The organism is Xanthobacter sp. DMC47, from assembly GCF_056313845.1.
In genome coordinates this window covers 816,830-1,273,728 of the sequence record NZ_JBQUZM010000001.1, presented here as the reverse complement: position 1 = coordinate 1,273,728, position 456,899 = coordinate 816,830, and the positions used below count along the sequence as shown (strand labels likewise).

Below are 456,899 nucleotides of genomic sequence, written 5' to 3'. Positions count from 1 at the left end.
GCATGCGGGCGATGACATCCCAGGAGGCGAGGAAGTCCTCCAGAAACGTTTCCGGGTAGGTGCGGTCCGCCGCCTCCTTGATGTCCGCCCCGGCCGCGAATGCGCGTTCCGACCCGGTGAGCACAATGCAGCCAATCTCGGGATCGGCGCCGAACTGGCCGAGGGCGCCGGCGATCTCCGCCACCATCGCGGCGTTGAGGGCATTGAGGGCGTCCGGCCGATCGAGGGTGATCCATCCCACCCGGCCGCGCGCCATCGTGCGGATGAGATCGAAACGGCGCGGGGCGCCGGGCTCGGCGGCAGGGGTCATCACGGGCTCCAGACGACAGGGTTTCGGCCGGCGCCCATGGGGCGCCGGTGCTGTTGCGCGGGTGCTTGCGGGCCGTCAGTTGCCGCGGGGGCGGATCGCGGCCTGGACATCCCGCCAGGTGTCCGGGAAACCCGCGGCGAAGGTGGCGGCGACCGGTGCCACCGCGTCCCGCCACGGCTTCAGGTCGCTCACCGTGACGATGGCGGCCCCCTTGGCGGCCATGTCCTTCAGGATGGCCGCGTCGTCGGCTTCCATCCGGCCCCAGGCTTCCGTCACCTCGGCACGGGCGGCGGCGAGGAGCGCGGCGCGATCCTCCGCCTTGAGGCGGTCGAGGGCGTCCGCGCGGGCGACGAGCACGTAGGTGATCATCATCAGCCCCGGCGCATGGGTGGCCTTCGGCGCCTCCATGCCGAGCTGCGAGGTCCAGGCCCCGGGCGAGGTGAACACACCGTCGAGGGCGCCGCGGAGGAAGGCTGGCTTCATCTCCGGAATGGGCAGCACCACCGGCTCCGCCGAGAGGCGGCGCATGATGTCCTCATAGATGCCGGCGCCGGCCACGCGGATCTTCAGGCCCTTCAGGTCCGACGGGGTGGCGACGCGCTTGTCGCGGAACACGAACAATTGGTCGGCCCCGCGCATCAGGCCGATGACGCGCAGGTCCTGCCCGCGGGCGAGGCTGTCCAGAATCCCCACGACGCCGGTCCGCGCGGCGGGCTGCGCCATGGCCGCATCGTCCAGCGCGAACGGCAGGTTGATGAAGCCGAAACGCGGGTCCAGCCGCTCCAGGTTCGCGGCGTTGACGAAGGTCAGGTCGGCCTTCCCGGCCTTGAGCGCCTCGAGGGAGGCGAAGCCCGGATAGATGGTTCCGCCGGGATTGGCGGCGATGGTCAGCCGCCCGGAGGTGGACTTCGCCACCTGGTCGGCCATGGCGGTGAAATAGGGCACCCGCGGGTGGTTGAGCGGAATGTCGAAGATGAGGCGCAACTCCTCCGCCAGCGCCGGCGGCGGCGCGGCGAACGGCGCAAGCATCATCAGCGCCGCCCCTGCGAGGCGGCCGAGGGTGGTCTTCATGGCGTTTCCTCCCTGTGTCGGCAGTGCATCTGCCTTTTGTCGGACCCCGGCCTTGGCGCCGGGTCTCAATAGGCCAGCGGCCAGCGCCGCAGCCGTTCCTTCGCCTTCACCGCGAGGCGGGCGAGGCCGTTGGGCTCGATGATGAGAAAGGTGACGATGAGCCCGCCGAAGATCATCAGTTCGAGGTTCGCCAGCACGTCCGGCTTCAGCGCCTCGCCGAACAGGGTGGCGGCGTTGGCGATGGCCACGGGCAGGAGCACGATGAACGCCGCCCCGAGGAACGCGCCGAGGATGGAGCCGAGGCCGCCGATGATGACCATGAACAGGATCTGGAACGAGCGGTGCAGGGAGAAGGCCTCGATCTCCACATTGCCGAGATAGAGGAAGCTCCACAGCGCGCCCGCGACCCCGCAATAGAAGCCGGACACGGCGAAGGCGGTGAGCTTGGCGCGCGCCGTGTCCACCCCGGTGAGGGCGGCGGCGGTCTCCTGGTCGCGCACGGCCATCAGCGCGCGGCCGGTGGAGGAGCGCACCAGGTTCTTGGCGAGGACCGCCAGCAGCACCACCGTCGCGAAGGCCACGAGATAGCGCGCGGGCACCGAGGAAAAGGCATGGCCGAAGAGAAAGAGCGTCGGGGTGGAGACGACGCCGGAGGGAGTGTTCAGCACCAGCCACGGAATGTGGGTGCAGATCCATTCGATGAAGAACTGGGCGGCGAGCGTCGCCACCGCCACGTAGAAGCCGCGAATGCGCAGGGAGAGCAGGCCGAAGGCGAGGCACACCGCCCCCGCCACCGCTCCCGCCAGCACGAAGGAGACCGGGAAGGGCAGCCACGGCAGGCGGATGACGAGGTTCACCGCCGCATAGGCCCCGACCGCCATGAAGGCCCCCGAGCCGAGCGAGAGCAGGCCGGCATAGCCGGTGAGGATGTTGAGCCCGATGGCCGCGAGGGACAGGATGAGAAAGGGCAGCAGGATGGAGCCGAGCCAGTAGGGCCCGGCCACCAGCGGCACCACCAGCGCCCCCACGGCCACCAGGGCCACCACCGCCCAGCGGTCGAGGGCCACGGGGAAGATGGCCTGTTCCTGGGCGTAGGACGTCTTCAGGGCGCCGGCGTCACGGTAGAACATGGGTCAGACCCTCGCGATGCGCGCCGCGCCGAACAGGCCGGCGGGGCGGATGAGGAGGACGGCGATGGCCAGCGCGTAGGGGAACCAGTTCTCGATGCCGCCGCCCACGAACGGGCCGAGATAGATCTCCGCGAGCTTCTCCGAGACGCCGATGACGAGCCCCGCCACGATGGCGCCGGCGATGGAGTTGAAGCCGCCGAGGATCATCACCGGCAGCGCCTTCAGCGCCACCAGCGTCAGCGCGAACTGCACGCCGAGCCGCGCGCCCCACACGAGGCCGGCGACGAGGGCGATGAAGCCCGCGGCGCCCCACACGACTGCCCAGATGAAGCCGAGCGGCACGCCCGCCACCTGCGCTGCCTGGGTGTCGTCGGCGACGGCGCGCAGCGCGCGCCCGACCTTGGTGTAGGAAAAGAAGACGGACAGCACCGCCACCAGCACCGCCGCCATCACCGCGGCGGAGAGGTCGAACTGCGAGATGAGGATGCCGCCGATCTCGATGGGCTCGTCGGAGATGCCGAGGTCGAGCCCGCGCACCCTCGTGCCCCAGATGAGCTGGGCGAAGCCCTCCAGGAAGATGGAGAGGCCGATGGTGGCCATCAACAGGATCATGTGATCCTGCCCGATCAGCGGGCGCAGCACCGTGCGCTCGATGGCCACCGCCAGCACCAGCATGGCGGCGAGGGCGGCGAGGAAGGCCGCCCACATGGGCAGGCCGAACTCCAGGAAGCCGACGAAGGTGAGCGCGGCGAACAGCACCATCGCGCCCTGGGCGAAGTTGAACACGCCCGAGGCCTTGAAGATGAGCACGAAGCCGAGCGCCACCAGCGTGTACATGACGCCGGACAGGAGGCCGCCCACCACCACTTCGAGAAAAAAGGAAAAGTCGCCCATGATGTGCTCCTTCACGCGGCTTCGCCGAGGGCGGCGGACCCGAGATAGGCGGCGATGACCTCGGGGTCGGCACGCACCTGGGCCGGCGTGCCGTCGGCGATCTTGCGGCCGTAGTTGAGGACCGCGACGCGATCGGACAGGCCCATCACCACGCCGATGTCGTGCTCGATGATGAGCACTGTGGTGCCGAAGCTCTCGTTGACCCGGCGGATGAAGCCGCACATGTCGCGCTTCTCCTCGTGGGTCATGCCGGCCATGGGCTCATCGAGCAGGAGCAGCTTCGGCTCGGTGGCGAGCGCGCGGGCGAGCTCCACCCGCTTCTGGATGCCGTAGGGCAGGCTCGCCACGGGGCTCTTGCGCAGGTGCTCCAGCTCCAGGAAGGCGAGGATGCGCTCCGCCGCTTCCCGCTCGCGCTGCTCCTCCGCCGACGCGGAGGGCAGGCGCAGGAGCTTGCCGAGCAGCCCGCCGTGGAAGCGCGCGGCGCGGCCCACCAGCACGTTGTCGATGACGTTCATGCCCTTGAACAGCGCCACATGCTGGAACGTGCGGCCGATGCCCGAGCGCGCGGCAAAGGCCGGCCGCATGCGCGCCCGCGCCTTGCCGGCGAAGCTGATGGTTCCGGAGCGCGGGTGGTAGACGCCATTGATGACGTTGAGCAGCGAGGTCTTGCCCGCCCCGTTGGGCCCGATGATGGAGAGGATCTCCCCCTGATGGACGGCGAGGGACACGTCGGTGAGCGCCTTCACCCCGCCGAAGGCCACGTTGACGTTGCGCACATCCATGAGGAGCGGGCCGGGGGCGCGTGCGGCGTGCGCGCCGCGGCTCGCCGCGGCGGTGGCCCACGGGACGGCGGGGGCGCTGTGGCGGGTGTCTCCCTCCAGCGTCAGTTCGTTCGGCCCAAAGCCCTCGGCCGTGATCTCCATGGCCGTGATGGTCTTGCCGCCCAGGCCGGCATCGGCCGCGAGGCGCGCCTTCACCCGCTCGACCGCCGCCTGGGCGCGGGCTGCGGCCTCGGCGCCATCGTCGGCGTCGTCGGCCGCCGCAACGACAGCGAGGCGGGCGAGAAGCCCGTCGCCCGCCGGGGTCACGCGCGCCCGGTCGATGCCCTCCTCGGCGCGCAGCAGGGCCTCGATGCTGCGCAGCCGGCCGGCATGGGTGTCGGACAAGGCAGAGCGGGAGCACGGCGCACCGTCTTCGTCCAGGGCGAGATCGCGGTCCAGCGGCAGGCCCCATGCTGTCAGGCGCCCGGCGCAGCCCGGCTCCAGCGCGCCGGAGGTGACGAAGGCGAGGCGGCAGCGGCTGAGGCCGATGGCGTTGCGCAGCGGGGCCGTGAACAGCAGCCCCGCACCCGGGCCGCCCACCGCCCCCCAGCGGGAGAGCGCGCGCGTCAGCGGCCCGCCGGCGGCGAGGCGGCGGCTCGCGTCCCGCGCCATCAGCTCCAGCGCCCGCGCCGGCGCGCCGAGCACCGTGGGCGCCACCTCCCGAATATCCGACGGAAAGCTTGCCGGCCCCTCGACGCAATGCACGCTGGCGCCGGACACCAGCGGGGCGACAAGGCTCAGGGCGGCATCGGCACTGCCCGACATGGGCAGGAATGCCAGCAGGCGGTCGGACGGCCCAAGGGCGAGCCGGGCCGCAAGGGCGTGGCCGGCGGAGAGCAATTGGTCGTGGGAGAGCGCCACCGGGCGGGGCGCGCCGTCGGCGCCGTCCGTATGGAGGACGAGGGCGGTGCGCCCGCCATCCACCGTCGCGGCGCGCCAGGCGAACCACGCGCCGGCATCCGCCCCCGCGTCCTCCGGCGGCACATCCAGCGCATCGAGGCGCAGCGCCACGCCGCCGCCGCCGACCGCGCGCCACACGCGGGCGGCGTCCTCGCTCTCGCAGATCACCAGCGCCGGCTCGGCCTCCGGCGCACCGAAGCGGCGCAGGAATTCGGGCGCGAGCGGCATGGCTGCGGCGCCGAGCCCCTGCGCGGCGAGGAGGGCGGCGTAGAGGTCCGGCCGGTTCTCGCCCACGGTCACGAGGAGGGAGCCTTCGGCGAGGCCGGCATCCTCGAACAGGCGCGCCAGCGCCGCGACGCGGGCGAGCGTGTCTTGGAAGGTCCAGGTGCGCCAGATGCCGCCACGCTTGTGGCGCATCGCCGGATGGCCGGCATGGCGGCGGGCGGCGGCGATGAGCGCACCCGGCAGCGTCTCCTTCCGGGCAGCGGCGGCAATCGCGGCATGGTCGGGGGCGAGGTTCATGACGGGGTCTGTCCCTTGGGCCATGGCGGGGATCGCGGGGGCGCGGGTCACGAGAGCCAGCGCGGGCGGCGTCGCGCCGCGAGGGCCGTGCCGTCGGCCTCGGCGGCCGCGTCGAGGCCGAGGTAGGAGGCGCGGATCTCCGGATCGGCGGCGAGCACGCCAGCCGGCCCTTCCCGCACCACGCGGCCGCCCTCCACCAGATAGGCATAGGTGGCGTAGCGCAGGGCGACGGCGGCGTTCTGCTCGGCGAGGAGGAAGGTCATGCCCTCCTCCCGGTTGAGGCGCTGCATGATGGCGAAGATCTCCTCCACCAGCAGCGGCGCGAGGCCCATGGACGGCTCGTCCAGAAGGATCATGCGCGGCCGGGCCATGAGCGCCCGGCCGATGACGCACATCTGCTGCTCGCCGCCGGAGAGCAGGCCGGCCGGCTGCCGGCGCCGTTCCTTCAGGCGGGGAAACGTGTGGTAGACGCGTTCCAGGCTCTCGCCCACCGCCCGGTCGCTGCGGGAGTAGGCGCCGACCTTCAGATTGTCTTCCACCGAGAGGGTGGGGAAGGCATGGCGGCCCTCCATCACCAGGGACAGGCCGCGCCGGGCGAGGTCGGAGGCATCCAGCCCGTCGATCCGCGCGCCATCGTAATGAATGGCGCCACGGGTCACTTCTCCGCGCTCGGCGCGCAGCAGGTTGGCAATGGCCTTCATGGTGGTGGTCTTGCCGGCGCCGTTGGCGCCGAGCAGGGCGACGATGCCGCCCTTCGGCACGCTGAGCGTGAGGCCGCGCAGCACCAGCGCGAGGCGCCCATACATCACCTCGATCCCGGCCACGGACAAAAGGGGATCCTGCCCGCTCATGGCGTGCCTCTCCGCGCGTTGGTGGTGAAACGGGGCGCCGCCGCCCCGCGCGTGGTGAAAAGGGGGGCGCCGCGGCCCCCCGGGCTCAGTTGGTCTCGCCGGCGCAGTCGCGGGGCGTGATGCCCTTTTCCTTGGCGTACTGGGCGGCGGACGCCTCGATGAGCGGGCGCACCATGGACTGGTCGGACTTGATCCAGTCCGAGATCATCACCCACTTGCTGCCGTCCCACTGCTGGAAGCGGATGGCGCCGTCGCCCTCGTGGTCGGCGCAGGTCACCTTGATCTCCGGCATCAGGCCTTCGAGGCCGAGCTGCTTGATGCGGTCCTTCGTCATCACCAGGTGCTCGAGGCCCCAGCGCACCTCGTCGCCGGTGAGCGGGCGGTTGCCGAACTTGGCCATGGCGGTGCGCATGGCCTCCGTCACCGTCACGCCGTGCAGCACGCCGCGCACGTAATAAACGGAGCCGATGCGGTTCTCCTCCACATTGCCCTGGCCCTTGGCGTAGACGTATTTCTTGATGTCCGTGAACACCGGATAGTCGGGGCCGGTGGCGTGGAACTGGGCGGTGATGAAGCCCTTGGCGGCGTCGCCCGCCGGCGTCACGTCTTCTTCCGAACCGGACCACCACCAGCCGAGGATGCGATCGCGGGCGATGCCGGCACGGGCGGCTTCCTTGATGCCGGTGGGGGTGGCCGCGCCCCAGCCGCGGAACAGCACCCAGTCCGGCCGATACTGGCGCACCTGCAGCCACACCGCGCGCTGGTCGAGACCGGGCGGGGCGATGGGGAAGGTGGTCACCTCGAAGCCGAAGCGCTTGGCCTGGGCATCGAGGATGGCTTGGGTCTCGCGGCCGGCGGCGAAGTCCATCACCACGTTGGCGATCTTCTTGCCCTTCAGCTTTTCAAGTCCGCCCTCGCGCTCTGCAATATAGCGGATGGTGGCGGTGTTCTCGCTCCAGTAGTTGGAGATGAGCGGGAAGAAATAGGGGAAGATCCGGCCGTCGGAGGAATCGGTGCGGCCGTAGCCGATGGTGACGGAGGGGATCTTGTCCGCCGTCATGCGGTCGATGAGGGCATAGACGCCGCCCGTGCCGGAGGGCGTGAAGGCGGCGGCGCCCGTGGGCCCCTTCGCCTTCTGCCGCTCGTAGCATTCGATCATGCGGTCGGGCTGGTAGCCGGTCTCGCATTCCTCATAGACGAGCTTGACGCCGTTCACGCCGCCGTCGCGGGCGTTCACCAGCGCCAGATAGTCCGCATAGGCGCCGTAGATGCCGGAGCCGCCCGGCGCATAGGGGCCGGTGCGGTAGATGGCGATGGGCACGAACTGCTCCATCGGTGCGCCCGTCGCTGCGGGTGTCGCCGTCTGCGCGGCCGCCGGGGCGGCGAGACCAAGCGTCGAGACGAGGGCAAGCAGACAGGCCGGCGCGACGGATTTCCAGCGCCGCGGGGTGAGGCATTGAGGCATGGCGTCATCCTCCAGGCCGGAATTCTGGTCCGGCATCTTTATCGGATGATCGGACCATAAATCCAAAATCGCCGCGCCGTCAATCTCGGAGCGAGAGAGGTGAAACCCATAATCAACATGCTGATTTTGATATAAAATGCCGAAATTCCGGCCGCCTGAGGCATCTCGTTGACGCAAAATTTTCGCTTGACCATGCGATTTCAGTCGGACAATTTTAGTCCGACAAAAACGAGGCGTCACGCTCCATGGTCGAGGTTGTTCACGTGCTCGAAGGCGGGGGCACCGCAGAGGGGGACGTCGGTGCGTCCGGGCTGGAGCCGGCTGTGCCGGCCGGTGTCGCCCTGCGCGGCGCGGCCGAGAGCCGGGGGCTCGACTGGCCGGCGATCGGTCGTCATCTGGCGGTCCATGGCATCGGCCTCGATCCCGCCTTCGTGCCCCGCCAGTTCATGGGTGGCCTCGCCAACCTGAACTTTCTCGTGCGCGTGTCGGACGGATGGGCGGTGCTGCGGCGCCCGCCGGATGGGCCCCTGCCGCCCGGCGCGCACGACATGGCGCGCGAGCACCGCATCCTGTCGAACCTCTGGCGGGAGCTGCCGCTCGCCCCGCGCAGCCTGCATCTGTGCGCGGACCCGAGCGTTGCGGGCGCGCCGTTCCAGCTCATGGAATTCCGCCCCGGCGTCGCCCTGCGCGGCGACAGCCTCACGCCTTTTCCGGCCACGGTGGAGACCGGCGCCGGGCTCTCGCGCATGCTGGTCGAAACCCTTGCCGCCATCCATCGGGTGGACCCCGCCCGCGTGGGGCTCGGCGACCTGGGCCGGCCCGGGGGCTTCTTCGCCCGCACCGCCGCGGGATGGATCGGCCGGGCCGAGCGGGTGGCGCAGGGCGCCCTCTCGCCCGCCGCACGGGCCGTGGCCGGCTGGCTCGCCGCCGCGGACGTGGAGGATGCGCAGGCGCCGACCCTGCTCCACAACGACTTCAAGCTGGACAACGTGCTGCTCGATCCCGCCACCCGTGCGCCCGTGGCGGTGGTGGACTGGGACATGGGCACCCGGGGCGACCCGCTGTTCGACCTCGCCACCTTGCTCAGCTACTGGACCGAGCCGTCCGATCCCGACTGCATGCACGAGCTGGCGCAGATGCCCACGGCCCGCCCCGGCTTCATGACCCGCGCCGAAGCGGCGGACGCTTATGCCCGCGCCACCGGGCGCGATCTCTCCCGGCTCAAGCCCTACCGCGTGCTCACCATGCTGAAGCTCGGCGTGGTGTTCCACCAGCTCCACGCCCGGCACCGCGCCGGCGAGACATCGGACCCGCGCTATGCCGGGTTCGGAGCGCTCGCGGAGGCGCTTTTCGACTTCACCCTCGACATCGTCAACGACAAGACATTCTGAAGGCGAGGCCCATGGATTTCGCTCTGCCCCCGGATCTCGCGGCGCTGGAGGCCCGCACGGCGGCCTTCGTGCGCGAGGAGGTGCTGCCCTTCGAGGCCGACCCGCGCCGCACCGCCCACGGCCCCACCGACGATTTGCGCCGCGATCTCGTGGCCAAGGCGCGCGCCGCCGGGCTGCTGAGCCCGCACGTGCCGAAGGCATGGGGCGGCCTCGGCCTCTCCCACCTCGGCAAGGCCGTGGTGTTCGAGGCGGCGGGCTATTCCATGCTCGGCCCCATCGCGCTCGCTATTGCCGCGCCGGACGAGGGCAACATGCACCTCCTCGCCGAGGTGGCGAGCGAAGCCCAGAAGGCCCGCTACCTCGCGCCCATGGCGGCGGGCGAGACGCGCTCCTGCTTCCTGATGACCGAGCCCCACCCCGGCGCCGGGGCCGATCCGTCGCTGCTCAAGACCACCGCGGTGAAGGACGGCGACCACTTTGTCATCAACGGCCTCAAATGGCTGATCACCGGGGCTGAGGGCGCAGCCTTCGCCATCATCATGGCCCGCACCATCGTGGAGGGGCGGGACGTGGGGGCCACCATGTTCCTCGCCGATCTGCCGACGCAGGGCGTGCGCATCGTGCGGGCGCTCGACACCCTCGACAGCTCCTTCACGGGCGGCCACGCGGAAGTGGCGCTGGAGAATTTGCGCGTTCCCGCATCCGACGTGCTTGGCGCCGTGGGCGAGGGCTTCCGCCATGCCCAGGCCCGGCTCGTGCCGGCGCGGCTCACCCACTGCATGCGCTGGCTCGGCGCTGCGCGGCGCGCGCACGACATCGCCACCGAATATGCGGGCCGGCGCGAGGCGTTCGGCGGCACGCTCCTGTCCCATGAGGGGGTCGGCTTCATGCTGGCCGACAACGAGATCGATCTCCACACCACCCGCCTCGCCATCCGCCACGCCGCCTGGCTGCTGGACAAGGGCGAGAAGGCCAACGTGGAAAGCTCCATGGTGAAGGTGTTCGCCTCCGAAGCCATCTTCCGCGTCGTGGACCGCTCGCTCCAGGTGCTCGGCGGCCTCGGTATGACGCGTGACACGGAGGTGGAGCGCATCTTCCGCGACGTGCGCGGGTTCCGCATTTATGACGGCCCGTCGGAGGTCCATCGCTGGAACATCGCCCGCCGCCTCGCCCGTGGCGCGGCGGTGAAGGCCCTGCCGGAAGGGAGGGCCGCGTGATGGGCCTCGCCCTTTCCCTGCCCGATCCCACGCCCACGCCCACGACCATGCCCGGCCTTGCGGGCAAGGTCGTCATCGTCACCGGCGGCGGGCGCGGGCTCGGCCGGGCCGTGGCGGACGGATTCGCGGCGGCGGGCGCCCATGTGGTGCTCACCGGCCGCACGGCCGCAACCGTGGACGAGGCCGCCGCCGCCATCGCCGCCCGGGGTGGATCGGCGGAGGGCGTCGCCGCCGACGTCTCCAGCGAGGCGGATGTGGAGGCGCTGGCCCGCACCGTGGTGGAGCGCCACGGCCGCATCGACGTGCTGGTGAACAATGCCGGCATCAATCCCTGGTACAAGACCGCCGAGGACACCAGCCTCGCCGAATGGCGCGAGGTGGTGGACACCAACCTCACCGGCGTGTTCCTCGCCGCCCGCGCCGCCGGCCGGGTGATGCTGGCCCAGGGTGAAGGCGCCATCGTCAACATCACCTCGGTGGCCGGAAAGGTGGGGCTGGCGCGCACCACGGCCTATTGCGCCGCCAAGGGCGGGGTGGAGCTGATGACGCGCCAGCTCGCTCTCGAATGGGCGAAGAAGGGCGTGCGGGTGAACGCCGTCGGCCCCGGCTATTTTGAAACCGAGCTGACCGAGGGCATGCGCCAGAACCCCAAGCTCGCCGAGCGCGTCACAGGCCGCACGCCCATGGGCCGCTTCGGCCATCCGCAGGAGCTGGTCGGCGCCTGCCTGTTCCTCGCCTCGCCCGCGGCCTCCTACATCACCGGCGCCTCGCTGGCGGTGGATGGCGGCTGGACCGCCGCCTGATCCGAAAGACCACAGATGAACGCCCTCACCCCCACGACGACGCCGCTCGCCCTCGCCGGCCTCAAGGTGCTCGACCTCACCCGCCTGCTGCCGGGCGCCTTCTGCTCGCTGATGCTGGCCGACCTCGGCGCCGAGGTGCTGAAGATCGAGCAGCCGGAGGGCGGCGACTACAACCGCACCTTCCCGCCGCTGAACCGGGCGGAGTCCGGCTCCTTCCTGCTGCTCAACCGCAACAAGAAGAGCCTGACGCTGAACCTCAAGTCGGAAGACGGCCGCGCCATCCTGCTCAAGCTGGTGAAGGATGCGGATGTGCTGCTGGAGGGCTTCCGCCCCGGCGTCATGGACCGCCTCGGCCTCGGCTACGACACCCTCGCCGAGATCAATCCGCGGCTCGTCTATTGCGCCATCTCCGGCTACGGGCAAGACGGGCCGAGCCGGCTCAAGCCGGGGCACGACCTCAATTACCTCGCCGAGGCGGGGGCGCTGCAACTGTTCGGCAAGGCGGGCGAAGGCCCCATCGTGCCGGGCCTCTCCATCGCCGACGTGGGCGGCGGCTCGCTCATGGCCTCGACGGGCATCCTCGCCGCGCTGCTGGCGCGGGCGACCACCGGGCGCGGGCAGTTCGTGGACGTGTCCATGCACGACGGCGCCATGTCATGGCTGTCCCTGCACGGCGCCGATCATCTCTTCGCCGGCATCGAGCCGAAGGGCGGCGAACGGCCCTTCATCGGCCAGGCGCCCTGCTACAACGTCTATGCCTGCGCCGACGGGAAGCACGTGGCCCTCGGTCTCATCGAGCCGCATTTCTGGCACCGCTTCTGCGACGCCGTGGGCCTGCCCGCGCTGAAGGACGAGCAGTGGCCGGAGGGCGAGCGGGAAGCGGCGCAGAAGGCCACCCTCGCCGCCCTTTTCGCTCGCAAGACGCGCGACGCATGGGTGGCGGAGCTTGAAGCCGCCGACATTCCCTTCGGCCCCGTCTTCTCCATGGAGGAGGCGTTCGCCGATCCCCACGCCCGCCACCGGCAGATGTTGCTGTCCATGGAGCATCCGGTGGAGGGCACCATTCCCCAGCTCGGCTTTCCGGTGAAGTATTCCGGCACGCCCTGCGTGCTGCGCGCGCCGCCGCCGCTGCTCGGCGAGCACAATGGCGAGGTGCTGGCAGGCCTCGGCTATTCGGAGGACGAGATCGCCGCGCTCAAGGCCGGCCGAGCCATCTGAGGCCATACGCGCAAGAGAGCACCAAGAGAGCACAATGCTCCGGGAGGAAACCATGGCCCCCAGCCACATGGCGCCGACCAGAATGGCGCCCAACATGACCGACTATGCCGAAACCGTCCGCACCTTCCGATGGCAGGTGCCGGAGACGTTCAATTTCGGCGCCGACGTGGTGGATCATTTCGCCCGCACGGCCGACGGGCCGGCCCTCATCTGGGCCAATGCGGCGGGGGAGGAGCGGCGCTTCTCCTTCTCGGACATGGCGCGCCTCACCAGCCGTTTCGCCTCGGCGCTGGCGGCGCGCGGCATCCGCAAGGGCGACCGGGTGCTGGTGATGCTGCCGCGCATTCCCGAATGGCAGATCGTCATGGTGGGCTGCCTGAAGCTCGGAGCGGTGCCGATCCCGTCCATCGAGATGCTCACCGCCAAGGACATCGAGTATCGGGTGCGCCATGCCGGCGTGCGGGCCGTGGTGGCCCGGGCCGAGCATGCCGGAAAGTTCGCGAACGTGATGGGCGAGGTTCCGGTGCGCCTCGCCCTTGCCGGCCCCCTTGGCGGCGCGCCCGGCTTCGAGCCGCTGGAGGAGGCGCTGGCCTCCGGCGACGAGGCCTTCACGCCGGTGGCCGTCAAGGCCGACGACCCGGCCGTCCTCTATTACACCTCCGGCTCCACCGGCCAGCCGAAGGGCGTGCTGCACGCCGCGCGCGGGCTCTATGCCTGGCGCGGCTCGGCCGTCTGCTGGCTCGATCTGCGGCCGGGCGACACCATCTGGTGCACCGCGGACACCGGCTGGAGCAAGGCCGGCACCTCCATCCTGTTCGGGCCGTGGAGCTGCGGCGCGGCGAGCTTCTTCTACGACGGCCCGTTCGATCCCAAGGAGCGCCTGCGGCTGCTGGAGCGCCATGGCGTCACCGTCTATTGCGCGCCGGGCACCGAGCTGTTCCGGGTGGTGGATGCCGGCGTCGCCCAGCACGACCTCTCCCGCCTGCGCCACACCGTCTCCTCGGGCGAGACGCTGAACCCGGCGGTGGCGGCGCGCTGGCAGGCGGCGACGGGCATCCCCATCCTGGAAGCCTACGGGCAGACCGAGACGCTGATGACGCTGCTCAACTATCCCTGCCTCGCCCCGCGCGAGGGCTCCATGGGCAAGCCGCTGCCGGGCCTCGACCTCGCCATCATCGACGGGGCGGGCAACCGCCTGCCGCCGGGCGCCGAGGGCGACATCGCCCTCCTCACCCCCAACCCGCAGATGATGCTCGGCTATCTGGACGAGCCCGAGCGCACCGCCGCCGCGTATGTGGAGGGGCCGGAGGGGCGCTGGTTCGTCACCGGCGACCTCGGCATGGTGGACGCGGACGGCTATTTCTATCACCGCGGCCGCAATGATGACGTCATCAATTCCGCCGGCTACCGCATCGGCCCCTCGGAGGTGGAGAACGCTTTGCTCGATCATCCGGCGGTGCAGGAATGCGCGGCGGTGGCGGCGCCCCATCCCGAGCGTGGCGAGATCGTGAAGGCCTTCGTGGTGCTGCGCCCCGGCTTCACCGGCGACGAGGCACTGGCCGCCGCCTTGCAGGATCACGTGAAGCGTGTCACCGCTCCCTACAAATATCCCCGCGCCATCGCGTTTCTCGGCGAGCTGCCGAAGACCATGACCGGGAAGGTGCAACGCAAGGTGCTGCGGGACCTGGAGAAGGCCCGCGCCGCCGAGAGGATGGTTTCCGATGACGCTCGCGCTTGATCCGGTGCAGGTGGAGCCCGCCTTCCGTCTCGTCGCCCGCACCATCGAGGACAAGATCCTGGCGGGCGAAATCGCGCCGGGGGATCTTTTGCCCTCCGAGGCCGGGCTCGCCGAGAAGCTGGGCGTGAACCGTTCCACCATCCGCGAGGCCATCCGCGTGCTGGAGCAGAACGGCTTCGTCCGGCGCGAGGCGGGCAAGAAGAAGCTTTATGCGTCCATTCCCCAGTCCGGTGACATCTCGCGGCGGCTCACCGCGGCCATGGTGCTCCACCAGGTGACGTTCGAGGAATTGTGGGAGGCCATGTTCGCCATCGAGCCGGCCGCGGCCGCCTCCGCCGCCCAGCGCAGCGATGAGGCCGACCTCGCCGCGCTGGAGCGCAATCTCGAGGAGACGCGCAAGGCGCTGAAGGATTCCACCAGCCTCACCGCGCTCGACATCGAGTTCCATGAGCTGGTCGCCCGGGCCACCCGCAACCGCGCCATCCAGATGGCCCGTACGCCGCTCTCCGAGCTATTCTACCCGCCGTTCCTGAAGGTGATGTCGCGCCTCAATGCCGGCGAGCGCCTGCTGGTGGCCCATGAGGCCATCTTCGCCGCCGTGCGCGACCATGACGAGAAGCGCGCGCGGGACTGGATGGAAAAGCACATCCTCGATTTCAAGCGAGGCTACGAGCTGGCCAATCTCGACATGGCGACCCCCGTGGACATGCCCGGAAAATGAGTGCGCCCGCATCCTCCCCCGCCGCTGTCCCGTCCGGCGCCCTCTCGGCCGAAGAGGCCATCCGCTCGCGCCGCTCCATCCGCGCCTTCCTGCCGACGCCGGTCCGCGACGAGACTGTCGCGGCCATTCTGGAGTTGGCGGCCCGCGCGCCCTCCGGCACCAACATCCAGCCATGGCAGGTGCTGGTGCTGCGGGGCGAACCGCTCGCGGCGCTGGCGCAGGAGCTTCATGCCCTCTCCCTCGCCGGCGATCCGGGGACGGAGGAATTTGCCTATTATCCCCGCCAGTGGCGCGAGCCCTACCTCTCCCGCCGCCGCAAGGTGGGGTGGGATCTCTATGGCGCGCTCGGCATCGCCAAGGGGGACAGCGAGCGGATGCGCCGGCAACTCGCGCGCAACTTCCTCTTCTTCGACGCGCCGGTGGGGCTGATCTTCACCATCGACCGCGACCTGGAGCGGGGCTCCTGGCTCGACTACGGCATGTTCCTCGAGAACATCATGATCGCCGCGCGGGCGTTCGGCCTCCATACCTGCCCGCAGGCCGCCTTCAACGCTTATGGCGCCGTCATCGCGCAGCGCCTCGCCATTCCCCCGACGCAGATGATCGTCTGCGGCATGGCGCTCGGCCATGCCGATCCCGCAGCGCCGGAGAACACCTTCACCACGGTGCGTGAGCCACTGGAGCGCTTCGTGCGCTTCGTCGACGCGATCGCCTGAGCCGCACGCGAATTTCATCCCCGATCGTTTCGCCCGTCCCGCCGCCGCGGGGCGATCGCCGCCCCATGCCCGATGAATGAGGTCATCATGGATCTGAAGGACAAGGTTGCCATCGTCACCGGCGCCGCCTCCGGCCTTGGCAACGCGACCGCGCGCCGCCTCGCCGGCCTCGGTGCCCGCCTCGCGTTGGTGGACTTGCAGGAGGCGGGCATGTCGGCCCTCGCGCAAGAGACGGGGGCGCTCGCACTCGCCTGCGATGTCGCCGACGGCGCGGCGTCCGAAGCCGCCTTCGGGCGCATCCTCGCCGAACGCGGCCGCCCGCACCTGCTGGTGAATTGCGCGGGCATCGCACCCGGCGCGCGGATCGTGGAGAAGGAGGGTCCGGGCTCGCTGGCGGAGTTCGAGCGCATCGTCCGGGTCAACCTCACGGGCACCTACAATTGGCTCCGCCTCGCCGCCGCCGCCATGGCGGGAAACGAGCCGGACGCGGAGGGCCAGCGCGGCGTCATCATCAACACCGCATCGGTGGCGGCCTATGAAGGTCAGATCGGCCAGACGGCCTATGCGGCGGCGAAGGGCGGCGTGGCGTCCCTGACCCTGCCGGCGGCCCGCGAGCTGGCGCGCCACGGCATCCGCGTCGCCGCCATCGCGCCCGGCCTGTTCGGCACGCCCATGGTGGAGGCGATGACGCAGGAGGTGCAGGATCGCGTCTTCGACGTCATCCCGTTCCCGAAGCGCGCCGGCCGGCCCGACGAGTTCGCCCGGATGGTCCTCGGCATCGTCGCCAACCCGATGGTGAACGGCGCGGTGTTCCGGCTCGACGCCGGATTGAGGATGCAGGCCCGATGACGCCATCGATGCGGCCGCCCCATGCCGGACGGATTAGCTGAACTCATTCATCCGCGTGAATAAATAGCTTGTGAAGACATGCGGCCCGATGGGAACTGGAAGGCAATCAAACTGGGAAAAATTCCAGGCGATCACTTCCAGAACGAGGGTCCAAGATGGATCACCTAAGGTCGTTTGCTTCGGTGCTGGCCGCTTTGGCCTTGCTGATGCCCGCAACGCACGCATCTGCACAGAATTCGGGCGCCAGCGCCTACTCCGACGGAATTATCAAGCTCGGTGTTCTCACCGACATGTCGGGCCCCTATGCCGATTACGCGGGGCCCGGCTCCTACGCCGCGGTCAAGATGGCGGTCGAGGACTTCGGCGGCAAGGTCAGGGAGACGCCCGTCGAGGTGGTGGTCGCCGACCACCAGAACAAGAGCGACATCGGCGTCTCCGTCGCCCGGTCCTGGTACGACGTGGACAAGGTGGACGCCATATTCGACATCTCCAATTCCGCCGTGGCGCTCGCGGTCATGGGCGTGACGCGGGAGAAGGACAAGGTGGTGGTCCTCGGCGGCGTCAGCTCCCCGAAGGTGACGACGGATTCCTGCACCGCCAACAGCGTCCAGTACATCTACGACGCGACCATGCTGTCGAACGTGGTGGGCAAGGCCATCGTGCGCGACGGCGGCAACACCTGGTTCTTCCTGACGGTCGATTTCGCCTTCGGGCATGGGCTGGAGAAAACCACCGCCGACGTGGTGAAGGCCAGCGGCGGCAAGGTTCTGGGCAGCGTGCGCTTCCCCCTGAACACCGCGGATTTCTCCTCGTTCCTGCTCCAGGCCCAGGCGTCGAAGGCCAAGGTCATCGCCCTCGCCAGCGCCGGCGCGGACACCACCAACGCCATCAAGGGGGCGACCGAGTTCGGCATCTCCGCCGATGGCAGCCAGCGGGTGGCGACGCTGCTGACCTTCATCACGGACGTCCATTCCATGGGCCTTCAGCAGGCGCAGAACCTGCTGCTAGCCACCGCCTTCTACTGGGATCGGGACGAGGCGACCCGGCAGTTCGCCAAGCGCTTCTTCCAGCGCACCGGGAAGATGCCCACCATGGTGCAGGCGGGCATGTATTCGGCGGCGACGCACTATCTCAAGAGCGTTGCCAAGGCCGGTACCGACAGCGGCGCCAAGGTCGTCGCCCAGATGAAGGCCGGTCCCATCGATGACTTCTTCTCGCGGGGCGGCCGGATCCGGCCCGATGGCCTGCATGAGCACGAGATGCAGCTCATGCGGGTGAAGACTCCGAAGGAATCCAAGGCGCCGTGGGACTATTACACGCTGCTGGCAACGGTTGCCGCGGCCGATGCGGTCTCGCCCATGACGCCCGGCGCCTGCGCCATCGCCCAGTAGGCCGGTGCGCGGCGGTCACGCAGCGATCGCCGCGCCCGCATTCCCCGTGAGGTGAACATGCGTGTCGTCTCCCTGTTCCGGTATCCGTTCAAGGGCCTGTCCGCCGAGCCCATGGCGGAGGTTGCGCTCGAGGCGGGGTTCGGCTTTCCCGGCGATCGCGCCTATGCCGTCACCGACGGGTCGCTCGCGTTCGATCCCGCCGCGCCGCGGCCTGCCCCGAAGACCCAGTTCCTCATGCTCGCCCGGTATGAGAGCCTGGCCCGCCTGAAGTCCCGATACCTGGAGCAGCCGGACCGGCTGGAAATCCGCGACGGGGACGAGACGCACACCTTCCCGCTCGATGACGCTGAGGGCCGCGCCGCCCTCGCGCGCTTCCTCGCCGCCGTCGTCCAGGCGCCGCTGCCGGGGAGCCCGGAGGTCGTCCATGCCGCGGGGCATCAGTTCACCGACGTCAGCGTCCATTCGGTCGCGCTCATGCGCTCGATTTCGCTCATCAATCTCGACACGGTGGACGACCTCTCCACGCACCTGTCCATGGCGCTCGATCCCATCCGCTTCCGCGCCAACCTCTATTTCTCCGGCGCGCTCCCCTGGTCGGAGCTGGAATGGGTGGGGCGGCGGATGGCCGTCGGCGAGGTGGTGCTGAAGGTGGTCCGGCGTACCCGGCGCTGCGCCGCCACCAGCGTTGACCCCGGGCGGGCCATCCGCGACGTGAACCTGCCGATCGCCATCCGCGACTACCAGGGCCACGGCGACCTTGGCTTCTATGCGGAGGTCGAGGCCGGTGGGCGGATCATGCCCGGCGCGCAGCTCCGCTTCATCGACTAGAGCGTCGGCCCCAGGTCCTGGAACCCGCCGTCAGCACTGGCCGACGAGCCAGCTGGAGAACAGCTTCACCTCGCTGGCGAGGGCCTTTTCCTTCGGGCACAGGAGATAGTAGCCGCCGGCGCTCTGCGCCCGCAGGGGGAAGGGCTGCACCAGCTGGTCGCGCCATTCGAGATTGTCGATCTCGATCGTCGGCACGCAGGCGATGCCCTCGCCGTCCCGCGCCGCCATGACCGCCATGAAGGAGTGGCCCACATCGACCCGCCCCGCCCCCTCGGTGGGCGGTGCGCCGGCGGCATGCAGCCAGGCGGGCCAGCAGTCCGGCCGCTTGAGGTTGTGGATCAGGCGGAAGCGCGCCAGATCCTCCACCGAGGCGACCGGGCCGTGCCGCTCGAACAGCCGGCGGCTCATCACCGGGGTGATGCGGTCTTCCCACAGGGGCGTGACCGCGACGTCGTCCCAGCTCTCCGTCATCCGGAAGGAGATCTGCGGCGCGGCGGGGTCGTGGATCGCGCCCGGCAGCTTGCCGACCCGCAGCGCGACGTCCACCCCTTCTCGCTTGAAGCTGACGGGCTCCAGCGAGGAGGAGACCTGCAGCCGGATCTCGGGATAGGTCATCATGAAGGTCGTCAGCCGCTGCATCAGCCACAGCACGCCGATGGTCGGCAGCACGCTCACCGACAGCGCGCGCGCCTCCTGCAGGCTCTGGACGGTGGCGCGCTCGATCTCGTCGAGGGCGGAGGTGGCGGCCTCGAGATAGCTCTGGCCAAAGGGGGTCAGCTCCACCTGCCGGGTCAGCCGCCGGAACAGGGGGGCGTGGAGGAACTCTTCCAGCAGCTTGATCTGCCGGCTGACGGCCCCCTGGGTCACGTTCAGTTCGTCGGCGGCGTTGGAAAAGCTCAGATGGCGCCCGGCGGCCTCGAATGCGCGCAGGGCGAGGAGCGGCGGCAGGCGGCGCTTCATCGTCTCCCTCCGGACAGGGTGCGCGGGCTCGATGCCGGTGCCGGGCGCAGGTTGGGGCGGGCGGATGCCTGCATCGGGGGAGCTTAGCCTTTCGCGGGGTTCGGGCTCAACGCAGGTCGCGCGCCGCATGCTCGTCCTGCGCCGGAGTGCTGGCGAGGGATGCAGGCCCCACGCAGGCGGTGAACGATCGCGCGATCAGATGTTGCGGCAGCCCATCCACGATGAACACCAGGAACGAGGATGTCCCGGCCGCCTCCGCCACGGGCCGGTGCTCCGGGAAATAGGCGATGTGCCGCACGCAGTTGAGGAGCACCGGCGCGTCTGCGCCCTCGAGGTGGAGGAAGCCCTTGATGCGCGGGATCCTCTCCCCGTGCCGGTGCAGCAGCAGCGACAGCCACAGGGCGAGCCGCGTCCAGTCCAGGCGCCCGGACATGCTCAGGCAGAAGGTGTCGGGGTCCGGAGGCCGGCAGGCGAAGCGCCCGGTGGCCGCCAGGAACGCGCTGCGGGCCCGCCGGTCGGCGCGCAGGTGCCGGGCCTCCGCCACGAGGCGGTCGAATGCGGTGTCCGCCGCGCTCAGGCACGGCGCCAGGGGCTGCAGCGCGGCCGCCCGCGCCGCGGCCGCGGCGGTCTCCTGCGGCGTCGTCAGGTCCATCTTGGTGAGCAGCACGATGTCCGCCGCCGCGATCTGGCGCCGGTGCTCAGCGGTGCCGACGCTCTGCGCGTCGTGCAGGCAATCCACCAGGGTCACCACCAGGGCGATCCGCAACTGGCCATCGAGGAAGGGGTCGGAGACGATGGTGGCGATCACCGCCAGCGGATCGGCGAGGCCGCTCAGTTCCAGCACCACCCGGTCGAAGTCGCCGCGCGCGCGGTGGAGCGCGAGCACCCGGTGCAGCTCCTCCTTCACCCCGCGGTCCATGCGGCAGCACAGGCACCCGTTCGCGAGCAGGGCGACGGCGGTGGAATCGCTGCGCAGGAGCCGGTCGTCCACGCCGAAGGCGGCCGCCTCGTTCACCAGCAGAAGGGCGCCGGCGAGGGCGCCGCTCTCCTGGGCGCGGCGCAGATAGGTGGTTTTGCCACTGCCGAGGCTGCCGGTGACGATGTGGAGCGGGATGCGCCGATCGCCGGCGGCCGGGGTCATCGCCGTGCGGCTCCGAGCGCTTCCACGCCGGCGATGAACGCCTCGTCGAGCGGGTCCATCTCCCGTCCCGACAGGCGCCTGACCCCCTCCCACACCTGCGGGAGGGTCTCGACGATCAGGGTGCCGCCGGACCGGTCTTCCAGGATCCACGCCGACAGCATCCAGTCCCGCACCCCGATGCCCGCGAGCGCGCAGAAGGCGGCAAGGGCGCGTGCCTGGGCCATGCGCGCGGCCGCCGGGGCCGCGGCCGGCACACCGGCCGGCAGCCGTCCTGCGTCGGACCAGTGCGCCATTCCGGCCCACAGGCCGCACATCCCGCACATGGTCTCAGCCCGCGAACGGATGGGCGCGGTCGAACGCGACGGCGATCTCCTCCAGCGTCCTGAACGTGACCCCCGGCCGGCGGGCCATGTGCTCGATCAGCCGGGAGAGCATGCGCAGCACCTGCGGCCGGCCGGCGACGTCGGGATGCAGGCAGAAGCTGACCACCGCCTCGTCCAGTTCCTCATAGATCCAGTCGAACTGCTCGCGCCACAGCTCCTCGATGTCCCTGGGATTCATGAAGCCGTGGCTGTTCGGCGACTTCTTGATGAACATCATGGGCGGCAGGTCGTCGAGGTACCAGCTCACGGGGATTTCGATCAGCCGGGTCTCCCGTCCCCGGACGAGCGGCTTCATCCAGCTGGCGGCCGGCTGGCCGTAGTCGATCGCCGTCCAGCTGTCGCCCGTCCGCAGGCGGTAGCACGAGACGTCCCGGTGCATCATGGAATGGTCGTAGAGCACGCCCCGGTCCATCAGCAGCTTGGGCGTGTTGGGGCTCAGCTCCCACCACGGCGCCGCGTAGCCCACCGGGCGGCGGCCGGCGAGGGCGGTCAGCAGCTCGATGCAGCGGTCGAGCACGTCGGCCTCCTGCGCGAGCGACATGGCGAGCGGATTTTCATGGGTGTAGCCATGCAGCCCGACCTCGTGGCCGCGCGCCACCACCTGCGCCATCTCGTCCGGAAACGTCTCGACGGAGTGGCCGGGAATGAACCAGGTGGTCTTGAGCCCGTAGCGGTCGAACAGATCCAGCAGCCTCAGGCTGCCCACCTCCCCGGCGAACAGGCCGCGGGAGATGTCGTGGGGCGAATCCGCGCCTCCGAATGTGCCGATCCAGCCGGCGACCGCATCGACGTCGACGCCGAATGCGCAGGTGATGTTCTTGGCCATGCCAGTCCGTCCAGGGTTTCAGAGATCGAGAACGAGGGGGGCGCCCGGCGCGGCCCGGGCGGTGCATATGGCGACGTATCGGTCGCGCTCGGGTTCGCCGAGGCAGGTGTCGCGGTGGACCGGCGTCCCGGCCAGCCAGCGGGTGGCGCAGGTGCCGCAATAGCCTTCGCGGCAGGAATGATCGACATCGAGCCCGGCGGCGATGAGGCGGTCGAGAATGCTATCGCCGGGCCCGATCTCCAGCGTGAGGCCGCTCGCCCTGCAGTCCACGGTGAACGCCCCGTCATCGGCGCCGTCGGTCGCCCGCGGGTCGGCGCCGAAGGCCTCGAAATGGAGAGACAGCTCCTCGCATGACCGCCCGGCCTCGCGCACCGCCGCCATCAGGCCGGAAGGGCCGCAGCAATAGACATGGGTGCCCGGGGGCTGGGCGTGCAGCAGGGCCGGGATGTCGAGCCGGCGCGCGGGATCGCCGCCGTCGAGCGCGAACTGGACCCGGCCGTGCCGGCGGGGGCCGAGCAGATCCTCGTAATAGACGAGGCTTTCCTCGCTCCGGCTGCAGACCACGAGGTGATAGGGGCGGCCGTCGCGCTCGCAGGTCTGCGCCATGCAGAACAGGGGGGTGATGCCGATGCCGCCGGCCACGAGAAGCGTCCGTGGCGCGGGCCGGAGCGGAAAATGGTTGCGGGGCGCGCTCACCTCCAGCGTTTCGCCCACCCGCAGATGCTGGTGGATCCAGCGCGAGCCGCCGCGCCCCGCGTCCTCCCGCTGGACGGCCACGACATAGGGCTCTCCTGCCTGAAACGGGCGCACGAGAGAGTATTGGCGGGCGCCGATGCCCGGCAGGTGAATGTCGATATGGGCTCCCGCCTCATAGGCTGGAAGCTGAGAGCCGTCGGATGCTTCGAGAACCAACTCGCGCGCCGTTGAATTCAAGTTCCGGCTGGTGGTAACGTGAACTATTATTCTGCGGCTGTCCGCATCTTTCATCTGGACGCACCCTTTCAGTCTTGACTGTCAGGGTTGCAGTGATGCCGGAGCGCGGCAAACGATTTGTCCTGCCGCATGGATCAGTTTTGCTCATGGCTGGCTGGCCGCTCAGGCCCGGGTTATCGTCAGCGGGCCACCCTTATCGGGCCACGAGCCCCATCGGGACATCGCGCGAGGTCATGGCGCCGAGGACGAAGGCGAGGTTCGCCGCCGCGGCCAGCGAGGCGGCGTGGGCATCCGAACGGGCCTGGCGGGCCACCAGCAGCCCGCTGTCCGCGGCCGTGGCCACCGATATGTTGCCCACGCCGGCCTTGTAGGCGGAGAGCGCCGCGTCGTAGGTGACGGCCGCCGCGTCCGCGAGGGCGGTCGCCGCCCGGTAGGAAGCGAGCGCCGAGCGCAGCGTGTTGGCGCTGGCGACGATCTCGCGGGCGGCGGTGTCCCGCACCTTGTCGAACGTCGCCTCGGTCGCCGCGGCGAGGGACTGCGCATTCTGCACCTGTGCCGCCCTGAGCCCGCCGTCGAAGATGGGCACGGTGGCGCCCATCATCACGCCGGAGGCGGAGGAGATCTGCCCGATGTTCGGCAGTCCGGACGCCGACAGGCTGGTATTGCCGGTGGCGGCCACGGCGCTCAGATAGACCTTCGGCATGAATTCCGCCTGCGCCGCGGCGATGCCCGACTGGCTCGCCTTCATCGCCGAGAAGGAGGCGAGCACGTCCGGCCGGCGGGCGAGAGCGGCCTCGATCATCTTTTCGGTGGGCGTTCCGATGCTCTCCGGCAGGCTCCGCCCGGCCGCCGGCCGCACCCGGATCTGCGTGACCGGGCTCACCCCGACGGCCCCGAGGAGTATCTGGTAGGCGTCCCGCTCGCTCCCCTCGGCCTGCACCAAAGCGAAGCGCGACTGCGCCAGTTGCTGGCGCGCCTGCGCCACCTCCACGGTGTTGCCGATGCCGTTCTTGAGCCGTGCCTCCGCCGCATCGAGGATGTCGCGGCTGTTGGCGAGGGTTTGGCTGGCCGCGTCCACCCGGCTGCGCGCGGCGCCGTAGAGGAAATAGCTGCGCGTGACGTCGTAAATGATCTTCTGATGGACCCCGTTGAACAGAACGTTGGCGGCGTTGGACGTCTCCTTCGCCGTCTGGTGCAGGGCGCTGCGCTGGCCGAAGTCGAACACCAGCCACTGCAGCGCCACCTGCGGCGACAGGCCGGTCACCGTGCTCTGCACCTGGTTGACGCCGCCGATGGTGAGGGGCAGCGGGTTGGCGAACGTCTGGTAGCCGCCGATCACATTGGCGGTGATGAGCGGCACGTAGGTCGCCTCCACCATGCCGGCCGCCAGCGCCGCCTGCCGGGCCTGCTGCCAGGCGAGGCGGGTGGCCGGGTTCTGGCTCTGGGCGAGGTCGATCAGCTCGGCGAGGCCGTAGGTCCGGCCCGGGGAGATGTCGGGCGTCGGCTTCATCAGCGCGGCGGCGGGTTCGGGGGGCACGGCGAAATTCGGTGCCGGCGGAGAGGCCGGAGCGCCTGCCGATGCGGTCCCGGCGGCGGACCCTGCATCCGCCGCCGGCGCCGGCGGCTGCGCATCGGCCTGCTTGGGCGTCCAGGGTTGCGAGGGATCGGCCGGCGCGCTGTCGAGCGCGTTGAGGGCGCAGGCCGGCAGCAGCATGCAGGCCAGCAGGAGGAGGGTGCGGCGGGCGAAGCTCGCAAAGGGGGTCGGCCGCGGGCGCGGAGGGGGGCGCATCATGTCCTCACCCCGCCGCCAGCCGCTCGATGCGACGGACCTGCGCCGCGAACCCGCTGCGGTCGCCCTCGCCGTCGCCCGTGTCGGGGAGGCTGCCGCCGCCCCGCGCCACGTCTTCCGCGGCGCGGGCGAAGAGCGCCGGGATTTCCGCCGAGGGCGCGCCGGCGAAGAGGAGAACCGGCAGGGCCGCGCGCACTTCCGCGATCAAGGCGTCGAGGCGCGCGATGCGGGACGGGGCCGGGCGCTGCGAGGCCGGCTCGAACGGCAGCAGCAGTAGGTGCTGCCGGGCCTTCTCCACCTCGGTTTCTACCAGCGATGCGTCGTCGACCGCCTCTGCGCGCGCGGCAGGCTCCCGTTCCGCTAGCCGTGCCAGCGCCGACAGCGCCCGCGACAGGCGGGCCTGAACGTCGAGGACGGCGCTCTTCGGCCAGATGCCGGTGAAGATGAGGTAGACCACGAGGTTGCCGAGCAGGATGCCAACGATGCGATCCCGCCCCGCCGCCATGTCGAGGCTCGGTGCGAACCCGTTGAGGATGGTGAGGAGGAAGGCGAGCCCCACCTGCACCCCGGCGTAGGAGATGCGCTCGCTGCCGGCCGAGATCCAGGCCGCGGGGAGAATGCCGAGGAAGACCAGCGCCATCAGCCCGCCCACCGATTCCAGATGGGGTATGACGAACAGGATGGACAGGAAGCCCAGCCCGGCTCCAAGCAGGCATCCGGCGATGCGGAGCGCCAGCTTGTGGACGGTCTCCGCCGTCGTCCCCAGCGCCGCGACGTAGCAGGTAATCATGGCGGTGTGGATGCCCGTCCAGCCGATCAGCGAATAGGTCACGTAGCACAGGACCGCCGCGGCCGTGGTCTTCAGGGCATAGCGCTGGTAGTCCGGATTCGTGAAGGCGTCGGCGGCGAGGAAGGGGGGCTTCGGGGCCACCGTGTCGGTGCCGCCGTCGTCCCGGGCGAGGCCGGCGAGGGCTGCCGTGACGGCGGCTTCTTGGGTAGTGAGCGCCGCCGTGACGGCGGCTTGGGCAGCGGAAGCCTGCGGGCGTCCTGCCCCGGCCTCAGGCCCGGTTTGAGGCAGCGGTGCCGGCGGCCGCTGGCCGGCCGCCACGCGCCCGGCGGCCATGCGGCAGTGCTCCGCGAGCGCGGCGCGGGTCTCCGTCGTCATCCCGGAGGGGAGGGCGGCGACGGCGAGCAGCAATCGGTAGCTGGTGCGCGCGGCGCCGGACAGCCACGTCACCTCGGCGGATGGAGCGGTGTGGAACAGGCGGGCGAGCGTCACCTTCTGTCCGTCGGCGTCGATGCCTTCGGCGAGGGGCGCGGCGAGCCGTTCCGGCGCGGTGTCCGGCGGCAGCGACAGGGCCTCCGCGGCCGCCGTGAGGCGTTCCGCCACCGTCCTGCGCAGGAGGCGATGGGGAGAGGTGCCGAACACGAGGTTGAAGACGATCATCAGCACCATCGGCATGGCAGCCATCTGCCACGCATAGAGCAGTCCCCGCGTGGCGATCTCCCCCGCCGGGAGCTGGTCCACCAGGGTCAGCACGAAGACGATCACGAGGGCGATGATGGAGCCGGTCTCGCCGAGCTGCGAGGCCGCGCCGAGGAACACGAAGACGAAGGAGAGGAGCGCCAGAATGGCGATGCGCAGCAGCGGTTCGTCGGCCGTCGCCGCGATCAGCGGCGCCATGGAGAGCACGACGATGCCGGCGAGAATGATGAGGCCGATGCCCTGGCCGACGCACTCCGCCCCGTCCGGCCGGGCGAGAAAGATGACGAGATAGCAGCCGATGGCTGCTTCCGGCACCCGGTAGACCATCGCCACGGCAGCCACGAGCGCGCACAAGAGCGCCACGCGCCATGTCAGCCCGGCCCGGTCCGGGAAGGGCAAGAGGTCGCGCCACGCCTGGCGCGCCATGGCCGGCCACGGCCGGTCAGCAGCGGCTGCCATGATGCACCGTCGCTGTGGCGGAGGCGCCGATGCGCATGAGGCTCTCGGGCGGATCGAGGAGGCGGATGCGCACCGGAAAGCGCTGGGCGACGCGCACCCAGTCCAGTGACTTGGGCACGATGGGCATCGTCCGCGGCAGCTTGATGAGTTCTTCCGACGCCACACCCCAGCCGATCCCCTCGACCCGGCCGCGGATGGGCCGGGCGCGGTCCGCCAGGGCATAGACGGTGGCGCAATCGCCGGGGGCGATTCGGGGTAGCTCCGTCTCGAGGAACGCGGCGGAGACGTACCAAGCGCCGGTGTTGATGAGGGTGAAGACAGACTGGCCGGAGATGACGAACTCGCCGGGCGATACGGCGAGGCCCACCACCTTGCCATCGAACGGCGCGCGGACCTCGGTATCGGCGAGCGCCCGCTGCGCCAGCCCCAGCGCCGCCCGTCGCGCGTCCACCAAAGCGGCGGCGGCGGCGGCGTCGCTGACCAGGGCGTCGGCGGCGGCCTGCTGGTGCAGGGCCTGCTTGAGCGAGATTTCGGCATCGCGCCTGGCGGTGGCGGCGTCGTCCACCTGCTGGGCGCTCACATAGCCCTTGGGCCGCAGCGCTTCGAGGCGGCCCAGGGTCTGGCTGGCCAGTTCGAGGTTGGAGCGGGCGCGCGCCACCTGCTCTTGCGCGATCACCGCGTTGGAGCGTGCGGCCGAGACGGCGCGCTCCCGGTCCGCCAGCGCCGCCTCGGCGATCCTCAGGTCGGCGGCGGCCTGCTCGGCCTGCAGCCTGTAAGAGGTGGCATCGAGCGCGAACAGCAGCGCGTCCTTGCGCACGCTGCCGTTGTCCTTCGCCTCGATCACCGAGATGCGCCCGGGGACGGCGGCCGAGACGTTCACCGTGTCGGCGGTGACGATCGCATCCTGGGACAGGGGATTGGTCTCGGCAGTATGGATATAGCGCCAGCCAAAGACCACCGCAGCCGCCACCGCCACGAGGCTGACGACGACACCGGCCGTGCGCCGGGGGAGGGCCTTTTCCGCGTTTTCCACGACCTATCGCCCGAAGCTGACGATGGAGACCAGGAAGCCGATGCCCGCCGCCACGCAGACATAGACGGGCAGGCGCGCCGGGATGACGTCGTCGATGCCGAGGCGGATCAGCACCACCCGCACCAGCACGGCACCGATGATGCCGATGCCGGCGCACAGCAGCCAGGAGGGAAAGAAGGCGCCGAAAAAGGGAATGGACGGCGCGCCGGCCGGCACGCACCCGCCGAGGGCCGAGGCGGTGATTACGGCGGTCACGAACACCGGGACCTGAAGGCTTTTCAGCCGGACGATGCCCCTGCGGAGGTCGCGGATCAATCGATGGGACACCTGGGACGATCCTCCGCCAATGAACCTGCACGGGGGACGGATGCCGCTCTTGAGCGGTATTCCCGTGCATCGTCCCATCTTCAAGTCCTAACAAGAGCTTAACGCTAAATCAAACCCGGAAGGCGTTGAAGCGTGGTTGTACGCGGCCTTTGCGCACGGCACGAAGTGTGCCACCAAGCGGGGGGCCGCGCACGGTGCGGGGCGTCCGTTTCCGGGGAGACGCCGGCATGTGTACAGCGCTCGTCTACAGGGATGCCGCGGGGCGCTCCTATCTCGGCCGCACGCTCGAACTGACGGTCGAGCTGCCCTACGAGGTGGCCTACTTCCCGGCGGGGATCTCGGTCAGCTCGGCGGTTCCCGGCCATCCGGCGCTCGCCTATGCAGTCGAGCACGCCTTTCTCGCCATCACCATGCCCGGGCGGGTGCCGACGCCGCAGGCGCCGCTGGGCATCGCGGACCTGAAGGTCGTCGAGGGACTGAACGACACGGGCGTCACCTTCAGCGTGCTGTCCTATCCGTCCGCCGCCGGCCGGGGGCAGGCGGTGGAGATGACGCGCGCGGTGCTCGCCGCCTCCGACCTCGGGAGCTGGGTGCTGGGCCGGTTCGCGAGCGTGGCGGAGGTGAAGGCGGCGCTCGGCGACCAGCCGGTCGTGCTGGAGGCGCTGGCCATTCTCCAGGGGGCGGTGTCGCCGTTCCACTATGTGGTGAACGACGCTTCGGGCGCCTCGCTGGTGATCGAGTTCCACAAGGGCACGATGGAGCTTTACGACAACCCCGTGCGGGTGATGACCAACGGCCCCCGCTTCGACTGGCACCTGACCAATCTCGACAACTACACCTTCCTCAGCAACGTGGACCGCCCGGCCGCGACCTTCGGCGGCTATGCGGCCCGCCAGCCGGACTCCGGCATCGCCACGGCCGGCCTGCCCGCGTCCAGCACCTCGGTCGGGCGCTTCGTGCGGGCGGTGTACTACGCGCAGTTCGCCGAGCCGGCGGACACGCCCGATGGGGCGGTGAGCGCGCTCGCCCATGTGATGAACAATTTCGACCGCCCGCGGGGCGTCTCCATCGATTATCCGGGGGCAGGCGGCGGCCACATGGAGGTGGCGGGGCTGAAGGAGGACGGCGCGCGGCCCTACGCCACCGAGTTCACCTCCTGGACCAGCCTGTCGGATCTCGATCGGCGCCTGTTCTTCGTGCGCGACTATGCCGGCATGAACTTCACCCGCTTCGACCTCGCCGCGCTCGCGGGCACGGCGACGCCGCGGGTGCTGCCGCTGGCGCGGCTGTCGGCGCTGCCCGTGGACGCGACCGACGCCCTGAAGGCCGCGCCGCCGTCCGCCGCCTGAGCCGGACGGCTGCGGCCGCCGTTCAGGCCGGGCTATCGGCGGGGGCGGCGGGGGCAGGCCCCGCCGCAGCTGCATCGTCCCCCGCCTTCGGGGCGGGGATGCGGAACCACGCCACATAGAGCGCCGGCAGGAACAGCAGCGTCAGCACCGTTCCCACGATGATGCCGCCCATCATGGCGTAGGCCATGGGCCCCCAGAACACCTCGCGGGCGATGGGGATGAGGCCGAGGCTCGCCGCCGCGGCGGTGAGCAGGATGGGCCGCATGCGGTGCTCCGTGGCTTCCCGCACCGCGTCCCACGGCGGGCGGCCCTCGGCGCGCAGATGCTCGATCTGCACGATCAGGATCACCGAGTTGCGGATGAGGATGCCGATGAGGGCCAGCACGCCGAGGATGGCGACGAAGCCCAGCGGCGCACCGCTCGGCACCAGCGCGGCGACGACGCCGATGAGCGCCAGCGGCGCGACGGCGAACACCAGCACCAGCCGCTGGAAGCTCTGCAGCTGGATCATCAGGATGGTGGCCATGATGAACAGCATCAGCGGCATCACCGCCAGGATGGGCGCCTGGCTCTTCTGGCTCTCCTCCACCGCGCCGCCGATGACGACGCGATAGCCGGGCGGCAGCTTCGCGTTGAAGGCCGCGACGGCGGGGGTGAGCTGCTCCACCACCGTGTTCGGCTGCGCGGCATCGATGATGCCGGCCTTGGCCGTGATGGTCGGCAGCCGCGAGCGGCGCCAGATGGTGGGCTGCTCGATCTCGTAGCGCAGGGTCGCCACCGCCGCCAGCGGCACGGAGCGTCCGCCCGAGCCGGGCAGCTGCAGGTCGCGCAGGGTCTCGATGGACTGGCGCTCCTGCGCAGTGGCGCGGCCGAGCACGGTCACGAGATAGATGTCGTCCCGCACCTGGGTCATGGACGTGCCGTCCAGCACGCCGTTGAGCGCGCCGGCGATGTCCTCGGATGTGACGCCGAGCTGGCGCGCCTTGTCCTGGAGCACGTCCACCTTGATGACGCGGGCGGGCTCCATCCAGTCGAACACCACGTTGCCGAGGTGCGGGTTGCCGCGCATGACGCCGGCGAAGGCGAGGGCATAGCTGCGCACCTGCTGGATGTCCGGCCCGCTCACCCGGTACTGCACCGGGCGGCCGACCGGCGGGCCGATGTCGAGGAAATGCACGAAGGCGTCGGTGCCGGGCATGGCCTTGTCGAGATAGGCCTGGAACTGCCCCTTGAGCCGGTTGCGCTCCTCCAGCCCCTTGGTGACGATGATGGTCTGGCCGAACGCCACGTCCGCCGGCTGCACGTCCACCGGCAGCACGAAGCGCGGGGCGCCCGTGCCCACATAGGTGGACCAGTGGTCGATGTCGGGGTTGCCCTTCAGCACCTCCTTTTCGAAGCGCGCCATCTGGGCGTTGGTCTCGGCGATGGAGGCGTTCTGCGGCAGGTTCCAGTCGACGATCAGCTCCCGGCGGTCGGAGGACGGGAAGAACTGCTGCTGCACGAGGCCCATGCCGGCGAGGGACAGGATGAAGACGAGCATCGTGATGCCGATGGTCGCCCAGCGCCACAGCATGGCCTGTTTCAGGATCGCGGCGAAGGCACGGGCGAAGCGGCCGCCGCCTTCCTGATGATGCGGCAGGCTCTTGGGCAGGATGGCGACGCCAAGAAGAGGCGTGAACAGCACCGCCACCAGCCACGACACCAGCAGCGACACGGCGATGACGACGAACAGGGTGAAGGTGAATTCGCCCGCATTGGAATTGTTGAGGCCGATGGGGATGAAGCCCGCCACCGTCACCAGCGTGCCCGAGAGCATGGGGAACGCCGTCGAGGTGTAGACGTAGGTGGCGGCCTTCCTGAGCGTATCGCCGGCCTCCAGCCGCGCCACCATCATCTCCACCGCGATCATGGCGTCGTCCACCAGGAGGCCGAGGGCGATGATGAGCGCGCCGAGCGAGATGCGCTGGAGCGAGATGCCGGAATAGGCCATCACCAGGAAGGTGATCGCGAGCACCAGCGGGATCGAGATCGCCACCACCAGCCCGGCACGCAGGCCGAGGCTGACGAAGCTGATGGCGAGCACGATGATGACCGCCTCCATGAGGGCGCGGGTGAAGCCGCCCACGGCCTCCTCCACGATCTGTGGCTGGTCGGAGACGAGATGCACGCCGACCCCCACCGGCAGGTCGGCCTCGATGCGCGCCATCTCCGCCTTCAGCGCCTCGCCGAACTGCAGCAGGTTGGCGCCGGCCTTCATGCCGATGGCGAGGCCGATGGCCGGCTCGCCATTGAAGCGGAACAGCGACTGGGGCGGGTCCACGTAGCCCCGCCGGATGGTGGCGATGTCGGTGAGGGGGAAGAAGCGGCCATTGATCCTGAGGTTGATGGCCTTGAGGCTCTCCTCGGAGGTGAATTGCCCGTTGACGCGCACGGCGATGCGTTCCGGCCCGGCCTGCAGCACGCCCGAGGGCACCAGCGCGTTCTGCGCCTGGAGCGCGGTGAGGACGGCGCGCTGGTCGATGCCGAGCGCAGCCATCTTGCGGGTGGAGAATTCGAGGAAGATCACCTCATCCTGCGCGCCGATGATGTCCACGCGGCCGACGTTCGGCACGGTCAGAACCTCCGCGCGCACCTCCTCCACCCGGTCGCGCAGCTGGCGCTGGGTGAGGCCATCGCTGGTGAAGGCGTAGATGTTGCCGTAGACGTCGCCGAACCGGTCGTTGAACTGCGGTCCCGTCACGCCTTGCGGGAACGTGCTGCGGATGTCGTTGACCATGTTGCGCACCTGCAGCCAGGTGGGCACCACGTCGCGCGCCTTGGTGGTGTCGCGCAGGTTCACGAAGATGGTGGTCTGGCCCGGCACGGTGAGGCTGCGGGTGTAGTCCAGCGCCTCAAGCTCCTCGAGCTTCTTCTCGATGCGCTCGGTGACCTGCCGGGTCATCTCCTCCGCCGAGGCGCCGGGCCATTGCGCCTGGATCACCATGGTCTTGATGGTGAAGGCGGGGTCCTCCTCGCGGCCGAGCTGCAGGTAGGACAGGAAGCCCGCGAGCACGAAGGCGAGCATGAAGTACCAGACGAGCGAGCGGTGCTCGAGCGCCCAGTCGGACAGGTTGAACGACTTCACGGCTGGGCATCCTGCTCTAGACGCACTTTCTGGCCCTCGGACAGGCTGTGCACGCCGGCCGTCACGAGGCGCGTTCCCACGGCCAGTCCCCCGGTCACGCGGGTTCGGTCACCGGTGGTGGCGGAAACGGCGACCTCCTGCGCATGCACCGTCCGGTCGTCGCTTGCGACACGCCAGACGAAGGCCTTGCCGTCGCGGGTGAAGACCGCCGATCCGGGAACGAACAGATCGGCGGCAAGATCGCTGGCCGGTCGTGCCGCCACCGTGCTGCCGAGCCGGAACGCCTCGGGCGGATGGTCGAGGGTGATGCGCACGCGGCGGGTGCGGGTCACGCTGTCGGCCTGGGGGGCGATCTCGCGCACCCGGCCGGTGGCGGTCGGCGCCCCGTCAAGCTGAAGGCTGACCTGGAACGGCGACCCGATCCGCACGTCGCCGATGAAGTCCTCGCCGATATCCACCACCGCCTCGCGCACGTCGGGCCGCGCGATGGTGACGACGCTGCGCCCGGGGGAGACCACCTGCCCGGCCTCCGCGCCCACCGCCGTGACGACGCCGGCGAATTCGGCCTTCAGTTGGGCATAGGCCAATTGCTCGCGCGCCTTGACGAGGTTCGCCTGGGCCCGGGCCACAGACGCCTCGGAGGCGGCGCGGCTCTGCTCGGCGGTCTCGAATGTCGCGCGGCTGGTGGCGGCGGTCTCCAGCAGGGTCCGCTGGCGCTGCTCCGTGCCGGACGCATTGGTGAGCTGGGCTTGGGCGTTGGCGACCTCCGCGAGGGCGGAGCGCACCGCGAGCTTCAGGGCGGTGTCGTCGATGGCCGCGACGACCTGATCCTTCGCGACCACATCGCCCACGTTCACCGACCGCACGAGCAGCCGCCCCAGCACGCGGAAGCTCAGCTCGGTCTGCACCTGCGGCTCGATGGTGCCCACCACTTCGAGCCCATCGCGCGACAGGGGCTGGACCACCGCCGTGAGCACGGGACGGGGCGGAACGGCGGGGGCGGCGGCCTGCTCGCCACAGCCGGCGAGGGCGGCCATGGCGGCGAGCGCCAGGATGGGACGGGCGTGCCTCATGAGCCGCTCTCCAGGGTGTAGTCGACGGTCTGGCCGGTGCTGAGGCGCTTGGCGCCCTCCACGACCACGATGTCGCCCGGCGCGAGGCCGGAGGAAATGACGATGGAGCCGGTCTCGAAGGCATCCACGGCGACCCTGGCGAGGGAGACCGCGCGGGTCTTCGGATCGATCCGCCAGACGGCCGGGTCCGCGCCCTCGGACGCCAGCGCGCTCCAGGGCAGGACGATGCGCGGCCGCGCCTTCGACGTCACGGTGGCGGTCACCGGGCTGCCGAGGGCCATGGCATCGGGCGGCGCGTCGATGGCCACCTTCACCCGCACCGTGCCGTTGCTCGCGTCGATGACCGGCGAGACCTCCCGAACGTGCCCTTGCGCGGCGACCTTGGGATCGGAGACCAGCGCCACCTTGATGCGGTCGGCGTCGCGGTTGCGGAAGAAGGTTTCATAGACGTCGAACACCGCGTCGCGCGTGCCGTCCTCGGCCAAAGTGAACGCCGCCTGGGCGGGCTGCACCACCTGCCCGACCTCCACGGTGCGCGCGGTGATGACGCCCGCCGCGCCGGCCCGCAGCTCGGCATAGCCCAACGCATCGCGCGCGGTGCCGAGCTGGGCCCGCGCGGTCTCCAGCGCGCTTTCCGCCGCGCCGGCCGTCTCGGTGGCCTGATCGTAGGTGGAGCGGGTGGTGTAGCCCTTGGCGAGCAAGGTCGCCTGCCGATCGAAATTGGCATTGGCCACGCGCAGCCGGGACTCGGCGGCGGCGACGGCGGCCGTCGCAGCGTCGAGGTCGGCCTGCTGCTCGGTCGGGTCGATGCGCGCCAGGAGATCGCCGGCCGCGACGTGCGCGCCCACGTCCACCAGCCGTTCCGTGACCCGACCGCCGACGCGGAAGGAGAGCTGGGTGAGCACCTTGGCCTCCACGTCCCCGGTCAGCGAGGCGGAGGTCGCGCGGTCCGTCATCGCCACGGTCGTGGCCCGGACGAAGATCGCGGGCCGCCCGGCCTCCGGCGTCTTGCGGGGCGTTGCTTCCCCGTCGCAGGCGGCGAGCAGGCCTGCCAGGGCGAAGACCGAGATCAGTGCGGCCGTCGGCCGCCGCGCAGGCGAACGGGCGCCCGTTCCGGCGTCTGCCGCCGGGTGACGATAGAAGGCGTGCATGGGGGATCAGGCCGTCCTGTTCGGGAACCGGGGCACGGCGCAGCCGGTTGGCGAATGTCGAGCGGGCATCTGCCTGAAGGGCGCGCGCCGGTGCATAGGCATGGAAATCTCCACTGCGGAACCTCGCGCCCCTCGGTTCTGCTATCCATCTAGATCAGCCGGCGGGCGGAAGTCAACAGCTGTTGACCTCTTGTCCGTGGCCTTCTACGCGTCAAGACCGGACGAGGACGGATGTGATGACCAAACCGCGTGACAGCTCGGCGCCTGCGCCCGGGCGGGAGAGAATCCTCGCGGCTGCCGTCGCGCGGTTCTCGCGGCAGTCCTACGACGAGACCGGACTGCGCGAGATCGCGGCCGACGCCGGCGTGGATGTCGCCTATGTTCATCGCGCCTTTGGCTCCAAGGAGCAGCTGTTCCATGCGGCTTTGAAGCGGGCGATGCAGACGGAGACGTTCCTCGATGATCTCGGCACCGATCCAGCCCGCATGCTGGCGGCCCATGTGGTGTCCAAATCCAAGGCGGACGCGGGCTGCGAGGCCGGGCCGATGGGCATCCTTATCCACTCCCTAACCAGCCCGAAGGCCGCGGCGGTGCTGCGCGCGGTGGTGATCGAGGACTTCGTGGCGCCCCTGGGCACGCAGCTTGACGCCAACGCCACGCAGCGCGCGGCGCTGGCGGCAGCGCTGCTGATGGGGTTCGGCATCCTGCGCGACGTGCTGGAACTTCCGGACCTGACGGAAGGACCGGGTGGCGCCCTGGAGCGCGGCCTCGCCGATGCGCTGGCGGTGGTCCTCGGACAAGCGAATCCGAAAATTTAATCCGGGTAATATTGACGTAAATTTATCCGGGTCTTAATTGGGGCGTGTCTCACGGACTGCGCCATGACCCTCGCGACGGCCAACGGCCTCGATCTCGCCTACGACACCTTCGGCTCCGCGGACGACGCGATCCTGCTGATCGCCGGCCTCGGCGTGCAGAGGCTCCGCTGGCCGGACCCGTTCTGTGCCGCCCTTGCGGGGCAGGGCTTTCGCGTCATCCGCTTCGATAATCGCGATGCCGGCGGCTCCACCCATCTTGGCCAACACCCGCCGCCGGACCTCGGCGCGCTCATTGCCGCGCTGAGGGCGGGGCAGCGGCCGGAGGTGCCCTATACTCTCTTCGACATGGCGGCCGACGCAGTGGGCCTGCTGGATGCCCTCGCCATTCCCCAAGCGCATGTGGTCGGCCTGTCCATGGGCGGCATGATCGCGCAGATCATGGCGAGCGAGCATCCCGGACGGGTGCTGTCCCTCACTTCAATCATGTCCGGCACCGGCAATCCGGCGCTGCCGCAGGCCGAGCCGGACGTGGTGGCGCTGATGATGCGCCCGGCGCCCGATCCGGCCCGCGACGAAGCCGGCTTTCTGGCCCACAGTCTCGCCTTCGCCCGGCGCATCGCCGGCCCCGGTCATCCCGTGGACGAAGCGGTCCATCGTCGCCTTGTCCTGGAGGAGGCGAAGCGCAGCCATGATCCCGCCGGAGCGGGACGGCAGCTCGCCGCCATGGTCGTGGCCGGGGACCGCCGCGTTCGGCTCGCAACCATCGGCGTGCCCGCGCTGGTCATCCACGGCGCTTGCGATCCCTTGATCCCGCCGGCCTGCGGCGCCGACACCGCCGCCGCGATCCCGGGCGCCGAATTCCTGCTGATCGAGGGCATGGGCCACCATCTGCCGGCAAGCCTCCACGCGAGGGTGGCGGATGCCATCGTCCGTCTGGCGCGGTCCACGCGGTAGCGCGCGCCCTCAGGGCTTGTTGTGGAAGCCGAAGCGGCCGGCCACGCTCTGGCGCACGAAGCCGGTGAGGGAGCCTTCCATCAGCAGCGCGATGCCGAGCCGCGCGCCCACCGCCATGCCCGCCACCGCGAGCGGCCAGGACAAGGCGAAGAGGGACCCGGCCGTCAGCCCCTGCCCGATGGTGCAGCCGCCGCAGAGGATGCCGCCTGACCCCATGAGCACCGCGCCGAGCAGATGGCGCTTCATCTCGCGCGGGTCGTCGAACGCCTCCCAGCGGAATTCGTCCGCGAGGCGGGCGGCGGCGAAGGCGCCGAGGGCGACGCCGAACACGCTGCCGGCGCCGAACTCGGCGAGGCTCGTGGGCTCGAACAGCACGCCGAACAGGGCGCGCGCCACCGGCGAGACGAAGGTGAGGCTCTGCGGCGCGGTGGGGTGGGCGAACTCGTCCACCAGCCAGGTGGTGGCGAGCCAGCCGGCCACCACGCCGAGGCCCAGCATCACCCCCGCCGTCATCAGCCGTCCGGCGCGGCGCAGCCTGCGGTCGGCGAAGGCCGGCGCCACCAGCGCGACGCCCGCGACGGCGGTGAGGATGCCCCGGAAATCATGCCCCGTGAGCCGCCCCATGATGGAGGGCAGGTCGCTCGCGGTGCCGGCCGGCAGCAGCACGGCGATGCGCTCCAGCCCGTCCACCCGGAGGCCGGCGAAGATGCCGCGCAGCGTCGCGTAGGCGACCGCCCCGAACACCAGCAGCACGACAAGGCTGCGCAGGTCGCCCGAGCCCAGGCGCACCAGCGAGCCGAAGGCGCAGGTGCCCACCAGCGCCATGCCGAGGCCGAACAGCACGCCGCCGGTGAGGATGCCGAGCCAGGGCAGCGCGGTGGTGACGTAATTGGTGCGGTCCGGGCTGAGAATGCCGGCCATGGCGAGTGCCTGCGTGCCCAGCACGGCGAGGCCGAGGGCGAGCGCGAACACCTTCATGCGGCGCCAGTCGTGGCCCACCATGGCGTCTTCCAGCGCGCCGAAGGTGCAGAGGCGGGCGCGGAACACGGCGAAGCCGACCACCCCGCCCACGGCGAGACCGGCGAGCGCGGTCCACCAGGGGCTCGAAACATCCATTGCGCGCCTTCCTCCCTGAGATGGCCGGAGCGGGACTTGTGAGACGTCCCGTCGCCGGCCCGGCGCATTTTTACTGAGGCTTACTTTGCGTCCGATGCGGGGGTGCCGCAATACATGTCGTAGATGACCGAGATGACCCGCCGCACATCATCGTTGGCGAGGCTGTAATAGATGGTCTTGCCGTCGCGCCGCGTGGTGACGAGATCATCGAGGCGCAGGCGCGCCAATTGCTGGGAGACGGTGGGCTGGCGCAGCGAGAGGATGTTCTCCAGCTCCGTCACCGAGCGCTCGCCCTCCGCCAGCAGGCACAGCAGCAGCAGGCGGTTCTCGTGGGAGAGCGCCTTGAGGAAGTCGCTCGCCTTGCGGGCGTTGCGCATGAGGCGGTCAAGCTCGGGCGAGATCTCCGGGCCTTCCCGCAGCTCGTCCTCAAGGCGCCTGGAAACGATCGACATGTGCCTGCCTTCTCAATCCCGGCGGGGCGGCCTCACGGCCGCGCGCCCGCGCTCTTGTCCTCGATGGAGCCGAGCAGGCCCCAGAACGCTTCATCTGAAGCATAGCCGGTAATGCGCCCGACTTCGCGCCCCTCGTCCACCAGCACGAAGGTGGGCGTGAAGCGGACCGGGGCGGCCAGCACCACGTCGCGCGGCGTGCCGTCGGAGAGGTCCACGCGGCGGAGCGGGGCGCGCTGGCCCTCTTCGGTCTTCTCGTAGATGGGCGCCACGTCGTGGTCGAACTTCAGGCAATAGGCGCAGCCCTTGCGCTCGAACATCAGCAGTTCGCGCGCCGAGGCAGCAGGCGCGAGAAACACCGAAAGGCCGGCCGCGATGAGGCCGGCTGCGAGCGTGAGGCACGCTGAAGGACGCATGAATTCACAATCCCGACTTGGATTTCACGAGACATATTATCGCATTCGCATATATCTTGGGCAAGGACCAATCCGCGCACCTTCAAAGACGCGGTTTCCAACCATCGGGGAGGAGCATGTCTCTGGATGTCAGCCTCGCAGGGGCGTTCCTTGCCGGCCTGCTCTCGTTCGCCTCGCCCTGCGTGCTGCCCCTGGTGCCGGCCTATCTCGGCTTCCTCGCCGGGACAGTTGCGGAGGACGGGAAGAGTCCAACGCCCGTAAGGCGCAGTATCCTCGGCGCGGCCCTGCTGTTCGTCCTCGGCTTCGCCTCCGTCTTCATCCTGCTCGGGGCCACCGCCTCTTCGCTGGGGCGGGTGCTGATGGATCACATCGAGACCCTGACGCTGCTCTCCGGTGCATTGCTGGTGGTGTTCGGGCTGCACATGACGGGGCTGGTGCGCATCCCGCTCCTCTACCGGCAGGCGCGGCTGGAGCCCATGGCGCGGCCGGCGGGGCTGATCGGGCCCTATGTGGTCGGGCTCGCCTTCGGCTTCGGCTGGTCGCCCTGCGTCGGGCCGGTGCTGGCGGCGATCCTGCTCGTTGCCGGCGCTGAGGCGTCGGTGGGGCGGGGGATGCTGCTGCTGGGCATCTACGCCGCCGGCATCGGCATCCCCTTCCTCATCGCCGCGGCCTTCACCGAGCGGTTCCTCGTCTGGACGCGGGCGGCGCGCAGCCGGCTCGGCCTCGTGGAGAAGATCGCCGGCGGGCTGCTCATCCTCACCGGCATCGCCTTCATGACCGGCTTCATGCCGCAGATCGCCCAATGGCTGCTCGACGCCGCACCCGGCCTCGGCCGCATCGGATAGGAGGACCCCATGGCACATCCCACGCTCAGCCGCCGGCGCCTCTTGCAGGCGTCGGCGGGGCTCGCGGCGCTCGTTCCCGCCGCCGCACAGGCCAAGGCGAACCTCGGCGACGACGGGCTCTATACGGAAGATTGGTACGTGGACAGCTTCCTCGACCTGCCGGAAGACTTCGCCGCCGCGCGCGGGAAGGGGCGGGGCTTCGCGCTGCAGTGGAGCCAGCGCGGCTGCATCTATTGTAAGGAACTGCACACCGCCTATTTCGCCGATCCGGCCATCGAGACGCCCATCCGGGAGGCATTCGACATCGTGCATCTGGACCTGTTCGGCGCGCGGGAGGTGACCTTTCTCGATGGCGCGAAGCTCAGCGAGAAGGCCCTCGGCCAGCGCGAGCGCATCCGCGCCACGCCCACCTTCCAGTTCTTCGCGGAGGTGGACGGGAAGCCGAAGGAGGTGGCGCGCATGCCGGGCCTGCTGCCGCGCCCGGAATTCTCGGCCCTGTTCCGCTATGTGGCGGAAGGCGCCTATGCCCGCGAGCCGTTCGATGCGTGGCTCGGCAAGCAGGGCAAGGGCTGAAGGGCGGGGGCACCGGAGCGCCCCCGCCGGTCTCGTCATTTCGCCGGCTTGTTCACCGGCGAGTTGGGATCGAACAGATAGGCCACCACGTCCTTCATCTGCTCCTCGCTGAGCACGCCGTTGTGCCCGAAGCGCGGCATGGGCGAGCAGGCGAACACGGCCTGCGCGTTGTAGACCTTCGCGTAGGCGGCCTTGGCATCCTCGGCGGAGAATTTCCGGTCCGCGCCGTAATTGACGAGGCTCGGGCCGAGGGTGCCGTAGCTGACTTCCTTCGGGTCCATCTGGTGGCAGGCGTAGCAATTGCCGCCGCTCACCGTGCCGGGCGGATCGGAAAACTGGCCGCCGCGCCCGTTCTGGGCGACCTCCGCACCCTTCTTCCAGTCGCCGAGCACGCTGCCCTGCGGATACTTCACCGTCTTGGCCTCGCGGGCCATGATGGCCTCCGCCTGCTTGGCGGACGGCTGGTTGCGGGTGACCGAGCAGATTTCCATGGTCTCGTCGGGCACGAGCCGAGCGGCCCAGCCGTCGGGCAGCTTGGTGAAGCTCTCCTTCACCACCCTGTCCACCACGGCGGGCGGGGCAGGGGGGATCTGCTGGGCGAGGGCGACTCCCGGGGCGACCTGCGGAAGAAGAAGCGCCGCGGCGATGATGATTGTCTTCATGGCTCTTCCTCCCCTCAGCGCTTGATGGATGGCACGTTCAGCTCGCCCCCGGCCGCCTGCGCCTGCAGGAAGACGGTGAGCGCGGTGACGGCTTCGGACGCATAATCGGGCGGAGGCATCCGCATCTGGCGATAGCAGTCCCACAGCCGGTGCTGCATGGTCCTGAGCGAACTCTGGGAGACGCGGTAGGTGGGCCAGGAGGCCATGGTGAGCTGGGCGTCCTTGCCCGGCTTATCGAGCTGCGGCAGGCCCTGGAGCCGGATGCGCTTGCCGGGATCGCCGTGGCAGGTGGAGCAGGAGAAGTCGTTGATGGACGAGCGCCGGTAGAACAGCGCCTCGCCGATGGCATAGGCCTCCTTCTCCTGCGGGTTGGCGAGCGGGATGTCGATCTTCATGCCGTTGGACTTGTTGGCGATGAAGGCGACGAGATCCTCCATGTCCGAGCCGCGGCCGGGGCCGGAGAAGGGCTTGGCCATGATGGGCTTGATGTCCACGCCCTGGATCTTGTCCATGCACCACAAGAGGCGCTGTTCGAGGTCCATCACCTTGCCGGCGTCCGCGAAATAGCGCGGCAGAGCGGCATAGGCGCCTTCGAGCTTACCCGGCCCCTGGCCGAGGTCGCAGGCCTCCAGCGAGACGTTCTTGGTGCCGCGTGGATCGGCCCATATGGCCTCGCCGCGATCCACTGCGAGGTAGCCGGGATTGGCCATGGGGTCGTTGATCATCGCGCGGTAGCGCTCGATCTCCTTCTCGCTCGCATCGTCCTGCGCGCGGGCCGTGACGAGGGGTGAGAGCGCCAGAGCGAGGGCGCACAGGCATGTGAGAAGCGTGGCTTTGGGTCGCATGTATCCTCCCCAGCGAGACGTCCGCGGCGTGGGGCCTTCTGCGTGAAGCCCTTGAGCCGCGGCGATCCACTTGCGACGCTCCATCCCTCATAGATGGATGCGATCGGCGGATAGGAGCTACTTTACATTCAAAAAATTCGATATCACAATATGTGAAATTGATCCCCGGCGACCACCGCCGTCGCGGGGACGAAATTCAACAAGAACAACGCCAAAAGCCGGCGCTCGATCGCCGGTCGTGCCAGGAGGAAACGCATGCCGCTCCACCCCGACGCCACCCTTGCGCCCGCGCACGGCCTCCCGACACGCCGCCGCGCGCTGAAGCTCGCGGGCCTCGCCGCGTTCGCGGCCGTGCTGGCCCCGCGCATGGCGCTCGCCACCGAGGCGCAGGTGGCGGACGAAATGAAGAAGCTGTTCGCCGGCAAGGCCATGGGCGAGGGCAAGATCAAGCTCGACATGCCCGAGATCGCCGAGAACGGCCTCGTCGTGCCCATCAACATCGACGTGGAGAGCCCGATGACCGAGGCGGACTTCGTGAAGTCCGTCCACGTCTTCGCCGACGGCAATCCGCTGCCGCAGGTGGTGACCTATCACTTCACCCCCGAAAGCGGAAAAGCCTCTGCCTCCACCCGCATGCGGCTCGCGCAGACCCAGAACGTTATCGCCGTGGCGGAGATGTCCAGCGGACAGCTTTATTCGGCCAAGGTGCAGGTGAAGGTCACCATCGGCGGCTGCGGCGGCTGATACGACAGTCGAATCACGGCCAGAACACACAAAAGAACAGAACAGGCGCGCCTGAGCGCTGCCGAGCAGAAACCGGAGGAAACCCATGGCCCTCAAGTCCCAGCCGCGCGTGCGCGTGCCTGCCCAGGCCAAGGCGGGCGAGATCATCGAGATCAAGACCCTGATTTCGCACGAGATGGAAAGCGGCCAGCGCAAGGACGCCGCCGGCAAGACCGTGCCGCGCGACATCATCAACAACTTCCAGGCCGCCTTCAACGGCAAGCCCTTCTTCACCGCGGAGTGGTTCACCTCCATTTCGGCGAATCCCTACCAGTCCTTCTTCTTCAAGGCGAAGGAGAGCGGCGAGTTCACCTTCACCTGGAAGGATGACGGCGGCGCCGAGCAGAAGGCCACCGCGAAGCTCACCGTCGCCTGAGGCGACGCCCCTCGCATTGTTCCGTTGACGGTGGATATGCCGCCGGATCAGGCGATCCGGTGGGCGGTCCCGCCATGACCTGAGAAAGCGTGGCCCCATGATCTCAAGGCGCGATTTTCTGTCCGCCGGAACGGCCCTCGCCGGCCTGCTCGCCGCCTCCGGCACGGGGCTGGCGCAGGCGGTCGGCGCGCAGGCGCTGAGCCAGGCGGATTTGCTGAAGTTCGGCAATGCCGGCACCTTCACCATCCTGCACATCACCGACATCCACGCCCAGCTCGTGCCGCTCTATTTCCGCGAGCCGTCCACCAATCTCGGCGTGGGCGACGCGCGGGGTGTGCCGCCACACCTCACCGATGCAGCCTTCCTGAAGTATTTCGGCCTGAAGGGCGGCACCCGCGACGCCTATTCCCTCACGTCGGAAGATTTCACCCAGCTTGCCCACACCTATGGGCGCATGGGCGGCGTGGATCGCATCGCCACCTTGGTGAAGGCCATCCGCGCCGAGCGCGGGGCGGACAAGGTGCTGCTGCTCGATGGCGGCGACGGGCTCCAGGGCTCCTGGTCCGCGCTGAAGACGCAGGGCGAGGACATGGTGAAGGTGTTCTCGGCCCTCGGCACGGACGCCATGGTCGGCCACTGGGAATTTACCTACGGCGCCGACCGCGTCACCGAGATCAAGGAGAAGGCGCCCTTCGCCTTCCTCGCCCAGAACGTGCGCTCCGCCGAATGGCAGGAGCCGGTGTTCGAGGCCGCGAAGACCTTCGAGAAGGGCGGCGCCAAGGTGGCGGTGATTGGCCAGGCCTTTCCGCGCACCCCCATCGCCAACCCGCGCTGGATGATCCCGGACTGGGAGTTCGGCATCCGCGAGGAGGAGATGCAGAAGCAGGTGGACGCCGCCCGCGCCGGCGGCGCCGATGCGGTGGTGGTGCTCTCCCACAACGGCTTCGACGTGGACCGCAAGATGGCGTCCCGTGTGTCGGGCATCGACGTGATCCTCACCGCCCACACCCATGATGCCATGCCGCGCGTGGTGGAGGTGGGCAAGACGCTGCTGGTGGCCACCGGCTCCCACGGCAAGTTCGTGTCCCGCCTCGACCTCGACGTGAAGGACAAAAAGGTCACCGGCTATCGCTTCCAGCTCATCCCGGTGTTCTCGGACGTCATCACGCCGGACCCGGAAATGGCGAAGCTCGTCACCGACATCCGCGCGCCCTACGCCAAGGATCTCGCCCGCGAACTCGGCCGCGCCGACAGCCTTCTCTACCGCCGCGGCAATTTCAACGGCACGTTCGACGACATGATCTGCGATGCGATCATGAAGGAGCGTGACGCGGAAATCGCCCTCTCTCCCGGATTCCGCTGGGGCGGCACGCTGCTGCCGGGCGATCCCATCACCTTCGACGCCGTGGCCAATGCCACCGCCATCACCTATCCCGCGTGCTACCGCAACACCATGACCGGCCGGCAGCTGAAGGACGTGCTGGAGGACGTGGCCGACAACATCTTCCATCCCGATCCCTACTTCCAGGGCGGCGGCGACATGGTGCGCGTCGGCGGGGTGGGCTACGCCATCGACGTGTCCAAGGGGACGGGCCAGCGTATCTCCGACCTCACCTTCCTCAAGACCGGCAAGCCGCTGGAGGCCGACAAGGCCTATACGGTCGCCGGCTGGGCCTCCATCGCCCAGAATGTGGAAGGCCCTCCGGTGTGGGAGCTGGTGGAGCGCTACGTGACCGACGCCAAGTCCGTGAAGATGGCCCCGAATGCCTCGGTGAAGGTGACCGGCGCATGAGGCGCGCGGCCATCCCAGGACCGCATTCCGATCAAAATATTCAAAACTACGAATAAGAGAATATCAGGGAGGACGCCATGTCCGACACCAGTCTGCCCCCGACGGAGCGCGCGACCGGCGCGAAACCGTCGCTTTCCCGGAGGCGCTTCCTCAACCTTGCGGGCATAGGCGCGGGCGCCGCCGTCGCCGGAGGCGGGGCGGCCTTTGCCGCGCCGGCCCCCGGAACGCCCGATCCCAACATCGTGCCGGTGCCCGACTGGACCAAGACCCTGGGCGCGCCGGTCAACGAGAACCCCTATGGCAAGCCCTCGGTGTTCGAGAAGGACGTGGTGCGCCGGGAGGTGACGTGGCTCACCGCCAGCTCGCAGAGCTCGGTCAGCTTCACCCCGCTCTATGCCCTTGACAGCGTCATCACGCCCAACGGCCTGTGCTTCGTACGGCACCATGGCGGGCAAGCGGAGATCGACCCGGACAAGTACCGGCTGATGATCCACGGCCTCGTGGACAAGCCCCTCGTCTTCACGCTGGAAGACCTGAAGCGCATGCCCGGCCGGGTGAACCGTGCCTACTTCCTCGAATGCGCGGCGAATTCCGGCATGGAGTGGCGTGGCGCGCAGCTCAACGGCTGCCAGTTCACCCACGGCATGATCCACAATCTCTTCTACACCGGCGTGCCGCTGAAGACGCTGCTGGACATGGCCGGCGTCAATCCCAAGGGCAAATGGGTGCTGGCCGAGGGCGCTGACGCGGCGGTGATGACGCGCTCCATCCCGCTCGAAAAGGCCATGAACGACTGCCTCGTCGCCTTCGGCATGAATGGCGAGGCGCTCCGGCCCGAGCAGGGCTATCCGGTGCGGCTCGTGGTGCCGGGCTGGGAAGGCAACATGTGGGTCAAGTGGCTGCGCCGCCTCAAGATCGGCGACCAGCCCTGGCAGCAGCGGGAGGAGACGTCGAAATACACCGACCTCCTCGCCGATGGCCGCTCCCGCCGCTTCACCTTCGTGATGGACGCGAAATCCGTGGTGACGAGCCCGAGCCCGCAGGCGCCCCTGAAGCACAAGGGGCCGAACGTGCTCTCCGGCATCGCCTGGTCCGGGCGCGGCACCATCTCGCGGGTGGACGTCTCGCTGGACGGCGGTCGCAACTGGACGACCGCCCGCCTCGACGGGCCGGCGCTGCCCATGTCCATGACACGCTTCTATCTCGATTTCGACTGGGCCGGGCAGGAGCTGATGGTGCAGTCCCGCGCCATGGACGACACCGGCTATGTGCAGCCCACCAAGCAGGAGCTGCGGGCCATCCGCGGCACCAATTCCATCTACCACAACAACGGCATCCAGACTTGGCTGGTGCGCTCCAACGGGGAGACGGAAAATGTGGAAGTCGGCTGAGAGGCTGCTTGCCGCCACCCTTCTCGCCGGTGGGCTCGTCGTCGCGGGCGTCGCCGTGGCGGAGCAGCCGGGCGGAAAGCCCACGGCGAAAGCGGAGAAGGCCGGCACCGACAAGGCCCGGCAGGCGGTGAACGTGCCTGCCGCAGCCCCCGCGCCGCCGGTCGCCGCCAAGGTCATCGCCCTCGGCCGCCCCGCTCTGCCGGAGGAAATCACAGCCTGGAACATCGACGTGCGCGCCGATGGCGAGGGCCTGCCGCCGGGCAAGGGCTCGGTGAAGGAGGGCGAGGAGCTGTTCCTGCAGAACTGCGCCCAGTGTCACGGCGAGTTCGGCGAGGGCGCGGGCCGCTGGCCGGTGCTGGCCGGCGGGCGCGGCACCCTGAAGTCCGAGCGGCCGGAAAAGACCATCGGCTCCTTCTGGCCTTATGCCTCCACGGTCTATGACTACGTGCACCGGGCCATGCCCTTCGGCAGCAACCTGTCGCTCTCGCCGGACCAGACCTACGCCATCGTTGCGTATCTCCTGAACCTCAACGATCTCGTGCCCGAAGATTATGTGCTCTCGAAAGAGAATTTCCCGAAGGTGGACCTGCCCAACGAAGCGAATTTCTACGACGACGACCGGGAGACCTCGGAAAAGGCCTTCTGGAAGAAGAACCCCTGCATGAAGGACTGCAGCGGCGAGGTCCATGTGACCGCCCGCGCGCAGATCCTGAACGTGACGCCGGACGGCGATCCGCCCAAGGGAAATCTGGAGTGAGGAATCTGGAGTGAGGCGCGCCACCCGCCCCGCCGTTGCGGAACGGGGGCGGCGGGTGGCACAGTTGAAGGCACACGGCGCGCCAGACGCCGATGACGGGAGAAAACCATGCCCCAGTTCGACCGCCGGGCCTTCCTCGGCACCATGGCGCTTGCAGGCGCCGCGCCGATCGCGGCCACCTCAGCCCATGCCGCCGTGCAGTCGCTCCAGCTCGCCGACATCAAGAAGGAAGCGGACACGGCGTGCGTCTATCACGTGGACTATGGCGACCACGCCCGCTTCGCCCAGACGCTGAACAACATCAACAACCACTACGCCTCCTACGGCGCCGATCCCTTCGCGTTGCAGATCGTGATGGTGGCCCACGCGGGCGGCATCAAATTCTTCCTCGACAATCTCAACGGCACCATGTGGGAGAAGGAAACCCTCGATCCCACGCTCAACGAGAAGATCGCCGCCCTCGCCAAGAACGGGCTGAAGGTCTACCTGTGCGCCTACACCTTCGAGCGCAACCATGTGCCCAAGGAGAAGGCGCGCGATGAGGCCTTCATCGCCTTCGTGCCCTCCGGCATCGCCACCGCCGGCGCATTGCAGGGCAAGGGGTTCGGCTACCTCAAGGTCGGCTGACGGCATGAGCTGCGCGGGCGTCTCGCGGCGGGCGCTGCTGGGCGGTTCGGCGCTGGCGGCGGCAGTGCTTTGCGCGCCGTACGTCGCGGCGCAGGCGAAGCCGCGCGTGGTGATCGTCGGCGGCGGTGCCGGCGGGGCGAATGCCTCCCGGGCGCTGCTGCGTGATGGCCGGGTGGAGGTGACGCTGGTGGAGCCGGAGCCGCGCTACGTGGCGGTGTTCCATTCCAACCTCTGGCTCGGCGGCGTCATCGATTTCACCGCGCTGGAATTCGGCTATGAGGGGCTCGCGCGGGCCGGCGTGCGCGTCGTGCCGCAACGGGCCGAGGCCATCGACCGGGAACGGCGGGAGGTGCGGCTCGCCGATGGCGGGCGCATTGCCTACGACCGCCTCATCCTCTCCCCCGGCATCGATCTCGATTATGAGAGCGTGCCCGGCTGGAGCCGCGCCGCCGAAGCGGCCATGCCCCACGCCTGGAAAGGCGGCGCGCAGCTCCGCATCCTCAAGGAGCGGCTGGATCGAGTGCCGGACGGCGGCCAGATCGTCATCATCGCGCCGCCCAATCCCTTCCGCTGCCCCCCGGCGCCCTATGAGCGCGCCTCCATGATGGCGCATCGGCTGAAAAGCACGGGGCGTGGCGGGGCGCGCATCGTCATCGTCGACCCGAAGCCGAAATTCTCCATGCAGGGCCTCTTTCAGGAGGGCTGGGAGGGCTACTATCCCGGCATGGTGGAATGGATGGCGCCGGATATTTCCGACGGCCTCGTCTCGGTGGACCCGGCCACCGGCACCGTCGTCACCGGCTTCGAGACCTATCGCGATGCGGCGCTGGTGAACGTGATCCCGGCGCAGAACGCCGGCGCCATTGCCCGGCAGGCGGGGCTCGCCGACGCCTCGGGCTGGTGCCCGGTGGACGCCGGCTCCATGGCCTCCGCGATGGACCCGGCCGTCTTCGTCATCGGCGATGCGGCCATCGGCGGCGATATTCCGAAATCCGCCTTCGCCGCAGGAAGCCAGGCGCAGGTCGCGGCGCGCGCGCTGCTCGCCGGCCTGTTCGGCGAGGTGGCTCCTGAGGCCAGCTATGCCAGCACCTGCTGGAGCCTCATCACGGCCGACGACGCGGTGAAGGTGAGCGGGCTCTACCGGCCGCAGGACGGCCGCATCCGCGAGGTGGAGGGCACCGTCTCGGGCGCCGGCGAGCCGGCGGCCCTGCGCCGCCGTCAGCGTGAGGAGAATGCCGACTGGTATCGCGCCATGGTCGCCGGCATGTTCGGCTGAGCCGGCCTATTCGTAGAGATAGCCCACCGGGCTGCCGGCGAGGCGGTCCGAGCGCAAATCGGCGCGGGTGATGATCTGGCCGGCGAGGGCGTCGATCTCGTCCCGCTGGCCGGGCGTCCACATCTTCAGCGCATCGAAGCCGTTGAGGAGGCCGAGGCGCAGGATCTGGGTATCCTCGCCGATCTCCGCAAGCCGGATGGCGCCCGCGCCGGCGGTCACCGTGTCGCCCGTGGCCAGTTCGATCATCTTTCCCGCACCATCCGCGAAACCGGCGGTGCCTCGGATGATGCGGTAGACGACGACTTCGCCCTTCGCCAGCCCCTCCGCATCGGCCGCTGCCGCCGACTTGGGCAGCACCGCGCCGCCGCGCGGATCGGTGGCGATGATGTGGCCGGTGACGAGATGGCCGCTTGGCACCTCGATGCCGAGGTCGCGCACATGCACCGGCAGGGGCGAGGCCACCGGCCCCAGCGCGTCGGCCGGGTAGGGGCGGAACAGGGCGTCGAGCGCGAGCGGGTCCTGGACCCAGAAGCCGGCGCCCTTCGGCCGGTTGTGGAGCGGGTGCTTCCAGGCGGTGCGGGGCGTCTCGTCTTCGCGGATCTTGTCCGGGCCGACCACGGTGGGATTCGGGAAGGTGGAGGGATCGGTGATGAAGGCTTCCAGGAACTTGCCGGAATAGCCCATGCAGAGCGGGTCCGGCACCACGGTCTGCGGCGTCTTCAAATTCTCTTCCGTCGAGAGGCCCGACCATGTGTAGAAGAGCTGGCGGTGCACGATGGCGCTTTGCAGCATCGCCGCACCCGGCCCCACGTAATGGACCTTGCCGTCATAGTCGAAGGTGAACATGCCGGAGGTGACGAGCACCAGCTGGAAGCCGCCGGGCGGCAAATGCAGGTGGAAGTCGGTGGGCCCCGTGTCTTCCCGATAGATGGGCAGGTTGGTCGCCACCTCTTGCAGCAGGAAGGCGCCGTTGTTGGCATGGAGGCCTTCCAGCGCGCGATGATAGAGCGCCTGCGGCCGGTACACCGGATCGTAGCTGATGTCCTTGTAGCGATCGATGGCGATGAAGGCGTCGCGATTGAGCGTGATGCGCGCGCCGTCCGGTCGCATGAGGCCAGGCCATTTGAAGTCACCGATGGACTGCAGACCCATGGCAATCTCCCGTGATGTCCAAGGCTATATTCTGTCGATGGTGCGCGACGTCAATCGAATAGTTGAGGATCGACGGGAGTGGCGGGATATTGGCCGAAAAGTCTCCCGGCACTGCGTATTATTTGCACTTTTGCTGATGTTTTGACTTGTTGTTGCCCAAGCCGAATGCAGGCATTCCCGCCCCCCTCGCCGCGCCGGCCCCGCGCCGATGGGTGCTGTGAGCCGCGCCGGACGCTGCTATGAGAGCGGCGGAGCGAGATCAGGCGAGGCGCACCCGTGACCGACGACACTTTGCCCAACGTAACCGAGGCCCTGTTTCATGTCCCGAGCCTCGACCGGCTGATCCCCGCCGCGCCCGCGCGCCATCCGCCGCGCATCCTGCTTCTCTACGGCTCCCTGCGTGAGCGCTCCTATTCCCGCCTGCTGACGCTGGAGGCGGAGCGGCTGCTGAAGCGGCTCGGCGCGGAAACGCGGGTCTATCACGCGGATGGCCTGCCTCTGCCCGATGGCGCCCCGGTGGAGCACCCGAAGGTCGCGGAGTTGCGCGAACTCACTTTGTGGTCCGAGGGGCAGGTGTGGTGCAGCCCGGAGCGGCACGGCGCCATGAGCGCGGTGATGAAGGCGCAGATCGACTGGATCCCCCTCGCCCTCGGCGCCATCCGCCCCACGCAGGGCCGCACTCTGGCGGTGATGCAGGTGTGCGGCGGCTCGCAATCCTTCAACGCGGTGAACCAGATGCGCATCCTCGGCCGCTGGATGCGCATGCTCACCATCCCCAACCAGTCCTCCGTCGCCAAGGCCTATCAGGAGTTCGACGAGGCGGGCCGCATGAAGCCCTCCGCCTATTACGACCGGGTGGTGGATGTGATGGAAGAGCTGCTGAAGTTCACGCTGCTGACGCGCGACATCTCCCCCTATCTCACCGATCGCTACAGCGAGCGCAAGGAAGCGGCCGAGGCGCTGGAGGCGCGGCTCGCCCTCGGCGCGGCCGTGCGGTGACCGCCGCCGCTTCACCCGCCGGGACGGAAGGCGCGGGCCGTTCGGTCGTCACCGCGCTGGGCGTGGTGCAGATCCTCACCTGGGGCTCGTCCTTCTATCTGCTGACGGTGCTGGCCGGGCCGATCGCCGCGGACACGGGATGGCCGCTGCAAGGCATCGTCGGCAGCCTCTCGCTGGGGCTGCTGGTGGCGGGGTTCATCTCGCCGAAGGTGGGCGTGCTCATCGGAGCCCGCGGCGGACGGCCGGTGCTCGCCACCGGGTGTGCGCTGCTGGCCTGCGGCCTCGCCGTGCTGGCGCTGGCGCCCGGCCCGCTGGTGTTCGCGCTCGGCTGGTGCATCGCCGGCGCGGGCATGGCGGCGAGCCTCTATGACGCCGCCTTCGCCGCGCTCGGCCGGCTCTACGGCGCGGGGGCGCGGCGGGCCATCACCACCCTCACCCTGTGGGGCGGATTCGCCAGCACGGTGTGCTGGCCCATCACGGCCTATCTCGACGCGCACCTGGGGTGGCGTGGCACCTGCCTCGTCTATGCGGGCGTGCATGCGGTGGTCTCCATCCCGCTGGTGCTGGCGTTCGTGCCCGCGGTTGCGCGGCGGGCGGAGACCGGCCCGGCGCGGGGCGGGCCGGTGGTGCTTGGCGGACGCGAGCGCATCGCCTTCCTGCTCATGGCGGGCATCGTCACCCTCATCGGCACCATCGCCTCCGCCATGTCGGTTCAGGTGCTGGCGCTGCTCCAGTCGCGCGGCCTGAGCCTCGCCGAGGCGGTGGCCGCCGGGGCGTTCATCGGCCCGGCGCAGGTGTTCGCGCGGATCATCGAGCAGATGTCCGGCGGGCGGCATCATCCGCTGTGGACGATGATCTGGGCGGTGGCGTTGATGGGCCTTGGGCTGGTGCTGCTGGCGGCGGGCTTTCCCGTCGTCGCGGTGGCGCTGGTGGCCTATGGCGGCGGCAATGGCCTCTTCTCCATCTCCAAGGGCACCGTGCCGCTGGCCGTGCTGGGGGCGGAGCACTACCCCGTCCTCGCCGGCCGCCTCGCCCGTCCCGCATTGCTGGCGCAGGCGCTGGCGCCGCTGGGCGCCGCGCAATTGCTGGCGGCGTGGGGCGCCGGCGCAGCGCTCTCGGCGCTGATCCTTCTGTGGCTCGCGGCGGCGGTGCTGCTCGCGCTGCTGTGGCGGCGGGTGTAGCCCTCAGGCTCTCTCGCCCAGGAGAAGGGCAAAGGGCCAGTGCGCGTTGGCGGCGAGATCGGCCGTGGACGGCACCGGCTCGGAAAGGCCGGGCAACGCGAACCGCCAGCGGAACTCGTCCGGCAGCGCCATCCCCTGCCACGCGGTCGGTTGGAGACCGCCGGCCGGCGTCACCTGCTCGAACGTCCGCACCGGGCTGGCGACCAGCAGTGCTTTTCCCGCGCTGGTGCGCAGGAAGCCGACCATCGGCAGCGCGCTGCCCACCTCCAGCGGCACATAATCTCCGCGAAACAGATCCGGCGCCTCCGCGCGCAGGCCGAGCAGCGTGCGGATGAGGTGCTGCTTGCGGGCGTCGGCGCCACCGGGCGGGGCGTCGAGCGCGGCACGGCGACGGGTGAAATCCACGGGGCGTCGGTTGTCCGGGTCCACCAGCGACAAATCGAGGAATTCGGTGCCCTGATAGAGGTCCGGAATGCCGGGGGCGGTGAGCTTGAGCAGCGTCGCCACCAGCCCCTTCGCCTCCGCCGCCGGGCGGACGAGATCGACGAAGCGGGACATTTCCCGCCGCATGTCCGCCCCGTCCGGCGCGGTAAGGATGAAGCGGGCGAGGCCGTGCGCCTGAGCCTCGAAGTCCTCGTCCGGCCGGTCCCAGGAGGTGGCGCGCTTGGCCTCGCGCAGCGCCTTCATCTGCCAGCCTTCGACGCGGGCGAGGAAACCTTCCATGCCGGAAGCATCGTCCGGCCACGCACCCACCAGCGTCTTGATGAGCATGATGCGGTCGGCCGCATCCACGGACGGCGCCTGCGCCTTCAGCGCGTCCAGCCAGCGGTCGAGGAGGGCGATCCACAGGTCCGCACATTCGGAGAGGATGGAGAGGCGGGCGCGCACGTCCTCGCCGCGCTTGTGGTCGTGGGTGGCGCTCGCCAGCATGGCGGCGGGCCAGCCGGTCGCGCGCCCCTCGGCGGTCCGGTGCCAGTCGGCAACGCTGCCGCCGCCGATGGAGGGGTTGGAGCCCACCTCGTTGCGGGAGAGCAGTGGGCCGTAGCGGTAGAAGGCCGTATCCTCCACCGACTTCGCCGCCACCGGGGAGGACAATTGCTCGAACCGGGTGATGGCGGCCCGTCGCAGGTTGGCGTGGGGCGCGTCCGCCGTGAGGGGGCCAAGCCAGTCGGCGATCCGGTCGAGGTGCCAGGCATCACCGGGAAACACGCTGCCGCGCGCCGCCGCGATGGCCTGATGGAGCGCTTCCGCCCCCGTCTCGCCCGTGCCGGTGGCATAGGAGCGATAGCGGGGGAAATGGACGAGGATTTCGATGAGGCAGCGCCGGAGCGCCGGTCGCGGCCGGTCGCGGTCGGCAACGTCGGCGGCGGCGAGGGCGGCGAGGGCGTCCACCGCGCTCTCCAGCGGCGCCGTGAAGGAGCGGGCGATGATCTCGCGCCGCGCCGGCTCTTCCTCCGCGGAGAAGGCCGCGGGCCGGCCGGTGCGGGCGGCCCAGTGGGTGGCGAGCCGTGCGAAGCCGTCGGCGTCGTGGAGGAGACGGCTCACCTCCTCCATGAAGTCGTAGCCGGTGGTGCCGTCCACCTCCCAGCCGGGGTCGAGGCTTTCCCTTGCCGCCAGGATCTTCTCCACCACCAGCCAAGCCCGCCCGCGCAGCGGCTCGGGCCTGTCGGCCTCGCGCGCCGAAAGCTCGGCGCGCAGGCGCCGGCAATAGGCGCCGGGGTCGGCGAGGCCGTCCACATGGTCCACGCGCAGGCCGTCGATGAGGTCTTGGGCGTAAAGGTCCAGAACCTTCGCATGGGTGCGCTCGAACACGCCGGGGGCGTCGGCGCGCAATGCCGCGAGTTCCGTCACGTCGAAGAAGCGCCGCCAGTTGATGGCGTCAGGCGCCGTCCGCCAGTAGGCGAGGCGGTAGTTCTGGCGCTCCAGCAGCGCATGGAGATGCCGGGCGGTGTCCTCCCCGGCAGGCGTCGCGGCGGCGGGGTCAGCCTCAAGCGCCGCGGCATCCTCGGGGCGCAGCGGAAAGAGGTGGTGGAAATAGCGCACCGCCCAGCCGGCCTCGGCGTCGCGCACGAGCTTGAGATCGCCGCTGGCCAGCACCTCGTGATAGGGCGCGCCGAGGAAGGGCGCCAGCAGCCGCCCGTCACCGGCCTCGAAGTCGATGTCGAACATGGCCGCGAAGGGGCTCTCCCGCCCGTTGCGCAGCACGTCCAGCCAATAGGGGTTCTCGTCGCCGCCGACGCCCATGTGGTTGGGAACGATGTCCACCACCAGCCCCATGTCCTTCGCCCGCAGCGCGGCCACGAGGCGGCGGAGCCCGTCCTCGCCTCCGAGCTCGGGATTGACGTGGGCGGGGTCCACCACGTCGTAGCAATGGGTGGAGCCCGCCCGCGCCTTCAGGATGGGCGAGGCATAGACGTGGCTGATGCCGAGGTCGGCGAGATAGGGCACCACGGCGGCGCCGTCATCGAAGGTGAAGCCCTTGTGGAACTGCAGGCGATAGGTGGCGCGGGGGATGGCGGAGGTCATTGCTCGGCGGCCCCTTCGCCGCGGGTGCTCTGGAGGAGGGAAAGGCGGGCCTTCACCTTCGGCGTGGCGAGGAGGTCGCCGGCCGGCGCGGCCATGCGGCGGCGCCAGTTGGGGTGCTCGTCCACGGTGCCGGGCAAATTGGGGCTTTCGTCGAGGCCGAGGAGGTCTTCCAGCGGGATGATCGCGAGGTCACACGCACTTCGCGCCACATAGGCGATGGCGGCGTCCACGGCGTCCTCCGCATCGGCGAGGGTCGGCGCGATGCCGGCCTCGGACGCCGCCGCCGCGAAGGCGGTGCGTTCGCCGTCCCGTGCGGTCAGGGCTTCGGCGGCCACGTCGCAGGCGGCGATGCGGGCGCGCCAGTGGAGGTCGCGGCCCGCCCACCAGCCGGCGATGGTGGGCAGATCGTGGGTCGATGTCATTCCCGCCGCCTCCCGCTGCCACGCCTCTGGCGGCAGGAAGCCGCCGTCCGCGTCCCGCTCGAACGGCAGCACGCGCATGCCGAGGATGCCGCGCGCCGTCATCTCCTCGCGTAGACCCGCCGGCACCGTGCCGAGATCTTCGCCGATGGCGATGGCACCGTGGGCATGGGCCTCGATGGCGACGAGGCGCAGGAGGTCTTCCAGCGGATAGGTGAGATAGGCGCCTTCACCGGCCCCGGCGCCGTCCGGCACCAGCCAGAGGCGGCGCAGGCCGAGGATGTGGTCGATGCGCACCCCGCCGGCATGGCGCAGCGCCGCGCGGATGGCGGCGAGGAACGGCTCGAAATTCAACGCCGCCAGCGCCGTGGGCGAGATGGCGGTGAGGCCCCAGTTCTGCCCGGCCACATTGATGAGGTCCGGCGGCGCGCCGATTGCGAGGCCCGCGAGGAGATCGCCCGGCCGGCTCCACGCCTGGCTGCCGGTGGGATCGAGCCCCACGGCGAGGTCGGCGATGAGGCCGATGCCCATGCCGGCCGCCCGCGCGCGGGCCTGCGCATCGGCAAGGCTGCGGGCAGCGAGCCATTGCAGGAAGAGATGGAAGCGCACCTCCCCCACCCGCGCCGCCGCGAAGTCCGCGACGGCGGGGCTTTCGGGATCGCGCAGCGGGCCCGGCCATCTCCGCCAGTCGGGGCCGTGGCCCTCCGCCATCATGGCGGCGTGCAGTGCCTCGAACAATGCATGGCGGGCGAGGTCATCGCCGGGATGGGCGGCGAAGGCGGCAAAGCCGGCGGAGGCCTCGGGGGCGCTGTCCAGCGTCTCGAACAGATGGCGCAGGTGGGCGAGCTTGCGGCGCGCCGCGCAGGGCCAGTCGATGAAGGGGGCGGCGTCCTCGTCCTCCCCTGCGATCGCCTCCGCCGGGAATAGCGTGGCGGGATCGGCGAGGAGGGGGTTGAGCGCGAGGCGGCTGGAGGGCGCATAGGGGCTGAAGCGCTCGGGTGTAGCGGAGAACAGCGCATGGAGCGGGCTCAGCGCCACGGCGTGCGCGCCAAAGCCGGCGAGCCGCTCGGCCAGCGCCGCCACGGCACCGAGATGGCCGATGCCGCCATCGCCCGCCTGCCGCAGGCCATAGACCTGCGCCGCCACGCCGAAGGCCCGCGCGGGGCCGGTGCGCTCCGCCACCGAGGGCGCATGGCGGGGCGCCACGGCGAGGCGCAGGCTCTCCCCGCCGATGCGCAACACGTGGTAGCCGGGCTCTTCCGGCGCGGTGAAGACAGAGCCTTCCCGGTGCGGTCGCAGGGCGAGGCGGCGGGGCGTCTCCCCCTCCAGTTCGACCGGCACGGAGGGCACGATGCCCGGCAGCACCACCTCCCGGCCGGCATCAGCCGTCATCAGTCCCGGAAGCCCCTGCGGCGCTTGAAGGGCGGCGAGGGAGCGGTTGATGTCGGCCGCCGTGCCGCAGGGATGGCCGAGGGCGGTGAGCACGCGCTCAAGCGTCTCCACCGGCACGCGGTGGGGCCGGTCGAAGGCGTCCGCCCATTCGATGGAGACGCCGGCGGCGCGGGCCAGCGCTTCGATGGGCGAGGGATCGGGGCGGCGGCGCGCCGTCATGCCTCTGCGCCTTCAAGGAAAGCGAGGGTGGCGCGGGGCGGGATGGCGAAATCGTCCACCGCGCCGCTCGACACGATGAGGTGCAGAGCCGCGGGCAGGTCGGCCGGGCAGGGCTCCGCGCCGAAGTTCGCGGCGAGGGTCAGCACCGCGCCGTCACCCATGCGCCAGCGCGCAATGACGGCGTGGTCCGAGAGGACCTGCGCGCCGAGGCTCATCGCGCCCTTCAGGCGCGGCACCACATGCGCGTGGCGGGCGGCGATCATGTCCTCCACGAACGCCTCCCAGTCCTCGGCATCGGGCGGTGGCACGGGGATGGAGGCGGCGAAGGTCGCCTCGGCGTTGGGGTCGGGGATGGTGGCGCGGCGCGCGGGGTCGGCGAAGGCGGAAAAGCGGGCGAACTCCGCGCGCCGGCCCTCGCGCACGAGGTCGGCCAGCCCTTCGGCATGGTCGGTGAAGAACAGGAAGGGCGTGCGCGCGCCGATCTCCTCGCCCATGAACAGCATGGGGATCTGGGGGCTGAGCAGCACCAGCGCCAGCGCCGCGCGCACGCCATCCGGATCGGCCAGCGCGAGAAGCCGCTCGCCGAAGGCGCGGTTGCCGATCTGGTCGTGGTTCTGGGCGAACGACACAAAGGCGGTCGGCGGCAGATGGCCGCTCGGCGTGCCGCGCGGGCGGCCGAGGTTTGCCGCCTCTTCGCCCTGATAGGCGAAGCCTTCGGAGAGGCAGCGGGCGAGGCGGCGGGCGGGGGCGTCGGCGAAGTCGCCGTAATAGGCCTCCCGCTCGCCGGTCAGCAGCACGTGGAGGCAATGGTGGATGTCGTCGTTCCACTGGGCATCGAACGGGCGCGGCAGGAGGGCGGCGTCGTTGTGCTCGTTCTCTAGCACCAGATGTACATGGCGATCCGCCGGCAGGCGGGCGCGGATGGCGCGGCCGAGGGCGGCGAGGGCTTCCGGCGGCAGGATGGCGTGGACCGCATCGAGCCGCAGTCCGTCGAAGCGGAACTCCTCGATCCACATCAGCGCGTTTTCGAGGAAGAAGCGGCTCACCTCCGGCCGGTCGAAGGCCACGGCCGGCCCCCACGGGGTTGTCTTCTCCGGGTGGAAGAAGTCCGGCGCGTAGAGGCCGAGGTAATTCCCGTCCGGGCCGAAGTGGTTGTAGACCACATCGAGCAGCATCATCACGCCATGGGCATGGGCGGTGTCGATGAGCGCTTTCAGCTCGTCGGGCGTGCCGTAGGCGGCGGCGGGGGCAAAGGGCAGCACGCCGTCATAGCCCCAGTTGCGCGCGCCGGGAAAGGCCGCGATGGGCATCAGCTCCACGGCCGTGATGCCGAGGGCCGCCCAGGCGGGAATCTTCTCCGCCAGGCCCGCAAAGCCGCTGCAAAGGCCGGCATGGACTTCGAGGATCACCGCCTCGTGCCACGGCCGCCCGGCCCAGTCCGTGCGCCAGCGATAGGCGGCGGGATCGGTGACCACGCTGAAGCCGTGGACGTGCTCCGCCTGGGCGCGCGAGGCGGGGTCGGGAAAGGCGGTGCCGTCCGGGAGGCGGAAGCGGTAGCGCGTGCCCGGCCCCACCGGCGCCTCGGCCTCGAACCAGCCGTCCCCGCGCGGCTCCAGCGCAAGCCGCACGCCGGTGGAAAGCTCCAGCTCGATGGCGTCCGCGCCCGGCGCCCAGAGGCGGAAGAGCGTGCCGTTGGCGGTGATGAGAGGGCCGAAGGCGGTCGTCGTGTCGTGCCGCGTTCCGCTCATGCACCGCCTCCGGCGATGCGCCCGCGCAGCAGCACGAGGGACTGGGGCGCCACCTCCACCTCCTCGCCTTCCACCAGCATCTCCGGCGCGCCGGGATTGGCGCTGTCGATCATCAGGATGACCGGCGACGGCGGGGGAATGCGGAAGCTGCGCGGCTCCTGCGTGGCGTTCAGCATCAGCGTCATCACGCAGATGGTGCCGTCGTCGCCGTGCGCTGCCCGGCGCAGGGTGAGGAGGCGGGCCTCCGCCGCGTTCCAGTCGTCGGGGGAGGGGGTTTGCGCCTTCTCGTCGAACCAGGCGATGTCGGTGATCCCGGGGGCCAGTTCCCGGTCGCCATAGAGGAAGGAGCGGCAGCGCAGAAGAGGGTAATCGTGCCGCGCCTTGGCGAGGGCGGCGACGAAGTCCGCAAGGATCTGCCCGTCCGGCCCCTCCAGCAGCGACCAGTCGACCCAGGAGGTTTCGTTGTCCTGGCAATAGGCGTTGTTGTTGCCGTTCTGCGTGCGGCCGAATTCGTCGCCGGCGAGCAACATGGGCGTGCCCAGCGCGAGGTAGACGGTAGCGAGCATCGCCCGCTCCAGCCGCGCCCGGCGCTCGCGGATCTCGGGATCGTCGGTCGGCCCCTCGGCGCCCCAGTTGGCGGAATAGTTCTCCGAGTGGCCGTCGCGATTGTCCTCGCCGTTCGCCTCGTTATGGCGCTCGGCGTAGGAGACGATGTCCTTCAGCGTGAAGCCGTCGTGGGAGGCGATGAAGTTCACCGACGCCCACGGGCGCCGGGCGCGGCGGTCGAAGATGTCGCCGGAGCCGGAGAGCCGCGCGGCAAGCTCCGCCCGCTGGCCCGCATCGCCGCGCCAGAAGCGGCGCACCGTGTCCCGGAAGCGGTCGTTCCACTCGGCGAAGCCGGGCGGGTGGTGGCCGAGCTGGTAGCCGCCGGGGCCGATGTCCCACGGCTCGGAGATCAGCTTCACGCGGGAGAGCACCGGGTCCTGCCGCAGCACGTCGAAGAAGCCGGAGCCGGGGTCGAACCCGTACTCCTCGCGGCCGAGGGTGACGCCGAGATCGAAGCGGAAGCCGTCGATGCGATAGTGGGTTACCCAGTAGCGCAGGGAGTCCATCACCATCTGCAGCACGCGCGGATGGGAGAGATTCAGCGTATTGCCGGTGCCGGTGTCGTTGATGCAGTAGCGCGGCTCGTCCTTCACCAGCCGGTAGTAGGAGCGGTTGTCGAGGCCGCGGAAGCTCAGGGTGGGGCCGAGCTCGCTGCCCTCGGCGGTGTGGTTGTAGACCACGTCGAGGATCACCTCGAGGCCGGCCGCGTGCAGCCGGCGGATCGCCACCTTGAACTCGTTGCGGTCGCCGGCGGAGAGATAGCGCGGCTCCGGGGCGAAGAAGGAGAGGGTGTTGTAGCCCCAATAGTTTCGCAGGCCCTGCGAGACGAGGTAGCGGTCCTGCACGAAGCCGTGGACCGGCAGCAATTCCACCGCGGTCACCCCCATGCGCTTCACGTGCTCGATGAAGGCGGGGTGGGCGAGGGCGGCGAAGGTGCCGCGCTGGTGGGGCAGCACGTCGTCGCGCAGCATGGAGAGGCCGCGCACGTGGGCCTCATAGATCACCGTGTCGGACCACGGCGTCTGCGGCGGGCGGTCGTCGCCCCAGGAGAAGCTGTCGTCCACCAGCACGGCCTTGGGCATGGCCACCGCGCTGTCGCGCCGGTCATAGGAGAGGTCGCCGCGCCCGGAGGCGACGCGATAGCCGAACAGCGCATCCGACCACTGCACCTGCCCCGCGATCTGGCGGGCATAGGGGTCCAGCAGCAATTTATGGGGGTTGAAGCGGTGGCCTTCCTCCGGTTCGTAGCGGCCGTGGGCGCGGAAGCCGTAGAGGAGGCCGAGATGGGCGTTGGGCAGATAGCCGTGCCACACCTCGTCGGTGCATTCCGGCAGCGGCATCCGTGCGATCTCCCGCCGGCCGGACGGATCGAACAGGCAGAGGTCGATGCCATCCGCATTGGCGGAGAAGACGGCGAAATTCGCGCCCAGCCCGTCCCACGTCGCGCCGAGCGGATAGGGTTGTCCGCTTTCGAGCCGCTCCGGCTTCGCCATTACTTGTCTCCCGTATGTACGAAGAGGAGGGTGGACAGGGGGGGAAGGGTGAGTTCGAGGCTCTGGCCTTCGCCGTGGGCGGGTTCGTCCCGCGTTGCGACGCCGCCGTAATTGCCCATGCCGGAGCCGCCATAGAGGGGCGCATCCGAGTTCAGCATCTCGCGCCAGCGGCCGGCATGGGGCACGCCGATGCGGTAGCCCTGCCGCGGCACCGGCGTGAGGTTGATGACGGCCAGAACGGGCGCGGCATCGGGCGCGAGGCGCAGGAAGGCGACGACGCTGTTCTCCGCATCGTCGCCGACGATCCAGCGGAAGCCTTCCGGCCGGTCGTCGCGTGCGTGGAGCGCGGGGAATTCGCGATAGACCCGGTTGAGGTCGCGCACGAGGCTCTGGATGCCGCGATGGGCCGGATCGTCCAGAAGGAACCAGTCGATCTCCCGGTCGTGGCTCCATTCCCGCTCCTGGCCGATCTCCCCGCCCATGAACAAGAGCTTCTTGCCGGGGTGGGTCCACATGAGGCCGAGCAGCGCGCGCAGGTTCGCCCGCTTCTGCCAGGTGTCGCCCGGCATCTTGCCGATGAGCGAGCCCTTTCCGTGCACCACCTCGTCATGGGAGAGCGGTAGCACGAAGCGCTCGGAGAAAGCGTAGACGAGGGAGAAGGTGAGCTCCCCGTGATGGTGCCGGCGGTAGATGGGCTCGCGCGCCATGTAGTGGAGCGTGTCGTGCATCCAACCCATGTTCCACTTGTAGGAAAAGCCGAGGCCGCCCTCTTCGGTGGGGCGGCTCACGCCCGGCCATGCGGTGGATTCCTCGGCGAGGGTAATGGCGCCGGGGCAGCGCTCGGCGACCACGGCGTTCAGGTGCCGCAGGAAGTCCACGGATTCCAGATTTTCCCGCCCGCCGAAGCGGTTGGGTATCCATTCACCGGCCTTCCGGCTGTAGTCGCGGTAGAGCATGGAGGCCACTGCATCCACGCGGAGCCCGTCCACGTGGAAATGCTCCAGCCAGTGGAGTGCCGAGGCGATGAGGAAGCCCGCCACCTCGCGCCGGCCGAGATTGTAGATCAGCGTGTTCCAGTCCTGATGGAAGCCCTCGCGCGGGTCGGCATGCTCGTAGAGCGCGGTGCCGTCGAAATGGGCGAGGCCATGGGCGTCGGACGGGAAATGCGCCGGCACGAAATCGATGATGACGCCGATGTCCTCCCGGTGACAGGCATCCACGAAGGCCGCGAAATCCTCCGGCTCGCCGAAGCGGCGGGAGGGGGCAAACAGGCCGAGCGGCTGATAGCCCCACGAGCCGGAGAAGGGATGCTCCGTCACCGGCAAGAGCTCCACATGGGTGAAGCCGAGGTCCTTCACATAAGGCACCAGCCGCTCGGCGAGGCCGAGCCACGACAAGGGTTCGCCGGTGGCGGGATCGCGCAGCCACGAGCCGGCGTGCACCTCGTAGATGCTGATGGGCGCGGAGGGCGCGTTGCGCGCGGCGCGCGCCGCCATGAAGGCCTCGTCCCGCCAGCGGTGGGTGCGGGGGGAAGGCACGACGGAGGCGGTCGCAGGCGGCAATTGCGTCGCCCGCGCCACCGGGTCCGCCTTCAACGGCAGCAGGGCGCCGTCCGGCCCGACGATCTCGTATTTGTAGAGCGCGCCGGGCCCGACGCGGGGAATGAAGATCTCGAACACCCCGCTGGCGCCGCGCCGCCGCATGGCATGGCGGCGACCGTCCCAGCTGTTGAAGTCGCCCACCACGCTCACGCGCCGCGCATTCGGCGCCCAGACAGCAAAGCGCGTGCCCGCAACCCCCTCCACCGTCACCGGCGCGGCACCGAGCGCATCCGTGAGGCGGAAGTGGCGGCCCTCGGAGAAGAGATGCAGATCGAGGTCGCCCAACAAGAGGCCGAAGGCGTAGGGGTCTTCGGTCTCTTCCGTCGCCTCGGCCCAGCGGATGGAGAGCGTATAGGCGCCTTCCGGCACCGGGCCGCAGAACAGCCCCTCAATGGGACCCTGCTCCAGAAACAGCGCCTGCGCGCTCCCCTGCGGCCCCGCTGTCGGGCGAACGGCCACCGCCTGCGCCCCCGGCACGAACACGCGCACGAAGCGGCCCTGCGGCCCCTCGTGCGGGCCGAGCACAGCAAAGGGGTCTTCCAGCCGCCCGCTCGCGAGCTGATCGAGAACGGCGGGGTCGAGCGGCGGCACGCGGCTCATCTGCGTGGTGTTTCTCTCCATGCGGTTCATGCGCCGGCGTCCGCATTGAGGTCGGCCACGAGGCGGGCGAGGCTGCCGAGGGCGATGGGGAGCCAGTCGGGCCGGTTGTCCATTTCGTAGGTCACCTCATAGGCCGCCTTTTCGAGAAGGAAGAGGCGCAGCAGGGCGTCGTCGCGGGTCGCCTCCGGGCAGCTTTCGTCGAGCCCCGCGCCCTTTCGGTAGGCGGCAAGCAGGGTCTGCGGCACGCGCGCCTGGAAAAGATCGGCGATGCGGCCGAAATTGACGTCTCCCGCCGCCTGTGACGGCCGGCGCCGCGCGCGCACCGCATAGTCCAGCGATCTCAGGATGCCGGCCACGTCGCGCCACCCGCTGTCCTTGGCGCGGCGGGCGTCCACGGGCAGAGCGGGCTCGCCCTCGAAGTCGATGATGACCGCATCCCCCTGCGCCACCAGCACCTGCCCGAGATGGAAATCGCCGTGGATGCGATGGAGAAGGGCGCCTTCGCCCGCCGCGATGAGGCGATCGATCTCGGCGGCGATGGCCGCGCGCCGGTCGAGGATGCAGGCGGCCTTTTCGCGGTCGCGCTCTGCCAGCGTGTCGAGCCGGTCGGCAAGGCCCTTCAGCGCGGCATCCATGCGCCCGCCGATGCGGCTGCGCCACGCCTCCAGCGCCTTGCGGCCGGCGGGCTCCGGCGCGAAGGCCGGGTTGTCCGTCTCGGCGGCGAGCAGCCGATGCATCTCGCCGAGATGCAGGCCGAGGCGCTCGGCAAAGCCCAGATAGGGGGCGAGGAGGTCGTCCTGCTGGATGCCCTCGTGCCCCACTTCGTCGGCAGCGCGCTGGAGGAAGGAGAGGGTGAAGGTCCAGGCGTCGCCCTCGCCGGCCACATAGGCCTGCAGCACGGCGAGCACCTGCGGCGCGCCTCCCTCCGGCTCGTGGACGATCTCGCCGAGGAGCGTCGCAGTATTGGCGAAACCGCGCTCGGTCAGCGCGCGGCTCATCTCCGCTTCGGGGTGAACACCGGGCGTGATGCGCCGGAACAACTTGAGAATGGCCGCGCCGCCATAGATCAGCGAGGAATTCGACTGTTCCGCCGAAAGAAACCGCACCGGGGCGCCCTCTGGGATTGCGGCACGCGCGAAGGCTTCCGTCTTGCGGAAAACGATGCGGCCGTGGGAACTGGGCACCTCGCCGTCGCGGCCGATCAGGTCCATCACATCGGCGGCGAATTCGGGTAGCGCGAACGCATCGGTGAGGTAGCCGGTGCGCCGCCCGCGCCGCACGCGGGCCAGGGCGAGCTGCTGGGGCAGGGACTGGCCCGCCTCGTCGTCCCACGAGATGCCGACGGGGATCTGGTAGAGGTCCGTTCCGCCGGCGCGTTTGGTCTCCACCATCACGAAGGCGCGCTCGCGCTTCTTGCCGAGGCGCGCGGTCATGGCGATGCGTGCGGACTGGAGGGGTTCCCCCTTGCCGGCGTACCAGCGCCTTTTGGGCAGATAGGCCGGCAGCACGTCGGCCTCGAAGCTCTTGCGGTGGGCGGCGGTGATCATCTCTTCCGGCGCCCCCTTCAGGACGAAGGTCAGATATTCGGGCATGGCCTCGGGCGCCGGGGTGTGCCAGTCCGGCGATTGCGCGTCGGTGGCGAGGAGGAACCAGTAGAAGCCGTAGGGCGGCAGGGTGAGCAGATAGGTGAGCTGGCCAATGGGCGGGAAGGGTGAAGAGCCCAGCAGTTCCAGCGGAATGCGGCCGGAAAATTCCGAGAGGTCCAGCTCCACCGCCTGCGGCGAGCGCGAGAGGTTCGCGACGCACAGCAGCGTCTCGCCCTGGTGTTCGCGCAGATAGGCGAAGACTTTCCTGTTCTTCGGATAGAGAAAGCGCAGCGTGCCGCGCCCGAAAGCGGGATGGGCCCGGCGCACGGAGAGGAGCTTGCGCGTCCAGTTCAGCAGCGAATGGGTGTCGCGGCTCTGCGCCTCCACATTGATGGCCTGGAAGCCGTAGAGCGGGTCCTGGATGGGCGGCAGGACCAGGCTCGCAGGATCGGCCTTGGAGAAGCCGCCGTTCCTGTCCGGCGACCATTGCATAGGCGTGCGCACGCCGTCGCGATCGCCGAGGAAGATATTGTCGCCCATGCCGATCTCGTCGCCGTAATACATCACGGGCGTGCCGGGCATGGAGAGCAGCAGCGACTTCATCAGCTCCACGCGCCGTCGGTCGCGCTGAAGGAGGGGGGCGAGGCGGCGGCGGATGCCGAGATTGATGCGGGCGCGCCGGTCGGCGGCGTAGAAGTTCCAGAGGTAATCGCGCTCGCTGTCGGTGACCATCTCCAGCGTCAGCTCGTCATGATTGCGCAGGAAGATGGCCCACTGGCAATTGGCTGGAATATCCGGTGTCTGGCGCATGATGTCGGTGATGGGGAAGCGGTCTTCCTGCGCAATCGCCATGTACATGCGCGGCATGAGCGGGAAATGGAACGCCATGTGGCATTCGTCGCCCTCACCGAAATACTGCTGGGTGTCCTCCGGCCACATGTTCGCCTCGGCCAGCAGCAGCCGGCCGGGATAGGCGGCGTCCAGCTCCGCGCGGATGGTCTTCAGGATGGCGTGGGTCTCGGGCAGATTCTCGTTGGAGGTGCCCTCGCGTTCCACGAGATAGGGCACGGCGTCGAGCCGGAGGCCATCCACGCCGAGGTCCAGCCAGAAGCGCATCACGCCCAGCACCGCCTTCAGCACAGCGGGATTGTCGAAGTTGAGGTCCGGCTGGTGGGAATAGAAACGGTGCCAGAAATAGGCGCCGGCCACCGGGTCCCACGTCCAGTTCGACTTCTCGGTGTCGAGGAAGATGATGCGCGTGCCGGCATAGGCCTGGTCATTGTCCGACCAGACATAGAAATTGCGATGCGCCGAACCGGGCTTCGCCTGCCGCGCGCGCTGGAACCAGGGGTGCTGGTCGCTGGTGTGGTTGATGACCAGCTCGGTGATGACCCGCATCCCGCGCGCATGGGCCTCGCGGATGAAGCGGCGGGCATCGGCCATGGTGCCGTAATCGGGATGAACGTTCTTGTATTCGGAGATGTCGTAGCCGTCGTCGCGGCGCGGAGAGGGGTAGAAGGGCAGAAGCCAGATGCAGGTGACGCCAAGACTCGCGATGTAATCGAGCTTGGAGATCAGCCCCGCGAAGTCGCCGATGCCGTCGTCATTGGCATCGAAGAAGGACTTCACATGCAGCTGGTAGATCACCGCGTCCTTGTACCAGAGCGCGTCGTCGTCGGTGGTGGAGGCCGGCGCGGACGAGGCGGGGGCGGAATGGACGTTCATGCGGCGCCTCCCACGGGACGGATGCGCCAGATGGCGTAGGGCAAATCGGCCGGATCGAGGTGGAGGGTCTGCATCTTGCCGGTCCAGGTGAAACGGGTGTCACGCACCAGATCCTCGACCTCCACGGACGCATGGTCGGGCAGGCCGAATTCCCACAGCGGCACCTCGAAGGCGGCGCTGCGCGAGGCGTGGGGATCAAGGCTCACCGCCACGAGCACCATCTCGTCCTCGCCGGGCAGGCGCTTGCCGAAGTAGAGAATCTGGTCGTCGAAGGCGTTGTAGAAGGTGACGTTGAGGTGGCTCTGCAGCGCTGGATGGGCGCGGCGGATGGCGTTGAGGCGCGTGATCTCGGCGACGATGTTGCCGGGGCGTGAGTAATCGCGCGGGCGGATCTCGTATTTCTCGCTGTCGAGATACTCTTCCTTGCCCGGCACGGGCTCGGCCTCGCACAGCTCGAAGCCGGAATAGAGACCCCAGAGCCCCGACAGCATGGACGCGAGCGCGGCGCGGATGAGGAAGCCGGGGCGGCCGGAGCGCTGGAGGAAATAGGGGTTGATGTCCGGCGTATTGACGAAGAAGTGGGGCCGGTAGATGTCGCGCGCGGGTGCGCGGTTCAATTCTTCCAGATACTCTCGCAGCTCGGCCTTGGTGTTGCGCCAGGTGAAGTAGGTATAGGATTGAGAAAACCCAATCTTGCCCAGGCGATACATCAGCTTCGGCCGGGTGAAGGCCTCGGCGAGGAAGATGACGCCGGGGTCGCGGCTGCGGATGTCGGCGATCAGCCACTCCCAGAAGGGGAAGGGCTTTGTGTGCGGATTGTCGACCCGGAAGATGCGAACGCCGAGGCGCACCCAGCCCTCCACCACGTCGCGCAGGGCCAGCCACAGGTCCGGCACGGCGTCCTTCGCGTAGAAATCGACGTTGACGATGTCTTCGTATTTCTTGGGCGGGTTCTCGGCGTAGCGGATGGTGCCGTCCGGCCGCCACTGGAACCAGTCGGGATGCGCCTTCAGCCAGGGATGGTCGGGCGAGCACTGGATGGCGAAATCGAGCGCGATCTCCAGCCCCTCGTCCCGCGCCGCCGCGACGAGCGCGCGGAAATCCTCGAAGGTGCCAAGCTTGGGGTGGATCGCCTCATGACCGCCCGCCTCGGCACCGATGGCATAGGGGCTGCCGGGATCGTCCGGACCCGCGTTCAGGGAATTATTGCGGCCTTTGCGATGGGTGCGGCCGATGGGATGGATGGGCGGGAAATAGAGTACGTCGAAGCCCATGTCCCGGATCGCCGGCAGCCGGCCGATCACGTCGCGCAGCGTGCCGTGGCGCGCGGCGTCGTCGGTGACGGAGCGGGGAAACAGCTCGTACCAGCTCGCGAACTGGGCGACCTCCCGGTCGCTCTCGATGAGGTAGCGCTGCGCCGCGCCGGTGGCGAAGGCGCGCGGGTCGGCCTCGGCCATGGCCGTGGCCAGGGCGGGGGAAAGCAGCGCTTCCACGGCGGCCGCCTCGCTCCCTTTCAGGCGCTTGAGGTGGTCGCGGATCACGGCGCGCGCGCCCTTCGGCGCGGTCTGCTGCGCGGCTTCGAGCAAGGCGCGCCCTTCGGCGACCTCGACGGCCAGCGGCTGCCCGGCCTCGCGCTTCTTGCCGAGGTCGCGGCGGAAGGTGCCGAAATGGTCCCACCACGCCTCGATGAGGAATTCGTGGCGGCCCACGCGCAGCAGGGGAAAGCGCGCCTGCCAGCGGTCGTTCACGGTGGGCACCAGCGGCGCGCGCTGCCACGTCGTCTCGTCCACGGCGCGCCAGCGCAGCTCGGCGGCGATCTTCTCGTGGCCGTCGGTGAAGATGTCCGCTTCCACCGTCACCACATCGCCCACGCTCCGCTTCACCGCGAAGCGGCCTCCGTCCACGCTGGGGGTCACCCGTTCGATGGCGATGCGCGGCGCGGCGGTGAAGGGCGCTACGGCCGGGCCGGGCGCGCGGATGGGCGCTGTCGGGGAAAGGTCCATGGCGGCGGTGCCGCCGGGCGGCAGGTCGTCGGCGATGGGGCCGGCCAAAGCAAAGCCAAGGCGCGCCGCCGCTTCGCGCGCGCTCAAGGGCGCGGGGTGCGTGAGGTCGGCATTGAAGGCGAGGAGCCGCGTGCCGCGCGTGCCATCGGCCGCCACCAGCGTCACCTGCGCGCCGGGCGCCGTGAGCTGGCGCAGGCGGCGAACGTCGACGGGCTCGGCATTGAGGGCGGCGATCGCGGCGGAGAGGTCGAAGCCGGGGGCGGTCTCCGCCTCGTCCCCGTCCATGAAGGGCGTGCGCGCGCCATGCTCGAAGCCCATGGGCGTCAGCCAGCCATCGGCCAGCTGCGCAGCGGCAAGCGCCAGGCGATGGCGCGCCTCGGCGGTTGCATCCGGCCCGCGCGTGGCAAGGCGGGGGCCGAACGGGTCGTCACAGAAGGCGATCAGCCGGGCGTGGGGGCGCAGGGCGTTGAATTCCTCCACCAGCCATGGCGCCCGACCGTCCCACCAGGCGGCGGAGGCGGTGACGAAATCGAAGGCGGTGGCAAGGTCCCGCACCTCGTCGCGCGGCAGCCCCGGCGTCCAGCCGAGGGCGAGAAGCCCGGCGGCCCGCGCCGGGCCGAGCAGGCGCCGCCACACCTCGGCCGGGAGCAGGCCGGCCTCGTGGCAGCGCACCCCTCGCACGCCGGCGCGCCGCCAGCGGTCGAGATGCCCGGCCCAGAAATCCGCGAAGCGGGCGACGGCGTCGTCGTCTGCCAGCGCCACGGTGTGGCCGGCGGCGCCGGGTGACACGCGCGGGTCTGCCGCGTGCGCCCCACCGCTCCAGCAGCCCGGCAGCGCGGCCGGAAGGTCGCCGTCGCCGGCGCGGGTGCAGGCGAGGTCGATGAACAAGGAAAGGCCATGCGCCGCCGCCGCCTCGGCGAGATCGCGGAACGCCGCCTCAGGCGTCTTTCCGTCGAGCGGAGCGGCGAGTGTGTCGAGGGTACGGGTGGCGAACCAGCTGTGCGGTTCCACCGGAAAGGGCCAGCCGAGGAGCAGCGTGTCGAACCCGAGCGCCGCGATCCTGGTCAGGAGAGCATCCCGAGCCGTGCCGGTCGGCAGCGCGCGGGGTGGCACGTGATAGAGCCGGGGCCTCCGCACATCCGACACCGGCGGCATCCGCCCGACTTCGCCCTCCATCGCCTGACGATGCACGTCTTGCCCTCACCGCTACCGTTGCCTGCGGGGAGACAATGTTTCGGGCGGTGGGGGGTTCCCCCGGCCGTGAAGAATGCTGGCGAAGCGTTGGCGGGACCTTGGGCAGATTTATTGCTGTACGTAACTCTAGGTTAACCATGATGGGAAATTCTGGGATCACCCGAAACGGCTGCTTCGCTGTCGCCGACCGGCCCCGCTGCCGCGGGCCGGGCGCGCATGCGGACGCGTGTCGCAATTCTGGTGCGGCGCCGGGGGGCGTCGGAGATCGGGAGGGAGGACACGCGCATGTTGGGCGCCACGCACAAGCTCAAGTCCGGCCGGGCTGACACGGGCGCCCATCGGCGCGCGCCCCAGATGCGGGCGCTTCTCTCCGGATCGGCGCTTGCCACGGTTCTCGCCGGGCTGATGCCGGCAACGGCCGCCTACGGCGCCTGCGTCACCTCGGGGCCGGTCGGCAACCCCACGGCGCTGGACTGCTCCGGCGCGAGCACGGCCGCGGCGGTGCTGACCGACAACACCATCACCGTCACCACCGCAGACGACACGAGCATCACGGCGGCGTTGCCCATCTCGGTCATCGTGGGCTCCGGCCTCGGCGGCGGCGACATCGTGCTGAACAACATCGGCGGCAGCTTCACGGCGACCACCGACGGCATCTCGCTGATTTCGAGCGGCGCCATCTCCCAGGCGGCCGGCACCGGCATCGGCGCCACGGTGACGGCGGACGGCTATGCCCTCACGCTGCTCCCCGCAACCGATGCCAGCGTGCGGGTGCTGGCGGGCGCGAGCCTCAGCGGCGGGGCGAGCGGCGTGCTCGCCTCCACCACCACCGGCAATATCGACATCGCGGCCGAAGGCGGCACCTTCAAGGGCACGACCTCGGACGGCCTCACCCTCATCGCCGGCGGCAACATCACGGTGAACGATTTCGCCGGGAGCGCCACCGGCGGCCAGAACGGCCTGTTCGCCCAGTCGGTCAACGGCACCATCACCATCGACCGCTTCACCGGCAGCGCCGATGGCACCGGCGCCAGCGGCGTGTTCGCACAGGTGACCAGGACGGGCGACATCAACATCCGCAACTTCAGCGGCAGCGCGACGGCGGGCCAGAACGCCATCTTCGCCCAGGCCAATGCCGGCACCGTCGATCTCTCCGGTTTCAGCGGCACGGCGGGCAGCACCAGTGCCAACGGCATCTTCGCCCAGGTGGTCACCACCGGGGACATCTCGCTGAAGACCTTCAGCGGCAGCGCCACGGGCAGCCAGAACGGCATTGTCGCCTTCGCCACCTCCGGCGCCATCGACGCCTCCGGCTTCAGCGGCACGGTAAAGGGCACGGCCGGCAGCGGCCTTCTGCTCTCGACCACCACCGGCGCCATTACCGCCGACAATTTCGCGGCCGGCGCGGGCAGCGCGCCCTTCATCACCGGCGGCGCAGCCGGCCTTCAGGCGCTGTCCACGTCGGGCGCCATCAGCGTCCAGAATTTCGGCTCCAGCGCCCAGGGCGGCCAATACGGCATCTTCGCCCAGACCGGGGCCGGCAGCGTCAATTTCTCCGGCTTCTCCGGAACCGCGACAGGCACCAGCGACTACGGCGTCTATGGCCGCACCACCAGCGGCGCCATCACCGCCGACAATTTCACCGGCGGCAGCGCGGGGTCGCCCAACCTCGTCGGCGGTGCCAACGGCCTGATGCTGCTCACCGACACCGGCGGCATCAGCGTCAAGAATTTCGCCGCCAGCGCCTCGGGCGGGCAGTACGGCATCTTCGCGCAGGCGACCACCAGCGGCGATATCACCGTGTCCGGCTTCTCCGGCACGGCGACGGGCGGCACCGGTGCGGGCGTGTTCGCCCGCACGCTGGGCGGCAGCGTGACGGCGGACAATTTCAGCGGCAAGGCCTCGGGCGGGCAGTACGGCGCCTTCTTCAACGCCACCGGGGGCGATCTCTCCATCCAGAACTTCTCCGGCACGGCGAAATCCACCGCGGCGGGCGGGTTCGGCCTCTATGGCGAGGCCACCGGCACCATCACCCTCGCCACGTCAGGCAGCGCTTCCATCGAGGGCACGGCGGACGGCGTGTTCCTGAAGCAGATGGGCGGCAAGGTCTCCGTGAACCTCGGCGGCACCACCGAGGTGAAGGGCTCCAGCGTCGGCCTGCGCGTGTCGTCGGATGCGGCGAGCACCGGCGATATCGTGGTTGAAACCAAAACCGGCACCTCCGTGTCGGGCGCGGTGGGCGGCATCCGCATCGACAAGACCGGCACATCAGGCAATGTGGAGGTGACCACCGCCGGCACCGTCACCAGCAGCGGCGGCGCGGCCATCGCCGCCGTCTCCTCGGTGGAGGGGACGACGCAGACCAAGATCGGCGTCACCGGCGCCGTGACGGGCAATGTCGGCGGCATCGTCGCCGACGCCACCAGCACAAAGGGCAACGCCACCACGATCATCACCACCGACGCCACCGTGAAGGGCGGCACCGGCACGGCGGTGAAGGGGCTCGCCACCTCGACCACGGGCGACGCCCTGAGCAGCTTCACCCTGCGCGGGGCCATCACCGACAGCGCCAGCGGCGCCGATGCTTCGGCCACCGCGGCCGGCACGGCGACCACCGAGGTGAAGGTGGAGAATGCCATCACCGTCTCGGGCTTCGGCGTGCGCGCCGTCTCCACCGGCGCCGGCGGCTCCGCCACGGTCACGACGAGCGCGAACGGCGCCATCACCTCCGGCGCGCAGGGCATCGACGCCAGCGCCACCGGCACCGGCATGAGCGTCACCGTCACCACGGACGGCATCGTGAAGGCGGGCGGCGCCGGCATCCTCGCCGCGCTCACCGGCGACAATGGAACGGTCAACGTCACCACCAACGCCAAGGTCACGGCGGGCGGCACCGGCATCGATGCCGGCCTTTCCGGCGCCGGGGGCACGGTGACGGTCAAGAACACCGCGGACATCGAGGCGACGGGCTCCGGCATCCTCGCCCTCAACACCGGCGGCGCCACCACGGTCACGGTGGCCGGCAAGATCACGGCGGGCGGCAGCTACGGCGTCGGCGCGACCTCCGGCGGCACGGGCGCGGCCCGGGTCGACGTGGGCGCGGACATCACCAGCGCCGGCACCGGCGTCGTCGCGCAGACCGCCGGCACCGGCGCCGTGACGGTGACCCTGGCGGACGGAATCCGCGTCCTCTCCGGCGGCACGGGCGTCCAGACGCTGGCGGGCGGCGGCGGTGCCGCCACCGTCACCCTCGGCACCGGCGCGCGCATCTATGGCGACTCGGGGCAGGTCGGCACCGGCAACGGCATCCGTGCCGACGGGACGGGCACGGTCGCGGTGGGCATCGGTGCCTTCAGCGTCGTCTCCGGCTCGGGGGCCTCCGAGGACGAGGCGGTAATCCGGGTGTCGAGCGGCACCGGCACCACCATCGATATCGGCAACGGGTCGCTGGTCAGCTCCTGGGCCTACGCGGCCAACAGCGACCTCGCCACCGCCGCCGGCCGCGTGGCGATCCGCGCGGATGCGGGTTCCACCACCGTCACCAACAACGGCACCGTGGTGGGCCGGGTGAGCTTCTCCGACGGCAACGACACCTTCAACAACCTCAGCTCCAACACCTGGGTCACGGTGGGCGTGAACAGCTTCGGCGGCGGCACGGACCAGGTGAACAACACCGGCCTCACCGTCACCGCCCTCAACGGCGCGCAGGGCGAGACCACCACGTTCACGGGCCTCGAAACCTTCGTCAACGGCAGCACCGTCTCCACCGACGCCGGCCTCCTCACCATGATCGACGAGAAGCCGGGCCAGACCGCCTACAACGGCACCCGCGACGTGACCTATGTGAGCGGCGTGTTCGTGGGGCAGGGCAACAGCCGCCTCGGCATCGATGCCTATCTCGGCGGCCCCGGCTCCACATCGGACAAGCTGGTGGTGGGCGGCCTCGATGCCAACGGCAACCTTTTGCCCGCCGGCACGGTGGCGACGCAGGGCCAGACCGCCATCGTGATCAACGACGTGAGCGGCAGCGCCGGCGGCTACAATCCCAAGGGCATGATGGTGGTGGAGGTGGTGAACCCCAATGCCGTCTCCTACGGCAAGTACGGCACCCAGGAGGCGAGCTTCGTCATCTCCTCCGAGTCGGCCGGCTACGATCCCCGCTTCGGCGGCGTCATCGACAAGGGCGTGTTCTTCTACGACCTCGTGACGCGCGGCAACGACACCTATCTCGTCGGCGTGCCCGACCGAGAGGCCTACGAGCTGCCGCGCCTCGTCACCGGCGCGCAGAGCATCTGGTACGAGACCAGCGGCGGCTGGCTGGACCGGCAGGCGGACCTGCGCACCTATCTCGACGGCGGCAACGGCGCCACCGTCGGCCGGACCCCCAACGCCGGCCAGCAGAGCGTCACGCCCGGTGTCTGGGCGAAGGCGGTCGGCAGCTGGGGCCTGCGCAATTCCACCACCACCGCCACGGTGCCGGGTGCCGCCTACACCTACGACATGGGGTATTCGCAGGACACCTACGGCTTCATCGCCGGCGCCGACTTCGGCAAGACGAACCTGTCCGGGTCCGGCAGGGATGCGGTGATGTTCGGCGTGATGGGCGGCTACGTCACCTCCCAGCTCGGCTTCGATGCCTCGCCGACCTCCGCCAGCTATTCCGGCGGCACGGTGGGCGCCTATGCCACCTACCTCAACCGCAACTGGTTCGTGGACGGCCTGTTCAAGGCCGACATCCTCTCCATGGACTACACCGCGCCGACCCTCGGCGGGGCCGCGGCCTACGGCCAGAGCGCGCGGGCGACCAGCCTCGGCTTTACGCTGGACACCGGATACCGGGCGAAGCTCGGCGCCACCGGCTTCTTCGAGCCCATCGCCACGCTGAGCTACGTCTCCACCCGCATCAACAACGTGTTCCTGGTGCAGGGCACGTCGGCCGACTTCGGCAGCAATGATAGCCTCCGGGTGGGCATCGGCGCCCGCGTGGGCGGGCCGGTCTACGACAATTCCTCCCTGCGGATCGAGGCCAACCTGAATGCCCGGCTCTGGTACGAGTTCCTCGGGGACAATGCGGTGACCATCTACAATCCCGGCCTGCCGCTCACCGTCGCCGACGACTTCAACGGTGCCTTCGGCGAGATCGGCGGTGGCTTCAACGTGTTCGCCAAGAGCAGCGGCTGGAACGGTTTCACCACCGCCAGCCTCAAGTTCGGCGACGGCTATGCGGCGGCCAACGCCCGCGGCGGCGTGCGGTACCAATGGTAGGGTGCTGCCCCGCCCGAATGAATCGATGGCGCAGCCTGGGCTTCCGCGCCTGATCTGAAGGGATACGTCATGCGCGCTGCCGGAGCCGTCCTGGTGCTGGGGTGTCTGCTCGCGCCGCTCTCGCTGGCACGAGCCGATGACTGCCAGAGCGTGGCGGACGCCTATGATCGCCTCAGCAAGGCCCCGGCCTACCGGCAGGCGACTTCGCTGGGCGGGACGCTCCTCATGGAATCCGTGATCGTCGGCGACGACATGTACGTCAAGAATGACGCCAAGTGGACGAAGTTGCCGCTGGGACCCGGCGTGCGCGTGCAGATGCAGAAGAGCGTTATCCCCGGCGCATCCAGCCTGAAGGACTGCCGGCGCGTGGGCGCCGAGACGTTCCAGGGCAGGAATGCGGTGGTCTACGACTACACGCCCCCGCCCATGCCCGGGGCCGGCGCGCTGGACCCTCAGCGGGTCTGGATCGCGGTGGACAGCGGCCTGCCGATCCGCATGACCTCCCAGCAGCAGAAGACGGAAGTCGTCATCAGCTTCGACAACGTGGTCGCGCCCACCCCCTGAGCCCATCCGCCCGGTCGCTTCCGTGCGCCCCCGCCGGCGGAGCGGAGGGGTGGCGTACCTCCTTGAGTTCACAGATTTTTCAGGGTCGAGCGAAAACCGGCGCTTCGCCCCGCGGGCTGCCGGCTGTAGAGTGGGGCCAGACGCAGGTTGGCACCGAAAGACGATCGACGATGACACGCAGGACGTACATCGCGACCGTCACTATTGCCTATGCAATCGGCGCCACCCTGTGGATCTACCTGTCCGACCGCTTCATCGAGGGGGTGGGGGGCTCCATCGGCTTCGGTGTCTTCTCCACCCTCAAGGGCCTGGTGTTCGTCGCGGTGACGACCGCCCTGCTTTATCTGGCGCTGCATACGGCAGCCGCGGGCACCGAGCCCGTGCGGCCGGTGCTGTCGCTGCGGGGATGGGTGCTGTTCGGAATCCTGGCCCTCCTGACCTTGCCGGCCGGGCTCATCAGCTATGCGGTCTTCCGGTCGTCATCCGACACGCTCCTCGGCGAGCGCAGGGGGCAGCTCGAATTCATGACCGATGCCGTGGCGCGCTCCATCGATGCGGCCGTGGCACGGCAGATCGTGGATGCGACGCAGCAAGGGCCGCAGGCGACGATCCGGGACATCGTAACCGACGGCAGCGCGGGATTCAGCCGCCTGCGCGCGTTCGCCGGCCTGATGGGCGACAGTGCACGGGTGCTCATCGCCAGCAAGGACGGCAGCGCCGACGGGCGATGGATGGTCGTCGGGCGGCAGCAGGCCCTGCCGGAGTCCCTGACGCCCCTCGCTGCTGCCGGCGCCTCGGGCCTTGCCGCCGACGTCATCTCGCCGCCGGGTGCCGAGCCGCTGCTCGCGGTGGCGGCCGTGATCCCCGCAGCCAATGCGGTGCTCATCGCCAGCGTCGCCACGGCCGACGTGGTGGACGACGTGCGGGGCGTCGCCTTCCTCTCCGCCATCACGGCCGCGGCCTGTCTGCTGGTGGCGGGCATTCTGGCCATCCTGATGGTGCAGCGCCAGCAATTGCGCGCCGCCATCGCGGAGGCGGACCAGAAGGCCGCGCTGCATGCGGCGGAGGAACGCTTCCGGGCGACCTTCGAGCAGGCCGCCGAGGGCATCGCCCATCTCGACCTCGATGGGCGCTTCCTGAGGGTCAACGAAACCCTCTGCATACTCCTGGGCTATGGCCGGGAGGACCTGCTCGGGCGCAGCTATGCCGACGTGCGGCCGAACCTCCGCGCCGGAGCGAGCGGCAACGCCGGCCGCGCGGACGTCGCATCGCTGCCCTCGGGAACGGTGGTCGAGGCGCGCGGCGACCAGCCCCACCTCACCCAAGCGGGCGAGGAGATCTGGCTGTCCTGCGTCCAGTCCATCGCCCGCGACAGTCCGGAGGGCGCCGGCTACATCATCCTCATGGCCTCCGACGCAACGGCCCGCCGCGCGACCGAGCATCGCCTGACGCTGGCCCAGGCGGTGTTCACCAACACCCAGGAAGGGCTGGTGGTGACGGACCTTTCCGGACGGATCACCGCGGTCAATCCGGCCTTCGTCGCCATCACCGGCCACGAGGAGGCCGAGGTGCTCGGCCAGAACATGCGGTTCCTGAATTCCGGGCGGCACGATCGCCTGTTCTACCAGCTCCTGTGGACCGCCCTGAAGGACGCTGGCGTCTGGCGCGGCGAGATCTGGAACCGCCGCAAGGACGGCACGCTCTATCTGCAGCAGACGGTCATCAGCACGGTCTACGGCCGCACCGGCGCGCCGGAAAGCTATGTGGGCGCCTTCAACGACATCACCCAGGCGCGCCGTTCCGAGATCGAGGTGGATCGCCTGACGCGCTACGATCCGCTCACGGGCCTGCCCAACCGCACCCTGACCTATTCCCTCATCGAGCACGCGCTGACCCGGGAGGGCACCCGGTGCGCCGTGCTCTACGTCGATATCGAACATCTCAAGACCATCAACGACAGCCTCGGCTTTGCCGCCGGGGACAGGGTGCTGCGCACGGCCGCCCAGCGCATCCGCAGGACGGTGCCGGAAGATGCCACCATCGGCCGCTACGGCGCCGACGAATTCGTCGTGGTGATCGACGGGAGCGAGGGGCCGAAGGAGGCGGTGAGCCTCGCCGTGCGCCTCATCGAGGCACTGGCCGAGCCGTTCGCAGCGGAGGGCGTCGCCGATCTCTTCGTCAATGCCAGCATCGGCATCAGCCTCTTCCCGGAGGACGCGGGCGACGCCACCACCCTGCTCCAGCATGCCCATGCCGCCCTCTACCAGGCCAAGAGCCGGGGCGGGCGGACCTACGCCTTCTATACCGACGCCCTGACCCGCGACGCGCGGGCGCGCGTGCAACTGGTGGCCAATCTCCGCCGGGCGCTGGCGGAGCACGAATTCACCGTCCACTACCAGCCCATCGTCCGGCTCGAGGACCAGGTCATTGTCGGCGCCGAGGCGCTGGTGCGGTGGGTCACCCCCGAGGGGGAGCTGATCGGCCCCGACCGCTTCATCCCCGTCGCCGAGGAGACCGGCCTCATCGTCCCCCTGGGCGACTTCGTGCTGGCGACCGCCTGCACCCAGATGGCGGCCTGGCGGAAGGCCGGGCTGCCGTGCGGATTCATCGCGGTGAATATCTCCGCCGGGCAGCTCAACGCGAGCGACATCTGCGCCCGGACCGAGGCGGCGCTGGCCGCCGCCGGGGTGCCGGCTGACAGCATCGAATTTGAAATCACCGAAAGCATGCTTTTCGGTGCCGATACCGGTGCTGAATCGAAGCTGAACCGCATCGCGGAACTGGGTGTCAGGATCGCCATCGACGATTTCGGCACCGGCTATTCCTCCCTCGCCTACCTCAAGCGCTTCCCCATCTCCCGCCTGAAGATCGACCAGAGCTTCGTGCGCGATCTCCCCGCGTCCGTGGTGGATGGCGAGCTGGTGCGCGCCATGATCGCCATGGCCCGGGCGCTGGATATCGAGATCCTCGCGGAGGGGGTGGAGGAGGCCGGGCAGATGGCCTTCCTCGCCTCCCACGGCTGCACCTTCGGGCAGGGCTATTTCTGGAGCCGCCCGCTGCCGCCGGAGCGGTTCGAGGCCTTGTTTTCCAACACCTTCGGGGCCGCGGGCGCCAAGTTGGCATCGCGCTGACCGAGCGCCTTCGGGGCGCTCCTCGCCTTCGCGCGCGAGGGTCCCGGTGGTCAGTTTGTCAGTCTCGAATATTGTCGTACAATCAGTTTACATTCTGCGCGACGGGTGCCACACTCTCCCGGTACGAAGAAGCAAGGCGGCCCGCCAGACGGCCGCGCAGGGAGCCCCGGGAATGGCCGTTCGCGTCGAGGAACAAGGCAATGGCGTCGTCGTCCTGACACTGGTGGGACAGGGCGAGCCGAACCATCTGGACACAGAGGCCCTTCTGGACCTCGCCGAAACGGCCAAAAGCCTTGTGAATCAATCGAGTATGCGGGCCCTGGTGGTGCGGGGGCAGGGCGCCAACTTCTGCGGCGGCCGGGTCGGCAAGAAGGGCCTGACCCGGGCATCCGAGGTTGCGGAAGACCTCAACGCCATCCTCAAGGTGAATACCGCCTTGGCCGCCCTGCCGGTGCCGACAATCCTTGCTGTGGAAGGACTTGCGCTCGGCTGGGGCTTTGGCATGTCGGCCCAGGCGGATTATGTGGTCGCGGCCGAAAATGCCCGCTTTGCCTTGCCGGAAATGTCCCACGGCATGCCGCCGCTGATCGTGCTGTCCTACCTGTTCCGCTTCGTCTCCTACAAGAGGGGCTTCGAGCTGTCCCTCTCCAGCCGGGAAATTTCCGCTGCCGACGCAGAGGCTTACGGCATCGTCACGTCCGTGGTGCCACCCGGCTCCGCGTTCGCCGAAGCGCTGCGGGTCGCCGATTTCATCGCCGCGCAGGACCCCAAGTCCATCACCCTGCTGCGCAAATTCGGCCGTGAGGCCGCCGGGCTCTCCGATCCGCAACGCAGCGAATACGCAGTCTCGCTCATGAGCGTCCTGCTCGCCGAGCGGGCGCAGAAAGCCCATGGCTGAGGCGGGAGCGGGAGGCGTCCCATGCGCGTGCTGGTGACGGGAGGGGCGGGCTTCCTCGGAAGCCACGTGGCGGCGGCGCTCTCTGCCGCCGGCCATGGCGTCGTAAGCTACGACATGGCGGCGCCGGGGCCGGAAGCCCTTGCGACGTTTGCCGCGGCGGAGGTGGGCGACGTCATCCATGCGCTCGGCCAGACCACCGACCTTGCGCGTCTCATGGACGTGTGTCGGGCAGAGCGTGTCGAGGCCATCGTCCACAGCGCCGGCATCGTGGGGCTGGAGACCTCCCTCGCCCAGCCGGCGGCGACCTACCACACCAACATCACCGGCATGGTGAACGCCTGCGAAGCGGCACGGCAGCTCGGCATGGCGCGGCTCATCTACCTCTCGAGCAATGCCGCCTACCATGGCGGGGACGGCACGCCGCTAAAGGAGACTGATCCGGTCTTCTCGGTGGTGCGGGGCAATCCCGCCGGTCATTACGGCACCACCAAGATGGCCTGCGAGGCCATCGGCCTTTCCTATGCTTCGTTCCATGCACTCGACGTGCTGGCGCTGCGTGTGACTGCCATCTATGGCCTTGGCATGCGCACGCCCATGTTCATCAAGCCTATGGTGGAGGGTGCGGTGCTGGGCCGGTCCGTGCGGTTTGTGACCGGCGGCCCGATGAAGCGCGATTACACCTACGTGCCGGACTGCGCCAACGCAGTCGTGCGCGCCCTCGCGGTAGCGGCGCAGCCGGAAGGCGCGCAGCGAGTCTTCAACGTGGCGGCCGGGCAGGCGACAGCGGCGGCGGACGTGGCGCGGATCGTCCGGCAGGTGGTGCCGAGCGCCGATATCGAGATCGGCGACGCGCTGTCGCCACTGGAGCAGGTGAATGCGCGCATGCGCGCCTCCCTGGACATTTCCGCGGCGCGCGCGGTGCTCGGCTGGGTGCCGGACTTCACGCTGGAACAGGGCATCCGCGACTATGCGGAGCGCTTCCGCGCCTTCATCGGCGCGGGCGGGGCTCACCCGAGGGGGCAGGCGGCATGAGCGCACAGACGGTCCCCACCTACGAGGTCTTCGCCATCCGCTACGCCACGCGGGATGCGAAGCGGGCGGACAATTTCATCGGCGGAGATCCCCACGACGCCCCCATGCCGCTCGACTATTACGTCTGGGCCATCGTCGGCGAGGCGCGCAGCTTCGTGGTGGATACGGGCTTCAATGCCGAGGTCGCGGCGCGCCGCAAACGCGATTTCCTGCGCTGCCCGGTAGAGGCGCTGAAGCTGGTGGGACTTGATCCCGTGACCGTGCAGGACGTGATCCTCACCCACCTGCACTATGACCATGTGGGCAATTTCGACCTCTTCCCCGCCGCGACCTTCCACCTCCAGGAGGCGGAAATGCACTACGCGGTGGGGCGCTACATGCGCTACCGGCGCCTGCGCCATTCCTTCGAGGTGGAGGATGTGGTGGGCATGGTCCGCGCCAATTATGCCGGCCGCGTGAGCTTCTATGACGGCGGCGCGGAACTCGCGCCGGGGGTGACGCTGCATCCCGCGCCCGGCCATTCCGCCGGGCTCCAGTTCGTGCGGGTCAACACCCGTCGCGGCCCGGTGGTGCTGGCGTCGGACGTGACCCATTTCTACGAGAACATGGATACCGAACGCCCCTTCGTCACCGCCTTCCACGTGGGGTGCATGCTGGAGGGCTTCGACCGCCTGAAGGCGGCCGCGCCCTCGCCGGACCATATCGTCCCCGGGCACGATCCGCTGGTGATGAAGCGCTACCGGCCGCCGAAGCCGGAACTCGAAGGCATCGTCGTGCGGCTCGACGAACCGCCCCTCATCTGATTTCGTCGCCGGAGACGGCGCAGTGAATCCACCGGGACCGCCAGCCAAGGACGCCAGCCAAGGAAACCCGCAATGACCACGCCAGCCAGCCTTGCAGCCATGCACCAGGCGGCATCGCTCAAGAAGCAGGTGATCGAGGCCCTGCGCACCGCCATCCTCGAAGGGCGCTTCCAGCCGGGCGACCGCTTGGTGGAGCGCGAGATCTGCGAGATGTTCCAGGTGAGCCGAACCCTGCTGCGGGAGGCCCTGAGCCAGCTCGCGGCAGAGGGCATCCTGCAGATCATCCCCCATCGCGGCCCCATCGTCGCCATCTATACTGCCGAGGACGCGCGCTCGATCTATGAGCTGCGTGCGACGCTGGAGGACATGGCGGGCCGCTGCTTCGCCGAGCGGGCCACGGAGGCCGAGCACAAGGCGCTGGAAAGCGCCTTCGCCGCCTTCAGGAAAGCCAGCCGGGGCAAGCCGGGCAGTGATCTCCTGCTGGTGAAGACCGCCTTCTACGCGGCGCTCACCGCCGGCGCCCACAATCCGATGCTGGAGGACATGCTGCGCATGATCCACTGGCGGGTCACCATGCTGCGCGCCCATACGCTCTCCCAGCCGGGCCGGCTGGCGAAGAGCCTCGCCGAGATCGGCGACATCATGGAGGCCATCGCCCGGCGCGATCCCGAGGCGGCCGGACAGGCCTGCCGCCGCCATGTGATGAACGCCGCCGCCATCGCCGATGCGGTGCTCACCGCCAAGGAGGCCGAGCGCGATCGGCCGGTTCGCAAGCGGGGCGCGAAGGAAACGTCCAGGGACAAGGGGACCGCCGCTCCGCCCACAGGCGAGCCGCGCCTCGCCCGAATGTAGTCCGCCTTCAGGCGCGGGGGCCGCGCCTCTTCTTCGAGAATACCCGCGCTCCCGCTTTGGCGGGGGATTGATGGCGCACGCCCAGCGTGGACCGCCGAGGAGCTTGCGTGATGTCCGATGCCACTGCCTTCAGCCCGCTCCCAGCAGAGACGGCCCCCGTCCTCCATCAGGTGCGCGCCGGTCGCCGTGGGGCTCCGCTGGTGGTGCTCATCCACGCCGTCGCGCTCGACCTGACCTATTGGGACCGGCAGTTCGGTGTGATCGCCGAACGCTTCGATGTGATCGCCTACGACCTCGCCGGCCACGGCTCGTCGCGGGCGCCCGGCCAGTCATTCGGGTTCACCGATGCGGCCGAGGATCTCGCCCGGGTCATCGAAGGGGCAGGGGCAGGGCCAGCCTGCGTTGTGGGGCTGTCCGTCGGCGGCATGATCGCCCAGACGCTGGCGCTCGCGCGCCCCGATCTCGTGTGCGCGCTGTGCCTCATGGATACGGTGAGCACCTTCGCCGAGGCGGGGCGCCAGGCCGTACGCGGGCGTGCCGCGCAGGTGCGAGCGGGCGGCATGGAGGCGATCGTCGCGCCGACGCTGGAACGCTGGTTCACGGCCGGCTTCGCCGAGCGGCGGCCCGATGTGCTCGACCGGGTCGCGAAGACCTTGCGCGCGGCCGATCCCGACGTTCACGCCGCCATGTGGGACATGATCTCGACTCTAGATGTGGCGCCGCGTCTCGGCGAGATCGCTAAGCCAACGCTGGTGATGGTGGGGGAGAAGGACCCGACGACACCCGTCGCGGCATCCGAAGTCATCGCGCGCGGCATCCCCTCCGCGCGGCTGGAGATCATCCCCGACGCCTCCCATATGGCGCCGCTGGAAGCTCCGGATGAGGTGAACCGGCGCCTTCTCGACTTCCTCAACGCTCTCTGACATCCCCGGCAGGAGGAGACGCTCGTGCCCATTGGTTTCATCGGCCTCGGCGCCATGGGCGCTCCGCTGGCGACGCGCCTCCTCGAAGCGGGCCGGGAACTGGTCATCCATACGCGCCGGCGGGAGGCTGCGGCGCCGTTCGAGGCGCTGGGCGCGCTCTGGGTGCCGACGCCCCGCGATGTCGCAGCGAGAACCCGCGAGATATTCACCATGCTGCCCGGTCCGGCCGAGGTGGAGGCGGTAGTGTTCGGCGCCGATGGCCTCGCGGAAGGGCTCTCGGTCGGCGCGACGCTCATCGACATGACCACCAGCGCGCCGTCGGCGGTGCGTGCCTTGGGCGAGCGCCTCACCGCCATGGGTGCCGACCTGCTGGATGCGCCTGTGAGCGGCGGGCCCAAGGGCGCACGCACCCGCCGGCTGGCCATCTGGGTGAGCGGCAGCGCGGGCGCGTTCGAGGCCAGCCGGCCGCTTCTCGACCTGCTCGGCGACCGGGTGATGTTCCTCGGCCCCCTCGGGGCTGCGACCACGGCGAAGCTGGTCCACAACAGCGCAAACTACGGCATCCAGATGGTTCTGGCGGAGGTCTTTACCATTGGCGTCAAGGCCGGTGTGGACCCCGCCACCCTGTTCGCTGCGATCCGGGAGGGATCGCTCGGGCGACAGAATGCGGTGGACCGTCTTGCCGACCAGTTCCTGCCGGCGGCGTTTGATGACGTGTCCTTCGCCCTAGACCTTGCGTTCAAGGACGTGTCGCTGGCCGCGGCGCTGGCGCAGGAGGTCGGCGTTCCCGCACGGTTCACCGAGATGACGCTGGCCGAGATGACGGAGGCCCGTAACCGCGGCTGGGGGCAAAGGGATTCCCGCGTCGCCATGCTGGTGCAGGAAGAGCGCTCCGGCGTCGCGATCAAGGTCGATCGCGCCACGCTGGACGGGATTCTGAACAGGGGAAAATAGAGGCGATTTCCAGCCGGATGGCCGGTGACGGAAAGTCAGCCGGAGGTGGTTGACATCCCTCACGTTGGCCATATTGTCATACAATAAGTCAGAGCAAGAAGGGGCGCCGAGCGTCCCTCAAGCGACGCCGCCAAGCAGATGTCGCATCGCCGGGAGGAAACAATGTCCATCGTCAGAAGCATGATCGCCGCCGGATGGATGGGCCTCGCCCTTCTGCCGGGCGCTGCCGGGGCCGCGGGCCTCGAGAAGCCGAAGATCTCGATCGCGGTCGGTGGCTCCATCAGCCAGATGAACAAGATCGCGTATTTCGTCGCACTGAATAAGAAATACTTCGAGGACGAAGGCCTTACGGTGGATTCCACCGCCTTCAGCTCTGGCACCGCGGCCCTCCAGGCCGTGGTCGCCGGCGGGGCCGATATCGGCGAAGGGGCTTACGAGCATATGCTGCGGCTGCAGGCGAAGGGACAGGACCTCACCTGCATCACCGTCTTCGGCCGCTATCCGGGCAATGTGCTCGCCGTCCGCGCGTCGAACGCGGGCAGCATCAAGGGCGTCAAGGATCTCAAGGGCAAGAAGATCGGCATCTCGGCGCCGGGCGCCTCCACCCAGAATTTCGTCGCCCAGTTGCTGGAGCGGGCCGGCGTCAACTGGAAGGATGCGAGCTTCATCTCCATCGGCACTGGTCCGAGCGCGGTTGCTGCCATCCGCACCGGCACCGAGCTTGACGCCATCGTGAATCTGGACCCCGCCATCACCTCGCTCACGGATGCGAAGGAAGTGGTGGTGCTGGTGGACAGCCGGAATGCGGAAGGCTCGCAGATCGCCTTCGGCGGTCCCTACCTCGCCGACTGTCTCTATGCGCGCACGGACTTCATCAAGGCCAATCCGAATACGTCGCAGGCCGTGTCCAATGCCCTGGTGCGCGCCATGCAGTGGCTGAAGACCGCAAGTATCGACGACATCATCGCCTCTGTGCCCGCCGAGTATTACAAGGCCGACGAGGCGCTCTACCGCAAATCGCTGGAGCAGAACCTGTCCGCTTTCCAGTGGGACGGCATCGTGACGCCCGAGGCGGCCAAGAACGTGCTTGCCACCATCTCGGTGATGGAGCCGGCGCTGAAGTCCGCCAGCCTCGACATCCCGCGCACCTACGACAACAGCCTCGTCGAACGTGCGCTGAAGAAATACGGCCCGGCTGCGAAGCACTGACGTGTCGCCAGGGGGCCGGTGCCGGCCCCTTGGTTCCAGCGCCCCCAGTTCCCGCGTCCTTAGGGAGACGTTTCATGACCCTCGGCCTTCAACCGGAAGCCGGCCCCGCCCGCATGCCTGCGCCCGTCGGTGATCTCTCCGCTCACGCCGGGCCGCCGCCGGCCCTTCTGTTCGACCACGTTTCGGTCCGCTTCGGCGCCTACACGGCGGTGAACGACGCGAGCCTTCAGGTGGGGGACGGCGAGTTCGTTTCCATCGTCGGGCCCACCGGCTGCGGCAAGTCCACCTTGCTGAATGTGGCAGCCGGCCTGCTCGAGCCCTCCGACGGCGACATCTGCGTCTATGGCCGGTCGCTGGAGGGCATCAATGCGGATGCCGGCTATCTCTTCCAGGCGGACGCACTGATGCCGTGGCGCACCGCGCTCTCCAACGTCATCACCGGCCTCGAATATGCGGGGACGGAGCGCAAGGCGGCTGAGAAGCTGGGCAATGAATGGCTTGCCCGCGTCGGGCTTTCCGGACATGGCGAGCGCTTTCCGCACGAAATGTCCGGCGGCATGCGCAAGCGCGTCGCGCTGGCGCAGACGCTCATTCGCGATCCCAAGATCGTGCTCATGGACGAGCCGTTCAGCGCCCTGGACGTGCAGACACGCGTGCTGATGGAGAACGAGCTGCTCCAGCTCTGGACCACCTATCGCAAGTCGGTGCTGTTCATCACCCATGACCTGGAAGAGGCCATCTCCCTGTCGGACCGGGTCATCATCCTGTCCGCCGGCCCCTCCACGCACCCCATCGCCGAGTTCCGCATCGACCTGCCGCGGCCGCGCGACGTCGCCGAGATCCGCATGACGCCGCGCTTCGTCGAACTCTACCACCAGATCTGGGACGCCATGAAGGAAGAGGTCCTGAAAGCCTATGAGCGAAATCAGCGCAAACTTGCGGACTGACGCCGTGATCGCCGATCCCAGCGCCCCCGGCCGCCCCGCCGCCCGCCCGCAACGGCGGCCCCGCCGGCGCCCGATGCCGGGCCCCATCGTGCTCACGGCGCTCCAGGCGGCCCTGTTCGCCGCCCTCATCATTGCCTGGTATGTGCTGGTGCGGGCCAAGGCCCTGCCGGTCTTCTTCTTCGGCGATCCGGTTCTGGTGTTCCAGCAGATCGTCAGCTGGTTCGTGACGGGCGAGATCTTCGTCCATCTCGCCACCACGCTGATCGAAACGCTCCTCGCCTTCCTGCTCGGCGTGGCGTCCGGCATCGGCATCGGCTTGTGGCTCGGCCTCTCGCCGCTCACGGCAGCCCTGTTCGATCCCTACATCAAGGCGCTCAACGCCATGCCGCGGGTCATCCTCGGCCCCATCTTCATCGTCTGGTTTGGCCTTGGCATCGGCTCCAAGGTGGCGCTAGGCGTGACGCTGGTGTTCTTCGTGGTCTTCTTCAACGTCTTCCAGGGCGTGCGGGAGGTGAACCCGGTCATTCTCGCCAATTCACGGATGCTGGGCGCGAACCGGCGCCAGCTCCTCACCACGGTCTATATCCCCTCGGCGCTGAGCTGGGTGTTCTCCAGCCTGCACATGTCCGTGGGCATGGCCTTCGTCGGCGCGGTGGTGGGCGAATATCTCGGCTCGGCCCGGGGTGTCGGCTACCTGATCCTCCAGGCGGAGGCGACCTTCGACGTGAATGCCGTGTTCGCCGGCATCATCGTGCTCACCGTCTTCGCGCTGGTGCTCGACCTTGCGGTGACCCTTGTCGAGAAGCGCCTCATCGTCGGCAAGCCGAAATCCTGACCCCGAGCCTGCCCCTTCACGCCACGCATCTTCATCCAGGAACAGTCAGATGACCGAAACGACCGAAGCCGCCAGCCTGCTGCACAAGGGCATGGAGATCCGCAAGGCGGTGCTGGGCGCCGCCCATGTGGAGCGCTCCATGGCCAATGTGGACGAGTTCGCCCGCCCGCTGCAGGAACTGGTCACCGAATATTGCTGGGGCGCGATCTGGGGCCGGCCGGGCCTGGAACGCAGGACGCGGAGCATGCTCAACATCGTCATGCTGTCGGCGCTGAACCGTCCACACGAACTGAAGCTTCACGTCAAGGGGGCGCTGACCAACGGCGTCACCCGCGACGAAATCCGCGAGGTGGTGCTGCAGATCGCCATCTATTGCGGCGTGCCGGTGGCGCTGGAGACCTCGCGTATCGCGCAGGAGGTGTTCCGCGAAGTGGATGCCGCCCCGGCCGGCTAAGGGGCGTCGCCGCAAGCGCTATTCCGGTGGGGAGGAGCCGACAGGCGCCGCCTTCCCGCCGGGGCGGTGCAGCAGGGTCAGCGACAGATAGGCGCCCACCCACGAGCCCGTGGCGGCAAAGACCACATAGACCCAGTTCTCCGTGTAGCTGATGACGGCGAACGAGGAGAGCATGTACCAGACGCTGGACCAGTTGGCCGCCGAGAGGCGCCGCCGCGCGACCACGGCCGAGGTGAAGGCCACATAGCAGGCGTCGGTGGCCGCCGTGGCGATGAAGACCCCGAGCGCAATGAGGGGATCGAGGGCGGAGAAGGCGCCGAGGATATGCTGCATGGGCGGCCCGTGATGGCAGGGGTGTCCGGGCCACCATCATGGCGTAGCTTGAAGGCCAGTGACAGCGGCGCAAGCCTGGCTCACGCCGACCAGATGCCGCTGCTTGAAACCTGCCGCACATAGTTGACGAGGTAGTCCGTGAATACGCGGATCTTCGCCGGCAGCCGCTCCCTGTTCTGGTAGGCGATGTTCATGGTCAGCATAGGCAATTGCCAGTCCTGCATCACCGCCACGAGCCGCCCGGAGGCGAGGTCCTCCTGCACGATGTAGAGCGGCTGGATGAGGATGCCGAGACCCGAGATCGCCGCCTGCCGGATCACCTGCCCGTCGTTGCAGTCGAGCGCGCCGGTGATGCGCACGGTACGCTCCGCGTCGCCCTTGGTGAGGCGCAGGGAGAAGGGATCCTGCGCGAGGTTGTAGACCAGCATGTCGTGGCGCGTGAGGTCGGCCGGTTCGCGCGGGCGGCCGTGCTCCTCCAGATAGGCGGGTGAAGCGGCCAGCACCCGCCGCATGCGCCCGAGGCGGCGCACGATGATGTTGGTGTCCGGCTCGTGCAGGCGGGTGCGAATGGCCACGTCGATGCCGGCCTCGATGAAGTCAAGATAGCGGTTCGCCACCGCGATATGCACGTTGAGCTTGGGATAGAGCTTGCGAAACTCCGGCAGCATGGGCGCAAGATAGATGGTGGCGAAGGAGAGCGAGCTCGTCACCCTGAGCAGGCCCTGCGGGGCGAGGGTGTGCTCGTTCACCGCCTCTTCCGCCTCCGCCAGCTCCGTGAGGAGCGTGCCGCTGCGCTGGTAGAATTCCTGTCCCGCCTCGGTCAGCCACAGGCGGCGGGTGTTGCGCTCCACGAGGCGCGCGGCGAGGCGCTCCTCCAGCGCGGCGAGATGCCGGCTCGCCGCCGCGTTGGACATGCCCAGCGCCTCCGCCGCGCGCGAGAGGCTGCGCAGCTCTGCGGTCTTCACGAACACCTCGATCTGGGTCAGGCGATCCATATTTCCATTTCGCGCAAAAGACCGTTCCGGAAAATCCCGTTTATTTCCGCTGCGCGCAAGTCAAAACTCACATCCAACGAAAGACCAATAGGTCGAGGAAACGCCAATGATGGGACCCATCCGCCACATCGTGATGTGGCGCGTGAGCGGAGAGACGCGCGAGGAGCGCGCCGCCGCCCGCCAGAAGGTCAAGGCTGCGTTCGAGGGCCTGCGCGGCCGCGTCGCCGGCATGACCCGCGTCGAGATCGGCCTCGACATCTCCGATGTTGATTATGCCTGCGACGTGGTGCTGGTGTCCGAATTCGCCACCGCCGCCGATCTCGCCGCCTACGCCTCCCATCCCGAGCATCTGCGGGTTCGGCAGGAACTGGCGGATCTGCGCATCGCCCGCTTCCAGGTGGATTATGTGGCCGAGGATGCCGCCTTCGGCGCCATCGAGGCCCGTGCGCCCGCCGCCGCTTCCGTGGCGCGGCCGCGCGGCGCGCTTCTCGCCGGCGAGTGAGCCCCAAGGCGCGCCTGTGCGCGTCCCAGACGGATCTGAACCATGATCAAGACCTTCACCTACGAGGCCCTGCCCATCCGCGTCCGCTTCGGCCGCGGCACCGTCGCCGAGGTCGGCACCGAGGTGGCGCGGCTCGGCGCGCGGCGGGCGCTGGTGCTCACCACACCGCAGCAGGCGGGCGAGGGCGAGCGCATCGGCAAGCTCATCGGTGAAGCCTGCGCGGGTGTCTTTCCCGGCGCCACAATGCACACGCCGGTGGAGGTGACGGACAAGGCCCTCGCCGCTCTGAAAGACGCCGGCGCCGATTGCGTCGTGGCGCTGGGTGGTGGCTCCACTACGGGCCTCGGCAAGGCGCTGGCCCTGCGCACCGGGCTGCCGCAGCTCGTCATCCCCACCACCTATGCCGGCTCGGAGATGACGCCCATCCTCGGCGAGACGCAGGAGGGCCGCAAGACCACCATCCGCTCGCTGGACGTGCTGCCGGAAGCTGTCATCTACGACGTAGACCTCACGCTCACCCTGCCGCCCGGCCTCTCCGCCACCTCCGGCGTCAACGCCATCGCCCATGCGGTGGAGGCGCTCTATGCGCGGGATCGCAATCCGGTGATCTCGCTGATGGCGGAGGACGGCATTCGCACGCTCTCCTCCGCGCTGCCCATCCTCATCCACGAGCCGGCGAATATCGAGGCCCGCACCATGGCGCTCTACGGCGCTTGGCTGTGCGGTTGCTGCCTCGGCGCGGTGGGCATGGCGCTGCATCACAAGCTCTGCCACACGCTCGGCGGCACCTTCAACCTGCCGCACGCGGAGACGCATACCATCGTTCTCCCCCACGCGGTGGCCTACAACGCCCCGGCCGCGCCGGAGGCCATGGCCGCCATCACCCGCGCGCTGGGTGCGCCGGATGCGGCGCAGGGGCTGTTCGATCTGGTGCGGGCGCTGGGCGTGCCGCGCGCGCTGTCCGAGATCGGCATGCCGGCGGACGGCATCGAGACCGCCGCCGATCTTGCCGTGGAAAACCCCTACTGGAACCCGCGTCCGGTGACCCGCGACGGCATCCGCGACCTCATCGCCCGCGCCTATTCCGGCGAGCGGCCGGTGGCGGCGGTGCCGGCGGAGGAGGCGGCCTAATGGGCGCGCGCACCCTCATCTCCGGCGCCACCATCCTCTCGATGGAGCCCGCTGTCGGCGACCTGCCGAAGGGCGACATCCTGATCGAGGACGGCCGCATCGCCGCCATCGCTCCCGCCATCGAGGGGGCAGATGCGGAGCGGGTGGACGGGGCAGGGCGCATCTGCGTGCCCGGCTTCGTCAACGCCCATATGCACACCTGGCAGACGGGGCTCCGAAGCCTCGCCGCCGACTGGACGCTGCTGGAATATTTCCGCTGGGTGCATGCGGGGCTTGCCACCCGGTTCCGGCCCGAGGACATCGGCATCGCGACGCTGGTGGGCGCGCTCGGGCAGATCGATGCCGGCACCACCACGCTGGTGGACTGGTGCCACAACAACCCGACGCCGGACCACACCGACGCGGCGGTGGAGGCGCTCCAAGAAAGCGGCATCCGCGCCGCCTTCTTCCACGGCTCCCCCAAGCCGGACCCGAAGCCCGGCGAGCCGCATTTCTCCGAGGTGCCGCACCCGCGCGCCGAGATCGAGCGCCTCATGCGCGGCCCGTTCGCCCGCACGGACGGCCTGCTGACGCTGGGCCTCGCCATCCTCGGCCCGCATTATTCCACGCTGGAGGTCGCCCGCGCCGACTTCCGCCTCGCCCGCGAATTCGGCCTCGTCGCCTCCATGCATCAGGGTGGCGGCGCGGCGAAGACGCCGGGCGGCTGGGAGACGCTGATCGCCGAGGGGCTGGTGGGGCCGGGCATCAACGTCGTCCACGGCAACGATCTCTCCGACGAACTGTTCTCCCGCCTCGTGGAGCTCGGCGCCTCCTTCTCGGTGACGCCGGAAAACGAGATGACGCAGGGCCACGGCTTCCCCGTCACCGGCCGCCTGCTGACGCGCGGCGCGGCGCCCTCCCTTGGGGTGGACCTCGAAAGCGTGCTGGCCGGCGACATGATGGGCGTCGCGCGCATCGCGCTTGGCATGCAGCGGGTGCTGGACAATACCGACAGCCGCCGCGAGACCGGCGCGATTCCCTCCACCTCCACGGTGCGGGTGCGGCAGGCGCTGGAATGGATCACCATCGAGGGCGCGCGGATGCTGGGGCTTGATGCCCGCATCGGCTCCCTCGCGCCCGGCAAGCAGGCCGATCTCGTGCTCATCGACGCCCGCGCGCTGCACCTCCAGCCGGTGCATGATCCCGTCGCCACGGTGGTGATGCAGGCCGGGCGTGGCGACGTGGAGGCGGTGATGATCGCCGGCCGTTTCATGAAGAAGAACAGGACGCTGCTCGCCACCGGCCTCAACGAGAAGCTCGCCCGGCTCACCGCCTCGGGCGCGCGCATCGTCGATGAGCTGGGCCTCGGCAAGAAGGCGGCGTGAGGAGAGGATGATGGCTGATACTTTGACCCTCGGCTGGATCGGGCTCGGCAAGATGGGCCTGCCCATCTCCACCCGCCTCGCCGGCGCGGGCCGCGACATCGCTGGCTTCGACCGCGATCAGGAGCGCATCGCCGAGGCCGCCGCCGGCGGCGTCACCCCTGCCGCGACACTTCAGGATGCGGCCGGCCGCGACATCGTCTTCACCTCACTGCCGGACGACAAGGCACTCAGGGCTGTCGCGCTGGAGGGGCCGCTGCTCTCCGCCATGCGCAAGGGCGCGATCCTGGTCGAGACCTCCACCGTCAGCCCCGGCATCTCCGCCGAGCTGGGCGCCGCCGCCGAGCGTGCGGGCATCCACTATCTGCGCGCGCCGGTCTCCGGCAACGCCGCCATCGCCCACACCGGCAATCTCACCTGCTTCGTCTCCGGCCCGCGCGCGGCGTTCGACACGTTCGAGCCGGTGGCCAAGGATTTCACCCGCGCCCAGAAGTATCTCGGCACTCAGGAAGAGGCGCGCTACGCCAAGCTCTCCGTGAACCTCATGATCGCGGTCTCGGCGGCCATGATGGGCGAGAGCATCGTGCTCGCCCGCAAGGGGAACCTTGCCTGGCAGGACATCCTCGACGTGCTCACCAACAGCGCGGTGGGCTCGCCCATGGTGCACTACAAGGCCAAGAGCCTTGAGACGCGCGACTTCAATTCCACTTTCTCCTGCCGGCAGATGGCCAAGGACCTCGACCTCATCGTCGGGGCCGGTCACGCCGCCGAGATGGCCATGCCCCTAGCCACGCTCACGCGGGAGATTTACGGCGCCCTCATTGGGCGTGGAGAGGGCGAGGCCGACTTCATTGCCCCGGTCCGCCTCGCCGAATGGCTCGCTGGCCTTGGCGAGCCGGATCTCGACAAGAACGACGGGAGGCTCGCATGAGGAACTTCGACCAGTTTTCCATCACCGAGGCGGTGCTGGAGCGCGTCGCCAACGCGCCTGATGCCCGTGTCCGCGAGATCAGCGAGGCGCTCGTGCGCCACCTGCACAATTTCATCCGCGAGGTGCGCCCCACCCAGGCGGAATGGGAGAAGGGCATCGCCTTCCTCACCGACACCGGCCACATGTGCACCGGCACGCGGCAGGAATTCATCCTGCTGTCCGACACGCTTGGCGTCTCCATGCTGGTGGATGCCATCAACCACGACCACCAGACGGCGGTCACCGAGAGCACCGTGCTCGGCCCCTTCTATGTGGAGGGCCCGCCGGAAGTGGCGAACGGCACCGACATTTCCGGGCATCTCGAAGGAGAGCCCATGTTCGTCTCCGGCTCGGTCGCGACCCTCGATGGTGCGCCGCTGGTGAACGCCATCGTCGATGTCTGGCATTCGGACGTGGACGGCTATTACGACGTGCAGCACGAGGAGAACGGCCTCGTGGCCCGCGCCCGCCTGCGCACGGACGATCAGGGCCGCTTCTCCTTCTGGTCCATCAAGCCCGCCGCGTATCCCATTCCGCACGACGGGCCGGTGGGCAAGATGCTGGAGGCGCAGGGGCGCCATCCCTGGCGGCCGGCCCATGTGCATTTCATGATCGAGGCGCCCGGCCACGAGAAGCTCGTGACCCACGTGTTCGTGGCCGGAGACCAATATCTCGACAGCGACTCGGTGTTCGGCGTGAAGGATTCGCTCATCCGCGAGTTCACCGCCCATGCACCTGGCACCGCGCCGGACGGCCGGGTGATGGACGCGCCGTGGTGCCAGCTGACCTACGATTTCAAGCTCAACCCTGTCTCCGCCGCGGCTTCGCAGGCGGCGTAACGGGACGGACGCGCAGCAAGCCCGGCCAACGGGACGCGCGAAGGGAGGAACGCATGTCTGCCCATATGCCCATCGCGGCGCATCCCATGGATGGCCTGCTGGCGCGCCTCGCCGGGATCGTCGGTGATCGGGCCACCCGCGCGCCCGGCGTGCTCGCCGACCATGGCCGCAGCGAGGCCTACCACGCGGCGACCCCGCCGGACCTGGTGGTTTATCCGGAGAGCACGGCCGAGGTGCAGGCCATCGTGCGCCTGTGCCGAGAGGCGAAGGTGCCGGTGGTCGCCTTCGGCGCGGGCACCTCGCTGGAGGGCAATGCGGCGGCGCTCCATGGCGGCGTCTGCCTCGACATGGGGCGGATGAACCAGGTGCTGAAGGTGAATGCGGAGGACATGGACGTCACCGTCCAGCCCGGCATCACCCGCAAGCAGCTCAACGCGCAACTGCGCGACACCGGCCTGTTCTTCCCCATCGATCCTGGCGCCGATGCTTCCATCGGCGGCATGACCTCCACCCGCGCGTCGGGCACCATGGCGGTGCGCTACGGCACCATGAAGGACAATGTGCTGGCGCTGGAAGTGGTGCTGGCCGACGGCCGCGTGATCCGCACCGCGCAGCGGGCGCGCAAGTCCGCCGCTGGCTATGATCTCACGCGCCTGTTCGTGGGCGCCGAAGGCACTCTTGGCGTCATCACGCAGGTCACGCTGAAGCTGCATCCCCAGCCAGAGGCCATCTCCTCCGCCGTCTGCGCCTTCCCGGATCTCAAGTCCGCCGTGGACACGGCCATCGCCGTCATCCAGTCCGGCGTGCCGGTGGCGCGGGTGGAACTGCTCGACGCGGTGATGATGCGCGGCATGAATTTGCACGCCAAGCTCGGCCTGCCCGAGGTGCCGCACCTGTTCTTCGAGTTCCACGGCTCAAAAGCCTATGTGGCCGAGCAGGCCGAGACGACCGAGGCGCTGGCCGCCGAGTTCGGTGGCCAGGGGTTCCAGTGGGCGACCACTCCGGAGGAGCGGAGCCGCCTCTGGCACGCCCGCGACAACACGCTTTACGCCGGCCTCGCGCTGCGCCCCGGCGCGAAGGCGATGATCACCGACGTGTGCGTGCCGATCTCCCGCCTCGCCGAATGCCTCGTGGAGACGGCGGCGGATATCGCGCAGACCGGCCTCACCGCCCCGGTGGTGGGCCATGTGGGCGACGGTAATTTCCACCTTCTGGTGCTGATCGATCCTTCCAGCGCCGAGGAGCTGGCCCGCGCCAAAGCCTTCTGCGACCGCCTGGCCCGCCGCGCCATCGCGCTGGAAGGCACCTGCACCGGCGAGCACGGCATCGGCGTCGGCAAGATGCACTTCCTGCCCCTCGAACTGGGCGACGCGGTGGATGTGATGCGCCTCGTTAAGGGCGCCCTCGATCCGGATGGCATCCTCAATCCCGGCAAAATCTTCCGGCCCCGCGACACACAGCAAGGAGACGCACCATGAGGGCGGTCATGGCAACGACGCCTCGCCTGGAACTGGCCGCGCCCCCGGCCGTCCCTGCGATCCCCATTCTGGAACTGAAGGGCATCTCCAAGACCTTTCCGGGCGTGAAGGCGCTGGACGACGTGTCGTTCGCCGTGTGGCCCGGCGAGGTGCACATGCTCCTCGGGGAGAACGGCGCCGGAAAATCCTCGCTCATGAAGGTGCTGTGCGGCGCCTATCAGGCGGATGCGGGCGAATACTTTCACAATGGCGAGAAGGTCGAGATCCGCTCCCCCGCCGATGCGCGGCGCTTCGGCATCGCGGTCATCTTCCAGGAATTCTCCCTCGTCCCCTATCTGGATGTGGCGCAGAACATCTTCCTCGGCCGCGAATTTCCCTCGCGCATTCCCGGCCTCATGGACCGGCGCCGCCTCTATCGCGAGGCGCAGAAGGTGCTGGACCTGATTGGCCTCGATGTGGACCCGCGCACCAAGGTGCACCAGCTCGGCGTCGCCCAGCAGCAGATGGTGGAGATCGGCAAGGCGCTGTCGCAGGATGCCCGCATCCTCGTCATGGACGAGCCGACCGCCGCGCTCTCGGACCGCGAGACCGAGCGCCTGTTCGAGGTGATGCGCCAGCTGCAGGCGAAGGGCGTCGCCCTCGTCTACATCTCCCACCGCATGGCCGAGGTGTTCGCCCTCGGCGACCGCATCACCGTGCTGCGCGACGGCAAGCTGGTGGGCCGCGCGCTGCCCGGCGAGACCTCGCCGGACGAGCTGGTGCGGATGATGGTCGGCCGCAACGTGGACATGTCCTATCCCCGCCGCTTCGCCACCGAATCGGGCGAGGTGGTGCTGGAGACGAAGGGCCTGTCCTCCACCAATGGCATCCGCGACATCGACCTGAAGGTGCGGGCGGGCGAGATCGTGGGCCTGTGCGGCCTCGTCGGCTCCGGCCGCACGGAGGTGGCCCGCGCCATCTTCGGCGCCGATCCGGTGACGGCGGGCGAGGTGCGCATCTTCGGCAAGCCGCGCACCGGCGGTCCGGATGCCGCTGCCTTCGCCGGCGTCGGCCTCATTCCGGAGAGCCGCAAGGCGGAGGGGCTCGCCCTCATCCGCACGGTCAGCGACAACCTCGCCGTGGCGGGCCTGCCGAAGCTGTTTCCGAGCAACATGTTCTCCCCGCGCAAGGCGCGCCGCTCGGCGCAGGAACTGATCCAGCGCCTGCGCATCGCCACCCCTTCGCCGAACCAGAGCGTCGCCGTTCTCTCCGGCGGCAACCAGCAGAAGGTGGTGATCGGCAAGTGGCTCGCCGCCGGCACGCGCCTGTTCATCTTCGACGAGCCCACGCGCGGCATCGATGTGGGTGCCAAATCCGAGATCTTCGCCCTCATCGACCAACTGGTCGCCGAAGGGGCGGCGGTGCTCATGATTTCCTCCGAGCAGGCGGAGATCGTCCATGTCTGCGACCGCGCCTACGTCATGCGCGGCAAGCGCATCGTCGGCGAGCTTGGCCGCGCCGACCTCTCCGAAGAGAACATCGTCCGAATGGGGATGCACGATGAGTGATCACGCCCTTTCCTCTTCCACCCCCGCGCGGGCGCGCATTCCGGCCGTACCCGGCGTCGCCGTGGCACTCGTCGGCCTCGGCGTGCTGTTCGCGGTGGCGAGCCCCGGCTTCCTCACCGCCGGCAACATCTCCAACATCCTGGTGCAGTCGGTGATCCTGCTGCTCCTGGCGCTGCCCATGACGCTCATCATCATGACGGAGGGGCTGGACCTCTCCATGGGCGCGGTGCTCACCCTCGCCTCGCTGGTGCTGGCGCTGATCGTGGTGGCGACCCAGTCGCTGCTGCTCGGGCTCGCCGGAGCGCTGGGTGTGGGCCTCGCCTTCGGCCTCGCCAACGGCTGGCTGGTGTCGGTGCTGGGCATCCCGCCCTTCGTGGCGACGCTGGGCACGCTCGGCGCGGCGCAGGGGCTCGCGCTCATCGTGTCCGACGGGCAGAGCGTGGTGGGCATCCCGCGCTTTGTGCGTCAGGTCTATTCCGGCGAGGTGGCGGGCATTCCGAACCCCATCCTCATCGGCGCGGGCTTCTACGCTCTCTTCCACGTGCTGCTCTATCACACCCGCTTCGGCACCTACATCTGCGCGCTGGGCGGCAATCGCGAGGCGCTGACGCTGGCGGGGGTGAAGTGGCGGCGGCTGCTCATCTCCGTCTACATGCTCGGCGGGGCGATGGCCGGCGTCGCGGCCCTGCTGATGACGGCGCGCATGAATGCCGGCCATCCCACCGCCGCCATCGGCATGGAGTTCGACGCCATCGCCGCCGTGGCGCTCGGCGGCACCTCCTTCGAGCGGGGCAACGGCTGGATCTTTGGCACCCTCATGGGCGTGCTCACCGTCGGCGTGCTGCGCAACGGGCTGAACCTCATGGCCGTGCCCTCCTCGGTGCAGGTGGCCTGCATCGGCGTCCTCGTCATCTTCGCCCTCTTCCTCGATGGCATGCGGAGCAAGAAGTCATGAGCCTCGCTGGCGACATCTCCGCGGGCACGCCCCGCATCCATCTGTCGAAGGACATGCAGCAGCTTCTCTACCGGCTGCTGGCGGCGGGCCTCCTGTGCGTGGCGCTGAGCGTCGCGACGGATGCCTTCTTCACCACAAACAACATCCTCAACGTGCTGCGACAGGCGAGCCTGCTGTTCTTCCTGGCCTCGGGGCTGACGCTGGTGATCCTCACCGGCGGCCTCGACCTCTCGGTGGGCGCGAACATCGGGCTCTCCGCCTGCCTCGCCGCCACCGTCATCAAGGCCACCGGCTCGCCGGTGCTGGGGACGCTCACGGGCCTCGCCAGCGGCTGCGTCATCGGCATCTGCAACGGGCTGATGGTGGCGAAGCTGCGCATCCCCTCCTTCATCGCCACCTATGGCATGCTGTGGGTGCTGCACGGCCTGACCTATTACTACATGGCCGGCGAGACCATCCACGGCTTCCCGCCCGGCTTCCGGCAGATCGGCTCGGGCTATTTCCTCGGGATTCCGATCCCGGTCTATCTGATGATCGGCTTCCTCGTCGCCGGCGCCGTCTTCGCCCAGCGCACCGTGTGGGGGCAACAGATTTACGCCATCGGCGCGAACCCGGTGGCGGCGCGGCTCTCGGGCATCCCCGTCGATCGCCGCCTGATCCTCGTCTATGCCTTCTCCGGCGCTATGGCGGGCGTCGCCTCCATCGTCTTCCTCGCCCGGCTGAACTCGGCCGAGGGCGACATCGGCGAGGCGATGACGCTGCCGGCCATCGCGGCGGTGCTCATCGGCGGTGCCTCGCTCTTCGGCGGGGTGGGCAGCGTGTTCGGCACCTTCGTCGGTGCGCTCATCCTGACGCTGGTGCTGAACGGCATGAACCTGCTCGCGGTCAACGCAAGCTGGCAGCCTCTGGTGACGGGCGTGATCGTCGTCTTCGCGGTGTGGCTCGATATGATCGGCCGCAAGCGGTCCTGAAGCGTAATTGAAGTAACAAGCCCAAATATCAAGAATCGGAGGAAGACCCCATGAAGAAGCTCAAGCTCATCGCCGCTGCGCTGCCGGTGGCGCTCCTGTCCACCGGCGCGCTCGCCGCGGACGAGACCATCGCCGTTTTCACCAAGAACCAGACCAACCCCTACTTCCAGACCGTGCGTGTCGGCGCCGAGGCGGCGGCGAAGTCCATGGGCGCCAAGGTGGTGCACTACATTCCCACCAAGCCGGACTCGATCCCCGAGCAGCTCAGCCAGATTGAGGACGTGATCGTCAAGAAGCCGTCCGCCATCGTCTTCGTGCCGGTGGACTACAAGGCCATGGTGCCGGGCGTGGAGCAGATCAACGACGCGAAGATTCCGGTGGTGAACGTCACCGACCGCTCGGCCGGCGGCAAGTTCCTCGCCTTCGTCGGCGCCGACGACTACAGCCTCGGCCTGGAAACCGGCCGCTATCTGCTCAAGGAGATGGGCGGCAAGGGCAATGTGGTGATCCTGGAGGGCGTGAAGGGCTCGCTCACCAACATCGACCGGGTGCGCGGCTTCAATGACGCCATCAAGGAAAACAAGGACGTGAAGCTGCTCGCCAGCCAACCGGCCAACTACCAGCGCCTGCAGGGCCTGCAGGTGATGGAGAACCTCATGCAGTCGCATCCGCAGATCGACGGCGTGCTGGCCGCCAACGACGCCATGGCCATCGGCGCCATCGAGGCGCTGGACGGTGCCAACCGCAAGGCCAAGGTCATCGGCATCAACGGCACCAAGGAAGCGATCGACGCCATCAAGGCCGGCAAGCTGCTCGCCTCGGGCGATTACAACGGCTTCGTGCAGGGCTGCATCGGTACCATGGTGGCCATCCGCGCGCTGCGCAACGAGGCCATCGTGAACGAGGTGGTGCTGAAGCCCACCGTGGTCAACGCCTCCAACTACCAGCCCTACGACGTGCCGCTGGAAGCCCGCGCCTGCCCGAGCTGGGCGGACGCCGCCGCCATGGCCACCAAGGCACCCACCAAGACGAACTGATTTCGATTCACTGACGCCGGTCTGCATAGCCGGCGTGCTATCAACCCGACGGGGCGACACCGGCTTATGCCGCGTGCCGCCCCGATCGCGAAGGAGCCCCTCTGATGCTGTTCGCCATCCACGGCGTCGACCGCCCCGGCGCGCTCGACACCCGCCTCGCCCATTATGAGGCGCACAAGGCCTTCCTGTCCGACACCTCCGCGTTCGGGGTGCAGATCGTCATGTCCGGCCCGCTGGTGGCGGATGATGGAACCACGATGATCGGCAGCCTCTTCCTCATCGAGGCGCCGGACCGCGCCGCCGCCGAGGCTTTCAACGCCGCCGACCCCTTCAAGAAGGCGGACATCTGGGAGCGCGTGACCATCACCGGCTTCCTCCGTCGGCAGGGCTGAATACCGATCCCATTTCAAGGAGACGACACATGTCCAGCGATGCCCGCCCGATCCGGGTGGTGGGAATTTCCGGCAGCCTGCGCAAGGGCTCGTACAACACGATGGCGCTGAAGGCGGCCATGGAGCTTGCCCCCGAGGGCATGACCATTGAGGCCGCCGAGATCGGCGATCTGCCGCACTACAATGACGACGTGCGCCTCGCCGGCTATCCCGCCGAGGTGGAGCGTTTCCGCGCCCAGCTTGCGGCGGCGGACGCCATCCTGTTCGTGACGCCGGAGTACAATTACTCCATCCCCGGCGTGCTGAAGAACGCCATCGACTGGGCCTCGCGCCCGCCGAGCCAGCCGTTCGATAACAAGCCCGTCGCCATCATGGGCGCCAGCATGGGCGTGCTCGGCACCGCGCGGGCGCAGTACCAACTGCGCCAGATGCTGGTGTTCCTGAACGCCTTCCCGCTGAACAAGCCGGAAGTGATGATCGGCGCCGCCCAGACCAAGTTCGACGCCTCGGGCGCCCTCACCGACGAGGCGACCGCGGACTTCATCCGCCAGCTCCTCACCGCGCTCGCCGCTTGGACCGAGCGACTGCGCTGACCGGCCCTTGATCGGCCACCCCTGAAACAGCAGCGGCGAGAGGCATGGCCCCTCGCCGCTGCATTTTTGTGTCTACCTGAAAGGGGCGATCACACCCGCTCCAGCGCCACCGCGATGCCCTGGCCGACGCCGATGCACATGGTGCTCAAAGAGCGCCGGCCACCGGTGAGCGACAGTTCCAGCGCCGCCGTGCCGGTGATGCGCGCGCCGGACATGCCCAGCGGATGGCCGAGGGCGATCGCGCCGCCATTGGGGTTCACCCGGGTATCGTCGTCCGCGATGCCGAGATCGCGCAGGGTGGCGAGGCCCTGGGAGGCGAAGGCCTCGTTCAGCTCGATCACGTCGAAATCGGCCGGGGTGAGGCCGAGGCGCGCCATGAGCTTCTTGGAGGCCGGCGCCGGGCCGATGCCCATGATGCGCGGCGGCACGCCGGCCGCTGCTCCGCCCAGCACGCGGGCGATGGGGGTAAGGCCGTATTTCGCGGCCGTCTCCGCATCGGCGAGGATCAGTGCCGCGGCGCCGTCATTGACGCCGGAGGCGTTGCCCGCCGTCACCGTGCCGCCCTTGCGGAATGGGGTGGGGAGCTTCGCCAGCGCCTCGATGGTGGTGGCGCGCGGATGCTCGTCGCGCTCCACGAGAAGGGGCTCGCCCTTGCGCTGGGGAATGGCGACGGGGACGATCTCCCGCGCCAGCCGCCCGTTCGCCAGCGCCGCCGCCGCCTTGGCCTGCGAGCGCAGGGCGAAGGCATCTTGATCGGCGCGGTTGACGGCGAAGTCCTCGGCCACGTTCTCGCCGGTCTCGGGCATGGAATCCACGCCGTACTGCGCCTTCATCAGCGGGTTCACGAAGCGCCAGCCGATGGTGGTGTCGTGGATCTCCGCATGACGGGAGAAGGCGGTGTCCGCCTTGGGCATCACGAAGGGGGCGCGGGACATGGATTCCACGCCGCCGGCGATCATCAGGGAGGCCTCCCCGGCCTTGATGGCGCGGGCGGCGGCGATGATGGCATCCATGCCCGAGCCGCACAGCCGGTTGATGGTGGTGCCCGGCACGCCGACCGGCAGGCCGGCCAGCAGCAGCGACATGCGCGCGACGTTGCGATTGTCCTCGCCCGCCTGGTTGGCGCAGCCGAAGATCACGTCGTCCACGGCGGCGAAATCGACGCCCGGATTGCGCGCCATCAGCGCCTTTAGGGGAACGGCACCGAGATCGTCCGCCCGCACCGAGGCGAGCGCGCCGCCGAAGCGGCCGATGGGCGTGCGGACATAATCGCAGATGAAGACGTCCTTCATTGCGGGCTCCTACAGCTCTGGAACGACGAGATCGGCCACCGGGCCGGCGATGACCAGCTCCGCGCCGGTAAGCGACTGAAGCTTTTCGAGCGTGATGGTGGGCAGCTTCTCGCGCAGCACGAAGCGGCCACCCTCGATGTCCACCACCGCGAGGCTGGTATAGACCCGCGTGACGCAGCCGACACCCGTGAGGGGCAGGGTGCAGCGGTCCAGCAGCTTCGGCTCGCCGGACTTGGTGACGTGCTCGGTGATGACGGCGACGCGCTTCGCGCCATGAACGAGGTCCATGGCCCCGCCCACCGCCGGCACGCCCTTGGCGCCGACACTCCAGTTGGCGAGGTCGCCGTTCTGCGCGACCTGGTAGGCGCCAAGGATGGCCACGTCGAGATGGCCGCCGCGGACCATGGCGAAGCTGTCCGCATGGTGGAAGAAGGCCGAGCCGGGCTTCAGCGTCACCGCCTTCTTGCCGGCGTTGATGAGGTCCCAGTCCTCCTCGCCCGCGGGCGGCTCCTGGCCGAAGTCCAGGATGCCGTTCTCGGTGTGGTAGATCACCTCGCGGCCGGCGGGCTGATAGCGTGCGACCATCTCGGGAAAGCCGATGCCGAGGTTCACATAGGCCCCGTCGGCGATGTCCTGCGCCGCGCGCCAGGCGATCTGGGCGTTGGAGAGCTTGGTATCGTCGCTGGCGGTCATGGATAGGTTGCTCCGGCGCGGTTCAGCAGCTCTTCCTGGGCGGGGTTGGAGACTTCCACCACGCGCGAGACGAAGATGCCGGGGGTGACGACATGCTCGGGATCGATGGTGCCGGGCGGCACCAGCTGCGACACCTGCACGATGGCGTGCCGCGCGGCCGAACACATCAGCGGGCCGAAATTGCGGGCTGCCTTGTTGTAGGTGAGGTTGCCGAGGCGGTCGCCGAGATGCGCTTTCACCAGCGCGAAATCGGCCTTCAGCCAGCGCTCCTGCACATAGGAGCGGCCATCGAACTCGGCGGTGGGTTTTCCGTTGGCGAGTTCGGTGCCGTAGGAGGTGGGCGTGTAGAAGGCCGGGATACCGGCGCCGCCCGCGCGGATGCGCTCCGCGAGGGTGCCCTGCGGCACCAGCTCCAGCGCGATCTCCCCGGCGAGATACTTCTGCGTGAAGACGCGCGGATCCGCCGAGCGGGGGAAGGAGCAGATGAGCTTGCCCACCATCCCCACCTCGATCATCGCGGCGAGGCCGACATGGCCGTTGCCGGCATTGTTGTTGACCACGGTGAGGTTGCGCGGCGAGCCGGTCTTCACGAAGCGGTCGATGAGCGCGTGGATCAGCTCGATGGGCGCGCCGGAGCCGCCGAAGCCTCCGATCATCACCGTGGCGTTGTCGCCGATATCGGCCACCGCCTCCGCGGGTGTGGCGATCGTCTTGTCCATGGACATCCCTGTTGCGCCCGGGGCGGCGCCCCTTTCGATACCCGACGAATAAAAAACGCCAGCCTCGACTTCAATCCGGTTTGTGCGATATAGGATATTTGTTGACATATCGCACAAACCGAGAGGCTCCGTGACCGGCATTTCCCAGCGCGACACCATGGGCGGCCTCGCCAAGGGTCTTGCGGTGATTGAGACCTTCACCGCCGAACGGCCGCGCCAGTCCATTGCCGAAGTGTCCGCCGCCAGCGGGCTCGACCGGGCAACGGCGCGGCGCTGCCTGCTCACGCTCGCCCACCTCGGTTACGCGGACTATGACGGGAAGTTCTTCACCCTGACGCCCCGCGTGCTCAGGCTCGGCACCGCGTGCCTTGCGGCCATGCCGCTCCCCCAGATGGTGCAGCCCTGGCTCGACCGGCTTTCGGAAGAACTGGGGGAAAGCTCGTCCGTCTCCGTCCTTGACGAGGACGAGATCGTCTATGTGGCGCGCGCGGCGCAACGCAAGGTGATGTCCATCGCTCTCAACCCCGGCTCGCGCCTGCCGGCCTATTGCACCTCCATGGGCCGCGTGCTGCTCGCTGCCTTGCCGGAGGCCGAGGCTATGCGCCGCCTCCGCGCGCGGCCCCTCGCAGCGCGCACGCCCCTGACGCTGACCGATCCCGTGGCGGTGATGGGGGCCGTGCGCGACGCACGGGAGCGCGGATATGCGGTGATCGACCAGGAGGTGGAACTCGGTCTGTGCTCCATCGCGGTGCCGCTCCTCACGGCGCGGGGCACCACCGTGGCGGCACTCAACCTCGGCCTGTCCGCGCTTGCCGGCGATGCCGACACGCTGGCGGCGCGCTATCTGGCGGCGCTCGTTCGCGTGCAAGGCGAAATCCGCAAGATCCTGCGTTAGGAAGAGCGGACACCCTGGGATGGATCAAGGCGCAGCACAGCCGCCCGCACGATGCTAGGATGCTGCGAGCACGCGGGACGCCATGAAAAGAGACACCTTTCACGCGCAGGATGGCGCAAGCCTCGCCTTCTCGGACGTTGGTACGGGCCGACCGCTGCTGGCGCTCGCCGGCTTCACCCGCAACAGCCGCGATTTCGATTATCTCGGCCGGCACCTGCACGATGTGCGGCTGATCCGGCTCGACAGCCGGGGGCGGGGCGACTCGGCCTGGACCGGGGCCGACACCTACACGGCCCTCCAGGAAAGCGACGACGCCCTGGCGCTGCTGGATCATCTTCATATCGATCGCGCCGCCATCATCGGCTCCTCGCGGGGCGGAATCCTCGCCATGCTGATGGCCATGAAGGCGCCGGCGCGCGTGGCCGGCGTGTGCCTCAACGACGTCGGTCCGGTGATGGAGCGGGCGGGCCTCGAACGCATCGGCGCCTATATCGGCGTCGAGCCCGCCGTGACCACGCTGGAGGAAATCGCCGACCGCATGCCGCAGGCCATGCCCGGCTTCCACCACGTGCCCGAATTGCGCTGGGAGGAGGAGACGATCCGGCGCTACGTCCAGACGGCGGACGGCGTGGGCCTGCCCTATGATCCCGATCTGCGCCTGTCGTTCCAGAAAGCCCTGGCGGCACCGGCGACGGATGCCTGGCCGCTCTTCGACGCCTGTGCGCGTGTGCCGCTGGCCCTGATCCGTGGCGCCAATTCGGATGTGCTGAGCGCGGGTGCCGCGGCGGCGATGGCGGCCCGGCGGCCGGACATGATCTATGCGGAAGTGGCCGATCGCGGCCACACGCCGTTCCTCGATGAGCCGGAGGCGCTGGCGGCGATCCATGAATGGCTCGACCGCTGCGCCTTCACCGTTGAAGAGGCGCCGCCGCAGCAGGGGGACGTGGGCGAGGCGAAGCGGAAGCAGGCCGGATGACGGTGACGCCCCCGGCAAGAGCCGTCCCTTGTCGCATCTTCAAATATGTTCCATCGGCCCTGGCCGCTTGATCCAGTCTACGCCAACCTACGCGCACGGTCTCCAGTGCGACTTCATAAGCGAGCCGGCTCAATTATTTTGATCGGGGACAGACACCGTATTGAAGCAATGCTCAGCTAAGAAGTGGGCTGCAGTCATTAGTGTTCGGAGCGCGTGATGCGGCCGGAATAGACTGTCGTTCCACGGGAGAGCGCGGTGAATATTGCGGACAGCAAGGCGGGTGATCGCAATCCGTTCTTCACGGCTGTAACCGACGGCAACGCATGGACAGCCCGGCAGCGCGCCCTCGCACTCACCGCCCAGCTCTCGGAGTGGTCGACCCTGGGCGAATTAACGTCGAAGGCGGCCGGCCGCCATTTCAACAGCATTTCGGCCACCCACGGCGAGCGCCTGCGCAGCACCTTCAATGCCCTGACCGGGCTCGTCGCCGAGGTGACGAAGCCTCGCACTTCGCCCCTGGCGCTGTTCGGCGAATTCCGCGAATACGCCACCGACCGTGCCCAGCGCACGATCCTGATGGCGGATTGCCTGCGCGAGCGTGGCGATACCTTTTTCGCGCATGAGGCGGCAGGTTGCCCGCCGGTGCTGATCTACGACTACGAGATCGCCGTGGACGGCCGCCAGCTTCCGCGCCCCTGCAACTACATGCTGCTGAAGATCACTCCGCCGCCGGGGGTCGAAGTTTTCGACGCCAAGCGCCCGTACGTCATCATTGATCCGCGCGCCGGCCATGGCGCCGGTATCGGCGGCTTCAAGGCGGACAGCCAGGTGGGCGTGGCGCTGAAGGCGGGCCACCCCGTCTACTTCACGGCCTTCTGGCGTAATCCCGAGCCGGGCCAGACGCTGGCTGACGTGGCGCGTGCCGAGGCGTCGTTCGTCCGCTATGTCCAGGAGAAGCACCCGGACGCGCCCAAGCCGGTCGTGATCGGCAATTGCCAGGGCGGCTGGGCGACGCTGGTGCTCGGCGCCTCCAATCCCGACATCACAGGCCCGCTGGTGCTCAATGGCGCCCCGGTGGAAACCTGGTCCGGCGACGTCGGTTCCAACCCCATGCGCTACAATGCCGGCCTGCTCGGCGGGCAGGTCCAGCCCATGTTCTGGTCCGACTATGGCGACGGTGTTTTCGACGGCGCCTGGCTGGTACTGAATTTCGAAATGCTGAACCCGGGCCGTACCTGGTTTCGCAAATACTACGACGTGTTCGAGAAGGTCGACACCGAGCGCGGCCGCTTCCTGGAATTCGAGAAGTGGTGGAGCGGCTTCTTCCTGCTCAACGAGCCGGAGATCCTGTGGATCGTGCGCGAGCTGTTCGTCGGCAACAAGCTCGCCCGAAACGAGGCGCGCCTCGAGCATGGTCGCGTTCTGGACGTCAAGCAGATCCGCTCGCCCATTATCGTGTTCGCGAGTCATGGCGACAACATCACGCCGGTCAAGCAGGCCGTGAACTGGATCATGGACGCTTACGCCGATGAGACCGAGATCAAGATCCGCGGCCAGCGCATCGTCTACATGATCCATGATTCCATCGGGCATCTCGGAATCTTCGTCTCCTCCTCCATCGCCAAGCGCGAGCATCAGGAGGTGGCCTCCACCCTGAAGACCATCGAGGCGCTGGCTCCCGGCCTCTATGAGATGCACATCGAGGACGAGACCCAGGACGGCACCGGAAAGCACTTCACCGTGTCCTTCTCGGAGCGTCGGCTCTCCGACCTGCCCGGCTATGGCGATGGCCGCCAGGACGAAGTGCCCTTCGGCGCCGTTGAGCGCCTGTCCGAGCTTCAGGGCGAGCTTTACGACATCCTCGTGCGGCCGTGGGTGCAGGCCAGCGTGACGAAGGCGAGCGCGGAACTGGGGCGGCAGCTCCATCCGCTTCGGGTGCAGCGGGCCCTGCTCTCGTCCCGCAATCCCTTCCTCGCCGGGCTGCCGGGCGCGGCCCTGGCGACGGCGCAGAGCCGCCAGCCGGCGGCGGAGGACAACCCGTTCGTCCTTGCGGAGAGGCTCGTCGCCGATGCCATCGAGCAGAGCTTCGACATCATCCGCGACGTGCGCGACGCCTGGTATGAAACGCTTTTCTTCAGCATCTATGCCACGCCGCAGATGCGCTGGTTCGGCCGCAACTTCAATTTCGAGCGGACCCACAAGTCCAAGGAAGAGCTGATCGGCCTTCCGGAAGTGCAGTCGGCGCTGTTGCACGTCTCTTCGGGCGGCTTCGTGGAGGCGGTCATCCGCATGCTGATCCTCCTGGCGGATGCGCGCGGCGCCGTGCGGCGCGACCGGCTGGAGCGATCGGCCCGCGTGCTCACCAAGGACGAACCGTTCCGCTCGCTGAAGACGGCGCAGCGCGCGCAGATCATCCACGAGCAGAGCCTGATCGTGGAGTATGCCGGCTCCGCGGCCATTGAGACCCTGCCGGACCTGCTGCGCACGCCGGAGGAGCGGCGCCGGGCCGCCGAGGTGGTGCAGTTCGTGCCCGGGGTCCTCGCGGACATGGAGCCGCGCACCCTCGCCATGCTCCAGCGCTTCCGCGAGGTGCTCGGCCTGCCGCCGGCGACGATGGATGTGCTCAGCGACCCGCTCCGCACCCTGACGGAGGCGGCGCAGTAGCGCCGCCAAGGAGCGGGGGACAGGCGGGGACGCGGCGCGGGCGGGACGTCAGCCGATCCGCATCTCGGGCACGTCGTCCTCGACGATGAGGCGCGCCGATGTCTGGGCGAGAATGTCCTCGACGCGCACGTCGGGGCCGCGCTCGCGCAGCAACAAGCCCTCGTGCGTCGGTTCGATCACCGCCAGCTCGGTGACGATGAGGCTGACGCGACGCATGGCGGTGAGGGGCAGGGTGCATTCCGGCACAATCTTGGCCTCGCCCTTGGCCGAGTGGACCATGGCCACGACCACGCGCTTGGCGCCCGCAACGAGATCCATGGCGCCGCCCATGCCGGGCACCATCTTGCCAGGCACCATCCAGTTGGCGAGGTAGCCGCGCTCGTCCACCTGGAGGCCGCCGAGCACGGTCATGTCGAGATGGCCGCCGCGGATGAGGCCGAAACTCATGGCGCTGTCGATGGACGCCGCTCCCGGCACGGCAGTCACGAATCCGCCGCCGGCATCGGTGAGGTGCGGGTCCTCCATGCCTTCGGGCGGGCGGGCACCGAGGCCGATCACCCCGTTTTCCGCCTGGAAGTAGACGCCGTAGTCGTGGGGGATGTAATTGGCCACCATGCTCGGCAGCCCGATGCCGAGATTGACCAGCATCCCCGGCTTGATCTCCTGCGCGACGCGGCGGGCGATCACTTCCTTGGCGCTCATGCCCGCGCGGGCGCGATCCGCCAGCTTGGTATCGATGACCTTGGCATCCATCACGCGGCCCTCGCGAGCATGTGGTCCACGAGCACGCCCGGCGTCTTCACCGCGTCCGGTGGGATCACGCCGATCGGGACGATCATTTCCGGCTCGACAATGACGGTGCGGCCGGCCAGCGCCATGATCGGATTGAAATTGTGGGCGGTCAGCGAATAGAGCAGGTTGCCGGCATAGTCGGCCTGCTGCGCGGCGATCAGCGCGAAGTCGCCATGGATGGGCTTTTCCACCAGATAACGCTTGCCGTCGATTTCGAGCACCTGCTTGCCCTCTTCCACGGGCGTGCCGATGCCGGTGGCCGTGATGACGGCGCCGAGGCCGACGCCGGCGGCGCGGATGCGCTCCACCAGCGTGCCCTGCGGCACCAGTTCCACCTCCACCTCGCCCGCGATCATCTTCTTCTGGATCTCGGGGTTGAGCCCGATGTGCGACATGATCGCCCGGGAGACGGCGCCGGCGCTGACCAGCTTGCCGATGCCCTTGCCCGGCATGGCGGCATCGTTCGCCACCACGGTGAGGTTCTTCACCCCGCGCGCCACCAGTGCATCGATCATGCGCTCGGGCGTCCCCACGCCCATGAAGCCGCCGATGAGCACCACGGCACCATCGGGCACGATGTCCGCTGCTTCCTCCGGTCTGATCGCCTTCCTCATCTATCCCCCCCCTTGCCTCACTCCGCCGCCGCCGCTTCCGGGGCCGCGGACAGTCGCTTGGCGGCGCGTGCGATGACGATTTCCTCGTTGGTCGGAACCACCATGATCCGCGCCCGGCTGAAATCGGTCGAGATCACGCGCGCATTGCTGTCGTTGCGGTCATGGTCCAGCTCCAGCCCGATCCAGTCCAGCCCGTCGCAGATGCGCCGGCGGATCTTGCGGGAATTTTCGCCGATGCCCCCGCAGAAGACGAGGGCATCGATGCCGCCGAGCGCCGCGGCGAGGCCGCCCAGCTCGCGGCGGATTCGGAACACGAAATAGTCGATGGCCTCGTTGGCCTCTGGCACGCCTGCGCTCTCCAGGATGCGCATGTCGTTGGAAATGCCCGACAGGCCGAGCAGGCCGGACTTGGTGTAGAAGATGTCCCGCACCTCGTCGATGCTACGGCCTTCCTGCTGCACCATGTAGAAGATGACGCCCGGGTCCACCTGGCCGCAGCGCGTGCCCATGGGCAGGCCGTCGAGGGCTGTGAAGCCCATGGTGGACGCCACCGAGCGTCCGCCGAGAATGCCGCACATGGAGGCGCCGTTGCCGAGGTGCGCCACAACCACCCGGCCGGCATGGATCTGCGGCGCGATGCGCTTCAGCTCACCGGAGACATATTCGTAGCTGAGGCCGTGGAAGCCGTAGCGGCGGATGCCCTTGTCATAATATTCGCGGGGCAGGGCGAAGACGTCGTTCGCCTTGGGGTGGTGGCGGTGAAAGGCGGTGTCGAAGCACGCCACCTGCAGCGCCTCCGGAAAGGCCGCCCGCGCCGCCTCGATGCCGGCGATGTTATGCGGCTGGTGGATGGGCGCGAAGGGCGAAAGGCGCTTCAGCTCCGCCATAACCTGATCCGTCACCACCACAGGCTCGGCATAATGGGGGCCGCCATGGACCACGCGGTGGCCCACCACGGACGCCTTGGCGCCGGGAAAGCTCGCGCGCAGCAAGGCGAGCACCGTGGCGAGCGCAGCGGTGTGGTCGGCGGCTTCCTCGGGCTTCAGCTCGCGTGTCACGGCGGGCAGGGCCTCGCCCAGATCGGCGTTCAGCCGCGGCTGCTTGCCGATGTTCTCCACGAGGCCGATGGCCATCTGCCTCGGCTCGCCCGAGATGTCGAACAGGCTGAACTTCAGCGACGAAGAGCCCGCATTCAGGGTCAGGGCAACCGGCAGCGTGCTCATCGGGCACCGTCCCGGGCGGCGGACACGAGGGCGCTCATGCGCACGTGGTGGATGGCGGCGACGGCGCAGGAGGCGAGGCGCGCCTTGGCGCTGTCGGCGCGCGAGGTGAGGATGATCGGCACCTTCGCTCCCATCACCAGCCCCGCTCCCTCGGCATGGGAAACGTAGGTGAGCTGCTTGGCAACCATGTTACCGGCATCGAGGTTGGGCACCACCAGGATTTCGGCATGGCCGGCGACGGGAGAAACGATGCCCTTGGTGCGGGCGGCGGCGACGTCAATCGCATTGTCCATGGCGAGCGGCCCGTCCACGAGGCCGCCGGTGATCTGGCCACGCTCCGCCATTTTGGACAGGAGCGCCGCGTCCACGGAGGAGGGGATCTGCGGATTCACGGTCTCCACCGCCGACAGGACGCCGACCTTGGGCTGCGGGATGCCGAGGGAGATGGCGAGATCGATGGCGTTCTGCACGATGTCGATCTTGGTGGCGAGGTCGGGCTGGATGTTGATGGCGGCATCCGTCACCAGCAGCGGGTGCGCGAGCCCCGGTACGTCCATGACGAAGATGTGGGTGAAGCGACGCCCCGTGCGCAGGCCGTTCTCCTTGCGCAGGGCGGCGTGCAACAGTTCGTCCGTGTGCAGGTGGCCCTTCATGAGTGCGCCGGCCCGGTGCTGGGCCACGAGGTCCACCGCAAGGTTCGACGCGGCGGCATGGTCGGCCACGTCCATGATCTCGACGCCCTCGAGGGTCTCGCCCGTCTCCTTCGCGGCCGCCTCGATCCTCACGCGCGAACCGATAAGAATGGGCGTGATGAGGTGGTGCCGCGCCGCCAGCAGCGCGCCGCCGAGGGAGTTCGGCTCCTCGGGCGCGACCACCGCCACCGTGAGCGGCTCCAGCGTCTCGGCCCGCGCGACGAGTGCGTCGAAGTGGCGATGGCGCTCGACGAGGAGGCCGGGAATGTGCTGCTCCTCGTATTCGATCTTGGTCTGCGGCGCCGTCACCACCGCCTCGCCCCTGAGCAGCAACTCTTCCGGCTCCTCCCGATGGACCGTGGTGGAAAGCATGACGTCGCCGTCGTCCCGTTTCTCGGTGAGACGCACGCGGACGACGAGATCGTCGCCGGCCTTGGCGCGGCCAAGGAATTCGAAATTCTGGGAACGGTAGCGCGTGCCGGCGCCGGGCAGGATGTTTCCCAGCACCGCAGAGATGAGCGAGCCCACCCACATAGCCGGCGCCGTCACGTCGTCCTGCCGGCCATCCTGGTCGAGATCGTAGCCGGGCAGGTGCAGCGGATTGTGGTTGCCCGACGCGGTGGCGAACACGAACAGATCGTCCGCCGTGCAGACGCGGCGCAGTTCCGCGCTGTCGCCGACCTGAAGCTCGCTGAATGTCCTGTTCTCACGTTTCATGCGCGGGGCGCCTTCAGTGTGGGCCGCCCCCCGGGGCGGCGCCGGAAGGAAATGCTGAGACGAGGGGAGGCCGCGGCTCAGCCGATGATGCTGTAGCCGCCGTCGATCTGGTGAACACCGCCGGTGACGTTGGCGGCCTCGCGGCTGGCGAGGAAGGCGGCGAAAGCCCCTACGTCCTCGATGGAGGCAAGGAGGTGGGTCGGCGCCCGCTCGGCGGCGGCGGTGAGAAGGTCGTCGAAATGGCCGATTCCGGAGGCGGCGCGGGTCTTCAGCGGGCCGGGCGAGAGGGCATGGACGGAGATGCGCTTCTCGCCCATTTCCGCCGCCGCATAGCGCACCACGGATTCGAGGGCGGATTTCACCGGGCCCATGATGTTGTAGTGCTCGACCACCTTCTCGGCCCCGTAGAAGGAGACGGTCATGCAGGTGCCGCCTTCGCGCATCAGCGGTTCGGCGAGGCGGATCATGCGCAGGAAGGAATGGACGGAAACGTCCATGGCCTTGGCGAAGCCCTCCGCCGAGCAATCGATGACCCGGCCGTGCAGATCCTCCTTCGGGCAGAAGGCGATGGAGTGCAAAAGGGTGTCGAGCCGGCCCCAGCGGGCCGTGATCTCGGCAAAGACCGCTTCAAGCTGGCCGGGGACGCTCACGTCGAGGGGCAGGATGATTTCGGCGCCGATGCTTTCGGCGAGCGGACGGACGTGCGCCTCGGCCCGCTCGTTGAGATAGGTGATGGCGACATCCGCCCCCTGCTCGTGCAGGGCCTTGGCGCAGCCCCAGGCGATGGACTGGTCGTTGGCCACGCCCACCACAAGAGCCCGCTGATTCTGAAGCTTGAACATGCGCCGCTCCCCGGCGCGCGGCTTCCCGCGCGACGACTGGAAAGTTCGTTTCCGTCGCACACTAGAAGCCATTTGCATAAGTTTCGCGAAGCAATCGTGTCTGAATTATAATTGATGTATGTCAATAAGAATCCGCGCGGCCGAAGTGTCTATAATATGTGCCGTATTATAGATGCTGTATTTAGACGCCTTTTGTTCAAAGGGCGCAGCCACGCATCCGGGATTTCCGCCGCGAACCCCTCGGTGGGGGCGAAGTGAGGTCCTAAAAATGCCTTTACCGGGGGCTGCTCAAGCTACCTTCGCCGAGAAGGCCAAATCCGTGGTGGAAATAACGTGAAAGCGCGCCATGTGGAATTTCTGCCCGATCGTCCCCGCCTGAAGCGAGCACGAGGCTGACCGGTGCATTGACCACAAGCCTTGCGCTGCGGGCCACACAACGAACGAGCTTACGTCTCGTGCGGCGCCGGATGCGGCTCTGCTGCGATAGTTGTCCCATATCGGACAATGCCGCGGCGGGTCTCCCGCAAACAGGAGCCCGCTGGATCCATTTCCCCATAAACGTACCCCGCGTGTGTATCACGGTGGGTAAGTTATTGGAGCTGAGTGGATAATGGCGCTCCCAAGGGGACTCGAACCCCTGTTTTCGCCGTGAGAGGGCGACGTCCTAGACCGCTAGACGATGGGAGCATCTCGCGAGGAGGAGGGCTCTATAGCGGCGAATGCGGGGGACTTCAAGCCTTCTCCGGCGTGGGACGGTGGCCGAAGATGGCGCTGCCGATCCGCACGTGGGTGGCGCCCTGGCGGATGGCGGCGGAAAAGTCGGCGCTCATGCCCATGGAAAGGCCCGAAATACCGTTGCGGGCAGCGATTTCGGCGAGGAGGGCGAAGTGCGGGTCGGGCACGTCCTCGGCCGGCGGAATGCACATCAGTCCGGCGATCTCAAGCCTGTGGATATCCCGGCATTGGGAGATGAAGGCATCGGCATCTTCCGGCAGCACGCCCGCCTTCTGCGGCTCGGCACCGGTGTTGATCTGCACGAACAGCCGCGGCCGGCGGTCCTGGCGCGACATCTCCTCGGCCAGTGCGGCGGCGATCTTCGGGCGGTCGACGGTGTGGATCACGTCGAACAGGGCGACGGCTTCCCGCGCCTTGTTGGACTGGAGCGGGCCGATGAGGTGGAGTTCCGCATCAGGATAGTCCTGCTTGAGGTTGGGCCATTTGTCCCGCGCCTCCTGCACCCGGTTTTCGCCGAACACCCTCTGACCGGCGTCGAGCACCGGCCGGATGTCTTCCGCCGGAAAGGTCTTGGACACGGCGACCAGCGTCACCTGATCGGTCGGACGGCCGCATTCCGCGCAGCTCTCGGCGATCTCGCGGCGCACCGCCGCAAGCCGGACTGCGCTTTCCGGCGCCCTTCCGCCGTCGTTCATGTTCCTGCTCCCGCCGTTGCGCCGGCCCTGTGCCCGCAGACGAGGACATGAACCGATCTCCCCTTCCAATCAAGAAGCGGGTAGAAGGAGACGGCGGCTCGGCTCAAGTTCCCGAGCGGCAGGGGGGCGGGCCGGAATGGTCGAGCGTATCGGGGGAGACGGCGGCGCCGCGCCCGGACGGCGTTCGAGCCTGCGTCTGCGCGTGCTGTTCCTGGTCTGCCTCGTTGCCGTGCCCCTGTCGGTCGAGCGGATGCTTGCCCTGATGGCCGAGCGCCAGGATCAGGTCGCCGCCCTCGAGGAGGACGTGAGAGGCTTCGCCCGCAGCGCCAAGCTGGCGCAGCTTGAAGGCATCTCCCGGGCGCTGACCACGCTGGAAGTCGTATCCCGCACGGCCGAGCGGCTGATGGAGGACCCGACCGCCTGCAACCGCTACCTCTCGCGGCTCGCGGACGAGGTTGCCGGCATCCAGGGCGTCTTCGTCGCTGATGCGGCGGGCATCGTCCGTTGCGCCCACGCCCCCCTCGCGCTCGGCGTGAACATCGCAGAGCGGGACTATTTCCAGGAGGCCATCGCCTCGGAGGGGTCAATGATGACCGGGATGTTCGTCTCGCGGGTGAGCGGGCGCAATTCGGTCTTCCTGATGCGGGCGGAGCGCGGGCCCGGCGGCGCGGTGCGTGCCGTGACCGGCGTGGTGCTCGACCTCCAATGGCTGTCGCGGATCGCGGCCGGAAGCGCCGTGGAACTGGGCGTGGTGGTCGATCTCATCGGCATCAACGGTACCGTGCTGGTGCGATACCCAACCATGCCGGACATCGTCGAGCACAGCTTTCCCGATCACCCCCTGACGCGCGCGGTGAGAGGGGAAGCGGCCGGCATCGTCAGGGTGCCCGGCTACGACGGCAAGGAGCGCATCTTCGCGTTCGAAAGCTTCGGTCCCCTGCCCATCAGCATCGCCGTGGGTATCGAGACGGCGAAGGCGGTTGGGCCGATCGACAGCAAGGTCCGCTCGACGGCGCTGGCGTATTTCGTCGCGCTGGCCTGTTTCCTGCTGCTAGCCTGGGTTGCGGAGGAGCGGATCGTGATCGCGCCCATCGCCCGGCTCACGCGGGCTGTCGCGGCGGTGGGGCGCGGCGAGGCGGACCATGTGAAGGACATGGGCGTCGCGGAATTTGCCCCCCTGGTCAATGCCTTCAACGAGATGGCCCGGCGCCTGTCCCAGCGCAACAACGAGCTGCGGACCATGAACGGGCGCCTCGCCTCGCTGGCGCGGACCGATGGACTCACCGGCCTCGCCAACCGCCGCACCTTCGACGTGCAGTTCTCGCAGGATTGGGTGCGGGCGCGCGGCGAGGGGATGCCGCTCACGCTGGTGATGCTGGACGTGGACCACTTCAAGGCCTTCAACGATACCCGCGGCCACCTCCAGGGGGACGAGGCGCTGCGGGCGGTATCGCGCATGCTGTCGGCGGCGGCGGCCGGCACCTCGCATCTCGTGGCGCGCTATGGCGGCGAGGAGTTCGTCGTGCTCATGTCGGGCGCCGACGTTGTGGCCGGCGTCTCCTTCGCAGAGGACGTGCGGCGTCTGCTCGCCGAAATCGCCATCGAGCATCCCGCCGCCCCGCGGCGGCGGGTGACGGCCAGCTTCGGCGTTGCCTCGGTGGTGCCGACGGCGGAGGGGAGCCCGGACGCCCTGATCGCCGCCGCAGATGCAGCACTCTACGAGGCGAAGCGCGCCGGCCGCGACCGGGTGATCGCCCACGGTTGATGCGCGGATGGCCGATGCGGGAGCCTTCAGCCCGGCCGGCGGATGGTCCTGAGGTCGAGGCCCGCGGCCTTGATGCGCTCCCGCGCGCCGGTCAGCGGCTCGCGCGCCACCGCCATGTGGAAGGCGTTGGCATGCAGGAGTGTTTCCGCGTCCTCGGCTATGCCCACATGTCCCGGCCAGAACAGGAGATCGCCGCGTTTGACGGGCGCATCGAGCGGAATCGCCGTGCCGATGGCCTTTTCCTGCATGTCGCTGTCGCGTGGAGCCCGCACACCGGTGGCGGCGAGCGCGGTCTGCACAAGGCCCGAGCAGTCGATGCCGAGGCTGGAGCGCCCGCCCCACAGATAGGGCACGCCGATGAAGCGGGCGGCCACCGTGACGAAATCGCCTTCGCGCTCGTCCGCGGGCACGACATGGACCGCCGGCAGGCAGCCGTCCGTCGTCAGGGCGAAGCCGCCCGAGATGGAGCGCACCACCACGCGGCTACCGAACACCAGCGCGTCGCGGGGCGGGAGCTTGATGTCCGGCCCGGGAAACAGGAAGGTCCTGAGCGCCGACACCTTGTGCGCGGGCGCCGAACCCTCCGGCGCGAGGGCTTCGGCGGGCATGTAGCCCACGTAATTGTCCGCCTCCAGCTGCACCCAGGCCCAGCCTTCGGCATCTTCCTCGAACAGGCGCACCCGCTCGCCGAACAGCGCCTCGGTCTCCAGCGGGGCGTCGCTCGCCGGGCGGCGGCGCAGGGGCGCGACCGGCACGGCCACCCGCCGCATCTCGCCCTCCACGAAGCGGGGCACATCCACCAGTCCTTTGAGGCTTGAGGCGGCGAGGTCTGCGCGGGCGGGGGTCAGCCGGGCGTCGAGGCCCAGGGGCAAGGAGAAGGCCATGGCTCAGCCCCTCTCCTCAGCCGAACCGCTCGGCGATGAGCGCGTCCAGCGCCCGGATGGTCTGCGCCTCGCCGCCCTCGGGCCGGCCCGGCCGGCTGCTGGGGTTCCAGGCGAACAGGTCGAGGTGGAGATGGGACCGGGCCTGCTCGACGAACTTGGCGAGGAACAAGGCGGCGGTGATGGCGCCGGCGAAACCGCCGGACGAGACGTTGTTGATGTCCGCCACCTTCGAATCGAGCATCCCCGCATAGGGCGCCCACAGGGGCAGGCGCCAAAGAGGGTCAGCCTCCACCATGGCGTGCCGGGAAAGGTCGGCGGCGAAGTCCTCGTCGTCGGTGAAGGCAGCCGGAAGCTGCGGGCCGAGGGCGACGCGGGCGGCACCGGTGAGGGTGGCGAAATCGATCACGAGGTCGGGCGCCTCCTCGTCGGCGAGGGCGAGGGCGTCGGCCAGAACGAGACGGCCCTCGGCGTCGGTGTTGCCGATCTCCACCGAAATGCCCTTGCGGCTGCGCAGCACGTCGCCGGGACGGAAGGCGGCGCCAGACACGGAGTTCTCCACCGCCGGGATCAGCACGCGCAAATTCACCTTCGCGCCGCGCGACAGCAGCATGTGGGCGAGGCCCAGGGCATTGGCGGCACCGCCCATGTCCTTCTTCATCAGCAGCATGGCCGAGGAGGGCTTCAGATCGAGGCCGCCGGTGTCGAAGCACACGCCCTTGCCCACCAGCGTCACCTTCGGGTGGCTGGGATCGCCGGCGCGGATCTCGATGAGACGCGGGGCGCGGGCGGCGGCAAGGCCCACCGCGTGGATCAAGGGGAAGTTCTGCGCCAGCAATGCGTCGCCGACGATGGAGCGGAAGCGCGCGCCGTGGCGGGCGGCAAGGCTGCGGGCCGCATCCTCCAGCTCGGCCGGGCCGAGGTCATTGGCCGGGGTGTTGACGAGATCGCGGGTGAGGGTCACCGCCTCCACCGTGCGGCGGAGCTGGGCGGCGTCCACACCTTCCGGCACCACGAGCTGAACCTTCGGCGCCTTGGCGCTGCGATAGGCCGAGAATCGGTAGGTGCCCAGCGCGAAGGCGACGGCGGCGAGGCGGGGGCTTGGAACCTCTCCTTCCAGCCGCCACGTGCCTTCGGGGAGCAGGCCGGGCAGGGCGCCGGTGGCGAAGGCGTCGGCCTTGGGCGCGGGGGCGATGCCGAACAGGGCGCCAGCCAGCCCGCCATCGACGTTCGGGAGCAGCAGCAGCTTGCCGGCGGCGCCGGAGAATCCGGCCGCCTCCGCGAAGCGGCGCGCGGCCTCGGGGATGGGAGCTGAGGCGAAGGTGTCCTTGGTGACGCACCAGACGGGCAGGCTGACGGCGGACGACGGGGCAAAGCAGTCGATCATCAACGGAACTCCTCGCGCCGCGCCGGGGGGACAGGCAATGGTTCCGCCATCCGGCGCCGCGCAGACGGCGCATGGTGGTCCGCCCCGCGGTCGCCTGCAAGAGACCCGGCCCTGCGCAAGCGGGTGTCAGGGATGCAGCAGGCTGGACAGGGGATGGATGATGAGGCCCGCGCCCGCGAGCGCCACGCCATAGGGCAGGCTGGTGCGGTGCCGCTCGGGCAGTTCGGCGCCGGCCGCACCCGCAAGGCGGTGGCGCGCCGCTGCGGCGATGCCGAGCAGGGCGCCAATGGTCCCGGTGGCGAGCACGAACAGCGGCAGGTGCAGCGGATCCACCCACAGCACGATGGCGCCGGCAAGCTTGGCGTCGCCCGCGCCGATGATGTCCTCGGCGAACAGGGAGAAGCCCAGCGCCGTCACGGTGCCGGCGGCGGCCAGCCGGAAGAGCAGGTCGGGAACGGGGATGAGCACAGTGACGGCGGCGAAGGCCGCGATCAGGCAGATCACCACGGCATTGGGGATGATCCGGCGGGCGAGGTCCGCGCCGATCGAGGTACACAGCAGTGCCGGATAAAGGCCGAGCAGGAGAAGCTCGGCCATCCTGAAGTGCCCCATCCCCATGGCGCCGTCAGTTCCCGGCGGCGGCCGAGGAGGCTTGCAGCCGGGCGAAGGTGGAGGCGATCTGCACCAGCACCGTGACGATGGCGATGGAGAGGCCGGCGGCGATGAGGCCGTATTCGAGGGCGGTGGAGCCGTCCTCTTCCTTGATGAAGCGCGAGAACAGAAGCTTCATGGCTCAGATCCGGTCAGCTGCGGCGCGTGAGCGCCGCAAAGTGCGCCGCGACGAGGATGCCGCGGCTTGGATGCCGCGACGGGGGTGTCGGGGCTGAGCCGACGCTAGGGCCGGCCCCTTGCGGGGAAGTAAAAAACGGCGGCCGGGAAGGCCCGCGGTGCGTGCTGGCTGCGCGAAAGGTTAACGGTTCCGCTCGCGCGCCTTTGACGCCGGGTGGCGGATCGCCCTTTGACGGCGGCGCCCCAGGCCGGCACTCTCGCCCCATGAGCTTCTCCCCCTCCCCCGATCCCGTCCCCGGCGATGCCGCAAGCTGCGCGGCCGTCGAGACCGTCATCGTCCCGCGCGCCCACGACATCGGCGGCATGGAGGTGGCTCGTGTGCTGCCCTCCGTGCAGGGCCAGATGATTGGCCCCTTCATCTTCTTCGACCGGATGGGGCCGGTGCGGTTCTCGGCCGCGCAGGCGCAGGATGTGCGGCCGCATCCGCATATCGGGCTCGCCACCGTGACCTATCTGTTCGAAGGCAGCATGATTCACCGCGACAGCCTCGGCTCCGAGCGGGTGATCGAGCCGGGCGCGGTGAATTTGATGACCGCCGGCCGCGGCATCGTCCATTCCGAGCGGCACGACGCCGCGGTAAAGACACGCGGCGGGCCGCTGTTCGGCATCCAGAGCTGGATCGCGCTGCCCAAGGCGCTGGAGGAAACCACCCCGGACTTCCTCCATGCGGACAGCGAGGCGCTGCCGGTGGTGGCGGACGGCGGGGTCAAGGCGCGGGTTATTTTGGGCAGCGCGTTCGGCGCGACCTCGCCGGTCGCGCTTGCTTCGCCCGCGACCTATGTGGAGGTGCAACTCGCCGCCGGGGCCCATGTACCGGTGGATCCCACCCACGAGGACCGCGCGCTGTTCACGCTGGAGGGCGAGGTGGAGGTGGACGGCACCGCCTTCCCGCCCGGCCAGATGCTGGTGATCCGGCGCGGCGTTGCCACCTCCGTGCGGGCGCGGACCCCCGCGCGGCTGATGCTGGTGGGCGGCGAGCCTCTGGAGGGGCCGCGCTACATCTGGTGGAATTTCGTGTCATCGAGCCTTGACCGGCTGGATGCGGCCAAGGCGGCGTGGCGGGAGGGGCGGTTCGACCTGATCCCCATGGATCACGACGAATTCATCCCGGCCCCGGACGACGGTGCCGGCCGGCCGCGCCCCCAGAGCCCACGGGGCTGAAGGGGCACGGACGCAAGCTGCGCGTCGGATCGCTCACCCGTTGCCGGGCTGCACCAGTGCCGGGGGATCGCTGGCCGGGAAGGTTTCTTCCAGCGCTTCGTCGAGCTTCCTTGAAGCCCGCTTCTTTTCGCTAGCGCTTTCTTCCCGCGCGCCCGCCGCCGGATCGCCCTCGGGCTTCGGCGCACGGGTGAGGGAGGGCGGGTCGCTGGCGGGGAAGGAGTCTTCCAGCGCCTCGTCCAGTTCGTCGGAGAGTTGCTCCTTTTGCTGTCGAGCCTCGTCTCTGGGCTCGCCGTCGGCTTTCGGCGCGCGGGTCACGGCCGGCGGATCGCTGGCGGGGAAGGAATCCTCCAGCGCCTCGTCAAGCCGTTCGTCGAGCGGTGCGGTGCGGGGGGCGTTGGTGGAGGCAGTGGGCTTCATGGCATCGGTCTCCTCTGCGCAATCAACGAGCGGCCGGGCCGGCCCGTTCCCCTACCGTCAGTCCCCCTTAAGCCCGTGGCTCCTTCTCACGCATCGAGCGGCGCTTCCTGCCGCACCAGTCGGGCGGTGACACGCGCGAGCCCGGCGGCGATCTCCCGCCGCACGCCCGGCCGCGTGTCCAGGCCCGCTTCGAGCCGCCGCGCGAGGGCCTCCATGAGGAAGACGTCGAGCAGCGGCCGCCCCCTGCCGCCATCGGGCGCGCCTTCCATGTAGGCGGCGAGCACGGCGCGCTCGGCGCGGGCGCGGAACGCCGAAAGCAGATCGGCCCTCAGTTCCGGAGCATCGCGGGCGACGCCGGCCTCTCCTGCGGAAACGCGCGCGAGGGTCTGTTCCAGCGACGCGAGCAGTTCGGCCACGTCGCGCCATGCGCTCTCCCGCCCGCCCTGCGCGCCGGTGATGACCGCATCGCTGCCCGACACCAGCAGGTGGTCGAGATCGAAGCGGCCGTGGATACGGATCACCGGGAGCGAGGTGCCGCCTTGGGCTTCGGCGATGCGTGCCTGCATCATCGCACGGAGCCCTTCGCCATCGATGCCGGCGAGCGCATCCGCCCTCCCGCGCAGGGCGTCCATGGCCTGGTGGAGCCAGCCTTCGATCTCATCCGGGCCGGCAACCCCCGGCGCGAAGGCCGGATCGCCGGACGGGGCCGACAGGGCGACATGGAGTTCGGCAAGATGCCGGGCGCTGCTCCGCAGCAGTCGGAGTACGCCGGCGACCTCTTCCTCGAAATGCGGGTGGCCGCCGTCCGGCAGCGCGGCGGCATCGAGGGCACGCTGCACCTGCGCCATGGTCCAGCCGGCGGCATTGCCCTGGTTGCGCACGAACCCATAGGCGAGTGCCACCTGAGCCGATCCGCCTTCCGGCCGGGTGCGGGTAACGGCGCCGATCAGCGGCGGCACGTGCGGGAAGTCGAGGGCGGTGAGGTGGCGCGCCATCTCCATCTCGCCGGTGCGATCGAACTCCATGTGGCGGAAGAGCTTGACCGCCACCCTGTCGGTGACGACGAGGCTCGCGGCCGGCTCATCCGCGTCGGCGAGTTCGCACAACGCCCCGCGTTCCACGTCGAGCCCGGCGAGCCTGTCGGTGGGTGAGAAGACGAGCGCCCCGCCATCGGGCAGGGGCACCGGCTGGGCCTGCCGCAGCGCGCGCAGCACGCCGGCGGGCAGCCCGTCGAGCACCATGGCGTCGGTGAGGAAACCCACGCGCCGGCCCTGCCGCACGCGGGTGAGGGCCAGTTGCTCGGCAATGGCGGGGGGATGCTGGTCCTCCCACGCCACGCAGAAGGACATGAGGAAGCGCTCGGTGCGCCCGGCGAGATCGGCCTCGATCTCCGCCATGGCCACCTCCCGCTCGGTGCCCGGCAGGCGCATGACCCAGCCGATGCGCACCGCGCCGATGTCTTTGGCCGTGCCGGGAAACCAGCGCCGCCGCGCCAGATATTGCGGCAGCGCCTCGGTCTCGATCGCCGTACGGTGGGCGTCGGAGAGGGCGCCCATCAGCCCGTCCCGCACCACGAGGGTCGCGAACTCCGGCAGCATCTCCGGCGCCGGATCGCGCCATGAGGGTTCCGCCGCCGTGGTGGAGAGGCGGAAGGCGTAGAAGCCGTAGGGGGGCAGGGTGAGCACGAGTGGCGCACGGTCCAGCGCCGGCAGGCTGGTGCCGCTGACGAGGTCCACTGGCACGCGCCGCTCGAACTCGGCGAGGTCCAGCTCCACGCCCTGCAAGGTGTGGGCGAGGTTGGCGACGCACAGCACCGCCTCGTCCTCATATTCGCGCAGATAGGCGAGGATGCGCCGGTTGCGCGGGAATACCATGCGGAAGGTGCCGCGCCCGAAGGCCAGATGCTCCTTGCGCACGGCGAGGAACCGCCGCGTCCAGTTCAGCATGGAATGGGCATCGCGCGACTGCGCTTCTACATTCACCGCCGGGAAGCCGTAGAGCGGGTCCTGGATCACCGGCAGCACCAGCTTCTCAGGATCGGCCTTGGAGAAGCCGCCGTTGCGGTCCGGCGACCATTGCATGGGCGTGCGCACGCCGTCGCGGTCGCCGAGATGGATGTTGTCGCCCATGCCGATCTCGTCACCGTAATAGATGACGGGCGTTCCCGGCAGGGTCAGCAGCAGCGAGTTCATCAGCTCGACGCGCCGGCGGTCACGCTCCAGCAGGGGGGCGAGGCGGCGGCGGATGCCTAGGTTGATGCGGGCGCGGCGGTCGGAGGCGTAGATGCTCCACAGATAGTCCCGCTCGGCGTCGGTGACGGTCTCCAGCGTCAGCTCGTCGTGGTTGCGCAGGAAGATGGCCCACTGGCAGGTCGGCGGGATGGCTGGCGTCTGGCGCAGGATGTCGGTGACCGGGAAGCGGTCCTCCTTGGCGATGGCCATGTACATGCGCGGCATCAGCGGGAAGTGGAACGCCATGTGGCATTCGTCGGCGTTCGGGCCGAAATATTGCTGGGTGTCCTCCGGCCAGAGATTGGCCTCGGCGAGCAGCATTCGGCCGGTGTAGTGCGCATCGAGATGGGTGCGGATTTTCTTTAGGATGGCGTGGGTTTCGGGCAGGTTGGCGCAGTCGGTGCCCTCGCGCTCCACCAGATAGGGGACGGCATCGAGCCTGAGCCCATCCACGCCCATGTCCAGCCAGAAGCGCATGACGGAGAGGACGCGCTCCAGGACTTCCGGATTGTCGAAATTGAGGTCCGGCTGGTGGGCGTAGAAGCGGTGCCAATAGAACTGCCCGGCCACCTCGTCCCAGCTCCAGTTGGACTTCTCCACGTCGCAGAACACGATGGGCACGCCCGGATAGCCCTTGTCGTCATCGGCCCAGACGTAGAGGTTGCGCTCGGGGCTGTCCTTTGGCGCGCGCCGCGCGGCCTGGAACCACGGATGCTGGTCGGACGTGTGGTTGATCACCAGCTCGGTGATGACGCGTAGCCCGCGGGCATGGGCCTCGGCAATGAAGCGCCGCGCCTCGTCCATGGTGCCGTAATCCGGCGACACGCCCTCGTAGAGCGCGATATCGTAGCCGTCGTCTCGGCGCGGCGAAGGATAGAAGGGCAGGAGCCAGACGGCGGTGGCGCCGAGTTCGGCGATATAGTCGAGCTTGGAGATCAGCCCGCGGAAGTCGCCGATGCCGTCGTCATTGGCGTCGAAGAACGACTTCACATGCAGCTGGTAGATGATGGCGTCCTTGTACCACAGAGGGTTGTCGCCGGCGGTGACGGGCTCAGGCATGGCCGAGGCTCCCGGTTCCGGAGGACTTTGCGCCGCGCGCGGCGGCGGGGGCGGACGAGATCGGGGCGGGGCGGAAAGGCACGGTGCTCCCTTGGACCGTCGTGGAGGGGCGGGCGGCCCGGCCGATACGTCGCCGCTTCGGCGGACGCGCCGGGCGAGCGGCCACGCTTGCCTAACGCGGCTGGAGCGTGGCGGTTCCGGTCTGTCAGGGAGAGTTCAGGGGAGAATTGGGGCAGCCGGACGGCATGCGGGGGAATGCCGTCCGGCCGGCGCGTCAGTTTGCCGTGGCAATATCGGCGCAGGTTCATTTGCTGCGAAGGGGGCGCGCCCGGCATCCCGAAAATGAAGGATGGCATCTGAAATTATTTTATCGGCGCGCTGGAACCATACGCGCCGATTCACGTTTCACCGGTCGTGGGGGCTCAGAGGAGCCTGCCGCCGTTCCGGTCATGCGTCGCGCGTTTGCCGCTCTCCCCAATATGCGGGAGGCGCGGAACGCCGTTGGCCGGCAGAACCTGACGCGAAGCCCCAGCTGCCCCACAGCCGACACGGAGGACCGCCCATGTTCGATGCCGCCCGCCACCCGCTCAAGATTTGCGTCGATGGCTCCTGCATCGTCCTGCGCTCGCTGGACGACGCCATCGGCTTCGTGCGCTCCCATCCCGTGGGAGAACATGCCGAGATGCTGCTGGACCAGATGGAGGCCGCCCGCCTGCCCGAGCTTCAGCGCCGGGCCTGGGTGGCGTTCGAGACCTTCGCCGACGCCATGCGTCTTTCGCCCGACGCCCAGCGCCGGATGATGTGATCGCGGAGGTCTCTCTCGCGGCTGCACGTCCTGCGGCCGCGAGTGCCCGTGTCTCCGCAGCTCAGAACCGCTCCGGCACGCGGTGGCGGGCATAGTCCGCCTCCACGTAGTCTGGATCCTTCTGGCGCTTGGGCAGCTTGACCTTCTCGCGCGGCACGTCCTCGTAGGGGATGCGCGAGAGGAGGTGGGAGATGATGTTGAGGCGCGCGCGCTTCTTGTCGTCGGAGAAGGCCACGAACCACGGCGCCCACATGGTGTCGGACGCCTCGAACATGTCATCGCGGGCGCGGGAATAATCGTACCAGCGCGCGTAGGATTCCAGATCCATCGGCGAGAGCTTCCAGATCTTGCGCGGGTCGTCGATCCGGCTCTCCATCCGCCGAGTCTGCTCCTCCGGCGACACCTCGAGCCAGTATTTCAGCAGGATCACGCCGGACTCGACGATGGTCTGTTCCACGTAGGGCACGCTTTCCAGGAACTTCTTGGCCTGCTCCTCCGTGCAGAAGCCCATCACCCGGTCGACGCCCGCCCGATTGTACCAGGAGCGGTCGAAGATGATGATCTCGCCGCCCGCCGGCAGGTGCGTGACGTAGCGCTGGATGAACAACTGCGATTTCTCGCGATCCGTGGGCGGCGGCAGCGCCACCACGCGGAAGATGCGCGGGCTTACCCGCTCCAGGATGGCCTTGATGACCCCGCCCTTTCCGGCGCCGTCGCGGCCCTCGAAGACGATGCAGATCTTGGCGCCGGTATGCTTCACCCAGAGCTGAAGCTTCACCAGCTCGGCATGCAAGTGCTTCAGCTCCGCCTCGTATTCCTTGCGCGAGAGCGGGGCGGGAGGGCCGCCGCCGTCCGCAGCTGAGGGGACGGCGGGGATTGTCTTTATCTTGTGCTTTTTCTTGTGCGCCATGGTGGCGTCCTCCCGTGAAACCGCGCCGTCGGGACCGGCGGGTCAGGCCCAGCTCAGGAAGAAGCCCACGTCGCCCGGCATGCCGTTCGGCCAGTCGACGATCATCGCCTTGAGCTTGTAGTGGCCCTGCCGGAGGTAGTCGCGCCACAGCTCGTAGGCCTGACGCGGGCGGCCGGTGAGCGTGTCGGGCCAGCCCTCCTCCGCATTGTTGATGGCGCGACCCTTGTCGGTGCACAGCACGTTGGGGAAGCGCATGACCATGATCTCGGTCTGGCCGCTCTGGGCTGCAACGCGCATCTGCGTCTGCAGGCTCTCGGCGATCTCGTGCAGCGTCTCGGGCGTGAGATCGAGCGGCTGGGACAGTGTCTTGATGAGCTCCTCGCGAGCCTTGTCGGCCCGGTCCATGGCGGAGAACTCCTTGGACAGCTTGGCCTTCTCGATCTCCTGCATGTACGAGCGCAGGTCATCCGCGCTCATGAAGCTCTCATCTCCCAGCGTGGTATTATGCTGCGCTGCCTGGGGCATGGTCGTCTCCGTTTGGAAATGCGGTCCGGCCGCAGTTTGGCCATGAGCTAAGCGGCGTCGTTGTCCGATATCAACTCTTTCGGGACACGCTCGCGTTCACACCCCGGCGAACGGGCGGCATGGCGCGCCGGGCAAACAAAAAGGCCGGCGCCGGAGAGCTGGCGCCGGCCTCTCGTCTCGACCCGGAGGTCGATACCGGAGGATGCGAGAAAAGGCTGCGACTCAGAGGGTCGAGAAGACGGAAGCCGGGATGCGGAAGAAGCCGCGGCCGTTGGCAAAGGTCCGATAGTAGGACGAGGCATTCGCATAAAGGTGGTCGAACCACGCCTTGCCGGTGCGGCCCTCGGGCAGGCGGTCGATGGTGAAGATATCGGCGTTGGGCGCGAAGCGGACGTGGATCAGCACGTCGTCGGTGGCGGAAGCTTCGACGGCCGCCGCGATGGGCTGGGCAAGGGCGTTCATCACATGGTCTCCTCTGGAAGGGATCAAGAAAATCTGTGCAGGTACCTTCCCGAAGGTCTGTCCTGAAACGCCGGACATGCCCCGCTGCCGCTGCCGGAGGACCCGCCGGGCTGCCTGTCGCAGCCCGGCCGGACCCCGGAAAGCCCCCGCAATTCCGAAACGCTAAGCGGGGGTCGGCGCCCATTCCTTGATCGCGATCAAATTTTGGGCGCTGGTACTGAAAGACCGAATGCCGCAGCCGTTTTCAGGCCGTCCGGGCGCGGCTGACGACGGTGCGAATTGCAAAGGAAGACTGGATCCGCGCCACCCCGGGCAGCCGCGAGAGCACTTCCTTGTGCAGGCGCTCGTAATCGCCCGCGTTCTTCACCTCGATCTTCAGCAGATAGTCGGCGAGGCCCGTCATCAGGTGGCAGTCTGTGATCTCCGGGCAGCGGCAAACCGCCGTTTCGAAGCGGTTCAGGAATTCCTCGGTTTGGCGGTCGAGGGTGATCTGGGTGAAAACCACCAACCGATCCTCCGGCGCGCCTTCGTGGATGATGGCCACATAGCCGCGGATCACGCCGCTGCGTTCCAGCAGGCGCACCCGCCGGAGGCAGGCCGAGGGCGACAGGCCCACTTTTGCGGCCAGGTCTGCATTGGAGACGCGGCCGTCGCTGCGGAGAATGCGGACGATGTGGGAGTCGAACTCGTCAAGCGGGGTCATTGGCAGATCCTGCGGCGCTTTCGCAGAAGCTATCAATTATTCGGCCATGAAGGGCACGAAATTTGCTCCTTCGGCGGCAACTGCGCCGTCATTCGGCGTAGGATCATCACCAATGAAGCCGGGCCGTGCCAGCGAAGCCTCGGGCCCGGGGTGGGGTGCAGGCCATGCGCATTCTGATTCTCGGCAGCGGCGTCGTCGGAACGACCTCCGCTTACTATCTCTCCAAGGCCGGCCACGAGGTGGTCGTGCTCGACCGCCAGCCGGCGGCCGGCATGGAGACCTCCTTCGCCAATGCGGGGCAGGTCTCGCCGGGCTATTCGTCGCCCTGGGCCGGGCCTGGCATTCCCGTGAAGGCCATCAAGTGGCTGCTCATGCACCATCGCCCGCTGGTGGTGTGGCCGAGCCTTGATCCCAAGCTGCATTTCTGGCTGGCCCGCATGCTGGCCAACTGCACCGAGGCCGCCTACCGCCGCAACAAGGCGCGCATGGTGCGTCTCGCCGAATTCAGCCGGGATGCGCTGGACGACCTGCGCAAGGAAACCGGCATCACCTATGACGAGCGGACCCTCGGCACGCTCCAGCTGTTTCGCACCCAGAAGCAGCTCGACCACGTGCACACGGACACCGAGGTGCTCGATGCCCACGGTGTCGCCTACGATCTGCTCGACCCCTCCGGCTGCATCCGGGCGGAGCCGGCGCTGGCGCGCGTGCGCGGCAAGTTCGTGGGCGGGCTTCGGCTGCCGGGGGACGAGACGGGCGACGCCCACCTCTTCACCCAGCGCCTCGCCGAAATCTGCGCGCGTCAGGGCGTCGTGTTCCGCCATGGCGTCACCGTCGACGCGCTGCGGCAGGAGGGCGGGCGCATCACGGGTGTCGCGCTCGCCGGGGGAGAGGTGCTGACAGCAGATGCCTATGTGGCCGCCATGGGCAGCTACACGCCGGCCTTGCTCGCGCCGCTGGGCATTCGCCTGCCGGTCTATCCCGTGAAGGGCTATTCCCTGACCCTCCCCATCGTGGACGCGGACGCGGCGCCGCGCTCGACCGTGATGGACGAGACCTACAAGGTGGCCATCACCCGCCTCGGCGATCGCATCCGCGTTGGCGGGACGGCGGAACTCGCCGGCTTCAACCTCATGCTGCGCGAGCCGCGCCGGGCGACGCTCGCCTATTCGGTGGGCGATCTCTTCCCGGCCGGCGGCGACATCGAGAAGGCGACCTTCTGGACCGGCCTGCGGCCCATGACGCCGGACGGCACGCCCATCGTCGGCGCCACGCGCTTCGCCAATCTCTACACCAACACCGGCCACGGCACGCTGGGCTGGACCATGGCCTGCGGCTCGGGCCGCGTGCTCGCCGACATCATCGGCGGCCGCGCGCCGGAGATCGACACGTCCGACCTCTCAGTCGCCCGCTACGCCGAGGCCGCCTGAGGCCGGCAGAGACCTTGCGCCGCCGCCGCGCCTGCGCCAAACCAGCGCGCGGAGGCGGGCATGCGTTTCATTCACACGTCTGACTGGCAATTGGGCAAGCCCTTCGGCCGCGTGCCGGAAGAGGCGCGCACGGTTCTGAAGGAGGCGCGGCTCGACGCCATCGACGGCCTAGCAGTGGCGGCGCGGACCCATGGGGCGCCGCTGGTGCTGGTGGCGGGCGACGTGTTCGACAGCCCGGAGCCGGGGGATCGGGTCTATCGGCAGGCGCTCAACCGCATGAAGGCGCAGGCCGACGTGCGTTTCCTGCTGCTGCCGGGGAACCATGATCCGCTGCGCGACGATGGCCTGTGGGGCCGGCTTGCCGCCGACACGCCGGCCAATGTGACGGCGCTCACCGAGGCGCGGCCCCTCCACCTCGGCGACGGCTCGGGCGAGGCGGCCGTGCTGCTGCCAGCCCCGCTCTCCCACAAGCGCAGCGTCGCCGATCCGACCCACTGGTTCGATCAGGCGGAGACGCCCCCGGGTGCCTTGCGCATCGGCCTCGCCCACGGCTCGGTGCAGACCTTCGGCGGCGATGCCGATCCCAACCTCGTCGCCGTCGACCGCGTCCGCCGCGCCGGCCTTGCCTATCTGGCGCTGGGCGACTGGCACGGCCGCATCCGGATCGACGAGCGCACCTATTACAGCGGAACGCCCGAGCCGGACGATTTCGGCCGCGAGGTGACGGGCGTCGCGCTGCTGGTGGATGTCTCCGGAAGCGCCCCGCCGCAGGTGACGGACCTGCCCATCGGTCGCCACCGCTGGCTGGAGGAGGGCTGGTCCCTCTCCGGCGCGGATGATCTCGACGCCCGCATCTCTGGCCTCGCACCCGGCGTCGCGCGGCAGGATCTGGTCTGCCGGCTCAAGCTCTCCGGTCTCGTCACGCTGGCCGAGCGCGTGGCGGTGCGGCGCCGGCTGGAGGACGAACTGGCCCACGAAATGCGCTGGCTGGACGTCATCGCCGACGATCTCGTGACCCGGCCCACCGACACCGACCTTTCCGAGATCGACACCCAGGGCGAGCTGCACACCGCCGCCGTGCGCCTTCGGGCGATGATGGGCGAGGGCGGCGCCGAGGGGCGCCTCGCCGCCCAGGCGCTGGAGCGCCTCTACGTCGAGCAGATGCGCGCGCAGCGGGCGGGGGAAGGGTGATGCGGGTCCGGCGCCTCAGGATCGAGAATTTCCGCAAGTTCCGCGCCCCCGTGGTGGTGGACGGATTCACCGACGGGCTGAACCTCGTCTGCGAGCCCAACGAAACCGGCAAGTCCACGGTGCTGGACGCCCTGCGCGCCGCCCTGTTCGAGCGGCACAGCGCCAAAAGTGACCGCATCCGCTCCTTCCGCCCGCAGGGCGACGAGGTGGCGCCGAGCGTGGAACTCGCTTTCGACGTGAACGGTGAGGAATGGCGCCTCACGAAGCGCTTCCTGCTTTCCCCGTCCGTGACGCTGGAGGGGCCGGAGGGGCGGTTTGCCTCCGATGCGGCGGAGGAGAAGCTGCAGGGCCTCCTCGGCTTCGCCCGCGCTGGAAACCGAGGCGCTGATGACGACAGCCGTGGTGCGCTTGGCCTGCTCTGGGTGGAGCAGGGCCAGTCCTTCCTCCTCGGCAGCCCCGGCGAGACTGCCCGCCGTACGCTGGAGGAGGCTCTGGCCGGCGAGATCGGCGCCGTCACCGGCGGCCGCCGGGCCAAGGCGGTGGTGGCGCAGGTGGAGAAGGCGCTTGCTGATTTCTACACCGCCACCGGCCGCGCGACCGGCAAGCTCAAGCAGGCGGAGGCCGCCGAGGCCCTGGCCCGCGCCGCCGCCACCGAGCGCGCGCGGGAGCTGGAGCAGTTCGAGGGGGTGCTGGCGCAGCTGGAATCCAAGCGCAACGAGCGCCGCCGCCTCGTGCGCGACATCGAGGATCCGCAGACCGACGCCGATCTGAAGACGCTCGAGGAAGACATCGTCCGCGCCCGCGCCGCCGGGCAGGCGCTGGAGATCGCCACCCTCGCCGTGCGCGAGCAATCCGCCCGCCGCAGCGCGCTGGAGACGCGACGGGCGGGGCGTGAGAAGCTCTCGGTGGAGCTTCAGGCCGCCGAAACGAAAGTGGCGACGGCCGCCGAAGCCGTGAGCGCCCATGCGGAGGTGATCGGCCGCGCCCGCTCGGCGGAGAAGGCCGCTGCCCTCGCGCTGGATGCCGCCCGAACCGCCCTGCGTGAAGCCGAGACGCGGCGCGACCACTCCGTCGCAGAGCGGGCCGCCGCAGAGCGCCGCCATGCGCTGGCATCCGCCTTCGCCCGGCTCGACCGCGCCGAGGCGCATGCAGCGGACATCCGCGCGCGGGAGACCCGCATCGCCGAGGAGCGCATGGATTCCGCGGCCGTGGACCGGCTGCGTCAGCTGGAAGATGCCGAGAGCGCAGCCCGTGCTCAGGCGGAGGCCGGCGCCGCGACCCTGACCGTGACCCTGGAGCCCGGCGCGCCGCAAATTCTCCTGGATGGTGCGCCGCTCGCAGAGGGTGCCATTCGCCTCAGCCGGCCGCGCACCCTTTCCATTCCCGGCGTCGGCACCCTCGCTTTCGCCCCGCCGCCCTCGGGCGAGCCCGCGCTGGCGCGGCTGCGGGCAGCTCGGCGTGATCTCGCCGATTTCCTCGCAGGCGTGGGCCACGATACGCCACAGGCCGCCCGTGCGGCGGGCCGGGCGCGGGCCATCGACGAGGCCGAGCTTCTGGGCCTCAAGACGCGCCTCAAGGCCGAATGCCCGGCCGATACCGCCCTCGGCATTCCCGCCGGCCTCGATCCCCTGCGCGGCGCGCTCGCGGGCGTGGAGCGTCCGGCACCGGAAGCCAAGGATGCGGGGGTCGCCGTCGCCGACGTGGAGGCGCCCTATCGCGCCGCCCGTGGCGCCGAGGCCGAGGCCGCCGCCCGCCGTGAAGCCGCATTGGAGAGCCTGAAGGCGAGCGAACTGAAGGACGTGGCCTTCGCCGCGGCGCTGGAGCGGGCCGAGGCGGAGCGGGCCCGGCTCGCTGCCGACCTTGCGGCCGAACGCGCGGCGCTGGCCGACGCCGATCTTGAAGCAGCTCTCGCGGACGCCCGCGCCGCCGAGGCCCGGGCTCTGGTGGATTGCGACACTGCCCGGCGCGCCGCCGAGGGACTGGACGCGGACAGCTTCATCCGCCGCCGGGATACCCTCCGCAAGAAGCGCGACACGCTGCAATCCCAGCTGCCGGAGCTGGCCGGGGCGGTGGCGCGGCTGGAGGAGCAGGCGCGCACGCTGGGCGGGGAAGGACCGGCGAGCCGCAAGGCCGCCGCCGACGAGGAGGCCGAGGCCGCCGCCGCTGCGCTCGCCCGCCTCAGGAGCGAGGCGGACACGCTGGCGCTGCTGCTCAAGGTGCTGAAGGAAGCGCAGCAGGATGCGGCGCGACGCTATCTCGCCCCCGTCACCCGGCGCATCGAGCCTTATGTGCGACGGCTCCTGCCCGCCGCCAGCCTCTCCTTCGGCGAAGATCTCAAACCCCAGCTTCTGACCCGCGCCGGCCGCGAAGAGGCGGCGGAGATGCTGAGCAAGGGCACACAGGAGCAGATCGCCATCCTCACCCGCCTCGCCTTCGCCGACCTGCTCATCGACAAGGGCCAACCCGCCTCGCTGGTGCTGGACGACGCATTGGTGTTCGCCGACGACGACCGTTTCGACACCATGATGGAAATCCTCTCCGAGGCCTCCGGCCGCATGCAGGTGCTGGTGCTGAGCTGCCGCGCCTCGGCGTACCGGGCCATGGCGGCGACGCGGCTCTCCATCCGCCCGGCGTGACGCTCCCCCGTCCGTCGCGGCCGATGTAGGATGCGCATCGGGAAGGGCTGGGCGATGGGCGAGAACCTCAGGGCAGGCGAGGGGCGCGGCGCGGTGTTGCCGGGTACCGTGCGAGAGCATCGGTGAGCCGGGCCGGCACGCACGTGCGTCCTTGGCTGGCGCAGGAGCTTCATCTCGGCGCCATCGCGCGGGCGCTGGTGGTGATCGGGCCGCTGGTGGTGGCCTATCTGCTCACCCGCGAGCCCGCGCTGGTCAATCTGTGCCTGCTCACCGTCTCGCTGCTGATCCCGGCGCTGAAGCTGCGGCTCAGCCCGGCGGCGGTGATCGTGCAGTATCTCGTCATCGTCGCCACCTTCACGGTGCTGTTCCTGGCGGCGCCGATCCCCCCGCTATTCGTGGCTTTGGCGGCGGTGACCGGCTTCATGGCGGCAGCTGTGACGCGCTTCGGCACGCTGCTGCGGACGCTGGGCAATTGGGTGTTCATTCCCGCCGTCTATCTGGCGCTCGACATCCGTGAGGGGGCACTGGGCGAAGCGGCGCTGTGGCAGGCGGGCGTGCTGCTGGGGCTCTCGCCGGTGGGGCTCGCCCTCGTCTGCGCGGTGCAGGCGCTGGACGGTCGGCGGCGGACGCTCGATCGCTCGGAGATCTTCGGCCCGCCCTCCGGCGACTGGCTGGTGCCGGCAGTGGCGACGGCGGCCGCCGTGTTCGCGGCGGCGGTGCTGGTGGAGATGTTCGACATCCGCGAGGGCCAGTGGCTGATCTGGTCGGCGGCGAGCGTGGTGGTGGGCGATCTTTCCGCCTCCACCGGCAAGCTGAAGCTGCGCGCCATGGGGGCGCTGGTGGGTGCGCCGCTGGGGCTGCTCATCGGATGGACCTTGCCGGTGAGCGAGGTGGGCTATTCCTTCTGCGTGCTCGGCGCCATGCTCACGCTGATCGCCTTCTCGCGCTACGTGATCGGCTTCGGGGCGCGCTGCTTCTTCATCGCCCTCGCCGCGGCGTTCGCGGGGACGGGCAGCGGCATCGCCGCCGAGCGGGTTGAGAATGTGCTCATCGGCGGCGCCTTCGGCCTTGTAGCCGTGGCCCTCGCCGAAATCGCGCGGCCGCCGCGCCGCTCGCGTCCGGAGCGGCCGGCGGCGCCTTGAGAGCGCTCAGGCGACCACGTCGACGGGATCGAGCACGAAGGGGGTGCGCTCGGCGAGGTCGTTGATGTGCGCGAAATAGGTCTCGAAGTGCGACGTCTCGCGGTGGGCGGTGACGGCAGCCGCGTCCACATAGAGCTCATCGATGACGAAGCGCGTGGGCTCGGACTGGTCGCGCCAGAAATCCCAGCGCAGGTTGCCCGGCTCGGCGCGGGTGGCACGCGCCATGCCCGTGAGCAGGTCCTGTAGCGCCTCGGCCTTGCCGGGGCGGGCGGCGAGGAGGACCACGATCTTGACCGGTGCGCTCATCCTGGGGGTTCCTTCAGGGGGAAGAGGCCGGCAATGGGCCTTCTTCCCGCCTGAAGGTCAAGGGGCGGGGCTGTCCTACTCGGCCGCTTCGTCGAGGTGCGGCACCGGGGCGAGGCGCACCGGGGCGGCGGGCTTTTCGCGCTTGCGCGTGAGCCAGCGCTGCAGCCGGACCATGTAGAGGTAGACCACCGGCGTGGTGTAGAGCGTGAGCACCTGGCTCACCATGAGCCCGCCCACGATGGCGAAGCCCAGCGGGCGGCGCAGCTCCGAGCCGGTGCCGGACCCCAGCATCAGCGGCAGGGCGCCGAGAAGGGCCGCCATGGTGGTCATCATGATGGGCCGGAAGCGGATGAGGCACGCCTCGTAGATGGATTCCTCCGGCGTCTTGCCCTCGCGCTCCCGCACCAATGCGAAGTCGATCATCATGATCGCGTTCTTCTTCACGATGCCGATGAGCAGAAGGATGCCGATGAGGGCGATGACGGAGAGATCGTAGCCCGCCACATAGAGCACCAGCAGCGCCCCGACGCCCGCCGATGGCAGGCTGGAGAGGATGGTGAGCGGGTGGATGAAGCTCTCATAGAGCACGCCGAGGATGATGTAGACGGCGACGATGGCCGCGAGGATCAGGTAGGGCTGCGTCCTGAGCGAGTTCTGGAACGCCTGCGCGGTGCCCTGGAAGGTGCCGACCAGCGTCTGTGGCATGCCTGCGTCCTGCTCCGCCTGCTTGATGGCGTCCACCGCCTGCCCGAGCGCGACCCCCGGGGCCAGGTTGAATGAGAGTGTCACCGCCGGGAACTGGCCCTGATGGGAGATGGAGAGATAGGCGGTCTTGGAATTGTCGACCTTCACGAAGGCGGAGAGGGGGATCTCCTCGCCGGTGCGCGGGGAGCGCACATAGACCTTGTCCAGCGCGCCGGGGTCGGTCTGGAGCTTGGGATCGACCTCCAGAATGACGTGGTATTGCGAGAGCTGGGTGAAGTATTGCGCCACCTGCCGCTGGCCGAAAGCATCGTACAGCGTGTCGTCGATCACTTGCGGCAGGATGCCGAAGCGCGCCGCGGTGTCGCGGTCGATGGTGAGGGAGACGGTCGGCGCGTTGGTCTGCTGGTCGGTGGCGACGTCGGTCAACTCCGGCAGGGCCTTGAGCTTGGCCAGCATGCGCGGGCCCCAGGCGTTCAGCTCGTCGAGGTTGGCGTCCTGCAGGGTGTATTGATACTGGGTGCGGGAGGGCCGGCCGCCCACGTTGATGTCCTGCGAGGCCTGCAGGAACAAAGCGATGCCCTCCACCTTGGCGAGCTGGGGCCGCAGACGGTGGATCACCTCGTCGGCGGTCGCGTTGCGCTCGCTTCTTGGCTTCAGGGTGATCCAGACACGGCCGGTGTTGATGGTCTGCGAGCCGCCGGTGGCGCCCACCGAGCCGGAAACGTGCTCGATGGCGGGATCGCGCGCGACGATGTCGAGCAGCGCCATCTGCTTCTGTGTCATCGCCGAGAAGGAGATGTCCTGCGCCGCCTCTGAGAAGCCCTGGATGAAGCCGGTGTCCTGCTGGGGGAAGAAGCCCTTGGGGATGGCCACGTAGAGCCAGCCAGTGGCGGCGACGGTGGCAAGAAGGCTCATGAGGGTGAGGAACTGGTGGTTGAGCACCCATTTGAGGCCGGTGTCGTAGACCTTGAGCATGCCGTCGAAGAAGGCTTCCGCCGCCATGTAGGCGCGCCCGTGCTTCACCCCGTGCTCGTTCTTGAGGAAGAGGGAGCACATCATGGGCGTCAGCGTCAGCGACACCACCACGGATACGAGAATGGTGATGGTGACGGTGACGGCGAACTCGCGCAGCAGCCGCCCGACGATGCCGCCCATGAGCAGCACCGGAATGAACACCGCCACCAGCGACAGGCTGATGGAGATGATGGTGAAGCCGATCTCCCCCGCGCCCTTCAGCGCCGCCTCGAACGGGGGCATGCCCTCCTCGATGTAGCGATAGATGTTCTCCAGCATCACGATGGCGTCGTCGACCACGAAGCCGACCGCGATGGTGAGGGCCATGAGGGAGAGATTGTCGAGGCTGTAGCCCACCACATACATCACCGCGAAGGTGCCGATGAGCGCCATGGGCACGGTGACGCTCGGGATGATGGTGGCCCAGAGGCTCCGCAGGAAGGCGAAGATCACTGCCACCACCAGCGCGATGGTGATGAGCATGGTCAGCTGCACATCATCCACCGAGGCGCGGATGGTCTCTGTGCGGTCGCCGATGATCTTCACGGTGATGCCGGGCGGCAGTGAGGCTTCCAGCCGGGGGATGGCCGCCTTCACCCGGTCCACGGCGTCGATCACGTTGGCGCCGGGCTGCTTGAAGACGATGAGCTGGATGCCGCGCTTGCCATCCTGCCAGGAGGCGAGGCGGGCATTCTCCGGCCCGTCCACCGCGCGGCCGATGTCCCGGATGCGCACCGGCGCGCCGTTCTTGTAGGCGACCACCACCTCGTTCCAGGGCAAAGCAGAGAGCAACTGGTCGTCGGCATAGATGGTGAAGCCCTGCGCGGGCCCGTCGAAGCTGCCCTTGGGCTGGTCCACGGTCGCGGCGGCGAGCACCGCGCGCACGTCTTCGAGACTCATGCCCAGCGCCGCGATCTTGGCGGGGTCCACCTGCACCCGCACCGCCGGCTTCTGCTCGCCGGTGATGGCCACCTGCGCGATGCCGGGAATCTGGCTCATCTGCTGGGCGAGGATGGTGTCGGCCGCGTCGTCGAGCTTGGTGAGGGGGTGGAGGTCCGACTGGACGGACAGGATGAGGATCGGCGCATCCGCCGGATTGACCTTTCGGAAGGTCGGCGGGCTCGGCAGGTTCTTCGGCAACTGGCCGGACGCGGCGTTGATGGCGGACTGCACGTCCTGCGCGGCCGCATCGATGCTGCGGCCGAGATCGAACTGGATGGTGATGGAGGCGACGCCCAGCGCGCTGGTGGAGGTCATCTGCGTTACGCCGGCAATCTGGCTGAACTGCCGTTCCAGCGGCGTCGCGACGGACGAGGCCATGGTCTCGGGGCTGGCGCCCGGCAGGCTGGCGGAGACCTGGATGGTGGGGAAGTCCACCTGCGGCAGCGGCGCCACCGGCAGCAGCGGATAGGCGACGAGGCCGACCAGCAGCAGCGCCGCCATCAGCAGCGTGGTGGCGATGGGCCGCCGGATGAAGGGTGCGGAGACGCTCATGCGGGGGCTCCCACCGACACGCTCTTCGCGGGCGGGGCGCCCGGAGCCGGCCGCACAGTCACGCGGGCGCCGGGGATGAGCTTGTACTGGCCGTCGATCACCACCTGGTCGCCCGCCGCCAGCCCCGCGGCGATGGAGGCGGTGCCGGCGCTGATCCCGCTGGTGGTGACGGCGCGCTTCTCCACCGTGTCGTCCGGCTTCACCACATAGACATAGAAGCCGTCCGGTCCGCGCTGGATGGCCTGGGCGGGGATGGTGACGACGTCGTGGTGGGTGTCGAGCAGCACCTTCACGTTCACGAAGGCTCCGGGCCAGAGCTTGAGGTCGTCGTTCGGGAAGGTGGCCTTGATGCGCAGCGTGCCGGTGTCGGAGCTGATCTGGTTGTCGATCAGCACCACGGTGCCTTCGCCCACCTTCGTCACGCCGTCGCGGCGGAAGGCGAGGGCGGTGACGGGCCCGCGCGCCAGCGCTGCCTGCATGTCGTCCAGCCGGTCCTGCGGCAGGGTGAAAACCACGGCTACCGGCTTCAGCTGGGTTATGACCACCAGCCCGCCCGCGTCGTTGGCGTGGACGATGTTGCCCTCGTCCACCAGCCGCACGCCGGTGCGGCCGGAGATGGGGGCGCGAACGGTGGTGTAGTCGAGCTGGATCTGGGCGTTGTCGATGGCGGCCTGATCGCCCTCGATCTGCGCCTGATACTGGGCAACCAGCGCGCTCTGGGTATCGAGCTGCTGCTGGGAGGCGGCCTGCTTGGGCACCAGCACCTTGTAACGCTCCTGATCCGCCTTGGCGTTGGCCAGCAGTGCCTCGTCCTTGGCCCGCGCTGCCTTGGCCTGGGCGAGGGCGGCGGCGAAGGGGCGCTGGTCGATCTGGGCGAGGATGTCGCCCGCCTTCACGTCCTGGCCTTCCTTGAATGCCACCTTGGTCAGCTCGCCGTCGACCCGCACCTTCACCGTGATGGTGTTGGAGGCCTGAACGGTGCCAATGCCTTCGCCGTAGACGGGCACGTCCTCCATCTTCACCGCTGTCGCGACGACCGGAATGGGTGGGGGCGGCGCCTTGGGCTTGGGGGGCTGCGCGGCGGCGCCGATCAGGCCCTGCTGCCAGGCGACCGCGCCGGCGACGACAACGAGCGAGGAGATGACCCAGGGGAAGACACGCATCAGGCCGTCCTGCGGCAATAGACGATGCCCCTTCAACACGGGCATCGCCGAAACCCTGCGCGCGCTGCAGCAAAGCTCACGTCTCTGTGATGAGCAGGCCCGCAGCGCAGGGTTTGCCGGTGCGGGGTGTTGAATACGCAACGTCAGGGCAACAGCGCGCCGGCCGCAGGGCGGCGGTTACGGATCAACCGGCGTCGCAGGACTTGAAGGGAGTTCGCATCATGGTGCCATGTTGCGGGCGGAACGGGCCGGGACACAGGCGGGCAGTTGGACGCGCATGCGCGAGCCGAGCGACGAGGATCTCATGTCGGCCATCGCCGCCGGTGATGAAGCCGCGTTCCGCGCGCTCTGCCAGCGCTATGCGGTGCGGGCCGTCGCCTTTGCCCGGCGCTTCGTGGGCAACGGCAGCGATGCGGAGGACATTGCCCAGGAGGCTTTGCTCAGGGTCTGGCGCGCGGCGCCCCGCTGGCGGCCGGACGCCGCCTTCGGTACCTGGTTCTACCGCATCGTCATCAACCTGTGCCTCAATGCCCGCCGCCGCCTGCCGTTCCTCGGCCTCGATTCCGCCGGCGAGCGGGCCGATCCCGCGCCGGATGCGCTTGCCGGCCTCGAGCGGCAGGAGGAGGATCGGGCCGTGCTGGCTGCAGTGGCCGCGTTGCCCGAGCGCCAGCGCGTCGCCGTTCTGCTTACTTATTGGGAGGGGTTCTCCAATGCGCACGCAGCGGAGATTCTCGGCACTTCGGTTTCCGGCGTGGAGACGCTGCTCGTCCGCGCCCGGCGCAGCCTTCGGGTGAGCCTCGGTGCCTTGCAAAATGAAGGACAGGGCGATGACACGTGAGGATTTCGAGCGTTTCCTGATCCGCCACGGCACGGATGTCGCGCTGTGGCCGCAGGCCCCCCGCATCGCCGCCGAGGCGCTGCTTGAAAAGGATGCGGCGGCGAGGACGCTGCTCGCGGAGGAGATCGCGCTGGAGCGGCGCCTTAGTGGTGCGGCGCGCCTCACGACCGAGGCGGATACGAGGCCGGCGCACCGTGTGACGCGCGCGCTTTCCAATGCGCCGCTGCCGCGCCAGTCGCGTCGCCACCCGGTGCTGTGGCTGCCGGACTGGCTCATCGCCCTTGATCTGAGGCCGGCGTGGCCGAGCATCGCGGCGCTCGCCGGCATGGCCCTGCTTGGCTTCATGGTGGGATCGAGCGACACGCTGGTCGGCATCGGCTCCGGCGCGCGGGCGGGCGCGACGACCGACGTCAGCGCGGTGGTGTTCGAGCCGGGACCGATCGGCGAGGGCGTGCTGTGAGCGCCGGGTCGAGCCCCAACCTGAGCTCCATGTCCGGCTTCTCGGGCCTCGCCTCCGCGCCGCGGCGCCTGCTGATCGCCTCCCTCGCGCTCAACCTCTTCTTCGTGGGCGTTGCTCTGGCGTTGGCGATGCGCGGGCCGCACAAGGCCGCCGTCTTCGTGCCGCCGGCCAGTGTGGAGGACCGCAGCCCGCGCGTACGCATCGACCGGCTCGCGGCGACCCTGCCCATGACCGACGCCCGCCTGCTGCTTACCCGCTTCGGTGCTGTAAACAGCAGGCTGGTTGATGCCGAAGCGGCTTCGCGCGCGGCGCAGGAGCGCGCCCGCGCCGCTTTCGTCGCCATGCCTTTCGATCCGGAGGCGGCGCGTGCGGCGCTCTCCGGCCTGCGGGATGCCCGCCGCGAGGTCTGGTCCATCGTCCACGGGGTCATCATCGATGCGGCCGTCCAGATGTCGCCCGAAGGGCGCGCCCGCATCGCCGCCTGGGTGCCTCCGGTGCAGCCGGACGAGGCGGCGCGGTAGGTTCGGGCAAGAGCCATGGCAAGCGCCGGAGGCTAACCCAAAATATTGAGTTGGCTATGTTTTCGGTCGGCTCGGGCGTTTGGAGGCGTCGCGACCAATCGCCTCTTGGCGCTTGCCCTGCTACAGATTAGACCAACTCTAATCTGTAGCTCTTTAAGCGCCGCCGCAGCTTGCTGCGCACCGGTCCGTCGCTCCTCCCGGCAGGTCTCGCCATGAAGCCTCTGCACCGCGAAAACCATCTGATCGAGCGCATCGGCTGGCTGCGCGCCGCCGTCCTCGGCGCCAATGACGGCATCATATCGACCGCAAGCCTCATGGTGGGCGTTGCTGCGGCCTCGACGAATTCGTCGGAAATCCTCGTCGCGGGCGTCGCAAGCCTCGTCGCTGGTGCCATGTCCATGGCGGCGGGCGAGTACGTCTCGGTGAGTTCGCAGGCCGATACCGAGAATGCCGACCTCCAGAAGGAGCGGCGGGAACTCGCGGAAGACCCCGAGAGCGAGCTGAACGAGCTGACCCAGATCTATGTGCGGCGGGGCGTCGAGCTGGCGCTGGCGCGTCAGGTGGCCGAGCAGATGACGGCGAAGGATGCCTTCACCGCCCATGCGCGCGATGAGCTGGGGCTGGCCGAGCACGTGGTCGCCCGCCCCATCCAGGCCGCCTCCACGTCGGCCGTAACGTTCGCGCTGGGGGCGGCGATCCCGCTCATCATCTCGCTTCTGGCACCCACGGCCCTGATTGCGCCGATCGTCTCCGGCGGCTCGCTGGTCTGCCTCGCGGTGCTCGGCGCCCTGGGCGCGCGGGCGGGCGGCGCGGATATCTGGAAGCCGACCATCCGCGTGACCTTCTGGGGCGCCATTGCCATGGCGGCGACGGCGGCCATCGGCACGCTGGTCGGCCACGCGGTCTGACGGCAAGCACATCACGCAGAAACCGCTGCCGGGCCTTTGCGCCCGCCAGCGGTCTGAACCTGTGTCGCCTCAGGGTGCAGGCTACGGGGAGAGTTCCTCCAGCACCCGGCCCTTCGTCTCGATGGCGAAGAACATGGTGACCAGCGCCCCGACGACGAGGATGCCGGCGAAGGCCGCAAACACGTACTGGATGCCTGCGGCGCCCATGATGGTGCCCACCACGATGGGACCTGCCGAGGAGCCGAGCCGCAGCCAGGCGCTGCCGAGGCCGGTGCCGATGGCCCGAAGGCGCGTCGGGTACAGCTCCGCCGAATAGAGGTAGAGCGAGAAGGTGATGGTCTGCACGATCGCATAGGCGAGGCCGGCGAGGACCAGAACCTCGGTTGGCGACGTCGCCCCCATCCACGCCAGCGCCAGCAGCGGGATCGGCGCCGCGAGGAAGGCGAAGGTGTACCAGCGCTTGCGGCCCACCTTGTCGATCAGCAGCGCGCAGGCCACCGAAGCCACCACGCCGGCCACCGAGGTCAGCAGGCCGTAGAGCAGCGCCGTCTCCAGCGGCAGGTTGAAGGTCTGCCGGTAGAGGGTAGGCAGCCAGGCGATCATGCCGTTGGCCACGAGGTAGGAGCAGAACCACATGGACCAGATGGTCAGCGTGCGCCGGCGATAGATGCCGGAGAACAATTCGCGCACGCCCGAGCGCTCCACCGGCTTGATGGCCACGGGCTGCGGCTGGGCCAGCACATGGCCCTGGGCGATGGCGCTGCGCTCCAGCCCCGACACGATCCTGTCGGCCTCGGCATAGCGGCCCTTGGCGGCCAGCCAGCGCGGCGATTCCTTCATGAAGAAGCGCAGCGGGATCAGGATGGCGGCGGGCACGAGCCCGACGATGAACATGGCCTGCCAGCCATAGACCGGCACCAGCGCACGGGCGATGAGGCCGGCGCCCACGAGGCCGAACAGGAACATCACCTCATAGAGCAGGAAGAAGCGGCCGCGCCCCTTCGAGCCGATGTATTCGTTGATATAGGCGCTCGCCACGGGCACCTCGCCGCCGGTGCCGATGCCCTGGATGAAGCGGAACGCCATCATGGAGGCCGCGCCCCAGGCGAACAGGCAGGCGATGTCCATGCTGACGAACAAGAGGATGGTGAACAGCAGCACGGAGAGGCGGCCGATGCGCTCGGCGAGCCAGCCGAAGAACACCGCGCCGATGAGCTGCCCGAGGTAGCCCATGGAGAGGATCAGGCCCGTCTGCTCGGGCTTGAGACCCCACTCGCGCACCAGCACCGGCATGGCATAGGCAATGGCGATGACGGTGTAGCCATCGAAGAAGGTGGCGGCACCAATGATGTTACGGGTCCAGAACACGCGTCGGGTGATCGGGAGCCGTTCAAGGCGGGCGCTGATGTCGGCTTGCCGCTCGGCATCGCTCCGCAAATCGGATGTTCCGCCGGCAGCCAGGTGCGGCGGCGTCTGCATGAGCATTGGGGTTTCCTCCAAGGATGATCTTGATTTTTCTTTTTGCCGGAGGCCAGAGGCGCACCCGGAGATAAGGCGCGCCGGCCCGGAGCCGGCACGCGCTTCTCACCCGAAAGGGGCGCGGAGGCGGCCGAGGCCGCCTCCGGAAGTGTCAGAGATCAGGCCGCGAGGGCGTCGGCGACCACGGTGAGGCCAGAGGCCTTCACGGCGGCGCGGATCTCGGCATCGGCGGCCTCGCCGAGGGGCTTCAGGGGCTCGCGGATGTTCACGTTGTCGATCAAGCCACGGGCGCGCAGCGCATGCTTGAGGGCGACGGTGCCCTCCATGTGCGAGCCGCGGTGGTAGACGGCGCGGGTCACGGGCAGGAGCTGCTCATGATACTTGCGGGCGAGCGTGTAGTCCTGCGCCTTGCCGGCCTTGAGGTATTCGATGAGCAGCTCGGGCGCCATGTTGCCATAGCCGACCAGCAGGCCGTCCACGTCGAACATGGTGGGCAGCAGCCACTCGTCGTGGCAGGACATGATGGCGAGGTTCGGGAACGCCTTCTTGAGCGCCGGGATCTCGTTGTACCAGCGCTTCATGTCGCGCACGCCGTTCTTGGTGGCGGTCACGCCCGGGATGGCGGCGATCTCGAGCTGGGTGTCGAGGTCGTAATTGGCCTTGGTCACGGCCGGGTACTGGAACAGGATGCACTCTAGGCCGGACTGGGCGATGGCCTTGTAGCGGTCCTGCGGGGCGCCCTTCTGGTAGCCGAAGCGCAGCCAGCCATGGTTCGGGTACACGAGCGCGCCGCTGGCACCGGCGTCGAACTTCTTCTTCGCCTCGATCTCGGCGACCTTGGTGCCTTCACCGGTGATGCCGGCGATGACGGGGAGGGGGGTCGCGTCCTTGTAGACGCGGATCAGCTCGATCTGCTCCTCGAAGGTCAGGAAGGTGCCTTCGCCGGCATGGCCGAGGATGACGAGGCTCTTCACACCCGGGATGGCGGCCAGCCACTTGGCGAGGCGGGCGTTGCCGTCGAAGTCGACGTCGCCGTTGTCCTTGAAGAGGGTGACGGGGGCGGGGTTCAGGCCCTTCCAGTCGATAGCCATGGTTCCAGTTCCTTCCTTGGGATCGTCAGATCAGAAAATCCGGTCCCGCTTCCTCCGACCCGCAGCTTTTGTTGGATCGTTAGCGGGAACGTTCCCATAATTGCGCTTGTGCCCGTCTCCTGTCAATCGCTAACGTGACGCCGACGCGAACGTGATAACTGGCCGCAGATCGAAGGACACAAGCCGTTGACCGATGACGAACCGCACGAGCGGCACGGGCGCGTGACCATCCTCGATGTCGCGGCCGCGGCGGGTGTCTCGAAATCCACCGTGTCGCGCATCCTCGACGAGCGCCTGCCGCGCTCGGAGAACGCGACCGCCCGGCGCGTCCGGCAGGTGGCGGAAAGCCTCGGCTACGTGCGCGATGTTTCCGCCGCGAGCCTGCGGCGTGGCCAGACCAACACCATCGGCGTCATTGTCCCGCGGCTCACTGATACCGTGATGGCCATGCTCTACGAGGCGCTGGCTCGGGCCTGCGCCCGCACCGGGCAGTTCGCCATCGTGGCCACCACCGACGACGAGCCGCGCGCCGACCGCAGGGCGGCGCAGACCCTGCTCCAGCGGGGCGTCGATGGCCTTGTCCTCTCCACGGCGCGGGAAGGCGACGACTTCGCCCAGGAGCTCGCCGACCGGGGCGTGCCCTATGTGCTCGCGCTGCGCAGCGACGGGCGCAGCCTCGCCTCGGTGGGCGATGACCGCCTCGGGGGATACCTCGCCACGCGGCACCTGATCGATCTCGGCCACCGCCGCATCGGCCTCATCGCGGGCCCCGCTTACGCCTCCAGCAGCCGGGGGCGTGTGGAGGGATACCGGCAGGCGATGGACGAGGCGCGCATTGCCGAGGACCCGGCGCTCGTCGTCGAATCCACCTTCGGCATCGATTCGGGAGCGGACGCGGCCGAGCGGCTGATGAGCGCGGCCGAGCCGCCCACCGCGCTCTTCGCGGTGAACGACAATACCGCCATCGGCGCCCTCTCGACGCTCGCCCGGCTCGGCCTCTTGGTGCCCGGCGATGTTTCGATCGTGGGCTATAACGACATTCCCATCGTCAGCCGCCTGCCGACCCCGCTCACCTCTGTGCGCGTGCCCTTCGACCAGATCGCCGCCGATGCGCTTGACCTGCTGACACGGGGGGCATCGACGCGCGCCGATCGCCTGCGCATCGCCACGCCCACGCTCATTCCCCGGCAGTCGACGGCGGCCCCCGCCCAGACCCGCGCCACCGGCTCCCGCCGCCGCGGCCCCGATGGCCGGCCGTCCGGGCGATAGGGAGCCAATCGCGGCCGACAGGAAAGGCCTGTCCTCAGCTTGGTTGCGGCCTCGGTCCAGTTCTCCTATTTTTCCCGTCAAGCCTTGCTCACCAGCTCGGAAAAATATGTCCTGGGAAGGAGATCCGATGAACGATCCGGCGCCTTTTCTGTCCCGGTCCAAAGAGTGGAGCGGTCGGGTGAGGGGCGCGCGGTGAACGCGGGGGTGCAAGCCAACATCGACGCATCGAACGCACATGCGGCGTTGGCGTTCGAGCCACCCTGTCTGGTGACCAAGCACATTCGGAGCGAGTTTCCGTCCCGCTTCGGTGCCTTTTCCATGCTGCATGCCGCGGGACATGCGTGCTGGGTGGAAGTGGGCCGATACTGCTCGATAGCGCCGGGCGTCACGCTGGGCGCCAATGAGCACGATATTGCCCGGCTTTCGACCAGTTCGAGTTTTGAAAATCCGACGCTCTATGGTTGGGATCGTTTTGTATCCGCCACAGATGCTCCTGAGCGGCACTGGTTTGCCAACAGCGTCAAGCCCGTGAAGATCGGCCATGACGTCTGGATCGGTCAGGATGCCTTCGTCCGCTCGGGGGTTACCATCGGCAACGGCGCGGTGATCGGGGCGCTGTCATGCATCACGCGCGACGTTCCGGCCTATGCCATCGTCGCAGGCAATCCGGCGCAGATTGTGCGCTATCGGTTCGATCCGGAAACGATCGTCCGCCTCGAGCGTCTGCGGTGGTGGCGTTTCTCGCTGACGGATCTCGTGCGGTTCGATATTGCCAATTTGCCGGGTTGCCTCGATGCCTTGGAGAGGGCCGTAGAACTCGGAACGATCGAGCCCTACGAACCCGAGTGGATTTCGGCCGCCGAGCTGGCCTGAACCGCTCCGGATCTGCCAGCGCCATTCCGCAGCGGCACATATCGCCGGCGCGATTTACCCGGCATCATCGGGGCATGGTCGAACCCCCTATCTCGCCCCGTCCGTCCCGCCGTCGCAATCCGCTAGTTGCCGTTCTGCGCCTCGCGTTCCGGCTGGTGGTGGGCATCGTCATCCTGCTCGATGAGCTGGTCCGTCCGCTCTACCGCCCGCTGCTCGACTGGCTCTCTGCGCTAAAGCTCGTGCAGAAGTTCGAGGCGTGGGTGGGCGGGTTGCCGGCCTATGCGGTGCTCGTGCTCATCGCGGTGCCCTACGGCGTTGTGGAGCCGGTGAAGTTCCTTGCGCTCATCCACATCGCGAACGGACACGTGCGCACCGGCACGTTCCTGTTCCTGCTGGCGCATCTGGTGAGTTTCGTTCTCATCGAGCGCATTTTCACCGCCGGCAAGACGCAGCTGATGACGGTGCGCTGGATGGCCTATGTCATCGAAACGGCGGCCTCGGTGCACCGCTCGGTGTCCGAATGGTTGAGGCTCGCCGAGCTGAAGCGCCGGGCGCGGGCGCTGTGGCGCTGGGCCCGGCTACGCCTGCGCTAGACAGCCGCGTATCCGCGGCCATGATGGCCGCCGGATATTTCCCAGGAGCCCCGATGACGAGCGACGCGATTCCCGCCGCCCTGCTGCAGCAGGCCTACGCCGCCATCGACGCGGCCAATAGCGCCGATCCTGCCCGCGTGGAGCTGGACGGCCGGAGCGTGCCGGCGGCGGTGCTTTACGGGCAGCGCATGACGCAGGCGCTCACCCGCTTCAGGCCCGATGCCTCCGATGCGCTGAAAATCGCCGCCCGGGGCCAGCATATCGAGCGCTTCACCGTCCCGAGGGAGACCTATCCGGCGGGCAAGGCCGGTTATTTCCGCTGGCGCACGGAGCTGAAGAACATCCATGAGCGGCGCATCGTTGAAATCCTGCGCGGCCTCGGTTTCGAGGCCGCATTCGCAGAGCGCGTTGGCAAGATCGTCCGCAAGGACCGGCTGAAGCAGGACCCGGACATGCAGGTGCTGGAAGACGTGGCGGTGCTCGTCTTCCTCACCCACGAGCTCGATGCCTTCCTCCTGAAGCACCGCCCGGAGCCGGAGAAGGTGGCCGGCATCCTCGCCAAGACATGGGGCAAGATGTCCGAGGAGGGCCACGCCGCGGCCGTCGCCCTGAACCTGCCGCAGGAGGTGGTGGACCTGCTCCATCAGGGCCTCGCCGCGCGGGCGAACGCGGAAGACTGAGCGCCGGCGCGCGCGTATTGCTTGCCGAAGGGCTGCCGGCACGTCGGCTGGGCGCCTTCATCGCAGTGTGGCCGCCTTATGCGTGTGGTATCTCCCTCTGCCGCAAGGCAGGGTCTGCAGCCGGCCGCGCGAAAGAGGGGAGGGACGCATCGCAACGGATCGCAAGCGCCTCTCCGCTTTCCTGTCGGGCTTTCGCGGTACGGCGCGGGCGGACCTCAGCCGATCCCTCGCGGCATCGGCGGCGACCGGCCTCCTCATCATCGCGCAGGCCTATCTCGTCGCTCGCATCATCGATGCGGTGTTGTTCCGCCACGAGGCACTCTCGTCTTACTCGCTTGATCTCGCCCTCCTCGTCGGTGCCATCCTGATGCGCTTCGGCGCGGTGTGGGCGAGCGAGCATTTCGGCTTCGCCGCTGCCGCGAAGGTGATGCGTGCCTTGCGCGCCCGGCTCCTCGACCGGGTGGAGGCCATCGGCCCGGTGGGGCTCGCCGAGGCCCGCACCGGCGAAGTGGTGGCGGCGCTGGCGGAGGGCGTGCGGGCCGTCGAGCCCTATTATTCGCGCTACATCCCGGCCTCGGTGCTGGCGGTGATGCTGCCGGTGGCGGTGCTGGTCGCGGTTTTCCCGTTCGACTGGGTGTCGGGTCTCATCCTGCTCGCGACCGCGCCGTTCATCCCCGTCTTCATGATCCTCATCGGCAAGGGCACGGAGGCGCTGAACCAGAAGCAGTGGCGCCGGCTTGCCCGCATGTCGGGGCACCTGCTCGATGCGGTGCAGGGGCTTGCGACGCTGAAGGCGTTCAACGCCGCCGGCCGCATGGTGGAGGAGGTGGCCGCCGTCGCCGACGACTACCGGCGCGACACCATGGCGGTGCTGCGCGTCGCCTTCCTGTCCTCTGCGGTGCTGGAATTCTTCGCCACCGTGTCCATCGCCCTCATCGCCATCTTCATCGGCTTCCGGCTGCTGTGGGGCGAGATGGCGTTTTTTCCCGGTCTGTTCGTGCTGCTGCTGGCGCCGGAATTCTATGCGCCGCTGCGGGCCATGGGCACGGCCTACCATGCCCGCATGGAGGCCATCGGCGCTGCCGAGCGCCTCGTGGCGCTGGAGGAGACGCCGGCCCTGGCCGAAGGCGGCGGCTCGGTGCCGCTGCCGACCCCAGAGGCCATCTCCATCCGCTTCGAGAATGTGTCCCTCGCCTTCCCGGATGGGCGCGTCGCCCTCGATGACGTGAGCTTCGAGGTTCGCGCCGGCGAGACGGTGGCGCTGGTTGGGCCTTCGGGGGCCGGCAAGTCCTCCATCCTCAATCTCGTGCTCGGCTTCGTGCGCCCCACCTCCGGCCGGGTGCTGGTGAACGGCATGCCGCTGGCGGAGCTGGACCTTTCCGATGTGCGGCGCCGCATCGCCTACGTGCCCCAGCGCCCGCGCCTGTTCGCCGGCACGCTCGCCGCCAACATCGCCCCTGGCGATGTGACGCCGGAGCCTGCCCGGCTGGCCCGTGCAGTGGCCGACGCCGGCCTTGCCGATGTGGTGGCGGGCCTGCCCGATGGTCTCGCGGCCCAGGTAGGCGAGGGCGGCGCCGGCCTGTCGGGTGGACAGGCGCACCGCCTCGCGGTCGCCCGCGCCTTCTACCGCGCCGCCCCGCTGGTCGTGTTGGACGAGCCCACCGCCCATCTCGACCGGGAGAGCGAAGCCGGCGTGCAGGCCGCCCTGTCCCGCCTCCTCGCCGGGCGTACCGGCCTCGTGGCCGCCCACCGCATGGCGAGCATCGCGGATGCCGACCGCATCATCGTGCTCGCGCGCGGGCGGATCGTCGCCGAGGGCACGCCCGAGCAACTGCTGCGCGCTGGTGGGCGCGCTGGCGACCTCGTTCCCGATCTGGCGCCCGGTGACGCGGAGGCGGCGCGATGAAGGACGCGCTGCGTCTCCTGCGCCTGATGACGCCCCATGCCGGCTGGATGGGGCTGGCCGTGCTGGTCTCGGCACTGGCGACCCTCGCCCATATCGCGTTGATGGCCACCTCGGGCTGGTTTATCGCGGCCATGGCGCTGGCCGGCGCGACAGGGGCGAGCGTGAACTATTTCACGCCCTCAGCCATGATCCGGGCCTATGCGGTCGTGCGCACCGTCGGGCGCTATGGCGAGCGGATCGTCGGGCACGAGGCGACGCTGAAGTTCGTCGCGGCGCTGCGCCCCTGGTTCTTCGCGCGACTGGTCCCGCTCGCCCCGGCGGCGCTGGAGGACCAGAGGTCCGGCGATCTCCTCGCCCGGCTCAAGGGCGACATCGACCGGCTGGAATTCGCCTTCCTGCGCGTCCTCTCGCCCGTCCTCGCCGGCGTGCTGGTGCTGGCGGGGGGGCTCGCCTTCCTCGCGCTCCATGACGGGCGGATAGCGGCGGGGATCGGCCTTGCCGCCCTCCTTGCCGGGCTCGCCCTGCCGCTTCTCGTTCATCGGCTCGGGGCGAAGGCGGCGCGGGAGGTGACGGCCGGCACGGCGCAGCTCAACGCGCTGCTGGTGGACCATCTGGAAGGGCGGGCGGAACTCGACATCTACGATCCGGACCGCCGGCATCGCGCCGCGTTGGATGAGACCAGCGACACCCTCATCGCTCGGGAACACCGGCTCGCGGGGATCCTCGGCTTTGCAGGCGCGGGCATCGGGCTGTTCGCGCAGCTGTCTCTCGCGCTGGTGCTGCTCATCGGCGCACCACGCGTGCTGGCCGGCACGCTGCCGGGGGCCGACCTGCCCATGCTGGCGCTGCTCGCCCTCTCCCTGTTCGAGGCGGTGGCGCCGCTGCCGCTCGCCTTCCAGACCCTGCCGGCGACGCTCGCCTCGGCCCGCCGCATCTTCGACCTCATCGACCGTCCGCCGCCGGTGGAGGAGCCGCCCGCGCCGAAGCTGGTACCTGAGGCCGGCACGCTGGCGTTCGCCCATGCGGGGCTGACTTATCCTGGCGCGTCTGGTCCGGCCCTCGCCGACATCGATCTTTCGCTCGCGCCCGGTCGGCGGATCGGCGTCGTAGGGTCCAGCGGCTCGGGCAAGTCGAGCCTCGTCGCGCTGGCGCTCAGGTTCCGTGCTCCGGCGCCGGGAGAGGTGGCCTTCGCCGGTTCGAGCCTCGCCGCATTCAACTCCGACGAACTGAGGCGCCGCATGGCCGTGCTGGCGCAGCACGATCACCTGTTCACGGCAACCATCCGGGAAAACCTGCTCGTCGCCGACCCCGGCGCGCCGCAGGAGAAGCTGGAAGCCGCGTTGGCGCGGGCCGGCGTCCTGGCGTTCGTCGCGGCGCAGCCGGACGCGCTGGATACCTTCCTTGGCGCCAACGGCGCGAAGGTGTCCGGCGGCGAGGCCCGTCGCCTCGGGCTGGCGCGCGCCTTGCTCAAGGACGCGCCCATTCTGATCCTCGACGAGCCGACCGAAGGGCTCGACGGCGAGACCGAGCGCCGCGTGCTGGATGGACTTCTCGGCGCCCCGCGCGATCAGGCGCTCCTGTTCATCACCCACCGGCGCGCGGGGCTGGAGGCGATGGACGAGATCATCGTGATGGATGGTGGCCGCATCGTCGCGCACGGAACGCCGGACGAGATGCTGGCCATCATCGGTCCCGGAACGATTTCGGGCGGCGTCCCGGAGGACACCGCCCGATCAGCTGGCTCCGGTCAGGGCTTGGAGCAAGCACAACTATGATCATCTTGAGTTGCACAACCGCATAGAGCCAGTTCGTTTCGGCTCCTTCGATCCAGCGGCGTTACGCACATACCGGGCCTAGAGGCCCAGATAGGCGGCGCGCACTTTCGGGTCATCGAGCAAGGCGGCGCCGGTGCCTTCCATGGCGATATGGCCGGTCTCCAGAACATAGCCGCGGTCGGCGATGGCGAGGGCCGCCGAGGCGTTCTGCTCCACCAGCAGGGTGGTGATGCCCTCGTCGCGCAGGGACGTGACGGCGGCGAGGATCTGGTCCACCAGCAGCGGCGCGAGGCCGAGGGAGGGTTCGTCGAGCAGAAGCAGCTTCGGCCCCGCCATCAGCGCGCGGCCGATGGCGAGCATCTGCTGCTGGCCTCCGGACAGGCTCATGGCCGGCGTCTTCCGCCGCTCCGCCAGCACCGGAAACAGGCCATAGACGTGATCGAGCCGCGCCTGCCGCTTGGCATCCTGCCGGCGGTAGGCGCCGAGCTTCAGATTGTCCTCGATGCTCAGGGGGCCGAAGACCTGCCGGCCCTCCGGCGATTGCGAGATGCCGCGCACCACACGCAGGTGCGGCTCCATCCGCTCGATGGCTTCGCCCTCGAAGACGATGCGCCCGCCGCGCACCGGCTGCACGCCCGAGATGGCGCGCAGGAGCGTGGTCTTGCCGGCGCCATTGGAGCCGACAAGGGCGACGATCTCGCCGGCCTTCACCTCCAGCGACACCTCGCGCAGGGCCATGATGCGGCCGTAGGAGGAGGAAAGCGCTTCAACTGTGAGCACGATCCGCCTCCCGCGATCCGATATCCCCAAGGTAGGCGGCGATGACTTCCGGATTTTCGCGCACGGCACGCGGTGGTCCCTCCGCCAACGGGCGACCCTGGGCGAGCACCAGCACGCGATCGGAAATCTTCATCACCAGCTTCATGTCGTGCTCGATCAGCACCACCGCGACGCCGGCCTTCGCGATCTCGGCGATGAGGTGGTCGATGGCTTCCGTCTCCACCGCGTTGCAGCCGGCGGCCGGCTCGTCCAGCAGCAGGATCTTCGGATCGGCGGCAAGGGCGCGGGCGATCTCGAGGCGCTTGAGCGCGCCATAGGGCAGGGCGCCGGCGGGCGCGTCGGCAAGCGCGGCGAGGCCCACCCGGTCGAGCAGCGCCAGGGCCTTGTCGCGCGTCACGCGGTTCTGCCGGAACACCGAGGGCAGGCCCAGCATGTCGGCGAGGAAGGAGGTGCGCTCGGAGAGGGCGCAGCCCACCATCACGTTCTCCACCGCGGTCATGCGGAAGAAGATCTGCAGGTTCTGGAATGTCCGGGCCATGCCGCGGCTGACGCGCCGGTGGGGCGGGACGGCGGTGATGTCCGCGCCGTCGAGCCGCACGCTGCCGCGCGAGGGGCGGTAGATGCCGGTGACGAGGTTGAACAGGGTGGTCTTGCCCGCCCCGTTCGGCCCGATGATGGAGAAGACCTCGCCGGTACCGACCTTGAAGCTCACCTCGTCCACGGCCCTGAGGCCGCCGAAGGAGATGCCGATGCCGCTGACGTCGAGAAGGGGAGTCTTGCTGGTCACGGCAGGCGCTCCTCGATCAGCGCGCGCAGCGAGGGCACGATGCCCTGGGGCAGGAAGATCATGAACACCATGATGAGGAGACCCAGCACCGCCTGCTCGTATTCCTGGAAGGCGGTGAGCGTCTGCGGCAGCACCACCAGGAAGGCGGTGCCGAGCACGGTGCCGAACACCGAGCCGAGCCCGCCGATGATGACCATGGCCACCAGCTCCACCGAGTGGGAGAAGCTCGCGGCCTCCGGCGTGATGAGGCCGTTCATGGCCGCCAGCAGCCCACCCGCCACCGCGGCATAGACCGCCGCCACCACGAAGGCGGCGAGCTTCTTGGCGGAAACGTCGATGCCCGCGCCGGCCGCCGCCACCTCGCTGTCGTGGAGCGCGCGCAGCGCCCGGCCGGTGGGGCTCTTGGCGATGTTGAGGGCGATGAGGGCGCCGATGAGCAGGGCGCAGGCCGAGACCCAGTACCAGTTCAGAGCGCCCGTCACCCGCCATCCGAACAAAGTGATGCGGGACACGGACATGCCGTCCGGCCCGCCGGTCAGCTCGGTCTCGCTGTGGAGGATGAGGGCGATGATGACGCCGAAGCCGAGGGTGGCGATGGCGAGGTAATAGCCCTTCAGCTTCAGGATCGGCCGCCCCACCAGCCAGGCGATAAGGCCGGAGAGCACCGCCCCGAGCAGCAGGCACAGCAGCGGATCGAGCCCGAGCCGCGCCGGCCCGATGGCCACCGCATAGGCGCCGATGCCGAGGAAGCCGGCATGGCCGAGGCTCACCTGTCCCGCATAGCCCATGAGGATGGTGAGCCCCAGGGCAGCGAGGGAGAAGATCCACACCAGTGCGGCGACGCGCAGGTGGAAGGAGGTGGGGGCGATCATCGGCACCGCCGCCATGATGAGCGCGAGGGCGATGAGCGGGGTGAGGCGGGACCGCAGGATGGCCTTCATCACACGCGCTCCACGGTGCGGCTGCCGAACAGGCCGCGCGGCATGAACAGCAGGACGACGAGGATCATCAGGAACGCCACCGCGTCCTTGTAGGTGGAGGAGAGGTAGCCGGCCGCGAATGTCTCGATGAGGCCGATGAGGAGGCCACCCACCACGGCGCCCACGGGATTGCCCATGCCGCCCAGCATGGCCGCCGCGAAGCCCTTCAGGGTGAAGAGGGTGCCGATGTCGTAGCGGGTCAGGGTGATGGGCGTCGCCACCACGCCGGCGAGCGCGCCCATGGCGGCCGAGAGGCCGAAGGCGAGGGCGAGTACGAGGGCGACATTGATGCCCACCAGCTTCGCCGCCAGCCGGTTGGCGGCGGTGGCAAGCACCGCCTTGCCCACCAAAGTGTGCTCCAGGAACAGATAGAGCGCCACCACGAGGGCGAGCGCGGTGCCCATCACCCACAGGCTCTGAGGCAGGATGGTCGCCCCGGCAACGGGGATGGGTGTATCGCCCGAGAAGGCGGGCAGCGAGTGGAACTGCTTGTCGAAGATGATCTGCGACACGCCCTTGATGAAGATGGACGCGCCGATGGTGATCATGATGAGCGTCACCGGCGATGCGCCGCGCGCGGGCTCGATGGCGAGGCGATGCAGCAGCAGGCCGACCAGCACGGCCGCGACCACCGCGATCAGCGCCGCGACAGGCAGCGCGAGGCCCGCCGCCATGAGGAAGACGGTGCCCATGCCGCCGATCATGACGAAATCGCCCTGGGCGAAATTGATCACGTCGGAGGCGTTGTAGATCAGCGTGAAGCCGAGGGCGATGAGCGCGTAAATGGCGCCGACCGTCAGCCCCGAAAAGGCGAGCTGGAGAAATTCGGACATGTCCTCACGCCGTCTGTGTGGCGGCGCCGCAGGGGCGCCGCCGCGGTGGAGATCGGGTGTGCGAAGCGATCAGCGGGCCGGGGCTTCGAGCGCCCAGTCGCCGTTGCGGATCACCAGCATGCGGAACGAGTCCGTGCCGAGGCCGAGATGGTCGGCGGGGGCGAAGGTGTAGATGCCGGTGACGCCCACATAGCCCTTGGTGGCTTCCAGCGCGTCGCGGATCTTCTTCGGGTCCGAAGACTTCGCGCTCTCGATGGCCCGGGCGACGAGCTGGATGCCGTCGTAGCCGTAGCCGCCGAAGGTGGAGACCGGCTGGCCCGTGGCCTTCTCGTATGAGGTCTTGTACTCCGCCACCACCGGCTTCTGCGGGTCGTTGTCCGCCAGCTTGTCGCCGATCAGGATGGCCGGAGCCGGCAGGCGAACGCCCTCGGCGGCCGGGCCGGCCAGCTCGATGAAGCTCTTAGAGGCAACGCCGTGGCTCTGGTAGAGCGGCAGCTTTATGCCGAGCTGGGCGTAGTTGCGCGTCACGATGGCCGGGCCCTGGCCAAAGCCGGGGTTGAGCACGGCTTCCACGCCCGCGGTGTTCTTGATCTTGTTGAGCTGGGGCGTCATGTCGGAATCGGTGGCGCCGTAGCTCTCATCGGCGACGATGGTGATGCCGTACTGGCCGATCACCTTGAGGCACTGGTTGCGCATGGACTTGCCGAAGCCGTCCGTGCCCGAGATCATGCCGATCTTGGTGATGCCGCGCGCCTTCATGTCCTCGAAGATCTTCTGGCAGGCGGTCTTGTCGGTGTGCGGCGTCTTGAAGACGAAGGGGCGCACCGGCTCGATGATCTCGATGCCGCCGGCCAGCGAGACGAAGGGGATGCCGGCTTCCTCGAACACCGGAATCATGGCCATGGTGGCGCCGGTGGAGGTGCCGCCGACCATGGCGACGACCTTGTCGTCCTCCACGAGGCGGGTGGCGAAGGTGCGCGCCTTGTTGGCGTCGCCGCCGTCGTCATAGAGCACCAGCTCGACGGGCCGGCCGAGGAGGCCGCCCTTCTTGTTCAGCTCGTCCACATAGAGCTTGAGCGTCTTGGCTTCGGGATCGCCGAGGAAGGCGGCGGGGCCGGTGGCAGAGACCACCGAACCGATCTTGATGGGATCGGCGGCAAAGGCGGGGCTGGTGAGCGCCGGGCCGGCGACCGCGGTCGCGAACATGATGGCAGCCGCGCGCAGCATCGGCCGCAGGCGTGCGGGCGTATCCATGAAGCGTTCCTCCTAAAGGTCCATTTCGGGCCGAGGAGCGGGTTGTCCCGCCTCCATTCGCCGGCCATTCAACCGGCGAGATCCGAACCATATAATTAACCGGCCGGATGGTCAATTGATCGCGTGCGGCTTCGTTGCACCCTTGCCGTGGGCGCTCTCGCGCGGGATGATTGATCGACCGGGCGGACAATATTTGATATCTCAACCTCCCTCCCGATGATGGCGGATGATCGCAGCAGGCCCTGTCGGGCGGCGATCGAGATGGACAGGCAAGATGGCTCGCACGCGTGCTCAGGATTACGAGGCCAAACGGGAGGCCATCCTCCACAAGTCGGCGGAGCTGTTTGCGCAATACGGCTATTCCGGCACCTCGATCACCATGATCGCCGACGCGTGCGGGGCCTCGAAGGCGCTGCTCTACCATTACTATCCGGACAAGGAGGCGGTGCTCTTCGATATCCTGTCGACGCATCTGGAGCAGCTCATCGCGGGCGCCGAGAAGGCGATCGCCGAAGCGCCGGAGGGCGGCCGCATCTATGCCATGTCCGCCTCGCTGCTGGATGCCTACAAGGATGCCGACGCCGAGCATCAGGTGCAGATCGCGAACCTGAAGCTGCTCAACAGCGACCGCCAGGACGCTTTGCGCGCGCTGGAGCGCAAGCTCGTGACGCTGCTCGCCGATGCCATCGCTGAGGAGGTGCCCGCCGTTGGGCGCGGGCCGATGTTGAAGCCTGTCACCATGTCGGCCTTCGGCATGCTCAACTGGCAATACCTCTGGTTTCGCGACGGACGGGGGCTGACGCGGGCCGACTATGCGCGCCTCGTCACCGGCCTCATCAAGGCAGGAGCGGAGGAGGCGCTGCGCGGCATGGCCGCTCCGGAGGCCAAGGCCGCCGATGCCCGGCCGCCCGAAGGCAAGCCCGCGCAGCTCCGTTCGGCCCCGCGCCGCCGCACGGCGCCCGCCGCCGCCGAGGCGCCGCGCGCGGCCAAGGCGCGGCGACCGGCGGAATAGGATCGCGGCCGAAAACCCTTTAAGGAACGGCCATGTCGCGCCGCGCCCTCGACCTCATCCTCGATCATGTCCGTGCCGAACCCTCGCGCACCTGGTCCATCATCGTCACCATCTATGGCGATGCCATCGTGCCGCGCGGCGGCTCGGTGTGGCTCGGCACGCTGCTCGCCTTCTTCCGCGGGCTGGACGTAGCGGATGGGGTGGTGCGCACGGCCATGTCGCGCCTCGCCGCCGACGGCTGGCTGACGCGCACGCGGGTGGGCCGCAACAGTTTCTATCGCCTCGCCGACAAGGGTCGCGAGACCTTCGCCCGCGCCACCGAGCACATCTACCGCCATCGACCGCCCGCGTGGCACGGCCACTTCGACATGCTGTTCATCGAAACCGGTGCCCGTGAAGGCGCTCGCGCGGCGCTGGAGGCGGCGGGATTCGGCATGCCGCTGCCCGGCGTGTTCGTTGCCCCCGCGGGCACCGGTGTGCCGGAGGAGGCGGCTTTGGCACTCCGGCTCGATGTCTCCGGTAGCGCAGAGGAGCAGCGCGCGCTCGCCGCCCGTGCGTGGCCGCTGGCACAGACCGCGGAGGCCTATCGGCGCTTCATCGCCACCTTCGAGCCGCTGGCGGCGGAGCTACAGGACGGCGCCGCGCTGGCCGACCTTGAGGCAATGGTCGCGCGCGTGCTGCTCATCCATGATTACCGCCGCATCGTGCTGCGCGATCCCATCCTACCTTCCGCCATCCTGCCGGAGGACTGGCCGGGCCTCGCCGCCCGCGCGGTCTGCGCTGATATCTACGGCCGCCTCGTGGAGGCCTCCGAGCGCTGGCTGGACGAAAATGCCGTGGGCGAGGACGGGACGAAGCTGCCGGCAGACCCTAAAATTATCAATCGATTCAAGCTCTAAGGCGACCGCGTGAGCGCGGCGGGATGTCGGTTTCCCAAAAGTGTTACGAAAATGGCTTGCAATACGAAATTCTGTAATATATAAACAATTCCAAGGTGCCGGATCGTGGGCAGCATGCTGCCTGCCGAGACCGGCGGCAGTGGTCGGCGCGCCTTATCACCGGCCGCACAGCGCCGCGCAGACACCACATCTCAGGTCGTACGGGGAGGACACAGCATGTACGCACAGCTCGTGAAGTCCGAGGGCATGAAGTCCGCCGCCGAGCTTTCGCCGGAGGAACGCGCCTTCCAGGAGCGCATCGACCGCGGCGAGAAGATCGAGCCGAAAGAGTGGATGCCGGAGGGCTACCGCAAGACGCTGATCCGTCAGGTCGGCCAGCACGCCCATTCCGAGATCGTCGGCCAGCTGCCCGAGGGCAACTGGATCACTCGCGCGCCCACGCTGGAGCGCAAGGCCATCCTGCTCGCCAAGGTGCAGGATGAGGCCGGCCACGGCCTCTACCTCTATTGCGCCGCCGAGACGCTGGGCGTCAGCCGCGACCAGTTGCTGGCCAAGCTGCACGACGGCAGCATGAAGTATTCGTCCATCTTCAACTATCCCACCCTCAACTGGGCCGACATCGGCGCAGTGGGCTGGCTGGTGGATGGCGCGGCCATCATGAACCAGGTGCAGCTGCAGAAGACCTCCTACGGCCCCTACAGCCGCGCGATGATCCGCATCTGCAAGGAGGAGAGCTTCCACCAGCGGCAGGGCTACGACATCATGATGAAGATGGCGCAGGGCACTGCCGAGCAGAAGGCCATGGCGCAGGATGCCCTCGACCGCTTCTGGTATCCCGCGCTCATGATGTTCGGCCCATCCGACAAGGATTCGGTGCATTCCGCCCAGTCCATGGCGTGGAAGATCAAGATCAACACCAATGACGAGCTGCGCCAGAAGTTCGTCGACCAGACGGTTCCGCAGGCGGAATATCTCGGCCTCAAGATCCCAGATCCGAACCTCAAGTGGAACGAGGAGAAGAAGGGCTACGACTTCTCCGAGCCGGACTGGTCGGAATTCTTCGAGGTGATCGCCGGCAACGGCCCCTGCAACAAGGAACGGCTCGGCGCCCGCGTGAAGGCCTGGGAAGACGGCGCATGGTTCCGCGACGGCCTCCTCGCCCATGCCGAGAAGGCCGAGGCGCGCCGCGCCGCCGCCCGGGTCGCCGCCGAATAGCGGCCCTCAGCAATCGCCGGTCAGGGCGTACCACAACAACAGCACATCATCCGGACGGCATCGCCGTCCGGCCCGGAACGGGAGGAACAACCATGTCCAGCGAATGGCCCTTGTGGGAAGTCTTCATCCGCGGCCAGCACGGCCTCAACCATCGCCACGTGGGCAGCCTGCACGCGCCCGACGCCGAGCTTGCCATCAAGAATGCGCGCGACGTCTATACCCGCCGCAACGAGGGCGTCTCCATCTGGGTGGTGAAGTCGGTGGACATCACCGCTTCCAGCCCCTCGGACAAGGGGCCGCTGTTCGAGCCGTCCAACTCCAAGGTCTACCGCCACCCGACCTTCTTCCAGATTCCCGAAGAAGTGGGGCACATGTGATGGCCAGCGCCGAGATCGCGGTCGATCGCGCCGCTCTGTTCGAATTCCTCACCCGGATGGGGGACAACACTCTCATCCTCGGCCATCGCGTGTCCGAGTGGTGTGGTCACGCCCCGGTGCTGGAAGAGGATATCGCCCTCGCCAACACGGCGCTGGACCTCATCGGCCAGACCCAGCTCTGGCTCGGCCTCGCCGGCGAGGTGGAAGGCAAGGGTCGCAATGCGGACGCGCTCGCCTTCCTGCGAGACGCCGCCGCCTTCCGCAACTGCCTGCTGGTCGAGCGCCCCAATGGCGATTTCGGCCAGACGCTCATGCGGCAGTTCCTGTTCGATGCGTGGCACCATGTGATGCTGACGGCGCTGACCAAATCCGCCGATCCGCGCGTCGCCGAGATCGCCGCCAAGGCGGTGAAGGAGGCGGCCTATCACCTGGAGCGCTCCAGCGACCTCGTGATCCGCCTCGGCGACGGCACGGACGAGAGCCACAAGCGCATGCAGCGCGCCCTCGACGACCTGTGGTCCTATGCGGGCGAACTCTTCATCGCCGACGACACCGACCGCGTCATCGCGGAAGCCGGCATCGCGCCCGATCCGGCGAGCCTTAAGCCGGAGTGGGAGGCCATCGTCTCCGAGGTGCTGCGTGAGGCAACTTTGAAGGCGCCCACCTCGGCCTATGTCCACAAGGGCGGTCGGCGCGGCGTCCACACCGAGCATCTCGGCTACATCCTCGCCGACATGCAGTTCCTGCAGCGCGCCTATCCCGGCGCGACCTGGTAGGGGGCGATCATGGCGACCGCCACCCTGCCGTCCGTTGAGGAGGTCTGGCACTGGCTGTCGCAGGTGCCGGACCCGGAAATCCCGGTGCTCTCGCTGATCGATCTCGGCATTGTCCGCGACGTGACGTGGGACGGTGACACCCTGGTCGTCACCGTCACGCCCACCTATTCCGGCTGTCCGGCGACGGGCATCATCAATCTCGACATCGAGCGCGAACTGAACGCGCGCGGCGTCGCCAAGGTGCGGCTGGAGCGTCGGCTCTCGCCGCCGTGGACCACCGACTGGATGAGCGCCGAGGGGCGGGAGAAGCTCCGCGCCTACGGCATCGCGCCGCCGGTGGACGACACCGCAGCGGATGGCCGCTCTCTGGCGCTCGCGCGCCGGCTGACCTCCGGCTCGAACCTCACGGTCGCCTGCCCGCGCTGCGGCTCGGCGCAGACGGAGAAGGTGAGCCAGTTCGGCTCCACCGCCTGCAAGGCCAGCTATCGCTGCCTCTCGTGCCTGGAGCCGTTCGACTACTTCAAGTGCATCTGACAATTAAAGAAATCCCGAGGAGCGCCGCATGGCACGGTTTCATTCCCTGGAGGTCGTCGACGTGCGGCGCGAGACGCGCGATGCCGTCGTCGTCACCCTCAAGCCCCGCCCCGAGGACGCCGCGGCGTTCGACTTCACGCAGGGCCAGTACCTCACCTTCCGCCGCGATTTCGATGGGGAAGAGCTGCGCCGCAGCTATTCCATCTGCGCCGGCAAGGATGAGGGCTGCCTGAAGGTGGGCATCAAGAAGGTGGAGGGCGGCGCCTTCTCCACCTGGGCCAACGAGAACCTGTCCCCCGGCGACACGCTCGAAGCCATGCCGCCCATGGGCAAGTTCTTCGTGCCGTTGGCCCCGGAGCTGGACCGCCACTATCTCGGCTTCGCCGGCGGCTCGGGCATCACGCCGCTGCTCTCCATCATCAAGACGGTGCTGGCGCGCGAGCCGAAGAGCCGCTTCACCCTCGTCTATGCCAACCGGCAGATCAGCTCCATCATGTTCCGCGAGGAGCTGGAGGACCTGAAGAACCTCTATCTCGGCCGCCTCTCGGTGCTGCACGTGCTGGAGAGCGAGGCGCAGGAGATCGACCTGTTCACCGGCCGCGTCGACGCGGAGAAGATGGAAGGTCTCTTCAAGCATTGGATCGACGCGAAGTCGGTGGATACCGCCTTCATCTGCGGTCCCGAGCCCATGATGCTGGCGATTGCGGCCGCGCTGCGCGAGCATGGGCTTTCCGACGCGCAGATCAAGTTCGAGCTATTCGCCTCCGGCCAGCCCGGCCGGGCGAAGGCCAAGGCGGTGTCGGCCAATGTCGCCGCTAATGGTGCGGGTACGACGGCCACAGTGACGCTGGATGGCGCCACCCGCACATTCCACATGCCGCGCGAGGGCCAGAGCCTGCTAGACGCAGCCCTCGCCGCAAATCTCGATGCGCCCTACGCCTGCAAGGCCGGCGTGTGCTCCACCTGCCGCGCCAAGGTAGTAGAGGGCGAGGTGGAAATGGCGGTCAACCATGCGCTGGAGGATTACGAGGTGCGCGCCGGCTACGTGCTCACCTGCCAGTGCTTCCCGCTCACCGAAAAACTCGTCGTCACCTACGACGAGTGAGGGGGAAACCATGTCCGACGTGATCGCCATCGACGATTATCTGGCCCAGGGCGGGGTGCTCTCCTCGCCCGACAACGTGCCGCCGCGCTATCGCGGCGAGCTGTTGCGGCTGATGTCCTCCTTCGTGGACAGCCAGCTCGCGGGCTCGGCGGGCTTTGCCGCCTCCATCAATTTCGCACCCGGCATCAAGGCGCGGATCGCGGCGAGCCGCATCACGCTGGAGAAGGCGGATCATGCCGAGCGCGTGCTCGGCCTCATGGGCGCCTTCGGCACCGACGCCGATCGCTACGAGGCGCAGCACGACTGGGCGGCGCGGATCGACCGCGAGGCCGACCTCGGCACCGCGCGGCACGGCGCCGACATGCGCCTTTCCGTCTTCCACTATCCCATCGCGGGATGGACCGACGCGGTGGCGATGAACGTGCTCATGGGCCTCGCCACCGGCGTGCAGCTCGCCGAGCTGTCGCGGGTGTCCTACGCGCCGCTCGCCGAAGTGTTCCGCGAGATCGCCCCGCGCGAGGCGCGCCATGCGGAGCTGGGGCTCGAAGGGCTGGAGCGCATTGCCGCGACCGAGGTGGGGCGGATCGGGGCGCGGGCGAGCCTTGCCTACTGGCGTCCCCGGGTGGCCGCCACATTCGGCGTCGCCGGTTCCGCCCGCTACGACACGCTGCGCCGCCTCGGCCTGCGCCACACGCCCAACGAGGTGCTGCTTGCGCAATGGGAGCGGATCGCCGCCGACCGCCTCGCGCCGCTCGGCCTCGACTGAGATCAGCCGCAGAAAAGAAAAAGGCCCGGCATCGTGCCGGGCCTTTTTTGTTGGGCAGGGGAGGGCGGTTCGCCCTCCGCGTCATTCCTTGGGCCGGCGATCCACGATGCGCTTGGCCTTGCCGGTGGCGGTGCGCTCGATGCCGCCCGGCTCGTGCAGGGAGATGCGCGTGGTGATGCCGATGGTGTCCTTGATGCGCTTCAGGATGCGCTTGCCGGTGGCGTCCACGTCCACCTCGCCATAGACCTCCTCGCGAATCTCGGCATGCACGGTCATCTCGTCCATGCGCCCGTCGCGGGTCAGCTCGATCTGGTAGTGGCCGGAGCAGGCCTCCACCGCCAGCAGGATTTCCTCGATCTGGGTCGGGAAGACGTTGACGCCGCGCAGGATGATCATGTCGTCCGAGCGGCCCGTCACCTTCTCCATGCGCCGCATGCCCGGCCGCGCCGTGCCCGGCAGCAGGCGGGTGAGGTCGCGGGTGCGGTAGCGGATGATGGGGAAGGCTTCCTTGGTCAGCGAGGTGAAAACGAGTTCACCCTTCGAGCCGTCGGGCAGCACTTCGCCGGTGATCGGGTCGATCACCTCTGGGTAGAAATGATCCTCCCAGATGTGCAGGCCGTCCTTGGTCTCCACGCATTCCTGCGCCACGCCGGGGCCGATGACTTCGGAGAGGCCGTAGATGTCGGTGGCGTCGAGGTTGAAATCGCGCTCGATCTCCTGGCGCATGGCATTGGTCCACGGCTCGGCGCCGAAGATGCCGTATTTGAGCGAGGTCTCGCGCGGGTCGAGCCCGGCCTTGGCGAAGCCGTCCATGAGGGCGAGCATGTAGCTCGGCGTCACCATGATGGCGTCGGGCTTGAAATCGTGGATGAGCTGGACCTGGCGCTCGGTCATGCCGCCGGACATGGGGACCACGGTGCAGCCGAGCCGCTCGACGCCGTAATGGGCACCGAGGCCGCCGGTGAACAGGCCGTAGCCATAGGCCACATGCACCATCATGCCCGGCCGCACGCCAGCGGCGCGGATGGAACGGGCCATCACGTCGGCCCACATGTCGATATCGGCCTTGGTATAGCCCACCACGATGGGCTTGCCGGTGGTGCCGGACGAGCCGTGGACGCGGATCAGCTTCTCCTTCGGCACCGCGAACAGGCCGAAGGGGTAATTGTCGCGCAAATCCGTCTTCACCGTGAAGGGGAACTTGGCGAGGTCCGAGAGGTCGCGCAGGTCGGAGGGATGCACGCCGGCCTTGTCGAAGGCCTGCCGGTAGAACGGCACGTTCTCGTAAGCGTGGCGCAGCGACCAAGCGAGGCGCTCGCGCTGCAGCGACATGATCTCGTCGCGCGAGGCGCGTTCGGCGGCATCGAGGCCACCCTCGATGGAACGGCCCGGGGACAGTGCCGACAGAGCCATGGTGGTCGTCTCCTCCAAATGGATCTTCTGCGAGATCAGGATTTGCTGCTTGCGGGGGCGTCCACGCCCCCGGCGTCCGTCTGCGTGATGCGCCCGCCGATGGTGCGGGAGTGGCCGCGGAACTGGGCGATCACCACATCGTCCTGCGAAACCTCGACATCGTAAATGCCGGAGCGGCCGCCGCGGCTCACCTCGCGCGCCCGCGCCACGAGGCGCTTGCCGCGGGTGCCGGGCCGCAGATACGTCACCGAGCAGTGCTGGGCGACGGTGCGCTCGTCATAGGTGTTGCAGGCGAAAGCGAAGGCGCTGTCGGCCAAGGCGAAGATGAAGCCCCCGTGGCCCATGCCGAAGCCATTGCACATGCGTTCGGTGAGCGTCATGGCGAGGGTGGCGGTGCCCGGGCCCACGCTGACGATCTCCATGCCCAGCCCCTGGCTCGCATTGTCGGTCGCCCACATGGCGTCGGCGGAGCGGCGAGCGATCTCTTCCGGAGAGAGCGGCGCCAAGGTTTCGGCGGCGGCGGTCACGAGCGGCGTCCCGTGAAGTTCGGGGTGCGCTTCTCCATGAAGGCCTTCACGCCCTCGCGGTAATCCGGCGTGCGGCCGGCCTCGCGCTGCAGGTCGCGCTCAAGATCGAGCTGGTCGTTGAGGCTGTTGCCGCCGGAGGCGTTGAGCGCCGCCTTGGTGAGGGCGAGGCCCTGCGTCGGCTGGGTGGCGAGCCGGGCGGTGAGCGCGCGAGCCTCGTCCATGAGCGCGGCGTCGTCGATCACCTTCCAGATGAGGCCCCATTCGGCCGCGGTCTCGGCGGAGAGCGGCTCGGCGAGCAGCATCAGCGCCCGCGCCCGCGCATCGCCGATGAGGCGCGGCAGGAAATAGGTGCCGCCCGAATCGGGTACGAGGCCGATCTTCGAAAACGCCTGGATGAATTTGGCGGAGCGCGCCGCCAGAACGATATCGCATGCGAAGGCGATGTTGGCACCTGCCCCGGCGGCCACGCCATTCACCGCGCAGACCACCGGCTTGCGCAGCCCGCGGATGCGGCGGATGAGCGGATTGTAGAAGGCCTCGATGGTGGCGCCGAGGTCCAGGGGACCTTCCGCGTTGGCACGGTCGGAGAGATCCTGCCCGGCGCAGAAGCCCCGGCCGGCGCCGGTGAGCAGCACCGCGCGGCAATCGTCCTCGGCGGCGGCATCGAGCGCATCCGCGAGCGCGCCATGCAGCGCTTCGTTGAAGGAATTGAGGCGGTCGGGTCGGTTGAGCGTCAGCTCCGTCCAGCCGCCATGGTCCGTGACGGTGAGCACGGCTTCGTTCACATGCGCCTCCACTTGGTCCTCCCACTTGCGGGCTCTTGCGGAGCCTCTTGAATTAACCGGACGATCGGTTAATCATTAGCGCAAGGGATGGGCTTGTCAACATCATCGCATAGCGTCCCGGCATAGGGAGAGGACCATGGCTGACCTGTTCGCGGCCCACGCCGCGCTGCTCGAATCCGCCGTTGCCGCAGCGCGCGGGCGGGGCTTCTGGGCGGCCTTCCCGGAAAATCCCAAGGCCTATCCCGAAGGCGGTGCGGCCGAGGCCAAGGCGGCGTTCGCGGCCCTGAAGAACCAGCCGTTCGAGCCCGCCGCGGGCGACGACGCGCCGCTGATCGGCGCCGAGGTCTCGCCCTTCGGGCCCGCCCTCGGCATCACCTATCGCGCCCGCGCCGTGGATGACCTGATCGCCCGCGCGGAGAAGGCCGGCGCCACCTGGGCCGCGGCCTCCATCGCGCAGCGCACGGGCATCGCTCTGGAAATTCTCGTGCGCCTGAACAAGGCCAGCTTCCTCATCGCGGAAGCGGTGGAGCACACCACCGGGCAGGCCGGCCCCATGGCTTTCCAGGCCGGCGGCCCGCACGCGCAGGATCGCGGACTGGAGGCGGTCGCCTATGCCTATGAGGAGATGTCCCGCGTGCCCGGCGCGGTGCTGTGGGAGAAGCCCATGGGCCGCTCCGCCATCCGCCTCGACAAGGATTTCCACGTGGTGCCGCGCGGCATCGGCCTCGTCATCGGCTGCGCCACCTTCCCCACCTGGAACAGCTATCCCGCGCTCTTCGCCGATCTCGTCACCGGCAATGCGGTGATCGTGAAGCCGCACCCCGCGGCCATCCTGCCGCTCGCCCTCACCGTGCGCATCGCCCGCGAGGTGCTGGCAGAGGAGGGCTTCGACCCGGACGTGATCCAGCTCGCCCCCGACACGGCAGAGGCACCTATCGCCAAGGAACTGGCGACCCATCCCGCCGTGGGCATCGTGGATTTCACCGGCTCCTCCCAGTTCGGCGGCTGGCTGCGGGAGAACGTGAAGGACAAGCTGGTGTTCACCGAGGAAGCGGGCGTGAACACCATCGTCGTCGCGTCCACTTCCGCGTTCGGCCCCATGTGCCAGAACATTGCCTTCTCGCTCTCGCTCTACAGCGGCCAGATGTGCACGGCACCGCAGGTCATCTTCGTGCCCAAGGCCGGCATCGAGACCGAGGCGGGGCACAGGAGCTTCAACGAGGTGGCGGGCGGCATCGCCTCCGCCATCGATGCGCTTCTGTCCGAGCCCGCCCGCGCCGCTGCGGTTCTGGGCGCCATCCAGAATCCGGCGACGCTGGCCCGCATCGAGGAGGCCCGCGCCCTCGGCCGCATCGTGCGCGACAGCGCGGCCTTGCAGGTGGAGGGCGCACGCACGGCGACGCCGCTGCTGCTGGCGGTGGATGCCGCCGATGAGGCGGCGTATCTCGAAGAGCGGTTCGGCCCCATCGCCTTTGTCGTGGCGGTGGCCGATGCGGCCGATGGGGTGGCCCGCGCCGCACGCGCGGCGCGCGAAAAGGGCGCCATCACCGCCGCCCTCTATTCCACCGATGACGCAGAGATCGCCCGCGCCGTGCCGGCCTATGCCCGCGCCGGCGTGCCGCTCTCGGTGAATCTCACGGGCGGCATCTATGTGAACCAGAGCGCGGCCTTCAGCGACTACCACGTCTCTGGCGCGAACCCCGCCGGCAATGCCTGCCTCACCGATGCGGCCTTTGTAGCCGGGCGCTTCCGCGTCGTGTGCGTACGCCGTCCGGCCGCCGCCTGAGCCTATTTTTCGGAGATCATCATGGCTGACGCCTTCATCTGCGATTTCGCGCGCACCCCCATCGGCCGTTATGCCGGCGCCCTCAAGGACGTGCGGGCGGACGACCTCGCCGCCCATCCCATTCGCGTGCTGAAGGAGCGCAATCCCGGCGTGGACTGGGAGGCGGTGGACGATGTGATCCTCGGCTGTGCCAACCAGGCCGGCGAGGACAATCGCGACGTCGCCCGCATGGCCGCGCTGCTGGCCGGCCTGCCGGTGAGCGCGCCGGGCACCACCGTGAACCGCCTGTGCGGCTCGGGCCTCGACGCGGTGGGCATCGGCGCTCGCGCGATCATGACCGGGGACGCGGACCTCATCATCGCCGGTGGCGTGGAGAGCATGACCCGCGCCCCCTTCGTGCAGGGCAAGGCCACGGAGGCCTTCTCGCGGCAGGCGGAAATCTACGATACCACCATCGGCTGGCGCTTCATCAATCCGCTGATGAAGGCCCAATACGGCGTCGATTCCATGCCGGAGACCGGCGAGAACGTCGCCGCCGACTTCGGCATCTCGCGGGCCGATCAGGACCTGTTCGCGTACCGCTCCCAGCAGCGGGCGAAGGCGGCGCAGGAGGCGGGCTTCTTCGCCCGTGAGATCGCCCCCATCGAGGTGAAGGGCAAGAAGACCTCGGTGCTGGTGGATCGTGACGAGCACCCGCGCGGCGACACCACGCTGGAGCAGTTGGCGGCGCTGAAGACGCCCTTCCGCAAGGAGGGCGGCTCGGTGACGGCGGGCAATGCCTCGGGCGTCAATGACGGCGCCGGTGCCCTCATCCTCGCCTCGGAAGCGGCGGCGAAAAAGTATGGCCTCACGCCCCGCGCCCGCGTGGTCAGCGTGGTGCAGGCCGGCGTGCCGCCGCGCATCATGGGCATCGGGCCGGCGCCGGCGACGCAGAAGCTGCTGGCGAAGAATGGCCTGTCCCTTTCCGACATCGACCTCATCGAACTCAATGAAGCCTTCGCCTCGCAGGCGCTGGCGGTGCTGCGACAGCTCGGCCTCAAGGACGATGCGGAGCACGTGAACCCGCATGGCGGCGCCATCGCGCTTGGCCATCCCCTCGGCATGTCCGGCGCGCGCCTCGCCATGACGGCGGCGAGCGCGCTGGAACTGCGTGGCGGCAAGCGCGCGATTGCCACCATGTGCATCGGCGTCGGCCAGGGCATCGCCGCCCTCATCGAGCGGGTCTGAGCGGTGGGTGCGCAGGCTTCTCCCATGACGATCACCCGCCACGGCGCTGTTGCGGTGGTTCACATCGACCATGCGCCGGTGAACGCGCTGTCCCGCGGCGTGCGTCAGGGGCTGCTGGATGCGGTGCGGGGGCTGGAGGCGGATGCGTCGGTGTCGGCGCTCGTGCTGAGCGGCGGGGCGGGACGGTTCATCGCCGGGGCGGACCTCAAGGAGATGGCGCTGCCGCCGGACGAGCCCTTCCTGCCCGAGGTGGTGGGCGCGATCGATGCCTGCAGCAAGCCCGTGGTTGCGGCGCTGGATGGCGCGGCGCTGGGTGGCGGCTGCGAGATCGCGCTGGCGTGCGATCTGAGGCTCGGGTCGGCGAAGGCGCTGGTGGGCCTCACCGAGACCCGGCTCGGCATCATCCCCGGCGCGGGCGGCACCCAGAGGCTGGTGCGGCTGGTCGGGGTCGCGCAGGCCATTGGCCTCGTCTGCGAGGGCCGGGTGCTGAAGGCCGGCGAGGCGCTGGCCCTGGGCCTCATCGATCAGGTGGTGGAGGGCGACCTCCTCACTGAGGCCATCGCCCGCGCGCCGACGGTGGCGAAGCGCCGGCTCTCGGGGATGCCGGTCCCGGCTGGCGATCCGGCGGAGGAGGAAGCCGCGGCTTCCAAGGCCCTGAAGGGCGCGAAGGGCGTGCCGGCCATCGCCGAGGCGATCCGCGTCATCAAGGCATCACGGGAGGCCGATTTCACGTCTGGACTTGCTTTGGAGCGCGCGGCCTTCCTCGCCCTGCGCGAGAGCGCGGAAGCGAAAGCCCTGCGCCACCTCTTCCTCGCCGAGCGCGAGGCGGTGAAGGTGCCGGGGCTGGAGGGGGCGAGAGCGCGGTCGGTCGCCTCCACCGCCGTCATCGGCGCCGGCACCATGGGCGCGGGCATCGCTGTCGCACTGCTGGATGCGGGATATCCGGTGATCCTGGTGGAGCGCGATGATGCCGCCGCTGCGGCTGGCGTGGCGCGCATCGACGTGCTCTATGCCCGCCAGGTGAAGAGCAGCCGGATCACCGAGGCACAGAAGGCCGAGCGCCTCGCCCGCCTTACCCCCGCCTCCGACTACGCCGCGCTGGCACCGGCCGACCTGATCGTCGAAGCCGCGTTCGAGGACATGGCCGTGAAGACCGACATCTTCCGCCGCCTCGACCAAGTCGCGAAGCCAGGCGCGGTGCTGGCCACCAACACCTCCTATCTCGACCTCGACGCCATCGCCGCCGCGACCTCCCGGCCGCAGGACGTGGTGGGCCTGCATTTCTTCGCCCCGGCCAACATCATGAAGCTGCTGGAGGTGGTCAAAGCCACCCACACGGCGCCGGATGTGCTGGCGACCGCCCTCGCCTTGGCGAAGCGGATGGGCAAGCAGCCCGTCGTGGCGGGCAATTGCGATGGCTTCATCGGCAACCGCATCTATGCGGTCTACCGCCGCCATGCGGAATATCTGGTGGAGGATGGCGCCACGCCCGAACAGGTGGATGCGGCGCTGGAGGCGTTCGGCTTCGCCATGGGCATCTTCGCGGTGTCGGACATGTCGGGCCTCGACATCGCCTATGCCATGCGCAAGCGCCGGGCGGCGACGCGGGACCCGAACGAGCGCTACGTGTCCATCGCCGATGCTCTGGTGGAGGCGGGGCGGCTCGGTCGCAAGACCAGTGGCGGCTGGTACGCCTACGACGCGGCGGGCAACCGCACCACCGATCCGGCCGTCACGCAGATCATCGAGCAGGCCCGCGCCGCCAAGGGCATCCAGCCGAAATCCTTCACCCAAGAGCAGATTCAACTCCGGCTTCTGGCGGTGATGGCCAACGAAGGCGCGAAGGAACTCGCCGAGGGCATCGCGCTGCGGCCCTCCGACATCGACCTCGCCTTCGTCAACGGCTACGGCTTCCCGCGCCTCAAAGGCGGCCCCATGCACGCCGCCGACGCCCTTGGCCTTCCCACCATCCGCGCCGAAGTCGGAGCCGCCCACGCCACCGGCGGCGCCGGCTCCGACCCCGCTCCGCTCCTCATCCGGCTCGCGGCCGAGGGCAAGACATTCGCAGACTGGCAGAAGGCCGGCGCTCCCAAGGGAGGGACCCAATGACCAACATTCTCGCTAGCTACACCCTCGACCGCTGGTTCACGCCTGAGGCGGGACTGGTGGACATTCCGAGCGCCATCGACGGGCGCGTGGTGGCGCGGGCTTCCACCCGCGGGCTCGATTTCGCGGCCATGGTGCGCCATGCCCGCGAGGTGGGCGGGCCCGCGCTTCGGCGCCTCACCTTCCATCAGCGCGCCGACATGCTGAAGGCGCTCGGCGCCCATCTCACCGCCCACAAGGAGGCCCTCTACGCGCTCGCGGCCGACACTGGCGCCACCAAGAGGGACAATTTCTTCGACATCGACGGCGGCATCGGCACCCTCTACGCCTACGCCTCGCGCGGGCGGCGGGAACTGCCGGGCGAGCGCTTCGTGGTGGAAGGCGCGCCGGAGGCCCTGTCGAAGAACGGCACCTTCATCGGCCTTCATGTGCTGACCCCGCTCCACGGCGTCGCGGTGCATGTGAACGCCTTCAACTTCCCCTGCTGGGGCATGCTGGAGAAACTGGCTCCGGCGATCCTCGCGGGCATGCCGGTCATCACCAAGCCGGCCACCGCCACGGCCTATGTGGCCGAGGCGGTGGTGAAGCTGATCGTCGAGGCGAACATCCTGCCGGCGGGGGCGCTGCAGTTCGTCGCCGGATCGGCGGGCGACCTGCTCGATCATCTCACCGGACAGGACGTGCTCTCCTTCACCGGCTCGGCCGCGACGTCGCAGGCCCTGCGCGACCATCCGGCGGTCTCGCGCAACGCGGTGCGCTTCATCGCCGAGCGGGATTCGCTCAATGCCGCCGTGCTCGGGCCGGACGCGGTGGAGGGCATGCCCGAGTTCGACCTCTTCATCGCTGAGGTGGTGCGCGAGATGACGGTGAAGGCGGGCCAGAAGTGCACCGCCATCCGCCGCATCATCGTGCCGAAGGCGCAGGAAAACGCGGTGATCGCGGCACTCTCCGCCCGTCTCGCCGCCATCGCCGTGGGCGACCCGCGCCGCGACGACGTGCGCATGGGCCCGCTCGCCAGCCGCGCCCAGCGCACCGCCACGCAGCAGGCGGTGAAGGAGATCGCGGCCGAGGCGGAGATCGTGTTCGGCGATCCCGAGACTGTCGCGCCGGTGGGCGCGGATGCCGCCACCGGCGCCTTCATGGCACCGGTGCTGCTGCGCTGCCCCGAACCGCTCAAGGCCACGGCGCCCCATGCGGTGGAAGCGTTTGGCCCCGTCGCAACCGTGATGGGCTATAACACGCTCTCCGATGCGCTCGCGCTGGTGGCCAAGGGCGAGGGCAGCCTTGTCGCGTCGGTCTACACTTATGATCCGGCGGTGGCGGAGGAACTGGTGTTCGGCATCGCTGCCCATCATGGCCGCCTCGTGCTGATCGACCGGGACTGCGCCAAGGAATCCACCGGCCACGGTTCGCCGCTCCCCGGTCTCGTCCATGGTGGTCCGGGCCGGGCCGGCGGCGGCGAGGAGATGGGCGGCCTGCGCGGCGTGTTCCATTACATGCAGCGCACCGCCATCGAGGGTTCGCCCGCCCGCCTCTCTGCCCTGACGCGCACCTGGCTTTCCGGCGCGCCCGCGCCGGTCAGGCCGGAGCATCCCTTCAAGCGCAAGTTCGATGCGCTCAGCGTGGGCGACACGGTGGAGACGGCCTCCCGCACCATCACGCTGGAGGACATCGAGCACTTCGCCCATTTCACCGGCGATACGTTCTATGCCCACATGGATGAGGAGGCGGCGAAGGCGAACCCCTTCTTCCCCGGCCGTGTGGCGCACGGCTACCTCATCCTGTCGTTCGCGGCCGGCCTGTTCGTCGATCCGGCGCCGGGGCCGCTGCTCGCCAATTACGGGCTCGATTCGCTGCGCTTCCTGAAGCCCGTCTCGCCGGGGGATGCCATCCGCGTGCGGCTGACGGTCAAGAACAAGCAGCCCGCCCGCAAGCCGGAATACGGCGAGGTGCGCTGGGATGCGGAAGTGTTCAACCAGGATGGCGACACCGTGGCCCGCTACGAGCTGCTGACCATGAGCAGCCGTATCTGATTTAGGGCGGCGCTACCCTTTGGCGCCGCCCGACCAAGCGAAATCTGCGGCAAGTTTGCAACAGTGTTGGCGGACCGTGCGTCCCCGCTGCCTTCCGCTAGGTCGGCAGCCCATTCCGCCGTTACACATTCCCGTGAGGAATGGTACTCCTGTGGCGGGAGCGGCATATGGCTGGACGCAGGGGCATCAACGCATTCGCACGACACGTGGCCGAAAGGGCCGCGGGCCGGGTCGCGGCGCGTGTTGCCGGCTGGGCTGTCGCCTATGTGCTCGTCCTGCAGGCACTGCTCACCGGCTTCGCCCTCGGGTCGATGCCCATCGGCATGGACCCGGAGCTGTGCATCAGCGCGGCCGCCTCCGGCGCGAATTCAGATGGCGGACATGACGGCGCCCCGGCGCAGCATCGCCATTGCCAGGCCTGCCTTGCACGGGCGGATCTTCCCGCCCTTCCACCGCCGCCTCCGGTGCCACACGCCGCGCCGCTCACCGGCGCGCTCCGGCTTGATTTCGGCGCGCCGTCCAAGCCGCTTCCCGCCCATGTCCTGAGCGCCTTCCGGGCGCGCGCGCCGCCCGCGGCGGGCTGAAGTCGTCCGGTCTCGCCGCTGACGCGGTGTGGGCCGGGCGCGCTGTCCCACGGCCCGTCGCGTACTCCGCCTAATATCGGGGACGTCTCATTCGGTCAGCCCCCACGGCGGGCCGAATGACGTGCGCCGGCGCGGCCAATGCCTGCCGAACCAAGACCCGTCCGCTCTGCCGCGCCTCATCCCGCCGGCCTGCGAGCGCGAGGACACGCAAATGCCATCCCCCATTCTTTCCGCCGGGACCCTGTCCCGGCTGCGCGGCACTTTCGCGCGCAGCACCGCCCTGTTCGCGCCGTCCGCGCTCGCGCTGGTCCTGATGCCTGCGTTCATTGCGCCCGCCATGGCGCAGACCGGCCCGCAGCCGTCCACCGAACTCCCGCCCGTGACCGTGCGGGCCACCGCACCGGCGGCGACGGCCTCGGGTGCCGGCGCCGATTCCAGCAACTTCTCCCCGGCGGACATCGCGCTCATCTCCGGCAGCGAGGCGCAGGCCGCGACGCTGTGGACCAGCGATTCGGGCTCGCTGCTCAGCCGCATCCCCGGGGGCGCGGCCTGGGGCGCGGGCGGGGTCTCCAGCCTGCCGGCGGTGAACGGCATGGGGGCGGACCGGGTCCAGGTCGCGGTCAATGGCATGCTGTTCGGCATCGCCTGCCCGAACCAGATGAATCCGCCTTTTTCCTTCGTCAATCCGGCGATGATCGCCAACGTGAAGGTCTATACCGCCACCGCACCGGTGAGCGTCGGCGGCGACTACACGGGCGCGCGGGTGAACGTGACGGTGGCGCCCCCGAAGTTCACCGAGGGCGAGCAACTCACCGTCTCGGGCAGCGTCTCCGGCTACTATCGGAGCAACAACAACAGCTACGGCGTCGACGCCACGGCCACCGTGTCCAATTCCGACACCAGCGTGACCTATACCGGCGGCTGGGCCAAGGCGAGCGACTATGTGGCGGGCGACGGCACCACCATCAAGTCCACCATGTATGAGACGCAGAACCACGCGCTGACCATCTCGAAGAAGGTCGCCGACCAGCTGTTCACGGTGGGCATCGGCGGCCAGTTCATTCCCTACGAGGGCTATCCCAACCAGTATATGGACCTCGTGGAGAACAAGAGCCTCAATGCCTTCGGCCGCTATCTCGGCGAGTTCGACTGGGGCCAGCTGGAAGGCAATGTCTTCGCCAACCAGATCCGCCACACCATGGGCTTCATCGCGCCGGACAAGACCGGCGACATGCCTATGGACACCAAGGCGACCGACATCGGCTATTCGCTGAAGGGCACGCTGGCGCTCTCCGCCCGCGATACGCTGCGGATCGGCAACGAGCTTTACTACAACAATCTCGATGACTGGTGGCCGCCTGTGGCGGGCTCCATGATGATGGGACCGGACACCTTCCAGAGCATCAACAACGGCCAGAAGCTGCGCGCCGGCATCTATGGCGAGTGGGAGCGGCGCATCGACGACCGCTGGACCGCCGTGCTGGGCGTGCGCAACGACGTGGTGTGGATGAACACCGGCGACGTCCATGGCTACAACGACATGATGTACGGCCTCGATGCCGCGCTCTTCAACGCCCAGAGCCACGCCCGCACCGACTTCAACGTCGATGCCTCGGCCATCCTGCGCTACGACGCAAACGCCGCCAGCACCTACGAGTTCGGCCTCGCCCGGAAGACCCGCTCGCCGAATTTCTACGAGCGCTATGCCTGGTCCACCAACGCCATGGCCATGGACATGATCGGCTGGTTCGGCGACGGCAACGGCTACGTGGGCAATCTGGACCTCAAGCCGGAGGCGGCCCACACCGCGAGCTTCACTGCCACCTGGCACGATCCGGTGCGCAACGCCTGGGAGCTGCGCGTCTCGCCGTACTACAGCTATGTGGTGAACTACATCGACGCCGACCGCTGCCTGCTGGCGGGCTGCCTCGCCAGCCAGCCCAACAATGCCTACGTCACCAACAATTTCGTCTTCCTGCAGTTCGCCAACCACGACGCGTGGCTCTATGGCGTGAACATCGACGGCAAGATGGAGCTGTGGAACGACCTCGCCTGGGGGCAGGGCGTGTTCCGCGGCAACCTGAACTTCGTGCAGGGCCAGCGCACCGACGGCGTGAACCTTTACCACATGATGCCGCTGAACGGTGTCATCGCGGTGGACCACAAGCTCGGCAGCTGGACCAACAGCCTCGAGCTGCAGATGGTGGCGGCCAAGGTGCTGGTGAGCCAGGTGCGGAACGAGCTGGAGACCTCGGCCTACGCGCTGCTCAACTTCCGCACCAGCTACGAGTGGCAGCAGTTCCGCTTCGACTTCGGGGTCGAGAACATCCTGGACACCAACTACAACCTGCCCCTCGGCGGCGCGAACCTCGTGAACTACCAGGTCTCGTCGATGATGGGGACGTCTGCGGCATGGGGCTTCCCGGTCGCCGGCATGGGCCGCTCGTTCAACACGCGCGTGACCTACACGTTCTGAGAAAACGGGGGCGCCGCGTGGTGGCGTCCCCGACCCCTCCCACCCCCGGGCCTTGCTTCCGCCAGCCGGTTCGGCTAAGAGCGGCATCCCGTACTCGTGAGCGAAGAGCAGAGCGCCCCCGTGTCGTCCCGCACGACCAAGACCGCCGCCTCTCAGCCCCGGACCATCAAGGTTCCGGGCAACGCTCTTATTCTGCGCGCGCTTCTTCTCCTTAGCCGCCCCTGAGGGCCGGCCGGGCTCGCGCCTGGGCACTCAGGGGACACGCCGCCGCCGGGCTTGAAGACCCGGCGCTCGTTTCGGCTTATGATCCGGACAACATATCCCCGCCAGACGGGCCGCGCCGGACGCGAGAAGGACCATGCTCATGACTGCCAATGCCACCGTCGGCGCCAACGACCGCGTCGTGATCTTCGACACCACCCTGCGCGACGGCGAGCAGTGCCCCGGCGCCTCCATGACCTTCGAGGAGAAGCTGGAGGTCGCTGCTCTGCTCGACGAGATGGGCGTGGACGTCATCGAGGCAGGCTTCCCCATCGCCTCCATCGGCGATTTCGAGAGCGTGGCGGAGATCGCCCGCCGCGCCAAGAATGCGACCATCGCCGGTCTCGCCCGCGCCATCCCCGGCGACATCGCCCGCTGCGGCGAGGCGGTGCGCCATGCCCGCCGCGGCCGCATCCACACCTTCGTCTCCACCTCGCCGATCCATCTGGAGCACCAGATGCGCAAGTCGCAGGAGGAGGTGCTGGAGATCATCGCCGCCACCGTCACCCAGGCCCGCAACCTGGTGGAGGACGTGGAGTGGTCGGCCATGGACGCAACCCGCACCCCGCTCGACTATCTCGCCCGCTGCGTGGAGATGGCCATCAAGTGCGGCGCCACCACCATCAATCTGCCCGACACGGTGGGCTACGCCACGCCCGACGAATACCGCACCATGTTCCGCACCATGCGCGAGAAGGTGCCGAACGCGGACAAGGCGATCTTCTCCGTCCACTGCCACAACGACCTCGGCCTCGCGGTGGCCAACTCGCTGGCGGGCCTCGAAGGCGGCGCGCGTCAGATCGAATGTACCATCAACGGCATCGGCGAACGCGCGGGCAATGCGGCGCTGGAAGAGGTGGTGATGGCGCTGTCGGTGCGGCGCGACGTGCTGCCCTACCAGACGAGCGTGAACACCCATGCGCTCACCCGCGCGTCCAAGCTCGTATCGGCGGTGACCTCCTTCCCGGTGCAGTACAACAAGGCCATCGTGGGCCGTAATGCCTTCGCCCACGAGAGCGGCATCCATCAGGACGGGATGCTGAAGAACAACCAGACCTACGAGATCATGACCCCCGAGAGCGTGGGCGTCACCAAGACCTCGCTGGTCATGGGCAAGCATTCCGGCCGCGCCGCCTTCCGCGACAAGCTGAAGACGCTCGGCTACGAGTTGGGCGAGAACGCCCTCAACGATGCATTCGCCCGCTTCAAGGATCTCGCCGACCGCAAGAAGGTGGTCTACGACGAGGATATCGAGGCGCTGGTGGACCAGGAGATCGCCCTCTCCCACGACCGTATCAAGCTGCTCTCCCTGTCGGTCATCGCCGGCACCCACGGTCCGCAGCGCGCCACCATGCGCCTCTCCGTGGACGGCGAGGTGAAGACCGAGGAGGCCGAGGGTAACGGCCCGGTGGATGCCACCTTCAACGCCATCAAGGCGTTGGTGCCGCATCAGGCCAAGCTCGACCTCTATCAGGTCCACGCCGTCACCGAGGGCACGGACGCGCAGGCCGAGGTCTCGGTGCGTCTCGAGGAGAACGGCAAGGTGGTGACCGCCCGCGCAGCCAATCCGGACACGCTGGTCGCCTCCGCGCAGGCCTACATCACGGCGCTCAACAAACTCCAGATGAAGCGCCAGAGCGTGAACGCCCAGAGCGCGGTGGGCTGAAGCCCGCCTCAGCCTGTCTCATGAAGAAGGCCGCCCAGGAGGGCGGCCTTTTTCGTTGCAGCGTCAGTTGCGGCCGGGTCCGTCGCCGCCCGGTCCGCCAGCGGCACCTCCCGGGCCAGCCGTGCCACCGGGCCGTGCAGCCGGGGCGGCCGGGCCGGGACGGGCGGCGGCGGCGCCTCCCGGCGTCGGGCCGGGCTGGGCGCGCTCACGGGCGGCGGCAGCGGCCGGCTCGCGTGCCGGACCATCGCTCTGCGCCCGATTGGCCGGTCGCTCGGCCGGCGCGGCCCGCTGCGGCGCGGGACGCTCGGGGGCCGCGCGCTCCGGCGTCGCCGCCCGTTCGGCGGGGCGGGGGCGATCCGGGCTGGGCCGCTCCGGCGGCGTCGCGCGCTCGGGCCGCTCGCGCTCGGCGCGGGGGGAGGGGGCGTTCTTCGGCTGGTCCATCTGGCCGGGGGACGGACGTTCCTCCCGCCCGCGGTCCGGACCGGTGGGCACCGGCGGACGGTTCGGCGAGCCGTTCTGCTCCGGCCGGGCGTTGCCGTCGGGCCGGGACTGGGAGGGATTGGCCGGCCGGTTGGGCGGCGTCTCCGGCTGGCGGCCCTGATCGGGCTGGGCCTGACGGTCCTTGCGCTCGGCGGGATTGGCGGCGGGCGGCGTGTCCGGCTGTCGGGCGCGGTCCGGCTCCGCCTGACGCTCGCTGCGCTCCGGCTGGCCGCTGCGGGGGGTGTCGGGGCGCGCTGCATTGGGCGGCGTGCGGTCCGGCGGGGTCGTCGGTGCATCGGGATTGCGCTGCGGCGTACCGGGCGCGCCCGGGCGCGCGGCCTCGCCCGGGCCGGGCGGCGGCATGGGCGCGCCGGGTCGGGCATTGGGGCCACCGGGACGATTGTCGCCGGTGGCGCGGGCCGGCACGGCGTTCGGCCGCTCCTGACGGATCTTGTCGATCACCTGCTGCGCCCGCTCCTGCCGCTGCTCCACCCGCTGCTGCAGCTTCTCGTTGCGCGCCTTGATGGCTTCCAGGCGCTTCTCCTGCAGTTCCTTGGCATCGCGGTTGGCATCCTGCACCGTCTGCTGGAGGCGATCACGCTGGCGTTCGCGCAACTGCTCGATCTCGCGCTCATAGGCGCGGTTGTTGCCGGACCAGCGCTGCTCGCGGAGCTGGCGGCGCTGGTTGTCGTCGATGACCGAGAGCAGTGCCGCCGAGGGCGCGGCGAGGCCGGGCACCCGCTCGCCCACATAGTTGCGCACCAGAATGCGCCGGTCCTGGGGAATCTCCCGCTCGAAGCGCGGCGGCGGCGGCACGCGGTTGGCGCGGGCGACCCGCGGGCCGTAGATGCCCACGTAACCGCCGCGGTCGTCGAACTCGTCGCGGTAATTGTCCACGAACACCACGCGGCGCGAGGGGATGCCCCCCTGCACCACCGAATCGAATTCGCGACGGTCGACGAACCGGGTCATCACCACGCCGTCACGGTACACCGGCTGGTAGACGCGCGGATTGTCCCGCGACAGCCATACGGCGATCTGCGCGATGGGCGCCACGTGGAGTGCCAGCTCCGGCGCCGCGAGGTAGCGGTCCTCCACGAACACCCAGCTTTCCGCCACAGGCGGGTCCATGACCCGCGGCGCGCCATAGGCGTACCCACGGGAATCGGGGGCGATCGGCGCCCAGCCGGTGTTGCCGCCGCCGCGACGCCAGGTCACCCAGGCCGGAGCCCAAGTGTCGCCCGGGACCCAATACCAGCCATAGGCCGGCTCATAGCCCCAGCGGCCATAGTGGTAGGTCGCCCATGCGAAGGGCTCCGCCGAATCCCAGTACCAGCCGTAATCGTCGGTCCACAGCCAGCGACCCTCCTGATAGGGCCGCCACGAGGCATCGAGGCCGGAGGGCACGAAAACGTAGTCATAATCGGGGTGGCGCACCCAGCTGCCGTGCTCGGCCAGCGGCTCGTAGAAGATGTTGATGTCCACTCGCTCCCGGCCGGACTGCTGGGGCTGGCCCTGGGTCCGTTTCTGCGCCTGCTGCGCGGCTGCCGGCGTCGCAACGGCCAGCGAAGCGACGGCGGGAACCGCGAGCGCCAGCGCCACGGTGGAGAGCAAGGCCCGGCTGAGGGGCGAGGGCGAGATTCTCATGGCGTCTCCTTTCGAGATCGTCCTTTGAGAACCTGCGGCGGGACGGCTGGTTCCTCTTCCGACACGTCTCGAAAAGCCAAGGCCGGACATGGGGTTGAGGAAGGAGGCTTGGCATTGGTGCGACCAGAAGGTGGCACCTCGGCAGCGGACGCGGTGCCATGGTGCCAGTAACGTTGAGGCAATTGGGACTTGACGCAAGGGCGCGTGCGACCTTCAAAAGGATAGGAAAGGGACGCTGAAGGATCCCTGGAGGAGGACATGCCCATGCGAATGCTCTCGGCCGCCCTCGCGCTTGCCGCGGCGATCGGATTCACGGCGACGGCGAAAGCGCAGGACTATCCCACGCGGCCGATCACCATGGTGGTCCCCTTCGCGGCCGGCGGCCCGACCGACACGGTGGCGCGCCTCGTCGCGGAGTCCATGTCGAAGACGCTGGGCCAGCAGGTCATCGTGGAGAATGTGGGTGGCGCTGGCGGCACCCGTGGCGCGGGCCAGGTGGCGAAGGCCGCGCCCGATGGCTACACCATCCTGCTCCACCACATCGGCCAGGCCACCGCGGCAACGCTCTATCGCAAGCTGCCGTACAACCCGGCGACGGATTTCGAGGCCGTGGGCCTCGTGACCGCCGTGCCCATGACCATGATCGCCAAGCCCGGCTTCGCCCCGACGACCATGGCCGATGCCGTGGAGTTCGTGAAGGCGAACAAGGACAAGGTGACCTACGGCAATGCCGGCGTCGGCTCCGCCTCGCATCTGTGCGGCATGCTGTTTATGTCCGCGATCGGCACGCAGATGACCACCGTTCCCTATCAGGGCACGGGTCCGGCCATGAACGACCTCGTCGGCGGCCAGATCGATCTGATGTGCGATCAGACCACCAACACCACCGGCCAGATCAAGGGCGGCAAGGTGAAGGCCTATGCCGTCACCACCAAGGACCACGTGAAGTCGCTCCCGGACCTGCCCACCATGCAGGAGAGCGGCCTCAAGGACTTCGAAGTGGCGGTGTGGCACGGCATCTACGCCCCCAAGGGCACGCCCAAGGCCATCGTCGACAAGCTCAACGCCGCCCTCGACGTCGCGCTCAACGACCCGAAGGTCGTCGCGCGCTTCGCCGACCTCGGCACCGAGCCGGAGCCCAAGGACCGCCGCAGCCCGGCCTTCCACAAGGATTTCGTCATCGCCGAGATCGCCAAGTGGAAGCCGGTGATCCAGGGCGCCGGCGTCTACGCCGACTGACGGCCCACACGTCTGCAACAAGCGTCGCGGTCGCCGGACGCCGCCGCGACGCTGGCTGACATTGGCCGGCGACACCGACGCCGGCGCGTCCTCTCCAAAGACACCCGCGCGGCCGGAGCCAGCCGCGCGTGCTTTCACACAGCAGGCCAACTGCCAGAGCGCACCCAGAACGCGCCGGCATCGAGGGGGGACATGAACATCATCCGCAATCCGAAGGACGTCCTGTCGGGCCTCCTCTTCATCGCCCTCGGGCTCCTGTTCGGCTGGCAGACGCAGGACCTGCCCATGGGCACCGCCGTGCGCATGGGGCCGGGCTACTTCCCGCTCGTGCTCTCGGCGCTCCTCGGCCTGCTGGGGCTCATCATCCTCATCAACGGCCTGCGTTTTCCCGGCGAGATGCCAAGCGGCATCGCCTGGCGCGCGGTGCTCGTCATCACCGGCGCGGTGGTGTTCTTCGGCTTCGGCGTGCGGCCCCTCGGCTTCCTGCCCGCCCTCGGCATCTCGGTGTTCGTCTCGGCGCTGGCCTCGCGCCTGTTCACCTTCCGGACGGCTCTGCTGAATACCGCGGTGATGGTGATCTTCGCCTGGGCCGTCTTCATCAAGGGGCTTGGCCTGCCCATACCCATCATCGGCCCGTGGCTCGGCGGATATTGAGGAGGCGCCCATGGACCTTCTCGACAACCTCGCCCTTGGCTTCTCGGTCGCCCTGTCGCTGCAGAATGTCTTCTATTGCTTCGTTGGCGCGCTGCTCGGCACGCTGATCGGCGTGCTGCCGGGCCTCGGCCCGGTGGCGACCATCGCCATGCTGCTGCCGCTCACCTTCGGCCTGCCGCCGGTGTCCGCGCTCATCATGCTCGCCGGCATCTATTACGGCGCGCAGTACGGCGGCTCCACCACGGCCATCCTCATCAACCTGCCGGGCGAATCCTCGTCGGTGGTCACCGCCATCGACGGCCACCAGATGGCCCGCAAGGGCCGGGCCGGTGCGGCGCTCGCCACGGCGGCGCTGGGCTCCTTCTTCGCCGGCTCGGTGGCGACCTTCCTGCTTGCGCTGTTCGCGCCGCCGCTCGCCAACCTCGCGCTGCAGTTCGGGCCGCCCGAATATTTCTCCCTGATGGTGCTCGGCCTCATCGCCTCGGTCACGCTGGCGTCGGGCTCGGTGGTGAAGGCCATCGCCATGATCGTGCTGGGGCTGATCCTCGGCCTCTCCGGGCAGGACATCTACACCGGCACGCCGCGCTTCACCTTCGATCTGCAGGAACTCTCCGACGGCTTCGACTTCGTCGCGCTGGCCATGGGCATGTTCGGCATCAGCGAGATCATCCGCAACCTCGAGGACGAGCACCAGCGCTCGCTTGTCGCGGCCAAGGTGAAGAGCCTGATGCTCACCAAGGAGGAGTTCAAGCGGATCATCGCGCCCGTCCTGCGTGGCACGGTGATCGGCTCCTTTCTCGGCATCCTGCCGGGTGGCGGGGCGATGCTCTCCTCCTTCGCCTCGTATTCCATCGAGAAGAAGATCTCGAAGAACCCGCGCGAGTTCGGCCGCGGCGCCATCGAGGGCGTGGCGGGGCCGGAGAGCGCCAACAACGCCGGCGCGCAGACCTCCTTCATCCCCATGCTCACGCTGGGCATTCCCTCCAACCCGGTGATGGCGCTGATGATCGGCGCCCTCATCATCCAGGGCATCACGCCGGGCCCCAACGTGGTGACCGAGAAGCCGGACCTGTTCTGGGGCGTCATCGCCTCCATGTGGGTGGGCAACTTCATGCTGGTGCTGCTGAACCTGCCGCTCATCGGCATGTGGGTGCGCCTGCTCACCGTGCCCTATCACGTGATGTTCCCGGCCATCATCGCGTTCTGCTGCATCGGCGTGTACAGTGTGAACAACAACACGTTCGACGTGTACACCATGGCGTTGTTCGGCCTGCTCGGCTACGCGCTGGTGAAGCTCGATTGCGAGCCCGCGCCGCTGCTGCTGGGCTTTGTCATCGGCCCCATGCTGGAGGAATACCTGCGCCGGGCCATGCTGATCTCGCGCGGCGATCCCACCGTGTTCGTCACCCGCCCCATCTCCGCCGTGCTGCTGCTGCTCGCTCTGGCCGCGCTGGTGGTGGTGCTGCTGCCCTCCGTGCAGAAGGGCCGCGAGGAGGCCTTCAAGGAGTAAATCCCCAAGCGGCGACGCGGCGGCGGGAAGACCTGTGGAAATCTTCGCCGCCGCGCCGCCCGAGGCCCTTGCCAGCCCGAAACTCATTTGCTACACGAACGCCTCCTTCGGGGGCCACCCCGGACGGGCGCATAGCTCAGTTGGTAGAGCAGCTGACTCTTAATCAGCGGGTCCTAGGTTCGAGCCCTAGTGCGCCCACCATCAAATCCCGGATTTGGGTGGACTTCATCGTTTCACGTTCGGACGTGAGACGTCTTCCGCACCATGTGCGGTCATTCTCATTAATCTTGCTTGCTGCACCGAAAGCGGTCTCTCCGCTCTTCCAGCCGCGCCGAAGAGCATGGCGGGCTCCGGCGAGGGCTCCCGTCAATGTGGGCGCCCAGCAGGATCCGCGCCGCTGCTGCCGGCGCACAAGCGCGGCACGAAGCCGCCGCCATACCCCCGCTCGCGGGCGGATCGCCTGTGAAGCTCCAGGACGCGGCGCGAGGCTTTTGGGGCGATCTGGGATAGCCCGATTGGACCGCGAAGAGAGGCGGCTCGGCGGAACAAGCGGTCAAGGCAAAGGGGAACGCGACGGGCTGAGCCTTGTTCGACTGCAAGCCGACAAGCTCTTGTCACAGCTCGCGAAACTGGAGCGGGCGATGGGAATCGAACCCACGACATACAGCTTGGGAAGCTGTCGTTCTACCACTGAACTACGCCCGCGCAGGCGCAGACCATAATCGGAGGCGGGGGGCGCCTTCAAGGGCGTTTGGCGAAATACCCACTGCGTTGCCGTCGTCCGGCGGGGCTCCTATGGTCGGCGGGATTTCAACGATTGCCCGGCGCCCCGCCCATGACGTCCCCGTCTTCTGCCCATTCCGCTGTTCATCCCGCATCCCATGGCCATGCTCCCTTCAAGGCGCATTTCCAGACCTTCGACGATCTCGCCGATGGCGCCGAGGGGCCGGCGCGGCTGGCGGCGCTCAGGGCGGAGCTGGCGCGCCTCGGTTTCGACGGCTACGTAATCCCGCGCGCGGATGCGCACCAGAACGAATATGTGCCGGCGTGCGAAGAGCGCCTTGCCTACCTGACCGGCTTCACCGGCTCGGCTGGCACCTGCGTGGTGCTGCCGACTGAGGCCGCATTGTTCGTCGACGGGCGCTACACGCTACAGGCCCCGGCGCAGGTGGATGATGCGGCCTTCACCGTGGTTCCGCTGTCGCAGACGCGGCCGGACAAGTGGATCGAGGGCCATCTGCCGCGCGGCGCCCGGCTCGGTTTCGACCCCTGGCGGACCACCATCGACGGCCGCGAGCGGCTGGTGAAGGCGGTGGCGGCGGCGGGCGGCATCCTCGCCCCGCTGGAGGCCGATCCCTTCGATCCCATCTGGCACGACCGGCCCGCTCCGCCGCGTGAGCCGGTGCGCCTGCTCGACCTTTCCGTTGCGGGCGAGGACACCGCCACCAAGCTCCGGCGGGTCCAGGAAAAGCTCGCCGAGGAGAAGCTCGACGGCGTGCTTGTCTCCGATCCGCATGGGGCGGCCTGGCTGTTCAACATGCGTGGCGGAGACGTCGCGCACACGCCGCTGCCGCTCGCCTGGTGCATCGTGCCCCGCGAGGGGCTCCCGGACCTGTTCCTCGATGCGTTGAAGCTCTCCCATGAGGTGCGCGCCGCCCTCGCGGGGCATGCGCGCCTGCGTGGCGTCGGCGACCTCGACCGCGTGCTCGCAGCCTTCGCCAAGGGGGAGGGCAAGGACGCCGGGAAGGGTGGGCGCATCCGCGTCGATCAGGCCACCGCGCCGGTGCGCCTCGCCACCCTCATCGAGACGGCGGGTGGCATCGCCGACAAGGGTGCCGACCCCATCTCCCTCATCAAGGCCTCGAAGAACCCGGCCGAGATCGCGGGTATGCGCGCGGCCCATGTGCGCGACGGCGCGGCGCTGGTGCGCTTCCTCGCGTGGTTCGACCGCGAGGCCCCCACCGGCAAGCTCACCGAGATCGACGCGGTGGAGGCGCTGGAGACGTTCCGCCGCGCCACGGGCTGCCTCACCGACATCTCCTTCCCGACCATTGCGGGCGCTGGGGAGAACGGCGCCATCGTGCATTATCGCGTCACCCGCAAGACCAACCGGGCGATCCATCCGGGCGAGCTGTTCCTCCTCGACTCCGGTGCGCAATATCCGGACGGCACCACGGACATCACCCGCACCCTCGCCGTGGGCACGCCGACAGCGGACATGCGCCGCCATTATACGCTGGTGCTGAAGGGCCATCTGGCCCTCACCCGCGCAGTGTTTCCCAAGGGGATCACCGGAGCCCAGCTCGATCCTTTGGCGCGGCAGTTCCTGTGGGAGAACGGGCTCGATTTCGATCACGGCACCGGGCATGGGGTCGGCGCGGGGCTCTCGGTACATGAAGGGCCGGCGCGCATTTCGCAGCTTGGCCACCTGCCGCTGGCCGCGGGGATGATCCTCTCCAACGAACCGGGCTTCTACCGCACGGGTGCCTACGGCATCCGCATCGAGAACCTGATCCTGGTGGAGGACCGCCCGGTGGAAGCGGGGGAGCGGCCGTGCTTCGGTTTTTCGACCCTCACCCTCGTGCCCTACGACCGGCGGCTCATCGACCTCGGCCTCCTCACCGACACCGAGCGAGCGCAGGTGAATGCCTACCATGCCGAAGTGCGCGCGACCCTCGCGCCGTTGGTGGACGAGGGCAGCGTGGACTGGCTCGCCGGAGCCACGGCGCCGCTCTAGGCGTTGGCAGGGTCGCCCGCCGCGCTTGGGGCGATCCTCCACAAGACAAGGAACTGCAAGGCCTCGTGCGCGTTACCAGATGCGCAAGGCGGAGCGTGGCTCCGTCTAACCGAATGGGAGGCCGCTGATGTCCACGATCCTCATCATCATCCTCGTGCTGCTGCTCGTCGGCGCGCTGCCGACGTGGGGCTACAGCTCCGGGTGGGGGTATGGACCCGGCGGCATCGTGGGCGTGCTGCTGATCATTGTGATCGTGCTGGCGCTCACGGGGCGGCTCTAGTCCTACGCCGGCTCCCGCTTCGGCCGGAGCCGGCCGCGCCTGCGGAACGAGGCCTGAGCCTCAACTTCAAAACGCAATGCTTCTGACACGGGGACCGCGAACGTGCGGCTCGCGAGCCTGACGCCCCTGCTTCGCGGCCCGTACGCAACTGGCCGTCGGCTGCACACGCTGCAGACCGGCGGCCAGGCTGCGTCTAGGGGTGGCCGGCGTCCGGCTCCAACAGGAGACGGACGCCGGGATAATGCCGTCAGGCTGTCTTCTCGATCACCCGTCCCAGCTTCTCCACCAGTTCGCCGACCTGCTCCTTGGTGATGATCAGGGGCGGGGTGATGACGAGCGTGTCGCCGGCGATGCGCATCATGAAGCCTTCCTCGTGGAAGGCCTTCTCCAGCGCCTCGTAGCCGCGCAGGCCGGGCGAGCCGGCGCGCGGGGCGAGATCCACCGCGCCGGTGATGCCCACGGTGCGGATGTCGAGCACGCCGGGCTTGTCCTTCAGCGACATCACCGCATCGGCGAAGAACGGCTCCAGCGCCAGCGCGTGGGTGAAGGTGCTTTCCTTCGCGTAGAGGTCGAGCGTTGCAAGGCCGGCGGCGCAGGCCAGCGGATGTGCGGAGTAGGTGTAACCGTGGAACAGCTCCACCACGTGCTCCGGCCCCTTCATGAAGGCGTCGTGGATCGGCTTGCGGGCAATGACGCCGCCCATGGGCACGGCGCCCGCCGTGATGCCCTTGGCGAAGCAGATCATGTCCGGGATCACGCCGTAGCGCTCGGCGGCGAAGGCATAGCCGACGCGGCCGTAGCCGGTGATGACCTCGTCGAAGATGAGCAGGATGCCGTACTTGTCGCAGATCTCGCGCAGGCGCTTGAGATAGCCCTTCGGCGGCGGCAGGACACCGGTGGAGCCGCCCATGGGCTCGACGATGACGGCGGCGATGGTGGAGGCATCATGCAACCCAACGATGCGCTCCAGCTCGTCGGCGAAATGTGCGCCATACTCCGGCTCGCCCTTGGAGAAGGCCTGATTCTCCCGGTCATACGTCGTGCGCAGGTGGTCGACACCGGCAAGCATGGTGCCGAAGGTGCGGCGGTTCGCCACCATGCCGCCCACCGAAATCCCGCCGAACCCGACGCCGTGATAGCCCCGCTCGCGGCCGATGAGGCGGGTGCGGGTGCCCTGGCCGATGGTCTGCTGATAGGCGAGGGCGATCTTCAGCGCCGTGTCTACCGCCTCGGAGCCCGAGTTGCAGAAGAACACATGGTCGAGGTCGCCGGGCGCGAGGTCGGCGATCTTGGTGGCGAGGCGGAACGCGCTCGGGTGGCCGTACTGGAAGGTGGGGCCGAAATCCATCTCGGCGGCGCCGGCGCGGATCGCCTCGACGATGGGCTCGCGGTTGTGGCCGGGGTTTACGCACCACAGGCCGGCGCAGCCATCGAGGATCGGGCGGCCCTCGGGCGTGTAATAGTGCATGTCCTTGGCGCGGGACACGAGACGCGGCCGCTTCTTGAACGACCGGTTGGAGGTAAACGGCATCCAGAAGGCTTCGAGGTCGTTCGGAACGCTGTCCGCGCGCACGCCGTCCGTCACCAGATCGTCCAGAGCCATGATGGTCCTCTCCCGCGCGCCTTGTCTTTCGGCGCCAAATTGCAACGCGCCAGCGCGCACGGTGCGGGTCGCACGCCTCCGGCACCTGCCGGCCGGCGGCCTTGGGTGCGGTCGCGTCGCGGCAAGGCTATCAGCCCGAACTGCCGGTGGGAACCGGCGGATGGACGCTTGCCGCTGGGAGCGGCGCCACCATGATCCCGCCCTCTTGCTTGTGCATGGGTTCTGATCGACAAAGGTCGTGACCGTAGGTTAGGACGGTATCGTGGTGAGCAGCGCGGCAGATGCGGGCGAAGAGAGCGCGGTGGAAGCCGTTGCCGAAGGCGTGACCGATGCGGTCGACGCCGCGGCCGGCGTGCGCTCCGCCCTCGACCGCATCCTCGCCTCGGCCGATTTCGCCTCCTCGCCCCGCTTGGCCGCATTCCTGAGATTCGTGGTCGAATCGACGCTGGACGGGCGCGCGGACGCGCTGAAAGGCTACACCATCGCGGTGGAGGCCCTCGGGCGGCCGCCGTCCTTCGATCCCCAGACCGATCCCATCGTGCGGGTGGAAGCCACCCGGCTGCGGCGCGCGCTGGAACGATATTACGCGACCATCGGCGCCGACGATCCGGTCATCATCGACGTCCCGAAGGGGGGGTACGTTCCCCAGTTCCGGAGCCGGGGGCCGGAGGACGCGGCACCGGCTGACGTGGATGCGGCCGGCACGCTTCCGGAAGCCGCCGAGCTGTCGGCCGAGATCGTCCGCCCCCGCCGGCTGCTCCCCGCCATGGCGGCCGGGCTCGCGGTGGTCGTGAGCGTGGGCATCGGCCTTGCCTTGTGGAATTCCGAGATCAAGGCGCCGCATGATGCGGCATCGGCTTCTGCGACAGCGGACCGGATCCGGCTGCCACTGGTAGAGGTCCGCACCTTCGAGGCGTCGGGTGACGGCGCGCCGCCCGTCACCGAGCTGCGCGCCATCGAGGAGCGGATGCGTGATGCCTTCGCCCGCTTCGATTTCACCCAGGTGCGCGCGGCCGGGGCCGACATTCACGAGGGGGCCGTCGCCGAAGCCTGCTCGGCCAAGGTGCCGCGTTCCGTCTTCTCCCTCGCCGGCCTCGCCGAAGGGCGGCCGGATGGCACCTTCTCGCTCGCCGTGCGTCTCACGGATCGCTGCGACGGTTCCATCGTCTGGTCCACCATGATGGACGGGCTGGCGGGCGCCGGCAGGCTCGCGGAGAGCGAGCAGCGAGTGATCCACGACGTCGCCGTCGCGGTGATGGAAGGCTACGGCGTCGTGCAGGTGCGCGCCCGCTCCCAGGCCCTCGCCCGCGCACCGGCCTCCGGCTATGGCTGCGTGGCGGCCGCCGCCGCGCAGCGCCGCAGCGACAGCCAGGAGACGCGGCCGGAAATGAAGGCCGAGACCCGGCAGGAGACGCGCGGCATCAATGTGGACGAGTGCCTCGCCGAACTGACCCGCCGCGATCCCGCCTTCGCGCTTGGCCATGCGGTGCGGGCCGAGACCCAGCTCCAGCGCACTCTGCACGACGATACCCCGGCCCCCTCCGAGGCCGAGCTTGAGGTGATGCTCGACGAGGCCGAGCGCGCCGTCGAGCTGGCCCCGGCCAGCGCGTATGCGGCCCGCGCGCTTGCCCTGGTGCAGCTTTTTGCCGGTGAGCCGGACGAGGCGGTGGCGACCGCCGAGCGCGCCCTGCGCCTCAATCCGCTGGATTTCGATGTGGCGGCCACGGTGGGCGTGGTGTTCATCGGCGCCGGACGGATCGCCGAGGGCGAGACGCTGCTGGCCAACGCCCGCCGCGAGGGCGCCGTGGCCACGCCGTTCCGCGATTCCTATCTGGCGCTCGCCGCCTTCCTGCGTGGTGACCTGATCGCGGCGCAGGCGCTGCTGCCCCAGCTGACGCTCCATCCGACGGTGGAGAACCGCATCGCGCTCGCGCTCAGCCTCCACGCCCTCGGCCGCCACAGCGAGGAGCGGGATGTGGTCAACCTGATGGTTCATCAGGCCTCCGACGGTGCGGATGGCGTGCGCCGGCTGGTGACGCGCCTGCTGCCGTCGAAGGATCACGCCGCGCGTGCGCTCGCGGCGCTGGAAAGCGCAGGCCTGTCCGCCGAGGCCGGCGGGGGCAAGCCCCCGCGGGGGTGAAACGGCAGGCCGGCCTGATAGGATCGGCAGAAGCGACGCCACGCAAATGGGTTGTGCGGTCGGCAAAGCTTCCTTTACCCTGTCCGGCGTTTACTGCCAGGGATGTTCGTATTACGCGATCCGCATTCCATGTCTCAATTTTCCCTCGCCCGCCGCTCCGGCGGGCCGGCCCGCCTGCTGATATGCGATCCCGATCCAGCGGTGCGCGCCACGGTTCGGGCCGCGCTCGCGCGCCGTGATTCCCTCGATATGGTCGAGGCAGCCGATATCACCACGGCTCTGGCGCTGCTGCCGCGCTGCACGTCTGCGCTGGTCGGCACGCTCGATCCGGACGAGGCGGTCCGGCGCGTAAGGGCCAGCGGCTTTGCTGGCACCCTCGTCGTGGCGCTGGCCGAAGGCTCGGTGGCCGATGCGGTCGCCGCGATGCGGGCCGGGGCCGACGACGTGGTGCAGAAGCCGTTCGTGGTCGAGGAGGTGATGGACCGCTTGCTGGCCGCGACCCCGGCGCGCCGCCCAGAACGTCGGCGCCGGGCGGCCCGTCCCCTGCCGCGGGGCGGCGATTTCTGCGGTCTCTACGGGCGCTCAGCGCCCATGCTCGCCGTCTATGCCCAGATCGAGCGCCTTGCCGCCTCCCGCGCGGCGGTGTTCGTGACCGGCGAGAGCGGCACCGGCAAGGATCTGGTGGCGGCGGCTGTCCACGCCGCGTCGTCGCGGCGCGATGCGCCCTTCGTTGCCCTTAACTGCGCCGTCATTCCCCCCGAACTCATGGAAATCGCCCTGTTCGGCCGCGAGGATGCGGGCGCCATGGACCGGGCCCAGAGCGGCACGCTGCATCTCGACGAAATCACCCAGATGGAGCCGGCCTGTCAGGCCCGGCTGATGCACTTCATGGAGACCGGCCGCTTCAGCCCCGTGGGCGAGGTGGCAGAACGGGAGGCGGACGTCCGCCTCGTCTGCGCCACAAGCCGCGACCCACTGGAGGAGGTGCGCGCCGGCCGTCTCCGGGAAGACCTCTACTATCGGCTGGCCGTGCTGCCGCTGGCGCTGCCGCCGCTCCGCGCGAGGGGCGACGACGTGCTGCTACTGGCGGAAACCTTCCTCGCCCGCTTCGCCGGTGAGGAAGGACGGCCGATGCCGCGCTTCACGGCCGAGGTGGTGGAGGCGCTCCGCGCACACCGCTACCCCGGCAATGTGCGCGAGCTGCAGAACCTGATGCGCCGGGTTGTGATCCTCAGCGAGGGCGGCACCATTCCGCCCGGTCTGCTGGCCCAGCCCGACGCGCCCGAGGCACCGGCCGCCGGCCGCTCCCCCGAGGTGCTGATCCAGGGCTGGTCGGACAACTTCTCCTGGCAGGGACGGGTGGAGCCGCTGTCGGTGGTGGAGCGGCGGGCCATCGAGGCCGCCATCGCCGCCTTCGACGGCAACATCTCGCTCGCCGCCGCCGCCCTCGACCTCAGCCCCTCGACCCTCTATCGCAAGAAGCTCGCCTGGGGCGATCGCACGCGCCTGTCGTGAGCCGTCTCAGAGGATGAAGCGGCTGAGGTCCGCGTTCTTCGCGAGATCCGAGACGCGCGAGCGCACATACTCCGCATCCACCACCACCGTCTCGCCGGAACGGTCCGGGGCGGAGAAGGAGAGGTCGTCGAGCACCCGCTCGATGACCGTCTGGAGACGTCGGGCGCCGATGTTCTCCACATTGGAGTTCACCTCCACGGCGGCATCGGCGATGGCCTCCACGGCGTCCGCGGTCACGTCCAGCGTCACGCCTTCCGTGCCCATGAGGGCCACCGACTGCTTGACGAGGCTCGCCTCGGTCTCGGTGAGGATGCGCACGAAATCGGCCCGGGTCAGCGCCTCCAGCTCCACCCGGATGGGCAGGCGGCCCTGAAGCTCCGGCAGCAGGTCTGACGGCTTCGAGACGTGGAACGCGCCGGAGGCGATGAACAGGATGTGGTCGGTCTTCACCGACCCGTGCTTGGTGGACACGGTCGTGCCCTCGATGAGCGGCAGCAGGTCGCGCTGCACGCCCTCGCGGGAGACGTCCGCGCCCGAGCGGCCCTCGCGCCCGGCGATCTTGTCGATCTCGTCGAGGAAGACGATGCCGTTGTTCTCGACGGCATGGATCGCCTCCTGGGTGATGGCGTCCTGGTCGATCAGCTTGTCCGCCTCTTCGGTGAGAAGCAGGGGATGGGCCTCCTTCACCGTCACGCGGCGCGGCTTGGAGCGGCCACCGAAAGCCTTGCCCAGCATGTCGCCCAGCGAGATGGCGCCCATCTGCGCGCCGGGTATGCCGGGGATCTCGAACATGGGCATGCCCTGCTGGCCCTGCTGCACCTCGATCTCGACTTCCTTGTCGTCGAGTTCGCCGGCCCGGAGCTTCTTGCGGAAGGCGTCGCGAGTGGCCTGAGAGGCGTTGGCGCCCACAAGGGCGTCGAGCACGCGGCTCTCCGCATTGAGGTGGGCCTTCGCCTGTACGTCCTTGCGCTTGGCTTCGCGGGTCAGGCCGATGCCGACCTCCACGAGATCGCGCACGATCTGCTCCACGTCGCGGCCCACATAGCCCACCTCGGTGAACTTGGTCGCCTCGACCTTGAGGAACGGCGCACCGGCGAGGCGGGCGAGGCGGCGAGAAATCTCGGTCTTGCCGACCCCGGTGGGTCCGATCATCAGGATGTTCTTGGGCAGAACCTCCTCGCGCAGCTTTTCGTCCAGCTGCTGGCGGCGCCAGCGGTTGCGCAGGGCGATGGCGACCGCGCGCTTGGCCTTGGCCTGGCCGACGATGTGGCGGTCCAGTTCGGAGACGATCTCGCGGGGGGAAAAGTCGCTCATGGAATCATGTGTCCTTCTGGCGATGGCGGGGCCGGGGGCGCTCAGGACCCGATGGTTTCCACGACGATGTTCCGATTGGTGTAGACGCAGATGTCCGCCGCGATCTCCAGCGATCGCCGCACGATGGCCTCCGGGTCCTCCTCGCGGTCGAGGAGGGCGCGGGCGGCGGCCAGGGCATACATGCCGCCCGAGCCGATGCCCGCTACGCCCGCATCCGGCTCCAGTACGTCGCCGGTGCCGGTGAGGACGAGGGACACCGAGGCATCGGCCACGATCATCATGGCCTCCAGCCGGCGCAGATAGCGGTCGGTCCGCCAGTCCTTGGCGAGTTCCACGGCGGCGCGCTGCAACTGGCCGGGATACTGCTCCAGCTTCGCTTCCAGCCGCTCGAACAGCGTGAAGGCGTCCGCGGTGGCGCCGGCGAAGCCGCCGATCACGTCGCCCCGGCCCAGCCGGCGCACCTTGCGCGCATTGGCCTTCAGCACGGTCTGGCCGAGCGTGACCTGCCCGTCGCCGGCGATGGCGACCCGGTTGCCCTTGCGCACGGTGACGATGGTGGTGCCGTAAATGGTATCAGGGGAATGCTGCATAAAAAGCTCCGCTTAGGGCTTACTTATGCGCTTCCGCGGCCGGCGCAACTCGCCTCCCGCTCAGCTTCCGTTCAGGAAGGCGCGCACGGTGGTGCAGAAGTTCTCCGGCGCCTCCACCATGGGGCAGTGGCCGCTGTCGATGATCTCATCGAGCTTGGCGCCGGGGATGCCGTTCGCCAGCTCGCGGGCCATGGCGGGGGCGAACACGCGGTCGTCGTCGCAATAGATGGCGAGGGTCGGGGCCGTGATGCGGCCGAGGCGGGTGAGGCTGTCGAAGGCGACGCAGACCTCCACCTGGCGGATGAAGGCGTCCTTCTCCTGATAAAGACCCGCGTCCAGCGACTGCTGGACCGCTGCAAACAGCGGGATCTTGTTGAGCGTGCGCATGCCGAGCACGAACGAGGTCAGCGCTGCGCCGAACGTCAGCTCGTTGTCGAGCTGGAGCCGCAGCTCCTTGAAAAGCCGCATGATCTCGGTGGTGTAGAGATCGTTGCGGGCGATGGTGTTGGACAGCACCAGCCGGTTCACCCGCTGCGGCGCGGCGATGGCGAGTTCCTGGGCGATCATGCCGCCCATGGAATGGCCGATGACGTGCGCCTTTTGAAATCCCGAGGCATCCAGCACGGCGAGGGCGTCGCGGGCCATGTCGGCGGCGGTGTAGGGCGCTTTGGCGCGCTGACTCTTGCCGATGTCGCGGTTGTCGAACTCGATGAGGGTGAAGCCCGTCAGCAGCGGGCGCGACAGGGCCCAGAAGGAGCGTTCGGCCGAAAGGCCCGAAATAATGAGGAGCGGCGGGCCCTCGCCGCTGACCTGATAGGCAAGCTCCAGCCCGTCGTTGTGCGTCGTCGGCATCGGCGATCCCCGTCGAGTTGACGGTGCCGCTATGCCATAGAAGCCGATCCGAGGCGAGGCGGCCTGCGCGCACGCGGCGTCATCTCATCGCCATATGGCGTTGCAGCGATGTTGCTGATAGAAGCCGCAGCCTTGGAGGAGTTCCATGCGCAAGGCCGAAATCGTCCGCGAGACCAAGGAGACCAGCGTCACGCTCGCCGTCGACCTCGACGGAACGGGCCGGACGTCTGTGGCCACCGGTGTCGGCTTCCTCGACCACATGCTGGACCTGCTCGGCCGTCACGCCCGTTTCGACCTCGATATCAAGGCGGTGGGCGACCTCCACATCGATTTCCACCACACCACCGAGGATGTGGGCATCGTCCTCGGCCAGGCGGTCAGGAAGGCGCTCGGCGACATGCGCGGCATCACGCGCTATGCCGACGTGCTCCTGCCCATGGACGAGACGCTCACTCGCGTCGCCATCGACGTTTCCGGCCGGCCGTTCCTCGTCTTCCGCACCGAGTTCGCGGTGCCGAAGATCGGGGAGTTCGACACCGAGCTGGTGCGGGAATTCTTCCAGGCCTTCGCCTCCAATGCCGGCGTCACCCTGCATGTGGAGACGCTGTATGGGGTGAATGCCCACCACATCGCGGAAAGCTGCTTCAAGGGCCTCGCCCGGGTGCTGCGCGCTGCGGTGGCGGTGGACCCGGCGGCGGCGGGGGAAATCCCCTCCACCAAGGGCGCCCTGGGCACGTGACGCGGAAGACGTGAGGCAGCCATGGCCAGCTGGACCGTTCTGACCCGCACCGTCGCCGGCGACACCGCCGAGCAGGCGGCAGGGCGCACCGTGTTCGTGCGCGAGAAATTCTCCTGGCTGACGCTGTTCTTCGCCCCCATCGTGCTGCTGCGTTTCCGCCTGTGGCTGGTGTTCGCGGCCTATGTGGCGGTGGCTGTCCTCGTCAGCCTCGCGGAAATCTGGGGCGGCCTCGCCGACGGGGTCGGCGATGCGGTCATGATTGGCTTCCATGTGCTGCTGGCGCTGGAATTGCCGCGCCTGCGGCAGCGCAAGCTGGAGCGGCTCGGTTATGAAGAGGCCGCCGTTGTGGTCGCCGCCGACCGGGATGAGGCGGAACATCGCTTCTTCGCGGAATGGGACGGGCTGTTCCCGGCGGCGCGTGCCGCCTCCGCCCTTCCTGCCATCCGCCCGTCCTTCCCGGCTCCGGGCGGTTCATCCGGCGTCATCGGCGCCTTTCCGGGAGCCTGAGGCGTGACCGTCGCCATCATCGACTACAATTCCGGCAACCTGCATTCCGCCGCCAAGGCCATGGAGCGCGCGGCGCAGAGCCTTGCGCATGAGGCCGGCCAGAGCGTCATCGTCACCAGCGATCCGGATGTAGTGCGCACCGCCGACCGCGTGGTGCTGCCGGGCGTCGGTGCCTTCGCCGACTGCCGCGCCGGACTCGATGCCGTTCCCGGGATGGTGGAGGCGATGACCGAGGCGGTGAAGGGCAGGGGGCGCCCCTTCCTCGGCATCTGCGTCGGCCTGCAACTCCTCGCCGAGCGCGGGCTGGAGCACGGCGTGACCGAGGGCCTCGGCTGGATCCGTGGCGAGGTGGATCGCATCACCCCCAACGATCCGACCCTCAAGATTCCGCACATGGGCTGGAACACGCTGGAAGTAGCGCGCGAGCACCCGCTGCTCGCCGGAATTCCCACCGGCGCATCCGGCCTTCATGCCTATTTCGTCCACTCCTACCACCTCAAGCCGGCGGACGGCATCGACCTTCTCGCCACCACCGACTACGGCGGCACCATCACCGCCGCGGTGGCGCGGGATAATGTGGCCGGCACTCAGTTCCATCCCGAGAAGAGCCAGACCCTCGGCCTCGCGCTCCTCGCCAATTTCCTGAAGTGGCATCCGTGATCCTCTTTCCGGCCATCGACCTCAAGGACGGCCTCGCCGTGCGCCTCGAACAGGGCGACATGGCGCGAGCCACCGTGTTCAATCGCGACCCCGCCGCCCAGGCGGAGGAATTCGAGACCCTCGGCTTCCGCTATCTCCACCTCGTTGACCTCGATGGCGCCTTCGCCGGCAAGCCGGTGAACGCGGCCGCCGTGGACCGCATCCTGGAGACGGTCTCCATCCCTGTGCAGCTCGGCGGCGGCATTCGCGACATGCGGACCGTGGAAGGCTGGCTGGAGAAGGGCGTCACCCGCGTCATCCTTGGGACCGCCGCAGTGCGCGACCCCGACTTCGTGAAGGCCGCGGCGAAAGCCCATCCCGGCCGCATCGTGGTGGGCCTCGACGCCCGCGACGGGTACGTCGCCGTGGAAGGCTGGGCGGAGACGTCCGAGCTTGCCGCCGTGGACATCGCCCGGCGCTTCGAGGATGCGGGCGTCGCCGCCATCATCTACACGGACATTGCCCGCGACGGCCTGCTGAAGGGCCTCAACCTCGAAGCCACCATCGCGCTGGCCGAGGCCATCTCGCTGCCGGTGATCGCCTCCGGCGGCCTCGCCTCCCTGGCCGACATCGAGGGATTGCTCGCCCCGGCCGCGAAGAAGCTCGAAGGCGCCATCACCGGCCGGGCCCTCTATGACGGCCGGCTGGACCCGCGCGAGGCCCTCGCGCTGGTGGCCGGACGATAGGTGCGCCATGCTGAAGGTCCGCGTCATCCCCTGTCTCGACGTGAAGGACGGCCGCGTAGTGAAGGGCGTCCAGTTCGTGGACCTGCGCGACGCCGGGGACCCGGTGGAAGCCGCGCGCGCCTATGACGCCGCCGGGGCCGACGAACTCACCTTCCTCGACATCACCGCCAGCCACGAGAATCGCGGCACCATCCTCGACGTAGTGCGCCGCACCGCCGAGCAGTGCTTCATGCCCCTCACCGTGGGCGGCGGCGTGCGTACGGTGGACGACGTGCGCACCCTGCTGCACGCTGGGGCCGACAAGGTCTCCATCAACACCGCCGCCGTGAACCGCCGCGCCTTCGTGGGCGAGGCGGCGGAGAAGTTCGGCGAGCAGTGCATCGTCGTCGCCATCGACGCCAAGAAGGTGTCGCAGCCGGGCGAGGTGAACCGCTGGGAGATCTTCACCCACGGCGGGCGCAACCCCACTGGCCTCGACGCCATCCAGTATGCCCGCGAGGTGGTGGACCTCGGCGCCGGGGAAATCCTGCTCACCTCCATGGATCGCGACGGCACCGGGCAGGGCTTTGACTGCGCGCTGACCCGTGCGGTGGCGGATGCGGTACACGTGCCGGTCATCGCCTCCGGTGGCGTCGGGATCCTCGACCACCTGGTGGAGGGCATCCGCGACGGCGGCGCCTCGGCGGTGCTCGCGGCCTCCATCTTCCACTTCGGCACCTTCACGGTGCGCGAGGCCAAGGACCGGCTGGCCGAGGCCGGTCTTCCGGTACGGCTCGACTGAGCTTCGCCGGGGGCACTGCTAAAGCAGCGCTTCCGGTTAACCCGTTTTTCGCATTTTCTTGATGCGAACCGCACCCCATGTCGCTGAAAATGCTTCAGTGCCTCCGTTCCTGACCCTTCCTGTGGGGCCGACCCGATGAGCGACAGCTTCACCCTCGCCGACCTCGAAGCCATCGTCGCGGCGCGGGCCTCTGCGGACGCGGGCTCGTCCTACACCCGCACCCTGCTCGACAAGGGCGTCGGCAAATGCGCCCAGAAGCTGGGCGAGGAGGCGGTGGAGACGGTGATCGCCGCCGTTTCGGGCAGCGACAAGGATCTGGTGGGGGAGGCGAGCGATCTCCTCTATCACCTCATGGTGGTGCTCAAGGCGCGCGGGATCGCCCTCGCCGACATCCACGCCGAGCTTGCGCGGAGGACCGCCCAGTCCGGTCTCGCCGAAAAAGCCGCCCGTCCTCAGGCCTGACAGAGACATCGCGACCATGGACCGGCCCCTCGATCCAGGCCTCTCCCCGTATCGCTCCTTCTCCCGCGAGGAGTGGGCGAAGCTGCGCCGCGACACCCCCATGACGCTGCGGCCGGACGAGATCGCGCGGCTGGAAGGCCTCGGCGTCCGCCTCTCCATGAAGGAGGTGGAGGAAATCTACCTCCCCCTCTCGCGCTTGCTATCGCTCTATGTGGCGGCGACGCAGAAGCTCTACCGCGCCATGACCCACTTCCTCGACCATCGCGAGGGAGAGACGGCCGGCGAGGAGAAGATGCCCTACATCATCGGCGTCGCCGGCTCGGTGGCGGTGGGCAAGTCCACCACCGCGCGCGTGCTGCAGGCGCTGCTCGCCCGCTGGCCCAACACGCCCAAGGTGGACCTCGTGACCACCGACGGGTTTCTTCTGCCCAATGCCATCCTCGAGCGCGAGGGGCTCATGGAAAAGAAGGGCTTTCCCGAGAGCTACGACGTTGCGCTGTTGCTGCGTTTCCTCACCGACATCAAGGCTGGCCGCCGTCCGGTGCGCGCGCCGCTCTATTCGCACTTCTTCTATGACGTGATGCCGGACCAGTATGTGGAGATCGACCGGCCGGACATCCTCATCGTGGAGGGGCTGAATGTGCTCCAGACCACGCGCCCGCCCAAGGACGGCAAGGCGATCCCCTTCGTCTCCGACTTCTTCGACTTCTCGGTCTATATCGACGGGGACGAGGATGTGATCGAGCGCTGGTACGTGGAGCGCTTCATGCGCCTGCGCGAAACCGCCTTCACCGATCCCCTGTCCTACTTCCACCGCTATTCGCAGCTCTCCGACGACGAAGCGCAGGCCACCGCGCTGTCGATCTGGCGCCGGATCAACCTCGTGAACCTGCAGGACAACATCCTGCCCACCCGCCAGCGCGCCGACCTCATCCTGCGCAAGGCCGGCCGCCACGAGGTGGCCGAGGTGAGCCTCAGGCGGCTGTAGGCCGCCGATGTGGCTAACCCTTGTGTAAGCTGCCGATTGATGGGGAAATGGTGTCCCGGAAGGGATTCGAACCCCTGACCTGCGGTTTAGGAAACCGCTGCTCTATCCTGCTGAGCTACCGGGACACGCCCCCCTTCTAAATCGCGGCACGCCGGGAGGGAAGGGGCGGGACGGTGGCTTTCCCCGCCCGAGGCGGGACGCGACGGCCCGGGCAGGGCGAAAGGCGCGGTAAGGACAGTTGATCGGCGCGGCCTTCAATCGGTGGCCCGGTTGCAGCTATCGTCGTCGGATGACGCAGGGCCATCCACCATTGCGCGCCGGAGCATGGCGCAGCACGCGTTCGTTTCGGACGCGGTGGCGCGTCATGGCCTTGAGTGGCGCCATCGTCCTTGGCGCTGGTCTGTCCTGCACAAGCGTCGCCCCTGCCGTCGCCCGATCGGCCCCGAGGGGTGTCGCACCGGCGGCTCCCGCGGAGGCTGTCTGCTCAGTCAGCGCGCAGGATGTGGCGGGACGGGGCGCCCGCTGGAGCGATACGGGAACGCTGACCCTCGCGGATGGCAAAAGCCTCGTCCCGGAAGGCATCGCGCTGCCGACGCGGCTGTGGCCCGACACGGCGATGCTGGCGCGCGCCGCGGATGCGGCCGCTTCGGTACTGGAGGGATGCACGGTGGCGCCGGCCTCCGCCGCGCTCGACCGCCATGGCCGGCTTGTCGGAGCCGCGGGGCTCGCCTGCCCGATGGCCGAACCAACCCGGCGGGAGGATCTTGCCACCGCCCTGGCAAGGGCAGGCGCAGGTTACGCCACGGCCGATGGCGATGCCGCCTGTGCGGCGCAACGCCTTGCGGCCGAAGCAGAGGCGCGCCTCGCCCGCCGTGGCATCTGGAGCCTTGGCGCGGCCATTGCGCCGGCCGGCGATCAGCGCGCCATGGAGGAACGGCTCGGCCTGTACACCGTTGCGGAAGGACGGGTCCTCGCGGTTGGCGGGCGGGATCGGGTGTTCCTGAATTTCGGGTCAAGCTGGAAGCAAGATTTCACTGTCATGCTGGCGAGGGAGGATTTCGCCACAATCTTGGGCGATAGGCTCGATCCTGCCATCTTGCGCGGGTCCCTTATCCAGGTAAGGGGCGTCGTTCGCGAGGAGGGCGGGCCGGCGATGGCGCCGCGGCGACGGGGCGAGGTGCTGCGCATCGAGGGCGAGGCTCAGGCCAGGCCCGATGGGCAGGCGCTGCCGTCGAGGCGCCGGGAGCGGTGAACGGATGCGTGAGGTGCTGGGTGCGTGAGGCGCTGACAGGGCAGGGTGCGGCGGGGCGGGTTCGGGCCGAACGGCCTGTGCGCACGCGTGTCCTGCGCTTCGGGCCCGGCGCACGCCTGGGCGCTTGGCGCGCGCTTCTGGCCTGCGCCGCCGTCGCCTTCCCCCTCTGGCTGACCGGATGCACGGGCATCGATCTCGATCAGGTGAGCGTGCCGCTCACCTCTGCCAGCCCGCCGTCTGAATATGCCGATATGTCGCCCAGTCAGCGGCGCGAGCATGAAAAGCTCGTGGCGAGCTATGGTGGCGCCTACGATGATCCCGAATTGAAGGCGCTCATCCAGAAGGTGGTGGAGCGCCTCGTTGCGGCCTCCGAGCGGCCGGACCTCAAATATCGCGTGACCGTGCTGAACTCGCCGGCCATCAACGCCTTCGCGCTTCCGGACGGCTCGCTCTACGTGACCCGAGGGCTGCTGGCGCTGGCCAACGACACATCCGAGCTGTCTTCCGTGCTCGCCCACGAGATGGCGCATGTCATCGCCCGCCACGCCACCATCCGCGAGGACCAGGTGAAGCAGGCGGTGCTGGTGAGCCGCGTCATCTCGGACGTGGTGAACGACCCCGACCTCGGCGCCCTCGCCATGCAGAAGAGCCGGCGCACGCTGGCCTCGTTCAACCGCGGGCAGGAACTCGAGGCCGATGCCATCGGCGTCGGCATTGCCGCGCGTGCAGGCTTCGATCCCTATGGCGCCTCGCGCTTCCTCGCCGACATGGGCCGCTATTCGGAGATGAAGAGCACGGCCTTCTCCGGGTCGTCCTCCAGCACGCCGGACATGGATTTCCTGTCGTCGCACCCGGCGACGCCAGAGCGCATCTCCATTGCCATCGCCAATGCCCGCCAGTATGCGCCGGCGGCGGGGCCGTCCGACGGCGAGCGTGACCGCAGCGCTTATTTCAGCGTCATCAATGGCATGGTGTATGGCGATGACCCCAAGGAGGGCTTCGTCCGCGGGCGCAAGTTCCTGCATCCCAAGCTCGGCTTCACCTTCACCGCGCCGGAGGGATTCTCGCTGGAGAACACCTCCCAGGCGGTGCTGGGCGCCACCCAGACCGGCCGCGAGGCGTTGAGGCTCGATGCCGTGCGCATTCCCGCCGACCAGTCCCTGGGGCAGTATCTCTCTTCCGGCTGGATCGACGGGGTGGAGATCAACACGGTCGAATCGCTCACCGTGAACGGCTTCAGCGCGGCTACTGCCGTGGCGCGGGGCGACCAGTGGTCGTTCCGCATGTTCGCCATACGCTTCGGCTCGGACGTCTACCGCCTCATCTTCGCCGCCCGCGAGCTGACGCCGGAGCTGGACAAGCAGTTCCGCGCTGCCGCCGATACCTTCCGCCGCGTCTCCTCCGGCGAGGCGGACACGGTGAAGCCGCTGCGCGTGCGCATCGTCCAGGTGGGCCTCGGCGACAATGTGGAGAAGATCGCCGGCAAGATGCAGGTGCCTGACCGGCCGGTGGAGCGCTTCCTCATCCTCAACGGGCTCGAGGCCAATGCCCGGCTGAAGTATGGCGACAAGGTCAAGATCATCGCCGATTGAGGCGCGGGGCGCTCCCGGTGAATTGATGGGACGCAAGAAGCTTCACCGCTGGCCGCTGCTATGATCGCGTCTCCCGCTGCGGGAGGACGCCATGTACAAGAAAATTCTCGTCGCCACCGACGGTTCAGCCCTGTCGGACCTCGCGGTCGCCCACGCGGTCGCGCTGGCCGCAGGGCTCCATGCCGGCCTCGTGATCGTCACCGCCAGCGAGCGGTTTCATATCTTTTCCACCGAGGCCGATCAGATCGCCGACACCGAGGCGGAATACCGCCGCCAGACCGGACGGCGGGCGGATGCTGTTCTGTCCCGCGCGGCCGACACGGCGGCCGCCGCCGGAATCGAGGCGACGCGGGTGCATGTGGAAGACGATCAGCCGTTTCGCGGCATCATCGCCACCGCCGAGGCCCAGGGCTGCGATCTCATCGTGATGGCCTCGCACGGCCGCAGCGGCCTCTCCGCGGTGGTGCTCGGCAGCGAGACCACCAAGGTGCTCACCCATTCCGGCATCCCGGTTCTCGTGGTGCGGGAGGAGGTTGCGCCGACGGTCCAGACCGGTGCGTCCGGCAGCGTGGAATGGCCCCAGCCGAGCCCCGCCTTCCTCGCGCCGGGTCGCTGAGCGCCTCGCCGGGACGCCCGCCGACAGCTCCGCATTGGCGCCAGGCCTTGCGCCATCGGGCTTTTTGGACTATGTGAGCCGCGTTCGTGGCCGCGCTCCCCAAGCGGGGAGCCGCCCGGGTGGGCAGGGACTGGCGGTATACGCGGGTCCTGATCGTCGGAGGCAGCCCGCCCTGGCTTTCTGTGAGCGCGCATCGACACCCAATTCATCGCCTGTGCCGCCCGGCCTTCGCGCCGGCACGCCGCTTTGCGGCGGCCGTTCGTCATTCCCATGGAATGGCGGACATCCGAGCGGTTCGGGCCTCGCAACACGAGATGCCGGCGCAGCAAGTCTGGAGCGTGAATGTCCGCCGTAGAAACCACCCGTGAGGATTTTGCCGCCCTGCTCGATGAGAGCTTCGGCCGTGCCGATACCAGTGAAGGTTCGGTGGTCAAGGGCATCGTGGTCGCCATCGAGAAGGATCTGGCGATCATCGATATCGGCCTGAAGACGGAAGGGCGCGTGGCCCTGCGCGAGTTCGCCGGCCCCGGCCGCGAAAGCCCGATCAAGGTCGGCGACGAGGTCGAGGTCTATCTCGAGCGCGTCGAGAACGCGATGGGTGAAGCCGTCCTCTCGCGCGACAAGGCGCGCCGCGAGGAAAGCTGGGTCAAGCTCGAGAAGGCCTTCACGGCCAACGAGAAGGTCTTCGGCGTGATCTTCAACCAGGTGAAGGGCGGCTTTACCGTCGATCTCGACGGCGCCGTGGCCTTCCTGCCGCGCTCCCAGGTGGACATCCGCCCGATCCGCGACGTCGGCCCGCTGATGCACAACCAGCAGCCCTTCCAGATCCTCAAGATGGATCGCCGCCGCGGCAACATCGTCGTCTCCCGCCGCACCGTGCTGGAAGAGACCCGCGCCGAGCAGCGCCACGAGCTGGTGCAGAATCTCGAAGAGGGTCAGGCCATCGACGGCGTGGTCAAGAACATCACCGATTACGGTGCGTTCGTTGATCTCGGCGGCATCGACGGCCTGCTGCACGTCACCGACATCGCCTGGCGCCGTGTGAACCACCCGACCGAGGTGCTCAACATCGGCCAGACGGTGAAGGTCAAGATCATCAAGATCAACCACGAGACCCACCGCATCTCGCTCGGCATGAAGCAGCTTCTGGGCGATCCCTGGGAGGGCATCGAGGCCAAGTATCCGGTGGAGGCCCGCTTCAAGGGTCGCGTCACCAACATCACCGACTACGGCGCGTTCGTGGAGCTGGAGCCCGGCATCGAGGGCCTCATCCACGTCTCCGAGATGTCGTGGACCAAGAAGAACGTCCACCCCGGCAAGATCGTCTCCACCTCCCAGGAGGTCGAGGTTCAGGTGCTGGAAGTGGATTCGGCCAAGCGCCGCATCTCCCTCGGCCTCAAGCAGACCCTCCAGAATCCCTGGGAGGCCTTCGCCGAGAAGTATGCGCCCGGCGCCGTGGTGGAAGGCGAGGTCAAGAACAAGACCGAGTTCGGCCTGTTCCTCGGCCTCGACGGCGATGTGGACGGCATGGTGCACCTCTCCGACCTCGACTGGAACCGTCCGGGCGAGCAGGTGATCGACGAATACCGCAAGGGCGACATGGTGAAGGCCGTGGTGCTCGACGTGGACGTCGAGAAGGAGCGCATCTCCCTCGGCATCAAGCAGCTGGCCGGCGATCCCTTCGCCGACGCGGGCGAGGTGAAGAAGGGCGCTGTCGTGACCTGCGAGGTCACGGACGTGAAGGACGGCGGCATCGAGGTGAAGCTCACCGGCACCGACCTCTCCGCCTTCATCAAGCGCTCCGAGCTGGCTCGTGACCGCAACGACCAGCGCCCCGAGCGCTTCTCGGTCGGCGACAAGCTCGACGCCCGCGTCACCCTGTTCGACCGCAAGGCGCGCAAGGTGCAGGTCTCCATCAAGGCGATGGAGATTGCGGAAGAGCGTGAGGCCGTGGCCCAGTTCGGCTCGCAGGATTCGGGCGCTTCGCTCGGCGACATCCTGGGTGCCGCGCTGAAGCAGCGCGCCGCCGACGCCACCGCCGACGAGGCCGAGAAGGAGGACTGATCGCCACGCGCGATCGGATCACCTGAAAGAACGAAGGGCCGGTGCGTTGCACCGGCCCTTTTTTTCAACCCGTGCGCCATTCGGACGCCGCCGCGCGTTCTTGTGCCGTTACCCGCGCGGAAGTATCCAAGTCTGGTTGTCAACGGGAGGTTTGCCATGAAGCGCAGGATGATTTCCCTCGGCGTCATCGCCGCGGTCTCGCTCGCCGCCACGGGTTCGGCCTTCGCCCTCACCGGCAAGGAGTTCCTGGCCAAGTACAATAAGGACAAGGACAGCACCGTCGAGATCGTCGAGGCCATCGACCTCGGGACCAAGGTGTTCAAGGTCATCAATCCCGACAAGGACAAGACCCTCGAGGCCGCCGAGACCAAGGGTCGCCTGACCGACGAGGACTGGGCCACGGTCAACAAGGACGGCGACAAGACTCTGGAACTGGACGAGTGGCTCATCATCGTGCGCAAGCGCTTCAACGATGCCGACGCCAACAAGGACGGCAAGCTGACCGAGGCCGAGCTGGATTCTCCCGCCGGGCAGCAGCTGCTCCTGCTCATCGCCAAGTGAGACGCGTCTGACGCTGCAGGGAGGGCGGTTGCGTCCTTCCCGCTCGTTCTCAGGAGGAGAAGCAAGGCGCGGCGTTGCGGTGAGATCTACTTCCGGATTGCCGCGACAATGGCCGCGACTGCGGCTCGCGGGGCCTCTGCCCGCATGACGCCGCCCATGAGCGCGATCCCTTTCGCCCCTGCGCCAAGGCAGGCGGGTGCCGTTTCTGCATCGATGCCGGCCAGCGCGATCACCGGCACCGCACACGTGCGGGTAAACGCCGAAAGCCCTTCAAGCCCCAGCGCCGGCCCATGGCCAGGCTTCGACTGGGTGAGGAAGACCGGGCTCGCGGTGATGTAGTCGAGCGCCGCCGGATCGGCCGCGGCCGCCTCCGCAAGGGTGTGGGTGGAAAGGCCGATCAACGCCAGCGGCCCCAGCAGCGCCCGCGCTGCTGATGGGTCTCCTCCGCCCGAGAGATGTACGCCATCCGCTCCGGCGGCCAGCGCCAGCTCAGGCGGGCCATGCAGCGTGAGGCGCCCGCCGAAGGGCGCTGTCACGGCGCGCAGGCGGGCGAAGAGCGCGATCTGTTCGGCGGCCGGCAGGTCCTTCTCCCGCAGGCTCACCCATCTGCACCCGCCCGCGCAGGCTGCCGCCACCACGTCCACCAGATCGCCCCGCGCCAGAGTGCGGTCGGTGATGAGGAGCAGCGGCGGGGTCGGCAGAGGGGGCAGGGTCAGCTCCCGACGAGGCCGAACTCGGGGCTGGAGGCTTCCGCGTGCAGCTTGCGCGGGATGCGGCCGGCGAGGCGTGCGAGGCGGCCAGCCTCAACCGCGTGGCGGAAGGCGGTTGCCATGCGCACGGGATCGAGCGCCTTGGAGACGGCCGTGTTGAGCAGCACCGCCGAGCAGCCCAGTTCCATTGCGAGCGCCGCGTCGGACGCCGTGCCGATGCCGGCATCCAGCACCACCGGCACCGGCGAGCGCGAGCAGATCAGCTCGATCATGTGCGGATTGGCGATGCCGAGGCCGGTGCCGATCATGGAGCCCAGCGGCATCACCGTGGCCGCGCCGAGATCCGCCAGCTTCTGGCAGGTGACGGGATCATCATTGCAATAGGGCAGCACGACGAAACCGCGCGAAACGAGATCCTCGGTTGCCTTCAGCAGCTCTTCCACATTGGGATAGAGCAATTCGCGGTCGCCGATGACCTCCAGCTTCACCCAGTCCGTCTCCAGGGCCTCGCGGGCGAGTTCCGCGGTGAGCACGGCATCCTTGGCGGTCTGACAGCCAGCGGTGTTGGGCAGGATGTGGACGCGGCCGGTGAGGAGGTCGGTCAGGCTTTCTTCATAGCCGGCGAGGCTGATGCGGCGGATGGAGGCGGTCGCCATCTCGCTGCCCGAGGCGGCCAGCGCGTCGAGGAAGACCTTCTGGTTGGGATAGCCCGCCGTGCCCAGGAACAGCCGCGAGGAGAAGGTGCGGCCGGCGATGACGAGGGGATCGGCGTTGGGATTCTGGAACGCGCTCATGGTGTTTCTTCCCGGCACCTGCTTCAGGAGTGCCTGATTGTGCGGGCCAGGGGCTCAGCCGCCCTGCTTGGCCTCGATGATTTCCACGGCATCGCCTGCGGAGAGGCGCGCCTCGGTCCAGGTGCGGCGGGGCACCACCGCGCCGTTCACCGCCACGGCGATGCCCTTGCGCTCCGGCTCGAGGCCCTTGGCAAGGAGCAGGTCCGCCACGGTGGCGACGGGATGCGCCTCCGCGGCGCCGTTCACCTTCAAATCGAGCATGGCGCTCACTCCGCCGCCGCGCGCGGCGGCCCGAAACGCTCCGCGCCGAAGGGCACGGCCACATCCGCGATGGTGCCCCTGAGGATGTGCTCGGCGATCACCTGCGTCGTCACGGGCAGGAGGAGGATGCCGTTGCGGTGATGGCCGGTGGCGTAGACGAGGCCGTCCACCTCCGGGCTTGGGCCGAGGATGGGGGCGTCGTCCCGGCTGCCGGGGCGGAAGCCGACCCACTGCTCAACGATGCTCAGTTCCTCCAGCGTCGGCAGCGCTCGCCACGCGTGAGTGAGCAAGGCGAGCTGGCCGCCGGCCGTGAGATCCGTGTCGAACCCCTTCTCCTCGGTGGTGGCGCCGAGGATCAGCCGCCCGTCGCGCCGCGGCACGAGATAGGAGCCCGGCGCCCACAGGACGTGGGAGAGAATGGGCGCGGCCGGATCCATGCGCAGCGACAGCATCTGCCCCTTGATGGGGCGCACCGGCAGGGGCGTCGCCGGGGTGATGTCCACGCCCCGGCTCCAGGCGCCCACGGCGAGCACCACCACGTCGGCGGCATGGTGCGTCTCGCCCGTGACCACGCCCGTGGCGCGACCGCCGGCCGTCTCCACCCGGCTGACCGGGGTGCGTTCATGGAGCCTCGCGCCGGCCTTGAGGGCGGCGATCTTCAGAGCGGAGGCAACCTTGCGGTTGTCCACCTGATGATCCTCGGGACTGAGCACGCCGCCGGCGAGGCGCGGCGCGAGATAGGGCTCGCGCCGGCGCACCTCGGCGGCGGTGAGCCACTGGACCGGGAGGCCCAGCCCCTGCTGAAAGGCGTAAAGGTGGCGCAGCTTGGCGAGGTCGTCCGCCGTGAGGGCGATGGTGATGGTGCCCTCGGTGCGCAGGTCCACCGTCTCGCCGGAGGCGCGCTCCAGCTCCGCGGCGAAGGCAGGCCACAGGGTCTGGCTGGCGCGGTTGAGGGCGAGCAGGCCCTCCTCGCCGGGCTCTGCCTCGGCGCAGGCGGCGAGCATGCCGGCGGCGGCGCGGCTCGCACCTTGCCCGGTCTCGCCGGCGTCGAACAGGTCCACCGGACAACCGGCCTCGGCAAGGCGCCAGGCGAGGGCGAGGCCGATGACGCCGCCGCCGACGATGGCGACATGAGGGTGGGCCACACGCGGTTTCGCCTTGCCCGCCGGTCCCGAGCCGGCTTGCGATGTGGATGCGGATGTAAACTGCGACAAGCTCTCGCTCATCGGCATCTCCCTACGCTGGCATGATCCAGACAGGTTCGATGGGTGTGATCTCAGCCGCGCATGATGCGCGGCACCCCAGGCCGTATCTGTTATTTACTCATGCCGGCCGCAGAACTGCAAGAGGCGGGCGCGTGGGACGCAGCGGACCTCAGCGGTTGAGTTCGCTCTCGTCCAACTGGCGCGCCTCGTCGGCGAGCATGATCGGGATGCCGTCGCGGATCGGATAGGCGAGGCGGGCGGCGCGGGAGATCAGCTCCTGGCGCTCGCGATCATATTCCAGCGGCCCCTTGGTGAGGGGGCAGACCAGGATTTCGAGCAGCTTGGGGTCGACGTCGTGGCCGGGACGCTGAGACTGGATCATGTTCTCGCTCTTCGGTGCCGCGCGTTTCGAGGGCAAGGGTTCCGCGGCGCGTCACCATAGCGGCGGCGGGATAGCCTTTCACCTGTGATTTTCGCGCCATCACGGTCGCTGATGGGCATATCACGCGGTTTCGCTGTCTTTTCGCCGGTGCAGCCCCTAATGAAGCGGCCTTGGAACCGCGCCTCCCGGGAGCCAAATGGATCGACGTCTGGCCCTCGGGCTTCTTCTCGGATTCGTCGCGGTCGTGATGTTCGGCGCGACGCTGCCGCTCACCCGCTTCGCGCTGCACGATTTCAGCCCCTGGTTCATCAGCTTTGGCCGGGCCGCCCTCGCGGGCTTCGCGGCGCTTGGGCTGGTGTTGGCGATGCGCCGGCCGTGGCCATTTGGCCAGCCCAGGGTGCTGTGGCGCCTCGCCGTCTCCTCCGCCTGCCTGATCTTCGTGTTCCCGCTGGCCATCGGCGTCGCCACCCAGACGGTGCCGGCGGCCCATGGCGGCATCGTCCTCGGCCTTCTGCCCTTGTGTACGGCGATCGCGGCCATGCTGCTGGCCGGGGAGCGGCCGGGGCTCGGCCTGTTCGCGGCGAGCGCGGTGGGTGCCGGGCTGGTGGTGGCCTTCGCCTTGCGCAACGGTGCGGGGGGCGCGCTGGGGATGGGCGACAGCCTGCTGTTCCTCGGCGTCATTGCCTGCGCCATCGGCTACGCCGTGTCCGGCGGCCTCGCCCGCACGATGTCCGGGTGGGAGGTGATCGCCTTCATGCTGATCCTCTGCCTGCCGGTGACGCTCCCGCTCGCACTCCTCACCTTTCCGTGGAGTGGGGCGGGCGCCGTGGCAGGCGCCTCCTGGGCGGCGCTGCTCTATCTCGGCCTCTTCAGCCAACTCATCGGCTTCTTCTTCTGGAATGCCGGGCTTGCCATGGGCGGCATCGCCCGTGTGGGACAAATGCAGCTCCTGCAGACCTTCGTGACGGTGGGGCTCGCCTGGCCCATCAACGGCGAGGTGCCGGACGCGGAGACCGTTGCCTTCGCCGCGGGCGTGGCGCTGGTGGTCGCGGTGGCGCAGCGGACCCGCTCGCGGCCGCGCTGACCCCCAAAATCAAACGGCCCGCCGAGGCGGGCCGTTCATCAGTTTCCAGAATGCCGGAAGGCTCAGGCCGCTTTGGAACGGGCGGTGATAAGCTTGCGGTTCACCAGAACCTCGGCGATCTGCACCGCGTTCAGCGCGGCGCCCTTGCGCAGATTGTCCGACACGCACCAGAAGGCGATGCCGTTGTCCACGGTCGGGTCGTCGCGCAGGCGCGAGATGTAGGTCGCGTCCTCGCCGGCGGCCTCGTGGGGGGTGGCGTAGCCGCCCGGCTCACGGGTGTCGATGACGAGGATGCCCGGCGCCTCGCGCAGGATCTTGCGCGCGTCGTCGGCCGAAAGCTCCTTCTCGAACTCCACGTTCACCGCCTCGGAGTGGGAGATGAAGACCGGCACGCGGACGCAGGTGGCCGTGAGCTTGATCTTGGGGTCGAGAATCTTCTTGGTCTCGGCCACCATCTTCCACTCTTCCTTGGTGAAACCGTCGTCCATGAAGACGTCGATCTGCGGGATGAGATTGAAGGCGATGCGCTTCGGGAACTTCTTCGGCTCCACCGGATCGGAGACGAAGACGGCCCGCGTCTGGGAGAACAGCTCGTCCATGGCGTCCTTGCCGGCGCCGGAGACGGACTGGTAGGTGGAGACCACCACGCGCTTGATGGTCGCGGCGTCATGCAGCGGCTTCAGCGCGACGACGAGCTGCGCCGTGGAGCAGTTCGGATTGGCGATGATGTTCTTCTTGGAGAAGCCGACGATAGCGTCCGCATTCACCTCGGGAACGATCAGCGGCACGTCCGGGTCCATGCGCCACTGCGAGGAATTGTCGATGACGACGCAGCCCTGCGCGCCGATCTTCGGCGACCACTCCTTGGATACGGACCCGCCGGCCGACATCAGGCAGATGTCGGTGTCGGAGAAGTCGTAGGTCTCGAGGGCCTTCACCTTCAGGGTTTTGTCACCGTAAGAGACTTCCACGCCCTGCGACTTTCGCGAGGCGAGCGCGACAACCTCGTCCGCGGGGAAGCCCCGCTCGTCGAGGATCGAGAGAATCTCCCGGCCCACGTTGCCCGTGGCGCCGACGACGGCGACCTTGTAACCCATGATGTTCCTCGGATGTACGGCCCATGCGGCCGAAGACCGTGCTTTTAGGCCGAACCCATTGGCCTTGCAAATCGAAGATGCGCGATCGGTGCGGCACCGCTGCATGGGAGTGTTGCGTGAACGCAACGCGCCGGCGGCGAGAGGGCGGGAACATGGCGCCACAGGGGCGGGTTTCCTTGCGCAGGGGACAAACGTCTATTAATCCAGTCAAGGTCGGCCCTGCGCCGATCTGGGAGGATGCCATGGGTTTCGCGTCGTTCACCACCTTCGCTGCTTTCGCCCGCTCGGGCTTGAAGACGGCGCTCTCGGTGTCGCTGGCGGCGGCAGCCATTGCGGCGACCACCGGTGCCTTCTCCATCGTTTCCGCCGACAGCGCCGAGGCGCAGACGGTGAAGAAGCGCAACCGCATCGTGGTCGAGCGCCGCTCCTATCTCGATGCCGGCACGGTGGTGAAGCCCGGCTCCAAGTCGTACCTCGATTACGCTCTGCCGCCCGGCTACTTCTACCCGACCTATGGGCCCACCGCCGCCGGCCCCGGCCCCATCACCGGCCTGCGCTGGCCGCTGCCGGGCGCCTTCGACCTGCCGGGCTTCTGAGCCGAGGCTGCAGAGGAAAACGGAAGGGCCGCGATGCGGCCCTTTTTTGTTGCGCTAAACAACAGAAGTTTCGCGGCATTTTATTTTTCTCCCGGCCACGCATGACATTTGCGGGCTCGCGCGCCATAACGGCCGGATGCCGCCATGTCGGCCCGTCCTTCCCGGCGCACCATGCCCCAGCAGAGCCCATGCCCCGCACCCGCTTCGCGCTGCCGATTCTAAGCCACCGTCCGCGCCGGAGCGTCATCCCCGGATTCCGGCTCTCGCTCGGCCTCGCTCTGCTCTATCTCGGCCTCATCGTGCTCCTGCCCATCGGTGCGCTGCTGCTGAAGGCGGCGGACGTGGGCTTCGAGCGCTACATCGCCATCATCACCTCGCCGCGCACGCTCGCCTCCTTCCAGGTGACGCTGAGCACGGCGGCGCTGGCGGCGCTGTTCAATGCCGTCTACGGCCTCGCCCTCGCCTGGGTGCTGGTGCGCTACGAGTTTCCTGGCAAGCGCCTGCTGGACGCCATGGTGGACGTGCCTTTCGCCCTGCCGACGGCGGTGGCAGGCCTCGCGCTGACGGCGCTGTTCGCCAAGAACGGCTGGTTCGGCGCGCCGTTGGCGCAATGGGGCATACAGGTGGCCTACGCCCCGGCCGGCATCGTCTGCGCCATGGCCTTCACCTCCATTCCCTTCGTGGTGCGCACGGTGCAGCCGGTGCTGGAGGATATGGAGCCGGAACTGGAGGAGGCGGGCGCGACGCTGGGCGCGAGCGACCTCACCATCTTCCGCCGCATCATCTTCCCGACCATCTTCCCGGCCTTCCTTGCCGGCACCTCGCTGGCCTTCGCCCGTTCGCTCGGGGAGTTCGGCGCGGTGGTGTTCATCGCCGGCAACCAGCCGTTCCGCACGGAGATCGTGGCGCTGCTCACCTTCATCCGGCTGGAGGAATATGACTATGCGGCGGCCGCAGCCATCGCCGTCACCATGCTGGCGCTCGCCTTCATCATGCTTCTGGTCGTGAACGCCGTGCAGGCGTGGCACCAGAAGTTCGCCATGGGAGATGCGTGATGGCGCATCCCGTGAACCGCCACCGCCTGCGCGTCGGCGACGGCACTGTGACGCGCTCGGTGATTCTCACCCTGGTGCTGGCTACAACTGCACTGGCACTCATCGCGCCGCTGGCCGTCATCTTCGCCGAGGCGTTCGCGCGCGGCCTGCCCACCTATCTCGAAGCGCTTGCCCGGCCGGATACGCTGCATGCGGTGGGGCTGACGCTGCTCACCGCCCTCATCTGCGTGCCGCTCAACACCGCCTTCGGCATCGCCGCCGCCTGGGCGGTGACGAAATTTTCCTTCCGCGGCCGCAATCTGCTGCTGGCGGTGGCGGAGCTGCCCTTCTCCATCTCGCCCATCGTCGCGGGCGTCGCCTATCTCTTCGTCTATGGGGCGCAGGGGCTGTTCGGGCCTTTCCTGCAGGCGCACGACATCAAGATCATGTTCGCCGTGCCGGCGATCATCCTTGCCAGCCTGTTCGTCACCGCGCCGTTTGTGCTGCGCGAGCTGGTGCCGCTGATGATGGCGCAGGGGCGGGATGAGGAGGAGGCGGCGGTGAGCCTCGGCGCCTCGGGCTTTGACGTGTTGCGGCTTGTCACCCTGCCCAATGTGAAGTTTGCGCTACTCTATGGCGCGGCCCTGTGCAATGCGCGGGTGATGGGCGAGTTCGGCGCCGTCTCCATCGTCTCCGGCAACATCAGGGGCCAGACCTCGACCCTGCCTTTGCAGATCGAGCTGCTCTACCAGGACAGCCACGCGCTCGCCGCCTTCGCCGCGGCGACGGTGCTGGCCGGCGTCGCCCTGTTCACGCTGGTTGCGAAGTATCTGATCGAGCGGGCGGAGCGGGCGCGGGGCGAGATCGTCGCGCCGCGCCGGCCGGGGCACTGATCGGTTCGGCTCGTTGACCGGGCCGGGAACCTTCGCTCAGGCCGCAGCGGCGGTGCCGGTGGCGGCGGCGATCTCGCGCTTCATAACGGCGATGGTCGCGGCATAGTCCTTCGCGCCATAGATGGCGCTGCCAGCGACAAAGGTGTCCGCCCCCGCCGCCGCGATGGCGCCGATATTGTCCACCTTCACCCCGCCGTCGATCTCGAGGCGGATGTCGCGGCCCGAGGCGTCGATGCGCTCGCGGATGGCTTTCAGCTTGTCCAGCGCCGAGGGAATGAAGGCCTGCCCGCCGAAGCCGGGGTTCACCGACATGACCAGCACGAGGTCGAGGGCGCCGAGCGTGTAGTCCAGCACCGAGAGGGGGGTGGCCGGGTTCAGCACCAGGCCCGCCTTCACGCCCTTGGAGCGGATGAGCTGGAGCGAGCGGTCCACATGCTCGGAGGCTTCGGGGTGGAAGGAGATAAGGTCGGCGCCCGCGCTCGCGAAGGCCTCGATCATGCCGTCCACGGGCTTGACCATCAGATGCACGTCCACGAACGCCTTCGTCGCCTTGCGCAGGGACTGGAGGATGAGCGGGCCGATGGTGAGATTGGGGACGTAATGGTTGTCCATCACGTCGAAATGGATCCACTCGGCGCCGCCCTCAAGCACCGCATCCACCTCGGCGCCAAGGCGGGTGAAGTCCGCCGAGAGAATGGACGGGGCGATGATGGGATAGGCGCGGGCCATGGGGATCTCCTCAGCGTCTGGATAGGCAGGGCACGGTTTCGTGCCCCGGCCGACTGGAGCGTCAGCGGAAGGAGAGCCGGGGCCCAGCGCAACAATGCGCCGAAGGCGACTCCCTTCATGACCGTCCGGGAAAGAGCCTGCTGCGCAGGACCTTTCCCTGGACCCCGGATCAGCGCTCCAGCTGCCGCTGTCGCTTGTCCGGGGAACGAGGCAGCCGTGGCTGCCTCAGGCACTCCTATAGGCACGGCGCCCGGTGGGCGCCAGCCGCCCCCTCAGTGCACCACCTGAGCCAGTTCGCCGGAGGCGTAGCGCTTGGCCATCTCGTCCAGCTCGATGGGGCGCACCTTCTCCGCCTTGCCGGCGGAGCCGAAGGCCTCGAAGCGGGCGATGCAGACCTTCTTCGCCTCGTCCATGGCGGCGGCCATGAACTTGCGCGGGTCGAACTCTGACTTGTTCTTGGCGCCGACGCGGCGGATGGCGGCGGTCATGGCGAGGCGGATGTCGGTGTCGATGTTCACCTTGCGCACGCCGTAGCGGATGCCTTCCTGGATCTCCTCCACCGGCACGCCATAGGTCTCCTTGATGTCGCCGCCATAGGTGCGGATTTCCTCAAGCAGCTCCTGCGGCACCGAGGACGAGCCGTGCATCACCAGATGGGTGGTGGGGATGCGCTGGTGGATCGCCTTGATGCGGTCGATGGCGAGGATGTCGCCGGTGGGCTTGCGGGTGAACTTGTAGGCGCCGTGGGAGGTGCCGATGGCGATGGCCAGCGCATCGCACTGGGTCGCCTTCACGAACTGCGCGGCCTCGTCCGGGTCGGTCAAAAGACGGGAATGGTCGAGGGCCTCCTCGGCGCCGTGGCCATCCTCGGCCTCGCCCTTGCCGGTCTCCAGCGAACCGAGGCAGCCCAGCTCGCCTTCCACGGAGACGCCCACCGCGTGGGCCAGCTCCACCACCTTGGCGGTGACGGAGACGTTGTAGTCGTAATCGGCGGGGGTCTTGCCGTCTTCCTTCAGGGAGCCGTCCATCATCACCGAGGAGAAGCCGGACTTGATGGCGCCCATGCAGACGGCGGGGGAGGCGCCGTGATCCTGATGCATCACCACCGGGATTTCCGGATAGGCCTCCACGGCGGCGGCGATGAGGTGGCGCAGGAAGGGCTCGCCGGCATATTTGCGGGCGCCGGCCGAGCCCTGGAGGATGACCGGCGAGGACGTGGCGCGGGCCGCATCCATGATCGCCTTCACCTGTTCCATGTTGTTCACGTTGAAGGCCGGGAGTCCGTAGGAATGCTCCGCCGCATGATCGAGCAGCTGGCGCATGGAAACGAGGGCCATAGTCCTCTCCTCTTCAAGGTTCACGTCGGCGTCGCGGTGCGCGCGCCAGGGTTCCGTCCGCCCCGTCGTCCCGGGCTGGCCGGGACGCACGGTGCCGCTTGGCTGCAATCCGATGACCTTCACCGCTTCGGCGGACCCGGCGGGCCGGGTTGATCGCGTCCTGCGGTGGCGCCCCTCCCGGCCGTCTCCCGCAGGGGAGAGGCCTCATTGGCGCTCATCCTACCGCGCGGCGCACCGCATCGGCCACCGCTTCCGGCGTGAAGCCGAACAGCGGCCACAGATCCTTTTCCGGCGCCGATTCGCCGAAGCGGTCGATGCCGATGGCGATGATGCCGTCGGCGCGGGTGCCGGAGAGGCCGCGCCAGCCGCGGGTCACGCCCGCTTCCACCGCCACCACCGGCACGCCCTTGGGGAAGAGGGCGGCGCGCTCGGTCTCCGTCAGCGCCTCGAAACGCTCACGGCAGGGCATGGAGACGATGCGGGTGGGAATGCCCGCGGTGTCGAGCAGGTCGGCCGCCGCCACCGCCAGCTTCACTTCCGAGCCGGTGGCGACCAGCACGGCGCGGGCGAGGCCCTCGCTCTCGCGCAGCACGTAGGCTCCAGCCTCGATGGCGTCGAGCTGGGCCGCATCGCGCGACCAGCATGGGAGGTTCTGCCGCGACAGGATGAAGGCGCTCGGCCCGTTCTTGCGGGTGAGGGCGGCGTGCCAGGCGGCCAGCGTCTCCACGGTGTCGGCAGGGCGCCAGACGTCGAGGTTCGGGATAAGCCGCAGGCTCTCCACGTGTTCCACCGGCTGGTGGGTGGGCCCGTCCTCGCCGAGGCCGATGGAATCATGGGTGAGGATGTAGATCACCCGCTGGCCCATGAGCGCGCTCATGCGCATGGCGTTGCGGGCATAGTCCGAGAACACGAGGAAGGTGGCGACGAAGGGAATGAACCCGCCGTGCAGCGCGATGCCGTTGGCGATGGCCGACATCCCGAATTCGCGCACGCCATAGAAGATCTGGTTGCCGGCCGGATCGCGGGTGATCGGCACCGCGCCGGGGAAAGTGGTGAGGTTGGAATGGGCGAGGTCCGCCGAGCCGCCCAGAATCTCCGGGACCGCCGGGGCGAGGGCGGCCAGCGCCAGCTGGCTCGCCTTACGGGTGGCCACGGTTTCGGCCTTCTCCACGGTGGCCTTCAGGGCCGCCGCATAGGTCGCGGCGAAGGCGGGGGAGAGGTCGCCGGCAAGCCGGCGGCGGAATTCGGCGGCCTCGGCCGGATAGGCGCGCTCATAGGCTTCCATGCGCGCGTCCCAGGCCGACTGGCGCGCGGCGCCGGAGCGGCGGGCGTCCCACAAGGCGTAGATGTCCTCGGGCACCTCGAAGGGCGCATGGTCCCAGCCCATGGCGGCGCGGGTGCGGGCGATCTCCTCGGCACCGAGAGGGGCGCCGTGGGTGTCCTGGTGGCCTTCCTTCGTCGGAGCGCCACGGCCGATGGTGGTCTTGCAGCAGATCAGCGTCGGCTTGCCGGTCTCGGACAGCGCCGCCTCCACCGCATCGCGCAGCATGGCGGGGTCGTGGCCGTCCACGTTGCGGATCACCTGCCAGCCATAGGCGGCGAAGCGGGCCGGGGTGTCATCGGGGAACCACTCCTCCACCTTGCCGTCGATGGAGATGCCGTTGTCGTCATAGAAGGCGACGAGCTTGCCGAGGCCGAGGCGGCCGGCGAGGGAGCAGGCCTCGTGGCTCACGCCTTCCATCAGGCAGCCGTCGCCGAGGAAGACGAAGGTGCGGTGGTCGACGATGGAGAGGCCCGGCCGGTTGAACTGGGCGGCCAGCGTCTTCTCGGCGATGGCCATGCCCACCGCATTGGCGAGGCCCTGGCCGAGCGGGCCGGTGGTGGTCTCCACGCCGGGCGTCATGCCCAGCTCGGGATGGCCGGGGGTGCGCGAATGCAGCTGGCGGAAGCGCTTCAGCTCGGCGATGGGCAGATCGTAGCCGGTGAGGTGAAGCAGCGCATAGATCAGCATGGAGCCGTGCCCGTTGGAGAGCACGAAGCGGTCGCGGTCGGGCCAGGCGGGATCTGCCGGATTATGGCGCAGATGCTCGCGCCAGAGCACGGCCGCGATCTCCGCCATGCCCATGGGCGCACCGGGGTGGCCCGACTTCGCCTGCTCCACGCCGTCCATGGCGAGGGCGCGCAGGGCCGCCGTCACGGGCCAGCCGAGCGCGCCGGGAGAACGGTCGACGGGCGCCGGCGCGTCGGCAGCGGCAATGGCAGCAGCGTGGGCAGTCATGGCATTCTCCGTTCGGCTCGCGACCCCTGCGCGCCATCTTCCGGCGCTGCCGGACGGCGGGAAGGGCTGCCAGGTGTCGTTTACGCAAAACACGCGCCATCTCGTGCCGGAAGGAGCCCCGGGGCTCCCGTCGGGAAGAGGTGGGGGGAGGGCAGCAGCCACGCGTCCAAGGGTCGCCCGGGCTTCGGGGCTCAAGAACGTGCCACCCTCCCCCCTCACCCTCCCCCCGGCGCGGGGGAGGGGAGTGATGCGCCCGCCTCAGCCGGCGCGGCGCTTCCTGTCCATCAGCTTCATGATGAGCGGGGTCAGAAGGAGCTGCATGGCGAGATCCTGCTTGTTGCCCGGGATGACGATGGAGTTCGCCCGCGACATGAAGCTGTTGTGGATCATCGACAGCAGGTAGGGGAAATCGATGCCGTGCGGGTCGCGGAAGCGGATCACGACCATGGATTCGTCCGGCGTCGGGATCCAGCGGGCGATGAACGGGTTGGAGGTGTCCACCGTCGGCACGCGCTGGAAGTTGATGTCGGTCTCGGTGAACTGGGGACAGATGTAGCGCACGTAATCGGGCATACGCCGCATGATGGTGTCGGTCACGTCCTCGGTGGAATAGCCGCGGGTGGCCTTGTCGCGGTGGATCTTCTGGATCCACTCCAGATTGATGACGGGCACCACGCCGATCTTCAGGTCGGCATGCTGGGCAAGGTTCAGCTCGTCGGTGACGACCGCCCCGTGCAGACCCTCGTAGAAGAGGATGTCGGTGCCCTGCTCCAGGTCTTCCCAATCGGTGAAGCGGCCCGGCTCGGCATTGTAGAGCTTCGCCTCGGCGGCGTCGTGGACATAGTGGCGGAAGCGGCCGGAGCCAGTCGCGCCATAGTCCTTGAACAGCTGCTCCAGGTCCTCGAGCCGGTTGGTGTCGGGCGAGAAGTGGCTGAAGTGCTTGTTGCCCTTGGCCGCCTCGGCGGCCATCAGCTCGCGCATCTCATAGCGGTCGTAGCGGTGGAAGCTGTCGCCTTCCACGAAGGCCGCCTTGACCTTCTCGCGATAGAAAATCTGCTCGAAGGTCCGCTTGACGGAGGTCGTTCCGGCGCCCGACGAACCGGTGACGACGATGATGGGGTGCTTGCTGGACATGGCGTGCTCGAATTCCGGAGATCAGGGGGCGCGGGTCAGATGAACAGGCCGCGCCGCGCGAACAGGGGCGAGCGTTCGCCGTGGCCGTTCGGCTCCAGGTGATAGCGGGAGACCCGGGCCACCTCGTCGCGGGAGCCGAAGATGAACGGCACGCGCTGGTGCAGGGCGGTGGCGTCGAGGTCGAGGATCGCGCCCCGGCCGTCGGTGGCCGAACCGCTCGCCTGCTCCATCAGGAAGGCGACGGGGAAGGCCTCGTAGAGCAGCCGCAGGCGGCCTTGGCTGTAGCCCTTCCGGCTGTCGCCCGGATAGAGATAGATGCCGCCGCGCTGGAAGATGCGATGCGCGTCCGCCACCATGGACGCCACCCAGCGCATGTTGAAGTCGCGCTCCCGCGGGCCCTTCTTGCCGGCGAGGCAGTCGTCCACGTAGTCGCGCACCGGCACGTCCCAGTGATGGTAGTTGGACATGTTGATGGCGAACTCGGCCGCGCCCTCCTTCACCTTCACCTCGGCATTCACCAGACGGAAGAGGCCGGCGCGGTCGAGGGCGAAGTGCCAGGTGCCGGCGCCGAGCGTCAGCATCATCGCGGTGTGGGGGCCGTAGACCACGTAGCCCGCCGCCAGCATGTCCCGCCCGTTCTGCAGGAAGGCCGAGGGCTCGGATGCGTCGGCGCCTTCGGGACGGGGGAAGACGGCGAAGATGGTGCCGACCGAGATGTCGGTGTCGATGTTGGACGAGCCGTCCAGCGGGTCGATGGCGACGAGCAAGGGCGCCGCTGCATCGAGCAGGACCGGCGCGTCGTTCTCCTCGGACGCCACCGCGGCGACCGGCGCCGCCTTGAGCGCGCCGATGACGATGTCGTTGGAGATGACGTCGAGCGCCTTCTGGCCCTCGCCGGCTTCGCCGGAAGAGAGCGTTCGGGCGAGGTCGCCGGCGAGCGGCCCCTCGGCGATGGCGGCGGCCAGCGCCGCGCATCCTGTGGCGAGGGCGCAGACGGTATCCGCGACGGCGCGGCGGCGGGCATCCGCACCCGCCCACTCGTCGAGCATGACGGTGAGCGTGATACGCGAGGCTGCGACACCTGCAGCCTGGGCAACTGCGGCCCGATGGTCTGCGTTCGGCTCCAACATGGCAGGTCTCCCTGAGGGCTCCTCCGCGCGGCCCGTTCAGCGGGCCGTCACAGGTTTTATTCTTGGTCGTCTCTTCCGGTCCCGCGGCGGATTATTCCGCCTGGGGCTTGTAGTTCGGGGCGTCGATGCCGCCGGCAAACACCCGGCTGGCGCGGACATCCCCTTCAGTAATGGTGGCGAGCGCCGCGCGGTCGGTGAGGCCGCCGGTCTCGAACAGCCGCAGCGACTGGCGCAGCCGCATACGGTCGAGGGCATTGCGGATGGAGCGCGCGTTGGCGAAGTTCGGCTGGAGCCGGCGCTTGGCCACATATTCCTCGATCGCGATCTCGGCTTCCGGGCTGAAGGCATAGTCCGCATCGGCTGCCATGGTCTTGGCGATCTCCACCAGCTCGGCGTCCTCATAGTCGGGGAAGTCGATGTGGTGGGCGATGCGGGAGCGGAAACCGGGGTTGCTCTCGAAGAAGCGATCCATGCGGTCCTTGTAGCCCGCGAGGATCACCACGAGATCGTCCCGCTGGTTTTCCATCACCTGGAGCAGAATCTCGATGGCTTCCTGACCGTAATCCCGCTCGTTCTCGGGCCGGTACAGATAATAAGCCTCGTCTATGAACAGGACCCCGCCCATGGCCTTCTTAAGAATCTCTTTGGTCTTCGGTGCAGTGTGGCCGATATATTGACCCACAAGATCATCCCGCGTCACCGAGACAAGATGACCCCGCCGCACATATCCGAGGCGGTGGAGGATCTGCGCCATCTTGAGGGCGACGGTGGTCTTGCCGGTGCCGGGATTGCCGGTGAACGCCATGTGCAGCGTCGGCGCACCGGAGGTGAGGCCCAGCTTTTCGCGGGCCCGGCCGATGACGAGGTGGGCGGCGATCTCGCGGATGCGCCGCTTGACGGGCTTGAGCCCGATCAGGCCCTCGTCGAGCTCGGCGAGAAATTCGGGGACTTCGCTCTCGGTGAAGAGAGCGCCGAGGTCGAGCCTGCCCTCGGCAGCCTCAGCCGGCAACGCGGCGGACGGTGCGGATGTGGCAACATCGAGCATGATCGAACCTCGGCGTTAAGTGGCGCGGTGGGAACGGCCGCGCTGGTGAAGCTCGAGACGGTTGGTCAGATCACCCGGCCGCGTAGGCCCGGTTCTGAAGCGAATAGCGCTGGGTGCGGCCCGGGCCCTCGGTGCGGTCGAGGCGGAAGCCGTCTTCCTTCGCCGGGCGCTGCACGATGAAGGACAGGCGGATCGTCTCCCACCCGCGGGTGGAGTCGAAGGCGTTGACCCGCACATACTTGCCGGGATGGGCGGCGCGGCAGGCCTCGACCTCGCCATAGACGCCGGCGGCATCGCGCAGGTCGAACATGGGCAGGCCCCACATCTCCCAATAGGTGTTCCGGGGATGGGGATCGTCCGTGTACTCGACCGAGACCGCCCAGTTCTGCTCCAGCGCATACTGGATCTGGGCCTTGACCTGGGCCGCCGTGAGGTCGGGCAGGAAGGAGAAGGTGCCTTGGGTGATGCGCATGTCTCTTCTCCTCAGGCGACGGATGCGGTGGGCACGAAGTCGGACGTGTCGGTGGAGGCGTAGTTGAAGGTCACCTCGCCCCAGGTATCGAGGGCGGCGCGCAGCGGCTGGCACCACTTGGCGGCCTCGATCAGGATTTCCGGGCCCTCGTTCTTGATGTCCCGGCCCTCGTTGCGGGCGAGGATCATGGTCTCCAGCGCGACGCGGTTGGCGATGGCGCCCGCCTGGATGCCGTCCGGATGGCCGATGGTGCCGCCGCCGAACTGAAGCACCACGTCCTCGCCGAACAGGTCGATGAGCTGATGCATCTGGCCGGCGTGGATGCCGCCCGAGGCCACCGGCATGACCTTGCGCAGGCCCGCCCAGTCCTGATCGAAGAAGATGCCGCGCGGGTAGTCGGTCTTCGTCACCATCTCGCGGCAGACGTTGTAGTAGCCCTGCACGGTCATGGGGTCGCCTTCCAGCTTGCCCACCGCGGTGCCGGTGTGGAGATGGTCGACGCCGGCCAGGCGCAGCCACTTGGCGATGACGCGGAACGAGATGCCGTGGCCCTTCTGGCGCGTGTAGGTGCCATGGCCCGCACGGTGCATGTGCAGGATCATGTCGTTCTCGCGGCACCAGTGGGAGATGGACTGGATGGCCGTCCAGCCCACGATGAGGTCCACCATCACCACCACGGAGCCCAGCTCCTTGGCGAACTCGGCGCGGCGGTACATCTCCTCCATGGTGCCGGCGGTGATGTTGAGGTAGTGCCCCTTCACCTCGCCCGTCTCGGCCTGCGCCTTGTTGACGGCTTCCATGCAGTAGAGGAAGCGGTCACGCCAGTGCATGAAGGGCTGCGAGTTGATGTTCTCGTCGTCCTTCACGAAATCGAGGCCGCCCTTGAGGGCTTCATAGACCACGCGGCCGTAATTCTTGCCGGAAAGTCCCAGCTTCGGCTTGGTGGTGGCGCCGAGCAGCGGGCGGCCGAACTTGTCGAGGCGCTCGCGCTCCACGACGATGCCGGTGGGCGGGCCGCGGAAGGTCTTCACATAGGCGACGGGGAGGCGCATGTCCTCCAGGCGGCAGGCCTTCAGCGGCTTGAAGGAGAAGACGTTGCCGATGATCGAGGCGGTGAGGTTGGCGATCGAGCCTTCCTCGAACAGGTCGAGGTCGTAGGCGACCCAGCAGAAATACTGCCCCGGCTGGCCCGGCACCGGCTCCACCTTGTAGGCCTTGGCGCGGTACATGTCGGCGGCGGTGAGGCGGTCGGTCCACACCACGGTCCAGGTGGCGGTGGAGCTTTCGCCAGCGACGGCCGCGGCGGCCTCGATGGGGTCCACGCCGTCCTGGGGGGTGACGCGGAACAGGGCGAGGACGTCGGTGTCCTTGGGCTGGTAGTCGCCATCCCAATAGCCCATCTGCGCATACTTCAGCACGCCTGCGGCGTACCTCTTCTTGGCGTCCTTGATCTGCCCGATGGCGGCGTCGGCACCCATGATGGCGGCCCTCCTGTTTGTTGAGGTGACCTTGCCCCCGTGCCGATTTCAGGTAAATTTAAATGATATGAAGTAGGCATTCAGGAAATCTGAAGTGGCGCCCCATTGGACCCTCCGCCAGCTCCGCCTCGTGGCCCTCGCCGCGGCCTCCGGGTCCTATGCCAAAGCCGCGCAGGACATGGGTTTGAGCCCCCCCGCGGTCACGGCCCAGATGAAGGCGCTGGAGGAGGACATCGGTGTCCCGGTGTTCGAGCGCGTAGACGGGCGGCTGCGACCGACCGCCGCTGGACAGGAGCTTTTATCGGCTCAGGAGCGCATCGCCCGGGCCCTGTCGGAGGCGGAGCGGGCCATCGCGGCGTTGAAGAGCCCGGAGCGCGGATCGGTGGTGGTGGGGGTGGTCTCCACCGCCAAATATTTCGCCCCCATGGCCCTCGCCGCCTTCCGCCGCCGCCGCCCGGAAATCGAGCTCCGACTTATCATCGGCAACCGCGAGGACATCATCCGGGGCATTGTGAGCCTTGATTTCGACGTGGCCATCATGGGTCGTCCGCCGCCGGCGCTGGAGGCTGAGACGCGGCTGATTGGCGATCATCCGCACATCATCGTGGCGCCCGTGGACCATCCCCTGTTCAAGCGGCGCAAGCGAATCACCCCGGCCGATCTCGCCCGCGAATCGCTGCTGGTGCGCGAGCCGGGCTCGGGCACGCGCATCCTCATGGAACGGGTGTTCGAGGAGGCGGGGGCGCCCAACCCGCCCATCGCCATGGAGATTGGCTCCAACGAGACCATCAAGCAGTCGGTGATGGCCGGGCTCGGCCTCGCATTCATCTCCGCCCACACCGTCGCCGCCGAGGTGGCGGACGGCCGGCTGCGGGTGCTGGAGGTGGAGGGGCTGCCGGTGGTGCGCCAGTGGCTGGCGGTGCGCGCGCGCGACAAGCGCCTGCTGCCGGCCGGACAGGCGCTGATGGACTTTCTCGAGCGCGAAGGTGCGGCCTTCCTGCCGCAGATGCCGGGCGGCGAGGGCGGTCGCTGCTACCTGCCGGACCATGCGGCCGGCAGCCCCCCGGCAAGAACCGCCGCGCGCGATCCTCTCTGAGCGCCCCTGAAACGAAGAACGCCGCGCTCCTTGCGGGGCGCGGCGTCCTAATTTTCGGGCGGTCCCGGGAGGCTAGCCCTTCGCCGCCTGTTTCTTGCCGAGGCCGAGGGCACCCTTGATGTTGTCCCACAGCTCGATCTTCACCCCGTTGCGCCGCATGATGACGGCCTGCTGGGTGACGGAGAGCGTGTTGTTCCAGGCCCAGTAGATCACCAGGCCGGCGGCGAAGTGCGCCAGCATGAAGGTGAAGATGATGGGCATCCAGTTGAAGATCATCTGCTGGGTCGGGTCCGGCGGGGCCGGGTTCAGCTTCATCTGCACCCACATGGTCACGCCCATGATGAGCGGCCAGGCGCCGAGCAGGAGGTAGCTGCCGATGACCGGCACGGAGCCCGGATCCCACGGGATCAGCCCGAACAGGTTGAACACGGTGGTCGGGTCAGGTGCCGAGAGGTCGCGGATCCAGCCGAAGAACGGCGCATGCCGCATCTCGATGGTCACGAACAGCACCTTGTAGAGGGCGAAGAACACCGGGATCTGGATCAGGATGGGCAAGCACCCCGCCACCGGATTGATCTTCTCCTTCTTGTACAGCTCCATCATCGCCTGCTGCTGCTTCACCTTGTCGTCGGCGTAGCGCTCGCGGATGGAGGTGAGTTCCGGCTGCACCGCCTTCATCTTCGCCATGGAGGCGTAGGACTTGTTGGCCAGCGGGAAGAAGATGCCCTTCAGCAGCACCGTCACCACCAGGATGGCGACGCCGAAATTGCCGACGACGCGATAGATCCAGTCGATGACCAGGAACAGCGGCTTGGTGATGAAGTAGAACCAGCCCCAGTCGATCAGCCGGTCGAAGCGGTCGATCTTGTAGGTCTCGGCATAGCCGTCCACCACCTGCACCACCTTGGCGCCGGCGAAGAGCTGGCCGGAGGAGGCGATCTTGGCGCCCGGCTCCACCGTGAGGGGCTGGGCGAGATAGTCGGTCTGGAAGGTCTGCTGGCCGTTGATCATGGCCGAGGAGAACTTGGCGTCCACCTTCACGCTCTGGTCGGGAATGACGGTCGCCGCCCAGTACTTGTCGGTGATGCCGAGCCAGCCGCCGGTGGAGGCGAACGTCAGCGGCTTCTCCTTGTCCATCTTGGCGTAGGTGACTTCCTGCAGGCCGTTGTCGCCGAGGACGCCGATCAGGCCCTCATGCAGGATGTAGAAGCCGGCTACGTGCGGCACGCCATGCCGCGAGACCAGGGCGTAGGGATAGAGGGTGGCGGCGGCTGCGCCCTTGTTCTCCACCTCATCCTTCACCGCGAACATGTAATGGTCGTCGATGCTGAAGGTGCGGCGGAAGGTCAGGCCCTGCCCGTTGTCCCAGGTGAGGACGAGGGGGGTCTTCTCGGTCAGGGTTGCGCCGGGCTGGGCGGTCCACAGGGTATCGGGGCCGGGCACGGCGACGCCGGCGCCGGCGGCCGAGGTCCAGCCGAATTCCGCATAGAAGGGGTTGGGACCACCGGATGGAGACAGGAGCACGATGTTCGGGCTCTTGGGGTCCACCGTCTCGTGATACTCGGTCAGGAGCAGGTCGTCCGCGCGGGCGCCGCGCAGAGAGATGGAGCCGCTGAGGCGCTGGGTGGCGATGGGCGCGCGGGGGGAGGCGGCGATCGCCTCGGCGCGGGTCAGCGCCCGACCGGCGCCCGGAGTGCCCGCCTGGGGCAGACCGGCGGGCGTGGTGCCCGGAGCGGCGCCCGGCGCCGGGCTTGTGCCCGACTGCGACTGCGCCTGCTGCTGTGCAGCCTGCTCGATTCGCTGCTGCTCGGCGGCCTGCCGCTGCTTTTCCGCCTGCGGGATGCCGAAGAAGAACTGCCAGCCGATGAGGATCGCCATCGACAGACCGATGGCGATGAACATGTTGCGGTTATCACTCATGCCGGAGGGTCTCCGTCGGCGGCATCGTCAAATCGGGAGTGTTCGAGCCGGCAGCGCCGGCGGAGCGTGCGGCGTCCTTAGACGCCGGCAGCGACTCTTTTAAGACTCGCGGCGCACCCTGCCGGGGCCGCGCCTTGTCTTTAGGGGAGGCTTCCTTGGGAGCTTTCGGCGCGTGCAGCTTGCGCACGGCGCGCTCCATCTCGGACACGAGATTGTCGAAGGGGGTGCGCAGCGCGGCCTCGCGGGCCACCAGCACATAATCGAAGCCGGGTCGTCCGGCCTTCGGCAGCACCCGCTGCACCGCCTCTCGGAGGCGGCGGCGGATGCGGTTCCGCATGACGGAATTGCCGGTCTTCTTGGTCACCGTGAAGCCGACCCGCACATCTTCCCCATCACCGCGATCGCGGCCCTGCATGAGGAAGGAGGCGACGCCGGCACGCTCGGCCTTGGCCGCAGCGAGAAAATCACGGCGTTTCTTGAGACGGTCCAGCCGACGGAGACGATCCGGATTGGTATCCGACGGGCGTTCCACGTTGGACGGCTCCCGAAGTCGGGCAGCTCCGCGAGGGTCCACCCTCAGGCGGACAGGCGCTTGCGGCCGTGGGCGCGGCGGGCGGCAATGATCTTGCGGCCGTTGCGGGTCTCCATGCGCGCACGGAAGCCGTGGCGGCGCTTGCGCACGAGCTTGCTGGGTTGATAGGTGCGCTTCACGGTCAAATCTCCAGATGTCTTGAGGCCGCCTTGCGGTTCGGACCCCAGCAGCGGCGCTGCGACGGCGATGGTTCGCTGCTGCCCGGCTCGCGACCCGATCCATGAGGATCAAGCGGAAATGAGGGCTGGGCTCCGGCCGCCGCAGCCGCCTGAGTTCGGGCTCGGCTTATAGGGGCAGCGGCGGCGCGCGTCAATCCAGAGCATGGGGACAACACGCGCCGCCGGCGCTTCTCGTCAGGCGCGCAGCGTTGCGCCCGTCTTCTTCGCCACTTCCGCGACGATGCGGCCGGCGACCTCCTCGATCTCCTTGTCGGTGAGCGTGCGCTCGCGCGGCTGGAGCGTGACTTCCACCGCCACCGACTTCTTGTCGGGATCGATTCCCTTGCCCTCGTAGAGGTCGAACACGCCGACGCCGGTGACGAGCTTCTTGTCGGCGCCCTGCGCTGCCTTGAGGATGTCGGCCGCCGCCACCTCCCGGCCCACGAGGAAGGCGAAGTCGCGCTTCACGGCCTGGAAGGGCGAGAGATCGAGATTCGGCTTCACCCGGGTCGCCTTGGCCTTGGGCTCGGGAATCTTGTCGAGCACGATCTCGAAAGCCACCAGCGGCCCCGTCACGTCCAGCGCTTCCAGCACGGCGGGATGGATCTCGCCGAAATGGGCCATGGCGTTGGAGCCGAGGCGCAGCGTGCCGGAGCGGCCGGGGTGGTACCAGCCGGGGGCATCGGGGGTGACCTGCAGATTCGCCACCGGCGCCCCGCAAGCGGCCAGCGCCGCGAGGGCGTCAGCCTTGGCGTCGAAGGCATCCACTGCCGTCGCACTGCCCGCCCAGTGGCGGCCGCCGCCCGAGGGCTTGGCCGTGCCACGGCGGACGCCGGAGGCGGCCTGGCGCTGGTCGCCGGGGCCGTCGCCGAGGAAGATCTGGCCCACCTCGAACAGGGCCACGTCGCCCGCCCCACGCGCCGCATTGGCGCCCGCCGCCTTGATGAGGCCGGGCAGGAGGCTCGGGCGCATGTCAGAGAGGTCGGAGGCGATGGGGTTGGACAGAGCGAGGGCGTCCGCGCCGCCGCCGAACAGCTTTGCCGCTTCTTTCGACACGAAGGACCAGGTGACCGCCTCCACCATGCCGCGCGCCGCCAGCGAGCGCCGCGCCTTGCGGCTGCGCAGCTGGAGCGTGGTGAGCACGGCCTTGCGCGCATCGGCGCCGCGCGGCAGCTCGGTGGACGGTACGCGCTCCAGGCCGAGGATGCGCACCACCTCTTCCACGAGGTCCGCCTTGCCCTCGATGTCGCCGCGCCACGAGGGCGGGACCACCTCAAGCACCGGCGCAGTGCCGGAGATGGCGAAGCCGAGCTTTTCCAGCACGCCGCGAATCTCGTCTTCGGACGCTTCCAGCCCGGTCAGCCGCTTCACTTCCGTGAGGGGGAAGGCGATGGTGCGGGTCGTGTCGGGGATGGCACCGGCCAGCACCATCTCCGAGGGCTCGCCGCCGCACAGCTCAAGGATGAGATGGGTGGCGAGGTCGAGGCCCGGCACCGTGAAGGCCGGATCGACGCCGCGCTCGAAGCGGAAGCGGGCATCGGAATTGATGCCGAGCTTGCGGCCGGTCTGGGCGATGGTGATGGCATCCCACAGCGCCGATTCGATCACCACGTCCGTGGTGCCATCGTCGCAGCCGGATTCTTCGCCGCCCATGATGCCGGCGAGGCTCTCCACGCCCTTGTCGTCGGCGATCACGCACATGCTCTCGTCGAGCGTGTAGGTCTTGCCGTCCAGCGCCAGCAGCGTCTCGCCGCCCTTGGCCCGGCGCACCACGAGATGGCCGCTCACCTTCTTCAGGTCGAAGACATGGAGCGGGCGGTTGCGGTCGAACGTCATGAAGTTGGTGACGTCCACCAGCGCGTTGATGGGGCGCAGGCCTATGGCGCGCAGGCGGTCCTGCAGCCACTGGGGGGAGGGGCCGTTCTTCACGCCCTTCACCACCCGAAGGGCAAAGGTGGGGCAGAGCGGCGAGGTCTCGCCGAACTCCAGCGTCACCGTCAGCGGGGCAGGGAAGGTGCCCTCCACCGGCTTCACGCGGGGGGCCATCAGCTCGCCGAGGCCGGCGGCTGCGAGGTCGCGGGCGACGCCGGAGACGCCGAGGCAGTCGGCGCGGTTGGGCGTCACGGCGATCTCGATCACCGGGTCATTGAGGCCGAGGACTTCCGCGAACGGCGCGCCAACAGGGGCGTCTTCCGGCAACTCCAGGATGCCGTCATGCTCCTCGGAAAGCCCCATCTCGCGGGCCGAGCAGAGCATGCCGCGGCTTTCCACGTCGCGGATCTTGCCGATCTTCAGTTCCAGCCCCGATGTGGGGATGACCGTGCCGGGCGCGGCGAAGACGGTCTTCAACCCCGCCCGCGCATTCGGCGCGCCGCACACCACCTGGATGGGATCACCCTTTCCGATGGAAACGGTGCAGACGCGCAGCTTGTCGGCGTTGGGGTGCTTCTCGGCGGTCAGCACCTCGCCCACAACGAAAGGCGCGAGCTGCTTGGCCTTGTCCTCAATACCCTCGACCTCGAGGCCGATGAGGGAGAGGCGCTCGACGATCTGGTCGAAGGAGGCGGTGGGCTCGAGGTGATCCTTGAGCCAGGAGTAGGTGAATTTCATGGGTCCTGCTCCTTACGCGCTCAGGCCGCCGGCCAGCGTCGGGAAGTCCAGCGGGCGGAAGCCGTAGTGGGAGAGCCAGCGCACGTCGGCCTCGAAGAAGGCCCTGAGGTCGCTCATGCCGTACTTGAGCATGGCAATGCGATCGATGCCCATGCCCCAGGCGAAGCCCTGGTACTCGTCCGGGTCGATGCCGCAGTTGCGCAGCACGTTGGGGTGCACCATCCCGCAGCCGAGGATTTCCAGCCAGTCATTGCCCTCGCCGAAGCGGATTTCGCCGGGGCGGGAGCGGTCGCACTGGATGTCCACTTCCATGCTGGGCTCGGTGAAGGGGAAGAAGGAGGGGCGGAAGCGCATCTTCACGCCCTCCACCTCGAAGAAGGACTTGCAGAACTCCTCGAGAATCCACTTGAGGTGGCCGAGGTGCGCCGACTTGTCGATCACCAGCCCTTCCACCTGATGGAACATGGGCGTGTGGGTCTGGTCCGAATCGCAGCGATAGGTGCGGCCGGGGCAGATGACGCGGATGGGCGGCTTCTGCGCCTGCATGGTGCGCACCTGCACGGGCGAGGTGTGGGTGCGCAGCACCTTGCGCTGGCCGTCCGCGCCGGGGGGCAGGAAGAAGGTGTCGTGCATCTCGCGCGCCGGATGGCCGGCGGGGAAGTTCAGCGCGGTGAAATTGTGGAAGTCGTCCTCGATGTCCGGCCCTTCCGCCACCGAGAAGCCCATGTCGGCGAAGATGGCGGTCAGTTCTTCCATCACCTGCGCGATGGGGTGGACGCGGCCGGTCTCGGCGGCGGCCTCGCGCACGGGCAGGGTCACGTCCACCTTTTCGGTGGCGAGGCGGGCCTCCAGCGCTGCATTCTTCAGAGCGGCGCGGCGGTGGGCGAGAAGGCCCTGCACCGTATCACGCAAGCCGTTGATGGCCGGCCCCATCACCTTGCGCTCGTCCGGGCTCATGCCGCCCAGCGACTTCAGCAGCTCGGAGACCGATCCCTTCTTGCCGAGGGCCGCGATGCGGATCTCTTCCAGGCCGGCCTCGTCCTGCGCGCGCAGGATGGCGGCGGAGAGGCTCTCCTGAAGGTCTTCGAGGGCGCTCGGATCGGTGGCGGATGGTGTCGCGGACATGGGCCTATCCCGGAAAACGAAAAGGCCGGCGGAGTGGCCGGCGTCGGGTCGCGCCGCTTATAGACGGGCCGCGCCCAATGGCAAAAGCCCCGGACGGATGATCCGCACGGGGCTCTTGAAGGTCTCGGAAAGACGGGAGGAGAAGCGCTGCGCTGTCGCCAATCAGGCGAGAGCGGCGTTTCAGGCGAGAGCCGCCTTGGCCTTCTCCACCAGGGCCTTGAACGCGTCGGGCTCGTGGATGGCGATATCCGAGAGCACCTTGCGATCGACCTCGATCCCGGCCTTGCCGAGACCATCGATAAATCGCGAATAGGTCAGATCGAGATCGAGCGCGCGCACGCCGGCGTTGATGCGCTGGATCCAGAGCGCACGGAAATTGCGCTTCTTCACCTTGCGATCACGGTAGGCATACTGCATCGACCGTTCGACGGCCGACTTCGCAGCGCGGATCGTATTCTTGCGGCGGCCGTAAAAGCCCTTTGCGGCTTTGTAGACCTTCTTGTGCTTGGCGTGTGAGGTAACGCCACGTTTCACGCGGGCCATGGAAAAGCTCCTTCAGATCGCGGTGGCGTCAGCCGTTCGGCAGGAACGACTTGCGGATGACCTTGCCGTCGCACTCGGCGAGGATGGTCGTGCCGCGCTGGTTGCGGATCTGGTTGTTGGTCCGCTTGATCATGCCATGGCGCTTGCCGGCCTGACCCGCGATCACTTTTCCCGTACCCGTCAGGCGGAAGCGTTTCTTCGCTCCCGACTTGGTCTTCATCTTGGGCATTTGGCTCTCCGTGGCATGGGTCCTCGCCCGCGAGGGCGGTGGACGCTCAGCCTCTTGTTGCTGTTGAGCGGTATGAGCCAGCGCGGCAGCCCTTAATCGCCGGCCGGCTCGAAGGCGGCAGTCGTTACAGGAGCGTGACGATAAAGGCAAGTGCCGCGGGGCCGACGCGGCGGAGGCAGGGCGCGCGTGACGGCGGCACGGCCACGAAAAAAGGCCGCCGCGGGAGGCGGCGACCTTTCTGTTTCTTGCACGTAAATGGCCTCAGGGGCAGGGGTGCTGCAGCCCGTCGTAGCCGGTGTAGGTGCCGGTGGCGGGGTTATAGGAGCGGAATCGCTGGGCGCAGTAGGACACTGCGTCGTTGCTTCCGGCATTGGCTGCCGCGGCCGCTGCCGCCGCGCCGATGGCGAGACCGGCGATGCCGGCCGCGATCCATGCGCCGTTGTCGTTGCGATAATACCACCCGCCATTCCGCCAGTAGGGCCGTCCCCAGCGGGCGTGATAGCCGGGGCGCGGGCCATGCCAGCCGGGGCGACCGTAGCCCGGGCGGCCATAGCCGGGGCCACGAACGGGCCCACGCACCGCGTGTCCCGGACCGCGCCCCGGGCCGCGGACGCCAGGGCCACGCTTGGGACCGCCATGCCGGGCCTGCACCTCCTCCGGAGCCGCGGCCTGGACATTCATGGATGCGGCACCGGCTCGCAACGCCTGAGCAGAAGCGGCCGGAGCCGTCGCCACGGCAGCCACACCGACGCTGGAGACGACGATGGCCGCGGAGGTGAGGCCGACGGTGATCCGCCGGAAGGTCTTGCGCAACAGATGGGGCATACCGAACTCCTTGTTATGCCGGTTCAACGCCCCGGGTGACGCAAGGATGCCCCCTGTCACGCACGCGTGATCGCCAGCCCCACCCGACCGGAACAAATGCACCAGTTCGCCGCTTTCCAGCCGCAAGTTCCGCTACGTCCGCGAAACATTCGACACAAAGACCGCTGAAGATAGAAAGTGTTGAGGGAGTGAAGATCATGTTCGGCACAAGAAGGGTGGCATTGTTTGCCGTGGCGGCTGTCACTGGCGGCATGCTTTCGCTTTCGGTTCCCGTCGCGAATGCTCAAGCGCTGCGCCTCGGCCTTGCCAATCCCGCGGTGGCCAATGTCGGCGCCGTGGAACAGGTGGCCTGGCGTGGCGGCGGTGGTCCCCGCATGGGTGGGGTGCGCATGGGCGGACCGCGTGTGGGGGCCGTTGGCGTCGGCCGTGTCGGCTATGCCGGGCGCCCGGGTTACGTGGGCCGTCCCGGTTACGCCGGTCGTCCGGGCTACGTGGGTCGCCCCGGCTATGTGGGTCGCCCCGGCTATGTGGGTCGTCCGGGCTATGTCGGCCGTCCGGGCTATGTGGGTCGCCCCGGCTATGTGGGTCGCCCTGCCTACGCAGGTGGATGGGGGCCGGGCCGTCCCGGCTGGGGGCCCGGGCGTCCCGGTTGGGGTCCCGGCGGTCCGGGCTGGGGTCATCCGGGCTGGCGCCCGCCGCCGGGCGCGTGGGGTCCGGGGCCGTGGCGTCCGGGCTGGGGCTGGTATCGTCCCGGCTGGGGCTGGGGCTACTACAACAATACCGGTGCATGGATCGCGCTCGGCGTCGCCAGCGGCGTCGCGCTCGGTGCCGTGGCGGCGGCCAATGCGGACACGGTCTATACCGACGACGCGGTGGCCTACTGCATGTCGCGGTTCCGTTCGTACAACCCGGCGACCGGCACCTACACCGGCTACGACGGGTTCCAGCACCCCTGTCCGTGAGGGCAATAGCGCGGCCGCATCGGTGGCCGCGCTTCAGGCCCGACGGGTGCGAATCGGCGAGCCAGAGAGGCTCGGCGGGTCAGAAACGAGAAAAGCCCGGCGCGCTGCGCCGGGCTTTTTCTTTATGCCGCCCCGGAGCCCGCGTCAGCGGGAGCCCTCGCGAAGGTCCCGCGTCAGCGCGGGGCGAGGATCATGATCATCTGCCGGCCTTCAAGCATGGGCTCGGCCTCGACCTTGGCGATGGTCGAAACGTCTTCCTTGAGCTTCTGCAGCAGCTTGTAGCCGATGTCCTGGTGCGCCATCTCGCGTCCGCGGAAACGCAGGGTGACCTTCACCTTGTCCCCGTCCTCGAAGAAGCGCTGCATCGACCGCATTTTCACGTCGTAGTCGTGATCGTCGATGCCGGGGCGGAGCTTGATCTCCTTGACCTCGACCACCTTCTGCTTCTTGCGCGCCTCGCTGGCCTTCTTCTGGTTTTGGTACTTGAAGCGGCCGTAGTCGAGAATCTTGCAGACGGGGGGCGCGGAGTTGGGGGAGATCTCGACGAGGTCGAGCCCGGCTTCCTGCGCCAGGGCGAGCGCATCGCGGATCGCTACCACCCCGCGGTTCTGACCGTCCTGGTCGATCAGCTGGACTTCGCGGATGCGGATTTCCTCATTGACGCGCGGTCCATCCTTCTCCGGCGCGACGGGTCTCATAGGGCGGCGAATGGCTTCAGCTCCTTGGCAATCAACACGATACCCCAAGGGTAAACAGGCCGCGGCGCCGGTCCTTGCCGTCGTCTGCGCAACCCGCCTCTGAGGGTAGGCTGGAAAGATCGTGACAAACCGCCGTAAAGTCAATGACCCATGCGGATTCGCGCGGCATTGGGGGGCGGTTTCCGGCATTGCCGGCCGGAGGGGCGTCTCACGGGGGCGATGACGGGTCACATGCCGGGCCACAGTTCAGCCGCCTTCCCTGTGCATGCCTCTGGGACACGGGTCCGCCGGCCCCCCGGACTTCTCCATCCGGACTTTGCAATGACGACGACCCCGATGACCGCTCTTTCGTCCCGTTCCCGGCGCCGCGCCGGTGTCGCCCTCGTTGCCGTCCTGACGGCCTCCGGCTTGACCACGCTCGCCGGGCCGGCACGCGCGGACGGGAAGCTCAATGCCAAATATGTGCTGACCGTGGGTGGCGTCGAGCTCGGCCGCGGGTCCATCACCGTGGAGGCCGGCGAGCAGGCCTATGAGATTTCCGGCTCGGCCCGCGTCACGGGCGTGCTGCGCGCGGTCTCGTCCGGCAAGGGCGTCGCGGCGGCGCGGGGGACCATCTCGGGCGGCAAGCTGGTGCCGAAGGTCTATGCGCTGAACGCCGAAGCCGACGGCAAGGCGGAGACGGCGCGTCTCGCCATGGCGTCCGGTGCGGTGAAGGAGATGGAGGTGGAGCCGCCGTTCAAGCCGGCCGCCGACCGCGTTCCCATCGAGCAGTCGGTGCTGCAGAACATCCTCGACCCCATGAGCGGCGCCTTCGTCTATGTGCCCGGCACCGGCGACATGCTGTCGGCCGCGGCCTGCGCCCGCTCGGTCCCCGTGTTCGACGGGCGCCAGCGCTACGACCTCGTCCTGTCCTACCAGCGCACCGAGACGGTGAAGGTGCCGGGATATGCCGGCTCGGCCGTCGTGTGCTCCGTGCGCTACCAGCCGGTCGCCGGCCACCGGCCCACCCGCTATACGGTCAAGTACATGGCGGAAAACAAGGATATCTACGTCTGGCTGGTCCCCATCGCCGGCACCCGCCTGATGGCCCCGTTCCGGGTGTCGGTGGCCACGATGATCGGGACCGCCCTGCTGGAGGCCACCTCGCTGGAAACCGAGGCGAAGGCAAGCACGGTGCCGGTGAACGCCCCCCGCTGAGCCAACGCTGAATCCGCTACCTCCTGTCCCGAGGGGCTACATCTCGTAGGGGGAGAAGCGGGAACGCGGCAGGCGCTGCGATTCGATCGCGATTCGTTCGATGGCTGTTCTCCGGTCTCCCAGTAGCCTCGTCCCACGCCGGGACATGGCCTTCGACCGCATCTTTCCCGAACGTGAGCGTTGCCGGCACGGCGTCGCGTTGACACTGACGTCGACGGAGGTGTTCCCTGCTTGGGCGTGAACGGTTCACGCCCGAGGACATCATGGCGAAACGCAGCAAGGGTGCGCAAAAGGCTCAGGCAACGGCCCCGCGGGGTGTGACATCACTGACGGAAGCCAAGGCCTGGATGGCCAGCCGCGGCATCACCGAGATTGAATGCACCGTTCCCGATCTCGCCGGCGTGGCCCGCGGCAAGATCATGCCGGCTTCCAAGTTCTTTTCCTCGCCCGTGATGAACCTGCCGCTGTCGGTCTTCTTCCAGACCATCTCCGGCGAGTATCCCGACTATGAAGGGCTGGTCGATTCGGTCATCGCCGACAGCGACCTTGTGCTGGAGCCGGACCTTGCCACCCTGTGCTCGGTTCCGTGGGCGCAGGATCCGACCGCCCAGGTCATCCACGACGCCTATCACCGCGACGGCCGCCCGGTGGAGCTTGCCCCCCGCCAGGTGCTGCGGCACGTCATCTCGCTCTACGAGAAGAAGGGCTGGAAGCCGGTGGTGGCACCGGAGATCGAGTTCTATCTGGTCGAGCCCAACACCGATCCCGATTATCCCCTGAAGCCCCCGGTTGGCCGGTCCGGCCGGCCGGAGATCGGCCGCCAGTCCTATTCCATCCAGGCGGTGAATGAGTTCGATGCCCTGTTCGAGGACATCTACGATTATTCCGAGGCCCAGGGGCTGGAGATCGACACGCTGATCCACGAGGACGGCGCCGCGCAGATGGAGATCAACCTGCGCCATGGCGACCCGCTCGTGCTGGCGGACCAGGTGTTCCTGTTCAAGCGCACGATCCGCGAGGCGGCGCTCGCTCACAAGATCTATGCGACGTTCATGGCCAAGCCCATCGCCAACGAGCCGGGCAGCGCCATGCACATCCACCAGTCGGTCATCAACACCGAAACCGGACGCAACCTGTTCTCCGACGAGGACGGCGACCCGACGCCGGAGTTCTTCTCCTTCATCGCCGGCCACCAGAAATACCTGCCGGCGGTCATGTGCATCATGGCGCCCTACGTGAATTCCTATCGCCGGCTGACGCGCGATTCCATGGCGCCCATCAACCTGCAATGGGGCTACGACAACCGCACCGCCGGCCTGCGCGTGCCGCCCTCCACCCCCGAGGCGCGGCGGCTGGAGAACCGGGTGCCGTCGTCCGACGCCAATCCCTATCTCGCCATCGCGGCGTCCCTCGCCTGCGGCTATCTCGGTCTGACCGAGAACCTGCGCGCCACCGATCCCATAGACGGCGACGCGAAAAATCTCGATTTCGACCTGCCGCGCGGGCTCCTGGAGGCGGTTGCGGCGTTTCAGGACAACGAACCCCTCGCCGAGGTGCTGGGCGAGCGCTTCGTCTCCGCTTATGCCGCGGTGAAGCAGGCCGAGTTTGAAACCTTCATGCGGGTGATTTCGCCCTGGGAGCGGGAGTACCTTCTGCTCAACGTGTGAGGCCGACCGGTGCATAAAGAGAACAAGAAGAAGGAAAGCGCCATGCACCGGGTCGCCGCGCCGCTCAATCCGGCCGGCCATGCCCGCTCCTGGTACACGGCGACGGCGACCGCATTCCCCGCCTTCTCGCCTCTGAAGGGCGCGGTGCGGGCCGACATCTGCATCATCGGCGCCGGCTACACGGGACTGTCGGCGGCTCTGCATCTCGCCGAGGCGGGGCACAAGGTGGTGGTGCTGGAGGCCGCGCGGGTGGGCTCGGGTGCCTCCGGGCGCAATGGGGGCCAACTCCACAGCGGTCAGCGCCGCGGCCAGGACTTCCTGGAAAAGGCGGTGGGACGTGAGGATGCCCGCAAGCTTTGGAACCTTGCGGAGGAGGGCAAGGCGCTGGTGCGCAGCCTCATCGCCCGCCACAATATTCCCTGTGACCTGCGCGATGGCCTGATCCTCGCCGACCACAAGGCGCGTTTCGTCCCGGACAGTTACGATTACGCTCGCTCGCTGGCGGCGGACTACGGCTATGACGCGCTGGTGCCTCTCTCCCGCGACGAGATCCGCGCGCTGGTCGGCACCTCCGCCTATTATGGCGGACTGCTGGACAAGGGCGCGGGCCATCTGCACCCGCTCAACTTCGCACTCGGCCTCGGCTCCGCCGCCATTGCCGCCGGGGTCGAGATCCACGAGGGCACGCGGGCGGTCAAGATCAGCGATGAGGGCTCCGTGACCGTCACCACGGACGGCGGTGGCAGCGTCGTCGCCGACTTCCTGCTCGAATGCGGCAACGGCCTGATGGACGGGCTCGACCGGCGGGTGGACGCCCACGTCATGCCCATCTGCAACTATATCGCCGCGACCGAGCCGCTCGGGGACCTGGCGCACGAGATCATCGCCAACGACGCCGCGGTGGCGGACAGCCGCTTCGTCATCAACTATTTCCGCCTCTCCGCCGACGGCCGGCTGCTGTTCGGCGGCGGCGAGAGCTATCGCCGCGGGCTGCGGCCGGACGTGGCGGACTTCGTGCGGCCCTTCATGCTGCGCATCTTCCCGCAGCTCGGCGAGGCCCGCATCGACTATGCCTGGGGCGGCGTGCTGGCCATCACCATGACGCGCCTGCCCTTCGTGCGCCGCCTGTCGCCCCGTGTGCTGGTCTCGGCCGGCTACAGCGGGCAGGGGGTGGCGCTGGCGCCGTTGTTCGGAAAGATCCTCGCCGAGGCGGTGGACGGCCAGCTCGCGCGCTTCGATCTGCTCGGACGCCTGCCGGTACCGCCCTTCCCCGGCGGCACCCTGCTGCGCACCCCGCTGATGATGGCGGGCCTCAGCTACTACGCCCTGCGCGACCGGCTCTGAGCCGGTCCGGCCTCAATTGAGGCCGCCGAGGCGTTTGGCTTCGGCGAGGGCCTTCAGGCAGCCCGCCTCGTCGCCGGCCGCCTGCAGGTTGATGGCCTGGTTGAGCGCGCCGAGGGCGCCGGAATCCGGCTGCGTCACCCCCGCCGCGGCCAGCGATCCGGGCGTCGGCTGCTGGTCGGTCTGCGCGGCGATGGACTGCTCCTGCTCCGGCGGCTTCTTGGGGTGAGGCAGTCGCTCCTTGAGGGCGGCCTGGACCGAAACGATCTGCTCGAGGCAGGCCTGTGCGCGCGCCGGTGCGGCGAACGCGATCAGTACCAGTGCCGGCACCAGCGCGCCGGCGAAACGGGACGCGGAAAAATGAGCCATTCTCGACCTCGGCCACAGGCTGCGGGGTGGCGGGATGCACGCCGCGCCCCAATGAGTCGCGAGCCAATCCGCCCGCTCCGCGAGCATACCCATGCCCACGGCCCGTTGGAATGCGGCGGCGCGACCGGATGGCGTCTCGATCGGGCCTTCCCGGCTAATGCCCAGCGCCCGCCGCCCGGCGGCGGCGGACCAGCATGTTGAGTCCCTCGATGGCCGTGGAGAAACCCATGGCGGCGTAGACGTAGCCCTTGGGCACGTGGGCGCCGAAGCCTTCGGCGATCAGCGTCATGCCGATCATGATGAGGAAGCCCAGCGCCAGCATCACCACGGTGGGGTTGGCCTCGATGAAGCGGGCCAGCGGGTCTGCGGCGAACAACATGCAGGTCACTGCCGCGATCACGGCGATGACCATGATGGGGATGTGCTCGGTCATGCCCACGGCGGTGATGATGCTGTCGATGGAGAACACGATATCGAGCATCAGGATCTGCACGATGGCCGCGGTGAAGCCGATGGTGACCCTGCTGTCCTTCACGTCCTCCGCATGGGTCTGCGGGTCCACGTTGTGATGGATCTCGGTGGTCGCCTTCCACACGAGGAACAGGCCGCCCGCGATGAGGATGAGGTCGCGCCAGGAGAAGCCATGGCCGAACACCTCGAAGATCGGTGCCGTGAGCCGCACGATGATGGCGATGGTGCCGAGCAAGGCGAGGCGCATGATGAGCGCGAGGCCGATGCCGATGCGTCGTGCCTTGCTGCGGTATTGCTCCGGCAGCTTGTTGGTGAGGATGGAGATGAAGATCAGGTTGTCGATGCCGAGCACGACTTCCATGGCCACCAGCGTCACCAGGGCGACCCACGCGGCGGGATCGGCTGCGAGTTGGAGGAGGTAGTCCATCTAGGGGGTGCCTTCAGCAAGGGGTTGCGAGGAATTCTGGGCGCCGCCGGGAAGGGGCGCGGACTGCGGCGGGGCGTGGACGCGGATGGCGGCCGGACGGATGCGGAAATGCGCAGGCGTGTAGGTGACAAGCTCGCCGTCGGTGTTCACCGGCCGGGGGCGGCTGGTGCGGACCACGACCATTTTCGTGCGGAAGGCGCGCACGTCATCCCACTGCCCCTGCGTGCCGGCGCGGAGCGAGGGCAGGAGCGCCAGCAGGCGCCACCAGTGGTCGACTTCGAGGCTGTAGAAATCGAGCTGGCCGTCATCGGCAGTGGCGCTCGCTTCCACCGTCATGCCGCCGCCGTAGTGCCGGCCGTTGCCCACCGAGACCTGCAGGGTGCGCACGGCCTCGGCGGTTCCGTCATGCTCGATATAGGCCGTGAACAGGCGCGACTGCATCAGCAGGCGGGCGGCGACGATGCCGTAGCCGACCACGCCGAAATAGCGCTTGGCCTCCCGCGTGAGCGCGCGGGCGAGATCCGCGGAAAAGCCGATGCTCGCCACGTTGAGGAAGGGATGGCCGTTGACCTCGCCGAGATCGATGAAGCGGGGCGGATGGTCCAGGATGACCCGCGCCGCCGCCAGCGGATCCGTGGGGATGGAGAGGGTGCGGGCGAAGTCGTTGGCCGTGCCGAGCGGCAGCACCCCGAGGGGGAGCTGGGTGTCGTAGAGGCCCGAGGCGGCGGCATTCAGGGTTCCGTCGCCGCCGCCGAGGATGACGAGATCCACCTCGTCCGCACGGGCACGCAGCGCGTCGGACACGTCGCCAGCCGGCGGCAAGGGGGCTTCGAGAAGATCGAAGCCGGTTTCGAGCATGGCACGCACCCCATCAAGCGGCAGGGTGCCGCTGCGGGCGCGCGTGTTGACCATGAACAGCGCGCGCCGCCGGGTCCGGGGGGCTCGGTCAGTCATGCTGCTGCCGGTCTCGACGATGCGGAGGGAACCATGGGGCCTCTGGATGGAGCGCGCAAATCACGCCTGATCCGACATCACGCAGAAAACCTGCGCCAGAGGGGCCCGGACCGGTGAGCGGGGAAATGGGGACTCTGGCGCTACCGCCAAGGGGATGAGGCAGAATGTCGCGCGAGCGGCCCGCCTCCGGCGTGGCTGGGGCGATCGACCTTCGCGGCTTTGGGGAGTGCCCGAGGAAACAGAGGGAGGAGAGCGGGGGCGTTGCTCTCCTCCCTCTACATCGGCCAGCACCAGGGTTGCGGCACCTGGCTATGACCGAACCCCTGTCCGCTTGGGAAGGGAAGGGAGGAGAGCGGGGGCGTTGCTCTCCTCCCTCGGTTCAATCAGCGCCCGGGTTGCGGCACCGGGCGATGACCGAACGGTTTGGTTCGATGAGTATTGACATAGCGCACCGCTTGGGGCGATGCAAGAGAGAACTGAACGGTTCAGTCAAGTGTGCGATCGGCAGGCATCTTTACCCCGTTCGATGTGTGGCATCATTGCCATGCCGGCCGTGCAAGGGACGCCATCATCGTCAATGCGCTTGCGCCCGGGATGTGCGATCGCCGAGAACGAAGGCCTAAGGAAGAGACCCGCGGGATGACGGACAGCGAAGGCGATATCGCACTCAAGCCACGACAGGTGGCGGGCGGGGAGGAGTGCGGCCCGTGCGATGCCCACGAAGCGGGGACAGGGGCGGGACAGGACCCCGAGAAGCGCAGCCAGATTCTCGCCGGTGCCCGGGAAGTGTTCTTTGATCGCGGCTTCGATGCCGCCAGCATGGGCGACATCGCCCGCGCGGCCGGGGTCTCCAAAGGCACGCTCTACGTCTACTTCGAGAACAAGGACGACCTGTTCGCCGAGCTTGTCTCCAACGAGTGCGGCGAGACCGCGGAGCGCATGTTCGTCGTGGATCCCGACGAGGAGGATATCGAGGCGGCGCTGACCAAGATCGGCCGGTCCTTCGTCACCGCCATCCTGCGGCCGAGCAGCATCGCGCTGCTGCGGACGGTCATTTCCATTTCCGGAAAGTTTCCCGATGTGGGCCGCCGCTTCTTCGAGGCCGGCCCCTGCGCCGGCATCTCCCGCCTCGCCGTCTTTCTGAAGGCCAAGGTGGAGCAGGGGCTGCTCGACATCGAGGACGTGGACCAGGCGGCGAGCCAGTTCCTCACCCTCTGCAAGGATGGCGTGACCATTCCGGTCCTTGTCGGCGCACCGAACGCGCCCGATCCGGCGGCGGTGGAGAAATCGGTGCGGGGCGCCGTGCGCGTGTTCCTGCGGGCCTACGGCAGCGATCGCCGCGCCGCGTCCTGAGCGCTCACCCACCGGGCAGAACCAGTCGGCCTTCGGCATCGAAGGGGAAGAAGGGATTGTGGGCGACCTCCCACAGATGCCCGTCGGGGTCGGCGAAATAGCCGCTCGTCCCGCCCCAGAACACCTTTTGCGCCGGCTTGACCACGCGCCCGCCCGCCGCCTCCGCTCGCGCGATCAGGGCTTCGGCCTCGTCCGGTGAGCCGACGTTGCAGGCGAGCGTGAGCCCGGCGAAAGGCTGCGGCGGGGTATCGGCCAGCATTGCATCCTCCGCGAGGCGCCCGCGCGGAAAGAGGCTGAGCACCACATTGCCCGCGCGGAAGAAGGCGACGTTGCCGGCTTCCCCTTCTCCCGCCTTGCTCTCCACCAGGCCGAGCGCCCGATAGAAGGCGGCGGCGCGCGCGAGATCGGACACGCCGAGCGTGACGAGGTGGAGCCTGAGATTGGGTGCGGTCATGCCGGCTCCTCAAGAGAACAGGTCGAGCTGCTCGCCCGGCTGCTTCGGACGGCGGAAGTGCTCGGTGGTCAGCTTCAGCCCGCGGCCGGCGAGGCCGAGGCGGCGGGCGGCGATCTCGAACCTGCGGCCCACCGTCCAGGCATAAGGCCCATCCCCCCGCCCCCTCTTGCCGAAGGTAGAGTCGTAATCCTTGCCGCCGTGCATCTGGCGGATGAGGTTGAGAACGTGGCGGGCCTTGTCCGGGAAATGTGCCACGAGCCATTCCCGGAACAGGTCGGCGATCTCGAGCGGCAGGCGCAGCATCACATAGCCGGCCTCGGACGCGCCCGCGGCCTTGGCGGAATCGAGGATGCGCTCGATCTCCATGTCGTTGAGAGCCGGGATCAGCGGTGCGGTGAGGACCGCGGTGGGAATGCCGGCGTCGGCGAGGCGGCGGATGGTGCCGAGGCGCACATGGGGGCTGGCGGCGCGCGGCTCCATGGTCCGCGACAGGTGCGGATCGAGCGTGGTCATGGAGATGGCGACCTTGGCGAGGCCCTTTTCCGCCATCGGTCCGAGGATATCGATGTCGCGCACCACCAGAGCCGACTTGGTGACGATGCCCACCGGATGCCCGAAGTCCGCCAGCACCTCAAGAATACGGCGGGTCAGCTCGTAGCGCCGCTCGATGGGCTGGTAGGGATCGGTATTGGTCCCCATGGCAATCACGCGCGGCTTGTAGGACGGGTGCGACAGCTCCCGCGCCAGCAGTTCCGGGGCGTCCGGCTTTACGAACAGCTTGGTCTCGAAGTCGAGCCCGGCGGACAGGCCGTGATAGGCGTGGGTTGGCCGTGCGAAGCAATAGATGCAGCCATGCTCGCAGCCCCGGTAGGCGTTGATGGAGCGGTCAAAGGCGATATCGGGGGACTGGTTGCGGGTGATGACCGTGCGCGCCCGCTCCTCCGTCACCTCGGTGCGGAAGGGCGGCAGGTCTTCCAGCGTCTGCCAGCCGTCGTCGAACAGCACGCGGGCGGCAGGCTCGAAGCGCCCGGCGGCGTTGGAAACGGCCCCGCGGCCGCGCCGCCGTTCCGTCTCGACGCCGGTCCCGGCCTCGCCGTCCAGCGCGGGCGGCAGGGCAGGGGGTGGCGCGCTCCGCTCCTCGGCGAGGCGGCCCATGATGCGCTCGGAGCGGGTCTTCACCGGCGGCGAGGCGATACGGGCGTCGCCGGCAAAAGCCTTCGGCGCCGCCTTGGGCTGGGCAGCCTTGGCAGGAGTGGCTTTGGGCAAACCCGCCCTGGATGGGGCCTTCAGGGCGGGAGCGATCGGCGCGGCAATTGGTCCCCCCGGAACGGGCGGGGCGGCGGTGCGCGGGCCGTGGGAATCGGATGCGGGGCTCATGCTTAAAAAGCTAGCACCGAAACAGGAACAAAACAAGAACATCTGGCCCGCGCCGGGAGACTCACGGGGGACTGACGGCCCTCATCGTTTAATCTGGTATACTGTACACCAAAAGGCAGTTGCCAGACATTCCCATCTCCGGTAAAGGCCTCAGAAGACGCTTAGGAGCAGGGGGATAAGATGGCTGAACACGCCACGATCGAATACGCCACGGCAGACGGTAACGATTATCCCGAGCACGAGCGCACCTACGCGATGTTCACTGCCCTCGCCAAGTGGGGCACCATCGGCGTTGCTGCCATCCTCGTCCTGATGTGGATTTTCCTCCTCTGAACCGCTGAGCGGCCGGAGCACCGGAGACATCAAGAAATGAAAATCGCTGTTCCCGCCGAGATCGATCTCGGCGAGCCGAGGGTTGGCGCGACCCCGGATACGGTGAAGCGTCTCGTCGCACTGGGCGCATCCGTGGCCGTGGAGAGCGGCGCGGGCGTGAAGTCCGGCATTCTCGATTCCGACTTCGTGGCGGCTGGCGCCACCATCGCCCCGTCGGCGTTTGATGCGCTGAACGGCGCGGAAGTCGTACTGAAGGTTCGCCGGCCGACGGAAGCCGAACTTTCGTCGTACAAGCCCGGCGCCCTCGTCCTCGCAATCATGGATCCCTACGGCAACGACGCGGCGCTCGCCGCCATGGCCAATGCCGGGATCGCCTCCTTCGCCATGGAGCTGATGCCCCGCATCACCCGTGCGCAGGTGATGGACGTGCTCTCCTCGCAGGCCAACCTCGCCGGCTATCGCGCGGTGATCGACGCGGCCGCCGAGTTCAACCGCGCCCTGCCGCAGATGATGACCGCCGCCGGCACCGTTCCGGCCGCCCGCGTCTTCGTCATGGGCGCCGGCGTCGCCGGCCTCCAGGCCATCGCCACCGCCCGCCGCCTCGGTGCCATCGTGACCGCCACTGACGTGCGGCCCGCCGCCAAGGAGCAGGTCGCCTCGCTCGGCGCCAAGTTCGTCGCGGTGGAGGACGAGGAATTCAAGCAGGCCGAGACCGCGGCCGGCTACGCCAAGCCCATGTCGGCGGAGTACCAGGCCAAGCAGGCCGCGCTCGTCGCCGAGCACATCAAGAAGCAGGACATCGTCATCACCACCGCTCTGATCCCGGGCCGGCCCGCGCCGCGCCTCGTGACGGCGGAGATGGTGGCCTCCATGAAGCCGGGTTCCGTGCTGATCGACCTCGCGGTCGAGCGCGGCGGCAACGTCGCCGGCGCGGTGGCGGGGCAGGTGGTCGAGGTGAACGGCGTGAAGATCGTCGGCCACCTCAACGTGCCGGGCCGCATCGCCGCCTCGGCCTCGCCGCTCTACGCCAAGAACCTGTTCAACTTCTTCGAGACGATGGTGGACAAGGCGTCGAAGGCGCTGGCCGTCAAGTGGGACGACGAGCTGGTGAAGGCCACGCTCCTCACCCGTGACGGTGCCGTCGTGCATCCCAACTTCGCACCCAAGAATCCCGCAGCGACCAGCGAGGGAGCGGCCTGATGAATCCCGCCACAGCCCAGTCCGCGGCGGACGCCGCCGTTCAAGCCCGCATCGCCGCCGACGTCGCGCGCGATGCTGCCATGGCCGCGCAGGCCTACGCCGACCAGGCCGCCACCGCCCTCGGCGCGGCGGCCCACGCGGCGACCGGCGGGGCCATCGACCCCTTCGTGTTCCGCCTCTCCATCTTCGTGCTCGCAGTGTTCGTGGGCTACTACGTGGTGTGGTCGGTGACCCCGGCGCTGCACACCCCGCTGATGAGCGTCACCAACGCCATCTCGTCGGTGATCGTGGTCGGCGCGCTGCTCGCCGTCGGCGTGACCACGGTGGGCGATTCCAGCCACGCCTGGGGCGCGCGCATCTTCGGCTTCGTCGCGCTCATCTTTGCCTCGGTGAACATCTTCGGCGGGTTCATGGTGACCAGCCGAATGCTCGCCATGTACTCCAAGAAGAAGTGAGGCGAGGCACATGACCGCGAACCTCGCTGCCCTGCTCTATCTGGTTGCAGGCATTCTCTTCGTGCTGGCCCTGCGGGGCCTCTCCCACCCCACCACTTCGCGGCAGGGCAACCTGTTCGGCATGGTGGGCATGGGCATCGCCATCCTCACCACGCTGGCCCTCTCCCCGCCGTCCGACGGGATCGGTTGGGTGCTGGTGCTCGCCGGCATCGGCATCGGTGGTGGCGTCGGTGCAGTGGTGGCCAAGCGCATTGCCATGACGGCAATGCCGCAGCTCGTCGCCGCCTTCCACTCGCTCGTCGGCCTCGCCGCCGTGCTGGTGGCGGCGGCCGCGCTCTATGCACCGCGTGCCTTCGGCATCGGCGATCCCGGACACCTGCACGGGGCAAGCCTCGTGGAGATGTCGCTGGGCGTCGCCATCGGCGCGATCACCTTCACGGGCTCGATCATCGCCTTCGCCAAGCTCAACGGCAACATGAGCGGCAAGCCGATCATGCTGCCGGCGCGCCATCTCATCAATGGCGGCCTCGCGCTGCTGCTGCTGATCCTCATCGTCGCCTTCGTGCTCACCGGCTCGATCACGCTGTTCTGGATCATCACGCTGCTGTCGCTGGTGCTCGGCGGCCTGCTCATCATCCCCATCGGCGGCGCGGACATGCCCGTCGTGGTGTCGATGCTGAACTCCTACTCGGGCTGGGCGGCGGCCGGCATCGGCTTCACCCTGGGCAACACGGCGCTCATCATCACCGGTGCGCTCGTAGGTTCCTCGGGCGCCATCCTCAGCTACATCATGTGCAAGGGCATGAACCGGTCCTTCATCTCCGTCATCCTCGGCGGCTTCGGCGGTGACGCTGCGGCGGCCGGCGGCGGAGGCCAGGCGGAAGCCCGCCCGGTGAAGCAGGGTTCGGCGGACGACGCCGCCTACATTATGAAGAACGCCGAGAAGGTCATCATCGTGCCCGGCTACGGCATGGCGGTGGCCCAGGCCCAGCATGCGCTGCGCGAGATGGCGGACCTGCTCAAGGAGGAGGGCGTCGAGGTCAAGTACGCCATCCACCCGGTGGCGGGCCGCATGCCGGGCCACATGAACGTGCTGCTCGCCGAGGCGCAGGTGCCCTACGACGAGGTGTTCGAGCTCGAGGACATCAACTCCGAGTTCGCCCAGGCGGACGTGGCCTTCGTCATCGGCGCCAACGACGTGACCAACCCGGCGGCCAAGACCGATCCGCAGTCGCCCATCTACGGCATGCCCATCCTCGACGTGGAGAAGGCCAAGACCGTTCTCTTCATCAAGCGCGGCATGTCGGCGGGCTACGCTGGCGTGGAGAACGAGCTGTTCTTCAAGGACAACACCATGATGCTCTTCGGCGACGCCAAGAAGGTCACCGAAGACGTGGTGAAGGCCTTCGGCCACTGACGGGACATTGAGTTCGAGCATGATGGAAGCCGCCGGATCGCAGGGTCCGGCGGCTTCTGCGTTGAGGCGGCCGAGGCGGGGCGGGATCGCGAGCCGGCCAATAGATCCAAACCGCCACAATTTGTTCCATATCCTTGACTGCCCACCACTTCTTAACCAGAAGCACATACCGTGACGCTTGGGATTCGGAAGGCGACTGCGGGGATCGGGGGACGATGACACGCTGGACCCACGGACTGGTCAATCGGCTTGTCCTGTCGTGCGACGTCGTCATGGCGGCGCTCGGCGCGATCATTGCGCACCTGCGCTGGGAATTCCTGTCCTGGAGCCAGCTCGCCATCCTATGGGCGTTCGGCATCTTCATTTATGTGCAGGTGCTGCAGATCGGCCGCGGCTACCGGGTCGAGCACTATGTCCGTCCGCTGCGGCAGATCGGCCATATCGGCGTCGGCGTGGTGCCCGCGGGCGCCGTCATCGCCATCTGCTACTACGCGCTCATCCCCATCGGCCAGACGAACCTCTGGGCGCTCTTCGGCTGGGGCGTCGTCACCACCCTCATGCTCATTTTCGGCCGCCTCGTACTGGTGCGCATCGGCATGGCGCTGGTGCAGACCCATGAGGTGCTGCGCCGCAATGTGGTGGCCATCGGCGATCTCGGCCGCGCCCGTGATCTCGTGCGGCGCTATGAGGAGGAGGAGGGCGACACCGGGCTCCTCAGCTTCGTCGCCCTGTTCGACGACAGCCACGAGGAGGGGGCGCCCCTGCCTCCGCCCGGCCCTGACGGCCTGCCGGTGCTCGGCGGCATGAAGGACCTTCTGGAATATGTGAAGCACAACCCGGTGGATATCGTGGTTGTCGCCAAGAGCTGGAATGACCCGGCCGCCATCAGCGCCATCGCCAACCAGATGTACCAGATCGCCGCCGACGTGGTGGTGGAGCTGGACCCGGACCGCTTCACACTCAATTATGCCAACCTCACCCGCATCGCCGGCGAGCCGGCTCTCCAGGTGCAGCAGCAGCCGCTGAAGGGTTCGCTGGGCCTCTTGAAGGGGGTGGAGGATTATGTGGTGGCCACCATCGGCCTTCTGCTGACCGCGCCGATCCTCATCGGCGCGGCCATCGCCATCAAGCTCGATTCGCCCGGGCCGATCCTGTTCCGCCAGCCGCGCGTGGGCCTGAACAACCGCGTGTTCCAGTGCTACAAGCTGCGCACCATGCGGGTCGATCCCACCGACGACGGCTCCAAGGGCACCAGCAAGAACGACCCGCGCATCACCAAGGTCGGCAACTTCCTGCGTTCCACCTCCATCGACGAACTGCCGCAGCTCATCAATGTGCTGCGCGGCGAGATGAGCGTCGTCGGCCCGCGCCCCCATGTGCCCAACATGAAGGTGGCCACCAACGTCCGCTACGAAGCCATCAGCCAGTATGTGGCGCGCTACCGCATGAAGCCGGGCATCACCGGCTGGGCGCAGATCAACGGCATGCGCGGGGGCATCAACACGCTGGAGAAGGCCGAGCGCGGCGTCGAGCTCGACCTCTTCTATATCGAGCACTGGTCCATATGGTTCGATATCAGAATCATGCTGCTCACCGTCACCAAGGGCATGGCTGGTCCGTCGGTCTTCTGACCCTTGTGGTGATACTGGCCCTGGTCTTGTCGGGGGCCGCCGTGTCGCCGGCCGCCGCCGCGGGCCGTCCGTTCCTCGCCTATCACGCCTCCTGGACGGAGGTCGTCACTGACGATCCCGCCGAGACGCGGCTTGCCCGGCTGCCCGGCTATATCACCCATGTGGCGCTGGGATTCACGAGGCCGGACCTCACCTATTCCGGCAATCTCGACCTCTCCGGCACCGGGCTGCTCTTCCCCTTTTCCGGGCAGGTGCTGAAGGACGCCATCGCGCTGCTCAAGACCCGGCATCCGGCCGTGCGGGTGCTGGTGTCGGTCGGCGGCTGGAAGCATTTCGGGTGGGATGCCCGCAATTTCGATGCCTTGGCCCGGCTCGTCGCCGACCTCGGCGCGGATGGCGTCGACCTGGACTATGAGACCGAACATCCCGCCTGCACCCGCACGGACGGACGCGTCGCGTGCGCCGAGGATGCGCGCTCGGTCGCCGTCCTGGCGGATCTGCGCCGGGCGGTCCCGCGCCCCGCGCTGCTCACCCTTGCCGGCTGGAACGTGGGCGCCTACGGGGAGGGCGCCTTCGCCGGCGCCGAGCCACGCAATGGCCCCTATGTGGGCATGATGCTGGCCATGCTCCGCTCGCCCGCGGCGCAGAGCCTCGATCTCGTGTCCGTCGTGTCCTATGACGGTGGCCCGACCTACCGCCCCGACCAGGCATTCCGGGCCTACCGCCGGGTGTGGAAGGGGCCGCTCGCCCTCGGCATCCAGGTGATGCCGTCGGACGCGGGCGACGCGCGCTTCTCGCTGGAGCGCACGGCGCGCCTCCTGTCGGCGGTGAAGGACGATCTGCTCGCCGGCGGCATGCTCTATGCGATCGCCGAGGTGCCGCCGGGGCCGCCCGGCCCCGACAATCCCGACTACCGCTCCCTGATGGTTGCGATCTGCGTCACCCTCGATCTCGCCGATTGCGCGGCGACCATCCCCTGAGGCAGGCGCCTCAGCGCCGCCCTTCCACCGTGTCCACCAGCTCCGCCATGGAGCACGTGATGTGGTAGAGCGATGAGCCGGGCGCGGGCATGGGCACGAAGCTGCCGTCGGGGTTCAGCACATCCTGCCACGTGCCGGGCACGGGCATGTCGAGATAGAGCTTGAGGCCGCGATAGGCGTTGCGTGCCTCGTCTGCCTCCTGCGCGCTGCCGGTGCGGCGCAGGCGGGCAAGGGCGATCTTCAGCCGCTCGGTCTGCGGCCAGAGGCGCGCGGTGGGCTTGTGGACTGTGCCGTCGATCAGCACCTCGTTGATGGCGACGCCATTCACCGCATCGATGCCGGTGCGCCGGCCGAAGGCGGTGAGGCGGTCGGACACCTCAGCACCCGGCCAGCCCCAGGCGGAGAGGCCCTCGAACAGCCACGCCCATTCGAAGCAATGGCCCGGCTCCACGATGGTGCCGTCCACGCCGGGCGCGGGCTTCAGGTCGTCGGTGAAGTATTCGAGGAGCGCGCCGGTGGCCGGATCGATGAAGCGGTCGCGGCAGAGCGTCGCCATCTCTTCCGCGAGTGCCTTCCAGCGCGGCGCGCCGGTCACGGCATAGAGCGCCGAGAAGGCCTCGAAGAAGTGCATGTGGGGGTTCTGGTGGCGGTGCGGGCGCGGGATGTCGTGCTCGACGAACCCACCGGCCGGATGCCGCCAGCCCGCCTCCAGCGCATCGGCGAGACTGTCGGCGACGTCATAGAGATCCCGCCGCCCCAGCGCCTTGCCGGCATGGCCCAGGCAGAACAGCATGAAGGCCTGATCGTAGAGATCGGCGCGCGCGTCCAGCACGGCGCCGTCCGTCGTGAAGCGGTGGATGAAGAGACCGTCCGGCCGCCGGCCGTGGGCGAGGAGATAATCCACCGTCTCGCCTGCGAGCGTCTGCCATGGGCCGTCCCAGCCGAGGCGGCCAAACTCGCAGAAGGAATAGGTGTGCCGCGCCTGCACGAACAGGCGTCGCGGGGCGTCGTCGGGTTGACCCGCCACGTCGAGCCGCTCGGCGAACAGGCCCTTGGGATCGCGCCCGACCTGCGACCAGAGCGGCGCCGCAGCACCGAACATCCAGGCGCGGGCGTCGGCCGCGAGGTCGGCGAGGGGATGGGAGGTGGCACCCGTGGTCTGGCCGGTCATGGCTGCGGCTCCGCGGTGGTGGTGGCGAGGATGGCGCGGGAGAAGGCGAGAAGGTCGCCGCCCGGGAAGAGATGGCCGGCAATGCCGGCGGCTTTGGCGGCGGCGATGTCGGTGGGATTGTCGCCGATGAGGAAGCTGCGCGCCGTGTCCACCGGCCAGTTCGCCATCAGGTCCAGGATCATGCCGGGCTCGGGCTTGCGCCAGGCGTGGGAGCCGCGGTAGCGCTCCACCGTGCCTTCGGGATGGAACGGGCAATAGCGCCAGTCGTCCAGCTCGGCCCCGACCTCGCGCAGTTCCGCCTGCACGAAGGCGTGCAGGACGTGGATCGCCTCTTCCTCGTAATAGCCTCGCGCGACGCCGGCCTGATTGGTGACGAGGAAGACGTAGTAGCCGAGGTCGTTGAAAAGCTTGATGGCTTCCCTCGCACCCTCGATCCAGGTGAAGTCCTCGGCGGCGTGCACATAGCCGGTATCGACGTTGAGCACGCCATCGCGATCGAGGAACACCGCCGGGCGGCGGCGGCGGGCGGGCACGCTGGTCTGGGCCGCCGTGAAGGTCTCGGGGATGCCGATGTCGATGAAGAAGCCGTCATAGGCGACGCCGGTCACGCGGCCTTCCGCCACGAGGCGGGGCAGGAGGTCCGCCTCCAGCGAGGAGGGCATGGCGAGGCCTTCGATCACGTCCCGGCGCACATAATAGACGCCGCCATTGATGAGGGCCTCCGGCAGTCCGGCCCCCCGCGGGCGGACGGCGGCGACGCGGGTGCCGTCGAGCGCGATGGTCTCGTAGCGGTCCGGGTTCTGAACGAGACGCAGGCCCATGCCGAAGGCCGCACCGTTCTTCCGCGACGTGGCGACGAGATCCAGCCAGTTGAAGTCGAACCAAGTGTCGCCGTTGACGAGCAGGAAGCTCTCGTCGAGCAGCGGCAAGGCGTTGACCAGCGCGCCTCCGGTGCCGAGCGGCGTCTCCTCCAGCGAGATGTCCACCGTGCAGTCGAAACGGCCGGGCACGTCCGTGCCGGTGATGTACGTCTCCACCACCTCGGCCCGGTAGCCGGCGAGCAGCAGGAACTTGCGGAATCCCCGGCGCCGCGCCTCGGCGATCAGCACCTCCACGAAGGGGACATCGCCCACCTTCAGAAGCGGCTTCGGCGTGTCCTTGGTGAGCGCGCCGAGGCGGGTGCCGAGCCCGCCCAGCAGGATGACGCATTGCTCGGTCACGCCGGCTCCTCTCGCAGCAATTCCGTTTGGGGCTCATAGCACGGCGCAAGCCACCGCGGGTGTCGCCGCGGTGACGAAGGGCGCCGGTGCGTGGGTCCGTTCGGGCTCAGATGCCGATGGGCCAGCCCTCGGCACCGTCCATGGAGAATTTCACCGCACTGGCATCGCCGCCCGCCTCGTTCAGCGCGCCGATGAGGCGGTAGCGGTTTTCAGGATCGGTGAGGAACATGAGGAAGCCGCCGCCGCCTGCGCCCGAGACCTTGCCGGACCAGGCGCCGGCCGCAATGGCGGCGTCGTAGAGCTTGTCCACCTGCTCGGTGGCGATGCCGGCGGCCGTGGCCTTCTTGGACGCCCAGGAGCGTCCGAGGATTTCGGCCGTGGCGCGGATGTCGCCGCGCAGCAGAGCCAGCTTCATGTCGATGGCGTCCTGCTTCAGCTTGTGCATGTTCTCGATGGTCTTGGCGTCCATCTGCTTCAGCCCCGCCACCTGCTCCTTGATGATGGTGTCGGAGCGGCGCGACTGGCCGGAAAAGCAGATGACGAGGGACGCCTCGAACTCGTTGAGATGCTCGCGGCGGATGCGCAGCGGGTTCACGATCACCCGGTCGGAGGGCAGGAACTCGATGAAGTTGAGCCCGCCGAAGGCCGCCGAATACTGGTCCTGCCGGCCACCGGCGAGGCCGAGCTGCTTGCGCTCGATGTCGAAGGCGAGCTTCGCCACGTCATAGGGGCCGAGCGGCAGGCCGAGGGCGTAGGTGAAGGCTTCGATCAGCGCCACCACAAGGGCCGAGGATGCGCCGAGCCCCGAGCCGGCGGGCACGTCGATGGTGGTGGACATGGTGAGCGGCAGCGCCACGCCGTCGCAATAGCTCTTCATCATGTGGGTGTAGACGGCCCGATGCAGCATCAGGCCTTCGGTGATGGGGTGGTCGAGGCTCGGCTCGAGCACCTCTTCGGTCCCCACGTCGCGGGCCCGCAGCACCAGGGCACCAATGCGGTTCACCCGGATATGGGCGTAGGCGAAGCGGTCGATGGTGGCATTGAGCACGTTGCCGCCGTGCTCGTCGCAATAAGGGGAGAGGTCGGTGCCGCCTCCCGCAAGACCCAGGCGCAAAGGTGCGCGCGCGCGCACGTTCAACGCATCGCCGATTGCCATGGTACGCGACCCCCTTCGCAGAAATGGGCTGGACGAGCGCGGCTATCTAGAAGGTCATTCTTCTTACTAAGACGTGACCATGGTCATTGTTCGTGCGCAAGACGGCAGCTTTTTTCGCGCGCCTGCGACAAGTTGGATGTCCTCTGCGCGAGAGGCCGGCGAGCACCGCGACCAGGACATTGGGCGGCCTTGTGCTTGACGGTTCGTCTGCTATGTCTGGCGGTGTCGGGGGACGGGGGCGCTGCTTCGACGGCGCTCCGCGCAATGCGGGAGAATGGCGTGTCCGGGATGTCTGCCGGGGTACGCGAACAGCTTGTGCCGTGGGGCGTGCTCCTCGGCCGCGCCCCGCCAGTCGCGAACCGCGATCTCCGTTTGCCCGAAATCAATTCGCCCAAAACCTCTTCGCCCGACATCTTGGGTGTTCGACTGTCCGCTGCCCGGGACGGGAGGACAACCCGCGCGGGAACACGACCGCGGGGCCGCGTTCTGCTTTCAATCCCCTTCTGCTGACGGAGTATCATGTGATCACCACGGGCCTTGCCGGACTGGATGGAAAGACCCCCGACGTCCTGATCGTGGGCGCGGGGCCGGTGGGCATCTCCATGGCGCTGGTGCTGGCACGGTCCGGCCGCTCCGTCGTCCTGCTCGAGTCGGGCGGTCCGGCACCGGAGCCGGTGGCGCAGGCGCTCTCGGATGCCGAGATCGTCGATCCCAATACCCATGTCACCATGGCCATCGGCGTGCAGCGCAGCTTGGGCGGCGCGTCGAACCTGTGGGGTGGCCGCTGCGTCAGCTTCGATCCGCAGGACTTCGAGACCCGTCCGGCCATCCCGCACAGCGGCTGGCCCATCTCCTTCAGCGATGTCGCGCCCCATATGCAGGAGGCCTGCGACCTGATCGGCTGCGGGCAGGATCTGTTCGACATCGACGTGCCGGGCTTCGATCCGAAGGACGATGATTTCTCCTTCCGCCGCCTGGAGCGGTGGAGCCTCGAGCCGCGCTTCGACCTGATGTACGCCGAGACACTCAAGGCCGAGCGAAACATCGATCTGCGCTTCAACGCCACCGCCTGCGGCATCGACTTCGCCGAGGATGGCTCGGTGTCCCGCGTGAAGGTGAAGGCCCCCGGCGGGACGGAGGCCCTGGTCTCGCCGAAGACCGTCGTGCTGGCCGCCGGCGCGCTGGAGAGCACCCGCCTCCTGCTCGCCGCCCAGGCGGATGCGCCCGCGCGGTTCGGCGGCGAGGACGGCCCGCTCGGCCGCTTCTACATGGGCCACCTCTACGCCATCGCCGCCGAGATGACGCTGACCTCTGACGTGGTGGACGGGGGCATCGACTATTTCCGCAACGGCGTGAACTACGTGCGCCGACGCTTCATGCCCAGCGCCGACCTGCAGCAGCGGCTGGGACTGACCAATGTGGCGCTGTGGCCGGACTATCCGCTGATCCGCGACCCGATCCACCGCAACGGCATCCTGTCGCTCGCCTATCTCGCGCTGTCCATTCCCCCGCTCGGGCGCCAGATCGTCGCCGAATCGATCCGCCAGCACTATGTGGGGCACGATGTGCGCCGCCTGCCGCACATCCTCAACATCCTGCGGGATCTGCCGACCACGGCCGCGTTCGTGCCGTCGTTCTTCTATGGCCGGTATTTCGCGCGCCCGCGCAAGCCTGGCTTCTTCCAGCGCAACGCCGGCCGGCGCTACGCCGTGCGCTTCCATGCCGAGCACCTGCCGGACCCCACCTCCCGGGTGACGCTCTCCGGTGCGCGCGACGCCACCGGTCTGGCGCGCCTCAAGGTGGACCTCAAATATACCCGGGCGGACGTCGAGCCGTTGCTGCGCACCCACGACGCCTTCGCGGACTGGCTGCAGCGCACAGGGACCGGCCGCATGGACTGGCTCGTCCCCGAGGAAGAGCGGGTCGATTACATCCTCAAGCAGTGCTACGACGGCCACCACCAGATCGGTACTGCCCGCATGGCCGCGAGCGAGCGAACCGGCGTGGTGGATCGCGACTGCCGGGTGTTTGGCTCGTCCAACCTGTTCGTCGCTGGCTCGGCGGTCTATCCCACGTCCAGCCAGGCCAATCCCACCCTCACGGCGGTGACCCTGGGCGTGCGGCTCGCCAAGCACCTCACCAGCCGGCTCGCGACACCGGCCGGCGTCGCGGCCACGGCCTGAGACACATCATCCGTTGAGCTTGCCGATGGCGACCTGGCGCCGTCGGCGGTTGCCGCCGATCTCGACCACATGGGTGCGGAAGGCCACGCGCCGGCCGCCTCCGCCGGCCAGCGCCTCGCCCGGGGCCCTCCATCGGCTCATGTAGATGGCAAGGCCCATGGCGACGCAGAGTTCGCCGGGGGTGAAGGTGAGCGGATACACCGCCGACGTCGCCAGCATGTACAGAATATAATCGCTGAGGGCGAGGTCGAGGCAGTGCCCGGTGCGCCGGGCCGCCGTGCGCGCGGCGAGGAAGCCGGTGACGAACAGCGTCATGATGAGGATGGAGCCGACGAGCCCATACTCGAAGGCGACACCCACCCAGCCGAGGTCCGAGACGTAGAAGTCGGCATTCTGGAAGATGTCCGCCAGCGTCACCGTGCCGAAGCGCGTGGTGGCGCCGACGCCGAACAGCCATCGCAGCGGCTGGTCGCCGAGAAAGCCGAAGGCCTGGGCCAGCGACGTCTGGCGCACCGACAGGGAGCCGCCGAGATCCTGCGCGGCATTGCCGCCGAGGTTGATGGCGGCAATCACCGCGAACGGCAACAGCATCAGGAGGCCGGCGAGCGCCGCGCGCTTCCACCGTGGCGACAGCGAACTGAACGCCGCATAGCCGCAGATCATGATGCTGCAGCCTATGGCGGCCCGCTGCTTGTAGATCCACAGCATCAGCACGAACGCCACCACGACACCCAGTGCCTTCACCACGTGCGGCTTCTCCATGAAGGAGCGCACGAGGTAGAAGACGAGGAGAATGCCGAAGAACATGGGCATGTAGATGCGGTTGCCGCGCTCGTCGTCGGTCAGCAGCAGCTTTCCCTGGGAGGAATTGTCCGTGTACCAGGCGTCCGGGATGAGGATCCACATCATCAGCATCAGCACGTAGGTGGCGATGCCGAGCACCACGCAGGCGCGGCGCACGCGGTCGGGCACCGGGCTGAGCCACAGGAGCATCACCGACAGGCCGAAATAATAGGTGATCGGCCAGATCTTCACCGTCGTGGCGATGGAGCCGAAGAAATCGTTGCCGAGCTGCATGATCGACACGAGCGGCGTGATGCCGAGGCCATAGGCCAGGAAAACCACGTAGACGTATTTGCAGGGCAGGTCGAGCTTGGCGAGACCGCGGACGGTGAGGGGCAGGGTTAGGATCGGCCACGCCTTCGACAAGGCGTAGAGCGGCAGCAGCTCCGAGTAATAATGGAAGCACTCGGCAAACACCGGCAGGATGAAGAGCAGCACCGCCATGGTGAGGCCGGGCGAAAACCGCTCGCCGAGATTGCGCCGAGCCCGCCGCACGCGCGCGGTCATGGCCGGAATGGTCACACGCCGCAGTGCACCGCGCGGGGCTGCAGAGCCGTCCTGGGCCGTCATGACCGATCCACCATGGCGCCCCTCATGCGCGGCTCTGTGGCCCCTTGCCCGACCGGCTGCGGTCCATGCCATAGGCGGCGGGGTTCACCCGGGCCTTCGCCACCATCAGCAGGACGGGCATGGATTCCACGAATACCCGCCGGATGTGGGTCTGCGGGCTCACGATGAGGCGATAGAGCCATTCCAGGCCGAGCTTGCGGAACACCGGATTGGCGCGCTTGGCGTGGCCGGTGAGGAAGTTCAGCGAACTGCCGATGCACAGCGCCGTGCCGACCGCGCCGCCGCGCTGATCCACCAGTTGCGTCACGTATTCCGAGCGGGGAGAGCCGGCCGCCATGAAGATGTAGCGGGCCGGATGATCGAGAATGAAGCGGACGCATTTTTCCACTTCGTCCGGCTTGTTGATGAAGCCCATGGGGGGATTGTGGTGGGCGACGTTGGTCAGGTGGAAACGCGCCTTCAGGCTGTCCACCATCTCCACCTCGCCGCCGATGATGGTGATGGCGTCGTCGGGCTGGATATAGGCCTCGAACAGATGGGCGGTGAGGTCGCTGCCGGCCGCCAGCGGGATGTCGAGCCCGAACACCTGGCGTGCCAGAGCGCGCGGCACCTTGCCATCCATGAGGTGGAGCCAGGCCTTCTCATAGAAGGCGATGAAGCGGGGATCCTCCAGGTGGCTATGGCGCACAAGGTTCTGCGCGTTGGGCGTCACCACGTAGGCGAGCGGCGCGCCGGGCGGCCGTGCGGCGATGAGGCGGCAGGCCTCGTCCAGCGAGATGATGGAGAAGGGAACCCGCAGGAAGACGATTTCCTCGAACGGCTTCTCCGGCGCGGCCGCGGCCGGCACGGTGCGGGAGGGCGGGATGTCGGCGGACGGCGAGGAGGACGTCATGGCTTCGCTTCAGGAGCGCGCGTTGATCCCGCATGGCCCCGGGCGGTGCGCTGTTGCGCCCGGACGCCTGCATCGGAGAAGCGGCCGCTGCAAAGTCGCTGGCGCGCCCGCTTCGATCTTACGGGACGATACCGCCCGCAGTGGTCGTCGAATAGCTGCCCAGCGTGTAGCTGAAGCTACGCTGGAATGGCACCACCTTGTTGATGAACTGGTCGATCCACAGGTCCACCTCGGCGATGGAGCTCTTCGGGACATAGATGATGTCGCCGCTCATCAGCGGCACGTCGTCTGCGTCGAAGCCGGTCTCGATGGTGTCGCGCACGTTGATGAGGCGCAGCATCGGCTCGTTTTTCGGCCCACGGCGGATCAGAGCGACCTGACCTGTGCGGGCCTCGTCAGTGAAGCCGCCGGCAAGCAGGATGGCCTTGAGCGCGCTCAGGTTCATGTCGGTGATCTTGTAGGCCCCGGGCCGCGGCACCGAGCCGCCGACATAGACCTTGGCCGACACCGCCTCCTCAAGCGCCACGACCACCTTCTGATCGGCCAGTTCCTTGCGGGATTCGGTGCGGATGTAGCTCTCCACGCTGGAGAGCGTCGAACCCTCCACGCGGATCTGGCCGATGGCGCGGGGCGCGATGGAGCCGTCCGGGCTCACCGTCAGGTCCTCGTCCATCTCGCGGGTGAGGAAATACTTGATCTTGATCTTGTCGCCAGGACCGAGGCGGTAGGCAGGTGTCTGGTCGGTCCAGGGCTTGAACCGGTCACTGTTGGTCTCAGTAAAGCGTAGCTCGTGGCCGGTGGTGAAGGGCGGCGTCCCGGTGTTCTGCGACGTCGCAATGGCGGCGCAGCCATTCAGCGCGAGCGGCACAATGAGGAGGAGGAGGACCGACGCGCGGCGCATCCCGGCGGCGGCACGCGCGGCCGGGCGGCACATGTCTGCGCGGAAGCTCCACGCGGGACGCCCGATCCTCATCCGCCCTTTAGCCCCAGCTCGCGGCATCAACCGACCCTTGGCAAAGTAACAAAATCCGCGTGAGTCGGGCGATACCCGCCCGCGTCTTCTCCCCAGCAAAGCGGAGGCAGACGGGGCGCTGGCAACGCCACACTTCAGGGGAAGCTATAATTCGTTAGGGTTAACGACAGCTTATACGCGGTGCCGGGGGATGGGATGGTCCCTGAAATTCGGTAATCAGGTCCGGTGATAGAGCCAGTCAGGCAAATAATAGCGCCGGCCGAACAGGATCGACCCAAGCAGCAATCCGCCGCACTCGGTCACCTGGCCGACCAGGTGAGAGGCGGCGGGCGTGCGGGTCTTCTCCGCCTGGATGGCGACTAGGTTGCCGTCCGCGACCTGGCAGAAACGCTGGCTCAGCAGCGTCGCCACGGTGGGGTTGGAGGCGATCAGGACGTGGTCGAAGCTGGTCTTCAGCTCGAGCGTCATCCTGAGGGCGTCGGAGATGGGAATGCGCAGGTCGAGCAGAGGAGAGGGCTGCGCATCCGTGAACATCCACAGGTTCGGAACCGGCGTACCGATCATGGCGACGCCGCCGCGCACCTCCACGTCCCGCACGGAAGGGATCGGCGGCGGCGGCGTGGTGAGATCGATGAGTAGGGTGCGACGGCCGCGCTGTCCGGCGAATTCCTCGGCAAGATCGCGGGAGAACTTCGGGAGGGACTCGTCGAAATCGGGCGAGAGCACGTGGAAGACGTGCACCGGCTCGCCATCCACCCGGGCATCCAGCAGCACGGTCGCGCAGGTGCCGATGGCCCGTTCCGAGAGATCGATTTCGGTTTCGTCGGGGTCCATGTCGAAGACGGCGACGACGGGGATGCCGAGCCGGTTCTCCACCTCGTGCGGTGTAATCATGGTGGTTCGCATGGCCGAAGCCAGCGCGCCGGCGGCGGCGCCGAAGAGAAGGCCGGCGAACAGGCCGCCCGCGAGGATCGGGAAGGTGAGCGAGCGTTTCACCACCGCGGCTCCGGCATCCTGAACCACGCGGACCGAAGACTGCCGCGACTGCGCCGCCGCTTCCTCGATGGAGGCGGCCACAGCGCGCCGCTGGTATTCGCGGAAACCGTCGTTGAGCGCGTCGCGCCGCCGGTTCAGCTCGATGAGCGGCGTCTCCACCGCGCGCAGGGTGGCGAGGCGCTCACGCGCCACCTTGAGCTGCTCCACCAATTCTACCTGCTGGCGGGAGAGCGAATCCTTCTCGACCCGGAGGCTGAGCACCATGGTCTGCACATAGTTGATCTGCGGGTTGCGAGAGGCCCGGTCGGTCACATAGCGGCGGTCCTCGCGGACCTTGATCTTGGCCCGGACGGTGGCGATCTGCTTGTCCAGCTCGCGCAGCAGCACGCTGCCCGGGGCATATTGGGCGGCGATGCGATCGCGCTCCATGAGCAGCTTGGTGAGGGTATTGGGATCCTCGTCGCCGGGCACCGCATTGGTGTTCTCTGCGAACTCGAACACGGAATTGGGCAGCGCGGCGAGCTGCTTCTCGGCCTCGGCGAGCTGGGCCGTCACGGCCACCTCGCGCTCACCCACCTGGCGCTGGCGCTGGATGATGCTGTCGACCTGGTTGGCGGCGAGGACGGCGTCCTGTGCGAAATCGATGATGCCGGCCTTGCTCTTGAGGCTCTCGATCTGCTTGTCGACGGCGGACAGGTCGTTGCTGAAGCGCTGGACTTCCTGGACGAGAATTTTGGAAGTGGGGTTCTCCAGCGTCCGGCGGCGCACCGCCAGATAGCTGTGGACGATGGCGTTGGTGGTTTCCACGGCGAGCGCGCGGTCGGCGTTGGTGTAGCTCACCTTGATGATGTTGGAATTCGCCTGCACGGCCGCACGCATGCTGCCCTGCAAGCGCTCGATGGCCCGATCGAGATCATCGTCGGAGCCGCCGAGGCCCAGCAGGGTCGCAAGCCGGCCTTTCGGGAACAGCCGGTCGATGCCGATCTGCTCCACCACCGCGCGGGCGACCTCCGCGCTCTGCACGATCTGGACTTCCGCCTCGACCTGCTTGAGGCCCTCGATGCTGAGCACGCTCGGACCGCTGTCGGTGACGTTCTGCGCGGTCGAGACCTCGCGGCTCACGATCACCATCAAGAGGCTGCTGGCGGTATATTCCGTGCGGGCGCTGAGCGCGCCGACGATGCCGACCAGCGCCGGCAGGGCCGCGGCGAGCAGGATGATCCGGTAATGGTAGAACGCCGCGATGAGGAAATCGCGCAGGGTGAAGTTGGTCGTGCCGGAGCCTGCGTCCGGAGCGACGTCGACGTCGGTCTGGTCCGCCTGGCGCACCACCATGAACCTTTCCGACTGCTCCGATGCCCCCGAGGCCGGCGCCATACCCATCAGCATCACCTTGCTTGACCATCAGCCCGGCAGGTCCGCCGCCCGGACCCGTTGCCCATACCTGGCACGCCCGCGCTGTTTTCGCAGACGATCATGAAAATCGACTGGCGAAATTGATTTTGCTTTAACCGCAACGTCAATATGGGCCGTTTAGCCCCCTTGTCCGTGTCTCAGAATGCCCTGGGCATCAGATGCCGCACGGCGAGCGTCGTGCCGATGGCCCCCTGGGCAATGAAGACGGCGGTGGCGATAGCCGCGCCCATCATCCCGAAGAATGGAATCAGCGCGGCGCACAGCGCGCTGCACACCACGAGCTGGGCGATGTTCAGCCAGCGGTGGACGCCGCCGTAGCCGGTCATCGACAGCATGAAGTCCTGGCAGGGCAGGAGGCAATTCACCAACTGGCCGAGACCCATGACCATGAGCGCGGGCCCGGCGACCTCGAACCCCGGCGCGACCAGGTTCAGGATCGACTTGGGAAAGAACACCATGGCCGCGACGACGGGGGTGCCGAACAGCGCCACGGCGAGGCGGACCCGACGGTTGAGCGCGCGCAACTCGTCCCACTGCCCCTGGCGGTGACGGGCAGCGAACGAGGGCGCCGCGACCGTCCCGATGGAGTTCGCCACCACCCAGATGAGCATGGAGATACGGTTCGCCACCGAGAAGGCGCCCACCGCCGACGGTTCGCCGAATACGGCCAGCAGCAGCACCGGCAGCGAGTTGAGGAAGATCTGCACCACCTCCACGACGCTCAGCGGCATGGCGGTGCGCCACAGCGCGGGCAGGGCATCCGCGGGCGCATCGGGCGACGGGGTGGCGAGGAAGCGGTACCGGTCCATCACCACCATGACGAGGCCGAGCACGGTCGCCGCCAGGAGCGAGGCGGCGAGCGCATAAAGCAGACTGTCCAGCGTGTTGGCGCCCGCGAACAGCGCGCCGAGCGTGAGCACAGGCCAGATGCCGTTCTGCACCAGCTGCCCCGTGGCTCCGCGGTGGAAACCCACCAGCGCATAGCCGACGAAGATGCACAGGGTCTGCGGCAGGATGGCGTAGGCCGAGAGCCTCAGTGCATGCGCGACCTGCGGATCGTGGAACAGATAGACCGCGAGCGGCTCGGCGAGGGCGACGGTCAGCAGCGTCGCCAGCGTGCCGCCGCCGGTGACGATGGCGGCGCCGGTCAGCAGCGCCTTGCGCGCTTCCCGGCCGCGCCCCACCGCGAGTTCCGCCGCCATGTGCCGCAGGACGGCCTTGTCGAAGCCGGCGCGCGCCACCGTGGAAATCAGTCCGATCCAGGTGAGGCACAGGAAGAAATAGCCGGAATCATGCAGGCCCAGCGCCCGCGCGCCGAACATGTAGAGGCCGAGCTTGCCGACAAGCTCCAGCCCGCGGGAGATCATCGAGCCGGCGTAGGCCCCGTAGGTGGTAAGGAGCGGCGCAAATTTGCGTAGGGAAAGCGAGGCCATGTAAATCCGCGGGAAGCGAAGAGGCTGAACAGCGGGTTCCGCCCCAGGAGCCCAAACAGGACAGGTGCGATCGACCGGTAGAAAACGGGCAGAGCCTGTCTCGGCCCGTCCACCGCATCGAGACTTGCAGCCCAGGCCGCACCGGATGGGTGCCATCCGTCGCGGTCGAGCCGACCACCGGTCGCGCCCGACCACGCCGGGATTGAACCGCGCCCGGCAAACCCGAAATGGCACGGACCCTCGCGGGCTCGCGCGCTTTCGACCATCGCCGACCTGCTTTCCGCATATCCCGAGCAGCCGCAAATCGTCTACCTCTTTCAGCAGAAGGTCGGAGACGGATCATGGCGCGGATGGTTCTTCGCGGGGGGAGTGCGCGGGAGGCGGAGGCGGCGTCCTCAACGCCCTGTCGCGCGGGGCGTCGGTCGCGCGCGGCGGGCCGGCGCGCCATGCTCCTGCTCAAGCTGTTCGGATTCCTGATCGTGGGCGGAAACGCCATGGCGCAATCGCCCATGCAGGGGCTCGACTCCCTGCCGGGCGCCCGGCCGATCATGCGGCCGGATACCGATCCCTATCCGTTCGACGCCTACCAATCGATCAAGACCTATATGAGGGACAATTTGCCTCAAGGCTGGTGGGCGCCGGACCCTTTCCTGCAGGATGGCGTGTTCTCGGTGAAGGTGTTCGTTCCCGATTCCTGGAGCGGCAACCCCACAGGCGCGATGCAGCGCCTGTGTCCGCCGCCGGATAGCCACCTGTGGCGTCGCCTGAAGGCGATCGACCTCTATCCCTTCTATCGGCACGCCACCTGGCCCTACGTCACCTGCAGGCCATGACGGCGCCCGGCGCCCGGCGCGCGTCTCGCGCCGGGAGGGGCACCTTATTCTTCTTAATGCGGTGCCAAGACCGGACCGAAGGAAGCACGCCTCCTCGACGCGCTCTCCGCCCGGTCGCCGCGGGCTGACGCCTGATCGAGGATCAGGCCGCCACCTCGTCACGCAGCGAGCGATGCACATGAACCGCGGCGGCGGGAGCCATGTGACGGCCGGAGGTGCGCTCGAAGCCGAAGATCGCGGCCATAATCACGAAGGCAAAGAAGATGATGCTGCTGGCGGTGCTCAGCGTGAGCACGATGCTGCCGAGCACGACGAACATCTCTGACGGATGCGTCACGACCCCGAACAGCAGGGCAAAGGCGATAAACGCGGGAAGGACGGCGCGAACGATCGACATGGCTGCTTCTCCGACTGAACCTGTCCAGGGACTTTTCGTCACATGTAAAATTAACGTTAACACATAATTTATCATTTTGAGAAGGACGCGGACCGGCGCCCCGCGCCCCTTCGGACGCGGGTGATTCGCTGGCGAAAAATTTGGAAAAGGGGGCTTGGCGAGGCGGGTGAAAAACGCCGGCGGCGGCTCTCTAGATCAGCCGAAAGGCGGACCGGGGCGCCCCATCAGGCAGACGGGGGCGAGGTCCTTGAGGGCGGCCATGGCCGTCGGTGCGGAGCCTTCGGAAAACAAAAGGACCGCCGCGCCAGTGAGGCGGGCGGTCCCGGAAAAGCCGGAGATGCGTGGCGCGTCAGATCTGGCGCTCGACCATCATCTTCTTGATCTCGGCGATGGCCTTGGCCGGATTGAGGCTCTTCGGGCACGCCTGGGCGCAGTTCATGATGGTGTGGCAGCGATAGAGCCGGAAGGGGTCTTCCAGATAGTCGAGGCGCTCGCCGGTGCGCTCGTCGCGGCTGTCCTTCAGCCAGCGGGTGGCCTGGAGCAGGGCGGCCGGGCCAAGGTAGCGGTCGCCGTTCCACCAATAGCTCGGGCACGAAGTGGAGCAGCAGGCGCACAGGATACACTCGTAGAGGCCATCCAGCTTCTCGCGGTCGTCCTTGGACTGGCGCCACTCCTTCTCGGGGGCGGCGGTGTCCGTCTGGAGCCACGGCTCGATCGAGGCGTGCTGGGCGTAGAAATTGGTGAGGTCGGGCACCAGATCCTTCACCACCGGCATGTGCGGCAGGGGATAGATGTTGACCACGCCCTTTACCAGCACCTCGTCCATGCCCTTGGTGCAGGCAAGGGTGTTGGTGCCGCCGATGTTCATGGCGCACGAGCCGCACACGCCTTCGCGGCAGGAGCGGCGGAAGGTGAGGGTCGGGTCGATCTTGTTCTTGATGTAGATCAGGCCGTCCAGCACCATCGGGCCGCAATCCTCGCGGTCGACATAATAGGTGTCGATGCGCGGGTTCTTCCCGTCGTCCGGATTCCAGCGGTAGATGCGGAACTCGGTCAGCTTCTTGGCACCGGCCGGCTTCGGCCAGGTCTTGCCGGTCGTGACCTGCGAGTTCTTCGGAAGAGTGAGCTCAACCATGGGACGTCCTGAAGCGCTGGAGCGGTGACCGCCCGCAGGAATTCTTGCCATGGCCGCGCGCGGCGGGCGTTCCCCCCGGCGCGCGGTCGAGTGGGGCCTCAGTACACGCGCTTCTTCGGCTCGATGTACTGGATGTCGTTAGACAGCGTGTAGGTGTGCACTGGGCGGTCGTCGAGGCGGACTGCACCGGAGGCCGGGTCGAAATAGGCCAGCGTGTGCTTCATCCAGTTCACGTCGTCGCGGTCCGGGAAGTCCTCGCGCGCATGGGCGCCGCGGCTTTCCTGACGGTTCGCGGCGCTCTCCATGGTGACGATGGCCTGCGAGATGAGGTTCTCGTATTCCAGCGTCTCGATGAGATCCGAGTTCCACACCAGGGAGCGGTCGGTGACGCCGATGTCGCTCGAGGCGTTGAACACGTCGTGGATGAGCTTCTTGCCCTCCTCGAGCACCTCGCCGGTGCGGAAGACGGCGCAGTTGTTCTGCATCACCTTCTGCATGGACAGGCGCAGCTCGGCGGTGGGGGTGCCGCCGGACGCGTAGCGATACTTGTCGAGGCGGGAGAGCGACAGCTCAGCGCTGTTCTCAGGCAGGGGCCGGTGCTTCTCGCCGGGCTTGACCAGCTCCGCCGCGCGCAGGCCGGCGGCGCGGCCGAACACCACGAGGTCGATGAGCGAGTTGGAGCCAAGGCGGTTGGCGCCGTGGACCGAGACGCAGGCAGCCTCGCCGATGGCCATCAGGCCGGGCACCACCTTGTCCGGATCGCCGGCGCGCTTGTCGAGCACTTCGCCGTAATAGTTCGTGGGAATGCCGCCCATGTTGTAGTGCACGGTCGGCAGGATCGGGATCGGCTCGCGCGTCACGTCCACGCCGGCGAAAATCTTCGCGCTCTCCGAGATGCCGGGCAGGCGCTCGTGGAGGACGGCGGGATCGAGATGGTCGAGGTGGAGGAAGGCGTGGTCCTTCGCCTTGCCGACGCCACGACCCTCGCGGATCTCCATGGTGATGGCGCGGGACACCACGTCACGCGAGGCGAGATCCTTGGCCGAGGGGGCATAGCGCTCCATGAAGCGCTCGCCCTCGGAATTGGTGAGGTAGCCGCCCTCGCCGCGGGCGCCCTCGGTGATGAGGCAGCCCGAGCCATAGATGCCGGTGGGGTGGAACTGCACGAACTCCATGTCCTGCAGGGGCAGGCCGGCGCGCAGAACCATGCCGCCGCCGTCGCCGGTGCAGGTATGGGCCGAGGTGGCGGAGAAATAGGCGCGTCCGTAGCCACCGGTGGCGAGCACGGTGAGGTGCGCACGGAAACGGTGGATGGTGCCGTCGTCGAGCTTGATGGCCACCACGCCGCGGCAGCGGCCTTCCTCATCCATGATGAGGTCGATGGCGAAATACTCGACGAAGAACTCGGCCTGGTGCTTCAGCGCCGCGCCATAGAGCGTGTGCAGCATGGCATGGCCGGTGCGGTCCGCCGCGGCGCAGGTGCGCTGGGCGGTGCCCTTGCCGAAATGCGTGGTCATGCCGCCGAACGGGCGTTGGTAGATCTTGCCGTCCTCGGTGCGGGAGAAGGGCACGCCCCAGTGCTCCAGCTCGTAGACGGCGGCCGGCGCGTTGCGCACGAGGTATTCGATGGCGTCCTGGTCGCCCAGCCAGTCCGACCCCTTGACGGTGTCGTACATGTGCCATTCCCACTTGTCGTCGCCCATGTTGCCGAGCGAAGCGGCGACGCCGCCCTGGGCGGCCACGGTGTGGGAGCGGGTGGGGAACACCTTGGTGATGCAGGCGGTGCGCAGGCCCGCCTCGGAGCAACCCACCACCGCCCGCAGGCCCGCGCCACCGGCGCCGACCACGAGCACGTCGTAGGTGTGATCCTCGATGGGGTAGGCGGCGCCGTTGATGCCGGGCGCGGCGGCCCCGTTCGTTGCGGTATCGGCCATGTGTCAGCCTCCCAGGCTGATCTTGAGCACGGCGAAGGCGCCGGCGAGGGCAACGGCAATGCTGAAGAAGGTGTTGGCCACGATGAGCAGCACCTTGAGGCCTTCCGTATGCACGTAGTCCTCAATGACCACCTGCATGCCGATGCGCATGTGGGTCGTAACAGAAAGCAGCGTCAGAAGGATGATGACCGCCACCAGCGGATGGCCGAGCGTCGCGCGCGCCGCGGCGTAGCTCTGGCCGGCAACCGAGATCACGATGATGATGAAGGCGATGGAGAGCAGCAGGTTCGCCGCGCCGGTGAGGCGCTGCATGAAGAAGTGTTCGGTGCCCGACTTGGCGGCGCCAAGGCCGCGGACGCGGCCGAGGGGGGTGCGCATGGTGGCGCGAGCGGGCGCGTGACCGGAATGGGGGGTGCTCATGGCGTTCTCCTCAGCCCTTCAGCGCGAGGCCGATGATCCAGACGACCACGGTGAGAACCACCGAGCCGGCCAGTGTGGCCTTGGCGAGCAGCACGCGCTCCTGCGGGCCGAAGCCGTGGATGAAGTCCCAGAAGAAATGCCGCACGCCGCCGAGCGCATGGTGCAGCAGCGCCCAGGTGAAGCCGAACAGCACCAAGAGGCCGATGGGTGAACCCGCCACCGCGCTGAACGTGGCATAGGCCGTTGGGGACGTCGCCGCGGCGAGGAGCCACCAAACCAGGATCGCCGTGCCGAAATACAGTCCGACGCCCGTGATGCGATGCACAATGGACATCATCATCGTGAACAGCGGACGGTAAATCTGTAGGTGTGGCGAAAGGGGGCGATCAATGCGCTGAGGGCTGTCGGCCATGGGGCCTCCTCCTGAAAAATCGATCGATCAGGTATCTCAATCGTCGTCTCTTCGCAACGATTCCAAAGCACCTTGGGCGGCTTTAAAGACCGATACGCAGCGGCCGGCAATTGGATGATCGTCCTATGCCTGCGCTTGTAGCCGCCGATTGCTGCGGTGCCAACGCCCCGCGGCCGGATCGCGCGTCGCGGGGCCGCGCCCGCGACATCATCGCATCAGGCGGGCGAAGGATCAGCCGTCCGTAGGCTCCAAGCGCAGACGAAAAAAACGCCGGGCGAGCCCGGCGTTTTCTGGGTTGGGTCTGGATCTGGCGATCAGAAGCGGTAGGTCACGCCCGTACCGAAGATCCAGGGGTTGAGGTCCGCGCCGCCCTGGAGGTAGGTGCCGCCCACCGTCTGCAGCAGGAAGTCGGGCTGCAGGAAGATCTTCTTCACGTCGACGTTGATGCCCCAGTGGCGGTCGATCATCCAGTCGAAGCCGGCCTGCAGGGCAAGGCCCCACGCGTCCTGGACCTTCAGCGAGGAGAAGGCCGGGTTGGTGACTTCCTGGCTGAAGAAGGCGGTGTAGTTCACGCCGGCGCCGATGTAGGGCTTGAACGGGCCGAAGTCGGTGAAATGGTACTGCAGGGTGAGGGTGGGGGGCAGCAGCCACACCTTACCGATCTGACCGAGACCGGTAAGGGTACCGGCGCCGTAGATGTTGTGGGGCGTCACGCCGAGGATCAGTTCGGCGGCGATGTTCTTGGTGAAGAAGTAGGAGATGTCGAGCTCCGGAACGACCGCGCTCGAGTAGGTGAGGTTGGAGAACGGGACGCCGGTCACCGAGCCGCCGTTCTCAGGCAGCACGTAGAGGGCGCGCACGCGGATCTGCCACGGGCTGAGGGGTTCTTCCACCGCCGGCGCCTTGTACACCGGGGTGGACAGATCGGCGGCGGTTGCGCTGCCGGCGACCAGGGCGCTGAGCCCCGCCGCGAGAATGATACCAAGTCCGAGCTTCGACATGCCCCGCTCCCACAAGCCCTTTGAGATAACTGATGGGAAACACTTCCTCCCGAGAGGCCCTGTTCAGTTTGATCTAGATCAAAAATACGGCGGAGCCGCCGCTTGTGTGGCCGTGGCGACACACCTCCGCCCCGCCGCCGCCGTATTCGCAAGGCAACCCTGCACCTGCTCGCAGCGGCGGCGACTGCGATAAAATCTTATTGTTTCAAGAGGCTTATTGCGCTCATGACGGTCTTTGCCGCCTTTATCTGCCTCCCACAGGCCCCCGACGATCCGACTTTAGGCGTGTGGCAATCGTGGCTGCGGCGGGGCGCCGCTGGCGGCTGGATGTTCCTTGCGAGTCTCTTTTTGTTCCTGCTTTGGTCGGCATCTGCTCCGCTCCATGCGGAATCGGTCAAAGATCTCAGGCTGTCCGTGAACGGCGAGACGCGCCGCTACGTTGTCGTGACGCCCGATGGAGTCTCCGCGCCTGCGCCCACGGTGATCGCGCTCCACGGCGCGGCGCAGACCCCGGAAAGCTTCCGCGCCTATTTCGGTCTCGACGCCGCCTCGGCGAAGCACGGATTCGTCGCCGTCTATCCGGAAGGCGAGGGGCGGACGTGGAACGATGGCCGCCCGGCGGCCATGCGGCTCAAGATGATGCTGCGGCCGGGCGACGACGTGGCGTTCCTCGTGGCATTGGCGCGGCGTCTCGCCTCGGATGGCATCGCCGATCCCAACCGCATCTATCTCACCGGCATCTCGAACGGCGGCTTCATGGTGCAGCGCATGGCCTGCGAGTATGCGGAGCTGTTCGCCGCCTATTCCGCCATCATGTCCACCGCCCCGGCCAACTATAAGGAAGAGTGCCAGCCGTCGAAGCCGGTCTCCATCCAGTTCATCCACGGCACGGCGGATTCGGTGATCGGCTATGCCGGTTTCTGGACGCCGCTGGGCTCGACCCTCTCGGCACCCGACAGCGCGCGCCTCTATGCCGCTCTCGACGGATGCGGGCCGGCCACGAGCACCAAACTGCCCGACCTCGCCCCGGATGACGGCACCACGGCCGAGCTGCGCCGTTGGGAAGGGTGCCGGGACGGGAGCGCCGTGGAGCTCATCACCATCGACCGCGGCGGCCACCAGTCCCCGGCCATGGTGGATACGAAGCCGGACCTCGCCACGCCTTTCCTCGGCCTGCGCAGCCACGACATCGATGCGGGCGAGGAAGTCTGGCGCTTCATGTCGGTCTATGGCGGCTTGCCGGCGGCCGTGCCATCCGTGCCGCCGCGCAAACCGAAGCCCAAGCCGGCCACATCCGTCGCTGCGCCGAAGTCGCCGGCAACGACCTCGGGTCCGGCCGACGGAAGCAAGCCGGCGGACGCGAAGCCGCCGGCTCCTAAGCCCCAAGGGGCAAGCGCTGCGCCGCCCACGACCTCGGCCGGGGCGGCATCCAACGCGGCCGGTCAGCGCGGGATCAGCGCCCAGTAGTCGAGATCGAGGATCACGCTCGGATCGTAATCACCGTTCTCCGCCTTGAAGGGGAAATCGGCGGTCGGCCGGTCCTTGGTGGCGACGGTACGCAGGCGCAGGGCCCCGACATCGTCGCGCCCCGGCAGTTCCTGCGCGTCCAGCACCTCGCTCCAGGCATGCACGGTGAGGCCCGCAAACAGCGGCGCAACGTGCCGGCCGCCATTGATGGCGGCGACGTGGAAGGCATTGGCAAGGCCATTGAACGACAGGGCACGGGCGATCGAGATCACGTGCCCGCCGTAGATCAGCCGGCGGCCGAAGCGGCCCTGCCCTTCGGTGAACTGGTTGAAGTGCACCTTGGCCGTGTTCTGGTAGAGGCGGGTGGCGATCATGTGCTCCGCCTCCTCCACCGTCATGCCGTCCACATGGTCGATGCGCTCGCCGACCGCATAGTCGCTGAAGCGGGCGGTCGAGCCGGAGAGGTCGAAGCGCCAGCCTTCGATATCGAGCACGGGCACGGCGCCCCCGAGGGCATCGGGCGCCAGCGCGGCCGGAAGGGTGGGCACCACCGGCTCCGGCGCGGGCAGGGACGGGTCTGCCTTGCGCACCATCACCCAGCGCACATAGTCCAGCACCTCGGTGCCGTCCTGGTTGAAGCCCACGGAGCGGACATAGACGACGCCGCTCTGGCCGTTGGAATTCTCCCTGAGGCCGATCACCTCGGAGACGGCGGTGAGGGTGTCACCCGGATAGACCGGGGCAAGGAAGCGTCCGCCCGCATAGCCGAGGTTGGCCACTGCGTTGAGCGAGATGTCCGGCACCGTCTTGCCGAACACCGTGTGAAACACGAGCAGGTCGTCCACCGGCGCGGCGGGATAGCCGATCTCCTGGGCAAACGTATCGGCCGACTGGACCGCGAAGCGGGTGCCATACAGGGCGCTGTAGAGGCTCACGTCGCCCACCGTGACGGTCCGCGGCGTCGCGTGGCGGATCACCTGGCCGACGCTGAAATCCTCGAAGAAATTGCCCCGGTTGGTCTTGCTCATCTAGGGTCCCCCCGTTTGTCGGCGCATGTTGCAGAGGGCGTGGGTGCGACGCAACAGGCCGAAGGGACAAGGTGCCGAATTGCGGCCGGAATGCCGGTTCGGCTTGACGCATGCCCCCCTCATGGTCCTCATGGGGCATTCCGGTGGGGTGCTGGGCCGCTCCGGAGGGCGCAGCGGAAAGAGGGGGCGTTCGTGTCGGGTTCGGCGAGCCAGAATCTGTCGTTTCAGGCCATGATCTTCACGGCCTGCCTGTTCCCCTTCTACATCCTCGCCGCGACGCTCACCAATTCGGCGGCGATCCTCACGGACCTGCTTGCCACCTCCTTCGACCTCACGGCCCTCACCGCCTGCTGGCTGGTGCTGAAGCTCGCCCACAAGGCGCACGCGGGCAAATATGCCTATGGCCTCGGCAAGCTGGAAAACCTTGCGGAACTGATGATCGCGCTGCTGCAGACGATCCTGGTGGTCATCGCCGGCACCCGCGCCATCATCCGCGTGATGCACCCGGAGGGCGTGGACGGCGCCGAGCTGGGCCTCTTCGTGGCGGCGCTGGCGGTGATCGGCAACGTGATCCTGAACCGCAAGGCGACCCGCCTCGCCCACGAGACCCATTCTCCGGTGCTGGCCGCTCAGGCCCGCGTGCACCTCGTCTCGGCCATCGCCTCGGGCTCGGTGTTCACGGTCACGGTGATCCTGTCGATCTTCAACAACATCCCGATCCTGTACTACCTCGACCCGATGGGGTCGTTCGTCGTCATCGGGTTCATGATCTACAACATCTATGCCATGCTCTCGAACTCGGTGGCCTCCCTGCTCGACCAGGCCATCGACGAGGCGGGGCAGCTGCGCATCCTCAAGGTGCTGACCACCCACTTTGACGACTTCGACGAACTGGGCGACATCCGCACCCGTCAGTTCGGCGGCAAGATGTTCGTGGAGCTGCATCTCGGCTTCGAGAGCGACTGGACCGTGGCCCGCGCCCGCGCCGTGGTGGCCAAGCTTACCGAGTCGGTGAAGCGGGAATTCCGCGAGGCGGGCGACGAGGTGGATGTCTCCATCGTCCTCATGCCGGGCCACGCCGCAGCGGCCGAGGCGACGGCGGCCTAATCCGCCGTCACGCCTTTCAGGCGCCCTCCGCGCCGGCGATCTCAGTGCTCGGAGAGCACCACATCGTCCGACCACTCGCCCTCGACTTCCTTGACGATGGCCTGGCCGCAGATGACGCGGCCCTGCGCGGTGTCGAAGGTCAGCGTCGGCGCGCCGTGCAACTGCCAGCCCCGGTTGAGGGCAGCGGACACGCGCTTGCAGAAGGCGGCGTCGTCAGGGCCGGTGAGATAGCGATAAAGCTTCATGGGTCAGTCCCCCTTAAGGTGTCAGAGCCGCGCGCCGATGCGGCGGGCAACGGCATCACGCCTGTCCTGAAAGCCCTGCGTCCGCCCCCGCACCTCGTCGACGAGGCGCGGATCCTCCTTGTCGCGGGGCGGGAAGGGCGGTTCGGGCTGGTATTCGATGGCGAGGGCGATGCGCCGCGCCTCATCCTCGCTGGCGATCTCGCCCGCCAGTGCCAGAGCCAGGTCGATGCCGGAGGAAACGCCCGCGCCGGTGAAGCGATTGCGGTCGATCACCACCCGTTCCTCCACCGGGATGGCACCGAGATGAGCCAGCTGCGGCAAAGACAGCCAGTGGCAGGTGGCGCGATAACCCTTAAGCAGTCCCGCCGCGCCAAGGATCAACGAGCCGGTGCAGACCGACGTCACATAGCGCGCGCCGGCGGCCATCTCCTGCAGGAAGCCGAGGGTTTCCCGATCTTCCATCAGTTCGAGCTGCCCGGGCCCACCAGGCACGAACAGCACGTCGCAGCCGTGGATTTCCTTGAAGGCGGCCGTCGGCATGATGGCAAGGCCTGCCACGTCCTTCACCGGCTTGGTGCTCGCCTTCCACACGATGTCGATCTTCGCGCCTGGCAGGCGTGCCAATACCTCGAACGGCCCGGTCAGGTCGAGCTGCGCCATGTCCGGATAAGCAACCATGACGATGTGCAGAGGGGCGGGCCTGGCCGGTGCAGACGTGTCCATGGCGCGCTCAGACGCGGGCGGCGATGGCGTCGGCCAGCGCGACGGTCCGCTTGGCCATCTCCGCGTGCAGCAGCTCCACCATGCGGCCGTCGAGGGTGATGACGCCCTTGCCGGCGTTCTCGGGCAGCGCGAAGGCGGCGATGATCGCCCGGGCGCGGGCCACGTCGGCCTCCGGCGGGCTGAAGGCGATGTTGCAGGGCTCGATCTGGCTCGGATGGATGAGCGTCTTACCGTCCATTCCGAACTCGACGCCCTGGGCGCATTCGGTCTTGAAGCCGTCGAGGTCCTGGAACTGATTCCACACCCCGTCGAGTACATCGACGCCATAGACGCGGGCGGCGGCCACCACGAGGCTCAGCCACCCCACCATGGGTGCGCGGCCCGGCACCAGCGCGGCGCGGGTTTCCTTGGCGAGGTCGTTGGTGCCCAGCACGAACACAGAGAGACGGGTGAGCGGGTCCTGCGCGGCGGCGGCGATGGACTTGATGTCGAGGATCGCCAGGGGCGTCTCGATCATCGCCCAGACCCGGGTGGTGGCGGGCACGTCCAGCGCCTTGAGGCGGCGACCGACGGTGACGAGCTGCTCCACCGACTGCACCTTCGGCAGCAGGATCGCGTCGGGCGTGGCGGATGCGGCGGCTTCCAGATCATCCGGCCCCCACGGCGTGTCGAGGCCGTTGATGCGGATGACGACTTCACGCGGGCCGAAGCCGCCGGCCTTCACCGTCTCGACGATCCGGCCGCGGGCTTCCACCTTGGCGTCGGGCGCGACAGCATCCTCAAGGTCGAGGATCACCGCGTCCGCGGGCAGGGTGCGCGCCTTCTCGAGCGCGCGGGCGTTGGAGCCGGGCATGTAGAGGACGCTGCGGCGCGGACGGATGGACGCGGCGGAATTTCCCTCGGACATGACGGCTCCTCGACCGATGCGGCGGGCGGCGCCCGCACTTCTTCCCTCAAATCGGTAAAGCGGCGCTCCGGCTTTGAAAAGCGGATTTTGCCGCGCTGCGGCAGAGGGTCGGCCGTCGGAATGAAAGGGGCGTCAGCGCGCTGGCGGAGCAGCGGCAGGCTCTGCGCCAGGGGGCGGCCAGGTGAAATCGTCGGCCCGCCCGCGGACGGGCGGCGGAGCGACGCCATCCTTGAGCACCTTCGCCGCGGAGGCAGCACCCGCGGACACCTGAAGCGGTTCCTGGCGGGCATCGCGGCCAGTGGCCGGGGCACCGGCGAGCGCGGAGGGCCGTTCAGGCCCGCTCGTGGCATCAGGCGTCGGCGCCGTACGGGCTCCGCCGCTCTCCTCTAGCATGCGATTGATGTCCTTCTGAACGAAGAAGGCGAGCTTTCGTCCGCCGGCGCGGGTGAACCGCACGCCGTCGTTGAACCTTAGGCGCCGGCGCTGGCCGTCCACTGCCGGGCCATTCGCCATGTATTTTCCGTCCTCATCGACGAAGCCGTCCCAGACATTGGCGAAGGTGAGGCCCGCCCGCGCGACGCGCGCGCGCAGAATTTCGTTCAGCTTCGCATAGTCATCCGAGAGCTGGCCGTTGGCGACCGGGGCGACGCCGACCACGATGACCCGCCCGGCCTTCTCGCGCAGTGCGGCCAGCACCTCGTCCACGCGCTTGCCGTACAATTCGTTCCAGCGCTCGGTTAGCGGCTGGGCCTGGGTGTCGCCGTCCTTGATGGGCTGGAGGTCGTCCGAGCCCAACGCCACGACGGTCACGGAGGGGCGCGCCGCGGCGATCGCGTCGGGGAGGCGGGAGAGCCAGTCGACAGGGGCCGGCAGAAAGCCGCTCTCATCGACCGTGTTGTCGATGATGGCGATGCGCTGGCGATCGGGCACGTACGAATCGGCGAGACCCTGGGCAAGCTGTCCGGCGAGGCGATCGCCCAGCACCAGCACGAACTGGCTCGGCGGCACGCGTTTGCCCTGGCTCGCAGCGTCGGCGGAGCCATAGACCACGCCGGTCGGCTCGGCCGGAGCCTGGGGCTTGGCCTGCTGGGGCGGCGGCAGGAGATCAGGCTGGGGCTGGAACGGCCACCAGCCGGAATTCTGCGGGGGGCGTTGCTGCTGCGGACGCTGCTGGGGCTGCGGATTGCCGCGCGGGACGTTGGCCGGGGGGCGCAGGAAAAAGAAGAAATCGTTCTGCGCAAAGGCCGGGCGGCCAGCATCGGCGCAGAGTAGCACGCCGGTGAGGAGGGCGAGCACCAGCACGGCGAACGGGTTCGTCCGCCCACGGACGTGACCGCATTGCCGGCCAGGTCCGGGCTTGGAAGCATGTGTTTCCGCTGCGCGCCACATGCCCTAGCAATGGACCAGGCCGGCGGCTCAATCAAGGCGTCGGCAGACCGGCCACGCTTCCGCGACTGTCCGGGGCGGCTGGCCACAGGTCTTTCGACCAAGGCGCTTGGCAGAGGAAATCGTGGGCGACGGCGCGAATCGCGCTGCGCGCGAGGCGCATGAGGGGCGCTAAAATGAAAAAGGCCGCCAAAGGCGGCCTTTCGGGAAAACGGAGCGCCGACGCTCAGTTCAGCTTGGCCTTGACCTCGCCGATGGCGTTCGAGATCAGGCGGTCGGACACGTCGCCCGTCGCGGCGCGGCCGAGGAGAACCTCGGCGGCCTTGGCGGCGGCTTCGGCGGCGATCGCCTTCACGTCGGCCACGGCCTGATGCTCCGCCTGGGCGATCTTGTCCTCTGCCATCTTGGTGCGGCGGGACACGAAGTCCTCAAGCTTGGCCTTCGCCTCGGCCGCGAGACGCTCGGCCTCCGCCTTGGCGGCGGTGACGATGGACTCCGCCTCGGCCTCGGCCTCGCGCTGCTTGCGCTTGAACTCGGCCACCAGCTTCTGCGCCTCTTCCTTCAGCCGGCGGGCTTCTTCCAGCTCGGCAGAGATGCGCTGGCCGCGGCTGTCGAGCGCGGAAGCGATGGCGCGGTGGGCGCCGGCATAGATCAGGATGCCGACGAAGACCACGAAGGCGATGGCGACCCAAAGTTCAGCCAGTGACATCTCGTTCATAACGTCGTCCTCGGGTCCGTCTGCGACCGCCCGGTCCGGGCCTGCGCGACGTTGAAACGTCAGGGTCTTGTAAAGAACGCAAACCAATCGGCGCGTTCGGAATTCCGGGCCCGGCGACCTTTAAGGCGCGCGGGCAGCACGACCGTCAGGCCGCGTCCTTCTTGGCGAGGGCGCTGTCGACAGCCTGTTCCACCTCGTGCTGAGCAGGGCTCGTGCCGATGAGGGTGGAGACGATGGCGCCGGTGGCGTCCACGGCGATGCCCTTCACATGCGTCAGGGCTTCGGTCTTGGTGGAGGTGATGCGCTCTTCGGCCGCCGCAAGCTTGGTGGCGAGTTCCGCCTCAAGCGACTTGCGGTTGGCGTCCTGCTCGGCGCTGAGACGGTTGCGCGTCTCGCCGGCGATGGAATTGGCCTTGGCGCGGGCCTCGTTGAGGGCCTTCTCGTAGGCCGCCTGGGCGGCCTCGCTGTCGGCCTTGTGCTTCGCCGCCTCTTCGAGATCGTCGGCGATGCGGTCGTGGCGCTCTTCCAGGATGCGGCCGATGCGCGGAAGGGCGATGCGGCTCATCAGGAAATAGAGCAGGCCGAAGCTCAGGACGAGCCACAGCAGCTGCGAGGCGAAGGTCGTGCCGTCGAAGGGGGGGAAATGGCTCTTGCTGCCATGCTCGGCCCCGCCGCCATGGCCCGCATCCGCGTGTCCCGCTCCGGGAACTGCGGCGGCAGGCTCGTGGGTCCCGTGCCCGGCAGCGCCGGTGGGCGGAGCCGCCTGCGCGACCGTCGCCGGCTTGCCGGCTGGATCGCTCGCCGCCGAGACGGGAGCGCCCATCAGGACCGCACCCGCAAACGCCAGCGCGACAGTCACTTTCCACGACTTCATCATGGCTTGCCCGCCTTCGCACCTGTCAAGACAAGGGTGTCTCAAGCACAGGTTGTCAATCACTGCGCCCGGGCGCCAGGCGCCCGGGATGCCTCAGTCGTCGCGACCTGAAATCAGGCCACGAACAGCAGGACGAGGGCGACGACGAGCGAGAAGATGCCGAGACCTTCCGCGAGCGCAGCGCCGATGAACGCGCGGGCGAACTGGCCGTCGGCGGCCGACGGGTTGCGCAGGGCGCCGGAGAGGAAGTTGCCGAAGATGTTACCGACGCCGACGCCGGCGAGACCCATGCCGAGGCAGGCGAGACCGGCACCAATGAACTTACCAGCTGCGGGATCCATGGACTGCTCCTTCAAAAACTCGAGTGTTGGGGAAACCGGTGGAACGGCGAGGCGACGTCCGGATCAGTGACCCGGGTGGATCGCGTCGTTGAGGTAGATCGAGGTGAGCACCGCGAACACGTAGGCCTGCAGCACCGCCACCAGAAGCTCCAGCGCGGTGAGCGCCACGATCATCAGGAAGGGCAGCGTCGCGCCGAACCAGCCGGCGACACCGGCCGAGGCGAGGCCCACAACGAAGAAGGCGAACACCTTCAGCGCGATGTGGCCGGCCAGCATGTTGGCGAACAGACGCAGCGACAGGCTGATGGGGCGGGAGAGGAACGAGACGACCTCGATCACCACCAGGAAGGGAAGCAGGAAGCCCGGGACGCCCGACGGCACGAACAGGTGCAGGAAGTGGGTGCCGTGCTTCCAGAAGCCGTAGATGATGACGGTGCCGATCACCAGCAGCGCCAGGGCGGCGGTGACGATCAGGTGGGCCGTGACGGTGAAGGTGTAGGGAATGAGGCCCACCACGTTCGCCACCAGGACGAACATGAACAGCGAGAACACCAGGGGGAAGAACACCATGCCCTGGTTGCCGGCGCTGTCGCGCACCATCTTGGCGATGAATTCGTAGCTCATCTCCGCCGCCGACTGGGCCCGGCCCGGCACCAGAGTGCGGCCGCGGGTGGCGTAGGTGAGAAAGAAGAAGATGATCGCCACGATGCCGAACATGAAGACGGCGGCGTTCGTGAACGAGAATTGCACGCTGCTGAGGTTCAGCAGCTCGACATAGCGCTTGATCTCGAACTGGTGGATCGGATCGACGGTCATCCGAACGCGCCCCCTGCCATCGCGGCCTCGGCCGCTGAACCCAAGATCACGGCCGAAGCCGCCAAATGTATCAACAGGTCGACATCCGTCGCCGGACTTCGCCCCAATGACCCGGGCGGCTCGCACCGCCCCGAAATCCCTGTCCCGCCGCGCCCTTGCCCCGCAGGCGGCGCTCGTCAGGACTTGCCGGGGCCGACCTTCCGGCCTTCGCCGGACGCCCTCAGCATGTTCACCACGCCCGCGGCGAAGCCGACCAGCGTGAACACGATCAGCCCCCAGGGCGTGATCGAGAAGAAACGGTCGATCCCGTAGCCGATGAGAGACCCCACCAGAACGCCCGACACAAATTCGGCACCCAACCGGAAGGCAAGCGCGACGCCCGATTTGGACGAGGTGTCCTGCTCTTTCGGAGCCGGGACCTCGGCTTTGGCGCGGACGTGGCCCAACGAGGTGTTGAGCTGCTCAAGCCTTGCGGAGAGCTCGGTATCGGTGGGCCGGGAGCCTGCCGCCCCGTCCGGTCCGCTTTTGCCTCCTGTGGAGGTATCGTCAGGTCCGGACATGGCGCAAGTTCCTGGCTCCGGTGGAGGACAGCAGCCCTCCCCCTCGAACCGCGGCGCACCATAGTTGCGTCAAAATTGAGTGTCAAGGCGGCCGCAGTAGGTATCAAGCTTCTGAAAATAAAAGAGAAAAATGTGGCTGCGACATCGTGCTTCGCCGCGTCGTCGCTGCCGCAATGGAAAGCGTGGGCTGGCGCCCTTCCGCACGGTCGAGTCCGCCGCACGGGAAAGGCCCCGTTCATGCATGGTCCGGGCCGCTAAACCGCCTCCCGCAGGCGCTCGGCGCTCTGCAGATCCACGGACACCAGACGGGAGATTCCCCGCTCCGCCATGGTGACCCCGAAGAGGCGATTCTGGTGGGCCATGGTGATCGGATTGTGGGTGATGGTGAGAAAGCGCGTATCGGTGAGGCGCGTCATCTCCTCCAGAAGGGTACAGAATCGCTCCACGTTGGCGTCGTCGAGCGGCGCGTCCACCTCGTCCAGCACGCAGATGGGGGCGGGATTCGTCAGGAAGACCGCGAAGATGAGCGCCATGGCAGTCAGCGCCTGCTCACCGCCGGACAGCAGCATCAGCGTTTGCGGCTTCTTGCCCGGAGGCTTGGCGATGATGTCGAGCCCAGCCTCAAGCGGATCGTCGGCATCGGTTAGGACCAATTGCGCCTCGCCGCCGCCGAACAGCGTGTCGAAGAGCTTGCGGAAGTGCCCGTCCACCACGGCGAAGGAGGCCTGAAGCCGTTCACGGGCTTCGCGGTTGAGGCTCTGGATGGCGGCGCGCAGGCGGCGGATGGCCTCGTTGAGGTCGTCGCGCTCCGTTGTGAGCCTGGTGTGCTGGGCCTCGGCCTCCTCCAGCTCCACGTCGGCGCGCAGGTTCACGGCGCCGAGCCGCTCCCGGTCGCGCTTCGCCCGTTCCAGCGTCGCCTCGATGGCCGCGACGTTGGGGGGAGGGGACGAATCGGTGAGCCCGGCCTGCTCGCGGGCGAGGTCGGGCGGCCCGTCTATAATGTCGGCGATCTCGCGCTGGAGGTCGTCGCGGCGCTGGCGGGCGCCCTCCAGCCGGGCGTCGGCGCGGGCAGCCTCGGCGCGGGCGCCGGACATGGCCTCCAGCGCCTCGCGGGCAGCCCGGTCGGCGGCGGCAAGCGCCTCTTCGCCCTCGGCTAGCCTGTCGGCAGCCTCGCGGCGGGCGGCCTCCGCTTCTTCCAGGGCATTCATGATCGCGCGGCGACGGCGAATGAACTCGGAAGGGGCCTCCTCGATCTCGGCGAGTTCGGCCTTCGCCTCGCCTTCCCGGGCGGCGACGGCGGCAAGGCGCTCCCCCGCACCTCCGGCGCGTTGGCGCCAGGAACGTTCTTCGGCCGCGATGGCTTCCAGCCGGCGCATGCGTTGGGTGGCGTCGCGCCTCAGCGCATCGAGACGCGCGCGGGCCTCCGCAACGGCGGCGCGGCGCTCGGCGGTGTCCGCGCGGGCGCGGGCCAGCTCCGATTCGAGCGCCTGCGGCGTGTCGAGGGCGGCAAGCTGGCGCTCGGCTTCGGCCTGCGACGCCTCCGATTCGGCGCGCACGGCGGCGAGGCGGTTGCGCGCCTCGGCCAGAGCGGAAAGGCGGGCGAGATGCTGGGCGGCGCGGCGCTCGGCCGCTTCCAACGTGGCGCGGCTCGCTTCCGCGGCGCGCTGGGCGGTGCGGCGGGCCTCCCGGGCCACGGTTTCGGCCTCGGCGGCCTGTCGCAGCGTGCCTTCCCGATCGGCGAGTGTGGCGCGCACCTCATCGAGATGGGCTTCCGCCAGTGCGGCCTCGGCCTCGATGTCGGCGAGGCGGTTGCGCTCGGCGAGGCGGCGGGCGGCGGCTGTGGGGGCATCGGCGGCGGCGACCACGCCGTCCCAGCGCCAGAGGTCCCCTTCCACGGAGACGAGGCGCTGGCCCGCCTTCAGCCGGCTTGCCAGAGAGGGGCCATCAGCGCGGGAAACGATGCCAACCTGCGCCAGGCGCCGCGCCAGTGCCGGGGCGCCGGAGACAAATCGCGACAGGGGCTCGACCCCTTCCGGCAAAGCGGGATCGGACGGGTCACGCGCCGCGCCGGCCCAGCGCGCAGGGGCAGCCTCATCGACCGGCAAGTCGAGATCGTCGCCCAAGGCGGCACCCAGCGCCGTCTCATAGCCCTTGGCGACCGTCACGAGATCGGCCACGGGCGGGAAGCGCGCATCGCTGGACTGGAGCACCTTCGCCAGCGTCCGCGCCTCGGTCTCCAGCCGCCCGAAGCGGGCTTGTGCCTCGGCGAGGGTCGGCCGCAGTTCCTCGATGGCGCGGCGGGCGAGGGTGTGGGCCACCTCGGCGTCGATACTGGATTCCTCGGCCTCGGCCAGCGCGTCGCGGGCGGCTTCGGCCTCCATACGCAGGCCTTCGAGGGCGTCGGTGCCGGCCTGCTGCTTTAGGCGGCTTTCCTCGGCCTCCACCGAGGCGCGCTCGGCAGCATTGCGCACCAGCCGGTCGCGCGTCTCGCGCAGAAGCTGCTCAAGTGAAGCGCGGCGGGCGCCGAGATCGGCGAAGTGCGCGGTCTTTTCCTCGAGCGCGCGCTCAGCCTCTTCCAGAAAGGCAGCGGCCTCTTCCTGCTTGTCGGCGGCGATGGCCTCGCGCTCGGCCGCTTCTTCCTGTTCGAAACGCAGGTTTTCGGCTTCTGTGGCGAGACGCTCCAACACGCTCTCGGCGTCGTGGGAGAGGGCTTCCTCGCGGGCGGTATCCTGGGCCAGCTGGACGAGACGACGTTCCAGCTCCTCCTTGCGGGCGGCAAGCCGGGCCTCCTCGGCATCCAGCTCCTGCCGGGCATGGGTGAGGCGCTGCAACGCTGCGGCGGCTTCCGCCTCCTTCTGGCGCAGAGCGGGAAGGGCGTGGGCGGCCAGGGCCTGAAGGCGCGCGGCCTCCGCCTGAAGGCGCGTGTGCTCCGCACCGTCGCGCCGGGCGGCCTCAACCGCCTGTTCGGCGTCGGCCAGCGCTTTCGTAACGTCCTGCCAGCGGAGCCAGAGCAGGGTCGCCTCGCACTGGCGGATTTCGGCGGCCAGCGACTTGTAGCGCACGGTCTGGCGGGACTGGCGGCGCAAGCTGTCCACCTGCGTGCCCAATTGGGTGATGACGTCTTCTAGCCGCAGCAGATTCTGTTCGGCCGCCTTCAGTCGGGTCTCGGCCTCGTGGCGGCGGGCGTGAAGGCCGGCGACCCCGGCAGCCTCTTCCAGGATGCGGCGGCGGGCATTGGGCTTGGCGCCGACGATTTCGCCGATCTGCCCTTGCCGCACGAGAGCGGGCGAGCGGGCACCCGTGGAAGCGTCGGCAAAGATGAGCTGGACGTCGCGGGCGCGCACGTCCTTGCCGTTGATGCGGTAGCTCGATCCCGCGCCGCGCTCGATGCGGCGGACGATCTCCAGCTGGTCCCATTCGTTGAAGGCGGCGGGGGCCGTGCGGTCGGAATTGTCGAGGTGCAGCACCACCTCGGCGGAATTACGCGCCGGCCGGCCCGTGGTGCCGGAGAAGATGACGTCCTCCATGTCGTTGGCGCGCATGGCCTTGTACGAGCTTTCGCCCATCACCCAGCGCAGCGCCTCGACAAGGTTGGACTTGCCGCACCCGTTCGGCCCCACGACGCCGGTGAGGCCGGGCTCGATCAAGAGATCGGTGGGCTCAACGAAGGTCTTGAAGCCCACGAGCCGCAGGCGGTCGAACTTCATGCCGCGATCTTGGCTGTGGGAACGGGGAACAGGGTCATCGGCGCGGGGTGTGCCAGCCTTTCCGGTGGAGGTCAAACCAGCGTGCATGGGCCGTCGCCCCCGCGCAAGCCTTGGATTGCCAACGATCCACAGGGGGTATCCCTTGTTTCGGCGAGAGATGGGCGCGTTCACCTCTTATGGTTGTGTCTGTGCCCCCTGCCTTACCTTCCGCCCCCGAAAGGGGTACAAGGCCGCAAGCGCCGCATTGCGTCGGTGCGGCGGCGCCCCATCTAAGGGGACGGCCGTCCCGGCGATGGCGCTTCTGGGCGCTGCGGGGCTGGATTTTCGGGGATTGCGACACATGCTGCTCAATCAGGCAGGCGCCACGGGTGCCAAACCGGCTGCGGGTTCGGACAGCGCCGGCGGCGACATCATCGATACCACCACCCAGACCTTCATGGCCGAGGTGATGGAAGAGTCGAAGCGCCGGCCCGTGCTCGTGGATTTCTGGGCACCGTGGTGCGGTCCGTGCAAGACGCTCACCCCGGTGATCGAGAAGGTGGTGAAGGCCGCCAAGGGCAAGGTGCGCCTGGCCAAGCTGAACATCGACGATCACCCGGTGATCCCCGGCAAGCTCGGCATCCAGTCGGTGCCCACCGTCTATGCCTTCGTGAATGGCCAGCCGGTGGACGGCTTCATGGGCGCCCTGCCTGAAGGGCAGGTGAAGGCGTTCATCGATCGTCTCCTCGGTCCCGCAACGGACGGGCTGGAGGAAGCCCTCGCGGCGGCCGAAGGCGCGCTGGCGGACGGCGACCTGACCGCGGCGGCGGAAATCTTCGCCGGCGTGCTGGGCGAGGAGCCGGACAATCTGAAGGCGCTCGCCGGCCTCGTGCGCACCCAGGTGGCGGCCGGCGCGCTGGAGCAGGCGAAGGCGACGCTGGCGCTTGCGCCCGCCGACAAGGCGAACGACCCGTCTATCGCCGCCGCCCGCGCCGCCCTTGATGTCGCCGAGCAGGCGGCCTCTCTCGGCGATCTCGCGACGCTGCAGGCGAAGCTCGACCTCGACCCCGCCGACCATCAGGCCCGCTTCGACCTCGCAATCGGGCTGAATGCCAAGGGCCGGCGCGAGGATGCGCTGATCCACCTGCTCGACATCGTCAAGCGCGACCGTACCTGGAACGAGGATGCCGCGCGCAAGCAGCTGGTCCAGCTGTTCGAGGCTTGGGGCCCGACCGATCCGCTCACCCTTTCAGGCCGTAAGAAATTGTCGGCGATCATGTTCGCCTGAGAGCGCGGCTTTCCTGTCCTGGGCGGGCGCGGCTTTCGATCGTTTGGGTCGATGCGCTTTCCCGATGCGGACGGACTTTCGCTCGCAGGCGCTCGAGAAGGATTTTTTCGTGGCTGCCAACCGCAATTACCTGGCACCGGCGGATATTCCGCCGGTGATCCCTGTTTTTCCGCTCACCGGCGCGCTGCTGCTGCCGCGGGCGGAACTGCCGCTCAACATCTTCGAGCCCCGCTATCTCGCCATGGTGGATGACGCGCTCGGCGGCGCGCGGCTCATTGGCATGATCCAGCCGGACGAGGCCGCGCCTGCGGGCCCGAGCGGCCCGGCGGTGCATAAGGTGGGCTGCGTGGGACGGCTCACCCAGTTCGGCGAGACGGGGGACGGGCGCTATCTCATCACCCTGAGCGGCATCTGCCGCTTCCGTGTGATTGAGGAAATGCCGGTAACAACGCCGTACCGTCAGTTCCGCATCGACACGGGCACCTTCGCCGAGGATTTCGATGTTTCGGCCGGCGAGGCGGAGGTGGACCGGGAGGCGGTTCTCGCGGCGCTCGCGGCCTTTCTCGACGCCAACAAGCTTGAGGCCGACTGGGACGGCATCCGTCAGGCCGGCACCGAGACGCTGGTGAACGCGCTTTCGGTGATGTCGCCCTACGGCGCGCTGGAGAAGCAGGCTCTGCTGGAGGCCGAGAACCTCAAGGCCCGCGCTGACATGCTGGTCGCCATCACCCAGATGATGCTCGCCCGCATGCCGGGAGACGGCGAGGGCTCGCTTCAGTAACTTAGGGCTCCACTACGAAGCGCAGCCGCCCGGCCGGGGCAAGGGTGCGCGCGTCGAAGGTGCGGATTTCGGTGGCGCCGTTGACCTCGATGGCCACCACCACCACGTCGCCGGACACGGCGGTGGAGACGATCCGGGCGCCCTTGGGCAGCAGGGCGGTCATTTCGCCGGACGCAAGCGGTTTTGCCCGGATCATGCGATAACCGATGACGCCGAACACGGCCGCCACCCCCAGCACCATGACCAGCATGGAGATGCTGGAGAAGCGGCGGAACTTGCGGATGACGCGCTCCTGCTCCGGCGTCAGCGCCTCTTCGGGGGTGTCGATCTGGGGCGGGCGGTGGAACATGAGGGGCCGGGGCTCCTGACGGAACAAGAATGAACGCGAAAACGACCGAAGCTGCCCTTGCCGACGGCTTCGACGACCTCACCGACGACATTGGGCCGGACGAAGCCGGTCAGGACGCTGGCGCGAGCCTTACCCTCGCCGTTGCGCCCGAAGATGCAGGCCAGCGGCTGGATCGCGTCCTGGCGCGCCTTGCGCCCGAACTCAGCCGCACCCGCATCCAGCGTCTCGTTGCGGAAGGGCAGGTGTCGATCGGCGGGGGAGTGGTAGGGGACGCGGCCGCGAGGGTCAATGCCGGCGAGGTCTACACCCTGACCCTGCCGCCCCCCGAGCCGGCCGAGCCGGTGCCGGAAAACCTCCCGCTCACCATTGCCTTTGAGGACGATCACCTCATCGTCATCGACAAGCCAGCGGGGTTGGTGGTGCATCCAGCGCCGGGGCATGCGTCCGGTACGCTTGTGAATGCGCTGCTGCACCATTGCGGTGACAGCCTGTCCGGCATCGGCGGGGTGCGCCGCCCGGGCATCGTCCACCGGATCGACAAGGATACCTCCGGCCTGCTGGTGGTGGCGAAGTCCGATGCTGCCCACAAGGGTCTCGCAGCCCAGTTCGCCGACCATGGCCGCACCGGGCCGCTGGAGCGCGCCTATCTCGCCTTCGTCTGGGGCGTTCCCGAGCCGCGCGGACGGGTGGATGCGCCCATCGACCGGCATCCGACCCATCGCCAGAAAATGGCGGTGCGGAGTTCCGGCCGTCACGCGGTGACCCATTGGGAGGTGCTGGAGACCTTCGTCGGCAAGAACGGCGCGGAGGTCGCGAGCCTCATCGAATGCCGGCTGGAGACCGGGCGCACCCACCAGATCCGCGTCCACATGGCCCATGCCGGCCATCCGCTGCTGGGCGACGAGGTGTATGGCCAGGGCTTCCGGACCAAGGTCTCACTTCTGCCGGACGAGGCGCGGGCGTGCCTTGCCGCGCTCGGCCGACAGGCGCTGCATGCGGCTCGGCTCGGCTTCTCGCATCCGGTGACGGGCGAGGAATTGTCGTTTGAAAGCGCGCTGCCGCAGGATCTTGCGGCGCTCGATGCGGCGCTGCGCGACTGATCGCGGCCGTGCAGAAACGCAATCCGCTCTCGCAGCGACGTGAGAGGATGAAACCTATCCGCGCCCCATTCGTATCTATATCATCGTGCGTCGCGGTCGGCGTCATGCGGCCGCACAGGCGGCTGCCCGGACGGGGGCCGCGGGAGAAGGAGGCCTCGTGATGGCCCAGCAGAAGTCCATGCCCATTCCCTCCGCAGAGGGCGGGCTTTCGCGGTACCTGGAGGAAATCCGGCGGTTCCCCATGCTGGAGCCGCAGGAGGAATATATGCTCGCCAAGAGCTGGCGCGAGCACGGGGACCGCGACGCCGCTCACAAGCTGGTGACGAGCCATCTGCGCCTCGTGGCCAAGATCGCCATGGGCTACCGCGGCTATGGCCTGCCCATTTCCGAGGTGATCTCCGAGGGCAATGTGGGCCTCATGCAGGCGGTGAAAAGGTTTGAGCCCGAGAAGGGCTTCCGCCTCGCCACCTATGCCATGTGGTGGATCCGCGCCTCCATCCAGGAATACATCCTGCGCTCGTGGAGCCTCGTGAAGATGGGCACCACGGCCGCGCAAAAGAAGCTGTTCTTCAACCTGCGCAAGGCCAAGAGCCAGATCTCCGCGCTGGAGGAGGGCGACCTGCGTCCCGACCAGGTGCAGCAGATCGCCACCAAGCTCGGCGTCACTGAGCAGGACGTGGTGGACATGAACCGCCGCCTCTCCGGTGACGCCTCCCTCAACGCGCCGATCCGGGAGGATTCGGAAGGCGGCGAGTGGCAGGACTGGCTTGTGGACGAGCGCCTCGACCAGGAGGAGCAGCTTGCCGAGAGCGAGGAACTCGACAACCGCCGCTCGGCCCTGTCCGGCGCCCTGTCCGTCCTCAACGATCGCGAGCGTCGCATCTTCGAGGCGCGCCGCCTCTCCGACGATCCGATGACGCTTGAGGATCTCGCCTCCGAGTTCGGCGTCTCGCGCGAGCGCGTGCGCCAGATCGAGGTGCGCGCCTTTGAGAAGGTGCAGAAGGCCGTGATGGACCGGGTGCGCCAGATCGAGGCACCGCAGGCCGAGGCTGTCTCGGCCTGAGCCGACTCCGCGACGTGTGGCGATGCGGCCAACCTGCCCGCGTCCTTTTAGCGTGTGGGGCGCGCAGCTAGGCTCGCAAATAGACTGCCCCCGCCAGCCCGCGCTGCCCCCTGTCCTTTCCACCGGTAGATCGATCCAAATCGGAGCGAACCGGATCAATTTGCGCTGGATTCTCTACGACCTAGCATGATACCAGCTTGGCCCTATCGAGGGCTATGCGGGGGCGAGCCGGCAGTGGACAGCGTTCTGACATGAACGCCGTCAGTGCCGGCGGGTGACATGTGAGCAATGCGCGACATAGCGGTCATTGTCGTCGATGATGACAAGGATTTTCTCGTCGAGGTCAGTGAAGGCCTCGCGATCGAAAATTTGCGGGTGATCTGCGCGTCCTCGCCGATGAGCGCTCTCGATCTCATCGAGCAGAACCCCGCGATCCGCGTTCTCGTCACGGACCTCGCCATGCCGGGCATGAACGGTCTGGCGCTGGTCGAGCGCGCGGGCGAAATCCGCCAGGGGGAGCCGATTGTCTCCATCGTCCTCACCGGGTGCGCCTCGCTGGAGAGTTCCATCGCTGCCCTCAGGACGGGCGTCGTGGATTTCCTGCAGAAGCCGGTCGAGATGGGAGATCTTGCGGCCGCCATCCGCCGGGCGCTGGAGATATCCCTGCGCAAGCGACGGGCTGCGACCACCCTTGAAGACCCCGCGGAGGTCCTGCGCGTTCTCGCCGGCCTTCGGCTCGATCGGCAGCGGGTGCTTCCGGATGTGGCGGGGGGGGTGACCGCCTGGGACATGCTGCTCGATCTTGCCATGGCGCAGGAAGAAGGGCGGCGGATCTCGGTGTCGGCGCTCTGCTCGGGCGCCGGCACGTCGGTCACGACAGCCCTGCGCCGGCTCGAAATGCTCGAGCAGCAAGGGCTCGTGGAGCGCCTTCCCGACCCTGAAGACCGCCGGAGGGTGTGGCTCCAGCTCACCCGCAAGGGCGGCGTATCCGTGCGCCAGACGGGCCGACGGTTCGCAGAGACATTGCGCACATTGATCTAGACGGTCCCGTCTGGCTTCGCTCGGACGGATTGGGTGAATAGCCTAAGATTTGCTCAATCGCACGAATCTGTAAGTTCGCGTTTAGAAATGTAATATGAACAGTATTCCATATGTATATTGATCCATATTGAACATATCATGTTCACCATGAACGTGGTTGTAATTGCTAGTTATTTTTTAGATGATACGTTTTGCCCGATAGCGCGGGCTTGGTGAAATGCATTCTTCTGTTGTTTATGTTGATGGTGTGGGCGTTATAAGTCCTGCACACCATGAGCGAAGCTTGGTGGATTCCTGGCTGGGGTCTGGTGCGGGCACCTTCGTCGAGGTGGGGGCGGGCGATCCGATCCGCGGCAGCCAGACCTACCATCTGGAGTTGAACGGCTGGGCGGGCCTGCTCGTCGAGCCATCGACGGAACTGGCGAATGCACTGAAGGCGGTGCGCAAGGCGCAGGTCGCCTGTGTCGCTTGCGGCGCGCCCGGCTCGCCTTCCACCACGCAATTGTGGCTGCTCGGCCGGGAGGCGCGAGCAATCCTTTATCCGGGCGACCAGCCCCGCGGAACCCTTCGGGTGCCGATGCGCACCCTGGATGATGTCCTTGGCGACGCCGGCATCAGCAGTGTCGACTTCGTTTCGATTGACGTGACGGGGACGGAGGCCGATGTGCTCGCCGGCTTTTCCGCATCCCGCTTCAAACCACGTCTCATCCTTGTGGATGACCGGGTGGGTTTCGGCCGCAGCCGACGTCTGCTTGCTGCCCACGGCTACATCCTGGCCCGCCGTACCGGTCACAACGCGTGGTTTGTGCCGCGTGCCCTGAGCCGGACGACGCTGACCGACCAGGTGACGCTGGCCTGGCACTATGGGCCGGGCCGTCTGATGCGGCGCCTCGTGCGCCGTTTTTTGGCCTGATCGTTCCCAGTCGCGGTGATTGGTTCATTCCGGAGGGATCGCCTCCCGGAAGAAGCCCGCCATGGGCCGTTACGACCGTTGCGCCGCGTCCCGGTGCGCCTCTCCGCCGTGCCGGTCCTTGTTCTCCCCGATGGTGGTGGCGAGGTCGGTGAAGGTCGGGGGAAGACCCTCCTGACGATTGGTGGCGGCGCGCAGGACGCGGATGGGAAAGAGCACACCCTCCGCCTGGGCCGGGCTGATGCTGCGGGAGGCGGCATCGCGCCGGGCGGCGTCCTCCGCTTCGGCGAGCGCGGTCTCGATCTCGCCGGAGGTCAGCAGGCCCTTGTGCCGCATGGTCTCGAGCAGGCGTGACAGGGCGAGCAGCACGCCTTCCAGCTGCAGGTTTGCGGTGTTCATCGGTGTCTCCGGTCTCGGCGGGTGAGCCGCCGTGCAGCCATGCCAACGCTGCGGACCTCATGCCGGTTTCCCGCGCCCGTCGCGGTTCTCAACCGCGCCGTTGCCGCTTAGGATGCCGGCCCGCTCCGGCGCATGCCCGCCATCCCCTCTCCGCTGTTCATCACGCTCCCGCTGGCGCGCCGGAAGAGCGGGGACGTTCGGCGCGCCGGGGCGCAAAACCGGACTCGAACGCCTGATTCGACGGACGCGCGCGCGGTCCACGGCGCGGCGCCCCAAGGAGGAAGCCCCATGACATCCGACGCCTATCCCCACGTCCAGCTCCACATCGACGGCGTCTGGCGCGATGCCGAAGGCGGGCGCCGCATCCCGGTCATCAATCCTGCGACGGAGGAGGAGATCGGCTCGGTTGCCCACTGCTCGCGCGCCGATCTCGACGCGGCGCTGGAAGCGACGGAGCGCGGCTTCGCGACCTGGAGCAAGGTATCGGCCTTCGACAGGTCGAAGCTCATGCGCAAGGCGGCGGACCTGCTGCGCGAGCGCGCGGACGGTATCGCTCGCCTGATGACGCTTGAGCAGGGCAAGCCGCTCGTCGAGGCGCGGATGGAGACGCTGGCCGCCGCCGATATCATCGACTGGTTCGCAGAAGAGGCCCGCCGCGCCTATGGCCGGGTCATTCCCGCCCGCGCGCCCGGCGTGTACCAACTCGTCATCAAGGAGCCGGTGGGGCCTGTGGCGGCTTTCACGCCCTGGAACTTCCCCATCAACCAAGTGGTGCGCAAGCTGTGCGGCGCCCTGGCGGCCGGCTGCTCCATCATCGTTAAGGCCCCCGAGGAGACGCCGGCCTCGCCCGCCGAGCTGATCCGCGCCTTCGTGGACGTGGGCATTCCGGCTGGCGTCATCGGCCTCGTCTATGGCGTGCCGGCGGAGGTGAGCGAATATCTCATTCCGCACCCGACCATCCGCAAGATCACCTTCACGGGCTCGACCCCCGTCGGCAAGAGGCTGGCGGCGCTGGCGGGCGAGCACATGAAGCGCGCCACCATGGAACTGGGGGGCCACTCGCCGGTCATCGTCTTCGATGATGCGGACGTGACCGCCGCGGCCAAGCAGATCGCCGCCGCCAAGTTCCGCAATGCCGGGCAGGTGTGCGTCTCGCCGACTCGTTATCTCATTCAGGAGAAGGTCTACGAAGAGTTCGTGGACGCCTTCGTCACCGTCGCCAAGGCGGTGAAGGTGGGCAACGGCCTGGAGGCCGGCACCACCATGGGGCCGCTCGCCAACGAGCGCCGCATCCCGGCCATGGAAGCCCTCATCGCTGACGCTCGCCAGAAGGGCGCGGAGGTGGCCACCGGCGGTGGACGCATTGGAAACAAAGGCTATTTCTTCGAGCCCACCGTGGTCACGGGCGTCACCCGCGAGATGCGGATGATTAACGAGGAGCCGTTCGGCCCGCTGGCCATGATGCTGCCCTTCTCCGACTTCGAGGAGGCCGTCACCGAGGCCAACCGTCTGCCCTATGGCCTTGCCTCGTATGCCTATACCCGCTCGGCCAAGACCGCCCAGCAGGTGGCGCACCGGGTGCAGGCGGGCATGATGACCATCAACCACCTGGGCCTTGCGCTGCCGGAGGTTCCCTTCGGCGGCATCAAGGATTCCGGCTATGGCTCGGAGGGCGGCTCGGAGGCCATCGAGGCCTATCTGAACCCCAAGTTCGTGTCGCAGGCGGGCGTGTAAGCCCCCGATTTGTAAGGACTTCTTCCGTCGCCCTCCGGCTTGACCGGAGGGCCCATTCCTGGGCCCTTCGCAAACGGAGGGATGGGTGCTCCGGTCACGCCGGAGCACGACGGCTCGTTGGAGCGCTTACACCAGCATCTGCATGTCGCCATCCACCGCGATGGCCTGCCCGGAGATGGTGGAACCCATCGGGGACGCCAGGAAAACCGCAACATTGGCAAGGTGTTGCGGTGGGATGAGGCGCTTCAGCGAGGTGGCGGAGAGGGCCATCGCCTGCACCTCCTCCATGGACATGTTGCGTTCGCGCGCCTTGTTCTCGAACACCGAGCGGATGCGCGGGCCGTCCACCGATCCGGGCAGTATGGCATTGGCGCGTATGCCGAATTCGCCCAGCTCCATAGCCAGCGACTTGATGAAGCCGATCACGCCCCACTTCGCCGCCGCATAGGGCGAGCGGAGCGGAAAGCCGAAGCGGCCGGCGGCCGAGGACAGGCCGATGATGGAGGCGTTGGCGCTTTCCTTCAGGGCCGGCACGGCGAGGCGGGTGACGTTGAAATGGCCGGTGATGTCCACCGCCAGAGTGCGATCCCAGTCTTCCGGCGAGATCTGGTCTACGCGGCCGGTGGGGCCGGCGATTCCCGCATTGTTTACAAGGACATCGAGCCCGCCCAGGCGGCCCAGCGCGCCGTCCATGAAGGCCGCGACCGAGGTCCGATCGGACACATCGCACCAGGTTCCCACCGCCCCCGGCGCGGTCTCGCCCAGGGCTTCCAGGGCGGCGTCGTCCACGTCGCAGACTTCCACCCTCGCCCCCTCCTTCAGGAAGGCGCGGGCGATCTCCAGGCCGATGCCGCCGCCGCCGGCGGTGACGATGACGCGGATGCCGGCGATGCCGAGGTCCATGGCGTTCTCCCTAGGTTTTCTTGTGGGGTATCGGTGCTGTCAGGTGCCGGTTCGGGTGCAGTCAGCTTTGAATCAGTCCGGCAGCACATCGCGCGAGAGGATGAAGTCGCCCGCGCTCCAGATATCCGCTACGAGGGCGTCGCGGGCCGCCTCCGAATCGCGGGCCTGGAGGGCGGCGACGAGGCGCTCATGGTGGAGGTGGGCCTCCCCCTGCCGCACCCGCTCCGGGCCGGCGCGGAAGTCGAGGTTGAGCACGGGGCCGATCTGCAGCCACAGGCCCTCGATCATCCCCATCAGGGTGGGCAGGTGGGCGGCGCGGTAGAGGGCGAAGTGCAGGTCCTTGTTGTGGCGCATGGCGGCGGCGCCGTCCGGGCGCTTCTTGTCCCGCTCGGCAGCGAAGGCGCGCTCATGGCGGACCACCTCGGCGATCTCCTCGGCGGTGGCTTCGCGGGCGGCGGTGGCGGCGGCGAGGCCTTCGAGGCTGGTGCGGATGAGGCGCAGCTCGGCGAAGCGGGCGCGGGACATGAGGGGCACGCGCACGGCCCGGTTGGGCAGCACCTCCAGCGCATTCTCGGCGACGAGGCGGGACACGGCCTCGCGCACCGGCATGGCGCTGGTGCCGATGGCTCCGGCGAGCCCGCGCAGGGTGAAGCGCTCGCCCGGGGCGGCGCGGCCGGAGAGCAGAAGCTCCTTGAGGTCCCCATAGACCTGATCGGCCAGAGTCTGGCGGACGATGCGGCCGACACGGGCATCGAGCGTTTCCGCCGGCGCCTCGCCGCGGACCTGTGAGGCATCGCCGTCCCCGGCGGATCGTGTCTTGTGTTCCATGTTCCGCGTCTGCTATGTGTGATCACAGATAACAGATAGCCGAGCCAGTCGGCAATCATTCCGGAGCGGATCGGACGGGAAAAATCCTGCCGCCGCAACATCCAAGCCGGACCCATGGGAGGAGACGACGCCGTGAACGACATTCCTCATCACGCCCGAATTGCGTCCGCATCCATCGGCCGCCGCACGCTGCTGAAGGGCGTCGGCGCGGCCGCGCTTCTCGGCGGCGTCGGCATGCCGGCCATCGTGAAGGCGCAGGCCGACACCGTGACCTTCGGCCATCTCACCCCGCTCACCGGCTTCCTCGGCCCGCTCGGCGCCTATGGCCAGATGGGCGTCCAGCTCGCCGTGGAGGAACTGAACGCGGCCGGCGGCATCAACGGCCGCAAGATCAACCTCGTCATGGAAGACAGCGTGAACCCCGCCACCGCCTCCTCCAAGGCGGAGCGCTATATCGAGCGCGACAAGGCGGCGGTGATCGTGGGCGAGATTTCCTCGGCCTCGGCGCTGGCCATCGCCCAGGTCGCGGCGCGCAACAAGATCGTATTCGTCAACACCGGCGGCAATTCCGACGCCCTGCGCGGCAAGGATTGCAACCGCTACATGTTCCATGTGGAAGGCGCCAACACCCAATATGTGAAGGCGGTGGGCGCGGCGATGCTGCGTGACGGCCTCATCAAGGGCAAGAAGCTCTTCTTCCTCACCGCCGATTACGCCTTCGGCCACGACCTCTCCCGCGTCGCCAAGCGCTTCATCGCCCAGAACGGCGGCGAGGTGGTGGCCGATGAACTGGTGCCCACCGACGCCACCGACTTCTCGCCCTATCTGCTCAAGGTGCGGCAGGCCCGGCCGGACGTGGTGATCTCCAACCTCGCAGGCAACCAGATCACCAACTTCATCAAGCAGTATTCGGAGTTCGGGCTGAAGTATCCGTTCGGCGGCTTCGGCTTCGATACGGCGGTGGCCTGGGGCGCGGGCAAGGATGCGTTCGGCGGCATCTGGCCGCTCATCTGGCACCATGATGTTTCCGCGCCGTCCTCCAAGGCCTTCGTCGCCGCCTTCGTGAAGAAGTGGGGCAAGCCGCCGGAGAACCAGGCCTGGGGCGACTATGTGGCCACCAAGCTCGTCGCCCGCGCCATGATCGAGACCAAGAGCACGGATTCCGCGCAGATCATCTCCTTCTTCGAGAAGGAGAAGGAGCTGGACATCCTGAAGGACCGCAAGGGCTACTTCCGCGACTGGGACCACCAGCTCATCCAGGAGATGTACACGGTGACCCCCCGCCCGGTGGCGCAGGTGAAGGACAATTGGGACATCATGGTCCTCGGCCCCGCCGTCCCGGCCGCCGGCACCGCCCTCGACGTCATCGCGCCCACGCCCGAAGAGAACGCCTGCACCTTCCCCGCGGGGTGAGGGATGTGCTCCCCTCTCCCCTTGCGGGAGAGGGGTTGGGGGTGAGGGGTAGGGATGCCTCCGCGTGCGCCGGCCAACGGTTCTTGCGACGCCATACCCCTCACCCCCGCCCTCTCCCGCAAGGGGAGAGGGAGTTTGGCGGCTCAAGCGGGGAGGGTGGCGGGGTTTTGCCGGCTGCGCCGACTTTTCCCCTGGACCCCGGCTCGGCGCTCCGGCTCCGCCGTCGCTGGTCCGGGGAGCAAACGCCTTCCCTCTCGCCTTGCGGGGAGGGGGAGTTCGGCTGGTTCCGGCACCGCCCTCGCGCCCCGGACGCATGCAGCGATAGCGGAATGCGAGCCGGGGCCCAGCGCACGGGTTCGCCGAAGGCGGCTCAAGCGGGGATGCCTTGGCGCATTGCCGGCTTCGCCGAACTTTCCCCTGGGCCCCGGCTCGGCGCTCTGGCTTCGCCGTCGCTGGTCCGGGGCACCAGTTCCTCCCCTCTCCCCCTGCGGGAGAGGGAGTCCGGGCGGCGCGGGGGCGCCGTCCATGTCCGCCAGTAAAAACGCCTCAGGCCGGAGAAGACTTCATGCCCATGGAACTCGTCTTTCTCATCGAGCAATTGCTCAACGGGCTTCTGGTGGGCGTCGCCTATCTCCTGATCGCGCTCGGCCTGTCGCTCATCTTCTCCCTCGGCGGCATCGTGAATCTTGCTCATGGCGGCTTCTATGCCATCGGCGCCTATATCGGCGTGGAGATCGGCAACCGCTACGGCTTTCCCACCGCCTTCATCGGCGCGCCCATCGCGGTGGCGCTCATCGGCATGGTCATCGAGCGCACCCTGTTCTCGCGCTTCTACCGGGCCGATCCCATCCTCTCGCTGCTGCTCACCTTCGGGCTTGCCATGGTGATCGAGCAGGCGCTGCGCATGGCCTTCGGCGCCACGCCCATCCCCTTCTCCATCCCGGCCTTCCTGAAGGGGCAGGTGTTCCTCGGTGACTTCATCTATTCGCGCTATCGCCTCGCCATTCTGGTGGTGGCGGCGGTGGCGGTGCTGGGCCTGTGGCTGCTGCTCCAGCGCACCGCCTTCGGCCGCGTGGTGCGGGCCGGCGTGCAGAACCCGGACATGGTGGGCGCGCTGGGCATCTCGCTGCGGCCCTATCTGACAGCCGTGGCGGCCATCGGCATCGGCCTTGCGGGCCTCGCCGGCATCATGCTGGCGCCCATCTCCGGCGTGCATCCGGCCATGGGCTCGGAAATCCTCACCGCCGCCTTCGTGGTGGTGGTCATCGGCGGCCTCGGCTCATTCTGGGGCGTGGTGGCGGCGGGGCTGCTGGTGGGCCTCGTGCGCGGGCTCACGGTCTACTTCATCCCGCCGGCCGCCGAGGCCTCCATGTACGTCCTGATGCTGGCGGTGCTGCTCACGAGGCCGCGCGGCCTGTTCGGCGAGCGCATCCTGCGCTTCGAGTGACCGCCATGCTCAAGGCCACCAACGCTCCCGCCGCCCCCTTCGTGACTGCGACCCCTCCCGCCTCAGGAGCCGCGATGCTCGCCCGCAACGCCAACCTCATCATCGCCGCGGTGGCGCTCGCGCTGCTGCCGGCGCTGCTCTCCGCCCTCGGGCTGACGGTGACGTCCGCGACCGACGTGGTGATCCTCGCCCTCGCCTGCATGGCGCTGAACCTGCTCGTGGGCTACACCGGCCTCGTCTCCTTCGGCCATGGCGCGTGGTTCGGCCTCGGCGCCTATGCGGCGGCGCTGCTCCAGCAGCGGCTGTTCCCGGAGTGGGGCCTCGCGCTGGCCATCCCGGCGGCGGTGCTGGTGACGCTGGCGGCCATCCCCGTGGGCTATGTGGTGCTGCGCCGGCGCGGCGTCTATTTCTCGCTGCTGACGCTGGCGCTGACCGCGCTCGCCTACACCGTCGCCTTCCGCTGGACGGCGGTGACGGGGGGCGAGAACGGCCTCGGCGGCGTCAATCGCGGCCCCTTCCTCGGCCTCGATGTGGACCGCAACGCCACCTTCTACTGGGTGGTGGCGGGCGCGGCCTTCCTCATCATCCTCACCCTCCAGCGCTTCGTGCGCTCGCCGGTGGGCACGGTGCTTGTCGCCATCCGCGAGAACGAGCAGCGGGCGCGCTTCATCGGCTACGACACGCGGGCCTACAAGATCGCCTGCTTCACCCTCTCGGCAGGGCTGACGTCGTTCGCCGGCGCGCTGCTCGCCTTCAACCACCGCTTCGCCTCGGCCGATCCCATCGCCATCGCCTTCTCGGGCGAACTGCTGGCCATGGTGGTCATCGGCGGCATGCGCTCCTTCCTCGGGCCGGCGCTGGGGGCGCTGTTCTTCGTGCTGTTCCGCGAGTTCCTGTCCATGTGGACGGCGAACTGGCTGTTCTGGTTCGGCCTGCTGTTCATGGCCTTCATCGTGTTCTCGCCCACCGGCCTCGTGGGCGTCGCCGGCCGGCTGCTGGCGCCGCTCCGGAAGAAGACCATCGAGGCCGCCGCCATGGGCCGGCGCACCTCCGCCGAGAAGCGGCCGCTGCCCCGCGCGCTGGCGGAGCGCCCGCATTGGGACGGAACCGCCCCGCTGCTGGAGGCGAAGGATCTGGCTCTCGGCTTCGGTGCCATCAAGGCGGTGCGGCAGGGCGCGGTGGCGGTGAAGGACAGGACCCTCCACGCCCTCATCGGCCCCAACGGCGCGGGCAAGACGACCACCTTCAACATCATCTCCGGCATGTTCCCGCCCCATGCGGGCGAGATCCGCCTCGCGGGGGAGCGCATCGACGGGCTCTCGCCCAACGCCGTGTGCATGAAGGGCCTGTCCCGCTCCTTCCAGATCACCAATCTGTTCCCGACGCTCAGCGTGGAGGAGAACCTGCGCCTCGGCGTGCAGGCCACCCACAAGAGCCGCTTCGACCCCTGGCGCGATGCCGCCGCCATCCCCGAGATCAACGCCGAGACGGCGGAAATGGTGGCCTTCCTCGGCGTCGCGGGCATGGAGAAGGCGGAGGCCGGCGCGCTCTCCTATGGCGGGCAGCGGCTGCTGGACATGGGCCTCGCGCTCACCTCTCGCCCGCGCGTGCTGCTGCTGGACGAACCGTTGGCGGGCCTTGCGGCGGCGGAGCGCACGCGCGTCTCCAACCTCATCAAGGATATCTCCGCCGAGGTGCCGGTGCTGCTGGTGGAGCACGACATCGACCGGGTGTTCGAGCTCGCCGATGCGGTGACCGTGATGGCCGATGGCGCGGTGCTGGTGGACGGCACGGTGGAGGATGCCCGCTCCGACAAGCGCGTGCAGGAGGTCTATATCGGCTCCGGCGCCGCAGCGCTGGCCGCCCGCGACCTCGAATCCGCCGCCACCGACAAAACCATGCTGCGGCTGCACGGCATCGACGCCTTCTATGGCAAGAGCCGCATCCTCGCCGGCGTCTCGCTGGAAGCGAAGGAGGGCGAGATCCTCGCGCTGCTCGGCCGCAACGGGGCGGGCAAGTCCACTCTGCTCAAGGCCATCACCGGCATCGTCAAGCCCATGAACGGGTCTCTGACGCTGGCGGGCGAGGAACTCGCCGGCCTCTCCTCCGCGACAATAGCCCGGCGGGGCGTCGGCTACGTGCCGCAGGGGCGGGCGCTGTTCCACGGCATGAGCGTGCGCCACAACCTCGAACTCGGGCGGCTGAAGCGCATCACCGGGGCGGGCAAGCACTTCAGCGAGGAGGAGGTGCTGGACCTCTTCCCCCGCCTGAAGGTGCGCATGGACACGCCGGCCGATCTCCTTTCCGGCGGCGAGCAGCAGATGGTGGCGGTGGCCCGCGCGCTCATGGGCGACACCCGCGTGCTGCTGCTGGACGAGCCCTTCGAGGGCCTGTCCCCGGCCGTCACCGAAGAACTCTTCGACGCCTTCGACCGGCTGCGCCGCTCGCTCACCCTCGTCATCGTCGATCACCATCTCGACGTGGTGCTGAACCTCGCCGACCGCGCGGTGGTGCTGGAACGCGGCGAGGTGGTCCACGAAGGCCCCGCCCGGCCGCTGGCCCGCGACCTCGATCTGAGAAGGCAAGTGCTGTGGCTGTGAGGCGTGGGGCAATGACCTCCAAAAGCCTCCCCTCTCGCCTTGCGGGAGAGGGGCCGGGGGTGAGGGGTGGGCCACCCTCGCACCCATCGGCCAAACGGCGCCATCCCCTCATCCGGCTCGCGGCTGTGCCGCGATCCACCTTCTCCCGCGAGGGGAGAAGGGTCGGCCGGGGGCCATTGCCGGCTGCGTCGACTTTTCCCCTGGACCCCGGCTCGGCGCTCCGGCTGCGCCGTCGCTGGTCCGGGGCGCGGGTTCCATTTCCATGACGAGGCATCCATGACCAAGATCGCCATCATCGGCTCGGGCTTCATCGGCCGGGCCTGGGCCATCACCTTCGCCCGCGCCGGGTTCGACGTTGCGCTGGCGGACAAGGCGGAGGGTGCGCCCGAGGCGGCGCTCGCCTATATCGAGGGCGTGCTGCCGGACCTTGCGGCCAACGACCTCCTCAACGGCAACACCCCCGAGGCCGTGCGCGCGCGCCTCTTCGCCGCCGGCTCTTATGCCGAGGCGCTGGAGGGTGCCGTCCATGCGCAGGAGAATGCGCCGGAAGACCTCGCCCTCAAGCAGGCGCTCTATGCCGAACTCGATGCGCTCGCCGCGCCCGAGACGGTGCTCGCCTCCTCCACCTCGGCGATCCTGCCCTCGCGCTTTTCCGAGAGCCTGAAGCACCGCGAGCGGGTGTGCGTGTGCCATCCCATCAACCCGCCCTATCTGATCCCCGCCGTGGAGGTGGTGCCCGCGCCGTGGACCTCCGCGGATACCATGAGCCGCGCCGCTGACCTTATGCGCGCGGCCGGCCAGTCGCCCATCGTGATGAAGCGCGAGCTGGACGGCTTTGTCATGAACCGCATGCAGGGCGCGCTCCTTGAGGAGGCGTTCCGCCTCGTGGCGGACGGATACGCGAGCGTCGAGGATGTGGACATCGGCATCCGCGAGGGGCTGGCGCTGCGCTGGTCCTTCATGGGGCCGTTCGAGACCATCGACCTCAACGCGCCCGGCGGCGTCGCGGATTATGTGGCGCGCTACCAGCAGATCTACGAGCGCATCTCGCCGGACCAGTGGCGCCGCGTCGACTGGGCGGGGCCTGTTCTGGAGACCGTGCTCGCCGAACGCCGCGCGCGCCTCGCCCACGACGCCCTTCAGGAGCGGCAGGTGTGGCGCGACCGCCGGCTGATGGCGCTCGCCGCCCACAAGCGCAAGGCCGCCAAGGACATCGGCGCCTGAACCTTCCGAGCCTTCCGACACTCACGACCACTGAGGCAAGACCGTCATGACCGAGGCCGCCCCCAAGAAATCCAACCGCAAGGTCATCATCACCTGCGCCATCACGGGGGCGATCCACACGCCCACCATGTCGCCCTACCTGCCCATCACGCCGGAAGAGATCGTCGCCGACGCGCTGAAGGCGGCAGAGGCCGGCGCGGCGATCCTGCACCTGCACGCCCGCAACCCGGAGACTGGACAGCCGGACCAGACGCCGGAGGCCTTCGCCCCCTTCCTGCCGCGCATCAAGCAGGCGACCGGCGCGGTCATCAACATCACCTCCGGCGGCAGCCCCTACATGAAGGTGGAGGAGCGCGTGCTGCCCGCTGCCACCTTCAAGCCGGAGGTGGCCTCCCTCAACATGGGCTCCATGAATTTCGGGCTGTTCCACCTGCTGGACAAGTACAAGGAGTTCAAGCACCCGTGGGAGAAGACCCATCTTGAGAACACGCGTGATCTCGTCTTCCGCAACACCTTCAAGGATATCGAATATATCCTGACCACCTGCTACGACAACGGCACGCGCTTCGAGTTCGAGTGCTACGACATCGGCCATCTCTACAATCTCGCGCACTTCCTGGAGCGCGGGCTGGTGAAGCCGCCGCTGTTCGTGCAGTCGGTGTTCGGGCTTCTCGGCGGCATCGGTCCCCACCCCGAGGACGTGATGCACATGAAGCGCACCTGCGACCGGCTGTTCGGCGATCAGTATCGCTGGTCCGTGCTCGGTGCCGGCCGCAACCAGCTGCCGATTGCCGCCATGGCCGCCTCCATGGGGGGCAACATCCGGGTGGGACTGGAGGATTCGCTCTGGGCCGGCCGTGGCAAGCTCGCCACCTCGAACGCCGATCAGGTGAAGCTCGCCGCCAAGATCATCGAGGGCCTCGGCCTCGAAGTCGCCAGCCCCGACGAGGCGCGCGAGATCCTGGAGCTGAAGGGCGCCGACAAGACGAATATTTGAGACTGCCCTCGCGCCCCGGACGCATGCAGCGCAAGCGGAATGCGAGCCGGGGCCCAGCAGGATTATATCCGCTTGTCATCGCCCGGCTTGTCCGGGCGATCCACCGGGCCGCTGGAGCAATGTCCGGAGGATTGACCGGACCACACCGTGGATCGCCCGGACAAGCCGGGCGATGACGGCTTGGGGAGTCTTGCGCTGGACCCCGGATCAGCGCTCCGGCTATCGCCGTCGCTTGTCCGGGGAACAGTCTGCTCTTGCGCCGCCGCTGGTCCGGGAAACCCTCAGCGCGGCAGGGTCGTCGCGCCCATCAGGTCCTTGTCGATGGCGTGGGCGGCTTGGCGGCCTTCGCGGATGGCCCAGACCACCAGCGACTGGCCACGGCGCATGTCGCCGGCGGCGTAGAGCTTGGGCACGGAGGTGGCATAGGCCTCCTCGTCCGCCTTCACGTTGCCGCGCTTGTCCAGCGCCACGCCCGACTGCTCGATGAGCCCGGCGAACAGCGGATGGGCGAAGCCGATGGCGAGGAAGACGAGATCGGCGCGCAGCACGAACTCGGTGCCGGGGATGGGCTGGCGCTTGGCATCCACCCGGGCGCACTTCACGCCGGTGACGCGGCCGTTGCGACCCTCGATGCCCAGCGTCGCGCAGGCGAACTCGCGCTCGGCGCCCTCGGCCTGCGAGGAGGAGGTGCGGAACTTGGTGGGCCAGAAGGGCCACACCGCCAGCTTGTCCTCCTTCATGGGAGGCACGGCGCGGATGTCGAGCTGGGTGACCGAGAGCGCGCCCTGGCGGAAGGCGGTGCCCACGCAGTCGGAGGCGGTGTCGCCGCCGCCCACCACCACCACATGCTTGCCGCCGGCGAGGATCGGGATTTCGTTCACCGGCTCGTCGCTCTCGCGGCGGTTGGACTGCACGAGATAGGGCATGGCGAAGTGCACGCCCTCCATCTCCTGCCCGGGCAGGCCGGGATCGCGCGGGGCCTCGGAGCCGCCGGCGAGCAGAACCGCGTCGTGGGTGTCGAGCAGCTCCTGCAGGGGGCGGACCACACCGATGTTCTCGTTGTAGTGGAAGGTGACCCCTTCCGCCTCCATCTGCTTCACCCGACGATCGATGTGGTGCTTCTCCATCTTGAAGTCGGGGATGCCGTAGCGCAGCAGGCCGCCGGCCTTGGGCTCGCGCTCATAGACATGCACGTCGTGGCCGGCGCGGGCGAGCTGCTGGGCCGCGGCAAGGCCCGCGGGGCCGGAGCCGACGATGGCGACAGTCTTACCGGTCTTCACTTCGGCGGGCTCGGGCTTGATCCAGCCCTTCTTCCACGCCTTGTCGGCGATGGCCTGCTCCACCGTCTTGATGGTAACGGGCACGTCCTCGAGGTTCAGTGTGCAGGCTTCCTCGCACGGGGCGGGGCAGATGCGGCCGGTGAACTCGGGGAAATTGTTGGTGGAGTGGAGGTTGCGCGCGGCCTCTTCCCACTCGTTGCGATAGACGAGGTCGTTCCAGTCCGGGATCTGGTTGTGGACCGGGCAGCCGGTGGGACCGTGGCAGAAGGGGATGCCGCAATCCATGCAGCGCGACGCCTGGTTCTCCACCTCGGCGTCGGGCAGCGGCAGCGTGAACTCGCGGAAATGGCGGATGCGGTCGGATGCGGGCTGATACTTCTGCTCGCGCCGATCAATCTCCAGGAACCCCGTGACCTTGCCCATAAAAACCTCGTTGGCGAACCTTGAGGGAACCGCCGCGCGCGCCGGATGTCTCCGCGTGCCGCACCACCAGTTCCATTACAAGAATTGTTCCAGCTTGAGGACTCGGTTTTCGCGCGCGTTCCCGCACGGGCGACCGGCCCGCTCGCCGGCCGCTCCGGGCCGGCCGGCGTCCCCTCCGGGGAGGGGACGCTCCTGCCTCATTCGGCCGCCGCGAGGCCGCGGCGCTTCTCCATCTCGCGCAGGGCGCGGCGGTATTCCACCGGCATCACCTTGACGAACTTGGAGCGATAGTCCGCCCAGTTGTCGAGGATCTGCTGCGCCCGCGCCGAGCCCGTATAGTGCAGGTGCTTGGCGATGAGCTGGTGCAGGCGCTCCTCGTCGTGGCGGGACATGTCGCCCTGCACGTCGATGCGGCCCTTGAACTCCAGGTCGCCGCCGTGGTGGTGGAGGCGCTCCAGGAGATCCTCCTCCTCCTCGACCGGCTCCAGGTCCACCATGGAGAGGTTGCAGCGCTTGGCGAAGCTCTTGTCCTCGTCGAGCACATAGGCGACGCCGCCGGACATGCCGGCCGCGAAGTTGCGCCCCGTGGGGCCGATGACCACCACGATGCCGCCGGTCATGTATTCGCAGCCATGGTCGCCGGTGCCTTCGACGACGGCGATTGCCCCCGAATTGCGCACGGCGAAGCGTTCGCCGGCGACGCCGCGGAAGTAGCATTCGCCCTCGGTGGCGCCATACATCACCGTGTTGCCGACGATGATGGAATGCTCCGCCACGATGGCCGAGTTGGCCGGCGGCCGCACGATGATGCGCCCGCCCGACAGGCCCTTGCCCACGTAGTCGTTGGCCTCACCCACGAGATCGAACGTGACGCCCGCCGCGAGGAAGGCGCCGAAGGCCTGGCCCGCGGTGCCCGAGAGGGTGACGTGGATGGTGTCGTCGGGCAGGCCGGCGCCGCCATAGGCCTTCGCCACCGCGCCCGAGAGCATGGCGCCGGCGGAGCGGTCCACCGAGCGGATGGGCGTCTCGATCTCCACGCGCTCGCCGCGCTCCAGCGCCGGGGCCGCCTTTGCGATGAGGGTGCGGTCGAGCACCTTCTCGATGGGGTGGTGCTGGCGCTCGGTGTGGCGGATGCCCACGTCGGCGGGCACCTGCGGCACCGCGAAGATGCGCGAGAAGTCGAGGCCCTTGGCCTTCCAGTGGTCGATGGCGGCCTTCTGGTCCAGCACGTCGGCGCGGCCCACCATTTCCTCCAGCTTGCGGAAGCCGAGGGAGGCCATGATCTCCCGCACCTCTTCCGCGATGAAGAAGAAGTAGTTGATGACGTGCTCGGGCGTGCCCTTGAAGCGCTTGCGCAGCACGGGGTCCTGCGTCGCCACGCCCACCGGGCAGGTGTTCAGGTGGCACTTGCGCATCATGATGCAGCCCGCCGCGATGAGCGGGGCGGTGGAGAAGGCGAATTCGTCGGCGCCGAGCAGGGCGCCGATCACCACGTCCCGGCCGGTGCGCAGGCCGCCGTCCACCTGCAGCGCGACGCGCGAGCGCAGGCGGTTGGCCACCAGCGTCTGCTGGGTCTCGGCAAGGCCCATCTCCCACGGCGAGCCGGCGTGCTTGATGGAGGTCAGCGGGCTCGCGCCCGTGCCGCCCTCGAAGCCGGAGATGGTGATGTGGTCGGCGCGCGCCTTGGCGACGCCGGCCGCCACCGTGCCCACGCCGACCTCGGAAACGAGCTTCACCGACACGTCCGCGTCGGGGTTCACGTTCTTGAGGTCGTAGATGAGCTGGGCGAGGTCCTCGATGGAATAGATGTCATGGTGCGGGGGCGGGGAAATGAGGCCCACGCCCGGGGTGGAGTGGCGCACCTTGGCGATCACCGCATCCACCTTGTGGCCGGGCAGCTGGCCGCCCTCGCCGGGCTTGGCGCCCTGCGCGACCTTGATCTGCATCACGTCGGAATTGACGAGATATTCCGCCGTCACGCCGAAGCGGCCGGAGGCCACCTGCTTGATGGCGGAGCGCATGCTGTCGCCGTTGGGCAGGGGCTTGAACCGCTCGGGCTCCTCGCCGCCCTCGCCGGTGTTCGACTTGCCGCCGATCCGGTTCATGGCGATGGCGAGCGTCGTGTGCGCCTCCCGCGAGATGGAGCCGAACGACATGGCGCCGGTGACGAAGCGCTTCACGATCTCGGAGGCGGGCTCCACCTCGGAGATGTCCACGCCCGCCTGCCCGATCTCCTCCGCGCCCTTGATGCGAAACAGCGAGCGCACGGTGAGGAGGCGCTTGTCCTCCTCGTTGATCATGGCGGCGAACGCCCGGTACTTGTCCTGCGCGTTGCCGCGCACGGCATGCTGGAGGGTCGCAACCGAGTCCGGCGACCAGGCATGGTCCTCGCCGCGGATGCGGTAGGCGTATTCGCCGCCCACATCGAGCGCCGAGCGGAAGATCGGCGCGTCGGAGAAGGCGAGCTTGTGCCGGCGCACGGTCTCTTCCGCGATCTCCGGCAGGCCGACGCCCTCGATGGTGGTGGCGGTGCCGAAGAAATACTTGTGAACCAGCTCGGAGGAGAGGCCCACCGCGTCGAAGATCTGCGCGCCGCAATAGGACTGGTAGGTGGAAATGCCCATCTTGGACATCACCTTCAGCAGTCCCTTGTCGATGGACTTGATGAAGCGCTTCACGATCTCCTTGTCGTCCACCTCCTCCGGAATCTCGTCCTTCATGGAGAGCAGGGTCTCGAAGGCGAGATAGGGGTTGATGGCCTCGGCGCCGTAGCCGGCGAGACAGGCGAAGTGATGCACTTCCCGCGCCTCGCCGGTCTCGATCACGAGACCGACCGAGGTGCGCAGGCCCTTGCGGATGAGGTGGTGGTGCACCGCCGCCGTGGCGAGCAGCGCCGGGATCGGGATGCGGTCCGCGCCCACGAGGCGGTCGGACAGGATGATGATGTTGTAGCCGCCATGGACGGCCGCCTCGGCGCGCTCGCAGAGCCGCTCGACGGCATCCTCCAGGCCCGCCGCGCCCTTGTCGGACGGATAGGTGATGTCCAGCGTGCGGGTGTCGAACCGCTCCTCCATGAAGCCGATGGAGCGGATCTTCTCCAGGTCCTCGTTGGTGAGGATGGGCTGGCGCACCTCAAGGCGCTTGCGGCGGGCGTTGCCTTCCAGGTCGAAGATGTTCGGCCGCGGCCCGATGAACGAGACGAGGCTCATCACCAGCTCCTCGCGGATCGGGTCGATGGGCGGGTTCGTCACCTGCGCGAAGTTCTGCTGGAAGTAGCTGAACAGCGACTTCGACTTGTTGGACAGCACGCTGATGGGCGTGTCGGTGCCCATGGAGCCGACGGCCTCCTGGCCGGTGATGGCCATGGGCGCCATGAGCAGCTTGAGGTCTTCCTGCGTGTAGCCGAACGCCTGCTGGCGATCGAGCAGGGACACGTCGGTGCGCACCTCGCGCGCCTCCACGGGGCGCAGGTCTTCCAGCACCAGCTGGGTGTGCTTCAGCCACTCCTTGTAGGGGTTGGCGCGGGCCAGCTCGGTCTTGATCTCCTCGTCGGGGACGAGGCGGCCTTCCTCGAGGTCCACCAGCAGCATCTTGCCGGGCTGGAGGCGCCACTTGGTGACGATCTTCTCCTCGGGCAGGGTGAGCACGCCCATTTCCGAGGCGAGGACGATGGTGTCGTCGCTCGTCACCATGTAGCGGGCGGGGCGCAGGCCGTTGCGGTCCAGCGTCGCGACAATCTGGCGGCCGTCGGTGGCGACGATGGCGGCGGGGCCGTCCCACGGCTCCATGAGGGAGGCGTGATACTCGTAGAAGGCGCGCCGCTCCTCGTCCATGAGCGGGTTGCCGGCCCACGCCTCGGGCACCAGCATCATGGCCGCGTGGGGCAGCGAGTAGCCGCCCTGCACCAGGAATTCGAGCGCGTTATCGAAGCAGGCGGTATCCGACTGGCCCTCGTAGCTGATGGGCCAGAGCTTGGAGATGTCGGCGCCGAACAGCTCCGAATCCACGCTCGCCTGCCGCGCCGCCATCCAGTTGACGTTGCCGCGCAGGGTGTTGATCTCGCCGTTGTGCGCCACCATGCGATAGGGGTGGGCCAGCGGCCAGGCCGGGAAGGTGTTGGTGGAAAAGCGCTGGTGGACGAGGGCGAGCGCGCTCTCGAAGTCCGGATCATGCAGGTCCGGATAATAGGCCCCCAGCTGGTCGGCGAGGAACATGCCCTTGTAGACCAGCGTGCGGCAGGAGAGCGACACCGGATAATAGCCGGCGGTGCGCGGGTCCTTGGCGCCGTAGACGGTGTTGGAGATCACCTTGCGCAGCACGAACAGGCGGCGCTCGAAGCCGTCCTCGTCGCCCGCGAACTCGCCGCGGCCGATGAAGATCTGCACGTGCTTGGGCTCGGTGGGCAGCACGCTGACGCCGAGGGAGGAATTGTCGGTGGGCACGTCGCGCCAGCCGATCAGCGCGAAGCCCTCTTCGGCGACCACCCGCTCGTAGGCGGCGCGGACGATGGCCTCGCCCTCGGGATCGCGCGGCATGAAGATGTGGCCGACGGCATATTCACCGGGCTCGGGCAGGGCGAAGCCGAGGCGGGCGGCCTCCTTGGCGAAGAACTTGTGCGGGATCTGCACCAGCATGCCCGCGCCGTCGCCGGCGCGCGGATCGGCACCCACCGCGCCGCGGTGCTCCAGATTGAGCAGGATGTTGATGCCGTCCTGCACGATGCGGTGGCTCTTTCGGCCCTTGATGTCGGCGATGAAGCCGACGCCGCAGGCGTCACGCTCGTGCGCCGGGTCGAACAGGCCGAAGGCGTCCGGACGGCCAACGATCGCCGTGTCTTTCACGGCGGCGGCAGTGTGAGCCACGCTTCCGATCAAGCCATCCTTGCGATCCATCGGTGCCATCTGACCATTCCTTTTCCATAGGGCGGCACGCCGCCCGCATTCGCCGGCTTCGCCGCCGGCCTTCCCCAGATTGTCGGCGCCCCTGCGCATCGCGCCGGGCGCCGAACCCCCTTCGCCCGGACGGGACGTCCCGGCGATATCCGATACCTGCTTTGCAACTTTTGCACCACAGCCGCGCCGCGCAGAAATGCGCCCCCGTCCGGCCTCGGCCGGCGACGGGCCGGCCCCTTGGAACGTAAGCTCGGCAATTCGGCGCGCACGGGAGATAGGGAAGCAGGACTGCCCTATCTCGGCGAAGATGCCAGAAAAGCAGCAGCCTCACAAGCGCCACGATGGCGCAGAAACCGCCAATTTGGCGAAAAATTGCGCGGCCGGAGCGTTTGACGCAAGAACGGTACGGGGCGGTTGGTCCTCGCGCAACGGGATTTCGGGGCGGCTGCCGACGCCGTGGCGAAAGCCGGCGGGCGTCCCGCTTCCGCCGCCGGCGCCCGTCCCACGGCTGCCGCATTGAAAGGCTTATGTGATCGGGAATCGGGCCGTTCCTCAGGCCTTGCCCTCGCCTGCGCGCATGCGCATGGGGTGGAGCAGGGGAGAACGGCCGACCGCCGCAGGTTTCCACTGTTCCGGAGCAGCGCCGTGCGCCACACCGTCTCACTTCCCCTCGGCTCCCGGCCGGTGCTGCGCGCGGCCGCCGTCTCTGCCCTTCTCTTCGGCAGCGCGCTGCCGGCGGCGGCGCAGGTGCTGATCTATGAGGGCCAGCCCGGCCTCGCGCCGCGCGGCTATCCGGTGCCGCCCGGCGCCTATCCCCCCGGCACCTATCCGGGCGGCGCGTATGCCGTTCCGCAGGCGCGCTATCCGGTGCTGCCGCCGGAGGAAATCCGCGCCATCGCGCAGAGCCTGGGCTACTGGAACATCGGTGCCCCGAAGCTCTCCGGCCGCTTCTATCTGGTGGCCGCCTCCGACCAGGAGGGGCGGGCGCTCCTGCGGGTAAACGCCTTTACCGGCCGGGTGGTCAGCGCCCGCAATATTCCGGGCGGACCGGCCGTGACCGCGCCTGCGCCCTATCCCGCGCCCCAGCGTGCGGCGCCTCCGGCGACGGCGCGCGCGGTTCCGCCTCCGGCGCCCGCCTACAGCGCCCCCGCTCCCGCGCCTGCGATGGCGGGCACCCCGGCGCCGCTGCCGCCCCAGCGGCCGCCCGAGGCGACCATGGCGGCCGTAACGCCCGCGCCTTCGGCGGTCGCCCCATCCACGCCGGTCACCGGGGCGCCGGTCGCCGCCGCTCCTGCGCCTTCTCCCGCTCCCGCTGCCGCCGCCCCTGCGGCCCAGCCGGCACCGGGCGCGAGCGCCAACGCGCCCGCAGGCCAGACGGCGGCCCAGCAATCGGCCAATGCCGCGCCCTCCGCGACGCCGGCTCCGCCCGTGAGCGCCGCCCAGCCGCAGAAGCGCAAGGCGGGCGCTGGCACGGCGACCACCGACAGCGCGTCGGCGGGCACCGCCTCGGTCCTGTCGCGTCCGAAAGGTCAGTAAGAGAAGGTCAGCGAGAGGCCCGCGGCCTCACGCCAGATAGGCCGCGGCCACCAGTCCGATCACGATGATGGCGAGAAAGCCCAGCGTGACGAGGCCCAGCCGCTTCTCGATGAACTCGCGCGCCGACGGGCCGAAATAGTACAGGATCGCCGCCAGCAGGAAGAAGCGCGCGCCGCGGGTGATGACCGACAGCACGATGAACCAGAACAGGCTGTAGTCGGCGAAGCCCGAGGTGATGGTGACCAGCTTGAAGGGGATGGGCGTCAATCCCTTCAGCAGGATCACCCAGTGCCCGTAATGGGCGTAGGCGGCGCGGAACTGGTCGACCTTCTGGCCGTAGCCGTACAGCTCGATCAGGAACTTGCCCACGCTGTCATAGAGCAGCGCGCCGATGGCGTAGCCGACGAGGCCGCCCAGCACCGAAGCGATGGTGGCGATGAGGGCGTAGCGCCAGGCCTTGTCGGGCCGCGCCAGCGTCATGGGCACCTGCAGCACGTCCGGCGGGACCGGGAACACCGAGCTTTCCGCGAAGGCCACGATGGCGAGGGCCCAGGGCGCCGACGGCTTCGCCGAATACGCGATGATCCAGTCGTAGAGCTTGCGGAGCATGGGCGCCTTGCTGCGTTGCGGAAGAGTGCTTTCGCTTAGAGCCTCGACGGATCCGAGTAAAGCGCCGCGCCGCGCGGCCTTTCGCCGGCCCGCGCCGGGGGTGCCTTCCGGGCCGCGGGCATGGCCACGCCTGCGCTCGTAAACCGATGCTTTACCACCCCGGTTCACGCAAGGGCGCTGTGACTCGCAGGACACAGACACGTGGCGCGGCGCGGTGTAAACCCGGTTTCGCTGCGGTCGAGTCGCGGGGGCGTCACCCCGGTCGCGGTGCCGGCGGGGCGGGCCACGCCCCGGACGATTTTCCGGGGAACACCCCGGTGCCGTTCAGTCTTTATGAACCGGTGCTGACACACTCATTCAGCTCCGGTGCCGCACGGGAAGCGTAAACGTGCTGCACCGCCGCAAGGGTGCCGTCGGCAACGGAAGCCGCGACGCAAGTTCCGAGGATCGAGGATGACCAAGCGAATCGCCGTGTTTGCCGCTCTCGTGCTGGGCTATGTGCTGACAGGCATGGCGCTGAACGCCAGCCAGCCGGCCGACGCCGCTTCCCCCGCCTCGCCTGCCACTCAGCAGACCGAGAGCAACTGATCGCATCCCGATCAAGGCGCCCATCGGGGCGCCTCCCGTCCTCGGTCGATGGACCAGCGGCGGGTGTCAGGTCGATGGCCGCGCAGTTTTAATGAAGCAACGCAAGTATGAAAAAGGCCGGGCAAGCGCCCGGCCTTTTCATTTTCATGCCCGTTGCCGCATCGATGACCGGGCAGGCCCGGCCATCGGGGGAGGGCGCTCAGTGGACGGCGGCCTTCTTCTGCGGCTCGAGATCGGCGGCGGTCAGGGGCGGGTTGGCGAGGATGCCGCCGAGGCCGGCCATGGCGGCGCGCTGGCGCACCAAAGCGAGCACCACGTCGAGGGTCGGGGTGGGCATCTCCAGCATCTGGCCCATTTCCTGGACGACGCTGACCAGCGGATCGATCTCCATCGGCCGGTCACGCTCCAGGTCCTGCAGCATGGAGGTCTTGTGCGCGCCCACGGCGCCGGCGCCGTTGATGCGGCGTTCCACGTCCACGCGGAAGTTGACGCCGATGCGCTCGGCGATGGCCTTGGCCTCCAGCATCATGGCCTTGGCCACGGCGCGGGTGCCGGGATCGGCGGCGATCAGGTCGAGGGTGGCGTGGGTGAGGGCGCTGATGGGGTTGAAGCAGAGGTTGCCCCACAGCTTCAGCCACAGCTCGTCGCGGATGTTGGGCATCACCGGCGCGCGCAGGCCGCCCTTCTCCATCATCTCGCTGAGGGCGGTGACGCGGGGCGTGATCTCGCCCGACGGCTCCCCGAGGGGGAACTTGTCGCCGTAGATGTGCTGGATGACGCCCGGTGCCACAACTTCGGTCGCGGGATAGACGATGCAGCCGATGGCGCGCTCGGGGCGCAGCACTTCCCACTGCTTCGCACCGGGATCGATGGTGGCGAGGGTGCGGTTCTCCAGCGGCCCGCCATTCTTGTAGAAATACCAGTAGGGCACGCCGTTCACGGCGGTGACGACCGAGGTGTCGTTGCCCAGCAGCGGGCGCATCTGCTCCACCACGCCGGGTACCGAATGGCCCTTGAGGGCGATGATGACGTAATCCTGCGGGCCCAGTTCGCGCGGATCGTCGGTGGCGCGCACCTTGGCGACGCGCTCCTCGCCGTTGATGAGCAGCTTCACGCCATTGGTCTGCATGGCCTCCAGATGGCCGCCGCGGGCCACCAGGCTGACTTCGGCGCCGGCGTGCGCGAGCTGCACGCCCAGATAGCCGCCGATGGCCCCGGCACCGTAAATGCATACCTTCATGGCGATCCTCCCTGCTGTGCGCGATCTGTGTCGTATTATGTATACCAGATTAGCGGGCAGCCCCGCCGTTCGGCAAGTGCTGGCCACCATACTTATGGAAATTAATTCCGCAACGTGGAAAATTTGACGCAGGGGCAGCGCGCGGGGTGGACGGGGGCGAGGGGAACGATAGTTTGTTGGGCAACCAAACGGGAGGAGAATGCGGCATGCCGGACACCGAGCTCGCACCGCGGCGCAGGGGACGGCCGGCCTCCGGCACGGCGTCGGAGGGCGGGGCCGAGGTCCAGTCGCTGGATCGCGCCATCGCCCTTTTGCGCGTGGTGGCGGACCAGGACGGCATGGCGCTGGCCGAGATCGCGCGGCGCGCCGAACTGCCCGTCTCCACCGTGCATCGCCTTCTGACCACGCTGGAGAAGCGACAGCTGGTCAATCACGACCTCTCCACCGGGCTCTGGACGGTGGGGCTCGGCCTGTTCCGCATCGGCTCGGCCTATTTGCGCATCCGCAAGCTGCCGGATATCGGCCGCCCCGTGATTCGCCGCCTGCTGCACGAAACCGACGAGACCGTGAACCTCGCCATGTTCGATGCCATGGAGCTGGTGGTGGTGGCGCAGGCGGAGGCCCATGCGCCGGTGCGCGCCTTCTTCCGCCTCGGCGCGCGGCTGCCGCTGCATGCCACCGCCGCCGGCAAGGCGGTGCTCGCCGCCGCCAGTCCGTCCTTCCGCGGCGCGTGCCTCGCCCAGGTGCGCTACGAGCCCTTCACCACCGCCACCCGCCGCGAGGAGCGGGCGCTGATGGACGACGTCTCCGAAATCCTGGAGCGCGGCTTCGCCGTGGACCGGGAGGAGCACGCCCCCGGCATGCGCGCGGTGGCAGCGGCCATTCTCAACGAGTGGCGCGAGCCCATCGGCGCGGTGTCGGTGTCGGGTCCCGCGGTGCGCATGAGCGAGGATCGCATCCAGCGCCTCGGCCGGCGGGTCGCGGCGGCGGCGGAACAGATGACGCGCCTGTATTCGGGTGCGGATGAGACCCTGCCGCAGGACTACGCCGCCTTCCGGTAGGCGGCCTTCCCTAACTGGAATACAGTATTCCAAAGTTGTGGCATACAACGTACCTAATTCCGAATTGAAAATTCCAATTGACACCCCTCCCTTGGTCTATACTCTTGCCAAGCCGCCGTAACGGCAACGGTGGGAACGCCAACTAAAATGCCGGCAAAATCGCGTATTGGTGAAAATGCGCGATGTCAAAACAGGCTGAAGTCCCGTTGTCGTCTGCTCCATAGAGGCTAAGCCCAGGGGTTGGACGAGCAGAAATGTTCTCGGGAACTTGCCCGGCGCAACAGGCGCCGGCTGAAACAAGCTCTGGAATTGCGATCCGCACAAAAAACAACGCGGACGTGGGGAGGAAAATCAGATGCATTCGGCAATCGCCAAGATCGTCAGGAGAGGTGTGGCTGCGCTCGCGGTCACGACGGCGCTCGCGCCGGCAATCGCCCATGCGGCGTGGGAGCCTACCAAGACCGTGGAATTCATCGTGCCCGCCGGCACCGGCGGCGGCGCCGACCAGATGGCGCGGATGATCCAGGGCATCGTCCAGAAGAACAATCTGATGAGCCAGCCGCTCGTCGTCATCAACAAGTCCGGCGGCGCCGGCGCCGAAGGCTTCCTGGACGTGAAGGGGTCCAACCGGAACCCCCACAAGATCATCATTTCCCTCTCGAATCTCTTCACCACCCCGCTCGCCACCGGCGTCCCCTTCTCCTGGAAGGACATGACCCCGGTTTCCATGCTCGCGCTCGACGAATTCGTCCTGTGGGTGAACGCCAAGGCCCCCTATGACGACGTGAAGGGCTTCCTCGCCGCGCTCAAGGCGGCCTCCGGCGACCAGACCTTCAAGATGGGCGGCACCGGCTCCAAGCAGGAAGACCAGATCATCACCGCTGCCATCGAGCAGAAGACCGGCGCCAAGTTCATCTACGTGCCCTACAAGGGCGGCGGCGACGTCGCGGCCCAGCTGGTCGGCGGGCATGTCACCGCCTCGGTCAACAACCCCATCGAGGCGGTGTCCCAGTGGCGCGCGGGCGAGCTGAAGCCGCTCTGCGTGTTCGACTATGAGCGGCTGCCCTACAAGGAGCCCATCGCCAACGGCAAGTCGTGGAACGACATCCCGACCTGCAAGGAATCCGGCCTCGATATCGAATATCTGATGCTGCGCGGCATCCTCATGCCGCCGAATGCCACGAAGGATCAGGTCGATTACTTCGTCGAGCTGTTCAAGAAGGTCCGCGCCACGCCGGATTGGCAGGACTTCATGCAGAAGGGGGCCTTCAATACGACGGCCCTGAGCGGTCCCGAATACGCCGCCTGGCTCACCAAGGCCGAGGCTACGCACAAGGACCTCATGGAGAAGGCGGGCTTCGTCGCGAAATAAGCGATGAGGTTCGCGGCGCCGGTGCCGTGTGGCCGCAGAGCCGCGGGCGCCGGAAGGGCAGGGACGGCAGGGGCTTCGCCGCACGCGGAGCCGGGCCGGCCGCCGACCCTTCGCGCCGATCTGGGAAGCCCATCCGGGACGCCGCGCGGAACCTGACCGCCGTGCGCCCCGGCCGTGACCGGCCCCGTTTGAAGCCCCGCAGGATGCCTGAGAAGGATGCCCGAGCGCGGGGCGCTTCAAGGATCTGACCCCATGAGCACTGAAACGCGCACTGACAGCGGACACACCGCCCCCACCGCGCATAATGAGAAGACCGTCACCAACCGCACCATGGACGTGGTGGTGGCGCTGATCTTCATGGCCCTCGCGGCCGTCGTCATGGCCGACAGCTGGCGCGTGGGCGCGCGCTGGGCGTCGGACGGCCCGCAGGCCGGCTACTTCCCCTTCTATGTCGGCCTCATCATGTTCATCGCCTCCACCACCACGCTGGTGCAGGCGCTGGTGAGCCGCCATCCGGACCTCGGCAACTTCGTGGATCGCTCGCAGCTCGTCTCGGTGATGCAGGTGTTCATCCCGACGACAATCTATGTGGGGCTGATCTTCCTCCTCGGAATCTATCTCGCCTCCGCGGTGTTCATCGCCTTCTTCATGTGGTGGCTCGGCAAGTACCCGGTGGCGAAGATCATCCCCGTCGCCGTGGGCGTGCCGCTCGCCCTCTTCGTCATGTTCGAGATCTGGTTCCTCGTGCCGCTGCCCAAGGGCCCGCTCGAGACCGCGCTCGGCTACTGACCGCCGGCACCCTGCCGCGGTCCCGCCCGCGCGCCCGCCCAGCGGGGGCGGCGGGAGGCAAAAGACGATCTCCGCCCGGCTGCGCCCGGCGGGTCCGGGCGATCCGACGCCCACTCATCGATTCGCGATCATCGACGCACAACAGGCAACGCGCCCGACCCGCGTGAGCCGCCATAGAAGCGGCCGGGGGGCGCAACGGAGGACCCCGTGGAAGCGCTCACGTCACTCATCGGAGGGTTCGGTGTCCTCGCCGACCCCATGAACATCGTCTACATGTTCGTCGGCATCGCGCTCGGCGTCCTCATCGGCGTGCTGCCGGGGCTGGGGGGCGCCAACGGCGTCGCCATCCTGCTGCCGCTCACCTTCTCCATGTCGCCGGTGTCGGCGATCATCATGCTCTCCTCCATCTATTGGGGAGCGCTGTTCGGCGGCGCCATCACCTCGGTGCTGTTCAACATTCCCGGCGAGCCCTGGAGCGTGGCCACCACCTTCGACGGGCATCCCATGGCCCAGAAGGGGAAGGCCGGCGAGGCGCTGACGGGGGCCTTCACCGGCTCCTTCATCGGCGCCTTCTTCGCCGTGCTGCTCATCACCTTCCTCGCGCCGGTCATCGCGAAGTTCGCGCTGCAGTTCGGCCCGGCCGAATTCTTCGCCGTCTACCTCCTCACCTTCTGCTCGTTCGTCGGCATGGGTAAGGAGCCGCCGGCCAAGGTGCTCGCGGCCATGATGCTCGGCTTCGCCCTCGCGGCGGTGGGCATCGACACGGTAACCGGCCAGCTGCGCATGACCTTCGGGTCGGTGGAGCTTCTGCGCGGCTTCGACTTCCTGGTGGCGGTCATCGGCCTGTTCGGCGTGGGCGAGATCCTGCTCACCATGGAGGAGGGGCTCGCCTTCAAGGGCAAGAGCGCGTCCATCAATCCCAAGGTGGTGCTGCACACCTGGGCGCAGATCCCCAAATACTGGGCGGGCCTTCTGCGCTCGGCCATCGTCGGCTGCTGGATGGGCGTCACCCCCGGCGGCGCCACGCCGGCCTCCTTCATGAGCTACGGCCTCGCCAAGAAGTTCTCCAAGAACGGGCGCAACTTCGGCAAGGGCGAGCTGGAAGGCGTCATCATGCCAGAGACGGCGGCCCACGCCGCCGGCACCTCGGCACTGCTGCCCATGCTCACGCTGGGCATCCCCGGCTCGCCCACCGCGGCGGTGCTGCTCGGCGGCCTGCTCATCTGGGGCCTCCAGCCCGGCCCGCTGCTGTTCGTGGAGCAGAAGGACTTCGTGTGGGGCCTCATCGCCTCGATCTATCTCGGCAACATCGCCGGCCTGATCGTGGTGCTGACCACCGTGCCGATCTTCGCGGCCATCCTGCGCATCCCGTTCAGCGTGATCGCGCCGATCATCCTCGTGATCTGCGCGGTGGGCGCCTACACGGTGCACAATGCCGGGCTCGACATCGCCGTCATGCTGGTCTTCGGCGTCATCGGCTACCTGTTCAAGAAGCTGCAGTATCCGCTGGCGCCGCTGGTGCTGGCCCTGGTGCTGGGCGACATGGCAGAATCGTCCTTCCGGCAGGCCATGCTGGTCTCGCAGGGCCACCTCTCCATCTTCTGGTCCAACCCGCTGGTGGGCTCCATCGTCACCCTCGCGCTGGTGATGCTGGTGTGGCCGCTGGTGTCGAAGGTGATGGCCCGCCTCAACGGGCACAAGGAAGCGGCGGCCGCCGAGTGAGGCTCAAGATGACGGGCGGGAGCACAGCTTCCGCCCGTTACCGTTCGGACCCTCATGCCCTTGGGTCGTGCTGCAGCGCGCAACCGATTTCCGGCAAGATGGGATTGATACGGAGTTCTGAACACCGTATACAGTATTTCACGGATGAGGAACGCCTCGACAGAAGGCGGCCGCTTCCAGGGAGAGGAAGTCCAGGTCGTGCAGACGCCCGTGCATCAGACGCCCGCGCTCGATGTTGATCCTCCGAAGCTCAAGGTCGAGCCTCTGGAGGCCGCGTCCAGCCTGCGCATGCTGGCCTATGAGGCCCTGAAGCGCGCCATCACGCAGATGGACATCTACGGCTCGACCACCGAATTCCGTCTCGACGAGCGCCAGCTTTCCGAGACGCTGGGCGTATCGCGGACGCCGATCCGCGAGGCCATGACCGTTCTGGAGCAGGAGGGCTTCGTGCGCTCCGTTCCGCGCCGCGGCATCTTCGTGGTGCGCAAGACCAAGCGCGAGATCCTCGACCTCATCGTGGTCTGGGCGGCGCTGGAGGCGATGGCGGCGCGGCTGGCCGCGACCCACGCCTCGGACATCGAGATCGCGGGCCTGCGCCGGCTCTTCCACGAGTTCCAGGCGCAGCCGCTCGCCAACCAGATGAACGAGTATTCGGAGGCGAACATCGCCTTCCATCAGGCCGTGATCCGCATGGGCGGGTGCCGGCTGATCGTGGACATGACGGAGAACCTGTTCCTGCACATGCGCGCCATCCGCGCAGTCTCGGTGCGGCAGGAGAACCGGTACGAAATCTCCATGCGGGAACACATGGCGATCATCGATGCGCTCGAGACCCGAGACCCAGATCTCGCCGAGCGCCTGGTGCGGGAACACACCATGGGCCTTGCGGCTCATGTGGAACGGCACGGCGTCTTCCCCGAATAGGCCGGTCACAGGCCCCGGAACGACGCCCTAGGAGATCCTCATGGCTACGGCGGAAAAGTCCAAGATCGAAGACAACGTGGTGCATATCGACCCGGCCGCCGAGGCCGAGCGTGATCTCACCGACGGCTTCCACCTCGTCATCGATGCCCTGAAGCTCAACGGCATCGAGACCATCTACGGCGTGCCCGGCATCCCGATCACCGATCTCGGCCGCATGTGCCAGGCCGAGGGCATCCGTGTCATTTCCTTCCGTCACGAGCAGAATGCCGGCAACGCGGCGGCGATTGCGGGCTTCCTCACCAAGAAGCCCGGCATTTGCCTCACCGTGTCGGCCCCCGGCTTCCTCAACGGCCTGACCGCGCTGGCGAATGCCACCACCAACTGCTTCCCGATGATCCTCATCTCGGGCTCCTCCGAGCGCGAGATCGTCGACCTGCAGCAGGGCGATTATGAGGAGATGGACCAGCTCGCCATCGCCAAGCCCCTGTGCAAGGCGGCGTTCCGCGTGCTGCACGCTGCCGACATCGGCATCGGCGTCGCCCGCGCCATCCGCGCGGCGGTGTCGGGCCGTCCCGGCGGCGTCTATCTCGACCTGCCGGCGAAGCTCTTCGGCCAGGTGATGGATGCCGAGGCCGGTGCCAAGTCCCTCGTCAAGGTGATCGACCCCGCCCCGGCGCAGATCCCGGCCCCGGCCGCGGTGGACCGCGCCATCGAGCTGCTCAAGGGCGCTGAGCGTCCCCTCGTCATCCTCGGCAAGGGCGCGGCCTACGCGCAGGCCGACGACGAGATCCGCGCCTTCATCGAGAAGAGCGGCATCCCCTTCCTGCCCATGTCCATGGCCAAGGGCCTGCTGCCGGACACCCATCCCCAGTCGGCGGGCGCCGCGCGCTCCACCGCGCTGAAGGATGCCGACGTGGTCCTGCTGGTGGGCGCCCGCCTCAACTGGCTGCTCTCCCACGGCAAGGGCAAGACCTGGGGCGATGCCCCGAAGAAGTTCATCCAGGTGGACATCGAGCCCAAGGAGATGGACTCGAACGTCGAGATCGCGGCCCCGCTCGTCGGCGACATCGGCTCGGTGATCGCCGCGCTCAACGCCCGCCTCGACGGCTCGTGGAAGGTCCCCCCGGCCCAGTGGACCGAGACCATCCGCACCAAGAAGGAAGCCAACATCGCCAAGATGGCGCCGAAGCTTCTCAAGAACTCGGTGCCCATGGACTTCCATTCGGCCCTCGGCGCGCTGAAGAACGTCATCAAGGAGCGCCCCGACGCGCTGCTGGTGAACGAGGGCGCCAACACCCTCGACCTCGCCCGCGGCATCATCGACATGTACGAGCCGCGCAAGCGCCTCGATGTCGGCACCTGGGGCGTGATGGGCATCGGCATGGGCTTCGCCATCGCGGCGGCGGTGGAGACCGGAAAGAAGGTTCTCGCGGTGGAAGGCGACAGCGCCTTCGGCTTCTCCGGCATGGAGGTGGAGACCATCTGCCGCTACAACCTGCCGGTCACCATCGTGATCTTCAACAACAACGGCATCTATCGCGGCACCGACACCGACCCCACCGGGCGTGATCCCGGCACCACGGTGTTCGTCCCCGGCTCGCGCTACGACAAGATGATGGAAGCCTTCGGCGGCGTGGGCGTGAACGTCACGTCTCCCGACGAGCTCTATCGTGCGGTCAGCGCCGCCATGGACAGCGGGAAGCCCACCCTCATCAATGCGGAAATCGACCCGGCTGCCGGCTCCGAGAGCGGCAACATCGGCTCGCTGAACCCGCAGAGCGTGGTCAAGAAGAAGAAGTGAGCGGCGCCCGATCTATTCGGCGCCACTCATGATGCAAGGCTGGTCGGCGGGGCCTCAGGTCCCGCCACCCAACCCGACGACACCAAAACAATAAAAGTAAAACCGGGAACGAAAACAGAGCGGAATTGTGAGGATACGATGGGCAAGGCACTAGAGGGGGTCCGCATCCTGGACTTCACCCACGTTCAGTCCGGACCGAGCTGCACCCAGCTGCTCGCCTGGTTCGGCGCGGACGTCATCAAGGTGGAGCGTCCCGGCGAGGGCGACGTGACGCGCGGCCAGCTCCGCGACGTGGACGGCGCCGACAGCCTCTATTTCACCATGCTCAACTCGAACAAGCGGTCGATCACCCTCGACACCAAGAATCCCGAGGGCAAGGCGGTCCTCGAGCAGCTGGTGCGCCAGTGCGACGTGCTGGTCGAGAATTTCGCGCCGGGCGCGCTCGACCGCATGGGCCTCACCTGGGAGCGCCTCTCCACCATCAACCCGCGCCTCATCCTCGCCTCCGTGAAGGGCTTCGGCCCCGGTCCGTTCGAGGATTGCAAGGTGTATGAGAACGTCGCCCAGTGCGCGGGCGGCGCCGCCTCCACCACCGGCTTCCGTGACAGCCTGCCCATGGTCAGCGCCGCGCAGATCGGGGATTCGGGCACCGGCCTCCACCTCGCCCTCGGCATCGTCACCGCTTTGTTCCAGCGCGAGCACACCGGCCGCGGCCAGCGCGTGATGTGCGCCATGCAGGACGCGGTGCTGAACCTCTGCCGCGTGAAGCTGCGCGACCAGCAGCGCCTCGCCAACGGCCCGCTCAAGGAATACAGCCAGTTCGGCGAGGGCATCCCCTTCGGCGACAGCGTGCCCCGCGCCGGCAACGATTCCGGCGGCGGCCAGCCCGGGCGCATCCTGCGCTGCAAGGGCTGGGAGCACGATCCCAACGCCTACATCTACTTCATCACCCAGGCCCCGGTCTGGGAGAAGATCTGCGACGTCATCCACGAGCCCGAGTGGAAGACCGACCCGAACTATGCGACGCCGGCCGCGCGCCTGCCGCACCTCAACGAGATCTTCACGCGCATCGAGGCGTGGACCATGGCCCACACCAAGTTCGAGGCCATGGAGATCCTCAACAAGTACGACATCCCCTGCGGTCCCATCCTCTCCATGAAGGAGATCGCCGAGGACCAGTCGCTCTATGCCACCGGCACGCTGGTGGAGGTGGAGCACCCGACGCGCGGCACGTACCTCACCGTCGGCAACCCCATCAAGCTCTCGGACAACCAGGTCGAGGTGGAGCGCTCGCCGCTGCTCGGGGAGCACACCGAGGAGGTGCTCGCCGGCGTGCTCGGCCTCGCCCCCGACCGCATCGACGCCCTGCGCGCCTCCGGCGCCATCGGCACCCCCCGTCGCATGGCGGCGGAATAGCAGCATACGCCAGGGTTCGGCCGCTTGGTGGCCGAACCGAAACGTACCTCGGGGCGGTGCGCCTTAAGGGGCCGCCCCATCGCCGGCAACGGCGGGAGGTGACAGGTTTGAAAGGATGACGCGATGAGTGCGGACGTCGATCTTGCTCAGCTGATGGATGCCGTGGCGGACGCCATCGTGGTCTGCGACAAGGCCGGCAACATCGCGCTCTGGAATCCGGCGGCCGAGCGCATGTTTGGCTTCACGCCCGACGAGGCCATGGGCCAGTCGCTCGACATCATCATCCCCGAGCGCCAGCGCCAGCGGCACTGGGACGGCTATCACGAGACCATGCGCACCGGCGTCACCCGCTACGGGACGACGCTGTTGCGCGTGCCGGCCATCCACAAGGACGGCCACGCCTTGTCCATCGCCTTCACCGTCGCGCTCCTCGCCTCCCCGGCGGGCGAGCCGACGCACATCGTCTCGGTCATCCGCGACGAGACGGCGCGATGGAAGGAGGAGCGCGACCTTCGCAAGCGCCTCGCGGACGCCGAGGCGCAGACGAAGGCGGCATCCCAAGCATAACGACCGGACAAACCGGCGGGTGAAGCCGGCGGCGGCCCGTGCCGCGACGCTGGAAGGTTTCGGGACTTCGGAGGCCTCGCGCGCCGCCGTCCCTGTGTTCAAGGCCAGTTTTTGAAAAGGGAACGCAAATGACCAGCAAGCCGTTGGAAGGCATCAAGATCATCGACTTCACGCACGTTCAGGCCGGCCCCGCCTGCACGCAGCTCCTCGCCTGGTTCGGCGCGGACGTCATCAAGGTGGAGCGTCCCGGCTCGGGCGACGTGACGCGCAACCAGCTGCGCGACATCTCGAACGCCGACGCGCTGTACTTCACCATGCTGAACTCCAACAAGCGCTCCCTGACCCTGGACACCAAGACCCAGGAAGGCAAGGAAGTGCTGACGAAGCTCATCAAGGAGAGCGACGTCCTCGTCGAGAACTTCGCCCCCGGCGCGCTCGACCGCATGGGCTTCACCTGGGAGCACATCAACGAGCTGAACCCGGGCATGATCGTCGCCTCGGTGAAGGGCTTCTCCGACGGCCATCACTACGAAGACCTGAAGGTCTACGAGAACGTGGCGCAGTGCGCTGGCGGCGCGGCCTCCACCACCGGCTTCTGGGACGGCCCCCCCACCGTGTCCGCGGCGGCGCTCGGTGACTCGAACACCGGCATGCACCTCGCCATCGGCATCCTCACCGCGCTGCACGCCCGCAACAAGACCGGCAAGGGCCAGAAGGTCGCCGTGTCCATGCAGGATGCGGTCATCAACCTCTGCCGCGTGAAGCTGCGCGACCAGCAGCGCCTCGACCGCGTGGGCTACCTGGAAGAGTACCCGCAGTACCCGCACGGCACGTTCTCGGACGTGGTTCCGCGCGGCGGCAACGCGGGCGGCGGCGGCCAGCCCGGCTGGGTGCTGAAGTGCAAGGGCTGGGAGACCGATCCCAACGCCTACATCTACTTCACCGTGCAGGAGCAGGCCTGGGGCAAGGTGGCGGAAGCCATCGGCAAGCCCGAGTGGATCAACGATCCGGCTTACAACACCGCCCGCGCGCGCCAGGACAAGATCTTCGACATCTTCGCGGTGATCGAGGCGTGGCTCGCCGACAAGACCAAGTTCGAGGCGGTCGACATCCTGCGCAAGTTCGACATCCCCTGCGCCCCGGTGCTCACCATGAAGGAGATCGCCGAGGACAAGTCCCTGCGCGAGAGCGGCACCATCGTGGAAGTCGATCACAAGCAGCGCGGCAAGTACCTGACCGTCGGCAGCCCGATCAAGTTCTCCGACATGAGCGTGGAAGTCACCGGCTCCCCGCTGCTCGGCGAGCACACCGACGAGGTGCTGGCGGAGCTCGGCTATTCCCCCGAGCAGATCAAGTCCATGCACGAAGGTCGCGTGGTCTGATTTTGAGCCCTGCGGCGGGGCGATGCGTCCCGCCGCTTTCTCTCGCGTCATCGCCCGGCTTGTCCGGGCGATTCACCGCCCCGCTCATCGGGTGCCTGGTCTTGAAGCACCGGGATGGGGATAAGTGGATGCCCCGGACGAGCCGGGGCATGACGGTCCTCCCGACACGGTATTTCTCCCGGCCTTGCCCGATGCGCTGAGCGCTCCGGCCGCCGGCTCCCGCGCCGCCCCTGAGGGGAGAGGCCATCTTTCGTCCGCAAGGGCGGCCCGCACAGTTCACCTCGCCGAGTGCGTCACGCCTCGCGCTATCACTGGCGCCCCCACTGGCGTCGTGTCGCACTGGAGCGTGCGCGCGATTGGGTGCAGACTGCGACTTTCGTCGTAATGTGCAGCCAAAGCGCACCTTGAGCCGCGGCAAACGCGGCCCTCGACGAGGGAGGAAACCCCGATGAACATTCACGAATACCAGGCCAAGGCCATCCTCCGCGATTTCGGCGTCCCGGTCTCCCGCGGCTTTCCCGCCTTCACCCCCGAAGAGGCCGAGGCTGCGGCCGGCAAGCTGGGCGGCATCGCCTTCGTGGTGAAGGCGCAGATCCACGCCGGCGGGCGCGGCAAGGGCAAGTTCAAGGAGCTTCCCGCAGACGCCAAGGGTGGCGTCCGCGTGGTGAAGACCGCCGCTGACGTGAAGGCGAATGCTGCCGAGATGCTCGGCAATACGCTCGTCACGCTGCAGACCGGCGCCGATGGCAAGCAGGTGAACCGCCTTTACATCGAGGAAGGCGCGCTCATCGACAAGGAATTCTATCTCTCCATGCTGGTGGATCGCGTGACCTCGCGCGTCGCCTTCGTGGTCTCCACCGAAGGCGGCATGGACATCGAGGAGGTGGCGCATTCCACGCCTGAGAAGATCGTGACCTTCTCCGTGGACCCGGCCACCGGCGTGCAGCCTTTGCATGGCCGCAAGGTGGCGCAGGCGCTCGGCCTCACCGGCGATCTCGCCAAGCAGGCCGGCGCGCTCACCGCCAATCTGTTCAAGGCCTTCACCGAAAAGGACATGAGCCTTCTGGAGATCAACCCGCTGGTGGTGACCAAGGACAGCCGGCTGGTCTGCCTCGACGCCAAGGTGGGCTTTGACTCCAACGCCCTGTTCCGCCACTCGGACGTGGCCCAGCTGCGCGACGAGAGCGAAGAAGACTTCAAGGAGATCGAGGCCTCGCGCTATGATCTCTCCTATATCGCGCTCGATGGCACCATCGGCTGCATGGTCAACGGCGCGGGCCTCGCCATGGCGACCATGGACATCATCAAGCTCTATGGCATGGAGCCGGCCAACTTCCTCGACGTGGGCGGTGGCGCCACCAAGGAGAAGGTGACGGCGGCCTTCAAGATCATCACCGCCGACCCGAATGTCGAGGGCATCCTCGTGAACATCTTCGGCGGCATCATGCGCTGCGACGTGATCGCCGAGGGCGTCATCGCCGCCGTGCGGCAGGTGGGGCTGAAGGTGCCGCTGGTGGTGCGCCTCGCCGGCACGAACGTGGACGAGGGCAAGAAGATCATCCGCGAATCCGGGCTCAACGTGATCCCCGCCGATGATCTCGACGATGCGGCGCAGAAGATCGTCGCGGCCGTGAAGAAGGAAGCTGCGTGATGTCCGTGCTGATCGACGCCAACACCCGGGTCATCACCCAGGGCTTCACCGGAAAGAACGGCACGTTCCACGCCGAGCAGGCGATCATGTACGGCACCAAGATGGTGGGCGGCACCTCCCCCGGAAAGGGCGGATCGGTGCATCTGGGCCTGCCGGTGTTCGACACCGTGCTGGAGGCGAAGGAAGCCACCGGCGCCGACGCTTCGGTGATCTACGTGCCGCCGGCCGGCGCGGCCGACGCCATCCTGGAAGCCATCGACGCGGAGATCCCGCTCATCGTCTGCATCACCGAGGGCATTCCCGTGCTCGACATGGTGAAGGTGAAGCGCGCGCTCTCCGGCTCCAAGTCGCGTCTCGTGGGGCCGAACTGCCCCGGCATCGTGACGGCGGGGCAGGCCAAGATCGGCATCATGCCCGCCAACATCTTCAAGACCGGCACCGTGGGGGTCGTTTCGCGCTCCGGCACGCTGACCTATGAGGCGGTGTTCCAGACCACCCAGGAAGGCCTCGGCCAGACCTCGGCGGTGGGCATCGGCGGCGACCCGGTGAAGGGCACGGAATTCATCGACGTGCTGGAGATGTTCCTGGCCGATCCCAAGACCGAATCCATCATCATGATCGGCGAGATCGGCGGCTCGGCCGAGGAGGACGCGGCGCAGTTCATCGCCGACGAGGCGAAGGCCGGCCGCAAGAAGCCTATGGTGGGCTTCATCGCCGGCCGCACGGCCCCGCCCGGCCGTCGCATGGGTCATGCCGGTGCCATCATCTCCGGCGGCAAGGGCGGCGCCGAGGACAAGATCGCGGCCATGGAGGCGGCGGGCATCCGCGTGTCTCCCTCCCCCGCACGCCTCGGCAAGACGCTCGTTGAGGTGCTGAAGGGCTGAGGGGCAACCCTCTCTCGATCCGGAACTACGCCTGAATAGCCGCCGTCATCCCCCGGCTTGTCCGGGGGATCCACTGGGCGGCAAGCAGGGTGCCGGTTTGCCCGCTCTGCTCTCGCGGCACTGTGGATGCCCCGGACAAGCCGGGGCATGACGGCCGGGAGAGGTCGGAGCCGCCCCCAAACAATCACCAGAGGAAACACCCATGACCACCTGGCTGCGCTTCGCCGCCGACGGAAAGACCGGCTTCGGCACGCTGGAAGGCGACACCATCGCCGTGCACGAGGGCTGCATGTTTGCGGGCGCGACGGCCACCGGCGCGACGCTCAAGCTCGCCGACGTCGCGCTGGAGGCGCCCTGCGCGCCCACCAAGATCGTCGCGCTGTGGAACAACTTCCATGAGCTGGCGGCCAAGCTGAAGGTGGCGGAGCCGGCCGAGCCGCTCTATCTGCTGAAGGCGACCACCTCCGTCGCCGCGCCCGGCTCGGTGGTGCGCCGGCCGGCCTCCTATGAGGGCAAGACGGTCTATGAGGGCGAGCTGGGCATCGTCATCGGCAAGCCGCTGACCAATGTGTCCGAAGCGGAAGCCGCCGCCGGCATCTTCGGCTACACGGTGGTCAACGACATCACCGCCGCCGACATCCTCAACCGCGATCCGACCTTCCCCCAGTGGGCGCGGGCCAAGGGCATCGACGGCTACGGCCCGTTCGGCCCGTGGATCGTGACGGATTTCGATCCCTCGGCGGCGCGCGTGCGCACCATCCTCAATGGGCAGGAGCGGCAGAACTACCCGCTCGCCGACATGATCTTCCCGCCGGCGCTGCTGGTGTCGCTGATCTCGAAGGAGATGACGCTGAACCCCGGCGACCTCATCGCCTGTGGCACCTCGGTGGGGGTCGGCACCATGAAGGAGCCGACCAACACCATCGAGATCGAGATCGCCGGCATCGGCTCGCTGGTGAACACGTTCGTTCAGTGAGCCGCGTAAAGCCGGGCGGTCAGCGTCTGATCGCCCGTGCGCCGGCAATGAGGATGCACGCGCCGACGAAGCCCGCCACCAGATAGCCGAGCCAGCCGGCGAAGCCCACGCCCAGCAGCCCGAACAGGAAGCTGGCGATGGCGGCGCCGATGATGCCGAGAATGATGTTGGTGAAGAGCCCGGTGTCGCTCTTCATGAACATGGAGGCAAACCATCCGGCGAAGCCGCCGATGATGATGGCGGCAATCCAGCCCACTTGCGCGTCCTGCATGGTGTCCTCCGCGAAACCGCCCCGCTCGCGTGGGGGCGCGAGAGAAACGGTACACCCGGCCTGTGGTTCCGGCCACGCTCGCGAATGGGTGCGGCGCAACGCAAAAAGGCCGCCCGGAGGCGGCCTTTCAGGATCTTGCAGTTGGCATCGGTCTTCGACCGAAGCCAAGGGGCAACGCTCAGGCGCCGCGCGGGCTTAAGCGCGTGGCGCCTCGATCGCTCACTTCTTCAGCGCCGCCTGCGCCGCCGCAAGGCGGGCGATCGGCACGCGGAAGGGCGAGCAGGAGACGTAGTTGAGCCCCACCTCGTGGCAGAAGGCGACGGAGGCGGGATCACCGCCGTGCTCGCCGCAGATGCCGAGCTTGATGTCGGGACGCGACTTGCGGCCGCGCTCCACGCCGATCTTCACCAGCTCGCCCACGCCGTCCACGTCGATGGAGACGAAGGGGTCCACCTCCAGGATGCCCTTCTGCACATAGGGGCCGAGGAAGGTGCCGGCGTCGTCGCGGGACACGCCGAAGCAGGTCTGGGTGAGGTCGTTGGTGCCGAAGGAGAAGAATTCGGCGCCCCTGGCGATCTCCTCCGCGCGCAGGGCGGCGCGGGGCAGCTCGATCATGGTACCGACCTGGAAGGTGAGGGTAGCGCCGGTCTCCTTCTCCACCGCCGCAGCGGTGTCGCGGATGACCTTGTCCACGATGTCGAACTCGGCCTTGGTGGCGATGAGCGGGACCATCACCTCGGGCACCACCATCTCGCCGGTCTTCTTGGCGGCGATCACCGCCGCCTCGAAGATGGCGCGGGCCTGCATCTCGGCGATCTCGGGGAAGGCGATGGCGATGCGGCAGCCGCGGAACCCGAGCATCGGGTTCACTTCGTGCAGCTCCTTGTAGCGCCGCTCCACCCGCTCGATGTCCACGCCGAGGCTCTTGGCCACCTCTGCCGTCTCTTCCGCCGTGTGGGGGAGGAACTCGTGCAGCGGCGGGTCGAGCAGACGGATGGTGACCGGCAGGCCCTTCATGATCTCGAACAGCTCGACGAAGTCGTCGCGCTGCATGGGCAGCAGCTTGGCCAGCGCCGAGCGGCGGCCCGCCTCGTCGTCGGCGAGAATCATCTCGCGCACGGCGAGGATGCGGCCGGCGTCGAAGAACATGTGCTCGGTGCGCGACAGGCCGATGCCCTCGGCACCGAAGGAACGGGCCATGCGGGCGTCCGCCGGGGTCTCGGCATTGGCGCGGACCTTGAGCTTGCGCACCTTGTCGGCCCAGCCCATGAGGGTCGCGAACTCGCCCGATAGCTCCGGCTGGAGCATCGCCACCTCGCCCGCCAGCACCTGGCCGGTGCCGCCGTCGATGGTGATGAGGTCGCCCTTCTTGAAGGTCTGGCCGTTCACGGTCAGCGTCTGGGCCGCATTGTCGATGCGCAGCGCACCGGCGCCGGAGACGCAGGGCTTGCCCATGCCGCGCGCGACCACCGCCGCGTGGGAGGTCATGCCGCCGCGCGCGGTGAGGATGCCCTGGGCGGCATGCATGCCGTGGATGTCTTCCGGCGAGGTCTCGACGCGGACGAGGATGACCTTGCGGCCCTGCTCCTTCCACGCTTCGGCCTCATCCGCCGAGAACACGATGGCGCCGGCCGCCGCGCCGGGGGAGGCGGGCAGGCCGGTGGCGATCACCTTGCGCTCGGCCTTGGGATCGATGGCGGGGTGGAGAAGCTGGTCCAGCGCCGCGGGATCGACGCGGCCGACGGCCTCCTGCTCGGTGATGAGCCCTTCCGCGGCCAGCTCCACGGCGATGCGCAGGGCCGCCTTGGCGGTGCGCTTGCCGGAGCGGGTCTGGAGCATCCAGAGCTTGCCCTTCTCCACCGTGAACTCGAGGTCCTGCATGTCGCGGTAGTGGTTTTCGAGCACATGCGAGATGCGCTCGAACTCCTTGAAGGCGTCGGGCAGGGCGACTTCCATGGAGGGCTTGTCGGACGAGGCGGCCTTGCGGGCCTTCTCGGTGAGGTCCTGCGGGGTGCGGATGCCCGCCACCACGTCCTCGCCCTGCGCGTTCACGAGGAATTCGCCATAGAGCGCGTTCTCGCCGGTGGACGGGTTGCGGGTGAAGGCGACGCCGGTCGCGGAGGTCTCGCCCATGTTGCCGAACACCATGGACTGCACGTTCACCGCCGTGCCCCAGCTCTCGGGAATCGAGTGCAGGCGGCGGTAGGTGATGGCGCGGGCGTTCATCCAGGACGAGAAGACGGCGCCGATGGCGCCCCAGAGCTGCTCGTGCGGGTCCTGCGGGAAGGGCTTGCCCAGTTCGGCTTCCACCTTCGCCTTGTACTTGACCACCAGGGCCGCCCAGTCGTCCGCCGAGAGGTCGGTGTCGAGCGTGTGGCCGTGCTGGAGCTTGTAGTGCTCCAGGATCTCCTCGAAGTGGTGGTGGTCCACGCCCAGCACCACGTCGGAATACATGGTGATGAAGCGGCGGTAGCTGTCATAGGCGAAGCGCCTGTCGGCGAGGCGGGCCACCGCGTCCACGGTGGCGTCGTTGAGGCCGAGGTTCAGCACCGTGTCCATCATGCCGGGCATGGAGGCGCGGGCGCCGGAGCGCACCGAGACGAGCAGCGGGTTCGCCGCATCGCCGAACGCCTTGCCGGTGAGCTGGCCCACCTGCGCGAGGGCCGCTTCCACCTCGCCCTTCAGCTCGGCCGGATAGGTCTGGCCGTGGGCGTAATAATAGGTGCACACCTCGGTCGTGATGGTGAAGCCGGGAGGAACGGGCAGGCCGAGGTTGGACATCTCGGCGAGGTTCGCGCCCTTGCCGCCGAGAAGATTCTTCATGTCGGCTTTGCCCTCGGCCTTGCCGTCGCCGAAGGTGTAGACCCATTTCGTCATGTGGGTTGGCCCCGTTTGGGAAAATGCAGAGTGGCGGGATGCTTTAACGTGCAGCGCACAAAGCATCAACTGGGCATTCGGACGGCCGTTCCCGCGCCGCCGGATGAGACGGCGCGGCGATCAGTGCCCCATCAGGCCCGTGACGCCCACGATGATGAGATAAATGGCGACCAGCACGTTCAGAAGTCGCGGGAAGGCGAGGATCAGCACGCCTGCAATCAGCGCGACCGCCGGCTGAACGATGACCATGTTGAAAGACATTGTGAAGCCTCCCCTTGCGTCCCGGCGGCCCGGAATGGCCCCGCCGCCGCGGCGGCGCACGATTGCCGATCCGGCGCCCAAGGTCCATGGGGGTGATGGGGGAGGCGCCGCAGCGGGAGCCGGGCGCATGGTTGTGGCGGCGCGGGTGTGCGCCTCACGGTGCCGTTACGTGCGACGACATTGCGCGGGCGGTGCAACACGGCACAATCGTCCATCCGCATTTCGCCGGACCATCCGCGCGCACGCCTGCCACCGCCGGTGCCCGGCGCGACGGGGAGGGCGCGACCGCTGGGAGCCGCCATGCCCGCCCCGTCTTCTGCCCCATCATCTGGTCCGTCTTGCCCTCATGCCATTGCGGCACCGATGCAATCAGCCCCCCGCCGCGGCGGGGCCGTCGTCGCAATACTGGCCGCGACCGCCTTCGGGCTGATGGCGTTGTCGGGGGGCGCCGCGCTGGCGCAGCCGGAAAAATGCCCGCGCATGGTGGCCGAGCGGCCGAAGGTGCGGCTCGCGGCGCTGGACGCCGCCATGCTGCGGCTCGCCGAGGCCTCGGGGCCGGTGCATCTCACCTTCATCGGCCATGCGAGCTTTCTCATCGAGAGCCCTGCCGGGGTCAGCATCGTCACGGACTACAACGATTATGTGCGGCCGAATCTGGTGCCGCGCATCGTCACCATGAACCACGCCCACGACACCCATTACACGGACGCGCCGGACCCCGGCATCGAATATGTGCTCAGGGGCTGGGGGAAGGACGGGGCGCCGGCGCAGCACGAGGTGACGGTTGAGGACGTGTGGATCCGCAACGTCCCCACCAATATCCGCCGGGGGGCCGGGACGGAATATGACGGCAATTCCATGTTCGTGTTCGAGGTGGCGGGCGTGTGCATCGCCCATCTCGGCCATTTGCACCATCTCCTGACCAAGGACCACCTGGAGGCGCTGGGCCGGATCGACGTGGTGCTGGCGCCGGTGGACGGCTCCTACACGCTGGATCTCGAAGGCATGGTGGACGTGCTGAAATCCATCAACGCGCCGCTGGTCATCCCCATGCACTATTTCAGCCAGTACGGGCTGGAGCGCTTCCTCGCGCGGCTGGGCCAGGAATGGACGGTTCAGCGCTCCACGGAGCCCTTCGTGCTGCTCAGCCGGGAGACCCTGCCGAAGACACGCACGGTACTGGTGCTGCCGGGGCGGTAGGCACGCCGACGGACCTTCTCCGACGTCATCGCCCGCCTTGTGCGGGCGATCCACGGCGCGGTCGGGTCACTTTGGGGGATCCGGGGACCGCTCTTCCGCGCCTGTGGATGCCCCGGACGAGCCGGGGCATGACGGCTCGTGAAGCGGTTCAGAAGGCGATGGCCGGGAGCCTTGTGCCCAAAAGAAAAAGGCGCCGCGCAGAGCGCGACGCCTTTGTCCGTTTCGACCCGGGTCAGGCGACCCGGCCAATCTCACTTGAGGGCGAGGAAGGAGGTGTCGAAGGAGAGGCTGGCCACGTAGCGGTCGCCGCAGACATTCTGCAGGCCGGAGACCACGCCGCAGGTGCCGAAGGGCGCATAGCCGACGCCGGACACGTAGGACGGGCCGGACGACAGGGTGCTGCCGTAGTAGCGCAGGTCGAGGGTGGCAGCCTTGTAGGTGAAGGCGACGCCCACGTTCCAGGTGGTGTAGGAGGGCAGCTCGTAGTTGGCGACGAAGAAGTTGCCGAGGTCGGTCTGGCCGAGCCACTGATAGCCGAGCTCACCCGACACGTAGAAGCCGACGTCCTTGATCGGGCTCCACTTGGTGAAGTCGACCTTGGCGGTGCCCGACAGGTAGGTGCCGGTGGAGCCAGAGCCAGCGTAGCTGTTGGTGTAGTAGAGGTTGCCGCCGACGGTGAACACGTCGTTGATGACGTAGGTCGGCTTGAAGTAGATTTCCCAGTAGTCGATGTTGACCGCGGGGAGACCGGCGCCCAGCGAGTTCACAGCGATTTCGCCCGGATAGTAGTAGTACACGAAGCCGACGTCGGCGGTGAAGGCGCCCCAGGTGTGGCGCAGGCCGCCGTACAGGTCGATCTCAGCCGAGGCGTCGGTGAGGCCGGTGTAGCCGCCGAACTGGTTGATCGGGGGGAAGTCGACGTTCGAGGCGAAGATGCCGGCGTAGACCCAGTCGAAGAGGCGCAGTTCAGCGTAGCCCTGAACGGTGGGGTTGCCGTCGGTCTGCGAAATGCCGCGGAACACGTAGTCGGTGCCGAGCTTCACGCCGAACGCCACATCCCACAGGGGCGTCTCGGGCGCCGGAGCGGCCTTCACGGGCATGGGCGAGCTCAGGTCCGCGGCGCCGGCGGCACCCACGGAAGCGGCTCCGGCCAGGAGCATGGAAGCGGCAACGACTGCAATCTTGTTCATAACGGTTTTCCCCGCAGCGATCTGGAACGATAAAAATCAGGTCGCGGCTTCAAGTCCAATGCGAAATTTGAGGCAGCAGATGCACCTGCTTTAGGCAAACCGTTGCAAATGCTGGATTCTGCTGTTGCATCGTTGCAACGCACTGTCCCGAAACGGTACGGCACCCCGTTCCTGTCAGGAAAATCATGTGCCGGGAAAGGGCAGGCGCGCCTCAAAAAGGTCGCAGATGCGGTACCTCGATCGGGGGAAGTGACGCTTTCCGATCACACGGATTGTCACACAGGTGACTCACGGGGGTGACTCGGGCAGCCGCCAAGACCACTTCCCCAGCGCAACCTGGCGCGCGATGGCGATGGGTCAGGGCCGCGTCATCAGAAGCGGGCGCCCGCGCTCGGGCGTGCGGGCCCAGCCGCCGTCCTCCTGCCGGGCGAAGCGGATCACCGAGGCGCCGCCTTCGCCACGGACGAGGATGTTGCCGCCCTCGATGTCCCAGGCGGTCGGTCCGAAGCGCAGCAGCGCCGCATCGCAGCCGCTGGCGATGTTCAGGCGGAAGCCGCCGCCCTTGGCGGGAGCATCCAGCAGCGTCACCCGGCACACGGGCGCGCCAGCCTGCCGGGCGAGGTCCCACTCGCCCACCACTTCCTCGGGCTTCAGCTCGGTGCCGTCGGCCAGGGCCGGATTGGCGAGGAAATACACCCCGTCGCCCTCACGCAGCGCCTCATAGCTGCCGCCCGCGCCTTCGGTGAACTCGGCCACGGTGCGGCCCTGCGCGTTAAGAAGGCGGATGGAGCCGGAGGGGTCGGGCAGCCAGGCGACCACCTGCGCGGAAAAGCCGATATCGGCGCAGGCGGGGCGGTCGAACTCCACCGCGAGGCCGGGGCCGGCGGCGTCGGGCTTCAGGGCGAAAGCGCACCCGCGTGATCCGTCGGCGCTGGCGAGCCGGAACGGCGCCGCCATGCGGGCCGCCGCCTCACGCACGGCTGGATCGAGCTTCGGTGCTGCGGCGGGCGCTGGCTTTGCGGCAGGATCGGCCTTCTGTGCGAGGGCCGGGGTGGACGCGGCAAGGCCGGCGAGCACCGCGGCGCACAGGGCGTGCCGGAGCCCCCGAACCTGCGGAAATTCGTTCCGATGCGCCATGCTGCCCTCCACGACGACCAACGCGGCGAGTCTAGCACCGCGCGGGCGGGGGATCATCAGGCGCGCGCGCCGGCATATGACCGGCGCGGCGCATCGGGAGCGATGGCGTCAGCCGCGCGGCCAGGGCGTCTCGGCGACGGGGGTCAGCGGCCCCTTGCCGTCGAAGAAGGCGAGGATGTTGTCCACCACCAATTGCCCCATGGCGGCGCGGGTGTAATGGGTGGCGGAGCCCACGTGCGGCAGCAGCACCACATTGTCGAGGGCGAAGAAGGCCTCCGGCACGTTGGGCTCGTCCTCGAACACGTCGAGGCCCGCGGCGAGGATGGTGCGCGATTGCAGCGCCGCGAGCAGCGCCGCCTCGTCCACCACGGTGCCGCGCGCCACGTTGATGAAGATGCCGTTGGCGCCGAGGGCCTCAAGCACCTCCTTGTTGACGATGTGGCGTGTCGCCGGACCGCCGGGAAGAATCGCCACCAGCACGTCCACCGCCCGCGCCATCTCCTTGAGGTCCGGATAATGGCGATAGGCCACGTCCGCCTGCGGCCTGCGGCTGTGATAGACGACGGGCACGGAGAAGGCTTCCAGCCGCCTGGCGATGGCCTTGCCGATGCGGCCCATGCCGAGGATGCCAACCGTGCGGTCGCGCAAGGTGGGGCCAAGCGGATAGGCGCCCTTGGTCCATTGGCCGGCGCGCACGAATCGGTCGCCCTGCGGAAGCTGCCGCACGGTGGCGAGCAGCAGGCCGAGGGTGAGGTCGGCCACCTCCTCGTTCAGCACGTCCGGCGTGTTGGTGACGATGACGCCCCGCTTCGCCGCCGCCGCCGCGTCCACCGTATCGTAGCCGACGCCGAAATTGCTGACGATCTTGAGGTTGGGCAGGCGCGAAATGAGCGCGTCGTCCACCTTCACCTTGCCGCGGGTGGCGATCGCCTCGACCGCGCCGGCGTTGCTCTCATTCAGGTCATCCAGCGGCACGAGGGTGAAACGGCCGGCAAGCTGGCGCTCGACGACCTCCTCCATCACGGGGCCGGTGAGGAGCAGGGCCGGGCGGGCGGCATCGGTCATGGTCAGGTCTCCGCTTTGGCGGCTGGGCAGGGAAGAAACGGGATGGTCACCGGCGGGCAGGCGGGAGCGGCGCCCCGCGAACCCCGCGCCGATGCCCGCGGCGCGCGACCGGAAACGGCGGCCTCATCCGCGGGACGGCTATGTCTAGCCCCATCTCCGACCTTCGTCCAATGGAGCTTCAATCGTTTTAAATTTCCACTTGATCCCGTTCTCGCCTCGCACCATGATCGCGCCGCGTTCCGGAAGGGGCGACGGCCGGAGGTCTGTTCCGGCCCAAGAATGGTGCGGCCGCATCGGGCAAGGCTCAAACAGCCCCCGTGCGGCACGAGGAAACGGCGAGGGGAGAGGACGCTGCATGGCGACCGTGGACATTCGCGGTGTGAAGAAGGCCTATGGGTCGACGCAGGTCATCCATGGCGTGGACGTGGACATCCGCGACGGCGAGTTCGTGGTCCTGGTCGGCCCCTCGGGCTGTGGAAAGTCCACGCTGCTGCGCATGATCGCCGGCCTTGAGAACATCTCCGGCGGCGAGATCCTGATCGGCAATCGCGTCATCAACGAGATGCCGCCGAAGGAACGGGACATCGCCATGGTGTTCCAGAACTACGCGCTCTATCCGCACATGACGGTGGCGGACAACATGGGCTTCTCGCTCAAGCTGCGCAAAGCCCCGAAGTCCGAGATCGAGGGCCGGGTGAAGCGCGCGGCGGAGATCCTCAATCTCACCAAGCTGCTCGACCGCTACCCACGCCAGCTCTCCGGCGGCCAGCGCCAGCGCGTCGCCATGGGCCGCGCCATCGTGCGTGATCCGCAGGTGTTCCTGTTCGACGAGCCGCTCTCCAATCTCGACGCCCAGCTGCGCGTGCAGATGCGCACCGAGATCAAGGAACTGCACCAGCGGCTGAAGACCACCACCGTCTACGTCACCCACGACCAGATCGAGGCCATGACCATGGCCGACAAGATCGTGGTGATGCACGACGGCATCGTCGAGCAGATCGGCGCCCCGCTCGATCTCTACGACCGCCCGGCCAACCAGTTCGTCGCCGGCTTCATCGGCTCGCCCTCCATGAACTTCGTGAAGGGCAAGGTGCGGCTCGGCGCCAATCCCATGCTGGTGACCGACAGCGGCGTGGAGGTGCCCCTGCCGGACGCGCAGGGCCTCGCCGACGGGCAGAAGGTGGTCTACGGCCTGCGCCCCGAGCACATCCGGCTCGATCCGAATGGCGTGCCGGCGCAGGTGGTGGTCACCGAGCCCACCGGTTCGGAAATCCTGGTCGTCGCCCGCCTCGGCGAAGGGGCCGCGGCGCAGGAGATCACCTGCCTGTTCCGCGAGCGGCTGAGCTTCAGCCCCGGCGAGACGATCCGCATCGCGCCGCAGCCGGGCCTCACACATCTTTTTGACGAGGCGACCGGCAGTCGGCTCTGACACGGTCGGTTACCGTGCCGGGCCACCGGCACGCTCAGGGGGAAAGAAGACCGTTCGAGACACACCGTCCGAAACGGCCCGTCCTTCAAGGAAACGCTTCACGGGAGGAAGACCAATGACCATTTCCAGACGTGACCTTCTCATGGGCGGCGCGGGCCTTGCGGCCGGTGCCATGGCCCTGCCCATGCTCTCCACCAGGGAGGCCATCGCCCAGGCTGTCGCCAAGTTCGAGCCGGAGGCCGGCGCCTCCCTCCGCCTGCTGCGCTGGTCGCCGTTCGTGAAGGGCGAGGAAGACGCCTGGATCGCCAACACCAAGAAGTTCACCGAGGCCACCGGCATCGAGGTGCGCATCGACAAGGAGAGCTGGGAGGACATCCGTCCCAAGGCCGCCGTCGCCGCGAACGTGGGCTCCGGCCCGGATATCGTGTGGGTGTGGTTCGACGACGCCCAGCAGTATCCCGACAAGCTGCTCGACGTGACCGACCTCGCCACCGGCCTCGCCAAGCAGTACGGCGGCTATTATCCCGGCAACGAGGTGTATGCGAAGGTCAACGGCCGCTTCGTCGGCCTGCCGCTCGCCACCATCGGCAATGCGGTGGTCTATCGCGACAGCTGGGTGAAGCAGGCCGGCTTCTCCGAATTCCCGAAGGACACCAAGGGCCTTCTCGAACTCGGCAAGGCGCTCAAGGCCAACAACCACCCCATGGGCTTCACGCTGGGCCACGGCGTGGGCGACGGCAACAACTACACGCACTGGATCCTCTGGAGCCATGGCGGCAAGATGGTGGACGAGAACGGCAAGGTGGTCATCAACTCGCCGGAGACCGTCGCCGCGCTGAAGTATGCCGCCGAGCTGTACAAGACCTTCATCCCCGGCACCGAGAGCTGGCTGGACGTCAACAACAACCGCGCCTTCATCGCCGGCGACCTGTCGGTGACGGCCAACGGCGTGTCCATCTACTACGCCGCGGCCAACGACCCGAAGCTCGCGGACATGGCGGCGGACATGAAGTCCACCAACTTCCCGCTCGGCCCGGTGGGCAAGAAGGTGGAACTGCACCAGACCACCACCGCCTGCATCTTCAAGTATTCGAAGTTCCCCAAGGCGGCGCAGGCCTATCTCGCCTTCATGTTCCAGGCCGACCAGTACAATGCCTGGCTCACCGGCGCGAGCGCCTATTGCTGCCAGACGCTGAAGAGCTTCGCCAACAACCCGGTGTGGACCTCCAAGCCCATCCACGCCGCCTATGCGGTGGCCTCCGAGACGCTGCAGCCCAACGGCTACGCCGGCCCGCTCGGGCCGAAGTCGGCCGCGGCCATGGCCGACTGGATCGTGGTGGACATGGTGGCGGAAGCCTCCACCGGCCAGCGCACGCCCGAAGAAGCCGCCAAGCGCGCGCAGCAGCGCGCCGAGCGCATCTACCGCTGAGGCGGGACTGATGCCTTCGTCCTCCTCCCCTCGCGGGCGGGGGGCGAGGGGGCCGGTGTGGCGGGAAGGGGAGCGAACCCCTCACCCGTCTCGCGGCTGCGCCGCGATCCACCCTCTCCCGCAAGGGGAGAGGGGCTTCGAGTCAGAAAGACAAGCTTCCGGAGACCCATTCATGGCCAACGTCGCAGCGGCTGAGCCGACCCACAAGCGGTCCTTCTGGGCCGGCATCGGGCAGGGCCGGCATGTGCTCGGCATCGCCTTCATGGTGCCGGCGGCCGTCTTCCTTCTGTTCTTCCTCACCTATCCCCTCGGTCTCGGCGTGTGGCTCGGATTCACCGACACGCGCATCGGCCGCGAGGGCGTGTTCATCGGCCTCGAGAACTATGAATCGCTCTGGGGCGACAGCCTGTTCTGGCTGGTGGTGTTCAACACGCTCCTCTACACCATCGCCGCCTCGATCCTGAAGTTCGCGCTCGGCCTGTGGCTGGCGCTGCTGCTCAACGAGAACCTGCCGTTCAAGGCCTTCTTCCGCGCCGTGGTGCTCTTGCCGTGGGTGGTGCCCACCGTGCTCTCGGCCATCGCCTTCTGGTGGATCTTCGACAGCCAGTATTCGATCATCTCCTGGGCACTCATCAAGATGGGGCTCATCTCCGCGCCCATCAACTTCCTCGGCGACGTCACCAACGCCCGCGCCTCGGTCATCGCAGCCAATGTCTGGCGCGGCATTCCCTTCGTCGCCATCTCGCTGCTGGCGGGCCTCCAGACCATCTCGCCCTCGCTGCACGAGGCGGCGACGCTGGACGGCGCCACCAATTGGCAGCGTTTCCGCTACATCACGCTGCCCATGCTCTCGCCGATCATCGCTGTCGTGATGACCTTCTCGGTGCTGTTCACCTTCACCGACTTCCAGCTGATCTACGTGCTCACCCGCGGCGGTCCTCTGAACTCCACCCATCTCATGGCGACGCTCTCCTTCCAGCGCGCCATTCCCGGCGGCTCGCTGGGCGAGGGCGCGGCCATCGCGGTGGCCATGATCCCCTTCCTGCTGGCGGCGATCCTGTTCAGCTATTTCGGCCTGCAGCGCCGCAAGTGGCAGCAGGGCGGGGCCGACTGAGCCCGCTCTTCAAGCCCGCGCGCCGCCCCCCAATTCTGCGAGGACCACCATGGCCCAGCCCCAACCCGTTCAGATGACCGACAATTCCACGGGCATGAGCTATCTCGACAGCCTGCCCCGGCGGATCGTGACGGTGATCCTGCCGCTCATCATCTTCGTCTTCGTGCTGCTGTTCCCGTTCTACTGGATGGCCATCACCGCCATCAAACCGAACTTCCAGCTCACCGATTACAACAACTACTCCCCACTCTGGGTGGTCGAGCCGACGCTGGAGCACATCAAGTATCTCCTGTTCGAGACCTCCTATCCGCACTGGCTGTGGAACACGGTCTACATTTCGGTGGCGGCCACGGTCATCTCGCTGGTGACCAGCGTGTTCGCGGCCTATGCCATCGAGCGCCTGCGGTTCAACGGCTCGCGCTGGGTGGGCCTCGGCATCTTCCTCGCCTATCTGGTGCCGCCGTCGATCCTGTTCATTCCGCTCGCCATCATGGTGTTCGGCCTCGGCATCTACGACACCAAGCTGGCGCTGATCCTCACCTATCCCACCTTCCTCGTGCCCTTCTCCACCTGGCTGCTGATGGGCTATTTCCGCTCCATCCCCTTCGAGCTGGAGGAATGCGCGCTGGTGGATGGCGCCTCGCGCTGGCAGATCCTCATCAAGGTGCTGCTGCCGCTCTCGGTGCCGGGGCTGATCTCGGCGGGCATTTTCTCCTTCACCCTGTCGTGGAACGAGTTCATCTACGCCCTCACCTTCATCCAGTCGTCGGAGAACAAGACCGTGCCGGTGGGCGTGCTCACCGAGCTGGTGCGCTCGGACGTGTATGAATGGGGATCGCTGATGGCCGGTGCCCTCATCGGCTCGCTGCCGGTGGTGATCCTCTATTCCTTCTTCGTGGACTATTACGTCTCGTCCATGACCGGAGCGGTGAAGGAGTAGGGCGCGCCTTTCGGGCGCGGCGTCCACGTCGCCCGAACGCCATTTGTCCGCTTGCCCTTGCGCGCGCGCCGTGGCACCCCTTGCCGCGGCTCGTTGCGGTGCATCATGCGCCGCTGAAAGCGGGGGGTGAGGGATGCTCGAGCGGTTGATCGAAGGGATTTTGTTCCGCAGCCGCTGGATTCTCGCGCCCTTCTATGTCGGCCTCGTCGTGGGCATGTTGGTGCTGCTGTTCAAGTTCGGCCACGAACTGCTGCACTTCGTCCTGCACGCCGTCTCGGCCACCGAGAGCGACATCATCCTCGGCATCCTGGCCCTCGTGGACCTGACGCTCACCTGCAACCTCGTGGTGATCGTCATCTTCTCCGGCTACGAGAACTTCGTCTCGAAGATCGATCCCGACGGCCATCCGGACTGGCCGGACTGGATGACGCGGGTGGACTTCACAGGCCTGAAGCAGAAGCTGCTGGCGTCCATCGTCGCGATCTCGGCCATCCAGCTGCTCAAGGCGTTCATGAATCTCGACAAGGGGAACATGAGCGAGAACACGCTGACATGGCTCGTCATCATCCATGTCGTGTTCGTGGGCTCGAGCCTCGTCCTCGCCTGGTCGGACAAGCTCTCCAACAACAAGCACTGAGAAGCGCAGAGCGGGCTTGGGATCACCTACCCGCCATCTCCTCCACCGTCGCCGCAGCGCCATGCGCCATGAGGCGGGCGAGGGCGTCGCGCACGGGGCCGGCGAAGCGCGGGTCGGCGCCGAGGTCGGCGAACACTTCCCGCACCGAGAGAAGCGCCGGGGCGAGGCGCGTCGCATCGGGGCCGGCCTCGTCCGCCAGCGCCTTGAGCCGGGCGGCGAGGGGATCGCGCACGTCGATGGCATTTCCCTGCTCGTCCCGCCCGGTCACGTAGCGCATCCAGCCGGCGATGCCGAGGGCGAGGAGCGGGATGGGCGCTCCGGCCGCCAGCCGGTCGCGGGCCGTGGCGACGAGGCGCTGGGGCAGTTTTTGCGAGCCATCCATGGCGATCTGCCATGTTCGATGCCTGAGGGCCGGATTGGCAAATCGTTCGCGCAGTGCCCTTTTGTACGCGGCCACGTCCACGCCCGCGGGCAGGTGCAGCGTCGGCGTCACCTCCTCGTCCTGGAGCCGCGCCACGAGCCGGGCGAAAGCGGGCACGGCCATGGTGTCGGCGATGGTGGCGTGGCCCGCGAGATAGCCGAGATAGGCGAGGGTGGAATGGGCGCCGTTCAGCAGGCGCAGCTTCATGTGCTCGAACGGCTCCACGTCCGACACCAGCTCCACCCCCACCTCTTCCAGCGGCGGCCGGCCGAGGGGGAAACGGTCCTCCACCACCCACTGGCTGAAGGGTTCGGCCATCACCGGCCACGCATCCTCCATCCCGAGACCGGCGGCGACGAGCGCGCGGTCGTCGTCCGTGGTGGCGGGCACGATGCGGTCCACCATGGTGGAGGGGAAGGCGACCTCGCCGGCGACGAAGCGGCCGAGATCGGCGTCGCGCAAAGCGGCGAGACGGGTCGTCACCCGCGCAACCGTCTTGCCGTTGGCGGGGAGGTTGTCGCAGGTGAGCACGGTGAAGGGGGCGATGCCGGCCGCCCGGCGGCGGGCGAGGGCCTCCACCAGATAGCCCGGCGCGCTCACCGGCCTGTGCGGATTCGCAAGATCGGCGCGGATGTCCGGGTGTGCCTCGTCCAGCGTGCCCGAGGCGGGATCGTGGCAATAGCCCTTCTCGGTCACGGTGAGGGTGACGATGCGCACGCGCGGGTCGCACATGGCGGAAAGCAGCGCCTCCGGATCACGCGGCGCCACCAGCAGCCGGCGCAGCGCTCCGATCACGCGCAGCTTGTCCCCCGCGCCGGAGCGCTCGGCGAGCGTATAGAGGCCATCCTGCGGATCGAGCGCGTCGGAGGTGTCGGGCGAGCGCAGGCTGGCGCCGCAGATGGCCCAGCCCGCGTGCCCGCGCGACAAGATTTCATCGAGATAGGCCGCCTGATGCGCCCGGTGGAAGGCACCGACGCCCAGATGCACGACTCCCACCTCCGCCGCCGCTATGTCATAGGCCGGGCGGGCGACGGCGGTGGGCAGGTCGGCGAGGGTGGAAAGCGAGAGCCGGGGGCTCAAAGCTTGTAGGCCTTCTTGGCGAGGCCATAGGCGAGGTCGCGCGCCACCTCCACCGCCTCATCCTCGTCCAGCCGGTGCTCGCACACGAGTTCGGCGAGGAAGCCGCAATCGATGCGCCGCGCCACGTCGTGCCGGGCCGGGATGGAGGGGAAGGCGCGGGTGTCGTCGTTGAAGCCCACCGTGTTGTAGAAGCCGGCGGTCTCCGTGGTCATGGCGCGGAAGCGCTTCATGCCCTCCGGGCTGTCGTGGAACCACCACGCCGGGCCGAGCCGCAGCGCCGGATAATGGCCGGCGAGCGGCGCCAGCTCCCGCGCATAGCTCGTCTCGTCCAGGGTGAACAGGATGATGGTGAGGCCCGCTTCGTTGCCGAAGCGGTCGAGCAGCGGCTTCAGCGCGCGCACATATTCGGTGGGGGAGGGGATATCGGCGCCCTTGTCCCGGCCGAAGCGGGCAAAGATCTGGCCGTTATGGTTGCGCATGGCGCCGGGGTGGATCTGCATCACCAGCCCGTCCTCCAGGCTCATGCGCGCCATCTCGGTGAGCATCTGGCCGCGGAACAGCTCGGCGTCCTGCGCGCTCACCGGGGCATTGCCGGTGACACGGCGGAACAGCGCCTCGGCCTCCTGCGGCGGCAGGTCGAAGGTCGCGGCGGTGGGGTGGCCGTGGTCGGAGGAGGTGGCGCCGAAGGTCTTGAAGAAGGCGCGGCGCTTGCGGTGGGCGGCGAGATAGCCCGACCAGGAGAAGGTGTCCTCGCCGGTGATCTCGCCGAAGCACGCGAGATTGGCGGAAAAGCCCTCGAACTCCGGGTCCACCACCGGATCGGGCCGATAGGCCGTCACCACCCGTCCGCCCCAGCTGCTGGCGCGGATTTCCGCATGGGCTGCAAGGTCGTCCAGCGGGCTCTCGGTGGTGGCGATCACCTCGATGTTGAAGCGCTCGAACAAAGCGCGCGGTCGGAAGGCGTCCTGCTGCAGCTTCTCCGCGATGAGGTCGTAGGCGGCGTCCGCGTTCTTCTCGCTGAGCCTTTCCTCCAGCCCGAACAGGGTGGCGAAGGCATGGTCCAGCCAGGCCCGCGTGGGGGTGCCCCGGAACAGGTGGTAGTTCGCCGCGAACAGCCGCCAGATGGCCCGCCCGTCCTGCTCCGTCTCGCCGCCGTCGGCGCGGGGAACGCCGAGCTTTTCCAGCGGGATGCCCTGAGAATAGAGCATCCGGAACACATAATGGTCCGGCACCACGAAGAGGCGCGCGGGGTCCGGGAAGTTCTCGTTGAAGGCGTACCAGCGCGGGTCGGTATGGCCGTGGGGCGAGACGATGGGCAGCGCCTCCACCTCCGCATAGAGCCGGCGCGCCACCGCGCGCACGGAGGGGTCGGCGGGGAGCAGGCGGTCGGGATGAAGGAGGCTGGACACGGGACTTACCTCGCGTTCACGGCATCGGCGGGCGCGCCTTCCGCCTCGAAATAATCGGGATGGGCGGCGCCCAGATCCTCGACGCTGGGGATGACCCGGCCGAGATGGGCCGCCATGGCCTTTTCCGCGCCGTCCGCATCGCCCGCGCCGATGGCGTCGGCCACGCTCTGGTGCTCGGCGATGACGCTGGCGCGCCGTTGGGGGGAGGGCAAAGTGAGGAGGCGGCAGCGGTCCACATGCGCCTTCTCCTGCCTTATGACCCGCCAGATGTTGGGGTGGCCGGCCAGCTCCGCGATGATCTGGTGGAAGGCCTCGTCGGCGGCGTGGAACTCCGCCAGCGCGCCGGCGCGGTGGGAGGCGCGCTGCTGGCGCAGGGTGGCGAGGAGTGGCGCCATCACCACCCGGCGTACCTTCTCCGGCAGCGTTGCCACATGGGCCGCCGCCTCCCGCACGCTCGTGCGCTCCAGCGCGTTGCGGATGATCATGGCGTCGCGCACCTCCGGCACGGAGATGCGCGAGACGAATGTGCCGTATTGGGGGAAGATGTCCACCAGCCGCTCATCCGCCAGCTTCAGGATGGCCTCGCGCACCGGCGTGCGGCTGACGCCGTAGGCGAGGGCGATCTGCTTTTCCTGGAGCGGCGCGCCGGGCGGGAGGGTCATGGCCACGATGTCGTCGCGCAGGGCGGCGTGGATGCGCGATGACGCCGGCACCGCGCGGACATTCTCGCTGCGAAGCGCCGGCCTGCGCCTGAGATCCGCCCCCGTCGCCACCACCGTTTCTGCCTCCCCCGGTACTCTGCCCACTCCCGGCCTGCTCTTGCGGCATCTGCCGTACTAATATATTAGCATATCAAGGGCGTCAACGAAGGCGCGGGCCCGACGGGGCCGGGGACAAGGGTCGGGGAGACGTGCTCATGGGGATGGAGGCGGGCATCGCGCCGCGCACCCTTCGGCTTTCTGCGAAGGACAATCTGGCGGTGGCGCTGGACGAGGTCGCGCCCGGCGGCTCGGTCGCGGGCGTCGTCGCCACCCAGCGGATCCCGCGCGGCCACAAGGTGGCCATCGAGCCCATTCCGGCCGGCGCGCCAGTGGTGAAGTTCGGCCAGATCATCGGCTTTGCCAGCGAAGACATCGCCCCGGGCGCCCACATCCACACCCACAATGTGGTGCTGCACGATTTCGCCCGTGACTACGCCTTTGCGGCCGACGCCCGGGACGATGCGCTGCTGCCGGAGGCCGAGCGCGCCCACTTCATGGGCTTTCGCCGCTCCAACGGGCGCACCGGCACCCGCAACTATCTCGGCATCCTCACCAGCGTGAACTGCTCGGCCTCGGTGGCGCGGTTCGCGGCGCAGGCGGCGGAACGCTCGGGCATCCTCGCCGACTTTCCGGGCATCGACGGCATCGTGCCCATCATCCATGGCACCGGCTGCGGCATGGCCTCCAAGGGCGAGGGCTATGACGTGCTCTCGCGCACGCTCTGGGGCTACGCCACCCATCCCAACTTCGCCGCCGTGGTGATGGTGGGGCTCGGCTGCGAAATGTTCCAGATCGCCCGCTTCAAGCAGGAATACGGGGTGGAGGAGGCGGACGGCTTCCGCACCCTCACCATCCAGGACGAGGGCGGCACGCGCCGCACGGTGGAGCACATCCTCGGCACGCTGAAGGAGATGGCGCCCCGCGCTGCCGCCGCCCGGCGGGAGGCGCGGCCGGCGTCCGAGATCGTGCTGGCGCTCCAATGCGGCGGCTCGGACGGCTATTCGGCACTCACCGCCAATCCCGCGCTGGGGGTCGCCTCCGACCTTCTGGTGGCGCAGGGCGGCACGTCCATTCTCTCCGAGACGCCGGAAATCTACGGCGCCGAGCACCTGCTGACCCGCCGAGCCGCGACGCGCGAGGTGGGCGAGAAGCTGGTCGCCCGCATCAAGTGGTGGGAGGACTACACCGCCCGCAACGCGGGGGAGATGAACAACAATCCCTCGCCCGGCAACAAGGCCGGCGGGCTCACCACCATTCTGGAAAAGTCGCTCGGCGCCGCCGCCAAGGGCGGCTCCTCGACCCTGCGCGCGGTCTATGAATATGCCCAGCCGGTGACGGATGCCGGCTTCGTCTTCATGGATACGCCCGGCTACGATCCGGTGGCCGCCACCGGGCAGGTGGCAGGCGGGGCGAACGTGATCTGCTTCACCACCGGCCGCGGCTCCGCCTTCGGCGCCAAGCCCACCCCGTCCATCAAGCTCGCCACCAATTCCGACATCTATCGCCGGATGGAAGAAGACATGGACATCAATTGCGGCGATGTGCTCGACGGCGTGTCGCTGGAAGACAAGGGCCGCGAGATCTTCGACAAGGTGTTGGCGGTTGCCTCGGGCGCGCACACCAAATCCGAGGAACTGGGCTACGGCGATGCCGAGTTCGTGCCCTGGCAGATCGGCGCGGTGATGTAGGCCGCCGCGTCCATTGGAAGTGAACGGCCGGAAAGGCCGCAATAAACGGAAAAATCCGTCAGACACTCAGGGAGAACGCCCATGCTGACCCGACGCCGACTGACCGCCCGCGCCGTAGCTTTCGCGCTCTCGAGCCTGGCGCTGCCGGGCCTTGCGCTCCCGGCGATGGCGCAGACCACGCTGCGCTCCGCCGACATTCATCCCGATGGCTACCCCACTGTCGAATCCGTGAAGTATTTCGGCGAGATCATCGAGAAGAAGTCGAACGGCAAGTACAAGGTGCAGGTCTTCTCCTCCGGCCAGCTCGGCGGCGAGAAGGACACCATCGAGCAGACCCGCTTCGGCGTCATCGATCTCAACCGCGTCAACACCGCGCCGTTCAACAACCTGATCCCGGAGACGGCGGTGCTCGGCATGCCGTTCCTGTTCCGCTCCACCGAGCACATGTACAAGGTGGTGGACGGCCCCATCGGCGCGGAGATCGCCAAGGCCTTCGAGCCGCACGGCCTCGTTGTGCTCGGCTTCTTCGATTCCGGCGCCCGCTCCATGTACAATTCCAAGAAGCCCATCAAGACGCTCGACGACATGAAGGGCATGAAGATCCGCGTGCAGCAGTCGGACCTGTTCATCGCGATGATCAACGCGCTCGGCGCCAATGCGACGCCCATGCCCTTCGGCGAGCTTTACTCCGGCCTGCAGACCGGCCTCGTGGACGGCGCCGAGAACAATTATCCCTCCTATGATTCCGTGAAGCATTACGAGGTGGCGAAATATTATTCGCTCACCGAGCATTCGCTGGCGCCGGAGGTGTTCGTGATGTCGAAGCGTGCCTTCGACAAGCTGAGCCCCGAGGACCAGAAGATGTTCAAGGAAGCCGGTCTTGAAGCCACCAAGAAGATGCGCGAGCTCTGGGCCAAGCGCGACATCGAGGCCAAGGATCACGTGGTCAAGGGCGGCGCCATCATCAACGAGGTGGACAAGAAGCCCTTCATCGACGCGATGAAGCCGGTCTACGACAAGTTCGTCACCACCGACAAGATGAAGGATCTCGTCGCCCGCATCCGGGCGGTGAACTGAAGGCGCGGCACCGGCCGGGCCCGCGCGGCCCGGTCATTGTCCGGGGAGGCGCAGCGGCATGACCATCAAGTCCAGCGAACGTTCCGGCAGGGGCGCCGAGGCCGAAAGGCCGGTGCCGCTCATCGCCTTGCGGCGGGTGGTCCGCCTGCTTTCCGCGGTCGCGCTGTGGATCTCCGGCGCCGGGCTGGTCGCCATGACGGCGGCGGTGTTCTGGCAGGTGATCGGCCGCTATGTGCTGAACGCCTCGCCGAGCTGGACCGAGCCGCTGTCGCTGCTGCTCATGAGCTGGTTCATCCTGCTCGGCGCTGCGGTGGGCGTGCGCGAGAACATGCACCTCGGCTTCGAGATCGGCCTCCACTTCGCGACGCCGCCGGTGCGGCGGGCCATGGAGATCACCACCCACATCCTCGTCATGGGCTTCGGCGCGGCCATGGGCTGGTACGGCTGGGACCTCGCCATGGGCACCTGGAGCGCCAAGATGGCGGGTGTGGACCTGCCGCAGGGCGTCGACTACCTGCCGCTGGTGGGCGGCGGCGCGCTCATCTGCCTGTTCTCGTTCGAGCGGCTGCTCACCGACCTCACCGAGGGGCGGGTGCCGGAAGTGCCGCTCGCCCATGTCCACACCGTGGAATGACGCCGGAAAAGACCCATGGCCATCACCATCCTCTTCGGCGTCTTCGCGCTGCTCCTCGTCATCGGCACGCCGGTGGCCTTCTGCCTCGGCCTCGCGTCGCTCGCGACCGTGCTCTATCTCGATCTGCCGCCGGTGGTGGTGTTCCAGCAGCTGAATTCGGGCATGAACGCCTTCTCCATGCTGGCGATCCCCTTCTTCATCTTCGCGGGTGACCTGATGATGCGCGGCGGCATCGCCGACCGGCTCATCGGCATGGCGGCGAGCCTCGTGGGGCATCTGCGCGGCGGGCTCGGCCAGGTGAACGTGGTGGCCTCCACCCTGTTCGGCGGCATCTCCGGCTCGGCGGTGGCGGATGCCTCGGCCATCGGCGGCATCATGATCCCGCAGATGGCGCGCCACGGCTATGCCAAGGACTATGCGGTCAACGTGACGGTGAATTCGGCCATCATCGCGCTGATGATCCCGCCGTCCCACAACATGATTATCTATTCCCTGTCGGCGGGCGGCACCATCTCCATCGCCGACCTGTTCACCGCGGGCATCATGCCGGGCATCCTGCTCGCCGCGGCGCTGATGATTACGGCCTATGTGGTGGCGCGCAATCGCGGCTATCCGGCCGGCACCTTTCCGGGCTGGTATGCGGTGCTGCGCTCGGTGGTGGCGGCTATCCCGGGCATCATGCTCATCGGCATCATCTTCGGCGGCGTGCGCTCGGGCATCTTCACCGCCACGGAAAGCTCCTGCATCGCCGTCATCTATGCGCTGCTGGTGACGACCCTCGTCTATCGCGAGATGCACTGGGCGGACTTCGTGGAGGCGACGCTCGGCGCGGTGCGAACCACGGCCATGGTGCTGCTCGTCATCGGCACCGCGGCGTCCTTCGGCTGGCTCATGGCCTTCCTGCAGGTGCCGAAGGCCACCATCGAGATGATGCAGGCGGTCTCGTCCAACCCCTATGTCATCCTGCTCCTCATCAACATCATCCTGCTCATCCTTGGCACCTTCATGGACATGGCGCCGATGATCATCATCTGCACGCCGATCTTCCTGCCGCTGGTGAAGGCCTTCGGCATCGATCCCGTGCATTTCGGGGTGATCCTGATCCTCAACGCCGGCATCGGGCTGAACACGCCGCCCGTGGGCTCGGTGCTGTTCGTGGGCTGCGCGGTGGGCAAGATCACCATCGGCGAGGCGATGAAGACCATCTGGCCCTTCTTCGGCGCCTCCATCGCGGTGCTGATGATCGTCACCTACGTGCCGGCCGTGTCGCTCTGGCTGCCGGCCCTGTTCCGCTAGTCCCCGTACTGCCCCGAAAGTCTGCCCCCATGATGATCGACGTGCGCCATGTGCATCACCAGGACGCCACCCGCGGGTTCGACACCGAGGCGCTGAGGCGCAACTATCTGGTGGAGCGCCTGTTCGAGCCCGGCCTGGTGCTGCTCACCTACAGCCATGTGGAGCGCTTCGTGATCGGCGGGGCCATGCCGGTCACGGTGCCGCTGGCGCTGGAGAGCGACAAGGCGACCATCGGCTCGCCGAACTTCCTCGACCGGCGGGAACTGGGCGTCTTCAACATCGGCGGTGCCGGCAAGGTGCGCGTCGATGGCGTTCCCCATGCGCTCGGGCATCGGGATGCGATCTATGTGGCCATGGGCACGAAGGAAGTGCTGTTCACTTCCGACAGCGCCGATGCGCCCGCCCGCTTCTATCTCCTCTCCACCCCTGCCCATGCGCGGTATGAGACCAAGGTGGTGCGCATCGCGGAAGCCAAGAAGATGCTGCTCGGCGAGGTTGCCACGGCCAACCGCCGCACCATCTACCAGATGATCCACCCTGATGTGGTGACCTCCTGCCAGTTGGTCATGGGCATGACTCAGCTCGACGAGGGCAATGTCTGGAACACCATGCCCTGCCACGTCCACGACCGGCGCTCGGAGGTCTATCTCTATTTCGACCTCATGGCCGACGCCCGCGTCATCCACCTCATGGGCGAGCCCGACCAGACGCGGCACATCGTGGTGGCCGACGGGCAGGCGGTGATCTCGCCGCCCTGGTCCATCCATTCCGGCTGCGGCACCCGCGCCTACACCTTCATCTGGGGCATGGGCGGCGACAATATCGACTATACGGACATGGACATGGTGGCCATGGACCAGCTGAAGTGAGCCGAGATCCCTTGAATCCGTTCGATCTGTCCGGCCGCAGGGCCATCGTCACCGGCGCCAACACCGGCCTCGGCCAGGCCATCGCCGTTGCGCTCGCGCGGGCCGGCGCTGGCGTGGTGGGGGTGGGGCGCTCGGCCATGGACGAGACCGCCGCCCTTGTGGCCGCCGCTGGCGGCAGCTTCACGCCCGTGCGGGCCGACCTCGGCACGCTCAAGCCCATCGACCGCATCGTCGCCGAGGCGGAGATCGGCGGGCGCGTCGACATCCTCGTGAACAACGCCGGCATCATCCGCCGCGCCGACGCCATCGACTTCTCGGAAAAGGACTGGGACGAGGTGATGGACGTGAACCTCAAGTCCACCTTCTTCCTCACCCAGGCCGTCGCCCGGCGGATGTTGGCGGACGGCAAGGGGGGCAAGGTCGTCAACATCGCCTCCCTGCTCTCCTTCCAGGGCGGCATCCGCATACCGTCCTACACGGCGAGCAAAAGCGGGCTTGCCGGTCTCACGCGGCTCCTCGCCTGCGAGTGGGCGGCCAAGGGCATCAACGTGAATGCCATAGCCCCGGGCTATTTCGTGACCAACAACACCGAGGCCCTGCGCGCGGATGCGGACCGCAACGCTGCCATCCTCGGCCGCATTCCCGCCGGCCGCTGGGGGGACCCGTCCGACATCGGTGGAGCGGCGGTGTTCCTGTCGTCTCGCGCGGCGGATTATGTGCATGGCGTCGTGCTGCCGGTGGACGGCGGTTGGCTGGCGCGCTGATACAGGCGGGCCGGTCGGGGACTGGCCGGCAGGATGGGAGAGAGCATGAGCGAGAAGGGCAACGTCTTCGCCTTCGCCGACACCACGCCGGTGGAGGTGGTGGACGAGGTGGTGAGCCGGCAGATCCTCACCTTCAACGACGAGATCATGCTGGTCCGCGTCATCGCCCGCGCGCCGGGGCCCATGGGCGTGCCGCACAGCCATCCCCACGTGCAGATCACCAGCGTGGAAAGCGGCGTGTTCGAGCTGACCATCGGCGGGCGCACCGAGCGCCTGAAGGCGGGCGACAGCTTCTACGTGCCCTCGGGCACCCACCATGGCGCGGTCTGCATCGAGCCCGGCGTGCTGGTGGACGTGTTCACGCCCATGCGCGCGGATTTCGTGAAGCCTGCCTGAGGCTCATTTCCCCGCGGCGGCGGCGAGCTTCGCGGCGAGGGCGGGGCCGTCGCCCGGAATGCGGAAGGTCTTGACCCGCGCCGTGGCGCCCGAGGCGAGCCGCACCTGCGAGGCGGCGACACCGGCCGCCCCGGCCACAACCTTCGCCACCGCAGCCGTGGCGGCGCCATCCTCCGGCGCCACCCGCACCCGCACCTTCAGCACCTCCCGGCCGTCCGACAGGGCGGCGACGCCGTCCACGGCATCGCGCCCGCCGCGTGGCGTCGCCCGCACCGTCACCTCCACGCCGTCCGGCAGGATGCGCACGAACGAGGCGGCAGACGGGGCGGCGGACGACACGGCGGCCGGCTCAGAACACGTAGGGGTAGATGTAGTAGGCGATGACCTGCTGCAGGAAGAAGATCAGCAGAATCAGGACCATCGGCGACAGGTCGAGGCCGCCGAGATTGGGCAGCACGTTGCGGATGGGTGCCAGCAGCGGTTCCGTCACCTTGAACAGGAACTCGCCCACGCTGCGCACGAACGAGTTGTACGGATTGACCACGTTGAATGCGACCAGCCAGGACAGCACGGCCGCGGCAATGAGGATCCAGACATAGAGCTGGAGAACGACAAGGATAACGTCGAGCAGCGCGCGCATCGTCGGAAGGGTCCCCGGGAAGTGGCGTGCCAGCAATAGCGCCACCAGCGGTCCCGGAACAAGGCCACCCGGCCGCCGCCGGGCCCCACCGGCTGCGTCAGCCGGTCGCGTCCGGGTCGTGGGGCTTGTCGGGGTCGGGCAGGGCACCGGCCCCCGGCGTCTTCTCCGGATCGGTCAGCTGCGGCTTCGCGTGCGGGCCGGCGGCGGGCTTCTGGCGCTGCGCGTCGAGGTGGCGCTTTTCGGCGGCGTCGGTCGCCGGCTGGCCCTCTTTCCCTTTCTTCAGCATCGCTTCGTCGGGTTTCACGGCAACCTCCATGATGTGACCATGATTTGGAGACAACGCTCCCCGCAGTGATCCGTTGCAGCGTCGCCTTGCCCCACGGCCAGGCCGCGCCGCGACGGAGCTTTCGTTTGTCCGCGCGGCCGACTTTGACGTGCCGCCTTGACTTGCCCGCGCGGCAAAGGCAGCTTCCCGCCGCTTTTGGGGGCGCTGACCTCCTCCAACCCCACGGACCCTCATGCGCAGCTATCTGGACTTCGAGAAGCCGGTTGCCGAACTCGAGGCCAAGGTGGAAGAGCTGCGCGCGCTCTCCTCTTCCGGCGACGGCGTAGCCATCACCGACGAGGTGCTGAAGCTGGAGGGCAAGGCGCGCGACGCTTTGGTCGCGCTCTATGCGAATCTCACCCCCTGGCAGAAGACGCTGGTGGCCCGCCATCCGCAGCGGCCGCATTTCGCCGACTTCGCCCGCGGCCTGTTCGAGGACTTCACCCCCCTCGCCGGCGACCGCAAGTTCGGCGAGGACGAGGCCATCATCGGCGGCTTCGCCCGCTTCCGCGGCGAGGCGGTGTGCGTGCTTGGCCACGAGAAGGGCTCCAGCACCGAAACCCGCATCCGGCACAATTTCGGCATGGCCCGCCCCGAGGGCTACCGCAAGGCCGCCCGCATCATGGAACTGGCCGACCGCTTCGGTGTGCCCATGATCTCGCTGGTGGACACAGCCGGGGCCTATCCCGGCATCGGCGCGGAGGAGCGCGGGCAGGCCGAGGCCATCGCCCGGTCCACCGACGCCTGCCTGGCACTTTCCGCGCCCAATGTCGCGCTCATCATCGGTGAGGGCGGTTCGGGTGGCGCCATTGCCATCGCCACCGCCAACAAGGTGCTGATGATGGAGCACGCCATCTACAGCGTGATCTCGCCGGAAGGCGCGGCCTCCATCCTCTGGCGCGACACCGCCAAGGCGCAGGACGCGGCCACCAACATGAAGATCACCGCGCAGGACCTGCTGCGCTTCGGCGTCATCGACGGCATCGTGAAGGAGCCGGCCGGCGGCGCCCATCGCGACGCGGACGCGGCCATCGCCGCTGCGGGCGACGCCATCGCCGATGCGCTGTCCTCGTTGGCGGGGCTCGACGGCGCGCAGGTCCGCAAGGCGCGACGCGACAAGTTCCTCGCCATCGGCCGTACCCTCTGACGGGCGCGGCCTGGCGGCCACAGCGGTAAGAAATCCTTAACCATGGCGCTGCGGCATGGGGGAAGCGGGCCGGAGTTTCCCCATCTTGGCCGCATTTGCCTTATTTTCTCCATCGGGCCGGAGCGACGCTGATAACGTCGCATCAAGGGGGACCGGTTAGCCTTTTCGGCCTCATGGCCGGTCCGGATCCGGGAGTTTCGCGTTGAGCCGCTTGTCCATAAGCCGCTTGTCCAAGCGCCGTCCGATGACGACCCTCTCCTCGCGCCTGCGGATGGCGGGTCTCGCCGCCTGCGCGGCGCTCGCCCTCGCGGGCTGCAACGCCACCGATTCCGAGGTCGCGCGCAAGGCGAACAAGCCGCTGTCGCCGGAAATGGTGTCGCTGCTGGCCAAGAAGGACATGGCGCCCTCCACCCCCATCCTGGTTCGCATCTACAAGCAGGAATCGGAGCTGGAGGTCTGGAAGGTCACGTCCGAGGGCAGCTATGCGCTCCTCAAGACCTATCCCATCTGCCGCTGGTCGGGTGAACTCGGCCCCAAGGTGGGCACAGGCGACCGGCAGGCGCCGGAGGGCTTCTACACCATCACCCCCGGCCAGATGAACCCGAACTCCAGCTATTATCTGGCGTTCAACCTCGGGTTCCCCAACGCCTACGACAAGGCCTACGGGCGCACCGGCGACTTCCTGATGGTGCATGGCGACTGCTCGTCCTCGGGCTGCTACGCCATGACCGACGACCAGATTTCCGAGATCTTCTCCCTGGCCCGCGAGAGCTTCGCTGGCGGCCAGCGCGCCTTCCAGGTGCAGGCCTATCCCTTCCGGATGACGGCGAAGAACCTCGCCCGCTACCGCAACAATCCCAACATGGCGTTCTGGCGGAACCTCAAGCAGGGCTCCGACCATTTCGAGGTGACGAAGCAGGAGCCGAAGGTCTCGGTCTGCAACCGCACCTATGTGTTCGACGCCACGCCCGCGCCAGGCCGCGCCTTCGACGCCAGCCAGGCCTGCCCGCCCTATCAGGTGCCGGAGCAGATCGCCTCGGCGGTGGCCGCCAAGCAGCGGTCCGACGATGCCCAGGTGGCGGCGCTCTCCACCACCGCGCCCGTGGCCCCGGTGAAGACCGGCAGCGACGGCGGCATGCACCCGGTGTTCCTTGCCAAGCTCAAGGAGCGCGAGACCGGGCAGATGTCCTATACCCCGGCGCCTGGCCGCCTTCCGGACTATGTGAATCCGCCGAAGGAGACGCCGGCCAAGCTTCAGGCGGACGCGCTGCTGCGCGCCGACCAGAGCGACGGCGCCCCCGCCACCACGGGCTCGCTGGCGGCGGCATCCGCTGCAGCCTCGGCACCGCAGCCCACGGCGGTCGCCTCCAGCTCCTATCCCCGGTAGTCGAGCTTCCACCTACGGGGCGGCTCGCCATCGCGCACGAGTGGCGAGTGCCTTGCCGACGGTACATGGTTCAGCCTACGCTTTTCCGCCGCCTGGCGGGTGCGGCGGGGAGGGCGGACCATGGGGCATGATGTCTGGTGCCGGCGGATGGCCGCCCTCACGGCCGTCGTCGGCTGGGCTGCGCTGATCCTCCAGCTCGTCATCGTGGTCCAGAAGATGGCCGCCATCGGCCAGGGATTCGGCCCGGCGCTGTGGCGCTTCCTCGGCTTCTTCACGGTTCTCACCAATCTCGGCGTCGCCATCGTCGCCACCGAAATCGCGCTCGGCGGCCTGCATGCGCTCACCGGGGCACGGGCGCGGCTGACGACGGTCGTCTCCATCGTGCTGGTGGGCATCATCTATGCCCTGCTGCTGCGCCATGTGTGGAATCCGCAAGGCGCGCAGCTCGTCGCCGACCGCCTGCTGCATCAGGCGGTGCCGGTGCTGTTCCTGATCGTCTGGCTGGTGGGGCCGCACGGGCGGCTGCGGCTGGCCGATACCGTGTGGGCCATGGCGCCGCCGCTGGCCTATCTCGTCTATGCCGTGGCCCGCGGCGAGGCGGACGGCTGGTACGCCTACTGGTTCCTCGACCCGGCCAAGCTCGGGGTGGAGAAGATGGCGCAGAATGCCGTGGTGCTGGCGGTGGTGTTCTTCACCACCGCGCTCATCTTCGTGGGCATCGACCGGGCCATCGGCCACCGGCGCGGCTGAGCCCGAAGCCCCGACGCCCAGCGGGGGAAGGCCCGGCGCGGAGGACCGCGCCGGGGATCACCGCCTCAGGCGAAGCGGCCGTGGCAGTGCTTGTACTTCTTGCCCGAGCCGCAGGGGCAGGCCTCGTTGCGACCGACCTTGCCCCAGGTGGAGGGGTCGTTCGGGTTGCGCTCCATCACCGCGACGTCGCCCGAGAGCAGCGGCTCCGGACGGGAGCCGAGGGCGGCACCGATGCTCGCCATCTCGTCCTCACCGGTGAAGGGGTCCGCGTGGTGCGCCTCCATGGGGGGCAGCTCTTCCTCCATGGGCGGCTGGGCGACGATCTCCACCCGCATCAGCTGCGCGGTGACAATCTCGCGCAGGCGGTTCAGCAGCGCAGAGAAGAGGTTGAACGCCTCGGACTTGTACTCGTTCAGCGGATCGCGCTGGGCATAGCCGCGCAGGCCCACCACCTGGCGCAGGTGGTCGAGCATGGCGATATGCTCGCGCCAGAGGTGGTCCAGCGTCTGGAGAAGGATGGACTTCTCCACATAGCGCATGATGTCCGGCCCATACTGGGCAGTCTTGGCAGCCATCCACTCGTCGGCGCGGCGGATGATGCGCTCGGTGACCTCGGGGCCGGCGATGCCTTCTTCCTTGGCCCAGTCCTTCACCGGCAGCTCGATGCCGAGCACTTCCTTGATGGCGGTGTCGAGGCCGTCCACGTCCCACTGCTCGGGATAGGCATTCTCGGGGATGAACTTGGCGACGGTCTCGGTGATGAGGGCGTGGCGCATGTCCTCCACGGTCTCGGCCACGTCGTCGTCGTTCATCAGCTCCAGGCGCTGCTCGAACACCACCTTGCGCTGGTCGTTCAGAACGTCGTCGTACTTGAGGACGTTCTTGCGCATGTCGTAGTTGCGCGCCTCGACCTTCTGCTGCGCCTTCTCCAGGGCCTTGTTGATCCAGGGATGGATGATGGCCTCGCCTTCCTTCAGGCCGAGGCGCTGCAGCATGCCGTCGAGCCGGTCCGACCCGAAGATGCGCATCAGGTCGTCGTCGAGCGACAGGAAGAACTTGGAGTGGCCGGGGTCGCCCTGGCGGCCGGAGCGGCCGCGCAGCTGGTTGTCGATGCGCCGGCTCTCGTGGCGCTCGGTGCCAAGCACGAAGAGGCCGCCGGCGGCCAGCGCCTTCTGCTTCAGCTCTTCCACCTCGGCGCGGATGCGGGCCTCGGCGGCGGCACGCTCCTCGCCCTCGGGCAGATCCTTCAGCTCGGCCGCGATGCGCATGTCGGCGGCGCCGCCCAGCTTGATGTCGGTGCCGCGGCCGGCCATGTTGGTGGCGATGGTGATCGCGCCCGGCACGCCGGCCTGGGAGACGATGTAGGCCTCCTGCTCGTGGTAGCGCGCGTTCAGCACCGCGAAGGCCTTGCCCGAACGGTCATGGGCGAAGGCGGCCGGATCGGAGAAGTCGATCTGGTGGAAGCCGGCCTGCTTCAGCAGCTCGGCCAGAAGCTCCGACTTCTCGATGGAGGTGGTGCCCACGAGGACCGGCTGGCCCCGGGCGCTGCACTCCTTGATGAGCTCGATGATGGCCGCGTACTTCTCGCCGGCCGAACGGTACACCTCGTCATCGTCGTCGATGCGGGAAACCGGGACGTTGGTGGGCACTTCCACCACTTCGAGCTTGTAGATGTCCTGGAACTCGGCCGCCTCGGTCGCCGCGGTGCCGGTCATGCCGGCCAGCTTCTCGTAGAGGCGGAAATAGTTCTGGAAGGTGATGGAGGCGAGCGTCTGGTTCTCCGGCTGGACCTGGACGCGCTCCTTGGCCTCCAGCGCCTGGTGCAGGCCTTCGGAATAGCGCCGGCCGGGCATCATGCGGCCGGTGAACTCGTCGATGATGACGACCTCGTCGTTGCGCACGATGTAGTCCTTGTCCCGCTGGAACAAAGCGTGCGCGCGCAGCGCCTGGTTGACGTGGTGGACCACCGAGACGTTCTCGATGTCGTAGAGGCTCTCGGACTTCAGGAGCCCGGCCTCGGTGAGCATCTGCTCCATCTTCTCCATGCCCGCTTCCGTCATGGTGACGGTGCGCTGCTTCTCATCCACCTCGTAATCCTCCTTGGAGAGGCGGGGGATGTACAGGTCGATGGTGTTGTAGAAGTCCGACCGGTCGTCGAGCGGGCCGGAGATGATGAGCGGCGTGCGCGCCTCGTCGATGAGGATGGAGTCCACTTCGTCGACGATGGCGTAGAAGTGCGGGCGCTGCACCATGTGTGCGCGCTCATACTTCATGTTGTCGCGCAGGTAGTCGAAGCCCAGCTCGTTGTTGGTGGCGTAGGTGACGTCGCTGGCGTAGGCGGCGCGGCGCTCGTCGTCGTCGAGTCCGTGGACAATGATGCCCGTGGACAGGCCGAGGAAGCGGTAGAGCTTGCCCATCCACTCGGCGTCGCGCTTGGCGAGGTAGTCGTTCACCGTCACGACATGCACGCCCTTGCCGGCCAGCGCGTTGAGGTAGACCGGGAGGGTGGCGACCAGCGTCTTGCCTTCGCCGGTCTTCATCTCAGCGATGGAGCTTTCGTGCAGCACCATGCCGCCGATGAGCTGCACGTCGAAGTGGCGCATGCCGAGCGCACGCTTGGCGCCCTCGCGCACGGTGGCGAAGGCGGGCACCAGGAGATCGTCGAGGGTGGTCTTGCCCTCGGCAAGCTGGCGGCGGAAATCTTCCGTGCGGGCCCGCAGCTGGTCGTCGGAGAGGGCTTCCAGCTCCTTCTCCAGCGCATTGATGGCCTGGACGCGGGGACGATAGCCCTTCACCCGGCGATCGTTCGCGGAGCCGAAGAGCTTGCGGGCAAGTCCACCAAACATGGGTTTCTCTATTCCGTTCCGTCAGGTCTGAAGGAGGGCGGAGACGGACCGCCGGACCTCCGGGCAACGATGCGCGCCGTTGGACACCCGCAATGGGGCATCAGCAAGTCCGAAGGCGGGACAGGCGGGCGCAGCGAACGAACGCGCAGCCGCAACCGCCCCGCTTCCGCGGGCAGCACACCATGCGGACACTTATGAACGGGTCGGGGCAATGTCAATGCGAGGCGGGTGCCGCGGAGCCCTCCGGGCCGGCGCTGTGACGAAGCGTTGCCGCGGTGCATAGGTGCCGCGGCAATCGACCATCGCGGCGCGTCCGGGCAATTCCTTTCATGGACACATCCGTTGCCCGATGCTTAGTATCCGCCGCGACTGCATATTGGGGGTAGTGGTATGGTGGGGGGTATCAGGGTGTCGGGTCGGCTGGGCTGCGCGAGCGTTGCCCTCGGAGCTGCCTTCCTTCTCTCCGCATGCGAGGAGAAGAACACCTACGTACCCCCGCCGCCGCCCAAGGTGACGGTCGCGACCGTGCTGGAACAGCCGGTGACGCGCTTCCTCGAATTGACCGGCAACACCGCCGCCATCAATTCGGTGGACCTGAACGCCCGCGTGCAGGGCTTCCTCACCAACATCAATTACAAGGACGGTGCCTTCGCCAAGAAGGGCACCACCCTGTTCGTGATCGAGCAGGACACCTACATCGCCCAGGTCGACCAGGCGAAGGCGACGCTCGCGGCCAACCAGGCGGCGCAGGTGCAGGCCGAGGCCGAGTTCAACCGCCAGAACCAGCTCGCCAAGCAGGACTTCGCTTCGCAGGCCGCCCTCGACCAGGCCCGCGCCAAGCGCGATTCCGCCGTCGCCCAGGTGGCCAATGCCCAGGCCTCCCTGCAGCTCGCCCAGATCAACCTCGGCTATACCCAGGTCAACGCCCCCTTCGACGGCGCGGTGACGGCCCATCTCCAGGACGTGGGCGCCCTCGTCGGCTACAGCGGCCCCACCAAGCTCGCCAGCATCGTCCAGCTCAACCCCATCTGGGTGTGGTTCACGCTGAGCGAGCAGGAAGTGCTGCGAATCAAGGAGCAGCTGGCCAAGCAGGGCCGCTCCCTCACCAGCCTCACCCGCGACCTGCCGGACATCCCGATCGAGATCGGTCTCCAGACCGAGACCGGCTATCCCCATGCCGGCCGCATCGACTACATCGCGCCGCAGGTGGACCCCAACCTCGGCACGCTCACCGTCCGCGGCATCTTCCAGAACGACGACTTCGTGCTGCTGCCCGGCCTGTTCGCCCGCGTGCGGGTGCCGCTCGGCCAGGCGGCGGCGACCATCCTCGTTCCGGATTCGTCGATCAGCTACAACCAGCTTGGTCCCTATGTGCTCACCGTCGGCTCCGACAATGTCGTCGCCCAGACGCAGATCACCCTCGGCCAGCTCCAGGCGGACGGCCTGCGCGCCGTCATCGGCGGGCTGAAGGCGACGGACCGCGTCATCATCAACGGCATGCAGCGCGCGGTGCCCGGCTCCAAGATCGACGTGGAGGTGGGCAAGATCGTCGCCATCGCCCCGCCGGTGGACGATGGCACCAAGCCTCTGCCGAAGCCCGCCGGAGTGGCGCCCGCCGACGCTCCGGCCCGCGCCATCCCCTCGGTGCCGCCGACCCCCAATGCTCCGGCGACGCCGGGTGCGACCCCTGCGACGCCGAAGAACTGACCCGCCCTCGAACATGAGGCAGCGCCCATGATTTCGCGCTTTTTCATCGAGCGGCCGGTCCTCTCGAACGTCCTTGCCATGGTCTTCGTGCTGATCGGCCTCGTCTCGCTGATCCGCCTGCCCGTGTCGCAGTATCCGAACATCGTGCCGCCCACGGTGTCGGTCTCCACCTCCTATCCGGGCGCGTCCGCCAAGACGCTCATCGACACCGTCGCCCTGCCCATCGAGCAGCAGGTGAACGGCGTCGAGGGCATGATCTACATGCAGTCGTGGTCGGCCTCGGACGGCACCTACACGCTGGTCGTGTCCTTCGCCATCGGCACCGATCCGAACATGGCGCAGGTGCTGGTGCAGAACCGCGTCAACATCGCCCTCGCCTCGCTGCCCACGGCGGTGCAGGCGCAGGGCGTGACCATCCTGCAGAAGGGCACCTCGATCCTCGAGTTCGTGACGCTTGTCTCGCCGGACGGGCGCTATGACGGCCTGTTCCTGAACAACTACGCCATCATCAACGTCCAGAACGAACTGGAGCGGGTGGAAGGTGTCGCCAACGTCGCTGTCTTCGGCGCCGGCACCTACGCCATGCGCGTGTGGATGGACCCGGACCGCATGCAGGCCTTTGGCCTGACCCCGACCGACGTCTCCAACGCCATCCAGAAGCAGAGCCAGCTCGTCACGCCCGGCCAGCTCGGCATTCCGCCGGCCCCGTCCAACGCGGCGTTCCAGTACACCGTCAACGTCGCCGGCCGCCTCGACGACGTGAAGGACTACGAGAACATCATCGTCAAGGTGGACAATTCCGACGGTGGCCGGATCGTGCGCATCCGCGACATCGGCCGTGTGGAGCTCGGGGCGCAGAGCTATTCCAAGGACTTCATGCAGGACAACAAGCCTGCAGCCGGCATCGGCATCTTCCAGCTCCCCGCCGCCAACGCGCTCGATGTGGCCAAGCGTGTGGCCGCGAAGATGGAGGATCTGAAGAAGAGCTTCCCCGAGGGGCTCGACTACATGATCCCCTTCGACACGACCCTGTTCGTGACCGCCTCCATCGACGAGGTGTGGAAGACCCTGTTCGAGGCGGCGATCCTCGTCCTTATCGTCATCCTGCTGTTCCTGCAGGACTGGCGTGCCACGCTGGTGCCCGCGACCACCGTGCCCGTGACCATCATCGGCGCCTTCGCCGCCATGGACGCCATGGGCTTTACGATCAACCTCTCGACCCTGTTCGCCATCATCCTCGCCATCGGCATCGTGGTGGACGACGCCATCGTCATCGTGGAAGGCGTGGCGCGGCACATCGAGGAAGGCATGGCGGGACAGCCCGCGGCCGAGAAGGCCATGGACGAACTGTTCGGGCCAGTGGTGGGCATCACCCTCGTGCTGATGTCCGTGTTCCTGCCGGCCTCGTTCATTCCCGGTCTGTCGGGACAGATGTTCAAGCAGTTCGCGCTCGTCATCGCCGCGACGGCCTTCATCTCGGCCATCAATGCGGCGACCCTGAAGCCCACCCAGTGCGCCCTCTGGCTGCGCCAGCCGGTGCCGCCGGAGAAGCGCAACTTCATCTATCGCGGCTTCAATGCCATCTACGGCAAGGCGGAGCACTGGTATGCCGGCCTCATCAGCCGCATGGTGCATCACTCCAAGCTGATGGTGCTCATCGCCATCGCGCTCATGAGCGTCGCCGGCTACGGCCTCACCCGCATCCCGACCTCCTTCCTGCCCATCGAGGACCAGGGCTACTTCCTCGCCCACGTCCAGTTGCCGGACGCCTCGAACCTCAACCGCACCAAGAAGGTGATGGCGGATGTCTCCGAGCGCATCCGCAAGGTGCCGGGCGTGCAGACCGTGCTGGCGATCTCCGGCATCTCGGTGCTCGACAACTCGTCCACCCTCGCCAATGCCGGCGTCACCTACATCACCCTGACCCCCTGGGACGTGCGCTACGCCACCAAGGGGCAGGACCTGCTCTCGATGTACGAGAATCTGAACAAGGCGGTTGCCGGCCTCGAGGAGGCGGAGGTGGCGATCCTCGTGCCGCCGGCCATCCAAGGCATCGGCAATGCCGCTGGCTTCACCATGCAGCCGCAGATCCGCAGCGGCAATTTCGACTACCAGCTGCTGGAGCAGATCACCTCGTCCATGGTGGACAAGGCGCGGGCGCAGTCGGCCCTCTCCCACGTGTCCTCCTCGTTCCGCGCGGGGGCGCCGCAGATCCAGGTGGACGTGAACCGGATCAAGGCGGAGACGCTGGGCATCACGGTGGGTCAGGTGTTCAGCACCATCTCGTCCTATCTGGGCTCCACCTACGTCAACCAGATCAACAAGTTCGGCAACGTCTTCCAGGTCTACATCCAGGCCGACGCAGGCTTCCGCGTGACCCCGGCGGACCTGATGCAGCTGAAGGTGCGCTCGCCCACCCAGAACGCGATGATCCCCCTCGGAACGGTGGTGGACGTCAAGACCGCCCTGGGTCCGCCGCTGATCTCGCTCTACAACCTCTATCCCTCGTCCACCATCGTCGGCACCAACGCTGCGGGCTTCTCGTCCGGGCAGGCGCTGTCGCTGATGGAGCAGATCGCCGCGTCGACCCTGCCGCCAGGGACGGGCTTCGAGTGGACCGCCATGTCCTATCAGGAGAAGGCGGTCGGAAATCAGATCTACTACGTGTTCGGGCTCGCCATCCTGCTGGTCTACTTCGTGCTGGCCGGCCAGTATGAGAGCTGGATCCAGCCCATGTCGGTGATCCTCGCGGTGCCGCTGGCGCTGCTCGGCACCGTCAGCGCGCTGCTAGGCCTGGGGGTGGCCAACAACCTCTACACCCAGATCGGTCTCGTGCTGCTGATCGCGCTCGCCTCCAAGAACGCGATCCTCATCGTCGAGTACGCCCGCGAGAAACGGGCGGAGGGCATGGAGATCATGGATGCGGCGGTGGAGGCCTCGCGCCTCCGGTTCCGCCCCATCCTCATGACCTCCTTCGCCTTCATCCTCGGCGTGCTGCCGCTGGTGTTCGCCACCGGCGCCGGCGCCAACTCGCGCAAGTCCATCGGCATCGCGGTGGTGTCGGGCATGCTCGCCTCCACCTGCCTCGCCGTGCTGTTCGTGCCGTCCTTCTACACGGTACTCCAGCGCTTCGAGGAAGGCCGCAAGGGCAAGAAGAAGTCCAGCACCGGCCATGGCGCTGGAAATGCGCCGCCCGCCCCGCCTCCCGCGCCCGACGCGGGTGTGCCCCCGGCGCCCGCATCTGCCTGATCCGGGCGCGCCGGCTTTGCCTTATCTTGCGGCAACTGCTTCCGATCGGGGCGGTTGCCGCCGCAAAGTCGCGCTTCCGCCTCCAGTCGGGCTTGTCTAACCTTGGCGGGACGCGCGATCCGTTCTCGGCCATGGGGCCGATCCCACCGCTGACCCTATCCCTGGGCTGTCGCCCGCAGGACCTGGTGCCCTAAATGTCGATCCTTGCGAGCCTGCATCACGTCACGAGCTACACCTACGACCACCCGGTCTCCATGGGGCCGCAGGTCATCCGGCTGCGGCCGGCGCCGCACAGCCGCACCGACATCCCGGCCTATTCGCTGAAGATCTCGCCGGCCGACCACTTCATCAACTGGCAGCAGGATCCGTTCGGCAACTGGCTGGCCCGCATCGTGTTTCCCGAGCGGGTGTCGGAGTTCAAGGTCGAGGTGGACCTCCTCGCCAAGCTCGACGTCATCAATCCCTTCGACTTCTTCGTCGAGGAATATGCCGAGAACTTCCCCTTCGAATACGCGCCCGCGCTGAAGGCGGAGCTGGCGCCGTACCTCGAGCTGGAGGATGAGGGCGCGCTGTTCGCCGAGTATCTCGCCTCCGTGCCGCGCGAGAAGACCCGCATCGTCGACTTCCTGGTCCACCTCAACCAGCGCCTGCAGAGCGAAGTCGGCTACGTCATCCGCATGGAGCCGGGCGTGCAGACGCCCGACGAGACCCTGACCCGCAAGCTCGGCTCCTGCCGCGACACCGGCTGGCTGCTGGTGCAGATCCTGCGCCACCTCGGCCTCGCCGCCCGCTTCGTCTCCGGTTACCTCATCCAGCTCAAGCCCGACGTGGCGGCCCTCGACGGCCCCTCGGGCACCGATGTGGACTTCACCGACCTGCACGCCTGGTGCGAGGTGTTCGTGCCCGGCGCCGGCTGGATCGGCCTCGACCCGACCTCGGGCCTCCTGTGCGGCGAAGGCCATATCCCGCTGGCGGCCACCCCGCATTACAGCTCCGCCGCCCCCATCACCGGCTATGTGAACGAGAAGGCCGAGGTCGAGTTCGGCTTCGACATGCAGGTGGTCCGCGTCGCCGAGGCGCCGCGCGTCACGCTGCCCTTCTCGGACGAGACCTGGGCCGCCCTCGACCAGCTCGGCCACAAGGTGGACGAGGATCTCAAGGCTGGCGATGTCCGCCTGACCATGGGTGGCGAACCCACCTTCGTCTCCATCGACGACTACCAGTCGCCCGAGTGGAACACCGAGGCGCTCGGCCCGCACAAGCGCGAGCGCGCCGACGACCTGATCCGCCGCCTGCGCCGCCGCTTCGAGACCGAGGGCGTGCTGCATTACGGCCAGGGCAAGTGGTATCCCGGCGAGACGCTGCCGCGCTGGTCCTTCGACCTGTTCTGGCGCAAGGACGGCCAGCCCATCTGGCAGCGCGAGGACCTGATCGCCGACGAGAAGGTCAATTACGGCGTCACGCCGGCCGATGCCGAGCGCTTCTGCAAGGCGGTCGCCGAGAAGCTCGCCGTGGGCAGCCAGTTCGTCCAGCAGGCGTTCGAGGACAACATCTACTACATGTGGAAGGAGCAGAACCTTCCCGAGAACATCGCCCCCGGCGATCCGCGCATGGCGGACGAGGTGCAGCGGCGGATGCTCGCGCGCACCTTCAACCAGGGCCTCGGCACCGCCACGGGATCGGTGCTGCCGCTGCGCCGGGTGTGGACGCCCAACGGCCCGGCGTGGCGCTCGGAGGAATGGACCTTCCGCCGGCAGTTCCTGTTCCTGATCCCCGGCGAGAGTCCCATGGGCTACCGCCTGCCGCTGGAATCGCTGCAGTATCTGGCGCCCACGCGCTATCCCTACATCGTCGAAGCCGACCCCTTCGAGCCGCGCGACCCGCTGCCGGACGCCGCCGATTTCGCCGCCCGCTACGCCGCAGGGCAGGGCGGTGCCGGGGCGGGCACCGATGGCCATGACGCTGGCACGCCCGGCGGTCCGGGCGGCATGCCGCGCCACTCCATCGCTCCGCGCACGGAGGCCTACGGCGTTGGCGAGCGGGCGCAGGAGCTGGCGCGCGAATATCTGGCGAAGTACGACACCCAGATCTTCACTGCCGACACCCGCACCGCGCTCTGCGTCGAGCCGCGCAACGGCCGCCTGTGCGTGTTCCTGCCGCCGGTCGAGATCCTTGAGGACTACCTCGACCTCATCGCCGCTCTCGAGCAGGTGGCGATCGAGCTGAACACGCCCATCCACATGGAGGGCTATCCGCCGCCCTTCGACTACCGCCTCAACCTCATCCGCATCGCGCCCGATCCGGGCGTGCTGGAGGTGAACGTCCATCCGTCCGACACCTGGGCCGGCTGCGTGGAGATCACCCGCATCCTCTATGAGGAAGCGCGGCTCGCCCGCCTCGGCACCGAGAAGTTCATGGTGGACGGGCGCCACACCGGCACCGGCGGCGGCAACCACGTGGTGGTGGGCGGCGCAACCCCCGCCGACAGCCCGTTCCTGCGGCGGCCGGACCTGCTCAAGAGCCTGCTGCTCTACTGGCAGCGGCATCCGTGCATGTCCTATTTCTTCTCCGGCCTGTTCATCGGCCCCACCTCCCAGCATCCGCGGGTGGACGAGGCGCGGCACGACAGCCTCTATGAGCTGGAGATCGCCTTCTCCAAGTTCCCGCTGCCCGGCAAGGGCGAGCCGCCGGCCCCCTGGCTGGTGGACCGGCTGCTGCGCAACCTCCTGGTGGACGTCACCGGCAACACCCACCGCACCGAAATCTCCATCGACAAGCTCTATTCGCCGGACGGCCCCACCGGCCGGCTGGGCCTCGTGGAGTTCCGCTGCTTCGAGATGCCGCCGGACTGGCGGATGAGCCTCGCCCAGCAGCTCATGCTGCGGGCGCTCATCGCGCGGCTGTGGAACAAGCCGGTGCACGGCCACTGCACCCGCTGGGGCACCATCCTCAACGACCGCTTCATGCTGCCGCATTATGTCTGGCAGGACTTCCTCGACGTGGTGGAAGACCTCTCGGACGCCGGCTACCAGATCGATCCCGAGTGGTTCCGCGCCCAGTTCGAGTTCCGCTTCCCCGCCCTCGGCAAGGTGCAGCAGGCGGGCGTGGACATCGAGGTGCGGCAGGCGCTGGAATGCTGGCACGTACTTGGCGAGGAAGGCGTGGTGGGCGGCACGGCCCGCTACGTGGACTCCTCCGTGGAGCGCCTGCAGGTGAAGGTGGAGGGCTTCAACCCCTCGCGCCACATCCTCACCTGCAACGGCCGCAAGGTGCCGCTGGCGCCCACCGGCCGCAATGGCACCTATGTGGCCGGCGTGCGCTACAAGGCGTGGCAGCCCTGGTCGGGCCTGCACCCGACCATCCCGGTGCATTCGCCGCTCACCTTCGACCTCGTGGACACCTGGAGCGAGCGCTCCCGGGGCGGGTGCATCTATTACGTCTCCCATCCGGGCGGGCGGAACTACGACACCTTCCCGGTGAATTCCTACGAAGCCGAGGCGCGGCGCCTCGCCCGCTTCCAGACATTCGGCCACACCCCCGGCACCCTCGACGTGGTGCTGGAGACCGCGCCGGACGAGTTCCCGACCACCCTCGACCTGCGGCGCCCTGCCAGCGCCTGAGATCGCCGGGCCGCGCCCGATCGCCTGCCGCGGGCCTGGTCCGTGGCAGGCGCAGCCTGGAAGCGCTCCGAAGAGGGGTGCATCTGGCGCTGCCGCGGGCATAATGGAGAACCCGGTCCCACCGGGCACAGGATGTTGACGCGCGGGCAGGGGTGCCCGCGGAAGGGGTGATCGTGTCGGGGGCGGAGCAGCGGAGCGAGGCATTCGAGCGGGCCGCGGCGGAAAGCCTGATCGGCGGCTACCGCACCCTGCCGGCCACCCGCGACGAGATGATGGATGCCGACGGCCAGCCGCGCCGCCACTGGCAGCCTTTCCTCGCCGCCCTCGCGGAACTCGGCTCCGAGGAATTGCGCCGCCGCTTCTCGGCGGCCGACCGCTACCTCAGGGACAGCGGCGTCTTTTACCGCGTCTATGACGATGCCGGCGGAGGCGAGCGGCCGTGGTCGCTCAGCCACATGCCGCTCATCATCGGCAATTCGGATTGGGAAGCCCTCTCGCAGGGCCTCATCGAGCGCGCCGAACTGCTCGAAGCGGTGCTTCAGGATCTCTATGGCGACGGCCATCTGGTGTCCGACGGCGACTTGCCGGCGGCGGCGGTGGCGGGCAGCCCGGAATTCCTGCGGCCACTGGTGGGCGTGCGGCCCGAGGGCGGGCGCTTCCTGCGGGTCTATGCCGCCGACGTGGGCCGCGGCCCGGACGGGCGGTGGTGGGTGCTGGCCGACCGCACCCAGGCGCCCTCCGGCGCCGGCTATGCGCTGGAGAACCGGCTCGCCTCGACGCGCGCCCTGCCGGACGTCTCGCGCAACCTGAACATGAAGCGCGTCGCCGGCTTCTTCCAGGCGCTGCGCACCTCGCTGATGAAGCTCGACCGGACGGGAGAAGGACGCATCGGCCTGCTCACCCCCGGCCCGCTCAACGAGACCTATTTCGAGCACGCGCTGCTCGCCCGCTATCTCGGCTTCCTGCTGGTGGAAGGCGAGGACCTGACCGTGCGGGGCGATACCCTGCATGTGCGCACCGTCGCGGGCCTGAGGCGCATCGACGTGCTGCTGCGCCGCCTCGATTCGGATTTCGCCGATCCGCTGGAACTGAACGCCGGCTCACGCCTCGGCGTGCCGGGCCTCGTCCAGTCGGTGCGCATGGGCGGCGTGGCGCTGGCCAACGCACTCGGAACCGGCATCATCGAGGCGCCGGCGCTGCTCGCGTTCCTGCCGCGCATCGCCACCCGCCTCACCGGCCGACCGCTCAGCCTGCCGCACGTCGCCACCTGGTGGTGCGGACAGCCGGCCGAGCGGGCGCAGGTGATGGAGCATCTGGACGAACTCGTCATTTCCTCCGCCTTCGGCCGGGTGCTTCCGGGCCTGCCGGACGGCGGCTCGGTGCTCGGGGCGGACCTCACCCAGGCCGACCGGCGCCGTCTGTCCACGCTGCTTGCCCGGCGCGGGGCGGACGTGGTCGGCCAGGACATCGCCCGTCTCTCCACCACGCCGGTGTGGACCGGGGAGAAGCTGACCCCCCGCCCGTTCATGCTGCGGGTGTTCCTCACCGCGACGGAAAAGGGCTGGTCGGTGATGCCGGGCGGCTTCTGCCGCATCTCGTCCGCCGCTGATGCCCGCGCCGTCTCCATGCAGAAGGGCGACCGCTCGGCGGACGTCTGGGTGCTGGCCGACGGCGAGGTGGCCGATACCACGCTGCTGCCGAGCCCGGACAATGTGAAGGTCCGCCGCTCCTCCGGCACCCTGCCGAGCCGCGCCGCCGACAATCTGTTCTGGCTCGGCCGTTATGTGGAGCGGGCGGAGGCGACGCTGCGCCTTTCCCGGGTGCTGGTCGGCCGCCTCGCCGAGAGCGGCGACACCGGCACCAGCCCGCTGGTGTCGCGCCTGCTCGGCCTGCTCGGAGCCTGGGGCGCCATGCCGCGCGACCTCGCCCGGGCGACGCCGGCCCGCTATGCGGTGGCCGTGCTCACCCGGCGCGACCTGCCCGGCGCCCTGCCGCAACTGGTGCAGGCGGCGCGCGCAGCCGCCTCCGTGATCCGCGACCGCTTCTCGCCCGATGCGTGGCGCGCGCTGGTGGACCTTGAAACCTGCGTGTCCCAGCCGGTGCCCACCGCCCCGTCCGAGGCCGACGCGGCGGAACGGGCGGACGCGGCATTGCGCATCATCGCCGCCTTCTCGGGCCTCGCCTCGGAGAACATGAACCGGCTCACGGGCTGGCGCTTCCTGGAGATCGGCCGGCGCACGGAGCGCGCCATCGGCACGCTGCGTTTCGCCCGTACCTTCGGCGAGCTCGGCGCGCCGCAGGGCTCGCTCGATGCGCTGCTGCAGGTCGCGGACAGCCTCATCACCTACCGCACGCGCTACGTGATGATGGAAGCGCGCGGGCCGGTGCTCGACCTCGTGCTGCTCGATCCGGACAATCCGCGCTCGGTGGCCTTCCAGGTGCATCGCATGGCGAGCCACCTCAAGGTGCTGCCCGGCCGCGACCAGGATGCGCCGCCGCCGCTCTGGGAGCGCATCGTCGCCCGCATGCAGGCCGAGCTTGCCGCCAGCACGGCGGAGAGCTTCGAGCCGCAATGGTTCGACGCCATGGAAAAGATGCTGATGCAGCTCTCCGACGAGGTGTCGTCGCATTACTTCCTGCAGGGACATTCCCCGGAGATGACACTCACCTTCGGCATGTAGAGCGAAAGCAACGAGTACAGCCCGCGCGGCGCCTGAGCGAAAGCAACCTCAAATGCTCTACGATATTCGCCAGACCACCACCTACAGCTACCAGGTGCCGGTGCGCGTGGTGCGGCAGGTGCTGCGCATGACGCCGGTGGATCGCTTCGGCCACCAGCACGTCATCGCCCACATCCTCGATGTGGACCCGGAGCCGGCGGAACTGGAGCAGGGCACGGATTTCTTCGGCAACGGGCTGACCTGGCTCACCATCGACCAGCCCCACGGGCATCTCGCCATCACCACCCGCAGCCGGGTGGACGTGAGCGCCACGCCCCTGCCGGACCCGGCGACGACCCCGCTGGTGGACGAGGTGCGCGCCGCCGCGCTGGAGGAGGCGGACCTCGGGCCGGACGCGGCCGTGCATGGCCTGTTCCCGAGCCGGGCGGTGCCCATCGATGCCGAGATCACCGACTGGACGGCGACCAGCTTCCGCGGCGACCGCCCGGTGCTGGAGGCGGCGTTGGAGCTAATGCACCGGGTGCATGACGAATTCACGTATGAGCCGGGCGCCACAATCGTCACCACCTCGCCCCGCGAGGCGTTCACGGCGAAGGCGGGCGTGTGCCAGGACTTCGCGCAGGTGATGATCGCCGGCCTGCGCGGCCTCGGCCTCCCGGCGCGCTACGTCTCCGGCTATCTGCGCACCATCCCGCCCGAGGGCCAGCCGCGGCTGGAGGGGGCGGACGCCACCCACGCCTGGGCGGAGGTGTGGTGCGGCCCGGCCTTCGGCTGGATCGGGCTCGACCCCACCAACGCCATCCCGGCTGGGGACGACCACATCATCCTCGCCGTCGGCCGCGACTATGCGGACGTTTCGCCGGTGGACGGGGTGATCGTTTCCTCCGGCGACCACATCCTCGCCGTGGGCGTGGACGTGGTGCCGGTGCAGGGGCGCTAGGGCCGCCTCAGCGCCCCTTGCCCATCACGAGGTCCGGGAAGCCGGTGGCGATCTGCGGGAACAGGCAGAGCAGGATCACCGCCAGCAGCATCAGGAGCACGAAGGGCACCGTGCCCCAGATCACGTCCTTCAGCGGGATGTCGGGCGCGATGTTCTTGATGACGAAGATGTTGAGCCCCACCGGCGGGTGGATGAGCCCCATCTCCATCACGATGGTCATCACCACGCCGAACCAGATCAGGTCGAAGCCGGCCGCCTTCAGCGGCGGCAGGATGATCGGCGCGGTCATCAGGATGATGGACACCGGCGGCAGGAAGAAGCCCAGTACCACCACCAGCACCAGGATGGTGGCGAGCAGCAGCCATTTGGACAGGTTGAGCGCCACGATCGCCTGCGCCGCCGCCTGGCTGATGTGCAGGTAGCTCATGACGTAGGAATAGAGCAGGGACATGCCGATGATCATCATCAGCATGGTGGATTCGCGGATGGTCGAGGTGAGGATGGGGGAGAGGTCTTTCGGCGTCCACACGCCGTAGATCAAGGCGATCAGCGCCAGCGCCAGCACGCCGCCGAGGCCGGCCGTCTCCGAGGGGGTCGCATAGCCGCCATAGAGGGCCACCATCACGCCGGTGAGCAGCACCACGAAGGGCAGCACCCGGGGCAGCGCCGCGAAACGGTCGCGCAGGGTGAGGTTTTCCTCGTGGAGCAAAGCGGAGCGCGCGCCGGTCTCCGCATAGGCCGCCTTGGCCGCCGCATATTCCTGCCGGAAGCGCACCATGGCGTAGCCGGCGAACAGCATCACCAGCAGCAGTCCCGGCCCGAGGCCGGCGAGGAAGAGGCGACCCAGCGACTGCTCCGCCGCCACCGCATAGAGGATCATGGTGATGGAGGGCGGCAGCAGGATGCCGAGCGTGCCGCCCGCGGCGATGAGCCCGGCCGCGAAGGCGCCCGAATAGCCGCGCTTGCGCATCTCGGGAATGCCGGCCGAGCCGATGGCCGAGCAGGTGGCGGGCGAGGAGCCGGCCATGGCGGCGAACAGGGCGCAGGCGAACACGTTGGCGATGCCGAGCCCGCCGGGGATCTTGTGCATCCAGGCATGGAGCGCCGAATAGAGATCCTGCCCCGCCCGCGACTTGCCGATGGCAGCGCCCTTCAGGATGAAGAGCGGGATCGACAGCAGGGTGATGGAGGCCATCTCCTCGTAGACATTCTGCGTCACCGTATCGAGGGAGGCGGCCGGCATGAAGCCGATCATGAACAGCACCGCCACCGCCCCCAGCGCGAACGCGATGGGCATGCCGAGGAACATGGTGCCGAGGGTGGCCCCGCCATAAAGGAGGCCGACGAGGGCCGTGCTCATCGTTCCACCCTTTCCAGAAGTCCGGCGAGAACCTGAATGAGGATCTGCAGCGAGAGGAGGCCCATGCCGGCGGTCATCACGCCGTAGGGGATGGAGAGGGGCGGGGCCCAGGTAGAGGAGGTCACCTGTCCGTCCACCCACGCCTCATGCCAAAGGGTAAAGGACTTCCAGGTGAAGAAGGCGCAGAAGGCGAAGCTGAACACGTCCACCACGAACTGCCGCACCCGGTTGGCGGCGGGCGGCAGCATGTGGGCCAGGGCATCGATGGCCACGTGCCCGCGCTGGCTCTGCACGAAGGCGGCGGTCATGAAGGTGACGCCCACCAGCAGGAACACCGAGGCCTCGTCCTGCCAGTAGGTGGGCGCGCGGAAGAAGAAGCGCGAGACCACGCTGTAGGAGAGGATGAGGCTCGCCGCCACGAGGGCGATGGAGCCGAGGGCGAGGATGAGACGGTTGGCCCGCCTGAGCAGCCCGTGCGCCGCCATCAGAAGCGGAGGGGAGTGCGCCGCCTCCGCCCGCGCGTCCGCGCCGTGGCCGAGATCGAGCCCGTGGCTCATGCCGGCACCTCCTGCGCGAGCTTCATGAGGTTGGCGCAGCCGGCGGACTTGGCGGAATAGTCCTTCCACGCGGTGTCACGGGCGATGGCGCGCCACTTCTCCACCGTCGCGGCGTCGAGATCATGGATCTTGGCGCCGGCCTTGGCGAAGACTTCGGCGACCTTCGTGTCGTCGGCCATGGCGCCGGCCTTGCCGAAGGCCTCCATCTCCTGCCCGACGGCGGTGAGCACGTCCTGCTGCGCCTTGGGCAGCTTGTCGAACACCGCCTTGGAGATCAGCAGCGGCTCCAGCATGAACCAGTAGGACTTGCCGCGGCCGGTGGTGAGCTGCTTGGCCAGCTCTTCCAGCCGGAAGGAGATGAGCGAGGTGGACGAGGTGATGCCCGCGTCACAGGCACCCGTCTGCATAGCGACATAAAGCTCGTTCGACGGCAGCGACAGCACGGCGGCGCCGGCGGCTTGCAGCACCATGTCCATCTCGCGCGAGCCGCCGCGGATCTTCATGCCCTTGGCATCCTCGGGCGCGATGAGCGGCTTCTCGCGGCTGGCAACGCCGCCCGCCTGCCAGACCCAGGTGAGGATCTTGACGCCCTTGCCTTCGAGATACTCCGAGAAGGCCTGCCCCACCGGCTTGGTGCGCCAGGCGAGGCCCTGATCGTAGGAGGAGACCAGGCCCGGCATGAGGCCGATGTTGCACTCCGGCGCCTCGCCGCCCGCGTAGGAGATGGGATAGAGCGAAAGGTCGAGCGCGCCCTTGCGCAGGGCCGAAAACTGCGCGTTCGTCTTCATCAGCGACGAGCCGGGATAGATCTCGAAGGCGACTTCGCCGTTGGTGCGTTTCGTCACCTCATCGGCGAAGCGGCGCACGAGGCGGTCGCGGAAGTCGCCCTCGTCACCGGAAGAAGAGGGGAACTGGTGGGAGATCTTGAGGGTCGTGGCGGCGTGCGCGGTGCCGGTGAAGCGCAGCACGGCGGGCGCGGCCAGCGCGCCGGCCAGCACGAGGCGGCGCGAGATCGGGCGATGGATGAGGGAATGGTCGTTGGACATGGATTTCCTCCCTGGCCCGGTGGCTGCGGGCCGTTGGCGTTTCTTCCCGTTTCATTGTTCCGGCCCCGGTTGATCCGGGGTCCGGTAGGTCGATTTCATATTTCCTGGCGGGGATTGGCCGACGGCTGATTGGCGTTGCCGGCGGCGCGGTCCCCTTTGTCAGGCGACGTTACGATAGATGTCCTTGTAGGTGTCTCGAAGAATATTCTTCTGCACCTTGCCCATGGTGTTGCGCGGCAGCTCGGAGACGAAGAAAACGCGCTTCGGCTGCTTGAACTTGGCAAGACGATTTTCAAGGGCTCGATGCACGGCATCTTCCGTCAGCGTCGCATCCTTCTGGGCGACGATGACGGCGGTGACGCCCTCGCCGAAATCCGGGTGGGGCACGCCGATGACCGCGCTTTCGACGACGCCGGGGATGGCGTCGATCTCGCCTTCCACTTCCTTCGGATAGACGTTGAAGCCACCGGTGATGACGAGATCCTTGCCGCGCCCGACGATGTGGACGTAGCCCTTGTCATCGATCTTGCCGAGGTCGCCGGTGATGAAGAAGCCGTCGCGGAATTCCGTGGCGGTCTTCTCCGGCATCCGCCAGTAACCCTTGAACACGTTCGGGCCCTGAACCTCGATCATGCCGATTTCGCCGGTGGGCAGCACCGCGCCGGTCTCGGGATCGGTGACGCGCACGCTGATGCCGGGCAGGGGATAGCCCACCGTGCCGGCGATGCGCGCGCCGTCATAGGGGTTGGAGGTGTTCATGCCCGTCTCGGTCATGCCGTAGCGCTCGAGGATGGCGTGGCCGGTCCGCTCCTCGAAGGTGCGGTGGGTCTCGGCGAGCAGCGGCGCAGAGCCGGAGACGAACAGGCGCATGCCCTTCGTCGCCTCCCGCGTGAGGCCGGGCTGGTCGAGGAGGCGGGTGTAGAAGGTGGGCACGCCCATGAGGGTCGTCACCGTGCCCGCCGACATGAGGGCGATGGCCTCCTTGGGATCGAACTTGGAGCGGAACTCCATGCTCGCGCCCGCCAGAAGGACAATGTTGGAGGCGACGAACAGGCCGTGGGTGTGGAAGATGGGCAGCGCGTGCAGCAGCACGTCGTCCGCCGTGAAGCGCCAATAGTCCTTCAGCGTCTGCGCATTGGAGAGCAGGTTGGCGTGGGAGAGCATTGCGCCCTTGGCACGGCCCGTGGTGCCCGAGGTGTAGAGAATGCCGCCAAGGTCTTCCGGCCTGCGCGCCACGTCCTCGAACGTGTCTGGGAAGGTCGCTGCGGCCGCGGTCAGCGAGCCCTTGCCGTCGGTGCCGAGCGTCTCCACCGCGCCGACGCCGAGACGGGCGGCGAGCGCCCGCGCATCCTCTTCGATTTCCGGCCGGCACACGAACACGGCAGGCTCGGCGTCGGAGAGGAAATACTCGATCTCGTTCAGCGTATAAGCCGTGTTGAGCGGCAGATAGACCGCCCCCGCGCGGATCGCCCCGAGATAAAGCGCGAGGGCGGGCCAGGATTTCTCCACCTGCACCGCCACCCGGTCACCTGGCTTCACGCCGCGCGCGACCAGGAGATTGGCGAGGCGGGCGGAAAGGGCGAGGGCGTCGCCATAGGTCTCCACCGTCCCGTCAATGAGGCGGGCGAGGGGCTTGTCTTTTCCCGGAATGGCGGCGCGGATGGCGCTGAAGAGATAGTTCGCGGTCATGTCTTCATCTCGTTGGCGGCAGTGCCGATGCCGTGTCGGGCAGCTTTGCAAACCGGCGGATCAGGAGACCGGGACCAGCGCGCGGGCGCCCGCATCCGCCCGCAGCAGCTTCTTCACTGCCGGGCTGGCGACCACCTCGCCCTTGCCGGCGAAGGCCTCGTGGTTCTTCTCGATGTCGGTGAGGACATAGCGGTAGTTCACCATGAGCCCCGCCGCCTGGGCGATGCCCTTGGCCGAGAGGTCGCCCATGGGATTGATCTTCTCCAGCCGCGCGCCATTGCCGAGGTGGAACCGGGCCACCGGGTCCACCGGCTTGCCCTTGGAGGTGCGGGCGACGAGGAAATAATAGGCCGCGGCAGCGCACAGCACCGGCGTCAGCGCCTCGCGCACATCCGCCTTCTCCGCCCAGTCCGGCGTGTCGAGCGCCTTGAGCGTCTCCTTGTCGGCGGTGGTGAGGGCGGCCGGCGTCTCGGCCTTGCGCTCGCCGTCGAGCCAGGCGCGGAAGCCGGGGACGGGGGAGAGGGTGACGAAGGTGGTGAGCGAGGGAATCTCGCGGGAAATCTCCTCCACCACCTGCTTGATGAGGAAATTGCCGAACGAGACGCCGCCGAGCCCGCGCTGGCAGTTGGAGATGGAATAGAAGACGGCCGTGGTGGCCTTCTCCGGTTCCAGCAGCTCGCGCGACTGGTCCAGCACCGGGGCGATGGCGCCGGGAATATCCTTGGTGAGCGCCACTTCCACGAAGATCAGCGGCTCATCCACCAATGCGGGATGGAAGAAGGCGTAGCAGCGCCGGTCCGGGCTGTCGACGCGCGCGCGCAGGTCGTTCCAGTCGCGGATGGCATGCACCGCCTCGTAGCGGATGATCTTCTCCAGCACGTTGGCGGGCGTCGACCAGTCGATGCGTCGCAGCACGAGGAACCCCCGGTTGAACCAGGACGAGAACAGGTGGTCGAAATCGCGATCCACGGCGGCGAGGTCACGCCGGAGCACCATGGCGTCCATCAGATGCTCGCGCATGCGGACGAGGGAGAGCGTCGCGCCGGCGGCCATGTTGAAGCGGCGGAACAGCTCCTGCCGGCGGGGCTCGCTTGCGAGGTGGAGTTCGGCCGCCGCCGCATCTGATCCGGTGCGCCCGTAGCTGGCGATGGCCGCGTCGAGCCGGGCGCGGTCCGGCCCGAAGGTCTCAGCCAGCGCCTCGAAGAAGGCGATGCGCTCGCCGGTCTTCATGCGGGCGTAGCGATCGAGGATGTCGGTGGCGAGTGCCACGCCCGAGGCCTCGCCGCGACCGGAGAGAAGCTGCTCGCACCGCTCCACCAGCGTCGCCGCCTTGGTGGCGCCGGAGACGCGGGCGTTGCGATCCAGAAGGGCGCGGCCACGATCCGCGATGGTGGTGAGCAGATCGCCGAAGAAGGACGCGTTGGAAGTCATCGCCGCACTCCACCAGCCCCGATGCCGGACATCCCCACCGTCATGGGACGGCGCGCCCGCCGCGAAGGCAAGCCCATGGGGCCGGGGCAGGGCATTCTCTTTCGGGTGATAGTGCCTGCGGTCTGGGGCAAAAGTCGCGCTCCGGTATCAAGATGTGGCATCTTCCAGGATCCCCGCGGCGTCTGTCGGCAATAGAAATCCAACTGCATTTTTTGTCAACATTCATGTATGCAAGATTTTCTCTCTTGCATTGAATGGTGGGACTCGGCTTTCTGATGACGGGGAGTTCGCAAGGAGCGCCGTCGTGCGGGGAGAGCAGACGCCGAGGCTCAGGGAGGCGCTGGAGGACGATATCGTCGCCGGCCGGCTGAAGCCCGGGCAGCGGCTCGACGAGGTGGGCCTTGCCGAGCGGTTCGGCGTGTCACGCACACCCATCCGCGAGGCGCTGATCCAGCTCTCCTCATCCGGCCTCGTGGAGATCCGCCCCCGCCGGGGCGCCTTCGTGGTGCTGCTGGGCCCGCGCGAGCTGATCGAATCCTTTGAGCTGATGGCCGAGATTGAGGCCTCCTGCGGACGGCTCGCCGTGCAGCGCATGGGCCATTCCGACCGGGAGGCGATTTCGGAGGCGCACGAGACCTGCCGCATCGCCGCGGCTGCCGGCGACGAGGAGGCCTATTACCCCGCCAACGCCCGGTTCCATGCCGCCATTTATGCCGCCACCGGCAACCGGGTTCTGGCGGGGGAGGCGCTGCGCTTGCAGCGCGGGCTCCAGCCCTATCGCCGCCTGCAGCTCAAGGTGCCGCGCCGGGTGGAGGCGTCCTTCGCCGAGCACCAGGGCATCGTCGATGCCTTGCTCGCCGGCGACGGCTCCCTCGCCGCCGAACGCCTGAGAGCGCACGTGCTGGTGCAGGGCGAGCGCTTCATGACCCTCCTGGCCGCCCTCCAGGCCGAATCGGAGGCGCTGGAGGACGCCGGCTGAGGGCTTTTGATGGCCTTCGACCCCATGCCGCCCGCGACGCCATTTGCCGACGTTCCGGCCGGCTCCATCCCGCTCCGGTGCCATCCGCGCCCCTCCCGAAGCACCCGTGGACACCGCCCCATCCCCTGTTGCCGGGCCGCAAACCTTCCGATAAAAGAAACCCACTCCTGCGCCACGCACCCGTAGCTCAGCTGGATAGAGCGTTGCCCTCCGAAGGCAAAGGCCGCACGTTCGAATCGTGCCGGGTGCGCCATTTCAACTAAAAGTTGTATTGGCATTTGGGTGGCAAAGCCCCCTTTTTTGTCCTCGCGTACCAGCGACCGGATTCTGTCTTCTCCAAAATTCGACACGGTATGAGGCGGGCGGCTTGGCGCCCTTGGCTCCCACGGTCTCTCGCGTGCCACGAGGTCGGTAGATCCCTGTGCCTCGCCACGGTGATCAGGTCTTCCTTTACAAGTACCGGGACAGCTTCCGTGTCGCAGCGACCTTCTGCTTCTGGCGCTGTCGGGCACGGCAATAGTGGTGAGCGGCGGGCCTCCGATTCTCCTTGCCCCTCAACTTGAGACACCAGCCCTCTCATCCCGCGGCGGCACGTGGTCGGTTGCAGGGCCGGTGGCGCGGGGACGGAGGTTTGGCCTATATACGGCGGCTCGCACAACGCGCTCCTCAACCGAAGAGTGACCCGTGATCCCCTGGACGCAGCTCGACACCGCGGACGTGCCCGATGGCGGCGGCCGACTCCGCCTGATGCAGCGCGGTGCGGAATTCTCGATCATGGCAGGCTCCATCGAGCTGATGAACAGTCGCCTCAGCGGGTCGGAAGAGGCGCTCGCCACGATGGTCTGCGCCAGGCTTCGGGATCGCTCCAAGCCACATGTGCTGATCGGGGGGCTGGGCATGGGCTTTACACTGCGCGCGGCGCTCGCAGAACTCGGGCCAGACGCCCGTGTCACTGTGGCGGAACTGGTGCCGGCAGTTGTCGCATGGGCACGCGGACCCATGGCGGAGATCTTCGCAGGCTGCCTGACCGATCCGCGCGTCAGTATCCGCGAGGAGGACGTGGGCGGCCCGATCCGCTCCGGCCGGGCGACGTTCGACGCGATCCTGCTTGATGTCGACAACGGACCCGAAGGGCTGACACGCGAGGCCAACGACCGACTTTACGATATTGCCGGCCTCAGCGCTGCTCGGGCAGCGCTGAGGCCCGGCGGCGTGCTGGCCGTCTGGTCGTCGAGGCCGGACCGGAATTTCACCCAGCGGGTTCGCAAGGCGGGGTTTGGCGTCGAAGAGGCGCGCGTACGGGCCAATGGAGGGCGCGGTGGGGCGCGCCACATCATCTGGATCGCCACCAACCCGGAGGTCCGCCCTTCCGTCCCCGCCCGGCACAGGCCGGCCTGACGGAGAGCGTATCCTGGAGACATCCCTTTATCTGCCCGTGAAGGCGTTTCTGGAGGGCCTCGGCTTTGCCGTCAAAGGCGAGGTCGGCGGCTGCGACCTGGTCGCGCTTGCGGGAGACGGAATACCGATCGTGGTCATCGGGGAATTGAAGCTCAGCTTCAATCTGGAACTTGTCCTCCAGGCCGTCGACCGCGCCTCCGCCTGCGACGAGGTCTGGCTCGCAGCGCGCACATCGGTGCGCGGAAACGGACGGGAAAGCGATGCGCGCTTCCGCAACCTGTGTCGGCGTCTCGGCTTCGGAATGCTCGGAGTCTCGTCCGGGGGCGAGGTAACGGTCCTCGTCAGCCCCTTGTCTCCCATGCCGCGCAAGGATCCGCGCCGCAGGTCGCGGCTCGTGGAGGAGCACCGCCGCCGGCTGGGTGATCCGGCGGTGGGGGGAGGCTCTCGCACACCCATCATGACCGCCTATCGACAGCAGGCGCTCGCCTGTGCGCTGGCCATGGCGGAAGCCCCCAAACGCCCGCGCGATCTGCGTGCGTTTGCGCCCAATGCCGGAAAAATCCTGCTGGACAACGTCTATGGCTGGTTCGCCCGTGTGGATCGCGGCATCTACGGTCTGACGCCGGCGGGGCGCGAGGCGCTGATCCGCTGGCAGGCGGTTCCCGGTTCCTCGGCTTCGGCCAGCGCGATGCTGCCGATGGGCTCCAGCACAGCCGACGATGGTTGATCCAGCCGACCCAGGTGGGCCTGGGTTGCGCGGCTGACGCGGCTTGCCGGCATCCGGGCGCAGATCGGCTACAGGCGGCGCCCCGGCCGCTATGGAGGCAAGCCATCCATGGCGGCCGACGCACGCTCGATCGCCGGTTTGACGCGGAGGCGGCAGCACAAAGCGACCCCCGAGGGCGTCTAGAATACTCGGGGCGGTTCAAAGAGATGCGTCTCCGTTGACCGTGCAAGACATCAGAAGTCTGGCACCCAAGAGGCTGAAGAACGGGTCGGTGCCGACAACGCCGCAGCTTCCTACCCGATCCAAGAATGTTGGATGCCGGCTGCGCTGGAGGCGCCCTGCACTTGGGTCTCGCCGTCCCGCTAATTCGATGACGGAACGCGCGCGAAAAGAAGGCCAGATCCCAAAGCCGAGCGTTTCGGTTCTGGGGCCGCTTTTGGCGCCCGGCTGGGCCCTACCAGGCAGTTGGCTTGCGCCGATCCAAGCGCACGCTCCTGTCCGACGCCGCTCAGGCGCGTACGAACGTCCAAATGCCGCCCGCCGCCTCGCGCTCGATTAGCTCACCTCTGAAGACCAGATGGCGCAGGTGTGCCAGCGCTTCGCTGAGACCGAAGCCGACCTGCTCCAGGGGCAGGGGCCGGAACAACACCTGGAGAGTGTCCATGGCGCTGCGCGGTTCGGTGCAGAAGGCCCTCAGCCGATCAAGGCGTTCTGCGTGGTGCGACTTCAGTGCAGCGATCCTTTCGTGGAGCCCGTCGAACGGTGTGCCGTGAGACGGCAGGACATGCGTCGTCGCCGGCAACGCCTCGAACGTGCCAAGCGAGCGCAGGAACGCTGCCAGATTGTCTGCCCGAGGGTCGGACGCCTGCACGCCGATATGGGGAGAGATGTGGCTGAGGATCTGGTCCGCCGCGATCAGCAGGCCCCGCTCCTGCGAATAGAGGCACACCATCTCCGGCGCGTGGCCTTCGCCAATCATCACCTGCCATGTGGTGTCCGCCATAGCCAGGACGTCACCCGCCGTGAGGCGCATGTATCGCCGAGGCAGCGGGCCGACCCATTTGGGGTAGAGCAGGCCGCGCTCTGGCAGAAAGCTGAGGAAGGCGTCGGGCGCGCCCGCCCGCCTGCAGTGGGCGATCAGGCTTGCCGTTCCCGCGTCCTCATCCTCGCGCAAGATCATATTGGCCTGGAGCCATTCGATGCGGCTCATCGAGAGGTCGGCGCCAGTGACTTCATGCAGGAAGCCGGTGAGGCCGATATGATCGGGATGGAAGTGAGTCACGAGGAGCCGTATCACAGGCGCCCCGCCGAGCCTCGGGTCCGCGAGCACGCGTGTGAAGATGTCGCGTGTGCGCGCATCGTCCACACCGGAATCGATCAGTGTCCAGCCGTCCTCACCCGATAGAAGCCAAGCGTTGACCTGGTGCGGCGGGAAGGGGAGGGGAACCTCTACCCTGAGAATGCCGGGCGCGACCGTGCTCAGTTCGGGCGCTTCCATCGGAACCTCAATCATCGTCCGCCTTTCCGTCCGTCTCGGCCGGGAAGCGGTGGTGAAAGCCGCCGCGAGCCCATTCGGTGTCTCGCAACATGCCCCATTGAGCCAAAGAGGCAACGCCCGACGCGGCACGGCAGGCTGAAGATCGGGGCACTTAAGGGGCCGCACGCCATTCGCGGCCCCGCGCAATTCACGCTGATCACACGCGAGGTCAGGCTGTTTGGCCGACTTCGGGCGACGCCTTGCTCCTGATGGAGCCCCACACCGGCGCTCCCGGCTCGGGCTCGACCGCTTCGCCTTCAGAGAGCAGCCGCTGGCATTCCTCCGTGCTGAAGCCGAGATCGCGGAGGATCAGCCGCGTGTGCTCACCAAGAAGGGGAGGCGGCAGTTCCGCGCCTTCCTGGGGCGCAGCCTCGAACGGCAGGTCGGGTAGATCGAAGCCGAAATCCTGGAACGTCAGGTGGGACACCTTGCTGCCGTGCCGGGCGTGGGGCGCGTCGAGGACGCGATCCATCGGCAGCACCTCGGTAAATCCGAACCGGGCAGCACCAAGCTTCGCCGCGAGATCCTCATAGGTCATGCTGTTGACCATCGAACGCACCAGGGCTTCCACGTCGTCGCGCTGCTTCTTGCGCTCCCGCAAGGTCGAGAGGCTGGGATCGACCGCGGCGCCGACGGCGCCCCAGAAGTCGGCCCAGTGCCGGTCGGTCAGCATCACCAGATAGATCCAGCGCCCGTCCTTGGTCTCATAGGCGCCGTAGCCCGGCATGGAAAACTCGCCCGAGGGTTCGGGATCGGGACGGCCGGTCAGGTGCATCTTGAGCTGGACGCCGGCATAGTCCCGCGCCGCGACGTGCAGCCCGCTTTCGTAGAGGCCCACCTCGATCTTGTGGCTGTCCGGCCCCGCCGCGGGGGCGGAGAGCGCAGACAGGATGCCGATCACCGCGTAGCAGCCGGCGAACTGGTCGTGATAGGAGGGCCCGAGCCGGCTCGGGCGGCCGTTGACGCGGTTCAGGTCCATGACGCCCGTAGCGGCCTCAGCGATGGGATTGGAGGCAAGGTCGTCGCCTTGCGGTCCCTCGTTGTAGCCCCGGATGTGGCAATAGATCATGTCCGGGTTGGCCTTTGCGCAGGCCTCGTAGGTGATCCCGAGCTTGCGCGCGGACCCTGGAGCGAGATTGTGCAGCACGATGTCGACGGTCGGTAGCAGGCGTTCGATCACCGCGCGGCCGCCGGGGGAGGCGAGATCCACGCACAGGCTCTTCTTGCCCCGGCTGTAGGCGATGTAGGTGCCGCTCGGGCCGCCGCGCACCAGCTTGCGTGTGGGATCGCCCGCAGGGGATTCCAGCTTGATGACGTCCGCGCCCAGCTGGGCGAGAATGTGGGCCGCGAACGGCGCGGCCAGCATGGTGCCGATTTCCAGGACCGTCTTGCCGGCCAGTATATCGCGTCTCATCGTCTCTCCTTCCGGCAGCCGCAACCCATCGTTTCGCCGGATTGCTGTCGCCGCCCGTCGCTCAACTTAAGAAGCACATCGCACCGAGTGGTCCTGCGCGCAGTTGTCTATGCGACCTGCGCCACCCGCCCCGGCGCCACGTCCACGCGCACGGCCATCCCGCGCAATCCCTCGCTGGCGGCGGGGTAGAGGTCGAGGACCCGGGGGTCATGGGCGGCGATGATATGGTCCTCGGACCCGGCCAGCTCGCGGATCCGGTCGTGCGCGCTCAGCATGTCGGCGATGTTGAACGCGACGGCAAAAGGAATGCCGCGTTCAAGTTCTTCATAGTAATGGATGGCATCGGAGGCGAGCACGACGGTGCCGCGCCGTGTGCGGACCCGGACGACCTCCTGGCCGGCGCAGTGCCCGCCGACCCAATGGACCGACACGCCGTCGGCCACTGTGTGGTCCCGGCCATGCAGGGTGAGGCGCCCGGCGTGGAGATAGCCGAGGAACTTCTGGATCTCATCCACATGGTAGGCGTGGCGGAACCACGGCTTCTCCATGTAGGGACCGCACACATATGCCATCTCTTCCGCCTGGAGGAGGAAACGGGCCTGCGGGAACGCATCGGTATTTCCGGTGTGGTCATAGTGAAGGTGGGTCATGATGACCGTCTTCACCGCCGCGGGATCGACGCCGAGGCGGCGGATGACCTCGACGGGGCTGACGAGGAAGTCATGTCCGTTAAGGGCCGCCTTCTCCGCCGCCATGCCCGTATCGACGACGAAGACGTCGCGCGCGCCCACGATCAGCCAGGAGAAGAAATCCATGGTGAGGGGTTCTTCCGGGCGGCTGTCCTTGATGTAGTTGAGGCCACGGGTGCGCCTGGTATTGGTGGCGTAGCGGATCGCATAGATCTCGTAGACCGCGCCGCTGTCCTGGTCGCTCATGCTTCTGTCCTCATTCGGATCCGGGCCGCGCCGGGGATTCAGATGGCCGCGTGCTCGGCGGGTCCGCCGCCGAGATACGCCTCCAGCACCTCGGCCCGGCTTGCGGTGGCATCGAGATCCGAGGCCTTGCGGACGCCGACGATCTGGCCGCTGCGCACGAAGCAGACGGTGTCTGCGACCTTCAGCGTCATGCGCAGGCTCTGCTCCACCAGCAGCACCGAGAGGCCGGTCTCGGCCTTGATTGTCATCAGGCGCTCGAACACGCGGCGGATCAGCAGCGGGGCGAGACCGAGCGACGGCTCGTCGAGCAACAGGAGGCGCGGCCCGCTCATGAGGGCGCGACCGATGGCCAGCATCTGCTGCTCGCCGCCGGAGAGGATCCAGGCCGGCGATCGGATATGCTTGGCGATCTCCGGGAACAGGTCGAGCATCACGGCCCGGCGCGCCGCGCGGGTGCGGCCGTCGAGGTGGAAGCCGCCCAGAGCGAGGTTTTCGTCCACCGACAGTTCGGTGACGATCTCCCGCCCCTCCGGCACGTAGACGATGCCACGCTTGACCCGGGCGCGGTCGGAGAGGCGGGTGATGTCCTCGCCGTCGAAGACGATGGCGCCCTCGCTCTCTACGAGGCCGGCGATGGCCTTGAGGATAGACGACTTGCCCGCGCCGTTGGCGCCGAGCAATGCCACGACGCCGCCTTGTGGCACGGCGAGGTCCACCTGCTCGGCCGCTAGCGTCCGGCCGTAGCGCACGTCGAGACGGCGCACGTCGATGAGGTCAGTCATCGGGATCTCCGAGATAGATGCGCACCACCTCGGGATCGGCCCGCACCTCGTCCGGCGTGCCGCAGGCGATCACCTGGCCGAAGCTGAGCACGTAGATGCGGTCGCACAGCTGCATGATGAGGTCCATGTCGTGCTCGACCACCACCACCACGAGGCCGGGATGGATCAGGCGCTGGAGCGCACGCATGAGGTCGCGGGTCTCGACCGCGTTGAGGCCCGCGGCGGGCTCATCGAGCAGCAGCGCGCGCGGCTCGCCGGCCATGGCGCGGGCGATCTCCACAAGGCGCAGGGTGCCCGGCGGCAGTTCCCCGGGCAGCAGGTGCGCGGAAGCCTCGATGCCGAGGCCGGAGAGCGCGGCCATGGCCTTGCGCTCGGCCTCCGCTCGTTCGCGGCGGGCGGATGGCAAAGGCAGGAGCGCGCTGGCCCACCCGGCGGTGCGGCTCAGGGTGAGGCCGACCATCACGTTTTCCAGCACGGTCAGGTCCGGGCTCAGCGCCATGTGCTGGAACGAGCGGGAAATGCCGAGCCCGGCGCGGGCTGCGGGGGGCAGCCGGGTGAGGGGCGTGTCGCCGAAAGATATGCTGCCGCGCTGGGGCTGGTAGAGGCCCGTGAGGCAGTTGAACAGGCTGGTCTTGCCCGCCCCGTTGGGTCCGATAAGACCGGTGATGCGGCCGGGCGCCAGATCGAGGCTGACATCGTGCAGAACCTGCACGGCGCCAAAGGAGAGATTGAGGCCGCTGGCGGTGAGCGCGTTTGGAGGTCTCATTTGCGCGCTCCCTTGGCGAGGAGGCGGCGGATGTCGGCGGTGCAGTTGACGGCGAGCGTCACCGCCACCAGGGCCGCGCCGTAGAGCACGGGCACCCAGTCGCCGGCACCGGCCAGATAATTGGGCATCAGGGTGAGGAAGGCGCCGCCCAGCACGGCCGCGGGCAGGTTCATGCCGTTGAGGCTCACGACCGAGCCCACCAGCAGGAAGATGGAGCTCCACAGGGTGAAGCTGTTGGGCGAGACGGTGGAGCTGGCGAACGCCAGCATGGCGCCGGCAAGCGAGGCAAGCGCCGCGCTGACCGCGAACGCGCTGACCCGGGCCCAGCTCCGGGTAATGCCGAACGCCTCCGCTGCCCGCGGATTGGCTCGCGACATGAGCAGCGCCAGACCCTGCCGCGAACGGCGCAGCCGGGCGAGCGCATAGCAGGCCGCCGCCAGCACGATCAGGGCGACGTAGTAGCGCTGCACCTGCTTGGAGGCTTCGGGGATGAGGTCGAGCCCCACATAGAGCCCCTCGAACCCGCCGGTGATCTTCTCCGAATGCACCAGGAACTCAGGCAAGGCGAGCGCGAGCGCCATGGTCGAGACGGCAAGGTAGATGCCGGAGAGCCGGCGCGAGGGGAAGGCGAAGACGACGCCGCCGACGAGCCCGAGCACCACCGCCACCGGAAGGCTGAACAGCAGGGAGAGGCCGAGCTGCTTCTCCATGATGGCCACAGAATAGGCCCCCAGCGCCACGAAGAAGCTGTGGCCGATGGAAACCTCGCCGCCATAGCGCACCAGCACGCTAACGGCGAGGACGCCGAGGCCATTCGCGAAGCACAGGGCGAATGTATAGGTGAGGAAGCTGCCGGCCGCGAACGGCAGCAGGAGCAGCAGGCCGAAAAGAGCCGCCGTGCCGAGCCGGGTGAGATCCACGGGCGACGTCTTTCCGCCGGACAGGGGTTTGGTTGCGTGGGCGAGATCAGACACGGCTGCCGACCCCCCCGCGTTCGAGCAGCCCGCCCGGGAAGAAGTTCAGCGTCAGCATGATGACCGCGAGCAGGAAGGTGTTCATGAATTCGGGCGAGACGTAGAATGAGAAGAGGTTCATGGCGATGCCAACGAGGATGCCGCCGAGCGCTGCCCCGGGCAGGCTGTTGAACCCGCCCACGACCGCTGCGGTGAAGGCCTGCAGCATGAAGGAGGGCACGGTGGTGGAGGAGAGGAAGGTCGTGGGCACGATGAGCAGCGCCCCCACCAGCCCCAGCACCGCGCTCGACAGCCAGGCGAACAGATGCACCGAGCGCAGGTTCAGCCCGCACACCCGCGCCGCGAACGGATTGGTGGATGCGGCGCGGAAGGCGATGCCGAGCCGGGTGCGCTCGATGACGAAGAACAGTCCGGCGATGATCGCGAGCGTCACCGCCAGCACGGTGAGGTCGTAGGAGGAGATGCGCACGCCGAGCAGCGTGAAGCCGAAGCGCGGGATGGGCAGGTCGAGATTGACGATCTCGGCGCCGAACAGGAGCTGGATGAGCCCCTGCAGCATCAGCCCGATGCCCAGTGTCGCGATGGTCGAGGCGAGGTCCGACTTGAACACGATGGGCGCCACCAGCACGTAGCTGAGCGTCGCAATGACCGCCACGAGCGCGATGGAGAGCAGCACCGCATTGCCCCAGGACAGGCTGAGCAGCGTGCCGCTGGAGAAGCCGTAGACCAGGAAGGCGGCGAGGCCCGCGAGGTTGCCGTGGGCGAAGTTCACCACGCGCGAACTCTTGTAGATCATGACAAGGCCGAGGGCCCCGAGGCCGTAGAGGCACCCGGAGACGAGGCCCGACCAGACCAGCGGGGAGAGGTCCGCCCAGAAGCCGGAGAGGAAGCTCATGGGCCGGCCGGCGCCGCGCCGTCCTTCTCGATGATCTCGATCACGCCGGGGAAGTAGCGGCCCGAGACGCCGCCCGCGCAGGCCGCCTCGTAATAGCGCCGGGCGACGTCCGTCACCTTCGGCGCGAGCCCGTGCTCGGTGGCGAGGGCCAGCATGTAGGAGAGGTCCTTCAGCACGTACTCAGGCGGAAAGGCCTTCTCGGGGAAAGCCCGCGGCAGCATGGCCTTCATGCCGTGGTTGCGCAGCACGAAGCTGTCGCCGGACCCCTTGGAGACGGCCTCCAGCAGCGTCGCAGGCTTCACGCCTGCCCGCTCGCCCACCACCATCATCTCGGCGAGCGCCACCACGTGCTCGAACACCAGCGTGTTGTTGACGAGCTTCACCACCTGCCCGGTGCCGACGCCGCCGCAATGGGTCACGTCGGAGCCGATGAAGTCGAGCAGCGGCTTGATGCGGGCGAACGCCGTGTCGTCTGCCCCAACCATGATGCTGAGTTCCCCGCGCTGCGCCGCCTCGCGGGTGCGGGCGACGGGGGCGTCCGCGAACGAGATGCCGCGCTCGGCCAGTAGGGCGCCCACTTTGCGCGCCAGCGGAACGGAGGTGGTGGAGAGGTCCACCACGATCGCACCCGCGCGGGCATTCTCCGCGATGGGACTGCCGGCGCCGGCGAGCGCCTCCACCTGCTTGTCGCCGGGCAGGGAGAGGAAAATCACATCCGCCTGCCGGGCAATGTCTTCCACGGAAGAGGCAGGCTCCGCCCCGGCCTCGGCGACGGCGGCGACTGCCGCGGGATCGAGATCGAAGGCCAGCAGGCGTCCGGCATGCTTGGTCGCCATATTGCGGCACATGGGACCGCCCATGACGCCAAGGCCGATGAAGCCGAGCGTGGGGGGACTGCTGGTGAGGGTGCTGCTCATCGGATCAGTCCATCAACATGCCGCCGTTCACGTCGAGGACCGTTCCGGTGATCCAGTTCGACGCGGGCGACGAGAGGAAGAGAATGCTCTGGGCGATGTCCTCGGGCGTGCCGAAGCGGCCGAGCGGCACGTTGCCGTTGGCGGCCGGCGGGGCCTTGCCGGTCACGTTGGCCCACATGGGCGTCTCCACCGGGCCGGGGGCGATGATGTTGGCGAACACGCCCTTGGGCGCGCCGGCCTTGGCCACCCACTTCATGAGGCCATGGACGGCGGACTTCGCCGCCACATAGGAGGGGCCTGAGGCGACGCCGCCGATCTTGGCCGCGATGGAGCCCAGCGCCACCATCTTGCCATAGCCGCGCTCGGCCATGACCGGGTAGAGCTTGCGCACCGGATTGACCACGCCCATCACGTTCACGTCGAAGATGGCGCGCCATTCCTCGTCGGTCGATTCCGGCAGGGGCTTGTTGGAGATGGTGCCCGCGCACAGCACCAGGATGTCGATGGCGCCGCGCTCGGCCAGCACTCCGTCGATCAGGCTCTCGGTATCGGTGCGAGAGGTGACGTCGCAGCGGCGGTAGACCGTGCCCTCCGGGAAGCTGCCGCCATCCTCCGCGATGTCGGTGGCGACCACCTGCGCACCGGCGGCGCAGAACGCTTCGACCACGGCGCGGCCGATGCCGCCCGCCGCTCCGGTAACAAACGCAACCTGACCGTCAAGACGCGGCGGCCCACTGAGAGGAGATCCTGCCATCTTTGAATCCTGTAGACGCTGAAAACAACGTGTCGCAGTCCTCAGGACCGCGGCACGGAACGCGGAAAAGGGCCCGCCTCAGGCCGGCTTCGCGTCGAACGCCACGGCGGGATAGGGCGCAAAGCCGCGCACCATGGTGAAGGCGCCGCCCTTGGCCTGCAGGATCGCCTCCTGGCGCGTGCCGCGATGATCGCCCGGCTTGAAGGTCACCTTGCGTGCGCCGCCGACGGAGGCATCCGTGAGGGTGTTGCCGGCGGCGATCAGGTTCTCGCGGGTGACCGGTTTGCCGCTGTCGATGAGTGCACCGAAGATGGCACCGAACAGCGCCGCATTGCTCCAGCCATTGAGGCCGAACACGCCCACCGGGTCATTCGGATAATACTTGCCGATGGCCTCGCGATAGGCCTTCACCTCGGGCTCCTCGCTCGTCACCGGCAGCAGCCAGGACGAGAAGTAGGTGCCGTCCAGAAGGTCGCCGGCGAGCTTGTAGGTGGAGGGATCGGCGGTGAAGAAGGGCGCGAACCAGTTCAGCTTCACGCCCTGACGGTCGGCTGCCTTCAGGGCGCCGGCAAGGTTCGCGTTGGAGCCAAACAGGATGGCCGCCTGGGCGCCCGAATTGGCCACCCGGCGGATGTGCGGGGTAAAGTCGGTGGTCTTCACCTCGAAGGACACGCTCTCGGCCGGCGCGACCTTCTCCTGCTCCATGTAGAGATCGAAGCCGCGCTTCGCCGAGCGGCCGAGTTCATCGTTTTCCCAGAGCAGCGCGATCTTGTCCTGCTTCAGCGTCTTCAGCGCATATTCAGCATTGGATGCGGCGGACCATCCGTAATCGGGCAGGAGCGGGAAGATGTTCGGCTCTGCGAAGAAGGCGCTGGCGCCGCCGATGGGGCCGAGCATCGCGAGCCCAACCTCCTTGGCATAGGGAATGACGGCGACGTTGGTGGCCGTGCCCACGGAGGCCACGAGGGCGAAGATCTTCTCTTCCTCCACGAGGCGGCGTGTCACCGCGACGCTGCGGGCCGGGTCGTAGCCGTCGTCGAGGGTGGTGTATTTCACCTTCCAGCCGCGGATGCCGCCCTTCTCGTTGACGTCCTTGAAATAGGCGTCCGCCGCATGGGTGAGGATGGCGTAGAAAGGCACCGGACCGGTGATGGGCGTGAAGCCGCCGATGCTGACGGTCTTGGCCGCGGCATCGACGCCCACCGACTGGGCAAAGGCGAGGCTTGGCGCGAGGCCTGGCGCGAGCGCGGCGCCGGCTGCCGCGGCTCCCATGAGCTTCAGGAGCTTCCGCCTGTCGACCTCTGGGTGCGCGACAGGCGCATGATCGGGTTTGCGTCCATCCATCTTGGCGTTCCTCCACCAGGTCATCGGCTTTTTGCCTTGTTGGGTCCGTTTTAGAGGCCGGCGCCCACAGCGTCAAACATAATGTGCATGATGCATTATTATTCCGCCGCGCTCGCCCCGAGAATCTCCCGTGCCCGCTCGACGACCGGGCGATCGACCATCTTGCCGTCGAGGGAGATCACGCCGGCGCCCCCCGCCTCCACGGCGCCGATCACCCGGCGAGCCCAGTCCAATTCTTCCGGGGCCGGCTGCCACCCGGCATTGACCACCGCCACCTGGGACGGGTGAATGCACAGCTTTCCGCCGAGGCCGAGCGCTTTGGCACGCTTCACCTGAGCGGCAAGACCCATTGTGTCCGAAAGGCCGGTAAACACACCGTCGATGGGGGCCGGCAGGCCGGCATGTCGCGACTCCAGAGCCAGTTGCAGCCGCACCGGATCGAGCTCGCGCTCGGTCTCTGTGATCCCGGCGTCCAGCGAGAAATCCAGATTCCCGAAGGCGAGGCGCAGGCGTCCGCGTTCGGCGCACAAGTCCCGCAGCCCGAGCAGGCCGGCGACGGTCTCGATCAACGCGACGATGTCCACGTCGTCGCCCAGGGCAGCGCGCACCCTGCGAACCACGTGCGGTTCGGCCTTTGGAATCATCAGCTTGCGCAGTCCTTCCCGGCGCGCGAATCCGATGTCCTCGTCGAACCAGGGCGTCTCCAGTCCGTTGATCCGGACCCGGGCCGCGGTGCGCCCTGTCCAGCCGGCGATCTTCGTCCGGGCTGCCTCCTTTGCGTCCGGATGTACGGCGTCTTCCAGATCTAGGATCACGTCATGGGCCCCGGCCGCCGCCGCCTTGTCGAAGCGGTCGGCGCGGTCGCCGGGGACGAAGAGAAAAGAGCGCGAAACGGGCATTGCAATCGCCTTCATATAATGCATCATGCATCCTATGCGCCGCTTCCCCGTTCCGCAACCATATGTTACGTGCGAAGAAGGCGCGGCCTGGGGGGCCGGTTCTCCCGCGCCGCCGCCGCCATCAATGGACGGTCGCGACGGCACCATGGAATATCGAACCAAAGAAGAGCAGGTCGCCGATTATCTGCGCGAAGGCATCATCTCCGGACGCCTGCCGCGCGGGACGCGCCTGAAGCAGCAGGAGATCGCGCAGCAGCTCAAGATCTCCATCACGCCGGTGCGGGAGGCGCTGAAGCTGCTGGAGGCGGAAGGCTACATCGCCAGCGATTCCTATCGCGGCGCGACGGTGGTGCCGTTCGACATCGGCACCTCCACCGAAATCCTCAAGCTCCGCATCATGCTGGAGACCCAGCTGGTGGAAAGCACCACGCGGAACCTGACGGCTGCCAACATCGCCGAGCTGAAGGACCTCGCCGACCAGTTCGAGGAGGCGGCAAAGGCGGGCGACAGCAAGCTCGCCCGCGGCGTCAACTACCGCTTCCACCGGCGCATCTACGATTTTGCCAACCTGCCGCAGACGCTGCATTTCGTGCAGGTGCTGTGGGCACGCTACCCGTTCGATGTCATCAACCGCGTCGAGGGTCGCGCCAGCCGCGCAGCTGAAGAGCATGCCGAGTTGCTGCGCAACTTCATCGAAGGCGATGCCGCAAGCGCGATGCTGACCATGCGTCGCCACATCGAGTCCGGTTGGAATGAGTTCCGCGCGAGCGTGGAGACGCGCGAGGCGGCCACGGCCCCCGCCTCCTAGGGCCGAAGCGGGAAACGGACCCTTATGAAACCCTCGATGCTGCTGGTCATGGATATGGTCAACGATCTCGTCCACGCTGACGGGGCCGGTGCCAAGACCTATGTGCCGCTGATGGCGGAACGCGACGTGCTGGGCCGCACCCGCGCCGCCATCGACAAGGCCCGCGCCGCGGGGGTGCTCATCGGCTATGTGCGCGTCGGCTTCGCGCCGGACTATCGCGACTGCCCGCCCAACTCTCCCGTCTTCTCCCGTGCCCGTGACAACGGCCTGTTCAAGCTCGGCACCTGGGGCACGGAAGTCCACGCGGCGGTCGCTCCGGCCCCCGAGGACTTCGATTTCGTGAAGCATCGCGTCAGCCCCTTCTACGGCACGGCGCTGGAGCCGGCACTGCGCGCCCGCGGCATCGAGCGCCTGTATCTCGCCGGCGTCTCCACCAATGGCGTGGTCCACACCGGTGCCCGCGAGGGCCACGACCGGGACTATGAGTGCATCGTGCTGGAGGACTGCTGCGCCGGTGCCACCACCGACGAGCACGAGAGCGCCCTGAAGTGCGTCGCCCGGTTCGCGGCCATCCGGGACAGCGCTGCCGAGACCTTCGCCTGAACACCAGGGGCGCCGGTGCGGCGCCCCTCGGTCCGCCGGCTCAGCTCTTCATCCAGCGCGGCTGCATCACGTCGCCGAAGGTCACCTCCTTCACGGCATCGCCGAACCGCAGCATGAAATCCCGGTTCTGCACGAACTGGGCGTCCGTCAGCGTCGGCGGCACCGCGACGGTCGCCTTCTGGTCGGCCACCGTTGCCGCGACCAGCGCCGCGTCGGTCTGGGCGAAGAAGGCGCCGTGCAGCAGCTTCCCCGCCTCGGCGGGGTTCGATCGCACCAGTTCGGCGCCCTTGGTCAGGCCGGCGACAAGTCGGCCGATGACATCGCCCTTCGCCGCGAGCACGTCCGGCTTGGCGGCGAGGACGGTGTAGAGGAAGTCGTTGAGACCAGGCACTTCGCCCTGGGAGGGGCGCGCCACCCATACGGCGATGCCATCGTCCACGGCCCGGTTGTTGGCGGGCGCCGTGGTGTTGAAGCCGTCGATCTGGCCCGATTTCAGCGCCGGATACATCTGGTCCAGCTTCACCACGGTCAGCGTCACGTCCTTGTCGGGATCGAGCCCGCCGAGGGCGACGAGATAGCGCCACAGCTTGTCCGTACCGCTGCCGCGCCCCGAGATGGCGAGGGCCATGCCCTTGAGCCGTGCCATCTTCTCCTTGAGCGGCATGCCGGGCGTGATGCCGGCCTTCTTGGCCGCGGCCACCGAGATGACCGCATCGCTGGCATATTGCGACATGAGCGGCGCGAAGGCCTGGATCTTCTGGCCCTTGGCGGCCGCGAGGATGATGTCGCTCATCACGAGGCCGCACACATCCACGCTGCCGCCCAGCGTTGCCGCAAGCGCGTTGGTGCCTCCGTTGGCGTTGATGAGCGTTGCATCGAGGCCCTGCGCCTCCAGGAAGCCTGCCGCCTTGGCCGTCAGCAGGGGAAGATAGGCGAAGGTGAAGCCCCCGATGCCGATGCTGATGGGGGTCCCTGCGGCGCGTGCGGAGCCGCTGCGCAGGACGGCGGGGGACACGACCGCGGCCGCCGCGACCTGCGCGGATCGGACGAGCAATTGGCGTCTTGAGAACATGCTTCTCTCCCGGTTCTTGTTCGTGTCTGTTCGCGCGATCCGCCAGCGCCTCAGCGCCAGCGGAAAATCCAGCGCTCGAGCCGGCCCAGCCCTTCGTTGAGGGCGGCGGTGACGCACATCAGGGCGAAGAGAGCCGCGAACACCCCGGCCGTGTCGAGCTGGCCGGCGGCATTCTGCGTGAGGAAGCCGATGCCGGCGTTGGAGGCCATCATCTCGGCCGCCACGGCGCCGACGAAGCCGTAGGGCAGGCCGAGCTTGAGGCCCGTGAACACCCACGGCAGAGCCGAGGGGAACACGACGCGGCGCTGGATGGTGAACGGGCCGGCGCCCATGATGCGCAGGGCGTCCACCATCTTGCGATCCACCTGCCCGATGCCGCTGATGGTGCTGAAGAAGACGAGAAAGTAGACGCTCACCGCCGCGAGCACGATCTTCGGCGCCAGTCCGATGCCGAACCACATGATGAAGAGCGGCGCCAGGGCCACCTTCGGCACGCCGTAGACCGCCGTCACGAACGGATCGACCGTGCGGCGCAGGACATCGCTGCTCCCGACGAGAAGGGCCAGCAGAACGCCGGCCGTCGCACCGATGACGAAGCCGGTGATTGTCTCCTTGAAAGTAATCATCAGGTGATATTGAAGGGTCCCGGTTTTCAGCCAGTCGTAAAGCGTCGCCCCGATGGCCGAAGGGCTGCTCACCCAGAACGGATCGAGCAGCGGCCCGGAGGCCATCTGCCACGCACCGAGAAAGCCGGCGAGGAACAGGAGCCGATAGATCCACACCGGATCGAACGCCTTCTTTTCGCGCGGCGCGATCTCGGCCTTGATGGCTTCACGCATTGTCATGGCCGTCCTCCCGCGCCGTCGATCTCGATGGCTGCCCACAGGCGCCGGTAGTGGTCCTCGAAGCCGTTCGCGAAACGCGCCTCGTGGACGTCGCGCGGGCGGCCGATGCCGATCACCTCGTCGAGCTTGATGCGCGACGGCCGGCGCGACAGGACGATCACCCGGTCCGCCAGCGTGATGGCCTCGACGATGTCGTGGGTGACGAAGACGACCGTCTTCCCCGTTGCGCTCCAAAGGCGCAGCAGATCGGCCTGGAGAACCAGCTTCAGCTGGGCATCGAGCGGTCCGAACGGCTCGTCCATCATGATGGTCGGCGGGTCATAGATCAGCGTGCGTGCGAGCATGGCGCGCTTGCGCATGCCGCCGGACAACTGGCTGGGGTGGTGGTCCTCGAAGCCCGTCAGGCCCACGTTGGCGATTATGTCGGCGACGTTCCGGTCGCGCACGGCCTTCTCCACGCCCTTGATATCGAGCGGCACAGCGATGTTTTCGGCGACGGTCAGCCAGGGCAGAAGGCTGTCGTGCTGGGTCAGATAGCCGATCTCCGCATTGACGCCCGTTATGGGCTTGCCGTGGCAGAAGACGGCTCCCGCGGTCGGGGCTTCCAGCCCGGCGAGGAGGTTCAGGACGGTAGACTTGCCGCTGCCGCTCGGGCCGACGATGGCGAGGAACTCGCCGTCGCGCACTTCGAGATTGAAGTCGCGCAGCACCTCCACGCTGCCCGTGCGCGTGGTGAAGACCTTGCCGACGCTCTTGAGCGCGGCGGCGACGCGTTCCGGCCGCGGCACCGCATCGGCGCCTCTCACGGCATTGAGGGCGTGCCCCATGCTGGCTTTCTCCCTTGTGGCCGGCGAACTGAGTTCGGCCGGCTCTCGTGTTGGCCGCGGGCTCTACTGGCCCGCTTCTGCCCGACCGATCTTCGCTATCTCTCGAACCGCGCTGCCGCGCGCATGGCCAATTCCCCGGACGGGCCCTTTGCCCAGATGTCGAGCGTATCGGCGTCGCACTCCGGCACCCGCGCCTCCAGCGTGAAGGCACCTGAGACGAACAAGGGGTGCACGCCGCGGAATTCGAACTGCGCAAGGTTCGCGTCGGGGCGGATGTCGCTGGCGAAATTCTGCAGCAGGGTGGCGGTCAAAGGGCCGTGGACGACGAGGTCGGGATAATGCTCCTCGTTGCGTGCGTAGGCCTGGTCGTAATGGATGCGATGACCGTTGGACGTGAGGGCGGAATAGCGGAACAGCAGCGTCGTGTCGGGCACCACCGTCTCGTGCCACTCCGCGCCCTCGGGCGCCGGAGTCTTCGCCGGGGGCGGCGCGCCGGGAACGGAGGCTTCGCGATAGACGATGTCCTGCTCTTCCTCCACGCAGACCCGGCCATCGCAGGATATGGCGTGGGACACGGTCACGAACACGAGGTGCCCGGCCCGGCCGGATTTGGCTTCCACCTTGCGGATGGTGCTGGTGCGCATGGCTTCGACGCCGACCCGCAGCTTTCCCGGATAGGCAATGCGGCCCCCGGCCCACATCCGCCGCGGCAGCGGGACCGGCGGGAGAAAGCCGCCCCGCTTGGGGTGGCCGTCCGTGCCAAGCCCGCGTCGTGCAACAAAGGGATTGAAGAACATCCAGTGCCAGCCCGGCGGCAGCGGATCTCCCGCCACCGGATGGTCCTCGAGGTCCAGGGTCGCAGCCAGCGCCGCGACCCGCTCGGGGTGGATGCGTTCAAACAGTGTTTCCTGCCGGCCCACCCAGTCCTGCCAGTCGGCGGGGCGTGCGGCTGTCGCGGTCTCAGTCATGTTCGGCCTATCCGATTTCAGTAGATGATGCGGGCGTCGGTGAGTTCGGCCCGTTCCGCTGCGCCGATGCCCAGAAGGTCTCCGAACACGTAGTCCTCGTCCTCGCCGAGGCGCGGCGTGCCCCGGTCGAGACCGGTCTGCGCCTCGCTGAAGCGCACCGGCACGGAAAGGGCGGCGCGGTTCTGGCCGTCGCTGTCGTCCACGTCGATGACCATGCCGCGGGCGCGCAGGTGGGGGTCCTCCACGATGTCGCGCGTGTTGCACGACAGGTGCGCGGCGACGCCCGCCCTCTGCAGCCGCTCCGAGGCGTCCACCGCCTCCACGGTGCGGGTCCAGGCCTCAATCTTGGCATCGAGCGCCTCGCGATGGCGGTGACGCAGGGCTTCGGTGCGGAAGCGGGGGTCCGCCTCCAGCTCGGGCCATCCGATGACCTCGGTCAACCCCCGCCAGGCCGCCTGGGAACCCACCGCGATGGCAATCCAGCGGTCGGCCTCGCGGGTGGGATAGACGCCATGCGGCGCCATGCGGGCATGGGCATTGCCCATGCGCTGCGGCATGCCGCCCGCGGCCGCCAGCAGCAGCGCTTCGCCGGCCAGTGCCGAAGCGACTTCGCGCGCGCTCACATCCACATGGCCGCCTTCGCCGGTCGCGCGCAGCCGGTAGACCGCGGCGAGCGCGGCCATGGCGGCGGTCATGCCCACGCTGTGGTCCATCACATGGCGCATTTCCACCGGCGGACCGTCGGCATAGCCCGTCAGGAAGCCGAGCGATCCCCAGGCCCCGAACAGCGGCGCATAGCCCGCAAAATGCGCGTCCGGCCCGCTCTGGCCCGAGGAGGAGACCGACACCATCACCAGATCCGGCTTCACCGCCTTCAGTGCGGCGTAGCCGAGGCCGAGGCGGTCCATCACGCCGGGCCGGAAGCTCTCGCAGGCCATGTCGCTGATCCCGACGAGGCGCTTCGCCAGGTCGACGCCACGCGGATCCTTCAGATTGATGCGCACCGACAGCTTGTTGGAGGCCACCTGATCGAAGCTCGCCGGGCCCATGCGGCCGTAAACGGGATGCGGCTTGCGGAAGATGTCGGGGCGGAGCGCGCTTTCCACCTTGATGCATTCCGCGCCCAGCTGGGACAGCATGTGGGTGCAGAATGGACCCGCTGCATGGACGGTGAAATCCGCGATCCGCAATCCCTCAAGCGGTTTCATTGGGCCTCCGCAACATGCACTGCCGGTCGATCCTCGGCGCGGCGGGGAGAAATGAGATGCTGGTCCGCGCCGAGCTGCGGCACGCCACCCGCGAGCGTCAGCGGCGCGCCCGAAATATGGAAAGGGGCCACCAGCACGGGACGGGCACCCAGCCCGGGGATGTCCACCGGCTGGAACAGGCCGCGCGCCTGCTCGTGCGCTCCGGCGAGCACGTCGGCGGGGCTGGCATATTTGGCCATCGGAACGCCGAGGCGCTGGGCGCGGGCCACGAGGTCCGCGGTGCGCTCGCCCTTGGCCCACGCGCGGATCTTCGCATTGATCTCGCTGCCGCGGCGGCCGCGCTCCAGCGGATCGGCCAGCGCCGGCTCAAGCGCCCATTCCGGGGACCCCATCAGTTCGATGAGGCCCTGCCATTGGCGATCTTCCAGCGTGAGCAGCTGGAGATATCCGTCGGCACATTCGAGCACGCCGCCGTATTTGAACGAGCGCGTCACCCGATGCTCCAGGGAGCCGTCGCCGAGGCGCTGGATGGCAAACGCGCCCACCGCCAGCGCCGCATCCTGCACCGAGACATCCACCCCCTCGCCGAGAACGTGCGGCCTCCCGCTTTTTTGCGAGACCAGCGCGGCCAGCGCGCCCATGGCCGCGACGATGCCGCCCTGCATCTCGGCAAAATGGCCATGGATCTTGAGGGGCGGGCGATCCGGAAACATCTCGGCTGAGAGGCCGTTGGGCAGCAGGAAGCCTTCGCCGGAGGCATGAATGAGCGTGACTTCCTCGCCGGCCCAGCCGGCCTTCCCGCCTTCGGCTCCGAACGGCAGGACGGAGACGAAGATCAATGACGGGTGGCGGGAACGAACCGCCGCCTCGTCGAGGGCGAGCCCTTTGCGCGCTGCAATCGGAAGGTCGCAGACGAACACGTCCGCGGCCTCCAGCAAGTGTTCGATATCGGCCCGGCCGGCGGGCGCGGCGACGTCGCACACGACGCTGCGTTTGCCGGCGGAGAGATAGCTGAAGAGCGCACTCACCTCCTGCGTTCCGGGCAGGAACGGAGGCTCCCGGCGGAGCGGGTGGCCGGACGGCGGCTCCACCAGCACCGTCTCGGCCCCGAGGGTGGCCAGGAGGCGGCCCGCATAGGCCGCCCCCACGCCGCTCGAGAGTTCGACGATGCGGAGCCCGGCAAGTGGCGCGGCGCTCTTCATCTCAGGCTCCGTCAGCGCACGACGGGCAGGTCGAGGTCGATGCCGGCGCCATCGAAGAAGACGCGGTTGTTCACGTCCCTCGAAGGCAGCGCGACCGTCGCGAGGCCGGGCGTGGTGATCTCACCGCGCTGGTTCTCGCCCCAGATTTCGAGATCGACGAGGGCGTAGCCGTCCTTGATGTACTTGCGCGAGACCTTGCCCTTGCACCAGGTGGAATCGCCCATGGTGTTGAAGCGGCGCATCTCGGTGCGGACCCGCTTCAGGAAGGCGGCATCGCCCATCCAGTTGGTGACGAGGCTCGCCATCCAGGCCGACCGCTGCGGACCGTAATCGTAGGTCCCCGGCACGCCGACTTCTTTCGCCACGGATTCGCGATGGTGTCCAATGCCGGTATATTCGATGCCGCCGCCGGCTTCGGGATTGCGGAAGAAGTGGCCCGGGTGCTTCACCGCCGCCTTCAGCACGATGCCGTGGGTGTGGCCGCGGCCGCAGCCGACCAGGAAGCCCATGGTGTCCATGAGCGAGAGCGGACCACGGACGATGGGCGGCAGGCTCTCGCCTTCCTTCACGTCCTCCCAGTAGCGCACGTTGGTACCGCGGATGTTCTCCTCTTCGCGCAGGATCGCCTCGTCGAGGGCCGCGTATTCGTCGGGCGTGTATTCGTGGGTCTTGATGTCCTTGTACTTGCCGGCGTCGCGGGCCGCCTTGCGTTCATGGCGCGTGCATGTGCCGAGCGCGCGGGCGACGATCTCGCCGCGCTGGTTGGCATAGGTCGCCTCCACATATTGCAGCACGAGGCGCCCGGAGAACTTGCTCTGCTTGTCCTCGACGCCAACCACGCGCTCGATCGCCGTGATGCGGTCGCCGGGGCGGATGTGGCGGAACAGCTCCCAGTCGTTGCCGGCATAGAAGCCGTGCACCCCGGACAGGCCCCAGCGGGTGCGCCCGACCCAGCCGAAGGCCATGGGGAACATGGGATGGGCTACCACGGTGCCCTGCCGGCTCTGGCGCCCGTGCTCGGCGTCACGAAACAGCGGGTTGAGATCGCCGATGCCGTTGCAGAAATTGCGGATGGTGTCGATGGAGGCGTCCTGCAGGTAGGGCCCCTCGGGACGCAGCTGCAGCCCGATCATGCTGCGCGCTTCGGCGACGCCCTCGTCGGTGATCTTGGCCTCCGCCGGGGCGTGTCCGACGTCTTCCTTTTCCAGCACTTCACTCATGGCTTTCTCCAGATGATGTCTTGCAGGGCTTGCTTGCGTTTGAAACGGACAGGGAAAATCATGCATAATGCATTATTTGATTACGCGGATTCGTGCTTCGATTCCCTCGTCGCCAGGCGCCGGAGCCGGCATCGCCGTCATTCAGCGCCTTGGAGCCAATTGTCACGGGAATTGTTCCGCCGACCTACCGTGGGTCAGCGTCGCCAACCTTCCGGAGATCGAACTCGATCAATGTTTCAAATGCATAATGCACAATCGATATGCCCTGTCAAACCCAGCTGCCGCCTTGTTCGTGACGGTGCGGACAGGGGCGGGGCGGCTCGAGTCCTGGCAGAGCAGTCGCGCGCTTGCAGACGGACACGGCCGGTGAGCCGGGCGGCGCGACAGCGCTGCATCTGGCAGGGATGCAGCGCGGACTCGGCATGATGCGTGCCCCGCCCAACGCCGCCCGAGCCCCATGCAATGGTGCGAAAGCGGGCAGGGTAGGGCTTCCATCCCCAAATAAGGTGTCGCTCAAGGCTGATGCCCTTGGAACGACGGAACATTTCCAGGGTGCCCGAGCCTCCTGTGAGGCTCGGGCGTCTGAAAAGCGATGCTCAGGGGACCCAGGTGGTCTCCTGCTGCTCGTGCGTGCCCCGGGCGGCGAAGACCACGTTGGCGGCGTCGGGGCGGGCCTGTGTGCCGGCCTCCAGCAGGCGGGCGACGAGGCCCATGCTCTTCACTTTGTCGAGCGTGTCGAGGGTCTCGAACAGCGGAGCCACGCGGTCCCGCGGCAGGATCTGCTCGACGTTGGCCTCGAAGGCCTCCCATGGGTCGCCATCGCGCGGCTCAACGCCTTCGATGGCGAGCGGAGCAGTGTCCGCCAGGGCTTGCGATGTGACCGCCGGGCTCTCCCCGGGGTCATATCCCCGTTCGGCCAGCAGGGCGGCGCTGACGCCGTTGCGGGCGATGGCGCCGCGCGCGAGCGGGCTCGCCGTGGCCGCGCCGCCGAAGCCGGCGGCGATGCGCAAGGCAAAGGCCATGCGCGGGGCATCGAGGCCGATCACCCGTCCCGCAGCCGCCGCGCTGGCAAGCACCGGCGCGATGGCCGCGTCCCCTGCCGGATGCTGCAGCAGATCCCAGCCTATAGCGAACGCGGCGACGACCACGTCGCCGGCGACTTTCCGCTCCTGCCCGAGGGCGAAAATCTCGGCGACGAGGGGTCCCGCGCCCTTGAGGGCGCCGGCGACGGCATTGGCCTGCGCCGCGTCCTGGGCGCTGGTATGCACATTGGTGCCGAACACCAGGGCATCGCCGGAAGCGGCAGCAAAGCCAGGGGTTTCCAACATCAGCTGGAAGGCGGGCGCGCGCGCGCCCGCCAGTGTCGCGCCAACCGTGTCGAGGATGAGCGCCCGGGCGTTGGCCGCGGCTCGCGGCGTGAGGTGCTTCGGGCTGAAGGCGCAGATGCGCTCCGCCAGCCGGGAAGCCACATCAGGCAATGGATCGGTCATGTTCGGTCCTCCGCCGGTCAGTTCCGCGTGGCCGCGTTGCGACCGGCGATGCGGCCGAAGGTGGCGCCGGAGACGAGGCCGGTGCCGGCGGGGTAATTGTCGTAATAGAGGCCGCCGACCATCTCGCCACAGCAATAGAGGCCAGGGATGGGGCGCCAGTCGGTGCCGATCACTTCGGCCTCCTCGCTCACCTTGAGCCCGCCGAAGGTGAAGGTGATGCCGCCGGTGGCGCTGTAGGCATAGTAGGGGGGCTTGTCGAGCTTCAGGCCCCAGTTGGTCTTCTCCAACGCAAGGCCGCGGGTGGAGAGGCCGTCCTTCTTCGTCGGGTCGAAGCCCTCGTCGGCGTTTCGGGCGTGCGCGTTGAACTCCGCGATGGTGCGCACCGCCTGCGCCTTGTCCTCGATGTCGAGCTGGGCGATCAGCGCCTCGATGGTGTCGGCCTTGATGGGATCGCTGGTCTCGTAGCGCGGCTCCAGCAGGTGGACCACCTTGCTGTCGAAGATCTGGTAGGCCTTGGCGCCGGGCTCGGCGAGGATGGCGCGGCCGAACTTGGCGTAGGTGAACAGCGCGCCATCCTCGCCCTCGTCGACGAAGCGCCGACCTTTGCGGTTCAGCATCACCGCATAGACGTAGGACAGGCGGTTGCTGCGGTCGGTCATCTCGCGCGGCGCGAAATCGCCCCAGTCGGCGCTGATGGGGGTGGCATGGCAGCCGCTCCACTGGCCCCAGGGCATGGCGCCGATGGCGAGCGCCATGCGCAGGCCGTCGCCCTGGTTGTGCGGCGTGCCGCGCACCTTGGCGGCGCCCACCAGCGGGCCGATATGCTGGGTGCGCATCTGCACATTGGCCTCGAAGCCGCCACAGCCGAGCACCACCGAGCGCGCGGTGAGCGTCTTGATGCCATCCTCCTCACGCACCTTCACGGCGGCGACCCGGCCACTGTCGTCCACGACCAGGTCGCAGGCGGCGCTGCCATAGCGGATCTCGATGCCCATGCGCTCGGCCGTGGCGAACCAACTGCGGGAGAGGCCGACGCCCTCATGCACGGCGCGGACGACGAGGCCGCGCGCCCACACCATCACATTGTCCTTCTTCACGGCCGACAGGGTGATGGCCGGCTCCATCTTGATCTTGCCGGTCTCCTTCATCCACAGCACGGTGGACTTGGAATTGTTGACCAGCAGGCGCGACAGGTCCGGGTCCGTGCGGCCGTTGGTGACGCGCTGGAGGTCGCCGAGGAAATCGTCCCGGGTATAGGGCGTGATCCCCTCGTAGAAATTCTCGAACGTCTCCTCGACGCCGGGCAGCAACTCGCCGATCTCGTGGGGGTCATCGAAGGCGAAGCGCAGGACGGCACCGCTCCAGTGGGTGTTGCCACCGCGCATCTCGCGCGGGGCCTTCTCCAGCACCACCACCTTCTGCGCGCCGCTCTCCTTGGCGGAAACCGCAGCCGCCAGCGCCGCATTGCCCGCGCCGATGACGATCACATCATAGTCCAAACCGTTGCTGCTGCTCATTGCGCTCCTCCTCGCACGGGCCGGCGGCCGTCTGGTCCCGCGGCCCTCTGCCTGCATTTGCCGACTGTTGACATGCGATGGAATACGCTTGCATGCAGAGACATGCAACGAGATTGTGCGGGCGGCCGGCTAAGGCGCGAAACGGTCAGGAAAAGGGGAGGTGCTCGGCTGGCGCGTGTGCCGGGCAGGCGCGATCAAACGGCGCCGCGGGAGGCGTGGCGGGCGCCCTCGTCCAGCCGCGCCCGCCGCAGCGCGAGAGCCTGAAGGATATGGTGGCGCATGGTGGCGTCGGCCCGGCCCGGATCGCGGGCGACGATGGCATCCACCACGGCGGCGTGCTCGGCATGGGCGGCGGCGAGCCGCTCCTCGCCCGCCATGGTGGTGGGGCCGAGCAGGGCAATGGCATTGTGAAGTGCCTCCAGGCTCTTCACCAGGAAACGGTTGTGGGCCGCCTGATAGATGGCGCTGTGGAACAGGCGGTTGTGGCGGTGGCGAATGGAGGGATCGGTGGAGAGCGTCGCCTCCTCGGCGATGAGCTGGCGCAAGGTGTCCATGTCGCGGGTGCTTGCATGGCGCGCCGCCAGAGCGGCCGCCGTGCCCTCCAGCGCCGCACGCATCTCGTACAGTTCCTCCATGGCCTCGTAATCGAGAGAGGCCACCACCAGGCCGAGGCGGGGCCTCAGTTCGAGCAGCCCTTCGTTCTCCAGCCGCGAAAGGGCGAGCCGCGTCGGGGTTCTGCTGATTCCGAGCAGGGTGGCGAGTTCCACCTCGCGCATGCGCCGGCCGGACGGGAAGCGTCCGCTGACGATCTCCTCGCGCAAGGCGGCATAGGCATAGTCGGCTGCGGAACCGTACTGATCGCGATCGACGGCGTGGTCCGTTTCCATGGCTTTCCCTTCCGGCGTCGGCGCAATTGGCGATGCATCGGCTTGTCTGTCAATGCATGCAATTGCATACTACGGCATGGACAAACACGAAAATGGAGAGAAGACCGTGGCGCAGCGACGGATCAGGGCCACTTTCATGCGCGGCGGCACCTCCAAGGCGGTGGTGTTCCGCCGCGAGGAGCTGCCCGCCGACCGGGCGGCGTGGGATGCCGTCTTTCTCGCGGTGATGGGCTCGCCCGATCCCAACGGCCGTCAGCTGGACGGCATGGGCGGCGGCATCTCCTCCCTCTCCAAGGTCTGCGTCGTTGGTCCGCCGAGCCGGCCGGACGCGGACATCGACTACACTTTCGGGCAGGTCTCCATCCGCGACGCCTCGGTGGACTACAGCGGCAATTGCGGGAACATGTCCTCGGCCATGGGTCCCTTCGCGGTGGATGAGGGGCTGGTGGACGCGCCGACCGACGGCGAGGCAGTGGTGCGCATCCACAACACCAATACCGGTCGCATCATCGTCGCCCGTTTCCCGGTTGCGGGGGGGCTTGCGCAGACGGACGGCGACCTCTCCATCGATGGCGTCGGCGGCACGGCGGCGCCGGTGCGGCTGGAATTCCTCGATCCCGGCGGCGCCAAGACCGGCCGGCTCCTGCCCACCGGCCGCCCGCGGGATATGCTGGACGTGCCCGGCCTCGGCACGATCGCGGCGAGCATGGTGGACGCTGCCAATCCCTGCGTCTTCGTGGAGGCGGCGAGCCTGGGCCGCACCGGCACCGAGCTTCCCGACGTGCTCGACGCCGACGCTGAATGCCTTGCCGCGCTGGAGGAGATACGCTGCGCCGCCTCCGTCGCCATGGGCCTCGCCCCCGACCGCGCTGCGGCGCGGCTGCTACCGAGCGTGCCGAAGGTGGCCATGGTGAGCGGGCCCGCGCCCGCGCCAACCCTGTCCGGCCGCCAGCTCGCGGCGGAGGAGATGTCGCTCGCGGTGCGGATGATCTCCATCGGTCAGCCCCACCGGGCGGTGCCGGTGACGGGCGCCACCTGCCTCGCCATCGCCACCCGCATCGAGGGCAGCATCCCGCACCGGCTTGCCGCGGCGGGGGAGGGGCCGATCACCATCGCGCACCCCTCCGGACTCATCGTGGTCGATGCGGCGGTGGACCATGCGGATGATCCGGCCCGCGCCTATGCCCGCTACGGCGCCCTTTACCGCACGGCACGGCGGCTGTTCGACGGCCAGGCGTTCTACCGCCCGCTCTGCGTGCCCGTGGTGCGCCACGCGGCGACCGAGCCGGCCGACGGCTAGCTGCAAAAAAAAAGCCCGCCCGGAGGTCGTCCGGGCGGGCAGGGGGCGCGCGGCCGGGAGGTCAGAGCTTGAGCGCGAAGGGGTCCCGTTCCTCGTTGGAAAAATCGATCATCACGTTCTTGGTCTGCAGGAACTCCTCCAGCGCCGCCACGCCGCGCTCCTTGCCGAAGCCGGATTCCTTGTAGCCGCCGAACGGTGCCATGGCGCTGGATGCGCGGTAGGTGTTGACCCAGACCGTGCCCGCCTCGATGGCGCGGGTGGTGCGCAGGGCGCGGGGCAGGCTCTGGGTCCAGATGCCGGCGGCGAGGCCGTAGGGGGAATCGTTTGCGATGGCGATCGCCTCCTCCTCGGTGTCAAAGGGGATGATGGAGAGCACCGGGCCGAACACCTCCTCCCGGGCGATGGCCATGGCGTTGTCCACCTCGGTGAAGATGGTGGGCTCGACGAAGAAGCCGTTGCCGAGCCCCGCGCCGGTGGCCGGCCTGCCGCCGGTGGCGAGGCGCGCGCCGTCCTTCGCCGCTCCGTCGATGCACTTCAGGATGCGGGCGAATTGCGGCTCGTTGGCCACGGTGCCCATCTCGGTCGCCTTGTCGAGGGGATCGCCGAGGCGGATGCGCTGCGCCCGCTCGACGAGCCGCGCCGCCACCTGGTCATGCACCGAACGCTGCACCAGAAGACGCGAGCCGGCGATGCAGGTCTGGCCGGTGGCGCCGAAGATGCCGGCGAGGGCGCCAACCACCGCGCGGTCGAGGTCGGCGTCCTCGAAGATGATGTTGGGCGACTTGCCGCCCAGTTCCAGCGTTACCGGGACGAGCGCACGCCCTGCCTCGGCGGCGATCTGCCGGCCGACGTTGGGGCTGCCGGTGAAGCTGATGCGGTCGATCCGCCCGCTCGTGAGCAGCGCCTGCCCGGTGCGGAAATCGCCCGTGACCACGTTGAACACGCCGGGCGGAAAGCCGGCCTCGCGCACCAGCTGGGCGAATTCCAGCGTCGTCACCGAGGCGTGTTCCGAGGGCTTCACCACCACGCAGTTTCCGGCGGCCAGCGCCGGGGCGAGCTTGTTGGCGAGGAGGCCCATGGGCGAGTTCCAGGCGGTGATGAGCACCGCCACGCCGAGCGGCTCGCGCCGGGTGAAGTCGAAGACGTCGCGCTGGTCGAGGGGAATGGTGTCGCCGAAGATCTTGTCGGCGCAGCCAGCGAAAAAGCGGTAGGCCCTGGCGCAGAACAGCATCTGCCCATGGGTCTCGCGGATGACCTTGCCGTTGTCGGTGCTCTCCAGCACCGCCATGCGCTCGGCATTGGCCTCCAGCAGGTCGGCGAGGCGGTGGATGAGCTTGGCGCGGGCGAGACCCGACGTCTTGCTCCAGACGTTCTCATAGGCCCGGCGGGCCGTGGCAATGGCCTCTGCGACCTGATCGGCGCTCGCCTGAGGCACCTGCGCCCACGCCTCCCGCGTATAGGGATTGATGGCGGCAAACAGTTCCTGGCCTTCGGCACGAACCGGCTCATTGCCGATGAAGAGGTCGTAGGTCTTGCCCATCGGTCGTTCGGCTCCCTTGTCGAATGAACTGGCCCCGGGGTGCGCCTGTGGTGTTCGGATCGGCGGTAGCGCACGGGCTCGTTGCCCGAGGGTTTGGGCGCGTCGCCCCAAATTGTCAACAGTTGGCAAGGCGCGCTCTTGAGGGAAGGTTAGCCCTTGACCGCCGGGATTGCTGGCAGGAGAATGTCAACAATCAACAATACGGAGGAAACCCTTGAACCGGCGCACACGCATCCGCTTCGCTCGCCCGCTCGCACACCTGCCACTCGCCCACTTGCCGCTCGCCCGCCGTGCCGTCGCCGTGCTGGGGCTCGCCGCCCTGGCGCTGGCCGGGAGCGTGCCGGCCGCTCGGGCGGCGGAGGGCTATCCGACGCGGCCGATCTCCATCATCGTGCCGTTCGGGCCGGGCAGCGGGACGGACGCGGTGACGCGCATCGTCGGCCAGCGCCTGTCGGAAGTCCTCAAGACGCCCATCGTGGTGGAGAACCGGGCCGGGGCGAATGGCGCCATCGGTGCCTCCGCCGCCGCGCGCGCGACGCCCGACGGCTACACGCTGATGGCGGGCGGCTCCTCCACCCATGCTGCCAATCCGAGCCTGCTCAAGGCGATCCAGTACGATCCCAAGGCCGATTTCGTGCCCATATCGCAGCTTGGGGTGTTCCCGTATTTCCTGTTCGTCAATGCCGAGGTGCCGGCGAGAAACGTCGCTGAGTTGATCGCCCTCGCCAAGGCGAAGCCGGGCAGCCTTTCCTTCGCCTATGGCAATGCCATCGGACAATTGGCCGGCGAGATGCTGCGTCTGCGGGCCAAGGTGGATCTGCTTGCCGTGCCCTACAAGAGCAGCCCGCAGGGCATCACCGACCTGATCGGCGGGCGCACCTCGCTGATGTTCGTGGACATGCCTCCGGCGCTCGCTCAGGTGAAGGCGGGCACCCTGCGCGCCCTCGCCACCACGACCCAGGAGCGCACCGCGCTCTTCCCGGACGTGCCCTCCATGAAGGAGGCTGGGCTCGATCTTTTCAGCCTCACCGCCTGGACCGGCCTCTTCGCGCCGAAGGGCACGCCGCCAGCGATCATCGACCGCCTCGCCGAGGCGGTCCATCAGGCGGTGGATGACCCCAAGGTCAAGGAAAGCCTGGCCAATATCGGCTTCGAGGTGCGCTGGCTGGGGCCCAAGGACTTCGCCAGCTCTGTCTCCGACGACATCGACCTGTGGGCGAACCTCACCCGCGAGGCGGGTATCGAGCGGCAGTGAGACACCATGAGCACGTATGAAGTCTATGCCATCCGCTACGCGCGTCAGGACGATCGCCGGTCCTCCGAGAACTTTCTCGGGGGTGATCCGCACGACCATGCGATGCCCATGGATTTCTTCGTGTGGGCGCTGGTCGGGGAGCGACGCACGATCGTGGTCGATACCGGCTTCGACGATGAGGCGGCGCGGGCGCGCGGGCGCACGGTATCGCGGCCGATCGACCTGGGGCTTCGGCAGATCGGTATCGACCCGATGCAGGTCGAGGATGTCATCATCACCCATGTTCACTGGGACCATGCGGGGAACCATGAGATGTTCCCCAAGGCGCGATACCACGTGCAGGCGCGCGAAATGGAATTCTGCACCGGCCCCTGCATGTGCCGGCCGGACCTGCGCCGGGCCTACAATCTCGACGACGTGACCCACATGGTCCGACGCACGTTCGAGGGGCGGATGAGCTTTCATGCCGAGCAAGCGGACTTCTGCGACGGCGTTTCCCTCCACTGGGTGGGCGGGCACACCGGTGGCCAGCAAGTGGTGCGCGTGCGCACGCGCCGGGGCTTCGTCGTGCTGGCCTCCGATGCGTCCCACTACTACGCCAATATCTTGACGAGGCGGCCTTTCTCGGTCGTCCTGGACGTCGACGAGATGCTGGCGGGCTACGCAACGGTGATGCAGCTCGGGGACGGGCCCTCGCACATCATTCCGGGCCATGACCCACAGGTGCTGTCGCTCTTCCCGCCAGCGCGGAATGGTCTCGTGGGAACCGCCCGGCTGGATGCGGATCCGCTCGGCATGCCGGATTGACCCCGTTGGACGGGCAATACAGGCGGCGGGATGGTCCGCCGCCTGCCCGCGTCACGCGGCCATTTTCTCGATGAGCTTCACGATCACCGGCCAGTAGTCCTCGGAGTAGCCCTTTCGGGAGGCCTCTCCCAGAAGACGCGCGCACAGCGCGGCCTCCTGTGCCTCGATGCCGGCCTCCTGCGCCATTTCGAGGGCGTAGGAGAGATCCTTCAGCATGTAGTCCGTGGAGAAGACCCGCTTGGGGAATTCGCGCGGCGCGACGGCCTTGAAGCCGTGGTTGCGCAGGGCAAAGCTGTCAGCCGAGCCCTGCGAGAAGGCCTCGAACAGCTTCTGCGTGCCGATTCCCGCGGCCGCGGCGATGGCGGCGGCTTCGCACAGGGCGGTCACCGTGCCCACCACCACCATGTTGTTGAGGATCTTGACCACCTGTCCCGATCCCACCTCGCCGCAATGGGTGACCTCCGCCGCGAAGCAGCGCAGCAGGGGTTCGATGCGGGCGAAAAGGGTTTCCGGCGCACCGACCGTGATGGCGAGGGTGCCGGCTTCGGCGGCGGCGCGGGTGCGGGCGACCGGGGCATCGGCGTAGAGCGTGCCGCGCTCGGCGAAGCGGGCGGCCAGATCGCGGGTGAGCTTGAGCGGGCTCGTGGAGAGGTCGACGATGATCTGTCCGGCGCGTGCGTGCTCCAGAAGGCCTCCCGGTCCAGCACAGACCTTGTTGAGATGCTCGCCGCTCGGCAGCGAGATGAAGACGATGTCCGCCCGGGCCACCTCTGCGGTCGAGGCGGCGCGCCGGCCGCCGAGGGCGGCGATGCGCGCGAGCGGCTCCTCGTTGATGTCGAAGATGCTGACCTCGCTGCCGCTTTTCTGGACGAGATGGCGGCACATTGGCTCGCCCATGACGCCGAGCCCGATGAACCCCAGGGTCGTCGTTGTGCTCATGATCTGTCTCCTGCCCTCGGGCGGATGGGATAATGGGATTTCAGATGCCGAGATAGGCGCGCCGGACATAGTCGCTCGCCAGCAGCTCGCCGCCCGGGCCGCTGAGCGCGACCGAGCCGGTCTCAAGCACGAAGGCCGTGTGGCACAGGTTCAGCGCGAGCTTGGCATTCTGCTCGACGAGAACGATGGACATGCCGGTTTCTCGGTTGATCTCGGTGATGATGCGGGCGATTTCGTCCACGATGATCGGGGCAAGCCCCAGGGTGGGTTCATCCAGCAGCAGGAGCCGCGGATCGGCCATCAGGGCGCGGCCGATGGCAAGCATCTGCTGCTCGCCGCCGGAGAGTGACCCCGCCTGCTGCCTGTGCCGCTCCACGAGGCGGGGGAACCAGGCGTAGATGCGCTCCAGCGTGCGGCGGCTCGCGCCCCGGTCGCGCCTGAGATAGGCGCCGATCTCGAGATTGTCCGCCACGCTCATCTGCGGGAACACCCGCCGCCCCTCGGGCGAGAGCGCGATGCCGCGGGCGACCCGCTGGGGGGCGGTGAGCGCCTCGATCCGCTCGCCGCCGAGGCGGATTTCGCCGCGCGTCACGCCCTTGAGCCCGATGATGGCCTTGAGCGTCGTCGTCTTGCCGGCGCCGTTGGAGCCGATGAGCGATACGATCGCGCCTTGCGGCACGCTGAGACTTACATCGTGGACGGCGGTGACGCCGCCGTAAGCTACGCTGATGCCGCGGACTTCAAGCATGAACTTCGTCCTTGCCCAGATACGCCTCGATGACGCGGGGATCGCGCACCACGTCGGCGGGCGCGCCCTGGGCCAGCAAGGTGCCGTGGTCGAGCACCACGATGCGGTTGCACAGGCCCATCACCGTGCGCATGTGGTGCTCGACCAGCACCATGGTCAGCCCGCGCTCGGCTCGCACCCGGCGCAGCACGGCGGCCAGCTCCGCGGCCTCCTCGGGATTGAGGCCGGCCACCGGCTCGTCCAGCATGAGGAGCTTCGGCTCGCTGGCGAGGGCGATGGCGACCCCCAGTCGGCGCTGTTCGCCATAGGCCAGCTCCCCCGCGGTGCGGTCGGCCCGGTGGGCGAGCCCGAACTGCTCCAGGATGGCGTAGGCCTTCTCCTCGGCCGCCGCCCGCCAGCGGGCGGGGAACAGGCTGTTCCACAAGCCGAAGCGCGTCGCCCCGTAGGTGCCGCGCACCACATTGTCCATGGCGCTGGCTGCGGGGAAGAGCGTTGCCGACTGGAACGTGCGCGACAGGCCACGTCGCACCACCTGGCCGGCGGGCAGGCCGGTGATGTCCTCGCCGCAGAACCGCACCGAGCCTGCGGTGGGCCGCAGCACGCCAGAGACGAGGTTGAACAGCGTGGTCTTGCCCGCGCCGTTGGGACCGATGAGGGCGAGAAGGTCCCCCGCGTTGACGGTGAAGGATACGTCCCGCACCGCCACCAGCCCGCCGAAGGCGCGCTTGAGGCCGCTGACTTCGAGCATGGCGGGGGGTGCCTCGTTCATGGTTGTCGCGTCCGTCATGGTGGCGTCCGTCATGGCCGTGTCTCCGCGGCGATCGCAGGCGCGGCGGGGGCGGGCCGGCGCAGGCGGCGCAGCTTCTGCGGCAGGCGGGACAGGCCCTCCGGAACGAACAGGAGGCACAGCACCAGGATGACGCCGTAGATGATGTGCTGCAGCCCCTCGGTGGCGCGCAGCAGCTCGGGCAGGGGCGTCATCACCAGCACGCCGACCACCGGCCCCAGCACGCCCGCGCGCCCGCCGACAACCAGCATGGTGAGGTAGGAGACGGATTCCCAGAACGTGAAGGAGTCCGGAGAGATGAAGCGCAGGTAATGCACGCTCAGCGCCCCGGCGATGCCGGCGATGGCCGAGCCCAGCATGAAGGCGATCACCTGCACCAGGTGGGTATCGACGCCGCTCGATTCGGCGAGGCGCGGATTCTCGGCCGTCGCGGCCATCATGTCGCCGAACGGCGAGCGGTAGAGCACCCAGGTGAAGAGGAGGGTCGCCAGCGCGCAGGCGAGGGCGAAAGGATAGAAGTCCGGCTTGCTCAGCAGCAGATGGCCGAACACGGAGATGGAAGGCACGCCGACAAGGCCGTTGGCACCGCCCGTGAGGTCGCTCATGTCGAGGGCGAGCAGGACCGCGATCTGGCCGAAGGAGAAGGCGACGAGGACGAAATAGACCCCCCGCAGCCGCAGGATGATCCAGCCGAGCAGTGCCGCGATGAGGGCCGCCACCAGCCCGGCGGCGAGGATGCCGAGGAGCGGCGGCCAGCCGGCCCGCATGCTGAGCAGGGCCGAGGTGTAGCCGCCCACCAGGGCGAAGCCGGCATGGCCCATCGAGAGCTGCCCGGCGCGCGCGATGATGGCGAGGCCCAGCACCAGCATCAGGTTGAGGCAGGCGAGCGTGCCGATGTGGACATAGAAGGGGTTGGGCGCCAGAACGGGCAGGGCGATGGCAAGCGCCACCGCGACGAGCAGGGCGATGCGGCGTGCGGGGGAGGGACGGGACGCTCTCATGCCTCGCGCTCCTTGCGGCCGAGCAGGCCCTGCGGGCGCAGCAGCACCACCGCGATGACCACCAGGAACTGAAGGATCTCGGCGGAGGCCGCACTGACGAAGGTGCCGGCGAAGCTTTCGATGAGGCCGATGAGCAGGCCGCCCGCCACCGCGCCGGGCACGCTGCCCAGCCCGCCGATGACCACGATGATGAAGGCCTTGAGCGTGGGCGCGAGGCCGACGAAGGGCGACACGGAGAGGACGGGTGCCATCAGCGCGCCGGCGAGGGCGGCAAGGCCGACGCCGAGCACGAAGGCGAACGGGAAGATCACCTCCACCCGAATGCCCTGGACCAGCGCGATCTCCGGGTCCTGCGCCACCGCGCGCATGGCCCGGCCCATCTGGGTGTGGACCACCAGCAGATAGAGCAGGGCCACGGCGAGGATGGCCCCGGCGATCACCACCAGCCGCGACCAGGGGAAGACGATGCCGGCCACGTTGACGATGCCCGACACCACCGGCGGCACCGCGCGCGCCGAGGGGCCCCAGGCGAGCAGCGCCGCATTCTGCATGATGAGGGCGATGCCCAGCGAGGCGATCATTCCGTTAAGCTCGTTGCCGCGCAGCCGGCTGAACACCAGCCATTCCGTGATCAGGCCGAGCAGGCCGGTGACGGCCACGGCGAGCACGAGGCTGACGAGGAAGGGCAGGCCGCTGGTGCCGTACAGCACCGCGAACAGGAAGGCGCCCACCATATAGAACTCGCCGTGGGCGAAGTTCACGATGCGCATGATGCCGAAGACCATGGTGAAGCCGATGGCCATCAGCACGTAGATCATGCCGACCATCAGGCCGTTGACCGTGGTCTGGGCGAGGATCGTCGAGAAACTCACGAAGGGCTCCGCTGTAGCTGTGTGGTGCGGGGGGCCAGATGGTTCTGGTCGGGGCGCGGGCTTGGGCATTGGTGCGCGGGGTCCGGCGGTCTCCCGTCCGCGGTAGCCCTGGTGTGCCGGCTGCTCTTTCGGCAGCCTCGACCGGGAGATTGCCTCGCTACGATGTCAAATGTCAACATTATGTTGTCCGCTGCCGATTGCCCGTTGTAGGATGCGTGCGTTCCCAAAAATCAAGCGTGTCGGGAGGATGGTGATGAAGAACCGGAGTTTCGTTGTGGGGCTGGCGGTCTCGGCGATGCTGGCGGCGGCCGGGGGCGCGCGCGCCGCCGATACGCTGCCGATCGGCGTGCATGCGAGCTTCTCCGGTGCCGGCGCTGCCTTCGCCGAAGGCATGCTGGCGGCGACCGAATTCGCCGCGGAGGATGCCAACAAGGCCGGCGGGCTGGAGGTGGCAGGACGGCGCTACAAGGTCGAGATCAAGCAGTATGACGACCGCTACCGCGCGCAGGACGCGGTCACCGCCATGGACCGCCTGATGATCCAGGACGGCATCAAGTTCGTCGTCGGCCCCATGGGCTCGGCCGCCGCCGTCGCCACCAAGGCGCAGACCACCGGCGGGAAGGTCATCACCATGACCTTGGCCTTCAGCCCGCGCGCGCTCGGGCCGGATGCGCCCTACGCGTTCCGGACCGTCATCACCACCGGGGAGTTCTCCGAGCCGCAGATTGCGTGGCTGACAAAGAAGGTGGGAGCCAAGAAGGTGGTGGCGCTCCTCCCCAATGACGAGACCGGCCAGCAGATGGGCGCCGGAAACCAGGCGTCCTATGGCAAGTTCGGCGCCAAGCTCCAGGTGGAATATTTCGAGCGCGAGCGGGTGGATTTCGTGCCTCTGCTCACCCGCGTGCTGATGGGCGCGGATGCGCTGGAGATCGGCGGCAACTCGCCGACCACGGCGGGGCTCATCGTCAAGCAGGCGCGTGAGCTGGGTTATGCTGGGCCGATCTTCGTCACCGGCGGCGACGTCACCTCCGAGGTGGTGAAGGTGGCCGGCAAGGCGGCGGCGGAAGGCATGTATGTGCACCTGCCCATCGACGCGGCGCTGCCGGAGACCGCGGCCTACATCGCCCGCTTCAAGGCCAAGTACGGGCCGAACATGAACGCCTTCTCGCCCTTCTTCTACGCCGGGCTGCAGATGTTGTTCGCGGCCATGGAAAAGGCGGGCACGGTGGACGACACGACGAAGATCGCGAAGGCGATGGAAGGTCTTTCCAGCTTCCCCACCGTGGTCGGCAAGGCCAGCTGGACCGGCGAGGCACGCTACGGCATCAACCACCAGATCGACCTGCCTTTCTATATCGGTCAGGTGAAGGACGGCACCGTGGTGGCGGTGGCGAACTGCGGGGCCACCGAGTGCCGCTGAAAGGCGAAGTGGCACGCAAGGAGAAAGGGGCGGCTCCCGCGAGCCGCCCCTTTTCTTTGGATCCGGGGTGGACGGGGCTATTTTTCCCCCACTTTCTCCAGTGCGCCGCGCTGCGGCATGCCCTCGGGAATGATGGTGCCGACGATGCTCTCGTCCAGCGCCTCGTAGTCGGCATAGCCGATGGTCCGATAAAGCTCGGCGCGGGTCTGCATATGCTCGATCATGTTCTGGGTGCCGCCGTCGCGCTTCAGGGCCGCATAGAGGCGCTCCTGCGCCCGCGCCGCCACGCGCAGCGAGGACACCGGCCAGATCACCATTCTGTATCCCATCGCCTCGAACTCGGCGTCGGTGAAGAAGGGTGTGCGTCCGAACTCGGTCATGTTGGCGAGCAGCGGCACACCGTCCATGCGGGCGGCAAACTCGCGAAACATGGCGGCGTCGGTCAGTGCTTCGGGGAAGATGGCGTCGGCACCGGCCTGGATGTAGAGCCGCGCGCGGGCGATGGCGCCCTCCATGCCCTCGCTCGCGGCCGCGTCCGTGCGGGCGATGATGACGAGGTCGCGCCGGGCTTTGGCGGCGGCGGCGATCTTGGAGGCCATGTCGTGGGCGCTGGCGAGCTTCTTGTCGTTGAGGTGCCCGCACTTCTTGGGCAGCACCTGATCCTCGATCTGCACCGCGGCGGCGCCGGCCTCCTCGAACACCCGCACCATGTGCATGACGTTCAGCGCCTCGCCATAGCCGGTGTCGCCGTCCACAAGAACAGGGAGGTCGGCGGCGCGAACCACCTGGCGGATGAAGAACGCAACCTCGTCCACGGTGATGATACCGAGGTCCGGCAGCCCCATGGAGGCCGTCATCGCGGCGCCGGAGAGGTAGAGCGCCTCAAAGCCGGCCTGCTTCGCCTGCAACGCGGCCATGCCGTTGTGGGCGCCGGGCATCTTGAGGATGCCCGGGCGCGCGAGGAGGTCGCGAAGCCGACTGCCCGGCGATCTGGTGCTGGAATCGGTCGCGACGAGATACGGCATCATCTGGCCTCCGGGACACGCGGACGGGCCTGCTGCGGCCTCGAACTCGACGCAACAAAACAAAGATTGCAGCTAAATGTCAACATTTGACGATCTGCGCGCGGGCCGCTTGGAAGCGGGGGCCGCGCCGGCACATGGCTGACGGCTGTCGGCATGCTATTGTAGACAGGCAGTTGAAGATGGCCGAGCGCATCCGCGATTCGGCCGGCCTTGCAACAAGGGGAAGGGCAGCCGTGGAACCGCCGTTGTTCGGAGGTCGGACGCTTGCGGATCGTGCGTTCGAATGGCTGGAGGAGGCCATCATCAAGGGCGATTATCCGCCCGAGTCAAAACTCGATGAAGTCGCCCTGGCAAAGGCGTTCGGCATCAGTCGCGGGCCGGTCCGCGAGGCGATCCGACGCCTGGAAGGCAAGAAGCTGGTCGAGCGCGTGCCGCATGTGGGCGCCCGCGTCGCCTCTCTTCAGGCGAGCGATCTCGCCGATCTGCTGCATGTGCGCGAGGCGCTTGAAGGCATGGCCTGCCGGCTCGCAACCGAGCGCATGTCCAATGACGAACTCGAGGCGCTGGAGCAGCTCATCGAGGGACATGCCAAAGACGACCCGCTGAAGGCCGGGGACAGCTATTATCAGCGGCCGGGCGACTTCGACTTCCACTTCCGCATCATCCAGGGAAGCCGGAACGCCAAGCTGATCCAGATGCTGTGCGACGACCTCTATTACCTGCTGCGCGTCTACCGCTACCGTTCGTCGTCGCGCAAGGGCCGGGCGCAGGAAGCCTTGCGGGAGCACCGCGAGGTGGTGGCCGCCATGAAGGCGCGGGACCCCGATGGTGCCGAGGCGGCCATGCGGGCCCACCTTCGCAATGCCCTGCGATCCATTCAGGAGAAGGCCGGCCAGGGAGAGGAGTTGCCGAAGGCGCCCAAGGCCAAGGGGCGATCGAGATAGAGCGCCGCGCGCATGGCCGACCGGCGTGCCCGCGGCTTCACCAGGCCGGGGCGCCCCGTCGGCCGCCCGGAGGCGGCCGACTTGGGCGTCAGTGGCCGGCCATCATCTTGGAGGGCAGCCAGAGCACGAGGTCGGGGAAGGCGACCAGGATTGCGATGGCGATGATGTGGGCCACGAAGTGCGGGAAGGTGCCGCGGAAGACCTCGGCCACCGGCCGGCCCGAATAGCGTGCCACCACGAAGCAGTTGAGGCCGATGGGGGGCGTTATCATGCCCACCTCCGCGGTCACGATCTTCACGACACCGAACCACAAGGGATCGAACCCCAGCGACTTGATGAGCGGCAGCACGACCGGCACGGTCAGCACCAGGATCGCGATCTGGTCCATGAACATGCCGAGCACGATGTAGCCGCACAGAATCAGCGCCATGATGACCCAGCGCGACACGTCGAGGGAGCCGACGAAGGCGACGAGGTTCTGGGTCACCTGCGTGAGGGTGAAGAAATAGCCGAACACATAGGCGCCGATCAGGATCATGGCGATCATGCAAGAGCCATGCGCCGCCCGCAGCAGGGCCCGGCGCAGGCCGGGGAGCGTGAGCTTGCGATACCACACGGCCAGCATGAAGGCGCCGGCCGCGCCGAGCGCGGAGGCTTCGGTCGGCGTCGCGACGCCGGTGTAGATCACCCCCGTCACCATGCCGAACAGAACCACCATGGGCCCCACCACGCGCAGCAGGCGCAGCTTCTCCCTCAAGGGCACCGCAGCCGCCTCCGGCGCCCGGCTCGGATCCTGCCAGACGAGGAACCACACGGTGGCCATGATGGTGAGGGTCACGAGGATGCCCGGAATAACGCCGCCGATGAGCAGCCCGCCGATGTTCACCTCGGCGAGCAGGCCGTACACCACCAGCGCGACGCTGGGCGGGATGAGCATGGCCAGGGTGCCGGAGATCGCCACCACGCCGGCCGCGAGCCGCGGTTCGTAGCCCTGCTTCAGCATGGCCGGCAGGCTGGTGGAGGAGAGCGTCGCCGCGGAGGCGGTGCTGGTGCCGCAGATGGCGCCGAAGCCGGCCCCGGCGAGCGCCGTCGCCATGCCCAGCCCACCGCGGACCCGTCCCATCCAGGCGGCGGTGGCGCGGAACAGGTCGTCGGCAACCCCGCTGAGCAGCACCAGCTCGGCCATCAGCAGGAACATGGGAATGGTGATCAGCTCGTAGGAGCTGACCGTGGACAGGGGGGCGGTCTTGAGGATGCCCGTGACCATGCCCATGCCGCCGACCAGATAGAGGCCGGTCGTGCCCGCCACCATCATGGCAAAGCCGACGGGGGCGCCGATGGCGAGGAGGAAGAAGAGGGCCCCGAGCCCCGCGAGGGTAATCATTCGAAGACTTCTCCGCCCTGGTGACCACCCGCGTTGACCGGGATGATGTCACGTCCGGTGACGAGGCTGGCGAGGTGGCCGATGAAGAAGAGCGCGAGGCGAATGCACAGCAGCCCTGCACCCAGCGGCATCAGGGCGATCGACGGCCACGTGGGCCAGGCGATGGCGCCCGCCACCACGTCCGCCGACACATAGGCATCGATCGTGCGGTCGAGGCCGAAATCCGCCATCAGCGCGAACACAACGAAGGCCGTGCCGGTGATGACGCATTCGGTGAGGCGCTTGAGCCGCGGCGGGAACATCTGCTGCAGCACGTCCACGCTCACATGCGCACCGTCGGCATAGGCCTGCGACAAGGCGAGGAAGAAGATGCCCGCCATGAGATAGAGCGAGATCAGGTCATAGGCCCAGGAAAAGGGGCTGTTGAAGGCGTAGCGCATGAAGACATCGGCGGTGACGATGAACATGACTGCGAGCATCATGACCATCGCGATCGCCATCAACACGCGCTCCACCGCGCCCACGGCGGCCAGCGCCCGCTGGATGAGGGTGTGCATTGCCACTCCTGAGAAGTGAGAGGATGAGGCGCCGGCCCCCGCGACCGGCGCCTCGGGACGCCCTGTTTCGCGGGCGCCCTATTGCGCCGGGGCGGAAAGGGCGGCGCGGAACTCCTTGAGGGCCTCGGTGCCCTGCTTGCCGCGGGCGTCGAGACCGGCCGCCCACTTGTCCGCGACCTCCTTCGACAGCGTGCCGAGCTGGGCCGTGAAGGCGGGGTCGAGCGGCTGGAAGGTGACGCCGGCGTCCCGCAGCTTCTGCTTGATCTCGGCATCCTGCTGGTCGATGGCGGCGCAGGCCGACTTCACGGTTTTCTCCGCCGCCTCGATCATGATCTTCTGCACCTCGGGCTTCAGCTTGTTCCAGGAGGCGTCACTGATGGAATAGGCCAGGATGAAGCTCGAGAAGTTGGCCTTCTCCGTGGAATGCCGCACCAGCTTTTCCAGATTGTAGGAGAGGATGCTATCGAGCGGGAACACGACGCCGTCGAGGGTGCCGCGGGAGAGGGATTCGTAGGTGTCGGGCGCCGCCATGCGCACCGGCACGGCGCCGAGGCTGCGGACCGTGATGTCCTGCGCCCCGCCGGTGGAGCGCAGCTTCAGGCCTTTGAGATCCTCCATCTTCGTGACCGGGGTCTTGAGCGTCAGGATCTGGTATGGCGGCAGCGCCACGGCGAGCATCAGCTTGATCTTGTTCGGCACGTAGTCCTGCTTCGCCACGACGCCGTCGCGCGCGACCTTCCAGTAGGCCGCCGTGCCCTCGCAGCTGTTCGCGAAGCTGTCGGGCAAGAGCGCCACCTCGGACACCGGCATCTTGTCGGAGACGTAAGCCGGGCCGATATAGCCGATGTCCGTCACGCCGTTCTGCGTGAGGGTGAGCATGTCGGTGGCCTTGCCCAGCTGCTGGCCGGGGAAATAGTCGAAGACGATGGCACCGTTGGTGCGCTTGGTCACCTCCTCCATCCACGGCGCCAGCATCATGCGGCTGATGTAGTGGCCGCTGGGGAGCGAGTCGGCGACGCGCAGATGGGTGACATCGGCAGCCTTAGCCGCGCCGGCGACGCCAGCGGCCAGAAGGCCCGCGAGGGCGGCCGCGGAGAGTAGGGCCCTGGTCATGAATGATCCTCCCTTGATCGGTCTTATTTCTGGGCTGCGCCGCCGGTTTCAACGATCGACCGCAGCTCGGTTTTCAGTATCTTGCCGTAGTTGTTCTTGGGCAGGGCGGCGAGGAACAGGTATTCCTTCGGCCGCTTGAAGCGTGCCACGTGATGCAGGCAGAGATCGTCCAGCTCCTGCGGGGACACGCTCGCGCCCGGAGCCGGCGCGACCACCGCGATCACTTCCTCGCCCCAGTCGTCGTGGCGGCGCCCGATCACCGCCACCTCGGCCACGCCCTCATGCAGGAGGAGCACCTCCTCCACCTCGCGGGGATAGATGTTGGTGCCGCCTGAGATGATGACGTCCTTGGACCTGTCCTTGAGGGTGAGGAAGCCCTGCGTATCCATGGACCCGAGATCTCCGGTATGGAGCCAGCCGTTGCGAAGCGTCTCGGCACTCGCCTCGGGATTGCGCCAGTAGCCGGACATCACCGTGTCGCCGCGCACCAGGATCTCGCCGATCTCGCCGGCCGGCAGCGCCGTGTCGTCGGCACCGGCGACGCGGACATCGACCACCGCCTGGGCGTAGCCCACGGAGGCGAGCCGCGCCTGCGCGTCGGCATCCTCCCGCGCGGCGAGCAGATACCGCGGCAGGACGGTTATGGTCATGGGGCTCTCGCCCTGGCCATAAATCTGCGCCAGACGCGGGCCGAAGGCGTCGAGGGCGCGCCGCGCGTCCTCCACATACATGGGGCCGCCGCCATAGACGATGGTGCGCAGGTTGGCGAGTTCCGCCGCGCCCAGCGTGCCGGCGGCGACGAGGCGCGTCACCATGGTCGGCGCCGCGAAGAAGCTCGCTCCCTTGTGGTGGCGCAGCAGGCCGGCGATCTCGTCCGGATCGAACCCGCCGCTTTCCGGCACCACCTGCGCCGCCGCCGCGAGCACGTGGGGCAGGATGTAGAGGCCGGAGCCGTGGGACATGGGCGCCGGATGGAGCACGCAGTCGGCGGGCGTGGTCGGGTCCACCTCGGCCAGATAGCCCAGCGACATGGCGAGGAGGTTGCGATGGGAGAGCATCGCCCCCTTCGGCCGGCCGGTGGTTCCGCTGGTGTAGAACAGCCAGGCGAGGTCGCCTGGCGCCGTATCGGCAAGCGCCATCGGCTCCGATGCCGCGAGCCGCTCGTAATCGGCGCTGCCGGCGACGAGCACGTCCGGTGCGGGATCGGCCGCCGCCGCAGCTTCGCCCGCGAGGGACGCCATCGAGGGGTCGGAGAGCACGAGGCGGGCGCCCGAATTCTCCAGGATGTAACCCACTTCCTTCGCGTGGAGCTTGGCGTTCACCGGAACGCAGGCGAGCCCCGCATGCCAGGACGCGAAAAGGGCCTCCACATAGGCGGGGCCGTTCTTCATCACGATGGCCACGCGGTCGCCGGCGCCAAGTCCGTGCCGTTCGCGCAGTCCGCCGGCCATGCGCGCCGCCCGTTCCGCGAGACGGGTGTAGGTCGCAACGAGGCGGGTGCCGGCATGGACGGCCGCGCGGTCGCCATGGACCCGCCCGGCGCGGGAGAGCAACGCCGCGATGTTCACGCTGCGGCCTTCGTGTGGAGCTGGGCGCGCGGAACGGACCGCGTTGCGCCGGCGGAACCGGCCCGGCGACCAGCGACTGTCCTGTTCTTGCCTGTGAACATTCTGGACCTCGGTCCAATAATTTCATGAACGGGAATATCTGATACCTGCACATGAATAATTATGTCAACAGCCTGGGCGGAGCACGGCCTGCACCGCAGGTCGGGAAATTTATCCATATTTTTCAATCGATAAGCCGACTTTGCCATAGCGATATCGCGCTGCAACGGGATCTGTTGCTGTGCATTAATACCTCACTGCGGCGCACAATAATTCATATTTGAAAACTTCTTGTCCCTATTTGTGAATAGCTGTAAGCCTCCTTCAACGGCGCCCGCGACCGCTTCGCTCCGGGGCGCCCATCGCAACTGCACCTGCCGTGGGTATGGAAAGCATGGGACCGCTTGCCGGTATCAAGATCCTCGACATGACCTCGGTCCTGATGGGCCCCTATGCGACGCTCCAGCTCGCCGACATGGGGGCCGACGTCATCAAGGTCGAGGCGCCCGACGGCGATCTGGTGCGGCAGATTCCGCCGTCGCGGCATCCCGGCATGGGCGCGCTGTTCCTCAATGCCAATCGCAACAAGCGCAGCATCTGCCTCGACCTGAAGCAGCCCTCCGGCCGCGCAACCCTGCTCGCGCTCGCCGCCCAGGCCGACGTGCTGGTCTACAATGTGCGGCCGCAGGCCATGGCCCGGCTGGGCCTCGGCTATGAGGACGTGGCGGCGGTCAACCCGCGCATCATCTATGCCGGCGTGTTCGGCTATGGGCAGAACGGCCCGTATGCCGCCAAGCCCGCCTATGACGACCTCATCCAGGGCGGCGCGGTGATGTCGTCGCTCATCGCCCAGGCCGGCGACGGCACCCCGCGCTACGTGCCGAACGCCATTGTCGATCGCGTGGTGGGCCTCGCCGCCGTGGGGGCCATCTGCGCCACGCTCGTCAACCGGGAGCGCACCGGCCTCGGCCAGCGGGTGGATGTGCCCATGTTCGAGACCATGGTGGGTTTCGTGCTCGGCGACCATCTCGGCGGCCTCACCTTCGAGCCGCCGCTCGACAAGGGCGGATATGCCCGCCAGCTCTCCCCCGAGCGCCGGCCCTACCAGACCGCGGACGGCTACGTCTGCGCCATGATCTACACCGACAAGCAATGGACGAGCTTCCTCACCGCCATCGGTGAGGGCGAGCTGATGACCCGCGACGCGCGCTTCTCCACCTTCGAGATGCGCTCCGCCAACATCGACCACGTCTATGGCGAACTCGCCCGCATCTTCACCGCGCGCACCACCGCCGCGTGGCTGGAGCTGATGGAGCGCGCCGACATCCCGTGCATGCCCATGCACGACCTCCAGTCCGTCCTCGATGATCCGCAGCTCAAGGCAACCGGCTTCTTCGAGATGATGGAGCACCCCACCGAAGGCCCGGTGCGGGTCATGCACATGCCCACGTCCTGGTCGAAGACCCCGGCCGAAATCTGGCGCCTGGCCCCGACCAGGGGGCAGGACGGCGACGCCATCCTCGCCGAGGCGGGTTTCGATGCGGCAGCCGTCGCCAGGCTGCGCGCCGAGGGCGTGCTGACGGGCGGCGAAGACACCCCCGCGACACACGCAAGCCACGAAAAGATGGAGGCGCCCCATGGAGTTTAGCCTGACCCCCGAGCAAGAGGCGATCCGCGCGGCGATTTCCGGCATCTGCAGCCGGTTCGATGACGATTACTGGCTGAAGCTGGACCGGGAGGGCGGCTTCCCACACGCGCTCTATTCCGCCCTCGCTGCCGACGGATGGCTCGGCATCTGCATCCCGGAGGAATACGGCGGCTCGGGCCTCGGCGTCACCGAGGCGGCGGTGATGATGCAGGCGATCGCCGAATCCGGCGCCGGCATGACGGGCGCTTCCTGCGCCCATATCAACATTTTCGGCCTCAACCCCGTGGTGGTCTACGGCACCGAGGAACAGAAGCGGCGCATGCTGCCGCCCATGGTCGAGGGCCGCGAGAAGGCCTGCTTCGCCGTCACCGAGCCGAACACGGGACTCAACACCACCCAGCTGAAGACCCGTGCCGTGCGCAAGGGCGACCGCTACGTGGTGGACGGGCAGAAGGTGTGGATTTCCACCGCGCAGGTGGCGGACCGCATGCTGCTGCTCGCGCGCACCACGCCGCTGGAGGAGGTGAGCAAGCCGACCCACGGCCTCAGCCTGTTCTACACCCGCTTCGACCGCGACCGCATCCGCGTCCACGAGATCGAGAAGATGGGCCGCAAGGCGGTGGATTCCAACGAGCTGTTCATCGAGGGGCTGGAAATCCCCGAGGAGGACCGCATCGGCGAGGAAGGCCGCGGCTTCGAATACATCCTGCACGGCATGAATCCGGAGCGCGTGCTGATCGCGGCGGAAGCGGTGGGCCTCGGCCGGCTCGCCCTGTCGCGCGCCGTCGCCTACGCCAAGGACCGCGTGGTGTTCAACCGGCCCATCGGCCAGAACCAGTCGATCCAGCACCCCCTCGCCATCAACTGGATGGAGCTGGAGGCCGCCCAGCTGATGCTGATGCGCGCCGCCTGGGAATACGACAACGGCCTGCCCTGCGGGGCCAGCGCCAATGCCGCCAAGTATCTCGCCGGCGAGGCCGGGTTCAATGCCTGCCAGCAGGCCATCATGACCCACGGCGGCTTCGGCTATGCCAAGGAATTCCATGTGGAGCGCTACCTGCGCGAGGTGATGATCCCCCGCATCGCGCCCATCAGCCCGCAGCTCGTGCTCTGCTACATCGCCGAGCGGGTGCTGGGCCTGCCGAAATCCTACTGAACAGGCCGGAAACGGTCTTCTGCGACGCACGAAAAAGATGAGGAGCGACGATGGCTGGGCTCTATTTCGAGGAATTCTCCGAAGGACAGGTGTTCCGGCACGCCTTCAGCCGGACCGTCACCGAGATGGACAACACCATGTTCTCCCTGATGACCATGAACCCCCAGCCGCTCCACATCGACGCCCATTTCGCGGAAGGGACCGAATGGGGACAGCGCCTGTTCAACAGCCTCTACACGCTGGGCATCATGATCGGCATGAGCGTGTACGACACCACTCTGGGCACCACGGTCGCCAACCTCGGCATGACCGATGTGAAGTTCCCGAAGCCCGTCTTCCATGGTGACACGCTGCGCGCCGAGACGCGGGTGATCGCGGTGCGTGCCAGCAGGTCGCGCCCCGAGGCCGGCATCGTCGAGTTCGAGCACACGGCCCTCAACCAGACCGGCGATCTCGTCGCCTCCTGCCGCCGCACCGCTTTGATGCGTCGCCGCGCCGAGGCCGCATGATGCGCTCCTTCCTCTTCGTCCCCGGCGACAGCCCGCGCAAGTTCGAGAAGGCGTCGCAGACCAAGGCCGACGGCCTCATCCTCGACCTCGAGGATTCCGTCGCGCCTTCCGCCAAGACTGAGGCGCGGGAGATCGTCCGCGCCATGCTGGATGCACCGCGGCGGCAGAAGGTGTTCGTGCGCGTGAATGCCCTCGACACCGGCCTCACGCCCCTCGACCTCGCCGCCATCATGCCCGGGCGCCCGGACGGCATCATGCTGCCCAAGTGCTCCGGTCCGGACGACGTGCGCCAGCTCGCGCACTATCTCGACATGGGCGAGGCATTGCAGGACCCGTCCGGCGGACGCGCCGGGGCGACGCTGATCTTCGCCATCGTCACCGAGACGGCGGAGGGCGTGCGGGCCCTCGCCGGCTCCTCCTATCGCGGTGTCAGCCCGCGCCTGTGGGGCATGCTGTGGGGCGGGGAGGACCTTGCCGCCTCCCTCGGCGCCTCGGAGAACCGCAGCGGCGGCGCCTATCGCGAACCGTTCCGCCTCGCCCGCAACCTGTGCCTGGTGGCGGCGGCGGCGGCGGGCGTCGAGGCCCTCGACACCATCGCCACCGATATCGGCGACCTCGATGGCGTGGCCGAAGAGGCGCGCGAGGCCCGGCGGGACGGCTTTTCCGGCAAGGTGGTCATCCATCCGAGCCATGTGGACGTGGTGAATGCCGCCTTCACGCCGGGCGCGGAAGAGGTGGCCTGGGCGCTGCGCGTCACGGAGGCGTTTGCCAGCCAGCCGGACGCAGGGGTAGTGAAGCTCGACGGGAAGATGGTCGACAAGCCGCATCTGCGTGCGGCGGAGCGTATTCTCGCGCGGCGGCCGACGGAGGCGTGAGCCGTCATCGGGCGCGACCGTATCGCGACAGGGCTGATCGGGTAGGGGTGCCATGTTCGTCAAGCAGGCTGCGAACGTTCTCGAAATCCTCGAGTATTTCGCCAAGCGCAAGCGCCCCGCCACCCTGTCGGAGATGGCGGACGACCTCGGCTGGCCACGCTCCAGCACGTTCAATCTCATCGGCACGCTGATCGACAAAGGCTATCTCTACGAGCCGAGGACACGCGGCGGCTATTATCCGACGCCGCGCTGGCTGGTTCAGTCGCAGGCCGTGTCGGATGCCGAGCCGTTGCCCGAGGCGGCCTATGCCCTCGTTGCCGAGGTCGCGCAGGAGACCGGCGAAACCACCGCCATCGGCGCCCCGGCGGGCACCTCAATCATCTTCATCCATGTGGTGGAATCGGCCGCATCCATCCGCTATTTCGCGCAGGTCGGCCACAAGCTGCCCATCCACGCCTCCTCGACCGGTCGCGCCATCCTGAGCCAGTACAGCTACGAGGAGCGGCTGGCCATCTACAGGAAGGTGAAGTTCGTCAAATACGCGCGCAATACCCTCACCAGCATCGATGAGGTGGAGGCGGAGATCCGCCGCTCGCAGCAGCGCGGCTGGTTCCAGAGCATGTCCGACTACAGCCCGGACCTATGCGGGGTGGCCCTGCCACTGCCCATCGGGCCGCGGCGGCTGTCCATGGTGGTGGCCGGGCCGGAATTCCGCTGCATCGAGCGCATTGAGAAGATGGCCGATGCGATGAAGCAGGCCATCGTGCGTTTCGGTGACCTGCTCAGCGAGGCGCGGTAAGTGGCCTGACGCGCGTTCTCGGCGTACTCCGGCAGGGGATCGACGCATCTCGCGCCCGGCATTGCTGGCCGGGCTCCTTCTGCCCGGATTGACCCGATGGCGCCGCGTGCGCGCGGCGCCCGCTCCGGTGCGCCGCTGGGAGGGTCAGGTGGGGGCCTGCGCGGTCGGGGGCTTCAGCTTCGGCAGAGCGCGCCGGCGCCGCAGGGTCAAGCCGATGTTGAAGAGGACGAGGCCGCCGATGATCGTCAGGAGCGTCGCGGAGATGGGCTGCTGGACGAAGGTGGTGAAGCTGCCGTGGCTGAGCACCATCGCCCGGCGAAAATTCTCCTCCAGCATGGGGCCGAGCACGAAGCCGAGCATCAACGGAGCCGGATCGAGGTGAAGCCGCATGAGCGCGTAGCCGAACACGCCGAACGCTGTCGTGACCAGGATGTCATACAGGTTGTTGTTGACGCTGAACGAGCCAAGGCAGCAGAAGAAGAGAATTGATGGGAATAGCGCCGCATAGGGGATCTTGAAGAGCGACAGCCAGATCCGCACCAGCGGGACATTCAGGATCAAAAGAAACACGTTGCCGATCCACATGCTGGCGACAAGGCCCCAGAACAGGTCGGGATGCCGGGAAATCATGTTCGGCCCCGGCTGGATGCCCTTCATGATGAAGGCCGCCATCATGAGCGCCATGACCGCGTTTTCGGGAATGCCGATGCTCATGAGGGGAATGAAGCTGGTGCGGGCCGCCGCTTCGTCGGCCGCAGCCTGCCCGGCGACGCCCTCGATGGCGCCCGAGCCGATCTCGTCCTTGTACTTGCTGAGCTTCTTGTCGAGCCCATAGGCCGCGAACTGGGCAATGACAGGTCCGCCACCGGGCAGGATGCCCAGCAGCGATCCCACCACGCTGCCGCGCAGGGCGCTCGGAATGATGCGCCAGAATTCGGTCCTGGTCGGTATGAGATTGATCCTGCCATTGAATGGAGTGCGTTCGTTGCGTGCGTCGAGATTCTTGGTGATCTCTGCGATGCCGAAGCAGCCAAGCGCGATGGCGACGATGTTGACGCCGTCGAGCAGGGAGATGAAGCCGAAGGTGAAGCGCTGCACCCCGGTTTCGAGATCGGTGCCGATCTGTCCGATCAGAAGGCCGATGAGACACATCATCAAGCCGTTGAGCAGGTTGCCGCTGCTGACGAAGCTGACGCAGAAGAAGCCGAGCAGCATCAGCGCGCAATAGTCCGCCGGCCCGAACATGACCGCCACCTGCCCGAGGCTCGGGGCTAGCGTCGCGAGCACGAACAGGGCGACGGTGCCGCCGATGAAGCTCGATACGCCGGCCGTGAACAGGGCGAGGCCGGTCTTGCCTTTCAGCGTCATCTGGTAGCCGTCGATGCAGGCCACGATGCTGCTGGCGTGCGGAATCTTCATGGTGATGGCGCTGACGCTGTCGCCATACTGGGCGCCGTAATAGATGCCGGCGAGCATGATGAGGGCGCCACCGGTCGGGATGGAATAGGTGAGGGGCAGCAGCAGGCTGATGGTGGCCAGCGGGCCGAGACCGGGCAGCAGGCCGACCATGGTGCCGATGACGCAGCCAATGGCGCAGAACAGCAGGTTTTCCGGCGTCAGAGCGTGGGCGAACCCGAAGGCGAGATTGTTCAGGATTTCCATCAGATCAAACCCAGATTCAGCCCGAGACCGTGCTGGAATACAAGCGCGACCAGGATCAGGACGGCTGAAAGCATGACATTTCGCTTCCAGGAATAGTTGCTTGCCGCAAGTCCCGAGATGAATACGAGCAGGATGATGCCCAAAATCATGCTGACGTAGTGGGAGGCCAACACGAACGTGGCGAGGCTCAGCACGATGAGGCCGATGTTCCTGAACCTGAAATCCAGCGGCTCGGGGTCCATCTGACGGGACTGGATGACCGAGAGCAGGGCCAGGACAAACAGCGCTCCGCTGACCAGCAGCGGAAACAGGGCGGGTCCCGCCCGCGCGAGGTCTCCGATGGGGTAGCGGAGGGCATTCAGCCCAAAGAAGAGGGCGACCATCATCATGGCCAGGCCCCTCAGGAGATTGACATCGAGCATTTCATCCCCGGCGGTCGAGCCGCTTTTGCGGCTTCTGGCTTTGGAATAGGCACGGCTGCAGGCGATCCCACGTGCCGCAGGCGCGCACACGTTTGAGGTGTTCGGTGTAAGAATTGCAAAATATGGGAATGTAATTCGCGTGTGGATTAAGTATTAAGAAATAAAATCGCCCGTCCTGCGCGGTTGAATGCGCCCTCCGCCGTGTCGCCGATGGCGACGTCGGCCTGTCGCAATGGAGGGGAAAGCGACGCTCCGCCGTCACCTTGTCTTGGCGCAGAAGGGAGGTGCTTCGTTGACGTCTTCATCAACGTTCCGGCGATTCATCTCCCATCTTGCTTCTCGTTTCCCAGAATAATGGGTAGCTGGATTGTTGTTGTCAAGATACAAATATATTGTACATATACAATAATTAGTCAGGCTGTGGGTGCGATAAACCTCGCTTCCTTCCGATGAAATTACGTAACGTAAGTCTCATCATCCCAATTACGGCGCATCCCACGTGAGGATTAGGTTCCGATATTTCGGTCAAGGGACAGTCTCCTCGCATTTGCCCTGCGCGGGGAACGTGCGGCGTCTCGATGGGGTGCGCAGCCCGTGTTCCAACCCCGCGGACCGGCAATGAATTGCGCTTCAGGGGCCATCGCTGTATCGGCATGACATGAGCGAGAAGCACGAGACCACAAGAGCTTCCAGGGGCGAAGACGACGGCGGGATGGTGGTGCGGCAGGTGCCGGCCGTCACCCGCGCCGTGGCCGTGCTGCGCCTTCTGTCCCGCACCGACGCACCCCTCGGGGTCCACGCCATCTCGCGCCAGCTGAACCTCGTGCCCAGCACCTGCCTGCACATCCTGCGGGCGCTGACGGCGGAGGAGCTTGTGGCGTTCGATCCCCACACCAAGCGCTACCGCCTCGCCAGCGGCATCGTCGCGCTGGCGCGGGGCATGCTGCGGCACGATCCGTTCAGCAAGCTCGTGGAGCCCGCGCTCGACGACATCTGCCGGCATCATGCCGTCACCGCCATCGGGGTGGAGGCCGCGAGCCTCGACCATATCGTGGTGGTCGCCATCGCCAGGCCGAGCCGCGCGCTGCATCTGGAGGCCGACCTCGGCAGCCGGTATCCGGCGCTCATCAGCGCCACGGGCCGGCTGATCGCGGCGTTTGGCGGGCATCCGAGGGCTGAGCTGGAGAAGCGCTTCAAGGCGCTGCGCTGGGAGAATCCCCCGTCCATCGAGGAATGGTGGGCCGATGTCGCGGCCTGCCGTCCGGCGGGCTATGCGGTGGACGAGGGGCGCTACATCGCGGGCGTGACGGTCGTCGCGGCTCCCGTGCTGGCGCACGGGCGGATGACCCATGCCCTGGTGGCGGTGGGCGTGAGCGACCAGATGCGCCGCATCGGCCTGGAGGCTCTGGGCGAGGAACTCAAGCGCAACGCCTACGACCTGTCCCGGCGGCTGTCGGCGGCCTGATGCCCGAGTTGATCCCCGAGTTGATTCCTACGCCACCCGGTCGATCAGGCCGCGCTGCCTGAGCCCTTCCACCTGGGCCTCTGTCAGGCCGAGTTCGCGCCTGAGCACCTCTCCCGTGTGCTGTCCGAGGGTCGGCGGCGGGGCGAGGGGGGCCTGGGGCGCGCCGGGAAACTTGATGGGGCGACCGAGGATGCTGAGGCGTCCGGCGACCGGGTGGTCCACCTCCACCACCATCTCCCGCGCCTTGGCCTGCGGATGGGCGAGGGCGGCGGTGACGCCGAGGATGGGGGCGTGCGGCACGTCGTGCGCCTTCAGGACGGCGAGCCAGTGCTCAAGCGTGTTTCCGGCGATGATCTCCGCCACGCGCGGTTCGATCTCGGCCCGCAGGGCCCGGCGGTCCGACATGGTGGCGTAGCGCGGATCGCGCCCCATGTCCGGGGCGCCCAGCGCATCGCAGAGCTTCGGCCAGAAGCTGTCGGCGAGGCAGGCGATGATGACCGCGCCGCCCTGTGCGGTGAAGCTGCCGTAAGGCACGATGGTGACATGGGCCGACCCCACCGGCTGCGGATCTTCGCCCGTGACGAAGGCCAGCTGCGCGAAATAACCCAGCATGGACATGGTGCCGTCGTAGAGGCTCACGTCGATCAGCCGGCCCCGGCCGGTGTGCGTCCGCTCCACCAGCGCGGACAGGATGGCGATGGCGCCGAAGAACCCGCCGGACATGTCGCCCACCGGCAGGCCGATCTTGTGCGGCACGCGGCCCGTCTCGCCATTGATGCTGAGCACGCCGGTCATGGCCTGCGCCACGATGTCGAACGAGGGCGTATCGCGCAGCGGACCCGTGAGGCCGAAGCCGGAAATGGCGCAATAGATGAGGCGCGGATTGGCCTTCATCAGCGCCTCGGCGCCGAGGCCGAGGCGTTCCATCACCCCCGGGCGGAAATTCTCGATGAGGACGTCGGCGGTGGCGCAAAGGTCCCTCAGGATCTTTGCACCCTCCGGCGAGGCCAGGTCGATGACGAGGCTTTGCTTGCCGCGGTTCAGGCCCACGAAATAGTGACTCTCGCCGCCGACGAAGGGGGCGAAGCCGCGCGTTTCGTCGCCCTTTCCGGGCGGCTCGATCTTGAGCACTTCGGCGCCGAGGTCACAGAGAAACTGCGTGGCGAGCGGACCCGCCAGCACCCGCGTCAGGTCAAGGACCCGCAGGCCGGACAGGGGGCCCGGCCAGCGCACCTCCGGCCCGGACGCCGGCCCCCCGCATGCCCCCTCCAGGGGCGAGGCGGCCGCATGGTTCTCCGCAAGGTCTTCCATGGCAGCCGCTCCTCCTACGCCGAACAGGTCCATGCGCCCCTCTCTTCTCATTGCATGGAGAGGTTGAGGCTCTTGATCGCCGGTCCCCATTTGGCCCGGTCGGTGTCCACGAGGTCCGCCAGCTGACGCGGCGTGCCGCCGGTGGGTTCGGCGCCATCCTTGATGATGGCGGCGCGCAGCGTCGGGTCCTGAAGCCCGGCGTTGATGGTCTTGTTGAGAAGCTCCACGATGGCCGCCGGCGTGCCGCGGGGAGCATAGCAGGCGTTCCAGGCCTCCGCCTCCACATTGACGCCGGCCTCGCGGAAGGTGGGCACGTCGGGCAGGCTGGCCGAGCGCTGGCCGAGCGAGATGGCGAGCGGGCGGATCTGGCCGGAATTGATGCCGCCGAGGGCGGCGGTCACGGTGTCCAGCGCCACGGGGATCTGCCCGCCAAGCACGTTGGCGAGGGCCTGGCCCGAGCCGGAATAGGGCACGGGATAGAACTGGGCGCCGGAGGCGGCGCTCACCATCTGCAGCACGGCGCGGGCGGTGGTGCTGGGCACCGCGACGTCCATCTGTGCATCCTTGCCCTGGCTGTCCTTGCCCTTCGCCTTGGCCAGGAGGTCGCCGAGCGAGCGGAGCGGGGAATCCTGCTTCACGTAGAGCACCATGCCGAAGCTCACCACGCGGGCGACCGGCTCGAAATCCTTCACCGGATCGAAGCCGAGGTGGCTGTAGAGATATTCGTTCATGGCTGAGGTGGCGTTGGTGCCCCAGAGCAGCGTGTAGCCATCCGGCTCGGCGCGGGCGACGGAGGCGGTGCCGATGTTGCCGCCGGCGCCGGGGCGGTTCTCGACCACGAAGGGCTGGCCGAGGGTCTTCTGCATGAAATCGGCGAAGCGCCGGGCAAACACGTCGGTCCCCATGCCCGCCGGATAGGCCACCACCAGCCGGACAGGCCGGCTCGGATAGCTGCCCGCCGCACCCGCGGCCCGGGCCGCCGGGCCTGCCAGCGCTGCCGTGGCCAGTCCTGCGAGGGAGCCGGCCAGAAAGGTTCTCCTCCTCATTTCGTTTCCTCCAGTGTGGGCGCGAACTTTTCCGTTCGTTTTGTCGTGGTGCCCGTCGCCAGCTTCTGCCGGTCGGCGGGTCGTCCCTTTGGCCCGGCCTTGGCGTCTGCCGGGGTCATCCTCAGGGGGCGCGGCCGGCCCTCGGCGGGCCGGCCGGTCTCGTCATCAGCGCTGCAAGGTCAGGCGCTGCGGGAGGGGAGGGCGACGGTGGCGCCGCCGAGGACGGAGAGCTCGCCGTCCTGGTTCACGGCCGACTGCTCGATCTCCACGAGATGGCGGCCGTTTTCCACCCGCTTGCCCACCACCGTGCCGTCGATGAACAGAAGGTCGCCTTCCGGATTGTGCCGGCGCAGCTTGCTGTGGGCGCGCACCAGGAAACCGCTGTCGCCCATCCAGTTGGTGACGTGGTGGGTGAGCCAGGAGCAGCGCTCCGGACCGTAGTCATAGGCGCCGGGGGCGCCCACCATGAGCGCCATTTCCGGCTCCCAGTGGACGCGCTCCGGGCAGTCCGGAATGCCGAAGCGGTTCTTGATGCCGACCCCGGGGTGGTTGCTGATGAGCTGCCACGCCAGCTTGTTGGCGCGGATGTAGAGGCCGCCCCAGCCCTGGGCATAGGCGATGAATCCGGTCACGGTCATCGGTCCCTTGGCCATGGTCTGCAACTTGTCGCCGACCTGGACGTCCTCGTAGTAACGGGGCGTGGCGCCGCGGACTTCTTCCTCGGCATAGAGGCGATAGACGCGGTCCAGCTCGTCCTGCGTGTAGACGCGGGGCGGGCGGGACTTCACCTCGGTGTACTTGCTGCCCTTCTCGCGGGCGGCGTCGCGATCAGTGCGGAAGCACCAGCTCTCGGCATCGGCGACGAGATCGCCGTTCTCGCCGTAGAAGTTCACATGGTAGACTTGCCGGATGGCCCGGCCGGCGAAGGTTGTCTCGTGCTCCACGAGGTCGCTCAGCCAGGCCTCGGTGCGGATCGCCTCGTTGCGGCGCACCCAGCGATGCCAGCGCCAATCGGCGCCGGACCACATGGCGTGCACGCCGGGCAACCCGCCCACATAGCCGGAGATGATGCGGCTGGTGGAGAACAGGAAGCTCGGCAGCGCGACGATGCCGCCCACCACGCTCTTCGCCGCATAGTCGGGATCGCACCACAGCGGATTGTCGTCGCCGATGCCGTGGGCGTAGTGGCGGATGTTGTCCCGCGTCGCCTCGTAGCACCAGGGCTCGACCGTGTTCTCGATCTTCTTGCCCATGCGCTCGCGCAGATCGTCAAGGGCCTGATCGGTGATCTTGGGGAAATGCCGGACGGCCGGCTCCGCGAGGGTCTCGGCGAACATGGTGGACGGTCCTCTCTTCTCTCTCTTGCTTTGTGGAAATCAGGCGACAGCGGCGCTGCGGGCGGCTTCGGCGTCGCGCAGCACCTTGCGGTTGATCTTGCCCGCCGGGGTCTTCGGCAGTTCGGCCACGAAAGCCACGTGGCGGGGGTATTCGTGCTGGCTGAGGCGGGCGCGGGTGAAGTCCTGAAGCTCGCGGGCGAGGGTATCGCCGCCGCTTTCGTCCCCGCCCTGGCGCGTTACCACGAAGGCCTTCACCACCTGGCCGCGCACCGGGTCCGGCACGCCGATGGCGGCGACCTCGCGGACCTGGGGATGCTTGAGCATCACGTCCTCGATCTCCACCGCGCTCATGGTCCAGCCGGCTGAAATGATGACGTCGTCGGCGCGGCCGGCGTGGTAGAAATAGCCGTCCTCGTCGATGCGCCCGAGGTCCTTGGTGGGCACCCAGGCGCCGCGCCGGTGGACCTTGATCTCGCCGGTCTCGCCCGGCCGGCAGGGCGTGCCGTCCGGCCCCTGCACCTCGATCTCCATGCCGGGCACCGCCTTGCCCAGCGAGCCGGGCTTGACCGGGAAATCCTCGGCGCCGGGGTAGTTCACCAGCACGACGCCCACCTCGGTGGTGCCGTACATGGAGCAGACCGGCACCTTGAAGATCTCATCGATAAATCGGAGCGTTTCGCTGTCGATGGGCTCGCCCGTGTAGGAGAGCTTGGCGATGGAGAAGGCGAAGCGCCCCGCCTCGCCGCTGGCCCGCATCATCCGGTAGTGGGTGGCGGCAGCGGAGAGGTTGGTGATCTTGTAGTCGGCCATGGCCTTCATCAGCCGCACCGGATCGAACCGGCCGCAGAAGGTGCCGGTGGTGATGCCCATGGCCAGCGGCGCCAGCGTGCCGTGGGCGAGCCCGTGTCCCCAGGCGGGAGAGGAGGGGCAGAAGAATTCGTCGCCCGGCCTCAGCCCGGTGCCGTAGAGCGCGGCGATCATCAGCGTGACGATGGCGCGGTGCGTGTGCTTCACCGCCGCCGGCAGTTCGCGGGTGGTTCCGGAGGTGTATTGGAAGAGGGCGAGGTCGTTGGCCGTCGTGCGTGGGCTGTAGGCGTCGGGAAAGGCCGCCAGCTCGGCAGTGAAGTCGGGGCCGGCGAACACCACCCGGGTGCCCTCCAGCCCGATCGTGGTCACCGCCTTGTCGGAACTGGTGACGAGCACCTTCGGCTGGCAGTCTCCGACCCGGAGCTTCACACCCTCCGGCCCGAACAGCGTGAACAGGGGCACCGCGATAGCGCCGCGCTTCATGGCGCCGAAGATGGCGGCATAGAAGGCGAGGGAGGGCTCGAGCATCACCGCCACCCGGTCGCCCGGCGCGACGCCCATAGCTTCCAGCCAATGGGCGAAGCGGGACGAGGCCCGGGAGATGTCGGCGAAGGTCAGCGTCTCGTCCCGGCCGTCGGCATGGGCGATCCGCACCGCAGGCCGATCGCCGGTCGCGTGCCGGTCGATGCATTCGTGGGCGATGTTGAACGCCTCGGGCGTTCCGTCGAAGAAGTCCCACAGCCGCTGCGGCGAGAAGGTCGCCTGGGCATAGGCGTAGCTGGTGCTGTCCGACAGCTTCGATCCGGCCGGTCCCGGCATGGCGCGTCCCCATATTGGTTTTGTGGGACGACTATCCGAATGGCGCGTTTTGTTGTCAATAGACAAAAATATTGTACATATACAACAAACGAGAGGTGGCTGAACCGGCATCGCCGAACCATGCCGATACCCCGCCAGAACCCGTGGTGAAACACACCGATTTCGCCCGGTTCAGGCCGGCTGTCAGGTCAGGGCGTGGGGGACAGTTCCCGCTTCAGGCACTTCAGCGCGAACGACGAGCGGCTGTGCCGGATGCCGGGGACCTTGTAGAGGCGTTCCCTCAGAAAGCGCTCGTATCCGGCCGTTCCATCGACGGCCACCTTGATGAAATAGTCGTATTCTCCAGTGGTTAGGTAGGCTTCCAATACTTCAGGGAGGTCGGCGAGGGCCTGGCCGAACTTCTGGATCTGGTCCTCGTCATGCCGATCCAGCGTCACCTCGATGATGACCGTGTCCCCAAGCCCCAGCTGGGCCTGGTTGAGCACCGCGACATAGCTCTCGATATAGCCCCCCTCCTCCAGTCGCCGAACCCTTGTCCAGCAAGGACTTGGCGACAATCCGACCATCTCTGCCAGCTCGTTGTTGGTCAGCCGGGCCTGCTTGCGCAAGGCCCTGAGGATGCGGCGGTCGATCTCGTCGAGGCCCTTTTCCTTCTGCATGACGGATGCCTTTCGCGCGTCCGGCGCGTGCCGGAAGGATCATTCGGAATACGAACATTAGGCAGATGAGTTTTCCGAAGAAATACTTTTTAGGCCGAAGAACGGGAAAAAATATGGGCCGCTTGCCGGTAGGCTCTGCCGTCACTGATTGAAGGCAGAGGAGGAGCAGCCATGGCATACCGGCTTCGGCTCGAGGTTCACGGCGTGGAAGCCGCCATCCGGGCCCTGGACCTCCTCCACCGCCTCGACGTGGCCATGCTGGAGCTGGAAACCGCAAGGCATGCCAACGGCTTCCTGGTGCATCTGAGCTACGACGCCCCCGGCGAGGAGGCCGCCCGGCACATCGCCGTCCGCATGGGGCAGATCGTTGGCGTGAGCGCCGCCGAGATGGTCCCGCCCAAGCCCCGTGAGGCCGATGCGGCGCTTCTGTCTCCCCTCTGCTGACCGCCGCCAAGCCTTGAAGGACGGCCATGAACGAGATCCCCCGCAACCTCCCCCGCCTTGCCCTCCACATCCCCGAGCCGGCCCGGCGGCCGGGAGACATCCCAGATTTCAGCACCCTCGCCATCCCCGAGGCCGGAGCGCTGCCACGGCCGGATATTTCGGTGCCCGCTGAGGCAATCCGCGACCTCGCTTTCGGCCTGATCCGCGTGCTCGACGGGGGGGCCCGCGCGGTCGGCGCCTGGGATCCAAATCTCGATGCCGAGACGTTGCGGCGCGGCCTTCGGGCCATGGTCCTCACTCGCGCCTATGACGAGCGCATGGTCCGCGCCCAGCGCCAGGGCAAGACCTCCTTCTACATGAAGTGTACCGGCGAGGAGGCGGTGGCGGTGGCTCAGGCGTTCGCGCTGTCGCGCGGCGACATGTGCTTTCCCACCTATCGCCAGCAGGGCCTGTTGGTCGCCCGCGACTGGCCGCTCGCGGACATGATGTGCCAAGTTTATTCCAACGCCGGCGACCGTCTGAAAGGCCGGCAGATGCCGGTGTTCTACTCCAGCAAAGAGGCCGGATTCTTCTCCATCTCCGGCAATCTCGGCACGCAGTACAGTCAGGCGGTGGGCTGGGCGATGGCTTCGGCCTACAAGGGCGACGACCGCATTGCCGCCGCCTGGGTTGGCGACGGGGCGACGGCGGAGGCCGACTTCCACCACGCCCTCACCTTCGCCTCGGTCTATCGCGCGCCCGTGGTGCTGAACATCGTCAACAACCAGTGGGCCATCTCCAGTTTCCAGGGCATTGCGGGCGGCGAAGTGACCACCTTCGCGGCGCGTGGCCACGGCTATGGCCTGCCGGCGCTGCGGGTGGACGGCAACGATTTCCTCGCCGTCTACGCCGCTACCCGCTGGGCCGCCGACCGGGCGCGCACCAATCTCGGCCCCACACTCATAGAGCTTTTCACCTATCGGGCCTCCGCCCACTCCACCAGCGATGACCCCAGCAAGTATCGGCCGTCCGGCGAGGAGGCCCTGTGGCCCCTTGGCGATCCCATCGATCGGCTGCGCGACCATCTGATCCTGCTTGGGGAGTGGTCCGAGGCGCGTCAGACCGCGCTGATCGAAGAGGCACGCGAAGAGGTGCGTCGCGCCGGGCAGGAGGCCGAAGCGCTGGGCACGCTGGGCTCGGGCCCGATGCACAGCCCGGCCACCATGTTCGACGACGTGTTCAAGGAGATGCCCTGGCACCTTCGGCGCCAGCGGCAGGAATTGGGGGTGTGAGATGGGCGCGATGACCATGGTTCAGGCCATCAATTCGGCCCTCGATGTGATGCTGGGCGAAGACCCGGACGTGCTGGTGTTCGGCGAGGACGTGGGCTTCTTTGGCGGCGTCTTCCGCTGCACCCAGGGGCTCCAGGGAAAGTATGGCAAGCGGCGGGTGTTCGACACGCCGATCGCTGAAGGCGGCATCGTCGCCACCGCCGTGGGGATGGGGGCCTACGGTCTCAGGCCGGTGGTGGAGATCCAGTTCGCGGACTACATCTATCCCGCCACCGACCAACTCATTTCCGAGGCGGCGCGGCTGCGCTACCGCTCGGGCGGCGAGTTCACGTCTCCGCTCACCGTGCGCACGCCCTATGGCGGCGGCATCTTCGGCGGACAGACCCACAGCCAGAGTCCCGAGGCGATTTTCGCCCATGTCTGCGGGCTGAAGACGGTGATCCCCTCCAATCCCTACGACGCCAAGGGCCTGCTCATCAGCGCCATCGAGGACGACGACCCGGTCATCTTCCTTGAGCCCAAACGCCTTTACCATGGGCCGTTCGACGGTCGCCACGACCAGCCGGTGAAGCCTTGGGCGGACGATCCACGTGCCGACGTTCCCGATGGCCATTTCCGCGTGCCGCTCGGGCTGGCAGCGGTGGTGCGCCCTGGCGCCGACGTCACCGTGCTCGCCTACGGCACCATGGTGCATGTGGCGCTGACCGCGGCCGAGGCGAGCGGGGTGGATGCGGAGGTGATCGACCTGCGCACCATCATGCCCGTGGATATCGAGACCATCGTCGCGTCCGTGAAGAAGACCGGCCGCTGTGTCATCGTGCACGAGGCGACGCGCACCTGCGGCTTCGGCAGCGAGCTCTCGGCGCTGGTGCAGGAGCACTGCTTCCACCATCTGGAGTCGCCGGTCGCGCGTGTCACCGGCTGGGATACGCCTTATCCCCACGCGCTGGAATGGCATTATTTTCCCGGCCCCGCCCGCGTTGCCGAGGCGCTTATCCGTGCGATGGAGGACTGACGATGGGCCACATCGTATTCAAGCTGCCCGACATCGGCGAGGGCATTGCGACGGCCGAAGTCACTGCGTGGCATGTGAAGGTCGGTGAATTCGTGCGCGAGGACGCTCCCCTCGTCGACGTGATGACGGACAAAGCGACGGTGGAGATTTCCGCTCCCTTCAGCGCTCGCGTGTTGGCCCTGCACGCGGTGCCGGGGGAGACCGTGCCGGTGGGCTCCGAGCTGATCCTCTTCGAGACCGACCAGGAGACGGCCTCATTGCCTGCGGAGAGCGCCATCGCGGCCTTGCCCCTCCCCACGCCGTCTAGGCCGGCTGGCGACGTCCGCGTGCTGGCCCTGGCCGAGGTTGCCTCCGTCCGCTCGGACGTGAATGCTCCTGTGGCGCCTGAGCCAGTCCCTGTTCGCGTAACCAGCTGCGCGCCGGCAACCCGCCCGCTCGCCTCGCCCGCCGTGCGGCGGCGCGCTTACGAGGCGGGCCTGCCCCTCCAGTTCGTCGCTGGCACAGGGCCACAGGGCCGCGTCACCCACGCAGACCTCGACCGCACGCTGTCGGGTGGCCGGACGCCGCGCCCCGCGTCAACGCCACAGGACGCTGTGGAGGACGTCCCGGTCATCGGCCTCAGGCGTCGCATCGCCGAGCGGATGCAGGACGCCAAACGGCGCATCCCGCATTTCTCCTATATCGAGGAGGTGGATGTCACCGCGCTGGAGGATCTGCGTGCCACCCTCAATGCCCGCCACGGCAAGGCCCGCCCGCGCCTGACCTTGTTGCCCTTCCTGGTGCGCGCGCTGGCGAAGACGCTCCCGGACTTCCCCGGCCTGAACGCTCGCTATGACGACGAGGCCGGCACGGTCCGCCGGCATTCCGCCCTGCATGTTGGCATCGCCACCCAGACAACGGCCGGCCTCGTGGTGCCGGTGCTGCGCCATGCGGAGGCGCTGGACCTGTGGGCCTGCGCGGCGGGCATCGCCGCCCTCGCGGACGCAGCGCGGGAGGGGCGGATCGCGCGGGACGACCTGTCTGGCTCCACCCTCACCATCACCAGCCTTGGCGCGTTGGGCGGGCTTGCCACGACGCCGGTCATCAATGCGCCGGAGGTGGCGATAGTGGGCGTCAACAAGATCGCGGTCCGTCCCTTCTATGTGGAGGGCGCGCCGGGCGGCTTCGTGCCGCGCAAGATCATGAACCTCTCCTCGTCATTCGACCATCGCGTGGTGGACGGCTTCGTGGCGGCGGAATTCGTGCAGCGGCTCAGAAGCCTGCTGGAGCAGCCGGCGACCCTCTTCGTGGAGTGAGACATGACGACTGCATTGACCACCCGCCTCCTCGTCGTGGGAGGCGGGCCGGGCGGCTACGTCGCTGCCATCCGCGCCGGCCAGCTCGGCATCGAAACGATCCTCATCGACGAAGAGGGGCTGGGGGGCACCTGCCTGCAGCGCGGCTGCATCCCCTCCAAGGCGCTTATTGAGACAGCCTCGCGCTTCGCCCAGTTCACTGCCGCCGCCGAGGGGACCGACCCGGGCGGCATTCGTGCAGGGCCTCCCTCCATCGATTTCCCGAAGGCGGTCGCCTGGAAGGACGGCATCGTTTCACGCCTGTCCGGTGGCGTCGGCGCCCTACTGCGCAAGGCGAAGGTGCGCGTGCTCGCCGGACGTGCGGTGTTCTCCGATGCCAAAACCTGCACGCTGGAAACGGCCGACGGGCGCGTGACGATCTCAGCCGAAACCGTGATCCTCGCCACCGGCTCCGTGCCGGTGGAGGTGCCCGGCCTTCCGTTCGGCAGGGACATTCTGTCTTCGACCGACGCGCTGGCCCTGACTGAGCTGCCGCGCCGGCTGGCGGTGGTGGGGGCCGGCTATATCGGGCTGGAGCTGGGCATCGCCTTTGCGAAGCTCGGCGTCGCCGTGACCGTGGTGGAGCGGCAGGATCGCATCCTGCCGCTCTATGACGCCAAGCTCACCGATCCCGTCCGCCGCGCGCTGGAGCGCCTTGGCGTTTCGCTTCACCTCTCCGCGCGGGCGCTCAGCCACGGGGAGGGCGTGCTCCAGGTGGAAGCACAAGACCAGACCCGTCTGGACATCCCCGCCGACAAGGTGCTGAGCACGGTGGGCCGGCGCGTCCGGCTGGAAGGGTTCGGGCTGGACGCCATGGCTGTGGACGTGAAGGACGGCCGCATCCTGATCGATGACCAGTGCCGCACCTCCATGCGCGGCGTCTTCGCCATCGGCGACGCGGTGGGCGAGCCCATGCTGGCGCACAAGGCGATGGCCCAGGGGGAGATGGTGGCAGAGATTGTCGCCGGAAATCTCCGCCGCTTTGATCCCGCGGCTATTCCTGCCGTCTGCTTCACGGACCCGGAAATCGTGGCCGTGGGCCTGTCTCCGGAGGACGCCGGAGGGGTGGGCGAGGCCGTGATCGGCATCTTCCCCTTCCTCGCCAATGGTCGTGCCATGACGCTGGGGGCGGAGACCGGATTCGTGCGCGTGGTGGCCCGGCGTGCGGACCATGTGCTGTTGGGTGTGCAGGCGGTGGGCGCGCACGTCTCTGAACTCGCTACCGCCTTCGTCAATGCCATCGAGATGGGCGCGCGCCTGGAGGATGTGGCCGGCATGATCCATGCCCACCCAACCCTCGGCGAGGCCTTCCACGAAGCGGCATTGGGGGCCCTCGGCCAGGCCCTTCATGCCTGACGAAAATGTACGAAAAAGAGAATGATTTTCCGATATAGGTGAATTATCGTCGGAACAAAGAATGTGGGACCCATGGCCCCGATGGGAGGAAAAATGCAGTCCGTGATCTACACGCGTATTCCCGAGTGCCCGGCCGACCTGCTTGCGGAAGCCGCGAGCTATCCGGTTTCCGACCTCCACGAGGCGCTCGGTCCCGTTGAAGGCCGCATGCAGCTGATGAGCCCGCGCATGCGGCCCATCGCGCCCGGTCAGCGCATCGCCGGGCAGGCCGTCACGTCCTATAACTTTCCCGGCGACAACCTCATGATCCATGCGGCGCTGAACATCGCCCAGCGAGGCCATGTGCTGGTGCTCGTCAATGGCGGCGGCTCGCACGGCGCTCTATGGGGCGATGTCGCAGCCAATTTCGCCAAGCAGAAGGGCATTGCGGGCATCGTTGTGGATGGCCCCGCACGTGACACCGGCGCCCTGCGCGAGATCGGCTCGCTCACCTGGGCCACCTCCATTTCCTCAAGCCATCCCGAGAAGCGCGGTCCCGGCGCGGTCAACGTGCCGGTGGTGTGCGACGGCGTTCGGGTCGATCCGGGCGACGTGATCGTTGCCGATGACGACGGCGTCCTCGCCATCCCGCTGCGGTCGCTGGAGCGTGCAGTGAGAGGGGCACGCGAGCGCAATGAGAAGGAAGTTGGCCTGCGGCGCAAGCTGCAGGACGGCGCGTCGCTCTTCGAACTGCTGCAGATGGGCCGCAATGTCGAGGCGGCCGGCGTCGAGGTCAAGGACGCCGTCTGGGGGGCCTGATCCCAAGTCGATGAGCGCGCCGCCGACGGGCGGAGGCGCAAGAAGGAAGGCGTGCAACGGAGACGGGCGACGGGCCGCCTCCGGCAGCGAACGCGTGCCCGCTCGCGGCGCGGGTCAGTAAAGCCCAGGCAAATGGGTACCGAAAATGGCCGGAACAACACGGCAATCCGGGAGGAAGAGCATGGATATGAAGATGAACAGGCGCGCGCTACTGCGCGCCGGCGCGGCGGGCTGCGGCGCCGCTGTCGTGCTGGGCCGCCCCTACCTCGCCAAGGCCGCGCCGATCACGCTGAAGCTTGCGCAGCCGGACAGCGTCCAGCACCCGTTCCAGAAGATGTTCGAGGAGTTCGGCAGGTCCATCGAGGAGCGCACGGGCGGCGAGGTGCGGGTGAGGGTCTATGGCGGCGGCCAGCTTGGCAGCTCGGCCAACATCGTCTCCGGCGTGAGCACCGGCACAGTGGACATGGTGGTTCACACGGCCGGATTCTTCTCGTCCTACTATCCCAAGATGCAGATTCTCGACCTGCCCTTCGTCTTCCCCGACGGCGCGGCAGCGGAGCGAGTGCTCGCGGGCCCCGTGGGCAAGGCGATCTTCGCAAGCCTCGAGGACAAGTCCGTCACCGGCCTGTGCTGGGGCCATCACGGCTGGCGCGTGATGGAAACCAACGGCAAGCCCATCGTCACGCCCGCCGATCTCGACCGCATGAAGGTGCGCATCCAGCAAAGCCCTATGTTCGCCGCCATGTTCAAGGCGGTGGGCGCGGTGCCGGTGGTGCTCGACGTGGCTGAGCTTTACCTCGCCCTGTCGCAGAATGCCGTGCAGGGCATGGAAATTCCTCTCGCTTCGCTGGTCGCCTCCAAGCTCAACGAGGTGGTCTCCTACGTTTCCCTGACCAATCATGTCTACAATGCTTCGGCATTGCTCATGAACAAGCCGAAATTCGACAGTCTCGGCCCGAAGAACGGCGCCATCGTCCGCGCACTCGCGGCGGACCTCTCCACCACCTGGCGCCAGACCGCGGCCGAAAGCTCGGAGGCGGCGCGCAAGGTGTGCGAGGAGAAGGGGATCAAGTTCAATCCGGTGGACCACAAGCCTTTCCGCGAGCGGATGCAGCCCGTCTACGACGAGTTCCGGCCGCAGCTCGGTCCGGATCTCGTCGATCTGGTGCTGAAGGAAACCGCCACCTGATGGCGATGCGCTCGGGGGACGACCGGCGCTCGCCCGTCGCTCCCGTCCGGCAACCCGTCCCTGCGGCGGCCGCGGCGCGCCGCGCGCCTTTGAGCGGAAGGCAGACTCATGTCCCATCTCGAATCGGTCTCCGAGGATCAGGGCGCATCGGCGCACGGTTCCGACGGCGCGCATCCCGTTCCCGCGGGCGGGCTCCGGCTGCCGCGCGGCTTTGATGCCGCCCTTGACGCCGTGGTCGTGGCTGCACTGGTGGCGCAACTCCTCATCACCCTCGCCAGCGTAACGGTGCGGGCCCTCAGCCATTCCAGCCTACTGTGGGCCGACGACAGCGCGAAGCTCACACTGCCGGTGATCGCCTTCCTCGGCGGCGCCGTCGCCTACCGGCGGGGACAGCATGCGGCCATCGTGGTTGGCATCGCGATGCTGCCGCCGTTCGGCCGGGATGTATGCCGGGTGCTGGTAGAATATCTGGTGCTCATCGTCACCATCGCCGCTGGTGTCGCGTCCACCAGCCTGTTCCGCAGCCGGCTGGGCGAGGTGCTGCCCATGCTCGACATCTCGGGGGCGTGGTCGGTGGTTCCATTCACGCTCGGCATGGCAGTGGTTGCGGTGACGGCGGCCGAGCGGCTCACCAGCTTCAACCCGCGGGTGCTGCTGGCCTCGGCGGGCGTGCTCCCGCTCCTCGCCATCCTGCTCTGGCTGGGCTGGGACGCGTGGACCGAGGTGTTTGCCTCGGAGCACGCGCTGCCGCTCATCATCGCCGTCTTTGCTGCGGCGGTGCTGCTGAGCATGCCGGTGGGCCTCGCATTGATGCTGACGACGCTGGTTTTCCTCGTATCCAGCGACATCCCGGCCATTGCCTTGCCGCAGAACATGCTCGACGCGAACAGCAATTTCATCCTGCTCTCGCTGCCCTTCTTCATCCTCGCCGGGGCGGTGATGGAGCAGGGCGGGATCAGCGTCAGGTTCGTGCAGTTCGCCATGGCCCTCGTCGGCCACCTGCGGGGCGGGCTGCTGCAGGTGGTGGTGGTCACGATCTATCTCATTTCCGGCATCTCCGGCTCCAAGGCGGCGGACGTGGCCGCGGTGGGGTCGGTGATGAAGGCCGAACTCGAGAAGAGGGGCTATTCCGCGCGCGAGGGTGCGGCTGTGCTCTCCGCGTCCGCCGCCATGGCGGAGACCATTCCGCCATCCATCGCCATGCTGGTTCTCGGCTCGGTGACGCCCATCTCCATCGGCACCCTGTTCATGGCAGGGCTTCTGCCGGCGGCGGTGATCGCCGGATTCCTGATGGGCCTGATCTATTTCCTCGCGCGGAGACGCGGCGAGGTGGCGATGCCGCGCGTGTCCGCGGCGGCCCTCGGGCGCAGCGCATCTGCTGCGGTGCTGCCCCTGGCCATGCCCGTGTTCATGGTGCTCGGCATCAAGTTCGGCTTTGCAACGCCGACCGAAATCTCGGCCTTCGCCGTGGCCTATGGCCTTGTCCTCGCGTTGTTCGTCTACCGCGCGATGGACATGGGGATGCTGGTTCGCGTCTGCATCAATGCGAGCGTCCTTTCGGGCATGGTCCTGTTCATCGTGGCCGCGGCCGGCGCCTTCGGCTGGACGCTCTCGGCGGCGGACCTGCACACCCAGCTCATCGACCTGCTGGCGCTCGCCGGGAACGACCGCATGATCTTCCTTCTCGGCTCGATCCTACTGCTGATGGTGGTGGGCGCCCTGCTGGAGGGGCTGCCGGCGCTCATCATCCTCGGGCCGGTACTCCTGCCGATCGCGACCGCCCTCGGAATCGACGCGGTTCACTATGGCATCGTCATGATCCTCGCCATGGGGGTGGGCATCTTCATGCCGCCCATCGGCATCGGCTTCTACATTTCCTGCGCGGTCATGGGGTCGAGTGTGGAGCGGACCTCGCAGGCGATGATGCCCTATTTTCTCACTCTTCTCGCCGGCGTGCTCACCATCGCCTTCGTGCCCTGGTTCACTCACGCGGTGCCGCGCCTTTTCGCCGGTTGAGAGGTCGCTTTCGCGCTCGCCACTTTCGCCTTATATCCCTTGAGGTTCGGGCGGGCAGGCACCGCCGCGGGGGATGAGGCAAGAGCGTGTCCGACATTGACGACAAGCAGGCTGGCCCAAGGTCCGTTCTCAGGGTCATGAATGTTCTGGCGCTTCTTGCCGAAAGCACCGAGGGCAGGACGCTGGCTGCGCTGAGCGACCAGCTGGAGCTGCCCAAGACCAGCCTGTTCAGCCTGCTCAAGGCGCTGGAGGCGGGAGGCTACATCCGCAATGCCGCGGGACGCTATCTGCTCGGCGCCGAGGCGTTGAAGCTCGGGGCGAGCCTCCGGCAGGCCAGCGCCTTCCCCCGCTGTGCGCGCCCAACGCTTGAGTGGCTCGCCGCCCAGACCGAGGAGACCATCCTCCTCGGCGTGCTGGCCGAGAGCGGGCACGAGGTGACATATGTGGATGTCATCGAATCCGAGAACATGCTCCGCTTCGCCGTCCGTGTGGGCAACCGCCGCCCGCTCTACTGCACAGCCGCCGGGAACGTCCTCCTCGCGTTTATGGACGACGCGCAGCGGACGGCGTATCTGGAGACGACGCAGTTCGTGCGGTTCACGGAACGCACCTGCGACCGGGCGGAACTCGACGCGCGCATCGTCCAGATCCGCCAGACCGGCGTGGTTTTCGACATCGACGGACTGATCGACGGGGCGAGCGGTGTGGCCGGGGCGGTCTTCGACGAGAGCGGTGCGGTGCGCTGCTCGATTACGATCGCCGGCCCGACCATCCGGCTCAGGGATCATCTCGACCATTTCACCGGGCTGGCGCGGACGGCGGCTGAAGAGCTGTCCCGGATCATGAACTATCGCGGGCCCTTCCCGCCGTCGGCGACCAACGGCGGCGGACACTTTGCCATCTCGGGCGAGGGGCTGATCCTCGCGGCTTCGGCGAGTGAGCCCACGCCCCGCCGCCGTGGCAGACCGAAGGGCGGGGGTGGTCGTCCGGCGGCTCAGAAGTCGTAGAGCCGGGCCGGATTGTCGACCAGAATTTGCCGGCGTAGCGCCGGGTCGGGGAGCCAGTCCGCGAGGCGATCGAACAGAACGGTCGTGTTGGGCATCTCGCCCTCGAAATGGACGTGGGGCCAGTCCGTGCCCCACACTAGGCGGCCAGGCGCGATGCTGACGAGTGCGGCCGCGAAGGGCGCGAGGTCATCGTAGGGCGGCGGCAGGCGCGAGCAGTGATAGGCCGCAGACAATTTTGCCCAGACGTGGGGCAAGGCCATGAGCCTCAGCAATGCTTCGAAGGCCCGCTGCCCGACGCCGCCCGCGGCGGGGATGCCTGCGAAATGATCGATGACGATCGGGCAGGGCAGGGCGGACAGGCGCGTCTCGAGCGCGCTTAGTTGCACCGGCGAAAGCATGAACTGGATATGCCAGCCGCGCTGCGCCAGTCGTCCTGCGAGGGCTTCGAGACCCTCGAGGCCCGGCCCACCTGGATGGGTGGCGATGATCCGCGCGCCGCGGGCGCCAGCGGCGTGCATCCTGTCCAGATCGCTGTCGGGCACATCCGGTGCGACCACGATAACCGCCCGTGCCGGCATGCCGAGATCGGGGAGCGCCGCAAGAAGGCGGGTGTTGTCCAGCCCGTAGACGCTTGCCTGCACCAGCACGGCCCGCTCGATCCCGAGCGTCTGCGCGAGATGGCGGTAGGCGGCCGGGCTGGCGTCCGGCGGCGTATACGCGCGTTCCGATACGAAGGGGAACTGATCCGCGGGTCCGAAGATGTGGAAATGGCAGTCGGTCGTCCCCGGCGGCGCGCGGAAGCGAGGCGGCCGGGGCGTAGGATTAGGCGGTCGGCAGAGGGCGGTCACGGCCGACTCATCCTTCACGTGTGGGCGAGTTCGCGCGCGGCGTCGACGGAGGTGGCGGTGCGGCCGGCGAGGTTGTCCCGGAAGGTCCGGCCCTCATATTCGGTGCGCTGCACGCCGCGCCGCTGAAGGATTGGGACCACCTCATCCACGAACGTGTTGATGGAGCCAATGTTCGTGGTGGGTGTGACGTTGAAGCCGTGGCAGCCCGTTTCGCGGAAGATCGTCTCCATCTGGTCCGCCACCTGCTCGGGCGTGCCGACAATCTGGAGCATGCCGGCAGCGCAGCCCCATTTCAGGGCCGCTTCGCGGAAGGTGAGGCGGCGGTCGCCGAACAGCGCAGTGATGGCGGACATCAGCCCCTGGGATGCCTGCGTCTCGATATGTTCGATGGGCTCGTCGATGTTAAACTTGCTGAAGTCGATGCCGAGCGTGCCGGACGCCCGGGCGAGCGCGCCCTCGATGGGCACGCGGGCGAGCAGTTCCTCGCGCAGGCGCTGCGCCTCGGCCTCGGTGCCGCCGATGATGGGCTGGATGCCGAACGTCACCTTCACGTCCGGGTTCTTGCCGGCGGCGGACGCCGTTTCGCGCACCTGCTTCATGAAGGCGTGCATGCCGGGAATCTGAGGCTGGATGGAGAAGATGACATCCGCATGGGACACCGCAAATCGCTGGCCACGCCCGGAGGTGCCCGCCTGGAACAGCACCGGCCGCCCCTGCGGTGAGGGGAAGGCGGGTGGCGCCGCATGGCACTTCAGGTAGCGGCCCTCATAGTTGACCACCTTCATCTTTGCCGGGTCCACCAGAATGCCGGTGGACTTGTCCGCCACCACCGCGTCTGGCGGGAAGCCATCCCACAGGCGATAGCAGATTTCCATGTATTCCTCGGCGCGGTCGTAGCGCTCGTCATGCTCCAGCTGGTCGAGGCCGAGGGCGCGATGTTCGCCGCGCAGGTGGCCGGTGACCACGTTCCAGCCGACCCGGCCCCCGGTGAGATAATCCAGCGTTGAGAAGGTGCGCACCGCCAGATAGGGCGGGATGCCGGAGAGAGAGAGGGTTACGCCGAAGCCCAGATGCTCGGTCACGGCCGCCATGACGGGCACCAGAGCCATCGGGTCATGCGAAGGCCAGCACACGCCGTAGCGCATGGCGGCGTCCATATTGTCCTTGTACCGGTCGAAGCCGCCGGGCGTATCGGCGAAGAACACGCCATCGAAGCGCCCGCGCTCGAGCGTCCGGGCCAAGTCCTGCCAATGGCTGAAGCCCTTCATGCCTTCGAGCCGCTGGTCGGCCGGGTCTGCCCAGCTGGCGATAGTGTGGTTGATGGGGCTGTGGATGTAGAAGCCCGTGAGGTGCATCTGCCGGGTCATGGGGCAGGCCTTCCTTTTGGAGATGTGGCGTCGAGGGATCAGCCGACGGCGACGAAGGTTCGCTGGTGATAGGCGAGGGTGGGGCCGGGGGCGCCGATCTCGGCCTCCTCTACCTCGCCGACGATCACGGTGTGGTCGCCGCAGGAGATGGTCTCGCGCGTTCTGCAGACGAGAGTCGCTACGGCGCCGTCCACGACCGCAAGACCGCGCGCGTTGAAGCGCAGAGAATCGCTCCCGAATTTGTCCGTCCCGCGCCTGGCAAAGAGCAGGGCGAGGTCCCTGTGCTCGGGGCGTAGGACACTCACCGCAAACGTGTCGGCCGCGACGAAATGGGGGTGACAGTCCGCCCCCTCGGCAAGGCAGATCAGCACCATGGGCGGGTTCATGGAGACCGAGGTGAAGGAGCTGGCTGTGAAGCCGCGGTGGGCGGCGTCGCCGTCTCGGGTCGTCACGATCACGACGCCGCTTGGATAGCGCGACAGCGCCTCCTTGAGGGGAGCCTGGATGGTCATTGGGGATCCTCCCGGCCGCCATGGCATGCAGGCGGACGAAGCTTCTTATGGATTTTTGTTCTGAAATAAGAATACAATTCCTAAATCGGATGTCAACGGTGGTAGCCGCCCGTCCGGGACACGCCCGTCCATCGGGTGTGTAGAAATGAAGCAAAGCTCAAGAGTTCGGCCGCACCGCGCGAAATTCCCCAAGATAGAGCTGCCCCTGGCCCGCACTCCGCCGTGCCGAGCGGGGGGCGAACTTGCCGACGGGGTGCGGTCGCACCGGATCCATCAGGAGGAAAAGCATGTATCCAGCCCCGCCCACCGTCGTCGCCCGGCCGTTCGTGGTCATGCCTGACGCCCTGAAGGTCGAGGGACGCCGATCGGAATGGAATGACGTCCAGTTCGGCGGCGCACCGCTGACCACCTTCCTCGAAGGCCCCTCCTTCGATCGCGAGGGCAATCTGTGGGTCGTCGACATTCCCTGGGGCCGCCTCATCAAGGTGACGGCGCTTGGCAGGGTCAGCGTTGAAGCCGAATATGACGGCGAGCCCAACGGTCTGAAGTTCCACAAGGATGGCCGAGGCTTCATCACCGACCACAAGAACGGGATCATGGTGTTCGATCCCCGTACGGGGCGGGTGGAGCCCTATCTGGACCGGGTGATGCTCCAGCGATTCAAGGGCGTGAACGACCTGATCTTCGCCAGCAACGGTGATCTTTATTTCACCGATCAGGGGCAAACGGGCCTGCATGATCCTTCCGGCTGCCTCTATCGATTGCGGACCGACGGGACGCTCGATTGCGTGCTCAGGGGCATCCCCAGTCCCAACGGCCTCGTGCTCAATAAGACGGAGACGGTGATCTTCCTGGCGGTGACGCGCGCCAATGCGGTGTGGCGTGTGCCCTTGATGCGTGACGGCACCGCGAGCAAGGTGGGCACCTTCATCCAGATGTCGGGCGGCGGAGGGCCGGACGGCATGGCCATCGACGAGGACGATAACCTCGTCGTCTGCCACGTGGGGCTCGGCTCCGTCTGGCTGTTCAGCAACCTCGGCGAGCCGCTCCTGCGCATCAAGGCGCTGGAAGGTCATCTCACCACCAATTGCGCTTTCGGCGGTCCCGACAACAAGACGATCTTCATCACCGAATCGAAGACCGGGACCATCCTCTGCGCCGACCTGCCGGTGGCCGGCCGGCGCATGTATTCGCACGCATGACGATATCCCGGAGCCGGGCCTGGACCCGGCTCCGGGATGCCGCTCAGCCAGCCGCGGCGAGCGCGTCCGCATTGAGCAGCGTCGCGGGCTTCTGGCCGGACAGCGCCTCTTCCACCACCCGCGCCACATTGAGCGCCATGTCCCGCATGCTGCCGTTGGTGACGCCGGCCACATGGGGGCTCAAAACCACGTTGGGCAGCGCGAAGAGCGGATCGTCGGCCGGCGGCGGTTCCACATCGAACACGTCGATGCCGGCTCCGGCGATGCGCCCTTCGCGAAGGGCCGCCGCCAGGGCCGGTTCGTGAATGAGCCCGCCGCGGGACGTGTTGACGATGATGGCGTGGCGGGGCATAGCCGCCAGCTCTCGCGCGCCGATCAGGTGACGCGTCCTGGCGCTGAGCGGGACGTGGACGGAGATCACGTCGGACGACGCCATCAGGTCGATGAGGTCTTCCACCTTTGTGACGCCCGCCTTCGCCATCTCCTCGGCGGACACGAACGGGTCGTAGGCCGAAACCGTCATGCCGAACCCGGCGCCGCCGATCCGCGCCGTGACCCGGGCAATCTCGCCGAAGCCTACGAGGCCGAGCCGACCGCCGGTGAGGTCGCCGAGCCGCAGCGTCCAGCGTTCGTCGAAACGGTTCTCGCGGACGAGGCAATCCATCTCCCGCACCTTGCGCAGCACGGCAAGCATCAAGGCAACGGCACCTTCCGCCACCGCGGTGGAATTGGCGCCGCCTGGCGTATTAGCGACCATCACGCCGTGGGCGGTGGCGGCGGGAATGTCGATATTGTCCACCCCCGACCCATGCTTGGTCACGATGCGCAGGTTCGGCGCACGCGAAAGCCACTCCCCGTTAACCTCGAACGCGCGCACCACGGCCGCCTTCGCCTCGCCGAGGTCTTCGGCCGAAAGCATGTCGCCCGGCAGCTTCAGCCGGAAGGATTGCCCGAGCCGCGCAATCCCATCCTCGTGGATGGGGTCCAGCACCAGCACGAGGTCGGAGTTCCTGCCTGTCGTCATGATCGTCTCGCCTTGATATGAGCCGTGGCGCAGCCGGGTGTGTCAGCCCGAGCCGAGATAGATGTCGCGTACCGTGGTGTTCTCGCTCAGCAAGCCCGCCGGTCCATCGAGGATGGCTCGGCCGGAGGCGAGGACGTAGCCGCGATCGGCCACGCGCAGGGCGATGCGGGCGTTTTGCTCCACCAGCAGAACGGTGTTGCCCGCGTCGCGCAGCCGCTCGATGACCGCAAATATGGAATCGACGATCTTCGGCGCGAGGCCGAAGGAGGGTTCGTCCAGGATCAGCAGCTCGGGTCGGCTCATGAGGGCGCGTCCGATGACCAGCATCTGCTGCTCGCCGCCGCTGAGCGTGCCCGCCATCTGGGCCCGACGCTCGGCCAGGATCGGAAAGAGCGCATAGATGCGGGCCATTTCCTCGGCGAGCCAGGGCGCGCCGCGTCGGACATAGCCGCCCATGAGCAGATTGTCCTCCACCGAGAGCTGGGCCAGCACGCCGCGCCCTTCCGGCACCACGGCGATGCCGCGGGAGATGCGCGATGCCATGTCCTGCCGGGCGAGGTCTTCCCCGCGCAGCCGCACCTCGCCCCCGGTGGTCGGAATTGCGCCGATGATGGCCTTGATGAGGGTGGACTTTCCGGCGCCGTTGTTGCCGATCAGGCAGACGATTTCACCCTTGAGGACCTTGAGGTCGACTCCGTGGATGATCTGGGTGCGGCCGTAGCCGCAGACGAGTTCGCGGATATCGAGGACGGCGAGGCGCGTCAGGGGCGTGGTGTCATGCATGGGCGGCCTCGCTGCCGAGATAGGCCTCGATCACGGCCGGGTCGTTGCGGATCTGCTCCGGCGTGCCGTGGCTCAGCACCCGGCCGAAATTCATCACCCAGATGGTCTCGGCGATGGACATCACCAGCTTCATGTCGTGCTCGACGATCACGATGCGGCAGGAAAACGCCTGGGCGAGGCGCGCGAGCAGGGCGCCGAGGCGCTCTTTCTCGGCGCTGTTGAGGCCGGCGGCCGGCTCGTCCAGCAGCAGCACCACGGGCTGGGCGGCAAGGCCCCGGGCGATCTCCACCAGACGGCGATCGAGAAGCGTCAGCCGGTCCGGCAGCAGCGACCAGAAGGCGCGGTCGAGGCCGGTGGAGGTGAGTGCGAGTTCCGCCCGGACCATCGCTTCGGCCGGGGTCGGGGCTGAGGAGCGCGCCGCCACCAAGACGTTCTGCATAACGCTGAGATGGCCGAACAGCCGCACGCCCTGGAAGGTGCGGGCGATCCGCGCCTTGAACACCTGATCCGGACTGAGCCCCACGAGATCGCGCCCCTCCAGCCTGATGTGGCCCGCACCGGGACGGATGAGACCCGTGAGCACGTTGAAGAAGGTGGTCTTGCCTGCCCCGTTTGGGCCGATCACGGCGCTGATGCCGGGGGACGTGGGGATGGACATGCTGACCCCGTCGAGCGCCGAGACGCCGCCGAAACGCACGCTGATCCCGTCGATGGCGAGGGGCCCCTCCGCCGGTCGCAGCGCGGGCAGGGAGGCCGTGGATTCTGTGCGCTCCGGCAGCCCGCCGCGACCGATGCGCAGGCGCTTCTTGACCCAGCCGATGGTGTCGTAGGTGACAAGGCCGGAGGGCCGCACCACGAGCACGGCCAGCGTCGTCGCCGCCATGAAGATCAGCCGGTAGTCGGCCAGCCCGCGCACCAGCTCCGGCACGCAACCGAGGATCACGATGCCCGCAACCGCGCCGTAGAAGCGGTCGAGGCCACCGAATACGATGGGCAGTTGCAGGGAGATGAGCAGGGCGAAGCCGAAATCATCCGGCCGGATGAACAGCACGTAGTGTGCATAAAGTCCCCCCGCGAGGCCGCCGAGGCCGCCGCCAATGGCGAAGATGGTGAGCTTCGTGGCGACCAGGGGCACGCCCATGACGGGAACGATGAGTTCGTCGTCCCCGATGGCGGTCTTCAGCTGACCCAGACGGGCGCGATCAAACAGCCAGAGGCCGACCAGGATCGCGGCCACGAGCCCCGCGACCAGCGGCAGCGTCGTATGCGGTGCGATGCCCACGAGGCCGCCCGAGCCGCCGACCGCGCTCACGTTGTTGAGGATGATGCGCAGCGCCTCCGCGAAGCTGAGGCTGAAGATGGCGTAGGCGAAGCCGGCGAGGCGCACCCGCGTCGCCAGAGCATCGACCACGACCGCGCCCGCCGCGCCCGCCAGCGTGCCGAGGGCCAGCGCCACGGGAAATGGCAGGCCGTAGTCCCGTGTCAGGATGGCGCTGACATATGCACCGAGGGCGAAATAGCCGGCGATCCCCACGTCGAGCTGCTTCATGGAGAGGGGCATGTAATGCCCGAGCGCCGCGATCAGATAGATCAGCTGGACGGTCGCGAAGGCTTCGAGCGATCCGGTGCCCATCACACGCGCTCCACCGGTCGGCGCCCCAGGAGGCCTGCGGGGCGGAAGGAGAGGATCAGCACCATGGCGGCGAACGCAAAGAGGTCGCGGTAGGAGGTTTCGAGATAGCCGGCCGCGAGGGCCTCCACGAGGCCGAGCAGCAGGCCGCCCAGCACCGCGCCGGGCACGCTGCCGAGACCACCGAAGAGCACGACCGCCAGCGCCTTGAACTGCAGGTGCTCGCCCACATAGGGGTCGATGGCCGGCAGCGTGAGGCCAAGCAGCACGCCGGCTGCGCCGGCCAGCGCCGATGCGATGGCGACCGTCTGCATGGACACCGCATTCACCCGCACGCCGAGCATGGCGGCGATGGTGGGATTGTCGGCCACCGCGCGGATGGAGCGGCCCATCCAGCTGCGCTGCACCAGGACGGTGAGTGCCACCACGAGGAGGAGCGTCACCACCATCACCGCCAACTGGCCCACCGTGAGGTGTAGTTCGATGCCGCCGAGATGGAACCGCAGCAGCGTTGCCGCCGCACCGGTGGGATAGGAGATGGGCTGGCCCTGATGCACTGAAAGGCGCAGCGTCTCCTGAATGACGGTGGCGATGGACACTGTGGTGACGAGGGAAATGAGGTGGTTCTGCCCAGCCACGGGCCTCAGCGCGATGCGTTCCACCAGAATTCCGGTCAGGGCGGAGCCGATCGTGCCGAGAGCGAGGGCGGCCGCAATGCTCTCGGTCCATTCAAGCGCGAACAGGCCGATATAGGCGCCCACCACCAGCACTGCGCTGTGTGCGAGATAGACGACGCGCAGGACACCAAAGATGAGGGTAAACCCGACCGCGACTAGCGCATAGCCGGCACCGATCGTCAGCCCGTTGACGAGCTGCTGGAGGAGAATCTGCATAAAGGTTCAATCCGCTCGGGGCGACGGGATTGCGAACGTCGCGGCCGGACCGAGGGCCCGGTCGCCCGTGTCTATCGGCGGCTCAGTCGGCCACCACCTTTTGCGGTTTGCCATCATGGAAGACGAGCACCGTCACCGGCTTCACCGCGAAGCCCTGGGGCGTGATGGACATGGGCCCGGAGATGCTGCGCCAGTCTTTCAGCGCGGCGAGCCGGTCGGCGAAGGCCTTGCGGTCCGCAGCCTGGTCCTTCCCCGTCAGCCGACCCTGTTCCATCAGGTCCTTGACCAGATAGACGAGGTCATAGGCCTGGGTGGCGAGCTGGGTGGGCGCGCGGCCGCTGTTGCGGGACTTGAATGCCTCGACGAAAGCCACCACCCGTGGATCGGCGGAAGAGGTGGGGTCGAACTCCGTGTAGCGATAGACGCCTTCCAGCACTTCGGCACCGGCGCTGCTGACGAGGGGCGTGAAGGCCGACTGGGTGATGAGCACCTTGGCCGTGGAGCCGGTGCGCTTCAATTCCTTCAGCACGCTGACCGCGCCCTTATCGGTGGTGGACAACACCACGAGATCCGGCTCCTGGCCGCGGATGCGCGTCACCACCGGACTGAAGTCGAGGTCGGCGGAACTGATGGAGAAGGTCTGGGTATCGACGCCCTTATCCTTCAATGTCTTCTCGACGATGGTGCCCTGGTCGTTGGCGGCGGCGTCGCCGCGGTCCACCACCACCACCGCCTTCTTCGCTTTGAGGCGCGAGACGAGGAGGTCTACCGCCTGCGGCGCGATGATGGGTGCCGGGCTTGCGTAGGTGAAGGTCCAGGGGCGGTTCTTGTCGGTGAGGCCGGACGCCGCCGCAGAGGACGAAATGGACGGGCAACCGAGGCTGTTGGCGACGGGGAAGGCCACCTGCGCCTCGTTGGACATGCTCGGTCCCAGCACGGCGAAGGCGGAGCCGCACGCCTGGCGTACCAAGCTCACGACCTGTCCGTTGTTGCTCTGGGTGTCGAGCACGGTCAGGTCGATTTTGCGCCCGTTGACGCCGCCAGCCGCATTGATCTCGTCCTTTGCGATCTCCATCCCGAGGCGGAACTCGACGGAATAATTCGCGTAGGGGCCCGTAAGGGGCAGCAGGGTCGCCAGTTTGAGGTCGTCGGCGCGCGCCTCCAGTAAGGGCAATATGCCTCCCGCAAACGCGCAGAACAAAGCGATCGCCGTCAGGCGTAGTGATGGCATTGGCGTCCTCCCCGTTATATGCAGGCGGCGCCATTCTGGTCGTCCGCCTTGACTCCGCCAGATGCCGCGGATGATGGGATGCGCGAGCGTCCCGCCACCGCTGCTTGTCTGGTGGATATCAATTTTTGTTCCTATTTCGGAAAATCATTCCGTATTTGATGTTGAGTGTCAAGGAGCGACGACGGGGGTCGCTGGGCACGCCGACGATCCCGGCTCCTTCGGCCATCACGCCGACCACCGAGCCTCAGGCCAATGTGGAACGCTGTGACGCCTTGCGCGGGCCAGGGAGGCGCGCCATGCGTCACAGCAGGGCTCTTCATCATGCCTTGCTGTTCCACCTGCTGAGCAAGCTCTATGAGCGCACCAGCGTGATCATCACCACCGATCTCAGCTTCTCCGAATGGGCCACGGTCTTCGGCGACGCCAGGACGACCACGGCCCTGCTCGACCGGCTCACCCATCACTGCCATCAAGACCGGCAATGACAGCTTCCGCTTCAGGAGCAGCTCGGCAAAGCCACCCAACCCCACCACCCAGAAGCCGCGAAACTTGACCGCCACCTGACCCCAGACCACCATCATCCCGGGTCAATTCTCAGTGGAAATCCAGGATATCTTCTCGACGGAAATCAACACTCAAGGGGATTGATCTCGGCATCGGCAAGGGGGAAGTGGTCGGTCTGGTCGGGGCCAACGGTGCCGGCAAGACGACGCTGGTACGCACGCTGGCCGGTCTCCTGCCCGTGCGGGACGGCGAGATCCGCCTGGGCGGCAAGGACATCACCCGCATCCCGCCGCATCTGCGCAGCGGGTTCGGTCTCGCCGTGGTGCTTGAGAACCGGAACCTGTTCGGCGAGCTGACGGTGCGGGAAAATCTGGCACTGGCCGAGCGGGCAGGCCGGGGACGACGACGCGTGTTCACCCTGGAGCGGATCGTCGATCTCTTCCCCGCGGTGGGCGAAAAGCTGGGCGCACGATGCGACCTCCTCAGCGGAGGCCAGCAACAGCAGGTCGCCATCGGCCGCGCGCTTCTCCTCCAGCCGGACATCATGCTGATGGACGAACCCTCCACCGGCCTCGCCCCAAAAGTGGTGAAGGACATCCTCGATGTTCTCGGCCAGCTGCGCGCCGACGGCATGAGCATCATTCTGGTGGAGCAGAACATCGCCATCGCGTCGAGTGCGACCAGCCGGGCCTATGTGATGGCGACCGGGCGGGTCGCCCACGAGATCGGCGACGGCCACTGGCCCCGCTTCATGGCCGACGAGAAACTGGTGAGCGCCTATCTGGGCCATCATTAAGGGGCCACCCACCAGTGTGGCACTTGGTCCGGCCATGCCGTCAATGTATCCCTGAAGGTCGCTCACATCGTCGAGGGGCCTCTGGGTGATGCTGGCGAGCCAGGGGGTGTCGGTACACTGGGGGCTCTCCCAGCAGAAATGCCCGGGCCGGTCAGCCATCATCTGCGGGGATCACACCGGAGGTTCATTCAGCCTCTTGCCGGGCACTCGCGTGGCCCTCCTGGGAAGCCGGCATCGCAGTATCCCAAGGCGAACGCGACCTCGAGGTCGCGGGGGCTGACTTCTTCTCGGCGACCTGAACCGCCCCGAAGCGCCAGCCGCCCCACTCGACGACATAATCAGTCTATCTCGACGAGCTCGACCCAATTGGGCTGCTTGCCGGTATCGTAATGCGCAACCGAATCTAGCGCGCCGGTCGCGCCATCAATGCGGTAGAGCTGGACACCGTTGGAGAGTTCGCCAGCCGCCGCCAGAAACCGCCCTTTGGAATCTATGGCGAACCCGCGGGGCTGCGTTTCCGTGGGCACGGTGGCGAAGCGGGTGAGACGGCCGGTTTCGGGGTCAACGCGGAACCCGGCCAATGTGCTCGACGTGCGTTCCGACGCATAGAGAAAGCGGCCATCGGGCGTCAGATGCAGGTCGGCGGCCCACGGCTTGCCGGTGAAATCCGCCGGCAGAGCGCTCACCCGCTCGATCACTTGCACCGCGCCGGTGGCCGGATCGAACGCGAGGACCGTCACCGACGCATCAAGCTCGCCGAGCAGGTAGACGATCTTGCCGTTGGGGTGGAACACGAAGTGCCGCGGCCCGGACTTCTCCGCCATCTTCGTCACCGCAGGGTCGCCGGGCGAGAGTTCCCCGGTCTTCGGATCGATACGGAACAGCAGCAGGTCGTCCGAGCCGAGGTTGGTGGCGAGGGCGAAACGATTGTCCGGCGTCGGCTGGATGGAGTGGGCGTTCGGCCCGGTGGGCACGATCTGCGTGGGCGCTCCGACCCTGCCGTCGCTGCCGATGGGATTGACCGCGACCTTTGCCCCGCCATAGGACGCGCTGAACAGCACCTTGCCGGAGCGGTCTGTGGCGATGTTGGCCATGCTGTCCGCGAGCGGCGCATTGGCGATGTGGCTGAGCGCGCCGGTCTTGGGGTCGATGGCGAAGCTCTCGACCTTGAACGGCTGGGATCGAACGCCGGCGAACAGCACCTTCTTGTCCGGGCTCACGGCCAGCGGCGTGGAGGACCCGGCCTTCTCCACGTCCACGAAGGCCTCAGTCTCCACCGGCACGAGCCCCGTATCGGTCAGGCGGAACACGCTGATATTGTTGCTCCCGGCATTCCCGACATAAGCAAACGTCTCAGCCTGCGAGCCACCCGTAAGCAAGGCTGTTATGAGTGCGAATGCGGCAAGGTCAGCCGTTTTGATCATGGGCCTGTTCGTCTTCATGAGCTCCTCCCTTTGTTTGTTGTTGGTCTGCGGTCGGGCGCCTTTCAGGTCACGGGCGCCGGATTGAACACCGCCAGAGCATTGTGCAGCCCCCAGACGTCCGACCACGGCTTCTTGCGGCCGCTGGCCACGTCGAGGATCAGGCGGAACAGCTCCCAGCCGACTTCGTCGAGCGTGGCCTCGCCGGTGGCGACGCGTCCCGCATCGAGGTCCATCAGATCGTGCCAGCGGTGGGCGAGGTCGCTGCGCGTCGCGACCTTCACCACCGGCGCCGCAGCGAGGCCATAGGGCGTGCCGCGGCCGGTGGTGAACACCTGCAGCGTCATCCCGGAGGCTAGCTGCTGGGTGCCGCAGATGAAGTCGGAGGCCGGCGTTGCGGCGAAGACCAGGCCCCGCGTCGTTGCCCGCTCACCCGGCGCCAGCACTGCCGAGATGGGTGCGGTGCCCGACTTGACGATGGAGCCCAGAGCCTTCTCCACCACATTGGAGAGGCCACCCTTCTTGTTGCCGGGGGATGGATTGGCCGAGCGGTCCGTCTGGCCGGAGGCGAGATAGGCGTCATACCAGGCCATCTCCCGGATCAGCGCGCGCCCGACCTCCTTGGTGGCGGCCCGGGGGGTGAGGAGGTGCACGGCGTCGCGCACCTCGGTCACCTCGGAGAACATCACCGTGCCCCCCGCCCGCACGATGAGATCCGCGGCATAGCCCACGGCTGGATTGGCGGTGACGCCGGAGAAGGCATCCGAGCCGCCGCATTGCAGGCCGACCACCAGCTCGGAGGCGGGGCAGGTCTCGCGGCGGCGGGCATTGAGCACCTTCAGCCGGGCATCGGCCATTTCCAGAATGCCGTCGACCATGGCCTGGAAGCCGGTGAAGCGCTCGTCCTGCAAGGTAAGGATGTTCTCGCGGGCCGCATCGGCGGACAGCTCGGGCATCAGCCGCTCCGGCGTGAGCTTCTCGCAGCCGAGGCCGACCACGAGAATTTCGCCGCCGAAATTGGGGTTGCGGGCGAGGTTCTGGAGCGTGCGGATGGGCACCGCGGCGGCGGGAGCATTGATGGCGACGCCACAGCCATAGAGATGGTTCAGGCCGACAACGCCGTCCACGTTCGGATAGTTGGGCAGCAGGCGTTCCTTGATGATGTGGACCACATGGTCGACCACCCCGGCGACGCAATGCACGCTGGTGGAGATGCCGAGGATGTTGCGGGTGCCCACCGATCCATCGGGATTGCGGTAGCCTTCGAAAGTGTAGCCCTCGAGCGCCGGCAGCGGCGGCGGCACGTTGGTGGCGAGGGGCAGCTTCTCCATGTCCGGTGGGGTCGGCAGATCCACCAGGAATTCCGTGATCCAGCTGCCGCGCGGCAGCGCCTTCACGGCATAGCCGATGATCTCGCCATAACGCACCACGGCGCCGCCCGCGGGGATATCCGCCAGCGCCACCTTGTGGCCCTGCGGCACATGCTCCACGAGCTCGACCCCTTCATCGAGCGTCGCACCGGCGGGAAGACCGCCGGAATTGACCACGATGGCCACGTTGTCGCGGGGATGGAGCTTGATCGAAAGGGGGCGGACGGAAGCAGCGAAGGGGGCGTTCATGACGGTCTGGGCTCTGGGTAGGTGGCGGGGCGCTCGGCCCCGCAAGGTGCTGGTCCGGCGGGTGCGCCGGACCAGGGGGTGATCATGCGGATGGAGGCGCAACCAGCGAGGCCTTCAGCTCCACGCGATGGATGGTGCCGACCATGAGAAGCATGGCGAGCAGGGCCACTGCGGCGCTGAGCCCCACGAAGGTGAGCGCCGACGCGAAGGAGCCAGTCGCCTCCAGAATGTAGCCGATGACGATGGGGGTAACGATGCCGGCGGTGTTCCCGAAGGTGTTGAACAGGCCGCCGGACAGGCCGCCTGCCTGCTTCGGCGAGGTGTCGGACACCACCGCCCACCCCAGCGCGCCGATCCCCTTCCCGAAGAAGGCGAGGGACATGAAGAAGATGACCAGCGTGTCGGAGGTGACGTAGTTGCAGGCGATCATGCTCATCGCCAGGAGCATCCCGAACACGATGGGCGTCTTGCGCGCAGCGGTGAGCGACCAGCCCGCCTTCAGCAGACGGTCGGAAATGTAGCCGCCGAGCACGCCGCCGAGGAAGCCGCAGATGGCCGGCAGGGAGGCGACGAAACCCGCCTTCAGTATGGTCATGTGCCGCTCGTTCACCAGATAGACCGGGAACCA

General features: G+C 68.2%; 396 protein-coding genes, 5 tRNA genes, 4 pseudogenes and 1 riboswitch (2 of these 406 running past the window's edge). Of the genes and pseudogenes, 201 read left to right on the top strand and 204 right to left on the bottom strand.

Annotated elements, in window-relative coordinates; translation table 11 throughout:
- The 8 genes and pseudogenes from ACT54R_RS05875 to ACT54R_RS05840 all read right to left on the bottom strand — a co-directional run.
- Positions 1–310 carry the 5' end (the start) of an enoyl-CoA hydratase gene (locus ACT54R_RS05875; protein ID WP_476324480.1) on the bottom strand. 494 nt of this gene lie to the left of the window's left edge, so only the first 310 of its 804 coding nucleotides appear in the window; the start codon lies at positions 308–310; the stop codon falls past the left edge of the window.
- Between the two features lie 75 nt (positions 311–385).
- A complete protein-coding gene (locus tag ACT54R_RS05870; protein WP_476324478.1) occupies positions 386–1,381 on the bottom strand; it encodes a TRAP transporter substrate-binding protein in 996 nt (331 codons plus the stop codon).
- A gap of 65 nt (positions 1,382–1,446) precedes the next feature.
- Entirely contained in the window at positions 1,447–2,511 is a 1,065-nt protein-coding gene (locus ACT54R_RS05865; protein WP_476324476.1) for a branched-chain amino acid ABC transporter permease, read from the bottom strand.
- Between the two features lie 3 nt (positions 2,512–2,514).
- Complete coding sequence (locus ACT54R_RS05860) at positions 2,515–3,405, bottom strand: branched-chain amino acid ABC transporter permease (protein WP_476324474.1); 891 nt, start codon at positions 3,403–3,405, stop codon at positions 2,515–2,517.
- A gap of 11 nt (positions 3,406–3,416) precedes the next feature.
- Positions 3,417–4,187: an ABC transporter ATP-binding protein gene (locus ACT54R_RS05855; protein ID WP_476326407.1), complete on the bottom strand. Its 771-nt coding sequence runs from the start codon at positions 4,185–4,187 to the stop codon at positions 3,417–3,419.
- A gap of 639 nt (positions 4,188–4,826) precedes the next feature.
- Positions 4,827–5,648: pseudogene (locus tag ACT54R_RS05850) on the bottom strand (AMP-binding protein); the annotation flags it as partial.
- A 47-nt stretch (positions 5,649–5,695) separates the two neighbouring features.
- Positions 5,696–6,499: an ABC transporter ATP-binding protein gene (locus ACT54R_RS05845; RefSeq protein WP_476324472.1), complete on the bottom strand. Its 804-nt coding sequence runs from the start codon at positions 6,497–6,499 to the stop codon at positions 5,696–5,698.
- An 85-nt stretch (positions 6,500–6,584) separates the two neighbouring features.
- Complete coding sequence (locus ACT54R_RS05840) at positions 6,585–7,964, bottom strand: ABC transporter substrate-binding protein (RefSeq protein ID WP_476324470.1); 1,380 nt, start codon at positions 7,962–7,964, stop codon at positions 6,585–6,587.
- A gap of 245 nt (positions 7,965–8,209) precedes the next feature.
- On the opposite strand from ACT54R_RS05840, the gene ACT54R_RS05835 reads away from it, so the two are divergent.
- From ACT54R_RS05835 to ACT54R_RS05790, 10 genes are all read left to right on the top strand, one after another.
- Entirely contained in the window at positions 8,210–9,355 is a 1,146-nt protein-coding gene (locus ACT54R_RS05835; protein WP_476324469.1) for a phosphotransferase family protein, read from the top strand.
- Between the two features lie 11 nt (positions 9,356–9,366).
- Positions 9,367–10,572 carry an acyl-CoA dehydrogenase family protein gene (locus tag ACT54R_RS05830; protein ID WP_476324467.1) on the top strand — a complete coding sequence of 402 codons (1,206 nt, stop codon included), beginning with the start codon at positions 9,367–9,369 and terminating at the stop codon, positions 10,570–10,572.
- Complete coding sequence (locus ACT54R_RS05825; protein WP_476326405.1) at positions 10,572–11,375, top strand: SDR family NAD(P)-dependent oxidoreductase; 804 nt, start codon at positions 10,572–10,574, stop codon at positions 11,373–11,375. Before ACT54R_RS05830 ends, ACT54R_RS05825 begins: the two co-directional genes overlap by 1 nt.
- Before the next feature lie 15 nt (positions 11,376–11,390).
- The gene (locus ACT54R_RS05820) at positions 11,391–12,593 is read left to right on the top strand and encodes a CaiB/BaiF CoA transferase family protein (protein WP_476324465.1); all 1,203 of its coding nucleotides are present in this window, start codon (positions 11,391–11,393) and stop codon (positions 12,591–12,593) included.
- A 52-nt stretch (positions 12,594–12,645) separates the two neighbouring features.
- Complete coding sequence (locus ACT54R_RS05815) at positions 12,646–14,331, top strand: acetate--CoA ligase (RefSeq protein ID WP_476324463.1); 1,686 nt, start codon at positions 12,646–12,648, stop codon at positions 14,329–14,331.
- On the top strand, positions 14,315–15,052 hold the full coding sequence (locus tag ACT54R_RS05810) for a FadR/GntR family transcriptional regulator (RefSeq protein ID WP_476324461.1): 738 nt from the start codon (positions 14,315–14,317) through the stop codon (positions 15,050–15,052). The genes ACT54R_RS05815 and ACT54R_RS05810 overlap by 17 nt, the downstream gene beginning before the upstream one ends.
- Entirely contained in the window at positions 15,049–15,768 is a 720-nt protein-coding gene (locus ACT54R_RS05805; RefSeq protein ID WP_476324459.1) for a nitroreductase, read from the top strand. Before ACT54R_RS05810 ends, ACT54R_RS05805 begins: the two co-directional genes overlap by 4 nt.
- A gap of 87 nt (positions 15,769–15,855) precedes the next feature.
- On the top strand, positions 15,856–16,617 hold the full coding sequence (locus ACT54R_RS05800; protein WP_476324457.1) for an SDR family NAD(P)-dependent oxidoreductase: 762 nt from the start codon (positions 15,856–15,858) through the stop codon (positions 16,615–16,617).
- A gap of 155 nt (positions 16,618–16,772) precedes the next feature.
- Positions 16,773–18,008, top strand: a complete 1,236-nt coding sequence (locus ACT54R_RS05795; RefSeq protein WP_476324455.1) for an ABC transporter substrate-binding protein — start codon at positions 16,773–16,775, stop codon at positions 18,006–18,008.
- A 57-nt stretch (positions 18,009–18,065) separates the two neighbouring features.
- Positions 18,066–18,836 carry an MOSC domain-containing protein gene (locus tag ACT54R_RS05790; protein WP_476324453.1) on the top strand — a complete coding sequence of 257 codons (771 nt, stop codon included), beginning with the start codon at positions 18,066–18,068 and terminating at the stop codon, positions 18,834–18,836.
- Positions 18,837–18,866: 30 nt separating this feature from the next.
- On the opposite strand, the gene ACT54R_RS05785 is transcribed toward ACT54R_RS05790, so the two are convergent.
- The 9 genes from ACT54R_RS05785 to ACT54R_RS05745 all read right to left on the bottom strand — a co-directional run bounded on the left by ACT54R_RS05785 (position 18,867) and on the right by ACT54R_RS05745 (position 28,173).
- Positions 18,867–19,796 (bottom strand): LysR substrate-binding domain-containing protein, encoded by a 930-nt coding sequence (locus tag ACT54R_RS05785; protein ID WP_476324451.1) that lies wholly within the window; start codon positions 19,794–19,796, stop codon positions 18,867–18,869.
- 106 nt (positions 19,797–19,902) lie between these two features.
- The gene (locus ACT54R_RS05780) at positions 19,903–20,937 is read right to left on the bottom strand and encodes a CobW family GTP-binding protein (protein ID WP_476324449.1); all 1,035 of its coding nucleotides are present in this window, start codon (positions 20,935–20,937) and stop codon (positions 19,903–19,905) included.
- Positions 20,934–21,230 (bottom strand): hypothetical protein, encoded by a 297-nt coding sequence (locus ACT54R_RS05775; protein WP_476324448.1) that lies wholly within the window; start codon positions 21,228–21,230, stop codon positions 20,934–20,936. The genes ACT54R_RS05780 and ACT54R_RS05775 overlap by 4 nt, the downstream gene beginning before the upstream one ends.
- Positions 21,231–21,264: 34 nt before the next feature.
- A complete protein-coding gene (locus ACT54R_RS05770) occupies positions 21,265–22,146 on the bottom strand; it encodes a polysaccharide deacetylase family protein (protein ID WP_476324446.1) in 882 nt (293 codons plus the stop codon).
- 18 nt (positions 22,147–22,164) lie between these two features.
- Entirely contained in the window at positions 22,165–23,058 is an 894-nt protein-coding gene (locus tag ACT54R_RS05765; protein WP_476324444.1) for a PDR/VanB family oxidoreductase, read from the bottom strand.
- 214 nt (positions 23,059–23,272) lie between these two features.
- A complete protein-coding gene (locus ACT54R_RS05760; RefSeq protein ID WP_476324442.1) occupies positions 23,273–24,871 on the bottom strand; it encodes a TolC family protein in 1,599 nt (532 codons plus the stop codon).
- Positions 24,872–24,875: 4 nt separating this feature from the next.
- Positions 24,876–26,813 (bottom strand): FUSC family protein, encoded by a 1,938-nt coding sequence (locus tag ACT54R_RS05755; RefSeq protein WP_476324440.1) that lies wholly within the window; start codon positions 26,811–26,813, stop codon positions 24,876–24,878.
- Positions 26,797–27,846, bottom strand: a complete 1,050-nt coding sequence (gene mdtN / locus ACT54R_RS05750; RefSeq protein WP_476324438.1) for a multidrug transporter subunit MdtN — start codon at positions 27,844–27,846, stop codon at positions 26,797–26,799. The genes ACT54R_RS05755 and mdtN overlap by 17 nt, the downstream gene beginning before the upstream one ends.
- A gap of 3 nt (positions 27,847–27,849) precedes the next feature.
- Positions 27,850–28,173 (bottom strand): YtcA family lipoprotein, encoded by a 324-nt coding sequence (locus ACT54R_RS05745; protein WP_476324436.1) that lies wholly within the window; start codon positions 28,171–28,173, stop codon positions 27,850–27,852.
- Between the two features lie 227 nt (positions 28,174–28,400).
- On the opposite strand from ACT54R_RS05745, the gene ACT54R_RS05740 reads away from it, so the two are divergent.
- Complete coding sequence (locus ACT54R_RS05740; RefSeq protein ID WP_476324434.1) at positions 28,401–29,522, top strand: linear amide C-N hydrolase; 1,122 nt, start codon at positions 28,401–28,403, stop codon at positions 29,520–29,522.
- 22 nt (positions 29,523–29,544) lie between these two features.
- Here ACT54R_RS05740 and ACT54R_RS05735 read toward each other — a convergent pair whose 3' ends face one another.
- Genes ACT54R_RS05735 through ACT54R_RS05725 form a run of 3 tightly spaced genes read right to left on the bottom strand, consistent with a single transcriptional unit; the run spans position 29,545 to position 34,870 of the window.
- Positions 29,545–32,646: an efflux RND transporter permease subunit gene (locus ACT54R_RS05735; protein ID WP_476324432.1), complete on the bottom strand. Its 3,102-nt coding sequence runs from the start codon at positions 32,644–32,646 to the stop codon at positions 29,545–29,547.
- Positions 32,643–33,719, bottom strand: coding sequence for an efflux RND transporter periplasmic adaptor subunit (locus ACT54R_RS05730; protein ID WP_476324430.1), 1,077 nt, complete (start codon positions 33,717–33,719; stop codon positions 32,643–32,645). The genes ACT54R_RS05735 and ACT54R_RS05730 overlap by 4 nt, the downstream gene beginning before the upstream one ends.
- The gene (locus tag ACT54R_RS05725; protein ID WP_476324428.1) at positions 33,716–34,870 is read right to left on the bottom strand and encodes an efflux RND transporter periplasmic adaptor subunit; all 1,155 of its coding nucleotides are present in this window, start codon (positions 34,868–34,870) and stop codon (positions 33,716–33,718) included. The genes ACT54R_RS05730 and ACT54R_RS05725 overlap by 4 nt, the downstream gene beginning before the upstream one ends.
- A gap of 236 nt (positions 34,871–35,106) precedes the next feature.
- Here ACT54R_RS05725 and ACT54R_RS05720 point away from each other — a divergent pair, with 236 nt between their 5' ends.
- Entirely contained in the window at positions 35,107–35,688 is a 582-nt protein-coding gene (locus tag ACT54R_RS05720) for a TetR/AcrR family transcriptional regulator (RefSeq protein WP_476324426.1), read from the top strand.
- A 63-nt stretch (positions 35,689–35,751) separates the two neighbouring features.
- Positions 35,752–36,642 carry an alpha/beta fold hydrolase gene (locus ACT54R_RS05715; protein ID WP_476324424.1) on the top strand — a complete coding sequence of 297 codons (891 nt, stop codon included), beginning with the start codon at positions 35,752–35,754 and terminating at the stop codon, positions 36,640–36,642.
- A 9-nt stretch (positions 36,643–36,651) separates the two neighbouring features.
- Here ACT54R_RS05715 and ACT54R_RS05710 read toward each other — a convergent pair whose 3' ends face one another.
- From ACT54R_RS05710 to ACT54R_RS05700, 3 genes are all read right to left on the bottom strand, one after another.
- A complete protein-coding gene (locus ACT54R_RS05710; protein ID WP_476324422.1) occupies positions 36,652–37,758 on the bottom strand; it encodes a YeeE/YedE family protein in 1,107 nt (368 codons plus the stop codon).
- An 80-nt stretch (positions 37,759–37,838) separates the two neighbouring features.
- Positions 37,839–38,210 (bottom strand): ArsR/SmtB family transcription factor, encoded by a 372-nt coding sequence (locus tag ACT54R_RS05705; RefSeq protein WP_024280680.1) that lies wholly within the window; start codon positions 38,208–38,210, stop codon positions 37,839–37,841.
- Positions 38,211–38,242: 32 nt separating this feature from the next.
- Positions 38,243–38,623, bottom strand: coding sequence for a thioredoxin fold domain-containing protein (locus ACT54R_RS05700; protein ID WP_476324420.1), 381 nt, complete (start codon positions 38,621–38,623; stop codon positions 38,243–38,245).
- 116 nt (positions 38,624–38,739) lie between these two features.
- On the opposite strand from ACT54R_RS05700, the gene ACT54R_RS05695 reads away from it, so the two are divergent.
- Complete coding sequence (locus ACT54R_RS05695; RefSeq protein ID WP_476324418.1) at positions 38,740–39,468, top strand: cytochrome c biogenesis CcdA family protein; 729 nt, start codon at positions 38,740–38,742, stop codon at positions 39,466–39,468.
- A 9-nt stretch (positions 39,469–39,477) separates the two neighbouring features.
- A complete protein-coding gene (locus ACT54R_RS05690; RefSeq protein WP_476324416.1) occupies positions 39,478–40,041 on the top strand; it encodes a SoxW family protein in 564 nt (187 codons plus the stop codon).
- A gap of 35 nt (positions 40,042–40,076) precedes the next feature.
- Here the strand turns inward: ACT54R_RS05690 and soxX are convergent, their stop codons facing one another.
- Together soxX and soxA are read right to left on the bottom strand one after the other, a co-directional pair.
- On the bottom strand, positions 40,077–40,703 hold the full coding sequence (soxX, locus tag ACT54R_RS05685) for a sulfur oxidation c-type cytochrome SoxX (RefSeq protein ID WP_476324414.1): 627 nt from the start codon (positions 40,701–40,703) through the stop codon (positions 40,077–40,079).
- A gap of 14 nt (positions 40,704–40,717) precedes the next feature.
- Complete coding sequence (soxA, locus tag ACT54R_RS05680) at positions 40,718–41,548, bottom strand: sulfur oxidation c-type cytochrome SoxA (protein WP_476324412.1); 831 nt, start codon at positions 41,546–41,548, stop codon at positions 40,718–40,720.
- A 255-nt stretch (positions 41,549–41,803) separates the two neighbouring features.
- Between soxA and soxY the strand changes: the two genes are divergently transcribed.
- The 7 genes from soxY to ACT54R_RS05645 all read left to right on the top strand — a co-directional run bounded on the left by soxY (position 41,804) and on the right by ACT54R_RS05645 (position 48,550).
- The gene (gene soxY, locus ACT54R_RS05675) at positions 41,804–42,292 is read left to right on the top strand and encodes a thiosulfate oxidation carrier protein SoxY (protein ID WP_476324410.1); all 489 of its coding nucleotides are present in this window, start codon (positions 41,804–41,806) and stop codon (positions 42,290–42,292) included.
- 85 nt (positions 42,293–42,377) lie between these two features.
- Positions 42,378–42,707 carry a thiosulfate oxidation carrier complex protein SoxZ gene (gene soxZ / locus ACT54R_RS05670; protein ID WP_024280673.1) on the top strand — a complete coding sequence of 110 codons (330 nt, stop codon included), beginning with the start codon at positions 42,378–42,380 and terminating at the stop codon, positions 42,705–42,707.
- Between the two features lie 97 nt (positions 42,708–42,804).
- Positions 42,805–44,499 (top strand): thiosulfohydrolase SoxB, encoded by a 1,695-nt coding sequence (gene soxB, locus ACT54R_RS05665; RefSeq protein ID WP_476324408.1) that lies wholly within the window; start codon positions 42,805–42,807, stop codon positions 44,497–44,499.
- 77 nt (positions 44,500–44,576) lie between these two features.
- Positions 44,577–45,890, top strand: a complete 1,314-nt coding sequence (soxC, locus tag ACT54R_RS05660; protein WP_476324406.1) for a sulfite dehydrogenase — start codon at positions 44,577–44,579, stop codon at positions 45,888–45,890.
- Entirely contained in the window at positions 45,874–46,647 is a 774-nt protein-coding gene (locus ACT54R_RS05655; protein ID WP_476324404.1) for a c-type cytochrome, read from the top strand. The genes soxC and ACT54R_RS05655 overlap by 17 nt, the downstream gene beginning before the upstream one ends.
- A 108-nt stretch (positions 46,648–46,755) precedes the next feature.
- Positions 46,756–47,274, top strand: a complete 519-nt coding sequence (locus tag ACT54R_RS05650; protein WP_169123771.1) for a DsrE family protein — start codon at positions 46,756–46,758, stop codon at positions 47,272–47,274.
- A gap of 4 nt (positions 47,275–47,278) precedes the next feature.
- On the top strand, positions 47,279–48,550 hold the full coding sequence (locus tag ACT54R_RS05645; RefSeq protein WP_476324402.1) for an FCSD flavin-binding domain-containing protein: 1,272 nt from the start codon (positions 47,279–47,281) through the stop codon (positions 48,548–48,550).
- Between the two features lie 6 nt (positions 48,551–48,556).
- On the opposite strand, the gene ACT54R_RS05640 is transcribed toward ACT54R_RS05645, so the two are convergent.
- Positions 48,557–49,702, bottom strand: coding sequence for a cupin domain-containing protein (locus tag ACT54R_RS05640; protein WP_476324400.1), 1,146 nt, complete (start codon positions 49,700–49,702; stop codon positions 48,557–48,559).
- Between the two features lie 276 nt (positions 49,703–49,978).
- On the opposite strand from ACT54R_RS05640, the gene arsH reads away from it, so the two are divergent.
- Positions 49,979–50,701: an arsenical resistance protein ArsH gene (gene arsH / locus ACT54R_RS05635; protein ID WP_476324398.1), complete on the top strand. Its 723-nt coding sequence runs from the start codon at positions 49,979–49,981 to the stop codon at positions 50,699–50,701.
- Positions 50,698–51,882, top strand: coding sequence for an MFS transporter (locus ACT54R_RS05630; RefSeq protein WP_476324396.1), 1,185 nt, complete (start codon positions 50,698–50,700; stop codon positions 51,880–51,882). The genes arsH and ACT54R_RS05630 overlap by 4 nt, the downstream gene beginning before the upstream one ends.
- Positions 51,883–51,885: 3 nt before the next feature.
- Here ACT54R_RS05630 and treY read toward each other — a convergent pair whose 3' ends face one another.
- Genes treY through ACT54R_RS05595 form a run of 7 tightly spaced genes read right to left on the bottom strand, consistent with a single transcriptional unit; the run spans position 51,886 to position 68,991 of the window.
- A complete protein-coding gene (gene treY / locus ACT54R_RS05625) occupies positions 51,886–54,408 on the bottom strand; it encodes a malto-oligosyltrehalose synthase (protein ID WP_476324394.1) in 2,523 nt (840 codons plus the stop codon).
- Complete coding sequence (gene malQ / locus ACT54R_RS05620; protein WP_476324392.1) at positions 54,405–56,438, bottom strand: 4-alpha-glucanotransferase; 2,034 nt, start codon at positions 56,436–56,438, stop codon at positions 54,405–54,407. The genes treY and malQ overlap by 4 nt, the downstream gene beginning before the upstream one ends.
- Positions 56,435–58,186 (bottom strand): malto-oligosyltrehalose trehalohydrolase, encoded by a 1,752-nt coding sequence (gene treZ, locus ACT54R_RS05615; RefSeq protein WP_476324390.1) that lies wholly within the window; start codon positions 58,184–58,186, stop codon positions 56,435–56,437. Before treZ ends, malQ begins: the two co-directional genes overlap by 4 nt.
- Positions 58,183–60,285 carry a glycogen debranching protein GlgX gene (gene glgX, locus ACT54R_RS05610; protein ID WP_476324388.1) on the bottom strand — a complete coding sequence of 701 codons (2,103 nt, stop codon included), beginning with the start codon at positions 60,283–60,285 and terminating at the stop codon, positions 58,183–58,185. The genes treZ and glgX overlap by 4 nt, the downstream gene beginning before the upstream one ends.
- Positions 60,285–62,486, bottom strand: a complete 2,202-nt coding sequence (gene glgB / locus ACT54R_RS05605; protein WP_476326403.1) for a 1,4-alpha-glucan branching protein GlgB — start codon at positions 62,484–62,486, stop codon at positions 60,285–60,287. The genes glgX and glgB overlap by 1 nt, the downstream gene beginning before the upstream one ends.
- Before the next feature lie 26 nt (positions 62,487–62,512).
- Entirely contained in the window at positions 62,513–65,797 is a 3,285-nt protein-coding gene (treS, locus tag ACT54R_RS05600) for a maltose alpha-D-glucosyltransferase (RefSeq protein WP_476324386.1), read from the bottom strand.
- A complete protein-coding gene (locus ACT54R_RS05595) occupies positions 65,794–68,991 on the bottom strand; it encodes an alpha-1,4-glucan--maltose-1-phosphate maltosyltransferase (RefSeq protein WP_476324384.1) in 3,198 nt (1,065 codons plus the stop codon). Before ACT54R_RS05595 ends, treS (ACT54R_RS05600) begins: the two co-directional genes overlap by 4 nt.
- Positions 68,992–69,279: 288 nt before the next feature.
- Between ACT54R_RS05595 and ACT54R_RS05590 the strand changes: the two genes are divergently transcribed.
- The 13 genes from ACT54R_RS05590 to ACT54R_RS05530 all read left to right on the top strand — a co-directional run bounded on the left by ACT54R_RS05590 (position 69,280) and on the right by ACT54R_RS05530 (position 86,861).
- The gene (locus tag ACT54R_RS05590) at positions 69,280–74,259 is read left to right on the top strand and encodes a beta strand repeat-containing protein (protein WP_476324382.1); all 4,980 of its coding nucleotides are present in this window, start codon (positions 69,280–69,282) and stop codon (positions 74,257–74,259) included.
- A gap of 69 nt (positions 74,260–74,328) precedes the next feature.
- On the top strand, positions 74,329–74,823 hold the full coding sequence (locus tag ACT54R_RS05585; protein ID WP_476324380.1) for a LolA-like protein: 495 nt from the start codon (positions 74,329–74,331) through the stop codon (positions 74,821–74,823).
- Positions 74,824–74,993: 170 nt separating this feature from the next.
- Positions 74,994–77,954: a putative bifunctional diguanylate cyclase/phosphodiesterase gene (locus ACT54R_RS05580; protein WP_476324378.1), complete on the top strand. Its 2,961-nt coding sequence runs from the start codon at positions 74,994–74,996 to the stop codon at positions 77,952–77,954.
- A gap of 172 nt (positions 77,955–78,126) precedes the next feature.
- Positions 78,127–78,852, top strand: a complete 726-nt coding sequence (locus ACT54R_RS05575) for an enoyl-CoA hydratase/isomerase family protein (protein WP_476324376.1) — start codon at positions 78,127–78,129, stop codon at positions 78,850–78,852.
- Between the two features lie 21 nt (positions 78,853–78,873).
- Positions 78,874–79,884 carry an NAD-dependent epimerase/dehydratase family protein gene (locus ACT54R_RS05570; protein ID WP_476324374.1) on the top strand — a complete coding sequence of 337 codons (1,011 nt, stop codon included), beginning with the start codon at positions 78,874–78,876 and terminating at the stop codon, positions 79,882–79,884.
- Positions 79,881–80,687 (top strand): N-acyl homoserine lactonase family protein, encoded by an 807-nt coding sequence (locus tag ACT54R_RS05565; protein WP_476324372.1) that lies wholly within the window; start codon positions 79,881–79,883, stop codon positions 80,685–80,687. The genes ACT54R_RS05570 and ACT54R_RS05565 overlap by 4 nt, the downstream gene beginning before the upstream one ends.
- Before the next feature lie 72 nt (positions 80,688–80,759).
- Positions 80,760–81,539, top strand: a complete 780-nt coding sequence (locus ACT54R_RS05560; protein WP_476324370.1) for a GntR family transcriptional regulator — start codon at positions 80,760–80,762, stop codon at positions 81,537–81,539.
- A gap of 110 nt (positions 81,540–81,649) precedes the next feature.
- Entirely contained in the window at positions 81,650–82,462 is an 813-nt protein-coding gene (locus ACT54R_RS05555; protein ID WP_476324368.1) for an alpha/beta fold hydrolase, read from the top strand.
- Between the two features lie 24 nt (positions 82,463–82,486).
- On the top strand, positions 82,487–83,416 hold the full coding sequence (locus ACT54R_RS05550; RefSeq protein WP_476324366.1) for an NAD(P)-dependent oxidoreductase: 930 nt from the start codon (positions 82,487–82,489) through the stop codon (positions 83,414–83,416).
- Between the two features lie 162 nt (positions 83,417–83,578).
- Complete coding sequence (locus ACT54R_RS05545; protein WP_476324364.1) at positions 83,579–84,625, top strand: ABC transporter substrate-binding protein; 1,047 nt, start codon at positions 83,579–83,581, stop codon at positions 84,623–84,625.
- Between the two features lie 113 nt (positions 84,626–84,738).
- On the top strand, positions 84,739–85,572 hold the full coding sequence (locus tag ACT54R_RS05540) for an ABC transporter ATP-binding protein (protein ID WP_476326401.1): 834 nt from the start codon (positions 84,739–84,741) through the stop codon (positions 85,570–85,572).
- A 73-nt stretch (positions 85,573–85,645) separates the two neighbouring features.
- Entirely contained in the window at positions 85,646–86,407 is a 762-nt protein-coding gene (locus tag ACT54R_RS05535; protein WP_168459574.1) for an ABC transporter permease, read from the top strand.
- A gap of 49 nt (positions 86,408–86,456) precedes the next feature.
- Entirely contained in the window at positions 86,457–86,861 is a 405-nt protein-coding gene (locus ACT54R_RS05530; RefSeq protein WP_476324362.1) for a carboxymuconolactone decarboxylase family protein, read from the top strand.
- Between the two features lie 18 nt (positions 86,862–86,879).
- Here ACT54R_RS05530 and ACT54R_RS05525 read toward each other — a convergent pair whose 3' ends face one another.
- The gene (locus ACT54R_RS05525; RefSeq protein ID WP_168459576.1) at positions 86,880–87,194 is read right to left on the bottom strand and encodes a hypothetical protein; all 315 of its coding nucleotides are present in this window, start codon (positions 87,192–87,194) and stop codon (positions 86,880–86,882) included.
- Positions 87,195–87,274: 80 nt separating this feature from the next.
- The gene (locus tag ACT54R_RS05520) at positions 87,275–88,189 is read right to left on the bottom strand and encodes a LysR family transcriptional regulator (protein ID WP_476324360.1); all 915 of its coding nucleotides are present in this window, start codon (positions 88,187–88,189) and stop codon (positions 87,275–87,277) included.
- A gap of 106 nt (positions 88,190–88,295) precedes the next feature.
- On the opposite strand from ACT54R_RS05520, the pseudogene ACT54R_RS05515 reads away from it, so the two are divergent.
- The 12 genes and pseudogenes from ACT54R_RS05515 to ACT54R_RS05460 all read left to right on the top strand — a co-directional run.
- A pseudogene (locus ACT54R_RS05515) lies at positions 88,296–88,595 on the top strand (Dabb family protein); the annotation flags it as partial.
- A 138-nt stretch (positions 88,596–88,733) separates the two neighbouring features.
- Complete coding sequence (locus tag ACT54R_RS05510) at positions 88,734–89,822, top strand: maleylacetate reductase (protein ID WP_476324358.1); 1,089 nt, start codon at positions 88,734–88,736, stop codon at positions 89,820–89,822.
- Positions 89,822–91,186 carry an amidohydrolase family protein gene (locus ACT54R_RS05505; RefSeq protein WP_476324356.1) on the top strand — a complete coding sequence of 455 codons (1,365 nt, stop codon included), beginning with the start codon at positions 89,822–89,824 and terminating at the stop codon, positions 91,184–91,186. Before ACT54R_RS05510 ends, ACT54R_RS05505 begins: the two co-directional genes overlap by 1 nt.
- Before the next feature lie 10 nt (positions 91,187–91,196).
- Positions 91,197–92,114, top strand: coding sequence for an NAD(P)-dependent oxidoreductase (locus ACT54R_RS05500; RefSeq protein WP_394113294.1), 918 nt, complete (start codon positions 91,197–91,199; stop codon positions 92,112–92,114).
- A complete protein-coding gene (locus ACT54R_RS05495) occupies positions 92,111–92,992 on the top strand; it encodes an intradiol ring-cleavage dioxygenase (protein ID WP_476324354.1) in 882 nt (293 codons plus the stop codon). The genes ACT54R_RS05500 and ACT54R_RS05495 overlap by 4 nt, the downstream gene beginning before the upstream one ends.
- A 53-nt stretch (positions 92,993–93,045) precedes the next feature.
- Entirely contained in the window at positions 93,046–94,470 is a 1,425-nt protein-coding gene (locus ACT54R_RS05490; RefSeq protein ID WP_476324352.1) for an FAD-binding oxidoreductase, read from the top strand.
- 8 nt (positions 94,471–94,478) lie between these two features.
- The gene (locus ACT54R_RS05485) at positions 94,479–96,017 is read left to right on the top strand and encodes a sugar ABC transporter ATP-binding protein (protein WP_476324350.1); all 1,539 of its coding nucleotides are present in this window, start codon (positions 94,479–94,481) and stop codon (positions 96,015–96,017) included.
- Complete coding sequence (locus ACT54R_RS05480; RefSeq protein ID WP_476324348.1) at positions 96,010–96,972, top strand: ABC transporter permease; 963 nt, start codon at positions 96,010–96,012, stop codon at positions 96,970–96,972. The genes ACT54R_RS05485 and ACT54R_RS05480 overlap by 8 nt, the downstream gene beginning before the upstream one ends.
- Positions 96,969–97,943 carry an ABC transporter permease gene (locus tag ACT54R_RS05475; RefSeq protein ID WP_476324346.1) on the top strand — a complete coding sequence of 325 codons (975 nt, stop codon included), beginning with the start codon at positions 96,969–96,971 and terminating at the stop codon, positions 97,941–97,943. The genes ACT54R_RS05480 and ACT54R_RS05475 overlap by 4 nt, the downstream gene beginning before the upstream one ends.
- A gap of 50 nt (positions 97,944–97,993) precedes the next feature.
- Positions 97,994–98,980: a sugar ABC transporter substrate-binding protein gene (locus ACT54R_RS05470; protein WP_476324344.1), complete on the top strand. Its 987-nt coding sequence runs from the start codon at positions 97,994–97,996 to the stop codon at positions 98,978–98,980.
- A 104-nt stretch (positions 98,981–99,084) separates the two neighbouring features.
- On the top strand, positions 99,085–99,372 hold the full coding sequence (locus ACT54R_RS05465; protein WP_476324342.1) for a YciI family protein: 288 nt from the start codon (positions 99,085–99,087) through the stop codon (positions 99,370–99,372).
- A 29-nt stretch (positions 99,373–99,401) separates the two neighbouring features.
- Positions 99,402–99,965, top strand: a complete 564-nt coding sequence (locus ACT54R_RS05460; RefSeq protein WP_476324340.1) for an NADPH-dependent FMN reductase — start codon at positions 99,402–99,404, stop codon at positions 99,963–99,965.
- A gap of 89 nt (positions 99,966–100,054) precedes the next feature.
- On the opposite strand, the gene pcaF (ACT54R_RS05455) is transcribed toward ACT54R_RS05460, so the two are convergent.
- The 3 genes from pcaF (ACT54R_RS05455) to ACT54R_RS05445 are packed head-to-tail and all read right to left on the bottom strand — an operon-like array spanning position 100,055 to position 102,669.
- Positions 100,055–101,257, bottom strand: coding sequence for a 3-oxoadipyl-CoA thiolase (pcaF, locus tag ACT54R_RS05455; protein ID WP_476324338.1), 1,203 nt, complete (start codon positions 101,255–101,257; stop codon positions 100,055–100,057).
- Between the two features lie 9 nt (positions 101,258–101,266).
- A complete protein-coding gene (locus ACT54R_RS05450; protein ID WP_024280635.1) occupies positions 101,267–101,950 on the bottom strand; it encodes a 3-oxoacid CoA-transferase subunit B in 684 nt (227 codons plus the stop codon).
- Positions 101,947–102,669 (bottom strand): 3-oxoacid CoA-transferase subunit A, encoded by a 723-nt coding sequence (locus tag ACT54R_RS05445; RefSeq protein ID WP_476324336.1) that lies wholly within the window; start codon positions 102,667–102,669, stop codon positions 101,947–101,949. The genes ACT54R_RS05450 and ACT54R_RS05445 overlap by 4 nt, the downstream gene beginning before the upstream one ends.
- Before the next feature lie 157 nt (positions 102,670–102,826).
- Between ACT54R_RS05445 and ACT54R_RS05440 the strand changes: the two genes are divergently transcribed.
- From ACT54R_RS05440 to ACT54R_RS05430, 3 genes are all read left to right on the top strand, one after another.
- Positions 102,827–103,564 (top strand): IclR family transcriptional regulator domain-containing protein, encoded by a 738-nt coding sequence (locus tag ACT54R_RS05440; protein WP_476326399.1) that lies wholly within the window; start codon positions 102,827–102,829, stop codon positions 103,562–103,564.
- A gap of 82 nt (positions 103,565–103,646) precedes the next feature.
- Positions 103,647–104,540: an alpha/beta fold hydrolase gene (locus ACT54R_RS05435; RefSeq protein WP_476324334.1), complete on the top strand. Its 894-nt coding sequence runs from the start codon at positions 103,647–103,649 to the stop codon at positions 104,538–104,540.
- A gap of 255 nt (positions 104,541–104,795) precedes the next feature.
- Positions 104,796–107,204: a DUF3141 domain-containing protein gene (locus ACT54R_RS05430; protein ID WP_476324332.1), complete on the top strand. Its 2,409-nt coding sequence runs from the start codon at positions 104,796–104,798 to the stop codon at positions 107,202–107,204.
- Between the two features lie 48 nt (positions 107,205–107,252).
- Here ACT54R_RS05430 and ACT54R_RS05425 read toward each other — a convergent pair whose 3' ends face one another.
- The 7 genes from ACT54R_RS05425 to ACT54R_RS05395 form a co-directional block, all read right to left on the bottom strand.
- Positions 107,253–107,906: a 3-oxoacid CoA-transferase subunit B gene (locus tag ACT54R_RS05425; protein WP_476326397.1), complete on the bottom strand. Its 654-nt coding sequence runs from the start codon at positions 107,904–107,906 to the stop codon at positions 107,253–107,255.
- A gap of 50 nt (positions 107,907–107,956) precedes the next feature.
- Positions 107,957–108,610 (bottom strand): CoA transferase subunit A, encoded by a 654-nt coding sequence (locus ACT54R_RS05420; RefSeq protein ID WP_476324330.1) that lies wholly within the window; start codon positions 108,608–108,610, stop codon positions 107,957–107,959.
- Between the two features lie 17 nt (positions 108,611–108,627).
- Complete coding sequence (locus ACT54R_RS05415) at positions 108,628–109,833, bottom strand: acetate/propionate family kinase (protein WP_476324328.1); 1,206 nt, start codon at positions 109,831–109,833, stop codon at positions 108,628–108,630.
- Complete coding sequence (locus tag ACT54R_RS05410; protein WP_476324326.1) at positions 109,830–111,242, bottom strand: bifunctional enoyl-CoA hydratase/phosphate acetyltransferase; 1,413 nt, start codon at positions 111,240–111,242, stop codon at positions 109,830–109,832. The genes ACT54R_RS05415 and ACT54R_RS05410 overlap by 4 nt, the downstream gene beginning before the upstream one ends.
- Before the next feature lie 77 nt (positions 111,243–111,319).
- Positions 111,320–112,084, bottom strand: a complete 765-nt coding sequence (gene fabI, locus ACT54R_RS05405; RefSeq protein WP_476324324.1) for an enoyl-ACP reductase FabI — start codon at positions 112,082–112,084, stop codon at positions 111,320–111,322.
- A gap of 611 nt (positions 112,085–112,695) precedes the next feature.
- Positions 112,696–112,771 (bottom strand) — tRNA-Glu (locus tag ACT54R_RS05400).
- A 44-nt stretch (positions 112,772–112,815) separates the two neighbouring features.
- Positions 112,816–113,514, bottom strand: a complete 699-nt coding sequence (locus ACT54R_RS05395; protein ID WP_476324322.1) for a YggS family pyridoxal phosphate-dependent enzyme — start codon at positions 113,512–113,514, stop codon at positions 112,816–112,818.
- A gap of 136 nt (positions 113,515–113,650) precedes the next feature.
- On the opposite strand from ACT54R_RS05395, the gene ACT54R_RS05390 reads away from it, so the two are divergent.
- The gene (locus tag ACT54R_RS05390) at positions 113,651–115,279 is read left to right on the top strand and encodes a sensor domain-containing diguanylate cyclase (RefSeq protein WP_476324320.1); all 1,629 of its coding nucleotides are present in this window, start codon (positions 113,651–113,653) and stop codon (positions 115,277–115,279) included.
- Positions 115,280–115,305: 26 nt separating this feature from the next.
- Here the strand turns inward: ACT54R_RS05390 and ACT54R_RS05385 are convergent, their stop codons facing one another.
- From ACT54R_RS05385 to ACT54R_RS05370, 4 genes are all read right to left on the bottom strand, one after another.
- Positions 115,306–116,163, bottom strand: a complete 858-nt coding sequence (locus ACT54R_RS05385; protein WP_476324318.1) for a C40 family peptidase — start codon at positions 116,161–116,163, stop codon at positions 115,306–115,308.
- 16 nt (positions 116,164–116,179) lie between these two features.
- Complete coding sequence (locus ACT54R_RS05380; protein ID WP_476324316.1) at positions 116,180–117,547, bottom strand: leucyl aminopeptidase family protein; 1,368 nt, start codon at positions 117,545–117,547, stop codon at positions 116,180–116,182.
- Positions 117,548–117,673: 126 nt separating this feature from the next.
- Positions 117,674–118,144 carry a prepilin peptidase gene (locus ACT54R_RS05375; RefSeq protein ID WP_168459600.1) on the bottom strand — a complete coding sequence of 157 codons (471 nt, stop codon included), beginning with the start codon at positions 118,142–118,144 and terminating at the stop codon, positions 117,674–117,676.
- A gap of 28 nt (positions 118,145–118,172) precedes the next feature.
- The gene (locus tag ACT54R_RS05370) at positions 118,173–118,337 is read right to left on the bottom strand and encodes a Flp family type IVb pilin (RefSeq protein WP_081762738.1); all 165 of its coding nucleotides are present in this window, start codon (positions 118,335–118,337) and stop codon (positions 118,173–118,175) included.
- Between the two features lie 263 nt (positions 118,338–118,600).
- Here ACT54R_RS05370 and ACT54R_RS05365 point away from each other — a divergent pair, with 263 nt between their 5' ends.
- Positions 118,601–119,557 carry a pirin family protein gene (locus ACT54R_RS05365; protein ID WP_476324314.1) on the top strand — a complete coding sequence of 319 codons (957 nt, stop codon included), beginning with the start codon at positions 118,601–118,603 and terminating at the stop codon, positions 119,555–119,557.
- Between the two features lie 33 nt (positions 119,558–119,590).
- Here the strand turns inward: ACT54R_RS05365 and ACT54R_RS05360 are convergent, their stop codons facing one another.
- Positions 119,591–119,974 (bottom strand): hypothetical protein, encoded by a 384-nt coding sequence (locus ACT54R_RS05360; protein ID WP_476324312.1) that lies wholly within the window; start codon positions 119,972–119,974, stop codon positions 119,591–119,593.
- Between the two features lie 86 nt (positions 119,975–120,060).
- Positions 120,061–123,264: a maltose alpha-D-glucosyltransferase gene (gene treS, locus ACT54R_RS05355; RefSeq protein WP_476324310.1), complete on the bottom strand. Its 3,204-nt coding sequence runs from the start codon at positions 123,262–123,264 to the stop codon at positions 120,061–120,063.
- Between the two features lie 562 nt (positions 123,265–123,826).
- On the opposite strand from treS (ACT54R_RS05355), the gene ACT54R_RS05350 reads away from it, so the two are divergent.
- Positions 123,827–124,069, top strand: coding sequence for a hypothetical protein (locus tag ACT54R_RS05350; RefSeq protein ID WP_168459603.1), 243 nt, complete (start codon positions 123,827–123,829; stop codon positions 124,067–124,069).
- Positions 124,070–124,130: 61 nt separating this feature from the next.
- Here the strand turns inward: ACT54R_RS05350 and ppk2 are convergent, their stop codons facing one another.
- The 4 genes from ppk2 to ACT54R_RS05330 all read right to left on the bottom strand — a co-directional run bounded on the left by ppk2 (position 124,131) and on the right by ACT54R_RS05330 (position 126,669).
- Entirely contained in the window at positions 124,131–124,979 is an 849-nt protein-coding gene (gene ppk2, locus ACT54R_RS05345) for a polyphosphate kinase 2 (protein WP_476324308.1), read from the bottom strand.
- A gap of 42 nt (positions 124,980–125,021) precedes the next feature.
- Positions 125,022–125,504, bottom strand: a complete 483-nt coding sequence (locus tag ACT54R_RS05340; RefSeq protein ID WP_476324306.1) for a hypothetical protein — start codon at positions 125,502–125,504, stop codon at positions 125,022–125,024.
- A 222-nt stretch (positions 125,505–125,726) separates the two neighbouring features.
- On the bottom strand, positions 125,727–125,966 hold the full coding sequence (locus tag ACT54R_RS05335) for a hypothetical protein (protein WP_168459606.1): 240 nt from the start codon (positions 125,964–125,966) through the stop codon (positions 125,727–125,729).
- A 244-nt stretch (positions 125,967–126,210) separates the two neighbouring features.
- Complete coding sequence (locus ACT54R_RS05330) at positions 126,211–126,669, bottom strand: Lrp/AsnC family transcriptional regulator (protein ID WP_476324303.1); 459 nt, start codon at positions 126,667–126,669, stop codon at positions 126,211–126,213.
- Between the two features lie 164 nt (positions 126,670–126,833).
- On the opposite strand from ACT54R_RS05330, the gene ACT54R_RS05325 reads away from it, so the two are divergent.
- The 4 genes from ACT54R_RS05325 to ACT54R_RS05310 all read left to right on the top strand — a co-directional run bounded on the left by ACT54R_RS05325 (position 126,834) and on the right by ACT54R_RS05310 (position 133,068).
- Positions 126,834–128,099, top strand: a complete 1,266-nt coding sequence (locus tag ACT54R_RS05325) for a D-amino acid dehydrogenase (protein WP_168459608.1) — start codon at positions 126,834–126,836, stop codon at positions 128,097–128,099.
- Between the two features lie 60 nt (positions 128,100–128,159).
- A complete protein-coding gene (locus tag ACT54R_RS05320; protein ID WP_476324301.1) occupies positions 128,160–129,290 on the top strand; it encodes a metallophosphoesterase family protein in 1,131 nt (376 codons plus the stop codon).
- Complete coding sequence (locus ACT54R_RS05315) at positions 129,290–131,926, top strand: AAA family ATPase (protein ID WP_476324299.1); 2,637 nt, start codon at positions 129,290–129,292, stop codon at positions 131,924–131,926. Before ACT54R_RS05320 ends, ACT54R_RS05315 begins: the two co-directional genes overlap by 1 nt.
- Before the next feature lie 122 nt (positions 131,927–132,048).
- Positions 132,049–133,068, top strand: a complete 1,020-nt coding sequence (locus tag ACT54R_RS05310; protein WP_476324297.1) for an FUSC family protein — start codon at positions 132,049–132,051, stop codon at positions 133,066–133,068.
- 6 nt (positions 133,069–133,074) lie between these two features.
- On the opposite strand, the gene ACT54R_RS05305 is transcribed toward ACT54R_RS05310, so the two are convergent.
- The 3 genes from ACT54R_RS05305 to ACT54R_RS05295 form a co-directional block, all read right to left on the bottom strand.
- Complete coding sequence (locus ACT54R_RS05305) at positions 133,075–133,374, bottom strand: putative quinol monooxygenase (protein ID WP_476324295.1); 300 nt, start codon at positions 133,372–133,374, stop codon at positions 133,075–133,077.
- 75 nt (positions 133,375–133,449) lie between these two features.
- Complete coding sequence (locus ACT54R_RS05300; RefSeq protein WP_476324293.1) at positions 133,450–136,587, bottom strand: multidrug efflux RND transporter permease subunit; 3,138 nt, start codon at positions 136,585–136,587, stop codon at positions 133,450–133,452.
- On the bottom strand, positions 136,584–137,750 hold the full coding sequence (locus ACT54R_RS05295; protein WP_476324291.1) for an efflux RND transporter periplasmic adaptor subunit: 1,167 nt from the start codon (positions 137,748–137,750) through the stop codon (positions 136,584–136,586). The genes ACT54R_RS05300 and ACT54R_RS05295 overlap by 4 nt, the downstream gene beginning before the upstream one ends.
- 277 nt (positions 137,751–138,027) lie before the next feature.
- On the opposite strand from ACT54R_RS05295, the gene ACT54R_RS05290 reads away from it, so the two are divergent.
- The 4 genes from ACT54R_RS05290 (at position 138,028) to ACT54R_RS05275 (ending at position 140,477) form a co-directional block, all read left to right on the top strand.
- Positions 138,028–138,588: a sigma-70 family RNA polymerase sigma factor gene (locus ACT54R_RS05290; protein ID WP_476324289.1), complete on the top strand. Its 561-nt coding sequence runs from the start codon at positions 138,028–138,030 to the stop codon at positions 138,586–138,588.
- The gene (locus ACT54R_RS05285) at positions 138,578–139,048 is read left to right on the top strand and encodes a hypothetical protein (protein ID WP_476324287.1); all 471 of its coding nucleotides are present in this window, start codon (positions 138,578–138,580) and stop codon (positions 139,046–139,048) included. The genes ACT54R_RS05290 and ACT54R_RS05285 overlap by 11 nt, the downstream gene beginning before the upstream one ends.
- Positions 139,045–139,569: a periplasmic heavy metal sensor gene (locus tag ACT54R_RS05280; protein WP_476324285.1), complete on the top strand. Its 525-nt coding sequence runs from the start codon at positions 139,045–139,047 to the stop codon at positions 139,567–139,569. The genes ACT54R_RS05285 and ACT54R_RS05280 overlap by 4 nt, the downstream gene beginning before the upstream one ends.
- 212 nt (positions 139,570–139,781) lie before the next feature.
- Positions 139,782–140,477, top strand: coding sequence for a VIT1/CCC1 transporter family protein (locus ACT54R_RS05275; RefSeq protein ID WP_476324283.1), 696 nt, complete (start codon positions 139,782–139,784; stop codon positions 140,475–140,477).
- An 81-nt stretch (positions 140,478–140,558) separates the two neighbouring features.
- On the opposite strand, the gene ACT54R_RS05270 is transcribed toward ACT54R_RS05275, so the two are convergent.
- Both ACT54R_RS05270 and ACT54R_RS05265 read right to left on the bottom strand, forming a co-directional pair.
- On the bottom strand, positions 140,559–141,956 hold the full coding sequence (locus ACT54R_RS05270; protein ID WP_476326395.1) for an MFS transporter: 1,398 nt from the start codon (positions 141,954–141,956) through the stop codon (positions 140,559–140,561).
- A 158-nt stretch (positions 141,957–142,114) separates the two neighbouring features.
- Complete coding sequence (locus ACT54R_RS05265; RefSeq protein WP_168459619.1) at positions 142,115–143,047, bottom strand: dihydrodipicolinate synthase family protein; 933 nt, start codon at positions 143,045–143,047, stop codon at positions 142,115–142,117.
- Between the two features lie 186 nt (positions 143,048–143,233).
- On the opposite strand from ACT54R_RS05265, the gene ACT54R_RS05260 reads away from it, so the two are divergent.
- From ACT54R_RS05260 to cydC, 6 genes are all read left to right on the top strand, one after another.
- Entirely contained in the window at positions 143,234–144,316 is a 1,083-nt protein-coding gene (locus ACT54R_RS05260; RefSeq protein ID WP_476324281.1) for a LacI family DNA-binding transcriptional regulator, read from the top strand.
- A gap of 39 nt (positions 144,317–144,355) precedes the next feature.
- Positions 144,356–145,189 carry a CatB-related O-acetyltransferase gene (locus tag ACT54R_RS05255; protein ID WP_476324279.1) on the top strand — a complete coding sequence of 278 codons (834 nt, stop codon included), beginning with the start codon at positions 144,356–144,358 and terminating at the stop codon, positions 145,187–145,189.
- Positions 145,190–145,263: 74 nt separating this feature from the next.
- Entirely contained in the window at positions 145,264–145,782 is a 519-nt protein-coding gene (locus tag ACT54R_RS05250) for a hypothetical protein (RefSeq protein ID WP_476324277.1), read from the top strand.
- Positions 145,783–145,835: 53 nt separating this feature from the next.
- Entirely contained in the window at positions 145,836–146,462 is a 627-nt protein-coding gene (locus tag ACT54R_RS05245; RefSeq protein ID WP_476324275.1) for a DUF4202 domain-containing protein, read from the top strand.
- A gap of 82 nt (positions 146,463–146,544) precedes the next feature.
- Positions 146,545–148,368 carry a thiol reductant ABC exporter subunit CydD gene (gene cydD / locus ACT54R_RS05240; protein ID WP_476324273.1) on the top strand — a complete coding sequence of 608 codons (1,824 nt, stop codon included), beginning with the start codon at positions 146,545–146,547 and terminating at the stop codon, positions 148,366–148,368.
- Positions 148,365–150,143 (top strand): thiol reductant ABC exporter subunit CydC, encoded by a 1,779-nt coding sequence (gene cydC, locus ACT54R_RS05235; RefSeq protein ID WP_476324271.1) that lies wholly within the window; start codon positions 148,365–148,367, stop codon positions 150,141–150,143. Before cydD ends, cydC begins: the two co-directional genes overlap by 4 nt.
- Positions 150,144–150,221: 78 nt before the next feature.
- Here the strand turns inward: cydC and ACT54R_RS05230 are convergent, their stop codons facing one another.
- The 5 genes from ACT54R_RS05230 to ACT54R_RS05210 all read right to left on the bottom strand — a co-directional run bounded on the left by ACT54R_RS05230 (position 150,222) and on the right by ACT54R_RS05210 (position 154,777).
- Positions 150,222–150,923, bottom strand: coding sequence for an ABC transporter ATP-binding protein (locus ACT54R_RS05230; protein WP_476324269.1), 702 nt, complete (start codon positions 150,921–150,923; stop codon positions 150,222–150,224).
- Positions 150,910–151,710 carry an ABC transporter ATP-binding protein gene (locus ACT54R_RS05225; protein WP_476324267.1) on the bottom strand — a complete coding sequence of 267 codons (801 nt, stop codon included), beginning with the start codon at positions 151,708–151,710 and terminating at the stop codon, positions 150,910–150,912. The genes ACT54R_RS05230 and ACT54R_RS05225 overlap by 14 nt, the downstream gene beginning before the upstream one ends.
- A complete protein-coding gene (locus ACT54R_RS05220) occupies positions 151,707–152,651 on the bottom strand; it encodes a branched-chain amino acid ABC transporter permease (protein WP_476324265.1) in 945 nt (314 codons plus the stop codon). The genes ACT54R_RS05225 and ACT54R_RS05220 overlap by 4 nt, the downstream gene beginning before the upstream one ends.
- Positions 152,651–153,523, bottom strand: a complete 873-nt coding sequence (locus ACT54R_RS05215) for a branched-chain amino acid ABC transporter permease (protein ID WP_476324263.1) — start codon at positions 153,521–153,523, stop codon at positions 152,651–152,653. Before ACT54R_RS05215 ends, ACT54R_RS05220 begins: the two co-directional genes overlap by 1 nt.
- A gap of 69 nt (positions 153,524–153,592) precedes the next feature.
- Positions 153,593–154,777: an ABC transporter substrate-binding protein gene (locus ACT54R_RS05210; protein WP_476324261.1), complete on the bottom strand. Its 1,185-nt coding sequence runs from the start codon at positions 154,775–154,777 to the stop codon at positions 153,593–153,595.
- A gap of 274 nt (positions 154,778–155,051) precedes the next feature.
- Between ACT54R_RS05210 and ACT54R_RS05205 the strand changes: the two genes are divergently transcribed.
- From ACT54R_RS05205 to ACT54R_RS05170, 8 genes are all read left to right on the top strand, one after another.
- Positions 155,052–155,789: a TetR/AcrR family transcriptional regulator gene (locus ACT54R_RS05205; RefSeq protein ID WP_476324259.1), complete on the top strand. Its 738-nt coding sequence runs from the start codon at positions 155,052–155,054 to the stop codon at positions 155,787–155,789.
- 32 nt (positions 155,790–155,821) lie between these two features.
- The gene (gene paaX / locus ACT54R_RS05200) at positions 155,822–156,688 is read left to right on the top strand and encodes a phenylacetic acid degradation operon negative regulatory protein PaaX (RefSeq protein WP_476324257.1); all 867 of its coding nucleotides are present in this window, start codon (positions 155,822–155,824) and stop codon (positions 156,686–156,688) included.
- 216 nt (positions 156,689–156,904) lie between these two features.
- Complete coding sequence (gene paaA, locus ACT54R_RS05195) at positions 156,905–157,903, top strand: 1,2-phenylacetyl-CoA epoxidase subunit PaaA (RefSeq protein ID WP_024280577.1); 999 nt, start codon at positions 156,905–156,907, stop codon at positions 157,901–157,903.
- A gap of 92 nt (positions 157,904–157,995) precedes the next feature.
- Positions 157,996–158,280, top strand: coding sequence for a 1,2-phenylacetyl-CoA epoxidase subunit PaaB (gene paaB / locus ACT54R_RS05190; RefSeq protein ID WP_024280576.1), 285 nt, complete (start codon positions 157,996–157,998; stop codon positions 158,278–158,280).
- Positions 158,280–159,056 (top strand): 1,2-phenylacetyl-CoA epoxidase subunit PaaC, encoded by a 777-nt coding sequence (paaC, locus tag ACT54R_RS05185; RefSeq protein WP_210254539.1) that lies wholly within the window; start codon positions 158,280–158,282, stop codon positions 159,054–159,056. The genes paaB and paaC overlap by 1 nt, the downstream gene beginning before the upstream one ends.
- Before the next feature lie 9 nt (positions 159,057–159,065).
- Complete coding sequence (gene paaD, locus ACT54R_RS05180) at positions 159,066–159,590, top strand: 1,2-phenylacetyl-CoA epoxidase subunit PaaD (protein WP_476324254.1); 525 nt, start codon at positions 159,066–159,068, stop codon at positions 159,588–159,590.
- 28 nt (positions 159,591–159,618) lie between these two features.
- Positions 159,619–160,695 (top strand): 1,2-phenylacetyl-CoA epoxidase subunit PaaE, encoded by a 1,077-nt coding sequence (paaE, locus tag ACT54R_RS05175; RefSeq protein ID WP_476324252.1) that lies wholly within the window; start codon positions 159,619–159,621, stop codon positions 160,693–160,695.
- Positions 160,696–160,705: 10 nt separating this feature from the next.
- On the top strand, positions 160,706–161,461 hold the full coding sequence (locus tag ACT54R_RS05170; RefSeq protein ID WP_476324250.1) for a Phenylacetic acid catabolic protein: 756 nt from the start codon (positions 160,706–160,708) through the stop codon (positions 161,459–161,461).
- Positions 161,462–161,542: 81 nt separating this feature from the next.
- Here ACT54R_RS05170 and paaK read toward each other — a convergent pair whose 3' ends face one another.
- The 3 genes from paaK to paaG all read right to left on the bottom strand — a co-directional run bounded on the left by paaK (position 161,543) and on the right by paaG (position 164,186).
- Positions 161,543–162,874 (bottom strand): phenylacetate--CoA ligase PaaK, encoded by a 1,332-nt coding sequence (gene paaK, locus ACT54R_RS05165; RefSeq protein WP_476324248.1) that lies wholly within the window; start codon positions 162,872–162,874, stop codon positions 161,543–161,545.
- Positions 162,875–162,909: 35 nt separating this feature from the next.
- Complete coding sequence (gene paaI, locus ACT54R_RS05160; protein WP_476326393.1) at positions 162,910–163,332, bottom strand: hydroxyphenylacetyl-CoA thioesterase PaaI; 423 nt, start codon at positions 163,330–163,332, stop codon at positions 162,910–162,912.
- Between the two features lie 65 nt (positions 163,333–163,397).
- A complete protein-coding gene (paaG, locus tag ACT54R_RS05155) occupies positions 163,398–164,186 on the bottom strand; it encodes a 2-(1,2-epoxy-1,2-dihydrophenyl)acetyl-CoA isomerase PaaG (RefSeq protein WP_476324246.1) in 789 nt (262 codons plus the stop codon).
- Positions 164,187–164,322: 136 nt separating this feature from the next.
- On the opposite strand from paaG, the gene paaN reads away from it, so the two are divergent.
- The 7 genes from paaN to ACT54R_RS05120 all read left to right on the top strand — a co-directional run bounded on the left by paaN (position 164,323) and on the right by ACT54R_RS05120 (position 176,325).
- Positions 164,323–165,972, top strand: a complete 1,650-nt coding sequence (paaN, locus tag ACT54R_RS05150; protein ID WP_476324244.1) for a phenylacetic acid degradation protein PaaN — start codon at positions 164,323–164,325, stop codon at positions 165,970–165,972.
- 21 nt (positions 165,973–165,993) lie between these two features.
- Positions 165,994–167,199: a 3-oxoadipyl-CoA thiolase gene (pcaF, locus tag ACT54R_RS05145; RefSeq protein ID WP_476324242.1), complete on the top strand. Its 1,206-nt coding sequence runs from the start codon at positions 165,994–165,996 to the stop codon at positions 167,197–167,199.
- A 24-nt stretch (positions 167,200–167,223) separates the two neighbouring features.
- The gene (locus ACT54R_RS05140; protein ID WP_476324240.1) at positions 167,224–169,308 is read left to right on the top strand and encodes a 3-hydroxyacyl-CoA dehydrogenase NAD-binding domain-containing protein; all 2,085 of its coding nucleotides are present in this window, start codon (positions 167,224–167,226) and stop codon (positions 169,306–169,308) included.
- Positions 169,305–171,338, top strand: a complete 2,034-nt coding sequence (gene paaZ / locus ACT54R_RS05135; protein WP_476324238.1) for a phenylacetic acid degradation bifunctional protein PaaZ — start codon at positions 169,305–169,307, stop codon at positions 171,336–171,338. The genes ACT54R_RS05140 and paaZ overlap by 4 nt, the downstream gene beginning before the upstream one ends.
- Before the next feature lie 167 nt (positions 171,339–171,505).
- The gene (locus ACT54R_RS05130) at positions 171,506–171,922 is read left to right on the top strand and encodes a hypothetical protein (protein ID WP_476324236.1); all 417 of its coding nucleotides are present in this window, start codon (positions 171,506–171,508) and stop codon (positions 171,920–171,922) included.
- Between the two features lie 211 nt (positions 171,923–172,133).
- Positions 172,134–174,398 carry a TonB-dependent receptor gene (locus tag ACT54R_RS05125; RefSeq protein WP_476324234.1) on the top strand — a complete coding sequence of 755 codons (2,265 nt, stop codon included), beginning with the start codon at positions 172,134–172,136 and terminating at the stop codon, positions 174,396–174,398.
- A gap of 364 nt (positions 174,399–174,762) precedes the next feature.
- Positions 174,763–176,325, top strand: coding sequence for a 2-isopropylmalate synthase (locus ACT54R_RS05120; RefSeq protein ID WP_476326391.1), 1,563 nt, complete (start codon positions 174,763–174,765; stop codon positions 176,323–176,325).
- Positions 176,326–176,388: 63 nt separating this feature from the next.
- On the opposite strand, the gene ACT54R_RS05115 is transcribed toward ACT54R_RS05120, so the two are convergent.
- Positions 176,389–178,452: a DUF6600 domain-containing protein gene (locus ACT54R_RS05115; RefSeq protein ID WP_476324232.1), complete on the bottom strand. Its 2,064-nt coding sequence runs from the start codon at positions 178,450–178,452 to the stop codon at positions 176,389–176,391.
- A 264-nt stretch (positions 178,453–178,716) separates the two neighbouring features.
- On the opposite strand from ACT54R_RS05115, the gene ACT54R_RS05110 reads away from it, so the two are divergent.
- The 4 genes from ACT54R_RS05110 to ACT54R_RS05095 all read left to right on the top strand — a co-directional run bounded on the left by ACT54R_RS05110 (position 178,717) and on the right by ACT54R_RS05095 (position 182,056).
- Positions 178,717–179,691, top strand: a complete 975-nt coding sequence (locus tag ACT54R_RS05110; RefSeq protein WP_476326389.1) for a tripartite tricarboxylate transporter substrate binding protein BugD — start codon at positions 178,717–178,719, stop codon at positions 179,689–179,691.
- Between the two features lie 192 nt (positions 179,692–179,883).
- A complete protein-coding gene (locus tag ACT54R_RS05105) occupies positions 179,884–180,345 on the top strand; it encodes a tripartite tricarboxylate transporter TctB family protein (protein WP_168460262.1) in 462 nt (153 codons plus the stop codon).
- Positions 180,346–180,355: 10 nt separating this feature from the next.
- Positions 180,356–181,855, top strand: a complete 1,500-nt coding sequence (locus ACT54R_RS05100) for a tripartite tricarboxylate transporter permease (protein ID WP_168460260.1) — start codon at positions 180,356–180,358, stop codon at positions 181,853–181,855.
- Positions 181,856–181,980: 125 nt separating this feature from the next.
- Positions 181,981–182,056 (top strand) — tRNA-Lys (locus tag ACT54R_RS05095).
- A gap of 429 nt (positions 182,057–182,485) precedes the next feature.
- On the opposite strand, the gene ACT54R_RS05090 is transcribed toward ACT54R_RS05095, so the two are convergent.
- Positions 182,486–182,560, bottom strand: a tRNA-Gly gene (locus ACT54R_RS05090).
- A 130-nt stretch (positions 182,561–182,690) separates the two neighbouring features.
- Between ACT54R_RS05090 and ACT54R_RS05085 the strand changes: the two genes are divergently transcribed.
- Positions 182,691–184,592 carry an aminopeptidase P family protein gene (locus tag ACT54R_RS05085; RefSeq protein ID WP_476324230.1) on the top strand — a complete coding sequence of 634 codons (1,902 nt, stop codon included), beginning with the start codon at positions 182,691–182,693 and terminating at the stop codon, positions 184,590–184,592.
- A 127-nt stretch (positions 184,593–184,719) separates the two neighbouring features.
- Positions 184,720–184,872, top strand: coding sequence for a DUF3309 family protein (locus tag ACT54R_RS05080; protein ID WP_168460109.1), 153 nt, complete (start codon positions 184,720–184,722; stop codon positions 184,870–184,872).
- Positions 184,873–185,119: 247 nt separating this feature from the next.
- On the opposite strand, the gene aptA is transcribed toward ACT54R_RS05080, so the two are convergent.
- Complete coding sequence (gene aptA / locus ACT54R_RS05075) at positions 185,120–186,475, bottom strand: omega-aminotransferase AptA (protein ID WP_476324228.1); 1,356 nt, start codon at positions 186,473–186,475, stop codon at positions 185,120–185,122.
- Positions 186,476–186,740: 265 nt separating this feature from the next.
- Here aptA and ACT54R_RS05070 point away from each other — a divergent pair, with 265 nt between their 5' ends.
- Both ACT54R_RS05070 and ACT54R_RS05065 read left to right on the top strand, forming a co-directional pair.
- Positions 186,741–188,615, top strand: coding sequence for a tetratricopeptide repeat protein (locus ACT54R_RS05070; RefSeq protein ID WP_476324227.1), 1,875 nt, complete (start codon positions 186,741–186,743; stop codon positions 188,613–188,615).
- Between the two features lie 129 nt (positions 188,616–188,744).
- Positions 188,745–190,130: a sigma-54-dependent transcriptional regulator gene (locus tag ACT54R_RS05065; protein ID WP_476324226.1), complete on the top strand. Its 1,386-nt coding sequence runs from the start codon at positions 188,745–188,747 to the stop codon at positions 190,128–190,130.
- 6 nt (positions 190,131–190,136) lie between these two features.
- Here the strand turns inward: ACT54R_RS05065 and hslU are convergent, their stop codons facing one another.
- From hslU to ACT54R_RS05050, 3 genes are read right to left on the bottom strand one after another with little or no spacing between them, the layout of a single operon-like run.
- Positions 190,137–191,444, bottom strand: coding sequence for an ATP-dependent protease ATPase subunit HslU (gene hslU, locus ACT54R_RS05060; RefSeq protein ID WP_476324225.1), 1,308 nt, complete (start codon positions 191,442–191,444; stop codon positions 190,137–190,139).
- Between the two features lie 41 nt (positions 191,445–191,485).
- Complete coding sequence (gene hslV, locus ACT54R_RS05055; RefSeq protein ID WP_168460094.1) at positions 191,486–192,034, bottom strand: ATP-dependent protease subunit HslV; 549 nt, start codon at positions 192,032–192,034, stop codon at positions 191,486–191,488.
- Positions 192,035–192,094: 60 nt separating this feature from the next.
- A complete protein-coding gene (locus ACT54R_RS05050) occupies positions 192,095–192,886 on the bottom strand; it encodes an alpha/beta fold hydrolase (RefSeq protein WP_168460090.1) in 792 nt (263 codons plus the stop codon).
- 145 nt (positions 192,887–193,031) lie between these two features.
- Between ACT54R_RS05050 and hisB the strand changes: the two genes are divergently transcribed.
- From hisB to coaA, 7 genes are all read left to right on the top strand, one after another.
- A complete protein-coding gene (gene hisB, locus ACT54R_RS05045; RefSeq protein ID WP_476324223.1) occupies positions 193,032–193,625 on the top strand; it encodes an imidazoleglycerol-phosphate dehydratase HisB in 594 nt (197 codons plus the stop codon).
- 21 nt (positions 193,626–193,646) lie between these two features.
- Entirely contained in the window at positions 193,647–194,132 is a 486-nt protein-coding gene (locus ACT54R_RS05040) for a DUF2628 domain-containing protein (protein ID WP_476324221.1), read from the top strand.
- A 60-nt stretch (positions 194,133–194,192) separates the two neighbouring features.
- Positions 194,193–194,792 (top strand): imidazole glycerol phosphate synthase subunit HisH, encoded by a 600-nt coding sequence (gene hisH, locus ACT54R_RS05035; RefSeq protein WP_476326387.1) that lies wholly within the window; start codon positions 194,193–194,195, stop codon positions 194,790–194,792.
- Positions 194,780–195,517 (top strand): 1-(5-phosphoribosyl)-5-[(5-phosphoribosylamino)methylideneamino]imidazole-4-carboxamide isomerase, encoded by a 738-nt coding sequence (gene hisA / locus ACT54R_RS05030; protein ID WP_476324219.1) that lies wholly within the window; start codon positions 194,780–194,782, stop codon positions 195,515–195,517. The genes hisH and hisA overlap by 13 nt, the downstream gene beginning before the upstream one ends.
- 7 nt (positions 195,518–195,524) lie before the next feature.
- Positions 195,525–196,298 carry an imidazole glycerol phosphate synthase subunit HisF gene (gene hisF, locus ACT54R_RS05025; protein WP_476324217.1) on the top strand — a complete coding sequence of 258 codons (774 nt, stop codon included), beginning with the start codon at positions 195,525–195,527 and terminating at the stop codon, positions 196,296–196,298.
- Between the two features lie 135 nt (positions 196,299–196,433).
- Entirely contained in the window at positions 196,434–196,760 is a 327-nt protein-coding gene (locus ACT54R_RS05020) for a phosphoribosyl-ATP diphosphatase (RefSeq protein ID WP_476324215.1), read from the top strand.
- A gap of 16 nt (positions 196,761–196,776) precedes the next feature.
- Positions 196,777–197,748 (top strand): type I pantothenate kinase, encoded by a 972-nt coding sequence (gene coaA / locus ACT54R_RS05015; RefSeq protein ID WP_168460063.1) that lies wholly within the window; start codon positions 196,777–196,779, stop codon positions 197,746–197,748.
- A gap of 48 nt (positions 197,749–197,796) precedes the next feature.
- On the opposite strand, the gene ACT54R_RS05010 is transcribed toward coaA, so the two are convergent.
- A tRNA-Arg gene (locus tag ACT54R_RS05010) sits at positions 197,797–197,873 on the bottom strand.
- Between the two features lie 377 nt (positions 197,874–198,250).
- Between ACT54R_RS05010 and ACT54R_RS05005 the strand changes: the two genes are divergently transcribed.
- The 5 genes from ACT54R_RS05005 to ACT54R_RS04985 all read left to right on the top strand — a co-directional run bounded on the left by ACT54R_RS05005 (position 198,251) and on the right by ACT54R_RS04985 (position 203,833).
- Positions 198,251–199,000, top strand: a complete 750-nt coding sequence (locus tag ACT54R_RS05005) for a hypothetical protein (RefSeq protein WP_476324213.1) — start codon at positions 198,251–198,253, stop codon at positions 198,998–199,000.
- A 77-nt stretch (positions 199,001–199,077) separates the two neighbouring features.
- Entirely contained in the window at positions 199,078–200,592 is a 1,515-nt protein-coding gene (locus tag ACT54R_RS05000; RefSeq protein WP_476324211.1) for a M48 family metalloprotease, read from the top strand.
- 91 nt (positions 200,593–200,683) lie between these two features.
- Positions 200,684–201,208, top strand: coding sequence for a universal stress protein (locus ACT54R_RS04995; protein WP_476324209.1), 525 nt, complete (start codon positions 200,684–200,686; stop codon positions 201,206–201,208).
- A 342-nt stretch (positions 201,209–201,550) separates the two neighbouring features.
- Positions 201,551–203,272, top strand: coding sequence for a 30S ribosomal protein S1 (gene rpsA / locus ACT54R_RS04990; protein WP_168460054.1), 1,722 nt, complete (start codon positions 201,551–201,553; stop codon positions 203,270–203,272).
- Between the two features lie 156 nt (positions 203,273–203,428).
- Positions 203,429–203,833, top strand: coding sequence for an EF-hand domain-containing protein (locus tag ACT54R_RS04985; RefSeq protein ID WP_476324206.1), 405 nt, complete (start codon positions 203,429–203,431; stop codon positions 203,831–203,833).
- Between the two features lie 86 nt (positions 203,834–203,919).
- Here ACT54R_RS04985 and ACT54R_RS04980 read toward each other — a convergent pair whose 3' ends face one another.
- The 5 genes from ACT54R_RS04980 to ACT54R_RS04960 all read right to left on the bottom strand — a co-directional run bounded on the left by ACT54R_RS04980 (position 203,920) and on the right by ACT54R_RS04960 (position 207,185).
- A complete protein-coding gene (locus tag ACT54R_RS04980; protein ID WP_476326385.1) occupies positions 203,920–204,510 on the bottom strand; it encodes a thiamine phosphate synthase in 591 nt (196 codons plus the stop codon).
- A 35-nt stretch (positions 204,511–204,545) separates the two neighbouring features.
- Positions 204,546–205,337 carry a thiazole synthase gene (thiG, locus tag ACT54R_RS04975; protein ID WP_476324204.1) on the bottom strand — a complete coding sequence of 264 codons (792 nt, stop codon included), beginning with the start codon at positions 205,335–205,337 and terminating at the stop codon, positions 204,546–204,548.
- Positions 205,338–205,391: 54 nt separating this feature from the next.
- A complete protein-coding gene (thiS, locus tag ACT54R_RS04970; protein WP_210254598.1) occupies positions 205,392–205,598 on the bottom strand; it encodes a sulfur carrier protein ThiS in 207 nt (68 codons plus the stop codon).
- Positions 205,599–205,603: 5 nt separating this feature from the next.
- The gene (thiO, locus tag ACT54R_RS04965; protein WP_476324202.1) at positions 205,604–206,743 is read right to left on the bottom strand and encodes a glycine oxidase ThiO; all 1,140 of its coding nucleotides are present in this window, start codon (positions 206,741–206,743) and stop codon (positions 205,604–205,606) included.
- A gap of 69 nt (positions 206,744–206,812) precedes the next feature.
- Positions 206,813–206,912: riboswitch (TPP riboswitch) on the bottom strand.
- 60 nt (positions 206,913–206,972) lie between these two features.
- Positions 206,973–207,185, bottom strand: coding sequence for a Trm112 family protein (locus ACT54R_RS04960; RefSeq protein WP_024280433.1), 213 nt, complete (start codon positions 207,183–207,185; stop codon positions 206,973–206,975).
- A 196-nt stretch (positions 207,186–207,381) separates the two neighbouring features.
- Here ACT54R_RS04960 and ACT54R_RS04955 point away from each other — a divergent pair, with 196 nt between their 5' ends.
- Positions 207,382–208,269: a DMT family transporter gene (locus tag ACT54R_RS04955; RefSeq protein ID WP_476324200.1), complete on the top strand. Its 888-nt coding sequence runs from the start codon at positions 207,382–207,384 to the stop codon at positions 208,267–208,269.
- Between the two features lie 62 nt (positions 208,270–208,331).
- Here ACT54R_RS04955 and ACT54R_RS04950 read toward each other — a convergent pair whose 3' ends face one another.
- Entirely contained in the window at positions 208,332–209,366 is a 1,035-nt protein-coding gene (locus ACT54R_RS04950; RefSeq protein WP_168460013.1) for an aspartate-semialdehyde dehydrogenase, read from the bottom strand.
- A 242-nt stretch (positions 209,367–209,608) separates the two neighbouring features.
- On the opposite strand from ACT54R_RS04950, the gene ACT54R_RS04945 reads away from it, so the two are divergent.
- The 3 genes from ACT54R_RS04945 to cysW all read left to right on the top strand — a co-directional run bounded on the left by ACT54R_RS04945 (position 209,609) and on the right by cysW (position 211,889).
- Positions 209,609–209,962, top strand: a complete 354-nt coding sequence (locus ACT54R_RS04945; RefSeq protein ID WP_168460002.1) for a hypothetical protein — start codon at positions 209,609–209,611, stop codon at positions 209,960–209,962.
- Positions 209,963–210,150: 188 nt separating this feature from the next.
- Positions 210,151–211,017, top strand: a complete 867-nt coding sequence (gene cysT / locus ACT54R_RS04940; RefSeq protein ID WP_476324197.1) for a sulfate ABC transporter permease subunit CysT — start codon at positions 210,151–210,153, stop codon at positions 211,015–211,017.
- Entirely contained in the window at positions 211,017–211,889 is an 873-nt protein-coding gene (cysW, locus tag ACT54R_RS04935) for a sulfate ABC transporter permease subunit CysW (RefSeq protein WP_476324195.1), read from the top strand. The genes cysT and cysW overlap by 1 nt, the downstream gene beginning before the upstream one ends.
- A gap of 36 nt (positions 211,890–211,925) precedes the next feature.
- Here the strand turns inward: cysW and rpe are convergent, their stop codons facing one another.
- The 8 genes from rpe to ACT54R_RS04895 all read right to left on the bottom strand — a co-directional run bounded on the left by rpe (position 211,926) and on the right by ACT54R_RS04895 (position 221,492).
- Entirely contained in the window at positions 211,926–212,618 is a 693-nt protein-coding gene (gene rpe / locus ACT54R_RS04930; RefSeq protein WP_476324193.1) for a ribulose-phosphate 3-epimerase, read from the bottom strand.
- Positions 212,619–212,890: 272 nt separating this feature from the next.
- Positions 212,891–213,955, bottom strand: a complete 1,065-nt coding sequence (gene fba / locus ACT54R_RS04925; protein WP_168459963.1) for a class II fructose-bisphosphate aldolase — start codon at positions 213,953–213,955, stop codon at positions 212,891–212,893.
- A 214-nt stretch (positions 213,956–214,169) separates the two neighbouring features.
- On the bottom strand, positions 214,170–216,233 hold the full coding sequence (gene tkt / locus ACT54R_RS04920; RefSeq protein ID WP_476324191.1) for a transketolase: 2,064 nt from the start codon (positions 216,231–216,233) through the stop codon (positions 214,170–214,172).
- Positions 216,234–216,491: 258 nt separating this feature from the next.
- Positions 216,492–217,367, bottom strand: coding sequence for a phosphoribulokinase (locus ACT54R_RS04915; protein WP_476324189.1), 876 nt, complete (start codon positions 217,365–217,367; stop codon positions 216,492–216,494).
- A 35-nt stretch (positions 217,368–217,402) separates the two neighbouring features.
- Positions 217,403–218,497, bottom strand: a complete 1,095-nt coding sequence (locus ACT54R_RS04910; protein ID WP_476324187.1) for a class 1 fructose-bisphosphatase — start codon at positions 218,495–218,497, stop codon at positions 217,403–217,405.
- 91 nt (positions 218,498–218,588) lie between these two features.
- Complete coding sequence (gene cbbX / locus ACT54R_RS04905) at positions 218,589–219,542, bottom strand: CbbX protein (RefSeq protein ID WP_476324185.1); 954 nt, start codon at positions 219,540–219,542, stop codon at positions 218,589–218,591.
- A 70-nt stretch (positions 219,543–219,612) separates the two neighbouring features.
- Positions 219,613–220,014, bottom strand: a complete 402-nt coding sequence (locus ACT54R_RS04900; protein ID WP_168459958.1) for a ribulose bisphosphate carboxylase small subunit — start codon at positions 220,012–220,014, stop codon at positions 219,613–219,615.
- A gap of 11 nt (positions 220,015–220,025) precedes the next feature.
- A complete protein-coding gene (locus ACT54R_RS04895) occupies positions 220,026–221,492 on the bottom strand; it encodes a form I ribulose bisphosphate carboxylase large subunit (protein WP_168459957.1) in 1,467 nt (488 codons plus the stop codon).
- A 94-nt stretch (positions 221,493–221,586) separates the two neighbouring features.
- Here ACT54R_RS04895 and ACT54R_RS04890 point away from each other — a divergent pair, with 94 nt between their 5' ends.
- Complete coding sequence (locus ACT54R_RS04890; RefSeq protein WP_476324182.1) at positions 221,587–222,588, top strand: LysR family transcriptional regulator; 1,002 nt, start codon at positions 221,587–221,589, stop codon at positions 222,586–222,588.
- A 72-nt stretch (positions 222,589–222,660) separates the two neighbouring features.
- Here ACT54R_RS04890 and yidC read toward each other — a convergent pair whose 3' ends face one another.
- The 8 genes from yidC to ACT54R_RS04850 all read right to left on the bottom strand — a co-directional run bounded on the left by yidC (position 222,661) and on the right by ACT54R_RS04850 (position 230,590).
- Positions 222,661–224,508 carry a membrane protein insertase YidC gene (gene yidC / locus ACT54R_RS04885; protein ID WP_476324180.1) on the bottom strand — a complete coding sequence of 616 codons (1,848 nt, stop codon included), beginning with the start codon at positions 224,506–224,508 and terminating at the stop codon, positions 222,661–222,663.
- Positions 224,501–225,040 (bottom strand): ribonuclease P protein component, encoded by a 540-nt coding sequence (gene rnpA, locus ACT54R_RS04880; protein ID WP_476324178.1) that lies wholly within the window; start codon positions 225,038–225,040, stop codon positions 224,501–224,503. Before rnpA ends, yidC begins: the two co-directional genes overlap by 8 nt.
- Positions 225,041–225,084: 44 nt before the next feature.
- Positions 225,085–225,219, bottom strand: coding sequence for a 50S ribosomal protein L34 (gene rpmH, locus ACT54R_RS04875; RefSeq protein ID WP_024280417.1), 135 nt, complete (start codon positions 225,217–225,219; stop codon positions 225,085–225,087).
- Between the two features lie 234 nt (positions 225,220–225,453).
- Positions 225,454–227,868: a phenylalanine--tRNA ligase subunit beta gene (gene pheT, locus ACT54R_RS04870; protein ID WP_476324176.1), complete on the bottom strand. Its 2,415-nt coding sequence runs from the start codon at positions 227,866–227,868 to the stop codon at positions 225,454–225,456.
- Between the two features lie 12 nt (positions 227,869–227,880).
- Positions 227,881–228,993, bottom strand: a complete 1,113-nt coding sequence (gene pheS, locus ACT54R_RS04865; RefSeq protein ID WP_476324174.1) for a phenylalanine--tRNA ligase subunit alpha — start codon at positions 228,991–228,993, stop codon at positions 227,881–227,883.
- A 180-nt stretch (positions 228,994–229,173) separates the two neighbouring features.
- Positions 229,174–229,536, bottom strand: a complete 363-nt coding sequence (rplT, locus tag ACT54R_RS04860) for a 50S ribosomal protein L20 (RefSeq protein WP_168459952.1) — start codon at positions 229,534–229,536, stop codon at positions 229,174–229,176.
- A gap of 28 nt (positions 229,537–229,564) precedes the next feature.
- Positions 229,565–229,765, bottom strand: a complete 201-nt coding sequence (gene rpmI / locus ACT54R_RS04855; protein WP_024280413.1) for a 50S ribosomal protein L35 — start codon at positions 229,763–229,765, stop codon at positions 229,565–229,567.
- A 261-nt stretch (positions 229,766–230,026) separates the two neighbouring features.
- On the bottom strand, positions 230,027–230,590 hold the full coding sequence (locus tag ACT54R_RS04850; RefSeq protein ID WP_476324172.1) for a BA14K family protein: 564 nt from the start codon (positions 230,588–230,590) through the stop codon (positions 230,027–230,029).
- 197 nt (positions 230,591–230,787) lie between these two features.
- Between ACT54R_RS04850 and ACT54R_RS04845 the strand changes: the two genes are divergently transcribed.
- Positions 230,788–231,552 (top strand): BA14K family protein, encoded by a 765-nt coding sequence (locus ACT54R_RS04845; RefSeq protein WP_476324170.1) that lies wholly within the window; start codon positions 230,788–230,790, stop codon positions 231,550–231,552.
- Between the two features lie 173 nt (positions 231,553–231,725).
- On the opposite strand, the gene infC is transcribed toward ACT54R_RS04845, so the two are convergent.
- Entirely contained in the window at positions 231,726–232,250 is a 525-nt protein-coding gene (gene infC / locus ACT54R_RS04840) for a translation initiation factor IF-3 (RefSeq protein ID WP_476324168.1), read from the bottom strand.
- A 321-nt stretch (positions 232,251–232,571) separates the two neighbouring features.
- On the opposite strand from infC, the gene ACT54R_RS04835 reads away from it, so the two are divergent.
- From ACT54R_RS04835 to ACT54R_RS04825, 3 genes are all read left to right on the top strand, one after another.
- Positions 232,572–233,447, top strand: coding sequence for a DUF3108 domain-containing protein (locus ACT54R_RS04835; protein WP_476324166.1), 876 nt, complete (start codon positions 232,572–232,574; stop codon positions 233,445–233,447).
- Between the two features lie 263 nt (positions 233,448–233,710).
- A complete protein-coding gene (locus ACT54R_RS04830; RefSeq protein ID WP_168459948.1) occupies positions 233,711–235,114 on the top strand; it encodes a glutamine synthetase family protein in 1,404 nt (467 codons plus the stop codon).
- Between the two features lie 42 nt (positions 235,115–235,156).
- Entirely contained in the window at positions 235,157–236,458 is a 1,302-nt protein-coding gene (locus tag ACT54R_RS04825) for an NAD(P)/FAD-dependent oxidoreductase (protein ID WP_476326383.1), read from the top strand.
- Positions 236,459–236,470: 12 nt separating this feature from the next.
- Here ACT54R_RS04825 and ACT54R_RS04820 read toward each other — a convergent pair whose 3' ends face one another.
- From ACT54R_RS04820 to ACT54R_RS04810, 3 genes are all read right to left on the bottom strand, one after another.
- Complete coding sequence (locus ACT54R_RS04820) at positions 236,471–236,824, bottom strand: hypothetical protein (RefSeq protein WP_476324164.1); 354 nt, start codon at positions 236,822–236,824, stop codon at positions 236,471–236,473.
- A gap of 154 nt (positions 236,825–236,978) precedes the next feature.
- Positions 236,979–237,722, bottom strand: coding sequence for a TerC family protein (locus ACT54R_RS04815; protein WP_476324162.1), 744 nt, complete (start codon positions 237,720–237,722; stop codon positions 236,979–236,981).
- A complete protein-coding gene (locus ACT54R_RS04810) occupies positions 237,723–238,676 on the bottom strand; it encodes a lipid kinase (protein ID WP_476324160.1) in 954 nt (317 codons plus the stop codon).
- 639 nt (positions 238,677–239,315) lie between these two features.
- On the opposite strand from ACT54R_RS04810, the gene ACT54R_RS04805 reads away from it, so the two are divergent.
- Positions 239,316–240,029, top strand: coding sequence for a TetR/AcrR family transcriptional regulator (locus ACT54R_RS04805; RefSeq protein ID WP_168459943.1), 714 nt, complete (start codon positions 239,316–239,318; stop codon positions 240,027–240,029).
- A 4-nt stretch (positions 240,030–240,033) separates the two neighbouring features.
- On the opposite strand, the gene ACT54R_RS04800 is transcribed toward ACT54R_RS04805, so the two are convergent.
- Positions 240,034–240,483 (bottom strand): VOC family protein, encoded by a 450-nt coding sequence (locus tag ACT54R_RS04800; RefSeq protein ID WP_476324158.1) that lies wholly within the window; start codon positions 240,481–240,483, stop codon positions 240,034–240,036.
- Positions 240,484–240,492: 9 nt separating this feature from the next.
- Positions 240,493–241,638: a PA0069 family radical SAM protein gene (locus tag ACT54R_RS04795; protein ID WP_476326381.1), complete on the bottom strand. Its 1,146-nt coding sequence runs from the start codon at positions 241,636–241,638 to the stop codon at positions 240,493–240,495.
- A 402-nt stretch (positions 241,639–242,040) separates the two neighbouring features.
- Between ACT54R_RS04795 and ACT54R_RS04790 the strand changes: the two genes are divergently transcribed.
- The 6 genes from ACT54R_RS04790 to ACT54R_RS04765 all read left to right on the top strand — a co-directional run bounded on the left by ACT54R_RS04790 (position 242,041) and on the right by ACT54R_RS04765 (position 247,876).
- Positions 242,041–242,193 (top strand): aa3-type cytochrome c oxidase subunit IV, encoded by a 153-nt coding sequence (locus ACT54R_RS04790; protein ID WP_024280402.1) that lies wholly within the window; start codon positions 242,041–242,043, stop codon positions 242,191–242,193.
- 36 nt (positions 242,194–242,229) lie between these two features.
- Positions 242,230–243,393, top strand: coding sequence for a Re/Si-specific NAD(P)(+) transhydrogenase subunit alpha (locus ACT54R_RS04785; RefSeq protein WP_168459941.1), 1,164 nt, complete (start codon positions 242,230–242,232; stop codon positions 243,391–243,393).
- On the top strand, positions 243,393–243,848 hold the full coding sequence (locus ACT54R_RS04780; RefSeq protein ID WP_168459940.1) for a proton-translocating transhydrogenase family protein: 456 nt from the start codon (positions 243,393–243,395) through the stop codon (positions 243,846–243,848). Before ACT54R_RS04785 ends, ACT54R_RS04780 begins: the two co-directional genes overlap by 1 nt.
- A gap of 10 nt (positions 243,849–243,858) precedes the next feature.
- Positions 243,859–245,265, top strand: coding sequence for an NAD(P)(+) transhydrogenase (Re/Si-specific) subunit beta (locus tag ACT54R_RS04775; RefSeq protein ID WP_168459939.1), 1,407 nt, complete (start codon positions 243,859–243,861; stop codon positions 245,263–245,265).
- Between the two features lie 215 nt (positions 245,266–245,480).
- On the top strand, positions 245,481–246,896 hold the full coding sequence (locus ACT54R_RS04770) for an exopolysaccharide biosynthesis polyprenyl glycosylphosphotransferase (RefSeq protein WP_168459938.1): 1,416 nt from the start codon (positions 245,481–245,483) through the stop codon (positions 246,894–246,896).
- A gap of 41 nt (positions 246,897–246,937) precedes the next feature.
- On the top strand, positions 246,938–247,876 hold the full coding sequence (locus ACT54R_RS04765) for a glycosyl hydrolase family 18 protein (protein ID WP_476324154.1): 939 nt from the start codon (positions 246,938–246,940) through the stop codon (positions 247,874–247,876).
- Positions 247,877–247,886: 10 nt separating this feature from the next.
- On the opposite strand, the gene ACT54R_RS04760 is transcribed toward ACT54R_RS04765, so the two are convergent.
- From ACT54R_RS04760 to ACT54R_RS04750, 3 genes are all read right to left on the bottom strand, one after another.
- A complete protein-coding gene (locus tag ACT54R_RS04760; protein ID WP_476324152.1) occupies positions 247,887–249,047 on the bottom strand; it encodes an AGE family epimerase/isomerase in 1,161 nt (386 codons plus the stop codon).
- Entirely contained in the window at positions 249,044–250,267 is a 1,224-nt protein-coding gene (locus tag ACT54R_RS04755; protein ID WP_476324150.1) for an HAD-IIIA family hydrolase, read from the bottom strand. The genes ACT54R_RS04760 and ACT54R_RS04755 overlap by 4 nt, the downstream gene beginning before the upstream one ends.
- Before the next feature lie 106 nt (positions 250,268–250,373).
- Positions 250,374–251,423 carry a GHMP family kinase ATP-binding protein gene (locus tag ACT54R_RS04750; protein WP_168459934.1) on the bottom strand — a complete coding sequence of 350 codons (1,050 nt, stop codon included), beginning with the start codon at positions 251,421–251,423 and terminating at the stop codon, positions 250,374–250,376.
- A 521-nt stretch (positions 251,424–251,944) separates the two neighbouring features.
- Between ACT54R_RS04750 and ACT54R_RS04745 the strand changes: the two genes are divergently transcribed.
- Complete coding sequence (locus ACT54R_RS04745; protein WP_476324148.1) at positions 251,945–253,606, top strand: GMC oxidoreductase; 1,662 nt, start codon at positions 251,945–251,947, stop codon at positions 253,604–253,606.
- Positions 253,607–253,612: 6 nt separating this feature from the next.
- Here ACT54R_RS04745 and ACT54R_RS04740 read toward each other — a convergent pair whose 3' ends face one another.
- The 5 genes from ACT54R_RS04740 to ACT54R_RS04720 form a co-directional block, all read right to left on the bottom strand.
- Positions 253,613–255,019 carry a hypothetical protein gene (locus tag ACT54R_RS04740; protein ID WP_476324146.1) on the bottom strand — a complete coding sequence of 469 codons (1,407 nt, stop codon included), beginning with the start codon at positions 255,017–255,019 and terminating at the stop codon, positions 253,613–253,615.
- A 22-nt stretch (positions 255,020–255,041) separates the two neighbouring features.
- On the bottom strand, positions 255,042–255,911 hold the full coding sequence (locus ACT54R_RS04735) for a WecB/TagA/CpsF family glycosyltransferase (protein WP_476324144.1): 870 nt from the start codon (positions 255,909–255,911) through the stop codon (positions 255,042–255,044).
- A gap of 118 nt (positions 255,912–256,029) precedes the next feature.
- A complete protein-coding gene (locus ACT54R_RS04730) occupies positions 256,030–256,845 on the bottom strand; it encodes a polysaccharide biosynthesis/export family protein (RefSeq protein ID WP_476324142.1) in 816 nt (271 codons plus the stop codon).
- A 255-nt stretch (positions 256,846–257,100) separates the two neighbouring features.
- Positions 257,101–259,263 (bottom strand): exopolysaccharide transport family protein, encoded by a 2,163-nt coding sequence (locus tag ACT54R_RS04725; RefSeq protein WP_476324140.1) that lies wholly within the window; start codon positions 259,261–259,263, stop codon positions 257,101–257,103.
- Between the two features lie 170 nt (positions 259,264–259,433).
- Positions 259,434–260,729, bottom strand: a complete 1,296-nt coding sequence (locus ACT54R_RS04720) for a lipopolysaccharide biosynthesis protein (RefSeq protein ID WP_476324138.1) — start codon at positions 260,727–260,729, stop codon at positions 259,434–259,436.
- Positions 260,730–261,175: 446 nt separating this feature from the next.
- On the opposite strand from ACT54R_RS04720, the gene ACT54R_RS04715 reads away from it, so the two are divergent.
- Positions 261,176–261,562 carry a hypothetical protein gene (locus ACT54R_RS04715; protein WP_168459928.1) on the top strand — a complete coding sequence of 129 codons (387 nt, stop codon included), beginning with the start codon at positions 261,176–261,178 and terminating at the stop codon, positions 261,560–261,562.
- Between the two features lie 142 nt (positions 261,563–261,704).
- On the opposite strand, the gene ACT54R_RS04710 is transcribed toward ACT54R_RS04715, so the two are convergent.
- The 6 genes from ACT54R_RS04710 to ACT54R_RS04685 all read right to left on the bottom strand — a co-directional run bounded on the left by ACT54R_RS04710 (position 261,705) and on the right by ACT54R_RS04685 (position 266,861).
- Complete coding sequence (locus ACT54R_RS04710; RefSeq protein ID WP_168459927.1) at positions 261,705–261,959, bottom strand: hypothetical protein; 255 nt, start codon at positions 261,957–261,959, stop codon at positions 261,705–261,707.
- A gap of 349 nt (positions 261,960–262,308) precedes the next feature.
- Positions 262,309–263,094: a succinate dehydrogenase iron-sulfur subunit gene (locus ACT54R_RS04705; RefSeq protein WP_029555308.1), complete on the bottom strand. Its 786-nt coding sequence runs from the start codon at positions 263,092–263,094 to the stop codon at positions 262,309–262,311.
- Between the two features lie 98 nt (positions 263,095–263,192).
- Positions 263,193–265,028 (bottom strand): succinate dehydrogenase flavoprotein subunit, encoded by a 1,836-nt coding sequence (gene sdhA / locus ACT54R_RS04700; RefSeq protein ID WP_168459926.1) that lies wholly within the window; start codon positions 265,026–265,028, stop codon positions 263,193–263,195.
- Positions 265,029–265,031: 3 nt separating this feature from the next.
- Positions 265,032–265,448 carry a succinate dehydrogenase, hydrophobic membrane anchor protein gene (gene sdhD, locus ACT54R_RS04695; protein ID WP_476324135.1) on the bottom strand — a complete coding sequence of 139 codons (417 nt, stop codon included), beginning with the start codon at positions 265,446–265,448 and terminating at the stop codon, positions 265,032–265,034.
- 10 nt (positions 265,449–265,458) lie between these two features.
- Positions 265,459–265,860 (bottom strand): succinate dehydrogenase, cytochrome b556 subunit, encoded by a 402-nt coding sequence (gene sdhC, locus ACT54R_RS04690; RefSeq protein ID WP_168459924.1) that lies wholly within the window; start codon positions 265,858–265,860, stop codon positions 265,459–265,461.
- Between the two features lie 314 nt (positions 265,861–266,174).
- Entirely contained in the window at positions 266,175–266,861 is a 687-nt protein-coding gene (locus tag ACT54R_RS04685; protein ID WP_476324132.1) for an OmpW/AlkL family protein, read from the bottom strand.
- Between the two features lie 414 nt (positions 266,862–267,275).
- Between ACT54R_RS04685 and ACT54R_RS04680 the strand changes: the two genes are divergently transcribed.
- Positions 267,276–268,328: a CE1 family esterase gene (locus tag ACT54R_RS04680; protein ID WP_476324130.1), complete on the top strand. Its 1,053-nt coding sequence runs from the start codon at positions 267,276–267,278 to the stop codon at positions 268,326–268,328.
- On the opposite strand, the gene ACT54R_RS04675 is transcribed toward ACT54R_RS04680, so the two are convergent.
- Entirely contained in the window at positions 268,304–269,356 is a 1,053-nt protein-coding gene (locus ACT54R_RS04675) for a MaoC family dehydratase (protein WP_168459921.1), read from the bottom strand. The genes ACT54R_RS04680 and ACT54R_RS04675 overlap by 25 nt on opposite strands.
- Positions 269,357–269,548: 192 nt before the next feature.
- Between ACT54R_RS04675 and ACT54R_RS04670 the strand changes: the two genes are divergently transcribed.
- Positions 269,549–270,463 carry a cation diffusion facilitator family transporter gene (locus tag ACT54R_RS04670; RefSeq protein ID WP_476324128.1) on the top strand — a complete coding sequence of 305 codons (915 nt, stop codon included), beginning with the start codon at positions 269,549–269,551 and terminating at the stop codon, positions 270,461–270,463.
- A gap of 41 nt (positions 270,464–270,504) precedes the next feature.
- Here the strand turns inward: ACT54R_RS04670 and ACT54R_RS04665 are convergent, their stop codons facing one another.
- The 10 genes from ACT54R_RS04665 to smc all read right to left on the bottom strand — a co-directional run bounded on the left by ACT54R_RS04665 (position 270,505) and on the right by smc (position 280,740).
- On the bottom strand, positions 270,505–270,708 hold the full coding sequence (locus ACT54R_RS04665; RefSeq protein ID WP_168459919.1) for a DUF1737 domain-containing protein: 204 nt from the start codon (positions 270,706–270,708) through the stop codon (positions 270,505–270,507).
- A 21-nt stretch (positions 270,709–270,729) separates the two neighbouring features.
- Positions 270,730–271,431: a DJ-1/PfpI family protein gene (locus tag ACT54R_RS04660; RefSeq protein ID WP_476324126.1), complete on the bottom strand. Its 702-nt coding sequence runs from the start codon at positions 271,429–271,431 to the stop codon at positions 270,730–270,732.
- A gap of 7 nt (positions 271,432–271,438) precedes the next feature.
- The gene (locus tag ACT54R_RS04655) at positions 271,439–272,338 is read right to left on the bottom strand and encodes an HpcH/HpaI aldolase/citrate lyase family protein (RefSeq protein WP_476324124.1); all 900 of its coding nucleotides are present in this window, start codon (positions 272,336–272,338) and stop codon (positions 271,439–271,441) included.
- Between the two features lie 132 nt (positions 272,339–272,470).
- A complete protein-coding gene (locus ACT54R_RS04650) occupies positions 272,471–273,640 on the bottom strand; it encodes an SGNH/GDSL hydrolase family protein (RefSeq protein WP_476324122.1) in 1,170 nt (389 codons plus the stop codon).
- A gap of 310 nt (positions 273,641–273,950) precedes the next feature.
- The gene (locus tag ACT54R_RS04645; RefSeq protein ID WP_168460339.1) at positions 273,951–274,433 is read right to left on the bottom strand and encodes a F0F1 ATP synthase subunit B family protein; all 483 of its coding nucleotides are present in this window, start codon (positions 274,431–274,433) and stop codon (positions 273,951–273,953) included.
- A 154-nt stretch (positions 274,434–274,587) separates the two neighbouring features.
- On the bottom strand, positions 274,588–275,319 hold the full coding sequence (locus ACT54R_RS04640) for a F0F1 ATP synthase subunit B (protein ID WP_476324120.1): 732 nt from the start codon (positions 275,317–275,319) through the stop codon (positions 274,588–274,590).
- Positions 275,320–275,429: 110 nt separating this feature from the next.
- On the bottom strand, positions 275,430–275,657 hold the full coding sequence (locus tag ACT54R_RS04635) for a F0F1 ATP synthase subunit C (RefSeq protein ID WP_024280371.1): 228 nt from the start codon (positions 275,655–275,657) through the stop codon (positions 275,430–275,432).
- Between the two features lie 63 nt (positions 275,658–275,720).
- Positions 275,721–276,473, bottom strand: a complete 753-nt coding sequence (locus ACT54R_RS04630; RefSeq protein WP_476324118.1) for a F0F1 ATP synthase subunit A — start codon at positions 276,471–276,473, stop codon at positions 275,721–275,723.
- 176 nt (positions 276,474–276,649) lie between these two features.
- Positions 276,650–277,033, bottom strand: coding sequence for an AtpZ/AtpI family protein (locus ACT54R_RS04625; protein ID WP_476324116.1), 384 nt, complete (start codon positions 277,031–277,033; stop codon positions 276,650–276,652).
- Positions 277,034–277,287: 254 nt separating this feature from the next.
- On the bottom strand, positions 277,288–280,740 hold the full coding sequence (smc, locus tag ACT54R_RS04620; RefSeq protein WP_476324114.1) for a chromosome segregation protein SMC: 3,453 nt from the start codon (positions 280,738–280,740) through the stop codon (positions 277,288–277,290).
- Between the two features lie 340 nt (positions 280,741–281,080).
- On the opposite strand from smc, the gene trxA reads away from it, so the two are divergent.
- Together trxA and ACT54R_RS04610 are read left to right on the top strand one after the other, a co-directional pair.
- Positions 281,081–282,007, top strand: a complete 927-nt coding sequence (trxA, locus tag ACT54R_RS04615) for a thioredoxin (RefSeq protein WP_476324112.1) — start codon at positions 281,081–281,083, stop codon at positions 282,005–282,007.
- Between the two features lie 109 nt (positions 282,008–282,116).
- Positions 282,117–282,788 carry an LON peptidase substrate-binding domain-containing protein gene (locus ACT54R_RS04610; RefSeq protein WP_476324110.1) on the top strand — a complete coding sequence of 224 codons (672 nt, stop codon included), beginning with the start codon at positions 282,117–282,119 and terminating at the stop codon, positions 282,786–282,788.
- Position 282,789: 1 nt separating this feature from the next.
- Here ACT54R_RS04610 and ACT54R_RS04605 read toward each other — a convergent pair whose 3' ends face one another.
- Positions 282,790–283,137: a hypothetical protein gene (locus ACT54R_RS04605; RefSeq protein WP_476324108.1), complete on the bottom strand. Its 348-nt coding sequence runs from the start codon at positions 283,135–283,137 to the stop codon at positions 282,790–282,792.
- 29 nt (positions 283,138–283,166) lie between these two features.
- Here ACT54R_RS04605 and ACT54R_RS04600 point away from each other — a divergent pair, with 29 nt between their 5' ends.
- The 4 genes from ACT54R_RS04600 to ACT54R_RS04585 all read left to right on the top strand — a co-directional run bounded on the left by ACT54R_RS04600 (position 283,167) and on the right by ACT54R_RS04585 (position 287,254).
- Positions 283,167–284,237 carry an RluA family pseudouridine synthase gene (locus ACT54R_RS04600; RefSeq protein ID WP_476324106.1) on the top strand — a complete coding sequence of 357 codons (1,071 nt, stop codon included), beginning with the start codon at positions 283,167–283,169 and terminating at the stop codon, positions 284,235–284,237.
- A gap of 160 nt (positions 284,238–284,397) precedes the next feature.
- A complete protein-coding gene (gene rpoH, locus ACT54R_RS04595; RefSeq protein WP_168459909.1) occupies positions 284,398–285,300 on the top strand; it encodes an RNA polymerase sigma factor RpoH in 903 nt (300 codons plus the stop codon).
- A gap of 288 nt (positions 285,301–285,588) precedes the next feature.
- Entirely contained in the window at positions 285,589–286,341 is a 753-nt protein-coding gene (locus tag ACT54R_RS04590) for a response regulator (RefSeq protein ID WP_476324104.1), read from the top strand.
- Positions 286,342–286,627: 286 nt separating this feature from the next.
- Positions 286,628–287,254, top strand: coding sequence for an FkbM family methyltransferase (locus tag ACT54R_RS04585; RefSeq protein ID WP_476326379.1), 627 nt, complete (start codon positions 286,628–286,630; stop codon positions 287,252–287,254).
- Between the two features lie 69 nt (positions 287,255–287,323).
- Here ACT54R_RS04585 and ACT54R_RS04580 read toward each other — a convergent pair whose 3' ends face one another.
- The gene (locus tag ACT54R_RS04580) at positions 287,324–287,650 is read right to left on the bottom strand and encodes a hypothetical protein (protein ID WP_476324102.1); all 327 of its coding nucleotides are present in this window, start codon (positions 287,648–287,650) and stop codon (positions 287,324–287,326) included.
- Between the two features lie 288 nt (positions 287,651–287,938).
- Between ACT54R_RS04580 and ACT54R_RS04575 the strand changes: the two genes are divergently transcribed.
- The gene (locus ACT54R_RS04575; RefSeq protein WP_476324100.1) at positions 287,939–289,384 is read left to right on the top strand and encodes an NAD-dependent succinate-semialdehyde dehydrogenase; all 1,446 of its coding nucleotides are present in this window, start codon (positions 287,939–287,941) and stop codon (positions 289,382–289,384) included.
- A gap of 126 nt (positions 289,385–289,510) precedes the next feature.
- On the opposite strand, the gene ACT54R_RS04570 is transcribed toward ACT54R_RS04575, so the two are convergent.
- Both ACT54R_RS04570 and ACT54R_RS04565 read right to left on the bottom strand, forming a co-directional pair.
- Positions 289,511–290,287 carry an SDR family oxidoreductase gene (locus ACT54R_RS04570; RefSeq protein ID WP_476324098.1) on the bottom strand — a complete coding sequence of 259 codons (777 nt, stop codon included), beginning with the start codon at positions 290,285–290,287 and terminating at the stop codon, positions 289,511–289,513.
- A gap of 72 nt (positions 290,288–290,359) precedes the next feature.
- Positions 290,360–291,115 carry a GntR family transcriptional regulator gene (locus ACT54R_RS04565; protein WP_476324096.1) on the bottom strand — a complete coding sequence of 252 codons (756 nt, stop codon included), beginning with the start codon at positions 291,113–291,115 and terminating at the stop codon, positions 290,360–290,362.
- A 132-nt stretch (positions 291,116–291,247) separates the two neighbouring features.
- Between ACT54R_RS04565 and ACT54R_RS04560 the strand changes: the two genes are divergently transcribed.
- From ACT54R_RS04560 to kce, 5 genes are all read left to right on the top strand, one after another.
- The gene (locus tag ACT54R_RS04560) at positions 291,248–292,528 is read left to right on the top strand and encodes an ABC transporter substrate-binding protein (protein WP_476324094.1); all 1,281 of its coding nucleotides are present in this window, start codon (positions 291,248–291,250) and stop codon (positions 292,526–292,528) included.
- 571 nt (positions 292,529–293,099) lie between these two features.
- On the top strand, positions 293,100–293,975 hold the full coding sequence (locus ACT54R_RS04555; RefSeq protein WP_476326377.1) for a branched-chain amino acid ABC transporter permease: 876 nt from the start codon (positions 293,100–293,102) through the stop codon (positions 293,973–293,975).
- Between the two features lie 74 nt (positions 293,976–294,049).
- A complete protein-coding gene (locus tag ACT54R_RS04550; RefSeq protein WP_476326375.1) occupies positions 294,050–296,575 on the top strand; it encodes a branched-chain amino acid ABC transporter ATP-binding protein/permease in 2,526 nt (841 codons plus the stop codon).
- Between the two features lie 276 nt (positions 296,576–296,851).
- Positions 296,852–297,799 carry a 3-hydroxyacyl-CoA dehydrogenase gene (locus tag ACT54R_RS04545; RefSeq protein WP_476324093.1) on the top strand — a complete coding sequence of 316 codons (948 nt, stop codon included), beginning with the start codon at positions 296,852–296,854 and terminating at the stop codon, positions 297,797–297,799.
- Between the two features lie 46 nt (positions 297,800–297,845).
- Positions 297,846–298,796 (top strand): 3,5-dioxohexanoate:acetyl-CoA acetone transferase, encoded by a 951-nt coding sequence (gene kce / locus ACT54R_RS04540; protein ID WP_476324091.1) that lies wholly within the window; start codon positions 297,846–297,848, stop codon positions 298,794–298,796.
- A gap of 281 nt (positions 298,797–299,077) precedes the next feature.
- On the opposite strand, the gene ACT54R_RS04535 is transcribed toward kce, so the two are convergent.
- Together ACT54R_RS04535 and gltB are read right to left on the bottom strand one after the other, a co-directional pair.
- A complete protein-coding gene (locus ACT54R_RS04535; protein ID WP_476324089.1) occupies positions 299,078–300,499 on the bottom strand; it encodes a glutamate synthase subunit beta in 1,422 nt (473 codons plus the stop codon).
- Positions 300,500–300,696: 197 nt separating this feature from the next.
- Positions 300,697–305,400: a glutamate synthase large subunit gene (gltB, locus tag ACT54R_RS04530; protein WP_476324087.1), complete on the bottom strand. Its 4,704-nt coding sequence runs from the start codon at positions 305,398–305,400 to the stop codon at positions 300,697–300,699.
- A gap of 636 nt (positions 305,401–306,036) precedes the next feature.
- Between gltB and ACT54R_RS04525 the strand changes: the two genes are divergently transcribed.
- Positions 306,037–306,927 carry a hypothetical protein gene (locus tag ACT54R_RS04525; RefSeq protein WP_476324085.1) on the top strand — a complete coding sequence of 297 codons (891 nt, stop codon included), beginning with the start codon at positions 306,037–306,039 and terminating at the stop codon, positions 306,925–306,927.
- 27 nt (positions 306,928–306,954) lie between these two features.
- On the opposite strand, the gene ACT54R_RS04520 is transcribed toward ACT54R_RS04525, so the two are convergent.
- Positions 306,955–307,536, bottom strand: a complete 582-nt coding sequence (locus ACT54R_RS04520) for a YqaA family protein (protein ID WP_476324083.1) — start codon at positions 307,534–307,536, stop codon at positions 306,955–306,957.
- Between the two features lie 453 nt (positions 307,537–307,989).
- On the opposite strand from ACT54R_RS04520, the gene ACT54R_RS04515 reads away from it, so the two are divergent.
- Positions 307,990–308,124, top strand: coding sequence for a hypothetical protein (locus tag ACT54R_RS04515; RefSeq protein WP_476324081.1), 135 nt, complete (start codon positions 307,990–307,992; stop codon positions 308,122–308,124).
- A gap of 199 nt (positions 308,125–308,323) precedes the next feature.
- On the opposite strand, the gene ACT54R_RS04510 is transcribed toward ACT54R_RS04515, so the two are convergent.
- The gene (locus ACT54R_RS04510) at positions 308,324–309,364 is read right to left on the bottom strand and encodes a 2-dehydropantoate 2-reductase (RefSeq protein ID WP_168459895.1); all 1,041 of its coding nucleotides are present in this window, start codon (positions 309,362–309,364) and stop codon (positions 308,324–308,326) included.
- A 206-nt stretch (positions 309,365–309,570) separates the two neighbouring features.
- Between ACT54R_RS04510 and ACT54R_RS04505 the strand changes: the two genes are divergently transcribed.
- The 12 genes from ACT54R_RS04505 to ACT54R_RS04450 all read left to right on the top strand — a co-directional run bounded on the left by ACT54R_RS04505 (position 309,571) and on the right by ACT54R_RS04450 (position 323,909).
- Positions 309,571–310,425 (top strand): IclR family transcriptional regulator domain-containing protein, encoded by an 855-nt coding sequence (locus ACT54R_RS04505; protein ID WP_168459894.1) that lies wholly within the window; start codon positions 309,571–309,573, stop codon positions 310,423–310,425.
- Positions 310,426–310,780: 355 nt separating this feature from the next.
- Positions 310,781–311,797 carry a tripartite tricarboxylate transporter substrate-binding protein gene (locus ACT54R_RS04500; RefSeq protein ID WP_168459893.1) on the top strand — a complete coding sequence of 339 codons (1,017 nt, stop codon included), beginning with the start codon at positions 310,781–310,783 and terminating at the stop codon, positions 311,795–311,797.
- A gap of 252 nt (positions 311,798–312,049) precedes the next feature.
- A complete protein-coding gene (locus tag ACT54R_RS04495) occupies positions 312,050–312,586 on the top strand; it encodes a tripartite tricarboxylate transporter TctB family protein (protein ID WP_476324078.1) in 537 nt (178 codons plus the stop codon).
- Between the two features lie 258 nt (positions 312,587–312,844).
- Positions 312,845–314,308 (top strand): tripartite tricarboxylate transporter permease, encoded by a 1,464-nt coding sequence (locus ACT54R_RS04490; protein ID WP_210254623.1) that lies wholly within the window; start codon positions 312,845–312,847, stop codon positions 314,306–314,308.
- Positions 314,309–314,596: 288 nt separating this feature from the next.
- Positions 314,597–315,232, top strand: a complete 636-nt coding sequence (locus tag ACT54R_RS04485) for a GntR family transcriptional regulator (protein ID WP_476326372.1) — start codon at positions 314,597–314,599, stop codon at positions 315,230–315,232.
- Between the two features lie 40 nt (positions 315,233–315,272).
- Positions 315,273–317,033 (top strand): oxalyl-CoA decarboxylase, encoded by a 1,761-nt coding sequence (gene oxc, locus ACT54R_RS04480; RefSeq protein ID WP_476324076.1) that lies wholly within the window; start codon positions 315,273–315,275, stop codon positions 317,031–317,033.
- 138 nt (positions 317,034–317,171) lie between these two features.
- Positions 317,172–318,449, top strand: coding sequence for a formyl-CoA transferase (gene frc / locus ACT54R_RS04475; protein WP_168459888.1), 1,278 nt, complete (start codon positions 317,172–317,174; stop codon positions 318,447–318,449).
- A 123-nt stretch (positions 318,450–318,572) separates the two neighbouring features.
- On the top strand, positions 318,573–319,016 hold the full coding sequence (locus ACT54R_RS04470) for a PAS domain-containing protein (protein ID WP_476324073.1): 444 nt from the start codon (positions 318,573–318,575) through the stop codon (positions 319,014–319,016).
- A 128-nt stretch (positions 319,017–319,144) separates the two neighbouring features.
- Complete coding sequence (gene frc / locus ACT54R_RS04465) at positions 319,145–320,398, top strand: formyl-CoA transferase (RefSeq protein ID WP_168459886.1); 1,254 nt, start codon at positions 319,145–319,147, stop codon at positions 320,396–320,398.
- A gap of 448 nt (positions 320,399–320,846) precedes the next feature.
- Positions 320,847–322,049: an ADP-forming succinate--CoA ligase subunit beta gene (gene sucC, locus ACT54R_RS04460; protein ID WP_476324071.1), complete on the top strand. Its 1,203-nt coding sequence runs from the start codon at positions 320,847–320,849 to the stop codon at positions 322,047–322,049.
- Positions 322,049–322,933 carry a succinate--CoA ligase subunit alpha gene (sucD, locus tag ACT54R_RS04455; protein WP_168459884.1) on the top strand — a complete coding sequence of 295 codons (885 nt, stop codon included), beginning with the start codon at positions 322,049–322,051 and terminating at the stop codon, positions 322,931–322,933. Before sucC ends, sucD begins: the two co-directional genes overlap by 1 nt.
- 202 nt (positions 322,934–323,135) lie before the next feature.
- A complete protein-coding gene (locus ACT54R_RS04450) occupies positions 323,136–323,909 on the top strand; it encodes a fumarylacetoacetate hydrolase family protein (RefSeq protein WP_476324069.1) in 774 nt (257 codons plus the stop codon).
- A 19-nt stretch (positions 323,910–323,928) separates the two neighbouring features.
- Here ACT54R_RS04450 and ACT54R_RS04445 read toward each other — a convergent pair whose 3' ends face one another.
- The 3 genes from ACT54R_RS04445 to ACT54R_RS04435 form a co-directional block, all read right to left on the bottom strand.
- The gene (locus tag ACT54R_RS04445) at positions 323,929–324,180 is read right to left on the bottom strand and encodes a GlsB/YeaQ/YmgE family stress response membrane protein (RefSeq protein WP_168459882.1); all 252 of its coding nucleotides are present in this window, start codon (positions 324,178–324,180) and stop codon (positions 323,929–323,931) included.
- A 219-nt stretch (positions 324,181–324,399) separates the two neighbouring features.
- The gene (ppdK, locus tag ACT54R_RS04440) at positions 324,400–327,057 is read right to left on the bottom strand and encodes a pyruvate, phosphate dikinase (protein ID WP_168459881.1); all 2,658 of its coding nucleotides are present in this window, start codon (positions 327,055–327,057) and stop codon (positions 324,400–324,402) included.
- A 120-nt stretch (positions 327,058–327,177) separates the two neighbouring features.
- Positions 327,178–327,318, bottom strand: a complete 141-nt coding sequence (locus tag ACT54R_RS04435) for a DUF3096 domain-containing protein (protein ID WP_081762717.1) — start codon at positions 327,316–327,318, stop codon at positions 327,178–327,180.
- Between the two features lie 363 nt (positions 327,319–327,681).
- Between ACT54R_RS04435 and ACT54R_RS04430 the strand changes: the two genes are divergently transcribed.
- Positions 327,682–328,518, top strand: a complete 837-nt coding sequence (locus ACT54R_RS04430) for an MBL fold metallo-hydrolase (RefSeq protein WP_476324066.1) — start codon at positions 327,682–327,684, stop codon at positions 328,516–328,518.
- Between the two features lie 251 nt (positions 328,519–328,769).
- Here ACT54R_RS04430 and ACT54R_RS04425 read toward each other — a convergent pair whose 3' ends face one another.
- The 3 genes from ACT54R_RS04425 to ACT54R_RS04415 all read right to left on the bottom strand — a co-directional run bounded on the left by ACT54R_RS04425 (position 328,770) and on the right by ACT54R_RS04415 (position 331,910).
- Positions 328,770–329,708, bottom strand: a complete 939-nt coding sequence (locus ACT54R_RS04425; RefSeq protein ID WP_476324064.1) for a TorF family putative porin — start codon at positions 329,706–329,708, stop codon at positions 328,770–328,772.
- A gap of 357 nt (positions 329,709–330,065) precedes the next feature.
- On the bottom strand, positions 330,066–330,845 hold the full coding sequence (locus ACT54R_RS04420) for a protease inhibitor Inh/omp19 family protein (protein WP_476324062.1): 780 nt from the start codon (positions 330,843–330,845) through the stop codon (positions 330,066–330,068).
- A 108-nt stretch (positions 330,846–330,953) separates the two neighbouring features.
- Complete coding sequence (locus ACT54R_RS04415) at positions 330,954–331,910, bottom strand: 2-hydroxyacid dehydrogenase (RefSeq protein WP_476324060.1); 957 nt, start codon at positions 331,908–331,910, stop codon at positions 330,954–330,956.
- 355 nt (positions 331,911–332,265) lie between these two features.
- On the opposite strand from ACT54R_RS04415, the gene ACT54R_RS04410 reads away from it, so the two are divergent.
- The 5 genes from ACT54R_RS04410 to ACT54R_RS04390 all read left to right on the top strand — a co-directional run bounded on the left by ACT54R_RS04410 (position 332,266) and on the right by ACT54R_RS04390 (position 337,459).
- Positions 332,266–333,339 carry an ABC transporter ATP-binding protein gene (locus ACT54R_RS04410; protein WP_476324058.1) on the top strand — a complete coding sequence of 358 codons (1,074 nt, stop codon included), beginning with the start codon at positions 332,266–332,268 and terminating at the stop codon, positions 333,337–333,339.
- A gap of 115 nt (positions 333,340–333,454) precedes the next feature.
- Entirely contained in the window at positions 333,455–334,768 is a 1,314-nt protein-coding gene (locus ACT54R_RS04405; RefSeq protein WP_476324056.1) for an ABC transporter substrate-binding protein, read from the top strand.
- Positions 334,769–335,030: 262 nt separating this feature from the next.
- Positions 335,031–335,882 carry a carbohydrate ABC transporter permease gene (locus tag ACT54R_RS04400; RefSeq protein WP_394078577.1) on the top strand — a complete coding sequence of 284 codons (852 nt, stop codon included), beginning with the start codon at positions 335,031–335,033 and terminating at the stop codon, positions 335,880–335,882.
- Positions 335,883–335,931: 49 nt separating this feature from the next.
- Positions 335,932–336,822: a carbohydrate ABC transporter permease gene (locus tag ACT54R_RS04395; RefSeq protein WP_476324054.1), complete on the top strand. Its 891-nt coding sequence runs from the start codon at positions 335,932–335,934 to the stop codon at positions 336,820–336,822.
- Positions 336,823–336,955: 133 nt separating this feature from the next.
- Complete coding sequence (locus ACT54R_RS04390) at positions 336,956–337,459, top strand: TIGR00645 family protein (RefSeq protein WP_476324052.1); 504 nt, start codon at positions 336,956–336,958, stop codon at positions 337,457–337,459.
- Between the two features lie 22 nt (positions 337,460–337,481).
- On the opposite strand, the gene ACT54R_RS04385 is transcribed toward ACT54R_RS04390, so the two are convergent.
- Genes ACT54R_RS04385 through ACT54R_RS04375 form a run of 3 tightly spaced genes read right to left on the bottom strand, consistent with a single transcriptional unit; the run spans position 337,482 to position 341,082 of the window.
- Positions 337,482–338,960 carry a mannitol dehydrogenase family protein gene (locus tag ACT54R_RS04385; protein ID WP_476324050.1) on the bottom strand — a complete coding sequence of 493 codons (1,479 nt, stop codon included), beginning with the start codon at positions 338,958–338,960 and terminating at the stop codon, positions 337,482–337,484.
- Entirely contained in the window at positions 338,957–340,369 is a 1,413-nt protein-coding gene (gene uxaC, locus ACT54R_RS04380; RefSeq protein ID WP_476324048.1) for a glucuronate isomerase, read from the bottom strand. The genes ACT54R_RS04385 and uxaC overlap by 4 nt, the downstream gene beginning before the upstream one ends.
- A gap of 5 nt (positions 340,370–340,374) precedes the next feature.
- Positions 340,375–341,082: a GntR family transcriptional regulator gene (locus ACT54R_RS04375; protein WP_476324046.1), complete on the bottom strand. Its 708-nt coding sequence runs from the start codon at positions 341,080–341,082 to the stop codon at positions 340,375–340,377.
- A gap of 209 nt (positions 341,083–341,291) precedes the next feature.
- Between ACT54R_RS04375 and ACT54R_RS04370 the strand changes: the two genes are divergently transcribed.
- From ACT54R_RS04370 to ACT54R_RS04340, 7 genes are all read left to right on the top strand, one after another.
- Positions 341,292–342,818, top strand: a complete 1,527-nt coding sequence (locus ACT54R_RS04370; RefSeq protein WP_476326370.1) for a UxaA family hydrolase — start codon at positions 341,292–341,294, stop codon at positions 342,816–342,818.
- Between the two features lie 81 nt (positions 342,819–342,899).
- The gene (locus tag ACT54R_RS04365) at positions 342,900–343,895 is read left to right on the top strand and encodes a TRAP transporter substrate-binding protein (protein ID WP_476324044.1); all 996 of its coding nucleotides are present in this window, start codon (positions 342,900–342,902) and stop codon (positions 343,893–343,895) included.
- Between the two features lie 58 nt (positions 343,896–343,953).
- On the top strand, positions 343,954–344,529 hold the full coding sequence (locus tag ACT54R_RS04360; RefSeq protein WP_476324042.1) for a TRAP transporter small permease: 576 nt from the start codon (positions 343,954–343,956) through the stop codon (positions 344,527–344,529).
- Positions 344,530–344,544: 15 nt separating this feature from the next.
- Positions 344,545–345,825, top strand: coding sequence for a TRAP transporter large permease (locus ACT54R_RS04355; RefSeq protein WP_476324040.1), 1,281 nt, complete (start codon positions 344,545–344,547; stop codon positions 345,823–345,825).
- Between the two features lie 29 nt (positions 345,826–345,854).
- A complete protein-coding gene (gene kduI / locus ACT54R_RS04350; protein ID WP_476324038.1) occupies positions 345,855–346,694 on the top strand; it encodes a 5-dehydro-4-deoxy-D-glucuronate isomerase in 840 nt (279 codons plus the stop codon).
- A gap of 11 nt (positions 346,695–346,705) precedes the next feature.
- Positions 346,706–347,458 carry a 2-dehydro-3-deoxy-D-gluconate 5-dehydrogenase KduD gene (gene kduD, locus ACT54R_RS04345; protein WP_476324036.1) on the top strand — a complete coding sequence of 251 codons (753 nt, stop codon included), beginning with the start codon at positions 346,706–346,708 and terminating at the stop codon, positions 347,456–347,458.
- 45 nt (positions 347,459–347,503) lie between these two features.
- Entirely contained in the window at positions 347,504–347,854 is a 351-nt protein-coding gene (locus ACT54R_RS04340; protein ID WP_168459865.1) for a cupin domain-containing protein, read from the top strand.
- A gap of 3 nt (positions 347,855–347,857) precedes the next feature.
- Here the strand turns inward: ACT54R_RS04340 and ACT54R_RS04335 are convergent, their stop codons facing one another.
- The 3 genes from ACT54R_RS04335 to ACT54R_RS04325 form a co-directional block, all read right to left on the bottom strand.
- Positions 347,858–348,193, bottom strand: a complete 336-nt coding sequence (locus ACT54R_RS04335; protein WP_476324034.1) for a DUF167 family protein — start codon at positions 348,191–348,193, stop codon at positions 347,858–347,860.
- 10 nt (positions 348,194–348,203) lie between these two features.
- Entirely contained in the window at positions 348,204–348,494 is a 291-nt protein-coding gene (locus ACT54R_RS04330; RefSeq protein ID WP_168459864.1) for a YggT family protein, read from the bottom strand.
- 97 nt (positions 348,495–348,591) lie between these two features.
- Positions 348,592–348,798: a hypothetical protein gene (locus ACT54R_RS04325; RefSeq protein ID WP_476324032.1), complete on the bottom strand. Its 207-nt coding sequence runs from the start codon at positions 348,796–348,798 to the stop codon at positions 348,592–348,594.
- 214 nt (positions 348,799–349,012) lie between these two features.
- Here ACT54R_RS04325 and ACT54R_RS04320 point away from each other — a divergent pair, with 214 nt between their 5' ends.
- From ACT54R_RS04320 to ACT54R_RS04310, 3 genes are all read left to right on the top strand, one after another.
- Positions 349,013–349,966 carry an acetyl-CoA carboxylase carboxyltransferase subunit alpha gene (locus tag ACT54R_RS04320; protein ID WP_168459863.1) on the top strand — a complete coding sequence of 318 codons (954 nt, stop codon included), beginning with the start codon at positions 349,013–349,015 and terminating at the stop codon, positions 349,964–349,966.
- Positions 349,967–350,210: 244 nt separating this feature from the next.
- Entirely contained in the window at positions 350,211–351,353 is a 1,143-nt protein-coding gene (locus ACT54R_RS04315; RefSeq protein WP_210254605.1) for a L,D-transpeptidase family protein, read from the top strand.
- A gap of 120 nt (positions 351,354–351,473) precedes the next feature.
- Positions 351,474–352,103 (top strand): Pr6Pr family membrane protein, encoded by a 630-nt coding sequence (locus tag ACT54R_RS04310; RefSeq protein ID WP_476324029.1) that lies wholly within the window; start codon positions 351,474–351,476, stop codon positions 352,101–352,103.
- Positions 352,104–352,168: 65 nt separating this feature from the next.
- Here the strand turns inward: ACT54R_RS04310 and secA are convergent, their stop codons facing one another.
- Positions 352,169–354,949, bottom strand: a complete 2,781-nt coding sequence (secA, locus tag ACT54R_RS04305) for a preprotein translocase subunit SecA (RefSeq protein WP_476324027.1) — start codon at positions 354,947–354,949, stop codon at positions 352,169–352,171.
- A 408-nt stretch (positions 354,950–355,357) separates the two neighbouring features.
- Between secA and ACT54R_RS04300 the strand changes: the two genes are divergently transcribed.
- From ACT54R_RS04300 to ACT54R_RS04280, 5 genes are all read left to right on the top strand, one after another.
- Entirely contained in the window at positions 355,358–356,656 is a 1,299-nt protein-coding gene (locus ACT54R_RS04300; RefSeq protein WP_476324025.1) for an efflux RND transporter periplasmic adaptor subunit, read from the top strand.
- 27 nt (positions 356,657–356,683) lie between these two features.
- Positions 356,684–359,905 (top strand): efflux RND transporter permease subunit, encoded by a 3,222-nt coding sequence (locus tag ACT54R_RS04295; RefSeq protein WP_476324023.1) that lies wholly within the window; start codon positions 356,684–356,686, stop codon positions 359,903–359,905.
- Between the two features lie 194 nt (positions 359,906–360,099).
- Positions 360,100–363,525, top strand: a complete 3,426-nt coding sequence (locus ACT54R_RS04290) for a transglutaminase family protein (RefSeq protein ID WP_476324021.1) — start codon at positions 360,100–360,102, stop codon at positions 363,523–363,525.
- A 173-nt stretch (positions 363,526–363,698) separates the two neighbouring features.
- On the top strand, positions 363,699–366,206 hold the full coding sequence (locus ACT54R_RS04285; RefSeq protein ID WP_476324019.1) for a circularly permuted type 2 ATP-grasp protein: 2,508 nt from the start codon (positions 363,699–363,701) through the stop codon (positions 366,204–366,206).
- A 52-nt stretch (positions 366,207–366,258) separates the two neighbouring features.
- Positions 366,259–367,146, top strand: a complete 888-nt coding sequence (locus tag ACT54R_RS04280; protein WP_168459857.1) for a transglutaminase-like domain-containing protein — start codon at positions 366,259–366,261, stop codon at positions 367,144–367,146.
- A 7-nt stretch (positions 367,147–367,153) separates the two neighbouring features.
- On the opposite strand, the gene ACT54R_RS04275 is transcribed toward ACT54R_RS04280, so the two are convergent.
- The 5 genes from ACT54R_RS04275 to ACT54R_RS04255 form a co-directional block, all read right to left on the bottom strand.
- Positions 367,154–368,506 (bottom strand): TRAP transporter large permease, encoded by a 1,353-nt coding sequence (locus ACT54R_RS04275; RefSeq protein WP_476324017.1) that lies wholly within the window; start codon positions 368,504–368,506, stop codon positions 367,154–367,156.
- On the bottom strand, positions 368,503–369,063 hold the full coding sequence (locus tag ACT54R_RS04270) for a TRAP transporter small permease (protein ID WP_476324015.1): 561 nt from the start codon (positions 369,061–369,063) through the stop codon (positions 368,503–368,505). Before ACT54R_RS04270 ends, ACT54R_RS04275 begins: the two co-directional genes overlap by 4 nt.
- Entirely contained in the window at positions 369,060–370,109 is a 1,050-nt protein-coding gene (dctP, locus tag ACT54R_RS04265; RefSeq protein ID WP_476324013.1) for a TRAP transporter substrate-binding protein DctP, read from the bottom strand. The genes ACT54R_RS04270 and dctP overlap by 4 nt, the downstream gene beginning before the upstream one ends.
- 159 nt (positions 370,110–370,268) lie before the next feature.
- The gene (locus ACT54R_RS04260) at positions 370,269–371,798 is read right to left on the bottom strand and encodes a malonate--CoA ligase (RefSeq protein WP_476324011.1); all 1,530 of its coding nucleotides are present in this window, start codon (positions 371,796–371,798) and stop codon (positions 370,269–370,271) included.
- A 60-nt stretch (positions 371,799–371,858) separates the two neighbouring features.
- Positions 371,859–373,229 carry a malonyl-CoA decarboxylase gene (locus ACT54R_RS04255; RefSeq protein WP_476324009.1) on the bottom strand — a complete coding sequence of 457 codons (1,371 nt, stop codon included), beginning with the start codon at positions 373,227–373,229 and terminating at the stop codon, positions 371,859–371,861.
- Positions 373,230–373,533: 304 nt separating this feature from the next.
- On the opposite strand from ACT54R_RS04255, the gene ACT54R_RS04250 reads away from it, so the two are divergent.
- From ACT54R_RS04250 to ACT54R_RS04230, 5 genes and pseudogenes are all read left to right on the top strand, one after another.
- On the top strand, positions 373,534–374,208 hold the full coding sequence (locus tag ACT54R_RS04250; protein WP_476324007.1) for a GntR family transcriptional regulator: 675 nt from the start codon (positions 373,534–373,536) through the stop codon (positions 374,206–374,208).
- 176 nt (positions 374,209–374,384) lie between these two features.
- A tRNA-Arg gene (locus ACT54R_RS04245) sits at positions 374,385–374,461 on the top strand.
- 431 nt (positions 374,462–374,892) lie between these two features.
- Positions 374,893–375,606, top strand: a complete 714-nt coding sequence (locus tag ACT54R_RS04240) for a spermidine synthase (RefSeq protein ID WP_476324005.1) — start codon at positions 374,893–374,895, stop codon at positions 375,604–375,606.
- Positions 375,607–375,619: 13 nt separating this feature from the next.
- Positions 375,620–376,333 carry a DUF2161 domain-containing phosphodiesterase gene (locus tag ACT54R_RS04235; RefSeq protein ID WP_476326368.1) on the top strand — a complete coding sequence of 238 codons (714 nt, stop codon included), beginning with the start codon at positions 375,620–375,622 and terminating at the stop codon, positions 376,331–376,333.
- Positions 376,334–376,357: 24 nt separating this feature from the next.
- Positions 376,358–376,485: pseudogene (locus tag ACT54R_RS04230) on the top strand (IS3 family transposase); the annotation flags it as partial.
- 356 nt (positions 376,486–376,841) lie between these two features.
- Here ACT54R_RS04230 and ACT54R_RS04225 read toward each other — a convergent pair.
- The 11 genes from ACT54R_RS04225 to ACT54R_RS04175 all read right to left on the bottom strand — a co-directional run bounded on the left by ACT54R_RS04225 (position 376,842) and on the right by ACT54R_RS04175 (position 387,565).
- Positions 376,842–377,846: an MBL fold metallo-hydrolase gene (locus ACT54R_RS04225; protein ID WP_476324003.1), complete on the bottom strand. Its 1,005-nt coding sequence runs from the start codon at positions 377,844–377,846 to the stop codon at positions 376,842–376,844.
- A 193-nt stretch (positions 377,847–378,039) separates the two neighbouring features.
- Complete coding sequence (locus tag ACT54R_RS04220) at positions 378,040–379,284, bottom strand: CaiB/BaiF CoA transferase family protein (RefSeq protein ID WP_476324001.1); 1,245 nt, start codon at positions 379,282–379,284, stop codon at positions 378,040–378,042.
- A gap of 107 nt (positions 379,285–379,391) precedes the next feature.
- The gene (locus tag ACT54R_RS04215) at positions 379,392–380,219 is read right to left on the bottom strand and encodes an N-acyl homoserine lactonase family protein (RefSeq protein ID WP_476323999.1); all 828 of its coding nucleotides are present in this window, start codon (positions 380,217–380,219) and stop codon (positions 379,392–379,394) included.
- Between the two features lie 38 nt (positions 380,220–380,257).
- Entirely contained in the window at positions 380,258–381,001 is a 744-nt protein-coding gene (locus ACT54R_RS04210; RefSeq protein WP_168459787.1) for an ABC transporter ATP-binding protein, read from the bottom strand.
- Positions 380,994–381,767, bottom strand: coding sequence for an ABC transporter ATP-binding protein (locus ACT54R_RS04205; RefSeq protein ID WP_476323997.1), 774 nt, complete (start codon positions 381,765–381,767; stop codon positions 380,994–380,996). The genes ACT54R_RS04210 and ACT54R_RS04205 overlap by 8 nt, the downstream gene beginning before the upstream one ends.
- Positions 381,764–382,687, bottom strand: coding sequence for a branched-chain amino acid ABC transporter permease (locus ACT54R_RS04200; protein ID WP_476323995.1), 924 nt, complete (start codon positions 382,685–382,687; stop codon positions 381,764–381,766). Before ACT54R_RS04200 ends, ACT54R_RS04205 begins: the two co-directional genes overlap by 4 nt.
- Positions 382,688–382,733: 46 nt before the next feature.
- A complete protein-coding gene (locus tag ACT54R_RS04195) occupies positions 382,734–383,636 on the bottom strand; it encodes a branched-chain amino acid ABC transporter permease (RefSeq protein WP_476323993.1) in 903 nt (300 codons plus the stop codon).
- Complete coding sequence (locus tag ACT54R_RS04190) at positions 383,633–384,553, bottom strand: NAD(P)-dependent oxidoreductase (RefSeq protein ID WP_476323991.1); 921 nt, start codon at positions 384,551–384,553, stop codon at positions 383,633–383,635. The genes ACT54R_RS04195 and ACT54R_RS04190 overlap by 4 nt, the downstream gene beginning before the upstream one ends.
- 4 nt (positions 384,554–384,557) lie before the next feature.
- A complete protein-coding gene (locus ACT54R_RS04185; RefSeq protein WP_476323989.1) occupies positions 384,558–385,307 on the bottom strand; it encodes an SDR family NAD(P)-dependent oxidoreductase in 750 nt (249 codons plus the stop codon).
- 78 nt (positions 385,308–385,385) lie between these two features.
- Complete coding sequence (locus tag ACT54R_RS04180; protein ID WP_476323987.1) at positions 385,386–386,579, bottom strand: ABC transporter substrate-binding protein; 1,194 nt, start codon at positions 386,577–386,579, stop codon at positions 385,386–385,388.
- Positions 386,580–386,749: 170 nt separating this feature from the next.
- Complete coding sequence (locus tag ACT54R_RS04175) at positions 386,750–387,565, bottom strand: HpcH/HpaI aldolase/citrate lyase family protein (RefSeq protein ID WP_476323985.1); 816 nt, start codon at positions 387,563–387,565, stop codon at positions 386,750–386,752.
- A 130-nt stretch (positions 387,566–387,695) separates the two neighbouring features.
- Here ACT54R_RS04175 and ACT54R_RS04170 point away from each other — a divergent pair, with 130 nt between their 5' ends.
- Positions 387,696–388,358, top strand: a complete 663-nt coding sequence (locus ACT54R_RS04170) for a GntR family transcriptional regulator (protein WP_476323983.1) — start codon at positions 387,696–387,698, stop codon at positions 388,356–388,358.
- A gap of 24 nt (positions 388,359–388,382) precedes the next feature.
- Positions 388,383–388,961, top strand: a complete 579-nt coding sequence (locus ACT54R_RS04165; protein ID WP_168459779.1) for a cysteine hydrolase family protein — start codon at positions 388,383–388,385, stop codon at positions 388,959–388,961.
- A 40-nt stretch (positions 388,962–389,001) separates the two neighbouring features.
- Here ACT54R_RS04165 and ACT54R_RS04160 read toward each other — a convergent pair whose 3' ends face one another.
- From ACT54R_RS04160 to ACT54R_RS04115, 10 genes are all read right to left on the bottom strand, one after another.
- Positions 389,002–390,033 carry an ABC transporter substrate-binding protein gene (locus ACT54R_RS04160; RefSeq protein ID WP_476323980.1) on the bottom strand — a complete coding sequence of 344 codons (1,032 nt, stop codon included), beginning with the start codon at positions 390,031–390,033 and terminating at the stop codon, positions 389,002–389,004.
- A gap of 50 nt (positions 390,034–390,083) precedes the next feature.
- Positions 390,084–390,878, bottom strand: coding sequence for an ABC transporter permease (locus ACT54R_RS04155; RefSeq protein WP_476323978.1), 795 nt, complete (start codon positions 390,876–390,878; stop codon positions 390,084–390,086).
- Entirely contained in the window at positions 390,875–391,705 is an 831-nt protein-coding gene (locus ACT54R_RS04150; protein WP_476323976.1) for an ABC transporter ATP-binding protein, read from the bottom strand. Before ACT54R_RS04150 ends, ACT54R_RS04155 begins: the two co-directional genes overlap by 4 nt.
- A gap of 95 nt (positions 391,706–391,800) precedes the next feature.
- Entirely contained in the window at positions 391,801–392,673 is an 873-nt protein-coding gene (locus ACT54R_RS04145) for an FAS1-like dehydratase domain-containing protein (RefSeq protein ID WP_168459776.1), read from the bottom strand.
- 17 nt (positions 392,674–392,690) lie between these two features.
- Positions 392,691–393,881, bottom strand: coding sequence for a CaiB/BaiF CoA transferase family protein (locus ACT54R_RS04140; RefSeq protein ID WP_476323974.1), 1,191 nt, complete (start codon positions 393,879–393,881; stop codon positions 392,691–392,693).
- On the bottom strand, positions 393,878–395,083 hold the full coding sequence (locus ACT54R_RS04135) for a CaiB/BaiF CoA transferase family protein (RefSeq protein ID WP_476323972.1): 1,206 nt from the start codon (positions 395,081–395,083) through the stop codon (positions 393,878–393,880). Before ACT54R_RS04135 ends, ACT54R_RS04140 begins: the two co-directional genes overlap by 4 nt.
- 11 nt (positions 395,084–395,094) lie before the next feature.
- Complete coding sequence (locus ACT54R_RS04130; RefSeq protein WP_168459773.1) at positions 395,095–396,303, bottom strand: FAS1-like dehydratase domain-containing protein; 1,209 nt, start codon at positions 396,301–396,303, stop codon at positions 395,095–395,097.
- 596 nt (positions 396,304–396,899) lie between these two features.
- The gene (locus tag ACT54R_RS04125; protein WP_476323970.1) at positions 396,900–397,793 is read right to left on the bottom strand and encodes an MmgE/PrpD family protein; all 894 of its coding nucleotides are present in this window, start codon (positions 397,791–397,793) and stop codon (positions 396,900–396,902) included.
- A gap of 17 nt (positions 397,794–397,810) precedes the next feature.
- Positions 397,811–399,310 (bottom strand): FAD-dependent tricarballylate dehydrogenase TcuA, encoded by a 1,500-nt coding sequence (gene tcuA, locus ACT54R_RS04120; protein WP_476323968.1) that lies wholly within the window; start codon positions 399,308–399,310, stop codon positions 397,811–397,813.
- Between the two features lie 194 nt (positions 399,311–399,504).
- On the bottom strand, positions 399,505–400,197 hold the full coding sequence (locus ACT54R_RS04115) for a GntR family transcriptional regulator (protein WP_476323966.1): 693 nt from the start codon (positions 400,195–400,197) through the stop codon (positions 399,505–399,507).
- Positions 400,198–400,273: 76 nt separating this feature from the next.
- Here ACT54R_RS04115 and ACT54R_RS04110 point away from each other — a divergent pair, with 76 nt between their 5' ends.
- Positions 400,274–401,497, top strand: a complete 1,224-nt coding sequence (locus ACT54R_RS04110) for a PrpF domain-containing protein (protein WP_476323964.1) — start codon at positions 400,274–400,276, stop codon at positions 401,495–401,497.
- A 61-nt stretch (positions 401,498–401,558) separates the two neighbouring features.
- Here the strand turns inward: ACT54R_RS04110 and ACT54R_RS04105 are convergent, their stop codons facing one another.
- On the bottom strand, positions 401,559–403,037 hold the full coding sequence (locus ACT54R_RS04105; RefSeq protein ID WP_476323962.1) for an aldehyde dehydrogenase: 1,479 nt from the start codon (positions 403,035–403,037) through the stop codon (positions 401,559–401,561).
- 214 nt (positions 403,038–403,251) lie between these two features.
- On the opposite strand from ACT54R_RS04105, the gene ACT54R_RS04100 reads away from it, so the two are divergent.
- Together ACT54R_RS04100 and ACT54R_RS04095 are read left to right on the top strand one after the other, a co-directional pair.
- A complete protein-coding gene (locus ACT54R_RS04100; protein WP_476323960.1) occupies positions 403,252–404,292 on the top strand; it encodes a Bug family tripartite tricarboxylate transporter substrate binding protein in 1,041 nt (346 codons plus the stop codon).
- Between the two features lie 6 nt (positions 404,293–404,298).
- The gene (locus ACT54R_RS04095; protein WP_476323958.1) at positions 404,299–405,099 is read left to right on the top strand and encodes an N-acyl homoserine lactonase family protein; all 801 of its coding nucleotides are present in this window, start codon (positions 404,299–404,301) and stop codon (positions 405,097–405,099) included.
- A gap of 51 nt (positions 405,100–405,150) precedes the next feature.
- On the opposite strand, the gene ACT54R_RS04090 is transcribed toward ACT54R_RS04095, so the two are convergent.
- The 5 genes from ACT54R_RS04090 to ACT54R_RS04070 are packed head-to-tail and all read right to left on the bottom strand — an operon-like array spanning position 405,151 to position 409,446.
- A complete protein-coding gene (locus tag ACT54R_RS04090; RefSeq protein ID WP_476323956.1) occupies positions 405,151–406,038 on the bottom strand; it encodes an NAD(P)-dependent oxidoreductase in 888 nt (295 codons plus the stop codon).
- 40 nt (positions 406,039–406,078) lie between these two features.
- Entirely contained in the window at positions 406,079–406,786 is a 708-nt protein-coding gene (locus ACT54R_RS04085) for an ABC transporter ATP-binding protein (RefSeq protein ID WP_476323954.1), read from the bottom strand.
- On the bottom strand, positions 406,779–407,588 hold the full coding sequence (locus ACT54R_RS04080; protein WP_476323952.1) for an ABC transporter ATP-binding protein: 810 nt from the start codon (positions 407,586–407,588) through the stop codon (positions 406,779–406,781). The genes ACT54R_RS04085 and ACT54R_RS04080 overlap by 8 nt, the downstream gene beginning before the upstream one ends.
- Entirely contained in the window at positions 407,585–408,574 is a 990-nt protein-coding gene (locus ACT54R_RS04075) for a branched-chain amino acid ABC transporter permease (protein WP_476323950.1), read from the bottom strand. Before ACT54R_RS04075 ends, ACT54R_RS04080 begins: the two co-directional genes overlap by 4 nt.
- A complete protein-coding gene (locus ACT54R_RS04070) occupies positions 408,571–409,446 on the bottom strand; it encodes a branched-chain amino acid ABC transporter permease (RefSeq protein WP_476323948.1) in 876 nt (291 codons plus the stop codon). Before ACT54R_RS04070 ends, ACT54R_RS04075 begins: the two co-directional genes overlap by 4 nt.
- Before the next feature lie 253 nt (positions 409,447–409,699).
- Between ACT54R_RS04070 and ACT54R_RS04065 the strand changes: the two genes are divergently transcribed.
- On the top strand, positions 409,700–410,866 hold the full coding sequence (locus ACT54R_RS04065; protein WP_476323946.1) for an ABC transporter substrate-binding protein: 1,167 nt from the start codon (positions 409,700–409,702) through the stop codon (positions 410,864–410,866).
- Positions 410,867–410,943: 77 nt separating this feature from the next.
- On the opposite strand, the gene prpB is transcribed toward ACT54R_RS04065, so the two are convergent.
- Positions 410,944–411,891: a methylisocitrate lyase gene (gene prpB, locus ACT54R_RS04060; protein ID WP_476323944.1), complete on the bottom strand. Its 948-nt coding sequence runs from the start codon at positions 411,889–411,891 to the stop codon at positions 410,944–410,946.
- 179 nt (positions 411,892–412,070) lie between these two features.
- On the opposite strand from prpB, the gene ACT54R_RS04055 reads away from it, so the two are divergent.
- The gene (locus ACT54R_RS04055; protein ID WP_476323942.1) at positions 412,071–412,835 is read left to right on the top strand and encodes a GntR family transcriptional regulator; all 765 of its coding nucleotides are present in this window, start codon (positions 412,071–412,073) and stop codon (positions 412,833–412,835) included.
- Positions 412,836–412,923: 88 nt separating this feature from the next.
- Here the strand turns inward: ACT54R_RS04055 and ACT54R_RS04050 are convergent, their stop codons facing one another.
- The 4 genes from ACT54R_RS04050 to ACT54R_RS04035 all read right to left on the bottom strand — a co-directional run bounded on the left by ACT54R_RS04050 (position 412,924) and on the right by ACT54R_RS04035 (position 417,457).
- Positions 412,924–414,219: a TRAP transporter large permease gene (locus ACT54R_RS04050; protein ID WP_476323940.1), complete on the bottom strand. Its 1,296-nt coding sequence runs from the start codon at positions 414,217–414,219 to the stop codon at positions 412,924–412,926.
- The gene (locus ACT54R_RS04045) at positions 414,216–414,776 is read right to left on the bottom strand and encodes a TRAP transporter small permease subunit (protein WP_476323938.1); all 561 of its coding nucleotides are present in this window, start codon (positions 414,774–414,776) and stop codon (positions 414,216–414,218) included. Before ACT54R_RS04045 ends, ACT54R_RS04050 begins: the two co-directional genes overlap by 4 nt.
- Before the next feature lie 78 nt (positions 414,777–414,854).
- Entirely contained in the window at positions 414,855–415,889 is a 1,035-nt protein-coding gene (locus ACT54R_RS04040) for a TRAP transporter substrate-binding protein (RefSeq protein WP_476323936.1), read from the bottom strand.
- 23 nt (positions 415,890–415,912) lie between these two features.
- Positions 415,913–417,457: an AMP-binding protein gene (locus ACT54R_RS04035; RefSeq protein ID WP_476323934.1), complete on the bottom strand. Its 1,545-nt coding sequence runs from the start codon at positions 417,455–417,457 to the stop codon at positions 415,913–415,915.
- A gap of 433 nt (positions 417,458–417,890) precedes the next feature.
- Here ACT54R_RS04035 and ACT54R_RS04030 point away from each other — a divergent pair, with 433 nt between their 5' ends.
- From ACT54R_RS04030 to ACT54R_RS04010, 5 genes are read left to right on the top strand one after another with little or no spacing between them, the layout of a single operon-like run.
- Complete coding sequence (locus ACT54R_RS04030) at positions 417,891–419,144, top strand: CaiB/BaiF CoA transferase family protein (RefSeq protein ID WP_476323932.1); 1,254 nt, start codon at positions 417,891–417,893, stop codon at positions 419,142–419,144.
- On the top strand, positions 419,134–420,300 hold the full coding sequence (locus ACT54R_RS04025; RefSeq protein WP_476323930.1) for an acyl-CoA dehydrogenase family protein: 1,167 nt from the start codon (positions 419,134–419,136) through the stop codon (positions 420,298–420,300). Before ACT54R_RS04030 ends, ACT54R_RS04025 begins: the two co-directional genes overlap by 11 nt.
- Before the next feature lie 50 nt (positions 420,301–420,350).
- Positions 420,351–420,809, top strand: coding sequence for a MaoC family dehydratase (locus ACT54R_RS04020; RefSeq protein ID WP_168459766.1), 459 nt, complete (start codon positions 420,351–420,353; stop codon positions 420,807–420,809).
- Positions 420,809–421,684 carry an HpcH/HpaI aldolase/citrate lyase family protein gene (locus tag ACT54R_RS04015; protein ID WP_476326366.1) on the top strand — a complete coding sequence of 292 codons (876 nt, stop codon included), beginning with the start codon at positions 420,809–420,811 and terminating at the stop codon, positions 421,682–421,684. The genes ACT54R_RS04020 and ACT54R_RS04015 overlap by 1 nt, the downstream gene beginning before the upstream one ends.
- 52 nt (positions 421,685–421,736) lie before the next feature.
- A complete protein-coding gene (locus tag ACT54R_RS04010; protein ID WP_168459764.1) occupies positions 421,737–422,483 on the top strand; it encodes an IclR family transcriptional regulator in 747 nt (248 codons plus the stop codon).
- A 144-nt stretch (positions 422,484–422,627) separates the two neighbouring features.
- Here the strand turns inward: ACT54R_RS04010 and ACT54R_RS04005 are convergent, their stop codons facing one another.
- Complete coding sequence (locus ACT54R_RS04005) at positions 422,628–424,145, bottom strand: tripartite tricarboxylate transporter permease (RefSeq protein ID WP_476323927.1); 1,518 nt, start codon at positions 424,143–424,145, stop codon at positions 422,628–422,630.
- The gene (locus tag ACT54R_RS04000; protein WP_476323925.1) at positions 424,145–424,567 is read right to left on the bottom strand and encodes a tripartite tricarboxylate transporter TctB family protein; all 423 of its coding nucleotides are present in this window, start codon (positions 424,565–424,567) and stop codon (positions 424,145–424,147) included. The genes ACT54R_RS04005 and ACT54R_RS04000 overlap by 1 nt, the downstream gene beginning before the upstream one ends.
- A 658-nt stretch (positions 424,568–425,225) precedes the next feature.
- Between ACT54R_RS04000 and ACT54R_RS03995 the strand changes: the two genes are divergently transcribed.
- On the top strand, positions 425,226–426,032 hold the full coding sequence (locus tag ACT54R_RS03995) for an IclR family transcriptional regulator (protein WP_476323924.1): 807 nt from the start codon (positions 425,226–425,228) through the stop codon (positions 426,030–426,032).
- A 27-nt stretch (positions 426,033–426,059) separates the two neighbouring features.
- Here ACT54R_RS03995 and ACT54R_RS03990 read toward each other — a convergent pair whose 3' ends face one another.
- From ACT54R_RS03990 to ACT54R_RS03970, 5 genes are all read right to left on the bottom strand, one after another.
- On the bottom strand, positions 426,060–427,343 hold the full coding sequence (locus ACT54R_RS03990) for a CaiB/BaiF CoA transferase family protein (RefSeq protein ID WP_476323922.1): 1,284 nt from the start codon (positions 427,341–427,343) through the stop codon (positions 426,060–426,062).
- A gap of 47 nt (positions 427,344–427,390) precedes the next feature.
- Positions 427,391–428,389 carry a tripartite tricarboxylate transporter substrate binding protein gene (locus ACT54R_RS03985; protein ID WP_168459760.1) on the bottom strand — a complete coding sequence of 333 codons (999 nt, stop codon included), beginning with the start codon at positions 428,387–428,389 and terminating at the stop codon, positions 427,391–427,393.
- 179 nt (positions 428,390–428,568) lie between these two features.
- A complete protein-coding gene (locus ACT54R_RS03980; protein ID WP_476323919.1) occupies positions 428,569–429,726 on the bottom strand; it encodes an FAS1-like dehydratase domain-containing protein in 1,158 nt (385 codons plus the stop codon).
- Positions 429,727–429,765: 39 nt separating this feature from the next.
- Entirely contained in the window at positions 429,766–431,352 is a 1,587-nt protein-coding gene (locus tag ACT54R_RS03975) for an acetate--CoA ligase (protein ID WP_476323917.1), read from the bottom strand.
- A 188-nt stretch (positions 431,353–431,540) separates the two neighbouring features.
- The gene (locus ACT54R_RS03970; RefSeq protein WP_476323915.1) at positions 431,541–432,011 is read right to left on the bottom strand and encodes an Lrp/AsnC family transcriptional regulator; all 471 of its coding nucleotides are present in this window, start codon (positions 432,009–432,011) and stop codon (positions 431,541–431,543) included.
- Positions 432,012–432,182: 171 nt separating this feature from the next.
- Between ACT54R_RS03970 and ACT54R_RS03965 the strand changes: the two genes are divergently transcribed.
- The 9 genes from ACT54R_RS03965 (at position 432,183) to ACT54R_RS03925 (ending at position 442,441) form a co-directional block, all read left to right on the top strand.
- Positions 432,183–432,455, top strand: coding sequence for a hypothetical protein (locus tag ACT54R_RS03965; protein ID WP_476323913.1), 273 nt, complete (start codon positions 432,183–432,185; stop codon positions 432,453–432,455).
- A 26-nt stretch (positions 432,456–432,481) separates the two neighbouring features.
- Positions 432,482–433,726, top strand: coding sequence for a thiamine pyrophosphate-dependent enzyme (locus ACT54R_RS03960; protein WP_476323911.1), 1,245 nt, complete (start codon positions 432,482–432,484; stop codon positions 433,724–433,726).
- Between the two features lies 1 nt (position 433,727).
- Complete coding sequence (locus tag ACT54R_RS03955) at positions 433,728–434,741, top strand: alpha-ketoacid dehydrogenase subunit beta (RefSeq protein WP_476323909.1); 1,014 nt, start codon at positions 433,728–433,730, stop codon at positions 434,739–434,741.
- Between the two features lie 2 nt (positions 434,742–434,743).
- A complete protein-coding gene (locus ACT54R_RS03950) occupies positions 434,744–436,036 on the top strand; it encodes a dihydrolipoamide acetyltransferase family protein (RefSeq protein WP_476323907.1) in 1,293 nt (430 codons plus the stop codon).
- Positions 436,037–436,039: 3 nt separating this feature from the next.
- Positions 436,040–437,431 (top strand): dihydrolipoyl dehydrogenase, encoded by a 1,392-nt coding sequence (gene lpdA, locus ACT54R_RS03945; protein WP_476323905.1) that lies wholly within the window; start codon positions 436,040–436,042, stop codon positions 437,429–437,431.
- Positions 437,432–437,524: 93 nt separating this feature from the next.
- Complete coding sequence (locus ACT54R_RS03940; RefSeq protein WP_476323903.1) at positions 437,525–438,229, top strand: RraA family protein; 705 nt, start codon at positions 437,525–437,527, stop codon at positions 438,227–438,229.
- 181 nt (positions 438,230–438,410) lie between these two features.
- The gene (locus ACT54R_RS03935) at positions 438,411–439,418 is read left to right on the top strand and encodes a TRAP transporter substrate-binding protein (protein WP_476323901.1); all 1,008 of its coding nucleotides are present in this window, start codon (positions 438,411–438,413) and stop codon (positions 439,416–439,418) included.
- A 108-nt stretch (positions 439,419–439,526) separates the two neighbouring features.
- A complete protein-coding gene (locus ACT54R_RS03930) occupies positions 439,527–441,434 on the top strand; it encodes a TRAP transporter large permease (protein ID WP_476323899.1) in 1,908 nt (635 codons plus the stop codon).
- 86 nt (positions 441,435–441,520) lie between these two features.
- On the top strand, positions 441,521–442,441 hold the full coding sequence (locus ACT54R_RS03925; protein ID WP_476323897.1) for an IclR family transcriptional regulator: 921 nt from the start codon (positions 441,521–441,523) through the stop codon (positions 442,439–442,441).
- Here the strand turns inward: ACT54R_RS03925 and ACT54R_RS03920 are convergent.
- The 3 genes from ACT54R_RS03920 to ACT54R_RS03910 are packed head-to-tail and all read right to left on the bottom strand — an operon-like array spanning position 442,429 to position 445,168.
- Complete coding sequence (locus ACT54R_RS03920; protein ID WP_476323895.1) at positions 442,429–443,289, bottom strand: amidohydrolase family protein; 861 nt, start codon at positions 443,287–443,289, stop codon at positions 442,429–442,431. The genes ACT54R_RS03925 and ACT54R_RS03920 overlap by 13 nt on opposite strands.
- Before the next feature lie 14 nt (positions 443,290–443,303).
- Positions 443,304–444,656, bottom strand: a complete 1,353-nt coding sequence (locus ACT54R_RS03915; RefSeq protein ID WP_476323893.1) for an NtaA/DmoA family FMN-dependent monooxygenase — start codon at positions 444,654–444,656, stop codon at positions 443,304–443,306.
- A 38-nt stretch (positions 444,657–444,694) separates the two neighbouring features.
- Positions 444,695–445,168 (bottom strand): flavin reductase family protein, encoded by a 474-nt coding sequence (locus tag ACT54R_RS03910; protein WP_476323891.1) that lies wholly within the window; start codon positions 445,166–445,168, stop codon positions 444,695–444,697.
- Between the two features lie 287 nt (positions 445,169–445,455).
- Here ACT54R_RS03910 and ACT54R_RS03905 point away from each other — a divergent pair, with 287 nt between their 5' ends.
- The gene (locus ACT54R_RS03905) at positions 445,456–446,370 is read left to right on the top strand and encodes an SMP-30/gluconolactonase/LRE family protein (protein ID WP_476323889.1); all 915 of its coding nucleotides are present in this window, start codon (positions 445,456–445,458) and stop codon (positions 446,368–446,370) included.
- 43 nt (positions 446,371–446,413) lie between these two features.
- Here ACT54R_RS03905 and ACT54R_RS03900 read toward each other — a convergent pair whose 3' ends face one another.
- From ACT54R_RS03900 to ACT54R_RS03880, 5 genes are all read right to left on the bottom strand, one after another.
- Complete coding sequence (locus ACT54R_RS03900) at positions 446,414–447,394, bottom strand: hydroxyacid dehydrogenase (protein WP_476323887.1); 981 nt, start codon at positions 447,392–447,394, stop codon at positions 446,414–446,416.
- A 42-nt stretch (positions 447,395–447,436) separates the two neighbouring features.
- The gene (locus tag ACT54R_RS03895) at positions 447,437–448,177 is read right to left on the bottom strand and encodes an ABC transporter ATP-binding protein (RefSeq protein WP_476323885.1); all 741 of its coding nucleotides are present in this window, start codon (positions 448,175–448,177) and stop codon (positions 447,437–447,439) included.
- Positions 448,170–449,810, bottom strand: coding sequence for a branched-chain amino acid ABC transporter ATP-binding protein/permease (locus ACT54R_RS03890; RefSeq protein ID WP_476323883.1), 1,641 nt, complete (start codon positions 449,808–449,810; stop codon positions 448,170–448,172). The genes ACT54R_RS03895 and ACT54R_RS03890 overlap by 8 nt, the downstream gene beginning before the upstream one ends.
- Complete coding sequence (locus ACT54R_RS03885) at positions 449,810–450,700, bottom strand: branched-chain amino acid ABC transporter permease (protein ID WP_476323881.1); 891 nt, start codon at positions 450,698–450,700, stop codon at positions 449,810–449,812. Before ACT54R_RS03885 ends, ACT54R_RS03890 begins: the two co-directional genes overlap by 1 nt.
- Before the next feature lie 82 nt (positions 450,701–450,782).
- Complete coding sequence (locus tag ACT54R_RS03880) at positions 450,783–451,931, bottom strand: ABC transporter substrate-binding protein (protein ID WP_476323879.1); 1,149 nt, start codon at positions 451,929–451,931, stop codon at positions 450,783–450,785.
- 323 nt (positions 451,932–452,254) lie between these two features.
- Here ACT54R_RS03880 and ACT54R_RS03875 point away from each other — a divergent pair.
- Together ACT54R_RS03875 and ACT54R_RS03870 are read left to right on the top strand one after the other, a co-directional pair.
- Positions 452,255–452,495, top strand: a pseudogene (locus ACT54R_RS03875) (ATP-binding protein); the annotation flags it as partial.
- 46 nt (positions 452,496–452,541) lie between these two features.
- The gene (locus tag ACT54R_RS03870) at positions 452,542–453,231 is read left to right on the top strand and encodes an ABC transporter ATP-binding protein (RefSeq protein WP_476326364.1); all 690 of its coding nucleotides are present in this window, start codon (positions 452,542–452,544) and stop codon (positions 453,229–453,231) included.
- A gap of 338 nt (positions 453,232–453,569) precedes the next feature.
- Here the strand turns inward: ACT54R_RS03870 and ACT54R_RS03865 are convergent, their stop codons facing one another.
- The 3 genes from ACT54R_RS03865 to ACT54R_RS03855 all read right to left on the bottom strand — a co-directional run.
- Positions 453,570–454,655, bottom strand: coding sequence for a lactonase family protein (locus tag ACT54R_RS03865; protein WP_476323877.1), 1,086 nt, complete (start codon positions 454,653–454,655; stop codon positions 453,570–453,572).
- 62 nt (positions 454,656–454,717) lie between these two features.
- Entirely contained in the window at positions 454,718–456,271 is a 1,554-nt protein-coding gene (garD, locus tag ACT54R_RS03860; RefSeq protein ID WP_476323875.1) for a galactarate dehydratase, read from the bottom strand.
- Positions 456,272–456,353: 82 nt separating this feature from the next.
- Positions 456,354–456,899, bottom strand: partial view of an MFS transporter gene (locus tag ACT54R_RS03855; protein ID WP_476323873.1) — the end only. It continues 825 nt past the right edge of the window; the window shows 546 of its 1,371 coding nt (coding positions 826–1,371); the start codon falls outside the window, past its right edge — the gene reads right to left on this strand; its stop codon occupies positions 456,354–456,356.

Excerpts from the sequence above, each read along its gene's own strand:
- ACT54R_RS04260 (WP_476324011.1), bottom strand. The coding sequence starts at position 371,798 with ATGACCGCGAACTATCTCTTCAGCGCCATCCGCGCCGCCATTCCGGGA.
- prpB (WP_476323944.1), bottom strand. The coding sequence starts at position 411,891 with ATGCCGTATCTCGTCGCGACCGATTCCAGCACCAGATCGCCGGGCAGT.
- cydC (WP_476324271.1), top strand. The coding sequence starts at position 148,365 with ATGAAGGACGCGCTGCGTCTCCTGCGCCTGATGACGCCCCATGCCGGC.
- ACT54R_RS05655 (WP_476324404.1), top strand. The coding sequence starts at position 45,874 with ATGTGGAAGTCGGCTGAGAGGCTGCTTGCCGCCACCCTTCTCGCCGGT.
- ACT54R_RS04820 (WP_476324164.1), bottom strand. The coding sequence starts at position 236,824 with ATGGCTCATTTTTCCGCGTCCCGTTTCGCCGGCGCGCTGGTGCCGGCA.
- paaD (WP_476324254.1), top strand. The coding sequence starts at position 159,066 with ATGGCGACCGCCACCCTGCCGTCCGTTGAGGAGGTCTGGCACTGGCTG.
- ACT54R_RS04520 (WP_476324083.1), bottom strand. The coding sequence starts at position 307,536 with ATGCTCCGCAAGCTCTACGACTGGATCATCGCGTATTCGGCGAAGCCG.
- ACT54R_RS04500 (WP_168459893.1), top strand. The coding sequence starts at position 310,781 with ATGCATTCGGCAATCGCCAAGATCGTCAGGAGAGGTGTGGCTGCGCTC.
- ACT54R_RS03895 (WP_476323885.1), bottom strand. The coding sequence starts at position 448,177 with ATGCATGACACCACGCCCCTGACGCGCCTCGCCGTCCTCGATATCCGC.
- treZ (WP_476324390.1), bottom strand. The coding sequence starts at position 58,186 with ATGAGCGGAACGCGGCACGACACGACGACCGCCTTCGGCCCTCTCATC.
- ACT54R_RS04810 (WP_476324160.1), bottom strand. The coding sequence starts at position 238,676 with ATGACTGACCGAGCCCCCCGGACCCGGCGGCGCGCGCTGTTCATGGTC.
- ACT54R_RS04130 (WP_168459773.1), bottom strand. The coding sequence starts at position 396,303 with ATGAGTGAAGTGCTGGAAAAGGAAGACGTCGGACACGCCCCGGCGGAG.
- ACT54R_RS05650 (WP_169123771.1), top strand. The coding sequence starts at position 46,756 with ATGCCCCAGTTCGACCGCCGGGCCTTCCTCGGCACCATGGCGCTTGCA.
- ACT54R_RS05120 (WP_476326391.1), top strand. The coding sequence starts at position 174,763 with ATGACTGCCAATGCCACCGTCGGCGCCAACGACCGCGTCGTGATCTTC.
- ACT54R_RS05770 (WP_476324446.1), bottom strand. The coding sequence starts at position 22,146 with ATGGCCAAGAACATCACCTGCGCATTCGGCGTCGACGTCGATGCGGTC.
- ACT54R_RS04270 (WP_476324015.1), bottom strand. The coding sequence starts at position 369,063 with ATGAGCCACGGGCTCGATCTCGGCCACGGCGCGGACGCGCGGGCGGAG.
- ACT54R_RS04545 (WP_476324093.1), top strand. The coding sequence starts at position 296,852 with ATGACCAAGATCGCCATCATCGGCTCGGGCTTCATCGGCCGGGCCTGG.
- pheT (WP_476324176.1), bottom strand. The coding sequence starts at position 227,868 with ATGAAATTCACCTACTCCTGGCTCAAGGATCACCTCGAGCCCACCGCC.
- frc (WP_168459886.1), top strand. The coding sequence starts at position 319,145 with ATGACCAGCAAGCCGTTGGAAGGCATCAAGATCATCGACTTCACGCAC.
- paaX (WP_476324257.1), top strand. The coding sequence starts at position 155,822 with ATGTCGCGCCGCGCCCTCGACCTCATCCTCGATCATGTCCGTGCCGAA.
- hisF (WP_476324217.1), top strand. The coding sequence starts at position 195,525 with ATGCTGAAGGTCCGCGTCATCCCCTGTCTCGACGTGAAGGACGGCCGC.
- ACT54R_RS05410 (WP_476324326.1), bottom strand. The coding sequence starts at position 111,242 with ATGAAACGTGAGAACAGGACATTCAGCGAGCTTCAGGTCGGCGACAGC.
- ACT54R_RS05790 (WP_476324453.1), top strand. The coding sequence starts at position 18,066 with ATGCGTGTCGTCTCCCTGTTCCGGTATCCGTTCAAGGGCCTGTCCGCC.
- ACT54R_RS05395 (WP_476324322.1), bottom strand. The coding sequence starts at position 113,514 with ATGAACGACGGCGGAAGGGCGCCGGAAAGCGCAGTCCGGCTTGCGGCG.
- paaZ (WP_476324238.1), top strand. The coding sequence starts at position 169,305 with ATGACCAACATTCTCGCTAGCTACACCCTCGACCGCTGGTTCACGCCT.
- ACT54R_RS04660 (WP_476324126.1), bottom strand. The coding sequence starts at position 271,431 with ATGGACACGTCTGCACCGGCCAGGCCCGCCCCTCTGCACATCGTCATG.
- sucD (WP_168459884.1), top strand. The coding sequence starts at position 322,049 with ATGTCCGTGCTGATCGACGCCAACACCCGGGTCATCACCCAGGGCTTC.
- ACT54R_RS05250 (WP_476324277.1), top strand. The coding sequence starts at position 145,264 with ATGGTCGAACCCCCTATCTCGCCCCGTCCGTCCCGCCGTCGCAATCCG.
- ACT54R_RS05390 (WP_476324320.1), top strand. The coding sequence starts at position 113,651 with ATGGTCGAGCGTATCGGGGGAGACGGCGGCGCCGCGCCCGGACGGCGT.
- ACT54R_RS04430 (WP_476324066.1), top strand. The coding sequence starts at position 327,682 with ATGCAATCAGCCCCCCGCCGCGGCGGGGCCGTCGTCGCAATACTGGCC.
- ACT54R_RS05305 (WP_476324295.1), bottom strand. The coding sequence starts at position 133,374 with ATGAGCGCACCGGTCAAGATCGTGGTCCTCCTCGCCGCCCGCCCCGGC.
- ACT54R_RS04290 (WP_476324021.1), top strand. The coding sequence starts at position 360,100 with ATGTCGATCCTTGCGAGCCTGCATCACGTCACGAGCTACACCTACGAC.
- ACT54R_RS05535 (WP_168459574.1), top strand. The coding sequence starts at position 85,646 with ATGCCGGGCCCCATCGTGCTCACGGCGCTCCAGGCGGCCCTGTTCGCC.
- ACT54R_RS05785 (WP_476324451.1), bottom strand. The coding sequence starts at position 19,796 with ATGAAGCGCCGCCTGCCGCCGCTCCTCGCCCTGCGCGCATTCGAGGCC.
- ACT54R_RS04910 (WP_476324187.1), bottom strand. The coding sequence starts at position 218,497 with ATGTTGGAGCCGAACGCAGACCATCGGGCCGCAGTTGCCCAGGCTGCA.
- ACT54R_RS05350 (WP_168459603.1), top strand. The coding sequence starts at position 123,827 with ATGTTCGATGCCGCCCGCCACCCGCTCAAGATTTGCGTCGATGGCTCC.
- ACT54R_RS05640 (WP_476324400.1), bottom strand. The coding sequence starts at position 49,702 with ATGGGTCTGCAGTCCATCGGTGACTTCAAATGGCCTGGCCTCATGCGA.
- ACT54R_RS04575 (WP_476324100.1), top strand. The coding sequence starts at position 287,939 with ATGACATCCGACGCCTATCCCCACGTCCAGCTCCACATCGACGGCGTC.
- paaK (WP_476324248.1), bottom strand. The coding sequence starts at position 162,874 with ATGGCTCTGTCGGCACTGTCCCCGGGCCGTTCCATCGAGGGTGGCCTC.
- ACT54R_RS05315 (WP_476324299.1), top strand. The coding sequence starts at position 129,290 with ATGCGGGTCCGGCGCCTCAGGATCGAGAATTTCCGCAAGTTCCGCGCC.
- ACT54R_RS03960 (WP_476323911.1), top strand. The coding sequence starts at position 432,482 with ATGAACGAGATCCCCCGCAACCTCCCCCGCCTTGCCCTCCACATCCCC.
- hisH (WP_476326387.1), top strand. The coding sequence starts at position 194,193 with ATGGAGCGCGCGGCGCAGAGCCTTGCGCATGAGGCCGGCCAGAGCGTC.
- ACT54R_RS04775 (WP_168459939.1), top strand. The coding sequence starts at position 243,859 with ATGACCGCGAACCTCGCTGCCCTGCTCTATCTGGTTGCAGGCATTCTC.
- ACT54R_RS05590 (WP_476324382.1), top strand. The coding sequence starts at position 69,280 with ATGTTGGGCGCCACGCACAAGCTCAAGTCCGGCCGGGCTGACACGGGC.
- ACT54R_RS04485 (WP_476326372.1), top strand. The coding sequence starts at position 314,597 with ATGCTGGCCTATGAGGCCCTGAAGCGCGCCATCACGCAGATGGACATC.
- ACT54R_RS04155 (WP_476323978.1), bottom strand. The coding sequence starts at position 390,878 with ATGACAATGCGTGAAGCCATCAAGGCCGAGATCGCGCCGCGCGAAAAG.
- ACT54R_RS04770 (WP_168459938.1), top strand. The coding sequence starts at position 245,481 with ATGACACGCTGGACCCACGGACTGGTCAATCGGCTTGTCCTGTCGTGC.
- ACT54R_RS05480 (WP_476324348.1), top strand. The coding sequence starts at position 96,010 with ATGAGTGATCACGCCCTTTCCTCTTCCACCCCCGCGCGGGCGCGCATT.
- ACT54R_RS04795 (WP_476326381.1), bottom strand. The coding sequence starts at position 241,638 with ATGGGCCGCCTCGCCGAGGAGCGGAGCGCGCCACCCCCTGCCCTGCCG.
- ACT54R_RS04490 (WP_210254623.1), top strand. The coding sequence starts at position 312,845 with ATGAACATCGTCTACATGTTCGTCGGCATCGCGCTCGGCGTCCTCATC.
- ACT54R_RS04045 (WP_476323938.1), bottom strand. The coding sequence starts at position 414,776 with ATGCACACCCTCATCCAGCGGGCGCTGGCCGCCGTGGGCGCGGTGGAG.
- ACT54R_RS05500 (WP_394113294.1), top strand. The coding sequence starts at position 91,197 with ATGGCTGATACTTTGACCCTCGGCTGGATCGGGCTCGGCAAGATGGGC.
- cysW (WP_476324195.1), top strand. The coding sequence starts at position 211,017 with ATGGCGCATCCCGTGAACCGCCACCGCCTGCGCGTCGGCGACGGCACT.
- ACT54R_RS04780 (WP_168459940.1), top strand. The coding sequence starts at position 243,393 with ATGAATCCCGCCACAGCCCAGTCCGCGGCGGACGCCGCCGTTCAAGCC.
- ACT54R_RS04505 (WP_168459894.1), top strand. The coding sequence starts at position 309,571 with ATGCCGGACACCGAGCTCGCACCGCGGCGCAGGGGACGGCCGGCCTCC.
- ACT54R_RS04405 (WP_476324056.1), top strand. The coding sequence starts at position 333,455 with ATGACCATTTCCAGACGTGACCTTCTCATGGGCGGCGCGGGCCTTGCG.
- ACT54R_RS04315 (WP_210254605.1), top strand. The coding sequence starts at position 350,211 with ATGACGACCCTCTCCTCGCGCCTGCGGATGGCGGGTCTCGCCGCCTGC.
- ACT54R_RS04725 (WP_476324140.1), bottom strand. The coding sequence starts at position 259,263 with ATGGGTATGGCGCCGGCCTCGGGGGCATCGGAGCAGTCGGAAAGGTTC.
- ACT54R_RS05325 (WP_168459608.1), top strand. The coding sequence starts at position 126,834 with ATGCGCATTCTGATTCTCGGCAGCGGCGTCGTCGGAACGACCTCCGCT.
- ACT54R_RS05715 (WP_476324424.1), top strand. The coding sequence starts at position 35,752 with ATGACCCTCGCGACGGCCAACGGCCTCGATCTCGCCTACGACACCTTC.
- ACT54R_RS05815 (WP_476324463.1), top strand. The coding sequence starts at position 12,646 with ATGGCCCCCAGCCACATGGCGCCGACCAGAATGGCGCCCAACATGACC.
- ACT54R_RS04850 (WP_476324172.1), bottom strand. The coding sequence starts at position 230,590 with ATGCCCCATCTGTTGCGCAAGACCTTCCGGCGGATCACCGTCGGCCTC.
- ACT54R_RS04730 (WP_476324142.1), bottom strand. The coding sequence starts at position 256,845 with ATGTGCCGCCCGGCCGCGCGTGCCGCCGCCGGGATGCGCCGCGCGTCG.
- ACT54R_RS05495 (WP_476324354.1), top strand. The coding sequence starts at position 92,111 with ATGAGGAACTTCGACCAGTTTTCCATCACCGAGGCGGTGCTGGAGCGC.
- ACT54R_RS04565 (WP_476324096.1), bottom strand. The coding sequence starts at position 291,115 with ATGGAACACAAGACACGATCCGCCGGGGACGGCGATGCCTCACAGGTC.
- ACT54R_RS05505 (WP_476324356.1), top strand. The coding sequence starts at position 89,822 with ATGGGCGCGCGCACCCTCATCTCCGGCGCCACCATCCTCTCGATGGAG.
- ACT54R_RS04150 (WP_476323976.1), bottom strand. The coding sequence starts at position 391,705 with ATGGGGCACGCCCTCAATGCCGTGAGAGGCGCCGATGCGGTGCCGCGG.
- ACT54R_RS04740 (WP_476324146.1), bottom strand. The coding sequence starts at position 255,019 with ATGACGGCCCAGGACGGCTCTGCAGCCCCGCGCGGTGCACTGCGGCGT.
- ACT54R_RS04055 (WP_476323942.1), top strand. The coding sequence starts at position 412,071 with ATGGCCGAGCGCATCCGCGATTCGGCCGGCCTTGCAACAAGGGGAAGG.
- paaN (WP_476324244.1), top strand. The coding sequence starts at position 164,323 with ATGGCTGACCTGTTCGCGGCCCACGCCGCGCTGCTCGAATCCGCCGTT.
- ACT54R_RS05555 (WP_476324368.1), top strand. The coding sequence starts at position 81,650 with ATGTCCGATGCCACTGCCTTCAGCCCGCTCCCAGCAGAGACGGCCCCC.
- pcaF (WP_476324338.1), bottom strand. The coding sequence starts at position 101,257 with ATGAAGGACGTCTTCATCTGCGATTATGTCCGCACGCCCATCGGCCGC.
- ACT54R_RS05845 (WP_476324472.1), bottom strand. The coding sequence starts at position 6,499 with ATGAGCGGGCAGGATCCCCTTTTGTCCGTGGCCGGGATCGAGGTGATG.
- ACT54R_RS04090 (WP_476323956.1), bottom strand. The coding sequence starts at position 406,038 with ATGAGCACAACGACGACCCTGGGGTTCATCGGGCTCGGCGTCATGGGC.
- ACT54R_RS03995 (WP_476323924.1), top strand. The coding sequence starts at position 425,226 with ATGAGCGAGAAGCACGAGACCACAAGAGCTTCCAGGGGCGAAGACGAC.
- ACT54R_RS05460 (WP_476324340.1), top strand. The coding sequence starts at position 99,402 with ATGTCCAGCGATGCCCGCCCGATCCGGGTGGTGGGAATTTCCGGCAGC.
- ACT54R_RS04625 (WP_476324116.1), bottom strand. The coding sequence starts at position 277,033 with ATGTCCGGACCTGACGATACCTCCACAGGAGGCAAAAGCGGACCGGAC.
- ACT54R_RS05445 (WP_476324336.1), bottom strand. The coding sequence starts at position 102,669 with ATGGACAAGACGATCGCCACACCCGCGGAGGCGGTGGCCGATATCGGC.
- glgX (WP_476324388.1), bottom strand. The coding sequence starts at position 60,285 with ATGGCGAAGCCGGAGCGGCTCGAAAGCGGACAACCCTATCCGCTCGGC.
- ACT54R_RS04955 (WP_476324200.1), top strand. The coding sequence starts at position 207,382 with ATGGATCGACGTCTGGCCCTCGGGCTTCTTCTCGGATTCGTCGCGGTC.
- ACT54R_RS05380 (WP_476324316.1), bottom strand. The coding sequence starts at position 117,547 with ATGATCGACTGCTTTGCCCCGTCGTCCGCCGTCAGCCTGCCCGTCTGG.
- ACT54R_RS04550 (WP_476326375.1), top strand. The coding sequence starts at position 294,050 with ATGCTCGCCCGCAACGCCAACCTCATCATCGCCGCGGTGGCGCTCGCG.
- ACT54R_RS04495 (WP_476324078.1), top strand. The coding sequence starts at position 312,050 with ATGAGCACTGAAACGCGCACTGACAGCGGACACACCGCCCCCACCGCG.
- ACT54R_RS04665 (WP_168459919.1), bottom strand. The coding sequence starts at position 270,708 with ATGAAGCTTTATCGCTATCTCACCGGCCCTGACGACGCCGCCTTCTGC.
- rpmI (WP_024280413.1), bottom strand. The coding sequence starts at position 229,765 with ATGCCCAAGATGAAGACCAAGTCGGGAGCGAAGAAACGCTTCCGCCTG.
- ACT54R_RS05440 (WP_476326399.1), top strand. The coding sequence starts at position 102,827 with ATGGGCGGCCTCGCCAAGGGTCTTGCGGTGATTGAGACCTTCACCGCC.
- ACT54R_RS04685 (WP_476324132.1), bottom strand. The coding sequence starts at position 266,861 with ATGTCGAAGCTCGGACTTGGTATCATTCTCGCGGCGGGGCTCAGCGCC.
- ACT54R_RS04370 (WP_476326370.1), top strand. The coding sequence starts at position 341,292 with ATGGAGGCGGGCATCGCGCCGCGCACCCTTCGGCTTTCTGCGAAGGAC.
- ACT54R_RS04570 (WP_476324098.1), bottom strand. The coding sequence starts at position 290,287 with ATGGACCTCGGCATCGCCGGCATCCGCGTCATCGTCACCGCCGGCGGC.
- infC (WP_476324168.1), bottom strand. The coding sequence starts at position 232,250 with ATGAGACCCGTCGCGCCGGAGAAGGATGGACCGCGCGTCAATGAGGAA.
- soxX (WP_476324414.1), bottom strand. The coding sequence starts at position 40,703 with ATGAAGACAATCATCATCGCCGCGGCGCTTCTTCTTCCGCAGGTCGCC.
- ACT54R_RS05125 (WP_476324234.1), top strand. The coding sequence starts at position 172,134 with ATGCCATCCCCCATTCTTTCCGCCGGGACCCTGTCCCGGCTGCGCGGC.
- ppdK (WP_168459881.1), bottom strand. The coding sequence starts at position 327,057 with ATGACGAAATGGGTCTACACCTTCGGCGACGGCAAGGCCGAGGGCAAA.
- ACT54R_RS05800 (WP_476324457.1), top strand. The coding sequence starts at position 15,856 with ATGGATCTGAAGGACAAGGTTGCCATCGTCACCGGCGCCGCCTCCGGC.
- rpoH (WP_168459909.1), top strand. The coding sequence starts at position 284,398 with ATGGCCCAGCAGAAGTCCATGCCCATTCCCTCCGCAGAGGGCGGGCTT.
- dctP (WP_476324013.1), bottom strand. The coding sequence starts at position 370,109 with ATGTCCAACGACCATTCCCTCATCCATCGCCCGATCTCGCGCCGCCTC.
- ACT54R_RS04210 (WP_168459787.1), bottom strand. The coding sequence starts at position 381,001 with ATGACTGACCTCATCGACGTGCGCCGTCTCGACGTGCGCTACGGCCGG.
- soxZ (WP_024280673.1), top strand. The coding sequence starts at position 42,378 with ATGGCCCTCAAGTCCCAGCCGCGCGTGCGCGTGCCTGCCCAGGCCAAG.
- ACT54R_RS04400 (WP_394078577.1), top strand. The coding sequence starts at position 335,031 with ATGGTGCCGGCGGCCGTCTTCCTTCTGTTCTTCCTCACCTATCCCCTC.
- rpe (WP_476324193.1), bottom strand. The coding sequence starts at position 212,618 with ATGGCCCGCGCCTATCCCATCATCGCCCCGTCCATTCTCTCGGCGGAC.
- ACT54R_RS04185 (WP_476323989.1), bottom strand. The coding sequence starts at position 385,307 with ATGGCAGGATCTCCTCTCAGTGGGCCGCCGCGTCTTGACGGTCAGGTT.
- lpdA (WP_476323905.1), top strand. The coding sequence starts at position 436,040 with ATGACGACTGCATTGACCACCCGCCTCCTCGTCGTGGGAGGCGGGCCG.
- ACT54R_RS05710 (WP_476324422.1), bottom strand. The coding sequence starts at position 37,758 with ATGGATGTTTCGAGCCCCTGGTGGACCGCGCTCGCCGGTCTCGCCGTG.
- ACT54R_RS04790 (WP_024280402.1), top strand. The coding sequence starts at position 242,041 with ATGGCTGAACACGCCACGATCGAATACGCCACGGCAGACGGTAACGAT.
- ACT54R_RS04580 (WP_476324102.1), bottom strand. The coding sequence starts at position 287,650 with ATGAACACCGCAAACCTGCAGCTGGAAGGCGTGCTGCTCGCCCTGTCA.
- ACT54R_RS04830 (WP_168459948.1), top strand. The coding sequence starts at position 233,711 with ATGGCGAAACGCAGCAAGGGTGCGCAAAAGGCTCAGGCAACGGCCCCG.
- ACT54R_RS05270 (WP_476326395.1), bottom strand. The coding sequence starts at position 141,956 with ATGCAGACGCCGCCGCACCTGGCTGCCGGCGGAACATCCGATTTGCGG.
- tcuA (WP_476323968.1), bottom strand. The coding sequence starts at position 399,310 with ATGAGCAGCAGCAACGGTTTGGACTATGATGTGATCGTCATCGGCGCG.
- ACT54R_RS05220 (WP_476324265.1), bottom strand. The coding sequence starts at position 152,651 with ATGAAGGCCATCCTGCGGTCCCGCCTCACCCCGCTCATCGCCCTCGCG.
- ACT54R_RS04010 (WP_168459764.1), top strand. The coding sequence starts at position 421,737 with ATGTTCGTCAAGCAGGCTGCGAACGTTCTCGAAATCCTCGAGTATTTC.
- ACT54R_RS03885 (WP_476323881.1), bottom strand. The coding sequence starts at position 450,700 with ATGCAGATTCTCCTCCAGCAGCTCGTCAACGGGCTGACGATCGGTGCC.
- pcaF (WP_476324242.1), top strand. The coding sequence starts at position 165,994 with ATGGCTGACGCCTTCATCTGCGATTTCGCGCGCACCCCCATCGGCCGT.
- ACT54R_RS04255 (WP_476324009.1), bottom strand. The coding sequence starts at position 373,229 with ATGACTTCCAACGCGTCCTTCTTCGGCGATCTGCTCACCACCATCGCG.
- ACT54R_RS05780 (WP_476324449.1), bottom strand. The coding sequence starts at position 20,937 with ATGACCCCGGCCGCCGGCGATCGGCGCATCCCGCTCCACATCGTCACC.
- treY (WP_476324394.1), bottom strand. The coding sequence starts at position 54,408 with ATGACCTCCGCCATCCCCCGCGCCACCTATCGCCTGCAGTTCCACAAG.
- ACT54R_RS04590 (WP_476324104.1), top strand. The coding sequence starts at position 285,589 with ATGCGCGACATAGCGGTCATTGTCGTCGATGATGACAAGGATTTTCTC.
- ACT54R_RS04165 (WP_168459779.1), top strand. The coding sequence starts at position 388,383 with ATGAAACCCTCGATGCTGCTGGTCATGGATATGGTCAACGATCTCGTC.
- ACT54R_RS04000 (WP_476323925.1), bottom strand. The coding sequence starts at position 424,567 with ATGCTCGATGTCAATCTCCTGAGGGGCCTGGCCATGATGATGGTCGCC.
- paaI (WP_476326393.1), bottom strand. The coding sequence starts at position 163,332 with ATGTGGGCGACCGACAATGCGAGCCAGGGGCTGGGCATGGAGATCGTC.
- ACT54R_RS05130 (WP_476324236.1), top strand. The coding sequence starts at position 171,506 with ATGGCTGGACGCAGGGGCATCAACGCATTCGCACGACACGTGGCCGAA.
- ACT54R_RS05690 (WP_476324416.1), top strand. The coding sequence starts at position 39,478 with ATGGCACATCCCACGCTCAGCCGCCGGCGCCTCTTGCAGGCGTCGGCG.
- ACT54R_RS05725 (WP_476324428.1), bottom strand. The coding sequence starts at position 34,870 with ATGCACGCCTTCTATCGTCACCCGGCGGCAGACGCCGGAACGGGCGCC.
- ACT54R_RS05520 (WP_476324360.1), bottom strand. The coding sequence starts at position 88,189 with ATGGATCGCCTGACCCAGATCGAGGTGTTCGTGAAGACCGCAGAGCTG.
- ACT54R_RS05415 (WP_476324328.1), bottom strand. The coding sequence starts at position 109,833 with ATGAGCACGCTGCCGGTTGCCCTGACCCTGAATGCGGGCTCTTCGTCG.
- ACT54R_RS05375 (WP_168459600.1), bottom strand. The coding sequence starts at position 118,144 with ATGGCCGAGCTTCTCCTGCTCGGCCTTTATCCGGCACTGCTGTGTACC.
- ppk2 (WP_476324308.1), bottom strand. The coding sequence starts at position 124,979 with ATGGCGCACAAGAAAAAGCACAAGATAAAGACAATCCCCGCCGTCCCC.
- ACT54R_RS04915 (WP_476324189.1), bottom strand. The coding sequence starts at position 217,367 with ATGTCCAGCAAGCACCCCATCATCGTCGTCACCGGTTCGTCGGGCGCC.
- ACT54R_RS05050 (WP_168460090.1), bottom strand. The coding sequence starts at position 192,886 with ATGCCGACGACGCACAACGACGGGCTGGAGCTTGCCTATCAGGTCAGC.
- ACT54R_RS04030 (WP_476323932.1), top strand. The coding sequence starts at position 417,891 with ATGGGACCGCTTGCCGGTATCAAGATCCTCGACATGACCTCGGTCCTG.
- sucC (WP_476324071.1), top strand. The coding sequence starts at position 320,847 with ATGAACATTCACGAATACCAGGCCAAGGCCATCCTCCGCGATTTCGGC.
- ACT54R_RS04415 (WP_476324060.1), bottom strand. The coding sequence starts at position 331,910 with ATGACCGATGCCGCCCGCCCGGCCCTGCTCCTCACCGGCCCCGTGATG.
- ACT54R_RS05830 (WP_476324467.1), top strand. The coding sequence starts at position 9,367 with ATGGATTTCGCTCTGCCCCCGGATCTCGCGGCGCTGGAGGCCCGCACG.
- ACT54R_RS05695 (WP_476324418.1), top strand. The coding sequence starts at position 38,740 with ATGTCTCTGGATGTCAGCCTCGCAGGGGCGTTCCTTGCCGGCCTGCTC.
- ACT54R_RS04205 (WP_476323997.1), bottom strand. The coding sequence starts at position 381,767 with ATGAGACCTCCAAACGCGCTCACCGCCAGCGGCCTCAATCTCTCCTTT.
- fba (WP_168459963.1), bottom strand. The coding sequence starts at position 213,955 with ATGGCCCTCGTTTCCATGCGCCAGCTGCTCGATCATGCGGCGGAGCAT.
- ACT54R_RS05545 (WP_476324364.1), top strand. The coding sequence starts at position 83,579 with ATGTCCATCGTCAGAAGCATGATCGCCGCCGGATGGATGGGCCTCGCC.
- ACT54R_RS04355 (WP_476324040.1), top strand. The coding sequence starts at position 344,545 with ATGGCCATCACCATCCTCTTCGGCGTCTTCGCGCTGCTCCTCGTCATC.
- ACT54R_RS05835 (WP_476324469.1), top strand. The coding sequence starts at position 8,210 with ATGGTCGAGGTTGTTCACGTGCTCGAAGGCGGGGGCACCGCAGAGGGG.
- ACT54R_RS03965 (WP_476323913.1), top strand. The coding sequence starts at position 432,183 with ATGGCATACCGGCTTCGGCTCGAGGTTCACGGCGTGGAAGCCGCCATC.
- ACT54R_RS04215 (WP_476323999.1), bottom strand. The coding sequence starts at position 380,219 with ATGAGCGACCAGGACAGCGGCGCGGTCTACGAGATCTATGCGATCCGC.
- ACT54R_RS03975 (WP_476323917.1), bottom strand. The coding sequence starts at position 431,352 with ATGCCGGGACCGGCCGGATCGAAGCTGTCGGACAGCACCAGCTACGCC.
- ACT54R_RS05330 (WP_476324303.1), bottom strand. The coding sequence starts at position 126,669 with ATGACCCCGCTTGACGAGTTCGACTCCCACATCGTCCGCATTCTCCGC.
- ACT54R_RS05475 (WP_476324346.1), top strand. The coding sequence starts at position 96,969 with ATGAGCCTCGCTGGCGACATCTCCGCGGGCACGCCCCGCATCCATCTG.
- ACT54R_RS04825 (WP_476326383.1), top strand. The coding sequence starts at position 235,157 with ATGCACCGGGTCGCCGCGCCGCTCAATCCGGCCGGCCATGCCCGCTCC.
- ACT54R_RS04160 (WP_476323980.1), bottom strand. The coding sequence starts at position 390,033 with ATGTTCTCAAGACGCCAATTGCTCGTCCGATCCGCGCAGGTCGCGGCG.
- ACT54R_RS04800 (WP_476324158.1), bottom strand. The coding sequence starts at position 240,483 with ATGACCGCACCCAATCTCAGGCTCCACCTCGTCACGCTCGGCGTGTCC.
- ACT54R_RS05085 (WP_476324230.1), top strand. The coding sequence starts at position 182,691 with ATGACGTCCCCGTCTTCTGCCCATTCCGCTGTTCATCCCGCATCCCAT.
- ACT54R_RS05170 (WP_476324250.1), top strand. The coding sequence starts at position 160,706 with ATGTCCGACGTGATCGCCATCGACGATTATCTGGCCCAGGGCGGGGTG.
- ACT54R_RS04720 (WP_476324138.1), bottom strand. The coding sequence starts at position 260,729 with ATGGCCTCGCTTTCCCTACGCAAATTTGCGCCGCTCCTTACCACCTAC.
- ACT54R_RS04435 (WP_081762717.1), bottom strand. The coding sequence starts at position 327,318 with ATGTCTTTCAACATGGTCATCGTTCAGCCGGCGGTCGCGCTGATTGCA.
- ACT54R_RS05425 (WP_476326397.1), bottom strand. The coding sequence starts at position 107,906 with ATGAGCGCCAAGGAAGTGATCGCCCGCCGCGTCGCGCAGGAGATCAAG.
- ACT54R_RS04900 (WP_168459958.1), bottom strand. The coding sequence starts at position 220,014 with ATGCGCATCACCCAAGGCACCTTCTCCTTCCTGCCCGACCTCACGGCG.
- ACT54R_RS04420 (WP_476324062.1), bottom strand. The coding sequence starts at position 330,845 with ATGGCGCATCGGAACGAATTTCCGCAGGTTCGGGGGCTCCGGCACGCC.
- glgB (WP_476326403.1), bottom strand. The coding sequence starts at position 62,486 with ATGAGCCGCGTGCCGCCGCTCGACCCCGCCGTTCTCGATCAGCTCGCG.
- ACT54R_RS04630 (WP_476324118.1), bottom strand. The coding sequence starts at position 276,473 with ATGACCGTCGATCCGATCCACCAGTTCGAGATCAAGCGCTATGTCGAG.
- ACT54R_RS04135 (WP_476323972.1), bottom strand. The coding sequence starts at position 395,083 with ATGAAGAGCGCCGCGCCACTTGCCGGGCTCCGCATCGTCGAACTCTCG.
- ACT54R_RS05540 (WP_476326401.1), top strand. The coding sequence starts at position 84,739 with ATGCCTGCGCCCGTCGGTGATCTCTCCGCTCACGCCGGGCCGCCGCCG.
- ACT54R_RS05210 (WP_476324261.1), bottom strand. The coding sequence starts at position 154,777 with ATGGATACGCCCGCACGCCTGCGGCCGATGCTGCGCGCGGCTGCCATC.
- ACT54R_RS05065 (WP_476324226.1), top strand. The coding sequence starts at position 188,745 with ATGTCTCAATTTTCCCTCGCCCGCCGCTCCGGCGGGCCGGCCCGCCTG.
- rpsA (WP_168460054.1), top strand. The coding sequence starts at position 201,551 with ATGTCCGCCGTAGAAACCACCCGTGAGGATTTTGCCGCCCTGCTCGAT.
- ACT54R_RS04815 (WP_476324162.1), bottom strand. The coding sequence starts at position 237,722 with ATGGACTACCTCCTCCAACTCGCAGCCGATCCCGCCGCGTGGGTCGCC.
- garD (WP_476323875.1), bottom strand. The coding sequence starts at position 456,271 with ATGAACGCCCCCTTCGCTGCTTCCGTCCGCCCCCTTTCGATCAAGCTC.
- ACT54R_RS04105 (WP_476323962.1), bottom strand. The coding sequence starts at position 403,037 with ATGGGCAAGACCTACGACCTCTTCATCGGCAATGAGCCGGTTCGTGCC.
- ACT54R_RS04605 (WP_476324108.1), bottom strand. The coding sequence starts at position 283,137 with ATGTTCCACCGCCCGCCCCAGATCGACACCCCCGAAGAGGCGCTGACG.
- paaB (WP_024280576.1), top strand. The coding sequence starts at position 157,996 with ATGTCCAGCGAATGGCCCTTGTGGGAAGTCTTCATCCGCGGCCAGCAC.
- kduI (WP_476324038.1), top strand. The coding sequence starts at position 345,855 with ATGATGATCGACGTGCGCCATGTGCATCACCAGGACGCCACCCGCGGG.
- ACT54R_RS05755 (WP_476324440.1), bottom strand. The coding sequence starts at position 26,813 with ATGGCAGCCGCTGCTGACCGGCCGTGGCCGGCCATGGCGCGCCAGGCG.
- ACT54R_RS05760 (WP_476324442.1), bottom strand. The coding sequence starts at position 24,871 with ATGATGCGCCCCCCTCCGCGCCCGCGGCCGACCCCCTTTGCGAGCTTC.
- ACT54R_RS05100 (WP_168460260.1), top strand. The coding sequence starts at position 180,356 with ATGGACCTTCTCGACAACCTCGCCCTTGGCTTCTCGGTCGCCCTGTCG.
- ACT54R_RS05245 (WP_476324275.1), top strand. The coding sequence starts at position 145,836 with ATGACGAGCGACGCGATTCCCGCCGCCCTGCTGCAGCAGGCCTACGCC.
- ACT54R_RS04640 (WP_476324120.1), bottom strand. The coding sequence starts at position 275,319 with ATGATGAAGTCGTGGAAAGTGACTGTCGCGCTGGCGTTTGCGGGTGCG.
- ACT54R_RS04410 (WP_476324058.1), top strand. The coding sequence starts at position 332,266 with ATGGCGACCGTGGACATTCGCGGTGTGAAGAAGGCCTATGGGTCGACG.
- ACT54R_RS04845 (WP_476324170.1), top strand. The coding sequence starts at position 230,788 with ATGTTCGGCACAAGAAGGGTGGCATTGTTTGCCGTGGCGGCTGTCACT.
- ACT54R_RS04600 (WP_476324106.1), top strand. The coding sequence starts at position 283,167 with ATGAACGCGAAAACGACCGAAGCTGCCCTTGCCGACGGCTTCGACGAC.
- ACT54R_RS04785 (WP_168459941.1), top strand. The coding sequence starts at position 242,230 with ATGAAAATCGCTGTTCCCGCCGAGATCGATCTCGGCGAGCCGAGGGTT.
- sdhA (WP_168459926.1), bottom strand. The coding sequence starts at position 265,028 with ATGGCCGATACCGCAACGAACGGGGCCGCCGCGCCCGGCATCAACGGC.
- ACT54R_RS05795 (WP_476324455.1), top strand. The coding sequence starts at position 16,773 with ATGGATCACCTAAGGTCGTTTGCTTCGGTGCTGGCCGCTTTGGCCTTG.
- ACT54R_RS05215 (WP_476324263.1), bottom strand. The coding sequence starts at position 153,523 with ATGTCCGAATTTCTCCAGCTCGCCTTTTCGGGGCTGACGGTCGGCGCC.
- ACT54R_RS04025 (WP_476323930.1), top strand. The coding sequence starts at position 419,134 with ATGGAGTTTAGCCTGACCCCCGAGCAAGAGGCGATCCGCGCGGCGATT.
- tkt (WP_476324191.1), bottom strand. The coding sequence starts at position 216,233 with ATGACTGCCCACGCTGCTGCCATTGCCGCTGCCGACGCGCCGGCGCCC.
- ACT54R_RS05860 (WP_476324474.1), bottom strand. The coding sequence starts at position 3,405 with ATGGGCGACTTTTCCTTTTTTCTCGAAGTGGTGGTGGGCGGCCTCCTG.
- ACT54R_RS04015 (WP_476326366.1), top strand. The coding sequence starts at position 420,809 with ATGCGCTCCTTCCTCTTCGTCCCCGGCGACAGCCCGCGCAAGTTCGAG.
- ACT54R_RS04195 (WP_476323993.1), bottom strand. The coding sequence starts at position 383,636 with ATGAGCTTCCTCTCCGGCTTCTGGGCGGACCTCTCCCCGCTGGTCTGG.
- ACT54R_RS04705 (WP_029555308.1), bottom strand. The coding sequence starts at position 263,094 with ATGGTTGAGCTCACTCTTCCGAAGAACTCGCAGGTCACGACCGGCAAG.
- sdhC (WP_168459924.1), bottom strand. The coding sequence starts at position 265,860 with ATGGCCGACAGCCCTCAGCGCATTGATCGCCCCCTTTCGCCACACCTA.
- ACT54R_RS05385 (WP_476324318.1), bottom strand. The coding sequence starts at position 116,163 with ATGGCCTTCTCCTTGCCCCTGGGCCTCGACGCCCGGCTGACCCCCGCC.
- ACT54R_RS04170 (WP_476323983.1), top strand. The coding sequence starts at position 387,696 with ATGGAATATCGAACCAAAGAAGAGCAGGTCGCCGATTATCTGCGCGAA.
- ACT54R_RS05510 (WP_476324358.1), top strand. The coding sequence starts at position 88,734 with ATGATCAAGACCTTCACCTACGAGGCCCTGCCCATCCGCGTCCGCTTC.
- ACT54R_RS05645 (WP_476324402.1), top strand. The coding sequence starts at position 47,279 with ATGAGCTGCGCGGGCGTCTCGCGGCGGGCGCTGCTGGGCGGTTCGGCG.
- ACT54R_RS05370 (WP_081762738.1), bottom strand. The coding sequence starts at position 118,337 with ATGAAGCTTCTGTTCTCGCGCTTCATCAAGGAAGAGGACGGCTCCACC.
- ACT54R_RS04735 (WP_476324144.1), bottom strand. The coding sequence starts at position 255,911 with ATGACGTCCTCCTCGCCGTCCGCCGACATCCCGCCCTCCCGCACCGTG.
- ACT54R_RS04760 (WP_476324152.1), bottom strand. The coding sequence starts at position 249,047 with ATGACCGGCCAGACCACGGGTGCCACCTCCCATCCCCTCGCCGACCTC.
- ACT54R_RS04895 (WP_168459957.1), bottom strand. The coding sequence starts at position 221,492 with ATGGGTGCCGACGCCGCCATCGGGCAGATCAAGGACGCCAAGAAGAGG.
- ACT54R_RS05485 (WP_476324350.1), top strand. The coding sequence starts at position 94,479 with ATGGCAACGACGCCTCGCCTGGAACTGGCCGCGCCCCCGGCCGTCCCT.
- ACT54R_RS03980 (WP_476323919.1), bottom strand. The coding sequence starts at position 429,726 with ATGTTCGCCGAGACCCTCGCGGAGCCGGCCGTCCGGCATTTCCCCAAG.
- ACT54R_RS04005 (WP_476323927.1), bottom strand. The coding sequence starts at position 424,145 with ATGGAAATCCTGAACAATCTCGCCTTCGGGTTCGCCCACGCTCTGACG.
- ACT54R_RS04340 (WP_168459865.1), top strand. The coding sequence starts at position 347,504 with ATGAGCGAGAAGGGCAACGTCTTCGCCTTCGCCGACACCACGCCGGTG.
- ACT54R_RS05105 (WP_168460262.1), top strand. The coding sequence starts at position 179,884 with ATGAACATCATCCGCAATCCGAAGGACGTCCTGTCGGGCCTCCTCTTC.
- ACT54R_RS04995 (WP_476324209.1), top strand. The coding sequence starts at position 200,684 with ATGTACAAGAAAATTCTCGTCGCCACCGACGGTTCAGCCCTGTCGGAC.
- hisB (WP_476324223.1), top strand. The coding sequence starts at position 193,032 with ATGCGCAAGGCCGAAATCGTCCGCGAGACCAAGGAGACCAGCGTCACG.
- thiG (WP_476324204.1), bottom strand. The coding sequence starts at position 205,337 with ATGAGCGCGTTCCAGAATCCCAACGCCGATCCCCTCGTCATCGCCGGC.
- ACT54R_RS03950 (WP_476323907.1), top strand. The coding sequence starts at position 434,744 with ATGGGCCACATCGTATTCAAGCTGCCCGACATCGGCGAGGGCATTGCG.
- ACT54R_RS04110 (WP_476323964.1), top strand. The coding sequence starts at position 400,274 with ATGGACAAACACGAAAATGGAGAGAAGACCGTGGCGCAGCGACGGATC.
- ACT54R_RS04675 (WP_168459921.1), bottom strand. The coding sequence starts at position 269,356 with ATGAGCAAGACCAACCGGGGCAATTTCTTCGAGGATTTCAGCGTCGGC.
- ACT54R_RS05810 (WP_476324461.1), top strand. The coding sequence starts at position 14,315 with ATGACGCTCGCGCTTGATCCGGTGCAGGTGGAGCCCGCCTTCCGTCTC.
- ACT54R_RS04115 (WP_476323966.1), bottom strand. The coding sequence starts at position 400,197 with ATGGAAACGGACCACGCCGTCGATCGCGATCAGTACGGTTCCGCAGCC.
- ACT54R_RS04190 (WP_476323991.1), bottom strand. The coding sequence starts at position 384,553 with ATGAGCAGCACCCTCACCAGCAGTCCCCCCACGCTCGGCTTCATCGGC.
- ACT54R_RS04330 (WP_168459864.1), bottom strand. The coding sequence starts at position 348,494 with ATGCGCGCGCTGCTCGACGTTATCCTTGTCGTTCTCCAGCTCTATGTC.
- trxA (WP_476324112.1), top strand. The coding sequence starts at position 281,081 with ATGCTGCTCAATCAGGCAGGCGCCACGGGTGCCAAACCGGCTGCGGGT.
- ACT54R_RS05775 (WP_476324448.1), bottom strand. The coding sequence starts at position 21,230 with ATGGCGCACTGGTCCGACGCAGGACGGCTGCCGGCCGGTGTGCCGGCC.
- ACT54R_RS04985 (WP_476324206.1), top strand. The coding sequence starts at position 203,429 with ATGAAGCGCAGGATGATTTCCCTCGGCGTCATCGCCGCGGTCTCGCTC.
- ACT54R_RS05525 (WP_168459576.1), bottom strand. The coding sequence starts at position 87,194 with ATGCAGCATATCCTCGGCGCCTTCTCCGCCCTCGATCCCCTCATTGCG.
- ACT54R_RS04425 (WP_476324064.1), bottom strand. The coding sequence starts at position 329,708 with ATGAACAAGATTGCAGTCGTTGCCGCTTCCATGCTCCTGGCCGGAGCC.
- ACT54R_RS04805 (WP_168459943.1), top strand. The coding sequence starts at position 239,316 with ATGACGGACAGCGAAGGCGATATCGCACTCAAGCCACGACAGGTGGCG.
- ACT54R_RS05295 (WP_476324291.1), bottom strand. The coding sequence starts at position 137,750 with ATGCGTGTCTTCCCCTGGGTCATCTCCTCGCTCGTTGTCGTCGCCGGC.
- ACT54R_RS05320 (WP_476324301.1), top strand. The coding sequence starts at position 128,160 with ATGCGTTTCATTCACACGTCTGACTGGCAATTGGGCAAGCCCTTCGGC.
- paaE (WP_476324252.1), top strand. The coding sequence starts at position 159,619 with ATGGCACGGTTTCATTCCCTGGAGGTCGTCGACGTGCGGCGCGAGACG.
- secA (WP_476324027.1), bottom strand. The coding sequence starts at position 354,949 with ATGTTTGGTGGACTTGCCCGCAAGCTCTTCGGCTCCGCGAACGATCGC.
- ACT54R_RS05365 (WP_476324314.1), top strand. The coding sequence starts at position 118,601 with ATGAGCTTCTCCCCCTCCCCCGATCCCGTCCCCGGCGATGCCGCAAGC.
- ACT54R_RS03930 (WP_476323899.1), top strand. The coding sequence starts at position 439,527 with ATGTCCCATCTCGAATCGGTCTCCGAGGATCAGGGCGCATCGGCGCAC.
- yidC (WP_476324180.1), bottom strand. The coding sequence starts at position 224,508 with ATGAGTGATAACCGCAACATGTTCATCGCCATCGGTCTGTCGATGGCG.
- ACT54R_RS05450 (WP_024280635.1), bottom strand. The coding sequence starts at position 101,950 with ATGACCGCCAGCGACGATACCAAGCTCTCCAACGCCCAGATCGCCTGG.
- ACT54R_RS04450 (WP_476324069.1), top strand. The coding sequence starts at position 323,136 with ATGACCACCTGGCTGCGCTTCGCCGCCGACGGAAAGACCGGCTTCGGC.
- ACT54R_RS04470 (WP_476324073.1), top strand. The coding sequence starts at position 318,573 with ATGAGTGCGGACGTCGATCTTGCTCAGCTGATGGATGCCGTGGCGGAC.
- ACT54R_RS04360 (WP_476324042.1), top strand. The coding sequence starts at position 343,954 with ATGACCATCAAGTCCAGCGAACGTTCCGGCAGGGGCGCCGAGGCCGAA.
- ACT54R_RS05855 (WP_476326407.1), bottom strand. The coding sequence starts at position 4,187 with ATGGATGTGCGCAACGTCAACGTGGCCTTCGGCGGGGTGAAGGCGCTC.
- ACT54R_RS03880 (WP_476323879.1), bottom strand. The coding sequence starts at position 451,931 with ATGCCATCACTACGCCTGACGGCGATCGCTTTGTTCTGCGCGTTTGCG.
- ACT54R_RS05140 (WP_476324240.1), top strand. The coding sequence starts at position 167,224 with ATGACGATCACCCGCCACGGCGCTGTTGCGGTGGTTCACATCGACCAT.
- ACT54R_RS05435 (WP_476324334.1), top strand. The coding sequence starts at position 103,647 with ATGAAAAGAGACACCTTTCACGCGCAGGATGGCGCAAGCCTCGCCTTC.
- ACT54R_RS04395 (WP_476324054.1), top strand. The coding sequence starts at position 335,932 with ATGGCCCAGCCCCAACCCGTTCAGATGACCGACAATTCCACGGGCATG.
- ACT54R_RS04020 (WP_168459766.1), top strand. The coding sequence starts at position 420,351 with ATGGCTGGGCTCTATTTCGAGGAATTCTCCGAAGGACAGGTGTTCCGG.
- ACT54R_RS05490 (WP_476324352.1), top strand. The coding sequence starts at position 93,046 with ATGTCTGCCCATATGCCCATCGCGGCGCATCCCATGGATGGCCTGCTG.
- ACT54R_RS03865 (WP_476323877.1), bottom strand. The coding sequence starts at position 454,655 with ATGATCAAAACGGCTGACCTTGCCGCATTCGCACTCATAACAGCCTTG.
- oxc (WP_476324076.1), top strand. The coding sequence starts at position 315,273 with ATGGCTACGGCGGAAAAGTCCAAGATCGAAGACAACGTGGTGCATATC.
- smc (WP_476324114.1), bottom strand. The coding sequence starts at position 280,740 with ATGAAGTTCGACCGCCTGCGGCTCGTGGGCTTCAAGACCTTCGTTGAG.
- ACT54R_RS03985 (WP_168459760.1), bottom strand. The coding sequence starts at position 428,389 with ATGAGGAGGAGAACCTTTCTGGCCGGCTCCCTCGCAGGACTGGCCACG.
- ACT54R_RS05585 (WP_476324380.1), top strand. The coding sequence starts at position 74,329 with ATGCGCGCTGCCGGAGCCGTCCTGGTGCTGGGGTGTCTGCTCGCGCCG.
- ACT54R_RS04080 (WP_476323952.1), bottom strand. The coding sequence starts at position 407,588 with ATGACGGACGCCACCATGACGGACGCGACAACCATGAACGAGGCACCC.
- paaA (WP_024280577.1), top strand. The coding sequence starts at position 156,905 with ATGTACGCACAGCTCGTGAAGTCCGAGGGCATGAAGTCCGCCGCCGAG.
- ACT54R_RS03915 (WP_476323893.1), bottom strand. The coding sequence starts at position 444,656 with ATGACCCGGCAGATGCACCTCACGGGCTTCTACATCCACAGCCCCATC.
- ACT54R_RS04320 (WP_168459863.1), top strand. The coding sequence starts at position 349,013 with ATGCGCAGCTATCTGGACTTCGAGAAGCCGGTTGCCGAACTCGAGGCC.
- ACT54R_RS05575 (WP_476324376.1), top strand. The coding sequence starts at position 78,127 with ATGGCCGTTCGCGTCGAGGAACAAGGCAATGGCGTCGTCGTCCTGACA.
- ACT54R_RS03990 (WP_476323922.1), bottom strand. The coding sequence starts at position 427,343 with ATGGAAGACCTTGCGGAGAACCATGCGGCCGCCTCGCCCCTGGAGGGG.
- soxY (WP_476324410.1), top strand. The coding sequence starts at position 41,804 with ATGCCGCTCCACCCCGACGCCACCCTTGCGCCCGCGCACGGCCTCCCG.
- ACT54R_RS05205 (WP_476324259.1), top strand. The coding sequence starts at position 155,052 with ATGGCTCGCACGCGTGCTCAGGATTACGAGGCCAAACGGGAGGCCATC.
- hslU (WP_476324225.1), bottom strand. The coding sequence starts at position 191,444 with ATGAGCGACTTTTCCCCCCGCGAGATCGTCTCCGAACTGGACCGCCAC.
- ACT54R_RS03940 (WP_476323903.1), top strand. The coding sequence starts at position 437,525 with ATGCAGTCCGTGATCTACACGCGTATTCCCGAGTGCCCGGCCGACCTG.
- ACT54R_RS03890 (WP_476323883.1), bottom strand. The coding sequence starts at position 449,810 with ATGGGCACCGGATCGCTCGAAGCCTTCGCGACCGTCCAGCTGATCTAT.
- soxC (WP_476324406.1), top strand. The coding sequence starts at position 44,577 with ATGTCCGACACCAGTCTGCCCCCGACGGAGCGCGCGACCGGCGCGAAA.
- ACT54R_RS05560 (WP_476324370.1), top strand. The coding sequence starts at position 80,760 with ATGACCACGCCAGCCAGCCTTGCAGCCATGCACCAGGCGGCATCGCTC.
- ACT54R_RS05115 (WP_476324232.1), bottom strand. The coding sequence starts at position 178,452 with ATGAGAATCTCGCCCTCGCCCCTCAGCCGGGCCTTGCTCTCCACCGTG.
- ACT54R_RS04040 (WP_476323936.1), bottom strand. The coding sequence starts at position 415,889 with ATGACCAGGGCCCTACTCTCCGCGGCCGCCCTCGCGGGCCTTCTGGCC.
- ACT54R_RS04635 (WP_024280371.1), bottom strand. The coding sequence starts at position 275,657 with ATGGATCCCGCAGCTGGTAAGTTCATTGGTGCCGGTCTCGCCTGCCTC.
- ACT54R_RS05265 (WP_168459619.1), bottom strand. The coding sequence starts at position 143,047 with ATGGCTATCGACTGGAAGGGCCTGAACCCCGCCCCCGTCACCCTCTTC.
- ACT54R_RS05340 (WP_476324306.1), bottom strand. The coding sequence starts at position 125,504 with ATGCCCCAGGCAGCGCAGCATAATACCACGCTGGGAGATGAGAGCTTC.
- ACT54R_RS04445 (WP_168459882.1), bottom strand. The coding sequence starts at position 324,180 with ATGCAGGACGCGCAAGTGGGCTGGATTGCCGCCATCATCATCGGCGGC.
- ACT54R_RS05720 (WP_476324426.1), top strand. The coding sequence starts at position 35,107 with ATGACCAAACCGCGTGACAGCTCGGCGCCTGCGCCCGGGCGGGAGAGA.
- ACT54R_RS05740 (WP_476324434.1), top strand. The coding sequence starts at position 28,401 with ATGTGTACAGCGCTCGTCTACAGGGATGCCGCGGGGCGCTCCTATCTC.
- treS (WP_476324386.1), bottom strand. The coding sequence starts at position 65,797 with ATGAACGTCCATTCCGCCCCCGCCTCGTCCGCGCCGGCCTCCACCACC.
- malQ (WP_476324392.1), bottom strand. The coding sequence starts at position 56,438 with ATGACGGCGCGCCGCCGCCCCGATCCCTCGCCCATCGAAGCGCTGGCC.
- ACT54R_RS04510 (WP_168459895.1), bottom strand. The coding sequence starts at position 309,364 with ATGAAGGTATGCATTTACGGTGCCGGGGCCATCGGCGGCTATCTGGGC.
- ACT54R_RS04950 (WP_168460013.1), bottom strand. The coding sequence starts at position 209,366 with ATGGGTTACAAGGTCGCCGTCGTCGGCGCCACGGGCAACGTGGGCCGG.
- ACT54R_RS05530 (WP_476324362.1), top strand. The coding sequence starts at position 86,457 with ATGACCGAAACGACCGAAGCCGCCAGCCTGCTGCACAAGGGCATGGAG.
- ACT54R_RS05825 (WP_476326405.1), top strand. The coding sequence starts at position 10,572 with ATGGGCCTCGCCCTTTCCCTGCCCGATCCCACGCCCACGCCCACGACC.
- kce (WP_476324091.1), top strand. The coding sequence starts at position 297,846 with ATGACCGAGGCCGCCCCCAAGAAATCCAACCGCAAGGTCATCATCACC.
- ACT54R_RS05820 (WP_476324465.1), top strand. The coding sequence starts at position 11,391 with ATGAACGCCCTCACCCCCACGACGACGCCGCTCGCCCTCGCCGGCCTC.
- thiS (WP_210254598.1), bottom strand. The coding sequence starts at position 205,598 with ATGCTCGATTTGAAGGTGAACGGCGCCGCGGAGGCGCATCCCGTCGCC.
- ACT54R_RS04645 (WP_168460339.1), bottom strand. The coding sequence starts at position 274,433 with ATGTCACTGGCTGAACTTTGGGTCGCCATCGCCTTCGTGGTCTTCGTC.
- ACT54R_RS04220 (WP_476324001.1), bottom strand. The coding sequence starts at position 379,284 with ATGAGACGCGATATACTGGCCGGCAAGACGGTCCTGGAAATCGGCACC.
- sdhD (WP_476324135.1), bottom strand. The coding sequence starts at position 265,448 with ATGAGCACCCCCCATTCCGGTCACGCGCCCGCTCGCGCCACCATGCGC.
- ACT54R_RS05300 (WP_476324293.1), bottom strand. The coding sequence starts at position 136,587 with ATGAGCGTCTCCGCACCCTTCATCCGGCGGCCCATCGCCACCACGCTG.
- ACT54R_RS05730 (WP_476324430.1), bottom strand. The coding sequence starts at position 33,719 with ATGAGGCACGCCCGTCCCATCCTGGCGCTCGCCGCCATGGCCGCCCTC.
- ACT54R_RS04515 (WP_476324081.1), top strand. The coding sequence starts at position 307,990 with ATGACCAAGCGAATCGCCGTGTTTGCCGCTCTCGTGCTGGGCTATGTG.
- ACT54R_RS04390 (WP_476324052.1), top strand. The coding sequence starts at position 336,956 with ATGCTCGAGCGGTTGATCGAAGGGATTTTGTTCCGCAGCCGCTGGATT.
- ACT54R_RS03935 (WP_476323901.1), top strand. The coding sequence starts at position 438,411 with ATGGATATGAAGATGAACAGGCGCGCGCTACTGCGCGCCGGCGCGGCG.
- ACT54R_RS04125 (WP_476323970.1), bottom strand. The coding sequence starts at position 397,793 with ATGACCGATCCATTGCCTGATGTGGCTTCCCGGCTGGCGGAGCGCATC.
- ACT54R_RS04065 (WP_476323946.1), top strand. The coding sequence starts at position 409,700 with ATGAAGAACCGGAGTTTCGTTGTGGGGCTGGCGGTCTCGGCGATGCTG.
- ACT54R_RS04960 (WP_024280433.1), bottom strand. The coding sequence starts at position 207,185 with ATGATCCAGTCTCAGCGTCCCGGCCACGACGTCGACCCCAAGCTGCTC.
- ACT54R_RS04280 (WP_168459857.1), top strand. The coding sequence starts at position 366,259 with ATGCTCTACGATATTCGCCAGACCACCACCTACAGCTACCAGGTGCCG.
- ACT54R_RS05840 (WP_476324470.1), bottom strand. The coding sequence starts at position 7,964 with ATGCCTCAATGCCTCACCCCGCGGCGCTGGAAATCCGTCGCGCCGGCC.
- ACT54R_RS04085 (WP_476323954.1), bottom strand. The coding sequence starts at position 406,786 with ATGCTTGAAGTCCGCGGCATCAGCGTAGCTTACGGCGGCGTCACCGCC.
- ACT54R_RS04275 (WP_476324017.1), bottom strand. The coding sequence starts at position 368,506 with ATGAGCACGGCCCTCGTCGGCCTCCTTTATGGCGGGGCCACCCTCGGC.
- ACT54R_RS04710 (WP_168459927.1), bottom strand. The coding sequence starts at position 261,959 with ATGTCGATCGTTCGCGCCGTCCTTCCCGCGTTTATCGCCTTTGCCCTG.
- ACT54R_RS04145 (WP_168459776.1), bottom strand. The coding sequence starts at position 392,673 with ATGACTGAGACCGCGACAGCCGCACGCCCCGCCGACTGGCAGGACTGG.
- ACT54R_RS05020 (WP_476324215.1), top strand. The coding sequence starts at position 196,434 with ATGAGCGACAGCTTCACCCTCGCCGACCTCGAAGCCATCGTCGCGGCG.
- ACT54R_RS03910 (WP_476323891.1), bottom strand. The coding sequence starts at position 445,168 with ATGACCATCCAGGCTCCCCTCAAGGAGGCGCTGTCGCGCTATCCAAGC.
- coaA (WP_168460063.1), top strand. The coding sequence starts at position 196,777 with ATGGACCGGCCCCTCGATCCAGGCCTCTCCCCGTATCGCTCCTTCTCC.
- ACT54R_RS04535 (WP_476324089.1), bottom strand. The coding sequence starts at position 300,499 with ATGGGCAAGGTCACGGGGTTCCTGGAGATTGATCGGCGCGAGCAGAAG.
- ACT54R_RS05080 (WP_168460109.1), top strand. The coding sequence starts at position 184,720 with ATGTCCACGATCCTCATCATCATCCTCGTGCTGCTGCTCGTCGGCGCG.
- ACT54R_RS05700 (WP_476324420.1), bottom strand. The coding sequence starts at position 38,623 with ATGCGTCCTTCAGCGTGCCTCACGCTCGCAGCCGGCCTCATCGCGGCC.
- soxA (WP_476324412.1), bottom strand. The coding sequence starts at position 41,548 with ATGCGACCCAAAGCCACGCTTCTCACATGCCTGTGCGCCCTCGCTCTG.
- ACT54R_RS04295 (WP_476324023.1), top strand. The coding sequence starts at position 356,684 with ATGATTTCGCGCTTTTTCATCGAGCGGCCGGTCCTCTCGAACGTCCTT.
- ACT54R_RS04140 (WP_476323974.1), bottom strand. The coding sequence starts at position 393,881 with ATGAAACCGCTTGAGGGATTGCGGATCGCGGATTTCACCGTCCATGCA.
- cysT (WP_476324197.1), top strand. The coding sequence starts at position 210,151 with ATGCCCCGCACCCGCTTCGCGCTGCCGATTCTAAGCCACCGTCCGCGC.
- ACT54R_RS04075 (WP_476323950.1), bottom strand. The coding sequence starts at position 408,574 with ATGAGAGCGTCCCGTCCCTCCCCCGCACGCCGCATCGCCCTGCTCGTC.
- fabI (WP_476324324.1), bottom strand. The coding sequence starts at position 112,084 with ATGTTCAAGCTTCAGAATCAGCGGGCTCTTGTGGTGGGCGTGGCCAAC.
- ACT54R_RS05285 (WP_476324287.1), top strand. The coding sequence starts at position 138,578 with ATGACACGTGAGGATTTCGAGCGTTTCCTGATCCGCCACGGCACGGAT.
- ACT54R_RS04310 (WP_476324029.1), top strand. The coding sequence starts at position 351,474 with ATGGGGCATGATGTCTGGTGCCGGCGGATGGCCGCCCTCACGGCCGTC.
- ACT54R_RS04715 (WP_168459928.1), top strand. The coding sequence starts at position 261,176 with ATGCTCCTGCTCAAGCTGTTCGGATTCCTGATCGTGGGCGGAAACGCC.
- ACT54R_RS04750 (WP_168459934.1), bottom strand. The coding sequence starts at position 251,423 with ATGGCAATCGGCGATGCGTTGAACGTGCGCGCGCGCGCACCTTTGCGC.
- ACT54R_RS05275 (WP_476324283.1), top strand. The coding sequence starts at position 139,782 with ATGAAGCCTCTGCACCGCGAAAACCATCTGATCGAGCGCATCGGCTGG.
- paaC (WP_210254539.1), top strand. The coding sequence starts at position 158,280 with ATGGCCAGCGCCGAGATCGCGGTCGATCGCGCCGCTCTGTTCGAATTC.
- rplT (WP_168459952.1), bottom strand. The coding sequence starts at position 229,536 with ATGGCCCGCGTGAAACGTGGCGTTACCTCACACGCCAAGCACAAGAAG.
- ACT54R_RS04555 (WP_476326377.1), top strand. The coding sequence starts at position 293,100 with ATGGAACTCGTCTTTCTCATCGAGCAATTGCTCAACGGGCTTCTGGTG.
- ACT54R_RS04175 (WP_476323985.1), bottom strand. The coding sequence starts at position 387,565 with ATGAAGGCGATTGCAATGCCCGTTTCGCGCTCTTTTCTCTTCGTCCCC.
- ACT54R_RS05335 (WP_168459606.1), bottom strand. The coding sequence starts at position 125,966 with ATGAACGCCCTTGCCCAGCCCATCGCGGCGGCCGTCGAAGCTTCCGCC.
- hslV (WP_168460094.1), bottom strand. The coding sequence starts at position 192,034 with ATGCAGCATTCCCCTGATACCATTTACGGCACCACCATCGTCACCGTG.
- frc (WP_168459888.1), top strand. The coding sequence starts at position 317,172 with ATGGGCAAGGCACTAGAGGGGGTCCGCATCCTGGACTTCACCCACGTT.
- ACT54R_RS04225 (WP_476324003.1), bottom strand. The coding sequence starts at position 377,846 with ATGATTGAGGTTCCGATGGAAGCGCCCGAACTGAGCACGGTCGCGCCC.
- cbbX (WP_476324185.1), bottom strand. The coding sequence starts at position 219,542 with ATGCTCGATGTTGCCACATCCGCACCGTCCGCCGCGTTGCCGGCTGAG.
- pheS (WP_476324174.1), bottom strand. The coding sequence starts at position 228,993 with ATGTCCGCGACACCATCCGCCACCGATCCGAGCGCCCTCGAAGACCTT.
- gltB (WP_476324087.1), bottom strand. The coding sequence starts at position 305,400 with ATGGCACCGATGGATCGCAAGGATGGCTTGATCGGAAGCGTGGCTCAC.
- ACT54R_RS04655 (WP_476324124.1), bottom strand. The coding sequence starts at position 272,338 with ATGTCCGAGGGAAATTCCGCCGCGTCCATCCGTCCGCGCCGCAGCGTC.
- ACT54R_RS04095 (WP_476323958.1), top strand. The coding sequence starts at position 404,299 with ATGAGCACGTATGAAGTCTATGCCATCCGCTACGCGCGTCAGGACGAT.
- ACT54R_RS03905 (WP_476323889.1), top strand. The coding sequence starts at position 445,456 with ATGTATCCAGCCCCGCCCACCGTCGTCGCCCGGCCGTTCGTGGTCATG.
- ACT54R_RS03955 (WP_476323909.1), top strand. The coding sequence starts at position 433,728 with ATGGGCGCGATGACCATGGTTCAGGCCATCAATTCGGCCCTCGATGTG.
- ACT54R_RS05870 (WP_476324478.1), bottom strand. The coding sequence starts at position 1,381 with ATGAAGACCACCCTCGGCCGCCTCGCAGGGGCGGCGCTGATGATGCTT.
- ACT54R_RS05290 (WP_476324289.1), top strand. The coding sequence starts at position 138,028 with ATGCGCGAGCCGAGCGACGAGGATCTCATGTCGGCCATCGCCGCCGGT.
- ACT54R_RS03900 (WP_476323887.1), bottom strand. The coding sequence starts at position 447,394 with ATGACGACAGGCAGGAACTCCGACCTCGTGCTGGTGCTGGACCCCATC.
- ACT54R_RS05865 (WP_476324476.1), bottom strand. The coding sequence starts at position 2,511 with ATGTTCTACCGTGACGCCGGCGCCCTGAAGACGTCCTACGCCCAGGAA.
- ACT54R_RS05470 (WP_476324344.1), top strand. The coding sequence starts at position 97,994 with ATGAAGAAGCTCAAGCTCATCGCCGCTGCGCTGCCGGTGGCGCTCCTG.
- treS (WP_476324310.1), bottom strand. The coding sequence starts at position 123,264 with ATGCCTGAGCCCGTCACCGCCGGCGACAACCCTCTGTGGTACAAGGAC.
- ACT54R_RS04050 (WP_476323940.1), bottom strand. The coding sequence starts at position 414,219 with ATGATTACCCTCGCGGGGCTCGGGGCCCTCTTCTTCCTCCTCGCCATC.
- ACT54R_RS05360 (WP_476324312.1), bottom strand. The coding sequence starts at position 119,974 with ATGAAGCCCACTGCCTCCACCAACGCCCCCCGCACCGCACCGCTCGAC.
- ACT54R_RS04945 (WP_168460002.1), top strand. The coding sequence starts at position 209,609 with ATGGGTTTCGCGTCGTTCACCACCTTCGCTGCTTTCGCCCGCTCGGGC.
- ACT54R_RS05580 (WP_476324378.1), top strand. The coding sequence starts at position 74,994 with ATGACACGCAGGACGTACATCGCGACCGTCACTATTGCCTATGCAATC.
- ACT54R_RS05570 (WP_476324374.1), top strand. The coding sequence starts at position 78,874 with ATGCGCGTGCTGGTGACGGGAGGGGCGGGCTTCCTCGGAAGCCACGTG.
- ACT54R_RS05805 (WP_476324459.1), top strand. The coding sequence starts at position 15,049 with ATGAGTGCGCCCGCATCCTCCCCCGCCGCTGTCCCGTCCGGCGCCCTC.
- ACT54R_RS05110 (WP_476326389.1), top strand. The coding sequence starts at position 178,717 with ATGCGAATGCTCTCGGCCGCCCTCGCGCTTGCCGCGGCGATCGGATTC.
- ACT54R_RS05565 (WP_476324372.1), top strand. The coding sequence starts at position 79,881 with ATGAGCGCACAGACGGTCCCCACCTACGAGGTCTTCGCCATCCGCTAC.
- ACT54R_RS03970 (WP_476323915.1), bottom strand. The coding sequence starts at position 432,011 with ATGCAGAAGGAAAAGGGCCTCGACGAGATCGACCGCCGCATCCTCAGG.
- ACT54R_RS04835 (WP_476324166.1), top strand. The coding sequence starts at position 232,572 with ATGACGACGACCCCGATGACCGCTCTTTCGTCCCGTTCCCGGCGCCGC.
- ACT54R_RS05420 (WP_476324330.1), bottom strand. The coding sequence starts at position 108,610 with ATGAGGAAGGCGATCAGACCGGAGGAAGCAGCGGACATCGTGCCCGAT.
- ACT54R_RS04365 (WP_476324044.1), top strand. The coding sequence starts at position 342,900 with ATGCTGACCCGACGCCGACTGACCGCCCGCGCCGTAGCTTTCGCGCTC.
- ACT54R_RS05040 (WP_476324221.1), top strand. The coding sequence starts at position 193,647 with ATGGCCAGCTGGACCGTTCTGACCCGCACCGTCGCCGGCGACACCGCC.
- soxB (WP_476324408.1), top strand. The coding sequence starts at position 42,805 with ATGATCTCAAGGCGCGATTTTCTGTCCGCCGGAACGGCCCTCGCCGGC.
- ACT54R_RS05465 (WP_476324342.1), top strand. The coding sequence starts at position 99,085 with ATGCTGTTCGCCATCCACGGCGTCGACCGCCCCGGCGCGCTCGACACC.
- ACT54R_RS04180 (WP_476323987.1), bottom strand. The coding sequence starts at position 386,579 with ATGGGAGCCGCGGCAGCCGGCGCCGCGCTCGCGCCAGGCCTCGCGCCA.
- aptA (WP_476324228.1), bottom strand. The coding sequence starts at position 186,475 with ATGGCTCTGGACGATCTGGTGACGGACGGCGTGCGCGCGGACAGCGTT.
- ACT54R_RS05705 (WP_024280680.1), bottom strand. The coding sequence starts at position 38,210 with ATGTCGATCGTTTCCAGGCGCCTTGAGGACGAGCTGCGGGAAGGCCCG.